A 461,373-nucleotide genomic window follows, 5' to 3' on the forward strand; every position below is an offset into this window, starting at 1 on the left:
GCAGGCGGTCTGCAGCACGTATTGGCCTAAAGGGAGGATGAGGCCGGTCTGTTCGGCCAGGGGGATGAAGTCGCCGGGGCTGATCATGCCGCGCTGGGGGTGGCGCCAGCGCACCAGGGCTTCTGCCCCCATGAGCTGGGACTGGTGGTCCACGACGGGCTGGTAGTGCACGAGCAGTTCACCCCGGGCCAGGCCCTGGCGCAGGTCGGCTTCCAGGTTGGAGCGGGCGTTGACGGCGGCCTGCATGTTGGGGTCGAAGAAGCGCTGGGTGTTGCGGCCTGCGGCTTTGGCCTGGTACATGGCCAGGTCGGCGCGTTTGAGGAGTTCGTCCACCGTCAGGCGTTCGTCGCCAAAGAGGGTGATGCCGATGCTGGGGGTGCTGTAGTGTTGGGCGCCGTCCAGGTCGAAGGGCTGGTTCAGGCTGGCCAGGAGTTTTTCTGCGACGGTTTCTGCCTGGGTGGCGGCGTCTTGCAGGTCGGGGGCCAGGGCTTCAAGCATGACGACGAATTCGTCGCCGCCAAAGCGGGCGACGGTGTCGGCTTCGCGCACGCTGCCCACCAGACGGGTGGCGACCTGGGCCAGGAGCTGGTCGCCCATGTCGTGGCCCAGGGTGTCGTTGAGGTCCTTGAAGTTATCGAGGTCGATGAACAGCAGGGCGCCGAGGTTTCTGGTGCGCTGGCAGGCGGCGATGGAGCGCTGCAGGCGATCGAGCAGCAGGCGGCGGTTGGGCAGGCCCGTCAAGGCGTCAAAGAAGGCCAGGCGTTCGATCTCTTGTTCTGCTCGCTTTCGGTCCGTGATGTCGCGGCACACGCCCAGCACACCTGTCACGCGGCCATGCAGGTCGCGGATGGGGGTCTTGATGGTTTCGAACTGGCCCTGGTAGCCGTCTTCGGCAAAAGTGAGCGCCTCCTCGTATACCAGGGGCTGCCAAGCCTGCATGGCGCGTTGATCGTATTTGCGAAAGCGTTCGGCCTCAGACGGTGCGACCAGATCAAAATCGTTGCAGCCCACAATCTGCCGCTCCGGCCGGCCTGCAAAACGCTCAAACACGGGGTTCACAGACAGGTAGACACCCTCGGCATCCTTGAGGAACACCATGTCGGGCATGGCATTGACCACGCGTGCAAGGTGCGCCTTCTGGTGGGCCAGTTCCTGCTCGATGCGCTTGAGGTCGGTGAGGTCATAGGCGAACAGCACCACCGCAGGCACGCCCTGGTCCGTCACGGATTCGGGTGCAATGGTGGTGTGGCGGTATTGGGCGCCATCGGGTCCATCGATGCGGTTTTCAAACACGGCTTTCTCGCCCGCGAACGCCTTGTCGAAGTGGGGCTGCATCCGCAGCATCACTTCGGGCGCCAGCACCTCCCGAAGCAGCTGCCCCTGCAACTGCGCAGGTTCGCGGTGCAGCCAGCGGGCCTGCTGTTCATTGACATACAGCACCCGCAGATCGCGGTCCAGGCGCGCGACCCCGCCGGGCACCTGCCTCAGCATATTGGCCATCAGGGCTTCGTGGGCGTGGGCCGCTTCTTCGGCCAGGCGGTGGGCGGTGATGTCGGTCTGCACGCCATCCCACAGCACGCGCCCATCTTCCAGCAGGCGGGGCGACGAACTCAGGTGCATCCAGCGCACCTGGCCATCGGTACGGCGCACGCGGAAAACGGCCTCCAGGCTGGTCATGGTCAGATAGGATTGCCGCTCGGCCTCGCGCAGCCGATCGATGTCTTCGGCCAGCACCTGGCGATACAACACCCGGAAGTCGTCCATGACTTCTTGCACCGTCACCCCGTTGAGCCGCTCGATGGCATCACCCATGTGCACGAAATGCGAGCGACCATCCAGCTCCCGCACCACCTGGAACAACACGCTGTAGGGCAGGTTGCGCCCCAGCATCGACAGGCGCCCTTCACTCTCGCGCAAGCGACGTTCGGCCTCCTGCACGCGGGCGAACGGCATGCGGATGCCCGCATTGAACACCGCCTGATACAGCAGCGCATACGCCACCACCCGCAGCGCGTGTGCCAAAGGCCCGCCCACAGGCGAATGCCCACCCAGCAGGCCCACCGTCAACTCGCCCCCCAGGAAGGCCCCCGCCGCCCAGGCAAACAGCCGCTCGCGCCGACCCGGGCTGCGGTAGAGCCAGACAGCGGCGACGCCCAGCGCCACCACCAACACGAAGGCCAGGTACTGCCGCAACGCGCCGCCAGCCGCCGTGGCAAACCAGCCAGGCAAGGGCCCCATGGCCGAGCCCACCAGCAGCAGCGCCAGCGCACCAGACGCCGCCAGCCAAACCTTGGCCGGGCCTGGCATCATCAGCTTCGCGGCCGTGAGCAACAAGGTCACGACTTCGGCCACGCGCGCCCAGCTGCTGAGCCACAGCGAGATGTTGGCCGTGCCCGGGGGCAGGTGCACCGGTGTGGAATGCGCCAGCATGCCGTGCAGGAAATTGAACGCCGCAGCCACACCAAAACCCGCCACCAGCACGTTAGCCCGCGCCTGCTCGGACATTTCGAGCGTGTGCAGGGACACCGACACCACCAGCAACCCCAGCAGCACCGCCACCAGCTCCATGAAGGGCTCCAGTCCGTGCTGGGAACCTGCCCCTTCCCCCAGCATCTGGGCCAGTGGCACGATGACCAGCGCCAACGCAGCCACCACCAGCACCACCGTGACGGCGGGCGCATCCGCCAGCGACGAACGCGCAGGCGGGGAGCGGTGGGGAGAAGGCAGGGGCGGCATGGACTCAAAGAACAATGGACGGCGCAAGCGGGTGGGGACTATTTCTACCGAGTTCTACATAGCGTCACAAGTGTATCGACGAGTAAGGCGCACGTGTATGGCACGCGGACCGGGTCTCGGCCCGCCTTTGCCTGCCCATTGTTTCGGCATGCCAAGCCTTTCTGCCCACTTTTTTACATTCGTGCCCGGCACCTGTGCTGGCAGCCCCATGCAAAACGGGGCCGAAGCCCCGTTGCCGACGATGGCGGTGCCCTGCCTGTGCACCGCGGGCGGGGGCACCCTCAGCCCTGCAACAACTGGCGCAGCACAAACGGCAGGATGCCACCCGCCTGGTAGTAGTCCACCTCAATCGGCGTGTCGATGCGCAGTGTGACGGTGACTTCCTGGCGCGAGCCGTCCGCGCGGCGGATGACGAGTTGCGCATCGCTTTGTGGTGTGAGCGCCGGGTCGGGCACCACATCGATCACCTCGTTGCCCGTGAGGCCCAATGTCTCCCACGATTCGCCCGCCTTGAACTGCAGCGGCAGCACACCCATGCCCACCAGGTTGGAGCGGTGGATGCGCTCAAAGCTGCGCGCCACCACGGCCTTGATGCCCAAGAGCTGCGTGCCCTTGGCGGCCCAGTCGCGGCTGGAGCCGGTGCCGTATTCCTCACCCGCAAAGATCACCGTGGGCGTTTTTTGCGCCATGTACTGCATGGCGGCATCGAAGATGAACATCTTCTCGCCCTGCAGCGCGCCTTCGTTCTGGAACACGGTCACCCCCCCCTCTTCGCGCGAGCCATCGGCCGTGGGCGGGATCATGAGGTTCTTGATGCGAACGTTGGCAAAGGTGCCGCGCACCATCACGTCGTGGTTGCCCCGGCGCGCGCCGTAGCTGTTGAAGTCGGCCTTCATCACGCCATGCTGCCGCAGCCACTGGCCGGCGGGCGAGCTTTCCTTGATGGAGCCTGCGGGCGAGATGTGGTCGGTGGTGATGGAGTCACCAAACAGCGCCATGATGCGCGCGCCGATCACCGATGGGAGTTGGGTACCATTTTGGCCTCCAGCGCTTGATGGGTCTGCGCTAGCAGCTCCTTTTTCAAGAGCAAACTGGGCAAAAAACGGTGGCTCGGCAATGTAGGTGCTGGCGGGCCAGGTGTAGGCGGTGCCGCTCACGCCCAAAATCTTCTCCCACAGCTTGCCGGGGTCGGTGGCAACCTTGGCGTAGTTTTCGCGGAAGGCCTTGCCGTTCATGGCGAACTTGAGCAGGGCGTGGACTTCGTCGCTGGTGGGCCAGATGTCGCCCAGGTAGATGTCCTTGCCGCCCTTGCCCTTGCCGACCGGCTCGGTCATCAGGTCCTTGAGCACCGTGCCCGCGATGGCATAGGCCACCACCAGCGGCGGGCTGGCCAGGAAGTTGGCCTTGAGGTTGGGGTGGATGCGCGCCTCGAAATTGCGGTTGCCCGACAGCACGGCCGCGCAGATCAGGTCGTTGCTGGTGATGGCCTCGTTCAGCTCGGGCGTGAGGTCGCCCGCATTGCCGATGCAGGTGGTGCAGCCGTAGCCCGCCAGTGCAAAGCCCAGCTTTTCCAGGTAGGGCAGCAGGCCCGTCTGCGTGAGGTATTCGGTGACGATGCGCGAGCCGGGCGCGAGCGATGTCTTGATGTGCGGCTGCACCTTGAGCCCGGCCTCCACCGCCTTCTTGGCCAGCAGGCCGGCAGCCAGCAGCACGCTGGGGTTGCTGGTGTTGGTGCAGCTGGTGATGGCGGCAATCAGCACGTCACCGTTGCCCACCGTGGGGTCGGCACCTTTGGTGGGCATGACGGCCGTGGCGTCGGCGTGGGCTGTGGCCAAAGCGGGCTTGTTGCTCTCCATCTCGGCCAGGGAGCGCGGCGCACCGGCAGGAGCGGGCTTGTCCTTGGGCGCTGCGCGCTGCACCACGTCCTGGCCCCGGTGAATATGGTGGCGGGTGTGCAGCAGTTCGGCCGGGCGGTTGAATCCATTTTGTGCATTGGGCTTGCTGAACAGGTCGGCAAACTGGCTGCTGACCTTGCCCAGCTCGATGCGGTCCTGCGGGCGCTTGGGGCCTGCCAGGCTGGGGGAGACGCTGCCGAGGTCGAGTTTGACGACCTGCGAATAGTCCACCTCGCCCGCCAGCGGCACACCGAACAGGCCTTGGGCCTTGAAGTAGGCCTCAAACGCTTCGATCTCGCCCTTGGTGCGGCCCGTGCCCTGGAAGTAGTCGATGGTCTTCTCGTCCACCGGGAAGAATCCCATGGTGGCGCCGTACTCGGGCGCCATGTTGCCAATGGTGGCCCGGTCGGGCAGCGCCAGGGTGCGGGTGCCCTCACCAAAAAACTCGACGAACTTGCCCACCACCTTGTGCTGGCGCAGCAGCTCGGTCACGGTGAGCACCAGGTCGGTGGCCGTCACGCCTTCGCGCAGCTGGCCGGTCATCTCAAAGCCCACCACATCGGGGGTGAGGAAGTACACAGGCTGGCCCAGCATGGCGGCCTCGGCCTCGATGCCGCCCACGCCCCAGCCCACCACGCCGATGCCGTTGATCATGGTGGTGTGGCTGTCGGTGCCCACCAGGGTGTCGGGGTAGTAGACGTTGTCCTTGCGCTTGTGCACCCCACGCGCTAGGTATTCGAGGTTGACCTGGTGCACGATGCCGAAGCCCGGTGGCACCACGCCAAAGGTGTCAAAGGCCTGCATGCCCCACTTCATGAACTCGTAGCGCTCGCGGTTGCGCTGGAATTCAAGCTTCATGTTCAGGTCGAGCGAATTCTTCTTGCCGTAGTGGTCGACCATGATCGAGTGGTCCACCACCAGGTCTACGGGCACCAGCGGCTCGATCTTCTTGGGGTTCTTGCCCAGCTTCACGGCCACGCTGCGCATGGCGGCCAGGTCGGCCAGCAGCGGCACGCCGGTAAAGTCTTGCAGCACCACGCGCGAGACCACGAACGGGATCTCGTCCTTGCGGTCTGCATTGGGCGCCCAATGGGCCAACTCCTTGACATGCTCGGCCGTCACCTTGCGGCCATCGCAATTGCGCAGCACCGATTCGAGCACGATGCGGATCGATACGGGCAAGCGGCGGATCTGGGGGAACTGTTTGGCCAACGCGGGCAGCGAGTAGAACTGGCCTTCTTTGCCAGACGCTGTCTTGAAACTCTTGAGGGTGTTGGCAAACGCGTGGCGGGCGGGCTTGGGCGACAACTTGCGTGATACGGCCATGGCGAACTCCTGTGAAAGGCGACAAGGCCTATTCTGGCAGTCCTGCATGACGGTGCAATCGTGGGGCTATGCGAGCCCTGCCCCCAGGCCCCTGCGGCGTGGTCGGGGTGTCCGATCCACGCCGCTCGTGTCCGATATCTGCATCAAAAATGCCCCTGGCGCTTGATGGACAAGCGTATTAAGCTATATTTTCAGGAGCAAATAATCGATGCCCCTCAAGCCGCAGCCCACGTTGGCAGGCGGCGCACCCCCATCCACTGCAGTTCTGCCAGCATGGCCACCGACACCACATGCACCAACAGATAGGCCTGGCCCAGCAAGGTGGGCGTGAGCGTGGAGCCCAGCAGCAGCGCCAGGCTGGCCAGCGCCCAGGCAAAGTTGCCCACGATCAGCACCCACAGCCAGCCTCGGGGCATGGGCTCGGACCGCGCAATCGCAATGGCCAAGGCGGCGTAGCCCAGCAGCATGGCGCCCGTCACCTGCAGCAGCCCGGGCGGCAGGCCCAGCCACTCGGCCAGGGGCGCTGTCAGCAGCAGGTGCAGGGCGCCGAGCAGAACCCCCGTGGAGGCATCGAACCAGACCACGGCACGCAGGAATCGGGGGGAGGACATCAGCTTGAACATGGAAAGCTCCTTGGTTGAGGAAGAAAGAAGGCTCCATCGTTCCCGCCCTGGCGCACCGCGTCGATGACCTGCCAGGTAATGGCCCGTGCGCAGTTTGCGCCTAGGATGGCAGCCATGACCTCCACCGCCCCTTCATCGCACCGCTCCCCGCGCCATCCCTTGCCGCACCGCGTGGCACCGGCGGGGCCCACCTCGTTTGGCGACCACCTGCGCACCTGGCGCCAGCAGCGGCACCTGAGCCAGCTGGAGCTGGCCGACGAGGCGGACATCTCCACGCGCCATGTGAGCTTCATGGAAACCGGCCGCACCAACCCCAGCCGCGACATGGTGCTGCGCCTGTGCGAACGCCTGGCCATCCCGCTGCGCGAGCGCAACGCCCTGCTGGTGGCCGCCGGCTACGCCCCCATGTACCGCGAACGCGCGCTGGACGACCCTGCGCTGGCCGCGGCGCGCCAGGCGGTGGAACTGGTGCTCAAGGGCCACGAACCCTGCCCCGCCATTGCCCTCGACCGCTGCTGGAACGTGGTGGCCACCAACCGCGCCGCGCTGGCCCTGCTGTCTGCCCACGTCAGTCCAGAACTGCTGGCGCCCCCCGTCAACGTGTTCCGGCTGAGCCTGCACCCCCAGGGGCTGGCGCCACGCATCGCCAATCTGGCGCAGTGGCGGGCGCACCTGTTTGAACGCCTGCGCCAGCAGATACAGGCCACGGCCGACCCCGCACTGATCGCACTGCAGGCGGAACTGCAGCAATACCCCGCCCCGGCTGAATCCGATGCCCTGGTATTGGCGGGTGAAATGCTGGGTGTGGTAATGCCGTTCTGCTTTGAGAGCGTGCACGGAATGCTCTCGCTCATCAGCACCACCACGATATTCGGAACGCCGGTGGATGTGACCCTGCAGGAACTGGCCGTGGAGTCATTCTTTCCGGCCGATGATTTCACGGCGCAGGTATTGCGCAAGATCGCCCACGAAAACACTCAGAGTGCAGAAGGCTGAGCACAATCCCATGCGCCGTCGAAGTGCATTCATTGCCCGCCGCGCAAAACCAAGGGTTGCACATGCCGGACAACGGATTCCTTGAAGCGCCCTGCAGTACCGATAAATCCCGAGACTGCACATGAACCCACCGCGCAGGCCCTCGTCGCCCCCCTGCATGCAACCTGTGCAGCAAATGAGGCCGTTCGGCTTTCTATCTTTTCGTCGCGCCTTGCCCCAATAGCCAGGCAATAAAAAACCCGCAGAAGCGGGTTTTTTGAGGGTACGGGGCGAAAGCGCTTAAATCACAAACTTTTCGCGGTTTTCGTTTTGAATCCACTTCGGCGCCTTGCCACGGCCCGTCCAGGTTTCACCAGTGGCGGGATTGCGGTACTTGGGAGCCACCTTGGTGCCCGCGGTGGAACTGCGCCCCGTCTTGCCAGCCGCCTTACCAGCAGGGAACACGTCCTGGGCGGTCAGACCATATTCGGCCACCAGTGAACGGACCTGCGACACAGCGTCCGACAGTTCCCGGCGCCGGGCTTCGCTGATTTGTTGCTCAAGGGCTTCGCGCTGCTTCAACAGTTCTTTGTAGCTGGTCATGGTGTCTGGATTTTAGATAAGGGTGAAAGACAGGCTAATTATAAGAATAATGTGCCGTTTTTGTGCAAGCGCTTTCAGAATTTCATTCAAAATTCTTTGCATTAACCCCAAGGCACCATATTGATGCAGGGTTTCTGTCTGGCTGGGTACCCGGGTATTGATGCTTGCTTCAGGCAGCAGGGGTTCCGCCTTCTGGCTGGGCCAATACCTTGTCGATGCGCTTGCCGTCCAGTGCCAGCACTTCAAATATCCAATCCGCGCACCCAATGCGCTCGCCCACTTCGGGCAAATGCCCCGTTTCAGCCATCAAAAGGCCCGCCAGCGTGTTATAGCGGCCCCGGTCCTCGCCGGGTAAATCGCGAATATCCAGGCGCGCCTTGAGTTCCGTCACCGGCATCAGGCCGTCCAGCAGCCAACCCCCGTCGTCACGCTGCAAGGCCCAGGCGTCGGCGTCGGCCCCGGGCTGCAATTCACCGGTAATGGCTTCCAGTAAATCGCGCGGGGTCATGATGCCCTGCACCACGCCATATTCATCCACCACAAACACCATGCGCCCGGAGCGCGCCCGAAACTGCTCCAGCAGCTCCATGCCACTGAGGGTCTCAGGCAGGAACGCGGCTGCCTGCGCATGCTGGTCCAGGGTGCCTTCTGCCTCGGCGCCCAGTTCCAGCAAGCGCGCCACGCTGAGGAGGCCCACCACATCATCCAGCGACCCGCGGCACACGGGGTACCAGGAATGCGCCCCGTGCACCCCGCCACTGCCCGCATTGCGCAGCCCCTCGGCCACCGAAAGACTGGCATCCAGCCAGCGAACGTCGGTGCGCGGCACCATGAGCGAGGTCAGGGGCCGGTCATCCAGGCGGAACACGTTTTTCACCATCTGGTGCTCATGGTGTTCTATCACCCCCGCATCGCGCCCTTCTTCCAGGCTGGCCACGATCTCCTCTTCCGTCACCGAACGCCCCGCCTGGTTGTCCACCCGCAGCAGGGTGAGTACGCCCTGGGTCGAGAGCGAGAGCAAGCGCACGAACGGCCTTGCCACCCTGGCCACCCACGTCATGGGGCGCGCCACCAATCGGGCCACGGGCTCGGGATAGAGCTGGCCAATGCGCTTGGGCACCAGTTCGCCAAACACGATGGTGACAAAGGTGATGAGGGTGACCACCAGCGCCGTCGCCGTGATGCTGGCGGCGCGGTCCGGCATGCCCATCAGCTGCAGCCAGAAACCCAGGTCATCGCTGAACGCGGCCTCGCCGATGATGCCGTTGAGCATACCGATGGACGTGATGCCCACCTGCACGGAGGAGAGGAACTGCGTGGGGTTGTCGAGCAGCGCCAGAGAAGCCTGCGCCCCTTTGTCCCCTGTCTCGGCCATGGTGACCAGGCGCGACTTGCGGCTCGACGCCAGGGCAAGCTCGGACATTGCAAACACGCCGTTGAGCAGGGTCAGCAGCGCGATCAGCAGAAAATCCATGCTTCACTCAATAAGATCACCATGGCACTTTACTGTATCGGCGACATCCAGGGCTGCGACGCCGCACTGGGCCGCCTGCTGGACACCATCGGCTTTTCTGCCAGCCGCGACACGGTCTACCTGCTGGGCGACCTCGTGAACCGGGGCCCCGACTCGGCCGCCGTGCTGCGCCGCTGCATGCGCCATGGCGACACCATCCGATGCCTGCTGGGCAACCACGACCTGCACCTGCTGGCCGCCGCACACGGTGCGCGCAAGCCCTCGCGGCGCGACACGCTGGGCACGGTGCTGGATGCCCCTGACCGCGCTGCGCTGCTTGACTGGGTGTGCCAACAGACCCTGGCCCGCGCCCACAAGCATGCCGGGCAGACGCTGCTCATGGTGCATGCGGGAGTGCTACCCGCCTGGTCTGCCGCAGATACCCTCGCGTATGCAGATGAAGTGCACGCGGTATTGCGCGGCCCCGGCCTGCCCGGTTTTCTGCACGCGATGTACGGCAACACTCCCGACCACTGGAGCGACGACCTGACCGGCGCGGATCGCCTGCGGGTGATCGTGAACGCGCTCACCCGGCTGCGCTTTTGTTCGGCCGACGGCGTGATGGATTTTGAAAGCACCGAAAGCGCCAGCGCCGCGCCACCGGGCCTCCTGCCCTGGTTCGACGTGCCGGGGCGGAGCACAGCCGGCACGTTGATGGCCTTCGGTCACTGGTCCACGCTGGGCTGGCTCAACCGCAGCGATCTGCTGGGGCTGGACACGGGCTGCGTGTGGGGCGGCTGCCTGAGCGCCGTGCGCTTTGGCGCGACGCTTGCGGAACGGGAGCTGCTGCAGGTGCACTGCGAGCAGGCCCAGGCCCCGGGCTGAACCGCAGCAGACTCAAGACGGCACAGGCTCCAGCAGGGCCGACATGGCCGCAGACTGCCAGATGCCGCCGTCCTGCCCGGCGATCAGCACGGCCAGCCCCGGCATGCGCTGCGCCATGGCCCTGCCCGCCCGCGGGCCCTGCACCATCAGCGCGGCGCCCAGGCCGTTGACGGCCGCGACATCCCGCGCCACCAGGCTCACGCCATGCACGCCCGATGCCGGGCGCCCGGTGCGCGGATTGAGCACATGGTGCTGGCGCTGACCTTCGTGGAAGAAATAACGCTCATAGTCGCCCGACGAAGCCACCACACCGGTGCCCGCCACGGCCACCACACCCAGCAGACGCTCGGGAGACCGCGGGTCGCGAAGCCCCACACGCCAGGGTCGGCCCTGCCACAGCCCTTGGGTCAGCACATCGCCACCGCCGTTGATCATGGCGTTCTCGACACCCTCGGAGCGCAACATGTTCATGCCGGCTTCCAGGATCGGTAGTTTGGCGATGCCGCCCAGGTCCAGCGCCATACCCTGGCGGGCCAGGAAGGCAGTGCCTGCTGCCACATCCAGCACCAGGCCGCGCGTATCCACCAGCGGCAGTTGCCGCGCGATCTCGCTGGCGCCGGGCACCACCTTTTCGCCAGGGCCAAAGTTCCAGGACTTGAAAGCCCCCACGGTCACATCAAAGGCCCCACGGCTTGTTGCCGACACACGCTGCGCGCTCTGCAGCACCGCCATGACCTCGGCCGGAACCATCACTGGCGTCACGCCCGCAGCCAGGTTGATGCGACTGACCACGCTGCGTGGCTGGTAGCGGCTCATGAGCGCCTCCAGCCTCTGCATCTCTGCATAGGCCCGGTCCATGGCGCGGCGCAGCTGCGGGCCATCAACGCCCTCCACCGCCATATCCACCTGCGTGCCCATCAGGGGACGCGAGCTGCGTTCAGACACCACCCGAGCGCCCGCTGACGCGCCAACACCCCAGACCGCACCACCCAGCAAGGGCAACGCCATCACCATGCGACGGCGCGACAGACCGTGGGGGGGCAGAGAAGCTTGCTGCATGGCGCCTCCGCTCAGAGCGACTTGTCGGCCATGTAATCCACGGCAGCCTTGACCTCGGCGTCGGTCAGGTTGGCAGAGCCCCCCTTGGCGGGCATCATGCCCTTGGCCCCGGTAAAGCCCTCGATCGCGTGCTTGTACATCGTGTCCTTGCCCTGGGCGATGCGTGGGCCCCAATCGGCCTTGTCGCCCGGCTTGGGGGCACCGGCCACGCCAGCGGCATGGCACATGGCGCAGGTCTTGCCAAAGACGCTCTTGCCCAGTTCATTTTCTGCGGCAGCCGGAGCGGCGGGGGCCGTTGCGGGCGCTGGGGCTGTCACCGCAGCGGGTGCAGCAGCCGGCGTGGGCTCCGACTTCTTGTCGCCACAACCGGCCAGCAGTGCGGCCAAGATCGCTACGGCGACCATCACGGTTTTCTTTTGCATCGCATACATCCTGTTCTTGGGGATTAACAAATATCTGAGAGGGCCTGCGACTGCGCGCGAAATACGGAGAAATGCGTCCAGGACCTGGCCTGGAGAAACCCTAGGGGCACTGCACAGGCACTGCTTCAGACCGGTGCATTGACTGTAGGTGCAAGAGGCACTTTTGGGCAGATGCGGGCCCCTCCAAAGCATGATCCAGATCAAATTGATTCATATTACGTGAATCTATTATCCATGCCATGCAAAGCCATCACACCCTGCGAACACTGCGCCTTTGGGTGCTGGCGTGGTTTGTGATGGCGCTGGGTGCAGCGGTGGCTTCGCCGCTGGTAGCGCCACGGGGCATGGAGCTGGTCTGCTCTGGCTCTGGCACCGGTGGTGTCCGGCTGGTGGTGAAGACCGCCGAAGGCCTGGTGGCGGCAGATGCCATCGGCCTCGATTGCCCTTTGTGCCTGGCAGCCGACACGCCACCCCCCCCCCCGCTCGCAGCAACCACCACTGCCGCAGCCCCCACCTTCCAGCCCCGTTTTCACACACCACTTTCCGCACGCACAGAGGTGGCGCTCAGCCCCCCTGCACGCGCACCACCCCTTTTCAACTGAGCGATCCCAAAGAGGAAAACCATGACCGAGAGAAAAGACAGTTCCCTTCCCACTGCTGGCCTGGGCCGACGCAGTTTCATCAACACGGCCGCCCTGGTCGGGCTGACCGCAGGCGTCGCCGCCTGCAACGAAAAGCCCAGCGCCGCCACACCAGCGGCCCCGGCACCGGCAGCCCCTGCGGCCGGCCATTCCGCCACGGGCGCCAACCCGCACCTCAAGCCCGGCGAGCTGGACACCTACTACGGCCTCTGGAGCGGTGGCCACACGGGCGACATGCGCGTGCTGGGCCTGCCGTCGGGCCGCGAGATCACACGCATCCCCTGCTTTGTGCCCGACGCACTGGTGGGCTGGGGCATCACCAACGAATCCAAGGCCATCATGGGCACCAAGCCCGATGGCAGCCTGAAGTACACGGTGGCCGACACCCACCACACCCATGCCTCGTACAAGGACGGCAACTACGACGGCCGCTACGCCTGGATCAACGACAAGATCAACAGCCGCATCGCGCGCATCCGCCTCGACTATTTCATCTGCGACAAGATCACCGAACTGCCCAACGTGCAGGGCTTCCACGGCATCTTCCCGGACAAGGCCGACCCGGTGGACCCCGCCATCAACTACACCACGCGCGTGTTCTGCGGCGGCGAATTCGCCATTCCCCTGCCCAATACAGGCACGGAAGACTCGGGCAAATACCGCTCCATGTTCAGCTGCGTCGATGCAGAAACGATGGAAGTGCGCTGGCAGGTGCTGATCGACGGCAACTGCGACCTGGTCGCCACGTCGTACGACGGCAAGCTGGCCGCCACCAACCAGTACAACGTGGAGATGGGCGCGAAGTACGAGGACATGATGTCCGCCGAACGCGATGCCTGCCTGTTCTTCAACGTGGGCCGCATCGAGGCCGCCGTGAAGGCTGGCAAGTTCAAGACCATCGGCACCAGCAAGGTGCCCGTGGTGGACGGCACGCACGAAGCCAACAAGGACCCCAAGACGGCCCTCACCGCCTATGTGTCGGTGCCCAAGAACCCGCACGGCGTGAACGCCAGCCCCGATGGCAAGTACTTCATCTGCGCCGGCAAGCTGTCGCCCACCGGCACCGTGATCGAGCTGGCCAAGGTGCTGGACTATTTCGAGGGCAAGCTCGAAAAGCTGGACTCCGCCATCGTGGCTGAGGTGGAGCTGGGCCTGGGCCCGCTGCACACCGCGTTTGACGGCCGTGGCAACGCCTACACCACCCTCTTCCTGGACAGCCAGGTCGTGAAGTGGAACGTGGAGGCCGCCATCAAGTTCCACGCGGGCGACAAGACCGCCAAGTACGTGGTGGACCGCCTCGATGTGCAATACCAGCCGGGCCACTTGAACGCCTCGCAGTCCGAGACCAAGGCCGCCGACGGCAAGTTCCTGGCCGTGGGCTGCAAGTTCTCCAAGGACCGTTTCCTGCCCGTGGGCCCGCTGCACCCCGAGAACGAACAGCTCATCGATATCTCTGGCGAAAAGATGGTGCTGATGGCCGATCACCCCGTGCGCGGCGAGCCCCATGACTTCATCATCTTCAAGCGCGACCTGGTGCGCCCCAAGCAGGTCTACACGCTCGACGAGTTCCCGCTGGCGGTCAAGGACCCCAAGGAGTCCGGCGTGTTCCGCAGCGGCAAGAAGGTCACGGTGAAGATGACCTCGCAAGCCCCGGCCTTCAGCCTGCGCGAGTTCAAGCTCAAGAAGGGCGATGAGGTCACGCTGATCCTGACCAACCTGGACAAGATCGAAGACCTGACGCACGGCTTCGCGATCCCGAATTACAACGTGAACTTCATCGTGAACCCGCTGGAGACCAAGTCGGTGAGCTTCGTGGCCGACAAGCCCGGTGTGTTCTGGTGCTACTGCACGCACTTCTGCCATGCGCTGCATTTGGAAATGCGCACTCGGATGATCGTGGAGGGGTGATAGGGCGATCCCCCTGAGGCGCTGCGCGCCTTCCCCCTTCTCTCGGCTTCGCCGGGAAGGGGGACGATGCACTCGCTGCGGGGCGGCCCTTGCTCTGCATCCCTGGCCTGGGGCGCGCCAGTTGCGACGACTGCGCTCCACTTCGCATCATATTGGCCGCTAGCGCTTGATGAATAAGCGCTAGCAGCTATCAAAAAGATAGTCCCATGATTTCCCTCCGTCGGCAGTTCGCCACGCTTCTTCTGGTCTTGTTGGCAGCACTTTGGCTGGCGCCGCGCGCGCATGCTGCGGCAGGCGCCTACGAGGCCGAACTGCCTGCGGAACTCTCTACCGCGCGCGACATGTGCGCGCTGGTGCCGTGCAAGGACGTGTTTCCCGGCGCCAGCCATTTCTCTGAACGCAAGGGCCAGCCGCCCTACGTAGAGGCTTACGACAACGACAGCGCGCAAAAGAAGCTGCTGGGCTACGTGATGCTCTCCACCGACATCACGGACACCCCTGCCTACTCGGGCAAGCCCGTGGTCACGCTGATCGGCATGGACACACAAGGCCGCTTCGTGGGCGTGAAGGTGCTCAAGCATTCCGAGCCCATCCTGCTGCTGGGCATTCCCGAATCCGCGCTGCTGAAATTCAACGCCCAGTACCTGGGCAAGTCGGTGGCCGACAAGATCGAGGTGGGCCAGTCGCGCCCCGATGAGAACGTGCTGGGCCTCGACGCCATCTCGGGCGCCACCGTCACCGTCATCGCGCAGAACCAGGTCATGATGGCCTCGGGCTCGGCCGTGGCGCGGCAGGTGGGCATCCTCGCGCCCACGGTGCGCGAGCCCGCACGCTATGCCGAAACCGGCAAACGCCTGACCTGGGCTGAGCTGGTGCAACAAGGCACCGTACAGCGCCTGCGGGTGCTGCCCGAACAGGTGGGCCTGGACAAAGGCCCCGACCCGTTCATCGAGCTGTGGTTTGGCGACCTGAACCACCCCGACATTGGCAAGAGCCTGCTGGGCGAGAACGGCTGGAACAACCTGCGCCTGCAGCTCAAGGAGGGCGAACACGCCTTCTTCATCGTCCGCACCGGCGGCAAGGAATCGTTCAAGGGCTCGGGCTTCGTGCGCGGCGGCATCTACGACCGCGTGCAGGTGCGCCAAGGCGCGGATTCGTTCACCTTCCGCGACCTGGACGCGCTCAACCTGTACGGCATCGAGGCCGCAGGCGCACCCAGCTACAACGAGTCGGTCATCTTCATCATCCGCTCGAGTGCGTTCTCGGCGGCCTATCCGTGGAAGCTGAGCTTTCTGGGCAACCGCGTGGACCGGGCCACGGGCACGCGCAGCTTCACCAGCTTTGACACGCCCTACTGGCTGCCCGCCGCCATGCTGCAAGGCGGGCGCCCCACCATCAACGAGCCCGACGCCCCCTGGGTGCGCGTGTGGAAGTCGCGCGCGCTGGAGATTGCACTGTTCGCCGTGCTGCTGGTCGCCGTGAGCGTGGTGTACGCCCTGCGCGAGAAGCTCACCCGCCTGTCCACCCACAAGAACAAGTGGCCCGTCAACGCCTTCAAGTACAGCTTCTGGGCCCTCAGCATTGGCTGGATCGGCTTTGGCGCCATGGCGCAGCCCTCCATCACGCAGGTGCTGACCTGGTTCCATTCGCTGCTGTTCCAGTGGACCTGGTCGCTGTTCCTGTCCGACCCGTTCATCTTCCTGTTCTGGATCTTCATCATCGTCACCGTGTTCCTGTTCGGGCGCGGGCTGTTCTGCGGCTGGATGTGCCCGTTCGGCTCGCTGCAGGAGGGCATCTACAAGATCGCACGCGCCCTGGGCCTCAAACGCTTTCAGACCCAGCTGCCGCAAAAGTGGCACGACCGGCTCAAGTGGATCAAGTACGCGGTGTTCTTCGGGTTGCTGGTGGTTTCGATGTTCTCGATGGGACTGGCTGAGAAGCTGGCCGAGGTGGAGCCGTTCAAGACCACCTTTCTCGTCGGTGTGCTGAACCGCGCCTGGCCCTACAGCCTGTTTGTGGCGGCCATCCTGGGCGTTTCGATCTTCATTGAGCGGCCCTATTGCAAATACATCTGCCCACTGGGCGCCTCGCTGGCCATGCCCAGCACGTTCCGCTGGTTTGGCCTCAAGCGCAAGCAGGACTGCAACAGCTGCAAGGCCTGCGCCGTGGGCTGCGGTGCACAGGCAATTGACGCCGATGGCCGCATCGACCACCGCGAATGCCTGCACTGCCTGGACTGCATGATTCTCTACACCGACACCAAGGGCTGCCCGCCCCTGGCCAAGGAACGCAAGCGCCGCGAGAAAGATGGTCTGGAAATCACGCCCATCGGCAAGAACGGCTATTTCATCCCGATCCACCCTGCCACGGTGCAGGACCAGATCTCGGCCAAGGCCGCCAAGGGGCCCGACCCACGCATGCCCACAACGCCTGCACACCCCGCCCACAAGGCTGGAAGCCAAGGCCTGCGCTGGATCTGGCTGGAGCTGGTGGACCACCTGTGGCCCTGGAGCCGCGAAGGCTGGGCGTCGCGGCGCGCGCTGCAGATCGCGGGCTTCTCGCTCGCCGTGGCCGCCAGCGTGGCCTGGGTGATGACAGCCCTGGGCACATTGTCTTCGGGCGCCATCATCGGCTGGTGGTTTGGCTGGAGCGTGTACGAGGTGCTGATCCGCCTGTCGGGCAAGCGCTATGTGAAGGACGGCCCCTGGTGGCGCGACCAGTACCGCCGGGCGGGCATGATGGACATGCTGAGCTACGTGGGCTTCAAGAACCTGCTGATCGGCGCAGCACTCTTCCTGGCCATCAAGGCCGTGGTGGGATTGGCGTGATGAAGCCCCCCCTTGCTGCCACCGCATTCACCGCATTCGTGGCGCTGGCTGCGTGCCTGCTGGCCCTGCCCGCCCACGCTGCCACCGTGCAGGTGCGCCCCGGGCAAGACCTGCAAGCTGCCATCCAGGCCGCCAAACCGGGCGACACGGTGGAGGTGCTGCGTGGCGCCTACCGCGTGAACCTGCGCATCGACAAGGCCCTGACCCTGCGCGGCATCGACCGCCCCACGCTCAGCGGCGGCCAGGCGGGCGACACCATCCGAGTCACCGCGCCCGACGTGGTGATCGAAGGCCTGATCGTGCGCGACTCGGGCACCAGCCTCAAGGACCAGAACGCGGGCATCTACATCTTCCCTGGCGCGCACCGCGCCGTGGTCCGCCACAACGACCTCACCTACAACCTGTTCGGCCTGTGGATCGAGAAGGCCAACGACGTGCAGGTGCTGCACAACACCATCACCGGCCTGCGCGACGTGGGCTCGTCGCAGCGTGGCAACGGGGTGCAGCTGTACAACACCACGGGCGCGCGCATCGAGGGCAATCACATCAGCTTTGTGCGCGACGCGCTGTATGTGGATGTATCGCACCACGCCGTGTTCCGGGGCAACCGACTGCACCACAGCCGCTACGGCACGCACTACATGAACTCCTACTACAACCTGTGGGAAGACAACGACACCTACTACAACCGGGGCGGCCTGGCGCTGATGGAAGTGCGCGACCAGGTGGTGCGCAACAACCGCGCGTGGGGCAACAGCGACCACGGCATCATGCTGCGCACCATGCAGGACTCGGTGATCGAGAACAACGTGGTGGCCGAGAACAACCGGGGCTTCTTCATCTACGACGTGGAGTACGTCACCCTGCGCGGCAACCTCGTCACACGCAACACCGTGGGCGTGCACCTGTCCGCAGGCTCCACCCGCAACAAGGTTGAAGGCAACGACTTCATCGGCAACCGCGAGCAGGTGCGCTATGTGGGCACCCGCGACGAGCGCTGGGGCACCGAAGGCGGCAACCACTGGAGCAACTACCTGGGCTGGGACCGCGACGGCAACGGCGTAGGCGATGTGCCCTACGAAGCCAACGACATGGTGGACCGCCTGACCTGGCGCCACCCCGCCATCAAGCTGCTGCTGGCCAGCCCCGCCGTGCAGGCACTGCGCCTGGTGGGCCAGCAATTTCCGGTGCTGCGCGTGCCCACCGTGGTGGACCCCAAGCCCCGCATGCAACCGAACCAACCCCAACGGAATTTTCAGCGTGACACGCAACCCTCCCCCCATTGACCTGAGCGAGCCCCCCGCCATCGAGGTGCGGGGCGCGCACAAGCACTACGGCGCACTGCACGCCGTGGACGGCATCGACCTGCGCATCGCGCGCGGCGAGATCTTTGGCCTCATCGGCCACAACGGCGCGGGCAAGAGCACGCTGTTCAAGATGATCCTGGGCCTCACGCCCGCCACCTCGGGCGAGATCCGGGTGGGCGGCGCCACGGTGCAGGGCCGCGACTTTCGTGCCGCCCGCCGCCACCTGGGCTACCTGCCCGAGAACGTGGTGCTCTACGACAACCTGAACGGGCTGGAGACACTGCGTTTCTTCGCCCGCCTCAAGGGTGCGCCCCTCACGCAATGCCCCGCGCTGCTGGAACGCGTCGGCCTGGCCCACGCGGGCAACCGCGCCGTGCGCGAATACTCCAAGGGCATGCGCCAGCGCCTGGGGTTTGCACAGGCCCTGCTGGGCGAGCCCCAGGTGCTGCTGCTCGACGAGCCCACCAACGGCCTGGACCCGCAGGCCATCCGCGACTTCTACGCCACGCTGCGCGAGCTGCAAGCGGGTGGCGTGACCATCGTCATCACCTCGCACATCCTGGCCGAACTGCAGGAGCGCGTGGACCGCTTGGCCATCCTGGCCTCCGGCAAGCTGCAGGCCCTGGGCAGCGTGCAGGCACTGCGCGAGCAGGCGCACATGCCGCTGACCATCCACCTCACGCTGGCTGCGGCCGACCGGCCTGCCGCGCTGGGGCTGCTCTCTGCAGTGCCCGGCGTCACCGGGACGGAAACGCCGGAAGGCCTGCATGTGGACTGCCCGCGCGGCAGCAAGATGGCCGTGCTGGGTGCGCTGGCACCGCTGGGCACCGCGCTGCAGGACCTGCAGATCCAGGAACCCTCGCTTGAGGATGTGTACTTCGACCTGCGCAAGGGCTAGCCATGGAATTCCAACAAATCTTCACCATCGCGGGCAAAGAGTTCCGCGACCGCATGCGCAACCGCTGGGTGCTGGCCGTGGCGCTCGTGTTCACCGTGTTCTCGCTGGCCATCGCCTACTTTGGCGGCGCGCAGCAGGGCACGGTGGGTTTTCGCTCCATCGAGTTCACCATCGCCAGCCTGGTCAGCCTGGTGATCTACCTGATCCCGCTGATCGCGCTCCTGCTGGGCTTTGACGCCATCGTGGGCGAGCGCGAGCGCGGCTCGCTCGATCTGCTGCTGTCATTGCCCATCACGCGGCTGGAGCTGCTGCTGGGCAAGTACCTGGGGCTGGCGGCGGCGCTTACGCTCTCGACGCTGGCGGGGTTCGGCCTGGTGGCGGTGTTGCTGGTCCGGCAGTTCAGCGGGGCTGCGCTGTTCCACTACGGCGGCTTCATGATCAGCTCGGTGCTGCTGGGGCTGGCGTTCCTGAGCATGGCGGTGCTGCTCTCGGTGCTCACCCACGAACGCACACGCGCCTCAGGCCTGGCGATTGCCGCCTGGTTCTTTTTTGTGCTGGTGTTTGACCTGCTGCTGCTGGGCGCCCTGGTGGCCACGGGCGGCAGTGTGGGCGGCGAGGCCATGGCCTACCTGCTACTGCTCAACCCGGCCGACGTTTTCCGCATCCTCAACGTGTTCTCGCTCGACGACGTGCGTACCCTGTACGGCCTGACCAGCATCGTGCCCCCTGCCCTGGCCAAGCCATGGCTGATGGGCGCGGTGATGGCGGGCTGGATCGTGGTGCCCCTGGGCCTGGCGAGCTGGAGATTCAAGCCATGACGAAAAAATCCCACAACCAATACCAATGCGCGTGCGCCACACGGCGCCAACTGCTGGGCTGGGCGGCCCTCGCATCGCTGGGCACGCTCACGGGCCTGACCGGCTGCAGCCAGGCGGACAACAGCGCGCAGTCCCTGAAACCCGTGGAGATCGACCGCACCACCAGTTGCGAACTCGACGGCATGCTGCTGGCCGACTACCCCGGCCCCAAGGCGCAGGTGCATTTCGCGGGGCAGGACAAGCCCTCGTTCTTTTGCGACACGGTGGAACTGTTCAGCACCCTGCTGGCCGGCGAACAGGTCCGCGCCGTGCAGGCCATGTACGTGCAGGACATGGGCCAGGCCGACTGGAATGCACCACAGGGCCACTGGATCGACGGCAAGACTGCCCTCTACGTGGTGGGCGGCAAGCGCCACGGCTCCATGGGCCCCACCATCGGCAGCTTTGCGCAAGAGGCCGACGCGAAAAAGTTTGCTGCTGAATATGGCGGCAAGGTGCTGCGCTTTGCCGAGATCACGCCCGCCATGGTGGACCTGAGCGGCGGGGCACTGCACGACACGCGGATGTAAGCCGCCCATGCCTGCGCTGATGCCCCACCCACGCGCCACCACCCGGCGCACCGCGCTCGCAGCCCTGCTGCTGGGCTCGGCAGGCCTGGTGGCATGGCAATGGCCCCAGCACACCCCGCCCCGCCCCTCCGGCAACGCGGCCCTGGAGGGGATTGGCGACGATGTGTGTGTGGTGGCGCCACCCACGCCCTACGACCCTGCGCTGGGCCAGCCCCTGGCCGCTGCGCGCGAGGTGCCCGCCGACGCGCGCTGCCCGGTGTGTGGCATGTACCCGGCACGCGCACGGGCGTGGGCGGCGCAGGTCATTTTTGCGGACGGGGACGCCTACTTTTTCGACTCGCCGCTCAGCCTCATGCTGTACCTGGGCAACGTGGCCCACTACACGCGGGGCCGCACGGCCGAAGCCATCGTGGCCCGGTATGTGACCGATACCGGTACGGGTGGTTGGCTGAACGCGCAGGAGGCGGTGTATGTGACAGGGTCTTCGGCCATGGGGCCGATGCGGGCGGGCAATCTGCCCGCCTTTGCCGATGCGGAGGCTGCGCTGCGGTTTGCGCAGCAGCGTGGGGGGCGGTCCGTGCCCTTCGGCGCCATCGACGCACCCCTGCTGCGCGGGCTGGCCCCGAACCTCCGGGCCGACCACCGTCGGCATTCAGGCTGAGGATGATTCAATTGCTATCAAAAATATAGCAATCAGCGCTTATCCATCAAGCGCTACAGGCCTGAAAAGGCCTGATTTTGACTATTGCACCGAGGTTTCTGGCTGGGCAGCCTTGAACAGTGCGGCCACCTTGCGCTTGGGCTTGATGTTGGCGGAGATGCTGCTGCGTTGTGCAGACTTGGCAGCCTCCCAGGCAGGCGCTGCATCTGCAGCGGCGCTGGCCTCATACGGCTTCTCAAAGAAGGGATCGCGCGAGGCAACGGCCGGGCGGAAGCCACGGTGCTGTTCACGCGGCTCGCGGGATTCGCGGCCACCACGGTGTTCGCGTTCACGTTCGCGGCGCGGGGCCGCCGAGATGGCATCGCGTCCATCGCCCGTCTCGCCGGCTTCGCGCCAGGCGCGGCGGCCGTCGTTGATGCGGCCACGGGGCTGGTCTTCTTCGTATTCGATGGCTTCGAGTTCGATCTTCTTCTTGATCAGCTTCTCAATGTCGGCCACCAGGCGGGCATCGCTGCCCGACACCAGCGTGACCGCCAGGCCCGACGCGCCCGCACGGCCCGTGCGGCCGATGCGGTGCACGTAGTCTTCGGCGTTGAACGGCACGTCGAAGTTGAACACGGCCGGCACGTCCTTGATGTCGAGGCCACGCGCGGCCACATCGGTACACACCAGCAGATCGACCTCGCCGCTCTTGAAGGCTTCGAGCGCCTTCAGGCGCTCGTCCTGGCTCTTGTCGCCATGCAGCGCGGTGGTCTTGAGGCCCTCACGCTCCAGGCTGCGCGCCAGGCGTGCACAACCGAGCTTGCTGTTCACGAAGATGAACGCCTGCTTCAAACCCCGGGTCTTGAGCACCTGGTGGATGGCACGGCGCTTGTCGTCATCGTTGGCGCTGTAGAAGCGCTGCTCCACGGTGGAGGCCGTTTCGTTCGGGCGGGCCACCTCGATGGTGATGGGGTTTTGCAGGTAGCTGCTGGCCAGGCGCTTGATCTCGGGCGAGAACGTGGCACTGAACAAGAGCGTGGTGCGCTGCTTGGGCAGGTAGCTCAGGATGCGCTGCAGGTCGGGCAGAAAACCGATGTCCAGCATGCGGTCCGCCTCGTCGAGCACCACGTACTCGACCTGGTTGAGCACCGCGTTCTTGGCTTCGATGTGGTCCAGCAACCGGCCTGGGGTGGCCACCAGCACTTCGACGCCTTTTTTCAGCTCGATGGTCTGGGGCTTCATGTCCATGCCGCCAAACACCACGGTGCTGCGCAGCTTGGTGTACTTGGCGTACAGCGCGATCTGCTGGGCGACCTGGTCGGCCAGCTCCCGCGTGGGCAACAGCACCAGGGCACGCACGGGGTGGCGGGCCGGGGATGTGGAGCTGCTTTCGTGCTTGAGCAGGCGTTGCAGCAGAGGCAGCGAGAAAGCCGCCGTCTTGCCGGTGCCCGTCTGGGCTGCGCCCATCACGTCTTGCCCTGTGAGCACCACCGGAATGGCCTGCTCCTGGATGGGCGTCATGGACTCGTAGCCCATTTCGGCTACGGCGCGCGCGAGCGGTTCAGCCAGCGATAGATTGGAAAAGGAACTTGTCATTTAGCCCTCTATTGTCGCACCGGTGGCCCAAAAAGCGATTTTTTGCAGTTTGGGCGTGGTACATGGCGCGTCTTTCTGACCAACACACTTCCACCAGGAACTATTATTTTTATAGCTATCAGCGCTTATCCATCAAGCGCCAGGGACAATTTTTATTCAAAACTTACTCCAGCACAGCCCGCAATTGGCGTGTGGTCACGGCCAGGCGCCTCGCCCCGATCTGGGCGAGGTTATTCATCACCGTGAGCGCCGCCTCGGGGTATTGCCGGGCCCAGGCATCAAAGTGCGCCCGCGACAGGCGGACCAGGTGCGCAGACCCCCGTTCAGAACCCGCACAGGCGCTGCGCGCAGCGCCGTTGAGGAACGCCATCTCGCCAAACGCCATACCCGGCCCGACCGTGGCCAGGCGCAGCCCCTTGTCGGGCGGCCACTGGGTCACCAGCGTGACGTGGCCCGACTTCACCACCAGCAGGTCGTGGTCGGTGTCGCCCGCCCGGAACACCACCCCGTGGGGCGGCACGGCCAGGGGTTCCAGCACAGCCATCAGGGCCTCGGCCGCCGCCCGGGGCACGCCCTCGCCAATCTCACCGAGCAGATCCCTTTCTGGCCGGGCGGGGCGTTGCTCAATGGGGCGCTGCGAGAGGATGCCGGCCTCGGCCCACTCCAAGGCACGGTCCAGGTCGGCAAAGGCGCGCACGTGGTCGCCCGCATGCTCGGCGGCCATCGGGTCGAGCGCCGCCACGGCAGCAGCAATGCCCTGCTGGCCCAGGTCGCGCACCAGCGCTCGCAACTGCGCCAATGCCGTGCTGTCCCAGGCGGGCACGCGGCCCGCATCCAGAATCACCCAGCGGTGGCGCGGCTGCAGCAGCAAACGCACCTGCTCGGCCAGATGGGCCGCCACGCCGAACGACATCACGCCCTGCAGCTCAAACACCGCCACCTGGTTCATGCGCGGCACCAGCCAGGTGTCCGACCCCGCCCGGCGCAGCCGGCGTGAGCGCAGTTCGCCATCCAGCCGCACATGGCGCAGCACCTTGGCGGCGGAGTCGTGCAGCAACACAAAGGTGGCCACCACCAGACCCGCCACCAGAGCCCCCACGCCGCCCATCACGGCAAACACCAGCGCCACCAGCCAGCTCTGCGCCCAGGTCACCCGCGAGCGTTGCGCGTAGCGCAGCGACCACATGAGGCCCGGTACCTGCATAAGACCTGCCAGCACCAGCCCACCCGCCAGGCAGGCCATGGGCACCCAGTGCAGCCACCAGGCGCCCGTGACCGCCACGCCGAGCATGATGCCGGCATGCCAGCGCGGTGCATCGCGAGACGGGCCCGCCTGCGCCAGCACGATGCGCGAGCGCGATGCACTGGTCGATGCGGGAATCATCCCCGCCAGCCCGCACAACACGCCCAGCAGGCTCTCGCGGCGCAAGGTCAGGTTGGCGTTGCTGCGCAGGCCATGGTCCAGCTCCAGTTCCTGGTTGAAAACCAGAATCTCAAGGCTGTTGACCAGCGCCATCAACAGCGCCAGCACCACCAGGTCCGACCCGTGCTGCTGCGCCAGTGCCATCCAGGGAACGCCCGTCCAGTCCGGCCACAGCGGGCCGGCAAACTGGCTGGGCTGCACGGCGGCAGCGAACACATCCCCCAGCCCACCACCCCACAGCCCCGCCACCGCCACGGCCAACGCCACCAGGACCACGGCCGACAGCAGCCCCGGCATCCGGGGCCAGCGCCAGCGCAGCCCCCAGGCCAGCCCCACCACGGCCGCCGCCGCCAGCAGGTGCCAGCCGGTGCGGGCGTCCCACAGGGCGTCGGGCCCCGCACCGAAGCCGTTGCGCACCTGCCCCACCACCATCGACAACCCTACCCCGGCCGCAAAGCCATGCGTGACCGAAACGGGCAGGAACCGCGCCACCGAGGCCAGCCGCAGCACACCCAGCAGCCACTGGAAAACAAACGCCAGGGCCACCGTGGCCCCGCTCACGGCCAGCACCTGGCGCGCACTCAGCCCCAGCGCAGGGGCCGCACCATGGGCGGTGGCCAGCACGGCCGCAAACAGCAGCGCCACCACGGTCGTGGGCGCGTAGACAACACCCGCACGCGGCACCACCAGCGTCAGCAACAGGCCCGGCAAGGCCGCCGACCACAACGCCAGCGCGGCAAGGGAATGCTCGCCCGCCAGGGGCGCAAAGGCCAGCAGGCCCAGGCCCACCGCGTGGGGCACCGTGACCGCCGCAGCCGACCACGCGGCCGCCGCGCCCGAGGCACGCTGCGCAGGCAGGCTGGTGACCTCGCTCGACCGGGGTTCAGACACTGGCGCCAGCGGTGCGGGCCGGGATGGATGTGGGGACGACATGGACAAGTCCAGACCAAGAGCACTTTGACGATCTAGGAAACCCCAGGGACGGGCTGTGCCGCAGCCACGCCCCTAGTTATAGCCCTAGAGGCTGCGCGCTGCGAAGGTGTCGCAGGCTTTGACGCTGCCGTTCTGCAGGCCGTTGTTGAACCAGCGCTGCCGCTGTGCGCTGGTGCCGTGGGTAAAACTTTCGGGCACCACTGCCCCGCCGCTGGACCGCTGCAGGGCGTCGTCGCCGATCTTGGCCGCTGCGTTCATGGCCTCTTCCACATCACCCTGCTCCAGGATCTTGCGCGCGTTCTGCGCATGGTGCGCCCACACCCCGGCAAAGCAATCCGCCTGCAGTTCCAGCCGCACCGAGAGCGCGTTGTATTCCGCCTTGCCCACACGGCCGCGCATCTGGTCCACCTTGCCGCTGATGCCCAGCTGGTTTTGCACATGGTGACCCACCTCATGGGCAATCACATAGGCCTGGGCAAAGTCGCCCGGCGCCCCCAGGCGGTTCTTGAGGGTTTCATAAAAGCCCAGGTCGATGTAGACCTTCTGGTCCGCCGGGCAGTAGAACGGGCCCATCGCCGCCTGCCCGGTGCCACAGGCCGTGGGCGTGGCGCCACGAAACAACACCAGGCGCGGCTCCTGGTAGGTGCCACCGCCCTGGCGGAACACGGCCTGCCACACATCTTCGGTATCGGCCAGCACGGTCGAGACAAAGCGGGCCATGGTGTCGTCGGCCGGCGGGCGCTGGGCCGGCCCTTGCGACTGCACCTGTGCGGGCGGCCCTCCACCGCTGAGCAGCCCCAGGATCGTGAGCGGATTGATGCCCAGCACCCATCCACCCACCAGGGCGATGACGATGGTGCCGATGCCAATGTTGCGCCCCCCGAAAACAGGCGAACCGCCGCCACCACTGCGCCGGTCTTCCACGTTGTCCGATTCGCGATTGCCTTCCCATTTCATACTGTGTCTCCAGCGCCCTCGCAGTGTGGAGGGCATGGCCGCCATGTTACGCGGCACGGGAACCTGGTGGGCCGTTTACGATGGCCCGCCTGCCCGTGCCCGCAGGCGGATTTGGATTTGCACAATGGACCCCAACCTCGGCCGCCCCATGCTCCACGACGCCTCCCACTACACCCCCACCGGCGACAAGGTGATCCTGCTCACGGGCTTCGACCCCTTTGGCGGCGACGCCCTGAACCCCAGCTGGCTGGTCGCCGAGGCGCTGGACGGGCAACGCATCGCTGGCCACCGCGTGGTGGCGGCGCAACTGCCGACCGTCTTTGGCGAATCGCTGCATCAACTGCGGGCATTGGCCATTGCCCACCGGCCCGCGCTGACCATCTGCCTGGGCCAGGCTGGTGGGCGCAGTGCGCTGTCGCTGGAGAGGGTGGGCATCAATATCAATGACGCCCGCATTCCCGACAATGTAGGTGCCCAGCCCATCGACGCGCCGGTGGTACCCGGCGGGCCTGCCGCCTACTTTGCGAGCCTGCCCCTCAAAGCCATGCTGCGTGCCGTGCAGCGAGCTGGCGTGCCCTGCGAGGTATCGCAAACAGCGGGCACCTTTGTCTGCAACCATGTGCTGTACGGGCTGATGCAGATGTTGCAGGCGCACGGTGTGGGCCCGGCGGGCGCCCGTGGCGGGTTTGTGCACGTGCCCTGGCTGCCCGGGCAAGGCACGCCCCATCTTGCGCTGCGGGACATGGTGCGCGGCATCCACGCCGCCCTGTGGGCCGCTGTGCTCCACCAGAGCGACATAGCCCTCGGGGCAGGTGCTACGCACTGAATACACCGCCCGGCACCCGGGGCTTGCCCGCTCCCCACGCCCCGCCACCGCTGTGTAAAGTCGGCGAATGCCTATCACCCCTTCTTCACAGGCCCCGGGTGCGCTGAACGCTGCAGCCACTGCGGCGTGTCTGCCGTGGGATGCGCTGGCCGACGAGATCGCAACTTTGCTGCTGGACAACACGGTCTCGGTGCCTGCCCGCACAGTGCTGCCGCTGCCCCAGGGGGGCAACCTGTTTGTCATGCCCGCCAACGACAGCCATGTGGCCATGGCCAAGCTCATCACGCTGACCCCTGCCAACACGGGCACCGGCCGCCCCGCGATCCAGGGCGATGTCGTGGTGTTTGACGTTGCCACGGGCGAACGCCGCCTGGTACTTGACGGCCCCACCATCACCGCACGGCGCACGGCGGCTGTGTCGCTGCTGGCCGCGCGGCATCTTGCGCGGGATCGGCAGGGCCCGCTGCTCATCGTGGGTGCCGGCGTGCAGGGCCTGGCCCACCTGGAGGCCTTTGTTCTGGGCCTTGGGGTGCGCGACGTGTGGGTGGCCTCGCGCAGCGCGGCCGGCGCCGAGGCCCTGGTGCGGCGGGCCCACGCGCTGGGCGTCCAGGCACGCACGGTGGCAGATGCCGACGCCGCCCTGCCGCATTGCCCGCTGATCGCTGTGTGCACCCCGGCGCACAGCGTGGTGCTGAGCGCCCCGCCACGGCCGGACGCCTTTGTGGCAGCGGTGGGGGCCTTCACCCCGGCCATGGCGGAACTGGCGCCCGCCTTCTGCCGCCATGTGGCAGCGCACGGGCATATCGTGGTGGACAGTGAAGATGCGCGCCACGAGGCGGGCGATCTGCTGCAGGCGGGTCTCGACGTGGGCACGCTGCCCACGCTGCGGGATGTTCTGCAGGGCGAGCGTGCCCCGCCCGCTGGGCCGGTGCTGTTCAAAAGCTGCGGCTGGGCAGGCTGGGACCTGGCTGCCGCCCGCCTGGCGATGCGCCTGGGCACGGGCGCGGCGCCGCCCGGGCAACCCGCCCCACCCCCACAGGCCACACCATGAGCCCGCTCCGGTTCTCGGACCACAGCCTGCGCTCGCAGATCGCGCTGGTGTTCGGCACGTTGGTGGTCGGCCTTGCGGTGCTGCTGTCGCTTGCCTTTGGCGAACTGCTCAAGCTGCGCATCGAACGCGATGCCGGGTCCGCCCTGCAGGTGATTGCCGAGAACGCGGGCAAGCTGCTGGCCAACGGCCTGCTGGAGCGCAGCCGCGAGGCCGAGGTTCTGGCCGCCGCCGAGGCCGTCTGGACCAAAGGGCTCGACAGCCCCGAAGCCCACCACATGCTGGCGCGCAGCCAAGCCACCCAGCCCCACAGCGTGTGGATCGGCGTGGCCGATGCCCAGGGCATAGTGCGCACTGCCACGGGCGGCCTGCTGGTGGGCCAGAGCGTTGCAGAGCGCCCTTGGTTCAGGGAAGGCCTGCAAAAACTGCATGTGGGGGATATCCACCCGGCCAAGCTGCTGGAGCAGCTACTGGCCCCGCCACCTTCGGGCGAGCCCTACCGTTTCGTCGACTTTGCAGCGCCCATCCGCCTGGGCCCGACCACCATTGGCGTGGTGGGTATCCATGGCAGCTGGGAATGGACCCGGGAGGTCATGGAGAGCCTGACCCCACCGCGCACCGACGACCAAGCCGTGGAACTGTTCGTCTTTGACCACAAGGATGCGCTGATCTACGCCCCCGATGGCAAGACCCGGGCCCTGCAGGAAGCCGGGCAGCGCCTGCCGGTCGAGCTGGGCAGACCGCCAACTGCCGACCGTACCGCGAGCCCGGCCACCGTGGCGCGGTGGATGGACGGTCGCAGCTACCTCACGGCCACCGTCGCGCTGCAGGCACGCAACAGCGCCAGCGACCTCGGGTGGCGCATTGTTGCCCGCGAGCCCGTGGAACTCGCTTTCGCCGAGGCCCACCGCACCGTGCGCACCGCGCTGGTCATCGGACTGACTGCCGCACTCCTGGCCTCGGTGCTGGCGTGGCTGGCGGCACGCCGCCTGAGCGAAGACCTGTACGCACTGGCAGATGCCGCCAGCGCCGTGGAAGCCGACAAGCCCGGCACCCGCATTCCCCAGGCGCACAGCAGCCGCGAAGTGCGCAAACTGTCCAGGGCACTGGGCCGCATGACACACCGGCTTCTGGCATCCCACGAAGCCATGGAGGAAAAAGTGCGCCTGCGCACGCTGGAACTGGAGGCCGCCAACCGCGCGTTGGACCTGCAGGCCCGCACCGATGCGCTGACCGGCCTGCTCAACCGCCGTGGTTTCGAAACGCAGATGGCGTTTGCCCTGGCGCTGGCACGGCGCAGCAGCAGGCCTTTGAGCCTGATCACGGTCGATGTGGACCACTTCAAGCGCGTGAACGACACCTATGGCCACGAAGCCGGGGACGAGGTGCTGCGCCGGCTGGCCCGCACGCTGGAGATGCGGCTGCGCAACTCGGACGTGATCGCACGGCTGGGGGGAGAAGAATTTGTGGCCCTGTTGCCCGACACCGACCTCGTGGGCGCCCAGGCCATCGCTCAGGCGCTGGTCGAAGCCATGGCCGAACAGCTCGACCCCGTGGTGGGACGCATCACCGTGAGCGCTGGTGTGGCCAGCATGCGCGGCCTGCAAGACAGCAGCATGGACATCCTGCGCCGGGGCGATGCGGCGCTCTACGAGGCCAAGGGCCAGGGCCGCAACAGGGTCTGCGTGGAGGCGTGACCGCAGTCCGTGAACGGCGGTCAGCGCACACCAGGGCCAGCTGCGTGCAGGAGCCGCGCCAAGAACCGGCTCTAAACCTCGCTGATCTCGGCCACCACGGCACAGCCCTGAGGCGCCGCAGCGTCAAAATAGGCCTGCAGTCGCAAAGCCAGCGCATTCAGGCTGTGGTCCTGCACGGCCCGCGCCACGGCCAGCTGTTCGAGCGCGTAGGGCCGGTGTCCCAGCATCATGGCGGTGTTCACGCAGTGGCCCGTGGCGGCCATCTTGAGGATGAAGGCGTTGAGCAGCTCACAGGGCCAATAGTGGGCGTGGAACACGGCGGCGGGGTGCAATGCGCCGTGGGCCGAAGCCAGGTCGCCTGTGGCCTCCCCAGGGGCATGTAGAGGAAGCGCAGCACCCCGGGCCTTGGCGGGTGCAGTCATCGCAGCAAAGGTCAGCATGGTGGACTCCGGGGCCACCGGAACCCCCGGTGGCATGACACCATGCTAAGAACCTTACCTGCGCTTGCATTTCAGCCAACGGGCTGAGGCGCTGTAGGACGCAGCCGGGCCGGTGCTCACGCCTTGGGCAAGGTGACGCCCACCTGGCCCTGGTATTTGCCACCCCGGTCGCGGTAGCTGACCTCGCACACGTCGTCCTTGTCGCTCTCGAAAAACAGCACCTGGGCACAACCCTCGCCCGCGTAGATGCGGGCCGGCAGCGGCGTGGTGTTGGAGAACTCCAGCGTCACATAGCCTTCCCATTCGGGCTCGAACGGGGTGACGTTGACGATGATGCCGCAGCGGGCATAGGTACTCTTGCCCAGGCAGATGGTGAGCACATTGCGCGGAATTCGGAAGTACTCCATCGTGCGGGCCAGCGCAAAGCTGTTGGGCGGGATGATGCAGCTGTCGCCCTCGAAATCCACAAAGCTCTTTTCGTCGAAGTTCTTCGGGTCCACCACCGTGCTGTGGATGTTGGTGAACACCTTGAATTCGGGCGCGCAGCGGATGTCGTAGCCGTAGCTGCTGGTGCCATAGCTGATGATCTTCTTGCCCTCGGCCTCGCGCACCTGGCCGGGCTCGAAGGGCTCGATCATTCCGTGCTCGGCCGCCATGCGGCGGATCCATTTGTCGCTCTTGATGCTCATAGCAGAACTCCCTGCGCTGTGGCCCAGGCGGTTGGCAAACCACCGGGCGCTATTAAATACGTAGCTGGTAGCGCTTGATGATCAAGCGCTGGAGCCGTATTTTGCTTGAGAAATCACGGTTTGCTCCACCACACGGTCATCCCCCAGCACGATCAGCGCAAACAAAAGCTCATCAAGGCTGCGCGCCTGGCCAGTCTTGCGCGCCAGCAGGGGCGTCGCCTGCGGGTTCAGCACCAGAAAATCCGCCTCGCAGCCGGGCTGCAGATTGCCCACCACCCCGGCCAGGCCCAGTGCCTTGGCCGCCCCTGCGGTGTGTTGCCACCACAGCTGCTGGGGCGACAGGCTCAGGCCCTGCTTGCTCTGCCCTTCGCGCCCCACGTAGTACGCCGCCAGCATGATGTGGAACGGGCTAAAGCTGGTGCCGCCGCCCACATCACTCGCCAGCCCGTAGCCAAAGCCCACGCGGTCGGCACCCGCGTAGTCAAAAAAGCCGCTGCCCAGGAACAGGTTGCTGGTGGGGCTGACGGCGGCCACCGCGCCGGTGTCGCGCATCAGGGCGCGGTCGTCATCATCGAAGTGGATGCAATGCGCGTACACCGCCCGGTTGCGCATCAGGCCAAAGTCGTCATACACACCCAGATAGCTGCGTGCGGCGGGAAACAGCTCGCGAGCCCATCGGATCTCGTCGAGGTTCTCTGCCACGTGCGACTGAACCCACACATCGGGGTAGCGCGCCGCCAGCTCGCCCGCTCCGCGCAGCTGCGCAGGCGTGCTGGTGGGCGCAAAACGCGGCGTGATCGCATAGCCCAGGCGGTCCACGCCATGCCAGCGCTGGATCAGCGCTTCGGTATCGATGAGGCTTTGTTCGGTGTCGTCGCGCACACCGTCGGGCGAGTGGCGGTCCTGCAGCACCTTGCCGGTGATCAGGCGCATCTGCTGGCGCTGAGCCTCGCCAAACAGCGCATCCACCGACGTGGGGTGCGAGGTGGCAAACGCCAGCGCCGTCGTCACGCCATTGCGCAGCAGCTCGGCCAGGAAGAACGTGGCCACCTGCTCGCTGTAGCCGGATTCGACAAACCGCGACTCATGGGGAAAGGTGTAGTTCTCCAGCCAGGGCAAGAGGCCGTCGGCGGGCGAACCGATCACATCGGTCTGGGGAAAGTGGATGTGCATGTCCACAAACCCCGGCGCCAGAATGCGGCCGGGAAGCTGCGTGACGGGTTGGCCTGCATACTGCGAGCCCAGTGCCTGCCACGAACCTGCCGCCAGCACCCGCTGGCGGCCCTGGGCATCCGGGCCTGTGGCCAGCAAACCATCTTCGTCATACAGGGCGCGGCCATCGTCGGCAAAGCGCAAAAGGGCGGAACGGTATACAGGCATGGGCGCTAGCTTAGCGGGGGCCACGGGCTACAGGCATACGCCCGGGCAGATAAATACTATGGCAGCGCCACGGCAGTCCAGCACCCGGAGGCAACGCCAAGCCAGCCCTCAACGCGCCAGCTTGCCCACCACCCCCTCCACCAGCCAGTTCATCTGCAGGATCTGCGCATCGGCCAGCGCCTGGCCGGCGGCAATCACCTCGTGCCCTTCGTTGTCCCGCACCGCGGCCTTGCCCGCGCGGAACGGCTGCAGCTTGCCCGCGCCAATGGCCTTCTGCGCCGCCAGCACCTCCCGCTGCACGGCCACGGGCACCTTGCTGCCAAAGTCACCCACGCGCACCATACCCTCCCGCACGCCACCCCAGAGGTTGGCGCTCTTCCAGGTGCCGTTTTGCACCGCGCGCACACGTTCGGTGTAGTAGCCGCCCCACTGGTGCGTCACGGCCACGATCTGGGCATCCGGCCCGGTACGGCGCATGTCCGAGTGGTAGGCCACGGCCATTTTGCCCCGCTCCTGTGCAGCCGCCATCACGGCCGTAGAGCCGGTGTGGAACGCGATCACGTCCACATCCTGGTTGAAAAGCGCCATGGCCGCATCGCGCTCCTTGGGTGGGTCGAACCACACGTTGAGCCACACCACTTTGACGGTGGCCTGCGGGTTGACCGAGCGCATGCCCAGCGTGAACGCGTTGATGCCCTGCAGCACTTCAGGGATGGGAAAGCCCGCCACGAAACCAGCCACGCCGGTCTTGCTCATGCGCCCTGCGGCAATACCGGCCAGATAGCGGCCCTCGTAGTACCGCGCGTTGGCCGTGGCCACGTTGGGCGCGGTCTTGTAGCCCGTGATGGACTCGAATTTCACATTCGGATAGTCCTGCGCCACCTTGAGCGTGGGCTCCATGTAGCCAAAGCTGGGCGTGAAGATGATCTGGTGGCCAGTGGCAGCCAGGTCGCGGATCACGCGCTCGGCATCGGCGCCCTCGGCCACGTTCTCGACAAAGGTGGTTTTGACGTCTTTGCCCAGGGCCGCCTCCACGGCCTTGCGGCCATCGTCGTGCTGCTTCGTCCAGCCCGCCTCGGTGATGGGCGAAACATAGACGAAACCGGCCTTGACGGGCCCGGTGCCGGGCGCTGCGGCCGTTGGCTGGGAGAAAGCGGTGGGGGTGGAAACGGCGCCGAACAGCGCACTCACACAGACCGCACGCAGTGCGGTGGCGAGGTTTTTATACATGGTAGTCCTCTACATGGTCCCGATGGCAGAAAAAGCAAAAGGCTGCCGGGACAGCAGCCTTTGCAAGGGCGGTATTGTACTCAGTGGGTCTGCGCCAGCGCTGGCGCGGTGCTCAGTGCAGTCGCAGCGTGTTCGATGGCGCGCCCAGGCGGAAGGCTCCGACCACGTCGGCCAGGCGCGACGCCTGGTCCTTGAGGCTCTCGGCAGCGGCCGTGGATTCCTCCACCAGCGCGGCGTTCTGCTGCGTCATCTGGTCCAGCTGCGCCACCGCCACGTTCACCTGGCCAATGCCCAGGCTTTGCTCCGAGGCGGCCGCGCTGATTTCGCCAATGATGTCGGTCACGCGGCGCACGGAGCTGACGATCTCACCCATGGTGGTCCCGGCGTTCTGCACCAGCGCAGCGCCCGATTCGACCTTTTCCACCGACACACCGATCAGCGTCTTGATCTCCTTAGCGGCGTTGGCCGATCGTTGGGCCAGCGAGCGCACCTCGTTGGCCACCACGGCAAAACCACGCCCCTGCTCCCCCGCTCGGGCGGCTTCCACCGCAGCATTGAGCGCCAGGATATTGGTCTGGAAGGCGATGCCGTCGATGGTGCCGATGATGTCGGCGATCTTCTTGCTGCTGGAATTGATCTCGTCCATGGTGGTCACCACCTGGGCCACCACCTCGCCACCGCGCTGCGCCACCTGCGCGGCCGACACCGCCAGCTGGTTAGCCTGTACGGCGGAATCCGCGCTCTGGCGCACGGTGCTGGTCAGTTCCTCCATCGAACTGGCGGTCTCCTGCAGGCTGCTGGCCGTCTGCTCGGTGCGCGCGCTCAGGTCCTGGTTGCCCATGGCGATTTGCGTACTGGCCGTGGAAATGCTGTCCACCACACCCCGCACCTGCTGCAGCGAGCGGTGCAGCGCGCTGCGCATGACATCCAGCGCGCGCAACAGGTGACCTGTCTCGTCGTTGGCGTAGCTGGTCTGGGGCGCACCGGTCAGGTCCATGTCGGCAATGGCTTCGGCAATCGCCTCGGCTTGGCGCAGCGGGCGAGTGATGCTGGTGGTCAGCAGCCAGGCCAGCAGGGCGCCCAGCAGCAGCGAGACACCGGTGCAGATCTGCAGCAGCAAGGTGGTCTGGGCACGCAGTTCTTCGCTGCGCTTGCCAGCGGCATCCAGCTCGACACGCTGGCCGTCCACCATTTGCTGCACACCGGCCAGGTAGCTGCGCGAAGTGGGTTCAAACCGCTCGGTAAAGACCTTGTTGGCGCTCTCCGCATCGCCGGCCTGCTTGAGCTTGCTCACCTCTTCCCGGGCAGCGAGATAGTCCTTGCGCAGCTCACCCACCTTGGCGAACAACTGCTTCTTTTCCGCGCTGTCCATCTTGGACTCGATGAACTTCTGAAGTTCGTTGGTGTCGCGGATCGACGCTGCCGTGGCAGGGGCGAAATACGGAATCAGGCTGGCATCACTACTCTTGGCAATGGCGGCTGCGCGCTGCACGCCGGACGTGGTGTGGCGCAGCCAGTCAGAGCCAGCGCGCTCGGTCTTGATGTTGTCGTCGACCATGGCACTGATCTCTTTGCCCAATTGGCCCAACTTGACCACGGCCACCACGCTGCTCGCAAAGAACAGCGCCAGGATCAGGCCAAGCACGAGGGTCAGGCGCTTGCCAATGGAAAATCGACTGAGAAACATGGAACGACTCCGAAAACGGGTGAGGGCAGCCATCGCGCAGGGCGATGGTGCAAAAGACAGGGGGGCTGTGGCGAAGACTTGCCTCAGGGGCAACGGCCCTAGGCTATTCGAATGAATACTTATTATTTTAAGGGTTTACCCGAAACCTCGGACAACCCGGCAGCGACGGCAGCCCCAAGCCATCGCGCTCACCCATGAAGAGCAACACCCTCAACGTAGCCGGGCTAAGGGCTCACCGCGCCCGGCGCCCACCGCCAGCGCCGCAGCGCGGCCCGCTCAATAGTCGTGTTCCACACACCGCTCAAAGGTTTCCTTGAGCTTGTGTTCCCAGATCCGCTTGTCGGCATTGCCCGCAAAACTCGCCTCGAAGCTGTTGAACGCCAGTTGGTAGGCATGCTTCGCAGTGAGGCCCGTGGCGGCGAACACCTGGGTGAAGTTCTCGTTGAGGTAGCCGCCAAAGTAGGCGGGGTCGTCCGAGTTGACCGTGGCTGCCAGCCCTGCATCCAGCAGCTTGCCCAGATTGTGGTCTGCCAGATTGGGAAACACGCACAGCTTCTGGTTGGACAAGGGGCACACGGTGAGTGCGATGCGATCCTGCGCCAGCCGCTGCATCAGGGCGGCGTCATGCACCGCCTGAACCCCGTGGTCGATGCGCTCCACCTTGAGGACATCCAGCGCGCTCCAGATGTAGGCAGGAGGGCCCTCCTCGCCCGCATGCGCCACCAGATGCAGGCCCAGCTCGCGGCAGCGCGCAAACACGCGGGCAAACTTTTCGGGCGGGTGGCCCAACTCACTCGAATCCAGCCCCACGCCAACGATCTTGTCGAGCAGCGGTTGTGCCTGCTCCAGGGTTTCGAAGGCAGACTCCTCACTGAGGTGGCGCAGGAAACACAGGATCAGCGTGGCACTGATGCCCAGTTCCCTGCGTGCATCTTCACAAGCCCGGTACAGGCCGTTGATGACCGTCTCCATGGCAACGCCGCGTGCGGTGTGGGTCTGCGGGTCGAAGAAAATTTCGGCATGCAGCACGTTGTCGCGCGCCGCGCGCCCCAGGTAGGCGCGCGCCATGTCATAAAAGTCCTGCTCGTGCAGCAGCACGCTGGCACCGGCGTAGTAGATGTCCAGAAAACTCTGCAGGTTGGTGAACGCGTAGGCGCTGCGCAAGTCTTCCACGCTGGCATAGGGCAACACCAGCTCGTTGCGCTGTGCCAGGGCAAAGATCAGCTCGGGCTCCAGCGAGCCCTCGATATGGATGTGCAGCTCGGCCTTGGGCATGGCGCGCAGCAGACCGGGCAGGCGCTCGGCAGAAATGGGGGGCACTTTAAACATCAGCAGACTCCAAAGGTGATGCCGCTTTGGCGCAAAAAACGGCGGTAGGCAGATGATGCCTTGTCGGCAGCGGTATGCAACTCCGCCCGCAGGTCAAGCGGCAGGCACTGTGGCATCTGCGACTCCAGCACGGGTTGGTCCTGCGTGAAGATGGTGTGCTGAAAGGCCTGCAGCTTTTCGTCAGGCGAATCGAAATCTGCCACGGCCAGGCGAAACCACACGCGGCTGCGCACCGGCGTCACCGGACAGATGAACAGCGCAATGGACTCGCGCCAGCCATCCACCGCCGTGGTGCCCGCCTCGGGCACCTTGGTCAGCACAGCCGCATAGGGCGCCGTGACTTCGTAGGTGTACTCCACCTGCGCCGGGGCGGTCGAATGCAGATTGGACTGGGGCTGCCAAGCCTTGCAGCCGGTGGCCAACAGGCCCGTGGGCGTTGGCTCCACGCGGTAGTCGTCGATGGCGGTGGCTTCACAGCTGCCCAGCCAGCCTTCGTGCACAAAACCAAAGTGCGACATGTCCAGAAAGTTCTCGATGATGCGCGGCGCACTGGCCGCCACGTCGTAGGGTCCGCAGTTGAGCTTGCGCAGGCGCGCGTCATCTTCGGCCGCAAATACGGGCAACGCCGTCCCCGCCCCATCCATGCACACCCATACCAGGCCATAGGCCTCACGGGCCACAAAAGCCCGAGCGCAATGCGCAGGCGGAGGCACAAACGTGGGCAATGCGGGCACCTGGGTGCATCGCCCCCCCGCCGCAAACTGCCAGCCGTGGTAGGGGCACTCCAACCGGCCGTCCGGCGTCACGCGACCCAGCGACAGCCGGGCACCCCGGTGCGGGCACTGGTCGGCAAATGCCTGCACCACGCCCGCAGCATCGCGCCACACCACCACCGGCTGCTCCAGCAACTGCACGGCGACGGGTGTCTGCGCCACATCGCCCACCAAAGCCACCGGATGCCACAGGCTCGGTTCGAGCATCTTCCGGCTCCTCGAAAAAGAAAGCACACCCATGAAAAAAGGGCCACCCGCAGGCGGCCCTCTCCGTGTCCAACCAGCCCGCAGGCCGGTTGGTTGATTTACTTCTTGTCGCCGCCAGGGATCTTGCCTTCCACGCCCTTGACATAGAAGTTCACGCCCCCCAGGAACTTGTCATCGGCCACTGCGTCCTTTTCCAGCACGGGCTTGCCGTCCTGGCCCACGATGGGGCCCTTCCAGATCTGGAACGAGCCATCGGCCAGGCCCTTCTTGATGGACTCGACCTTGGCCTTGGTGTCGGCAGGCACGTCTTCGGCGATGGAGACGATGTCAATCGCACCTTCCTTCACACCCCACCAGCTTTGGCCCGTGGCCCACTTGCCTTCCAGTGCGTCCTTGGTAGCCTTGACGTAGTAGGGGCCCCAATTGATGATGGCCGATGCCAGGTGGGCCTTGGGGCCGTAGGCGGTCATGTCCGAATCCCAGCCGAAGGCGCGCTTGCCCTTCTCTTGCGCCGTCTTCAGCACGGCGGGGGAGTCGGTGTTCTGGAACAGCACGTCGGCGCCGCCGTTGATCAGCGAGGTGGCCGCTTCGGTTTCCTTCGGTGGGCTGAACCATTCGTTCACCCACACCACCTTGGTCTTGATCTTGGGGTTGACCGACTGCGCACCCAGCGTGAAGCTGTTGATGTTGCGGATCACTTCAGGGATTGGCACCGAGCCGACCACGCCCAGTGTGTTGGACTTGGTCATGGCACCGGCGATCACACCGGCCATGTAGGCGCCTTCGTAGGTGCGGCTGTCATAGGTGCGCATGTTTTCGGCGGTCTTGTAGCCGGTGGCATGCTCGAACTTCACACCCTTGTTGTCTTCCGCGACCTTGAGCATGGACTCCATGTAGCCGAAGGTGGTGCCGAAGATCAGCTTGTTGCCCTGGCCCGCCAGGTCGCGCAGCACGCGCTCGGCGTCGGCCGATTCGGGCACGCTTTCGACGAAGCTCGTGACGACCTTGTCGCCAAACTCCTTCTCGATGGCCTTGCGGCCGTTGTCGTGGGCGAACGACCAGCCACCGTCACCCACGGGGCCGACATAGGCAAAAGCGATCTTCAGTGGCTCGGGCTTGGGCGCCGGGGCTTCCACCACGGGAGCCGGTGCAGGCGCAGGGGCGGGTGCCGGTTCTTCCTTCTTGCCACAGCCCACGAGGGCGGCTGCGGCCACAGCGGACAGCGCTGCCACCTTGAGCATGGAGCGTTTCTGCAGATCAGTCATGTCGGTTTCCTTATTGAAGAGGTAAGACTTGCAAAGGTTGCGGGACGAAAACATTAATTATGGGGCGATCTACCGCTGGGTAACCAGCATTTGTGGCGGCGGCCTTCCATTTCAGCTGCCCGGATAAAACGGCTTGCCCAGCGAGGCAGGCATGTTGATGCGGATCCACGCCGGATTGCGCGAGATCAGCGCCAGCACCACGATGGTGGCCACATACGGCAGCATGCTCAGCAACTGGCTGGCCACCTGCACGCCCGTGGCCTGCAAGTGGAACTGCAGCATGGTCACGCCGCCAAACAGGTAGGCACCAAGCAACACCCGTGCCGGGCGCCAGGTGGCAAAGGTCGTGAGCGCCAGCGCAATCCAGCCGCGCCCGGCCACCATGCCCTCGACCCACAGCGGGGTGTAGACGGTGGAGATGTACGCCCCCGCCAGCCCGCACAAGGCACCGCCCACCACCACGGCCGCCAGCCGGATGCGCCGCACCGGGTAGCCCAGCGCATGGGCCGATTCGGGCGACTCGCCCACCGAGCGCAGCACGAGACCGGCGCGCGAGCGGTACAGGAACCAGATCAGCCCCGCCACCAGCAGCATGGTGACGTACACCAGAGGATGCTGCTGGAACAGCGCGGGGCCAAGCAGCGGCACATCGCCCAGCACGGGAATCGCGTACTTGGGCAGCTCCGGCAGCTTGGCCTGCACATAGCTGATGCCTGCAAACGCCGAGAAGCCCACCCCGAACAGGCTGAGCGCCAGCCCCGTGGCGTACTGGTTGGTGTTGAGCCAGATCACGAGCACGCCAAAGATGGCGGCAAGAATCGCCCCGGCTGCCATGCCCGCCGCAAACCCGAGCCAGGTGTTGCCGGTGTGCACCACGGTGGCGAAACCCGCAATGGCCGCGCAAAGCATCATGCCCTCGGCACCGAGGTTGACGATGCCTGCCTTCTCATTGATCAGGAGGCCCAGGGCCGCAATGGCCAACACGGTGCCTGCGCTGAGCGTGGCGCCGATGAGCAGTGCATAAGACTCCATCAGACACCTCCTTTCTTGCTGCCGACCCAGCGCACGCGGTAGGCAATCAACGTGTCGCACGCCAGCAGCGTGAACAGCAGCAAACCCTGGAACACACCCGTGAGCGACTTGGGCAACCCCATGCGCGACTGCGCCAGCTCGCCGCCGATGTAGAACATGCTCATGAGGATGGCCGAAAGAATCATGCCGACCGGGTGCAACCGCCCCACAAAGGCGACGATGATGGCTGCAAAGCCGTAGCCTGCCGGCACGTAGGGCGTGAGCTGGCCAATCGGCCCTGCCACCTCCAGTGCGCCTGCCAGGCCTGCCGCGCCACCGGATATCAACAGTGCCGTCCACAACGCCTTGCGCGACGAGAAACCGGCATACCGCGCCGCCGCCGGGGCCAGGCCGCCCACCTGTTGGGCAAAGCCCGCACGGGTGCGAAACAGAAACACCCACAGCGCCGCCGCGCCAGCCAGCGCCAGCAAAAGGCCGATGGACACCCGTGAGCCCTGCATCAGGCGCGGGATCTGGGTCACTTTTTCGAAGGTCTTGGTCTGGGGAAAGTTGTAGCCCATGGGGTCTTTCCACGGGCCATAGACCAGGTAGCCCAGCACCAGCGTGGCCACATAGACCAGCATCAGGCTCACCAGGATTTCATTGGCGTTGAACTTGTCGCGCAGCAGCGCCGTGAGCCCCGCCCAGACCATGCCGCCCAGCACGCCGGCAAGCAGGATGGCGGGCACGATCCAGGGGCCGGTGGTCTTGTCGGCCAACAGGGCCATGCCCCCCGCGGTGACCGCGCCGATCACAAACTGGCCCTCGGCGCCGATGTTCCACACATTGGAGCGAAAACAGACCGCCAGCCCCAGTGCAATGAGTAGCAGCGGCGTGGCCTTGACCATGAGTTCACCGATGGCATACGGCGTCCTGACCGGCTCCCAAAAGAACACCTGCAGCCCGCGCACCGGGTCCTTGCCCAGCGCCACGAACAAGGCCACACCAATCAGCACGGTGACCGCCAGCGCCAACAGCGGCGAGCCATAGGTCCACCAGCCAGAAGCCTGGGGACGGGGTTCCAGCTTAAGCATGCTGCGCCTCCCCGGCCTGCGCCTGTTGTTGATGCTGCTGGGCCAGGTGGGCCTGCACATCGGCATGCCACAGGCCGCTCATCCATTCGCCTATGCGTTCCACCGTGGCGTCCGCGCGTGCCACCTGCGGCGACAGGCGCCCCTTGGCCACCACATGCAGCCGGTCGCAGATTTCAAACAATTCGTCCAGCTCCTCACTGACCACCAGCACCGCGCAGCCCGCATCGCGCAATGCCAGGATCGATCCGCGAATCTGCGCGGCAGCGCCCACGTCCACGCCCCAGGTGGGTTGCGAGACGATGAGCAGTTTCGGGTTGGCGTCGATCTCGCGCCCCACGATGAACTTTTGCAGGTTGCCCCCCGACAGCGACTTGGCCGCTGCATGGGGGCCACCGGCCTTGACGTTGAAGCGCTGGATGATGGCCTCGGCATGTTTTTGCAACGCCCCCACCTTGATCCAGCCACTGCCGCTGACCGAATTGGTGCGCGTGAGCAGCAGGTTGTGCGCCAGGCCCATGGTGGGCACGGCACCGCGCCCCAGGCGCTCTTCGGGCACAAAATGCAAGCCCAGCGCCCGGCGCTGGTTGGGTGCCATGCGGCCTGCGTTCTGGCCCGAGACCTGGATGCTGGTCGGCTCAGCGCGCTGGTCTTCGCCCGACAGGGCATAGAGCAACTCTTTCTGGCCATTGCCCGAGACACCGGCAATGCCCACTACTTCGCCCGCCTTCACCTCGAACTGCAGGTCGATCAAGTCCACCCCAAACTGGTCGGCGCGCGGCAGCGACAGGCCCTGCACGCGCAGCACCGTGGCGCCAGTCTGTACGGCACGGTGCTCCAGCGCGGGCGGCTCGGCGCCGATCATCAGGCGCGACAAGGACGCATTCGATTCTTCCGCCGGGTTGCACACACCCGTCACCTTGCCACCACGCAGCACGGTGCAGGCGGTGCACAGCGCACGGATCTCGTGCAGCTTGTGGCTGATGTAGAGGATGCTGCAGCCCTCGCTGGCCAGCTTGCGCAACACCACAAAAAGCTTTTCGACCGCCTGGGGCGTGAGCACCGAGGTGGGCTCGTCCAGGATCAGCACCTTGGGGTTGGTGAGCAGCGCGCGGATGATTTCCACACGCTGCATTTCGCCCACGCTCAGCGTGTGCACGGGGCGCAGGGGGTCGATGTCAAGGCCGTATTCGGCGGCCTTGGCGGTGATGCGGCCGGTCACTTCGGCCAGCGTCAGGCTCTTGTCCAGCCCCAGCCACACGTTCTCGGCCACCGTGAGCGTGTCGAACAAACTGAAGTGCTGGAACACCATGGCAATGCCCAGGGCCCGTGCCTCTTGCGGGTTGCGCACCTGCACGGCCTGGCCGTTGAAGAACACGCTGCCTTCGTCGGGCTTGACCGAGCCGTAGATGATCTTCATCAGCGTGGACTTGCCCGCGCCGTTCTCGCCCAGCACGGCATGGATCTCGCCGGGCAGCACCGTGAGCGATACACCGCTGTTGGCCACCACGGCCGGGTAGCGCTTGGTAATGCCCGTCAGCTGCAACCGGGGCGGCGGCGCCCCCGGAGCGGGAGAAGTAGGAGGTGAACTCATGCGGGGATTGTCTCTCAGTTTTACAACTTGTTATAAGAATGAAAACACCTTCTTGCGCTTGTTCAGCATGCGCCAGCAGCTATTCTTTTCGTAGCGAAGCAGCCACATTCTTCACACAGTCACGCAGCCAGGCGGCCGCCGCCGAGTGGTGCGTGCGCGCATGCCAGAGCTGGTAGTACATGAGCCGGGGAAACGGCACCGGGCACGGCAGGATGGCCAGCGGCAATTGGTCTACATAACGTTCGCAATATTGGCGGCCCGTGGTCAGCACAAGCAAGCTCGATGCCACGATGCTGGGGATGAGGCTGAAATGGGCGCAGCGCGCCGTGATGTGGCGCTGCATGCCCAGGCTGTCCAGGTGGGCGTCGATCACCCCGCGAGCACCGGGGTGGGTGGGGGTGGGGGCAATGTGCTCGGCCGCCAGCCAGCTTTCCACGTCCCAGCCACGCCGCACGGCGGGGTGGTCCTTGCCGACCAGGCACACCACCTCGTCGCCAAACAGGCGGCCCATGTGCAGGTCGTCCGGCGGCTGGGGCCAGTTGCCGATGACCACATCCACCTCGCCCTGCGCCAGGTGCGCGTGGTAGTGCGTGTCGGCCGACAGGGGCAGGATCTCGATGGGGCACAAAGGGGCCTCGACCTTGAGGCGTGCGACCAGCTGGGGCAGGAAGAGCGGGTCCAGATAGTCGCTGGCGGCCACGCGGAAGGTGCGGGTAGAGGTGCGGGGGTCGAACCCGCGCGCATCCGAGAACAGCGCCTCGGCCGATCGCAGGATCGCCCCTGCGGGCTCCACCATGCGCAGCGCGGCATCGGTGGGCATCATGCTGGCGCCCGAGCGCACCAGCAGCGGGTCGCCCGCCAGGTCGCGCAGGCGCTTGAGCGCAGCCGACACCGCCGGCTGGTGCATGCCCAGGCGGACGGCGGCCCTCGATACGCTGCGTTCAGTGAGCACGGTGTGCAAGACCCTTATGAGATGGAGGTCTATCTTGTCGAAAAGGGCGTGGTCTCTCATAGCAGTGCGTGCATTGATGTCATAAGCTTGTACTTATGCTGGCGGCCATTGGGCGCCCTACCCTCTGATGAACACGACTTGCGCAAAACAGGGCTCAGGCAAGCCGCATCGCTCCAAGGCAATGCAGCCGTTGCATCCCGATGTGCGTAAGTCCTCATGAATTGATAGCAATCGAAGAAGCGGCCTCCGTCATGACCACCCAAACCTTGCAATTCCTGCGCCGCGGCCAGCCCGTGGCGCTGGGCAATGTACCACCCGACCGCACGCTGCTGGAGGTGCTGCGCGAAGACCTGGGCCACACCGGCACCAAGGAAGGCTGCGGCGAAGGCGACTGCGGCGCCTGCACCGTGGTGCTGGGCGAGGCGCGGGACGGCAAGGTGCACTACAGCGCGGTGAACAGCTGCATCCGGCTGGCACATTCGGTCCACGGCATGGCGCTGTGGACGGTGGAGGACTTGGCGGAAGACCCGCTGATCCAGCCGGTGGGCGATGCCGCCCTGGCTCCTCGTCCACCCATCACACTGCATCCCGCACAAGAGGCGATGGTTCAGTGCCACGGTTCTCAATGCGGGTTTTGCACCCCCGGTTTTGTGATGAGTCTCTTTGGGATGTACCAGAAACACATCGCCCCCACGCTCCCCACTGCGTGTGGTTCGCTGCCTCCATCTGGGGAAGGGCCCCCGGATTCCCGCGCGCCCGGGGCCCTCGCGCCTAGGGGCGGCCCGTCGACGCTCGACCACGTCCGCCAAGGCCAACCCATCACCCGCGAACTGGCGCAGGAAGAACTCTCCGGCAACCTGTGCCGCTGCACTGGCTACCGCCCCATCCTGGACGCCGCGCAGCACATGGGCGCCCTGCCCGCGATGGCAGTGAATGAACCTCTTTTGCTACAAAAACTGGAGCTGCTTGCGCTTCACCATCCAGCGCCAGAGGCCAATTCTTCTTATATTTCGCCCACCACGCTCACCGATCTACTGGCCGCGCGGGCGGAACACCCTGCGGCGCAGGTGGTGGCAGGCTGCACCGACGTGGGCCTGTGGGTGACCAAGCAGCACAAGCAATACGAAAGCATCCTGGACGTAACCCGCGTGGCCGAGCTGCGGCAGGTTCAGCAGGACAACCACCACATCACCCTCGGCGCCGCCGTCACCCTGACCGACGCCTTCGCGGCGCTGACGGCGCAGTGGCCGCAGCTGCACACCTTTGCCACGCGCTTTGCGGGCCTGCCCGTGCGCAACTCGGGCACGCTGGGCGGCAATGTGGCCAACGGCTCGCCCATTGGCGACTCGATGCCGCTCTTGATCGCCCTGCGCGCCCAGGTGGTGCTGGCCAGCGTGCGCGGCGAACGCGCCATGGCGCTGGAAGACCTGTACACCGGCTACCGGCAAAACGTGATGGCGCCCGACGAGCTGCTGGTGCGCATCGTGGTGCCACGGCCCGGAGTGACCGAGTCCGAGCCGCCGGGCCGCCCCAAGGCGGCGAGCGCCCCACGGCCCGGTGAAGCCGGTGCCCCGTCCCCGGCTGGGGGCAGCGAGCACACGCCAGTGCCGAGCGTGGGGGCCAACATTCTTCGGGCCTACAAGATTTCCAAGCGGTTTGACGATGACATCTCCGCCGTGTGCCTGGTCATCAACCTGGACATCGAAGCCGACGTGGTGCGCCGCGCCAGTATCGGCGCGGGCGGTGTGGCCGCCACCCCGGCCCGCGCGCGCCAGACCGAAGCCGCGCTGACCGGCCAGCCGTGGAACGCCGACACCATTGCCCGCGCCGCGCAAGCGCTGCAGGGCGAGTTCAACCCCATCTCGGACATGCGTGCCAGCGGTGCCTACCGCCGCACGGTGCTGGCCAGCCTGCTGCAGCGCTTCTGGCTGGAGAGCCAGGGCGAAGAGGCGGTGAGCGTAGAGAACTTCCGCCTGGAGGAAGCCGTATGAACCAGCGCGAAACCTTGCCCGGTGGCCTGCCCGTGAGCCGCGATGCCGTGGACAGCGCCGTGGCTGCTGCCGCCGATGCCCACGCTGCTGAACCCCTGGCAGCCCCGCAGCCCAGCGCGCCTGCCAGCACCCGCGCCATGGGCCAGTCGCACGTCCACGAAAGCGCCCGCGCCCAGGTAGCCGGTGCGGCCCACTACATCGACGACCTGCCGGAGGTGAAGGGCACGTTGTACGCCGCGCCCATCCTCTCCACCGTGGCCCACGGCACCTTGAACGGCGTCGACGCCAGTACCGCCCTGGCCATGCCCGGCGTGCGCGGCGTGGTGCTGGCGGCAGACGTGCCCGGCGACAAGCTGCTCGCCGCCTTTGCGCACGACGAGCCCGTGTTTGCGCACGACACCGTGCAGCACATCGGACAGGTCATCGGCCTGGTGGTGGCCGATTCGGTGATGCAGGCGCGCCGCGCCGTGCGCGCCGTGCAGCTCGACATCACCCCACTGCCCGCAGTGCTCTCTGTGCACGACGCGCTGAAGGCCAAGAGCTACGTGCTGCCCCCCGTGTTCGTGCGCCGGGGCGACGCCGCCACGGGCCTTGCCCAATCGGCGCACCGCCTGCAGGGCGCGTTCGAGGTGGGCGGGCAAGAACACTTCTATCTGGAAGGCCAGATCGCCTACGCGCTGCCGCTGGAGCAAAAACAGTGGTGGGTCTACTCCAGCACCCAGCACCCGGGCGAAGTGCAGCACTGGGTGGCGCACGCCTTGGGGCTGGACAACCACGCTGTGCGCGTGGAATGCCGGCGCATGGGCGGCGGCTTTGGCGGCAAGGAGACCCAGGCCGGCCACCTGGCCGTGTGGGCCGCCGTGGCCGCCAACAAGTTCGGCCGCGCCGTCAAGCTGCGGCTGGACCGCGATGAAGACTTCATGGTCACCGGCAAGCGCCACCCCTTCGCGTACGAGTACGACGTGGGCTTTGACGACACCGGCCGCATCACGGGCCTCAAGCTCCAGATGGCGGCCAACTGCGGCTTCAGCGCCGATCTGTCAGGCCCCGTGGCCGACCGCGCCGTGTTCCACAGCGACAACGCCTACTACCTCAGCGATGTGGAAATTGCCTCGTACCGCTGCAAGACCAACACGCAGAGCCACACCGCGTTCCGGGGCTTTGGCGGGCCACAGGGCGTGATCGTGATCGAGGCCATCCTGGGCGACATCGCCCGCGCGCTGGGCCGCGATGCGCAGGACGTGCGTTTGGCCAACCTGTACGGCAAGGATGCATCCGACGGCCGCAATGTGACGCACTACCAGATGACGGTGGAGGACAACATCCTGCATGCGCTGATGCCCCAGCTGGAACGCGACGCCGACTACCGCCAGCGCCAGGCCCGAATCGCCGCGTGGAACGCGCAGCAGCCCGTGCTCAAACGCGGGCTGGCCATCACGCCCGTCAAGTTCGGCATCAGCTTCACCGCCACGCTGTTCAACCAGGCCGGCGCGCTGGTGCATGTGTACACCGACGGCAGCGTGCAGGTGAACCACGGCGGCACCGAAATGGGCCAGGGCCTGCACACCAAGGTGGCGCAGATCGTGGCCGACGAGCTGGGCGTGCCGCTCTCCCGCGTGCTCGTCACCGCCAGCGACACCAGCAAGGTGCCCAACGCCAGCGCCACCGCAGCATCCAGCGGCACCGACCTGAACGGCCGTGCCGCGCAGTTCGCTGCGCGCCATGTGCGCGACAACCTGGCGGCCTATGTCTGCGGGCTCGATGGCTGCGGCGCGGGTGCGATCCAGTTCGCGGGCGGACAGGTGATTTCGCCCAAAAAAGTGCGGCAGTTCGACGATGTGGTGAAAGAGGCCTACGCCAACCGCATCCAGCTGTGGAGCGACGGTTTCTACCGCACGCCCAAGATCCACTACGACAAGGCCACGCTCACGGGCCGGCCGTTTTACTACTTTGCCTATGGTGCGGCGTGTTCCGAGGTGGTCATCGACACGCTCACCGGCGAGAGCCGCGTGACCCGCGTGGACATCCTGCACGACGTGGGCCACAGCATCAACCCGGCCATCGACATCGGTCAGATCGAAGGCGGTTTTATCCAAGGCATGGGCTGGCTGACCACCGAGCAGCTGGTGTGGAACGACAAGGGCACCCTGACAACGCACGCACCGAGCACCTACAAGATCCCGGCGACGGGGGACATCCCCCAACACTTCAAGGTGGAACTGTGGCCCGAGGCCAACCGGGAGGACAACGTGGGCGGCAGCAAGGCGGTGGGCGAACCACCGTTCATATTGGCGATCAGCGTGTATGAGGCCCTGCGCAATGCCGTGGCGGCGGGGCGCTTGGGTGCGGATGCGGCAGCGCCGGTGGTGTTGACGGCGCCGGCGACTGCGGAGAATGTGCTGAAGGCCTTGGGCCGTTTGGAAAATTGAGTCTTTTCAGGCCCTGTCGCTTATTGGGAAAGCGCCATTAGCTATATTTTTTGCAGCGACCAAAGTCTCTGACTGAAGTGACGGAGCCTGGGATTTTCCCCAGCGTCCGCCATCCCGCCAGGCACGCCGTTTACTACAAAAACAATAGCTACCAACGCATATCCAACAAGCTCCAGCGGCAAAAAACTCCTCAAGCAGGCCCCAGCGCCATGCGCCCTGAAGCCGTGGCCTGGCTCGCATGGCGTGTCTCCACCCGGTTGCGCCCCGCGCGCTTGGCGTCGTAGCACGCCATGTCGGCCGCATACAGCACCGAGGGCACGTCCTGCAGACTCGCATCGAGCACCACAAGCCCGATGCTCACCCCCAGCGTGAAGCTGCGCCCCTGGTACGACGGCTCCCAGGCCTGGACCGACGCGCGCAATTGCTCGGCCACGGCCTGGCCGCGTGCCAGCGCGCAGCCGGGCAGCACCACCGCAAACTCATCGCCGCCCAGCCGCGCGGCCCAGCCGATCTGGCGCACCTGGGATTCGAGCAAGCGGGCCACGTGGCGCAGCACATCGTCGCCGGCGTCATGGCCGGCGATGTCATTGACCACGGTGAAATGGTCCAGGTCCAGAAACAGCACCACGCCGTCCCCGGCAATTTCGCTGCTCTGTGCATCCGGCGCACGCGGGCGCGCCGAGCGTTCGGCCAGCAGCAGGCCCAGGCGCTCGTCAAAGGCATTGCGGTTGTAAAGCCGCGTCAGCGCATCGTGCGTGCGCTCCCACGCCTGCTGCATCTGCGCCTCGCGCGCTGCGGTGATGTCCTCCAGGATCCAGACGGTGCCGCCCTCCATCTCGTCGCGCCGGACGCCACGGCCCTGCACACGGGCCCACACGGGCGAGCCGTCCTTGCGCATGAAGCAGACATCGCCATCGAAGACGCCATGTGCGGCAAACTCGGCCTGCACACGCTCGCCGATGCGGTCGTATTCGGCATCGTTGGCATACAGGGCGCGGGCGGGGTGGCCTTGCAACTCGCCCTCGGTGTAGCCCAGCATCAGGCAGGCCTGGCGGCTCACCACCTCCAGGATGCCATGGCGCGAGATGACGATGCCCACGGAGGCGCTGTCCAGCACGGCCTGGAACTGCCCATCCAGCGTGGCCTTGTGCTGTTGCTGCAGGCTGCCCTGCTGCACCATGCCCTGGAACATGCGCACCAGTTCGCCCACCTCGCCGCCCGCACGTGGCCAGGCGATGTGGTCCTGCGGCGGGCCAGGCCGCGTGCCACGCCGCAGCATCTGGCGGGCACTGTGGGTGAGCTGTGCCAACGGCTGCGCCATCCAGGCCATGAGCACGGCCACGAGCAGCATGCACAGCGCCATGCTGGCAGCAGCCAGCCACCAGGCTTCACGTTGCGCTCCCTGCAGCGGCGCCAGCAGCGCCTGCGAGGGGCTGACCCGCGCCACGATCCACTGCGGCAGCGGCATGCCCGCCATGCTGACGATGTGCTGGGCCTCCAGATGGGTCGTCCCCCGCCCCACCACGGGCTGTGCCTGGTCCAGCCAGCGGCTGTAAACGGGCGCAAGCCCTGCCTCATCGCTCACCTTGCCCATGATGCGTGCCGGGTCCGAATGCGACAGGATGGTGCCGTCGCGCGTGAAAACGAGGAGCCGCGAATCATCGCGCGCCGGCAGCGTCATGGACGGCGGCAGCAGCCCCTGCGACTGCAGGCGCAACGCACCGGCCACCACGCCCAGCACGGTGCCATCTTCGCGGTGCAGCGGCATGGTGAACATCACACGTGCATCGCTGGTGCGCCCTGCGATCAGTTCGGACACCAGCGGCTTGCCGTCGATGAGGGTGCGGCGCAACGCATCGCGCTCGGCCGGGTCCAGGTTGGAGGCCTTGTCCAGTCGCCCCCCGCGCAGGTTCAACCGCAGTTCGCCGTTGTCGCGGGCCACCTGCATCGCATCAAAGAATTGCACGGCGGGCAGGCCCTGCTGCAGCAGCCATTCCAGGGTGGAGGGAGATTCGAGCATGCCCGGCGTGATGCCAGCGGCCACGGTGCGCAGCACCTTCTGGCTCTGTTCGATCTTGCTGGCGAGCAGGCGGGCGACCACCTCCACCTCATCCGTCTGCTGGCTGACGACGCGCCGCATGGCCTCCTGCCCCGAAGCGCGCGTGACCAACCACGCCGACACCGCCCCGGACAACCCCACGGCCAGCACCGCCACCAGCACCAGCCGCAGCACCAACGCCCCAGGCATCCACCAGCCCGGTGCGTCCTGTGGCGGCACGGGGTGGGTCGGGGGCGTCATGGACACTCCGCGCGGGGGGCGCCAAGCGGGCGCAATAAGGTGGCGTTGGGCATGGGGACAGGTCAAACCGGACAGGTCCCAACAAATATACGCAGCCCCTGCAGCCCGGGGCTTGGGTGGAACCCTCAGTGAAACCCAAGGACAAACCCTGACAAGGAAGCCCCCCTGAGCCGCTGCGCGGCTTCCCCCGGAGGGGGACGCACCCACTGGCCTGGCAAAGCCAGTTCCATGGGTGCGCTGGCGGGCAGCGCGCCAGTAGCGAGGGCGGTGCGCGCTATTTTTCGCGCGGCGCCGAAACCATCCACGCTGGGTTCAGTTCAGCAACCGGCCATGGACTGCAGCGCCCGGGGCTGGGGCAGGTTCAGGACGTTGCCCGTCCCGTGGATGAGGCCCAGCTCCCGCAAATGGCGCAGCACGCGCGAGAAGGTCTCGGGGGCGATGCCGAGTTGCGCCGCAATCAGGCGCTTGCGCTGGTGCAGCGTGACCTGCATGGTGCCGCTGTGGTCGGGCTCGGCATGTTTGAGAAGCCACTGCGCGCAGCGCGATTCGGCATCTTGCGCAAGGCGGCTCACCGCCAGCTCGGACTGCTGGCGGTAACCCTGCGCCATGTCAAGCAGCAGGCCGCGGGCACCCGCCGGCATTTCTGCGAGGCTGCGGCGAAACTCCTCAATCGGCAGGCGGCGCACCTGCACGCGGGTGTCGGCCACCATGTCCACCGGCAGCGGCATGCCCATCAGGGCCGACGCGGCGTCCAGCCAGAACGGCCCTTCCACGGCCCCCAATTGGTGGCGCAGGTAGCCATCGTCCAGCACGCCGCGCAGCACGCGGCCACTTTCCAGGTGCAGCACGGATGTCAGCACCTCGTTGCGCCTGCGCAGCACTTCACCGGCGGCAAGGACCTCGGTTTCGGCGGGCAGTGAGAAATAGGTAGAGGGCAGCATGGAACGGACTGTGCCGCGCCCCGGCACGCTGGGCATTGAGCAAGATCAAACCGCGCCCTCACGGCAGCGCCGCACCGCCCGGGGATTGCGCCAACGCACAGAAAGCCGCAGGAGCACCCTCTTCACCCCCCAACCCGGCAAAAGGATGGAGCAGCCATTCGAAACAGTGTGTAACCAGGTTGTCACACCCCGCCGGTATGGTGGACACCTTGCCCAGAGACCACCGACCCACCGTGACGCACAACCCCCCTTGGAGCCGACTGGAGGCCATGATGGCCTTGCTGTCCCCGGCTGCGCGCCATGGCACGGGGCCCCTGGCACAACTCATGCGCGCAGGGGGATTGCACTGCGTTTTTCAGCCCCTCGCCGATCTGCGCGAAGGCAGTGTGTACGCCCATGAAGCCCTGATCCGGGGACCGCAGGGCACCCCTTTGCATACCCCCGATGCCTTGCTGGAGCTGGCCCGGAGCGAACACATCCTGCAGGACTTCGAGCTGCTGTGCGTGTTCACCGCCCTGCAGCAGTGGGGCGAGCAGGAGGCCCCAGGCCGCGTGTTCGTGAATATCAGCGCAGACGCGCTGGTGCACGGCGTGGCCCTGGTGGGCGCACCGATGCTGGGGGAGACGGTGCGCAGCTTTGGCGTGAGCGCCCGCATGCTGGTGCTGGAGATCACCGAACACGAACGCGTGACCGACATGCCCCAGCTGCGCCAGGCCATCAAGGCCGTGCACGCCTGCGGCGCGCGCATGGCGCTCGATGACTTTGGCGACGGCCGCTCCAGCCTGCGACTGTGGTCCGAGGTCAAGCCCGACTTCGTGAAGATCGACAAGTATTTCATCCGCGACATCAGCAACCAGCCCGAGAACCTGCAGATGCTGCAGGCGATCAAGGGCATCGCCCATGTGTTTGGCACCAAGCTGATTGCCGAAGGCATCGAGACGCGCGACGACCTGCGCGCACTGCGGGACCTGGACGTTCCTTACGGCCAGGGATGGCTGCTGGGCCGCCCGGCCAGGGCGCCGCGCGAGGCCGTCGATGGCCCCGCGCTGGACGTGATGCAAGACCGCCGCGTGGCCGTGCTGCCCTACCTGGGCCAGACGGCACGCCCCGGCATTCTGCGCAGCCTGCTGGTGGTGCAAGCCCCCACGGCCGCGCCTGCCACCAGCAACGATGCGGTGGCCGCGATCTTCCACCAGCACACCGACCTGCACGCGCTGGCCGTGGTCGATGGCACCCGCCCCGTGGCGCTCATCAACCGCCAGCAGTTCATGAACCACTACGCCACGCTGTACTTCCGCGAAGTGCACGGCCGCAAATCGTGCCTGGCATTCGCCAACCAGGCGCCGCGGGTGGTGGAGCTGGACTGCGATGTGGACCAGCTCGTGGGCATCCTCACCTCGCAGGACCAGCGCTACCTGAGCGACGGCTACATCGTGACCGACAATGGCCGCTACCTGGGCCTGGGCACGGGCGACCAGCTGGTGCGCGCCGTGACCGAGACCCGCATCGAAGCCGCGCGGCACGCCAACCCGCTCACCTTTCTGCCCGGCAACATCCCCATCAGCCTGCACATGCAGCGCCTGCTGGAAAGCGGCACCGAGTTTGTGGCCTGTTATGCAGACCTGAACAACTTCAAGCCCTTTAACGACCACTACGGCTACTGGCGCGGCGACCAGATGATCCGCCTGGTGGCGCGCCTGGCCACGGCCCACTGCGACGCGCGCCGCGACTTCGTGGGCCATGTGGGCGGGGACGATTTCATGCTGATCTTTCAAAGCAGCAACTGGCTGCAGCGCTGCAAGAACATCGTGGACGAGTTCGCACGCGAGGCCGTCACGCTGTTTGACGACGGCGCCCGGCTGGCGGGCGGCATCCACGCAGAAGACCGGCATGGCGTGCGGCGGTTCTTTCCATGCACCACGTTGGCCATTGGTGCCGTGCGCATCACGCCCGGGCGCTTCCGGCACGCCGAAGAAGTGGCCAACCTGGCCGCCGTGGCCAAACACGAGGCCAAACTGGCCGCCACCGGTGTGGTGCTGCACGGCGGCTTCACCGAATCCAGCCTGGGCGCGCTGGCGGCTACGCGGGCGCTGCAGGATGTGTTGGCGGCGTAGTTTCCGTCGGGTGTAGGGACTGGGCGATTCACGCGGCAAGCCAGTTCGCCTCGACCTCTAGCGCGCCTCTGAGCGCCGCCACATCGGTTCATTGGCTCTTTGCGCGGCTCAAGCGGGAGTCTTGGTCACTCTGCCTTTCAATCTCGCAGGCTATAGTTTGCCCGGCTGAGGCGTGCCGCATTTCGCGGAGTTTCTTTATCTGGGTACCTTCCGCAATCCCAGGCTGCAAGCCACTTCCATAAGAAATCCGTGTCCAGAAGACCCCGCACTGCCCAGCTTGTTTCGCTAGGTTTGCAGGATGCATCACGTTAGACCTCCATGCGACCCATCCTGAATTCCGCAAGAGCCATCGCGCTTGCGAGCGTCCTCGCAATACTCGTCGCCTGTACCACTGCCGAGCCAGCAGGTGAGTTCAGCACAGCCCTCGGAAAGCTGGTTCGATCCGAGAAAGTCCACGAGGTAGATCTGGCAAGCGTACTCCCACTGGACTGGAGTGAATTGTTCACCTTTGGCCCGCACTCAACCCGCGAGAGCAACTGCAGGGCGTTGCAACTTGGCTGGCTCAAGTGCCGCATGACACTGCCTGCCGAAGTGACTGAAGGCGAATTCGTCCTGGTATTCCGATCAAACTCCACAGTCGTGCACGTGGAGCATCATCGGAGGTGGAATGGCGACTTCAGCTCACGGACCAGTCCGCGACCCCAACCAATACTGCGTTCAGCTGCAAAGTTCTCTGTCAGTCTGGTGTCCAACCGGGCGCCAGAGGGTGAGCAGTGGTACCAACTTGAGCATCAGGCCCATGACTGAGCACCAGCAATGACGAGGCCTAAGCCTCATGCCAAACGCTAGGCGCCACAAAAGAACTCGCGCCACATCTCCCTCTGCACCACCCATGAACGAAGCCGAAATCGCTGCAGGCCTGCCAAGTACACCGCACTATCAGTACGCGCAGCGCGTTGGAAGCCAGCTTTTCCTTGCGGGCCAGGTGCCGCAAGCCTCCGATGGCTCGATCGTGGCACCCGGAAATCCGTGCGCCCAGGCATCGCAGTGCCTGGCGAACCTGAACAAGGTTCTGGCGGTTCACGGGTTTGCCGCGCCAGACATTCGCCGCCTGGTTGTCTACGTCGTCGGCGAACAGGCCGACCTTTCAGCGGCCTGGGATGCCGTGACCGAGCACTTTGGCGGGCAAGTGCCTCCGGCAACGCTCCTGGGTGTCGCCCGCCTGGGATACCCGGGGCAGGTGGTGGAGATCGACGCCACCGTCGTCAAGGGCTAGGTTTCGCTTGAGCGCAGAGTGACGCTGTACTCCGTAACCCTCAAGGCCCCGTGGGCGCCCCTGCCTCGAACCAGCGCTTGACCAGCGCACGCTCGGCATCCGTCATACCCGTGGCGTTGTTCATGGGCATGAGCTTTTGTACCACCACCTGCTGGTAGACGGCCTGGGCATGCTGCTGGGCCAGCGCGGGCGAATCAAGCCGCAGGTTCTTCATCTGCACCTGCTCGCCATGGCACATGTAGCAGCGCTGCTCCAGCACAGCCTGCACCGATTTGAAGTCAGTTTGGCCGCCTGCCCCCGCTGCGCCTTCACCGGTAGCTCCTAAAACAGGAGCAACACCGGTAGCTAGCGCGGGGGTGGCCACGGCTGCAACAGCGGCGACGGGTGCCGGGCGCATCCAGGCGATGGCGCCCACGATCACCGCCACGCCCACCAGCGCATAGGGCAGCGGGTTGCCATTGCGGCCCAGCTTGTAGCCGTGGCGCATCACGAAGAACTGGCGGATGGCCGCACCCGCGAACATCATCAGGATCAGCACCAGCCAATTCTGCGGATGGCTCCAGGTGAAGCTGTAGTGGTTGCTGAGCATCGCAAACAGCACGGGCAGCGTGAAGTAGGTGTTGTGCACGCTGCGCTGCTTGCCGCGTTTGCCGTGGATGGGGTCCACGGGCTCGCCCGCCTTGATCTGTGCGATCACGGTGCGCTGGCCGGGGATGATCCAGAAGAACACGTTGGCGCTCATGGCGGTGGCGATCATGGCACCCACCAGCAGGAAGGCCGCGCGCCCGGCGAACCAGTGGCAGGCCAACCACGAGGCGATGCACACCAGCACGAAGACGAGCGCGCCCACGATGGCATCGCCGTTCTTGCGTTGGCCGAAGATGCGGCAGATAGCGTCGTACAGCAGCCAGAACACGACGAAGAACGCGAGCGCCACCGCGATGGCTGTGGCGGGCGCCCAGTCCATGCGCGACTTGTCGATGAGGTAGGTGCTGGCGCTGTAGAGGTACGACACGGTGAACAACGCGAAGCCGCTGATCCAGGTGCTGTAGCTCTCCCAGAAGAACCAATGCAGGTGGCCGGGCAGCTTGGGCGGCGAGACGGCGAATTTCACCGGGTGATAGAAGCCGCCGCCGTGCACGGCCCAGAGCTCGCCGCTCACGCCTTGTTTCTTCAAGTCTTCGTCCTCGGGCGGCGTGAGGCTGCTGTCCAGAAAGACGAAGTAGAACGACGAGCCAATCCAGGCGATGGCGGTGATGACGTGGACCCAGCGCAAAAGCAGGTTGGCCCAGTCGAGAAAGTAGCTTTCCATATCTCAACCTTGGCAGCGCGGGTGCGCTGCATTGAACGTGTTTGCGATCTCGCAGGGGATCGCGTTGGAGCGCAATCGGGATGAGTGGACACATCGGATGCGCCGCATGGGCTCATGCCCATGCAAGCAGCCGGGGCGTCCAATCGCCCGATTTCGCTTCAACCCTTCGGGCAGTGGTCTTTGCGGGTGGTCTGCGGCGTTGCAGCGCTTGTGGATAGCCGGGCTATCCACTGCGCACCGCGCCTTGCATTCCATCCCGCACAGACCGCTGCGCGACCCCTGAGGGATCACAAACACGTTCTTACAACCTGCTCACCACTGCGGGCGCTCTGAGCAGAAATTGAGGTCGCGCACCTTGGCCAGAAAGAAAATTTCTGGCCGGGGCACCGCTGCGACCCATGAATCGTTGAAAAGTGTATGCAGGATTTGTTCCAGATTCCAGCCCCGATCTTGGGAAGAAAGGGCCGGAATTACCCTTGGTCTGCCTCCTTCAGTGTCTGGAGCAGCTGCGCCGCCACCGCCACTGCGATCACGTCAGGCTCCTTGCCTTCAATGCCGGGGATGCCGATGGGGCAAGTGACCTGCGCCAGCTCGTCCGGTGCAAAGCCGCGCCCATGCAAGCGGTTGGAAAAAGTCGCCCACTTGGTCTTGCTGCCAATCAACCCAATGAAAGGCAGGTCGGCCTGCTCGCGCTGGCGGCGCAGGCAGGCGGCCACCACGTCCAGGTCTTCCGCGTGGCTGAAACTCATGATCAGCACGCGGCTGCCGGGGGCTAGGCGGGGCACGGCCAACTGCACCGGGTCGGAATGTTCGCAGACCACGCCTTGGGGCGCCGGGCTCGGGAAGATGCCGTCCCGGCTGTCGATCCAGGTCAGCGCAAAGGGCAAGGGCGCCAGCACCCGCGCCAGCGCATGGCCCACATGGCCACCACCAAATAGCGCCACGGGGTGTTGGCGCGGGGTCAGCCGCGCGCGCAAACCAGCGGCGGGGGCCAGGTCGGCCGCCGTGAGGCGCTCAAACCCCAGGTGCACCACACCGCCGCAGCACTGCCCCAGTGCCGGGCCCAGCGCAAAACGCATCGGCGACCGGACCTGCGCCGGACCCGACCCACCACCCAGGCGGCGGCGGGCCTCGGCAATGGCCTGCAGCTCCAGATGGCCACCGCCAATGGTGCCCACAATGCGGTCCGCGAACACCGCCATCCACGCGCCGGGTTCACGCGGGGCCGAGCCTTCGGTAGACTCCACCCTTACCAGACAGGCAGGGGCGGCTGCAAGGCCGTCCAGCAGTAAAAGTACATCAGTCAATCCAGATCCTTCACGCAATCAAGGGTCGTCCGCCCTGCGGGGCCTCGTTCCAGTCCACAGAAGCCACCATGCCGCCCACCCCCACCGAGCGCTCTTCCAGCCACCGCTGCCACTGGCTGCTTGCCGGACTCATGGCCGCCGTTGCAGCGCTGGTGGCGGCCTGCAAGTCGGCCCCCGAGCCCCCGGCCCCTGTGCAGGACAGCACCATGCCCAGCACGGAACCCCCCAGCGTCAAGGGGCCTGTGCCCGCCACCGCAGGCTCGGCCCGCGCGTCTGCAGCCAGCACCGCACGCGCCTACCGGCAGGATGCCGCCACCCACCTGTATGGCCTGAACGCGCAGCGCGTGTTCAAAGGCAAGCTGCCGCCCATGCTGTATGCCATCGGCGTGCTGGAGGTCGATATCGATCGCACCGGCAAGGTCACGCGCCTGCGCTGGATGCGTGCCCCGCGCCATGCGCCCGAGGTGGTGGCCGAAATCGAGCGCACCGTGCGCGCTGCAGCGCCCTTCCCGGCGCCCACGCGCATGGGCAAGGTCACCTACACCGACACTTGGCTGTGGGACAAAAGTGGGCATTTTCAGCTCGACACGCTCACCGAAGGGCAGCTTTAAGTACATCCCCCTGAGACGCTTCGCGCCCTACGAGCCGCGGTAGGTCGAATAGCTCCAAGGGCTTACCAGCAACGGCACGTGGTAGTGCTGGTCGGCATGCGCAATGCCGAAGTCCAGGCTCACCTGGTTCAGAAAATTGGGCTCGGGCAGTTGCACGCCCCGGGCCTTGAAGTAGCCCGCCACATCAAAACGCAGCCGGTAGGTGCCGGTGCGCAGGCTGGCGTTGTCGAACAGCGGCGCATCGGTGCGGCCGTCGTGGTTCAACACCAGGCGCTTGATAAGCGTGGCGCTGTCACCCTCGGTGGAGTACAGCGTCACCTCCATGCCAGCGGCGGGGCAGCCGTTCATGGTGTCGAGAACGTGGGTGCTCAATCCCATAGGGAATCTCCTGAAACGGGTTTACAGCCGATCGGCGAGGATTGCCAGACCACAGCGTGTAGACCAAAAGTGTATACACTTTTCGCCATTCCAACGTATCATGCCACCATGGAATCTTCATCCACCAGTGCAATTGTCGACGCGTTGACGCGTGCCATCGTAGAGCACCGCCTGCAGCCGGGCACCAAGCTGGCCGAGCAGAAGCTCGCCGACCATTTCGGCGTGTCGCGCACGTTGGTGCGCCAGGCGCTGTTCCAGCTCGCGCAGAACCGCCTCGTCACGCTGGAGCCCGCGCGCGGCGCTTTTGTCTCCACGCCTTCCGTCGAAGAAGCCCGCCAGGTGTTTGCCGTGCGCCGCATGCTCGAAACCGAGATGACGCGTGCCTTTGTGCAAACCGTGACCCCCGCCAAGATCAAGGCCCTGCGCGCCCATGTGGCCAGCGAGAAGGCCGCCATGGGCACGGCCGACGCGAGCAGCCGCACAGAGCTGCTGGGCGACTTCCATGTGCGCATGGCCGAACTCATGGGTAACGAGGTGCTGGCGCAGATGCTGGGCGACCTGATCTCGCGCTGCGCGCTCATCACGCTGATGTACCAGTCCGCCAGCGCCGCCGAGCACTCGCATGAAGAGCATGGCGACATCGTGGCCGCGCTGGCCGCGCGCGACGAGGCCCTGGCCGTCTCGCTCATGCAAGCCCACCTGGAACACGTGGAAGCCAGCCTGACGTTTGACCGCAAACGCCCGGCCAGCGACCTGGCCGCCGCACTCATGCCGTGACCCTTTGATGAATCCCTGACGCCCATGATCTACGACTCCACCCGGCCCTACCCCCGCGACCTCATCGGCTACGGCAAGACCCCGCCCCACGCGCAGTGGCCGGGCGGTGCGCGCATTGCCGTGCAGTTCGTGCTCAACTACGAAGAAGGCGGCGAGAACGCCGTGCTGCACGGCGATGCGGGCAGCGAGCAGTTCCTGTCTGAAATGTTCAACCCCGCGAGCTACCCCGAGCGGCACATGAGCATGGAAGGCATCTACGAATACGGCTCGCGCGCTGGCGTGTGGCGCATCCTGCGCGAGTTCGAAAAGCGCAAGCTGCCGCTGACGGTGTTCGGCGTGTCGAGCGCGCTGCAGCGCCACCCCGAGCTCACCCAGGCCTTCGTGCAACTGGGCCACGAGATCGCCTGCCATGGCCTCAAGTGGATCCACTACCAGCACATCCCCGAAGAGGTCGAGCGCGCCCACATGGCCGAGGCCATGGAGATCATCGAGCGCATGACGGGCCACCGCGCGCTGGGCTGGTACACCGGCCGCGACAGCCCCAACACCCGCCGCCTGGTGGCCGACTTTGGCGGCTTCGAATACGACAGCGATTACTACGGCGACGACCTGCCGTTCTGGATGGACGTGAAAAAGAGCAATGGAGCCACCGTGCCCCAGCTCATCGTTCCCTACACGCTGGACTGCAACGACATGCGCTTCGCGCTGCCGCAGGGCTACTCGCACGCCGACCCGTTCTATCAGTACATGAAGGACACCTTCGACGCGCTGTACGCCGAAGGCGACCCGGCGGGCGACAACGCGCCCAAGATGATGAGCATTGGCATGCACTGCCGCCTGCTGGGCCGCCCTGGCCGCATCACAGCGCTGCAGCGTTTCCTGGACCATATCCAGCAGCACAGCGACGTGTGGGTGTGCCGCCGCATCGACATCGCGCGCCACTGGAAACAGGCACACCCCTACCCTTCACAGAAAGCAGGCTGAGCATGGCACTGACCCTGGAACAACTCAACGCCGCCAGCCCTGCCGAGGCCCTGCAGCTGCTGGACGGCCTGTACGAGCACTCGCCCTGGATCGCCGAGCAGGCGCTGGCCCGGCGCCCCTTTCGCTCGCAGGCCCACCTGCAGCATGCGCTGGCCCAGGTGGTGCGCTCGGCGGGCCAGGACGCGCAGCTCGGGCTGATCCGCGCCCACCCCGAACTGGCGGGCAAGGCCATGGTGGCAAAGAATCTCACGGCCGAGTCCACCAATGAGCAGAGCAAGGCGGGCCTCACGCAGTGCACGCCCGAAGAGTTCGACCGCATCCAGGCGCTGAACACCGCGTACAACGAGCGCTTCGGCTTCCCGTTCATCCTGGCGGTGCGTGGGCCGCGCGGCACCGGCCTACCCAAGCGGGAGATCATCGACACCTTTGCACGTCGCCTGGACAACCACCCCGAGTTCGAACTGGCCGAGGCCCTGCGCAACATCCACCGCATCGCCGAGATCCGCCTGAACGACAAGTTCGCCGCCGAGCCCCTGCTGGGCAACGACGTGTGGGACTGGCAGGAAAAGCTGGCCGAACACTCCGACCCCGGCTTCGCCGAAAAGGGCCAGCTCACCGTCACGTATCTGACCGACGCGCACCGCGCCTGCGCCCAGCGCATCAGCCACTGGATGCGCGACTGCGGCTTCGACGAAGTGGAGATTGACGCCGTGGGCAACGTGGTGGGCCGCTACCACGCCGCCACAGAAGGCGCGCGCTACCTCATCACCGGTTCGCACTACGACACGGTGCGCAACGGCGGCAAATATGACGGCCGCCTGGGCATCTTCGTGCCCATGGCCTGCGTGCGCGAGCTGCACCGCGCCGGCCGGCGCCTGCCCTTCGGCATCGAGGTGGTGGGCTTTGCCGAAGAAGAAGGCCAGCGCTACAAGGCCACCTTCCTCGGCTCGGGCGCGCTCATCGGCGACTTCAACCCCGCCTGGCTGGACCAGAAGGACGTGGACGGCGTGACCATGCGCGCGGCCATGCAGCACGCGGGCCTGTGCATCGACGACATCCCGAAGCTCCAGCGCGACCCCGCGCAGTACCTGGGCTTCATTGAAGTGCACATCGAGCAGGGCCCCGTGCTCAACGAGCTGGACCTGCCCCTGGGCGTGGTCACCTCCATCAACGGCAGCGTGCGGTTTCTGTGCGAGATGATCGGCACCGCCAGCCACGCCGGTACCACCCCCATGGACCGCCGCCGCGACGCGGCCGTGGCCGTGGCCGAACTGGCGCTGTACGTGGAGCAGCGCGCCGCGCAAGATGGCGACTCGGTGGGCACCATCGGCCAGCTGCAGGTGCCTGCAGGCTCCATCAACGTGGTGCCCGGCCGCTGCCAATTCAGCCTGGACCTGCGCGCACCCACCGACGCCCAGCGCGACGCGCTGGTGAGCGACGTGAAGGAGCAGCTCGCCAAGATCGCCGCCCGCCGCGGCCTGCGCTACACGCTGGAAGAATCCATGCGCGCCGCCGCCGCGCCCAGCGCGCCCGCCTGGCAGCACCACTGGGAACGCGCCGTGGACACGCTGGGCGTGCCCGTGTTCCGCATGCCCAGCGGGGCAGGACACGATGCGATGAAGCTCCATGAAATCATGCCCCAGGCCATGCTCTTCGTGCGCGGGCTGAACTCCGGCATCAGCCACAACCCGCTCGAATCCACCACCAACAACGACATGCAGCTGGCCGTGGACGCCTTCACCCAGGTCCTGCGCCAACTTGCAGAGGAACAACAACCATGACGACGAACAACAACACCCAGAACTACGCCGCGCTGGACGCCTGGATCGACCAGCACTTCGACGAGGAAGTGCGCTTCCTGCAGGCCCTGGTGCGCGTGCCCACCGACACCCCGCCTGGCAACAACGCCCCCCACGCCGAACGCACGGCCGAGTTGCTGACCGAGTTCGGCTACACCGCCGAAAAGCACGCCGTGCCCGCCGCCGACGTGTTGGCCTACGGCATGGAGTCCATCACCAACCTCATCGTGCGCAGACCGTACGGCAGCGGCGGCAAGACCATCGCCCTGAACGCCCACGGCGACGTGGTGCCCCCCGGCGAAGGCTGGACGCACGACCCCTACGGCGCCGAGATCGTCGATGGCGCCATGTATGGGCGCGCCACCGCCGTGAGCAAGAGCGACTTTGCAAGCTTCACCTTCGCGGTGCGCGCGCTGGAAGCCGTCGCCAAGCCCGCCCGGGGCGCAGTGGAACTGCACTTCACCTACGACGAGGAATTCGGCGGCGAACTCGGCCCCGGCTGGCTGCTGCAAAAGGGCTTGACGAAGCCCGACCTGATGATCGCCGCCGGCTTCAGCTATGAAGTGGTCACCGCCCACAACGGCTGCCTGCAGATGGAAGTGACCGTGCACGGCAAGATGGCCCACGCCGCCGTGCCCCACACCGGCGTGGATGCGCTGCAGGGCGCGGTGCACATCCTGAACGCGCTGTATGCGCAGAACGACGAGTACAAGAAGGTTACGTCCAACGTGGCGGGCATCAAGCACCCGTACCTGAACGTCGGCCGCATCGAAGGCGGCACCAACACCAACGTCGTGCCCGGCAAGGTGATGTTCAAGCTCGACCGCCGCATGATCCCCGAAGAGAACCCGGTGGAGGTGGAAGCCGTCATCCGCCGCATCATCGAGCAGGCGGCGGGCGAGCGCGACGGCATCCGCGTAGAGATCAAGCGCCTGCTGCTGGCCAACGCGATGACGCCGCTGGCCGGCAACCAGCCTCTGGTCGATGCCATCCAGAAGCATGCGCAGGCCGTGGTCGGTGAGCCCGTGCCCGCCGTGGGCACGCCGCTGTACACCGACGTGCGCCTGTATGTGGAGCGCGGCATCCCCGGCGTGATCTACGGCTCCGGCCCGCGCACCGTGCTCGAATCGCACGCCAAGCGCGCCGACGAACGCCTGCAGCTCGAAGACCTGCGCCGCGCCACCAAGGTGATTGCGCGCTCGCTGAGCGACCTGCTCGCCTGATGCGGTCTCGCGCTCAGGCGCTGCGCCGTGCCCGCTGCGCCTGGGCCAGCCGCGAAAGCCGCTGCACCAGGGCCGGGTACTGCGATTCGGACGTATTGCCGTAGCCCAGCACCAGGCCGTTGTCTTCGGGCTGTGCGCGCAGGGCAAAGCGTGACAGCGGCGCGGGGGCCATGTCGTAGGCGCGGGCCGCGTCGGCAATCGCCTGGTCGGGGTATTCGGGCGGCAGGCGCACCGTGAGGTGCATGCCGCTGTCACCCCCCTGCACCCCATGGGGCACAGCCAAGTGCTGTGCCAATGCGTCGCGCAACAGCGCCTGTCGGCTGCGGTACAGGCGCCGCATGCGCCCCAGGTGCCGGCTGAACTGACCGCTCTCGATGAACTCCGCCAGCGCCAGCTGCTCGTGGCGGTGCCCGCCGCGCAGCGTCTCCCTGAGCAGTGGTGCGGCCACGGCCGCCAGGGCCTGTGGCAGCACCACAAACCCGAGCCGCAACGACGGGAACAGCGTCTTGCTGAACGTGCCTACGTACATCACCGGCGCTTCAGGCACCAGGCCCTGCATGGCACCAATCAACTCGCCCGCATGGCGAAATTCACTGTCGTAGTCATCCTCGATGATCCAGGCGCCACAGGCCTGCGCCTGGCGGATCAGCGCCAGCCTGCGGGCCACGGGCAGCACCCCGCCCGTGGGGTACTGGTGCGACGGCGTGGTGTAGATGAGCCGGGGCGGCGCTGCCGTCCAGGCATCGGCAGGCACCACGAGGCCCGCGCCATCCACCCGCAGGGCTTCGACCTTGAGGTCCCCGCACTGGAAGGCGGTCTGCGCCCCCCGGTAGCCCGGGTCCTCCACCCAGGCCGTGTCACCCGGGTTGGCCACCAGCCGCACACACAGGTTCAGCGCCTCCTGCGCACCTTCGGTGATGACCACCTGCCCCGCCTCGCAGCGCACGCCGCGCGCCACCGCCAGGTGCCGCATGATGGCGCCCTGCAAGGCGGCCTCGCCCGCCGGATTGCCATAGCCCAGGGCCGACACGCCAGATGCCTTGAAGGCGCGGTCAAAACAGCTCTTCCAGGCACTCAGGGGGAAACGCGCCAGCGCTGGCACACCGGGCCTGAAGGCCAGTGTCTCGCCCGCATCGGCAAAACGGCTGACCACCTGCGCGCTGCGTTCGGACAGGCGCGGCGGCGCAGCGCGTGCGGGGTCCGCATGGCCTCGGGCACGGCTGCGGTCCAGCGCGGACACCTTGGTGCCCCGGCGGCTCAGCTCGATGTAGCCCTCGGCCCCCAGCTGCTCGTAGACCGCTGTCACGCTGTTGCGCGAAACGCCCAGGTCCGCCGCCAGATCCCGCGACCCCGGCAGGCGGCAGCCCGAGGGGAAGCGCCCATCCAGGATGGCATTGCGGATGCGGGCCAGGAGCTGGCGTTGCAGCGAGTCGCCCTGCCGGTCGCGTACCAGCGGGGCTTCCAGCAGGACATGGCGGACGGGGTCGATGGCAGGGAGGCGTTGGATCATGGTGGCCTGTGAAAAGCCACCAGATAGCAACCCCGGTGGCACCATCAGATTGTGCATGAGTGGATCTTTTTAATGGTCCACAAGAATCCTAAAGTCACACGCTCGACCTCTCTCTCTTTTGCCCCTTCGACCGCGCAATTCCATGTCCACCTTCATGAATGATTTCGCCCAGCCCATCGGCGCCTCCGCGCCCGGCTGGACACCCCGCCCCCAACCCGCCGGCGTCACCCTGGTGGGCCGCCACTGCCGGCTGGAGCCGCTGCAGGTTGACCGCCACGCGGCCGACCTGGACACGGCCTACCGGCTCGCGCCGGACCCGCGCGCCTGGACCTACATGTTCATCGGCCCATTCGACACGCCCGAGGACTACCACCGCTATGCACAGAGCGCTGCACAGAGTACCGACCCTCGCCACTTCGCCGTGGTGGACAAGACCACAGGCAAGGCCGTGGGCACCCTGGCGCTGATGCGCATTGATCCCACCCATGGCGCCATCGAGGTCGGAAACGTGATGTTCTCGCCCCTGCTCCAGCAAACCCCCGCCTCCACCGAGGCGCAGTTCCTGCTCATGGCGTATGTGTTCGACACGCTGGGCTACCGCCGCTACGAGTGGAAGTGCGACAGCCTCAACGCCCCTTCGCGGCGCACGGCCGCGCGCCTGGGTTTCCAGTTCGAGGGCATCTTCCGCCAGGCCGTGGTCTACAAGGGCCGCAACCGCGACACCGCCTGGTTTTCCATCATCGACACCGAATGGCCCGGGTTGCGGCAGGTTTTCGAGGCCTGGCTGTCGGACGACAACCAGGATGCACAGGGGCGTCAGCGGCGCTCGCTGACGCAGGTGCGCGAATCACTGGGCTCAGGGGCTTCACAACCACCGCGCTGAAGGCATCGAGGAGTGCGGCGCCGTGCAGCACCTCCTGCACAAAAAGCAGGAATAACGGGCGTGCACTGGGTGCATACTCAATCGGCATAACCCGCTGCCCGCACGCAGCGCGTGCCCACCCTACACTTGCCGCGGGCGCCCTTCGCAGGGCCCACCCGCCCTCCCCTTCCTACAGAGCAAAAAACCATCTCAGGAGCATCACCCATGAACATACGACACACGCTGCTGGCCTCCAGCCTGGCGCTGGCGCTGGCCAGCCTCACGGCCTGCGGCAGCACACCCACCACGGCAGCAGCGCCCGCGCCCGCCGTACAGCAGACCGCATCGGCCCAGGCCGCCAGCGCCGCCTATGACTTCGACATGGACGTGTTCCACCCCGTGGTGGCGCGCAACGGCATGGTCGCCACCGAGCAGGAGCTGGCCTCGCAGATCGGCCTCGACATCCTGAAGGCCGGCGGCAACGCGGTAGACGCGGCCGTGGGCATCGGCTTTGCGCTGGCCGTGGCACTGCCCAATGCGGGCAACCTGGGCGGCGGCGGTTTCATGATGGTGCACGACGCCAAGACCGGCAAGAGCGTGGCCCTCGATTTCCGCGAAGTGGCGCCCATCAAGGCCACGCGCGACATGTACCTGGACGACAAGGGCAACGTGGTGGATGGCAAGTCGCTGTTCACCCACTACGCCGTGGGCGTGCCCGGCACCGTGGCCGGCATGGAGCATGCGCTCAAGACCTGGGGCACCCTGCCCCTGGCGCGCGTGATCGCCCCGGCCATCGAGCTGGCGGACCGGGGCTTCCCGGTGAGCGAAACCCTGGCGAAGATCCTGCAGCAGGAAAAGAAGAACATGGGCAAGTGGCCCGCCACCCAGGCCATCTTCTGGAAGAACGGCGAGCCCCTGAAGGTAGGTGACCCGCTGGTGCAGAAAGACCTGGCCCAGTCCATGCGCCTGATCGGCCAGCAGGGCGCCAAGGCGTTCTACGAAGGCGAGATCGCCCAGAAGATCGCTGCCGAGATGGCACCGCACGCCGGCGCCATCAGCCTGCAGGACCTGCGCGAGTACAAGGTGGCCGAGCGCGTGCCCACGCGCGGCACCTACCGCGGCTATGAGATCGTGACCATGCCGCCACCCTCCTCCGGCGGCCCGCACCTGGTGCAGATTTTGAACATGCTGGAGCCCCTGCCCCTGGCCCAGTGGGGCCCCAACAGCGCCCAGACCATCCACTACATGGCCGAGAGCATGAAGCTCGCGTACGCCGACCGCGCCGAGTACCTGGGCGACCCGGACTTCGTGAAGATCCCCCTCAAGGGACTGACCTCCAAGCGCTACGCCGAGTCGCTGGCCAAGGGCATCGACGGCAACACCGCGCGCAGCGGCAAGAGCATCAAGCCCGGCCAGCCCCAGCCGTATGAGAGCGACCAGACCACCCACTACTCGGTGGTGGACAAGGCCGGCAACGCCGTGGCCGTGACCTACACGCTGAACACCAACTTCGGCAGCGGCATCGTGGCCAAGGGCACGGGCATCCTGCTCAACAACGAGATGGACGACTTCTCGGCCAAGCCCGGCGTGGCCAATGCCTACGGCCTGGTCGGCGGCGACGCCAACGCGGTCGCGGCCAAGAAGCGCCCCCTGTCGTCCATGACCCCCACCCTGGTGCTCAAGGACGGCAAGCCCACTCTGGTGACCGGCAGCCCCGGCGGTGCACGCATCATCACCACGGTGCTGCAGACAGTGGTCAACACCATCGACTTCGGCATGAACCCCGCCGAAGCCGCTGCCGCACCCCGCGTGCACCACCAGTGGACGCCCGACGAGCTGCGCGTGGAAAAGGGCCTCTCACCCGACACCCTGGCCCTGCTCAAGCAACGCGGCCACAACATCGCAGTCAAGCCGTCGATGGGCCGCACGCAGACCATCCAGATTCGCGGCGGCGCGCTGTACGGCTACTCAGACCCGCGCAACCCGGATGGGAAGACGCTGGGGTATTGATTGCTACTCAATTAATAGCTACTACCGCTTGATGAACGTGCGGTAGCGGCCAATTTGAATCAGAAATCCCGCTCACCGAGAGGTGTGCGGGATTTTTTCTTTTCTTCAGCCCACGGCCACGATGCTGGATATGACCCGGCGCACATCCGCGACAACGCGATCTGGTAGCGTGGCAGCAGATTCAAGAGTGTTTTTTTGCAGCAGCATTTCGCTCGTGGGCACATTGCTTACCGTTGGCGACGGCCGCACTCCATCGAAGTAAAGCTGGTGCAACGACTGCCCGAGAGCCTGCAGAAAAAGTACGCACTCTCGCAACTTCTCGGGATCGATGGAAGTAGATCCATTCGATATCTCGCTTTCCTGGGCAACACCACGATGAGCAAAGATCTCATGCCGGAACGGTTTCACATCCGCGACGTAGAACTTCCGACGCTGCTCCACAGATTTTTTTAGCTGCTGGAAGTCAGCATATGTGGGAACAAATGCCAAATCTATCCGTTGCTGAGCCTGCTCTCTGGATTGCAGGCCATACCGGTCCATCTGGCGCTGTGTAAAAGCTGTGAGCTCGAAAATTTCGATATTGTCTACACAGTGCTTCAGTAGCCGATTCACGGAATAGTTGCGCCCCTCGGGATCGAAAATCCTTCCTAGCGTAACCACTGCGGACGTCAGCAGAGCATCCAAAGCCGTATTCCAGAACGTGGCTGCGCTACCCATTGCAGTCGTAGCGCTCTGGCTACCAAATATTGAAGCGTAGAGCGCATGCATTGAATAGACGTAACGAACAGCATCCCTGCATTCAGACTGGAATACCTCAAGCAGTTTTTCGAACTCATCAGAGGCTTCTGACATAGCCCACCTTTGATTTGGTCTCGGTAAGACCCAGTCTGCCATGACCCCGCCCTGGGAGAACTTCAGGTCGAAGCGACCTCCCCAATCTCAAAATTCGCCATCTTCTCCAGCGCCCGCACCATCGCCGAGTGGTCCCACCCCTGCCCGCCATGAGCCACGCAGGCGTTGAACAGCTCCTGCGCCATCGCCGTGTTGGGCAGCGGCACGCCCAGCTCCCGCGCGCTCGACAGCGCGAGGTTCAGGTCCTTCTGGTGCAGTCCGATACGAAAGCCGGGCTCGAACCTGCGCTGGATCATGCGTTCGGCATGCACCTCCAGGACCTTGGACGAGGCGAAACCGCCCAGCAGCGCCTGGCGCACGCGGGCCGGGTCGGCGCCCGCGCGGGCGGCGAAGAGCAGCGCCTCGGCCACGGCCTCGATGTTCAGGGCGACGATGATCTGGTTGGCCACCTTGGCGGTCTGGCCGTCGCCGTTGCCGCCCACCAGGGTGATGTTCTTGCCCAGGCGTTCGAACAGCGGTTTGATTCGCTCGAACACCGCCTCGGGGCCGCCGACCATGATGGACAGCGTGGCGTTCTTCGCGCCCAGTTCGCCGCCCGAGACGGGGGCGTCCAGGTACTGTGCGCCCAGGGCCTCGATGCGCGCCGCAAAGTCCTTGGTGGCCACGGGCGAAATGGAACTCATGTCCACCACCACCTTGCCCGTGTTGCCTTTGAGGCCCTGGGCCACACCGTCGGCGCCGAACAGCACCTTCTCCACATCGGGCGTGTCGGGCAGCATCAGAAAGACGATGTCGGCCCGCTCGGCCACGCCGCGCGCGGTGGTGCACTGCGTGGCGCTGCTCTCGGCAATCTGTGGTGCCACACGGCCCCGGGTGTGCACATACAGCTGGTGGCCCGCGGCGATGAGGTGGCCGCATAGGGGCGCGCCCATGATGCCCAGGCCGATGAAACCGAGTTTGAGGGGGGTGTCGGTCATGCTCTTGTTCTCCTTGTGTGGTGGTGATTCGTCGATCCGTGGGTTGTGGCTCATGCGGCAAGCGCCGTGCGCCACCCCAGGCCGATTTCCGTGGTGCGTGCAGGCCGGTACTCGCAACCCACCCAGCCGTCGTATCCGATGCGGTCCAGGTGCGCGAACAGGTAGCGGTAGTTGATCTCGCCCGTACCCGGCTCGTTGCGGCCGGGGTTGTCGGCCAGCTGCACGTGGCCGATGCGTTCCAGGTACTTTTGCAGCGTGGCCGCGATTTCGCCTTCGGTGCGCTGCGCGTGGTAGATGTCGTACTGCACAAAGGCGTTGCTGGCATCCACTTCGTCCAGGATGTCCAGCGCCTGGTCCGTGCGGGTCAGGTAGAAGCCCGGGATGTCGAAGGGGTTGATGGGCTCGACCAGCAAGCGCAGCCCGGCCGCCCTCAGCTCCGTGGCCGCGAAGCGCAGGTTCTCGACCAGGGTACGGCGCAGTACTGCAGCATCCACCCCTGCGGGTGTCTTGCCCGCCAGGCAGTTGAGCTGCGGCACGCCCAGCGCCTGTGCATAGGTGATGGCCTGGGCCACGCCGGCCCGAAACTCCACAATGCGTGCCGGATCGCAGGCAATGCCACGCTCGCCAGCAGCCCAGTCACCGGCGGGCAGGTTGTGCAGCACGATCTGCAGCTGGTGTTTGTCGATGCGCGCGCGGATGTCCTCCGCTGCAAACTCGTAGGGAAAGAGGAACTCCACGGCCTCGAAGCCAGTGCGCGCGGCGCGCTCGAAGCGGTCGAGAAAGGGAACCTCGGTGAACAGCATGCTGAGGTTGGCAGCAAAACGGGGCATGAAAAGTCTCCGGTAACACGAGGGAAAAAATGCGGCTCGCCTCAGTCCAGCAGGGCCAGGGCAGTGGGTGCGTCGGTGGGCTGCGTCGCCAGTTCCTCGAACTCGACGATGTTGTCGATCTCGGTGCCCATGGCGATGTTGGTCACACGCTCCAGGATCACCTCGATGACCACGGGGGTGCGGTGCTCGGCCATCCAGGCCTCGGCCTGGGCGAGGGCGGGCGCAAACTCTTCGGGGCGGTGCACGCGGAGGGCCTTGCAGCCCAGGCCCTCGACCACCTTCACGTGGTCCACGCCGTAGCCACGCGCCACCTCGCCCTCGGCCATGTTCACGTTGTCGAACGCGAGCTGCACGCAGTAGTCGATGCTGAACGTGCGCTGCGCCTGGCGGATCAGGCCCAGGTAGCTATTGTTGACCAGCACGTGGATGTAGGGCAGCTTGAACTGCGCGCCCACGGCCAGCTCTTCGATCATGAACTGGAAGTCGTAGTCGCCCGACAGCGCCACGATCTTGCGCGCCGGGTCGGCCACGCGCACGCCCAGGGCGGCGGGCACCGTCCAGCCCAGCGGGCCGGCCTGGCCGCAGTTGATCCAGTGGCGCGGCTGGTACACATGCAGAAACTGCGCGCCCGCGATCTGCGACAGGCCGATGGTGGAGACGTAGCAAACGTCCTTGCCCAGCGCGCGGTTCATGCACTGGTACACGCGCTGTGGCTTCATGGGCACGCTGTCGAAGTGGGTCTTGCGCAGGTAGTCCACGCTGTGCTTGCGGCCCTGGCACTCGGCCGCCCAGGCGCTGCGGTCGCGCAGCTGGCCCACGGCTTTCCATTCACGCGCCACCTCCACAAAGAGCTTGAGCGCAGCGCCCGCGTCGGAGACGATGCCGAAGTCGGGCGCAAACACGCGGCCGATCTGCGTGGGCTCGATGTCCACGTGCACGAACTTCCGGCCCCGGGTGTAGACATCGACCGAGCCCGTGTGCCGGTTGGCCCAGCGGTTGCCGATGCCCAGCACGAAGTCGCTGGCGAGCATGCTGGCATTGCCGTAGCGCTGGCTGGTCTGCAGGCCGCACATGCCGGCCATGAGCGGGTGGTCGTCGGGGATGCTGCCCCAGCCCATGAGCGTGGGGATCACCGGCACGCCCAGCAGCTCGGCCAACTGCACCAGCAGGTCCGATGCATCGGCATTGATGATTCCGCCACCCGCGACGATCAGCGGGCGCTCGGAGGCATTCAACATGCTCAGTGCCTTCTCGATCTGGGCGCGCGTGGCGGCGGGCTTGTAGGGCACCAGGGGTTCGTAGGTGTCGGGGTCGAACTCGATCTCGGCCAGCTGCACGTCGATGGGCAGGTCGACGAGCACCGGCCCGGGCCGGCCCGAGCGCATGAGGTGGAACGCCTGCTGGAACACCTGCGGCACCTGCGCGGGCTCCAGCACGGTGGTGGCCCACTTGGTCACGCTCTTGGCGATGCTGGCAATGTCCACGGCCTGGAAGTCCTCCTTGTGCAGGCGGGCACGCGGTGCCTGGCCCGTGATGCACAGGATGGGGATGGAGTCCGCGCTGGCCGAGTACAGCCCGGTGATCATGTCGGTGCCGGCAGGGCCGCTGGTGCCGATGCACACGCCAATGTTTCCGGCGACGGCGCGGGTGTAGCCCTCCGCCATGTGGCTGGCCCCCTCCACATGGCGCGCCAGGATGTGGCCGATGCCGCCGTGCGCCTTGAGCGCCGCATACAGCGGGTTGATGGCCGCGCCCGGCACGCCGAACGCGACGCTCACACCCTCTTTCTCCATCACCTTCACGGCGGCCTGGATGGCCTTCATTCTTGGCATTGCACATCTCCTTCGGTTGGGGTCGTTGATGTGGCAACTCTAGGCAAGCACCCTTTGCGGCGGAAGGTGGCGGCAGACCATAAAATTTATTCCACACAGGAATAAGCCACGGCGCACGCCCACGCCACCATGCACAACACAGGAGACAACCACGATGGACCGGCTCGATGCCATGGAAATGTTCGTGCGGGTGGTGGAGACCGGCAGCTTCACCAAGGTGGCCCGCGAGTTCGCCACCACGCAGCCCACGGTGACCAAGCAGGTGGCGGCGATGGAAGCACACCTGAAGGTGCGGCTGCTCAACCGCAACACGCGCGGCGTGAGCCTGACCGAGCCCGGCGCGCTGTACTACGAGAAGTGCAAGGCCATCGTGACCGACGTGGCCGAGGCCGAGAGCGTGGTGCGCGTGCGCCAGACGCAGGTGCACGGCCAGCTGCGGGTCGGCAGCTCGGTGGCTTTCGGGCGGCGCGTGGTGGTGCCGCTGGCGCTGGAGTTCATGGCCCAGAACCCGCAGGTGCAACTGGACCTGAGCTTTGAGGACCGCTACACCGACCTGGTGGCCCACGGCATCGATGTGGCGATCCGCCTGGGCAAGCTGGCCGACTCGGCCCTGGGTGCGCGCACGCTGGGCATGAACCCCTGGGTGCTGGTGGCCTCGCCCACCTACCTGCGCCGCCACGGCACGCCGCGCCGGCCGTCGGACCTGAAGGACCATTCGGCGCTGATCTACAGCAGCGTGCAGGGCAACGACCTGTGGCGGTTGCGCAATGCGAGCGGCGAGGCGGTGTCGGTGCCCGTCACCGGGCGGCTGCGGTCCAACAACCTCTCTGCGCTGCTGGCGGCGGCGCGCGCGCACATGGGCATCGCGGCGCTGCCGCACTACGTGGCGGTGGAATCGCTGGCGGCAGGGCGCGTGGTGGAGGTGCTCAAGACCTGCCGCCTGCCCGAGCAGGAGATCCATGCGGTATACCCGTCACCGCGGCTGGTGCCGCAGAAGGTGCAGGCCTTCGTCGCGTTTTTGCAGGGGCGGTTTGGCAAGGACTGGGTTGACGCTTTGCCGCGTGAGGGGGCTGCGAGGAAGTAAAGGATGGCTGGGAGATGACGAGGTTGCGCCCTAATTGGAGGCCCTCTCTCCCCAACCCTCTCCCGCGAGGGGAGAGGGGGTTAAGAAAGGTACGCCGGTGGTGGTTGTACGGTCTTGGCCGAGTCAGCCGCTTTTGCTGCAGCCTTCAAGCATGGCCGCAGGCGCAGCCGTTGCAAACATCCTGGCCGTCGTGACGCCCATCAAGCTCCCTCTCCCCTTGCGGGAGAGGGCTGGGGAGAGGGGTAATGATCAGGCACAGCGCCAGCAAAAACCCTGGACCTTATCGCCCTGCAGCCCAGGCACAGCCACCGCCAACCGCTACAAAATCAGGATCGCCCGGAAGTCATTGACGTTGGTGTGCGTGGGCCCCGTGACAACCAGATCGCCCAGCGCATCGAAATAACCATACGCATCGTTGCGGTCCAGATGGTCCGCGATGGACAGGCCGTGCGAGGTGGCACGCGCCAGGGTGTCGGGCACCACACGCGCGCCGGCGTTGTCTTCCACGCCGTCGATACCGTCGGTGTCCGCAGCCAACGCCCACACACCAGGCTGGCCCTGTAGCGCCTGCGCGAGCCCCATGCAGAACTCGCCCGCCCGGCCGCCCCGGCCCTTGGCAGCGCCGGGTGCGCGCGGGCGGATGGTGACGGTGGTCTCGCCGCCCGAGAGGATCACGCAGGGCCGTGCAAACGGCTGGCCATGCCTTGCCACAGCGCGGGCCAGCGCGGCGTGCACCTTGCCCACCTCGCGCGATTCGCCTTCGATCTCGTCGGAGAGGATGTACGCAGCCACACCGGCCGCACGCGCGGCCTCGGCAGCGGCCTCCAGCGACTGCTGGGGCGTGGCCGTCATGTGCACTACATGGTTCGCAAACACGGCGTCGCCGGGCTTGGGGGTTTCCAGCGCGCCTGCTTCCAGTGCAACGCGCACTGCGGGGGGCACGTCGATGCCATAGCGCGCCAGGATGGCCAGCGCATCGGCGCAGGTGGTGGCGTCGGGCACGGTGGGGCCGCTGGCGATCACCGAAGGGTCGTCGCCGGGCACATCGCTGATGGTGAGCGTGACCACCCGCGCAGGTGCGCAGGCCGCCGCCAGCCGCCCGCCCTTGATGCGCGAGAGGTGCTTGCGCACGCAGTTCATTTCGTCGATGGCTGCGCCGCTCTCCAGCAGGGCCTTGTTGATGCGCTGCTTGTCTTCGAGCGTGAGGCCATCTGCCGGCAGCGTGAGCAGGGCGGAGCCGCCGCCCGAGATCAGGCACAGCACCAGGTCGTTTTCGGTAAGGCCCTGCGTCAGCGCCAGGATGCGCTGCGCGGCGGCCAAGCCGGCCGCATCGGGCACGGGGTGCGCGGCTTCGACCACCTCGATGCGCTGCGGGTAGCCCTCGGGCCGGGGCGGCAGTCCCAGGAACGCCGCCTCACGCGGCGGCGTGTGGTGGTAGCGCGTGACGACCAGGCCCGACAGCGGCGCATCAACCGGCCACAGCGCCTCCACCGCCTGCGCCATGGCGCCACCGGCCTTGCCCGCACCCAGCACCAGGGTGCGGCCTCCGCTCTCACGGCTGGGCGGCGCGGGCAGAAAGGCGGCGGTGTTGTGCAGCGGCAGCGCACGGCGCACGGCCACCCGGTACAGGTATTCGAGGAACTCGGCGGGCTGGAAGACGGGATCGGGCACGTTGTCGTTGTTGGTCATGGTGGTCTCCGCGGGCGATTGTGGAGCAGTAACTCCAAGGTAACCGCGCGTGAAAGTCAAAAGTGCTTCAACCACCACCGCGCCGGCGGGCCCCCAACGGCAGGGCCCAACACGGGATAACCCCATGTTCTGGCTCGCAACACTTGTCTACAGTTCTTGTATGCAAGATTGATCACAGTGCCACCGTCTCCTTTCTTTCGTCAAAGGGTTCCCATGCTCCGCTTCCTCAACTCCTTGTTCGGCCGGGTGATCCTGGCCCTGATTGCCGGCGTGGCCGTCGGGCTGTTCTGGCCCGACACAGCCGTACAGCTCAAGCCTCTGGGCGACGGCTTCATCAAGCTCATCAAGATGCTGATTCCGCTCATCGTCTTTTGCGTGGTGGTGCATGGCATTGCCGGCACGGGTGACTTGAAGCGTGTGGGCCGGGTGGGCATCAAGTCGCTGATCTACTTCGAGGTGGTCACGTCCATCGCGCTGGTGTTGGGTCTGGCGCTTGCGTTCTGGTTCGAGCCGGGCGTGGGCATGAACGTGGACCCGAGTGCGCTGGACCCCAAGGCCATGGGCGCCTACGCGGAAAACGCCAGCAAACTCACGGGTGGCGGCTTCAGCGACTTTTTGCTCAAGCTCATCCCCACCACGGCCGTGAGCGCATTCGCCAATGGCGACGTGCTGCAAGTGCTGCTGTTCTCCATCATCTTTGGCTGCGCGCTGGCGCTGCTGGGCGAGCGCGGTGCGCGGGTCACCAGTCTGATCGAAGACCTGTCGCACGTGCTCTTCAAGACCATGGGCCTGATCATCAAGCTGGCGCCGCTGGGCGTGCTGGGTGCCATCGCGTTCACGGTGGGCAAGTACGGCATCGGCTCGCTCAAGCAACTGGGCATGCTGGTGGTGCTGTTCTATGCGGCGGTGTTCCTGTTCGTGGTGGTGGTGCTGGGCCTCATCATGCGGGTCTCGGGCTTCAGCCTGTTCAAGCTGCTGCGCTACCTGCGCGAGGAGCTGGCCGTGGTGTTCGCCACCACCTCGTCCGACAGCGTGCTGCCCCAGATCATGGCCAAGCTCAAGCACATGGGCATTCGCGATTCAACCGTGGGCCTGGTGATCCCCACCGGCTACTCGTTCAACCTGGACGCGTTCTCGATCTACATCACGCTGGCCGCCGTGTTCATCGCCCAGGCCACCAACACGCCGATCTCCATGGCCGACCTGCTGACCATCCTGGCAATCTCGCTGGTCACCTCCAAGGGCGCGCACGGCGTGCCAGGCTCGGCCATCGTGGTACTGGCGGCCACGCTGCATGCCATTCCGGCCATCCCGGCCATCGGGCTGGTGCTGGTGCTGTCGGTGGACTGGTTCATGGGCATTGCCCGCGCGCTGGGCAACCTGATCGGCAACTGCGTGGCCACCGTGGCCATCGCCGCGTGGGAAGGCGATATCGACCGCGAGCGCGCCCACGCCGTGCTGGACGGCCAGGCCGTGCCGCCGCAGCAGCAGTGACCGCATGCGACAAGCCAAGCCATAACAACCCACAACACCACGGCCCACCCCATGCCCCCTTCTACCGTTCTGACCCGCCGCCGTGCCATCGCAGGCGCTGCGGGCCTGTGCGCCCTTCCCTTCGGCTGGGGCCTCGCCGCCGCCCAGGGCAAAGGCGAACCCGACCAGCTGGACCGCATCCTGCGCAGCCGGGTGCTGCGCGTGGCAGTGCCGCAAGAGTTTCCGCCGTTCGGCTTCACGCGCAACGGCGTGGTCGATGGCTTTGACATTGCGGTGGCGCGCATGCTGGCCAGCGACCTGCGGGTGTCGCTCAAGATCCTACCCGTGGCCAGCGGCGACCGCCTGGCCGCCCTGCTCGAAGACCGGGTGGACCTGATCATCGCCAGCCTGGGCAAGACCGCAGAGCGCGAGCGCGAGATCGATTTCTCCACCGCTTACGCACCGACCTACATGGGCATCTTCAGTGACTCCGGCGCGGGTCCGGCGGACCTCGCCGCGCTCAAGGGCCGCCGTGTGGGCGTGGTGCGCGGCAGCCTGGAAGAGACCGAGTTCAAGGCCCAGGCACCGCACGCCACGGCCGTGGCATTCGACAGCTCGGCCCCCATGCTTGATGCGTACGTGCGCCGCAGCATCGACGCCTTTGCGGCGGGCAATGTGGTGGCTGAATCCATCCCGGATACCGCCCTGCGCGAGCGCATCAAACGGGTGGCCGTGCTGCGGCAAAGCCCCTGCCACATCGGCGTGCGCAAGCACGAGCCTCGCCTGCTGGCGCGGGTCGATGCCTTTCTGGCCCAGGCCCGGTCATCGCAAGCGCTCATGGTCAACGCCATGCACTGGTTCAAACACAGCCTGTCGCCAGAGATGTTCCGCGATGGCAAGGGCTGAGCAGGCGCGCCACACGCCGCGCGGTCCCCGCCCTCCCCCGCCTGCAGGCGCGTTCCCCGCCACCGGCACGAGAACTCTTCCACCATGATGACTTCGCTCCGCACCCGCATCCTGCTCATCACCACGGCGGCGGTCACTGCCGCCCTTGCGCTGACGGGCGCCGCCACCTATGCCATCGTGCGGTCGGCAACCCTGCAGACCATCGAGGACAACCTCACGGCCATCGCCTCGGGCAACGCGCTGGCCATCGAAAAATGGGTGTCGAGCAAATCCCTGGCCGTGCAGGCAGCCGCTGCCGCCGTGGAGCATGGCGACCCGCAGGGCATCGTCCTGCACATGAACAAGGCCAATGGCTTTCCCGTTACCACGGTGGGCTGGCAGGACAAGCGCTGGGTATCGAGCAGCCCCACCACACCACCCACCTATGACCCCACGGCGCGCCCCTGGTACCAAAGCGTGGTGAAGGCCGGCAAGCTGCTGGTCACCAAGCCCTACGGCGACGCGTCCACGGGCGAGCCTTTTGTGTCGTTCGCCGCGCCCATCCTGCGCGACGGAGCGGCACAAGGCGCTGTGAGCGGTGCGGTTCCGCTCAAGGGCGTGCAGGACGTGGTGGCCGCAGTGCACCCCACGCCCAGTAGCCTGGGCTTCGTGGTGGACAAGGACGGGCTGGTGCTGGCGCACCCCGATGCGCAGCGCATGCTCAAGCCCGCCTCAGAACTCTCGCCCGCGCTCACTCCCGCCGTGCTCGCAGCGCTGCCCGTTGCCAACCACGCGCTGGAGGCCACACTGGCAGGCTCTGCCAAGCTGCTGCGCGCACTGCCCGTGGCAGGCACCGACTGGTACCTGGTCGTCGCGCTGGACAAGGCCGAGGCCACCGCCGGCCTGGCGGGCGTGCTGCGCACCTCGGCCATCGCCATCGTGTTGCTGGCGCTGGCCGCTGCGGGTGTCAGCGCACTGCTCACGGCGCAGTCCTTTCGCCGGCTGTCGCAGGTGCGCGATGCGATGGACGAGATCGGCTCGGGTGGCGGCGACCTGACGCACCGGTTGCCCGTCACCGGGCACGACGAGGTGGCGCAGATCGCGTCCTCGTTCAACGCCTTCGTGGACAAGATCAGCACCGTGCTGCAGGACGTGCGCCAGGGCGTGGAATCCATGAAAACGGCCACCGACGAGATCAAGGCTGGCAACCACGACCTGTCCCACCGCACCGAGACATCGGCCAGCAACCTGCAGGAAACCTCTGCCTCGCTGTCGCAGCTCACAGCCACCGTGCAGCAGTCTGCAGATGCCGCAGCGCAGGCCGCACAACTGGCCCGCTCGGCCAGCGCCACCGCCACCCGGGGCGGCGAGGTGGTGGCGGACGCCGCGAGCACCATGGACGAGATTTCCAACGCCTCGGCACGCATCGGGGAGATCATCGGTGTGATCGACTCCATCGCCTTCCAGACCAACATCCTGGCACTGAACGCAGCCGTGGAGGCTGCCCGTGCGGGGGAGAACGGCCGGGGCTTCGCGGTGGTGGCCAGCGAGGTGCGCAGCCTGGCGCACCGCAGCGCCACGGCCGCCCGGGAGGTGCGGGCGCTCATAGACGCCTCGGGCGCCAGCGTGGCCACGGGCACCCAGCGCGTGCGCGCGGTTGGCGAGACCATGAACGAGATCGTGCACGGCATCCAGCGCGTGGCGCAGATCGTGGGGGAAATCAATGGCTCCATGACCGAGCAAAGTTCCGGCATCGGCCAGATCAACCAGGCCGTGGCCGAGATGGACCGCGCCACGCAGCAAAATGCAGCGTTGGTTGAAGAGTCCACCGCCGCATCGGGCGTGCTCAACGACCAGGCCCACCACCTCGCACGCACCGTCGCCGGCTTCCAGTTGGAGGCCTCGCGTGCGCCCATCCACGCGGGCTTGCCGGCCCTGCCCCGCTGACACAATCGACCCCATGAGCCTGAGCCAGACCCAGATCGCCCAACAGGTGGTGGAATCCATCCTTGCGCAGAAGCTCGCCCCCGGCGAACGCCTGGGCGAGCAGGAATTGGCCGACCTCTTCGGCGTAAGCCGCACGCTGGTGCGCGAGGCGCTGATGCAGCTGCAGGCACGCGGCTTTGTCGAAGTGCGCTCACGCCGGGGTTGGTACGTGGTGGAGCCTTCGGTGGAGGATGCGCGCGACGCGTTCTCGGCACGGCGCATCATCGAATCGGGCATCCTGGCCGACGCAGGCAAGCCGCTACAGACAGTGACCCGCCGCCTGCGTGCGCACATTGCCGATGAGCAGCAGGCCATCGAAGGCGCCGACGCGGCCACACGCGCCTTCCTGCTGGCGGATTTCCATGTCTGCCTGGCAGAGGCAATGGGCCACCGCAGCCTCAGTGACATCCTGCGCGACCTCACGGCGCGCACCACGCTGGCGGCCTCGCTGTACCAGTCGCAGCACGCGGCCAGCCAGTCCTGCGCCGAACACGCCGCCATCGTGGAGGCCCTGGAGGCCGGCGACACCGTGCTGGCCCGCGAACGCATGCTGGCCCACATCGGCCACGTGGAAGGCGCACTGAACTCCGGCCAGCCGCTGGTGCGGGACCGGCTGCGTGAATCCCTGGCACCGCTGACCGGCCAACGCGCCAAGGCAGCATCCACGCATCGGGGCTAGGTCCAGCCGCAGGCGCTGCGCGCCCCAGCCCCCAACGCCCCCAGCAGCCCACGTTTCGGGGCAGCGGTTTGCGGCTGCCCGTTCTAAGGGTTTACCGGGATAAGCGCGTCCCGTCATTTTGTATACGATTTTTGTATGGACTGTTGTGCACCATTTCGCACCAGTACCCATTTCGTATTCACACTGATCCACCCTAAGGACACGCCATGAACCTACCCGTACACCCCGTGGACGAACACCTGCCCCTGGGGCGACTTACGGCGCTGGGCCTTCAGCATGTGCTGGTGATGTACGCCGGCGCGGTGGCCGTGCCACTCATCGTGGGGCGGGCGCTCAACCTCACACCCGACCAGGTGGCCAAGCTGATCTCTGCCGACCTGTTCGTCTGTGGGCTGGTCACGCTGATCCAGGCACTGGGGGCGTCGCGCTGGTTCGGCATCCAGCTGCCCGTGATGATGGGCGTGACCTTTGCCTCGGTGGCCCCGATGATCTCGATGGCACAAAGCACGGGAGGCACGGCCGGAGCCGGACTGATCTTTGGATCGGTGATCGGGGCGGGCGTCATCTCCATCCTGATCGCGCCACTGGTGAGCCGCATGCTGCGGTTTTTTCCGCCCGTGGTCACCGGCACCATCATTGCGGTCATCGGCATCAGTCTGATGCGCGTGGGCATCAACTGGATCTTTGGCAACCCAGTGGGCCCCACGGCGCCCAATGTGGTGAACCCCGAGCACATCAAGTGGCTCAGCGAGATGCAGTCCGTCGCCGGGGCACCCGGCTCGTCCCTGCCCCCCGTGCCCAAGGGCTTTGCGGTGGTGCCCACGGTGCCCAACCCCAAATACGCCGACCTGACCGGCGTGGGCATCTCGGGCCTGGTGCTGCTGTCCATCCTGCTGATCGCCAAGTTTGCCAAGGGCTTCATCGCCAACATCTCGGTGCTGCTGGGCATCGTCATTGGTGCGGTGGTGGCCGTGGCGCTGGGCATGATGAACTTCGACAAGGTGGCCAAGGCGCAGTGGTTTGACCTGGTGCTGCCGTTCGAGATCGCCGGCCCCGTGTTCGACCCCATCCTGATCCTGACCATGACGCTGGTGATGATCGTGGTGATGATCGAATCCACCGGCATGTTCCTGGCCCTGGGCGAGATGACCGACCGCAAGGTGGACCAGGCCGCTCTGACGCGCGGCCTGCGCACGGATGGCCTGGGCACGCTGCTGGGCGGAATCTTCAACACCTTTCCGTACACCAGCTTCTCGCAGAACGTGGGGCTGGTGGCCGTCACCGGCGTCAAGAGCCGCTTTGTCTGCGTGGCCGGCGGCGTGATCCTGATCGTGCTGGGCGTGCTGCCCAAGATGGCGGCGCTGGTCGAATCGCTGCCCACCATGGTGCTGGGTGGCGCCGGGCTGGTGATGTTCGGCATGGTGGCGGCCACCGGCATCCGCATCCTGGGCGGGGTGGATTTCAAGCACAACCGCTTCAACGCCATGATCGTGGCCGTGTCGATCGGCGTGGGCATGATCCCGCTCATCGCGCCCAACTTCCGCCAGTGGATGCCGCATGCCATCCACCCCCTGATCGAATCCGGTATCCTGCTGGCCTCGATCGCGGCCGTGGCCCTGAACGTTTTCTTCAATGGCGCCAGCCGCGACACCTCCGCCGCTGTGAACGCCGCACGCCAGGCCGACGCCCACTAGCGTCCCGCCTGCCCGCTGCCCGGAAAATGCTCACCATCCAAGAACTGGCCACAGCCTGCTGGCCCCACCCCCTGACCGCACCGGCTGCCAGGGGGTTTTGGATTCATGCGGCATACGCATAAACCTGCATGCCAGCCAGCCGCACCATCGGGTACCCTTGTTTTGCATTCCGCCGAGGACTTCCAGGATTTCCGTATGACACAGAACATTTCCGCCGCCGAACAGGCCCTGCGCGACGCTGCGCGCGAATACCACCGCAACCCCACCCGGGGCAAGATTTCGGTCACCCCCACCAAGCCCCTGTCCAACCAGCGCGACCTGTCGCTGGCCTACTCGCCGGGCGTGGCCTACCCTTGCCTAGACATCGCGGCCGACCCGTCCAAGGCGTTTGACTACACCTCGCGCGGCAACCTGGTGGCGGTGATCACGAACGGCACGGCCGTGCTGGGCCTGGGCGACATCGGCCCCCTGGCCAGCAAGCCGGTGATGGAGGGCAAAGGCTGCCTGTTCAAGAAGTTTGCAGGCGTGGACGTGTTCGACATCGAACTGGCCGAGCGCGACCCCGACAAGCTCATCGAGATCATTGCGGCGCTCGAGCCCACGCTGGGCGGCATCAACCTCGAAGACATCAAGGCGCCCGAGTGTTTCTACATCGAGCAAGAGCTGAGCAAGCGCATGAACATCCCGGTGTTCCATGACGACCAGCACGGCACGGCCATCATCTCCAGCGCAGCGCTGCTCAACGGCCTGGAGCTGGTTGACAAGGAGATTGGCGCGGTCAAGATCGCGGTCTCGGGCGCTGGCGCTGCTGCCATTGCCTGCGTGAACGTGATGGTGGGCCTGGGCGTGAAGGTAGAGAACATCTTCATGTGCGACTCCAAGGGCGTGATCTACCAAGGCCGCCCCGGTGGCTACGACGAGTCCAAGGCGCGCTATGCCCAGAAGACCGACGCGCGCACGCTGGCCGATGCGGTGGATGGCGCCGATGTGTTCCTGGGCTGCTCGGCCCCGGGCGTGCTCACCGCCGAGATGGTCAAGACCATGGCTCCGAAGCCCATCATCCTGGCGCTGGCCAACCCCGAGCCCGAGATCCGCCCCGAACTCGCCAAGGCCATCCGCCCCGACTGCATCATTGCCACGGGCCGCTCGGACTACCCCAACCAGGTCAACAACGTCCTGTGCTTCCCCTACATCTTCCGGGGTGCACTCGACTGCGGCGCCACCAAGATCACCGAAGCGATGAAGCTGGCCTGCGTGCGCCAGATTGCCGACCTGGCCAAAGCTGACATCAGCGAAGAAGTGGCCAGCGCCTACGCGGGCAAGGAACTCACCTTTGGCCCCGACTACCTCATCCCCACACCGTTCGACTCGCGCCTGATCCTCAAGATCGCGCCCGCCGTGGCCAAGGCGGCGGCGGAGTCCGGCGTGGCCACGCGCCCCATCACCGACATGGAGGCCTACAAGGAAACGCTGTCGCGCTTCGTCTACCAGACTGGCATGCTGATGCGCCCCGTGATCAACGCGGCCAAGGCCCTGCCTGACGCGCAAAAGCGCGTGGCCTACGCCGACGGCGAGGACGAGCGTGCTCTGCGCGCCGCACAGATGGCGATTGACGACAAGATCGCCCAGCCCATCCTCATCGGCCGCCCCGCCGTGATCGCCGCCCGCATTGCCAAGGCCGGCCTGCGCATGCAGCTGGGCAAGGATGTGGAGGTATGCAACCCCGAGGACGACCCCCGTTTCCGCCAGTACTGGGAGCACTACCACCAGCTCATGAAGCGCAACGGTGCCACGCCCGAAGTGGCCAAGGCGGCCGTGCGCCGCTCCAACACCATCATCGCCTCGCTGATGGTCAAGCTGGGCGATGCGGACGCCATGATCTGCGGCCTGGTGGGCACGTACGAGACACACCTGGAGCGCATCCACAGCATCATCGGCCGCCAGGAGGGCGTGAACGACTATGCCGCGCTCAACGCGCTGATGACCAACCGGGGCACGCTCTTCATTGCCGACACCTACGTGAACGAAGACCCCACAGCCCAGCAGCTGGCCGACATCGCCTGGATGTCCGTGCAGGAGGTTCAGCGTTTTGGCCTGCCACCCAAGGTGGCTTTCCTGTCGCATTCGAGCTATGGCTCGTCCAAGCGCGCATCGGCCAAGAAGATGCGGCTGGCCCGCGACCTGTTCGTGGCCGCCCACCCCGACATCGAATGCGATGGCGAGCTGCACGGCGATGCCGCGCTGGAGCCGAACATCCGCAATGCCTACATGGCGGACTCGACCCTGACGGACTCGGCCAACCTGCTGATCTGCCCCAACCTGGATGCCGCCAACATCCTCTACAACGTGCTCAAGACCACCACCAGCGGTGGCGTGACCGTGGGCCCCATCCTGATGGGCGCCGCCGCCACGGCCTACATCCTGACCCCGGCCGCCACCGTGCGCCGGGTGCTCAACATGACGGCGCTGGCCGTGGCCAGCGCGGCCGCTCGCCCCAAATAAGGGCACACCGAAGGGCCTGCGGAGCCCTTCACCCCCAGGGCATATCCCCTGGGCGGTGCAAACCGGCGGGCGCTTGCACCATGTGGGGAAACCCTGCATGCCCGCACGCACCACTTCAGGGAACAATGGCTGCATGCCTGGTTGCGCTACCGCGAAATCAGGCATCGATTTTGCTGAGTCCATGGCTATCCAGCCGTGTTGACGGCACCTTCCCCAGCCCTTCCCCGACAGGAGCCCCCATGAAAAAACGATCGTTCCTGCAATCCGCCGCACTGCTGGCCGCTGCCAGCACGTTTTCGCTGGCGCAAGCGCAAACGCTCACCCCTATCAAGTTCCAGCTCGACTGGCGTTTTGAAGGCCCTGCTGCGCTGTTCCTGCAGCCGGTGGCCAAGGGCTATTTCAAGGCCGCCGGGCTGGATGTGACGGTGGATGCGGGCAACGGCTCGGGCGGCGCGGTGCAGCGCGTGGCCTCAGGCACCTACGACATCGGCTTTGCCGACCTGGCCGCTGTGATGGAGTTCCACGCCAACAACCCTGACGCGCAGAACAAGCCCGTGGCGGTGATGATGGTCTACAACAACACACCCGCCTCGGTCATGGCGCTCAAGAAGAGCGGCATCACCAAACCCGCCGACCTGGCCGGCAAGAAGCTGGGAGCCCCCGTGTTCGACGCCGGCCGCCGCGCGTTCCCTATCTTCCAGAAGGCCAACGGCATCGGCGCTGTGCAGTGGACCGCCATGGACCCACCGCTGCGCGAAACCATGCTGGTGCGCGGCGACGTGGACGCCATCACCGGCTTCACCTTCACCTCGCTGCTGAACCTGGAAGCCCGCGGCGCCAAGGCCGCCGACGTGGTGGTGCTGCCCTATGCCGACTTTGGCGTGAAGCTGTATGGCAACGTGATCATCGCCAGCCCCAAGCTCATCAAGGAGAACCCGGCCGCCGTCAAGGCCTTCCTCTCGGCCTTCACCAAGGGCGCCAAGGACGTCATCGCCAACCCGGCAGCCGCCATCGAACACGTGAAGGCGCGCGACGGCATCGTGAACGTGCCGCTCGAAACCCGCCGCCTGCAACTGGCCATCGACACCGTCATCAACAGCCCCGATGCACGCGCCGAAGGTTTTGGCCAGGCCAAACCCGGCCGCCTGTCGCTGATGGCCTCCCAGGTGTCGGACGCGTTCAACACCAAGACGCGCGTGAACGCCGACGATGTGTGGAACGCCAGCTTTCTGCCCAGCGCGGCCGAGTTGAACATCCTGCCGAAGAAGTAAACAAGCAAGCAAGTTCGTCAAGCACTGCCTGTTTACTATCAATTTAATAGCTTCTTGCGCTTATCTATCAAGCGCCAGCGGCCATTTTCATTAAAAATCTTCTACCCATGCAGGCTGCCGACTCCTATTTTGTGGACTTCCGTGATGTCTGGCTCGCCTACAACGACGAGCTGCGCGCGAAGAACCAGTTTGCGGTGGAGGCCATCGACCTGCAGGTGCGGCAGGGCGAGTTCATCGCCATCGTCGGCCCTTCGGGTTGCGGCAAGTCCACCTTCATGAAACTGGCCACGGGGCTGAAGATGCCGTCGATGGGCAAGATCCTCATCGACGGCCAGCCCGTGACGGGGCCGCTCAAGGTCTCGGGCATGGCGTTTCAGGCGCCCTCGCTGCTGCCCTGGCGCACCACGGTGGACAACGTGCTGCTGCCGCTGGAAATCGTCGAGCCCTACCGCAGCCACTTCAAGCAAAAGCGCAAGGAGTACGAAGAGCGTGCCCGCAAGCTGCTCCAGAAGGTGGGCCTGGGCGGCTACGAAGACAAGTTCCCCTGGCAGCTGTCGGGGGGCATGCAGCAGCGCGCCAGCATCTGCCGCGCGCTGATCCACGAGCCCAAGATGCTGCTGCTCGACGAGCCCTTTGGCGCGCTCGATGCGTTCACGCGCGAGGAGCTGTGGTGCATCCTGCGCGACCTGTGGGCCGAGCAAAAATTCAACGTGATCCTGGTCACCCACGACCTGCGCGAGTCGGTCTTCCTGGCCGACACGGTGTATGTGATGAGCAAGAGCCCGGGCCGTTTTGTGGTGAAGAAGGAGATCGATCTGCCCCGCCCGCGCGACCTGGAAATCACCTACACCAAAGAGTTCACCGACATCGTGCACGAGCTGCGCGGCCACATCGGTGCGCTGCGCCAAAGCGGCGCGCCCATCGCCCAATAGACGCAGACCGCGTTCATCACCACCATGCACAAGAAAACCGTAGAACGCTGGTCGCCCTGGATCCTGCTGGTCGCGATCATCCTGCTGTGGCAGATCATCTGCTCGGCCTTCAATGTCTCTGAATTCATTTTCCCCAGCCCCTGGGCCATCGGCACGCAGCTGGTCGAGTTCGGGGGCGTGATCGCCGCCCACGCCTGGCGCACCTACTGGGTCACCATGGCGGGCTTTGGCATCGCCATCGTGGTGGGCGTGCTGCTGGGTTTTGTGATCGGCAGCTCACGCCTGGCCTATGCCGCCGTGTACCCGCTGATGACGGCCTTCAACGCGCTGCCCAAGGCCGCGTTCGTCCCCATCCTGGTGGTGTGGTTCGGCATTGGCGTGGGGCCGGCCATCCTCACGGCGTTTCTCATCAGCTTCTTCCCCATCATGGTCAACATCGCCACGGGGCTGGCCACCCTGGAGCCCGAGCTGGAAGACGTGTTGCGCGTGCTGGGCGCCAAGCGCTGGGACGTGCTGACCAAGGTCGGCCTGCCGCGCTCCATGCCGTACTTCTACGGCTCGCTCAAGGTGGCGATCACGCTCGCCTTTGTGGGCACGACGGTGTCGGAGATGACCGCCGCGAACGAAGGCATTGGCTACCTGCTCATCAGCGCGGGCTCGTCCATGCAGATGGGCCTGGCATTTGCGGGTCTGATGGTGGTGGGCGCCATGGCCATGGCCATGTACGAACTGTTCAGCGCCATCGAGAAGCGCACCACCGGATGGGCGCACCGGGGGTCGCAAGGGGAGTGAAGCCCTCGGCGGACACCCAGGGCGCGCGGTACCCGCACACCCAGCCGTCGTGACAACACGGCCGTTGACCGGCCTGCGGCCCGCTGCTCAGGGGAAGGACCGCCGCGAAGGGAATTCGCCATCCGACTCCCACAGTCCGGGCCGTGACCGTACACGCACGGTCCAGCCCCGCTTTCCGTGGACATAGCTGCGATAGCTGGTCGTGAACTTCCCGTCCCGGGGCTCGCTGCGGACCGCCAGAAGCTGGTCTACCGCTCCCACCCGCACTTTCTTCCACGCCGCTTTGCCCGTCTGGGCCAGTACGATGGGCTGCAGGTGGCCATCCGCAGCGCGGGCCTGCGCGTAGGTCAGTCGGTTTCCTTCGACCTGGACCAGCTTGGTCTGCGGTCCACTGTAGCTGCCCACAGGTGCCGTCAGATCCACCGTCACCAGAACAGTGGGGCTGCGCACGCCACGCAAAAGAGCGGAGTCCAGCTTGGCCAGAGGCGCCTCCAGCGTCATGCTGTCCAGCAATTCGCCGTTGCAACCTTGCAGCTGCAACACAGCCGGCGCGCCGGTGGCCTGCTCGCCGCTGGCCCAAAAACGGGCCAGTTCACGGGGGGTGACCCGCTTGTCAAGCACCAGCTTGACGCTCTGGCAACCCACAGCGGCCTGATCTCCAGCGGGCACCAGTGTGTGGGCCGCAACGAGCAAAGCCACAAGCCCCAGGCGCTTCATGACCGAGGCACCTCGATACCCGCAATGACGCCCTCGCTGGCCGCCACCCCACAGGCACCAGCACGTCGATCTGCGGGTTGACGTCCTTGTCCCGGCAGACGCCCGCTTTCTCCCACTCCCCGAGATCGTTTGGCGACGTTGTCGATCTTGAGCGGCGAGTCGTGCGCACTGCCCGGATTGCTGGCGCGCCCGGCCAGCGAGCCACCAGCCTCGACCCCGCCGGCATACGCCACGAACCGGCGCCATTGCGCCCACGCCTTGGTGGCCGCCTGGTTGACAGCCAGGATGGTGGCTTGGCTCAGCTGGCCGCCGGCGATGATGGTGCCGTGGATGACAGCGACGACAGGTTTGGCCATGCTGGATGGTGATGGAAGGCAGCCCGAAAAAGGACGTGGCAGTGTAGGTAACGGCGATACCGTGGCTTGTGACAATTTGTTCAAGCATGCCGATAAGCACGGTGTATTTCGTCCGCTTGAGCTTGTAGCGAGGGCTCACCCAGCCATCACGCGGGCGTTCGTTGGTACCCAGCGTGTACGAACTGCACTGATCAGCAGAAGGCCGACGTCTTTGCATGGACTGCTCAGCCTCATCGAAAGGCACGCCACCGGCTGGACGCGCGCGGAATGCCAAGCAAGTCAGCCGGGATACGGCGCGCTGAAACGGAATGGCGCAGGGGTGAATGAAGCACTGGCGCACCGGCTCTACCGTTCTGCGGCCTAAGTACCGCCTACCGCTTGTCTGCAAATGATTTATTGCTCCACTTTCAGGAGCATTTGACACTACCAGTACCCGGGCCTCCCCCCTGCCGCTACACTCGCCGCCTCCGTTGACAACAGGATCCTGCACATGCGGTTGGACATCTTCTTGCGGCCTTGGGCGCTTCTGGGTTGCGCAGGCCTTGCGGCGTGCGGTGGCACACAACCCACCCAGCCCGCAGCGACCGCACCGGCCACCACGACCGCTGTGGCACCCGCAGGCGGCCCCATCAAGGTGGGCATCGCCTTGGGCGGCGGCGCAGCCAAGGGTTTTGCACACATCGGTGTGATCAAGATGCTGGAAGCCAATGGCTTCGCGCCCGCCGTCGTCTCCGGCACCAGCGCAGGCAGCGTGGTGGGCGCGCTGTACGCCAGCGGCATGAACGCGTTCGAGATGCAGGAGAAGGCCGTGGCGCTGGACGAAGCCAAGATCCGCGACCTGCAGCTTTCCTCGGGCGGCCTGGTGCTGGGCCAGAAGCTGGAAGACTATGTGAACGAGCAGGTGCGCCGCAAGCCGCTGGAGCAGATGGCCAAGCCCTTCGTGGTGGTGGCCACACGGCTCGAAGACGGCGAGCGCACCGTGTTCGCACGCGGCAACACGGGGCAGGCGGTGCGTGCATCGAGCAGCGTGCCCGGCGTGTTCCAGCCCGTCTCCATTGGCAAGTACCACTTTGTCGACGGCGGCATCGTGAGCCCCGTACCCGTCGACGCCGCGCGCCAGCTGGGTGCCGACATCGTGATTGCCGTGGACATCTCCAACAAGGCCCGGGGCCAGACGCCGGGCAACATGCTGGGCGCGCTGAACCAGTCGATTGCCATCATGGGCCAGAAGCTGGGCGAGGCCGAACTGGCGCGCGCCGACGTGGTCATCCGCCCCAAAGTGCTGGACATCGGCCCGGCCGATTTCAGCCAGCGCGCCAGCGCCATCGTGGAAGGCGAAAAGGCGGCCCTGGCCGTGATGCCGCAGATCCGCGAACGCATTGCGCAATTGCAGGCCGAGCGCGCCCGCGCCGCGCAACAGACCCAGCAGAAGGTGCTGGAGGCCGAGCACAAGGCGTGTTTGGACAACCGCTCACGCCTGCAGCGGTTGGCGGGCATGGCGGGAATGGGCAAGGGGTGCCCTGCGCCAGCCACCAGGTAGGCCAGGACGGCTTGGCGAAGCGAAGTGACGTGAAGCGCACGGCGCAGCGCCAGGCTTTCGACTTCCACCGCTTGGCGGAAACGGCTGCTGCGACTGCTGCGGGCTCAGCCCTCAAGCCTGCAGTTCAGGCGGCGCCGCATAAAAGCATGCATGCATGTCACACAATGTTCTTGGCATGCCCCATGCATGCGGCTGGGCACAACACCCCACAGCCCGGAGACACTCCATGCCTGCCCTCATGCCCGCAGCGCCCCCTCAGCCCGATGCCCCCTCGGCCATTGCCGCCAACGACGGCGCCTACCTGCGCCAGGCCATCGCGTGGTCGTGCCGGGCCCGCGCGCGCGGCAACCCGCCGTTTGGTGCGGTGGTGATCAGCGCGCGGGGCGAGCTGCTGTCCGAGGCGTATTGCAACACCGTCGAGACGGGGGACTGCACCGGCCACGCCGAGACCAATGCTGTGCGCCAGATCAGCGCGCGTGTGGACCGCGACACGCTGGCCCAGGCCACGCTCTACACGTCGGCCGAGCCCTGTGTGATGTGTGCGGGCGCCATCTTCTGGTCGGGCATCGGCCGTGTGGTGTTTGGTATCGACGCGGCGCGCCTGCGAGCCATGCAGGGCACGCGCGCCCAACGGGACGGTACGGCTGCAGCGGCCCTTTCGGGGCGCGACGTGCTGGCTGCATCGCCCCGCTTCATCGAATGCATCGGCCCCGCCCTGGTGGCCGAAGCCAGCGCGCCGCACGTGGGGTTCTGGTCGTCCTGAGCGGGCAGGCGTTGCCAATTTTCAAGTGTTTTTGGCCTCTACCGCTTATCTGCAGGGCATAATTAGCTACTTATTTAATAGCAAACCACCCAAACCATGCCTTGGCACGCGCGCCTGCAGCTGAACTACTCGGTAGAAAACGCCCGCACCGTCGCGCGCTATGAACACAACGGGCCACTGCGCATTCTGCAAAGCCTGTACCCGGAGGGCGATGCGGTGTGCCACAACGTGCTGGTGCACCCACCCGGTGGCCTGGTGGGTGGCGACACGCTGGACATCACCGCCACCGTGGGCCCGGGCGCCCATGGCCTGGTCACCACCCCCGGCGCCACACGCTTTTACCGATCCACCGGCCCGCTGGCGCTGCAGCGCAGCCACCTCACGCTCGCCGAAGGTGCGCGGCTGGAATGGTTGCCACTGGAGGCGCTTTGCTACAACGCCTGCAATGCCGAGAACCACCTCACGCTGAACCTTGCACCCGGCGCCGAATGCATGGGCTGGGACGTGACGGCCCTGGGCCTGCCCCACGCCGACCAACCCTTTGAAACCGGCCGGTTCGTGCAGCACCTTGAAGTGCCCGGCCTGTGGCTGGAGCGCGGCGCCATCCACGCGGCCGACCACCGGCTGATGCACAGCCCGCTGGGACTGGCCGGGCACCGCTGTGTAGCCAGCCTGTTTTTTGCGGCGGGCGCTCCGCTGGACCGGGCGCGGCGCGACACCTCGCTGGACACCGCCCGCGCCGTGATGGACACCCATGCGCTCAAGGCGACCGCAGGGGCCACCAGCCCCAATGCGCAGATGGTCGTGGTCCGCGTGCTGGCGCCGCAGGTGGAGCCAGCGATGCAGTTGCTCAAGGCCGTGCGAACGGCATGGCGGCAGGCGCTGTGGGAACTGGCTGGCGAGGCGCCGCGGATTTGGGCGATGTAGCGCAAGAGCTCAGGCGCTTTGCAGCCCATCCTTTCGACACGGACCTGCAGGAAGACGGATGTGCCGTCTCCATACCCTTCAGAGGGCCTCCAAGGGCCTCCCAATCCCGGACGCATCGCCAAGCCCCGTCATCAGGCAAACGGGGTACCAGGATACCCCGCAGCCCAGCGCTGCTGCCAACCCGCGACCCACTCCAGAACCTGGTCTGCCGGCATAGGCCGTGCAATGAAGTACCCCTGGGCCAGGTCGCATCCCGTATCTTTCAAGAATTCCCAGTCGGCGGCGTCTTCCACACCTTCCGCCACCACCTCCATGCCCAGTTCCTTGGCAAGGCCCAGGCTGGCATAAAAAATGGCCCGCAAGGTTTCGTTGTGGTGGGCCCCATGGACAAAACTCCGGTCAATCTTGAGTTGGTCAAACGGCACATCGCGCAACTGCACCAGCGACGAATGGCCCGTGCCGAAATCGTCTATCGAAAGCTTGAACCGGCGCAAGCGCAGGCGCGTCAGGATCTCCAGGGGCGCCCGCAGGTCCTTCATCAACTGGCTTTCCGTCACCTCCAGAACGATGGACTGTGGTGCGACCCCTGCAGCGGCGGCTGCAGACGTGATCTGCTCGGGGAATTCCAATGCATTCAGGTTGTCCATGGACACATTGACGGCCACCTTGATCTTCAAACCTTGAAGCGCCCATGAGGCGCTGTCTCGCAACGCCTGCGCCAACACCACCTGGGTGAGCGCGTCGATCAAGCCGTGGGCTTCGGCCATGCCGATGAACTGGTCTGGAAACACCAATCCGTCCTGCGGATGGCGCCACCGCACCAGGGTCTCCACACCCACCACAGCGCCGGTGGAGACCGAGACTTTGGGCTGGTAGTAGTTAAGCAGTTCTCCCGCCTCGATGCCCTGGGCCAGGCGCTCGACGGCATAGCCCTTGCCTTGCAGGTGTTGGGTCACCCCTGCCGGCGGCACCCATCTCTCGACCAGTTGGTGCAACGCCTGCGGCGACACCGGTTTTTGCAGGCTGCCCAGCACTTCAATGTGATGGGCCTGCACCAGCGTACGGGCCGACTGCAGGGTGCGCTCGTCCTCACCGCTGACCAGGATCAGGCTGCCCGCATACCCGTGCTCCACCAACTTGCGCACGAACTCGATGCCATCCATGCCGGGCATATTCAGGTCGCACAGGATGATTTGGGGTGCAAGCGCGGCATCGTCCACCCGCTCCAGGGCGGTCTGACCGTTGTCGCAAGTCGCGACACGGGTGAAACCCAGATTCATCAGCAACCGGGCCAGCAGCTTGAGCATGAAGGGCTCGTCATCGAGCACCAGGATGTGGATGTCCGACTTGGCGCTCATGGTGCACCGTCCTGCCTGTCGTTGGACAAAAGCTCGGCCAGGTGCCGATCAACGGCGCTCATCTCCAGCTTGAAGTGCTCAAACGCCAGCGCCAGCGCGTCGATTTGACCGGCTGCGCCAACCTGCTCCATGTCCGCACAAAGGTCACCCAGCGCCATGGCCCCCACCGAGCGTGCGGCCGACTTGAGCTTGTGCACTGCGGCCACGGTCTTGGCCGCGCTGCCAGCGCAGTAGGCTTGGCTTACCTCCTGCGCAATGCGCGCAGCACTGATGCGAAAGGTCTGCAGGAACTCGCGGATGAGCTGTGGGTCGTCTCCCACCAGGCTGCGCAGGATCTGGATGTCCACAGGCCCTGTGGGCGGGGATTGCATATCGCTGGTCACCCCCTCCGCCACAGGCACAGCGGACGCAGGCTTGGGCAACCAGCGCTCCAGCAAGTCCTGCAGCTCCGACAGCGGAGCGGGCTTGCTCATGTAGTCGTCCATGCCCGCATCCTTGCAACGCTGGGCTTCGGTCTTGAGTGCATTGGCGGTCAGCGCGAGGATGCGCACCGGGGGTTCCACCGCTTTCCCGGCACGTACGAGGGCATTGGCACGCTCTTGCTCCTCGGCGCGGATGACGGAAGCGAGCTGATAGCCATCCATGCCGGGCATGTGCAGATCGGTCACGATCAGGGCATAGTCACCGCTGCGCCAGCGGATCAGCGCCTGCAGCCCATCGCCCGTCAGGTCTGCGGTCAGCCCCAGCAACGACAGCTGTTGCATGATGACCTTCTGGTTGATGTCGTTGTCCTCCACCACCAGGATCAGGCGACGCTGGCGTCGCGCTTCTTCGCGCGACAGCGCTATCGGCACGGCCGCGTAGCGCGCAGGCGCCAGTGCGTTCTGTTCGTCCTGGTGCGGAACACGGCCCGCCGCGACGGCCACCGCACGGAGCAGCGCGCTGCGGGTCAGCACGTTGCCGTCCACGGAGACGCTGTCTGCGTCGAACTGCTGCGGATAGCGGTGAGGCCCGTGGCCTATGACCACAAAATGGGGCGCCAGACCCGGGTTGGCGCGTGCGATGGCGCGCAGGCTGTCCAGCGAGGGGGGCTTGTCGGCTTCGGTATTGACCACCCAGACCCAGGGGCCGGGCGCCAGGGTGGGCGCCAGTTGACCGGCCGCGTCCAGATTCACCACCTGCTGGGTTTGCGCCCCGGCATTGGCCAGATACGTCACCAGGTCGCCGGTGCGCGTCTTGCCGTTGCCAATGATGAGACAGGACAGGCCAGCCACCAACGATGGTGCAGGTTGCGCTTCGCCGCCCGCCGGCGAAACACAGGTAAAAGGCAGGCGCAGGGTGAAGGTGGAGCCGGCGCCCGGCGCACTGACCACGGAAATGCTGCCCCCCATGCGCTGCGCCAGATTGCCGGAAATGACCAGGCCCAGCCCCGTGCCGCCAAAGCGCCGGGTCGTGGATACGTCGGCCTGGGTAAAGGCCGTGAACAGCGTGGCCAGCGTGGCTTCCCCCATGCCAATACCGTTGTCGATGACCTGGAATTCGAGCGTGACGCTCTGGGGTTGTTGCTGCACCAGCACCGCGCGCACCGCCACCCGCCCGGCAGTGCGTCCACCTGCAGAAAACTTGATGGCGTTGTTGACCAGATTGATCAGTATCTGGCGCAGACGCAAGGCATCGCCCAATACGCTGTGGGGAATCTCGGGATCGGTAAACAGTGTCAGTTCCACACCCTGCTTTTCGGCCAGGCGGTTGAGCATGGCGCAGACTTTTTCGACTACCTCCCCCACGGCCATGGGCTCGCTCTCCACATCGAGGTGGCCCGCCTCGATCTTGGAGAAATCAAGAATGTCTTCAATGATGCTCAATAGCGAAAACGCGGACTCCCGGATCAGGTCCACCATGGCAACCTGCGGGCTCTTCAGGCTGGAGCGCGCAAGCACGTCGATCATGCCAATGACGCCGTTCATGGGCGTGCGGATTTCGTGGCTCATGGCCGCCAGAAAGTTGGACTTGGCCTGGGCAGCCGCATTTGCTTCGTTGCGCGCCTGTTCCAGTTCTGCACTGCGCTGGCGTTCACGCACATTGGCGTTGGCCAGATCGCCGTACAGACGGCTGTTTTCCAGCAGCAAGACAACCAGCACAAAAGACGATGCCAGCAGCCCATAGACGCGCCCGCCATAGAAGCCCAGGTCGAAACGCGCGCCGTTCAATACCGACGCGAGGGCAATGTCCAGCAGCCATGCCACCAGCGTCACCATCAGCCACAGGTCCAACACACTGCGGGCCTTGCGCCACAGGTACAGCAGCGCCGCCAGCGACAAGGTCCACGTGCAGAAAGCCACCAGAAGCTTGCCGGAATCGTCCTGGTTACCGCGCATCAGCAGCGGCAGGGCATCGTGGCCGACCGTGGTCAGCAGCACCAGCGCCATCGCCAGCGCCATGGCGCCCACAATGGCCAAAGCAATGGCCCGGTGCGCCGACCCTGCTGCCCGCACCTGACGGGTCGCATCGTGGGCCGCAGGCTCCTTCAACCAGACATAGGCGACGACAAACAGTGGAAAGCCGCCATGCCATAGAAAGTACAACCAGGCCGTGGTTTGCGGCCCCGCGCCCAATACGCCAGTGGGGGCAAAAAGCCCGGGAAAGCTCAGTGCATGTGCCACCGCCATGCATGCACAGAAGAGGTAGCCAGTCCCCAGCACCAGCAGTGCACGGGATCGCAGGAAGCTGTATTGCCCGAGCAGCAAAACGGCAGTGATCAGGTCATTGGTAACCAGCGCAGTCTGGTAAATCGGAATGAATGCGCTGACTTGCGGCAAGGCCACGCGCGCGAAAGGCGCCGCCGCCACAAAGATCAGGAAGGACGCACACAGCGCTATGCATGCCATGCGCCGGTGGCGTGTGTCAGCCGCCAGCGTGGACAGGAATTCCGAGCGGTTGTTGCCGGAAGAATTACCCAAAGAATGCGTGGTGTCCAACGCAGCCCCCTCCCTCTGCCATCGTTTCCGACGCCGCAGGTGCCTCTGAGTGGGCATTGGCAGGCGCCGTGTGGGTTCATCCCATCGTACGAAATCAGCTTAGTGCAACTACCGGATGGGGGCAAGGGAAATCGATGCAGCGCCAATGGTCATGCGTTACCCCGTCAATGAAGCCGAAAGCACCTGCAGACTCAGAAATCACGCACGGTCGGCGCAGCACCCGTGGCAGCAGCCATTGCCCTGAAACCTTCTAGGGTCCTTCCGTCCGAGACGGACTCGCTAGCGCTTTTGGCACAGCGCCTCGCCGCTGCTGACTACGCCCCGGCCGCTGAGCCAGGCCGCCGCATCCTTGGCCCCCGCACAATTCGCCCAGGCCAGCAGGGAGATGTTTTTCTTGTCCAGCCGGTGGACGTCGAGTGGGGTCTTGGCGTTCATCACCTCCAGCTTCTCGACGCTGTTCTCTATGACGGCCCGGATGAACGGCGGCCTGCCATCGGAATTCGGATCGTTAGGGTCCGCCCCAAAATCGAGAAGCGCTTTCACCGTGGCGACATCGCCGAAGAAGATTGCCATCTCCAGGGGGTTCAGGGGGTTGCAGCCCGGACAGGTCGGGCGCACGTTGGCGTTGTTGTGCCGGCTGAGCATCTCCACCACCATCTGCGCCTGCGGCGGATGGTCCTCCATCCCCACGGTCAGGTACATCAGCAATGGCGTGTCCTGCCGTTGCCCTGCGTACTTGGGGTAGGGGTAGTTGACGTTCAGGGGCAAACCCCGCTGGAGCAAGCCCTTGAACCCTTCCGGGCACCTTCGTGCAAAAACACCGACGTTGGTTTCGGAAAACTCCTGGTTGTCAAATACCCCCTGCACCCTGGCGCCTTGCGCCACCAGAGAATCAATCTCTTTCCAGCGGGTGGACACGCTGGAGCACTGGGCCAGGAGCTTGCCGAGCACCAGCGTCGTTTGGTCAGCAAGAAGACGGGCCTGGGCCGGGTTTTCCTTTGCAGCGGACACAGCGGCATCCAGAAGCAAGGGGTAGATGCCAGATGCGGCGGCGGGGTTCATCCGGGCCCTGGCCAACCAGCCACGTTGGGCTGGGCTGGCTCCGGCATGGAGCATTCGCCGCACGCCTTCGATGCCATTGGTGTCAATCAAGGTCGTCATCACGCCATCGTCGTTGGCGGCACTGGGCCCAGCCTCTGCCAGCAGGTAATCGAAGGTTTCCGCGGGAATGCGCGGGGTACTGAACTGCAAGAGCTGAAGTGCGACGCTTTGCGACGAACGGGGCGGTGAGCGGCGCAGAAGGCCTCTCCGGTTCAATGTCCTCAACGCCGCAACCCCCAGGTCCGGTGGCATCAGAATCACTTCCTTCAAGAGGTAGATCCGCTGGTGGAGGTCATGTTCGCCGCCTTCCCCATCATCGAGCCGAGGCAGGATGTCTTTGGCAAACAGCGCGTTGAACTCGTCCTGGAAAGGAATCTTTTCGCCCCGCGTGCCCTGGTTGCTGGCCAGCAAGCTTTGCGACGCCGAGCTCCAGGAGGCCTTTCCGTCGGCATTGCGGGGGACTTGCCCAGCGCGCAGCAAGGCGGAGATCTTCGTGAGGGTGTCGCCTCTCGGTGCATCCAGTGCAGCGCTCAGGTGCGTGCTCAGGCTCATCAGATCGTTCAGGTATTGCCCGCAGACAAATCTCGTTTGGGCTTTGGTGTCCAGCCGGTGAAACCAGTTCTTCTGCCCGGATGACAGGGCGTCGAAAGCCGCCTGGTCCATGTCGGGCGCAATTTGCCCCGGGCAAGTGGCCGAAACCGGAACCTCACGGCCGCTGACCGCTGCTGCGAGCGCAGGGGGCACAGGGGGCGACACACCCACGCGGGCCACCGGGAACAAGTCGGTGGCCCCCATGGCAAACCCGCTGGCCTCGTAGTACAGATAGCCGCTCAGGACCTTTCTAGGGACAGTGGATTTCTCGGTGGCGCTGCTGACGGCGTATTCATGGCCGACCGGAAGCTGGAGCAACACACCACCGTCCATCCCCAGACCGCACAGCGGCGCCGAACGGTCCGCAGGGTCCACGTCCATGACCCTGCGCACTTGATCCGGCGGCAATACCGGGCCTTCAAAAAACCTCGTGCTCCATTGGCCGTTGTCGTCCTTGTGCCGTGTGTGGATACGGCCGTTGGATCTCTCCACACGCAGCACGGCGGTGCCGTTTTCTTCGAGGGCATAGTCACCCAGCAAAGTCTCGGCGCAGTCAAGGGCTGCTGCCGCTTGGGAAAACACAGAGAACCAACAAAAAAACAGGATCTGGAGAATAGTGGACTGTTGCATTCGATAACGTGGCGGCGGAAAGGCCGCCGCTCTGAGGTCACAGGGTGATGCGGGAGAAAAACGTGGTGAATGGCAAGACCCGGGCGGGCGTTCTGCATGCAGCCACTGCGTTGCTGGAGAGTCCCTGTCGAGGCAAAGGCAGTGGGAGCAGCCACACCAAAGCCGATGCGTACGATACGCCACCGGTGTCACTCTCCAGGGGAACTGACGTCGTGGGCTCCTTGCCTGCGTTTACGCGGGGGTTGCGGCAAATAGGGCTTTGCCCGCTTGCCAGTGATTCCCCCGTACTGCGAGCATAGAAGACCCATCAGAAGTCCACGGACACGGACAAAAGGAAAGTGCGCGGTGCCGCGTAGGTGACCACTTGGAAGGCAGGGACAGAATCCCAGTAGCGCAGGTTCGCCACGTTTTCAACGCTGCCGCGCAAGACCACCTGGCGCTCTCCGATCTTTGTCGCATAACGCGCTCCAAGGTCAAAGCGCGTCCAGCCGGGCAATCGGATGGTGTTGTTTACCGTCAGCGGCTGAGACGAAGAATGGATGACGCGGCCGGTTGCCGTAAGGCCCGGGACACCTGGAATGTCCCATTCGCTGCCAAGTTTGACCACCCATTCCGGCGCTCCTGCGGCCTGCTTGCCATCGTTGGCACCGCCCTGAGTCTTGTTGAGCCTGGCCTGGGTCCAGGTCACGCCGCCGAGCAACCGCAGGTGGGGCAGCACTTTGCCGAAGGTCTGCACCTCGAAGCCCCGGTTGCGCTGCTCGCCATCGATGGCATAGCGGTTGTGGGCATCAAGAAGGCCGCTGGGCCGGCGGATCTGGAAGGCGCTCAAAGTCGTCGCGACCTTTCCTCCATCCACCTTCACCCCCACTTCCCCTTGCTTGGAGACAAACGGGGGAAAGACCTCGTTGGCGTTGACCGCATTGATCGGCGCCGTCCCCCCCTGGGAGAGCGCCTCGACGTAGTTGGCATAAAACGCGAGCTGGTCGGTCTGCTTGAACACCACGGCAGCGGCGGGCGTGGTCTTGCTGCGTTCATAGCGCGACTCGAAAACGCCTGTCGCGTAGCGGAAGGCTTCCGCACGGATTTTTTGTCGGCGCAGCCCCAGGGTGAACCGCAAACGGTCATTCAGCAGGGACAGCGTGTCGGTCAGCGCCAGGCTGTCCATCAGCATTTCTGAAGCCTGCACACGGGGCTGATTGAGCAGGCCCGACCCTGGTGAGGGCGCTGCAACGGGGTTGTACAAATTCGAGTCGAAGCTCTGATCGATCGTCGGCTGGCTTTCCTTGATGTCGGAATTGACGTGTGTTCCCGCCACCACAAGCTGGTGCTTTACTGGCCCTGTGGCGAAACGCCAGCGCAGGCTGGCGTCCGCACTTTTGCGTTGGGTCTGTGAATCCAAACCATAGGTGGAGGCATTGAGGCTTCCTTTTGCATCGGTCAGGATGGAATAGGCCTCAATCACTTTCCGCTGCGAGGTGGAACGGCCATAGGCCACACTGGCAGTGACGTTGTCAGACACATCGAACTCGCCACGCAGCACGCCAAAATGGTGTTTCTTATCCTGGTAGGTCCAGGCAGGCCAGACATTGGTGCTGCCCGAGGGGGCTGCGGGCAAAACCGGCGAGGTCACGAAGAAGTTGCTCCTGGCTCCATCGACACGTTGTGCACTGTTGCCAAAGTCGGCGCTCAAGCGCATGCGCTCCCCACGAAAATCAAGTCCCACCACCAGATTGCGCACGCGCTCCGACTCATGGTCGGCGGCGGTATCGCCATCCCGGTAGGCTGCATTGACCCGGAAGCCGACCTCATTGTCTGGGCCGAAGCGCCGTCCAAGATCCAGGTGGCTGCCCAGGTTGCCATCGCCAACATAGCTTGCCGTAACGCGCGTCAACGGCGTGTCGCTCGCACGCTTGGGCACCAGGTTGATCGCGCCGCCGGGCGTTCCTCGGGGCGCGCTGCCATTCAGAAGTGTGCTGGGGCCCTTGAGTACTTCCACGCGCTCGATACCTTCGAGCAAATTGCCTTCGGCGCTTGAAATTCCATACAGCCCGTCAAAACCGATCTCCTCGCGGTGGATGGAAAAGCCGCGAATGTAGAAGTTGTCGAAAGTGCGCGGCGCGGCTGCCTGGGCCGACGGATCGTTGGCCAGAACATCCACGATGCTGCGGGCCTGCTGATTCTCCACCAGCTCGGAGGTGTAAGCGGTCATGCTGAAGGGCGCGTCCATGAAGTCCGTGTTCCCGAGCAGGCCGAGGCGCCCCCCACGCGCGACCTGTTGGCCTGCATACAGCTTTGGAAGATCGCCTGGCGCATCCGCACTGGCAGTGACCGTAACGGACGGCAGCGTCGAGCCGCGCATTTCTCCAGGCACCGGTTTGACGACGACTGCGCTACCGTCGATCTCAGCGGTCAACCCGCTACCTGCCAGCATCCGGTCCAGTGCTTGCCGCGCGGTGAGCTTACCGGAGAGCGCTGGCGCTGACTTCCCTGCCACCAGATCGGGACGCACCATCAGCTGCAGCTTGGCCTGGCGTGCCAGTTCATTGAGTGCGGTGCCGAGGGGCTGTGCCGCCAACTCGATATTGAACGCCGTATCCATGGGCGATGCCGCCGCCGATTGAGCATGGCCGACAGAAGTCCCCAAAGAGACGATCACCAAGGCAACAGCCAAGGCCAAGGGCGCGGGGTGAAAGCGCGGGTGCAGCATGAAATAGATCTCCAAAACAGTAGCTGAAAACAAGAATCACTACCAATGAAGACGCGCCACATTCAAAACGCTTGAGGTCCATGTGCAAGGTTTTTGAATATTTTTCGGCCCCTTTCGGCCTCGTTGAGAACGGGGTTCTCCCGTCCTGCGCGTAGACGGCGCTACCGACGAAGTTTTGAGTCTTCAGTGGGCTGCAAGCACTTCGGTCACGCCGTCATGGATTTCCAGGCGCACCGGCAACACCTGGGGCAGCGCCTTGGTGAAGGCCCCCAACTGGCGCAAATCAAAACTGCCGTGAACCTGCATCGCGCCCACAGCCGGATCGTTTACCACCAGCCGCGTGGACCCGTAGCGCTCGAACTCGGCCAGGGCCTGGATCAATGGCGTGCGCTCGAAGTTCACCCGGCCCTCGCGCCACAACATTGCGCCAGCCGCTGCCTGCTGCGTGATTTGCCCAATGCGACCCGCTGCATCGGCGTGGATGGCTTGCCCCGCAGCCAATTCCACGGCGCCGGTGGGGCCGACCGATTTCCCACTGTGCGGATGTGCCCCAGCTTGCGCGGCCTCCACCCGCACCCGCCCCTCTTCCACCGCCACGCTGGCACCGCCGAGACTCAGCCCCGTCTTCGTATTGCGCACCACGAAGCGTGTGCCGACCACACTGACGCGCAGCGGCCCGGCCAGCACATCGAATGGACGGCGGGCATCTGCTTGGACATTGAACAGGGCCTGTCCCTCAGGCAGGCGCACTTCGCGCCGCCCTCGATACAGCGTGACTTCTGCACGGGTCGCGGTGTCGAGGCTGAGCCTGCTGCCGTCGGGCAGTTGCACATCGAGCTGCTGACCACGGGCGGTCACGTAGGTTTTGGTAAATACCGGCTGTTGCTGCCAATGGTCCCAACCGAGCCAGCCGCCGCCCATCACGGCAAAGGCGACACCACCTGCAGCAATCTGGGGCACCCAACGCCCGATGCCGAAAAGCCAGGCACTTCGACCAGGGGCCATGGGGCGGGCGACGGGACGAGAGGGCTGGGTGGCTTGGGGGCGCGTGTGCGGAGTGCTCGGACCGTCAGCGAAGTTGCCTTCCTCTGCCGTCAGGCCAGCCTTCAGCCGGACGATACCTTCGGAGGGAAGTCTATCCAGCCGGTCCCACACCCCGTCAAGCCTGTCAAAGCTGTCCTGATGCAAAGGATCTCGGGCCAGCCACTGCTGAAACTCTGCTTCTTCGTCAACCGTCAGTCCGTCCTGCCGGCGCACTTGCCAGCTCGCAGCTTCAACGTCCAGCAGATTCTGACCGGACAAAAAGTCCGCGAACTCTCGCACATCCACATCGGCACCAACGGGTGCCGGAGAAGGGGATGAGCTGAGATGCGCTGGGCTGGGCGTGTTCATGTCGTGAGAGCACTTAGGGGTGTAGACGCACGAAAGTTGAAAGACTGGAGGTCACAGCGTGTAAAGCCATTCCTATTTTTTCCTCTCAACAGACGGGGATTGCGGAGGTACACCGTTCAAACGGTCTTCACAGGCCTTGCACGCCAGTACGCCGCGAACGATGTGCTGCGCCACCATGTTTTTGGAGATACCCATGTGGTCGGCCACCTCCTGGTGGGACAGGCCCTCGAAACGGTTGAGGACAAAGGCTTCGCGGCAACGTGGCGGCAGCGACTCTATGGCTGCGACGATGGCAAGTGCATGCTGCTCCTGCGCGTAGATCGCATCAGGCTCAAGGTGGCGCGGCGCGGTCGGCTGCTCCCATTCCGCCAGGTCGTCGATGTCCTCGTGCTGGCGAACCAAAAAGCGCCGATGCTGGTCGATCATCAAGCGCCGCGCTGTCTGATGCAGCAGGGCACGCGGCTCATGAATCGTTTGCCCCGACTGCTGCACGGCCAGCACACGCGCGTAACTCTCTTGCACGACATCGGCCGCCGTATCCCGGTCCCTGGCAGTGCGGGAACAGAAGTTCAGCAGTTCCCGGTAGTAACGCTCAAGCACAGATCAACCCAAGCCACGGAAGGCGATTCCTCTGGGCTGGATGTGGTCGCAACTTGGTGGGAGTTAACTTACGGATGCACTGCATATAAGAATCATTCTCATTATTACAGATTTCTCGGCTTCTATCCGTACGACCCGAGTCCTACGCTGACGGGGATGTTGAACCTCTCAAAGCATGCGTTCGAGGAACCAACGCTGCAGGTTGAGAGAGCAGCAGCGGGCAGCGATCAACCCTGCTTGCGCAGCGGCAGCCACAGCGTGAACGCCGAGCCTTGTGCCCCAGCCTCGTCATCACGGCTCCAGGAGCAATGTGCGCCCAGTGCCAGCGCGCGGCTGTGCACGTTGGCCAGGCCCCGGCGGGCGGGCGCCAGTGCTTGCGGCGCGGGCGGTGTGAACGGGCGGCCGTTGTCTCGCACGCGCACCTGCACGCCGGGCGTGTCGTCGTTGCGGGTGCCGGCGCCATCCGGCGAAGGCCGGGGTGCTTCGGCGGTGCTCAGCGTGATCTCCGTTGCGCCGCTGTGCTTGAGGATGTTGGTGAGTACCTCCTGCAGGATGCGCAGCACATGCAGGGCGCTTTGCGCGTCCAGCCAAGGCAGCGGCGGCAGGTCGTCCACCTGCCAGTGCATGACCAGACCCGCCCCCTCCAGCCGCAATCCCAGCCGGTAGCGCAGGCCTGCGAGCAACACCAGCAGGTCCGCGTCCACGGGCTCCAGCGAGTCGATGGAGATCTTCAGGTCGTCGATGCATTCCCGCAGCACCTGCGCCACGTCCACAGGTGTCGCAGGCTCGGTCTCCACCAGCCGCAGTGCGCTCATCAGCGACGATCCCACGCCATCGTGCATCTCCCTCATCAGGCGCTGGCGCTCGTGCAGCAGCGTTTGTTCGCGCTCGGCAACCCGCAGCAGCTCGTGCGTTTCTCGCAACTGCTGCTCCTGTGCGGCCAGGCGCTCGGCCTGCACCGCATTGGCCCGCTCGGCGCCGCCCAGGGCGCGCTGGTAGCGTGTGAACGCAACCCACATGAACATCGTGAAAACCCCCATGTAGGCATAGGGCGTGAGGTAAACGTGTTCGATGCTGATGAGGTAGCGCTGCATCGCCAGGTCATGAAAAGCCAGCGGAAACGACAGCGCCACTGCACTCCCCAGCAGCACACCGGGCCACGATCGATCAGACCACGCGCCCCACAGTGCCACACACAGCACCACCATCCCTGGCGGAAACAGCGCCAGGCGCAGCAGCGGCAGCATTGCCTCGTGTCGCACGTTCCACAGGGGGAGTGCCGCCAGCGCCACCACACCACAATAGGTCAGCAGCACCCGCGCCAGCCGGGGGTAGCGCAGGCCCTGCATCAACCGCAGCAGCAAGAAGGAGCACACCGACGATCCGAGTGAGCCCGCCAGCGTGAGCCACGAGAACCAGGCATCGGGCACATCAAAGCCCTCCGTATCCACCAAATAGAACAGCGTGGCCAGCAGGTGCCCCACCGACAGGAGGAAGAACAGCAGATAGCCCCTTTCACCCCGGCCGCGCAGCCCCAGCCACACCGCCAGCGCCAGCACACCCAGCACCAGGTAGGCCCCGCGCAGGTACGCCACCAGCTCGGTCTGCAGCAGCCTGCGCAGCCGCCACCCTGGCCAGAGCGCCTCGGCCGGCCCCGCCCAGACCGTGGACAGGGCCCCACCCACGCCCGGCAGGTTGGCCATGCGCACGTGCACCTCCAGCGCAGCGCCGGGCGCGGCATGGCCCGCCAAGTCCACCCAAACCGGGCGGTTGAAGCTGTTCCATACGCGGCTGCCGTGCGTCTGCCAGACCAGACGCCCATTGGCATAAACCGCCACCGTGCCCACTGTCTGCCAGCGTGGGATATACAGGCGCGAGCCCTGCGGCGTGGCCACCAGCGCCTCGGCCGGCACCCGCAGGCGATACCACCACACCTCGGGGGGCGCATCGGCCTGCGCGGCTGTCGAAACCGTGCTGCGCGCGCGGGCATGTGGCAGATCCACCGTGCTCCACGGCGTGGCGCTCGAAAGCACTGCATCGGGTGATTCGTGCAGCGAGGGTGGCGGCGCCCAGCCCCCGCTGGTGGAACCCCAAGCCTCTGCCTGCATCAGGTGTGCGGGGGACGGTACGTCTGCCAGCGCCACGCCCCAGGCGGCGGCCCCGGCCAGCAACAGCCGCAGCGCCAGGCGCGCGAGCTCAAGCCACATCGATCCACCCTTTGCGCGCCGCAGCGCTCACCGCCTCGGCCTGGGTCGTCACCTGCAGCTTGGCGTACACGCGCCGCACAAAAGTACGCACCGTGTGGCGCGATACCCCCATCGCCCGCGCCACCTCGTCCAGCGTGTAGCCGCGTGCCACCATCCGCAGCAGCTCGGCCTCGCGCGCCGACGGCCCCACCTCCGTGATCTCTGCCGCCTCGGCCAAACCCGGCTCCGGACCCACTGGCGATTTGGCGGCCACGGATGACTGCGCTCGGCGCAGCAGCAGCTTGCGCGCCACCATCGGATTGATGGGGCTGCCCCCCGCATGCAGGCTGCGCACTTCGTCCACCACCGCGCTGGGTGGCAGATCCTTGAGCAGGTAGCCCATCGCCCCGGCTTCGATGGCACCCAGAACGTGCACCTCATCGCCAAAGATCGTGCTCACCATCGCTGCGGCGCGGGGCCAGCGCACGCGCAGCACAGCCAACACGTCAAGCCCGCTACCGTCGGGCAGCCCCAGGTCCAACAACAGCACGTCCAGCGGCGCATCGTCCGCCTGCAACGCCGCCAGTGCCTCGGCGCGGCTGGCTGCCACCCACTGCAGATGCATGTCGGGGGCGCCTTGCAAGGCATGCGCCATCGCGTTGCGGCAGACGAAGTCGTCCTCCACCACCGCCACGCGGACGGCCGGGGGCGCAGGGGCCGCATCGGGCGCCAAAGGGAATGTGCGGGACGGTGAAACCATGGTTGATGCTGCCACAGGCCTTGATCAAAAGCGCGGAGGCCGACGAGGCTCCAGCGCCCAGCAGGTCGGCAACACCCACAGGCACGGCAGAAAGAGGCGGGTCATGGAAGGTTCTTCGGTGGAGCAGGGGTGATCAGTTTTTGAATCGAAACAGCCGCCAGCGCTTATTTAAAAAGCGCAGATAGCTATTATTTTTGCAGCATTCATGCGAAGCATACCCATGCTGCCACCACGCGAGCCCGTTGTCATGTCGCCCAAAAGGGGGACATACAAAACGATGCCCATCCGGTAACTTTCAGTCCGGCAAAGGCAAGGACCTCTGCACCACGAAGCTGCAAAAACACAGTTGCCAGCACCTGCCTACCTAGAAAAAGCCAGTGCGGCTTCTTCTCGAACGCACATCGGAGCGAGGGATACATGATTCAAACGAAGAAGGCCGCGACGCGGTCCGGCACGATGCTGCGCCAATGTGCCCGGCAAGGGAGCAACGCGGCCGGGCGTGCGTCTCGGGCGATTCGGTGGGTTGCGTTCGCCGGGGTAGCGTTCTTGCTGCAGGCTTGCGGGCAAACCACCCAATCATCGTGGATCGAGGCACCACTCGTCGCCGACGCCTACAGCAACGATGCCGACTACTTCCCTTACGAGCCCAAGCTCCTCGTGAACAGTGACGCGAATGCGCAATTGAAGTTTTCCTATGCCACCCTGCCCAATGGCGTATTGAGCAAGCTTCTCGTCGATGAGGCCAACACAAGGGTCACCGTTGATGAGGAAAGCTACACGCTGGATGCCGGCAAGGTCGCGAGCGCCCGCCTCGTGTTGTACGTGGACAAGGTGATAACACCCGGCTACCTCAGGATAGTCAGCGCTCACCAGACGGGCACCGATTGCTTCGGGCGCGAAGACTTGGCGCCCGCCTGTGGCCATCTCGTTGACAGCACCAATGGAGGGGCCGCCACCAACGCGGACAACCCTGCACAGCCCCTGCGCATCACCGATCCGGGCTTCTACAGCTTCGACGTCACCAAGCTGGTGAAACACAGGCTGGCCAACGGTGTCGAATCGATGGTGGTTGTGGCCCCCTTCCTTGACCCTGGCACTGCAACAGGCAGTTTCGAGTTTGCGAGCAAGGAACAGCAAACAGGGCAGGCCCACGTACTGCACCAGCCGCAGTTGCTGATCACGCTCAGCGACGTGGCCGGCGTTAACACCAACGCCCCCGCCGCGACCAGCGTGCGCCAGTCGTCGACCGATCCAGCGGTCGCCACACAGAATTTTTCGCGGGACGAGAATCTGTGGATGAACGGCGCCTCAGGCAACCGCGCCTATGCATTGATAGGACTTCCGCCGCCGCCCACGGGTCCGTTCTCACTGCGTTTTGCGCTGAATCAGATGGGCTCGGTGGCGGGCAAGCAGACGATGGTGGTGTTCGTGAATGAGCGGGTGGCAGACCAGGCCACCGCGCAACCGGAGGCGCAGTTCTATAGAAGGCGCAAGTTCAACGTGGTCGGCCAGGTGGTGAACTCTTGGAATGATGGTTGGGCCGAACCGCCGGGCTCCGCCTTGATCGCCAATGTGCCACTGGACCGTGGCGCACAGAACCAGACCTTGTTCATCGACATGGGGTCGCACTATGTCACCACACTGGCAGATGCCTACACGGCCAACCGCACGCAAGATCTCGCGGTGGCCGCATCGACGAATCTGCAGATGCCGGTGACGCTGGACAGCGATGACAACACAAAGACCGGGCGCGTTCCGAGATTCGTCACCGTGTTCAAACCGGATGCGGGAGATTTGTGGGAGAGCCCCTTCAACTTCGACCGTGGGGACAGCGTGCACACCCACAACTACTGCCTTTACCGAGTAGACGATTCGTGCAACGCATCGTTGTCGATGCGCGCACGCCTGGGGCAGGCTTTCGCGCGCTCCGGCAACCCGATCATCATTGATCCGCGCGCCACAATTCCTGGGGGCGGCTACTTGCCGTATGTGACGCCCATCAATATCGCAGTGCCCACCACGGGCGCCAGCGTGGTCATGGTGACCGACCCCAATCCGGAAAACCAGGGTTTCGGAGGGGGCTTCGGCGGTACCGGCTACTTCATCCACGACGCCAAGGCCAACCGCATCGCGGGCCAGTACCAGGGCATCATCAGCATGCCGGGGCATAACCTGCGCGCCGTCATCCAGTTCGAAAACCTGCCGCTGCCTACGCCTTCGCTGAACGGACCGACGGCCATCAGCATGGCGCCCGGTGCCACATCCGTGGTGGTGTCGGCCGACGCGCCAACGCCGTTCCGGCTGAGCGTGGAAGACCCGGTCAATGCCAACATTGACGACACGACGCGGTGGATCATCACGAGCAGCAACCCGAACGACACGATGCCGGGGGAGATCCAGCAAAGCGATGGCAGCGCAGCTTTCGCAGTGACGTTTTTCGGGCCTGGCTCGCGCACGGTCACGGCAACCAGCAAGGGTGACAACACGATCACGGCGACGATGGGCGTTGTCGTCCAGCAGACAGCCTTGACCAGCCAGGTGATCACCTTCACTTCCACGCCCCCGGTGCTCCCCGCCGTGGGGGGCGCGTACACGGTGACCGCCGCCGGTGGCGACTCGGGCAATCCGGTCGTGTTCACTATCGATGCAGCCTCGACGGCTGGTGCCTGCACGGTCACAGGCAGCGTGGTGACGTTTGCCGGCGCTGGCACCTGCACCATCAACGCCAACCAGGCGGGCAATGCGACCTACGCCGCTGCAGCCCAGGCGCAGCAGACATTCGTCATCCCCGTCACCTACACCGGCACCACCGTCCCCACGGGGGGTGCAGGCGGCGCGGCCAGCGCGAGCTTCACAGGCGGGGGCGCAACTTGCCGGTTTGACCATTCCGCCACCGGCTTCATGGCCGCCAGCGCCTTACCACCGGGCCGGGTGGCGCCGCAGGGCGCTTTCCGCTTCAAGCTGGTGGACTGCACCCCCGGTGCCACGGTCCGTATCACCACCACCTGGCCACAACCGGTTGCCGGTTTCACCAAGTACGGCAAGGCCAGCAGCGGCGCCTCCAGCGCCAGCTTCTTCGCCCCCAAAAACCTCGCCATCAACGGCCACACCGTGAGTTTTGACTTGACCGACGGCCAGCTGGGTGACGACGATTGGGCGCCCAACGGCGTGATGGTGGACCCCGTGATCCCACTGGCTGCCGCCGCTTTGGCCACAGCCATTCCCACGCTGAACGAATGGGTCCTGTTGCTGGCGACCGCTGCCCTGGCCGCCATGGCCCTGCCAGGCTTGCGCCGCCGCCAGGGCTGAAAAGAGCCGGACGAAACGTTCAACGGACAGACGCCAGAGCAGAAAGGAGACAAAGATGCGCCTCGTTGACGGCGATCACGATGCACATCGCGTCTGCCCCCTTTTTTGCCCATTGGCGAAAAGCGCTGGTCGGCAACTTGGAGGGGCCACGCCCAGCGGGCGTTGAACACCAGGTTCACTCCAACATCGCGTCCGACTGCGGAGCAACGCGTCATGGCTTGGGAAGATCTTGCCGCGCGGCGCGGTCTTCGAGGCGTTGTTGTTCCCGCATCAAGACCTTGCTCACTTTGCGCAGGTTCGCAATTTGCGCCTCGACCGCCGTGCGTTTCTCCGCCATCAAGCGGGCACCTTGCGCGCAATCGATGCTGCTGGCGCGCATCGCGTCCAGCACTTCACGGATCTCCAGCAGCGAAAACCCGAGCGACTGCAGCTGCTGAAGCAGGATTGCGTCCTTGACGGCGGACTCCGGATAGTCCCGGTAGTTGTTGGAGCCTCGGCATACGCCAACCAGAAGCCCCTCGCGTTCATAAAAGCGCAGCGCGTGGCGCCCCAGCCCGGTGCGGCTTTCCAGTTCGGCAATTCGCATGAAAATCCTCTTGACTGTAGACCCAACTCTACAGATTAGCATGGCCTTTTTGAAGAAAGCACACCATGCACTTGCTTGCTGAAAAAACGGTCTATCTCCACCGGCCTGCGCGGGAGGTTTTTGCGTACGTGTCGAACATGGAGAAATTTGGAGAGTGGTTCCCCGGCGTTATCTCCATCGAATCACTCAACACACTCCCCCACGGGCAGCTGGGGAAGGAGTACCTTGAAACCGTGTTCGTACCACTGCGGGGACGCCAGAAAATCACCCTGCAGGTGCGGGAAGTCAGGGGCCACCAGTTTTTTGCGACAGAGGGCCGGTTTCCACCCCTCCTGCCGCGCATGGAGATCACGCTGAATGAAACCGCGGCGAATGCGTGCGAACTCACCTGGCGGATCTTCAGCAGAAACAGCAACCCCGTCGTCAGATACCTTTTGCTTCCGCTGGCCAGGCGGGTGATGGACAAGCGGGCGACCTTGGGCGTCGCTGCATTGAAGGGGTGGATGGAGGGGGCTGGTACGGCGCGTCGCTAGGGAGCGGGTACGCCACGGGGATCGGACAACCCAGGTACGCACACCCATAGCGTGGGACGTGTGGGGTGGACGGCGGATTCAACCGGTCGATACCACCCTACCCGACGCCATTGCCGACGGCCCTCAGACCCCGACAGCCATTGGCACCTTCAACAGCCCATCGGCCTTGAACATCGCACGGATACCGCGCACAGCCTGGCGGATGCGGGCCTCGTTCTCGATGAGGGCGAAGCGCACGTATTCGTCGCCCTGGTCGCCGAAGCCGATGCCGGGCGATACACACACCTTGGCCTTGTCGAGCAGCTGGCGCGCGAACTCGAGCGAGCCCAGGGCGCGGTAGGGCTCGGGAATGCGGGCCCAGATGTACATGCTGGCCTTGGGGCAGTCCACGGCCCAGCCGGCTTCGGTGAGGCCTTTGTACAGCACGTCGCGGCGGCGCTGGTACTGGGCTGCGATGTCCTTCACACACTGCTGGTCGCCCTCGAGCGCGGCAATGGCTGCGACCTGCAGGGGGGTGAAGGTGCCGTAGTCGTGGTAGCTCTTGATGCGCGCGAGCGCGGCCACGAGGTCGGGGTTGCCCACCATGAAGCCCACGCGCCAGCCGGCCATGTTGTAGCTTTTGGAGAGGGTGAAGAACTCCACCGCCACGTCCTTGGCGCCGGGCACTTCCATGATGCTGGGGGCGCGGTAGCCGTCGTACACGATGTCGGCGTACGCCAGGTCGTGCACCACCAGGATGTCGTGCTTCTTGGCCAGGGCGATGACGCGTTCGAAGAAAGACAGCTCCACGCACTGCGCGGTCGGGTTGCTCGGAAAGCCGAAGATCATCATCTTGGGCTTGGGGTAGCTGCCGCGGATGGCTTTTTCCAGCTCGGCAAAAAAGTCCACGTCGGGTGCCACGGGCACACTGCGGATGTCGGCCCCGGCAATCACCGCGCCGTAGATATGGATGGGGTAGCTCGGGTCGGGCACGAGCACGGTGTCGCCCCGGTCCAGCGTGGCCAGCATCAGGTGGGCCAGCCCTTCCTTGGAGCCGATGGTGACGATGGCTTCGGTATCGGGGTCGATGTCCACCGCGTACCGATCCTTGTACCAGTGGCTGATGGCGCGGCGCAGGCGCGGGATGCCCTTGCTGGCGGAGTAGCCGTGGGTGTCGGGCCGTTGGGCCACTTCGGTGAGCTTGGCGACGATGTGCGGTGGTGTGGCCCCATCGGGGTTGCCCATGCTCATGTCGATGATGTCTTCACCCCGACGGCGGGCGGCGAGCTTCAGCTCGGCCGTGATGTTGAAGACGTAGGGAGGGAGGCGATCGATGCGCGCAAAGCGGCGCTTGCCCTGAGAAGCAGACATGCTGGTGAACTTTCACGTAAGCGCCCGGAACCGTCCGAGCGACGTGGCCAACAATGGGGTTGGCCCGCATCCACTGTACTGCAGAACACTGCGTTCGCTGCGCCCGAAGCGGCGGTGTCGCACCGCCGCTACGCTCAGGCGCTGAGGCCTGCCGTGGCGCGCTGCGTTTTCCGTTCGGACGACAGCGCCCACGCAAAGATGCCCACGCCGCACAGGCCCAGCACCACGCCCACCCAGCCTGTGGACGTCCAGCCCAGCCCAGCCGCGATGGACACACCGCCCAGCCACGCGCCCAGCGCATTGGCGGCGTTGAAGGCCGAGTGGTTGAGCGCCGCCGCCAGGGTTTGCGCGTCGCCGGCCACATCCATGAGGCGGATCTGCAAGGCCGGGCCGATGGCGACCACCGTGCCGAGCAGAAAGGTCGCCAGCGCCGCGCTGACGGGGTGGTGCGCAGCGGGAACGAACAGCGCCATCACCGCGATGGACCACAGCAGCACCTTGCCGATGGCGGGCATGAGCGCCTTGTCGGCCATGCGCGAGCCGACGATGTTGCCTGCCACCATGCCCAGGCCAAACAGCGACAGTACAAAGGGCATGAGTGCGGGTGGCATGCCTGCCACCTCCAGCAAGGTGGGCTTGATGTAGCTGAACACCGCAAACATGCCGCCAAAGCCGATGGCGCCAATGCCCAACGTGAACCACACCTGCTTGCGCGCCAGCGCGCCCAACTCGCGCAGCGGGCTGGCGCCGTGCGATGCAGGCATGACTGGCACCCACAGGCGCACCATGACCACGGCGGCCACGGCAATGAGCCCCACAAACACAAAGGCCGCGCGCCAGCCAAACGCCTCGCCCAGCGCGGCGGCTATGGGCACGCCCACCAGCGTGGCGGTGGTCAGCCCCAGCATGACCCAGCCCACGGCGCGTGCGCGGCGGCCGGGCGGCGCCAGAGCAGCAGCCACCAGCGCGGCCACGCCAAAGTAGGTGCCATGGGGAAGGCCGGTAAACAGCCGCATGGCAGTGAGCGAACCATAGCCCGGCGCCAGGGCCGATGCGAAATTGCCCAGCGCATACACCACCATCAGCGCCATCAGCAACGCACGCCGCCCCCAATTGGCTGCCAGCACGGCCAGCACGGGCGCGCCCACCACCACGCCCAGTGCATAGGCGCTGATGACGTGGCCCGCCTGAGGAATGCTCACGCCGATGTCGCGCGCCACCTCGGGCAGCAGGCCCATGATGACGAACTCGCCCGTGCCGATGGAGAAGCCGCCCACCCCCAGGGCCAGCACGGCGCGCACCAGGGTGCGGTCGTCGGTGGGGGTGTGGGCGATGGACGTGGGGGACAGGGACGCGGTCATGGCAACAACAAAGGGGCGCTGCACCGGCAGGCAACAGTACGGCGCAGGAGGTCGACGGGGATAAAGAAGAAACGCAGTTACAGGGGTAAACCCTATTTTTGTAACCATAACATGCCCTGAGCGGCCCTGCTGGCGCGGGGGCATGGGTCACCTTCGTGAACAAACCGGACACGCAAGGCGGCTACGCTGGCACCCTATCCCCCTCCCCCTCAAGGACCGCAATGACAACGACCCTGAGCACTGCAGAGACCATTGCCAGCACCGTCCAGGTGCTGGCGTTCGACATCTTTGGCACCGTGGTGGACTGGCACGGCAGCATCGTGCGCGAGATGCAGGCCCTGTACCCGGCCGTGGATGGCGACGCGTTTGCGCTGGCGTGGCGCAGCGGCTACCAGCCCGCCATGGCCCGTGTGATGCGGGGTGAGCGGCCATGGACCTTGGTGGACGACCTGCACCGCAGCATCCTTGACGAGATCCTGCCGCGCTTTGGCCTGGCGCACCTGCCCGAGGCCGAGCGCCGCCACCTCAACCGCGTGTGGCACCGGCTGGACGCCTGGCCCGACAGCGTGGAGGGCCTCACGCGGCTCAAGACGCGCTTCACCATCACCACACTGTCCAACGGCAACATCGGCCTGTTGACCCAGATGGCCAAACGCGCCGGCCTGCCCTGGGACTGTGTGCTGAGCGCCGAGGTGTTCCGCGCCTACAAGCCGGACCCTGACACGTACCTGGGCGTGGCCCGTGTGTTTGATGCGTCACCGTCCCAGGTGGCACTGGTGGCCACCCACCACGACGACCTGGCCGCCGCGCGCGACTGCGGCCTGCGCACGGCCTACATCGAGCGCCCCCACGAGCTGGGCGCGGCCCGCCCCAAGGACGGAACGCCGCAGCCCGGCAACGACCTGCACGCCACCGACCTCATCGATCTGGCGCGGATGCTGGGCTGTTGAAGCAGGCCCGTCAAGCCGCTGAGCATCCTCGCGACGGGCGAGGTTCAGTGCACCACCAGCAACTGCACGAACATCTGCACCTTGGCGTGGCATTCGGCGCTGATGGAGGTGAACTCCAACCCCGCCACCCACTCGTCGCCTTCCTGCTTGAGCGTGATGACCCGCGCATACACATCGGCCACGCGGTAGTCCACCAAAGGCAGCTCAAACTCCAGCTTGATCTCGCTGTGGGGCTCCAGCGGCTCGATCAGCTCCACCAGCAGGCCGTGGTAGCCGATGTCGCGGATGGCGCCGTGCACGATGTGGGGCACCACGATCTTGTCCTGCATGCGCTGGCACAGGCAGGGCAGGCGCGCATCCACACGGTGGCTGCGGCGAAACTCCTGGCGCGGCACCTTGAGTTTTTGCGAAGGAATGGCGATCAGCTCGCGCAGGCTCACCGGCTGCGTGCGGCCTTTGACATAGACCTGCATCGGTGCGGACGCCGACACCAGGCCCCAGCACCGCTGGTAGGTCGCATCACTGATGAGCACCTGGCCACGCAGGCTCAGCGCCTCGATGCGCGAGGCCAGGTTGACCGCTTCGCCGATCACGGTGTATTCGGAATACACGTCGGAGCCAAAGCGCCCGGCCATCACCGTGCCTGTGTTCACGCCGATGCCCAGAAAGACCTCCGGCAGCCGCTCGCGCAGGTGCGCGAGGTTGAGCTCACGCATGGCGATCTGCATCTCCACGGCGCAGAGCAGCGCCCGGTCCACATCGTCGTCGCGGGCCACGGGCGCGCCAAACAGCACCATGATCGAATCGCCCATGAACTTGTCGATGCTGCCCTGGTACTTGAACACCACCTCGGAGAGCCGCGACAGGCAGCGGTTGAGCGCCGCAATCACCACCGCCGCGGGCTGCGACCCCGACAGCGCGGTGAACCCCCGCAGGTCGGCCAGCAGGATGGTGACCTCGCGCGGCGCCACGGCCAGGCCGTCGGTGGCCGCGCCATCCGGGCTTTCCATGCCATGCAGGATGGCCGCCATCTCGGCCTGCGCCGCTTCGGAAAGGGGCGTACCGGTCTCGCGCTCGATCAGCGCCTGCAGGCGGCGCACGGCATCGTGGTGGAATTCTTTGTGCATGGATGCAAGGGAGGTGGGGCGGCGGATTGTTCTGTGCAGGAGGGCATCGCCTGCCCTCCGCCACCCAGAATAGGCGGCGTCCCCCAGCCGGTCAACCGGTGAAAACACTCCGAGCCCCTGCCCCAACGCCGAAGGACCTGGGTGGTGCAGAAAATCCGATGTTTTTGGCACCCAGCGCTTAACTAGAAAGCGCCAACAGCTATTAAAATAGGAGCATCAGCAACCACCTAACCCCCGGTGCCAACCGCTCAGGCCAACGCCACGGTCTGGTCGATCACGCCAAACGGCCCGGGATGGCCCTGGTCGTCCAGCGCCACCATGCGCACCCGCTCGCCAAAGCGCAGGAAGGGCGTGTGCGGCGCGCCTTCGGCCAGGGCCTCGACCATGCGGCGCTCGGCCACGCAGGACGACCCCACATCCACCTCCGCGTTCGACACGGTGCCCGAGCCAATGAGGGTTCCGGCCGACAGCTTGCGCGTGCGGGCCGCATGCGCGATGAGCTGACCAAAGTGAAAGTGCATGGCGCAGCCGTGCGGGTGGCCAAACCACTCGCCGTTGCGCTGCGTCTGGAGCCGCAGGTGCACCCGGCCACCGCGCCAGGCCGGGCCCAGCTCGTCGGGGGTGACGGCCACGGGCGCAAAGGCGGTGGAGGGCTTGGCCTGCAGAAAACCAAATCCGCTTTTGGCCTCGCGCGGGCCAAAGGAGCGCAGGCTCCAGTCGTTGATGAGCACGATGAGGCGCACATGCTGCAGCGCATCTTCTGCGGTGACGCCCATGGGGGTTTCGTCCAGCACCACGCCAAACTCGCCCTCAAAGTCGATCTGGTCGGCCTCGGACGGCAGGGGCACATCGTCGTGCGGACCCAGAAAGTCGTCGGCTGCACCCTGGTACATGAGTGGAATGGTCTCGAAGTCGGCCACGGGCGGCACCTTGAAAGCGCGCTCCATGAGGTGGCCGTGGTTCAGAAAGGCAGAGCCATCCAGCCACTGCCAGGTGCGTGGCAGCGGGGCTGAGCATTCACGGGCGTCGAAGGGCATGGAACCCAGGGCGGCGGGCGCATTGACCGTGCGGGAGAGCGCCCGCAGCCCTGGCTCCACCGTGCCCCAGCGCTCCAAGGCGTCGAGCAGCGTAGGCGCCACGGTGCACGCATCGATGCAGCGGCGGGCATCGGCCGACACCACCACCAGGCGGCCGTCACGCTGGCCATTGCGCAGGGTGGCGAGTTTCATGACAGCGCCCCTTGCGCCTGCTGCAGCGGCAGCACCGGGTCGAAGATCGCCACGGCCCGCGTCCAGCCCGCCGAGGCGCCGCGCACCTTGACCGGAAAGCACGAGATATAGAAGCCGCTGGCAGGCAGGGCTTCCAGGTTGTGCAGCTTTTCGAGGTGGCAGTAGCCGATGTCGCGCCCGGCCTTGTGGCCTTCCCAGATCAACGAGGCGTCACCACTCTCCGCATAGCGCTGCGCGGTGTAGGCGAACGGGGCGTCCCAGCTCCAGGCGTCGGTGCCCGTGAGGCGCACGCCGCGCTCCAGCAGGTACATCGTGGCCTCGTATCCCATGCCACAGCCTGCACGCGTGTAGCCCGCCGTGCCGTAGGCGCTGCCGGCGCGGGTGTTGACGACCACGATCTCCAGTGGCTGCAGCGTGTGGCCGATGCGGGCCAGCTCGGCCTGCACGTCGGCAGCCTGCACCACGTAGCCGTCGGGCAGGTGCCGAAAATCGAGCTTCACGCCGGGCTGAAAGCACCAGTTGAGGTCCACCTCGTCGATGGACAGCGCGCGCTGGCCGCCGTCCATGGTGGAGGCAAAGTGGTAGGGCGCGTCCAGGTGGGTGCCGTTGTGGGTGTTGAGCTGCACGTCCTCCACCGCCCAGGATTCGCCGTCGGGCAGGTCTTCCTTGTTGAGGCCTGGAAAGAACTGCGCCAGGTCGTCAAAACTCATCTGGTGGTCGATGTAGCGAATGCGCGGGCCCAGTCCCGGCGGGTCGGAAACGACATCGTTCTCCAGGTGCATGGAGATATCGACGATGCGGCGGGGGGAGGAAGAAGTCATGGAGTGCAACCGTGCAAGGGAGAAATGGGTCTACGCATCACGACTCGGCCGTGAAACCCGTTTGCTTGATCAGGCCGCGCCACTGGTTGGCATCGGCCTTGAGCATGCTGGCCAACTCGGCGGCGGTGGACGACTTGACCTCCAGCCCGTATTGCTTGCCATGCTCGATCACCTCGGGATGTGCCAGCGCCACCCTGAGCGCATCGGACGCACGCAGCACGGTCTCGGGCGTCGCCTTGCCAGGCAGGAAGAATCCATACCACTCGCTGACCTTGAGGGGGTAACCCAGCTCCTGCAGCGTGGGCACCTGGGGCAGGAAGGGCGACCGCTTGGCCCCGGCGATGGCCAGCACACGCAGCTTGCCGCCCTTGGCGTGCTGCAGGTAGTCGCCAATCGGCCCCCAGAACGCGGGGATCTGCCCGCCCAGCAGATCCTGCATGCCGGGCACGGTGCCCCGGTAAGCGATGTGCAGCATGTCTTGCTTGGCGAACTGGCTCAGCAGCACACCCACCATGTGGGGCATGGACCCCGCGCCGGGGCTGCCGTAGCTGGCGCTGTTCGGGTTGGCCTTGATCCACGCCAGGTAGTCCGCCAGCGTGCGCACGCTCTCGGGGGTGCCTGGGCCCACCGCCAGGCCGTGGTCCATCATCGCGCCCAGCGACACGGGCGCCACGTCCTCCATCGTGTAGCGCAGCTTGGGGTAGGTATACGGGTAGATGGACAACATGGACGACGGCGTGACGAGCAGGCTGGAGCCATCGGCCGGGCTGTCGCGCAGCGTGAGGATTCCAATCTGGCCACCCGCGCCGGGTTTGTTGTCCACCAGCACCGCTGCGGCGTATTTGTCGCGCATGCGGTCGGCCACGCGGCGGGCCAAGGCATCCAGGGTGCCACCGGCCGGAAAACCGGTGATGATTTTTGCCACATCGGGCAGCGCGGCCTTGGGCGCTTGCGCCCAGGTGTTGCCGGCCCAGGCGGCGGACAACAGGGTGGCAGAAAACTGGGTGAACTGGCGGCGGGTGATCATGGTGTTGTCTCCTGATTGGCAAGATGGGCAAACTGCCCGGTGTCCGCGCCGGCCTTGTGCAGCAAGGCTTTCAACGCGTCCATGCAAAAAATTATACGAACGTACAAATCGCCATCAACTGGGGTTTGTACGAGTGTACAATAAATTTATACAAACGTATAAACCAGCCTATGCCACGACCAAAATCTGCCCCAAAAACCTCCGTCACGCCGTCCCCCGCCGACGCAGCCCCAGCCCGCAAGCGGGCCGCCAGCCGCAGCGCCGCCAGTGACGAGACGCTGGCGCCCAATCGCCAGGCCAACATCCTGCAGGCCGCCGAGCGGCTGTTTGCCACGCGCGGCTTCCACGGGGTGTCCATCCGCGACATTGCCGACGAAGCCGGTGTGCCGCTGGCCCTGGTGGGCTACTACTACGGGCCCAAGCTCTCGCTGTACCACGCCATCTTCCGCGCCCACGCCGGCTACATCGACGTGCGGCTGCAGTCACTGGCCCAAGCCCAGCAGGCGGCCCCACCCGGTCAGCTGCTGGAGGAAATCGTCAAGGCCTTCGTGCTGCCCGTGCTGGAGGTGGCCCGCCAGCCTGCGGGCCACCACTTTCTGCGCCTGCTGTCGCGTGGCATGAACGACCACCTGGAAGAAGACGAGCCCATCATCCGCGAGCTGTTCGACCCGCTGGCCCACGCCTTCATCGACGCCATTGCCGCCGCCCTGCCCCAGGCCACCCGCAGCCAGGCCGCCTGGTGCTACCAGTTCGCACTGGGGGCCTTGCTGCACCACGTGAACGACCAACGCATCGAACGCCTGTCCTACGGCCAGAACCAGCCCGGCGACGAGGCCGCAGCCGGCCCGCTGCTGGTGCGCTTTGTGGCGCAGGGCATGCGTGGTGCCTGTGGCGGTGCGGTGCACTGACTCGGCTCCACGGCCGCCCGCCCCTCCCGCATTCGCCCCATGCGCCAGCCCCGCATGACCCACATCGCCCGTATCCACGCCCCAGCCACCCGCCCCCGGGTGCGCAAAGGCCAGCGCACCACCGCCACCCCAGCGGAATCGGCACGCCAGACCGGCGCACCCTAGCCGCCCCCTTGCAGCGTTCACAAGACGCTGAATAGCCCCGCCCTGCCGAACCCGCCCGTTTCGGAACAGCCGCCTGCGGCTGCGCCGTGGGCCCGTTCGCGCCGGCTTTCCCGACCTACGAACCGAAAGACACCATGACACCCCGCCATTTCTCCCTTCTTTCCCGACCTGTGGCCTGCCACCGCCTGTGGGCGCGCACCCTGGGCACTGCCACACTTTCCACCGCAGCCCTGGCCGCACACGCCCAGCCCGCCCCGCCCGCCCAGGGGCCCGGCCTGCAGCTCTATGGCCTGGTGGACGCTGCGGTGGGCCGCTTCGCCAGCCCCGCAGGCGGCGTGAATGCACAGGACCGCGCCGTGACCAAGCTGGACGGCGGCGGCATGTCCACCAGCCACTGGGGCGTGCGTGGCAATGAAGACCTGGGGGACGGACTGTCGGCCCAGTTCGAACTCTCCTCCTTTGTGCGCAATGACTCTGGAGCCACCGGGCGCAGTGATGCCCTGCCAGCGCCCGTGAGCGTGGCCGCAGACCCGGTGTTCTCCCGCGCCGCCTGGGTGGGTCTGGCCCACCCCCGCTGGGGACGCGTGCGCGCAGGCAACGTCACGTCGCTGCTGTTCCTCAACGCCATCACGTCCAACGCGTTTGGCGACTCCACCGTGTTCGGGCCGCTCAACCTCACCACGTTCATCGGTGGCCCTTTGACCGGTGGCACCGCCTGGGCCAACTCCGTGGTGTACGACAGCCCCCACTTCGCGGGCTTCAACGGGTCGGTGGCGCATTCCATCTCGGAAGGCCAGGGCGGCGGCAACAGCGCTGCGCGTCTGGCCTACGCCCAAGGGCCCATGGCAGCGTCACTGGCATGGCAGAGCGTTCAGAAAAATCCCACCACTTTTGCGGACGGCACCTCGGCCAACAACACGCGCGCGTGGCAACTGGCGGCGTCGTACGACTTCGAGGTGGTCAAGCTGTTCGCCCACGTGGGCCGCATCGAGAACCGGGGCACGGCCACCACGCCGCTCAACGTGTCGTACCGCGTGTGGGACGTCAGCGCCTCTATGCCCGTGGGCGCTGGCCGCGTGCTGGCGGGCTACGCCGCCCGCCGCACGGGAGACACCGTGGGCCCCGTACCCGCCACGCTGGCAGGTGGCAATGTGGAGCGCAGGGTATTCACCGTGGGGTACGACTATTTCCTGTCCAAACGCACCGACCTGTATGCCATGGTGATGCGCGACAGCACCCAAACCCGCACGCTGCCCGCGCCGCCCTCGGTGGTGAGCGCGCAAGGCACCAGCTTTGCCGTGGGGGTGCGCCACCGCTTCTGAGCTGTTTTTCGGAAATATCTGCTGAGAGTCCCAAGGTTGGGGCGCCTTCGGGCGCCCCTTTTTTTGAGTGGCAGTGCCCGGCACCAGCTACTCACAGCGCCCCCACCGCCTGCCGCAACACACACACAAACTCTCCCGCCGCTTGGTCGTAGTCCCAGCGCGCGGCATAGCGGGCCCAGCCTCCCACCGCAGTGCCCGATGCCTCCACGGTCAACACCACCAGGCTGTTGGGGCTGCCGTGGCGCAGTCGGTGCGATACCGCCGTGCCGGCGCGGCAGGCCCACAGGCCCGGCAACGGCTGCAGCACGCCCGGCTCATGCACGTGGCCCGACAGCAGCATCTGGGCGCCCGCCGTGCGCCAGCGCTGCACCGCTTCATCCGCCCGGTGGGGCCGGTGTGCGCGGTCGGTGGGGTCACGGGACACCAGGGGGATGGTGGCTGGCCACAATGCGCCAGGCGTCCGGCGGCGCACGCGCCAGCAGCATGGCCACATGATCGATCTGTGCCGACGAAAGGCTACCCCGCTCGTGCCGCCAGGCGCGGGTGGTGTTGACGCCCACCACGTAAAAGGCGCCCATTTGCCGCACGGGCTCCTGGTCGATGCCGAACTGCTGCGCATACCGCTCATAGGCCCTGCCCCAGCGCATCCACCAGGCAAACAAAGGCAGGTCGTGATTGCCCGCCAGCACCAGATTGGAGCGGGCATGCAGGCCCTGCACAAACCGCGCGGCCTGCTCAAATTGCAGGGCCGTGGCGCGCTGGGTAAGGTCCCCCGACACCACCACCATCGCCACCCCCAGCCGCTGCGCAAGCCGCTGTGCGGCCGCACACACCGCTGGATCGTGTGCACCGAAGTGCAGATCCGACAGGTGCATCAAAACGGTCATCGGTGCTTTCTGCGAGGGTTGACAATGCTGCGTCAAGCGGGCAGCAGGCCTTCTGCCGGAGCGGGCACAAACGCATGGGCTCGTGCCTCATCGGACTGCGCCTGGGGCGCATCATCACGCATCAACAACGTGGGTGCCACCAGCCACAGCGGCCGCTCGCTCAGGCGGAAATGCAGGGGTGGGGCCATCCATTCACGCTCCCCGTCAAACGCCAGCTTGACCTGGGGTGGGCGCCAGCTGGCTGGGGTCACGGTCAGCTCGGTACAGGCCATGCTGACCACGGCATTGTCTTTGTGCAGCTGCCCCGTGGCCGCATTCCACACCGTGCGCGCAATGGCCCATCGGCCTTGCGGCTTGAGCATCACCACAGCGAGCTTTCCACCGTCGGCCACCATTTGTGCCTGTGGCAAACCCATGCGGTCGAGCTGCAACGGGTTGTTGCCCACAAACAGTGTCGTGACAAGATGCTCTTCCTGCTGGGCCTGGGCACCACGGTGTGTCTTCATCACCACCCGCCAGCGGCGGCCTGCCGAGGGGCGGAACATGCTCCACACCGCGGCCGCCACGGCCACCCAGCGCGAACGGCCAAAACGGCGCGACGCCATTTCGCGGTCGGCCAGCAGCTTGGGGTACAGGCCCACACTGGCATTGACGACAAACATGCGCCGGTTGACAAAGCCTACCTGCACCGGGCGCAGGTCTCCATCGCGCAGCGCCTGCAGCATGTCTTGCACAGCGGTTTCAGGGTCCAGGGCCAGGCCATGTTCACGGCTGAAGTAGTTGAACGTGCCCATCGGCACCACGCCCAGCGGCACGCCCGCCCACAGCGCCGCCGAGGCCACCGCATTGATCGTTCCGTCGCCCCCGGCCGCCACCACCAGGCCACCATCGGCCAGGGCCGCCTGCGCAGCGTCGCGCGCCAGCTGCACGATGTCGCCCCGCTGGTCGGGTACATGCCAGACCACGTTGTGCTCTTGCAGGGCGGGCACACCCTCCAATTTCGCGCGCAGCAGATCCAGATCCGCACCCGGGCGTTTGGGCACCACCAGATGGATGGGACCGTGGGGACGGACGGGATGGGGATGCTCGGAAGGGGTCATGGTTCGGTAGCGGTGTCAGGAAGCGGCGGGAAATTGCCGGGAACGGGTTGCACCCGGCAGACCCTCTCGCCGTCCTGATTTTTGTAATGCAATGGACTGAATGGTCGCCCAACTGACCTCGTACCGCAGCCAGCAGCTGCGCCCTTGCCCTGTCAGAGGTTGCCGACAGACGTCCCCATGGCGCCCCGTCGCACAGGGGCGCGATACACCTGTGCTTTGGCAGGATGTAGGGAACTCCGGTACAACGCCCGATTCCCTTAAGGGTCGAGACAATCTGGACGATGAAAGCCGCTGACAACCGATGCCAATGACAACAATGGAACTTCCCGAGCTGGGAGCGCTGCTGGCGAGCCACCCCCTGGAATGGTGGCTGGCAGGCGTGGTGGCTGCGGCCCTGTGGGGTGCGCTGGCACTGAGCGGCTTGCGCACGGTGCGGCGCCACAGCCCGCCGCTGCGCCGTTTTTTGCCAGCGCGGGCGCACGGGGTGGTGGTGGCCGCCGTGGGCGCCAGCGCTGGCGCGCTGGTACTGGCGGGCGCCACGATGGCCGAGCTGGCCGAAAGCGGGCGCACAGGGGGCCACTGGGGTGCGCTGGACGATGCCATTGCCGCTGGCCTGCGCGCCCAGGCGGACACGGCCATGCTGAATTGGTTTGCAGCCCTGACCCACATGGGTGACTCATGGGTGCTCACAGGGGCCGCGGTGGTGGTGGCGGTGGCACTATGGGTGCGCCAGCACCGGCTGCTGGCCACCGGCTGGCTGGTGGCCCTGGCAGGGAACGGTGCACTGACCAAGATCCTCAAAGCGCTTTTTGAACGCGTGCGACCCGAACATGTTCACGGCATCGCGCAGGAGGATGGATTCAGTTTTCCCAGCGGGCACAGCAGCGCGTCCATGACGGCCTACACCATGCTGGCCTATCTGGCCACGCGGCTGCTGCCGCGCGCCTGGCACCTGCCCGCCGCGATGGCCGCTGGCGCCCTGATCTTCACCACGGGATGGAGCCGCGTGGTGCTGCAGGTGCACTACGCCAGCGATGTGCTGGCAGGCTGGTTGCTCGCCGGTACATGGGTGCTGTGCACGGTGCTGATCATGGAGAGTGTGTCGCGCTGGCGTGGTGCGGCCCCCTCGCCTGCCAGCAGGTGAACAGCCCGGCCCACGCACGACTCCGCAGGGCGTGTTGCGGGATCACTGAGCTACCTGCGCTGCCTGCGGGCTCGCCCGTGGGCGGCCAAAGCAAGCAATGCTCCGCTCAGGCCATCCCTGCCCCAAGACCCTCGTTACCAGGCTGGACACTCGGGCACCACCAACACCGGCAACATCACGCGGGACGGACACCCTGGCCCCATGTGAACACTGTTGCGCGCAAGCTTTCGAGGCCCGGCACTGCCCTCGGGAGCCCCGGTATTGGGGTTGACATCAAACCGAGGAAAGTTGCTGCTGGAGACGTCAAGCCGGATACGGTGGCCTTTGCGAAACAGGTTGGAGGTGGGCATGGGCTCGATCGTGATTTCCACCACCGTCCCTGGCTCCATCATCCCGGGCTGCTCCCAAGAATGCCGGTAGCGGCAGCGCAGGATTCCGTCGGTCAGGTTCATCGCGTACCCCAGCGGGTAGTCGTGGCTGGGCGGGTACTGGTCGATCAGCTTGGCTGTGAAATCGGTGTCTGGCGCAGTGGACGACACCCACAGTTCGATCGTGATGGGGCCTGTCACCTCCACATCCTGATCGAGTGGCGGCGTTTGAAACACCAGCACGTCGTCCCGGTCCGCCAGCGGCCCAAAGGGTTCCTGCGTGCCAAAAATGCCCTCGCCGGTGCGCTGGTCGTACGCGCCAGCCACCATCAAGGGTTCTCCCGACGTGATGGAACCGCCGATGGTGGGCACCGGGCGCTCCGGGTCGAACTCGAAGGTGGCCTTGCTTTCCTGCTCGGGCACCACCTCGGACAACACTCCCTGCGGGCACAGGTACCAGGGGGTGAAGCTGGTACCTGGCACCGGCCAACCGGTGGCACTGCGCCAGGCTCCACCATGGTCCAACCGGCCCTCGGGCGTGCGCAGCCCAGAGCTCCCGCCCATGCGAAAGTAACGCACGGCATCTTCCTGCCCCTTGGGCAACGGCTGTCCCCGGAGCCAATGGTTGAACCACGCCAGCCGCATTCCCACGTAGTCATCGGCCAGCGTGCCATCGAGCACCGCTGCGTTCCCAAAATCCACGTCGCCGGCGTAAGGGACGCTGCGCTCGCCATGCGTCCAGGGGCCCAGCACCATGCGCGCCTTGCAATCCGGGCGCTGTGAAAGGCCCAGATAGTTGTCGGTCGTGGTCTGCGCATAGGGGTCCCACCAGCCACACATCAGCATGACGGCCAGGCCGTCAAACGCTTCGTAGCGACCGGCCGCATACAGCTCGGGCTGGCGCCAGTAGTCGCTGAAGGTGCCACGCTCCCATTGCCCGAAGAGATAGTCCTCGTACTCGGGTGCCCATTGCAGCGGCGAATCTCCCCGGGACCAGGGCAGCCGCTGAAACCAGGCTCCAATGTCAGCCTCATCCAGCGCCCTTCGAGCGGACTCGCTGATGTGGTTGCTACCACTGCGCGCATTGCGCAGCGCCCAAACCGCCTGCTTGAGCTCGAAAGCCCCGCCATGGCGGATGCCCCCTCGGTAGGCATTGGCAAAGCCGCCGCATTCAAGAAACATGGCTTTCAACCCAGCGGGCCGCTGGCTGGCCAGTGCGGTCTGTGTATGGGCGGCATACGAAAGGCCATAGGTGCCAACCTGGCCGTTGCACCAGGGCTGCGCCATGATCCATTCCATCGTATCGGCACCGTCGTGGGCCTCGCCCAGGTACTTGGTGAACTGGCCCTCCGAGTCAAAGCGCCCACGGCAGTCCTGCACCACCACGGCGTAGCCTTCCTGGGCAAAACGGGCGGCCACTTCGCCGCGCCGCATGGGAGCAGGGTTGGCCGCCGTGCGCTCGCGCCGGGTCTCGGCATCCTTGCCATAGGGCGTTCGTTCCAGCAGCACGGGCAGTGTGTGTGCAGTGGCCGTGGGCAGGTACACGTCGGTGGCAAGGCGAACCCTGTCGCGCATGGCCACCCAATGGGTGTGCCGGGTCACGCCGCTCTGTGTAGCCATTGACTGGGCAGCCATTGAGATCGTCATTGTGTTCATGGACTGGCCCACTCAATCGAGCTTGAGGTTGCGTTCCTTGACCAGCTTGGCCCAGCGCGCAGTGTCGTCCTGCATGAAGCGTGCAAGCTCCTGCGGTGTGGTGGGCGCAGGCTCAGCTCCTTGGGCCACGAGCAGGCTGGCCACCTCGGCATCGACCAACGCGCTTTTGAGCACCTTGCTGATCTTGTGGACCAGATCCGAGGGAGTGCCCGTGGGGGCGAACAGGGCGTACCAGATGTCGTACTCGAAATCCTTCAGGCCCGCCTCGGCCATCGTTGGCACCTGGGGGAATGCCCGCGAGCGCTTGGCGCTTGCCACCGCCAGGGGCACGAGCTTGGCAGACCGGATGTGCGCCGCCACACTGGGCACGGCGTTGATGCCCAGCTGCACGTGGCCCCCCGCCAGTTCGTTCACGGCGGGGCCGCCTCCCTTGTAGGGAATCTGCACCATGCGCGTGCCCGTGGCGGCCTGGAACATCTCCATCGACAGGTGCCCGGGGCTGCCATTGCCGCTGGTGCTGTAGTTCAACGTGCCCGGGCTCTTGCGGGCCAGGTCAATGAGTTCCTGGACCGTGCGGACCTGCAGACTCGGGTGTGTGGTCAGGATGGGCACGTTGATCACCACCCGTCCCACGGGCACAAAATCACGCGACGGGTTGTACGAGAGCTTGCTGGACAGCAGCGGCGCCGTCACCATGCCCGAACCAGCCCCCATCAGCAGCGTGTACCCGTCTGCGGGCGCCGAAGTGACCGCCTGAAAGCCGTGCGCACCGGGCCGGTTGTCAATGACGACAGGTTGCCGCCACAGGTCCGACATCTTGCGTGCCACCACACGCATGGCCGTGTCCGCAGCTGCCCCTGCCGGAAACGGAATCACGATGCGCACGGGCTTCTCGGGGAACTCGGCGGCATGGGCGGCTTGCGGCGCCGCCAGCATCAGTGCCAACCACGCCAGGCCGGCCACCAGCCGGTGGTGCGTGCACAGCACGAAGCGGCGGCGCGGGGCTGCAGGGTTGGTGGTCGTTCTAGAAATCATGGCGAACTCCTGCGCCGATGGCGCGCACGGACACATTGCTGCGGCTCGAATCGATGCCGTCGCGGTCGATGAAGGCCTGCAGCTCGGTGCGTTTGGACAGGGCATACGTATAGGCTACCTGCTGGCGCTTGCGCAGGCCGCGCAGCGACGCCTGCACATCGCGCTGCATCACGTTGACCACGATGGCGTGCTGGTCGGCCGAAAAGCGCGTGCCCACCAGCCAGTAGTCCACATCGGCGCGCGTGGTCGCCGACGCCCTGGCGTACGTATCGCGGCCCAGCAGCACATAGGGCTCGATCGCGCCGAAGTCGTAGCGCATGCCGGCCTGCCATTTGCTGGAGAACTCGTTGGCCAGCAGTCCGCCCGGGCGCGTGTCCTTGCCGTAGCCGATGCCTGCCGACCAGGGCCCGTCGGCATAGTTGAGGCCCAGGTCCAGCGACTTGGCGCCGTTTTCCTGCTCGGGCGTCTTGGCGTCGCCGCGCAGGTAGTAGCGCGCCCGCAGGTTGACGCCGCCCCAGGTGGGGCTTTGGTAGCCGATGGCGTTGGACGTGCGGTTGCGCGCGTTCAGGATGGAGGTGCCGATGGCCGTGGCCCCGGCGTCGTTGGCGGCGAACGAGGTGATGCGCGTGACTTGCGAGTACAGCGGCGATCCGGTCGGGTTGGCCGAGTCGAGCCGCCCGAGCGCCACCGTGCCCAGGCCACCGCGCAGGGCGGCGTAGCTGTTGCGAAACGCTGGCGTGGTGGCGGCGCCGGAGTCGGCTTCGAGCCCCATCTCCAGGCCGAACAGTGCGGCCAGGCCATCGCCCAGGTCTTCCTTGCCCCGAAAGCCCAGGCGGGATGCGTTGTCGCGCTCTTCCGTGACGGAGCCGGCGTTGCCGGTCTTCACGTTGTTGACGGTGAGCCGCACCTGGCCATAGACCTGCAGGTCCTGTGCGGCAGCGGGTACCGCCGCCGAAACGGAAAGGCCGCAGGCGGCCAGCGCGAAGGGAAATGAGCGCCTCATGAAATCTTGCTCCTTGAAGGGGTGGTGCCAGGTTGGCTGATGACGCCGCCGATTCTGTGGAGCGAGGTGCTCGGCCACAACGCTATGACGAACGCTGATGACCCTATGCAATAGACCGCAGGTTTGCGCTGGCGTGGCAGCAGTGCAAAGATGCAGGCCGGCTGCCTGCATACCCGAACGTCTGCCCCTTTTCCACCCCATGAACTTCAAGCAACTCGAGGCCTTCCAGGCCATCATGCTCAGCGGCTCCACCACCGGCGCGGCCGAGCGCATGGGGCTGTCGCAGCCCGCCATCAGCCGCTTGCTGGCGCAGCTGGAGGAGGACCTGGCCCTGCGTTTGTTCGTGCGCGAAAAGGGCCGCCTGAGCCCCACGGCCGAAGCCCATGCGCTGCTGCACGACGCCCAGGTGTTGATGGATTCGGCGCAGTGCTTTCGCCGCCATGCCGAGCAGTTGCGCCTGGGCGGCTTCAAGCGGCGCCTGCTGAAGGTGGCGGTGCCCAGCACGCTGGCCACCACGCTCATGCCGGTGCTGGCCAAGCGCTTCATGCAGGCCCATCCGGACGTGGTGCTGGAGGTGCTGTCAGGCTCGTACAACGACACCGAGCGCGCACTGCTGAGCCGCGATGCGGACATCGGCCTCGTGCGCCTGCCCATGGAGATGCAGGGACTGAGCACCCGCGCCAGCCTGGACTCCGAAGCCGTGTGCATCATGCCCCGGGGCCATGCACTCGAAGGCCTGGCAGAGGTCAGCCCCACCGACCTGATCGACGTCAGCCTGATCCTGCTGGGGCGCCAGCGGCAGATCCGCCACGACATCGACATGGCCTTTCGCCAACGGCGCGTGCAGCCGCGCGTGGCGCTGGAGGTGCACTCCATCAGCGAGGCCTGCGCCCACGTGGCCCAAGGGCTCGGGGTCTCGATCGTGAACGCCTTGCTGGCGCAGCACTGCCCGTACGAGGCGATCACGTCGCGCCCGTTCAGGCCCCGCATCGCCTACCAGCTGGGCATCGCAACGGTGACCAGCGCGACGACCTCGCCGCTGCAGGACACCTTCACCCGGCTGCTGGTGGAGGCGATGGAAGCACCTTCCCCCGCCGTCGCATTGCCTTCAGCTCTCTGAAACTGGCACGCCCCTCGCCAGGGCACCCGTGGAACTGGCTGTGCCAGGCCATGGGGTGCGTGCTCCTCCTGCGCAGCGAGAGCGGGGGGAAGGCGCCGCAGGCGACTCAGGGGGTACGGCTTCAGATCGCGACGAGGTTGCGAATGCCCTTGGCCTCCATCTCGCTGCCAGGGCCGCTCGCGATGACCTCGCCACGCTCCATCACCAGGTACTCGTCGGCCAGCTCCTGCGCAAAGTCGTAGTACTGCTCGCACAGCAGGATGGCCATCTCCCCCTTGTCGGCCAGCATGCGGATCACGCGGCCGATGTCCTTGATGATGCTCGGCTGGATGCCTTCGGTGGGCTCGTCCAGGATCAGCAGGCGCGGCCCTGGCGCCAGCGCCCGGGCAATCGCCAGCTGCTGCTGCTGCCCACCGGAAAGATCGCCGCCACGGCGTTTGAGCATCTGCTTGAGCACAGGGAACAGCTCGTAGAGGTGCGGCGGCACGGGGGTGGAACCGCTTTTGTAGGCCAGGCCCATGCGCAGGTTTTCTTCCACCGTGAGGCGGCCAAAAATCTCGCGGCCCTGGGGGACAAAGCCGATGCCTGCGCGGGCACGGTCGTACGGCGTGGTCTTGTCGATGGGCTTGCCGTCGAACGTGATGCCCCCGCTCTTGATAGGAACCAGGCCCATGAGGCTTTTGAGCAGCGTGGTCTTGCCGACGCCGTTGCGCCCGAGCAGGACGGTGACCTTGCCGGCCTGCGCGGAGAGGCTCACATCACGCAGGATGTGGGAGCCGCCGTAATACTGGTTGATGTTTTGGACGGTGAGCATGGTATTTGGAGCTTTTTTGGCCTCTGGCGCTTATCCATCAAGCGCTAGCAGCTATTAATTTAGAAGCATTTGGTGCGCCTGTACTGAGTTCGGATTCCGAGAGTCGTCCCGCCCCCGCCCTTCGCAACAGCGCACCGCCCGCCAAGAAAAGAGAGCAGGCAGCATCCATCACCGCCCCAGATACACCTCAATCACCCGCTCATCCGCCTGCACCTGGTCCAGCGTGCCCTGCGCCAGCACGGCCCCATCGCACAACACCGTCACGATCTCCGAAATGGTGCGGATGAACGACATGTCGTGCTCCACCACCATCAGCGAGTGCTTGCCCTTGAGCGTCAGAAACAGCTCTGCCGTGCGCGCCGTTTCCTCATCCGTCATCCCCGCCACGGGCTCGTCCAGCAAGAGCAACTTGGGGTCCTGCATCAACAGCATCCCAATCTCGAGCCACTGCTTTTGCCCATGGCTCAGGTTACCTGCCATGCGCGCCACGCTGTCGGCCAGGTGAATGGTGTGCAGGATCTCCGCCAGCCGGTCCGACTGCGCGGAATCCAGCCGGAAGAACATGCTCGACTTCACGCCCTTGTGCGTCTTCAAGGCCAACTCCAGATTCTCGAACACGCTGAGCTGCTCGAACACCGTGGGCTTCTGGAATTTGCGGCCTATGCCCAAGCTCGCGATCTCCGGCTCGTTGTGGCGCAACAGGTCGATGGTCGAGCCGAAGTACACCGTGCCGCTGTCCGGCCGCGTCTTGCCAGTGATGATGTCCATCATCGTCGTCTTGCCCGCGCCGTTGGGGCCGATGATGCAGCGCAGCTCGCCGGGTGCGATGTCCAGGCTTAGGTTGTTGATGGCCTTGAAGCCGTCAAAGCTCACGTTCACATCTTCCAGGTACAGGATGCGACCGTGGGTGATGTCCACCTCACCGGGCGTGGCGATGCGCGAGAAACCTGCGGCACGGCCACCGGATTCGGTCTGGCCCAGCGCAGCGGGTGCCAGCTTGGCCTGAATGCGCCTTGCGCCTTCGTCCATCAGATCGGGCGTCATGGCGCGGCTCCTTCAGTCTTCTTGTTTTTCTTCAGCTTCTTCACCAGGCCCACCACGCCATCGGGCAGGAACAGCGTCACGGCGATGAACAGCGCGCCCAGAAAATACAGCCAGAACTCCGGCGCAGTCACGGTGAGCCAGCTCTTGGCACCGTTGACGATGAAGGCGCCGACGATGGGGCCGATCAGCGTGGCGCGGCCGCCCACTGCGGCCCAGACCGCGATCTCGATGGAGTTGGCGGCGCTCATCTCGCCGGGGTTGATGATGCCGACCTGGGGCACGTACAGCGCGCCCGCCACGCCGCACATCATGGCGCTGATGGTCCAGATGGTGAGCTTGTAAGGCAGCGGCGAGTAGCCCGAGAACATGACCCGCGTTTCGGCATCACGCACCGCCTGCAGCACGCGGCCGAACTTGCTGCGCACCAGCCAGCGCGCCAGCAGGAAGAACACCAGCAGCGTGACGCCCGTCATCACGAACAGCAGCATGCGCATGTTCTGCGTGGCAATCGGCTGGCCCAGGATGCGCTTGAAATCGGTAAACCCGTTGTTGCCGCCAAAGCCCGTCTCGTTGCGGAAGAACAGCAGCATGGCCGCGTAGGTCATGGCCTGCGTGATGATGGAAAAGTACACACCCTTGATGCGCGAGCGGAACGCGAAGTAGCCGAACACAAACGCGATCACGCCCGGTACCGCCACAATGAGAAACAACGTGGCGACGAAGCTGTCGGACAGCATCCAGTGCCAGGGCAGCTCCTTCCAGTCGAGGAACACCATGAAGTCGGGCAGGTCGCTTTTGTAATTGCCGTCGCGGCCGATCTGGCGCATGAGGTACATGCCCATCACGTAGCCGCCCAATGCGAAGAACAGGCCGTGGCCCAGGCTCAGGATGCCGGTGTAGCCCCAGATCAGGTCCATGGCGAGCGCGCAGATGGCGTAGCACATGATCTTGCCGAGCAGCGCCACGGCGTAGTCGGACAGGTGCAGCGGGCTGCCGGCCGGCACCCAGAGGTTGAGCACGGGGGCCACGGCGCACACCACGATGAGCGCCACGATGAAGGCCGACCAGCCGCTGCGGGTGAGCAGCGGAGCGGGTGCGGGGAGTTGGATAGCAGGGGTAGTCATAACGGTCTCAATCCGCCGTACGGCCCTTCACCGCGAAGATGCCCTGCGGCCGCTTCTGGATGAAGATGATGATGAACACCAGCACGGCGATCTTGGCCAGCACGGCGCCCGTCCAGCCTTCCAGGAACTTGTTGAGTACGCCCAGGCCCAGCGCGGCATACACGGTGCCGGCCAGCTGGCCCACGCCGCCGAGCACCACCACCATGAACGAGTCGACGATGTAGCCCTGGCCCAGGTCCGGCCCCACGTTGCCCACCTGGCTGAGCGCGCAGCCCGCCAGGCCCGCGATGCCGGAGCCCAGCGCGAAGGCGTAGGTATCGACACGCGCCGTGTTCACGCCCATGCACGAGGCGATGGGCCGGTTTTGCGTGACGCCGCGCACGAACAGGCCCAGGCGCGTCTTGCTGATCAGAAAGGCCACGCCGCCCAGCACCGCCAGTGCAAAGGCCACGATGATCACGCGGTTCCAGGGCAGCTGCAGGTTCTCCATGAGCTGCACGCCGCCGCTCATCCACGAGGGGTTTTCCACGCCCACGTTCTGCGCGCCGAACACGGTGCGCACCAGCTGCTGCAGCATCAGGCTGATGCCCCAGGTGGCCAGCAAGGTCTCCAGCGGCCGGCCGTACAGAAAGCGGATCACGCTGCGCTCCAGCACCGCGCCCATCAGCGCTGACGCCATGAAGGCAGCGGGCACGGCGGCGACCAGGTACCAGTCGAAGGCACCAGGGAAATACTTCTGGAAGATGCCCTGCATCACATACGTGGCGTAGGCGCCGATCATCATCAGCTCGCCATGGGCCATGTTGATCACGCCCATCAGGCCGTAGGTGATGGCCAGGCCCAGCGCCACCAGCAGCAGGATGGAGCCCAGGCTGATGCCCGTGAACATCGCCGCCAGTCGCTCGCCCCATTGCAGGCTGTCTTCCACCGTCTTGAGTGCCGCCTGCAGGGCGGCCTTGACCTTGGGGTCTTCTTCGCTGCGCAGCTGCTCCAGCAGCACGGAGCGCGTGGCGGGGTTCCCGCTGGTCGCGAGGTGCTGTGCAGCTTCCAGGCGCTTGGCGGCATCGCTGCTGCTCAGGAGGATGCGCGCGCGGATGCTGGTGAGGCGTCCCTTCAGGGCCACATCCTGCTCGGCGGCAAGCGCCTTTTCGACGAGCGGCAGGCGGGCCTCGTCCGTCTCTTCGCGCAGCGCTTCGATGGCGCTGCGGCGCTGTGCAATGTCGGTGGACATCAGCTGGAGCGAAGCCAATGCGGTGTCGAACTCGCCGCGCATGCGGTTGTTGTTGACGATGTCTTCGGCGTCGTCGGGCACCGGCACTTCGGCGCCGGTCACGGGGTCCAGCCCCTTGTCGCCCTTGATCACGATGGCCTTGTCGCCTGCGATCTTCACGGCGTCGTCACCCATCGCGCGGATAAACGCCAACGTGGCCTCGTCGGGCGTGGCAATGGCTTTCTGCAGCGCGGCGATCCGGTCATCGGTATCACCCGCCGCCATGGCCCGCGCAGCCTCAGCCGTGAGCGCGTGCGCCTGCACCGCTGTGCACAACAGCAGGCAGGCGATCAAGCGAGAAAAGATGGAAGCAAGCATGACGAGAGCTGTGTGAAAAGCAGTGGGCCGCAAAGCACGCGCGATCTAGAAGCGAGGGCCGCCGCGCAAGGGCCGCCCCGCCGCGCTGGCGGCGTCCCCCCTCCCACGCGCAAGCGTGAGAGAGGGGGTGAAGGCGCGCAAGCGCCTCAGGGGGGTGTACCGAATCACAGCCTCGTCTTGCCGTCCGGCTCATCCTTCTTCTTGTCGTTGCCTTCGATGTAAGGAGACCATGGCTTGGCCTTGACCGGGCCGGGCGTCTTCCACACCACGTTGAACTGGCCATCGGCCTTGATCTCGCCGATGAACACGCTCTTGTGCAGGTGGTGGTTCTTCTCGTCCATCTTGCTGACGATGCCCGACGGTGCCTTGAAGGTCTGGCCGGCCATGGCGGCGATCACCTTGTCCACATCGGTGCTCTTGGCCTTCTCGACCGCCTGCTTCCACATGTTGATGCCGATGTAGGTGGCTTCCATCGGGTCGTTGGTCAGTGGCTTGTCCTTGTGGCCGGCGATGTTCTTGGCCTTGGCGTAGTCCGCCCACTTCTTCATGAAGGCCGTGTTTTCGGGGCTCTTGATGGACTGGAAGTAGTTCCAGGCGGCCAGGTGGCCCACCAGTGGCTTGGTGTCCACGCCACGCAGTTCTTCCTCGCCCACGGAGAAGGCGACGACCGGCACGTCCTTGGCCTTCAGGCCCGCGTTGCCCAGTTCCTTGTAGAAGGGCACGTTGGAGTCGCCATTGATGGTGGAGACCACGGCTGTCTTGCCGCCCTGGCTGAACTTCTTGATGTCGGCAACGATGGTCTGGTAGTCAGAGTGGCCGAACGGCGTGTACTTCTCGTCGATGTCGGAATCCTTCACGCCCTTGGACTTGAGGTAGGCGCGCAGGATCTTGTTGGTGGTGCGGGGGTACACGTAGTCGGTGCCCAGCAGCACCCAGCGCTTGGCGCTGCCGCCGTCCTTGCTCATCAGGTAGTCCACCGCAGGGATGGCCTGCTGGTTGGGCGCGGCGCCGGTGTAGAACACGTTCTTGGAGAGTTCCTCACCCTCGTACTGCACGGGGTAGAACAGGAGGCCGTTCATTTCTTCCACGACGGGCAGCACCGACTTGCGCGACACCGAGGTCCAGCAGCCGAAGATCACCGAGACCTTGTCCTGGCCGAGCAGCTGCTTGGTCTTTTCGGCGAACAGGGGCCAGTTGGAGGCCGGGTCCACCACCACGGGTTCGAGCTTCTTGCCCAGCACGCCGCCCTTGGCGTTGATCTCGTCGATGGCCATGAGCACGGTGTCTTTCAACACGGTTTCGGAGATGGCCATGGTGCCCGAGAGGCTGTGCAGGATGCCGACCTTGATCGTGTCCTGGGCATGGGCTGGCAGCGCAGACAGGCCAGCGAGCGTAGCGACGGCCGCGAGGGCCTTGAGGGAATAACGACGTTGCATGTGTGCTTCTCCGGTGGTGGTTTCAATCAGTGAATCAATCAAACCGCTTCGCCCGGCGGGCTCCGTGGTGGAGCCGTGGCGGATCGGGCGATGGAATGGATTCTGGAGAGCGGGGCCGGCTTGGGAAATACGCCGGGTGGCGTACACCGCGGCCCGGCTGCAGACAGCCGGGGTCTGCACACCGAAGCTGTGTCGGGTAGGCGAAACGCTATGCATTTAATAGCTTTTAGCGCTCTATGGATAAGCGCTGGCGCCCAAAAATACCCAAAATATCAAGTCCCTGGAGTGCCGGTGGAATCCCGGTCGTGGGTTTACGATGTTTGAACCATCGCCCTCTGCACCGGGCCCGCATGCCCTCCAACCAGCCAACCTACGCCACGAAGGAATGACCCCATGGTGAAACGACGCACAGTGCTCCTTGGTGGCGCCGCAGCAGCGGGCGCGCTGGTCATTGGCTGGGGCGTGATGCCGCCGCGCCAGCGCCTGCACCCGGCCGCCCCCGTGCCCAGCGCCAGCGGGCAGGCAGCGCTGAACGGCTGGCTCAAGGTGGGCGCCGACAACACAGTGATGGTAATGATGGCCAAGTCCGAAATGGGCCAGGGCGCACACACGGGTCTGGCCGCCATCCTGGCGGAAGAGCTGGATGCCGACTGGGCGCAGGTGCGGCTGGAGATGGCGCCCATCGACGACATCTACAACAACCTGGCCACCGTGGTGGACGGCCTGCCGTTCCACCCCGACAACGACGGATCGATCAAAGCCGTGGCGGGCTGGCTGACAGCCAAGACCATGCGCGAGGTGGGCGTGATGATGACAGGCGGATCGAGCAGCATCAAAGACCTGTGGCTGCCCATGCGTGAGGCCGGGGCCCACGCGCGCGCCCTGCTGATCCGCGCCGCCGCCACGCAGTGGAACGTGCAGGCGGCAGAGTGCACGGCCAACGCGGGCGTGGTGGAACATGTGGCCGGCCAGCGCGCCACGTTTGGCGAACTGGCCGCCCTGGCCGCGCAGCAGCCCATGCCGGGCAAGGTCACGCTGAAAGAACCCGCGCAGTTCAAGCTGATTGGCAAGCCGCTGACGCGCATCGAGGCGCCGTCCAAACTGGATGGCACGGCCGTGTTCGGCATCGACGCCCACCCGCCCGGCCTGCTGCACGCCAGCGTGGTGATGTGCCCCACCCGTGGCGGCAAGGTGGCCCGCTTTGATGCAGCCGCCGCCCAGAAGCTGCCGGGCGTGAAACACGTGCTGGCCGTGGCGCCTTACCACGGGGGCACCGGTGGCGCGGCGGTCATTGCCGACACACCCTGGCATGCCAAAAAGGCCGCCGCCGCTGTCACCGTGGAATGGGACCACGGCCCCGCCGCCACGCTGTCGAGCGAGACCGTGGTGGCGCGCCTGGCCCAGGCGCTGGACGAAGCCAAGGGCTTTGGCTACCACAGCGCGGGCGATGTGGACGTGGCCATGCAGGGCGCGGCCACCACCCTCACCGCCGACTATCGCGCGCCCTACCTGGCCCACGCTGCGCTGGAACCCATCAACTGCACGGTGCAATTCAAGGACGGGGCCGCCACCGTGTGGACATCTACCCAGGTGCCGGGCCTGGCCCGCATGGCAGCCGCCAAGGCATTGGGCATCGACGAAGAGAAAGTGACCGTGCACCAGCTGCTGCTGGGAGGCGGCTTTGGGCGGCGGCTGGAGGTGGACTACGTGGGCCAGGCCGCCGCCATTGCCAAGGTAGCCGGTGGTGCGCCCGTGCAGACCCTGTGGACCCGCGAGCAGGACACGCAGCACGACTTTTACCGCCCGGCCTGCATGGCCCGCTTCAAGGCCGGGTTTGATGCACAGGGACAACTGGTGGCGTGGCATAACATCTCCGTGGGCCAGGCCATCGTGCCGCAGGTGCTGGTGCGCACCTTTGGCCTGGCGGGCGCTGGCCCCGACAAGACCACGTCCGAAGGTGCCTTCGACCAGCCCTACGAATGGCCCCATGCGCGCATTGCGCACGAGATCATCGATTTACCGCTGCCCGTGGGCTTCTGGCGCTCGGTAGGGCATTCGCACCAGGCGTTTTTCAAGGAAGGTTTTGTGGATGAGGCCGCCCACGCGGCCAAACAAGACCCCGTGGCCTTCCGCGCAGCGCTGCTGCAAAAACACCCACGCCACCTGACAGTGCTGAAAAAGGCGGCCGAACTGGCGGGCTGGGGCAAACCACTGGCACCGGGCGAGGCAGGCGAGAAGCGTGCGCGCGGTGTGGCGCTGCACCAGTCGTTCGGCTCCATCGTGGCGCAGGTGGCCGAGGTGTCGGTGGGTGCCGACAAGGCCATCCGCGTGCACCGCGTGGTGTGCGTGATCGACTGCGGCGCCGCCATCAACCCCAACCTGATCACGCAGCAGATGGAAAGCGCCGTGGTGTTTGGCCTGACGGCGGCGCTGTATGGCGAGATCACCCTGAAGGATGGACAGGTGCAGCAAAGCAATTTTCACGACCTGCCGCTGCTGCGCATGGCTGACTGCCCGCGTGTGGAGACCCACATCATCGACAGCGCCGAGCCGCCCGAGGGCGTGGGCGAGCCCGGCGTGCCGCCGATTGCGCCTGCGGTGGCGAATGCGCTGTTTGCCCTGACCGGGCAGCGCCTGCGCGCCCTGCCCCTGAAACTGGCCTAAGGAACCCCATGCCCACCACCCTGCGCATCAACGGCAAAGCCATCTCCATCAACGCCGAACCCGACACCCCGCTGCTGTGGGTGCTGCGCGGCGAGTTGCATCTGAACGGCACCAAGTTTGGCTGCGGCATGGCCCTGTGCGGCGCCTGCACCGTGCACCTGAACGGCGAGCCCGTGCGAGCCTGCATCACGCCCCTGTCGGCCGTGGGCGATGCCGACATCACCACCATCGAGGGCCTGCAAGGCCCTGAAGCCACGGCCCTGCGCACCGCGTGGACGGTGCTGGATGTGGCGCAGTGTGGCTACTGCCAGAGCGGGCAACTCATGTCGGCCTGCGCGCTGCTGAAGAAAACACCCAAGCCCAGCGATGCCGACATCGATGCCGCGATGGGCGGCAACGCGTGCCGGTGTGGCACCTACCCGCGAATCCGGGCGGCGATCCATCAGGCGGCGGGGACGGGCACGGGAAAAAGCCCAGCGAGCTGATCCCCGTATGCTCTGTTTTTTATAGCAATCAGCACATATAAATAAAGCGCTTCAACCCGTTTTCACCTGAATTTCAGGGCGCTTGACAGCCGCAGGGCGGCCTCTGCCCCGGCCTGCAGCCCGGCCTACACCCAGCCCTCCATGCAGGCCCGTTAGAGTAGCGGCCTTGCCCGCCGGCCCCTCATTTCCCCATACACCCATGTCCAACCTCGTCGTCCACGGCGGCACCCCGCTTCGGGGCCGCATCACCCCTTCTGCCAACAAGAACGCGGTGCTGCCCGTGCTGTGCGCCACGCTGCTCACCAACGAACCGCTCAGACTGCTCGGCGTGCCCGACATCACCGATGTGCGCAAGATCCTCGACATCTTCCGCACCCTGGGCAGCGAGGTGCTGATGGACCACGCCACCGGCACACTCGACCTGCACCACCACGCCACCACCTTCGACGCAGCCCATCACCGACTGCCCGAAGAGATGCGCTCGTCCATCATGCTGGTGCCGCCGCTGCTGGCGCGCTTTGGCGTGGCGCGGTTGGAGGACAACGTGAAGGGCTGCACGCTGGGCGTGCGGGAGATTGATCCGCATGTGGAGGTGTTCCGCCGCTTTGGCGGCACGGTGGAACGGGCCGAGGGCTCGCTGCTGATCCGCAGCGCGGGCCGGCTGCAGGCGAACCACCATTGGCTGGACTATGCATCGGTAACCACCACCGAAAACTTCGTACTATGCGCGGCCACGGCCGAGGGTACATCGGTGCTGACAAACGCGGCGTCGGAGCCCCATGTGCAGGAGTTCTGCCGCTTCATGGCCATGATCGGCGTGCACATCGAGGGCATGGGCACCTCGCGCATCACAGTGCATGGCGGCACGGCCCTGCGTGGCGGGGAGTTCCGTTTCGACGAAGACTTCCACGAGATCACGACCTTCCTCGCCTTGGGCGCGATCACGGGCGGCGATGTGGTGGTGAAGAACAGCGCGCCCGAGAACTTTCCGCTCATCGACCGCACGTTTGCCAAGTTCGGCGTCACGATCACCCACAAGGACGGATGGTCGCGCGCGCATTGCGACGGCCCGCTCAAGGTACAAACGCCATTCACCAGCAATGTGCTGACCAAAGTAGAGGCTGCGCCCTGGCCGTACTTTCCGGTGGACCTGCTGCCCATCTTCATCGCCCTGGGCGTGCGCGCCGAGGGCAACGCGCTGTTCTGGAACAAGGTGTACGACGGGGCGCTGGGCTGGGCGGGCGAGCTGTCGAAGTTCGGGGCACACGTGTTCCAGTCCGACCCGCACCGCCTGGTCACCTTTGGCGGCAACCCCCTGAGCCCGGCCGTGGTCGAGAGCCCCTACATCATCCGCGTCGCGATTGCGCTCTTCATGGTGGCGGCGAGCACGCCTGGGCGCTCTGAGATCCGCAACGCCACGCCGATCCGCCGTGCCCACCCGCACTTCGTGGAAAACCTGCGCAGCCTGGGCGTGCAGGTGGAGTGGACCAGCGAGGAGTGAACGGCGGAGTCCGCTGCCTCAGGGCGGCGAGGTGCTGCCGCGCCAAGGGCACGCTCCAGAAAGAGCGGGATACGCCGAACGCCGGGTTGAAAACGCCTGACGCGCGGGGCCGCAGCTTGTCAGCGGCGATCCTGCCGGCTCGGTCCTGTCACTGCTTCAGCGCCGAATCCCAGTGCTCCACGATCTTGCCGTTTTCGATGCGGAACATGTCGAACCAGGTGGTGGTGTATTTGAGCGAGGCGTCCTTCGGGTCGGTGTATTCGCGCACAAAGCTCAACATCACCAGATCACGCTCTGCCGTGATGGAGACCAAGGGTGCCTTGACGCGGTCCTGCGCAGGCAGTGGGGCAGGAATCCTGCGGGAGACAAACCCCACCAGGGCACCCCGGCCATTGGGCACATTGGGGTTGTGCTGGATATACGACTCGGCCACATACCTTTCTGCCAAGGCCACATTGCCGGACTCAAACACCTCGCGCCAGAAGTCATACACCAGGCGCTTGTTGGCGGCCAACTGCGGGTCACTGCTGGCCAGCATGGGCGCGTGGTCCGGGTTGGCGCTGACGGGTGTCTGCGCGAATGCGGGCATGAAGCAGCTGAGGGCCAGTGCGGCACCGGCCAATACGCTGGAGGTGGACATCGGTAGAGCCTTTAAAAAGATGGGATTCAAAAAAGTGGCGGCATGAAAGTCGGGGGCGGGTTATTCACCATCCGGCCCGACCGGTCTCTCCAACCACGCGCCGGGTCCATGTCGGAGATCGGGTCTCGGGCCGAAGTTCCACCCCAGGTTAGTCGGCCTTCAGCGCCTCATGCACCATCGCACTGTCCACATACTGCTCCATGCTGAAGATCTTCCGTGCTGCCGCTGGTACAGGAGCCCTCCGCAACACCCATATGACACGCTGCAGCCGCCCAGGGTCGCGCAGCCACTGATGCGCTAGAGGAGCTTTTTCGCGACGCTGGACGAATGGACGAATCGCGAGGGAAGCGGAATCACGTCACCAGCACGCCGCCAGCGGTTTCATCAGGGTCGATCAGCACATGCACGGCCGCAGCGCCACCCTGCTGCACATCGGCGCAGTACACGGCATTGCGCCCTGTGTCCTTGGCGCGGTAAAGCGCCTTGTCAGCCCGGTTCACCAGCTCGTCAAAGCCGAGCCCCGAGCCCTTGTGCAGCGTGGCCACGCCGATGCTCACCGTGACAGAAACGTTCGCCCCCTCGTCATTGACGGGCACGCTCAACGCGGCCACTTCGCGGCGCAGTGATTCGGCCACGCGCAACGCGCTGACGCCATCGGTTTCGGGCAGGACGATGACAAATTCCTCACCCCCAAAGCGCGCCACGATGTCCACGCCGCTGCGCTTGCGCGCGGCGCATGCCTCGGCCACGGCGCAGATCACACGGTCGCCCGCAAGGTGCCCCCAGGCGTCGTTGACCGCCTTGAACAGGTCAATGTCCACCACCATCAGCGACAGCGGGTGGTCAAAGCGCTCGGTGCGTTTGCATTCGTTGGCGCCCAGCTCCATGAGCGTGCGCCGGTTGGCCAGGCCGGTCAGGGAGTCATTGGCGGCCAGCAGCTCCAGGGCGGTATTCAGTTCTTGCAGCAGCTTGTTCTGCTCCAGCAACTGCTGGTTGATCTGGGCGATCTCGTCTTCTTTTTGCTTGCGGTCATGGATGTTGAAGGTGACGCCAATCAGCCGCTTGCCAGGGGTAGCGCTGTTGCGATCCATGATGCGGCCGTAGTTGGCAAACCAGATCCATTCGCCCGCCTTGGAGCGCAACCGGAACTCGGCGCGGTACTGCGGCGTGATACCTGCCACATGGTCGGCCACCGCCTGCTTGACCCTGTCGAAATCACCGGGATGAAACAGGCCAAAGATGTCCTGCACGCCCGACACAATTTCATCCTGGGTGAAGCCCAGCTCCAGGAACGTCTTTGTGGCCTTGTGGGTGACCTGGCCGCTCACGAGGTCGTTCTCCCACAGGTCCAGACCGGCGGCTTCCAGCACCAGCTCCAGCCGCTCCTTGTTCAGGTCTGCTTCATCACCCATGGCGGCGAAACCCTTGATTCTTCAGGCCGACGGCATGGCCCCGGCATAGCCCATATTGCGCAGCAACGCGGCAAACGACGCCACGACACCCGGGGTGTTGTAAAGCTGGAGCGCCGTTTGCACGGCGATCACGCTCACCATCTGGCCCGTGCTTTTGCCGGTGGCGGCATCAAAGTACAGGGCCAGGTCGTCGCTGGCGTTGGAGAAGCCGCGCCCCGTGCTTTCCGAGTAGTAGCAGATGGAGTCGGGGGCAATGATGTCGGGGGTCATGCTCGCAGACGAGTACATGATGAGATTTTCGTTCAGGTTGTACAGATAGTGGGTCTCTGTGCTCAGGCTCGGGTCCTGCGCGTTGTCCAGGCGAATGATGCCCGAGTCGAGCGACGCGCTGGACGTGGACTGCGTGACCGAGGTGATGAAAAAATTGGTCACCACCGCGCGGGCAGTGCGGCCGGTGATGAGGGCAATGGCATCTGCAACGGCCGCAGTGGCGGGCGGCGTGGCGGCCTGCAGCAGAAACTGCCCCAGCCCCCGCGCCTGCTCCAGCGTGCCCGGAATGTAGCTGCCCGACAACGCAAAACCGTTGCCCGCGTTGGAGGGCCACATGGCAATGCCCGAATACCCGCCAAACCCGGCCACCACCCCACCCGCCAGGGTTTCCACGCGCGCTGCGGTGGAGGCGCCCAGCACGGCGGATTCCAGATCCACCAGGGTGGAGGCATCACTGGCCAGTGCGGCGGGGCACGGCGCCAGTTGTGCACCGCCGGTGTAGGTGGTCTGGGGCAGTTCGGGCACGGCACGGCCAGCGCCATCGCCGTTCACCACCCAGACCGCGCCCTGCGACATGGCCGCGCCAATGAGCGGCACCAGGGAGTTGATGGGCCCGATCTCCACGGGGATCAAGGCGCCCAGCAGGGCCCCCGTGCTGGCCTCCATCACGGCCACGGTGTTGCTGACCGAGTTTTGCACCGCCGACAGCGTGAGGCTGTCGGCCGCATCGGGCGAGCCCATGATGGCCAGCACACAGGCATTGGTGGCGCCGTCATAGTCCTGCACCGTGACGGTGCCGCTCCAGCCCTGGCCGGCAAGCTCCTGAAGAATCGAACAGGCGTCGCGGTAGCTACCGCCCCCTCCGCTGGCCAGCACGGCAGCACCCGCCGCAATCGATTGGAAATCGGCCAGCCCATAGTTATAGACAACACCCATCTGACGCCCCTCTCTTTTGGTATGGAAGGCACGATACGCCTGCCCGGTGGGTTGTCAATCCGCTGCATCCCATGCGGTGCCAAGGCGCAAACGTGGTACGCACTTGGACAATCGGCTCGCAAGTTCTGCGCCCACAAACCACCCTTCCAACACCCGTTGCTGGGGTGCCCCAGGGCGGAAAGCACTCTGGCCTCGCGGTGCGCCATCGCCTATGCTCTGCCTACGTTGCAGTTTTGTTGTTGTTTTTCCTGGCAGATGCCTACACACACCATGAGCCTCCCCGATAAATCCACCGTCTACGGCACCGAAGACCTGCTGATCAGCCTGTGCAACTCCGTTACCCGGGTGCTGAACGTGGCCACCCACAGCCAGATCCATTACTCCGGCATGGTGCAGCGCATCAGCAAGACCTGCCTGAAGCCCGACATCGGCTGTTTTGTGCTGTTCGATGGCGGCTTCTCGGGCTTGGTCATCATCAACTTCTCGGCCCAGGCCGCGATGGAGCTGTATGCCAACTACCTGCTGAACATGGGCATGTCCAAGGACGACCTGGTCAGCTCCTACACATCGGACGAAGTGAGCAACGTGATGGGCGAGCTCATGAACCAGGTGGTGGGCGACTTCACCGGCAAGGTGCGCCGCGAGCTGCAGACCCACATCACGCAGAACCAGCCCAAGATGCTGGTGCTGAACAAGCAGGTGATGCTGAGCGTGGACGCCAACCTGGACAAGCCCGAAGCCCGGCGCGTGACCTTCTACACCAGCAACAACAACATCTTCTACCTGGAACTGGCGATCGACCGCACCGAGTTCATCAAGCTCTACGACTTCGAGGCACAGGAAGTGCCGGACGCCGACGCGCTGATGGCCCAGTCGCAAGAAGCGCCCCCCGTGCCCGCGCCGCCACCTGCGGGGCAGGATGACACGGATGCGCTGCTGAAGTCGCTGGGGATGTGAGCGGCAGGGGCAGCTGCGCGATTTGTCAAAAAAGATAGCTGTCTGCGCTTGACTATCAAGCGCCAAAGCTGTTTTTGAGTAAAAGTCTTTAGCCCCCTGGGCATAAACTCAACGCGCTGCACCAGCACCAGCACCAGCACCAGCACCAGCACCAGCGCCATCGCCATCGCCATAGCCATAGCCCTCGACGCCTCATGCCCTTCACCCCGTTTCACATGGGCGCAGGCCTGGCAGCCAAGGCACTGGCCGGGCGCCATTTCAGCGTGCTGACTTTCGGCATCGCCCAGTTGGCCATGGACATCGAACCCCTGGTTGGCATGCTGCGCGACGCCCCCGTGCTGCATGGCCCCACCCACACCTACCTCGGCGCCGTGCCAATAGCGTGCGTGACCGCAGCGCTGGTGCCCTGGCTGTGCCGCCCGCTGCTGCGGCGCTGGAACCAGGAAGTGCTGCACTATCGGATGCCCTGGCTGCAGGAGAGCGAACGCTGGAGCCCGCAGGTTGTCCTCGCCAGCGCGCTGGCCGGAACCTTCTCGCACGTGTTGCTTGACAGCGTGATGCACCTCGACATCCGGCCTTGGGCGCCGTGGTCGGACACCAACGGCCTGTACGCGGTCATCTCGCTGTCTGCACTGCACCTGCTGTGTATGGCAGGCATGGCGGGCGGCGCCCTGGGCTGGGTGGCATTGCAGTGGCTCCGTAGCCGCCGCGCTGCGCACCGGCAACGCCACAACACCTGATACGGCAGGCACCGCGCCGTTGTTCCCCTGCCTGGCGTCCTACAGCCGCGCACCGATGCTGCCTACGCACAGGGAGCGCGCACTGGGTAGATTGGCTACCAGCGCCCTGTGCAGGCGCTCCCACCCTCCTCTCCAGCCCCCACCAAGGAGCCCGCCATGCCCCAAGCCCTATGGAGCGCCAAACGCGAACGCCAGTACCAACACATCAAGGACAGCCTGCTCGAACGCGGCAAAGACGAAGGCACGGCCGAGGAAATCGCGGCCCGCACGGTCAACAAGGAACGGGCACAGCACGGCGAAAGTAAAACCGTCAACCCCCAGACCTTGCGCGCCACGCCCGCGCCCGTTCGCGGGGGAAGGAACTCGCACCGGGGCCCGCAGGGCCGCACCCGGGATCAGCTCTACGAGGACGCAAAGCGCCAGGGGATCAAGGGGCGGTCCCGCATGAACAAGCAGCAGTTGGAGGAAGCCGTCGGGCGCTGAAGGCGTGCATGGATGCCAATAGCTGCGTGACGGGGGGCGCAGAAGGCGGCGAAAAGAACCTGCTGCAGAGCATTCCTAAATTGATAGCTTTCAGCGCTTTATCCTCCAGCGCTAGCGGCCAAAAACACTTGGATATTTACCCCTCAAACTGCGGATGCAATTGCCGGATGCGGTTCATCGCCATGCCGGCCGCTGCGGTGCGCGTCTCCACGCCGAGTTTGGCGAACACGCGCTCCAGGTGTTTCTTGACCGTGGCGGGGCTGGCGCCCAGGATGTCGCCGATGTCGCGGTTGATCTTGCCCTTGACCACCCAGTACAGCACCTCGGCCTCGCGCGCAGTGAGCTTGAACGACAGGCTCATGGATTCGATGATCTTCGCATCCGACACCTCGCGCATCACGATGAGCCAGTCGCCGCCGCCCGCGCTGTCGCCGGCCTGCTGGTGCAGGCGGAAGGTGAGCCTGCGGGCGCCCTGCTCCACGGCCAGGCGCGGGGGCTCGGCCAGCGATGCGGCCAGCAGTTCTGCGGCGTTGTCGGCCAGCACGTGGCGGCGCAGCCAGGCCTGCACCGGCTCGGGCGCCCATTGACCGAAGGCGGTGGGCGTGCCGTCCGGGCCCACCTCGCCGAAGTAGCTTTGCAGCAGCTCGCGCGCCAGCGGGGTCTGCCACACGATGCGGCCGTCCACCGCGCGCACGGTGATGCTGGCGTAGCCGAAGGCATCCAGCGCGTTGCGCGCCTCGCGGGCCTGGCGCGCGTCCTGCCGGGCCTTGCGCGCCGCGCCCAGGTGCACGCCCATGCGGGCCATCACCTCGCGCGGCTTAATGGGCTTGGTGACGTAGTCCACGCCACCCGCCTCCAGCGCGGCCACGAGGTGCTCGGTCTCGGTCAGGCCGGTCATGAAGATGATGGGAATGTGTGCCGTGGCGGGCGATGCCTTCAAGCGCCGGGCCACTTCAAAGCCGTCCATGCCGGGCATCATCGCGTCCAGCAGCACGATGTCGGGCAGGGCCTGGGCGGCGCGCTGTAGCGCGGCCTCGCCATGCGTGGCCACCAGCACGGTGTAGCCCGACTCGTCGAGCGCGTCGTGCAGCACGGCCAGGTTGTCGGGCACGTCGTCCACGATCAGCACCACATCGCTGTCGGCGCGGTCCAGCGCTGCAGAGGACGGGGAAGGGGATAGGTTTGCGGTGGTCATCACGAGGGCGCCTGCTCCAGGATCTGGCCCATGGCATCGAACTGGAACTGCCTGGCCAGTTGCCGCATGGTGCCGATAAAAGCGCTGTGGGCGGGCTGGCTGCGTTCAATGTCGTCCAGGGTGTTGAGAATGCCCCGGTAGTAGCCCAAAGCCACCACTTGCGCCAAGGCCGACAGCGCGATGGCATCAGGGTAGGTGAGGGGCGCAGGCGCGGTGGACGAAGCCGTTGGTTCAGTTCCGGCGGGTGCCTCTTTGGCCTCGTCGTGTTGCCACTGAAGGCCCAGGCGGCGCTCCAGCCAGTCCAGCAGTTCGCTGTGGCGCACGGGCTTGACGATGAAGTCCTCGGGGTGGATGTCCACGTCGTTGTCCAGCGCCTTGTCGAACGCGTTGGCGGAGACGATCGCGCACCGCACCCCCACCAAGTGCATCTGGCGTACTCGCCGCAACGTCTCCCAGCCGTCAATCCCGGGCATGGCCAGGTCCATGAAGATGGCATGGGGCCTGTAGCCGGTGGCCAGCAGGTCCAGCGCATCGTGGCCGCTGGCGGCCTGGCGCAGCTCGAAGCCCAGGGGTTCGAGCAGTTGCACCAGCAACTCGCGGTCGGGCTCTTCGTTGTCCACGACCAGGATGCGGCGGCGCTCACCCGCATACCCTCTGCGGGCGCGCTGGGCTTGCACAGCCACGGGCACCACGGTCTTGCCCAGCGCATCCCCATGCACCTCGGGCAGGAACAGCTTGACATGGAACACCGAGCCCACGCCCGGCGTGCTGCTCACCGTCAGCTCGCCGCCCATGAGCGCGGTAAGCATCTTGGCAATGGTCAGGCCCAGGCCCGCACCCGGTGCGGCAGCGGTGCTGCCACCGCCCGAGCCGCCGCGCGCAAAGGGCTCGAAGATGCGCTCGATTTCCTCGGCCGTGAGGCCCGGCCCCGTGTCCTGCACCTCGATGCGTGCCATCTCGCGCGCATGGCGCACGCGCAGCGTGACGGTGCCGTGCGCCGTGAACTTGACGGCGTTGCCCAGCAGGTTGATGAGGATCTGGCGCAGCCGCTTGTCGTCGGCGCGCACCACTTCCGGAATCACGCCTTGCACATCGAAAGTGAACGCCAGGCCCTTGGCGGCAGCTTGCAGTTCGAACAGGCTGGCCATCTCGTGCAGCCCGTCGGCAAACCGCATGGGCGCCACGTCAAGCGTGAGCTTGCCCGACTCGATGCGCGCGATGTCGAGCGTGCCTTCGATGAGCGACAACAAATGCTCTCCGCCACGGCGGATCACATGCACCGCCTGCTTGCGGTGCGGCGGCACGCCCGCGTCTTCGCCCATGAGCTGCGCGTAGCCCAGGATGGAGTTGAGCGGCGTGCGGATCTCGTGGCTAATGGCGCTGATGTAGCGGCTCTTGGCCTGGTTGGCCTGGTCGGCCGCGCGCTGGGCCGCCTCGGCCACCTGGCGCGCCTGCTCGGCCACGCTGCGCGCGGTCTGCAGGGCCTCGTCGGTCTGGCGGTGCAGCTCGATCTCGCGCACCAGCAGGCCGGTCTGGCGGTTGGATTCCTCCTGCGCCACCTGGCGGCTCTTGTGCGCCAGCACCAGCCACCAGGCCACGATGCCCGAGATCACCAGCAGCGCCAAATACGCCTTGAGCAGCCCCGAGCGCAGCGCCACTTCGGGTGCCGCCATCACCTCGGTGTCCGTGGCAGCCTGCGCAATGGTGTTGAGTTCCTGGTGGTACAGCAGCCCCATCACCGAGGCCAGCAGCGGCGCAATCACCAGCATCAGCAGCAAAAAGTGCCCCAGGCCCGTGTCCAGGTAGCGCCACATGGCGCGCGGCAGCACCCAGCGCAGGGCGGCAGACCACTGCACCGCCATGCTCGCGTGGGGCTTGCACAGGTCGCCGCAGCGCGCATCCAGCGTGCAGCACAGCGAGCAGATGGCACCCCGGTACGCGGGGCACTGCGCCATGTCGGGCGCTTCGTACTCGCGCTCGCAGATCACGCAGCGCTGCACGGTGGTGCGCCGGTAGCTGCCCACCTCTGTGCCCAGCCCCCCTTCGGCATTGCGGCGCAGCGGGCCATGCAGGGGCACCGCCACCACGTCGGCCAGCGCAGCGGGCTCGGACTGGCGCGCGATGTAGTAGCGCCCCCCGGTGGCCCAGGCAATGAGCGGTGCGGTGACAAAGGCCACGGCCATCGCAATGACGGCCGAAAACGCCTGCGGCAGCGGGCCGAACAGCCCCAGGTGCGCGCTGATGGACAGGACGGACGCCAGCGCCATCGAACCCACGCCCACCGGGTTGATGTCGTACAGATGAGCGCGCTTGAACTCAATGCCCTTGGGCGACAGGCCCAGCGGCTTGTTGATGACGAGGTCGGCCACCACCGACATGATCCAGGCGATGGCGATGTTGGAATACAGCCCCAGCACCTCGCCCATGGCGCGGAACACGTTCATCTCCATCAGCATGAAGGCGATCAGCGTGTTGAACACCACCCACACCACTCGCCCCGGGTGGCTGTGCGTGAGGCGCGAGAAGAAGTTGGACCAGGCCAGCGAGCCCGCATAGGCATTCGTCACGTTGATCTTGAGCTGCGAGATCACCACAAACAGCGCCGTGGCCGCCACCGCCCAGCCATAGTTGGGGAACACATATTCATACGCGGCCAGGTACATCTGGTTCGGGTCCACCGCGCGCTCGGCCGGCACCATGTGGGTGAGCGCCAGATAGGCGAGCAGCGCGCCGCCCAGCATCTTGAGCACCCCCAGCACCACCCAGCCCGGCCCGCCCACCAGCACCCCCAGCCACCAGCGTCCGCGTGTGGCAGGCGTGCTGGCGGGCATGAAGCGCAGGTAGTCGGCCTGCTCCCCCATCTGGGTGATGAGTGCAATGCCCACCGTGAGTGCTGCACCAAACAAGGGCAATTGGAACGTGGCGCCGCGCATCAATTCACCACCGTAGTGCACAACGCCAGAAAACGCACCAGGATCGCGCACCAACACATAGGCAAACGGCACCACCAGCATCACCAGCCACAGCGGCTGCGTCCACACCTGCAGGCGGCTGATGGCCGACACGCCATGCGTGACCAGCGGAATCACCACAATGGCGCAGATCAGGTAGCCCCAGGTGGGCGGGATGTCGAGCGCCAGCTCCAGCGCATAGGCCATGACGGCAGCCTCGAGCGCGAAGAAGATGAAGGTGAAGCTCGCGTAGATCAGCGAGGTGAGTGTGGAGCCGATGTAGCCAAAACCCGCGCCGCGCGTGAGCAGGTCCATATCCACCCCATAGCGGGCGGCGTACACGCTGATGGGCAGCCCCGCCAGAAAGATGATGAGCCCCGTGGCCACGATGGCCCAGAACGCGTTGATGAAGCCGTACTGCACCAGCAGCGTGGCGCCCACGGCCTCTAGGATCAGGAACGACGCCGCCCCAAACGCCGTGTTGGCCACCCGCCATTCAGACCATTTGCGAAACCTCTGCGGGGTGTAGCGCAGCGCGTAGTCCTCCATGGTCTCGGTGGCCACCCAGCTGTTGTAGTCGCGCCGGACCTTGACGACCTGTTGCGGGGCCTGCTGGGGTTCATGTGCAGCCATGCCTGGCTCTGTCGGCTGCAGCGGGGCAGCGTCAGCAGGGGCGATGGAGGCGGTGTGGGAAGGCATGGGCAATGGCGGCGGTCACCCCGTCAGGTGCAGTTTCCATGCCATTGCACCTGGGGACCTTCGCCAGATGACGTATGGCGGGCACGAGGCTTGCTGCCTATGATGGATTCGCTTCCACCAGATCACCGGTACACCATGGAACTCACCCCTCGCGAAAAAGACAAGCTGCTGATCTTCACCGCCGCCCTGCTGGCCGAGCGCCGCAAGGTCCGGGGCCTGAAGCTCAACTACCCCGAGGCCGTGGCCCTGATCAGCGCCGCCGTGATGGAAGGCGCGCGCGATGGCAAGACCGTGGCGCAGCTGATGAGCGAGGGCCGCAGCGTGCTGACCCGCGCAGACGTGATGGATGGCATCGCCGAGATGATCCCGGACATCCAGGTGGAAGCCACCTTTCCCGATGGCACCAAGCTCGTCACCGTGCACCAACCCATCGTCTGACCCTCCTTCCCCCACTTTCTCTCCGTGGAGCCCCCATGCGCATTGCACTCTCACACCGCCACACAGCCGCTCTGATTTTTATAGCTATCAGCGCAATCAGTACAAGCGCCAGCGCCCATACAGGTGCTGAATCACACATCCACAACAGCTTTCTGAGCGGCTTTGCCCACCCCTTTTTCGGCCTGGACCACTTGGCCGCCATGGTGGCCGTGGGCCTGTGGAGCGCCCTGGCGGCACGCACCGCCGGACGCGAACTGCTGTGGGGCCCCGTTGCCTTTGCGGCCATGCTGCTGGTGGGCGCTGTGCTGGGCCTGCAGGGCGTGGCACTGCCTGCAGTGGAGCCGATGATTGCCGCGTCGCTGCTGGTCACGGGCCTGCTCGTGGTGTCGCGCCTGCGCGTGCCCGGCGTGGTGGCGGCACTCGTGGTCGGCGTGTTTGCGGTGTTCCACGGCGTGGCCCACGGCTACGAGCTGGCAGGTGACGACAGCGCCTGGCAAACCCTGGCAGGCATGCTGGCTGCCACCGTGCTGCTGCACGGCGCAGGTCTGGCGGCTGGCTGGGCACTGCGCAACCGGCAGGTGTGGCTGGCACGCGCGGCCGGTGCAGGTGTCGCCGCCTTTGGCGGTGCGCTGCTCGTGCAGATGGTCTGAACGCGTCAGCAACACAGGAGCACGCAATGATCCCAGGCGAACTCTTTACCGATGCGGGTGAACACCCGCTCAACACCGGCCGCCGTACGCTGACCGTGGTGGTGCGCAACACCGGCGACCGCCCCATCCAGGTGGGCTCGCACTACCATTTTGCCGAGACCAACAACGCCCTGGGTTTTGACCGCGCAGCCGCACGCGGCATGCGGCTGAACATTGCATCCGGCACGGCCGTGCGCTTTGAGCCCGGCCAGGAGCGCACAGTGGAGCTGGTGGACTACGCGGGCGATCGCCGCGTGTACGGCTTTCAGGGCCTGACGCAGGGCGCGCTGTAAAAAATTCAAGTCAAAACGGCCTCTAGCGCTTATTGGATAAGCGCTATCAGCTATCAAAACATAGTTACCAGTTCTCGCGGAGCACACCCATGGCAACCATTGGACGACGCGCCTACGCCGAAATGTTCGGCCCCACCGTGGGCGACCGCGTGCGCCTGGCTGACACCGACCTCATCCTCGAAGTCGAAGCCGACTACACCCTGCGCGCAGGCAGCTATGGCGAAGAGGTGAAGTTTGGCGGCGGCAAAACCATCCGCGACGGCATGGCGCAGTCACAACGCAGCCGTGACGGCGCGACAGGCACGGGCCCCGCAGCAGGCGGCGCGGTCGACACCGTGCTGACCAACGCGCTCATCATTGACCACACCGGCATCATCAAGGCCGACATCGGCCTCAAGAACGGTCGCATCGTGGCCATTGGAAAAGCAGGCAATCCAGACACCCAGCCGGGCGTAGACATTGTCATCGGCCCCGGCACCGAAATCATCAGTTGCGAGGGCAACATCGTCACTGCAGGCGGCATCGACAGCCACATCCATTTCATCTGCCCGCAGCAGATCGAAGAGGCGCTGGCCAGCGGCGTGACCACCATGCTGGGCGGCGGCACCGGCCCCGCCACCGGCACGCTGGCCACCACCAGCACCCCCGGCTCATGGAACATGGAGCGCATGCTGCAGGCGGCAGACGCCTTCCCGATGAACCTGGGTTTCCTCGGCAAAGGCAACGCCAGCCTGCCCGATGCGCTGCACGAGCAGATCAACGCAGGCGCCATTGGCCTCAAGCTGCATGAAGACTGGGGCACCACGCCGTCGGCCATCAGCAACTGCCTGGACGTGGCCGAAGCCACCGACACGCAGGTGGCCATCCACAGCGACACACTCAATGAATCGGGCTTTGTGGAGGACACCATCGCCGCCGTGGGAGGGCGCGGCCTCTGCGCCTTCCACACCGAAGGCGCGGGCGGCGGCCATGCGCCCGACATCCTGCGCGTGGTGGGCGAGGACAACTTCTTGCCATCGTCCACCAACCCCACCATGCCCTACACCCAGAACACGCTGGACGAGCATGTGGACATGCTCATGGTGTGCCACCACCTCGATGCCAGCATTGCCGAAGACCTGGCCTTTGCCGAAAGCCGCATCCGCAAGGAAACCATCGCGGCCGAAGACATCCTGCACGACCTGGGCGCCATCAGCATGATGTCCAGCGACAGCCAGGCCATGGGCCGCGTGGGCGAAGTCATCCTGCGCACCTGGCAGACCGCGCACAAGATGAAGGTGCAGCGCGGCAGCCTGGCCGGCGACACGGCCCGGAGCGACAACACGCGCATCAAGCGCTACGTGGCCAAGTACACCATCAACCCCGCCATTGCCCACGGCATCAGCCACGAGGTGGGCTCGCTCGAAGTGGGCAAATGGGCCGACATCGTGATCTGGAAGCCCGCCTTCTTCGGCGTGAAGCCCGCGCTCATCCTCAAGGGCGGCATGATCGCCATGGCTGCGATGGGCGACCCGAACGCGTCCATCCCCACGCCGCAGCCCGTGCACTACCGGCCGATGTTCGGCGCGTTCGGCGGGGCCATTGCCAAGACGTCGCTCACCTTCGTATCGCAGGCAGGCTTGCATGCCGGCATCGGCGAGCGCTTCGGCCTGCGCAAGACGCTGTCCGCCGTGCACAACATCCGCGGCATCCGCAAGCGCGACATGGTGCACAACAGCTACACCCCGAAGATGGAAGTGGACGCCCAGACCTACACCGTGCGCGCCGACGGCCAACTGCTCACCTGCGAGCCCGCCACCGTGCTGCCCATGGCACAGCGCTACTTCCTGTTCTGAGCAACGTATGGCCGCCATTCCGACCACGCTGCAGATCCGCCTGGACGACCTGAGCGACCCGCGCATCGAAGCCTTCATGCAGGAGCACCTGCAGGATATGTATGCGGTGTCGCCTCCCGAAAGCGTGCACGCGCTGGACATGGACCAGCTGCGCCAGCCCGATATCGCCTTCTGGTCGGCCTGGCTGCCGGGGGCGGATGGCGACATGCTGGTTGGCACAGGCGCGCTCAAGCGGCTGGATGCAGGCCATGCCGAACTCAAGTCCATGCGCACCAGCGCCCGCCACCGGGGGCAAGGCATCGCACGCCAGGTGCTGGACCACCTGCTGCAGGAAGCCCGCGCACGCGGCTTCACCCGCGTGAGCCTGGAGACGGGGCCCCAACCTTTCTTTGAACCCGCGCGCCAGCTGTACTTTCAGCATGACTTTGTCGAATGCGGGCCCTTTGCCGACTACGGCCCGGACCCTTACAGCTTCTTCATGACCCGCCCGATGTGAGCAGCCTTCCCGCGCGCCGCCCCACCAGGGCCACAATGCGCGTTTTGCCGACCTAGAAGACCTCCATGCTCCAAGCCTCCAAACTCCTCCCCCAGGGCCAAGGCCTGGCCCCCGTGCTGCTCAAACGCGCCACCACCGTCGAACTGGACTGGGACGTGCGCCAGAAAAGCCGCTTTGCCGCCACCGACTCCGCCGGGCGCGAACTCGGCATCTTCCTGCCGCGCGGCACGCTGGTGCGCGGCGGCGATGTGCTGGTGGCCGAAGACGGCTCGATGGTCCGCGTCATCGCCGCGCCGCAGCCCGTGCTGGTCATCACGCACTGCACGCAGCACGGCACCCCCTTCGACCTGACCCGCGCCGCCTACCACCTGGGCAACCGGCACGTGCCCATCGAGCTGCAACCTGACCACCTCAAGATCGAACCCGACCACGTGCTGGCCGACATGCTGCGTGCCATGCACCTCATCGTGAAGGCGCAGGACCTGCCCTTCGAGCCCGAGGGCGGCGCCTACGCTGCGGGCCACAGCGGCGGACACCATCACGATGGCGAGCATGGACATGAAGGCCATGGTCACGATCACGACCATGCACATGGGCACGACCACGACCACGGACACAGCCACGCACAGGCAGCGTCGCCATCCCCGGCACACGATCACGGCCACAGTCATGACCACAACCATCAGGCCGATCCATCGCAGCCCGCAGCACCCGCCCGCGGCCGCACCGTGGCCATCCCGGTGGTGGCCCAGGCCCAGGGCCATGTGCGCGGCCCGCACTGTAACCACGGCCACGACCACTGACCATGGCCACCGTTTGCATCTGCACCTGCACCTTCCCCACCGTTCGGGCTGAGCCCGCCGAAGCCAGGGCACCGCACGCCGCGCGCCCTGCGCCCACACCTGCCCGAACGGACTTCTGAGCCCCCTGCCCGTGCGCCCCGACCGCCCCGCCCCCCTGCCCGCCGCCAGCCTGCTGCAGCTCATCTGGCTTGCCTCGCCCGCCCTTCCGGTGGGCGGCTTCTCGTATTCCGAGGGCCTGGAAAGCGCCATTGAAAACGCCGGTATCGACAGCGAAGCCGCCGTCGGCGAATGGCTGCTGGACCAGCTGCACATCACCCAGGCCCGCGGTGACATGGCCCTGATCGCCAAGGCGGTGGGCGCCTGGCGGCGTGGCGACGGCGGCGACCTGGCCCATGTGCGCGAGCTCAACGACTGGGTGCTGCACACCCGCGAGACGAGCGAGCTGCGCCTGCAGACCGAGCAGATGGGCCGCTCCATGGCCGACTGGCTGCGTAACCAGCACCAGGGCGATGACCACGTCATGCCCGCCGTGCAGTATCTGGCGGCTCTGCCCCCCACCTACCCCGTGGCCTTTGCACTGGCTGCATCGTTCACCCAAGCGCCCGTGCGCAACGTGCTGCTGGCCTATGCCTTCGGCTGGGCCGAGAACATGGTGCAGGCCGCGCTCAAATCCATGCAGCTGGGCCAAAGCGCCGGCCAGCGCATCCTGGCCCGCCTGGCCGACGCCATCCCTGCCGCCGCAGACCACGCCATCGGCCTGATGGACAGCGAACGCCAGGCTTTTTCACCCATGCTCGCCATCCTGAGCGCCCAGCACGAAGTGCAATATTCAAGACTTTTCCGCTCCTAGCGCCTTCTCCACCTGCGCTAGCAGCTATTGATTTGATAGTGAACAACGCCATGACCAACACACTGCACCACATCGCCAATCGCACTAAAAACCTGCCCCCCTTGCGCGTCGGCATCGGCGGCCCCGTGGGCTCCGGCAAGACCACCCTGCTGGAGATGCTCTGCAAGGCCATGCGCGACGACTACGACCTGATCGCCATCACCAACGACATCTACACCAAGGAAGACCAGCGCCTGCTCACAGTGAGCGGCGCCCTGCCCGCCGAGCGCATCCTGGGTGTGGAGACCGGCGGCTGCCCCCACACCGCCATCCGTGAAGACTGCTCCATCAACCTCGAAGCCATCGACCGCATGCTGGGCGAATTCCCCAACGCCGACATCGTGTTCGTCGAAAGCGGCGGCGACAACCTGGCCGCCACCTTCAGTCCCGAACTCAGCGACCTGACCATCTACGTCATCGACGTCGCCGCCGGCGAGAAAATCCCCCGCAAGGGCGGCCCCGGCATCACCAAAAGCGACCTGTTCATCATCAACAAGACCGACCTGGCCCCCCACGTGGGCGCCAACCTGGATGTGATGCACGCCGACACCACCCGCATGCGCACCAACGCCCAGGGCCTCAAGCCGTTCGTCATGACCAACCTCAAGACCCTGGCAGGCGTGGCCGACGTGGTCAAGTTCATCGAGACGCGGGGCATGCTGCAAAAATCAGCACCCGCCGTGGGCTAGAATCCGCAGCTTCCGTGCCCGGAGACGTGGGTGAGCGGTTTAAACCAGCAGTCTTGAAAACTGCCGACGGGCAACCGTCCGTGAGTTCGAATCTCACCGTCTCCGCCAAAACGGCACCCCAATACAGGGTGTGCTTTTTTACCCGCCATAGGGTCTGCGCACCGGGAAAATTTCGCTCCGTAAAGGACCGCTGGGAGCACATCCTGGCAATCCTCTTGCACAACCCAAGCGACTGCGGAGAACGGCCGGCGAGCGCCCTTCTCGTACTACCTGAATTTCTACGACACGCTGCATGAATGCGCGATATGGCTCGCTGCCCGCGCACGCGAGCAACTACACAGTGTTCACAAACTTCACGCTGTGTGGCACACCACCGTGCCAAAGGGCGCAGCAGATTCATGCTTTTTTCAGGCTCTGACACCAACAACTCCTCAGCCAACCCGATCTCGTTGCTTTGGTCTTCTGCGTTGGCAGCCTCATCCGTTCCAACACTTTCCGAATGGGCGTTGATGGCCATAGCGGCCTTGCTGCGATGTGGGCGGCAGGGCAACTGCGCCGACGGGTGTGACAAGGAGCAATTGCGCTGCCCCTGCCCAGACCCCACGCAGCGTGCAAGTTCCGCGTTGCGTGGCACAGGCGTCTCCTCGGCGGCCAAGGGCTTGACCGCGCACCTCGCTGGACCAAGCCACACACAAAACCACAGTCTTTAAGCTGCGGCTTTCTGGTGGAGGTCTTTAGAAGCCCTGACGGCGAAGCGCCGTGAAACTCGCCAGGACCAGCAAGCCCGCCATGAGGATCAGGCCCCACTCTGACAAGGTCGGAATGGATGCGGGGCTTGGTGCAGGGGCTGCAGCCCACGCCACAGCAGCCAACCCAGCCCCTGATGCGGACGTGTCTGGAAAACTGGCGGTACAGGCATCGGGCACGCCACTGGGCGCCACTGCCACCGCTCCGCAGCGAATATTGTGCAGGGCCGAACCGATCCCCCCTGCAATCTGTATCCGGGATACGCGGTCATTGACCACATGCGGGGAAGTCCCGGTCAGCCAGCGCGCAATGAAGATATTGGTGTTCACGACAGCGCCACTCGGATCTGTGGTGACCAGCACCTGCACTACACGGACTGCAGGGTCGGCGCTGGAATAGGTGTTGATACCGTCGCTGAGGCTGAAGGCGGTGATCAACGGAAAAATGTTTGCGCTGATCAATCCCCCAGGCAACGGGCTGGATGTGGTGAATGACCCTGACGGTCCCATCGTCAATGTGAAGTTTTGGCAGGGGCCCGCGCCGCACAGCGAGAAATCCGATTTGGATGTGTAGGGGCTCGTCGATGTCGCGGAATAGATGGTGGCCTGAGCGTGGGCCCATCCTGCGGCGAGCAGCAGCGCCAAGGCAGCCATCCAGTGTCTGAAGTGGATTGTCATAGAGCAATAAGTGGTTGGTTGTCTTAGACCCGTCGGCGACGGATAACGGTCAAGCCCATACATCCAGCGAGGACGATGAGGCTCCACTCCGACAAGGTCGGGATGGAAGTTGGGCCTGGCGCAGCGGCTGCAAACCATGCTGCGGCGGGGCCGTTGGCTTCCGACCGGGATGCATCGGAGGGAGTCGCAAGGCACGTATCGGCCATACCCACCAGGGAAATACCGACACTCGAACAGCCTGTGTTGTGGGCAGCAAAGGTTGCGCCGCCTCCAAACTGCAGAACGGAAAGCCGGTCACCCGCGGTATGCGGCGACGTCCCGGTCTGCCAACGCTCCACCGCGATCAGCACCGAGGTGATGGCCCCCCCCGCGTCGGTTGACACGTTGAACCTGACCACGCGCACGGCGGCATCTGCGCTGGAGTAGGTATTGAGACCGTCACTGAAACTGAAGGCCGTGACCAAAGGGAAAATATTCGCGGCGACCAGGCCGCCCGCCAGCGGGCTGGACGTCGTGAAAGAACCCGATGCCGCCATTGCCAGGGTGAAGTTCTGACAGGTGCCCGCACTACACGGTGCGGTGAAGTTATTCACGCCTGCGTAGGCACTCGGTGGGGTGACCGTATAGACGGTGGCCTGCGCATGGGCCCAGCTTGCGGTGAACAAAACCGCGATAGCTGCAAGCCAATTTCTCACATTCGACGGCATCAATCCCCCCTCTTTTGTAACGCCGAATAATAAAGGGACACCGGCACAACACAATGCCTCTGTCTGCGACGCGTGCATGGGATGGGTCGAATCGATACCATCTCGCGCACCTTATTCACCTGGGCTGCGGCGGTTTCCGGTGGGTAGCCGCGGGTACGACAAGGCCAGTTTCTGCGGCCGACACACCTCGCCACTGTGGGCCAATGTGCATTCCACATGTTTTTGCCAACAGGGTAGGCATCGCCCAAAAAAAAGCCCGCAGAGTGCGGGCTGAACACTTGCTTGTGCAAGCGGGAGGGATGTCGAAGGGGTATCGACAGCCAGATATTAGGTCGCTCTTTTGCCCCGGTGTGTAGGACATCGCCGATTTTCTGCGGGACACCCTCAAGGCCGGGATATTCGCCAGAAGGCACGCTCACACGCTGCGCGTGCCCGATGGGGAGAATGGCCACAGCGGAAGTGCATGGGATCGTCACGTGCCGTAAATTCGCACACAGCCCCGCCCGGAGGCTTTTGCAAGGTACATCGCGGAGTCGGCCTTGCGCAGAAGCTCTTCGGCGTCCAGCGCGTCTGGGGACGACATCACGACGCCCACCGAGGCCCCGATCTGGATGAAATGCGATTCAATCTCCGTCGGCTGGCCGATGGCCTGCACCAGGCGTTCGCCCAGGCGGTACGCGCTGTCGCGGTCAGAGACGCCGCGCTGCAGCAAGGCAAACTCATCGCCACCCAGCCGCGCCACCACATCGTCTTCGCGCGCAGCCTGCGCAAGCTGGCTGGCAACCCAGGCCAGCAATTGGTCGCCCACAGCATGCCCGAAGCGGTCATTGATGGGTTTGAAACCGTCGAGGTCCACATACAACACAGCAAAACCGCGGCCCTGGCGCCGCACGTCGGCCACGGCTGCCTGGAGTGCTTGCAGGAACGCAGAGCGATTCAACAGCGCGGTGAGCCCGTCATGTTCAGCGACATGCCGGATTCTTTGCTCGGCCTCCTTGCGTTGTGTCACGTCGGTGAAAGTGCGCAGTGCGCCCCCACCTTTGATGGGCACGGTCTGGACTTCCACAATGCGACCGTCGGGCCGGGGTCGGTCATACACATTCAGTTGATCGAGCCCGCCGTTGTGGAGCAGCATCGATTGAACCTCCTGCGAAGCGAGGTCAAACTCGCCGCGTGCACGCAGAAATGCCAGCACATGCACCAGGGAGGGTTTGGAGGCCATCAACTCCTCGGGCAGCTCCAGCAGTTCCAGCGCCCGGCGATTGCACAGCTCCACAATGCCCGTGGCGCTGATTCTGGCAACGCCCTGGTCCATGCTCTCCAGCGTGGCCTCCAGCAGGATGGACTTCTCTCGCAATTGCGCCTCGTTGTCGCGGGCGCTGCGTTCGGCCTGCGCAAGCCGGTGTTGCTGGCGCTTGAACTCGGTGATGTCCACGTGCGCATAAAACACGGTACCGTCCGAGCCCTGCTTGGCAATCACCCGGCTCCAGCGGTTGTGGGGCAAGGGCACCTCAAACGGCGCTCCGGCAAACCGCATGTGTTCCTGCAGGATGGATAGCCCCCCGTAGAAAGGCGCCATATCGCCCGGCCCATCGGCAGCCCAGGCTCCACGGTAGATGTCATCAAAGCTGAGCCCGGTCGCAGCAGCGCGGTCGGTGAGGCGATACATCTGCATGAATGGCTCGTTGACCCACTGAATGCGGTGGTCCTCGCCACAAATCATCAAACCGTCGGGGATACGGTCAAAAAGCTCGGTACTTTCGATAAAGGGGCTGCGCAGATAGCCAGGTTCATGGATGTTGGCGTCGCCGGGCTCTTCCGGCTGTGGCAACGCCTCTGCGCGCCAGACTCGCACCCGCCCCACCCCCGCGATGGGCAAAGACGATACGTGGACCCGCAAGCCCCGGTGTTCAAAGTTGTAGGGGCGCGTCTGCGCGCGGTGCCGCTCCACGCCAGCCGCAATGTAGCGGTCGATATTGGGCAACTCTTGCACGTCCAGCCGTTCGGTGTAGAACCGCCGCAGATTGGCATGGTAGGGCTCGCCTGCGTAAACATGCCCCTCGTGCTCCGGGAAGAATTTGAAGAATGTACGGTTCCAGGCGAGGGCGTGGTCGCCTTCGTCAAACGCACACAGGGCCACGTCCAGCCCATCCAGGGTGTCACCGAGAGAGCGGATGAGGCTGAGAATAGGATCGTCGGACATGGCGTATCGGGGCTGCACAAAACGGTTGCCAAAAAGCCCGTGTGCCACACCGGCCTCCTGTGTTCTGGCCGCTCCCGTGCGGGCAGACCATCGCTGCCCCATTGTGCAGAGCAGGCCTTACGGCAAACCATCGCCATGCGTCTGCCACGCAAGGCGTGTGGCTAGCTGTTGCGGACGGCCAACATTGCCTTGACCGCAATCAAGCCAGGGACAGCCAAAGGAAGGGCCCCCAACCACCAACCACCAACCACCAACCACCAACCACGTTACGGGTGGACACCCGTGCTCTCGGGCCTTCCGGTATGGTGAGGGTCTCGTTTTCAGGAGCCTTGACCATGACGAATATCCCTTTTGCCGCCGCTGGCGGCCTGGTGGTTGCGGCGTTGCTGACTGGTTGCGCAAACCAGGGGCAGCCCCCTGCACCCTCTGGTGGCCCGGCGGCTGCGCCCTCCGCGCCTGGTGGGCTGTGTAACGCCCAGCCGGCCCAGTCTGCGGTGGGGCAAAACAGCACGGCGTCGGTGGTGGAATCCGCCCGTGTGCGATCGGGCGCGCAGATGGCCCGCATCCTGCGCCCCGGCCAGATCATCACCAAGGAGTTCGACGCGCAGCGGCTCAACCTGGAAGTGGATGGCAACGGCCGAATCCTGGCAGTGCGCTGCGGCTGATCCTTCCAGGCGCTGTGCGGTGTGCGCGGTGCCAGTGGGAGCGGCTAGGGCGCTGCCAGCTCCTGCGCCGCCACACTCAATCCGCCAGGAACAGCTCCTGCAGGTCATTCAGAAAGTCAAAACCCCGCTCCGTGGGTCGCACGCGCGCCATGTCGCGCTCGATCAGGCCCTTGCGTTCGGCGGCCTCCAGGCCCTTGGCGATAGCGGTGAGGGGCAGGCCCGTGCGGGCCATGAAGTCCTGCAGCGCAAAGCCGTCACGCAGGCGCAGGGCATTGAGCATGAACTCAAACGGCAGGTCGGCCCGGCGCACGTCGTCGTCCTGCGCCACGGCGCGGCCGGCCAGGGCGTTGTCCATGTAGCGGCCAGGGTCGCGAAAGCGCACTTGGCGCACCACCCGGTGCGCAAAACTCAGCTTGCTGTGCGCACCCGCGCCAATGCCCAGGTAGTCGCCAAATTGCCAATAGTTGGTGTTGTGAAAACACTGGTGGCCCGGCTGCGCATAGGCCGAGATCTCGTAGCGCGCCATTCCGGCCTGCCCCGTCAGGGCAGTGATGCGGTCGAGCATGGCATAGGCCTGGTCGTCCTCGGGGATGGCGGGGGGAAACTTGGCGAAGTAGGTGTTGGGCTCGATGGTGAGGTGGTAGATGGAGATGTGTGGTGGTTTGAAGGCCAATGCCGTCACCATGTCCTGCTCCAACTGCTGAGGCGTCTGGCCCGGCAGGGCGTACATGATGTCGAGGTTATACGTGTCAAACGACGCGGCGGCCTCCTCCACGGCCGCCAAAGCCTGGCTGCGGTCATGCACGCGGCCCAGGGCCTTGAGGTGCTGGTCGTTGAAGCTTTGCACCCCCACCGACAGGCGCGTAACGCCCGCAGAGCGGAAGGCGCGAAAGCGATCTTTTTCGAACGTGCCGGGGTTGGCCTCCAAGGTGATCTCGCAATCAGGCTCCAGACGCAGGCGGGCGCGGATGTCGCCAAGCAGCCGGTCAATCGCCGCCGGTGAGAACAGGCTGGGGGTGCCCCCACCGATAAAGATGCTGTGCACTGTGCGGCCCCAAATGAGCGGCAGCGCGGCCTCCAGGTCGGCCATCAGTGCATCGATGTAGCGCTGTTCGGGAACGCCGTTGCCGCCTGCATCGCCAACGCCCTGGCGGTACTCATGCGAGTTGAAGTCGCAGTACGGGCATTTTTTGAGGCACCAGGGCAGGTGCACATACAGCGACAGCGGCGGCAGGCTGGGCAGCTGCAGCAGGCCGGGGCGCATGTAGTGCTGGATGTCGCGTGCTGGCGCGGGCTCGATGTCGCTCTGCGGCGTGATCGGAATGTGGGCCACCTTCTGTGTCCCTTTACAGCCAGCGCTCGCGCATCAGCGCCAGCATCTGTGCGGCAGAGCGCCCCCGATGGCTGTGGGCGTTCTTCACTTCCACAGGCAGCTCGGCAAAGGTCTTGCCAAATTCCGGGATGAACATCACGGGGTCAAAGCCAAAGCCGTTGCTACCCCGGGGCGCCGTGGTGATCTCGCCCACCACGCGGCCCACGGCAATCAGCGGCTCGGGGTCTTGCGGGCTGCGCACCGCGACCAGGGTGCTGACCATGGCGGCGCGGCGGTTGGCCACGCCCTGCAATTGCTCCAGCAGGGCACGCACGTTGTTGTCGTCGCTTTTCTCGTAGCCGAACTGGGTGCAGTAGTAGGCGGTATCGACACCGGGCAGTCCACCAAAGGCGTCCACACACATTCCGGCGTCGTCGGCCAGTGCGGGAAGCCCGGTGTGTGCCGAGGCGAACCGGGCCTTGGCGAGGGCGTTCTCCACAAAGGTGCGAAAAGGCTCTTCGGCCTCGCCTACGCCAAGGTCCGCCTGGCGCACCAGTTCGACGCCCAACGGCGCGAACATGGCCTGTAGCTCGGCCAGCTTGCCACGGTTGTTGGATGCAAGAACAATTTTCATGGGTCTAAATGGCATCTAGCGCTTATCCATCAAGCGCAAATAGCTATCAATTTATGAGCATTCTCACATTTATTCAGTATCAAGAAGGGCCCGCTGCTGCAACTGCACCAACTCTGCGATGCCTTTTTCAGCCAGCGCCAGCAATTGGTCCATCTCTGCCCGGGTAAACGCCACGCCTTCGGCCGTGCCCTGCACTTCCACAAAATGGCCCGCTCCGGTCATCACGACGTTCATGTCGGTATCGCAACCCACGTCTTCCACGTATTCCAGGTCCAGCAGCGGCGTACCCTGAACCATGCCCACGGAAATGGCAGCCACTGGCTGCACCAACGGCGACTGCGTGATCTTGCCGCTGGCCAGCAACTGGTTGACCGCATCCTGCGCAGCCACCCAGGCGCCGGTGATGGCAGCGGTGCGGGTGCCACCATCGGCCTGGATCACGTCGCAGTCGAGCTGGATGGTGCGTTCGCCCAGGAGTTTGAGGTCAAACACGGCACGCAGCGATCGGCCAATGAGGCGCTGAATCTCTTGCGTGCGGCCGGTTTGTTTGCCACGCGCGGCCTCGCGGTCGCTGCGGCTGTGGGTGGCGCGCGGCAACATGCCGTATTCGGCCGTGACCCAGCCTTCGCCACTGCCGCGCTTGTGGGGTGGCACACGTTCTTCCACCGATGCCGTGCAAAGCACCTTGGTGTTGCCGAACTCGATCAGCACCGAACCCTCGGCGTGCATGGTGTAGTGGCGGGTGATGCGCACGGGACGCAGCTGGTGGGCGGCACGAGCGCCGGTACGGGTAAAAGTGGTCATGTGGTTTCCGGTGTCAAAAATACGCGGGCCTCCCGCACGGCCCAGGGCGCATGCCAACAAGCCAGTCCGTCAGTTCGATACATCTGCAATGGGTCGCGGCACTGGCGGCCCATCTCGCAGGCTCTCTGCCCGAGGCCCGTACAACATGCGTTGCCCAAACCAGGACCGCCACCCAAGGACCGCCCATATCAGCCGTACGAGCGCTGGCTGTGTCTCTATCCCGAATTGCACCGCAATTCGGGCGAAGGCGGAAGGCGCGAAGCAACTCAGGGGGTTGTCATGCCTTTCGGGCCGCTGAGCGTCGAATCGCTTCGTTGATCTCGGCGATGGACCGCTCGATGGCGGCGTCGTCCAGGTCGTCCACGAGGCCATCGAGTGGCCCGGCCTGGATGGTGGACGCAAACACGTCGTCGCTGATGCTGTCGGTCGAGACGCCTTGCGTGGACTCGAACGCATCGGGCGTCTCCCACTCCATGGCAATCACCGTGACGTTGTCGCTGCTGTCACCCGCCTTGCGCAGGGCATCTTCCACCAGTTCAGGCACCGCGTGCGACACCGTGTTGCGGGCCAGTTGCTTGGCGATGTCTTCGTCGCTGAGTGTGCCCCACAGGCCATCCGAACACAGCAGGATGCGGTCACCCTGCTCCAGGTACACGGGGCCGGTGATGTCGTAAATGGGTTTGGTGGGCGAGCCCAGGCAGGTGAACAGCACATTGCGGTTGATGCGCTCCAGGCCCGGCGGCGGGGAGTTGCGCAGCTCCATATAGGAGTGGTCGCGTGTGCGGGTCAGCAAATCACCATCGCGCACCATGTACAGGCGCGAATCGCCGCAATGAATCCAGGTGGCGGTGCCAGCCTGCAGCACCGCTGCCACCAGCGTGGTACGGGGGGTGTCGAGCATGCCCTTGTCAGTGGCATAGCGCAGGATCTGGTGGTGCGCCGCCAGCAGCGCGCCCGACAGAAATTCCTGCACATCCTTGAGCTGGGGCTTGGCCTGGCGCTGGAACAGCGCCGAGATGGTCTGCAGCGCAATCTGCGCAGCCACCTCGCCTTCGGGGTGCCCCCCCATGCCGTCGGCCAGCACAAACAGGCACGATTCGCGCGTGTAGCAATAGCCCATGCGGTCTTCGTTCTTCTCGCGGCCACCGCGGCGGCTGATCTGGAATACCGAGAACTTCATAGGGACCCACGCAGGCAAGGATGCACCAAGGCATCGTCAATGAACATGTGCCTTGCCCGAACCCGCTTTGCGTGAGCCGTGTTCATTTGGGCTTGGCCCCGATACCGGTGGCTTCACCCACCTTTTGCACATTTTTCTTGGTGTCGGACACCAAGGTGTCAAGCTGCAGGCGCATCTTCTCGGCCACCGTGAGCTTGGTGTAGCGGCGCTCGCCCTCGCGGCTCAGCTCCTTTTGCAGCGCGAACACCGATTGGGGGCGCGACAGCGGGTCGAGCGCCATGCACCACTCCACCACCTCGATGAGGTTGTCGGAGTACACGCCGCGCAGCTTGGTCAGCGCCAGCGACAAGCGGTCTTTCTCAATGCGCTGGGGCGCCTCGTTGGGCGGAAAGCCCTGCATGCAGGCATAGATGCAGGCACCAATGGCGTAGATGTCGGTCCAAGGGCCCATGGACGAATCGCGGCGGTACATCTCGGGCGCAGCAAAGCCTGGCGTGTACATGGGGCGAATGAAGTTGCCTTCCTTGGAAAGAACCTCGCGCGCCGCGCCGAAGTCGATCATCACCGCCTTGTTGTCGTCGGTGATGAAGATGTTGGCCGGCTTGATGTCGAGGTGCAGCATCTTGTGCTGGTGCACGATGCGCAGGCCGCGCAGCACTTCGTCAAAAAGCGAGCGAATGGTGGATTCGCGGAACACCTTCTGCGTCTTGAGATCGCGTGCGGTGATGATGAAGTCCTGCAGGGTGGCGCCCTCCAGATAGTTCATCACCATGTAGACGGTTTCGTTCTCACGGAAGAAGTTGAGCACGCTCACCACGGAGGCGTGCGAAATCTGCGCCAGCGCGCGACCTTCTTCAAAGAAGCTCTTGAGGCCCAGCCGATAAAGCGACAGCTTTTCAGACTGCACCTTGGGCAACAACTCGCCGGGCGCACGCGTGGCCAGCGAAGAGGGAAGGTATTCCTTGATGGCGACCTGCTGCCCCTCGGTATCGAGGGCCAGATAGACCACACCAAAGCCGCCAGAAGACAACCGGCGCACCACGCGGTAGCCGCCTATTGCGGTATCGGGCGGCAGAGGAGCCGGCTTGATTTTTGACATATTTTGCGAAGATGACTCGGGGGTGGAGCGGAACCCGGATAATCGCCGGATCGCAAGCAACCATCAAAAAGTCCAATGCCAGTTTACAGCATGACCGGATACGCCAGCGCACAGCATGGCGCATCTGCCACTGGCGCTGAAACCGACGCCCGCGCGCCCCAGTCGCGCCGGCTGGGGCTGGAAATCCGCTCGGTCAACAGCCGCTTCCTGGACCTTTCGTTCCGCCTCCCCGATGAACTGCGTGCCATGGAGCCCGCACTGCGCAGCCTGCTGACGGCCCGCCTCAAGCGCGGCAAAGTCGAAGTCCGCGCTGCCCTGGAGAACGAGGACAGCAACACCTTGCAAGACCCGCCAGCGCGGCTGCTGCAGCGGCTCAACTCGTTGCAGGATTCCGTCAAGGCCTGGCTGCCGACAGCGGCGCCCCTCACTGTGGCCGACGCCCTGCGCCTTTGCGCCAATGCGCCATCGGGCTCTGAAGACTGGAGCGAAGCCGTGCCTGCTTTGGCGGAAGAAGCCCTGACAGCCCTGATGGCCTCCCGTGAAAGAGAGGGGAAGCGCCTGGCTACCATGCTGCTGGACAGGGTCAAGCAATTGCGCGCCCTGGCAGAGCAGGCTGTCCCCATGGTTCCCTTGCTGGTCGAGCAGCAGCGGCTGCGCTTCATGGAGCGCTGGAAGGAAGCCATGGCCCTGACCGACGGCGCGACCCTGCCCGAAGCAGCGCGCGACCGTGCCCTGACAGAAGCCACGGCCTTTGCCATCCGCATCGACGTGGCCGAGGAGATCACCCGGCTGGACTCCCACCTGGATGAGATAGAACGCCTGCTCAAGAAAGGCGGCGAAGTGGGCAAGCGCCTGGATTTCCTGATTCAGGAACTGCACCGCGAAGCCAATACGCTGGGCTCCAAATCTGCCGCACTCGACCTGACCCGCATCAGCGTGGACATGAAAGTGCTGATCGAACAGATGCGCGAGCAAGTGCAAAATATCGAGTAATACTCATTTTTTGATAGCGCCTAGCGCACATCAACTATGGACTATCCCGGAAATCTCATCGTAGTTGCGGCCCCCAGTGGTGCCGGCAAATCCAGCTTGGTCAAAGCCTTGCTGGAGTTGGACTCCCATGTCCACCTGTCGATCTCCCACACCACCCGCGCGCCACGTGGTCAGGAAAAGCATGGCCGCGACTACTACTTTGCATCGCAGTCCGAATTTGACGCCATGGTGGAGGGCAATGCCTTCGTGGAGTGGGCACACGTCCACGGGAACCGCTACGGAACCTCCAAAAAAGCCATTGAGGAGCGCATCGCCCAGGGCTCGGATGTGATCCTGGAAATCGATTTCCAGGGCGCACTGCAGATCAAGGAGGCCTTTGCGAATGCCCTTCTGGTCTTCATCCTCCCGCCGAGTTGGGAAGAGCTACGCTCGCGCCTGGAACGCCGGGGCGAAGACTCCCCGGAAGTGATCGAAGTCCGCCTCAAGAACGCGGCTACAGAGATGGCGCAGGTGAGCAAATTCGACTTCGTTATAATCAATGAGTTGTTTGAGCGCGCGCTTTTCGACCTGAAAGCCGTAGTTCACGCCCAGCGACTCAAGTACGCCGCCCAGCGCCGCGCCCGTGCTGACACCTTCCAGTCGCTCAATATCACCTGAATCCCGGAGTAAAACGATGGCACGCATCACTGTAGAAGACTGTCTGGAAAAGATCCCCAACCGCTTCCAGCTCGTGTTGGCCGCCACGTACCGTGCCCGCATGCTGAGCCAGGGCCATGCCCCCCGCATCGAAAGCCGCAACAAGCCTGCCGTGACCGCCCTGCGCGAGATCGCCGAAGGCAAGGTCGGCCTGGAAATGCTCAAGAAGGTTCCTGGTTGAATTTTTTCCTGGGCGCAGCCCGCAAAGAGCACCGCGACAGCGGTGCTTTTTTTTGCCCCGAAGTCGTCTGATGCGCTCCCGCGCTACATTTAAGGCATGAACGCGGTGCTCAATTCACCTTCTGCAACGCAAGCCCGACCCGGTGAAGTGCCAACGGCGGGGACCTTGTCAGCAGCCGCAGCGGCCGCCAATGCGGCGGCGGCCAGCTTTGCTGCGCTGACAGATAGTCTCGACTACCTGGACGCGATCAGCATAGAACAGGTGCGTCAAGCCTACCGTTTCGCTGATGAGGCCCATCTGGGCCAGTTGCGCAACAGCGGCGAGCCCTACATCACGCACCCCATTGCCGTAGCAGCGCAATGCGCCACCTGGAAGCTCGACGCCCAGGCGCTCATGGCAGCACTGCTGCACGATGCCATGGAAGACTGTGGCGTCACCAAGGCCGACTTGATCGACCGCTTTGGTGCCCCCGTGGCCGAACTGGTGGACGGGCTGACCAAGCTGGACAAGCTGCAGTTCAACACCCGCGAAGAGAACCAGGCCGAGTCTTTCCGCAAGATGCTGCTGGCCATGGCACGCGATGTGCGCGTGATTCTCATCAAGCTGGCGGACCGCACGCACAACATGCGCACGCTGTCGGACATGCCACGTAGCAAGTGGGGCCGCATCTCCTCGGAGACGCTGGAAATCTACGCGCCCATCGCCCACCGCCTGGGCCTCAACCAGACTTACCGGGAATTGCAGGACCTGGCCTTCCGTCACCTGCACCCCTGGCGCTATGCCACCCTCTCCAAGGCTGTCAACAAGTCTCGCAACCGCAGGCGCGACCTGGTGCAGAAGGTGCAAACCGAAGTGGATGCCGCCTTCTCAAAGATTGGCATGAAGGTGCGCCTCGCAGGCCGCGAAAAGACTTTGTACGCCATCTACCAAAAGATGGATCTCAAGCACCTGAGTTTTGCCCAGGTCACGGACATCTACGGTTTTAGGGTGATCGTGCCCACTGTGACGGACTGCTACACCGCGATGGGCGTGCTCCACCAGATGTACAAACCGGTTCCTGGCAAGTTCAAGGACCATATCGCCATCGCCAAGCTCAATGGCTACCAATCCTTGCACACCACCTTGGTGGGACCCTCCGGTGTGAACATTGAATTCCAGATGCGCACGGACGAGATGCACGTCATTGCCGAGGCCGGCGTGGCAGCACACTGGTTGTACAAAGCACAGGACGGCGATGGCACTTCGGCCGAACGGCTGGGGACCAAGTGGCTGCAGTCCCTGCTCGACATCCAGAACGAGACCCGCGATGCCGCAGAGTTTTGGGACCATGTGAAGGTGGACCTTTTCCCGGATGCGGTCTATGTCTTCACCCCCAAGAGCCAGATCATGGCGCTCCCTCGCGGAGCTACGGTAGTGGACTTTGCTTACGCCATCCACAGCAACGTCGGCGACCGCACCACGGCGGCCAAGATCAACAACGAGCAGGTGCCCCTGCGCACTGAACTCAAGAATGGCGATGTCGTGGAAATCATCACGGCGCCCGTGTCCACCCCCAACCCGGCCTGGCTGGGTTTTGTGCGCACAGGCCGCGCGCGCTCCAAGATCCGGCACTACCTGAAGACCTTGGCGCAGACTGAATCTGAAGGACTGGGCGAAAAACTGCTGACCCAAGCCATCCGAGCGGAAGGCCTGGAGCAGTTGCCCCCCCTGGATGCAGAGACCCAACCCATGTGGGACAAGCTGCTGCGTTTTACAGGGAACCGCACCCGCAGCGAGCTGATGACGGACCTGGGCCTGGGCAAGCGGATCGCCAGCATCGTGGCCAAGCGGCTCATGGTGCTGATGTCCGAACATGGCCATCGCCCTGATGCACTGCTCATGACGCGGGAGCGCTATACGTCCCATGAAACGCTGTCCCAAGGAGCAGTCACCCTGGACGGCAGCGAGAACGCATCGGTACAGTACGCATCATGCTGCCGCCCGGTGCCCGGCGACAGTATTGTGGGCTACCTCGGACGGGGAGAGGGGCTGGTGGTGCACAACGTGCACTGCACAGTGGCAAAGCGCCTCCAGCACAAGGACAGCGAGCGTTTCATCGCCGTGGACTGGTCTGACGAGCCCACGCGCATGTTCGAGACCGGTGTTGTTGTCACCGTGACCAATGGCAAGGGGGTGTTGGCCCGAGTGGCTGCGGAGCTGGCCAATTCAGAGGCTGACATCACCCACGTTGACATGGATGACGAAGCCGCACTGGACACCACCGATCTGCGCTTTATCGTGGCCGTGCGTGATCAGGCCCACCTTGAACTGGCACTAAAAAATCTGCGCCGCACTCAGGCAGTCATCCGCGTCGCCAGAATCACGCCGCAGGCCTAACAGGCGCTTACCGCAAGGAAAGCAGCGCCTGTTTCATAGCGCATCGCCCCCACCCGAGGGTGGCTGCTACGCTGTGCGCGGCTGCGGGTACCGCACTTCCATCACTTCCAGATTGCGAGCGCCGCCCGGGGTTGGCAGTTGCACCTCATCACCCACACGAGCTTTCAACAGTGCGCGGGCGACCGGTGAAATCCAACTCACCTGCGATTCTCGGCTGTCTGCCTCATCAATTCCCATGATGGTGATCGTGCGCTCCACATCCTCATCATCCCGATAAGTCACGGTAGCCCCAAAAAACACCTGATCACTTCCCGCATGCAGACTGGGGTCTACGACTTCGGCAATCTCCAGCCGTTTGGTCAAGAACCGTATGCGGCGGTCGATCTCGCGCAGGCGCTTCTTGCCATACAGGTAATCGCCATTTTCAGACCGATCACCGTTGCTGGCAGCCCAATGCACAACATCCACCATCTTGGGCCGCTCGTTGTCAATCAAATCAAACAGCTCATCCCGCAGGCGCGCATAGCCCGCAGGGGTGATGTAGTTTTTGCCGCCCGCAGGCAATGGGGGTAGTGCCAACTCGTCGTCGTCACCGCCATCTGTCTCTTTGGTAAAAGCCTTGCTCATCGCCAGATCTCCCCGACAAGCGCAAAGCGCTTGGACAAATGAAAAAGCCTGCAATCTTGCGATTGCAGGCTTTAAACATTGGTGCGGCTGGCAGGAATCGAACCCACGACCCCTTGGTTCGTAGCCAAGTACTCTATCCAGCTGAGCTACAGCCGCTAAGCTTTGAATTATAGCATGATTTCTTGGCGACCCTTGAAATCAACTTTTTTACCAGCTCCATGCCGCATGGGCCTGTTCAGTAAAAGCTCAACTCAATGCAAGCCGAGATTGTAATGCAGTCCAGAGGCTCCAAAAGAGGAATGGCGCACATTGCGACAAGAAAACTGGCTGTGACCGTGATGATCGCCCACTCGAATGATGGGTGGTAGGGCGTGTTGGACTTGAACCAACGACCAAAGGATTATGAGTCCTCTGCTCTAACCAACTGAGCTAACGCCCCAAGCCATGCTCCAGCGCTATACAACGGGGCAAGCGCCGTATTGTAGGGGGCTTTACTTGCGATAGCTGAGTGCGTTGGACACCAGTTTTGATGTGATGTCCACGATCTGAATCATCCGGTCATAAGGCATGCGCGTAGGACCGATCACACCCAAAGTACCGACTACCTTGCCATCGACCTCATACGGCGCACTCACGATAGAAAGCTCCTCAAACGGCACCACGTGGCTTTCCCCGCCAATGTAGATGCGCACTCCCTCTGCCTGGCTAGAGATATCGAGCAGCCGCAGAATCTGCGTTTTCTGCTCGAACAGATCGAAGGCGCGCCGAAGGTTTCCCATGTCACTGGAAAAATCGCTCACAGCCAGAAGGTTGCGTTCACCAGAAATCACTACCTCGTCCTGCGCTTGTGACAGAGCCTCAGAACCGACGTTCACCGCAGCCTGCATGAGCGAAGCGATCTCGCCCCGCAGCACATCCACCTCCGATTTCAGGCGCTCACGCACCTGCTCCATCTCGAGCCCTGCATAGTGCGCGTTCAGAAAGTTGGAAGCTTCAATGAGTTGTGACTGGGTGTAGTCCACATCCGTGAAGATCACCCTGTTTTGAACGTCGCCCTCCGGCGAGACGATGATCACCAGAAATCGTCGCTCGGACAATCTCAGGAACTCGATGTGGCGAAACACAGAGGTCCTCCTGGGCGCCATGACAACACCAACGAACTGCGATAGATTGGACAACAACTGTGCTGCGTTCGCGATCACCTTCTGCGGCTGTTCGGGCGCAAGCTGCGGAGGGGTCAATGGGTCCCGCTGCACTGTCAGCATGGTGTCTACAAATAGCCTATAGCCCCGAGCAGTAGGGATGCGCCCTGCAGAAGTATGGGGACTCGCGATCAGCCCCAACTCCTCCAGATCTGCCATGACGTTGCGAATGGTGGCGGGAGATAGATCCAGCCCCGACGCGCGCGACAGAGTCCGCGACCCAATGGGCTGTCCATCGGCGATGTAGCGCTCGACCAGCGCTTTAAGCAACAACTTGGCACGGTCATCGAGCATGGAATGATTTTAATGATGTAATTTCGCGATGACGTCCAATTTCCGCCGTGTCGCACTCATAGGCAAATACCAAGCTTCGTCGGCAGGCGCCCTCAGTGACAGTTCCCGCCACGCCCTGGAAGACATCGCCCATTTTCTTGAACGCGAAGGTTGCGAAGTGATGCTGGAAGCGGAAACCGCAAGCAACACCGGAATCACACAATACCCAGTCCTGAATGTAGACGAGATAGGCCGCCGGTGCGACCTGGGCCTTGTGGTAGGTGGTGACGGCACCATGCTGGGCATAGGCCGACGGCTGGCGCGGTTTGGCACGCCCCTGATTGGGATCAATCAGGGGCGTTTAGGCTTCATCACCGACATTCCTTTTGACACGTACCAAGCCACACTGCCTCCCATGCTTCAAGGCGAATACGAAGAAGACCTGAGGCCGCTCATGCACGCGACAGTTGTGCGCGACGAGCGCATCGTCTTTGAAGCCCTTGCGATGAACGACGTTGTTGTGAACCGTGGCGCGACTTCGGGCATGGTGGAATTGCGAGTCGAGGTTGATGGACGCTTTGTGGCCAACCAGCGTGCAGACGGGCTCATCATTGCATCACCAACGGGGTCAACGGCGTACTCCTTGTCTGCAGGGGGGCCTATGCTTCACCCCTCCATTCCTGGATGGGTGCTGGTGCCCATCGCCCCCCACACGCTCTCCAACCGCCCCATTGTGCTATCGGATGCCGCCGAAGTGGCTGTCGAGGTTGTGAGCGGTCGGGATGTCAGTGCTAATTTTGATATGCAGTCGCTGGCCTCTCTGCTGCATGGCGACCGCATTCTGGTCAAAAGGTCGGAGCACTGCGTGCGGTTTCTTCACCCGCAAGGGTGGAACTACTTTGCCACTCTGCGCAAAAAATTGCGCTGGAATGAAGGAGGCTCCTGACCATGGCGCTCAGGCGGATTACCCTGCGTGATTTTGTGATTGTTCAGGCACTGGAGCTTGAACTAACTTCTGGTTTCACCGTGCTGACCGGAGAAACTGGCGCTGGAAAATCCATCCTGATTGATGCACTTCAGCTTGTGCTGGGGGCACGCTCGGATGCGGGCGTTGTTCGCGAGGGTGCTGATAAAGCAGACCTTTGTGCAGAATTCGACTGCCCTGCCCATCTGCACCCATGGCTTGACGAGGCGGGTTTCGACATTGACGAGCTGTTGCTTCTACGCCGTACGGTGGACTCCCAGGGCAAAAGCCGGGCGTGGATCAACGGCACGCCAGCCACTGCAACTCAGCTTCGAACCGTCGGGGACAGCCTGCTGGACATCCATGGCCAACATGCATGGCAAAGCCTCACAAAACCAGAATCGGTGCGAGGTCTGCTGGACGCATTTGCAGGTGTGCGCACCGCAGAAACTGCAGTGCGCTGGACCCAATGGCGCTCGGACCAAAAGGCGTTAGAGCAAGCGCGCCTGGCTCAAGCTACTTTGCAACAGGAGCGTGAGCGCCTGCAGTGGCAAATCAATGAGGTGGGCAAGCTGGCGCCTGCGGAGGGCGAATGGGAAGACCTCGATGCACAGCACAGACGCCTCTCGCATGCGCAAGCGCTGCTGGATGGAGCCGAGGGGGCCATCCAAGCCCTTCAAGATGAAGAGACAGGGTCACTTACAGGGCTCACACGCGCACACGATCTCCTGCAAAGCCATGAGCACATTGAGCCTGAGTTCGCCAATCTCGCAGACATCCTTGCCTCTAGCCTCGCACAAGCCGGCGATGTCCTCCACTCGCTGCAGCTGTACCTGAGGCATGCCGAAATCGATCCACAACGCCTGGCTGAACTCGACACCCGCATCTCGCTCTGGATGACGCTGGCGCGCAGGTACAAACGCACGCCCGCAGAGCTGCCCGCACTGCACCAGAATTGGAAAGAAGAGATGCGTCGGCTGGACGCTGCTACAGACCTGGAACAACTGGAGGCTGCGGAGGCCTCCAGTGCCACGGCTTACCACGTATCGGCACGGGCACTCTCCCTGAGACGTGCAAAAGCAGCGCCGAAACTGTCCAATGCCATTACGCAAGCCATGCAGGGCATGGGCATGGAAGGTGGCAAGTTCGAGGTATCTATTGCGAAGACACAGGAGCCTTCGTCCCATGGTATCGATGACGTGGTATTTCTCGTGGCAAGTCACCCTGGCATGACGCCCAAACCCATTGGCAAAGTCGCCTCGGGCGGTGAGTTATCTCGCATTTCGCTGGCCATCTCGGTGACAACCAGTGAATTGGGCATGGCCCCCACCCTCATATTTGACGAAGTGGACTCTGGCGTAGGGGGCGCGGTGGCAGAAACGGTGGGGCGCCTGATGCAGCAACTCGGCAGAGATCGCCAAGTGCTCGCGGTGACCCACCTGCCACAAGTGGCAGCCTGCGCACACCACCATCTGAAGGTCTCCAAACACAAGAGCCCTAAAGGTACCACCAGCACGGTATCGATGGTGCAAGGCGAGCACCGCGTCACAGAAATTGCGCGCATGCTAGGCGGTGAGCGCTCCACCGGCACTACGCTTGCGCACGCACGGGAGATGCTGGATCTCGCCGTCGCGGCACCGGAAGGACGTAGCTGATGGCGCTTGAAATTGTCCTGATCACGGGTATGTCAGGCTCAGGGAAGTCCGTTGCGCTGCACGCCCTGGAAGATGCCGGGTACTACTGCGTGGACAACCTCCCCCCGGAACTGCTGCCAGCTTTTGTGGCGCTGGAGCACCGCCACCATGCGAACCGCGTGGCCATCGCGATGGACGTTCGCAGCGCTACCTCGCTGCATCAGGTTCCGCAGGAATTGAGCCGACTAAGAAACCAAGGGGTGTCGGTGCAATCGGTTTTCCTGGATGCAACCATTGATACGCTGGTTCGACGCTTTTCAGAAACGCGCAGACGCCACCCCCTGTCGCACGATGACCTTCAGCAGGGGCGTAGGGCGCTAGTCCAGATTATTGAGCTGGAGCGGGAACTCTTGGCCGAACTGCGTGAGCAGTCGCATGTCATCGACACAAGCACAATACGGGCGTCGCAACTCCAAAGCTATGTGAAGAGTTTGCTTGTCACCACGCGGGGACAGATGACCTTGGTATTCCAGTCTTTTGCATTCAAGCGTGGCATACCGATGGATGCGGACTACGTCTTTGACGTACGGATGCTACCCAATCCACACTATGAGCCTGCGCTGCGCGATTTGACCGGGCTGGACGAACCTGTTGCGCACTTCCTCAGCCAGCAACCGGACGTATCACTTATGCAAGCGCACATTGAGCAATTCCTGGCGCACTGGCTGGAAATGCTTGATCGGAACCACCGCAGCTACGTGACGGTAGCCGTTGGTTGCACCGGCGGCCAGCATCGCTCCGTCTATTTGGTAGAGCAACTCGCCGAGGTTTTGAGCAATCGCTGGACCACTCTAAAAAGGCACCGCGAGTTGGATGGGCGTTAGTGCACACGACCCCAGCTCCGTTCACCACAACTGCGCCTGCATCGAATCAAGCAGCTTGCGGATGGGCGCAGGCAGGCCAATAGACGCCCATTCGTCAACACCAAACCACGCACCCTCTTCCGTGGGTTGGTTTGGAATGCTGCCAGTTACCACGACGGGGTGAAGATGTAAGTCTCTGTGCGTCAGCACGTGGAGGAAAGGCTGAAGTTCGTTGCAGGAAATGCGGGATGCATCTCCCAAAGATGCAACATATCCGCGCAATGAGGTGCTATCGGCAAAGACCGGGACGCAGTGCATGCCAGCCCATATGCCCACCGAAGGGCGACGCTGCAACCACACCCGCCCTCCGGAACTCCGGAGAACGAGGAGTTGCCAAGATTCTGATCGGCGTGCCAACCGGCGGGTCTTGACGGGGTAGCGCTCGGGGTCTCCGCCTTTGGCTGCCACGCAACGGTTTGTCAACGGACACTGTCCGCAACGTGGCGCTCGTGGCGTGCAAATCGACGCGCCAAGATCCATGAGCCCCTGGGTGTACCGGGGCATGGCCGTGAGCAAATTTCTCTGCGGGAGCAGGGACTCCGCTTCGTTCCAGAGCAAACGTTCATTTCCCGACGATGCAAGGTCTTTCTCAAAACCGAGAAAGCGCGTCAACACCCTGCGCACGTTGGCATCCAGAATAGGAACACGCTCAGAAAAACAGAAAGCGGCAATCGCCCCAGCTGTAGAACGGCCAATGCCCGGCAACGTAGCCAGCATCTCGGCAGTACGGGGAAAAGAGCCTCCGTGTTCCACAACGACCTGCTGGGCGCAGCGGTGCAGATTGCGGGCTCGGGTGTAGTAGCCCAGCCCGCTCCAGAGGCCCATCACCTCGTCCTGGTCCGCTCGTGCCAAGGCAGCCACGTCAGGAAAGCGAACAAGAAAACGCGCGTAGTAGTCGAGCACCGTGGTCACCTGCGTTTGCTGCAGCATGATCTCGGACAGCCAAACCCTGTATGGATCACGCGTCTGCTGCCAGGGCAGATGGTTGCGACCGTGTGACCCCTGCCAGGCAACTACAAGCTCAGCTACGCCGTCCCGATCCAGGGCACTCATGCAGATACCAGATGGCTATCCGGGTTCATGGCGTCAAGGCCGGGCAAAGCGACGAGTTGGGATGTCAGTTCCTGCAACCTGTGCTCCAGTTGCACCAACTCATCCTCACTCGCTTCAATTTCCGCAATACGCTCCACCAAGCCACTGGCAGCCTGCTGAATGCGATCTACGGCTTCGATGCGACGTGCGAAGCTGCGGCGACGCTCCCTCAGCTGCGCATCCAGTTGGGCCGTAGCAGATTTGCTCCACAGTTCCAGATCGTTTGCAGCCGACTCATACACTGTCCGCAAGCGCATGGCCAAAGCCCGGACCAGACGCTCCGCAAACTCGGGCTGAGCGAGCTTTAATGCGTTCCCCATGCCAAGGTACTGGAGATGGCTTTGTTCGATCTGATTCAGATCGTGCGTGAAGTGTTCCAGTTGCGGCGGCGACGGCACTTGCAAAGAAAATCCAAACTCGGCATTGAGTTGCCTGAATGTCCCGCCCAGCATGGCCTGGATCTCGGTTCCCGACGCTTGTGCCTTGTCCAGCGTGCCGCGCAGTTTGTCGAAAGTCTGGAGATAGATTTTCTTCACCCCCAGCTTGAGTCCCTTTTGTTGCAGCGTCTGGGCCAACTCTGCAAGCTCGGCCTTGAGCGCCTTGGCACCCAACTGCTGAAACACATCTCGAAGAAGTTTCAGATGAACCGCGCGCACTGCCTGGATTTTGGAAGTGCTCAGATCGAACTCCCGCTGCTCCTGTTCGATGCGGTGGCGCATAGATTCGATCACCGACGCGTTCTTGCCCCGCAAGCTTCGCAACTCGGCCATCTGGTCATCGAGATCCCTGCGCCGGATATTGATGACCCGTGATGTCTCGGTGCGCAAACTGGCGACTCCATTGGCCACGGCTGCCCGCAAAATAGACTGCCGCCGGCCCATGATGCCTTTGGCCAATGCCTCTTCCAGAACAGGGAGTCCGCTGGTCTCCAGCAAAAGGTCATCGGCCGTGATCTTGGCGACCAAGCCTTTCTGCGCAGACACGGGCACAACCCTGTCCAACGGAACCCCGAGCATCTCTGCAGACGTACGGCATTGGCGCTCCATCTGCGCCTGCACCTGTTCAGCGGAGTTAAGCGTGTCCCACAGCGTGTCGATCTTGTTGAGCACCACCAATCGGGCATCCATGCTGTCCGCGGAAATGGCCAAGTGCTCTCGCCAGATGGACAGATCGGAACGGGTAACCCCGGTGTCGGCACTCAGAATGAAAACAACCGCATGCGCTTGCGGAATGAGATTGACCGTGAGCTCCGGTTCCGCCCCAACCGCATTCAACCCTGGCGTATCCAGAATCACCAGCCCCTGTTTGAGCAACGGATGGGGAATATTGATAAGGGCGTGGCGCCACATGGGCACCTCCACCAGGCCCTGAGCATCAGGCACGGGGTTTTCATCTGTCAGGTCATCGTGCCAGAAGCCCAACGCGCGCGCGTTTTCCAGGCTGACCTTTCGCACTTCGGCCACCTTTTCGAGCGCCTTGGCAATCTGGTCCGCGTTTCCAACATCCAGGGGAATCTCCTGCCATCGTTCGGTTTTGACCCGCCACTCGGCCAAGCTCTGCATCTGCAGTCGGGTTTCAATTGGCAGCAATCGAAGGCTGGGGGCCAAACTCGCGTCGTAACCAAGTTCGGTAGGGCACATGGTGGTGCGCCCTGCACTCGCAGGCATGATGCGGCGACCATAGTCCGCAAAAAAGATTGCGTTGATCAGCTCGGACTTACCGCGCGAGAATTCGGCAACAAAAGCCACCATGACCTTGTCACTGCGAACCTGTTCCTCCAGACGGTGCAACCGCTCATGGACAGCAGCGTCCATGAGCTCGTGCGAGGACATCCACTCGGCCAGCCGCTTGAGTTGCTGGGCGAACTCACGCCGCCACGCACCATGCTGGTCGAACTGTTCGTTGAATGAAGGTCCCACTTTGCTCCCAGAGATCTAAGAATGGCCTACAAGGCAGGCATACACAAAATATAGCATCGACCGCCCGCGGGCCGTAATAGAACCAGGAATTTGCGGTCAGTCTGGTTCAGGGTCGCTGGCACACAGGGCAAAAATAGGTACTCCGCTGCCCCTGGCGAAGCACCCGTATCGGAGTGCCACAGACATGGCATGGTGCTCTATCGCGCCCGTAAACATTGGTTTGGGTCTGGAAGTGGCCGGCCATTCCGTCTGCATTCGAAAAATCGCGCAACGTGCTGCCCCCCATCTCCACGGCCCGTGTCAGCACAGTGCGAATGGCGGCATGCAGCTTGTGCACCCGCTCCACCCCGATGCGTGCAGCACGGGTCGTCGGGCGGATTCCAGCCAGAAAAAGCACTTCCGATGCATAGATATTGCCGACCCCCACCACCAGCCGGCCAGCCAGAAGCAATTGTTTGATGGGCATCTGGCTCTTTTTCAGTCCGATCTGAAAAGCTGCGAGTGAAAACGCATCTGACAGTGGCTCCATTCCCAACCCACCCAGCAGCTTGACCGCAACAGGGTCGTGTTCTCCTTGAACGTAAACCACAGCACCAAACCGACGCGGATCATGCAGTCTCAGGGTCCCCTCGCTGGTCAGCATGTCAAAGTGGTCGTGAACTCCCGCCGCAGGCAAACCCTGGCTGAAGCGCAGGCTTCCAGACATTCCCAGGTGCAAAAGCAGGACCCCGTTGCTGATGTCAGCCAGCAGGTATTTACCGCGCCGACGCAAACCAACCACGTGCTGCCCCACCAAAGCCTGCGGAACACAACCCAAAGGCCAGCGCAAAGGTTTTCCGAGGTTGACCGCCTCAATGCGCGCGCCCGTGATGGCCGAGACCAAACTGCGGCGTGTCACTTCCACTTCGGGCAACTCAGGCATACAAAGACCCCGGCAATGGGTTAACAGGCATGGATTATTATGACCCGATGGTGCTATTTCACAGCTTTCGGATTGCCGCATTGACTACCGTTTTTGCAGTATCCGCCCACTCAGCATGGGCACAACCAACGGGCGGTGACAGCCCGCCCGCCACAAACGACTCTGCAGTGACATCCAATCCGGCGCTGGATGCGGAATTGTTCTATGAGATTTTTCTGGGCGAAATCAGCGCCCGGACAGGTGACCCGGGGGCTGGCTATGCCTTCATGCTGGAGGCGGCACGCCGCAGCGTTGACGGTCAGCTCTACCAAAGGGCCGCTGATATCGCTTTGCAGTCGCGGTCGGGCGAATATGCATTGGCAGCAGCCAAGGCATGGAAGGAAGCGCTACCCCAATCGCGCGAAGCAAACCGCTATGTGCTGCAAATTCTAGTTGCGCTGAACAGGATCGGTGAAACGCCCGATCTATTGCGCCAGGAACTCGCCCAATCCCCTCCGCGTGCGAAGGCCTCGACACTTTCCGCACTCCCTCAAATGTACGGACGTGCGAGCGACAAGGCCCTGGCGGCCAAAGTGGTGGAGGCAGCCCTAGTGGACGAGCTCGCACACCCCGCAACAGGACCTGTGGCCTGGGTCTCCCTGGGGCGCCTTCGTCTGGCGGCAGGTGATAAATCGGGCGCATTGAATGCAGCGCAGCGAGCACAGGTACTGGACAGCGCCAATGAAGACGCAGCCAGGCTGGCGCTTGAACTGATGGAGGAGAACACGCCTGAGGCTGAAACCCTGGTGGCGCAAGCACTGGCCAAACAGCCGGTGCCGGAATTGCGCATGGCCTATGCGCGGGTTCTTCTGGGCTTGCAGCGCTATCCAGACGCCAGCCGCCAATTGGAATATGTCACCAAGGAGAAACCGGAACTGGTGGAGGCCTGGCTGGTGCTGGCCACTCTGCAATTGCAGGACAACCAGCTGCCAGCTGCGGAAAACGCGTTGCGGCGCTTCATGGAACTAGTTTCCGCCTCTACCGATGCAGAAGTGCGCCAAAAAGGTCTGACGCAGGCCTATTTACTGTACGCACAGATCGCGGAGAAAAAGCAGGATTTTGCAGCCGCAGAGGCCTGGCTCGGTCGCATCGACAACGTGGACGAAGTATTCGGCGCGCAAAGCCGCCGCGCATCCCTGTTGGCACGGCAGGGCAAAGTCGCCCAGGCAAGGGCGCTCTTGCGCAATCTGCCGGGGACTTCGCCCGACGAAATCCGCATGAAGCTGCTGGCCGAAGTGCAGCTGCTGCGCGACCTGCGGCTCTACCAGGATGCCTACAAAGTCCAGAGCGAACTTGTTGCGTTCGCGCCGGATGACGCGGAATTGGTCTACGACCAAGCCATGCTGGCCGAAAAGGCCGGCCAGCCCGAAAAAATGGAGCAACTTCTGAGGCAGGTGATTGCCCAGAAGCCCCAGTACCACCATGCCTACAACGCCCTCGGCTATTCGCTGGCAGACCGAGGCGTGCGGTTGGAAGAAGCCAAGCAGCTGATTCTCAAAGCGCTGGAATTCGTACCCGCAGATCCGTTCATTACGGACAGCCTGGGCTGGGTGGAATTTCGCATGGGCAACAAGGCAGAAGCTCGGCGACACCTTGAAACCGCCTATAAAGCCCGCCCGGACGTAGAAATCGCAGCACATCTCGGCGAGGTACTCTGGAGCCTCGGGGACAAGGACGCTGCGGTCAAAGTCTGGAAAGAAGGTCGGCGCGCGAGTCCTGACAACGAAACCCTGAAAGAAACGCTGACGCGCCTCGGGGTGAACTTTTGATGGAGGGCGGGCAAAGAATGCCCTTCCACCGGCTGGCCCGCCAGTTGCTCGCTCAACGCCTCATGGGGCTGTTTTTGTGGGCCGTATGCGCGCTGTGGCTGGCTGGATGCGCGCAGCCGCCACCGAGTCCGGCAGGCGAAGAAGACGCATGGAGCGGACGAATCGCCCTGCAAGTGGAAGGACAGGCATCCCAGTCGTTCTCGGCGATGTTTGAACTCCGAGGCAATGCCCAGAGAGGCGGACTCGCACTGATCAGCCCGCTGGGCAACCGTCTTGCGCAGCTGGAATGGAAAGATGGCCACGCACAACTGATCAGTGCTCAAGAGACGCGCTCTTCTGATTCACTCGATGCACTGCTGCAAGAAGTGACCGGTACGAGCATCCCCGTCGCCGCGTTGTTCGACTGGCTCAAGGGCCTACAAACTACCGCGCCAGGCTGGAGGGCCGACCTTTCAGCCCTCGAACAGGGACGGCTGGTGGCGCATCGCGACGACCCCGCGCCACAGGCCACGTTGCGCCTCGCCCTGACCCGCTGACCTTCCTGACACCTTCATCGCGCACTGTTCGTTGCCATGCAATCCCTGTATGACGTGCCGGCTCCGGCAAAGCTCAATCTTTTCCTGCACATCACGGGGCAACGTGCCGACGGGTACCACCTGCTTCAGTCGGTGTTTATGCTGGTCGACTGGTGCGACACCCTCCATTTCGAGCGCCGCGCAGGAAGCGGGATCACCCGCGAAGACCTGGGCACTTCGCTGCCGGAGGTAGACCTCTCCATCAAAGCGGCGCTTGCATTGCAGCAAGCCACCGGTTGCGCGCTTGGCGCGCACATTGGCGTCCTGAAAAGCATCCCCTCGCAAGCCGGCATGGGAGGCGGCTCCTCAGATGCGGCCACGACCTTGCTCGCCCTCAACCGGCTGTGGGGCCTGAACCTGCCGCGATCAGCACTGGAAACCATTGGGCTGAAGCTCGGAGCCGACATTCCATTTTTTTTACGTGGCCACAACGCCTGGGTCGAAGGAATTGGTGAGACAATCACGCCGCTTGAGAAAGCCCAGCAACTACCGCAAGCGCGCTTCGCCATCGTGAAGCCCGCAGCAGGTTTGGAGACAAAAGCAATTTTTTCGTCGCCAAGTTTGAAACGTGATTCAGATAGTGCTACAATCTTAGGCTTTGCTGCAACACACTTTGACTTCGGTCGAAATGACCTGCAGCCAGTTGCCCAGGCACTTTGCCCCGAGGTCACCGAAGCCATTGATTGGCTCAGGGTCCGAGGATTGCAAGGCCGGATGACAGGCTCAGGCAGTGCAGTGTTTGCGCAGATGTCACATGCGGTTGATTTGAGTGGAGCCCCACAGGGCTGGCAAGTCAAGGAATGTGAAAATCTGATGGTTCATCCTCTGGCAGGCTGGGCATCAGACAAGAATTAAGGTTAGCTGCCCTCGGCAGTTGACCTGTGTAGGGGAGTCGCCAAGCTGGTTAAGGCACCGGATTTTGATTCCGGCATGCGAAGGTTCGAATCCTTCTTCCCCTGCCAAATTTCTTCTCGCTCACGCGCAGTACGGGCTTTTTTTTCAGACCGCTGGGACGCTCATGCAAGGCAATCAACCCGACTTCATGGTTTTCACCGGCAATGCCAATCCTGGCATGGCAGCTGAAATTGCCCAACACCTCGGAACCACCCTCGGAGCTGCCGATGTCGGTCGCTTCTCGGACGGCGAGGTCACCGTCGAGATCAAGCAAAACGTTCGTGCGCGGGATGTGTTCGTGGTGCAATCCACCTGCGCTCCGACGAACGAAAACCTCATGGAACTGCTGATCATGGTCGATGCGCTCAAGCGTGCGTCGGCAGAGCGCATCAGCGCCGTGATCCCCTACTTCGGCTATGCCCGCCAGGACCGTCGTCCCCGCTCCTCGCGCGTGCCCATCACCGCCAAGGTAGTGGCCAACATGCTGCAGGCCGTGGGCGTGGCCCGCGTGCTGACCATGGACCTGCATGCCGACCAGATCCAGGGTTTCTTCGACATTCCGGTGGATAACATCTACGCATCGCCCGTGTTGCTCGGTGACCTGCGCCAGAAGAATTACGAAGACCTGATCGTGGTCTCTCCTGACGTGGGCGGCGTGGTGCGCGCCCGCGCTTTGGCCAAGCAGCTCAATTGTGATCTGGCCATCATCGACAAGCGCCGCCCCAAGGCCAATGTGTCGGAAGTGATGCATGTGATCGGCGAGATCGAAGGTCGCAACTGCGTGATCATGGACGACATGATCGACACTGCCGGCACGCTGGTGAAGGCGGCAGAAGTGCTCAAGGAGCGCGGCGCCAAAAAGGTGTACGCCTATTGCACGCATCCCATTTTTTCGGGTCCTGCCATCGAACGCATCGCCCAGGGCTCGGCCCTCGACGAAGTGGTGGTGACCAATACCATCCCATTGAGCGACAACGCCCGGGGATGTACCAAGATTCGCCAACTCTCCGTGGCCCCGCTGATCGCAGAGACGATCCAGCGCATTGCCAAGGGTGAGTCGGTGATGAGTCTGTTCTCGGACCAAGACAACCTGTTCTGACGCGCTTCCCTTCGGGAGCGTTGCAGACTGGATTGCACGCAGGCCTCCTTCGGGAGGCTTGTCTGTTCGAGGACATTGCGTGGGCCTGCTGCCAAACAATGGCACAACAGGCCTTTTTACAACAGGGCAAGACTGGTCGCGGTCTGTCCTTTCAGGAGCTAACTATGAACTTCGTCGCTTTTGAGCGCGCCAAGCAAGGTACGGGTGCGAGCCGCCGTCTGCGCAATTCGGGCAAGACGCCTGGCATCGTCTACGGTGGCACCACCGAACCCCAACTCATCGAGGTGGACCACAACGCACTGTGGCACGCCCTCAAGAAGGAAGCGTTCCACTCCAGCGTGCTGGACATGGAAGTTGCCGGCACGACCGCCAAGGTTCTGCTGCGCGACGTGCAATACCACCCTTACAAGCAACTCGTGCTGCACATCGACTTCCAGCGCGTGGACGAAAAGACCAAGCTGCACATGAAGGTGCCACTGCACTTCTCCGGCGCTGAAGAATCGCCTGCCGTCAAGGTCGACAAGTGCATGGTCAACCCGATCGTGAACGAACTCGATGTGACCTGCATGCCTTCGGACCTGCCAGAGTTCATCGCTGTGGACCTGTCCACCCTCGAAAAGGGCTCGTCGCTGCACCTCAAGAGCATCAAGCTGCCAAAGGGCGTGACCGCCAAGATCCGTGGTGGCCAGAACAACAACCCCGTGCTGGTGTCTGTGGTTCCTCCTGTGGTCGTGGTCGAAACCCCCGTCGAAGCCGCTCCTGCCGCCGATGCCAAGAAGGGCAAGGGCAAGAAGTAATCTTCAAGCCGCAGGTTTTTTCCTGCGTGCCGGTCAGCCCGCCTTGGCGATGCTGGCCAATGAAAACGGCCCACCTGTGTGGGCCGTTTTCATTGGCAACGGCGCCCGGCATGGACAGGCCCCACGTCCATCCACAACCCCCACGGATAATCGCGCAGATGATCAAGCTGTTTGTAGGCCTTGGAAACCCGGGGCCAGACTACGAGTCCACCCGCCACAACGCTGGTTTCTGGTGGATTGATGCGCTGGCGCGTGAACTCAAGGCCACATTGGTGCCCGAGCGCAGCTACCACGGGCTGGTCGCGCGCACCACGGTGCATGGACAGAGCGTGTGGCTGCTGGAGCCCCAGACCTTCATGAACCTCTCGGGCAAGTCCGTCGCTTCGCTGGCGCGCTTCTTCAAGATCCAGCCCGAAGAAATCCTGGTGGTGCATGACGAACTGGACATTCCACCGGGCCAGGTCAAGCTCAAGCGCGGTGGCAGCCACGCAGGCCACAACGGCTTGCGAGACATCCACGGCCAGCTGGGCTCACCCGACTATTGGCGCCTGCGCGTAGGCATCGGCCACCCAGGCGTGAAAAGCGAAGTCGCCAACTGGGTGCTCAAGAAGCCCTCCCCTGACCAGCGCACACTGATCGAAGACAGCATCGTCCATTCGCTGAAAGCCTACCCGGCCATGCTGGCGGGCGAGATGGACAAGGCCACCTTGCTCATCCACACCACCAAACCGCCCCGCCCCAAGCCACCCCGCCCGGTGGAAGATTGAGCGTGGTAAAACTACTATTTTGATAGCAGCTAGCGCTTTATGGATAAGCGCCAGGGCCCGAAAACCCCTAAAAATCAGCTGGCCGTAGGCACCTGCAGCCGCTGGAACTTCTGCCACAGCGTCTCCCGGCTTTCCACATGCTGCGGGTTCACGGGAATGCAGGCGACGGGGCAGACCTGCACGCACTGGGGTTCGTCAAAATGCCCCACACATTCCGTGCACTTGCTGGGGTCGATCTCGTAGATCTCCTGCCCCAGGTAGATCGCCTGGTTGGGGCACTCGGGCTCGCACACATCGCAGTTGATGCATTCGTCGGTGATCATCAGCGCCATACGGCCTCCTTGGGCACGGGGCCAAAAACAATGGCAAGGGGGTACGCAGCGCAGTTCATGCTCCGTATTATCCCGCGCTGGTGGCATGTGCCTTGCATGCCACACTGCAACCCACCACCGCTGACGGGGATGTTTTTACCGTTATGCTGTGTATACACATTAATTTTGACGCCCGCGCGCCCTACCCCTCTCCTCACCCACCTCACCCACCTCACCCATGGGCCTGTTTTTTCTCAAGCGGTTTATCACCCTCCTGGCCACGCTGATTGGCGCGTCCATCGTCGTGTTCCTGGTGCTCGAGATCCTGCCGGGCAATGCCGCCCAGATCCTGATGGGCCCCGATGCCTCGCCAGAGGCCGTTGCCGCATTGGCCAGCAAACTGGGGCTGGACCAACCGGCGGGCCTGCGCTACTGGCAATGGGTCAGTGGGCTGGTGGTGGGCAACATGGGCGACAGCTATGCCTACAGCTCACCCGTGCTCGACCTGGTGCTGGAGCGCCTGGCCCTCACGGTGCCACTGGCCCTCATGGCCATGGTCATCACCACCGTGCTGGCGCTGGCGGCAGGCGTGTATGCGGCATCCCGCCACAACAAGCTGGGTGATGTCGGTGTGATGGGGTTGGCACAGATCGGTATTGCCATTCCCAATTTCTGGTTCGCGATCCTGCTGATCCTGCTGTTTTCGGTGAAGCTGCAGTGGTTCTCGGCCGGTGGTTTTCCGGGCTGGACGGAAGACGCCGGTGGCAGCCCGTTCGAAGCCCTCAAGGCCCTGCTCCTGCCTGCCATCGCACTGGCCGTGGTGCAAGCCGCCATCCTGGCGCGCATCACGCGCTCGGCCGTGCTCGAAGTGCTGCGCGAGGACTTTGTGCGCACCGCACGCGCCAAGGGGCTGACGCAACGCGCCGCGCTCTGGGGCCACGTGCTGCGCAACGCCATGATCCCGGTGATCACCGTGATGGGGCTGCAGTTCGCCAACCTGCTGGCAGGCACCATCGTGGTGGAAAACGTGTTTTACCTGCCGGGCCTCGGCCGCCTGATCTTCCAGTCGATTTCCAATCGCGATCTGATCGTGGTGCGCAACTGTGTGATGCTGCTCGCCGCCATGGTGGTCATCGTCAACTTCGTCGTGGACATCCTCTACGCCGTGATCGACCCGCGCGTGAAGGCCTCCGATATCTGACCCGACCATGAGCGCCGCCATCACCCCTTCCTCTCCTGCCACCTCGGCACCCGGCTGGCTGCACCGCGCGCTGCGCCACCGCAGCTTTGTCATCGGCGCTGTGCTGTCGCTGCTGCTCATCTTGGCCGCAGCCTTGTCGCTGGCCTGGACGCCCTGGTCCCCCTACGAGATGGACCTGGCTGCGAAACTGCAGCCACCCAGCGGCAAGCACTGGCTGGGCACCGACGCCTTCGGCCGCGATGTGGCCTCGCTGCTGCTGGTGGGCGCGCGCAACTCCATCCTGGTGGGCGTGATCGCGGTCGGTATCGGCCTGTCCATTGGCACGGCGCTGGGCCTGCTGGCCGCGGCCAAGCGCGGCTGGGTGGAGGAGCTCATCATGCGGCTGGCGGACTTCACCTTCGCCTTCCCCGCCATCCTCTCGGCGATCATGATGACGGCGGTGTTCGGCGCAGGCATCGTCAACTCCATCATCGCCATCGGCATTTTCAACATCCCGACCTTTGCCCGCGTCACCCGAGCCTCGGCCAATGCGGTGTGGTCGCGCGAATACATCCTTGCCTCGCGTGCCTGCGGCAAGGGCAGCTGGCGCATCACCCTCGAGCATGTGCTGCCCAACATCCTGTCGGTGCTCATCGTGCAGGCCACCATCCAGTTCGCCATCGCAATCCTGGCCGAGGCTGCCCTGTCGTACCTGGGCCTGGGCACCCAGCCGCCCCAGCCCTCCTGGGGCCGCATGCTCAGCGAGGCCCAGACGCTGATGTTCCAGGCCCCGCTGCTGGCCGTGTGGCCCGGTGTGGCGATTGCACTGGCTGTGCTGGGCCTGAACCTGCTGGGCGACGGACTGCGTGATTTGCTCGACCCCCGGCTCTCGCGCAAGCGTTGATCCCGCCAAGAAGACCACCAGAACCCCACGATGTCTCTGTTAGAAGTCTCCAACCTCCGCATCCGCCTGCAGACCCACCGGGGCCCGGCCGACGCCGTGCGCGGCGTGAGCTTTTCGCTGGCACGGGGCGAAACCCTGGGCCTGATCGGTGAATCAGGCTGCGGAAAATCCATCACCGCCATGTCGCTCATGGGCCTGCTGCCCGACAGTGCACAGGTCACCGGCAGTATTCGCTTCGACGGCGAAGAGCTCGTGGGCCGCACCGACGCGCAGATGTGCAAGATGCGCGGCAACCGCATCGGCATGGTGTTCCAGGAGCCGATGACGGCCCTGAACCCCGTGCACACCATCGGCCGCCAAGTGGCCGAGCCGCTGCGCCTGCACCGTGGCATGAATGCCTCCGCCGCACGCACGCACGCCCTGGCGCTGCTGGACCGCGTGGGCATCCCCAACGCCGCGCAGCGCTTTGATGCCTATCCCCACCAGTTCTCGGGCGGGCAGCGCCAGCGCATCACCATTGCGATGGCCTTGGCCTGCGGCCCCGATTTGCTGATTGCCGATGAGCCCACCACCGCCCTTGATGTGACCATCCAGCAGCAGATCCTGGACCTCATCAGCGACCTGGTGGCCGAACGCAACATGGCGCTGATCCTGATCTCGCACGACCTCGGGGTGATCTCGCAGAACGTGGACCGCATGATGGTGATGTACGGCGGCAGCGTGGTCGAGAGCGGCTCCACGGCCTCCGTCTTCTCGGCCATGGCACACCCCTACACGCGCGGGCTGTTCGCCGCACGCCCCCATCTGGGCGCGGTGCACACACCAGGCCAGCGCCCACGCCTGTCCACCATCCCCGGCACGGTGCCAGAGCTGGTGGACCTGCCCGCAGGTTGCCCGTTTGCGGGCCGTTGCAGCTACACCGTGGAGGCCTGCCACCACGACCAGCCCGAAGCCACGCTGGTGGCCACGGATGCCGACGGCGACCACCATGTGCGCTGCCTGCGCCGCGAGGCCATTGCCGAAGCCCAGAGCGCCCAGGTGGTGAACATCGTCGAGGTGGCCGCATGACCCAGGCACCCCACTTTGCCCTTCAGGCTGGCACCCCACTGCTGCAGGTCAAGGACCTGGTGCGCGAATACACACTGCCGCGCGAACACCTGTTTCAGCCACCTGGCAAGGTGCATGCACTCAACGGCGTGGGCTTTTCCATCGCCTCGGGCCGCAGCCTGGGCATCGTCGGCGAATCAGGGTCGGGCAAATCCACGCTGGCGCGGCTCGTCATGGCCCTGGACACACCCACCTCCGGCACCGTGCACCTTCTGGGGCGCAACCTGCACCAGCTGCCCCCCACGGAACTGCGGCACGCGCGCCGCGATTTCCAGATGGTGTTCCAGGACCCCTACGGCTCACTCGATCCCCGCCAGACGGTGGAGCGCATCGTCACCGAACCGCTGCAGGCCCAGGGCGAAACCAGCCGCGCCGCCCAGCGCGAGCAGGCTGGCCAGGTGCTGTCGCAGGTGGGCCTGCGCACCAACGACCTGTCCAAGTACCCGCACGAGTTTTCGGGCGGCCAGCGCCAGCGCATCGCCATTGCCCGCGCCCTCATCACCCGCCCCCGCCTCATCGTGGCCGACGAGCCCGTGAGCGCGCTGGATGTGTCCGTGCAGGCCCAGGTGCTCAACCTGATGCAGGACCTGCAGCAGGAGTTCGGCATCACCTACATGCTGATCAGCCACGACCTGGCCGTGGTGAACCACCTGTGCGACGAAGTGGTGGTGCTGTACCAGGGCCGCATCGTGGAGCGTGGCTCGCCCGCCGAGCTGTTTCGCAACGCACAGCACCCCTACACCCAGTCGCTGGTGGGTGCCGTGCCGCAGGTGCTGCCAGGCCGCGCACGGGCGCGCCGTGCAGCAGCCGCCGCTGCAGCAGCGGCAAAAATCGCATAACCAAATGCACACGTGATGGTGTACAAAGCTTTCGTGCGCCCTCGGTAACAAATTGCACCGGGGCCTTCCTCTGGTTTTTGTCTGGTTTTTTGTCTGGAGAGTCCGAACATGCTGAACCGCCGTACCGTCCTTGCCACAGGCGCCATTGCCGCCGTGCCCCTGTCCACCCCGCTTGGCGCCCTGGCGCAAGGCCGCAAAGATGCGGTGACGCTGGCGATGACGCTGGAGCCACCAGGCCTGGACCCCACGGCCGGTGCTGCATCGGCCATTGCCGAGATCGTGCAGTACAACATCTTCGAGACGCTCACCAAGATCAACGCCGACGGCAGTGTGTCGCCCCTGTTGGCCGAGAGCTGGGAGGTCTCGCCCGACCTCAAGACCTACACCTTCAAGCTGCGCCGGGGCGTGAAGTTCCAGAACGGCGAGCCCTTCAATGCCGCCGCCGTGAAGTTCTCCTACGACCGCGCTGGCGGCGAAAAGAGCACCAACAAAGACAAGCGCACCTTTGCGGGCCTGACCACCCAGGTGGTGGACGACTACACCGTCGTGCTGCTCAACAAGGACATCGACCCCGACCTGCTGTTCATCCTGGGCCAGGCCACGTCGATCATTGTCGAGCCCAAGAGCGCCGACACCAACGCCAACAAGCCCGTGGGCACCGGCCCCTACCAACTCCAGGCCTGGAACAAGGGCTCCTCGGTGGTGCTGACGGCGTGGGACGGTTTCCGCGATGCCAAGGCGCTCAAGATCAAGCGCGCCACGTTCCGCTTCATCTCCGACCCCGCCGCCCAGGTGGCCGCCCTGCTGGCTGGCGACGTGGATGCGTTCCCCCGCGTCACGCCCCGCAGCGTGCCGCAGTTCAAGGGCAACCCCAAGTTCCAGGTGGTGGTCAGCGGCTCGCGCGCCAAGACCATCCTGGCGATCAACAACGGCAAGAAGCCGCTGGACGACGTGCGCGTGCGCCGCGCCATCGCCGCCGCCGTGGACCGCAAGGCCGTGATCGAAGGCGCGGGCGATGGCTACGGCGCGCCCATCGGCAGCCACTACGTGCCCGGCGCATTCGGCTATGTGGACACCACGGGCGTGAACCCCTACGACCCCGAGAAAGCCAAGAAGCTGCTGGCCGAGGCTGGTGTCAAGACACCGCTGGAACTGACCCTGACGTTGCCGCCCACTCCCTACGCCCGCCAGGGTGGCGAGGTGGTCGCAGCGCAACTGGCCAAGGTCGGCATCATCGCCAAGATCCAGAACGTGGAATGGGCGCAGTGGCTCAGCGGCACCTATGGCAGCAAGAACTACGACCTGACCATCATCAGCCACGTGGAGCCGTTCGATCTGGGCAACTTCGCAAAGCCCGACTACTACTGGGCCTACAACTCGCCCAAGTTCAACGAGCTGTTCAACCAGATCAAGAACGCTGCCCGCCCCGCCGACCGTGCCCGCCTGCTGGGTGACGCACAACGCCTGCTGGCCAACGATGCAGTGCACGCGTTCCTGTACTCCAACCAGTGGATCACGGTGGCCAACAAAAACCTCAAGGGCCTGTGGAAAGACATGCCCGTGTTCGTGAACGACATCTCATCGCTGTCCTGGTCCTGAGATGGGACACCCCCCTGAGGCCCTGCGGGCCTTCCCCCCGCTCTCACATCGCTGCGCGATGTGGGCAGGGGGACGCAGCCCTCGCTGCGGGGCGGCCCTTGCTAGGCTGCCCGCGCTTGGGCCGCGCCAGTTTCAGGGGCTGCGGGTAGCGCGCGGCGCCATGGATCACTAAAACCTGCGGGAGCAGATTGCTCCTAAAACAATAGCTGTTAGCGCTTTACCAATAGGCGGTAGCAGCCTTTTTTACTTGTAAAACTCCCGACATGACTGCCTTGCACGACCTGCCCGCCCACGACCTGATTGCCGCCTACCGCCAGCGCACGCTGTCACCCGTCGAGGTCACGCAGGCCGTGCTGGCCCACATCGAGCGCTGGGAACCACACATCCGCGCCACCTACCTGCTGCGTCCCGAAGCAGCCCTGGCGCAAGCCCGCGCGTCCGAAGCGCGCTGGCTGCGGGGCGAGCCCATGGGCGCGCTGGACGGCGTGCCCAGCACCATCAAGGAAAACATCGCCACGCAAGGCGACCCGACACCTCTGGGCACTGCAGCCGTGGAGCTGGTGCCTGCCGCTGCCGATGCGCCGCCCGCCGCCCGCATGCGCGAGGCCGGTGCCGTCATCGTGGCCAAGACCACCATGCCCGACTACGGCATGTTGTCCTCAGGCCTGTCCACCTTCCACCCGCTCTCGCGCAACCCGTGGGACACCCGCAAAGGGCCCGGCGGCTCCAGCGCCGGCGGTGGTGCGGCAGCAGCCGCAGGCTACGGCCCGCTGCACATCGGCACGGACATCGGCGGCTCGCTGCGCCTGCCCGCCAGCTGGTGCGGCATCTTCAGCCTGAAACCCAGCCTGGGGCGCATCCCCATCGACCCGCCCTACACCGGCCGTGCCGCAGGCCCCATGACGCGCACCGTGGCAGACGCCGCGCTGATGATGCAGGTGCTGAGTCAGCCCGACGCGCGCGACAGCATGAGCCTGCCCGCGCAGGACATCGCCTGGAGCCAGTTCAACAAGGGTGCCGAGCGCCTGCGCGGCCTGCGCATCGGCTTGCTGCTGGACGCCGGCTGTGGACTGCCGGTGGAGCCCGAGGTGAAGGCCGCCGTGGAACGTGCAGCCAAACTCATGGAGGCAGCGGGCGCCACCATCGTGCCCATGGTGCCCTTCATGACCCAGGCCATGCTCGACGGCATGGACCATTTCTGGCGCATGCGTTCGCACACCGACCTGAAGGCCCTTCCAGCGCAGCAGCGCGACAAGGTGCTGCCCTACATCCGCACCTGGGCCGACAGCGCCGCAGGCATGAGCGGCACCGAAGTCTTCAACGCCAGCCACCAGTTCCACCTGACCCGGGTGAACACCGTCAAAGCCTGCAGCGCCTTTGACTACGTGATCTCGCCCGTGGCACCCATGCCCGCCTTCCAGGCCGAGCTGCCCTCGCCCACCAACGACCCGCTGCGCCCGCTGGAGCACATCGGGTTTACCGTGCCCTTCAACATGTCTGAGCAGCCTGCGGCTTCGGTCAACTGCGGCTACACCCGCAGTGGTCTGCCCATCGGCCTGCAGATTGCAGGCGCCCGTTTTGACGACCTTGGGGTGCTGCAGGTGGCGCACGCATTTGAGCTGATCCGCGAGCCACAGCGGGCCTGGCCCCAGCCGCCTGCGGCTTAACCCTTGGCAAGCCGATGCGCTGTTGTTGGTAACCTTGAGGACATGCTCTGGGTGTGCTGCCCCGCCATTCGATAGCGGGCAAATGCCCTGGACCCCACCCCTACAACACCTTACGCAACCACCGCATGGACATCCTTATCCTGGCGATTCTCATCGCCACCGGTACCTACATGCTCAACGCCAAGGAGCAGCGCAAGCGCATCGCGCTCCTGGGCAGCCACCTGGCCAACTACCAGATCGAGAAGCTCATGGAGGCACTCACCGACGGCTACCTGCGTGCCCTGGGCGAGAGCACGGACGAGCGCCGCAACCAGATCTGGAGCCTGCTGAGCACCACCGAATCACAGCTGACCGAGCAGTTCAACCGCTTTGCCGCCGACTTCGCCAAGGTGAACGAGGCGGACGCGCGGGTCAGCCGCCTTTCCATGGCCATCCCGTTTGCTGAAAAGCTGCTGCCCGCCATGACCTTCGACATGCGCAAGGCGTTGGCGATCCACGCGCGGGGCATTGCCCATGTGGTGCAAAACACCAGCCACCTCTCACCCAAGGACCGGGCCTTCATGATGACTGCCGAACTGTTCCTCATGCAGCACACCTGCCATTGGTTCTGCAAGTCCAAGACCATTGCCACGGCCCGCATGCTGGCGCGCCACCAGACGCCGCACGAACAGCTCGTGGCTTCGGTGTCCGCCGAGACTCGCAACGCGTATCTGACCCTTATCAAAGGCGGTTGACCCACCGCCTCCAACAATGCCCCATGCCATCCTCCACGCACACCCGCATGACCGATAGCCTGGGTAACTCCGTCACGTTGCACGACCCGGCCAGCGCGGCTGCCCTGAACGACTTTGTGGAAGGCTTCATTGCGTGCGAAGCCCGCGCGGTGAATGTGCTGAACGCGGGAGCAGACACCAGCCCCATCGTGCAAGCCAGCTGCGCGGCGCTGCACATGTTTGCCGAATCGGCCGACGCCCCCCGCAACGCCCGCCCCTTCATCGACCAGGCGCTGGCCCACGCCCACCAGGCCAGCGAGCGCGAACAGCGTTTTGTGGCCGCCGTGGCCGCCTGGGTGGATGGCGACCTGCCCGGCGCCATCGCCCTGCACGAAGAACAGGCCCGCCTGCACCCCCGCGACCTGGCATCACTCAAGCTCGGCCAGTACCACCTGTTCAACCGGGGTGACTCACCCGGCATGCTGCGGCTGGCCCTGCAGGCCGTGCCCGCCGCTGCTGACGTGCCCTACCTGCACGGCATGCTCGCCTTTGGCTGGGAACAATGCCACCTGCTGGACCACGCCGAGGCGTCCGCCCGGCACGCCATCGCGCTGTGCCACAAGGAACCCTGGGCCCACCACGCGCTCGCGCATGTGATGCTGACCCAGGGCCGCATCCGCGAAGGCACAGACTTCATGGCCAGCGTGAGCGACACCTGGACGGGGCTCAACTCCTTCATGGTCACGCACAACTGGTGGCACCAGGCGCTCTTCCTGCTGGAGCAAGACCGGCACGCCGAGGTACTGGCGCTCTACGACGCGCAGGTGTGGGGCGTGGTCAAGGAGTACACGCAGGACCAGATCAACGCCGTGTCGCTGCTGGCGCGGCTGGAACTGGCAGGCGTCGGTGTCGGCCCCCGCTGGAGCGACGTGGCCGACCACCTCGCCCTGCGCCTGTCCGACCACGTGCTGCCCTTCCTCGACCTGCAATACCTCTACGGCCTGGCCCGCGCAGGCCGCACGGAGGCCGCGCGGACCCTGCTGCACAACATCGAAGCCCACGCCGCCACCCGCACCGAAGCGCACGAGCGCGCCGTGTGGCAGCAGGTGTGCGTGCCGGCCGCGCATGGCCTGCTCGCGCACGCGCAGGGCGACTGGGCCACGGCAGTACAGCAGTTGGGCATTGCATTGCCAAGGCTCATCGAGATCGGCGGCAGCCATGCGCAGCGCGACCTGTTCCACCAGATCTGGATGGATGCTCTGCAGCGCAACGGGCAGTGGGTGGCGGTGCAGAATGTGCTGCAGCCGATGGCGAATGCGCAGCTGGAGTCGATGCGGTTGGCGAGGCAGGTGGGAGTGGTTAATGGGGTGTTGGGGTTGCCGGTGGAACAGCGCAGCCCACTTTAAAACGATGACAACCATTGCTGAACTGCGCTCTCAATTGATCGCCGCCCAAAAGCTCACCGGGCAGTCTTCGTATGAGCGAAGGGCCCCGTCGCCCAAGGCTATTCCCGCGCTTTTGAAGGCGAAAACTGACATCCAGGCATTTATCCTGCTCCATGAAAGCGAGGCGCAAGCCCACCGGCTCCTGAGTACGGTGCAAGAGTGCCTGTTGAACTATCCGGGAGCACGAGCAAGTCTCGAACTAGCGATCCGGCTTTCTTCCCAACGAGAGGCCAAGGATCTGAAACGCTTGGCATTGCTGAGGGAGTATGAGAAAAAATGGACCGAGCTTCTCATCAGCCCAGTAGAGCTTGCAGGCCTTGGAAGCTTTCTTGAGCACGCGCTTTCCAAACAGTTGTGCAACCACTCTCTCGAACAGACCCGTTGTTGGTTGGCTACGCATTCGCCCACCAAGATCGATTCAAAGCTAAAAGCACTTCGCCACTGGGGCGGATACTGCGATTGCGAGGTCCTGCACAACGTAATATGAATAGCCACCATTTGCATTGATGTCCATTCCGGGAGCTTTCCTTGGTCTTCTTCGCTCTGAATCGCTGCGGATACGAAAGTTTTTCCAAACTCAACATCTGGGACTTTCCGCTTTGGGTCGTTGATGGTGTTTTGTCGGCAGAAGAGCTCACAGCTCTCCGCATGCAAGGTATGGACGTTTCCGGGTTCAACTATGCTTTAGAGCTTGATGACATAGCTGGCATTCAAGACGCATTGGAAACCATCCGCGAGCACCATCCTGCACAAACCGTCTGGGTTAGCAACTAAAGCGTCGCCAGCCCGCATACGGGGCATTTCAGGGGCGCGGCCCTGACCGCAAAAGCAGCTTCATCTGCACACACACCGGCTGCGCCGGCAAATCCGCCAGGTGCCGCACACCCCCCAGTCCAGCACCTCTACCGCATCGCCCACCACCCGCACACGGTGGCGCCCCGCGTCAACGGCCAGCGTCCTCCGCACGCTCCTCATCCTTCGGCACAAACACCTTCTGCGTATTCGGATTGCAATCCATCAGCCCTGCATAGCGCCCCCAGGCGATCATGGTCTGGAAGGTTTTTTCCGGGTTGTCGTAGGGCAGCGCGCTGCCGATGTCCTTGATCACCCGGGAGGCATCCACTTCTTCATACTCCTTGAGCAGGGCAATGATGATGTGGAAGATGCGCAGCTTGAACACCTGCTCGGCGAAGATGGCGCGCCGTCCCTGGCGGTCGGCGGCCACAAATCGTCGGCCCAGCTCGGTGAAGCGGACCTCGTCCTTGGGCGTGTCGATCAGCTCCAGAATTTCTGCGGCCTTGACCAGGGCGATGGTCTCGCCGAACTCCTTGCCAATTTCGTCCGAGATGTCGTAGATGTTCGACAGCTCCGGCGCGTCGTGAAGAATGCTGAGCAGGCCCAGGATCTGCGCCACCGGCACCAGCGGGATGGACTCCATGCGGCCGCGTGCCCGCGAGATGGGGTGGCCCGCCACGGGGGTTTCGGCTGGAAGGTCGGGCAGCGTCATGGTGGTGATGGTTTCGTGGATGACCTTCACCAGCCGCTGGAACTCCGGGTCCCGGCTGTCGCGCGGGTAAGGCAGCGGGTTCTCCAGCACCAGGCCCAGCCTGCCAGGGTGTGGGAACAGCACCACGATGCGCGTGGCCATCTCCACCGCTTCCTCGATGTTGTGGGTGACCATGAAGACCGAACTCGGGCCCGTTCCCCGGCCCCGCCACAGTGTTATCAGCTCCTGGCGCAGGTTCTCTGCGGTGAGCACGTCCAGGGCGCTGAACGCCTCGTCCAGGCACAGCAGCCGGGGCTGAGACACCAGCGCACGGGCAATGCCCACACGCTGGCGCATGCCGCCCGAAAGTTCACGCGGATAGGCCGCGTGGTGGTTGCCCAGGCCAATCAACTCGATGGCCCGCCCCACCGCCGCATCGCGCTCGGCCCGGCTTGTGCGGTGCGCCATCAGGCCCACCGCCACGTTCTGCGCCACCGTGAGCCAGGGGTAGAGCGCAAAGGTCTGGAACACCACCGAGGCATCGGAGTTGACGCCGTGCAGGGGCCGGCCATCGGCCAGCACACGGCCGGAGCTGGGCTCGATCAGGCCTGTGAGGCAGCGCAGGATGGTCGATTTACCCGAACCCGACTGCCCCAGCAGGGCCAGCATTTCGCCCTCGCGGATGTCCAGGTCGATGTTGTCGAGCACCTTGAGCTCGTGCTCCCCCGCGATGGTGAAGGACTTGTTGACCGCACACAGCTGGGCGATGGGTGCTGCGGCGTTGTGGGTGGGCACGGAGTTCGTCATCATCATGTTCAGTCCAGGCGAAAGCGGCGTTCTGCAAACGCATACAGGCGCCGCCAGATCAGTTTGTTCATCAGCAAAACGAAGACCGACATCACCGCGATGCTGGCGATGATGAGCGGCGTGTTGCCCGACTTCGTGGCCTGCGCAATGAAGGCACCCAGGCCATCGGCCTGCAAGGTCGTATCGCCCCAGGTGGCGAGTTCGGCGACGATGCTGGCGTTCCACGCACCGCCTGCGGCCGTGCACGCCCCGGTGACCCAGAAAGGAAAGATCGCGGGCAGGATCAGGGTGCGCCACAACGCCCAGTTGTGCAGGCCATACACGCGCGCGGCCTCCTTCAGGTCGTTGGGGATGGCCATGGCGCCCGCGATCACGTTGAACAGGATGTACCACTGCGTGCCCATGGCAATCAGCAGGATGCTGCCCCAGTTCATCGGGGTCTGCGTGGCGACAAAGAAGCCCACCACGATGGGAAACGTCATGTTCACGGGGAACGACGCGCCAATCTGCGCGAGGGGCTGCGCCCACTTCGCCACCCGTGGGTGGAACCCGATCCACACACCCACCGGGGTCCAGACCAGCGTGGCGAGCACGGTCATGGCCAGCACGCGCAGCAGGGTCAGAAAGCCCAGCCCCACGATGTGGGCGACCATGCCCAGCGTGACCGCACCGTGCAGCGCAGAGATGGCAGCGATCAGGCCCCGCAATACCTCGAAGCCCAGCCACGCTGCGGCAGCCAGGCCCAGGGCGCGCAGGGGCCATGGGTTGCCTTTTCGGAAAGAGCTGCCCCTGCCAGGCCGCTGGCGCAGGAACAGGCCCTGCAACACGTCTGTGAGTGGCCGCCACACCGCCCGGCCGAGCCAGCTGAACACATAGGCCCGGCGCAGCAGGCCGTACACCCACGAGGTGGCTGGCGCAGCAGATTCCGTCAACTCCACTTTGAACTTGTCGGCCCAGGCCAGCAGGGGGCGCCACACCAGCTGGTCGCTGACCAGGATCAACAACAGCATGGCCAGCACCGCCCAGAGCGCGGCCTGGCGGTCGCCCAGCTCGATGGCCTGCGCCATGTACGAGCCCAGGCCTGGCAGCTGGATGTCCTTGTTCATCACGCTGATGGCTTCGCTCTGCGCCACAAAGAACCACCCGCCACCGAAGGACATCATCGAGTTCCAGATCAGGCTGTGCGTGGAGGCTGGCAGTTCCAGGGTGCGAAATCGCTGCCAGCGGCTCAGGCCGTAGTTCGACGCGGCCTCCTGCATGTCGCCGGGGATCGTGACCATCGAGTGGTAGAAACCAAAGGCCATGTTCCACACCTGCCCCGTGAAGATCGCGAAGATGGCAGCACATTCCACCCCCAGCAGGCTGCCGGGAAACAGCGCCATGAATCCCGCCACGGTGGCCGACAGAAAGCCCAGCACGGGCACCGACTGCAGCACGTCCAGCACCGGCAGGATGACGGCGCGGGCCGCGCGGCTCTTGGCCGCGAGGTAGCCCACCGCAATCGCAAAGAACAGCGAAAAGCCGAAGGCGATCCACATGCGCAGCAGCGTGCGCCCGGCGTAGTAGGGGATCTGGCTGGGCGACATGTCGAGCGGGGGCATGCTCGCCGCATCGAAGTGCACCAGCATGCCCTTGCCAAAGTGCAAGGCGCTCCACAGCAGGCCCATCAAGGCCAGCAGAACCAGGCCGTCCACCCAGCCAAAACCTCGCGGGCTTTCGTTGACGGCGAGTTGGGGCGCGGTGTTTTTCAGGTTGCGGTGCATGGCCAACATCACCGCTGGAAGGCCCAGTTGAGCCCCACGGTCCACCAGGCGGGCGCACCGCCTGCAACACCCCGCGCCTGGCTCAGGTCCACGCTGAGCGCGTCGGTCACTGCATAGCGCGCGCCCAGGCGCCAGAAGCCGGCGTCGCTCTCACGAAAGCGTTCTGCCACCAGCGACCAATGCGGCGTGGCGGCCCACTCCAGGGCTGCGCCGCCGCGCGGGAGATCGGGCCCTTGGCGGCGGAAATCACGGCCCAGGTTCATATGGACGGCCAGGCCCTCGGCCGGTTGCCAGGTCACGGGGAACACAATCGCGCTGCCAGCAAACCGTGGCCGGGCGTCCTGCCAGGCGGCCGAGACCACGACACCCACACTGAGCGATTCGGTCAGCGGCGCGGCCCATTTGACCTGCGGGCCTCCACTCACTGCTGCATCACTGCCAGACCAGCGCGTGCGGTCCAGATTCAGGCCAACCTCCAGCGGGCCGATCCGGCAGGCCGAGCCCAGGTGCACCAGCGTGCGGCCGCCCCCGCGCTCCCGGTCTGCCCAGGTTTCAACCTGGCACTGGCCGGGCTCCAGGATGGCGGCGTCGTCCACCGCGTGGTGGCCGCCCGCTGCATGGGCTTCCTGCAGGGCAAAACCCAGCACGGCAGCTGCAGCGCCCAAGTGCCGACGCGTTGGCAGGCCGGGGCGCACGGATCGCACTGCGCGCATTGTGGGGAGGAACGGGCCGCGCGTGCAGCCTGCTGCGGGCACACGGCGTGTGGGTTCTTTTCGGCTCATGGGACTCTTTCTGGCTTCCTTGGCCTTGTGGCTTTCGGGGGGCTTTGAAAACAGCCGGGCGTGGCGCAGCAACGCGCCGCTGTTGCGGCCCGCAAGCTTCTGCATTGGAAAGATGGGGTGTGACGAGCACGCGGCAATGCGGCCCGGTTTGTGGTGAAACGTTAAGAAATGGCTTGCCACAAAGGGGCAAACACATCGCTGCGGCCGTGCGGCACACAGCGCGGACGCAGGGCGCTACGCAGCCGAATGTGCCGCACCTGCAAGGGCGCTCTTCACACCTGATCTACAACTGGCACTGTCCACGCGCGCGGCTCCGAAGTGACGACGGGGCGAATATTGCACCGCACAAAACCGAGCGTCAAGCCAGCCTCTGCAATCTTTACGAAATCTATATACGGAGCGAGGCGGTTCCCATTTTTTTGATGCGCGGGGCACGGCAGCGACGGAACCTGCCAAGCAAAAGCGCCGTCAAGCCACGCTGCCCCGGTTTCACCGCACCAGCAGCTTCGTCTGGTCGTACACCGGCTGCGCCGGCAGATCGGCCAGGTGCCGCACATCGGCCCAGTCCAGCACCTCCACGGCATCGCCATCCACCCGCACGCGGTTCAGGCCAGCGTTGGGGATGTCGCTCTGGCGGGGGCCATCCAGGCCCGTGCCACGGGCTGTGCGCCAGATCATGTCGAGCACGCCGCCGTGGGTCACGACCATGACCTTCTGGCCCTGGTACTGCTGCGCGATGCGGCGCACGGCGTCCATCACGCGGGTGTGGAACTGGCGGGTGGTTTCGCCCCCGGGCATGCCGTAGTCGGCTTCAAAGCGCAGCCATCGCTCCCACGCATCGGCGTGGTCCGCCTTGACGTCGTCCACCCGCTTGCCGTCCACGATGCCGAAGTTTTGCTCGCGCAGGCTGCTGTCGGTGAGGGTGTCGATGTGCAGTTGCGGAAACAGCACCTGCAGGCTGGGGCTGGCGGTCTGCTGCGTGCGGATGAGGTCGCTGCAGACCAGGTGGTCTACCACCAGCTGGTCGGCTGCCAGGCGTTCGGCCAGGCGGCGGGCCTGTTCGTGGCCTGTGGCGTTGAGGGGCACGTCCACATGGCCTTGAAAGCGCAGTTCGCGGTTCCAGTCGGTCTCTCCGTGGCGGATCAGGATCAGTTCGGTCATGCGCTCCATTATCGAATGTATACACACTATTGCAAGACTTTTTGCTTGCTAGCGCTTATGTACAAAGCGCTTATAGCTATGATTTTTATAACAACCGAACGCAGGCAGACAGGCACGTGGTGCCGGGCGCTCTCTGCTACCGCATGGGCACGATGAGCACTTTGCGGCGCGGCCGGCAGCCGGGACCGTCGTAGGCGGCGCTGTCGCGCTGCCAGCCCTGGCCGGGGGAGGTTTGTGCACAGACCCGCGCACCGTCCACCGTGCTGCGCCAGTAGTACCAGGGCGCGGGGGCGGCCTGCACCAGCGGCGTCAGCGGGGTCAGCAGGGCCAGGGCGAACAGGAAACGGGAAACAACGGGCATGGCGGTGGGGGAAACATCCAGCGTGTCCCGGCCATGCTACGCACCGTGTGCCGGGCCGATGCCTTGAAAAGCGGGGGCATTGGCCGTCACGATCCAGCCCTCCAGCGGGTCCAGCCCCGGTGGCAGGCCATACAGCGCGTCGCCGCCCTCGGCATGGCGCCGCTCGGCCCAGGCAGCTTGCACCAGGCACAACACGGCATCCAGGCTGTCGCCGCTGGCGTCGTCCACGAGGGCATCGCGCTGGGCGTGGCTGAGCGCCAGGCGCAGGCCCAAGCGCGTCTGGCCGATCTCCAGCGCGTTCACCAGGTCCTTGCGGGCGATAAGTCGCTCGGGGGTCTGCTTGGCACGGTCATCGCTCTTGTAGCTGCGCCGCTGCAGCACCTCACGCGCCAACAGACCGGGGTAGGCCTCCAGCCCCACGCGGCGGGGGTCGCCATCGTGCAGGCCCGGCACATGCACACCGGCGTCCAGCAGCAATGGCACACCCGCGTGCAGCATGTACGCCACGGGCGGGTTCACCCATTTCATCGAGGGGCTGGAGCCTGCGGGGCCGTCGGTGCCGCGGTGGGAAAATTTGCCACCCACCGGGCGGGCATCGCAGAACGCTGCGAACTGGTCGCGGATCTGCGCGCGGCTGAGGCTGCGGTAGTGTTGCATGCACGCCAGCCAGTCGGTGGGCCAACCCAACGCCTGCACCAGCTCGCGCGGCAGGCCAAAAGGCAGGTCAAAGCCGCCCACCCAGTCGCCGGGCTGAGACAGCCATCGGCCGAACGCGGCCAGGGTATCGAACCGCTCCAGCGCAGCGAGCTGTACGCGTGCGCCCCGGCGTTGGCCCAGAGCCAGCACGATGGGTTTGCGCCGCGTGGGGCTGCTGGAGAAGTCGCAGCCCAGCAGCAGGGTTTGTGGTGCGGCGGCCGTCATCCCAAGGCCAACGCCGTGACGCCTGCCGCAATGCACAGCGCGCCAAAAATGCGCGCCATGCGGTCACCCTCGCCCAGCAGGTGCCCGCCGATGAGGGCGGCAAACAGCATGGACACCTCGCGCGCCGGGGCCACGTGCGACAAGGGTGCCTGCTGCATGGCATACAGCACCAGCACATAGGCCACGGGGCTGACCACCGCCACGGCCAGCGCAAAACGCCACTGCGCCAGCCACAGCGTGCGGGCCGTGGGCAGGTCGCGCAGCACCACCGGCGCCAGCAGGCCCACACGCACAAAGTTGCCCATGTAGTCCACCAGAATGGGCGACATCAGCAGAAACTTGACCGCATAGCCGTCGACCACCGTGTAGCTGGCAATGAAGGCCCCCGTGAGCAGGCCGTACAACATGCCTTTGTGCACCCGCGCCCGTGCGGCAGGGTCGTGCGCGGCGCGCAGCAGGCCCGGGCCGCCCGCAATCAGGAACACGCCCCCCACCACGCCCACGATGCCCAAGGCACCCAGCGCCGAGATCTGCTCACCCAGCAGCGTGATGGCCACCAGCGACGACAACAGCGGCCCCGAGCCGCGCGCCAGCGGGTAGACCACGGTGAGGTCCGCCACACGGTAGCCGCGCAGCAGGATGACGAAGTACGCCACATGCAGCAGCCCGCTGGCGGCGACAAAACCCCACTCCACCGCGCCCCACTGCGGCACGGCGTCGCGCCCCAGGTACCAGCCCAGCGGCGCCCAGACGACCATCATGATCACCGAGGTGAAGAACGCAAACCGCGAGTCCCCCCCGGCCTTCTTGGCCACGATGTTCCAGCACGCGTGGATGAGGCCGGCGAGGATGATGAGGGCGAAGGCGGCGAAGGTCACGGGTCAGAAAGAGAGAGGGCTTGAATGCAAAAAGCCGCAGCGCCATGGCGACTGCGGCTTGATGTGGCCTAGAGAGTTTATCGATTCAAGGGCTGCGCACCGCCCACAACGCCCTCAACTGGCGCGGCCCAGACAAGCGGCCACCGTGCAAGGGCCGCCCCGCCGCACCGGTGGCGTCCCCCTGCCCGCACCGCGCAGCGGTGCGAGAGCGGGGGGAAGGCGCGCAGCGCCTCAGGGGGGTGATCTCTAAGCTCTTCCGATGATGGAGGCGGTTGCCATCAACTCTTCCAGCAACGCAAACGACACCTTGCCCGAGACCGCATACGGGTCCAGCTCGGGCTTTTCGGAATACTTGAGCAGGATCGAATGGTTGATCTTGGACAGGTTGACCTGCCCCATCGTCCAGCCGCCAAAGCGGCGCTCGGCGATTTCCTCGTAGTGCAGCAGTTCCACGTTCTTGTGGCGCGGATCCTTCTGGATGTGGCCATACAGGTCGCTCACGGCGGAGCGGCCACCCTCGATGGCTTGCAGGAAGACCCCGCCGCCGTAACAAAGCACGCCCGTGATGCCGCAGCCCGGATTGTGCTGGCGCGACTGGGTCAGGATGGCCTCAATGGCGGCGGGCGAGGTATCGACAGCGCGGCTGGCGTAAAGCAGGCGTACCAACATGGGTTAGTTCCTTCCCGGGATGAGTGACAAAAATTCGCGACGCAGGGCGCTGTCCTTGAGGAACACGCCGCGCATCACCGAGTTGATCATCTTGCTGTCCATTTCACGCACACCGCGCCAGGACATGCAGAAGTGGCTCGCCTCCATCACGATGGCCAGGCCGTCGGGCTGGGTCTTTTCCATGATCAGGTCCGCCAGCTGCACCACGGCTTCTTCCTGGATCTGGGGCCGGCCCATGACCCAGTCGACCAGGCGCGCGTACTTGGACAGTCCAATCACGTTGGTGTGCTCGTTGGGCATCACGCCGATCCAGATCTTGCCGATGACCGGGCAGAAATGGTGGCTGCAGGCACTGCGCACGGTGATGGGGCCGACGATCATGAGCTCATTCAAGTGCTCGGCGTTGGGGAATTCGGTAATCGGCGGCTGCGCCACGTAGCGGCCCTTGAACACCTCGTTGAGGTACATCTTGGCCACGCGGCGCGCGGTGTTGTTGGTGTTGTGGTCGCCCTCGGTGTTGATCACCATGCTGTCGAGCACACCCTGCATCTTGACCTCGACCTCATCGAGCAGCTTCTCCAGCTCACCGGGCTCGATGAACTCTGCAATGTTGTCGTTGGCATGAAAGCGCTTGCGGGCAGCGGCAAGGCGCTCGCGAATCTTCACGGAGACGGGCGTGCCTTCATCATCCGGCGGGGTGGGCGTCATATCGGCGGCGGGTTGGCTGGACATGGCCAGAATCGTAACAGCGAATGCCAGGGCATGGATTCCAAGGGTTTTAGGCCCCTAGCGCTTGTTGGACAAGCGCAAATAGCTACCAAAATAATAGCAAACAATCCTGCAGGATTCCGTCATCCCTGGCACGAATCCGTCCCCCCGACGCAGGCAACCGGCGCCCCACTCAGCCAGTGCCGCCGTGGAACCGGCTTCGCCCGGTGGCGTCCCCTGGTGGTTGCGGGCTGCGGGTCAGAGGGGTCTTCAATACCGGTTTCCAGTGACCCACAGCGCCAGCCGCATGAGGCCGAAGGCGATGCGATCCAGGACGCGCTGGCGCAGGGGGCGGTTCGCGTAACGCGCCGGGTCCATGCGCCGGCCAGCATGCTGCATGGCGTGCACCAGGCGCTGGCGCAGGTCGGTGGCAAAGGCGGCGTCTTCCACCACCACGTTGGCCTCGCGCGCCAGCAGCAGGCTCAGGGGATCCAGGTTGGACGAGCCCACGGTGGCCCAGGGGTTTTCGCCCAACGCGTCGATGACCGCCACCTTGGCGTGCAGGAAGCTGGGCGCGTATTCGTGGATCTCCACTCCGGCCTCCAGCAGCGCGCCATACACCGGCCGCGCCGCGTGGTACTGCATGAAGTACTCGTAGCGCCCCTGCAGCAGCAAGCGCACGCGCACGCCCCGGCGCGCGGCCATCACCAACGCGCGGCGCAGCTTGCCGCCGGGCATGAAGTAGGCGTTGGCGATGATGACTTCGTGCCGTGCCGCGCCGATGGCCCGGCGGTAGGCTTTCTCGATCCGGCTGCGGTTGCGCACGTTGTCGCGCAGCACCAGCGCGGCCCGCATGGGCGGGCCTGCCTCCGCAGTCCGCACGGCATGCCGGGCCGCGCTGGCGGCGCGCAGGGCCTGCAGGGCTTCGGGCAGGCGGCGCTGGCGCGCGTCGCGCACTGCCTGCATGCGCCACCACAGCTGGTCCATGGTTTCGCTGGCCGGCGCGACCAGGCTGCCGGTGGCCTGCACGGCAAAGTCAAAGCGCGGCGCATCCAGCGTGCCGTAGTTGGGGTCGTGAAAGTCGTCCAGCACATTGATGCCGCCGCAGAACAGCATGCATCCATCCACCACGCACAGCTTGCGGTGCAGCCGGCGCCACCGGTGGGGCAACAGCAGGCCCAACGGCCCCAAGGGGGAATACACGCGGTACTGCACGCCCGAGGCCTGCAAGCGTTCTGCCCAGCTGTGCGGCAAGGTGCCAGTGCCCACCCCATCCACCACCAACTGGGTGCGCACGCCGCGCTCGGCGGCCCGCATCAGCGCCTCGGCCACCGCCGCGCCGGCACCGGTGAAATCAAAAATGTAGGTTTCAAACTGGATGTCCGACAGCGCCGCATCCATGGCCTCGATCAGGGCGGGAAACAGCTCCTCGGCCCCTTGCAGCAGTCGCACCCGGTGGTCGTCCGAAAACTCAGCCCTGTGAGCCCGGAACAGCGACTTCTTGCTCATCGCGCCCATCCACCGTGCAGCGCACCGCCAGCGAATGTGGAAACGGGCGCGCACAAGGCCAGTGCCACCGTGGAACTGGCCTTGCCAGGCCACGGGTGGCGTCCCCCCGCGGGGGAAGGCGCGAAGCGACTCAGGGGGGCGTTCAAAGCCTGAACTCCGCAATCAGCGGCAAATGGTCCGACATGCGCCACCAAATGCGGCCGCGCGGCACGTGCAGCGACAAGGGCGTGAGGCCACGCACATACACATGGTCCAACTGGGCCAGCGGCAGCCGCGCGGGATACGTGAAGGCACGGGGCGCATCAAACTCATGCAACGCAAAACCGGCCAGCATGCGCTTGATCTGCAAGCCCCAGTCGTTGAAATCGCCGGCCACCACCAGGGGCGCACCGGGCGGCACCTCGCGTTCGATGAAGCGCTGCAGGCGCTCGATCTGGCGGATGCGGCTGCCCGGGATCAGCCCCAGGTGCACCACGATCACATGGATGCGGCGGCCATGGGCGTCCACCTCCACATGCAGCAGCCCGCGCTGCTCGAAGCGGTGGTCCGAGATGTCCTCGTGCTGGTGGCCGATCACGGGCCAGCGTGACAGCAGGGCGTTGCCGTGCTCGCCATGTTTGGTGATGGCGTTGGTGCGGTACACGGCCTCATAGCCCTCGGGGGCCAGGAACTCGGCCTGGGGCAGCTCGGGCCAGCGCTGAAAATACGCCTGTTCCCGCCGGTGGAGCTTGCGCACTTCCTGCAGGCAGACGATGTCGGCGTCGAGTTGCTCTACCGCCAGCCCCAGGTTGTGGATCTCCAGCCTGCGCGCCGGGCCGATGCCTTGTACGCCTTTGTGGATGTTGTAGGTGGCCACCCGCAGAATGTCGTCGTGTTGCATGGTCTGATTGTGTCGCAAGCCGCACTGGCTGCGGGTTTGTACGACGCTGCCAGGGGCACCAGCGCCTTACACTGGGTTACATCCACTCCCCCGCTCCAGCGGGACCGGTACACACCCTGAATGGCTACCGAGACCGTTCCATCTGCCGCCCCTGCGGTGCTGGCGCTCATTGTCGACAGCAACGCCACCTCACGCAGCATCCTCGTGGGCCAGCTGCGCGAGTACGGCGTGACCCGCATCGTGCAATGCAGCCGTGTGCAGGACGCACGCAACCGGCTGGAGCACACCGTGTTCGACTATGTGTTGTGCGAACAATACTTTGGCGAAGGCGGCTACTCAGGCCAGACCTTGCTGGACGACCTGCGGCGCGCACAGCTCCTGCCGTTTTCCACCGTGTTTTTCATGGTCACGTCCGAGGCTTCGTATGCCGCCGTGGCCGAAGCCGCCGAATCTGCACTCGATGGCTACCTGCTCAAGCCGTTCACGCCCAGCGCGCTGTTCGAGCGCCTGAGCCTGGCACGCCTGCGCAAGATCCATCTGCGCCCAATTTTTGACGCCATCGAGGCCGAAGATTTCGAGCGGGCCGCCCGCCTGTGCGTGGCCCGCTTCGAGTCGCGCCAACCCTATTGGCTGTACGCCGCGCGCATTGGCTCCGAGTTGCTGCTGCGCCTGGGCCGCCACGACGAGGCCCGCACGCTGTTCGAGGCCGTGATCGCCGCCCGCGCCCTGCCCTGGGCCAAACTGGGCGTGGCGCGCGCGCAGATCGAATCGGGCCAGGCGGCACGCGCTGTGACCACCTTGCAGGAGCTGATTGGCGAAGATGCCTCGTTTGCCGATGCCTACGACGTGCTGGGCCGGGCGCAGGTGGAGCTGGGCAATTTCTCGCAGGCCATCGAAACCTACCGGACGGCCAGCGGCCTGACGCCGGATTCGGTGGTGCGCCTGCAGAAGCTGGGAATGATGTCGTACTACATGGGCGACCGCGAAACCGCCACCAAGGTGCTGGCACGGGCCGCCATCCTGGGCATCGACTCCAAGCTGTTTGACTTCCAGTCGCTGGTGCTGCTCACGTTCTCGTACTTTGCCGAGAGCGATCGCAAGGGCATCGAGCGCTGCATGGCCGACTTTGGCCGCATTCTGGAGCGGCACCAGGGTAGCGCCCGCGTGCAGCGCTTTGCCGAGGTGGCGCGCACGCTGCAGCTCATCCAGCAGCGGCAGTTCTCGCAGGCGGTGGAGTCGGTGCGCAGCATGGCACGCGAGATCACGTCCAGCAGCTTTGATTTCGAGGCCGCGTGCAACCTGGGCAGTCTGCTGGCGGTGCTGGCCGTCACGTCGATCGATCTGTCGGACAGCGAGGGTTGGGTGCGTGCGCTCGGCATGCGCTATGCCAACACGCGCGGCCTGACCGAACTGCTGGCCAATGCCTGCAACCTGCACACGCCCTACGGCGACCTGGTGCGCGAGTGCCTGCTCCACATCAACAAAACCGCCGAGGCCGCGATGGCCCAAAGCCTGCACGGAGACCCGACAGGCGCAGTCCATCATCTGCTGGCCCAGGCCGAGAAAACACTCAATTCCAAATTGGTGGACATGTCCCAGCAGGTACTGCTGCGCCACCGGGCACGCATGGCGTCGCCGGAACCGCTGCAGGAAGCCATCGACGCCTTGCGCGCCCGTGTGGGCAGCACCCCGGTGCGCGCCATCCTGGGGCAAGACAGCGAACGGAGGCCCGGCGGCGTGGTCATCCGTTCACGCAACGCGGCCGAGACGGGCCCCGCCACCAGGGCGTTGAGCGATGACGACCCCAGTGAGACTGACAGCTCGGAGCCTGACGATCCGCTGGACAGGCTCAGGCTGCGGCCATTGGGATAGGCACTCCGCCTTCATCGCCTGCCCACTGCCGCTTTCAGTACACGGCTGGCGGCGATGGCGCGGCAACGGACGGACCCAGGCACACCGGCCTGCCATAGCGCGCCGCCAGGTCGCGCGTGGCGGCCACCAGCACGCTCGTGTCCACCCCTACGGCCACGAAGACGGCGCCCAGCTCCAGGTAACGACGTGCGAGCTTTTCATCGGCCATCAGGATGCCGGGCGCCTTGCCTTCGGCCAGCACGCGGCGTATCCCGCTCTCAATGGCCGCCTGCACCTCCGGGTGCCCGGGGTTGCCCACATGGCCCATGCTGGCCGAGAGGTCGGCCGGGCCGAAGAACACACCATCCACGCCCGGCGTGTGTGCAATGGCATCCAGGTTCTCGATCGCCAGGGTGCTCTCGGCCTGCACCAGCAGGCACACCTGGGCATTGGCCTCCTTCAGGTAGCCGGGGTAGCGCATCCACTGCGAGGCGCGCGCCAGGCCCGCGCCCATGCCGCGGATGCCGCCCTGCCCGTCATCCTGCGGATAGCGCATGGCGCGCGCCAGCTGAGCCGCCTGTTCGGGAGTGTCCACCATGGGCACCAGCAGGGTCTGCGCGCCGATGTCCAGGTACTGCTTGATCAGCGCCGTGTCGCCCACCGGCACCCGAGCCACTGGGTGCGGGCCGGAGCCCAGCATGGCGCGGGCGCTGGCGATGCCCTGCAGCTGCTCCAGCATGCGCGGGACGTCGTTGGGCGCATGCTCCCCGTCCAGCAGCAGCCAGTCGAAGCCCGCGCCCGCCACCAGCTCGGCCGCATAGCCGCTGGCCAAGCCGAACCACAGGCCGATCTGCGGCGTGCGCGCGGCCAGGGCCTGCTTGAAGGTGTTCACGGGTGTATGCAAGGCAGTCCTCTCAAACGAAGCGGAAGGCGATATTGCCCAGCGGCCCATAGTCCGCATGGAAGGTGTCGCCCGCAGCCGCCGCCACGGGCCGCGTGAACGAGCCGCCCAGCACCACCTCGCCGGCTGCCAGCCCCTCGCCATAGGGCGCAAGCTTGTTGGCCAGCCAGGCCACACCCGTGGCCGGGTGGTTGAGCACGGCGGCCGCCAAGCCCGACTCCTCGATCACCCCGTTCTTGTAGAGCAGCGCACCGCACCAGCGCAGGTCCACCGCATCGGGCCGCACGGGGCGCCCGCCGGTGACGATGCCGGCGTTGGCCGCGTTGTCCGAGATGGTGTCGAACACCTTGCGCATCACGCCCGTGTGGCGGTCGTGCTGCTCGATGCGCGCGTCGATGATCTCGATGGCGGGCACCACGTACTCGGTGGCGGCCAGCACGTCGAAGATGTTCACCGGGGGGCGCCCCGGCTCGCCGCGCAACGGCTTGTTGAGCACGAAGGCCAGCTCCACTTCCACGCGCGGCAAAATGAAGCGCTGCATGGGGATGTCGCCGCCCTCGGCAAAGAACATGTCGTCCAGCAGGGTGCCGAAGTCCGGCTCGGTGATCTGGCTGGCGACCTGCATGGCGCGCGAGGTCAGGCCGATCTTGTGGCCGCGCACCGTGCGCCCCTCGGCGATCTTCATCGCCACCCAGGCGCGCGAGATGGCATAGCCGTCCTGCACCGTCATGCCGGGGTGGCGCTTGGAGAAATGCTCCACCTGCACGCGGGTCTTCTCGGCCTGGTGCAACTCCCGGGCCAACTGCTGGATCAGTGCGTCGTCAAGCATCTGTGCGTCCTCAGGATTCCGCCGTGAAACCGATGGCCTTCACGATGGGCCCCCATTTGTCGCCATCGGCCTTGAGCAGCGCCGCCAGCTCGGCCGGCGTGGACGAGCGCGCCTCCAGCCCCATCGCGGCCAGCCCGGCGATCACGTCCTTGTCCGCCAGCGCGGTGCGGATGGCGGCATTGGCCTTTTGCACCACATCGGCCGATGCCTTGCCCGGCAGGAAAAAGCCGAACCATTCGTTGTAGGCCATGTCCTTGTAGCCCTGCTCGATCAGCGTGCTGACACCCGGCATGAACTTGTTGCGCGTGGCGCCCGAGGTGGCCAGCACGCGGATCTTGCCGCCCTGAAGGTGCGGCAAAAATTCACCTACCGGCGCCGAGACGGCCGCGATCTGCCCGCCCAGCAGGTCCAGGATGGCCGGCTGCGAGCCGCGAAAGCCCACGTGGCGCATGTCCACCTTGCCCGCGCGGCTGATGAGTTCGCCCACGAAGTGCGGCACCGAGCCCGGTGCGGGCGAGCCGAAGTTGGCGCCCGTGGGGTTGGCCTTGCACCACTCCAGGAACTCGGGCACGGTCTTCACCGAGGCCGGCACCTGCGGGCCCACGGCAAAGCCCATGTCGAACACCACGCCCAGCGAGACGGGGGTCACGTCGGCCACCGGGTCGTAGGGCAGCTTCTTGTAGGTGTGGGGGTAGATGCCCAGCATGGACATGGGCGTGGCCAGCAGCGTGGCGCCGTCGGCCGGGGCGGCCTTGAGCGTGGTGATGGCGATCTGCCCGCCCGCACCGGTCTTGTTCTCCACCACGGCCGATTTGGCGTAGCCGCCCGTGATCTGGGTGGCCACGCGGCGCGCCAGGGTGTCCACGGTGCCACCGGCGGCAAAGCCGGCCAGGATCTTCACGGTGTCGATGGCCTGGGCCTGGGCCTGGGCCTGGGCCATGAAGGGCAGCGTGCCTGCGGCGCCGGCCAGGGCCAGCTGCAGGATGTCGCGGCGGGAAGGGGTGGGCGAGGATTTCGTCATGCGTTGTCTCCGGGTCTCGTTGTGGGTTATTTCTTGGCCGCCTGCCGGTAGTTGGCCTTGAGGTGCTCGGGCACGCGCTCGTCGAAGCCGCAGGCCACGCGCCGCACCTCGGGGCTGTCGGTGGGCTGGTGGCCTACGCCCAGCGCCGAGGCACGCGGTGCGGCTATGGCGACCACCGTGCCCGCCAGGCGGCCCAGGCCGGTGATCTCGCACTCCACCAGGTCACCCGGGTCCACCGAGCGCGAGTGGCAGGGCGTGCCCATCAGGATCACGTCGCCCGGCACCAGGGTGATGTGGCGCGCAATGTCGGCCACCACGTAGTGCGGGCCCCAGATGGTCTCGTCGCCAATGTGCGCCTCCTGCACCACCAGGCCGTTGCGGTAGGTGCGCAGCGTCTGTTCGAACAGGTTCACGCCGCGCACGATGCCCGGGCCGATGGGCAGCAGCGTGTCCGCGCCCTTCACGCGCAGCATGCTGCCCTGGTCGGTGTCGCGGTAGTTCTGCAGACCCATGTCGAGTGCGGGGCAAAAGCCCTCGATGTAGTCCCAGGCTTCATCGGGCAGCACGTTGCGGCAAGTCTTGCCGATGACCACGGCGTACTCGCCCTCGTAGTTGAGGTACTGGCTGTCGGCGGGCTTGTGGATCTCGCAGCCATGGCCGTTGACCGAGGTCGGTGGCTTGGTGAAATAGGTGGGCGTCTCGGTCGGCTTGGGCTGGTTGCGCGTCTCGAAACTGCGCGAGCTGTACGAGATGTGCACCGCGATGACCTTGCTGGGTGAGACGGGCGGCAGGTGCTGCACGCTGGTGGGGTCGAGCACGCGGCCATCGTCCAGGCGCAGCTGCCCCTGTTGTGCGCCCTCTTCCACGATGGTGCCCCAGCAGGCGCTGCCGCCCACCAGCACGCGGCGGCGCTCCACGCGCGGGCCGCGCATCACGGCAGGCAACTCGGTGATCGGGAATTCGAAGTTCATGCCGCCACCTCCGCCTTGTGGGCCACTTCTTCGCCATCGAACCACATGTGCACGTTGCCCGTGCCGCGGGCGTTCTCGTAGGCCGACAGGGCCACGCCGCGCGCACGACAGTCCGCCCCGCCCATGGCGCCCAGCATCTGCAGGTAGTGGGCGCCGAAGGCCTCCCAGGGCATCTTGCGGTACTCGTCCTGCCAGCGGCCGAGCACCGTGTCGTGCCGGCCCTGCTCCATCAGCGCGATGGCGTCCTTGTCGCTCACGATGTTCTCGGGCCGCGAGACATTGCTCTCGTGGAAGATGCGTGGGTGGTTGGGCTTCCAGTCGATGGGGTTGAACTTGTGGCTCAGTGCACCCGATGCCAGCAGCAGCACGCGCAGGTCGCTACGGCGCACGGCTTCGGCAATCGCTTCGCCCGACTTCAGGAAGTGGCGCCAGTCGCAGTTCTGGCACGAACTCACGGTGACCACCGGCGTGTCGCTGCGCTCCAGGCGCAGCTGCTTGACCAGGTTGATGGTGGCGTACTGCTTGCCCAGGTCGGGGTGGTTGATGACGCGGTTGTAGCCGCCCTGCTCGCGGGACGCAGCCTCGATGGCCAGTGCCAGATCGGGGTGGCCCCGGTAGTCGTAGGGCACGCCATGCAGGTACCAGGGCATCTCGTCCGAGATGTAGGTGCCCTGGTAGCGCGCGGCGCCGTCCACCAGGTGGTAGCCGGTGGTGAACCAGTGCGAGTCGAAGATGATGGCCACATCGGGCCGGGCTTTCTCGATGCGCTCGCGCAGGCGCGCGTAGCCGGGGATCAGGTCCGAGTCGGCCCCCGCCCCCTGCAGCACGCGAAACTCTTCGCACTGCATCAGGCCGGGGTGGTGCGAGACGATGGCGGCGCCAACGATGCTTCCCATGGTGTGTGTCTCCTGTGAACTTGTTAGCGGTGGCTGAAGCTCGCGCGGAACGGCTTTTTGGGGACGACAACATCCTTGACGTCGCAGAAGAACTCGAAACTCCAGTCCCCGCCCTCGCGGCCCACGCCGCTGCGTTTGATGCCGCCGAAGGGCGCGGCCAGGTCACGGATGCCGAAGCTGTTGACCCAGATGAAGCCGGTGCGCACCTGCTGCGCCACGGCGCTGGCGTGTTCCGCTTGGCCGTAGCAGACGCCACCCAGGCCATAGTCGGTGCCGTTGGCCAGGGCAATGGCCTCCTCGTCGCTGTCGAAGGTTTGCAGCGTGAGCACCGGGCCGAAGACCTCGTTCTGCACGATCTCGCTGTCCTGGCGCACATCGGTGAGCAGCGTGGGCTGGTAATACTGCGCGCCGAAGGGGTGGTGCGCCCCGCCCCAGAGCAGCGTGGCGCCATCGGCCACGGCGCGCTGCACAAAACCGTGCACGCGCTCGACCTGGCGCGGGTGGATGATGGGCCCTACCTCGGTGGCCGCCTCGCGCGGGTCGCCCACGGTGAGCTTTTCGACATAGCCGCGCAGGGCGGCCACGAAGGCATCGTGCACCTTGCGGTGCACCAGAAAACGCGTGCCCGCCAGGCACACCTGGCCGGCGTTGCGGTACATCAGCGCGCCGGTGGCGGCGGCGTTGTCGATGTCGGCGTCTTCCAGCACGATGAAGGCCGACTTGCCGCCCAGCTCCAGGCTGCAAGGCACGAGGTTGGCGCCGGCGGACTGCGCGATCCACTTGGCCGTGGGCACCGAGCCGGTGAACGAGATGCGGGCCAGGCGCGGGTCGCTGACCAGGCGCGCACCGGTGCTAGCGCCCGCGCCCTGCACGATGTTGAACACCCCGGGCGGCAGGCCGGCGGCGTGCGCGCAGTCGGCCAGCAGGCTGCTGGTCAGCGGCGCCCATTCAGGCGGCTTGACGATGACGCAGTTGCCCGCGGCCAGCGCCGGGCCGAGCTTCCAGGTGGCCAGCATCAGCGGCGCGTTCCAGGGCGTGATGATGGCCACCACGCCGGCCGGGTCGTGGCGCACGAGGTGGGTGGCCTGCTCGGTCTCGATGGGCCGGTCCTGCAGGGTCAGCGCATGCTCGGCGAACCAGGTGATGTTGAGCATCGCGCGCGGCACCACGCCGTGCTTCATGCGCGAGAGCAGCACGCCCGCATCGTTGGATTCGAGCGTGCAGAAGGCCTCGGCGCGCTTGCCGATCTCGGCCGCGAAGCGGTCGAGGTAGGGCTTGCGCTCGGCAGCCGTGAGCGCACTCCACGCCGGGAAGGCGCGCGCTGCGGCAGTAACAGCGGCATCCACATGCGCGGGAGAGCCCTCGCTGATGCGGCCCAGCAGCGCCTGGTCGACGGGCGAGTGCAGGTCGAAGCGCAGGTCCGAGGCCACGCGTTGGCCATCGATGTAGTGATGGGGCGATACGGCGATGCCGGCGACATTCAGGGTGTCGGTGCTCAAGGGGATTCTCCAATCAGACAACAGGGCGAGGCTGCCTCGCCCGTTCCGTCGCGAAGTATCTGCAGCGCTTTCCTTGACCACAATCAATGCTTTCTTCCGGATTGTGAAGATGGTCTAATGAATGGAACCACCCCAGCGACCCCACCGCGCCAGCCATGTCTCTGCCCCACTTCACGCCACGCCAACTCGAAGCCTTTGTCACCGTGGCCGAACTGCGCAGCTTCGCGGCCACCGCAGACCGTGTGGCACTCACCCCCTCGGCGGTAAGCCAGCTCGTGAGTGAGCTGGAAGACGCGCTCGGCTTCAAGCTGTTCGAGCGCAGCACACGCCGGGTTGACATCACCAGCGCCGGACGGGAGTTTCTCGCTTCGGCTGAGTCCGTGCTCAAGCACCTGCGCATGGCGCAGATGGCCGCCAGCGATGTGCGCAACCGCGCAGCAGGCATCGTGCGGATTGCCGCACCGCTGGTCGTGGCCAGCGTGATCCTGCCCAAGGCCATCAAGGCCTATGTGCAAAAACGACCCAAGGTGCGCATCCATATCCGCGACGTACCCGTGGAAAAACTCGTCGATGCGGTCGCCAGCGGCGACGCCGATTTGGCCCTGGGCCCGGATCGCGCTTGTGGTGACGATGTCACGCGCATCCAGCTGTTCGAGAGCCCCTGGGTGCTGTGGTGCGCACCCACCCATCCCCTGGCCCACAAGCGCAGCGTGACCTGGGACCAGCTGCACGCCTACCCGCTGGTGGCCGCGGGCCGGGACCACGAACGCAGCGTGGCGCAGATGCACACCGGCCTGCCCAGCGGGCAGCGGGTGACGCCGGTGGAGATCGTGGACAACATCTCCACCGCCATGGGCCTGGCTGCCGCCGATGTGGCCGCTACGCTGGCGCCCGACTATGTGGGCGCACTGGCCAAGCCACTGGGACTGGTGCGCCGCCGCATCTTGTCACCGGAGGTGATGCGCTACGTGTGCCTCTACAGCCCCGCGCGGCGCGCCACCTCGCCCGCGGCGGAAGGTTTTTCAGACCACCTGGTCAAAACCCTCACCAAGAACCCGTGAGCAACGGGTCCGGGTTGCGCGAAGTTGGGTAAAAACACGAAAGTCGCCCTACACAAAGCGGGGAAGCAGTAAGCAGGCCTCGGCATTGGAGGCCGAGAAACAGCGCTCGGCCGCACGCTGCCAAGGCAGCCATTCGAAATCATCGTGTTCGCGCGGACTCAGCACCACGGGCGTGCCTGCAGGCACACACAAGCCAAACACCCGCTCGCGGTTGCGCACAACCCCCGGTGCATAACGGTGCAGCCATTGCGGCCAGATGTCGTAGACATTCTCCAGCGCCCAGTCGGTCAGCACGCAGCCGGTAGCCTGCGCGTCAATGCCGGTTTCCTCAGCCACTTCGCGGCGCGCGGTTTCCTCAAAAGCTTCATCCAGTCGATCCTTGCTGCCGGTGACGGACTGCCAATGCCCGTCCCCGCCTGTGCGGCGGATCAGCAGCACCTCCAGGGCCGGAGTGTGGATGACCACCAGCACCGACTCCGGAAGCTTGTAGGGCCGCTGCTGGGCTGCCGTCATGGCGCCGCTACCCGCCCTTGGAACGCGGGGCAGCCGTGGTGGTGGCAGGAACCGGCGGCGGCAACTCCTTGGCCTGCAGTGCCCTGACCTGCGCCACCAGCTGGTTGTGCGCATCCAGGAATGCTGCGGCGATGACCTTGCCTTCGTTGGTATTGCTCCACCCGGCCCCCGCGGCGCCCCCCAGCTTGCCGAACACAAGCCCACCCACGCCCAGGTCGGTGGTGCGCGCCGCCCCAGTGGCTGCCGCAACCTGCTCAGTCGTTTCGTTGTCGGACAGCAGCAAGGCCGTCTGCGCTTCCTTGAACTTGACCTGCTCCACCAGCCCCGCCAGACCGGCAACGTCTCGCAGTACCGGGATCATGGCGATCACCCCGGCCAGGCCGCGCCCGGCATCTTGCTCACTGAAAGTGAGGCTGGGTGTCAGCGTGTACTGCGCCTCATAGCCCTTGCCCTTGGACACTGTGGAGTTCTTGCGCAGCACGCCAGATTCCTTCAGGTCTTGTTCCTGAATGGTTCCGCGCAGCCCGGCCGAACGGTCCACCACCCGAAAACACCCACTTTGCTGGGCCAGCAGCTTGACCAGGGGCACCGGCGACGCCGGCAACTGGTAGCCCGAGCCCATGGTGTAGCCATTGGGATTCTCGGCCAGCGCCAGCGTGGCCACCGGGGCCTCGCAGCGCAGCAGTTCGCGCGCAGCGTTGTGTGCGCCTGCCGGTCCCGCCGAGCCCGTCACCACGGAGCCGCCCTGGCCCAGTTCGGTTTTTTTCTCGCCGCAACCCGCGAGGGCCAGCAGCACCACACCCATCAGCAAGACAGGGGTTTTCATTGAAAGCATGGAGAGTTTCCTTTCAGCGCTTGCACCCTGGAGTCCAGAGCTCGCCAAGAAAAAAGCGGCGCGGGCCGCCAGGCCCTTGCCGCTTTGTAGTGCGATGCCGCAGGAGTGCATCTGCTGGGTTCGGGGAAAGCCCCGGATCAAGCTGCCTTGACAGCGTCGATGTTGCGCAGGCGGATGTGCAGTTCGCGCAGCTGCTTTTCGTCCACGGGCGAAGGCGCCTGCGTGAGCAGATCCTGGGCGCGCTGGGTCTTGGGGAACGCGATCACGTCACGGATCGACTCTGCGCCGGTCATCAGCGTGATCAGGCGGTCCAGGCCGAAGGCCAGGCCACCGTGTGGAGGCGCACCGTACTGCAGGGCATCGAGCAGGTAGCCGAACTTGGCCTGTGCGTCTTCGGGCGTGATCTTGAGTGCATCGAACACCTTCTTTTGCACATCGGCGCGGTGAATACGCACCGAACCGCCACCCAGCTCCCAGCCGTTGAGCACCATGTCGTAGGCCTTGGCGATGCACTTGCCAGGGTCTGTGTCCATCAGGTCCTCGTGGCCATCCTTCGGCGACGTGAACGGGTGGTGCACGGCGGCCCAGCGGTCGTTCTCTTCGTCATGCTCGAACATCGGGAAGTCCACCACCCACAGCGGCGCCCAGCGGCTTTCGAACAGGCCGTTTTTCTTGCCGAATTCGCTGTGGCCGACCTTCAGGCGCAGCGCGCCGATGGAATCGTTGACGACCTTTTCCTTGTCGGCACCGAAGAACAGCAAGTCACCGTCTTGCGCACCGGTGCGCTTCAGGATCTCGGCGATGGCCGCGTCGTGCAGATTCTTCACGATGGGCGACTGCAGGCCCTCGCGGCCATTGGCCACTTCGTTGACCTTGATCCAGGCCAGACCCTTGGCGCCGTAGATCTTCACGAACTCGGTGTACGCATCGATCTCGCCGCGCGAGATCTGCGAGCCACCGGGCACGCGCAGGGCCACCACACGGCCACCCTTGGTGGTGGCGGGGGCGGAGAAGACCTTGAAGTCCACGTCCTTCATCACTTCGGTCAGCTCGGTGAATTCGAGCTTCACGCGCAGGTCAGGCTTGTCGGAGCCGAAGCGGAAAGCCGCTTCCTGGTACGTCATGATGGGGAATTCGCCCAGGTCGACACCCAACTGCTGCTGGAACACCTCAGCGATCATGCGCTGGAAGATCGCGCGGATTTCTTCCTCACCCAGGAACGAGGTCTCGCAGTCGATCTGCGTGAACTCGGGCTGGCGGTCGGCGCGCAGGTCTTCGTCGCGGAAGCACTTGGTGATCTGGTAGTAGCGGTCGTAGCCAGCCACCATCAGCATCTGCTTGTACAGCTGGGGCGACTGGGGCAGCGCGAAGAACTGGCCGTCGTGCACGCGGCTGGGCACCAGGTAGTCGCGCGCGCCTTCGGGCGTGCTCTTGCCCAGCATGGGCGTCTCGATGTCGATGAAGCCTTCCTTGTCCAGGAAGTTGCGCACCTGGATGGAGGTCTTGTAGCGCAGCATCATGTTGCGCTGCATGTGCGGGCGGCGCAGGTCCATCACGCGGTGCGTGAGGCGCGTGGTTTCCGACAGGTTTTCGTCGTCCATCTGGAACGGAGGCGTGACCGAGGGGTTGAGCACGTTCAGCTCGTGGCACAGCACTTCGATCTGGCCGCTCTTGAGCTTGTCGTTGGTGGTGCCGTCGGGACGGGGGCGCACCAGGCCCACCACCTGCACGCAGAACTCGTTGCGCACGTCTTCGGCGGTCTTGAACATCTCGGCACGGTCCGGGTCGCACACCACCTGCACATAGCCTTCGCGGTCGCGCAGGTCGATGAAGATCACGCCGCCATGGTCGCGGCGGCGGTTCACCCAGCCCGACAGGGTGACGGTTTGGCCCATCAGGGCTTCGGTCACAAGACCGCAATAGTGGGAACGCATGGCCATGGCAGAAACTTCCGGCGCCCGGGGGGCGCATTAAAAGGGATTCACTTACCCGGAGAAATGAGCGTGGGGTCCGCCGGAGCGACCACGCCCATCGAAACGATGTATTTGAGGGCTGAGTCCACGCTCATGTCGAGCTCGACGCAGTCGCTCTTGCGCAGCATCACGAAATAGCCGCCTGTGGGGTTGGGCGTGGTGGGCACATACACACTCACGAACTCGTCACGCAGATAGGCCGCCACCTCGCCGTTGGGCGCCCCGGTGACGAAGGCCACGGTCCAGACACCCTCGCGCGGCCACTGCACCAGCACCGCTTTGCGAAAGGCGTTGCCGCTTTCGGAGAACAGCGTATCGGAGACCTGCTTGACGCTGGAATAGATAGAGCGCACCACGGGGATGCGGTGCACCACCGCATCGCCCCACTGCACCAGCTTGCGGCCGGCGAAGTTGCTGGCGATGGCGCCCACCACCAGCAGGATCAGCAGAGTGAGCACCACACCAAAGCCGGGCACGTGGACGCCCAGCAGCTTGTCGGGATGCCATGCGCCCGGCAGGATTTGCAGGGTCTGGTCCAGGGTGCTCACAATCCAGTTGAGCACCCACGCCGTGATGACTCCCGGCACGATCACCAGAAGACCTGTCAACAGCCATTTGCGCAGGGCAGCCATGAGGGTGACTCAGCTCGCGGAGGGGGTTGAAGAGGCAGAACTGCCGCCAGCGCTTGATGCACCGGCGCTAGGCGCTTCTTTTTTAGGAGCATCACCAGAACTGGCAGGTGCCGCAGCGTCGGCTTTCGGCTCTGCCTTGCTGTCGGTCGCGGGGGCAGAATTGCCGCTGCTGCCACCGCGAAAATCGGTCACGTACCAGCCCGAGCCCTTGAGCTGGAAGCCCGCCGCAGTGACTTGCTTGGAAAATGCCTCCGCACCGCAGGCGGGGCACACCGTCAGGGGCGCGTCGGAGATTTTTTGCAGCACATCCTTGGCATGGCCGCAGGAGCCGCATTTGTAGGCGTAGATAGGCATGTCAGAGTGTTGAGGGAAAGTGCAAAACCCTCAATTATAGGCGGCACGCCCATCTCCACAGCGTTACTCCGTCCCGACCAGCTTGTGATGGGATGCGTGGCTGTTGCGGATGGCCTGCGGGCCCAACGAGCCGATCAGCATGCCCGCCAGCGCCGCGAGCAGGCCTGCCAGCTGCGCGGGGAAGACAACACCGGCAGGCGTTGCCAGGAACAGCAACCAGGTCACCAGCCCCAGCACGATGGCAAATATGGCCCCTTGGGTGGTGGCACGTTTCCAGTAGAGACCAAAAACCAGGGGCACAAAGGCACCCACCAGCGGCACCTGGTAGGCGCCCGACACCAGTTCGTAAATCGACGTGCCCTGCATGTAGATGGCATACGCCAACACGCAGGCGCTGAACACCAGGGTGGTGATGCGCATGGTCCGCAGATGCTGCTTGTCAGAGCTGTGCGGACGGAACTGCCGCCAGATGTTCTCCGTGAAGGTCACGCTGGGCGCCAGCAGCGTGGCCGAGGCCGTGGACTTGAGCGCCGACAGCAGTGCACCAAAAAACAGCACCTGCATCACAAACGGCATCTTCTCCAGCACCAACGTGGGCAGCACCTTTTGCGGATCGTCCTTGAGCAGCGCGGCTGTCTCGGTGGGCATGATGATGAGCGCACTGGCCACCAGGAACATGGGCACGAAGGCGAACAGGATGTAGCAGATGCCGCCAATCACCGGGCCGCGCGTGGCCGCCTGGATGTTGTTGGCCGACATGACACGCTGGAACACGTCCTGCTGCGGGATGGAGCCAAACATCATGGTCACGCCCGCTGCAATGAAGAAAACCACGTCATGGAACTTGGGCTCGGGCAGGAAGCGGAACAACTCGCGGCTGGATGCGAATTCGATGACCTTGCCAGCGCCGCCGGCCATGTTGCCCGCGAACACGGCAATCACAGCCAGCCCCACCACCAGAATGATCATCTGGATGAAGTCCGTCACCGCCACCGACCACATGCCGCCAAACAACGTGTACGCCAGGATGGACACCACACCGATGGTCATGCCCATGGGAATACTGATAGAGCCGCCCGAAAGCAGGTTGAACACCAGGCCCAGCGCAGTGACCTGGGCCGAGACCCAGCCCAGATAGCTGAGCATGATGATGAGCGAGCAGACGACCTCCACCGTGCGGCCGTAGCGCTCCCGGTAGTAATCGCTGATGGTCAGCAGCGTCATGCGGTAAAGCTTGCCCGCAAAGAACAGGCCCACCAGGATCAGGCAGAAGCCGGCGCCGAATGGATCTTCCACGACATTGCCAAGGCCGCCCTCGATGAACTTGGCCGGAATGCCCAGCACCGTTTCCGAACCGAACCACGTGGCAAACGTGGTGGTGATGATCATGTACAGCGGCAGATGCCGCCCGGCGATGGCGAAGTCCGCCGCGTTCTTCACGCGCCGGGCTGCCAGCAGACCGATACCAATCGTGATCAGGAGGTAAACGATAACCAGGGTCAACAGCACGGCGCGCTCCTCTCTCTTTGTCTCAATTTATCTGGTGTGAAGAAATGAAATCTGTCAGTTTGGCGTTCCTGCTCAAGAACGCAGGGTCGGCAGACTTCTAAAACAGCCGGATTCTGACCAGCAGTTGCATGACCAGCAATCCCAGCACAAACCCGACCCCAGCAAAAATGATGCCTTGCAACAGGCGATTGGTGCGTTTTTGCGCATCCAGCAGTTCGCGCAGAGCGTGCTGGTGGTCGGCCGGGCGCTGCCGCAGCGCGTCATACAGCAGGCGTGGCAGCTCGGGGATCAGCTTGGCATAGTGGGGAGCCTCCGCCCGCAGCTCACGCCACAGGCGCTGCGGCCCCATCTGCTCCAGCATCCACTTCTCCAGGAACGGCTTGGCCGTGCTCCACAGGTCGAGCTCCGGATCCAGCTCGCGGCCCAGGCCTTCGATGTTGAGCAGTGTCTTTTGCAGCAGTACCAGCTGCGGCTGGATCTCCACATGAAAGCGCCGTGAGGTCTGGAACAGGCGCATCAGCACCATGCCGAGCGAGATTTCCTTCAACGGCCGGTCGAAGTACGGTTCGCACACGGCGCGGATGGCCGATTCGAGGTCGTTCACCCGCGTTTCGGGCGGCACCCAGCCGCTTTCGATGTGCAGCTCGGCCACGCGCTTGTAGTCGCGCCGGAAGAACGCCACGAAGTTCTGTGCCAGATACTCTTTGTCAGACTCGGTGAGCGTGCCCACGATGCCGAAGTCCAGCGAGATATAGCGCCCGAAGGTGGCGGGGTCCAGGCTCACCTGGATGTTGCCGGGGTGCATGTCGGCATGAAAGAAGCCGTCGCGGAACACCTGGGTGAAGAAGATGGTGACACCGTCGCGCGCCAGCTTGGGGATGTCCACGCCCGCGTCGCGCAAGCGGTCCATCTGGCTGATGGGCACACCGTTCATGCGCTGCATCACCATGACCTCCGGGTGGCAGAAGTCCCACAGGATCTCCGGGATCAGCACCAGGTCCAGCCCCTGCATGTTGCGGCGCAGTTGGGCGGCGTTGGCAGCCTCGCGTACCAGGTCCAGCTCGTCGTGCAGGTAGTTGTCAAACTCGGCGACCACTTCGCGGGGCTTGAGGCGCTTGCCATCGGCTGACAGGTTCTCCACCCACCCGGCCATCATGCGCATGAGGCCCAGGTCTTTCTCGATCACGGGCAGCATGCCCGGGCGCAGCACCTTGACCGCCACCTCGCGCTCGATGCCGTTGCGGTCGCGCAGCGTGGCGAAATGCACCTGTGCAATCGACGCGCTGGCCACCGGCACGCGTTCAAAGGAAGTGAAGACTTCATCCACCGGGCGGCGGAATGCCCGCTCGATGGTGGCCATCGCAATTTCCGGATCGAACGGGGGCACGCGGTCCTGCAGCCGGGCCAGCTCGTCGGCCACATCTGGTGGAAGGAGGTCGCGGCGCGTCGAAAGCACCTGGCCGAACTTGACGAAGATGGGCCCCAGGCGCTCCAGCGCCAGGCGCAGCCGCTGGCCGCGTGGTGCATCCAGGTTGCGCCCGAACGACAGGACCCGTGATGCCGAGCGCAGCCAGGGTTTCTGGAAGCTGTCCAGCACCATGGCATCCAGGCCGTACCGGAACACCACCCAAAGGATGGCGCCCCCCCGGAGGAACTGCTTCATGCCCCCGCCCGCTCGGATCCGCCGTTCGGCGCAGCTGGCGTGGCAGGCTCGGGGGGCACGGGCACCAAGGCCGACGACGAGGGTGCCACGCGTGCGCCCACGAACTGGCGCAGCGCCTGCGCGGCGCGGCGCGCAACCTGCGCCACGGTATGGGCAGGGGCGTCGCCCATCACGCGTGCGAGGTCTTCCTCGACATCCCAACGCACATGGTCGACCAGCCAGTTGATCTCGGCGGCCAACTGCACATCGCCTTCGATGCGGATGGAGGGCTTGTCACCCCGCAGCGCGGTCTGGGCCAGCGCGATGGGAGAGGTCTCGGTCACTTCCAGCCGCAGATCGGCCACGGCGGCCTCCGGCGCGAGATTGAACAGCCCGGCCGGTGTGATGGCCAGAGCCATCGAATAGGCGCGCCACTGTACGCGGGCGATGCGGCCCTTCTGGCGCACCAGGCGGTCCATCGCTTCTTTTTCCTGCATCAGCACGTGGTTGAGGAACAGCACGATCCGCTGCTGCATCTCGTGCACGAGCCATTGGGGGGGCTGGGGGCCGGCGGCCACGCGCTCAAAGAGGCCGTCCAGAAACGAAAAAGGGGACTGTGGTGTTGCCATAGTCCCCGATTATTCCCTGAACTGGGATAGCCCCACTGCGGGGCATTTCCTTTATTACTGCAGGGCCTGCACACCCGCCACCAGCCAGCCGCTGCTGCCGGCCTTGGGTTTGGTCATGTTCCAGACCTCACGGAAGGGGCTCGGGCCGGCCGAAGGCTCTTCGCGGATCATGCCGGAGAACTCGACGCTGGCCATGTAGCCATCACCCAGGTCTTCAATGCCCAGCAACTGGGCTTCGATCATGACCACATCGGTGTGGTTGGGCTGCACGCCACGGTGGTCTTCGCGCTCTGTCAGCTGGGTGCGGATCTCGCCCAACATGCTGTCGGTCATCATGGACCGCAGCGTGTTGATGTCCGAACGGTCCCAGGCGGCTTGCAGAGTGACGAAATTGCGCTTGGCAGCAGACAGGAAGCCCTCGGTATCAAAGCCTTCCGGAATGCCCCAGTTCTGGGAACCCGACAGGCCCGAGCCAATGACCACACCCGTGCCCACCCCGCCCTGCGCAGCTCGCGAGGCGTCGAACGCCATGCTGCTGCGCTCCCAGGGGCGCGCCGAGGCGTCGTTGCCCACGTTGTTCGGGCTGTACTGTGGAGGCACCTGCGCGGCGGCAGGCGTTGCAGCACCCGCCCCCTGGAAAGCGAACGGAGCACCGCCGGCAGCAGCACCGCCATTGCCGCCACCACCACTGCGTGCACGCATCACCATCTTGAAGATGGCAAACGCGGCCAGCGCCAGCAGCGCGATCATCAGAATATTGCCGAACCCTGCGCCCAGCCCCAGGGAGTGGGCCAGCCACGCCAGGCCCAGACCGGCGGCCAGGCCACCCAGCATCGCACCCCAAGGCTTCTTGGCCGCTGCGGCCGCAGGAGCTGCCGCACCCGCAGCGGCGGGCTTGGCAGCCGCATTGGTAGCGCTCTGGGCCGGAGCACCTGGCGTCGCGGGCGGCGTTGCCGACTCGCGTTGCGTTACGTTGTTCGACTGCTGACCCGTCGATTTTCCACCACCCAGTCGCCGGGCGTCGGCATCGGCGTGCGCAAACGCCAGCATCGCGACCAACACCACAGACCACAGTTTCATCATGACTTCTCCGTCTCCGTTAATGACCAAGCGAAACGCTCAGCACTTGATTCCAACATGCAAGGCCACAATGCCCCCTGTCATGTTGTGATAGTCCACATGCCCAAAGCCATTTTTTTGCATGAGGCTTTTGAGTTCTTCCTGGCCCGGATGCATGCGGATCGATTCAGCCAGATACCGGTAACTCGCGTCGTCACCGGCCACCAGCTTGCCCAGTTGGGGCAGCACCTTGAACGAATACCAGTCGTACGCTTTCTCCAGCGGCTTGGCCACCTTGGAAAACTCGAGCACCAGCAGCTTGCCACCGGGCTTGAGCACGCGGCACATCTCGGCAATCGCCTGGTCCTTGTGCGTCATGTTGCGCAGGCCGAAGGCCACGCTCACCACATCGAAATGCCCGTCCGGGAACGGCAGCTTCTCAGCATCGCACACCGTCGTCGGCAACACCACACCCGCATCGATCAGGCGGTCACGCCCCACGCGCAGCATGGCTTCGTTGATGTCGGTATGCACCACGCGGCCGGTGGCACCCACCTTCTTGGAGAACGCCAGCGCCAGGTCGCCCGTGCCGCCTGCAATGTCCAGCACCTGGCTGCCTTCGCGCAGGTTGGCCACCATCACGGTGTAGGCCTTCCAGGCGCGGTGCAGGCCCGCCGACATGAGGTCGTTCATCACGTCGTACTTGGAGGCCACGGAGTCGAACACACCCCGCACGCGGCGTGCCTTTTCCTGCTCGTCCACCGACTGAAAACCAAAATGCGTGGTACTCATAAGAATTATGCTAGGCGCGTGAACGCCAGAGGTACAGCGACAACCCCGCACTGAAATGGGGCATCTGTCGCAATTTGGACAACACCATTGAAGAAAAATCAGCCGCCAGCGCTTATCTATATTGCGCCAAAAGCTATTACTTCAATAGCACCTTGACGGACAAGGGCTTCCGCCGCGTTCTGTGCTCCGCCAGAAAACCACCCGGCTTTGCGCCTCAATGGCTGCCACAGGCATGCCCCCCGGCACCACCTTTGGGCGCCATGGGCGCATCGCGGTCGGCCCCTGCGGCGGCCAGCCGCTCGGTGTACTGGGTCCACAGCGCGTCTTGCTGCTGGCCCAATTCGTAGAGGTAATCCCAGCTAAAGATGCCACTCTCGTGCCCGTCGGAAAACGTGGGCTTGACCGCGTAGTTGCCCACGGGCTCAAGGTGGACCAGCGTGACCTCCCGCTTGCCCGTCTGCAGCACTTCCTGGCCCGGGCCATGGCCCTGCACTTCGGCCGACGGTGAATACACGCGCATCAGCTCAAACGGAATGCGGAACGTGGTGCCATCGGAGAACCCCACTTCGAGCACCCGCGATGCCTCGTGCACCGTGATTGCCTGCGGCGTGGGCGCGCCCGCTTTCAAACCTGCCATGGATTCACCTGTGAGAAAACTGTTGTCAGAAACGACGGCGGTGATTGTCCCACCCGCCGCAGACCCCACCACCCAGAGGGCCGGGAGACGCTCCATCACCTGGCAGAGCGCCAGTCACGCAGCAACCAGGGGCGCCAGCTGTAGACGCAAGGCGCTTTCCAGCGCTGGCAGCAGCGCCTGCACTGCAGCCTCTTGCGCCGCAGGGCTGGGCCGCTGCGCAGCCGCCCACACAGGCGAGGGGAAGTGCGTATCCCAGTCAAACCGCGCAATCACATGCCAGTGCAGGTGCGGCACCATGTTGCCCAGTGCCGCAATGTTGACCTTGGTGGGCGACAGGTGCTGGCGCAGGGCCTGCTCCACCACCGTCACAGCCTCCATGCAGTGGGCGCGTTCGGTAGCAGCCAGGTCCGAGAACTCGGCCACATGCGCATTCCAGACCACGCGGTAGAAGGCAGGAAACCCCGCCTCCTGCGCACGGATGACACGCAGGCGCTCACCGCGCCAGACCAATGCGCCACCGTCTTCGGCGCACAAAGGGCAGACCATCAGACCAGCACCCGCTCAATGCCGCCCTGGTTGGCGCGCTGCACATAGTCGGGCATCCAGTTCTCGCCCAGGATTTCGCGCGCCATCTCGACCACGATGTAGTCGGCTTCGAGCAGACCGTTGTTCAGGTCGCCTTCGTAGCGGTTCAGGCCCTGCAGGCAGCTCGGGCAGCTGGTGAGGATCTTCACGTTGTCCTGCGCGCCCACTGCGCCGCTGGCACGCAGCTGGGCCTCGCCCTTCTTGATTTCTTCTTCCTTGCGAAAGCGCACTTGCGTGGACACATCCGGGCGCGTCACGCCCAGCGTGCCGGACTCTCCGCAGCAGCGTTCGCTCTTCAAAACCTGCTCGCCCACCAGCGCCTTCACGGTCTTCATCGAGTCCTGAAGCTTCATCGGGTTGTGGCAAGGCTCGTGGTACAGGTACGCCCCCTTGCCCTGCAGGCTGACACCCTTCTCCAGCAGGTACTCGTGGATGTCGATGATCCGGCTGCCCGGGAAGATCTTGTCGAATTCGTAGCCCTGCAGCTGGTCGTAGCAGGTGCCACAGCTCACCACCACGGTCTTGATGTCGAGGTAGTTGAGCGTGTTGGCCACGCGGTGGAAGAGCACCCGGTTGTCGGTGATCATCTTCTCGGCCTTGTCGAACTGGCCCGAGCCGCGCTGGGGGTAGCCGCAGCACAGGTAGCCCGGGGGCAGCACGGTTTGCACCCCGGTGTGCCACAGCATGGCCTGCGTGGCCAGGCCGACCTGGCTGAACAGGCGCTCCGAGCCACACCCCGGGAAATAGAACACCGCTTCCGTCTCGGCCGTGGTGGTGGCCGGGTTGCGGATGATGGGCACGTAGTCCTTGTCCTCGATATCGAGCAGCGCGCGCGCCGTCTTCTTGGGCAATCCCCCCGGCAGCTTCTTGTTGATGAAGTGGATCACCTGCTCCTTGATCGGAGCCGTGCCCACCGTCGCCGGCGGCTTGGCCGTCTGCTTGCGGCCCACCTTGCGCAGCAGGTCCACGGCGAGGCGCTGGGCCTTGAAGCCCACGTCCACCATGGCCGAACGCATGAACTTGATGGTGTCCGGGTTGGTGGCGTTGAGCATGGTCATTGCCAGCGCGTTGCCCGGCCGGAACGTCTTCTTGCCCATCTTGCGCAGCAGGTTGCGCATGTTCATGGTGACATCGCCAAAGTCGATCTTCACCGGACACGGGCTCTCGCACTTGTGGCACACCGTGCAGTGGTCCGCCACGTCCTCGAACTCTTGCCAGTGCTTGATGCTCACGCCCCGGCGGGTCTGTTCTTCGTACAAGAACGCTTCGACCAGCAGCGAGGTCGCCAGGATCTTGTTGCGCGGGCTGTAGAGCAAATTGGCGCGCGGCACGTGCGTGGAGCACACGGGCTTGCACTTGCCGCAGCGCAGGCAGTCCTTGACCGAATCGGCAATCGCGCCGATGTCGCTTTGCTGCATGATCAGCGACTCGTGCCCCATCAGGCCGAAACTGGGGGTGTAGGCATTCGTCAGGTCGGCCTGCAAGGCGGGTTTCGACGCCGAATTTGAAGCCAAATTGGCCTCTAGCGCTTGTCCATCAAGCGCTGGTAGCTCCTGATTTCGGAGCAACTTACCCTTGTTGAAGCGGCCCTCGGGGTCCACCCGCTGCTTGTACTGCGCAAACGGCAGCAGCTCTTCGTCGGTCAAGAACTCCAGCTTGGTGATGCCAATGCCGTGTTCGCCCGAAATCACGCCGTCCAGGCTGCGCGCCAGCACCATGATGCGTGCCACCGCCTCGTGCGCCGTCTGCAACATTTCATAGTCGTCGCTGTTGACGGGCAGATTGGTGTGCACATTGCCGTCGCCGGCGTGCATGTGCAGCGCAACCCACACACGGCCCTTGAGCACGCGCTTGTGGATGGCCACCGCCTCGTCCAGGATGGGCTTGAACGCGGCGCCGGTGAAGATGCCTTGCAGCGGCCCACGCAGCTGGGTCTTCCAGCTCGCGCGCAGCGTGTGGTCCTGCAGTTGGGGAAACAGGGTTTCCACACCGTGCAGCCAGCCTTGCCACAGCGCGCGGACCTCCTCCACCAGGCCGATGGCCTGGGCCACGCGCTCCTGCAGCAGCTCCGGCGAGGGCACCTCGTCATCGGCGTCGTGTTTGCCCAAGGGCAGGTTGCCCCGCTCGAAGAACTCGGTCAGCGCGTCGCACAGCTTGATCTTGTTGCGCAGGGAGAGCTCGATGTTGATGCGCTCGATGCCGTCGGTGTACTCGGCCATGCGCGGCAGCGGGATCACCACGTCTTCGTTGATCTTGAAGGCGTTGGTGTGGCGGCTGATGGCGGCCGTCTTCTTGCGGTCGGCCCAGAACTTCTTGCGCGCTTCGGCCGTGATGGCCACAAAACCTTCGCCACTGCGGGTGTTGGCCAGGCGCACGACCTCGCTGGTCACGCGGGCCACGTCGTCGGCGTTGTCGCCCGCGATGTCGCCGATCAGCACCATCTTGGGCAAGCCACCGTTGCCCTTCTTGCTCTTGGTGGCGTAGCCCACGGCCTTCAGGTAGCGGTCGTCCAGATGCTCCAGCCCCGCCAGCAGCACGCCACTGCGCTTTTGCTCGGCGAACATGAAGTCCTTGATCTCGACGATGGAAGGCACGGCGTCCTTGGCGTTGCCGAAGAACTCCATGCACACGGTGCGCGTGTGCTCGGGCATGCGGTGCACCACCCAGCGCGCGCTGGTGATGAGGCCATCGCAACCTTCTTTCTGGATACCGGGCAGGCCCGACAGAAACTTGTCCGTCACGTCCTTGCCCAGGCCTTCCTTGCGGAAGGTGCGACCGGGGATGGCCAGGCGCTCGGTGCGCACGGGCGTCTTGCCGTCGGCCTCGAAATACTGCAGATCGAAGGTGGCCGTCTCCGCGTCATGGATCTTGCCCATGTTGTGGTCCAGCCGCGTCACTTCGAGCCACTGGGCGTCGGGCGTCACCATGCGCCAGCTGGCCAGGTTGTCCAGCGCCGTGCCCCAGAGCACGGCCTTCTTGCCGCCCGCGTTCATGGCGATGTTGCCGCCGATGCAGCTGGCCTCGGCGCTGGTCGGGTCCACGGCGAACACAAAACCCGCACGCTCGGCCGCATCGGCCACGCGCTGGGTGACCACGCCAGCCTCGGTCCACACCGTGCCCACTTCGCGGTCCATGCCCGGCAGGCGGCGCATCTCCACCTCGGTCATGGCTTCGAGCTTTTCGGTGTTGATGACCACGCTCTTCCACGTCAGCGGAATCGCGCCGCCGGTGTAGCCGGTGCCGCCTCCGCGTGGAATGATGGTCAGGCCCAGCTCGATGCAGCCCTTGACCAGGCCTGCCATCTCGGTTTCCGTATCCGGCGTGAGCACCACAAACGGGTATTCAACGCGCCAGTCGGTCGCGTCGGTCACATGGCTCACGCGCGAGAGGCCGTCAAACTTGATGTTGTCCTTGGCCGTCAGGCGGCCCAGGGTCTTCTGGATCTGGCGGCGCAGCTGCGCGGCCTGCTCGAAGGTGGCGTTGAACTCGGCCACGGCGCGGCGCGCAGCCACCACCAGTTCACCCACCAGACGGTCGCGCCCGGCGTCGTCGTCGGGTGTGCGGCGTTTTTCGATCTCGCCCAGCCGGTGCTGCAGGGCATCGACCAGGAGCTTGCGGCGGTTGGGGTTGTCCAGCAGGTCGTCCTGCAGGTAGGGGTTGCGCTGCACCACCCAGATATCGCCCAGCACTTCATACAACATGCGGGCAGATCGCCCGGTGCGGCGCTCTTTGCGCAGCTGGTCCAGCACATCCCAGGCCGGAGACCCCAGCAGGCGGATCACGATCTCCCGGTCGGAGAACGAGGTGTAGTTGTAAGGAATTTCGCGCAGACGCACAGGCTCGGCGGCCTGCGTCTGCAAGGCAGCCAACGCAATCGGAACATTCATGGGGTCAACCTGGGGCGGGCGCTGCGCGCCCATGAGCCTTGGGGGCGCGATTTTAAGCCACCGGCCCTCCTCTCGCCGGGCCGGGGCTACGCGGATCGGCGCCAGGGACCGATGGACAGCGTCAGAAAAGCACGCGGCTGCGCAGTGTGCCGCCGACCTTGGCCAGCTTGTCCAGCGCCAGGTCGGACGAAGCCGCGTCGATGTCGATCACCACATAGCCGATCTTCTCGTTGGTCTGCAGGTACTGGGCCGAGATGTTGATCTGGTTGTCCGAGAAGATGCGGTTGATCTCCGACAGCACGCCCGGCACGTTGCGGTGGATGTGCAGCAGGCGGTGCTTGCCAGGGTGTGCAGGCAGCGCCACCTCGGGGAAGTTGACCGACGAGGTGCTGGTGCCGTTGTCGCTGTATTTCACAAGCTTTTCCGCCACTTCGAGGCCAATGTTGGCTTGCGCTTCCATGGTGGAGCCACCGATGTGGGGGGTCAGAATCACGTTGTCCAGGCCGCGCAGGGGCGACTGGAACTCGTCCTTGTTGGTGCGCGGCTCCACCGGGAACACGTCGATGGCGGCGCCCAGCAGCTGCTTGGCTTTGAGCGCTTCTGCCAGCGCCTCAATATCCACCACCGTGCCACGCGCGGCGTTGACGAGGATGCCGCCGGGCTTCATGGCGGCGATCTCGGCGGCGCCGATCATGCCTTCGGTGGACGGCAGTTCGGGCACGTGCAGGCTCACGATGTCGCACTGCCCCAGCAGGTCGTGCAGATGCTGCACCTGGCGTGCATTGCCCAACGGCAGCTTGTTGACCACGTCGAAGAAGGCCACCTGCATGCCCAGGGCCTCGGCCAGCACCGACAGCTGTGTGCCGATGGAGCCGTAGCCCACGATGCCCAGGGTCTTGCCCCGGATTTCATAGGCGTTGTCGGCCGACTTGAGCCAGCCCCCCCGGTGCGCCACCGCGTTCTTCTCGGGGATGCCGCGCAGCAGCAGGATGGCCTCGGCCAGCACCAGCTCGGCCACAGAGCGGGTGTTGGAATACGGCGCGTTGAAAACGGCAATGCCGCGTTCGCGCGCGGCGTTCAGGTCCACCTGGTTGGTGCCAATACAAAAGCAGCCCACGGCCACCAGCTTGTGCGCCTGGGCAAACACCTCTTCGGTGAGCTGGGTGCGCGAGCGGATGCCCACGAAGTGCACATCCGCAATCTTGCGCTTGAGTTCCTCGTCCGGCAGCGCACCGGACACCGTCTCGATCTGGGTGTAGCCAGCAGCACGGATCACATCCACGGCGGAAGCGTGGATGCCCTCGAGCAGCAGGAATTTGATCTTGTTCTTGTCCAGCGAATTGGTAGCCATGGCGATAAGAAGAAAGGGTGTGGAGAAAAGAGACTCGGCGCGTTTGCAGCGCGAACGAACCGACGCGGAGGCGACTGGCACGCGACCCGCAGCATGGTGCATTGCACAAAACCTTGCAAGCCTCGGCAAATGCGCCACACCTTGTCACAAAAGAGTCACAATCGCTTCCCTCATGGGGACCCCAAGGGGTTTCCCCGGTTGTTGCAAGCGCAAGGCTCATGCGACAACGACATATCAATGTCACATCGGCTGCATAGCATCCAGCCCTTGTGCTTTTCGTCATCCTCGGAGGAAATATTCATGCAAACGAAGCATCTGGCGGTCTGCGCTGCCATTGCCTTGTCGGTCTGCGCACCAGCGCAGGCACAACAGGTGGAGATTCAGTGGTGGCATTCGATGAGCGCAGCGCTCGGCGACTGGGTCAACGATCTGGCCAAACAATACAACGCCAGCCAGACCAAATACAAGGTCGTGCCCACCTACAAGGGCACGTATGACGAATCGATGACGGGCGCCATCGCCGCCTTCCGTGCTGGTAACGCACCCCACATCCTGCAGGTGTTTGAAGTGGGCACCGCCACCATGATGTCCAGCAAGGGCGCCATCGTCCCCGCGGCCAAGGTGCTCAACGATGCCGGCTTCAAGTTCGACCCCACCCAATACGTGTCCGCTGTCGCCGGCTACTACACCGCGCCCAATGGCCAGATGCTGAGCTACCCGCTCAACAGCTCCACCACCATCTTCTATTACAACAAGGACGCCTTCAAGAAGGCCGGCCTGGACGCCGACAAGCCGCCAAAGACCTGGCCCGAAGTGTTCGCAGCCGCCTCCAAGCTCAAGGCCAGCGGCCACAGCTGCCCGTTCACCACCAGCTGGATCAGCTGGACGCAGCTGGAGAGCTTCTCGCTGTGGCACAACACCCTGTTCGCCTCCAAGAACAACGGCTTTGACGGCAACGACGCCCAGCTGCAGGTCAACACCCCCCTGCACGTGCGCCACTTCGAGAACCTGGCCAAGGCCTCCAAGGACGGTAGCTTCGTCTACAAGGGCCGCGGCAATCTGCCGGACGCATCCTTCCCTTCGGGCGAATGCGCCATGATCACCGGCTCTTCCGGTCTGTACGCCCGCGTGGCCAAGGAAGCCAAGTTTGCCTACGGCATCTCCGCCCTGCCCTACTACGATGATGTGAAGGGCGCGCCCCAGAACACCGCGATCGGCGGCGCCAGCCTGTGGGTGATGGCCGGCAAGAAGGCTGAGGAATACAAGGGCGTGGCCGACTTCCTGAACTTCCTGAATGACACCAAGGTGCAGGCCGCCAGCCACCAGCGCACGGGCTACCTGCCCGTGACCATGGGCGCCTACCAGCTGACCGAGGCTTCGGGCTTCTACACCAAGAACCCCGGCACCGACGTGGCCGTGACGCAGATGATCAAGAAGGCCACTGAAAAGTCGCGGGGCATCCGCCTGGGCAACTTCGTGCAGATCCGCTCCATCATCGACGAGGAAACCGAACAGATCTGGTCGGGCAAGAAGTCGCCCAAGGAAGCCCTGGACACGGCCGTGACCCGTGGCAACGAGCAACTGGCCCGTTTCGCGCGCGCCAACAAGTAAGTTCTGACGAGCGTCTATTGATGCCACAGGGCCATTGAGGCCCGGTGGCATCGAAAGCCCGCCGCCCCCGTGAACCCTGCGGTTTACTGGGCGGCGGGTTGTCTTTTTTTGCCGCCGGGCTGTCCCACGGCAAAAGCGGCCCGATGGCGGGCCCGCGCTCCCGCGCAGCAGCCAGCGCGGGGACATTTTTTGAGAGTCTGGACATGGAAAAACGCGTTCTCTTTCGCTCTGCATGGCTGCCGTGGGTGCTTCTGGCACCCCAGCTGGCCATCATCAGCGTCTTCTTCTTCTGGCCTGCCGGTCAGGCCCTGGTGCAATCGTTCCAGATGCAGGATTCCTTCGGCTTCTCGAAGGAATGGGTGGGTTTTGACAACTTCCGGGACCTGTTCCAGGACCCGGGCTACCTGGCGTCGTTCAAGACCACGGCCTTCTTCTCGATCCTGGTGGCAGTCAGCGGCATCACGCTGTCGCTGATCCTCGCGATCTTTGCCGACCGCATCATCAAGGGCGCGATGGTCTACAAGACCGCGCTGCTGCTGCCCTACGCCGTGGCCCCCGCCGTGGCGGGCGTGCTGTGGATGTTCATGTTTTCGCCCTCGCTGGGGGTGGTGGCCTACATGCTGCGCCAGTCCGGTTTCGACTGGAACCACATGCTCAACGCCGACCACGCCATGGCGCTGATCGTGATCGCGGCGGTGTGGAAGCAGATCTCCTACAACTTCCTGTTCTTCCTGGCAGGCCTGCAGTCCATACCGAAGTCGCTCATCGAGGCCGCCGCCATAGACGGTGCAGGCCCCTGGCGCCGGTTCTGGAGCATCCAGTTCCCGCTGCTGTCGCCCACCACGTTCTTCCTGCTGGTGATCAACGTGGTGTACGCGTTTTTCGACACCTTCGCCATCGTCGATGCCACCACACAAGGCGGCCCGGGCCGAGACACCGCCATCCTGGTCTACAAGGTCTACCACGATGGGTTCAAGGCCATGGACATGGGCGGATCGGCCGCGCAGTCGGTGGTGCTGATGGTGATCGTGGTGGTGCTCACCGTGATCCAGTTCCGCTACGTTGAAAAGAAAGTGCAGTACTAGATGACTCCCCCCCGAAGCGCCTTTGGCGCCTCCCCCTCGAGGGGGCGCCTCCAGCGGCCCGGCAAAGCCGGTTCCGCGGTGGCACGCGCAATGGCGCCCTTTGATTCACGCATGTCTTCTTCATCGCCCCTCTCTCCTGGAGCCCTCGCATGGTAGAGCGCAGTCCTTATTTCACCGCGTTCTCGCACCTCGTCATGGTGCTGGGCGTGGTCATCGTCGGTTTTCCGCTGTACCTGGCCTTTGTGGCCTCCACCCACACGGCGCAGGACATTGTCCAGGTGCCCATGCCCATGGTGCCCGGCGGCAACTTCTGGCAAACCTACCACGACGCCCTGTTCGGCGGCGGCTCCGGCGCGGGCTCCACCGCACCCGTGGCGCGCATGATGTGGGTGAGTTTTGTCACCGCCATCGTCATCACGCTGGGCAAGATCGCGATCTCGCTGCTGTCGGCATTCGCCATCGTGTACTTCCGCTTCCCGTTCAAGGGCATCTGCTTCTGGCTGATCTTCATCACGCTGATGCTGCCGGTGGAAGTGCGCATCGGCCCCACCTACCAGGTGGTGTCGGACCTCGGCATGCTCAACAGCTACGCGGGCCTCACGGTGCCGCTGATTGCCTCGGCCACGGCCACGTTTTTGTTCCGGCAGTTCTTCCTCACGGTGCCGGATGAACTGGTGGAAGCCGCCCGCGTGGACGGCGCCGGCCCGATGCGCTTCTTCAAGGACATCCTGGTGCCGCTGTCGCGCACGTCGATTGCCGCGCTGTTCGTGATCCAGTTCATCTATGGCTGGAACCAGTACCTGTGGCCGCTGCTGGTGACCACGTCCGAAGACATGTACCCCGTGGTGATCGGCATCAAGCGCATGCTGGCCGGCGGCGATGCGGGCAACGAGTGGAACATCGTGATGGCCACGGCCCTGCTGGCCATGCTGCCACCCGCCTTTGTGGTGGTGGTCATGCAGCGCTGGTTCGTCAAGGGCCTGGTGGACACCGAAAAATAAGACAAAACCCCTGCTAGCGCTTATCTATCAAGCACTTGTAGCTATCAAATTTATTGCATCATGGCATCCATATCTCTTCGCAACATCATCAAGCGCTACGGCCACGGCCCCAAGGCCAACCAGGTGATCCACGGCGTCAACGCCGAGGTCAAGGACGGCGAGTTCATCGTCATCGTGGGCCCCTCGGGCTGTGGCAAATCCACCCTGCTGCGCATGGTGGCGGGCCTGGAGGAAATCTCTGGCGGCGAGCTTCGCATCGGCGACCGTGTGGTCAATGACCTGGAACCCGCCCAGCGCGACATCGCGATGGTGTTCCAGAACTACGCGCTGTATCCGCACATGACGAACTTCGACAACATGGCCTATGGCCTGAAGATCGCCAAGGTGCCCAAGGAAGAAATCAAGGCGCGCGTCGACAAGGCCGCCAAGATCCTTGAATTGGGGCACCTGCTTGAGCGCAAGCCGCGCGAGCTGTCCGGCGGCCAGCGCCAGCGCGTGGCCATGGGCCGCGCCATCGTGCGCCAGCCCCAGGTGTTTTTGTTTGACGAGCCGCTGTCCAACCTGGACGCCAAGCTGCGCGCCCAGACCCGCCTCGAAATCCAGAAGCTGCACCGCGAACTCGGTATCACCAGCCTGTTCGTGACCCACGATCAGGTGGAAGCCATGACGCTGGCGCAGCGCATGATCGTGATGAACGCGGGCAACATGGAGCAGTTCGGCACGCCCGAAGAGGTCTACCACACGCCCGCCACCACCTTCGTGGCCAGTTTCATCGGATCGCCGCCCATGAACCTGCTCAAGAACGCCCCCAGCGCCGCGCCCGGCACCATCCTGGGCATCCGCCCCGAGCACCTGGACGTGCGCAGCGAAGGCTGGGAAATCAAGGTGGAAACGGTCGAACTGCTGGGCGCCGAACGCCTGATCTACGGCCGCATCAATGGCGAGCAGATCATTGTGCGCGTGGAAGAAGGCACCCATGCACCAGCGCCTGACTCGGTGATCCACGTGGTGCCGCGCCCAGACCGCCTGCACGCATTCGACGCCACCACCGGCAAACGCATCGCTGCCTAAGCCGATGTTGCCCAAGCCGGCCGCCAGCAACGGGAACGGGGTTCAGGCCACCGTTCCTGTGCTGGCGTCTCTGAACCTCGCAGAAACCCTGCGGTTCTACACCGAGCACCTGGGCTTTGCTCCGCTGCTGGAGATGGACAACTACCTGATCCTGCAGCGTGATGGTTGTGAACTGCATTTCTGGCCCTGCAACGAACCCCACATTGCAGAGAACACCTCGTGCTATGTGCGTGCAGACACAGAGTCTCTGCACACGGATTTCACGGCACGGGGTTTGCCAGTGGCACCCCCCATCGTCCAGCCCTGGGGCATGAAGGAGATGTACGTCATCGACCCCCACGGCAACCTGCTGAAGTTTGGTGAACCCGCATGAGCGCTCCCTCGCCCGCCCCTGTATCCACCTTGGCCCCCTGGCCCTACCCCCGCTGGATCGCGCACCGCGGCGCCGGCAAGCTGGCCCCTGAAAACACCCTGGCCGCCTTCCGGCTGGGCGCCCAGCATGGGTACCGCATGTTCGAGTGCGACGCCAAGCTGAGTGCCGACGGCGTGCCGTTTCTGATGCACGACGCCACGCTGGACCGCACCACCAACGCGGCGCAGGTGCTGAGCACCACCGCCAGCAACACCGGGGGCGACCACCCCTGGAGCGCGCTGGCCCAGCTGGACGCCGGCAGCTGGCATTCGCGCACCCATGCGGGCGAGCCGTTGCCCACCCTGGAGAACATGGCACGCTACTGCATCGCCAACGGATTCTTCCTGAACATCGAAATCAAACCGACACCCGGGGCCGAGGAAAAAACGGGCCAGGTGGTGGGGGAACATGCGGCGCGGCTGTGGCAAGGCCAGGCCGTGCTGCCCCTGTTCTCGTCCTTCCAGCCCGAAGCGCTGGCAGGCGCCCGGGCCACGGCCCCCCACATTCCACGCGCCCTGCTGCTGGACACGTTGCGCAACGGCTGGCTGGACCTGGCACGCCAGCTGGGCTGTGTGGCCATCGTGTGCAACCACGCACTGTGGGATGCGGCACTGGTCGCACAGGTCCACGGCGCGGGCCTGCGTGCGCTGAGCTACACGGTGAACGACGACTGGGCCGCGCAGCGGCTCATTCACCTGGAAACCGACGGCATCATCACCGACCGCGTGGACTTTTTTTCGCCCGCCACGCCCTAGGGCGTGCCGCCCTTCAACGCCCCGCCCCAGGCCAGCGCCACCGTGGAACCGGCTTTGCCGGGCCACCGGTGGCGTCCCCCTTCCAGGGGGAAGGCGCGCAGCGCCTCAGGGGGTCAGTCCAATTTAGCGCCCGACTTCTTCACCGCGTCGGCCCAGCGCGGTAGCTCGGCCGCAAGGAATTTCGCGAAATCGTCAGATCCCAGAAACGCCGGGTCGGCCCCCTGGCTCACCATGCGATTGCGCACATCGGGCGTCTGCAGCACCTGTCCAAAGGCGTCACTGAGCTTGTTGACCACGTCCTTGGGCGTGCCTGCAGGGGCCAGAAAGCCATAGAAGCCCACCACCTCGAAGCCCTTGATGCCGCTCTCGATCACCGTGGGCACATCGGGCAGCGCGGGGTTGCGCTCCTTGCTGGTCACGGCCAGGGCGCGCACCTTGCCCTGCTTGTGGTAACTGGCCGCCTGCGGGATGCTCTCGGCCATGAATTGCACCTGCCCACCCATGAGGTCGGTGAATGCCGGGGCGCTGCCCCGGTAGGGAATGTGCACCATGAACAGGCCCGTGGCGGTCTTGAACATCTCGGGCACCAGGTGGCTGATGCCGCCGTTGCCCGCCGAGCCAAAGTTGACCTGGCCCGGCCGCGACTTGGCATAGGCCATGAACTCCTGCAGGTTCTTGGCGGGCACGCCGGGGTTCACCAAAAGGGCCAGTGGCTGCATGGCGGTGCGCGCAATCGGCACAAAATCCTTGAGGGTCGAATACGGCAACCGGCTGTAGAGCCCCGGGTTGATGACCATCACGCCGGTGTTGGCCAGCATGAGGGTGTGGCCGTCGGGCGGCGCCTTCATCACGTCCTGCGCGCCCACGGTGCCACCCGCGCCAGCCTTGTAATCCACCACCACGGGCTGGCCCAGCACGGCCTGCAGCTTGTCGGTAAGCAAACGGGCATGCTGGTCCAGCGGACCGCCCGCCGGAAACCCCACCACGATGCGAATGGGTTTGGAAGGGAAGGCCTGGGCCTGCGCGGCGGCAGACAGGGCAAGACCTGCGGCAAGGGCGATCCAGGTACGCATCAGCTTCATGGGGGGTGTCTCCAGCAGTCAGTGTTATGGGTGTGCGTCCTTCAGCGGCGGACCATGGGGCGACGCCGCCGAAGAGGCACCAAGGCTAGCAGACACCAGGGCGCCAGAGCCCCTTCCACCGGCCCTCGCAAACCCTCAGGAGGGCAGGCGCTCAGGCCTTCCAGCCCCGCACCAGAACCCACTGGCAGGTTGCACAGACCACGACCAGGGCAGCGTAGGTCAGCATCTTGCCGTCACGCCCCCACACCACAAGCCCTGCCAGCAGCGTGGCCAGCCCGAACCCAAAAACAACAGCGGCATGCAGCCACCCCGAGAGCGTTGCGGGCGCCTTGGAGTGGATGAAACGCCTTGAAAGCACCAGCAGCAGCGCCATGGCGGCGGCAGGTGCCGCAAAATTGAGCAGGTGGTTGAAAACGTCCAGAGGACCCATGGAATTGACCCAAATCAAGGCTTGAACAAGCAAGGCCGCCTGTTCGGGCCAACAATTTTATAATCGGTGACTATGGCAGTCTGGGCCCTCGGCATCAACCACACCACCGCGCCGCTCGATCTGCGTGGCCGGTTCGCGTTCGCGCTCGACCAGATCGCCCCCACATTGCACGGTTTGCGCCAGTCGCTGGGCACCACCAGCCGCCACCCCGGGGTGGAAACCGCCATCATCTCTACCTGCAACCGCACCGAAATCTACTGCGCGGGCGAGCAGGCCGCCATGGACCATACGCTGGGCTGGCTGGCCCAGAGCGGCGGTGTGAGCCCCGCGCTCCTGCGCTCGCACTCCTACACGCTCGAAGACAGCCTGGTCGCGCGCCACGCCTTCCGCGTGGCCAGCGGGCTCGACTCGATGGTGCTGGGCGAAGCCCAGATCCTGGGCCAGATGAAGGATGCCGTGCGCGCCGCCGAGACGGCCGGAGCCCTGGGCACCACGCTCAACCAGTTGTTCCAGCGCAGTTTTGCCGTGGCCAAGGAGGTGCGCACCAGCACCGAGATCGGCGCCCACAGCATCAGCATGGCCGCCGCCGCCGTGCGCCTGGCCAGCCAGCTGTTTGAAGACCTCGGCAAGATCCGCGTGCTGTTTGTGGGCGCGGGCGAAATGATCGAGCTGTGCGCCACGCACTTCGCTGCCAAGAACCCCAAGCAGATCGCCATTGCCAACCGCACACTGGAGCGCGGCGAGAAGCTGGCCACCCGTTTTGGCGGCGAGGTGATGCGCCTGGCCGACCTGCCCGAGCGCCTGCACGAGTTCGACGCCGTGATCAGCTGCACCGCCAGCAGCCTGCCCATCATCGGCCTGGGCGCTGTAGAGCGCGCCCTCAAGAAGCGCCGCCACCGTCCCATGTTCATGGTCGATCTGGCCGTGCCGCGCGACATCGAGCCCGAGGTCAAGGCCCTGGGCGACGTCTACCTGTACACCGTGGACGACCTGGCCAGCGTGGTGCAGACCGCCCAGGCCAACCGCCAGGCCGCCGTGGCCCAGGCCGAGGCCATCATCGACGCCGGCGTGCAGAGCTTCATGCACTGGATGGAGCTGCGCAGCCCCGTGGGCGAGACCGGTGGTGTGGTGCCGCTGATCCAGCAGCTCAACGCGCAGACCGACGAGTGGCGCGCGCTGGAGATCGCACGCGCCAAGAAGCTGCTGGCCAAGGGCGAGGATGTGGACGCCGTGCTGGAGGCGCTGTCGCGCGGCCTCACGCAAAAGATGCTGCACGGCACCCTGGCCGAGCTGCGCGCGGGCGATGCCGAAGTGCGCGCCCAGACGGCCCAGACCGTCTCGCGCCTGTTCCTGCGCTCGCAAAGCAAGACCCCCCACAACGGCCTGTAGCGGCGCTCGCCCGCTCCACAGCCCGCCCCGATTTCAATCAAAATCGGCCCCTAGCGCTTTATCCACAAGCGCCACCAGCTACAAAATCAGTAGCAACCCCCTTTTCCAGAATTCCATGAAACCCTTTCTCCGAAGCCAGCTGGAGCGCTATGCGCAGCGCCTGGGCGAACTCGACTTTCTGCTCTCGCGCGAAGACATCATGAGCGACATGGCGCAGTACCGGCGCATCTCCGTCGAACATGCCGAGGTCACACAGGTGGCGGGGCGCTACGCCCGCTACCAGCAGCGCGAAGCCGACCTGGCCGGCGCCCGCGAAATGCTGGCCGATCCCGACATGGCCGAGATGGCGCAGGAAGAAATCACCAGTGCCGAAGCCGAACTGCTGCAGCTCGCAGACGAACTGCAGCGCCTGCTGTTGCCCAAGGACCCCGACGATGCGCGCAACGCGTTCGTCGAAATCCGCGCCGGCACGGGCGGCGACGAATCGGCCCTGTTCGCGGGCGACCTCACGCGCATGTACACCCGCTACGCCGACCGCGTGGGCTGGAAAGTGGAGATCGTGAGCGAGAACGCGGCCGAACTGGGCGGCTACAAGGAAATCGTGCTGCGCATCGAAGGCCAGCCCGGAACGGGCCCCTCCGGTAGCGGTGTCTACGGCACCCTCAAGTTCGAATCCGGCGGCCACCGCGTGCAGCGCGTGCCTGCCACCGAAACACAAGGCCGCATCCACACCAGCGCCTGCACCGTGGCCGTGATGCCCGAGCCCGACGAGCACGAGGCCATCAAGCTCAACCCGGCGGACCTGCGCATCGACACCTTCCGCGCATCCGGCGCGGGCGGCCAGCACATCAACAAGACGGATTCGGCCGTGCGCGTGGTGCACTTGCCCACCGGCATCGTGGCCGAATGCCAGGATGGCCGCAGCCAGCACGCCAACAAGGCCAAGGCGCTGCAGGTGCTGCAGGCGCGCATCCAGGAAAAGGACCGCAGCGAGCGCGCCGCCAAGGAGGCCGCGCTGCGCAAGGGCCTGATCGGCAGCGGCGACCGCAGCGACCGCATCCGCACGTACAACTTCCCGCAGGGCCGCCTGACGGACCACCGCATCAACCTCACCTTGTACAAGCTGCTGTACGTGATGGAAGGCGACTTGGCCGACGTGCTGCAGGCCCTGGCCCACGCGCGCGAAGCCGAGCAGCTGGAAGAGCTGGAGATGGGCACCACGGGCTGATTTCTACCCAAAATTTGAACAAAATTGGCCTCTGGCGCTTGATGAGAAAGCGCCAGAAGCTATCAAAATAGTAGTGAACAACACCTCCCCCACCCTGGCCCAGGCACTGAACCAGGCCCGCACCCTGGGCCTGGACCGCATCGATGCGCAACTGCTGCTGCTGCACGCCCTGGCCCGCCCGGATGCAGGCCGCGCCTGGCTGCTGGCGCACGACACCGACACGATGGATGCGGTCGTGCACGGCCAGTTCATTGCGTTGTGCCAGCGCCGCGTGGCGGGCGAACCCGTGGCCTACCTCACCGGGCGCAAGGAGTTCTATGGCCTGCCGTTGCAGGTGGATGCACGCGTGCTGGACCCGCGCCCGGACACCGAGACGCTGGTGGACTGGGCGCTGGAGGTGATCGCCCCTCTGCCCGCACCGCAGGTGGTGGACCTGGGCACCGGCAGCGGCGCGATTGCACTGGCCCTGCAGAGCCAGCGCCCCACCGCGCAGGTGATGGCCGTGGACGCCAGCACCGATGCCCTGGCCGTGGCCCGGGCCAATGCCGACCGGCTGGGCCTGCACGTTCGGTTTGCACAGGGCAACTGGCTCACCGAGGTGCATGGGCGCTTCGACGCCATCGTCTCCAATCCGCCCTACATCGCCAGTGCCGACCCGCACCTGGCCGCTCTCACGCACGAACCGTTGCAGGCCCTTGCCAGTGGCGCCGATGGGCTCGACGACATCCGCACCATCGTCGCTCAGGCGCCCGGCTGCCTTGCGCCGGGCGGCTGGTTGCTGCTGGAACACGGCCACGACCAGGCACAGGCGGTGCGCGATCTGCTGCAGCGTGCAGGCTTCAGCACGGTGGCCAGCAGGCGCGATCTGGCAGGCATCGAGCGCTGCACAGGTGGTTGCTGGGCCTAGCAGGCTGCCGGACTTGGGAGTCGTCGGCTGCAAATCGGCCGCAGCGGAATGGCTCTCTTCCCACCAACTGTTACAAACAAAGCCCGACGCCGCGGTGTGGGCAATTCAATAATCACCGGCACCCGCTGCGGGGCAACACCTTGCCGCCACCGCTTCGGACGGCGCCCGTGTGATCGATCGGTGCCGTGCCATCCGCGCCAGGCACCCTCGGACGCTCCAGCCGCCCGCACATTTCTTCCCCGTGGCCTGCGGCTTTGGACTGCCGCCATTTTTTTGCGAGACACCATGCTTCACATTGCTTCGCGCCGCACGGCGTTGACCCGCCTGAGCGCGCTTTCTCTGGGCGCCGCCCTGACCCTGAGTGGCTGCGGCTCGGAGCCCGGCGAGCGCAAGGCGTTCATCGAGTTCCTGCAGACCCGTGTGCTCAACACCCCGCGTGCCGCCGTGCCCAAGCTGAACGAGCAGCAGCGCAAGGCGTTCGGCGCGTATGCAGCGCACTACGACATCATTACGGGCTTCAACCAGGAAATGACCGATGCGCCCCTGACCCGCATGATGGCCGCCATGCAGAACATGCGCTCGCTGCCTCAGCTGCTGGCCAAGCGCACCGAGGTGGGCGAACTCCTGGCCCACGTGCCCCAGGCCCAGCAGGACGTGAAAGCGCGCATCGACCGTGCCACGGCCGCCAAGAACGCTTTGAGCCAACCCGATGACCTGAAGGCGGTCTACGACGCCGCCTTCGACAAACTGGTGACCCAGCTCGGCGGGATGATGCTGCAGTTGCTACCGCCCATGCAAGGCATGCTCGCAGCCGCCATGGACCTCGCGACCTACGTGGAGCAAAACCCCAAGGAGGTGCAGATCGTGGGTTCCAGCGTCCAGGCGACCACCCAGGCCAGCCTGGACAAGGTCAGTGTCCTGCTCAAGAAGCTGGAGAGCGAAGCGGCTTCGGTGGCCAAGATGGAAACCGCACTGCGAAAGTTGACAGGCTGATATGCACACGCCAGCCCACTTGAAACAGGGATAATGCAGCCCCATCTGCGCACAAAACCCCTACGGAAGTCCCCATGAGCGATACCCAACAACGCATCGACGCCCTCGTGAAATCCAGCGAGATCCTGCTGTTCATGAAGGGCAACGCCAGTTTCCCCATGTGCGGCTTTTCGGGCCGCGCCATCCAGATCCTGAAGGCCTGCGGCGTGGACCCCAAGAGCGTGGTCACCGTGAACGTGCTGGAAGACGAAGAAATCCGCCAGGGCATCAAGGAATACAGCAACTGGCCCACGATTCCCCAGCTCTACGTGAAGGGCGAGTTCATTGGCGGCTCGGACATCATGATGGAGATGTACGAGTCGGGCGAACTCAAACAGGTGCTGGGCACCGAGGCCTGATCTCTCCCGGAGACATCCCCTCAAAAAAAGGCCGCCATCGGGCGGCCTTTTTGCTTTTGGGCATTTGATTTTTGGGTGTTCCTGCAACAGGGGCACCAATCGGGGGCTTATCCGATATTGCCGCAGGCATGTTGTGTGCTTGAATGATTGCGTGACCTCACATCACAAAGGAGCATGCAATGACCAGCCATAGCCTTGTTCCCCAACCCCCGGCCCTGCGCCTACCGGTGGCCCAGATGCGCAATGTGTTCCACCCCGGCGATGTCGAGCGCAAGCTCGCACGGCTGCAGGAGTCCGGCAACCAGCGCGAATACGAAACCCTGCGCACCGTCTACGAGCGCATGCTGGAGCGTGGCCCGGAGCGCTTTCAGGTCAAGCCCTCGGGCATCCCCGACATGGCCAGCCTGTACGAGCAGTTGCCCAACTTCACCGAGGTGCTGGACGACGTGAAGCGCCATGTGGCACTGGCACAAGACAGCAGCGATGGCCTAGAGGTCACGCCCATGCTGCTGCTGGGCCCGCCCGGCATCGGCAAGACCCACTTTGCGCGCCACCTGGCCGAGCTGTTGGGCACGGGCATGAACCTCTTGCCCATGAGCTCCATGACCGCAGGCTGGCTGCTGTCGGGCTCGTCCGCGCAGTGGAAGGGCGCCCGCCCCGGCAAGGTGTTCGAAGCGCTGGTGGAGGGCGAATACGCCAATCCTGTCATCGTGGTGGACGAAATTGACAAGGCCAGCACCGACGCCCAGTACGACCCGCTGGGCGCGCTGTACAGCCTGCTCGAACACGACACGGCGCAAAGCTTCACCGACGAATTTGCCGAGGTAGCCATCGATGCCAGCCAGGTGATCTGGATCACCACGGCCAATGACACACGCGGCATTCCCGACCCCATCCTGAACCGCATGAACGTCTTCGAGGTAGAGGCCCCCACGCTGGAGCAGGCGCGCACCATCGCCCGTATCTTGTACCAGGGCATCCGCGCGGGGCACGACTGGGGCCGCCTGCTGGACCCCGAGCCGCTCGATGATGTGCTGGACCACCTCGCACAGATGCCCCCCCGCGAAATGCGGCGTGCACTGATGACGGGCTTTGGCAATGCGCGGCTGGACCGCCGGTCCACCGTGGAGATCACCGACCTGCCCAAGGCGACGTCAGGGCGCGGCCGCATCGGCTTCGTGCAGTAGCCGCCACAAGGTGCGTGGGGGCCCGCTGCGCATGCGCGGCCCCGGTATCCGGGCGCGGGGCGCCCAGATACACTCAAGAGGCCGGTGAGCCACGGCCTGTGCTCTGTCGTCACCCTCCCATGACCCTGTCCCAAAGCCTTTTCGTCATCGGGCTGCTGATTGCAGCCAGCGCCTTCTTTTCCATGGCCGAGATATCGCTCGCCGCAGCGCGCCGCCTGCGCCTGCGGCAGATGGCCGACGAAGGGGATGCCCGGGCGGACCAGGTGCTGCGCATGCAGGAGCAGCCAGGCGACTACTTCACGGTGGTGCAGGTGGGGCAGAATGCCGTCGCCATCCTGGGCGGTATCGTGGGCGAAGGTGCCCTGAGCCCGCACTTCAGCGCACTGTTCGGCCTGTGGCTGTCCGAGTCGAGTGCACAGAAGGTGGGCTTTCTCGCCTCGTTCCTGGTCATCACCTCCCTGTTCATCCTGTTTGCGGACCTGTTCCCCAAGCGCCTGGGCATGGCCGAGCCCGAGCGGCTGGTGGTGCGGCTGGCACAGCCCATGGCCTGGTGCATGGCCCTGCTGCGCCCCGTGGTGTGGTTCTACAGCCGGGGGGCGGATGCGCTGTTCCGGGTGTTGGGCATGTCGTCGCTGCGAGACGACCGCATCACCTCGGACGACATCCTGGCGATGATGGAAGCAGGTGCGCGTGCCGGAGTGCTGGCCGCCCGCGAGCAGCAGGTCATCACCAACGTGTTTGAGCTAGACACGCGCATGGTGTCCAGCGCCATGTCGCCACGCGACCGCATTGCCTTCTTTCTGCGCGACGAGCCGGACTCCGTCATCCGCCTGCGCATCGCCGCCGAGCCGTTTTCAACCTACCCCGTGTGCGAGCGCGACATCGACCACGTGGTGGGCTACGTGGACGCAAAAGACCTGTTCCAGCGAGTGCTGAACAACCAGCCGATCTCGCTGGCCGACGACAGCCTGGTGCGCAAGGTGCTCATCGTGCCGGACCGGCTGACCCTCTCAGAGGTGCTGGAGCAGTTCCGCCAGGTGCACGAAGACTTTGCCGTGATCGTGAACGAGTACAGCCTGGTGGTGGGAGTGGTGACGCTGAACGACGTGATGAGCACCGTGATGGGCGACCTGGTGGGCCCGGCAGACGAAGAGCAAATCGTGCGGCGCGATGAAAACTCGTGGCTCATTGACGGCGTGACGCCGGTGGAGGACGTGCTGCACGCACTGTCGCTGGACGAACTGCCCCACGCCGAGGAATACGAAACCCTCGCGGGCTTCCTGATGGTGATGCTGCGCCGCGTGCCACGGCGCACCGACAGCGTGAGCTGGGGCGGCTACAAGTTCGAGGTGCTGGACGTGGACAGCTACCGCATCGACCAGGTGATGGTGTCCCGCCTGGGAGCCCCCCAGTCAGAAGGCTCTACCCCGGTCATCCAGGTAGACAGCACCACGCCGGCTTCGAAATAGGCCTGCCTGCGAATTGGCCCCGCAGGCCCGCGGAAGCTGATTGCCTCTGTTACCCGCTGAATACAAGCCAAATTGGCCCCTAGCGCTTGATAGATAAGCGCTAACAGCTATACAAATAGTAGCAATTCAAGCGGCAGGCAGTTGTGGTTTTTCGCCAAACAGCCAGTTGCGCTGTGCGCCAAACACGGCGTCCGGATAGGGCGAACGGCCTCGGCTGCCGTTGTAGCGACCCAGCGCCATGAACAGGTCGCCCCGCTCCCGGTCGATGTAGTGCCGCAGGATCACGCAGCCAAAGCGCAGATTGGTCTGCATCTGGAACAGCTTGCCGGCATCCCCGTCTCCAATCACCCGTGTCCAGAACGGCATGACCTGCATATAGCCGCGCGCACCCACGCTGGAGACCGCGTATTTTCGGAATGCGCTCTCCACCTGGATCAGGCCCAGCACCAGGGACACATCGAGCCCGGCGCGCTTGGACTCGTACCACGCGGTTTGCAGGAAATCGCGGCGGACCTCCCACTCGGGCTTGCGACGGCGCAGGCGGTCGCTCATCGCGGCCAGCCAGCGCACGTAGTGAATGCGGGCCTCGGTGGTAAAAAAATGCGGCTCTGGCGGAGCCTGGTTGGCAATGGCCGAACTCAGTGCGGTGCGCACGGAATCCATCAAGGGTTCCTCCAGTTGCCCACCCGCATGCGCCAGCGAAGGCGTCGCCAGCCACACCGCTGGCGCCGACAGGGCAGCCAGGCATGCGCGCCGGGACACGCCGCCCCCGTCCTCGAGGGGCGTACTTGCCGCAGAAACCAGCCGCGCCCCGTTCATACCGCCATGCGGCCCTTCACGTGGGCCAGGATGTCTGCCGTGGCCACCTTGGTGGCCGCTGAGTCGCGGCGGTGCTGGTACTCGACCACACCCTCCTTGAGACTCTTGTCGCCAATGGTCACGCGGTGTGGCACACCGATCAGCTCCCAGTCGGCAAACATGGCACCGGGGCGCTCGCCCCGGTCGTCCAGGATCACGTCGACGCCCGCAGCCAGCAGGTCGGCGTAGAGCTGCTCGGCCGTGGCCTTGACGGCCTCGCTGCGGTCCATGCCCACGGGGCAGACCACCACGGTGAATGGGGCAATGGCGTCGGGCCAGATGATGCCGCGCTCGTCGTGGTTTTGCTCGATGGCCGCAGCGGGCAGGCGCGTGACGCCAATGCCGTAGCAGCCCATTTCGAAAAATGCGGGCCGGCCATCGTCGCCGAGGAAAGTCGCGTTCATGTCCTTGCTGTACTTGGTGCCCAGGTAGAACACGTGGCCCACTTCGATGCCACGCTCGATCGCCAGTTTGCCCTTGCCGTCGGGCGAGCGGTCGCCCGCCACCACGTTGCGCAGGTCTGCCACCGCATCGGGCTCGGGCAGGTCGCGACCCCAGTTGACGCCCGTGATGTGGAAATCGACCTCATTGGCCCCGCAGATCCAGTCGGCCATCAAGGCCACCTCGCGGTCCACCACGATCTTCAAAGGCTTCTTCAAACCGATCGGCCCCAGATAACCCGGCTTGCAGCCAAAGTGCTCCTCGATTTCGCCCAGCGTGGCAAAACGGAAACCCGCCAGGCCCGGCACCTTGGCCACCTTGATCTCGTTCATATCGTGGTCGCCACGCAGCAGCAGCAGCCACACCTGGGTCTTGACGATCTCGCCCGCCTCGTTGGTTTCGTCCGTGGCGAGCACCAGCGACTTCACGGTGGTCGCGAGCGGCACGCTGAGCAGCTCTGCGACGTCGGCACAGGTGCTCTTGCCCGGCGTGGCTGTCTTGGTCAGCGCCTGCGTGGCAGCGCCGCGTGGACCGGCGGGGGCCAGGGCTTCGGCCTTTTCCATGTTGGCGGCGTAATCGCTCTCTGGGCAATAGACGATGGCGTCCTCGCCCGTGGCGGCGATCACCTGGAACTCTTCGGAAAGGTCACCACCGATGGCACCGCTGTCGGCCGCCACGGCGCGGTAGGTCAGGCCAAAGCGGTCAAAAATGCGGCGATAGGCTTGCGCCATGACCTGGTAGCTGGCCTTGGCCGCCGCCTGGTCGCGGTCAAAGCTGTAGGCGTCCTTCATGATGAACTCGCGGCCACGCATCAGGCCAAAACGTGGGCGGCGCTCGTCGCGGAACTTGGTCTGGATCTGGTAGAAATTCTTGGGCAGCTGCTTGTAGCTCTTGAGCTCCTGGCGTGCGATGTCAGTGATCACTTCTTCGCTGGTGGGCTGCACCACGAAGTCGCGTCCGTGGCGGTCCTGGATGCGCAGCAACTCGGGGCCCATCTTGTCGAAACGGCCCGTTTCCTGCCACAGCTCAGCGGGTTGCACCACGGGCATGGTCAGCTCCACGGCACCTGCACGGTTCATTTCCTCGCGCACGATGGCTTCCACCTTGCGGATCACCCGCAACCCCATGGGCATGTAGTTATAGATGCCAGCGCCCAGCTTCTTGATCAGCCCCGCCCGCGTCATGAGTTTGTGACTGACCACTTCGGCATCCGCCGGAGCTTCCTTGAGGGTGGAAATAAAGAATTGGGAGGCTTTCATCGGAATCGATTGCAGGCAGAACGGGGCCGTCCACTTGCTGCGCGCTAGGCGCCGTGCATAATGGACACAGTTTAAAAATTTGGGGTTTGATTATGCTTGACCGGGACGGCTTTCGGCCGAACGTCGGCATCATCCTGCTCAACCAGAAAAACCAGGTGTTCTGGGGCAAACGCATACGCACCCACAGCTGGCAGTTTCCGCAGGGTGGCATTGACCGGGGCGAGACCCCCGAGCAGGCCATGTTCCGGGAATTGCATGAGGAAGTGGGCTTATTGCCCAACCACGTACGCGTGGTGGCCCGCACCCGGGACTGGTTGCGCTATGAGGTGCCTGACCGGTACATCCGCCGCGATGCACGCGGACACTACAAGGGCCAGAAACAAATCTGGTACCTGCTTCAACTGGTGGGCCACGACTGGGACCTGAACCTTCGTGCCACCAACCATCCAGAATTTGACGCGTGGCGCTGGAACGACTACTGGGTTCCGCTGGACGTGGTGGTCGAGTTCAAACGTGGCGTATATGAAATGGCGCTGACGGAACTAGCCCGCTTCCTGCCTCGGCACGAACAGCGCAACCGCTATCTGCGCAGCGGCATGCGCACGCGCGAGGGCGAACACGCGGGCACCATGTTCCGGACGGGGTCCATGCTGATCAATCCGGGCATGGAGCTTCCCCCAGGGGCCAGTTTCGATCCCGACCCGCAGAACAGTGTGCCTGGGGAGCTGGATGGCCTGCCCACGGTCACTATGCCGCGTTAAGCCAGTAAGGTTCTTCCGTTAACGTCGAAGCTCCATGAAAAACGCCTGCAAATAGCAGGCGTTTTGCTGTGCAGAGGCTGTTCGTGCTTCGCGCTCAGCTTGTGGTCAGCACCATGTTGTCGCGATGCACCATCTCGGGCTCTGCCACGTAGCCGAGCAGCTTCTCAAATTCGGTCGAAGGCTTGCGGCACAACATCCGGGCCTCGGCTGCTGCATAGTTGGCCAGGCCACGGGCAATTTCGGTACCGGATGCATCTCGCACTGCAATCACGTCCCCGCGGGAAAAGTCGCCCTCGACCGCTGTCATTCCGATGGGGAGCAGGCTCTTGCCTTCATCACGCACCTTGGCGGCAGCCCCGGCGTCCACCACCACCGAACCCCGCAGCTGTAGGTGGTCGGCCATCCACTGCTTGCGGGCCTGCTTCTTCTGCGTCTGGGCCACGAGCAAAGTGCCCAACGCCTCGCCACGCACGAGGCGGACGAGCACATCGGACTCGCGCCCCCAGGCAATTACCGTCGATGCGCCCGAGCCAGCAGCCCGCTTGGCTGCCAGGATCTTGGTGATCATGCCGCCCTTGCCGATGCTGGAACCCGCGCCGCCGGCCATGGCCTCCAGTGCCGGGTCGCCCGCCTTGGCTTCGTGGACAAACTGCGCCGATGCATCACGGCGCGGATCGGCCGTGTACAGCCCCTTCTGGTCGGTCAGGATGATCAGCGCATCGGCCTCCACCAGATTGGCCACCAGGGCACCCAGCGTATCGTTGTCGCCGAACTTGATTTCGTCGTTGACGACGGTGTCGTTCTCATTGATCACCGGCACCACGCCCAGGCGCAGCAGCGTGAGCAGTGTCGAACGGGCGTTCAGGTAGCGCTCGCGGTCAGCCAGGTCCGCATGGGTGAGCAACACCTGCGCGCTGCCCATGCCCTGCTCGCGCAGCTTGGTTTCGTACATCTGCGCCAGCCCCATCTGCCCGACGGCCGCGGCGGCCTGCAGCTCGTGGACTTCGTGCGGCCGCGTGGTCCAGCCCAGGCGCTTCATGCCTTCGGCAATGGCACCGCTGGACACCATCACAACCTCGCGCGGCGCGCCGCCGTCGCCACGCACCAGAGCCGCCAGCTGGCGGCTCCATTCACCAATGGCGGTTTCGTCCAGGCCACGCCCCTCATTGGTCACAAGACTGGAACCCACCTTGACCACGATGCGGCGGGCATCTCGCAATACGCTGGAAACCATTTTTTTAGTGCTTTTGGCCACTAGCGCTTGTTTATCAAGCGTCAATAGCTATTAAAAATATAGCAATCAAATCCGATTAGCCCTGTGACGAATCAGGCAGGAGCATCTCCGGCAAAACGAGGATCAATTTCCACCGGCTCGTTCTCCACCCGCTGCTCAGACTGCACGTGGCGGAAGATGGCATGGATCAGCGGCTCGCAGCCTTCGCGCGTGAGGGCAGAAATCTCGAAGACGGGCCCTTTCCACTTGAAGCGCTTGACGAAGTCCTTCACCCGCGCTTCCCGCTCATCGGTGGGCACCATGTCCAACTTGTTCAGGACCAGCCAGCGCGGCTTGTTGTACAGCTGCTGGTCATATTTCTTGAGCTCGTTCACGATGGCCTTGGCCTGGGCCACGGGGTCCACCGCGTCATCGAAGGGCGCCAGATCGATAATGTGCAGCAGCAGGCGGGTGCGCTGCAGGTGGCGCAAGAACTGGTGTCCGAGACCCGCGCCCTCCGAAGCACCTTCGATCAGCCCCGGAATATCAGCCACCACAAAACTCTGCTCGGGACCCACGCGCACGACACCCAGGTTGGGATGCAACGTGGTGAACGGGTAGTCCGCAATCTTGGGGCGGGCGTTGGACACCGCCGTGATGAAGGTCGATTTTCCTGCATTGGGCATACCCAGCAGGCCCACGTCGGCCAGCACCTTCAACTCCAGCTTCAGGTTCTTCTTCTCGCCAGGCCAGCCCGGCGTCTTCTGGCGCGGGGCACGGTTGATGGCGCTCTTGAAGCGCATGTTGCCAAAACCGCCATCCCCACCCTTGGCGATGGTGATGACTTCGCCCGGGTTGAGCAATTCGTACAGCACTTCGCCTGTTTCAGCGTCGGTGATGATGGTGCCCACGGGCATCTTGAGGGTGATGTCGGTGCCGGCAGCACCGAACATGTCCGATCCCATGCCATGCTCGCCACGCTTGGCTTCATGCCGTCGCGAATAGCGAAAATCCACCAGGGTGTTCAGATTAGGATCAGCCACCGCAAACACATGCCCGCCGCGCCCACCGTCTCCCCCGTTGGGACCGCCGAACTCCTTGTACTTTTCATGCCGGAAAGACACGCAGCCATTGCCACCATCGCCTGCGGCAATGTCAATAAAGGCTTCATCGACGAACTTCATGGAATATCCAGTTTACAAAAGGGCGCAGCACCCACGTCAGACTGCCAAATTCAGTTGGGACTGCGGAACGCCTTGAAGGCGCTGTCTGCACGCACGTGGCCGCGCCACATCGTACAGACCAAACAACAAAGCCCCGGCAAAGCGGGGCTTCGATGGCTACCAGAGGGGTGAACCTCAGGCAGGAGTCACATTGACCGTGGACTTGGACAACGCACCCTTGGTACCGAACGACACATGACCGTCCACCAGAGCGAACAAGGTGTGATCCTTGCCCACACCGACATTGTTGCCGGGGTGGAAACGCGTGCCACGTTGACGCACGATGATCGAGCCAGCGCTGATCAGTTCACCACCGAACGCCTTGACACCAAGCATCTTTGGCTTGGAATCGCGCCCGTTTCGCGTAGAGCCGCCGCCTTTTTTCTGTGCCATGACTCAGCTCCTTCGATTAAGCAGCAATCGCACCGATTTGCAGCTCAGTGAACTGCTGGCGATGGCCTTGGCGTTTTTGATAGTGCTTGCGACGGCGCATCTTGAAGATGTGCACTTTGTCGTGCTTGCCGTGGGCCACGACAGTGGCTTTCACGGTTGCGCCGGACACCAGGGGCGTACCGATCTTGAGTTCAGCGCCGTTGCCGACTGCCAAAACCTGATCGATCACAATTTCCTGGCCTACGTCCGCAGCAATCTGTTCTACTTTAATTTTTTCGCCGGAAGCAACGCGATACTGCTTGCCGCCGGTTTTTATGACCGCGTACATGTTGACCTCTTGATATGAGTTCTGCAGACGAATTTCCGCAGAGCCCAAGAGTATAACGCATAGCTCGCCAAAGCGCCAATCCCTTCGCGCCCGCAGCGCGACACCCTTGCACGTCGTCGCAGAGCACCTTCGGGGGTTCCTATAATCCGGGCTCTTTCTGTGACCACCATCTTGACTGACCACACCGCCCCCGCAGCATCCCCCATCCTGCTCGTTGCACAAGACATGCACGAGGTCGACAAGGTCATTGGTCAGCGCCTGACATCCAGCGTTCCCCTGGTGGCCCAGATATCGCAGTACATCATTGCTGCGGGCGGGAAACGCCTGCGACCCGCCCTGCTGCTGATGGTGTGTGGCGCCTTGGGCTATCGGGGGGCACATCGGCACAGCCTTGCGGCCGTCGTGGAACTGATCCACACCGCCACGCTGCTGCACGACGATGTCGTTGACGCATCCACCCTGCGCCGGGGCCGCCCTACCGCCAACGAAACTTTTGGCAACCCTGCCAGCGTGCTTGTTGGTGATTTTTTGCACACCCGCTCCTTCCAGATGATGGTCGAGGCAGGCAGCATGCGGATCATGGAAATACTTTCGGAGGCCACCAACGTGATCGCCGAGGGGGAGGTTCTACAGCTGATGAACATGCACGACGCCTCGCTCGACGAAGCGGGCTACCTGCGCGTCATTCGCTCCAAGACTGCCAAACTTTTTGAAGCGAGTGCGCGCCTTGGTGCGGTACTCGCCGAAAGCCCCCCCGAGGTTGAAGAAGCATGTGCAATCTACGGGCAAGCACTAGGCACAGCTTTCCAGATCATTGACGACGTCCTTGACTACGACGGAGACGCGACAGAGATGGGGAAAAACCTGGGCGACGATCTGCGCGAAGGCAAGTCCACCCTCCCCCTGATTGCGGCCATGGAACGCGGCACGGCGAGCCAGGCGCGCGTGGTGCGCGAAGCCATTGAACAAGGCTCCACCGATCAATTAGCGGACATAGTCCAGATCGTTCGCGAGACCGGCGCCCTGGAAGTCACCCGGGCAGCCGCGTCCGCGGAAGCCCGCCGGGCCATGGCTGCTGCAGAGCAATTACCGGCGAATGAATATTCAGCAGGTTTGCTAGAATTGGCAGCACAGTTGCTCATACGACGCAACTGAAACACTCATTACATCGACTCTTGGGTGCAATCTAGTGGGCACGCGGGGTGTAGCTTAGCCTGGTAGAGCGCTACGTTCGGGACGTAGAGGCCGGAGGTTCGAATCCTCTCACCCCGACCATAAATACAAGCGCATTTCTAACAATAGCACTGCTTCTGTGGTGCTGTTGCCAATATCGGTCACTGTACAGCCTGCAGATGATCGGTGATGATAGGATGGTTTCTTTTCCACACCTAACACATTACCGGTTACATGGCCGCTGTCGATACTGTCCCCAAAGAAGCCTCCGCAGTGGCCCTTCCCGGATTGGGCAGGGCCCTGATGTCTGCTGGCAAGCTGACCCAAAAGGCAGCAGAGGACATTTACAAAAAATCACAACTTAGCCGAACCAGCTTTATTGCCGAGTTGACTGGCTCCGGCGCGGTGTCTGCCGCCGACTTGGCCCACACCGTATCGGCCGTTTTTGGCGCACCCCTGCTGGATTTGGAAGCGATTGATCCGCTGCGACTCCCCAAAGAACTCCTGGACAGCAAGATATGCCAAGCATATCGGGTTGTTGTTCTGAGCAAGCGCAATAATCGCCTGATTGTCGCTACAGCAGATCCGACCGATCAGGAAGCAGCAGAGAAAATAAAATTCACCACCCAAATGGGGGTGGATTGGATTATTGCCGAGTACGACAAGCTCAGCCGATTGGTAGAGGCAACGACCAAATCGGCCAGCGAGTCCTTGGAAACACTGACGAGTGGCGGTGGTGATTTTGAATTTGACGATGCTCCCATCGAGGAGGCGCCAGACAATAACGACACCGGTGCCGGTGACGTAGAAGATGCTCCCATCGTCAAGTTCTTGCACAAGATGCTGCTGGACGCATTCAACATGCGTGCCTCGGATCTGCACTTTGAACCTTACGAGCACCAATATCGCGTGAGATTCCGGATTGATGGGGAACTCCGCGAAATCGCATCCCCTCCAATAGCCATTAAGGACAAGCTCGCCTCTCGTATCAAGGTGATTTCTCGGCTAGATATTTCTGAAAAACGGGTTCCGCAAGACGGGCGCATGAAATTGAAGGTAGGCCCGGACAGAGTGATTGATTTTCGGGTCAGCACCCTCCCCACACTGTTTGGCGAAAAAATTGTTATCCGTATTCTGGACCCCAGCAGTGCGAAGCTGGGGATCGACGCATTAGGCTATGAACCTCAGGAAAAGGAACGGTTGCTCGAAGCCATTGGGCGCCCCTATGGAATGATCTTGGTCACCGGGCCAACCGGCTCTGGCAAAACCGTGTCCTTGTATACCTGCTTGAATCTTCTGAATAAGCCAGGAGTCAACATCGCCACGGCTGAGGACCCCTCAGAAATTAACCTCCCGGGAGTCAACCAGGTCAATGTCAACGAGAAGGCTGGCATGACCTTTGCGGTAGCTCTCAAATCCTTCCTGCGGCAAGATCCCGATATCATCATGGTCGGCGAAATTCGCGACCTGGAAACTGCTGATATTTCCATCAAAGCTGCACAGACGGGCCATTTGGTACTGTCGACACTTCACACCAATGATGCCCCCACCACCCTGACACGTATGCGCAATATGGGAATTGCACCTTTTAATATTGCCTCCAGCGTCATTCTCATTACGGCGCAGCGCTTGGCACGACGGCTGTGCCCGGTCTGCAAAGCACCAGCCGACATACCGCACGAATCGCTACTAGAGGCGGGGTACAAGGAAGAGGAAATTGACGGAAGTTGGGTAACTTACCGCCCGGTAGGCTGTTCCGCATGCAATAACGGGTACAAGGGGCGGGTCGGCATTTACCAGGTCATGCCAATCTCCGAGGACATTCAACGGATCATTTTGCGCGACGGCAGTGCACTGGAAATCGCCGAGCAAGCCAGGGCAGAAGGCGTTCGCTCGCTCCGCGAATCGGGCCTGCACAAGGCAAGGCTGGGCTTCACTTCGCTGGAAGAAGTGCTTGCCGTCACCAACGAATAACAAGCTAGAGGGACCAGCATGGCAACCGCTGCATCAAGGGATATCAAGGAATTTGTTTTTGAATGGGAAGGCAAGGATCGCCATGGCAAGGTGGTGCGCGGAGAAGTGCGTGCATCCGGCGAAAACCAAGTGCAAGCCACCCTGCGCCGCCAGGGCGTTTTCCCCACAAAGATCAAGAAGCGCCGGATGCGTTCTGGCAAGAAGATAAAACCCAAAGACATTGCGTTGTTTACCCGACAACTCGCCACAATGATGAAAGCGGGGGTTCCTCTCTTGCAGTCGTTTGATATTGTGGGACGCGGTAACACCAACGCCAGCGTTACCAAACTTCTGAATGACATCCGCTCCGACGTTGAAACAGGTACTTCGCTGAATGCTGCATTCCGCAAGCATCCCATGTATTTTGACAGCCTCTACTGCAACCTTGTAGAAGCCGGCGAGGCGGCCGGTATTTTGGAAGCTCTGCTCGACCGGTTGGCCACCTACATGGAAAAAACGGAGGCCATCAAGTCGAAAATCAAATCAGCTTTGATGTACCCTATATCTGTGGTGATTGTGGCTTTTGTGGTCGTTACAGTGATCATGATTTTTGTAATCCCAGCATTCAAGGAGGTTTTCAGCTCGTTCGGCGCGGACTTGCCCGCACCCACCTTATTTGTAATGGGGATCAGTGAAATTTTCGTGAAATGGTGGTGGTTGATATTTGGTGTGATTGGTGGTGGATTTTTCTTTTTCATGCAAGCCTGGAAAAGAAATGAAAAAATGCAGATGTTTATGGATCGGATTTTATTAAAATTGCCGATTTTTGGTGCCCTGATTGAAAAATCATGTGTTGCACGTTGGACTCGCACTTTGTCCACCATGTTCGCTGCCGGGGTACCCCTCGTAGAGGCGCTCGACTCTGTGGGCGGGGCCTCTGGAAATTCCTTGTACTCCATGGCAACTGAAAAAATCCAACAGGAAGTTTCCACAGGCACCAGTCTCACCGCAGCCATGGGCAATGCAAATATTTTCCCATCCATGGTCCTTCAGATGTGCGCCATTGGGGAAGAATCCGGCTCCATTGACCACATGCTGGGCAAGGCCGCCGATTTTTATGAGGCAGAAGTGGATGAAATGGTGGCGGGCTTATCGAGCCTGATGGAGCCCATCATCATTGTGTTCCTGGGTACGCTGATCGGCGGCATCGTCGTCTCCATGTACCTTCCTATCTTCAAACTTGGTCAAGTTGTGTAATGGAGATGGCGGCTTGGTGGGACGCAAGTCTGGGTGGGGTATTGGGACTTCTGATCGGTAGTTTTCTCAATGTGGTTATTTACCGGCTTCCCAAAATAATGGAACGCCAGTGGGCTGAGGAAGTGCGGGCAGCGCAGGTGCTGGGCGGGCAAGAAGATGTGCATCCATCTGCCCCCTCTGACCATGAGCGGTTCAACCTCATGGTTCCCCGCTCCCGCTGCCCGTCGTGCGGGCACATAGTGCAGTGGTACGAGAACATCCCCGTCCTGAGCTACCTTTTTCTGCGCGGCCGCTGTTCGGCGTGCAAGACACGGATATCGGTACGCTACCCGTTGGTCGAGATGGCGACCGGGGCCCTGTTCTTCCTTTGTATTCAGCGTTGGGGCATGACGCCTACGGGCTTTGTCTGGTGCGGCTTCTCGGCAGCGCTGATTGCCTTGGCGTTCATTGACTGGGATACCACCCTGCTCCCTGACGACATCACCCTTCCCCTGCTTTGGGCCGGACTGCTCGCTTCTGCCCTGCAATGGATTGAGGTGCCCTTGTACGCCTCGGTGCTCGGAGCAGCCGCGGGGTACCTTTCACTCTGGCTGGTTTACTGGGGATTCAAGCTGGCCACGGGGAAGGAAGGCATGGGTTATGGGGACTTCAAGCTGTTTGCGGCGTTGGGGGCCTGGTTTGGCTGGCAAGCACTGGTGCCTATCATCCTGATGTCTTCGGTCATCGGTGCAATCATCGGCATTGCGATGAAAGTCTTCAGCAGCCTGCGTGAAGGCGGCTACATTCCTTTTGGCCCCTTCCTCGTCGGCGCGGGATTTACGGCCATGGTGTTTGGGCCCAATGCCATCCTTGACGCCGTGCTGAATCTTTTGGGACTGTGAACGATGAACCCGCGCAAGCGCCCCTTGCGCCTTGGCTTGACCGGAGGCATCGGCAGCGGCAAGAGCACCGTGGGCAGCATGCTGATCTCACTGGGTGCCAGCCTGATTGATGCAGACCAGCTGGCCCGGGACGTCACCGGTCCACACGGCGCGGCCATGGATGCAATCCGGGAGACTTTCGGGGCTGACTTCGTGGATGCCACCGGGGCACTGGACCGCGCACGCATGCGCGTTCTGGCCTTCAGCCACCCCGAGGCCCGGGCCCAGCTCGAAGGGATCGTGCACCCCCTGGTCACCCTCCACAGCAATACCCTGGCCCAGCAGGCCATGGACCACGGCCATGCCTTGATCGTGTTTGACATCCCGCTGCTGGCGGAATCCAGCCGATGGGCCCGCAGGCTGGATGCGGTCGTGGTGGTGGATTGTTCTGCGGAAACCCAGATTGAGCGTGTCATGCAGCGCAACGGCCTCACGCGGGAGGTGGTGCAGGGCATCATCGCCTCACAGGCCAGCCGCGCGGCACGGCGGGCGGTGGCGGACGCCGTGATTGCCAATGACAAGGATTGCTCGATGGAGGACCTGCACGCGCAGACGCGGCAGGTGGCGGCGCTGTTCGGGCTATGATGCGAGCGAAACCGTTTGTGCTTTCACTCCATGCCGTGCGCCACCGGCGTCAGAATACTCCCTGAGCCCCCAGGAACCCGCCAGCGTGATCCTTTACGAATATCCCTTTAACGAGCGTCTCAGAACCTATCTGCGGCTTGAGCAGTTGTTTCGCCGGTTGGGAGAATTGATCCCCCGCTCCCACGCGCTCGACCACCACTTTGCGCTGGTCACGATCTTCGAGATCATGGATGTGGCCGCACGGGCCGACCTCAAGTCAGACGTGCTCAAGGACATCGAGAAACACAAGCATCAACTCGACAGCTATCGCGGCAATCCCTCGATTTCTGAGGCGGCACTGGACGCCGTCATCGCCCAGCTGGACCGCTGCTTCACGGCGCTCAACACCCAGTCGGGCAAGTCGGGCCACTCGCTCACGGAAAACGACTGGCTGATGAGCATTCGCAGCCGGGTGGGCATTCCAGGCGGCACCTGCGGGTTTGATCTACCGGCTTACTATGCGTGGCAACACCACGCACCGGATGTCCGCCAGCAGGCCCTCGAAGAGTGGGCATCGACTCTCGCACCGATGGCTGAATCCATCTATGTGCTGCTCAAGCTGCTGCGCGACTCGGGTGTGCCGCAAAAGGTGGCCGCCGAGCGCGGCCAGTTCCAGCAGAACCTGCCGCAGGGCCGCACGTTTCAGTTGCTGCGCCTGCGCATTGACCCGGCCCTCAACCTGATTCCCGAGATCAGCGGCAACCGCCTGATTGTCTCGGTGCGGCTCATGCGGCTGGAGGGTGACGGCCGACTGCATGCCTGCAATGAAGACGCGGCCTTCGAGCTGACCCTGTGCGCATAAGCTGCGGCGGGTAGGTAGACGGCAGGCAAAAACATTGAGAATGACGACGAGCATGGCCCACTCCACGCACACCAAACCACCCGCACGCACCGTCACCTGCCCCAGTTGTGGCGGTGACAGCGTCTACAGCCCCACCAACGTGTACCGCCCGTTCTGCAGCGAGCGTTGCAAGCAGATTGACCTCGGCGCCTGGGCCAGCGAGGATTTCCGCATGCCTGCCGAGGCCCCGCCCGCCGACGAACCGTATGGCGATCCTCGCCTGCAGCACTGATCCTGGCGGACGGCGCTACGGGATTTCAAGAAAAATTGCACCCTAGCGCTTACTAATCAAGCGCGAATAGCTATTAATTTAATAGCAAACTACATTCACTCTGGCGAATACTCCAGGCCACGCTCCTCAGCGAGCCACTGCAGCACCGGGTAGGCACCAGGCAGCACTGGCGACACTGTCAGCGGCATCTGCTGCCACTCCATGGCCTGCCCTTCGCGCATTTCAAACTCACCCGACCACTCCCAGACCTTGCACCAGTGCAGGCGCACCAGGGCATGCGGGTAGTCGTGCTCCGTGATTTTCCAGACGCTCGCAGCGCCGATGGTCACCCCCAGCTCTTCAACCAGCTCGCGGCGCAGCGCCTGCTCCACGGTCTCGCCCGCTTCGAGCTTGCCGCCCGGAAACTCCCAGTACCCGGCATAGGGTTTGCCGGGTGGGCGTGTGGAAAGCAGCATGGCGCCATCGGCCCGCAGCAGGATACCCACAGCCACTTCGGTGTGCTTGCGCTCCGCGGCTGCAGCGGTTGAAGCTGGCGTCGCGGAGATGGTCGCGGAATCAACCATCGTGGCGCCCCGCATAGTCACGTGCAAACTGGTAGGCCACACGGCCACTGCGCGAGCCACGCTCCAGTGCCCAGACCAGCGCCTCGGCCCGGGCCGCTGCAATCGCAGCTTGAGACACCCCAAAGGAGGCCAGCCACTGGGCGACGATGGTCAGGTACTCCTCCTGGCTGAAGGGGTAGAAGCTCACCCACAGGCCAAACCGCTCCGACAGTGAAATTTTTTCTTCCACCACTTCGCCGGGGTGCACTTCGCCATCTTCGGTATGGGTGTAGGTGAGGTTTTCGGCCATGTATTCCGGCAACAGGTGGCGCCGGTTGCTGGTGGCGTAGATCAGCACATTCGGCGTGGCGGCGGCCACCGACCCATCCAGGATCGACTTGAGCGCCTTGTAGCCGGGCTCGCCATCTTCAAAGCTCAAGTCATCGCAGAAGACGATGAATTTCTCAGGCCGGTCGGCCACCACATCCACGATGTCGGGCAGATCCACAAGGTCCGCCTTGTCCACTTCGATCAGGCGCAGGCCCTGCCCCGCGTACGCATTGAGGCAGGCTTTGATGAGCGACGACTTGCCGGTGCCGCGCGCCCCCGTCAGCAGCACGTTGTTCGCGGGCTTGCCCTGCACAAACTGCTCGGTGTTGCGCTGGATCTTTTCCTTTTGCCCGCCGATCTCCTTGAGATCGGCCAGTTGCATCGCAGCCACATGGCGCACGGGCTCCAGGGAGCCATGGCCGCTGCTGCGCTTGCGGTAGCGCCAGGCAATGGACGAGGACCAGTCCGGCGCTCCGAGGGGTTGGGGCAGCACAGACTCGATGCGGGCGATCAATTGCTCGGCCCGCTCGATCAGATGTTCGAATTTTTGATTCATTTTGGGGCCTGGCGCTTATTCATCATGCGCCAATAGCTATCAAAATAAGAGCGTCGTTCACGAACGGTAGTCCGCGTTGATGGTGACGTATTCGTGGCTGAAATCGCAGGTCCACACCGTGTCGGACGCATCGCCCCGGCCCAGCAGCACGCGCACCGTGATCTCGCTTTGCTTCATCACGCGCTGACCGTCCTCCTCGCGGTAGGCAGGGTTGCGGCCGCCCTGGATGGCCACATGCACGTCGTCCAGGTACAGGTCGATGCCCGTCTGGTCGAGGTCGTCGATGCCTGCGTAACCCACCGCCGCCAGGATACGGCCCAGGTTCGGGTCGCTGGCATAGAACGCGGTCTTGACCAGCGGCGAGTGGGCAATGGCGTAGGCCACCTTGCGGCACTCTTCACCGGTCTTGCCACCTTCTACCTGAACGGTGATGAACTTGGTCGCGCCCTCACCGTCGCGCACGATGGCCTGGGCGAGCTTTTGCGATACCGCCAGCATGGCGGCCTTGAGGGCCTGGCCCTCGGCACTGTTCAGCGAGGTGATGGGGGCATGCGCGGCCTTGTTGGTGGCCACCACCACAAACGAGTCGTTGGTGGAGGTGTCGCCATCGATGGTGACACGGTTGAACGAACCATCGGCCAGCTCGCGGGCCAGCTGCTGCATCACTCCAGGGGCCACGCAGGCATCCGTCGCCATAAAGCCCAGCATGGTGGCCATGTTGGGCCGGATCATGCCCGCGCCTTTGCTGATGCCGGTGATGGACACGGTGGCACCACCAATCTGCGCCTGTGCCGAGAAAGCCTTGGGCAGGGTGTCGGTGGTCATGATGCCCTCGGCGGCGCGTGCCCAATGGCCCGTCTGCGCGTCGGCAATGGCAGCGGGCAGGCCCGCCTCGATGCGGTCGTTGGGCAACGGCTCCATGATCACGCCGGTGGAAAAAGGCAGGATCTGCTCGGGTGCCACGCTGAGCTGGCGCGCGAGGGCAACGCAGGTGGCGCGCGCACGCACCAGGCCATCCGCACCCGTGCCCGCGTTCGCGTTGCCAGTGTTGATCAGCATGGCGCGAATGGGCTGCCCACTGGCAAGGTGGTCGCGGCTGATCTGCACCGGCGCCGCGCAAAAGCGGTTCTGCGTGAACACACCCGCCACGCTGGCGCCCTCGTCCAGCAGGAACACGGTAAGGTCCTTGCGGTTGGCTTTGCGGACACCGGCTTCGGCAACACCGATGCGGACGCCAGCTATCGGGTGCAGATCGGCGGCAACGGGGGCGACTAGATTGACGGGCATGGAGGTCCTTCTCAAAAAACTGCGGCCGATTATCCGGAAAACCGTGGCACGCCAATGAAAACACGGGCCGAAGCCCGTGTTGTGTGGATCAGGAAATCAGGCGAGTTTGCCGTGGCACTGCTTGTACTTCATGCCGCTGCCACAAGGGCAGGGATCGTTGCGGCCCACGCGCACGCCCTCTGGCAGCGCCAGACTCTGTGTCTGAGCGTCCACCGTGGTTTCGACCTCCCCGGTTTCCGTGGGCGCTGTGTAGGTCACGTTGGCAATGCTTTCGCCGCGGTTTTCCATCTCTTGCGCTGCCTGGTCCAGCTGCTCCTGCGACTGCACCTGCACGGTCATGAGGATCTTGGTCACTTCGTTCTTGACCTGGTCGATCAACTGGCGGAACAGCTCGAAGGCCTCGCGCTTGTATTCCTGCTTGGGCTGCTTTTGCGCATAGCCGCGCAGGTGGATTCCCTGGCGCAGGTAATCCAGCGCAGAGAGGTGGTCACGCCAGTTGGAGTCGAAGCTCTGCAACAGCACCATGCGTTCAAACTGCGTGAAATTCTCCCGCCCGACCTGCTCCACTTTGGAGTCAAAGGAGGCATGGGCCGCGGCCAGCACCTTCTCCAGGATCTCGTCGTCGGTGATGGCACTGGCGCCCTGCACCACCTGCTGCAAAGCAATCGATACCTGCCACTCCTCGGCCAGCACCTTCTCCAGAGCGGGAAGATCCCACTGTTCTTCCACCGACTCGGCGGGCACATACTGGCGCACCAGATCGGTCATGCAATCTTCGCGCATGGCGGCGATCACGTCCGACAGGTCGGCTGCATCCAGAATGTCGTTGCGCTGCTGGTAGATCACCTTGCGCTGGTCGTTGGACACATCGTCGTACTCCAGCAACTGCTTGCGGATGTCGAAGTTGCGGGCCTCCACCTTGCGCTGCGCCGACTCGATGCTGCGCGTCACAATGCCGGCTTCGATGGCCTCGCCATCGGGCATCTTCAGGCGGTCCATGATCGCCTTGACGCGGTCGCCCGCGAAGATGCGCATCAGCGAATCGTCCAGGCTCAGGTAAAAACGTGAGGAACCGGGGTCGCCCTGGCGGCCCGAGCGGCCGCGCAGCTGATTGTCGATGCGGCGCGACTCATGGCGTTCGGTCGCAATGATGCGCAGGCCACCGAGCTCCTTGACCTTCTCGTGGTCGATCTTCCACTGCTCGCGCAACGCAGCCACCTTGTCGGCGCGTTCGGCTTCTGACAGGGCTTCATCGGCTTCGATGGCCGCCACATCTTTTTCAATGTTGCCGCCCAACACAATGTCGGTCCCACGACCGGCCATGTTGGTGGCAATGGTGATCATGCCGGCACGACCGGCCTGGGCCACGATGTCCGCCTCGCGGGCATGCTGCTTGGCGTTGAGCACCTGGTGCGGCAGGCCTTCCTTGTTCAGGAGCTGGTCGATGATTTCAGAATTCTCGATCGACGTCGTGCCCACCAGCACGGGCTGGCCGCGCTCATGGCATTCACGGATGTCCTTGATGGCCGCTTCGTACTTCTCGCGCGTGGTCTTGTAGACGCGGTCAAGCTGGTCGTCCCGGCGGCTGGGGCGATTGGGCGGTATCACCGTGGTTTCCAGGCCGTAGATTTCCTGGAACTCGTAGGCTTCCGTATCGGCCGTACCGGTCATGCCGGCGAGTTTGTTGTACAGGCGGAAGTAGTTCTGGAACGTGATCGATGCCAGCGTCTGGTTCTCGGCCTGAATGTTCACGCCTTCCTTGGCTTCCACGGCCTGGTGCAGGCCTTCGCTCCAGCGGCGGCCCGACATCAGGCGGCCGGTGAACTCGTCCACGATCACGATTTCGCCGTTTTGCACCACGTAGTGCTGGTCGCGGTGGTAGAGGTGGTTGGCACGCAGCGCGGCATACAGGTGGTGCATCAGCGTGATGTTGGCCGGGTCGTACACCGAGGCGCCCTCGGCGATCAGTCCCTGGCTTGCCAGGATGCGCTCGGCACTCTCATGGCCCTGTTCGGTCAGGAACACCTGGTGCGTCTTCTCATCCAGCGTGAAGTCACCCGGCTTGGTCACACCCTCACCCGTGCGGGGGTCGGCTTCGCCTTCCTGGCGCACCAGCAGCGGCACCACCTTGTTCATGGCGATATACATCGCCGTGTGGTCTTCGGCCTGACCACTGATGATCAACGGCGTGCGGGCCTCGTCGATCAGGATCGAGTCCACCTCATCGACGATGGCGAAGTTCAGGCCCTGCTGCACGCGGTCCCGCGCTTCGTAGACCATGTTGTCGCGCAGGTAGTCGAAGCCGTATTCGTTGTTGGTGCCGTAAGTGATGTCGGCACGGTAGGCTTCCTGCTTTTGCTCGCGCGGCATGTTGGGCAGGTTGATACCCACCGTGAGGCCCAGGAAGTTGTACAGGCGCCCCATCCACTGCGCATCGCGGTTGGCGAGGTAGTCGTTGACGGTCACCACATGCACACCCTTGCCCGACAGGGCATTGAGGTACACGGGCAAGGTGGCGGTGAGGGTCTTGCCCTCGCCCGTCCGCATTTCGGAGATCTTGCCAAAGTGCAACGCCATGCCCCCCAGCAGCTGCACATCAAAGTGCCGCATCTTCATGATGCGCTTGGAGCCCTCTCGCACCACGGCAAAGGCTTCGGGCAGGATGTCATCCAGCGATTCGCCCTTGGCCACACGCTCCTTGAACTCCTGCGTTTTGGCCTTGAGCTGCTCGTCCGACAGCTTCTCGTAGTCGGGCTCCATCGCATTGATGCGGGTCACCGTCTTGCGGTACTGCTTGAGGAGCCGGTCATTGCGGCTGCCGAATAGTTTGGTGAGGAAGTTGGTGGCCATGCGAACAGGACCGCCGGGCCGCTGCAAATCAGCGCGCCAAGCGACCGAAATCCCTAAGATGAATTGAGTTCAGGTGGGTGCATCGCCAAGGATTGCAAGCACTGCAATCCCGGGCTGTGAACACCGGACCCGCGATTTTACCTGCCCGCTGCGGGCGTGGACGACTGGCTGGGCGATGCGCGCGGCTGGACCGAGGCGACCTGTGCCCCCGCAGCCGTGCCACCAGCACTCAGAAACTTCTGCGGGTCTTGGAAAACACCTTGTACCAGCACCTCAAAATGAAGGTGGGCCCCGGTGGAGCGCCCCGTGGTGCCCACCTCGGCAATCTTCTGTCCTCGCCGCACGATATCGCCCTGCTTGACCAGCGTCCGGGACGCGTGGGCATAGCGTGTGACCAATTGATTGCCATGGTCCACCTCGATCATGTTTCCATAGGCGGGGTGATACTCCTGCGTCATCACCACCCCACCGGCAGCAGCCAGGATGGGTGTGCCCGTATCTGCCTGAAAGTCCAGGCCTGTGTGCAAGGCCGATTGGCCGGTGATAGGGTCTACACGCCAGCCAAAGGCTGAACCAGGCGCCCGCCCCGTGACAGGTGCGTGGGTGGGGATCATTTTTTTGCGGATATGCTGATCGAAGAGGCGCGATTCGAGCACGGTCATCAGGTCTACGCGCTGGTTGGTCAGGCGCTCCAGCTCATCGAGCGTGGACTGCAACTCCTCCATGGACAGGTTCCGGGCGCTAACCAGCACACCTCCCCGGGCATCGGACTTCTGGATATCGGCGGGGGCCATGCCTGCAAGGCCCAGCACGCGATCACCGAGCGACTCCAGCTGCACCATGCGCGCCTGCATTTCACCCACGCGGCGGGCCATCGCATCCAGGTTGGCCCGCATGAAGCGGTCCCGCTCGGCAAACTCGTCCTTGACGACCAGCCGCACCAGCGAGCCGACAATGGGCCAGCCCTCGCGCGCGCCTTTGAGAAAGACCCAGTGGTAAAGCGTCGCAGCGACCAGCATGAGGCACAGCGACAGTCCCAGCCCCGCCAGAACCAGGCGCGTACCCGACAAGTGAATGGCCCGGCTGCGAGCCAGACGGGCGTCCGTGATAATCAGATGCACTACGAATTCTCCACGCCCGAAGACGCACACCATGAACCGCCGCCACTACGCCGTCAGCCTGCAGCAGGCCAGCGAGGACTCTCCTACGCTGGCGAAGCTCACAGCGCTGACACGCGACTCCAGTGATCGGCTCAAGGCCATTGAAATGCTGATTCCCGTGGCGCTGCGACCAGCGATCCAGGCAGGTCCCATCGATGGGGACTCCTGGTGCCTGCTGGTCAAAAGCAATGCCGCAGCAGCAAAAATACGCCAGTTGCTGCCTGCTTTGCAGGCGCATTTGCGCAGCCGGGGGTGGGAGGTTAACGCGATTCGCCTGAAAGTTCAAACCTGACGGCCTACGCCAGGGGCAGGGAATGCGAGAGAGACCAGGAAAACTGGTGCCGGTTGTCGGAATCGAACTGACGACCTACCGCTTACAAGGCGGGTGCTCTACCAACTGAGCTAAACCGGCGAAGGCTGCATTTTATCGCGGAAAAAGCAGCCTCAAAAAATACCAGAGCCGTTATTTGACCCGCTTGAGGGACGGCCGCGCTCCGCCTGCAGCAGGGGGCGGCCGAGGCGCATCGCCGCCCTCCTCGCCATCCTTCTTGCCATCGTCGGTGGATACCAACTGAACCACGCGGTCCTCTGGGACCGACGGCGCCATACTCGCCGCCACGGATTCGGAAGAAGCCAAGGTATCGGCCAGCACAGGCGCCATGCCCCCAGCCCCCCCACTACCCGCCAACACATCCACCGGAGGCGGGAACGCCATGCCCTGGCCGTTCTCACGGGCATAGATAGCAATCACACGCCCCACCGGCACGAGAATCTCTCGCGGCTTGCCACCAAACCGCGCCTTGAATTCGATGAAATCGTTGCCCAACTGCAAGGCGCTCGTCGCATCAAAACTGATGTTCAGGACAATCTCACCATCCTTCACATACTCACGCGGCACCTGAACGGAATCATCGACACGCACCGCCACATAGGGCGTGAGCCCATTGTCGGTGCACCATTCGTACAAGGCACGAATGAGGTACGGGCGCGTGGACGTTGATTCCTGTGCGGTCATGGAGGTGAAAGGCAACGGCTGTGAATAGGGGAATGGGGCAGGCCGCAAGTTACTTGCGCATGACCTTCTCGGACGGGGTCAACGCCTCAATGTAGGCAGGGCGCGAGAAGATGCGCTCGGCGTACTTGAGCAGCGGGGCAGCGTTCTTCGACAGATCGATGCCGTAGTAGTCCAGGCGCCACAGCAACGGGGCAATCGCCACGTCGAGCATGGAGAAGTTGTCGCCCAGCATGTACTTGTTCTTGAGGAACACGGGAGCCAGTTGCGTCAGGCGGTCACGGATGTGCGCTCGTGCCTTCTCCAACGCCTTTTCGTTGCCCTTGGTGGCCCGCGATTCGAGGATATTCACATGCACGAACAGTTCCTTCTCGAAGTTGAGCAGGAACAGACGCACGCGCGCGCGGTCCACCGGGTCGCCAGGCATGAGTTGCGGGTGAGGGAAGCGCTCGTCGATGTACTCGTTGATGATGTTCGACTCGTACAGGATCAGGTCGCGCTCGACCAGGATAGGCACCTGACCGTACGGGTTCATCACACTGATGTCTTCGGGCTTGTTGTACAGGTCCACATCGCGGATTTCAAAGTCCATGCCCTTTTCGAACAGGACAAAACGGCAGCGGTGGGAGAAGGGACAGGTCGTACCCGAGTAAAGCACCATCATGGTGGGAGGCTCCTAAAAATCAAAAGAGTGGGAGCCCAAAGCGCCCACTCTACAAACAATCCGGCGGCACCCCGAAGGGCGCCTTCTCATGGATCGACGGCTTGTGCTGCTTACTTCACATCCTTCCAGAAGGCCGCGTTCAGCCTCCAGGCGATGACGGTGAAAACACCGAGGAAGATCAGCACCCACACGCCAACTCGGACGCGGGTGTTCTGGGCAGGTTCACCCATCCATTGCAGGTAGTTCACAAGATCGCCCACGGTCTGGTCAAACTGCAGCGGGGTCATCGAGCCTGGCTTGACCTGCTCCCAGCCCTTGAAGACCTGGGTCTTGTGGCCATGGCTTTCGTGCTCTTCGAACACAGGGCGGCGGTCGCCCTGCATTTCCCACAGCACATGGGGCATGCCCACGCTTGGGAAGGCAAGGTTGTTCCAGCCCGTGGCCTTGGTCTCGTCACGGTAGAACGTGCGCAGGAAGGTGTAGAGGTAGTCGGCACCCGTGCCACCGTGGCCCGCGCGCGAGCGTGCGATCACGGTCAGGTCGGGCGGGTTGGCACCGAACCATTCTTTGGCCTGCTTGGGATCGATGGAGGCCTTCATGGTCTCGCCGACCTTGTCGGTCGTGAACAGCAGGTTGTCCTTGATCTGCTGCTCGGTCAGACCGATGTCGCGCAGGCGGTTGAAGCGCATGAACGCAGCCGAATGGCAACTCAGGCAATAGTTGACGAACACCTTGGCACCGTTTTGCAGGGAAGCCAGGTCGTTGGTCTTGTTGGGAGCCTTGTCCCAGGCGATGGTGTCACCACCCGAGGCGTGTGCAGCACCTGCCACGAGACCCACTGCGGCGATCAGCGTGAGGATGAGTTTCTTCATTGTTGTTGTCTCCAGGCTCAGTGCGCCACAAAGGTCACGCGGTCGGGCACGGGCTTGGTCTTGCCGATACGGCTCCACCAAGGCATCAGCAGGAAGAAGCCGAAGTAGAACAGCGTACCCACCTGCGATACACGCTCGCCGATAGCTGACGGAGGCTGCACGCCCAGGTAGCCCAGGATGAGGAAGATGATCACGAAGATGCCGTACAAGTACTTGTGCCAGTCAGGGCGATAGCGGATCGACTTGACGGGGCTGTAGTCCAGCCAGGGCAGGAAGAACAGAATAATCACGGCACCACCCATCACCACCACGCCCCAGAATTTGGCGTCGATGGACAGCATCATCGCGATCACCGCGATGGCCGCAACGGCAATGCCCGCCTTGACGAAGCTGGGCAACTTGGCCTTGAGGATGCCAAAGCCTGCGCCGGCCACCACGCACAGCACCAGCACGTACATCATCTCGGTGGTGATGGCACGCAGCATCGAATAGAACGGCGTGAAGTACCAGACCGGTGCGATATGCGCAGGCGTCTTGAGCGGATCGGCAGGGATGAAGTTGTTGTATTCGAGGAAGTAGCCACCGAACTCAGGGGCGAAGAACACCACCGCCGTGAACGCCATCAGGAACATGCTCAACGCAAAGATGTCATGCACCGTGTAGTAGGGGTGGAACGGCACGCCATCCAGGGGCTTGCCATTGGCATCCTTGGGGGCTTGCGGGCCCTTGATTTCCACGCCGTCGGGGTTGTTGGAACCGACATCGTGCAGCGCCAGCAAGTGGGCCACCACCAGGCCCAGCAGCACCAGCGGCACGGCGATCACGTGGAAGCTGAAGAAGCGGTTCAGCGTGGCGTCGCCCACCACGTAGTCGCCACGGATCAGCAGCGCCAGGTCAGGGCCGATGAACGGGATGGCGGCGAACAGGTTCACGATCACCTGGGCGCCCCAGTAGGACATCTGGCCCCAGGGCAGCAGGTAGCCCATGAAGGCCTCGGCCATCAGGCACAGGAAGATCGCGCAGCCGAAGATCCAGACCAGCTCGCGCGGCTTGCGGTAGCTGCCGTAGATGAGGCCCCGGAACATGTGCAGGTACACCACCACGAAGAACGCGGAAGCGCCCGTGGAGTGCATGTAGCGGATCAGCCAACCCCAGGGCACATCGCGCATGATGTACTCGACCGAAGCGAACGCCAGACTGGCGTCGGGCTTGTAGTGCATGACCAGGAAGATGCCGGTCACGATCTGGATCACCAGCACCACAAGGGCCAGCGAGCCGAAGATGTACCAGAAGTTGAAATTCTTCGGAGCGTAATACTCCGACATGTGCACCTTGTAGGCGTCAAAGGCCGTGGGGAACCGGTTTTCGAACCAGTTCGTGACCTGGGCGCTGATCGGGGCGTTGGGAGAGATTTCTTTGAATTCGTGGGCCATGTCGTTCTCCGTCAAGCCTTCTTGTCTTCACCGATCACGAGGCGCGTGTCGGACAGGTACATGTGCGGAGGGACTTCAAGGTTGTCAGGCGCGGGCTTGTTCTTGAACACGCGGCCAGCCATGTCGAACGTGGAGCCGTGGCAAGGGCACAGGAAACCGCCCTTCCAGTCGTCGGGCAGCGAAGGCTGGGCACCGGTCTGGAACTTGTCGGAGGGCGAGCAACCCAAGTGCGAGCAGATGCCCACACCCACAAAAAATCTCTGGCTTGATCGAACGCGCTTCGTTGCGCGCGTACTCGGGGGTCAACTCGGATGGCTTGCGCTCCGACTTGGGGTCCGCCAACTGGCCGTCGAGCTTGGGCAGTTCGGCAAGCTGCTCGGGGGTGCGCTTGATGATCCAGACGGGCTTGCCGCGCCACTCCACGGTGAGCTTCTCGCCTGGCTTGAGGGCGGAAATATCGACCTCGACGGCAGCCCCGGCGGCTTTGGCGCGCTCGGAGGGCTGAAAAGTACTCACGAAAGGTACGGCGGTTGCCACGCCGCCCACCGCACCAGCACAGCCGGACGCGATCAGCCACGTCCGTTTGCTGGAGTCGATTGGAGTGTCACTCATGGGGATCCTCGATGAACATCGCTAGATTGGGGTCAACCGCGAATTGTAGCGGAGTGAAAATGGTTATTTCAAAGTGAGGGACTGTCTTGACAGGGCACCGCGCCGGGCAATACTCCGGCATCACCATTCAAACAAGGAGCACGCCATGGGGATGATGCAAGAGTTCAGGGAATTCGCGGTCAAGGGCAATGTGATTGATCTCGCCGTGGGCGTGATCATTGGGGGGGCATTTGGCAAGATCGTGGATTCGGTGGTGTCCGACCTGATCATGCCGGTGGTGGGGCTGGTGTTCGGCAAGCTCGACTTTTCCAACCTTTTTGTGGTGCTGGGCACGGCGCCGCCAGGCACGGCCATGACACTGGATGCGCTCAAAAAAGCAGGCGTGCCGGTGTTTGCCTACGGCAACTTCCTGACCGTAGCCGTCAACTTCATCATTCTGGCGTTCATCATCTTCATGATGATCAAGCAGATCAACCGCCTCAAGCGCGAAGCCCCCGCGCCCGCCCCCGAAGCCCCGGCCGCACCCGCCGAGGACATCGTGCTGTTGCGCGAGATCAGGGACAGCCTGAAAAAGTAAGCCCCCCCCGAGGCGGCTGCGCGCCTTCCCCCGCCACCGGTGGCCCGGCAGAGCCGGTTCCACAGTGGCGCTGGCGCAGAGCGTGCGGGCTTCCTAGGTCGCGCGTCCAGCGTGGGTCATGGCCTACCCTATTGCTACATTATCGATAGCTGCTAGCGCTTTGTATTCAAGCGCTATCGCCCACTACCCACACAGCGCCCGCGCCATGCGCACCGCCTCGATGAGGCTCGTAGCATCGGCCACGCCCTGCCCTGCGATGTCGAACGCGGTGCCGTGGTCGGGGCTGGTACGCACCAGGGGCAAGCCCAGGGTCACATTCACCCCCTTGTCCACCCCCAGGTACTTCACGGGGATGAGCCCCTGGTCGTGGTACATGGCAATGACCACGTCAAACTCTCCCGCACGATGGGGCGTGCTGCGCGAGCGCATGAACACCGTGTCGGGCGCAAAAGGGCCGTGCACATCCAGCCCCTGCGCGCGCGCGGCGACCATCGCCGGCGCAATCACCTCGGCCTCCTCGCCGCCAAACAGCCCGCCCTCGCCCGCGTGGGGATTGAGCCCCGCCACCGCGATGCGCGGCACCCGGCCCAGGCTGCGCAACAGGGCAGCGTGCGTGATCAGCAGCGTCTGCAGGACGTTGTCCGTGGTGACCGCGGCAATGGCCTCACGCAGCGACATGTGGATACTGACCAACACGGTGCGCAGCTCGTCGCTGGCGAGCATCATGCGCACAGGCATTTGCGCCAACGCGACCCCCTGGTGTGTGGCGGCCTCAGCCTGCAGCAGCTCGGTGTGGCCCGGAAACGCCACGCCCGCGGCCGACAAGGCCTCCTTGTGCAACGGCGCTGTGACCAGCCCCGCCACCTCGCCCCGCAGCGCTGCCCGCGCGGCCCAGACCACACTGTCAGCGGCGGCGCGGCCCGCAGCGGCACTGACCAGACCCCAGGGTTGCGGGCCAGGAATGCCCGGCAGCTGCAGCACCGGAACACAGCGGGGCGGCACCTCCAGCACATCGGTGGGCGCGGTGATCTGCGCCACGGGCACCATCGGCACCCCGGGGCGCACGATGGCCTGCGCCGCGCGCCGCAGAGTGGCGACATCGCCGACCACGAAGCAGCCCGCCAAATCGGCCGGTGCATCGCGAAATGCCTTGGCCACAATTTCGGGGCCGATGCCTGCAGGGTCACCCTGGGTGATGGCGAGGGACTTCATGGCAGTTTTATTTCTGAGAATGAGGCTTCAGCGCTTTACCAACATGCGTTGCAAGCTATTGTTTTAATAGCAAATGAGATCACACCACCCGCCATCAGGCAGGATTGTCGATCTCGATGAACTGGTGGCTCAGCCCGAACTGCCCTGCAACCTGCGCCGCCACCGCAGGCGCGCCATAACGCTCGGTCGCGTGGTGCCCCGCGGCAATGAAGCCCACCCCCATCTCCCGGGCCAGATGCGCCTGGGGCTCTGAAATCTCGCCCGTGATGAACACGTCCGCCCCGGCCGCAATCGCCGCCTCGAAGTAGCCCTGCGCACCACCCGTGCACCAGGCCACGCGGCGGACAGCCCGCTGTGCGGCGGCGCCTTCTGGCGGCACCCAGGTGACGGCACGGCCCAGGACCTGCGAGGCATGGTCTGCCAGTGCCTGCCCATGGGCAAACGCGGCAGGCCCGGCAAAGCCCAGATCGTTCTCGCCAAACCGCGTGTCGGCCACCAGGCCCAGCACACGGCCCAGCTGGGCGTTGTTGCCCAGTTCAGGGTGCGCGTCCAGGGGCAGGTGGTAGGCAAACAGGTTGATGTCATGCGCCAGCAGCAGTTGCAGCCGCTGCTTCATCCAGCCCGTCACGCGGCCGTCCTGCCCGCGCCAGAACAGGCCGTGGTGCACGAAGATCGCGTCGGCGCGGGCAGCGATGGCCGCCTCGATCAGGGCGCGGCTGGCCGTCACGCCACTGACGATGCGCGTGATCTCGGCCTTGCCCTCCACTTGCAGGCCATTGGGGCCATAGTCCTTGAAGCGCTCAGGTTGCAGCAGGCTGTCAAACGCCTGCAGAAGTTCGGGGCGGGAAATGCTCATGCAGCTATTGTCGCGCGTGGCCCGCACCCACACATTGGGAGACAATGCTTTTGTCCGGAAGGCAACCATTGCGCGTCGCACCGACGCGCCCCCTTCTCCAGCCCACCACCTGTACAGAATTTCATGAAACGCATCTGGCTGTTGTTCTCCCAGGCCGTGACGGTGTTCGTTGCGGCCTACTTCGTTGTCGCCACCCTTCAGCCCAGCTGGCTGGGCCGGGGTGCCACCACACGTTCCGGCGCAGGCATTGCGCTGCGGGAAGCCCCGGCCACCACCGCCAGCCCGCAACCGGCGGCGGGCAGCTTCAGCGGTGCGGCGCGCCAGGCGGCGCCTGCGGTGGTGAGCATCAATACCAGCAAGGCCGTGCGCCATCCGCGCAGCAACGACCCCTGGTTCCAGTTCTTCTTTGGCGACCAGGGTGCCCAGGCACAGGCCGGGCTGGGCAGCGGGGTGATCGTGAGCCCCGATGGCTACATCCTGACCAATAACCATGTGGTGGAAGGCGCCGACGAGATCGAAGTGACGCTGACCGACAGCCGCCGCGCCCGCGCCCGCGTGATCGGCACCGACCCCGACACCGATCTGGCCATCCTCAAGATCGAACTCGACAAGCTGCCCGTCATCGTGCTGGGCAACTCGGATGTGCTCGCCGTGGGCGACCAGGTGCTGGCCATCGGCAACCCGTTCGGTGTAGGCCAGACGGTGACCAGCGGCATCGTGAGCGCACTGGGCCGCACGCAGCTGGGCATCAACACCTTCGAGAACTTTATCCAGACCGATGCGGCCATCAACCCTGGCAACTCGGGCGGCGCGCTGGTGGATGTGAACGGCAACCTCATGGGCATCAACACCGCCATCTACTCGCGCTCGGGCGGCAGCATGGGCATCGGCTTTGCAATCCCCGTGTCCACGGCCCGCATGGTGCTGGACGGCATCGTGAAGGATGGACAGGTCACGCGCGGCTGGATCGGTGTGGAGCCCAACGAACTCTCGCCCGAACTGGCCGAGACCTTTGGTGTGAAAGCCACAGAGGGCGTGATCATCACCGGCGTGCTGCAGGACGGCCCCGCAGCCCAGGCCGGCATGCGGCCCGGCGATGTGATCGTGCGCGTGGAAGGCAGGAACGTGGGCAATGTGTCCGAGCTGCTGACCGCCGTGGCCGCGCTGAAACCTGGCACTGCGGCGCCGTTCAACGTGCAGCGTGGCGAAAAGATCGTGGAGCTGAGCATCAACCCCGGGGTGCGCCCCCGGCCCCAGCGCAATGTGAAACGGTAAGCCCCCCTGAGCCGCTGCGTGTCTTCCCCCAAAGGGGGACGCCTCCAGCGGCCCGGCGAAGCCGGTTCCGCGGTGGCACTGGTATTGGGCACGCGCCAGTTTCTAGGGGCTGCGCGCAGAACAGGGCGACACGGTCGCTGATGCAAACCGTCAGCTATTAAAAATATAGCTGTTAGCGCTTATCCAGCAAGCGCCAGAGTCCATTAAGACCCAAAATTTCCACATTCAGGGGTTGGAAGCCACTTCATCGGCATCTTCCGGCGCCTTGGTGTGCTTGATGAAGATCTGCGCTGCCCAGATGCCCACCTCGTACAGCAGGCACATGGGCACGGCCAGCGACAGCTGCGAGACCACATCGGGCGGCGTGACGACGGCGGCGATCACAAACGCGATCACGATGAAATAGCCACGGAATTCACGCAGCTTCTGCACGCTCACGATGCCCATGCGCGCCAGCACCACCACGGCAATCGGCACCTCAAAAGACAGGCCAAACGCAAGGAACATCGACAGCACGAAACTCAGGTAAGCCTCGATGTCTGGCGCGGCCGTGATGCTCTTGGGGGCAAAGCTCTGGATAAAGGCAAACACCTGGCCGAACACCAGGTAGTAGCAAAACGCCACCCCGATGAAGAACAGCAGCGTGCTGGAGACCACCAGCGGCAGCACCAGCTTCTTCTCGTGCGAATACAGGCCTGGTGCCACGAAGGCCCACACCTGCCACAGCACAAACGGCAGCGCCAGCAAAAAGGCCGACATCAGCAAAATCTTGAGCGGCACCATGAACGGCGAGATCACCGATGTGGCGATCAGCGTGGCGCCCTTGGGCAGGTGCGCCACCAGCGGCGCCGCCAAAAAGTCATACAGCGCGCCTGGGCCGGGGAAGAAGAACAGGATCGCCGCCGCGATGGCGATGGCAATGATGGCCTTGACCAGCCGGTCGCGCAGCTCCATCAGGTGCTGCACAAACGGCTGCTCGGTACCGGCCAGCTCGTCTTCTTGGGAAGGGGTTTCGGACATGTTGGGTTTTCGTGGGCGTCAGGGCCGCCCATGCAGCGCGCGGGGCGCTGGTGGCTGCTGCATCAGTGGAATTTACGGGGACGGAAACGTGCCACACGGGCCGCACCGGACTGGGCCTTGGTGCGCACACCGCTTCGGGCCTTGTACCACTGGGGCACCGCGCCCCGCTTGAGGCGCCAGTTCTTGCCGGGGTGCTTGTAGGCGGGCACCACGGCAGCCTGCGACCCATGCAGGTCGCTGTTGCTGGTGTCCGTGGCAGCAGCCCAATCTTTCTCGAACTCGCTGGCGCTGGTCTGGATGGAGTTCTGCACATCGCGTGCGGCGCTCTCCACCGTGTCCTTCATCTTCTTGAGCTCATCGAGCTCCATGGACCGGTTGACCTCGGCTTTCACGTCGGACACGTAACGCTGGGCCTTGCCCAGCAGCGTGCCCACCGTGCGGGCCACGCGGGGGAGCTTCTCGGGCCCGATGACAATGAGTGCCACCGCGCCGATCAGCGCCATCTTGGACAGGCCAATATCAATCATGGGTCAAGCGCAAAGCGTGCGGGTGCCAGTGGAAACGGCCCGCTCAGCTCTTTTGCTTGGCTTCGACATCGATGGTGGTCTTGTCAGCCGCCGGGTTGTTGGCAACCTGGCCTGCGGGTGGTGTGGTGGTGGCTGCCGCATCGGCCGAACCGTCCTTCATGCCGTCCTTGAAGCCCTTGACGGCGCCTCCGAGATCAGAACCCATGTTCTTGAGCTTCTTGGTGCCGAACACCATGACGACGATCAGCAGCACGATCAGCCAGTGCCAGATGGAAAAAGAGCCCATGAAATATCTCCTAACGAATTGCAATCATTTTAGACGGGGGGCAAGGCAGGAGTTCACGGCGGCGGCATGCCTTCGTACAACTATCTGCGGCGCCTGTCAGCCTGGTTCAGCCTTTGAGCCACGGGCGGGGGCCACCCATCACGTGGACATGCAGGTGGTGGATTTCCTGCCCACCTTCAAGCCCCGTGTTTACCACGACGCGAAAGCCACCTTCCGGGTACGGGTTGCAGCCTTGCTCCAAAGCCAGCTGGGGCGCCAGCGCCATCATGCGCCCGAGAACCCCCGCATGCTCTGCGGTGACCTGCGCCATCGAAGGGATATGCAGCTTGGGAACCATCAGAAAGTGCACCGGTGCCCAGGGGTGGATGTCGTGGAAGGCGAACATTTCTTCGTCTTCATAAACCTTCTTCGAAGGAATCTGGCCCGCGATGATTTTGCAGAAAAGGCAGTTCGGATCGTGCATGGAAAAAATGTCGGTTCGAAGTTAACAGTTCAGCGGTCGCTGCTCACCACCCCAAGCCGTCGAAACCGGCGAGCCTCAGGGCCAGCGCCACCGTGGAACTGGCTCCGCCAGGCCACGGGTGGCGTCCCCCTTGGGGGGAAGGCGCCGCAGGCGACACAGGGGGCTCACGCATTGTCAGCGATCTTGATGGTGGGCCGCACGCCCACATCCTTGCGGTGCGCGTGCAGCCACTCCTGCCCGGCCGTGCGGCCCAGGGCGAACAGTTTGCGCACAAAGGCCAGGTCCGCGCGGGACTTGCTGTCGGCGCCAAAGGGCGCCAGCACGGCGCCACCGTCAATGCGGTGCATGCGCACGTTTTTGTAGCGGCGCGCATCCAGCTTGCCCTCGGCCAGCAGGCGGCGCACGAACTCGATGGCGCGCATCTCGGCCAGCAGGCTGGCGTTGAAGGTGACTTCGTTCATGCGTTCCATGATTTCCTGGCCTGAATCGGGCAGTTCCAGGTGTTCGATGGGGTTGATCTGCACGAGCAGGATGTCAGAGGTTTCGGTCTGATAAATGAGCGGGTGCAGCGCCGGGTTGCCCGAGTAGCCACCGTCCCAGTAATGCTCGCCATCGATCTCCACCGCCTTGAACAGCAACGGCAGGCAGGCCGATGCCATGACGGCATCCGCGCTCAGCCGGGAGCCCGAGAAAATTTCACCGCGCCCGGTGCGCACGTTGGTGGCGCACACAAACACATTGGGCCCGCCCGCCGCAGCGCTGGCGCGGCGTACGGTGCACAGCAGGTCAAAGTCCACCTCACGCTCCAGAAGGCGGCGCAGCGGGTTGATGTCGAGCGGATTGGTCTGGTAGGGCGACAGCCACTGGCGCATCAGGCCCATCATCGGGTTGGCGGCCGACAGGGGGGAGCCCCACATGAGGCTGCCCAGCGTGCCCACTCCCTCCCACAGTCGGGTGAGCGTTTCACGCGCCTGGGCACAACCGGCCAGGTGCGCTTCGTGCGGATCCTTGTGCTCCTGTGCGGCTTTGGCAAAGCCATGCGCCATGGCCACGGCATTCATCGCGCCAGCGCTGGTGCCGCTCACGCCATCAAACTGCCACTGGCCATCCTCCAGCAGCGCATCCAGCACACCCCAGGTGAGCGCACCGTGGGAGCCTCCGCCCTGCAGGGCCAGGTTCAGCCGTGGCAAGGAGGGCAAGTGCGGCCGGGGCGCTGTGGGTTCAGGCATCCACCGCCTGGTTCTTGCTCATGGCCAGCATGCCGCGCACGATGCGGTACAGGAACCACAAGGAAATGATGCCCCAGGCGATCCAGCCCGGCGCAATCAACAACAGCCACAGGGGCGAGGTCACCACATACAGCACGCCGGCCCAGATCGTCGAGCGGATGCGCCACGAAAAATGATTGGCCTGCCAGGTGCCCTCGGCATCGCTGCGTTTGACCAGATCGATCACCAGCGCAATGACCAGCAGCAGGGCGCTGGCTTGCGCACCCGGCAGCACAGCCCCCACGGCCACGATGAGGTGCAGCACATAGCTGACCCAGCCGACGTTCTTGAGGCCCTGGGCCTTCTGCTCATTGCTTTGCACGTCGATGATGTCGTTCATGGAGCCCCTTCTTCGGCAGTGCGCGCAACGGCCTTGCGCAAGGCTTTTTCCTCGATGCCGCTGGTGCCTTCGCGGCGCTCCAGCTCGGTCAGCACGTCGGCCGGCGTGAGGCCGTAGTGGGCCAACGCCACCATGGAGTGGAACCACAGGTCGGCCACTTCGTAGACCAGCTTGGACTTGTCGGCGCCGTGGTCCACGTCCTTGGCCGCCATGACGACTTCGGTGGCTTCCTCGCCGATCTTCTTCAAAAATGCATCGGGGCCCTTGTGCAGCAGGCGCGAGACGTAGCTCTTGTCCGGGTCACCGCCGTTGGCAGGCTTGCGGCTTTCAATGATGGCCGCCAGGCGCGCCAGAGAATCGTTGGAACTCATGGCTCTTACTTGTAGATGGATTCAGGGTCTTTCAAGACCGGGTCGATGGCACTCCAGGCACCATCCTTGAGCACACTGAAGAAGCAGCTGTGGCGGCCCGTGTGGCAGGCGATGCCGGGCTCGTGGCCAAGCTGGGTGACCTTGAGCAGCACCACGTCGTTGTCGCAGTCCAGGCGGATCTCGTGCACGGTCTGCACGTGGCCGGATTCTTCGCCCTTGAACCACAGCTTCTTGCGCGAGCGGCTGAAGTACACGGCGCGGCCGAGTTCCGCCGTCTTGGCAAGGGCCTCACGGTTCATCCAGGCAAACATCAGCACGTCGCCCGTACCCTGCTCCTGCGCAATCACGGGCACCAGGCCCTGCGCGTCCCATTTCACTTCGTTGAGCCAGTTCATGGGCGGGATTGTCGGTGATTTGAAGGACCGGCCCGCCTGCCGGGCGAGCGGATTGAAGGTCATTTTTGCCTCTAGCGCTTATCCATCAAGCGCTAGCAGCTATCAAAATGAGAGTTCTATGAAAAACCAGACGCTCCATCGGGCAGCTTGCGTCCAGGTGAGGCACTGCGCAGTTTGCAATTTTCGCTACAAAAATAATAGCTATTGACGCTTTGCCATCAAGCGCCAGAACCAATTTTTATCAAAGATTTACTTCGCCACGGTCAAAAACACCCACTTGCGATCCCAGTTCTTGCGGCCCAGGTACTTGATGGCAAAGGCATAACGCCCCGGGGGCAGAAAATCCTGCGTGAGGGTTTCCTGCTGCGTCACCACGGGCTGGCCATTCACGCGCACGCTTTGCTGCGCCACCAGCTCCGACTCGCTCTCCAGGTCCTGGCCGTCGAGGGCATAGACGGTGACATCGGGCTCTTCCTTCTCATCGCCCACCAGCGGCAGACCCAGCGCGTTGGCGCGGGTTTCCACGTCCAGCGCCAGCGTGCCCAACACGGGTTCGCGCACGATCCAGTGCACGTCGCGCACATTGCTGTTCAGCGCCTGCAGCAGGGCCTTGAGCTTTTCGAATTCGGCCTTGTCGGCAATCACCTCCACCGGCTTGCCGCCGATGGTCGCGTCAAAGCAGCGGCCAATGCGGTGCACACAGGGCAGGCGCTCAGAAAAACTCGCATACGACGGGGGCGGCACCTGCTGCGCAGCAGCGGGCAGCGCCGTGGCCGCCAGGGCCACCACCAGCGCCCAACGCGCGCCCGCGAATGGCGTCGTCACAGACGCACCGGAATGCCACGCTCGGCCATGCGGGCCTTGGCCTGGCCCACGGTGTATTCACCGTAGTGGAAGATGCTTGCGGCCAGCACGGCGTCGGCACCACCGGTCTGGATGCCGTCGGCCAAGTGGTCCAGGTTACCCACCCCGCCCGAGGCGATCACGGGCACGCTCACGGCGTCGCTCACCGCGCGGGTCAGTTCCAGGTCAAAGCCTGCCTTGGTGCCATCGCGGTCCATGCTGGTCAGCAGGATTTCGCCCGCGCCGCGCTGCGCCATCTCGGTGGCCCAGGCAATGGCGTCCAGGCCCGTGTTTTTGCGCCCGCCGTGGCTGTAGACATCCCAGCCCGCGCCCACGGGCTGGCCGTGGGCGCCGATGCGCTGGGCATCCTCGGCCGAGCGGCGTTTGGCGTCGATGGCCACCACGATGCACTGCGCGCCGTACTTGGCCGACACGGCGTTGATCACCCCGGGGTTGGCGATGGCGGCCGAGTTGAAGCTGGTCTTGTCCGCACCCGCATTGAGCAGCCTGCGCACGTCTTCCACGGTGCGCACGCCGCCGCCCACGGTGAGGGGAATGAACACCTGGCTGGCCACGGCCTCGATGATGTGCAGGATCAGGTCGCGGCCATCGCTGGTGGCGGTGATGTCCAGAAACGTGAGTTCGTCGGCCCCCTGGGCGTTGTAGCGCGCAGCGATCTCGACCGGGTCGCCCGCGTCGCGCAGTTCGACAAAATTGACGCCCTTGACCACGCGGCCTCCGGTGACGTCGAGGCAGGGAATGATGCGTTTGGCGAGCATGTCGGTCAGTCAGTCAGCGATTCGTTGATGGGGCGCTGCCGAGGCCAGCAGACGCCGTGGAACTGGCTCCGCCAGGCCACTGGCGTCGGTCCCCCTGGGAGGAAGCGGCGCAGCCGCTCAGGGGGTCACCCGTTCAGTTCGTCAGCCCGCGCTTGCGCAGCTGCAAAGTCCAGGTCGCCACTGTAGATGGCGCGGCCGCAGATCACGCCTTCAACGCCCTCGCCTTCCACCGCGCACAGCTGCTCGATGTCGGCCATGTTGGACAGGCCGCCCGAGGCGATCACGGGGATGCTCAGCGCCTGCGCCAGCTTCACCGTGGCATCGATGTTGATGCCCGAAAGCATGCCGTCGCGGCCGATGTCGGTGTAGATGATGGATTCGACGCCCCAGTCCTCGAACTTCTTGGCGAGGTCCACCACTTCGTGGCCGGTGAGCTTGCTCCAGCCGTCGGTGGCGACCTTGCCGTCCTTGGCATCCAGGCCCACGATGATGTGGCCGCCAAAGGCACTGCACGCGTCCTTCAGGAACCCGGGGTTCTTGACCGCGGCCGTGCCGATGATCACGTAGCGCAGGCCGCCGTCGATGTACTTCTCGATGGTGTCCAGGTCGCGGATGCCGCCGCCGAGCTGCACGGGGATATCGTCGCCCACCTCTTGGAGGATGGACTTGATGGCGCTGTAGTTCTTGGGCACGCCCGCGAACGCGCCGTTCAGGTCCACCAGGTGCAGGCGGCGCGCGCCGGCATCCACCCACTTGCGCGCCATGGCGGCCGGGTCTTCGCCAAAGGTGGTGGATTGGTCCATATCGCCTTGTTTGAGGCGAACGCAGTGGCCGTCCTTGAGGTCGATGGCGGGGATGAGCAGCATGGTGGTGAAGTTCGGGAGGAAAAGGGCGAGGCAGGGCTCGGCCCGAACGGGTGGATGTTAAGAGATCAGGGGTTCCAGTGCAGAAAGTTGCGGTACAGGGCCAGGCCGTGCTCCGCACTTTTCTCCGGGTGAAACTGGGTGGCAAAAATATTATCGCGTGCAATGGCGGCTGCGAACAAACCGCCGTAGTCCGTTTGACCCGCGCAATGGACGGAATTCTGCGGCACAGCATAGAAACTGTGCACAAAGTAGAAGTAACTGTTGTCGGGCACCCCGGCCCACACCGGGTGCACGGCACCTGCATGGGGCATCTGCCGCACCTGGTTCCAGCCCATCTGGGGCACCTTGAAGCGGCTGCCGTCGGGCTGGGTGCGGCCTGCCAGGTCGAACTTGCGCACATCGCCGGGGATCAGGCCCAGGCCCGGGGTGTCCCCCTCGGCGCTGTGGTCCAGCAGCATCTGCATGCCCACACACACGCCGAACATCGGCTTGCTGGCAGCGGCTTCCAGCACCGATTCCTGCAGGCCCGATTCGCGCAGCTCGCGCATGCAGTCGGGCATGGCGCCCTGCCCTGGCAACACGATGCGCTGTGCGGCGCGCACGTCTTCGGGGCGCCGGGTGACGACCACGGTCCAGCCGGTGCCCTCGGCGGCGGCCTGCACGGCCTGCGACACCGAGCGCAGGTTGCCCATGCCGTAATCCACGACCGCCACGGTTTTTGCTTCCATATTCATAGCTGCTAGCGCTTATCCATCAAGCGCTAGCGCTTGATTTGATTCAAAAAACTCACAAGGAACCCTTGGTGGACGGGATGACGCCCGCAGAGCGCGGGTCGCGCTCCAGCGCCGCGCGCAGCGTGCGCCCAAACGCCTTGAAGATGGTTTCGCACTGGTGGTGGGCGTTGAAGCCCTTGAGGTTGTCGATGTGCAGCGTGACGCCCGCGTGGTTCACGAAGCCCTGGAAGAACTCGTACACCAGCTGCGTGTCGAGCTGGCCGATGCTGCCGGCCGTGAATTTCACGTCGATGTGCAGCCCCGGGCGGCCCGAAAAATCGACCACCACGCGCGACAGCGCTTCGTCGAGCGGCACATAGGCGTGGCCATAGCGGCGGATGCCCTTCTTGTCGCCCACGGCACGCGCAAAGGCCTGGCCCAGCGTGATGCCCACGTCTTCGACCGTGTGGTGGCCGTCGATGTGCAGGTCGCCTTCGCAGTCGATGTCGAGGTCGATGAGCCCGTGGCGGGCGATCTGGTCGAGCATGTGGTCGAAGAAGCCGATGCCGGTGTGCAGTTTGGCCTGCCCCGTGCCGTCGAGGTTGATGCGCACGCGGATGCGCGTCTCGGCGGTGTTGCGGCTGACTTCGGCGATGCGGTCGGCCATCGGATCGGGCGTGGCGCCGGACGGATTGGAGGTTACGAGTGCGGAGGAAGTCATAGGGAGGCTTGCAGGGCGGCCAGCATCTGCGCATTGTCATCGGCGTTGCCCACCGTGAGACGCAGGCAGTTGGCCAGCATGGGGTGCATTGTAGAAACGTTCTTGACCAGGACCTTGCGGTTTTTCATCCCGTCATAGGCCTTGGCGGAATCCGCCACACGGATGAGGATCATGTTGGCCTCGCTGTCCCAGCATTTTTCGACACCGGGCATCTGGCGCAGGGCCTCCAGCACCTTCGTGCGCTCAGCGCGGATCTCGGCAGCTTGCGCGGCAAACACCTCGGCGTGTTCCAGGGCGAACAACGCGGCCTCGCAGTTGAGCACGCTCACGTTGTAGGGCGGGCGCACCTTGTCGATCTCGCTCACGAACGCCGACGGCCCGATGAGGTAGCCCAGGCGCACACCCGCCAGGCCAAACTTGCTGAGCGTGCGCATGAGCAGCACGTGGGCATTGCGCGCAGGCTCGGCCCGCATCCGGTCGATGAAGGTACGGCTGGCAAACGGCTGGTAGGCCTCGTCCATGACCACGATGCCGCCCTGCGCGCCTGCGGCGTCGATGATGCGCTGCACCGCGCCCTCGTCCCACAGCGTGGCCGTGGGGTTGTTGGGGTAGGCGATGTAGGTGATGGCGGGGTTGTGCTGCGCGATGGCCGCCAGCATGGCGGGTTCGTCCAGCTCGAAGTCGGGCGTGAGCGGCACGCCGACAAAATCCAGGCCCTGCAGTTGGGCCGACAGCGGATACATCACAAAACCCGGCATGGGCGCGAGCATGGTGGCGCGCTGGCCCGTGCCAGGCTGCGCGCAGGCCAGGGCCAGCAAGGTGATGAGTTCGTCCGAGCCGTTGCCCAGCACGATGCCGTAGCCCTCGGGCAGGCCGGCGTATTGGGCCAGCGCCGCCTTCAGGTCCAGCAGGCGGTCGCCGGGGTAGCGGTTGAGCGCCAGCGCGCCCAGGCGCTGGCCCAGCGCGGCCTGCAGATGCGCGGGCAGGCGGAACGGGTTCTCCATGGCGTCCATCTTGAGCATGCCGGTGGAGGGCTGCACGCCGTACGCGTGCATGGCGCGCACGTCGGGGCGGATACGGGCCAGGGCTTGGAGAGGAGACGACGCAGGAGTAGTCATTCGGTAGTGTCCAGTTCGTTGGGGGTGACAAGAAAAGGGTTGATGGGCCGCACCGCGTCCATCGGCTCACCATGCGGCAGCGCCTCGGTCAGCAGGTAGCGGCAGCCTTGCTGGTGGGCGGACGAGAGGATGAGCGCATCCCAGTAGCCCAGGCGGTAGCGGTCCTGCAGGTCCCAGGCACCGTCCACGGTGTAGGAATCGAGGTGCGGCGGCAGCCACACGCGCAGGCGGCGCACCTGGGCACGCACCTGCTGCAGCACCTGCGGGCCGTCAAAGCGCTGGATCGCCTGGTTGTACAGCTCGTTGAGCACCTGCGAGCTGATGCGGCCGCTGCGCGTCTGCCAGCAAAAGCTCATCCACTCGCGGGCGCGCGCCTGGCGCTCGGCATCGCGGTCGTCCACGCTGGCCAGCAGGATCTCGGTATCGACAAAAATGGGGACGGTGCTCATGTGTGTTGCACCGTTCAGCGCAGAAACAAGGTTTCGCGGGGCACGTACGGCCCGGTGGACGCGCCCCAGGATTCAAAACCCAGCGCCTCGCGCATCGCCTGGGCGTAAGCGTCTTCCTGCCGCATCTTTTCGGCCAGCCATTCACCGAGCAAGCGGGACACGCTGCTGCCGCGCTTGGCGGCCTCCACGCGCACCCATTCGGCTACGGTGTCGTCCATGGTCACGGTGACATTTTTCATGGGATTGAGTTTACACGAACTTCGTGTATCACGAAGTTCGTGTAGTTTGTTTTGTTAGTTATTCTGGCGGCGATTTCAGGCGGCCTGCCGCTGGCTTTGCAGCATCTGCGTGGCCATGTCGCCCACCGTGCGCAGCGCCTCCAGATGTGCGGGCGACCAGTCGCCCCCCACCCCGATGCGCAGGCAGTTGCGAAAGCGCCCGCTGGTGCTGAACACCGTGCCCGGCGCGATCAGGATCTGCCGGGCCAGGCAGGCCTCGTGCAGTTGCACCGAATCGAGCCCGCGCGGCAGCTCCAGCCACATCAGCAGTCCGCCGGGCGGGTCGCTCACCCGGGTGCCCTGCGGAAAGTGCGATGCGATCACCCGCCGCGCCTCGTCCATGCGCGCCGCCACGCCCGCGCGCAGCTGGCGCATCGCAGCGGCGTGGCCGGCCTGGGTGATGAGGTCGGCCAGCGCCAGCTCCAGCACGGCCGACTGCCCGCCCGCCTGCAGGTCCTTGATGCCGCGCACCTTCTCACTCCAGCGCCCGGCCTCCAGCCACCCCAGGCGCAGGCCCGGCGCCAGCGTCTTCGAAAACGAATCGCACAGCATCACGTGGCCCGTGGTGTCGTACGACTTGACGGTGCGGCGCATCTCGTCGACCTCGACCAGGTCGTTGTAGATCGCGTCCTCGATCACCGCCATGCCGTGCCGGGCCGCCATCTGCGCCAGGCGCTTGCGCTCGGCCTGCGGCATGCAGCTGCCCAGCGGGTTGCTGAGGGTGGGGACGATCATCACGGCCTTGACCGGCTGGGTGTCCAGCGCCAGCTGCAGCGCGTCCAGCGACAAACCGTGGCGCGGGTGCGTGGGGATCTCCAGCGCGCGCAGGTGCAGGCCCTGGAGCACCTCCAGAAACGAGAAATGCGTGGGCGACTCCAGCGCCACCACGTCGCCCGGCTGGGTCACGGCCCGCAGGCACAGCGCGATGGAGTCCATGCAGCCGCCGGTGATCACGATGTTCTCGGGGTCCAGGCTGCAGCCCATGCCGACGGCGTAGCGGGCCAGGGCGCGGCGCGCATCTTCGTGCCCGGCCGACGTGGGGTAGGTGCACAGCAGGTTGCGGTGGCGCTGCGCGGCGCGCACCACGGCGCGGCGCACGCGGTCGGGGTTGAACAGCTCGAAGCCCGGCGTGCCGCTGCTGAAGGAGATCATGTCCTCGGGCTGGTTGCGCCCCAGGATGCGCTGGCCCAGCCAGTCCACAGACACCTCGCGCGGGCGGCGCATGGGGCGCGGCGTGCTGGGCTCGGGCAGGCTCACCGGCCGTGCCGCCACGAAGAAGCCCGAGCGCGGGCGCGCAGTGACAAGCCGCGCATCTTCGAGCCAGTGGTAGGCCTGTACCACCGTGGTCTGCGCCACGCCGTGCTGGCGGGCCAGCTCGCGCACCGACGGCAGCTTTTCGCCGCGCGCCAGCGTGCCATTGCGGATCAGCTGCGCGAGCTGCTCGGCGATCTGGAGGTAGAGCGGTGGTGCGTCGTCGGTGGAGGCCATGGCTGCATTCTGTACTGGCAGCCGCAAAAATAGCCAGTACAGAGCAAGTGCACCCCGTACAGTACAGATGACCAGTACAGCCCATCTGTACTGGCTCAGGTCGTGCGAGCCTGTCCGTGGCGCCGCGCGCCGCCTGGCTGCACAGTGAAGGCATGAACACGCTGCACACCCCCACCCCGCCGTCGCCCACGCTGCCCACCCAGCTTGCGGTGCCCCTCACCCTGCAATGGAAGCGCCAGCCGCTGCCGCCACTGCAGGCCGTCCAGGTGCTGGACTTCCGTGCGGGCGAGATCGCCCTGCTCGAAGTCGAACAAGGCCGCGTCTGGGTGACCTGCGACGGTCTGCTGGAAGACTATTTTCTGGAGGCCGGCCAGCGCCTGTCGTTCGCTGGGCCCGTGCGGCTGCGGGTGAGCGCCGAGGGGCACCGCCCTGCGCGGCTGAACTGGGCGCAGCACCGGGCGCCCGAAGGCGCCGCGCACCCACCCGCACCCGTGGCGGCACCACAGCCGATGGCGGTGGTGCCGCGCACCGCCCCATCGGGCGCCGCGCTGCCCCTGAACGCCGTCAGCGCGGCTTGAGCGGGGTCTTCAGGCGCATCTCAGCCGCCTGCGCGTGGGCCTGCAGGCCCTCGCCGTAGGCCAGTTCGGCGGCGATGGTGCCCAGCACCTGGGCACCGGCCTCGCTCACCTCGATGAGGCTGCTACGCTTTTGGAAGTCGTACACGCCCAGGGGCGACGAAAAGCGTGCGGTGCCGCTGGTGGGCAGCACGTGGTTGGGTCCCGCGCAGTAGTCGCCCAGGCTTTCGGAGGTGTAGGCCCCCAGAAAGATCGCGCCGGCGTGGCGCAGCAGCGGCTCCCAGCGGTGTGGGTCGGTCGAGCTCACTTCCAGATGCTCGGGTGCGATGCGGTTGCTGATCGCGCAGGCTTCTTCCATATCCTTGGTGAGGATCAGCGCGCCCCGGCCGTTGAGGCTCTTGGCGATGATCTCGGCGCGCGGCATGGTGGGCAGCAGGCGGTCGATCTCGCGCTGCACGGCATCGAGGTAGGCGGCGTCGGGGCACAGCAGGATGCTCTGGGCCAGCTCGTCATGTTCGGCCTGGCTGAAGAGGTCCATCGCCACCCAGTCGGGCGGCGTGCTGCCGTCGGCCAGCACCAGGATCTCGCTCGGGCCCGCGATCATGTCGATGCCCACCGTGCCGAACACGCGCTTCTTGGCGCTGGCCACATAGGCGTTGCCGGGCCCGGTGATCTTGTCGACCTTCGGAATCGTGGCCGTGCCGTAGGCCAGCGCGGCCACGGCCTGCGCACCACCGATGGTGAAGGCGCGCGTGACGCCCGCCACGTAGGCGGCCGCCAGCACCAGATCATTGCGCTCGCCCTTGTCGGATGCAAGCTGCGCGCCCGATCCACCCGTGGCCACGCTGCCCCGCACGGGCGTGGGCACGACCATGATGATTTCCTGCACGCCCGCCACATGGGCCGGGATGGCGTTCATCAGCAGGCTGGACGGGTACGCCGCCTTGCCCCCGGGCACGTAGATGCCCACGCGGTCCAGCGGCGTGACCTTCTGGCCCAGCAAGGTGCCGTCTTCGTCGCGGTAGCTCCAGCTCTCACCGGAGGCTTTTTTCTGCGCCTCGTGGTAGCTGCGCACGCGCTTGGCAGCGGCCTGCAGCGCGTCGCGCTGGGCCTGCGGAATGGCGTCGAACGCGGCCTTGAAGTCGGCCTGGGTCAGCTCCAGCGCCGCCATGTCGGGGGCAGAGAGGCCGTCGAACCGGGCGGTGTACTCCAGCACGGCGGCATCGCCACGCTTTTGCACATCGGCCAAGATGTCGGCCACGCGCTGCTCGATGGCGGCGTCGGTGTCGGCAGACCAGTGCAGGCGGGCTGCGAAATCAGCCTCAAAAGTGGCTGCAGCGGTGGACAGACGGGCGGGAGCAGCTACCAAAGTCATAGTGTCAGTCGGTCGATGGATCGGGTAAAGGTCAGTTCTTTTCCGCAGGAATCGCCGAGGCAAACGCATCGATGATGCGCCGCAGCGGCGCCTGCTTGAGCTTGAGCGCGGCCTGGTTGACCACGAGATACGAGCTGATGTCCATGATGCGCTCGACCTCTACCAGGTGGTTGGCCTTGAGCGTGTTGCCGGTGGACACCAGGTCGACGATGGCGTCGGACAGGCCGATGAGCGGCGCCAGCTCCATGCTGCCGTAGAGCTTGACCATGTCCACGTGCACGCCCTTGGTGGCAAAGAAGTCGCGCGCGATCGAGGTGTACTTGGTGGCCACCTTCAGGCGCGAGCCCTGCTTGACGGCCCGTTCGTAGTCGAAGTCGTTGCGCACCGCAACGCTCACGCGGCACTTGGCGATGCGCAGGTCCAGCGGCTGGTACAGGCCCTGGCCGCCGTGTTCGATGAGGGTGTCCTTGCCGGTCACGCCGATGTCGGCGCCACCGTACTCCACGTAGGTCGGCACGTCAGTGGCGCGCACCAGCACCACGCGCACGTTGGGCTGGTTGGTGGGCAGGATGAGCTTGCGCGACTTTTCGGGGTCTTCCAGCACCTCGATGCCGGCGGCGGCCAGCAGGGGCAGGGTTTCGTCGAAGATGCGGCCCTTGGAAAGCGCCAAGGTGATCATGTTGCTGCTCATGCTTTTACTCGTTCAATGTCGGCGCCGATGCCGCGCAGTTTGGCTTCCATGCAGTCGTAGCCACGGTCCAGGTGGTAGATGCGGTCCACCACGGTTTCGCCGTCGGCCACCAGGCCGGCAATGACCAGGCTGGCCGAGGCGCGCAGGTCGGTGGCCATCACGGTGGCGCCCGACAGGCGTGGCACACCCTCGATCACGGCCACCTTGCCATCGGTCTGGATCTTGGCACCCAGGCGCACCAGCTCGTTGACGTGCATGAAGCGGTTTTCAAAAATCGTCTCGGTCACCGTGGCCGTGCCCTGCGCGATGCAGTTGAGTGCCATGAACTGCGCCTGCATGTCGGTGGGGAAACCGGGGTACTCGGTGGTGCGAAAGCCCTGCGCCTTGAGCGTGGCGCCACCGGCGCTTTGTACACGGATGCCGCCCTCGACCGCTTGCACATGGGCACCGGCCTCGCGCAGCTTTTCAATGACAGCGTCGAGGTGGTCGGCGCGGCCATGGCGCAACACCACATCGCCGCCCGTGGCCGCCACGGCGCACAAAAAGGTACCCGCCTCGATGCGATCGGCCACTACGCGGTGGGTGCAGCCATGCAGCTTTTCGACGCCCTGGATGCGGATGCGGCTGGTGCCATGGCCTTCGATCTTCGCGCCCATGGCGATCAGCATCTCGGCCAGGTCCGAAATCTCGGGCTCTTGCGCGGCGTTTTCGAGCACCGTCTCGCCCTCGGCCAGTGCGGCGGCCATGAGGAAGTTCTCGGTGCCCGTCACCGTGACCATGTCGGTGGTGATGCGGGTGCCTTTCAGGCGCGTCCACCCTGCGGGCAGCTTGGCGATCATGTAGCCGTGTTCGACCACGATCTCGGCGCCCATGGCCGTCAGGCCCTTGATGTGCTGGTCCACCGGCCGCGAGCCGATGGCGCAACCGCCGGGCAGCGACACCGTGGCCTCGCCAAAGCGCGCCAGCAGCGGGCCCAGCGCCAGCACCGAGGCGCGCATGGTCTTGACCAGCTCGTACGGCGCCTCGGGCGTGTTCAAGCCGCTGGCGTCAATGCACACCGTACCGTCATCGGCGCGCTCGGCCGCCACGCCCATGTTGCGGATGAGCTTGAGCATGGTGCTCACATCCTGCAACTGGGGCACGTTGAGCAGGGTCACGGGTTCGGCCGTGAGCAGCGCGGCACACAACTCCGGCAAGGCGGCGTTCTTGGCGCCAGACACCAGCACCTCGCCTTGCAAGGTGCGTCCGCCGCGAATGAGGAGTTTGTCCATCTCTAACCACCAGAAATATGAATGAAAATGGCCTCTAGCGCTTATCCATTAAGCGCCAGTAGCTATCAATAAATGAGTAATCAGGCAATCTGCATCACTGCGCCTGCGCCGCCCATTCGGCGGGGGTGAAGGTCTTCATCGACAGCGCGTGAACCTCATCCGTGTGCATTTTCGCGCCCAGCGTGGCGTACACGCGCTGGTGGCGCTGGATGGCGCGCTTGCCTTCGAACTCGGCCGAGACGATGGTGGCGTACCAATGGCGCCCATCGCCCTCCAGCGTGATGTGTTCGCAGGCCAGGCCGGCGGCGATGATGTCTTTGAGTTGGTCAGCAGTCATGTCAATTCCGAATTTTGTAGCCGGTGCGCAGCAGGTGCACGGCGAGAAAGCTCACGGCCAACCAGGCGATGCCCACGATACCGAGGCTGAGCCAGGGCGAGGTATCGCTCTGGCCAAAGAAGCCATAGCGGAACCCGTCAATCATGTAGAAAAACGGGTTGAGGTGGCTCACGGTCTGCCAGAACGGTGGCAGCGACTGGATGGAATAGAACACGCCCGAGAGGAACGTCATGGGCACCACCACGAAGTTCTGGAACGCGGCGAGCTGGTCAAACTTGTCGGCCCACAGCCCCGCAATCAGCCCTAGCGTGGCCAGCAGGCCCGCCCCCAGCACCGCAAACGCCAGGATCCACGGCGGCGCCGCAAACTCTGGCCGCGCAAAGGCCAGCGTGACCACAAACACACCCAGACCCACCACCAGCCCGCGCACCATGGACGAGCCCACATAGGCCACAAACCACGCCCAGTGCGACAGCGGCGTGAGCAGCACGAACACGAGGCTGCCCATGATCTTGCTCTGGATCAGGCTCGACGAGCTGTTGGCAAACGCGTTCTGCAGCACGCTCATCATCACGAGGCCTGGCACCAGGAAGGCGGTGTAGCTGATGCGGTCGTACACCTTCACATGGTCTTCGAGCACATGGCCGAAGATCAGCAGATACAGCACGGCGGTGAGCACGGGCGCGGCCACGGTCTGGAAACTGACCTTCCAGAAACGGAGCACTTCCTTGTAAAAAAGAGTCTGCCAGCCGGTCATCGTTGTGCCCCCCCGCTCGACACTGCCGTGTCCTCGCTGCCCCCCAAGGGGGCCGCGCCATGCTTGGGGCGGCCCGGCGCGGCGGCGGACGTCACCTCCGACATGGGAATGTTGGACACCGAGGTGCCAGACATCACCTGCAGGAACACGTCCTCCAGGTCAGGCCGGCGAATCTCCATGTCATGCACGTCCACGCCCGCTACACGCAGCGCGGCCAGGTGGCTTTCGATCTCGGCGGCGTCGTGCGCGGGCAGCTGCACGATGCGGCCCGTGACCCGCGCCACGCCGGCCAGCGCGGGCGGCAAGGCAGCATCCGTCTTGAACTGCAGGATGCTGCCTGAGGCCGCCTGCAGCAGCTCGCTCGTGCGGTTGAGTGCCACGATGCGGCCCGACTTGAGCATGGCGATGCGGCCACACAAGGCCTCGGCTTCTTCCAGGTAGTGCGTGGTCAGCAGCACGGTGTGGCCTTCCTTGTTCAGGCGCGCCACAAAGTGCCAGAGCGTCTGGCGCAGCTCCACGTCCACACCGGCCGTGGGTTCGTCGAGCACGATGATGGGTGGCTTGTGCACCAGCGCCTGCGCCACCAGCACGCGGCGCTTCATGCCGCCCGAGAGCTGGCGCATGTTGGCGTTGGCCTTGTCGGTGAGACCCAGGTTCTCCAGCAGCTCGTCGATCCAGGCGTCGTTGTTTTTGACGCCGAAGTAGCCCGACTGGATGCGCAGCGATTCGCGCACGTTGAAGAAGGGGTCGAACACCAGCTCCTGGGGCACCACACCAAGCTTGCGGCGCGCCTCGGCAAAATCGGCCTGCACGTCACTGCCCTGCACCAGCACACGGCCGCTGCTGGCGCGCGCCAGGCCTGCAAGGATGCTGATGAGGGTGGTTTTGCCGGCACCGTTGGGGCCGAGGAGCCCGAAGAACTCCCCCTCCTCAATGTCCAGGTTGACCTGGTTCAGTGCCTGAAAAGGGCCTTTGGGCGTGGCAAAGGTCTTGGAGATGGCTTGGAAGGAGACTGCGGGCATGAAGCCCCTGATTTTACGGCCTTGCCCCGAACTGCGTTGCGGCAGGGGAGTCGCCCAGGGCGTGTCGCCAATGCGGAGGCCGAGGGGCCGACCCGCCAGGGCACAAAAAAATGCCAACAGCGTCAGGAAACGGGCGTGAGCAAGGTGCCCACGCCATACAAACCCGCCATGCCACGCAGCGCCGTGGGCAGGCCCTGTACGGCAAAGGTCTTGCCCACTGACAACGCCTCGCGCCGGCATTCCAGCAGCACTGCCAGCGCCGAACTGTCAAACACCGCCATCGCGCTCGCATCCACCACCACACCACTTTCGCGGTGCACCCGCAGCCCCTGCAAAAGCATCTGCAGGCAGGCCGTGGCTTGGCGGTGGGTCAGTTCAGAGGGAAGTACCAGCATGGACAAGGCTCAGCCCTTGGCGGTATTGGCCTTGTTGCGTGCAGCCAGGGTCTCGATCAGCCCATCGATGCCCTTGGCATTGATCTCCTGGGCAAACTGGCCCCGGTAGGTCTCCACCAGCCAGACGCCCAGCACGTTCAGGTTGTAGATCTTCCAGCCCGCGCCATCGCTAGGCGTCTTTTCGAGGCGGTAGTCCAGCTGGATGGGGTCGCCGCGGCCCACGATCTCGGTGCGCACGAGCACGTCCTTGTCTTCCGGCGCAGCGCGCAGGGGCTTGACCTGGATGCTTTGATCGTTGACCTGTGCGAGTGCACCCGCATAGGTGCGCACCAGCAGGATCTTGAACTCGTCCTGGAGGCGCTTTTGCTGCTCGGGCGTGGCCTGGCGCCAGCCCGGCCCCACGGCAGCGGCGGTCATGCGGCGGAAGTTGACGTTGGGCATCACGGTCTTGTCCACCAGCGCGATCACCTTGGTCAGATCGCCGCCCTGAATGGCCTTGTCGGACTTCACAGTGTTGAGCACGTCGGTGGACAGGCGCTTGATCATCGCGTCCGGCGCCTCGTCCGCCGCCAGCGCGGACAGCGGCATGCCCAGAGACACCACAGCGGCAGTGCACAGAGCCAGGTGGCCCAGGGAACGTCGGTTCATCATGTCCTCTATCCTCTACTTTCTCGTTCAGTCATGGGGCCGCCATCCGGCATGCCCGTGTTTCATTGTGGCGGTCGCGGCAGCGGTGTATGCGTCGCTGGGATTGCGGATTGCAAGCAAGTGCAACATGAGCGCACGCGCCCTGCCCGTCATCGGCGGGCAGATGCCACCCGCAAACCGCTCAACGGGGAGGCTCTTGCGGCAACACGCCATCGTTGGCGTTCTTGTCGTCCGCGCCATTGCCGTTCTGCGGCTCACCCGCCTGGCTGCGCACCTGCAGGAAAACGTCCCGCGTGAAGCTGTACTTGTCCAGCGCGGCGCTGTCCAGCACGGAACCTGCCCGCAGGAGGTTGGCGCGCGTGTCCACCACACGCAGTGCGTACAGCGTGTTGCGGGCCGAGACCGGGTCCACATAGCTCACCACATTGCCCTTCATATCGACAGGCAGTGCAAAGGTGTCGCGCACCGTGGACGGCCCGAGGACCGGCAGCACCAGATAGGGCCCTGTGCCCACGCCCCATCGGCCCAGCGTGAGGCCGAAGTCCTGCTTGTAGCGGTCTATGCCCAGCTCGCTGGCGATGTCCAGCACCCCTCCGATGCCCATGAAGGTGTTGACATTGACGCGCATGAACGTAGAGGCAGCCGCTTCCGCGCGCAGCTGAAGCACGTTGTTCACAAACGACCAGACATCGCCGATGTTGGCAAAAAAGTTGCTCACACCCGTGCGCACGGGTGCGGGCGCGATGTCCTGGTAGGCAATCGCCACGGGCTTGAGCACCATGGCATCGACCTGCTCGTTGAAGTTGGTCATGCCACGGTTGTAGGACTCCAGCGGATCACGCGGATCGGGGTTGGCCACGGTGGCGCAGCCCGAAAGCAGCGCCCCAGCCAGCAGCAGCGCGAGGCCACCCAGCGCACGTGGCAAAACCTGCTGCGGCCCGGAGCCCTCCCCGGCCAAGGTTGTTTTTTTAAAGTTCTTCATTTCTTGTCACCTGCCCCTGCGGGCTTACCGCCGTCTTCGGCTTTGCTGTAGAGAAACTGTCCAATGAGGTTTTCAAGCACCACAGCCGACTGGGTCGAGGTGACCATGTCGCCCGCAGCAAGGTTCTTCTCGTCTGCCCCGGCCTCGATACCGATGTACTGCTCACCCAGCAGGCCGCTCGTGAGGATCTTGAGGGAACTGTCCTTGGGGAAAGCGTAGCGGTTTTCCATCGCCAGCGTCACCCGTGCCTGGTAGGTCTTGTCGTCGAACGTGATGGACTCCACGCGCCCCACCACCACGCCGGCACCGCGCACCGCAGCCTGGGGCTTGAGCCCACCGATGTTGTCAAAGCGCGCCGTGATGCGATAGCCGGACTGGAAATTCAGGCTCAGCAGGTTGGCCGATTGGAGTGCCAGAAATACCAGCGCCACAGCCCCCAGCATGACGAACAGCCCTACCCAGAAATCGTTTTTGGAGCGTTGCATTGTTTGATTCCTCTTCACTGCCAGCATCGCCAGCCTCAGATACTGAACATCAGGGCCGTCAGGACGAAGTCCAGCCCCAGCACCGCCAGGCAGGCCATCACCACGGTGCGGGTGGTTGCGCGCGACACCCCCTCGGGGGTGGGCTTGGCGGTGTAGCCCTGCAGCAGCGCCACGAACGTGACCGCAACACCGAACACCACGCTCTTGAGCACACCATTGCCCACGTCTTTCCACACATCAACGCCACCCTGCGTCTGGCTCCAGAAAGCGCCGGGGTCGATGCCGATCATGAGCACGCCCACGCTCCAGCCCCCAATCACCCCCACCGCGCTGAAGACCGCAGCCAGCAGGGGCATGGCGATCACCCCGGCCCAGAAGCGGGGCGCCAAAATGCGCTGGACCGGGTCCACCGCCATCATTTCCATCGCGCTGAGCTGCTCGCCAGCGCGCATCAAACCAATTTCTGCCGTCAGCGACGTGCCCGCCCGCCCCGCAAACAGCAGGGCCGTGACCACGGGGCCGAGCTCTCGCACCAGCGACAACGTGACCAGCAACCCCAGGGCTTCCGAGGAGCCATAGCGCTGCAGGGTGTAGTACCCCTGCAGACCCAGCACCAGCCCTACAAACAGACCGGACACCGCAATGATGGCCAGCGAGTAGTTGCCCAGAAAATGCACCTGGTCACTCACCAGCGAAGGCCGCCGGAAGGTAGCCCCCACCAACCGCACCAGTCGCACAAAAAGCCGCGCACCCATGCCGATGTCGGCCAACTTTTGGCGCACCGCAAAACCGACATCGGAGGGGTTGTACCAGCTCACCGTGCACGCCCTCCCGCAGGCCCGAAGTCCTGCGCCTCGTCCGGGCCGGGATAGTGGAAGGGCACCGGCCCCGTAGGCAAGGCATTCACAAACTGGTGCACCAGAGGGTCGGTGCTGGCACGCACCTCATCCGGCGTGCCCTGAGCGGCCACAACACCCGCCCCCAGAATGATCACGTGGTCCGCCAGTCGGAAGGTTTCTTCCAGGTCGTGCGACACCACGATGCTCGTGAGGCCCATGGCGTCATTGAGCTGGCGGATCAATTGCGCAGCCGTTCCCAGGGAGATGGGGTCCAGCCCTGCAAAAGGCTCGTCATACATGACCAGCTCCGGGTCGAGCGCAATGGCCCGGGCCAGGGCCACGCGCCGCGCCATTCCTCCCGAAATCTCGCTGGGCATGAGATCACGCGCACCCCGCAGGCCCACGGCATGCAGCTTCATGAGGACCACGTCGCGGACCAGCGCTTCGGACAAGTCTGTGTGCTCCCTCAGCGGGAAAGCCACGTTTTCAAAAACGCTCAGGTCGGTGAACAGCGCGCCAAACTGGAACAGCATTCCCATGCGGCGGCGAACGGCGTACAAGCCAGCGGCATCCAGACGCCCCACATCCTGCCCATCAAACAGGACTTCACCGCCCTGGGCCCGTTGCTGGCCGCCAATCAGGCGCAGCACCGTGGTCTTGCCGCCGCCCGAAGCGCCCATCAGCGCCGTGACCTTGCCACGGGGCACGGTCAGCGAGACATCGCGCAGGATGTCGCGGTCTCCATAGGAGAACGTGGCATTGCGCAGCTCGGCAAGGATGGAGGTTTCAGGCATGCGGGAAAGGTTCAGGGCTTCGGGTCCGGCAGTCGCCGTGCAGTGGTTCGTCCGGCCAAAAGAAGCCGCGATGGTAGCTGAAGAAGCAAACATACATACATGTATGTTTGCATTTTGAAGCATCTGTATCGCAGGCTGAATGGCCTTTAAGGCGCCAGGCAACCCCGGATTGACAGAACCCTCGATTGTGCCAATAAAGACATGCGGGCGTGAAAGCGAGGCCATCGGCCTGGACTGGCGGGCCTGCCACATCACCAGCCGGCAATACCGTTCGGCGCCCTCTTTGGCCCCCCTGCCACGGGGGGCCGACCCTGCGACTGCGCGCGTCTTGATCACAACCTCATGAAAAAACGGCGCCGCAGCGCCGTTTTGCCCAAAAGATCAGACCCCGCGATCAGCGCGGCAAGTCCGAATAGCCCATGAGGAACTCATCGACCGAACGTGCAGCCTGGCGACCCTCGCGGATCGCCCAGACGACCAGCGACTGACCCCGCCGGATGTCACCTGCAGCGAACACCTTGGGCACATTGGTGGCATAGCCACCATCAAAATCCGTGGTGGCGCGCGCATTGCCACGGGCGTCCTTGTCCACGCCAAAAGCTTCCAGCACGGCAGCCACCGGGCTCACGAAGCCCATGGCCAACAATACGAGGTCCGCCTTCAGGATCTTCTCGGACCCGGCCACCTCGACCATCTTGCCGTCCTTGAACTCCACGCGCACAGTCTTGAGGCCGGTGACCTTGCCTTTTTCACCGATGAATTCCTTGGTGGAGATGGCGAATTCGCGTTCACAACCCTCTTCATGGCTGGAGCTGGTGCGCAGCTTGATGGGCCAGTAGGGCCAGGTCAACGGGCGGTTTTCCTCTTCGGGCGGCTGAGGCATCAGTTCGAACTGTGTAACGCTCGCAGCGCCGTGGCGATTGCTGGTGCCCACGCAGTCGCTGCCGGTGTCGCCCCCGCCGATCACGATGACGTGCTTGCCCTCAGCGCGCAACTGGCCCTTGAGCTTGTCGCCGGCATTGACCTTATTCTGCTGGGGCAGGAACTCCATGGCAAAGTGAATGCCATCCAGGTCGCGGCCGGGCACCGGCAAATCGCGCGACTGCTCGGCACCGCCGGTCAGCAGCACGGCATCGAATTCCTTATGCAGTTGCTCGGGCGTGACGGTTTCCTTGGCCCAGTTGGTGACCTTGGAATCCTTGCCCAGACCGTCTTTGGCGGCGCCCACAAACACACCCGTACGGAAGACCACGCCTTCGGCCTCCATCTGCTTGACGCGGCGGTCGATGTGCGACTTTTCCATCTTGAAGTCAGGAATGCCGTAGCGCAGCAGCCCACCCACGCGGTCGTTCTTCTCAAACAGCGTGACGCTGTGACCCGCCCGTGCCAGTTGCTGGGCCGCCGCCATGCCTGCAGGGCCAGAGCCCACCACAGCGACCTTCTTGCCGGTTTTGTGCTTGGCCACGCGGGGTTGCACCCACCCCTCGTCCCAGGCGCGGTCGATGATCGCGTGCTCGATCGACTTGATGCCCACGGCGTCGTCGTTCACGTTGAGCACACAGGCTGCCTCGCAGGGGGCGGGGCAGATGCGGCCCGTGAACTCCGGGAAGTTGTTGGTGCTGTGCAGCACCTCGATCGCGCTTTTCCAGTCGGCGTGGTACACCAGATCATTGAAATCTGGAATGACGTTGTTCACCGGGCAGCCGTTGTTGCAGAACGGCGTGCCGCAGTCCATGCAGCGCGCGCCTTGCACCTTGGCCTGGGTCTCATCGAGGCCGATGACGAATTCCTTGTAGTGTTTGAGGCGCTCGGGCACGGGCTTGTAGCCCTCTTCGATGCGCTCGTATTCCATGAAGCCGGTAGTTTTTCCCATGACGATGTCCTTGTCTATGAATGCTGTGCGGAGGTCTGCGGCGCGGCCTTATTTGGCAGGCACCGCTTCTTTTTTGGTAGCAGCTACCGCTGGCGTAGCGGACTCTTCCAGCACTTTTCGTTCATAAATTTCAGACAACGCACGCTTGTACTCTGTCGGGAAGACCTTGACGAACTTGCTGCGTGATGCCGCCCAGTTGTCCAGCAGTTCGCGTGCACGCTTGCTGCCCGTCCAGCGGTTGTGATCTTCCAGCAGCTTCCTGAGCTGGGCTTCGTCGGTCTGGCCGCTGTGCCAGATCGAGCGTGGCACCGTGGCCTCTTGCTCCGTGGCGGGCAGGATGCGCTCCAGCGTCACCATGGACATGTTGCAGCGGGTGTCGAACTGGCCATCTTCGTCATACACGTAAGCCACGCCACCACTCATGCCTGCAGCAAAGTTGCGGCCCGTCTTGCCCAGCACCACCACGGTACCTCCCGTCATGTACTCGCAACCATGGTCGCCCGTGCCTTCCACCACCGCCGTAGCACCCGACAGGCGCACCGCAAAGCGCTCACCGGCCACGCCGCTGAAGAAGGCCTCACCCGTGGTGGCACCGTACATCACGGTATTGCCCACGATGGTGTTGCGCACCGCATCGCCCCTGAAGTCGATGCTGGGGCGCACGACCACGCGGCCACCCGACAGGCCCTTGCCCGTGTAGTCGTTGGCATCGCCAATCAGGTACAGCGTGATGCCACGCGTGAGGAACGCACCGAACGACTGTCCGCCCGTCCCTTCCAGCTGGATGCGGATGGTGTCATCCGGCAGGCCTTCAGGATGCACGCGGGTCACCGCGCCGGAGAGCATCGCGCCCACAGAACGGTTCACGTTGCGGGCCACCTCGATGAACTGCACGCGCTCGCCCTTTTCGATGGCAGGCTTGCTGCGCTCGATGAGCTTGCGGTCCAGCGTGTGCTCGATGTTGTGGTCCTGCACATCCACATGGAAACGGGGCACATCGGCAGGCACATTGGGCTGCGCGAACAGGCGGCCAAAATCCAGGCCACGTGCCTTCCAGTGCTCCAGGCCCTGGCGGGTGTCGAGCAGGTCGGTGCGGCCGATGAGGTCGTCGAACTTCTTGATACCCAACTGGGCCATGATCTGGCGCACTTCTTCGGCAATGAAGAAGAAGTAGTTCACCACGTGCTCGGGCTTGCCGGAGAACTTCTTGCGCAGCTCAGGGTCTTGTGTGGCCACGCCCACGGGGCAGGTGTTGAGGTGGCACTTGCGCATCATGATGCAGCCCTCGACCACCAGCGGGGCCGTGGCAAAGCCGAATTCGTCAGCACCCAGCAGCGCGCCGATGGCGACGTCGCGGCCCGTCTTCATCTGGCCGTCGGCCTGCACGCGGATGCGGCCGCGCAGGCGGTTGAGCACCAGGGTCTGCTGGGTTTCGGCCAGGCCAATTTCCCAGGGGCCGCCTGCGTGCTTGATGGACGACCAGGGCGATGCGCCCGTGCCGCCGTCGTGCCCGGCGATCACCACGTGGTCGCTCTTGCACTTGGCCACGCCTGCCGCGATGGTGCCCACGCCCACTTCAGACACCAGCTTGACACTGATGCCAGCATGCGGCGCAACGTTCTTCAGATCGTGGATCAGCTGGGCCAGATCTTCGATCGAATAGATGTCATGGTGCGGTGGTGGCGAAATCAGGCCCACACCCGGCACGCTGTGGCGCAGCTTGCCGATGTAGTTGGACACCTTGCCACCGGGCAATTGGCCGCCTTCGCCGGGCTTGGCGCCCTGGGCCATCTTGATCTGGATCTGGTCGGCCGACGACAGGTATTCGGCCGTGACGCCGAAGCGGCCCGAGGCCACCTGCTTGATGCGGCTGCGCAGCGAATCTCCGTCCTGCAGGGGCAGGTCCACCTCGACGTTCTCGACTCCGATCACGCTCTTCAAGGTGTCGCCCTTCTTGATCGGGATGCCTTTGAGTTCGTTGCGATAACGCGCTGCGTCCTCGCCGCCTTCGCCGGTGTTGCTCTTGCCGCCAATACGGTTCATGGCCACAGCCAGTGTGGCATGTGCTTCGGTGGAGATAGAGCCGAGCGACATGGCGCCGGTGGCAAAACGCTTGACGATTTCCTTGGCGGGCTCCACCTCGTCCACCGGGATCGCCTTGGCAGGGTCTATCTTGAACTCGAACAGGCCGCGCAGCGTCATGTGGCGCTTGCTCTGGTCGTTGATGATCTGGGCGTATTCCTTGTACGTGTTCCAGTTGTTGGCGCGCGTGCTGTGCTGCAACTTGGCAATCGCATCGGGCGTCCACATGTGGTCTTCCCCCCGGGCGCGCCAGGCGTATTCGCCACCAGCGTCCAGCATGGTCTCGAGCACGGGGTCATCACCAAAGGCGGCCTTGTGCATGCGGATGGCTTCTTCGGCGATTTCGAACACGCCGATGCCTTCCACGCGGCTGGCGGTGCCGGTGAAGTACTTGCCCACAGTTTCCGTGTTCAGGCCGATGGCCTCGAACAGCTGGGCGCCGCAGTAGCTCATGTAGGTGCTCACGCCCATCTTGGACATGATCTTCGACAGGCCCTTGCCAATGGCCTTGACGTAGTTGTAGATCGCCTTGTCGGCCGAAAGGTCGCCGCCCAGGTCCTTGTGCATCTCGGCCAGGGTTTCCATGGCGAGGTAGGGATGCACGGCCTCGGCGCCGTAACCCGCCAGCACAGCAAAGTGGTGCACTTCACGGGCGGTACCGGTTTCGACCACCAGGCCGGCCGTGGTGCGCAGGCCTGCACCCACCAGATGCTGGTGGATGGCAGACAGCGCCAGCAGTGCGGGGATCGCCACTTGCGTGGCGCTTACGGCGCGGTCGCTGACGATCAGGATGTTGGCACCACCCTTGATGGCGTCCACGGCCTGTGCGCACAGCGAGGCGAGCTTGGCTTCCACGCCTTCACGGCCCCAGTCCAGGGGGTAGGTGATGTCGATGGTCGCGCTCTTGAACTTGCCTTGCGTGTATTTTTCGATGTCGCGCAGCTTGGCCATGTCGGCAAAGTCGAGCACGGGCTGGCTCACCTCGAGCCGCATCGGTGGGTTGACCTGGTTGATGTCCAGCAGGTTGGGCTTCGGGCCGATGAAGCTGTTGAGCGACATCACGATGGCCTCGCGGATCGGGTCGATCGGCGGGTTCGTCACCTGAGCAAACAGCTGCTTGAAGTAGTTGTACAGCGGCTTGTTCTTGCCCGAGAGCACGGCCAGCGGGCTGTCGTTGCCCATGGAGCCGATGCCTTCTTCGCCGTTCTTGGCCATGGGCGCCATCAGGAACTTGATGTCTTCCTGGGTGTAGCCGAAGGCCTGCTGGCGGTCGAGCAGCGGCAGATCGGCAGGCTGGGTCACAGCCACTTGCGCGCCAGCATCAATGCTGTCGAGCTTGATGCGCAGGTTCTCGATCCACTGCTTGTAGGGCTTGGTGTTGACGACGTTGGCTTTCAGCTCATCGTCGTCGATCATGCGGCCTTGCTCCAGATCGATCAGGAACATCTTGCCGGGCTGCAGGCGCCACTTGCGCACGATCTTGTTTTCAGGAATGGGCAGCACGCCCGACTCCGAGCCCATGATGACCAGATCGTCATCGGTGATGCAGTAGCGCGAGGGGCGCAGGCCGTTGCGGTCGAGCGTGGCGCCGATCTGGCGACCATCGGTGAACACGATGGAGGCCGGGCCGTCCCACGGCTCCAGCATGGCGGCGTGGTATTCATAGAAGGCGCGGCGGCGCTCGTCCATGGTCGTGTGCTGCTCCCAGGGCTCGGGGATCATCATCATCACGGCCTGGCTGATGGGGTAGCCGGCCATGGTCAGCAGTTCGAGGCAGTTGTCGAACGTGGCGGTGTCCGACTGGTCGGCAAAGCTGATGGGGTAGAGCTTTTGCAGGTCAGCCGCCAGCACGGGCGAGGCCATCACGCCTTCGCGGGCCTTCATCCAGTTGTAGTTGCCCTTGACGGTGTTGATTTCACCGTTGTGCGCCACGTAGCGGTACGGGTGGGCCAACGGCCACTCAGGGAAGGTGTTGGTGGAGAAACGTTGGTGCACCAAGCCGATGGCCGAGACGCAACGTTCGTCGGACAGGTCCTTGTAGTACACACCCACCTGGTCGGCCAGCAGCAGGCCCTTGTAGACCACGGTGCGGCTGGACATGGACGGAACGTAGTATTCCTTGCTGTGCTTGAGCTTGAGCGCCTGGATGTTGGCGCTGGCCGTCTTGCGGATCACGTACAGCTTGCGCTCCAGCGCGTCCTGCACGATCACGTCGTTGCCACGGCCGATGAACACCTGGCGCAGGATGGGCTCCTTCTTGCGCACGGTCGGGGACATGGGCATGTCGACATTGACCGGCACATCGCGCCAGCCCAGCAGCACCTGGCCTTCGGCCTTGATGGCGCGCTCCATCTCCTGCTCGCAGGCCAGACGCGAGGCATGCTCCTTGGGCAGGAAGATCATGCCCACGCCGTATTCGCCGGCCGCAGGCAAGGTCACGCCTTGCTTGGCCATTTCTTCACGGTACAGCGCGTCAGGGATCTGGATCAGGATGCCGGCGCCGTCACCCATCAGCGGATCAGCACCCACCGCACCACGGTGGTCGATGTTTTCCAGGATCTTCAAGGCCTGCGTCACGATGTCGTGGCGCTTGATGCCCTTGATGTGGGCCACAAACCCGAGGCCGCAGGCGTCGTGTTCGTTACCCGATGAATACAAACCGTGTTGTTGCAGATGCTGGATCTCGGCAGCCGTGGTCATGGCGCACTCCTCATATTTTTCGCAGGGAGTGGAAGATTAGTGCATTGCAACATCTTTTGGCAAGCAGATTAATTAGGGTCAGATTCTTAATTAATCACAACAGGGTTTTTTCTGGAATTTATAAGGGACACATCAAATTTGATAGCAAAATATTCGATCAATACAAGCGATAGAGCTTTTTTTATAAAGATTTTCTGTGGATAGCAGGGCGACCGGCCTGCCCCCTGGTCACACGGCGTGGCGTGTGCTTTTGCAACTCTTGCAAAAATACAGGATCGCCCAACGCCCAGCCGCTCAGGGCGGACGAGGTCAACGCAGCTTGTTCTTGCGATCCGATGCCCGCCTGCACCAAAGCGGCGTACGCCGCCTCGCGCGCGAACGGCGTATTGCCGAGCGCCCAGTACAGGGAATGGGGCGTGAGTAAGCGGTCATGGCGCAGGCCCAGCCAATGGGCGTGGCTCGACCACGCATAGTCGGAAGCCTGCACCACCTGCCCCGCGCGCACCGGGTTCAAATCAAGGTAGACCATGCAGGGCAGCAGATACCGTTCTGGCTGCAGCACCGTGGAGCGATAGCGCCCCTCCCACAAGGTGCCCGTGCGCGCATGGCGCCGGTTGAAATACTGCACATAGAGCCGCCCCACCGCCTGCATCATCTGCGGGAGGCTATCGGCAGTAATGGGTGTGGCCAGCAGATGAAAGTGGTTGTCCATCAGCACATAGGCATGGACAGCCACCCCGTATTTCTGCGCGTTGTCCGCCAGCAGCGAGAGCATGGTCTCGAAGTCTTGGCGATCTACGAAGATACTTTGGCGGTTGTTTCCGCGCTGGATAACGTGGTGCAGATGACCCGGCAGGGTCAGGCGCGGCAGGCGGGCCATGGGCATCGATAGAAGCAAGGGGTGAACGCGATCATAAATCCGTCCCCGATTTGTCCCTGCCCAGGCAGCCGCCTGTGGTGGGCGGTCAGTGCGGCAATGCGTCCACTGCAACCTGCGTATCACTAGCCTCCGAGCCCAGCCCAAAGCGCGCCCCCAGCACCTTGTCGAGGCCGAACTCTTCCAGAATGGCGCGCAGCCGCTCCGAGGCGCTGCGCTTTTTCTGCCCCGTGTAGCGGGCGATGATCAGCTCGTTCTTCATGCTGTGCTCCCACCCCACCAGCTCCGTCACCGTGACCTGGTAGCCATTCGCCTCCAGGTACAGGCAGCGCAGCACATTGGTGACCTGGCTGCCCAGTTCGCGCGTGTGCAGCGGATGGCGCCACAGCTCGGCCAGGGGCGTGCGCGCCAGCTGCAGGGCTTTGCCCTGGCGCAAGCAGGCGGCCATCTCGGCCTGACAGCATGGCACCAATACCATGGCCCGGGCATTCTTCTGCAGACCAAAGGCGATGGCATCGTCCGTCGCCGTATCACAGGCATGCAGGGCAGTGACGATATCGATCCGGGCCGGCAATTCATCCGCACCGGTGGATTCCGCCACCGACACATTCAGGAACGACATGCGCCCAAAGTCCAGCTTCTGTGCCAGCACCCGGGATTTCTCCACCAGCTCGGCGCGCGTTTCCACCCCGTAAATGTGGCCACGCCCCAGGGCCTTGAAATACAAGTCATACAGGATGAACCCCAGATACGACTTGCCCGCCCCATGGTCTGCGAGCGTTGGCCCCTTCTCTGTGGTGGACAACTCGGTGAGCAGTGGTTCGATGAAATTGAACAGGTGGTACACCTGCTTGAGCTTGCGCCGCGAATCCTGATTGAGACGCCCATCGCGCGTGAGGATGTGCAACTCTTTGAGCAGCTCTATAGACTGACCCGGCCGCAACTCGGACAGCTCCGCAGGCTCGGCTTTGGAGGCAGCAGCTGCCTTGGGGCGCGATGCATGGGGCTGCTGCGTGCGGGCTACGGGGGTGTCTTTGGCATTTTTCATCATCGCACTTCCTTGTTCGCAGCCAGTGACATTGGCTCGCCCGAATGAGGACCGACATCGAGTGCGGCCCACCCCTGCATGCCGAGCGCCTGCAGCACCTCGATGTTCCGCTCGAAGATCGTTTCCGCCTCTGGGAACACCTCCACGGCCCGGTCAATGCTCTCCTCCCGCAGCAGGTGCAACGTGGGGTAAGGCGAGCGATTGGTGCAGTTGGTCACATCATCCGCGTCGGTGCCCGCAAACTGAAACTGGGGGTGAAAACTCGCGATCTGCAGCGTCCCATCGAGGTCCATTGCCTCCAGCAATGCCTCCGCCTCTCCCAGAAAATCGTTGAAATCAAGAAAATCCTGGAGGCAGTGAGGGAGTATCAACAAGGTGGTATCCCGCGTTTCGGCAGAGGCCGCCACCAGGGCTGACAGCTCACAGCGCAGGAGATCCAGCACCTCCGTCAAGTCTTCGGTCGGCGCGACCACATAGTGGATCTGCCCCTTGACATGAACGCCCTTGGCAAAAGGGCACAGGTTGAGCCCGATCACGGCTCGCTCCAGCCAATGGACGATGTTGCGAACGAACAAATCGGCAGGCTCCGAAGAGGCCGCCGAGACAGCAAAGGGGGGGGTGGAAGTCATGAAACAGGCGCACGGGGCGCGAAGAAGTGCGGGTGAATTTTACCGGGCGCCCTGCCCGCCCCATTGCAGCTCAGTCGAAAAGCCGCCGCCCCGTCAGGCGCTCATGCTCCCGCGCAGCAAACCGGTCTGTCATGCCTGCGATGAAATCCGCCACTGCCCTTGCCCGCAGCGGGCCGCAGTCCACAGAGGCCTGCTCGGCAAACGCCGCCTTCATCTCACGTGGCGAAGTCGTGTACGCCGCAAATAGGTCACGCACGACCTCCTGCGCACGGCCCGTGGTCTCCATCACCTGGGGGTGACGGTACAGATTCTTGAAGAGGAACTGCTTGAGTTCCAGAGAGCGCGCACGCATGGCATCGCCAAACATCACGAGCGCTGGTGACTGCCGCACGGCCTGCACATCAGGCGGCGCGTGCCTGGCCAGCGCCGCCTGCGTGGTATCAATCACGTCATAGACCTGCGCGCTGAGCATGCGCCGTATGGCTTCGAACAGCAGCCGCCGCTGCCGCAGCGGCTGTGCAAGATCCGGATACTCGGCCTGGGCCGCAGCGCGGTACTGGTCGAACAAGGGCACGTCCTGCAACTGGGCCAGCGTGATCAGGCCAGAGCGCACGCCATCGTCGATGTCGTGCGCGTTGTAAGCGATTTCATCGGCCAGGTTGCACAGCTGCGCCTCCAGGCTGGGTTGCTCGCGGCGCAAGAACCTCGCACCGACGCCACCGGGTTCTTCGTTCTCCAACTGTTGTGCGTGCAACCTGGAGCAGTGCTTGAGCACGCCTTCGCGCGTCTCAAAGGTCAAGTTCAGTCCGTCGTACTGCGGATACCGCTCCTCCAGCTTGTCCACTACACGCAAGCTCTGCAGGTTGTGCTCAAAACCTCCGTGCTCCGCCATGCAACCGTGCAAGGCATCCTGGCCAGCATGCCCAAAAGGCGTATGCCCCAGGTCGTGGGCCAACGATATGGCCTCTACCAAGTCCTCGTTGATGCGCAGCGAGCGCGCAATGGATCGCCCCAACTGGGCGACCTCCAACGAGTGGGTCAGTCGCGTACGGAACAGGTCGCCCTCGTGGTTGAGAAAAACTTGCGTCTTGTAGACCAGCCGCCGAAACGCCGTGGAGTGCACGATCCGGTCCCGATCACGCTGGTATTCGGTTCGCGTTGGTGCAGGTGTTTCTGGGTAGCGCCGCCCCTTGGTCGCTGCAGGGTGGCAGGCGTACGCCGCCAGATCAGAGATCGGATTCAAATTTGCCGCCAGCGCTTATATATAAAGCGCAAATAGCTATACTATTTATAGCAAGCGATGGTGAAGCCCTAGGCACAACAGGCATCGATCACTTCGCGCACCAAGTCGTCCGGTGCTGAGCGCACCATCGCCTTGCCCGGGCCATCGATCAGCACAAACCGAATCTCACCGGCTTCGGACTTTTTGTCGACACGCATCAGCTCCAAGTAACGGCCCGCGTTGTCTGCAGCGTCCAAAACCGCCCCCTTCGTGGGCAGCCCCGCGCGCTGAATCAGCAGATTCAGACGCGCTACAAACCCGTTGTCCACCAATCCGAGCCGGCGAGACAGCTCGGCCGCCATCACCATGCCGGCACCTACACCTTCACCATGCAGCCATACACCATAGCCCATGCCAGCCTCGATAGCGTGCCCGAAGGTATGGCCAAAATTGAGGATGGCACGCAGGCCTGTTTCCTTTTCATCCTGGCCAACAACCCAAGCCTTGATCTCGCAACTGCGCCGCACGGCGTGCGCCAAGGCATCGCGGTCGTGCGCGATCAGGGCGTCCATATTGCGCTCCAGCCAATCAAAGAAGGCCATGTCCGAAATGGGTCCGTACTTGATGACCTCGGCAAGACCAGCACTGAACTCACGCTTGGGCAACGTATCGAGCACCGCAAGATCGCACACCACCAACTGCGGCTGATAGAACGCACCGATCATGTTCTTGCCCAACGGGTGGTTAATGGCCGTCTTGCCGCCCACCGAAGAATCCACTTGTGCAAGCAGCGTAGTGGGCACCTGCACAAAGGGCACACCGCGCATGTAGCTGGCTGCGGCAAAACCTGTCATGTCGCCAACGACGCCACCGCCGAGCGCAAAGATGACCGTCTTTCGATCGCAGCCATTGCTTAGCAGTGCATCAAAAATGAGCTGTAGGGTCTCCCAGTTCTTGAACTCCTCGCCATCTGGTAGCTGCAGCTCATGAATCTGCGCATACCGGCCCGCCAGCGCTGCTCGTAAAGCGGATGCATACAGGGGAGCAACCGTGGAGTTACTCACAATGAGCGCTGTGCGGGCGCGGGGCAAGCACTCGTATGAGGCAGTGTTACCCATCAGGTCACTGCCAATGGCAATGCTATAGCTACGCTCGCCTAGATCAATAGAGACTTCTTGAGCAATCTGGGACATAAATTTTTTACACGTTAAGCAAAACGCAGCGGTACATCGCCACGTTTAACCAATCTTTCCGGCTTCATCTACGTTCAAGTCAGCTGACAACGGAAACCGCCACGCCACAGCCCTCGTAGTCACTGCAAGGTATTGGGTACCAGCCAAATAATGCAGAGGAGAGCCACACACTCCATACGCAGAACCTCTTCAGAAGTGTCTAGTGCAGACATGTTACCCAACAGCATAGCGCAAGGCACCTCAGTTAACAGCGGACATACTCTCAGTCCCCCGCAGCACAACACTACCAGCCTCCTTCCGGAGTGACCCAGCAAGTACCATTTGCACTAGTGTGACAACAAAAAACCCCCGGCAAGCCGGGGGTTGGTTAAGAGTCATAGATGTCAGGCTGGAAAGCGCTGTCAGATACGCTTCCCATGCATAACACGACACTATTCCACTAGGGGCATGTGAAGTCGATAGGATCTCCGCCTGGAGGTACGGAGCTAGCGCTCACGACCGTAATGCTAAACGTCCTAGTTACCTTCGAAGCGCCTTTTGTGGCCGTCACCAGAAATCTTTGTTGGCCGCAGTTAACCACCTTAGGCGTCCCGTTCAGAACCCCCGCAGCACCGTTTGTACCACTGGTCAGCCACGCAGGCAGGCTGGTAAAGGTCCAAGTTACATCACTTACTGAGGCAACGAAAGAGTAAGTAAAGCTGGTACCAACAGGAGTGGAACCCAGCGAACAAACTGTGTTTGAGTTGCAATCGCCAATAGCAAAGTCTTCTGGCAACCCGGCTACCAATTTGAGCTTGACTGTAGCAGTGGCTGATCGCTTGTTCTTGTCCACCACCGTTACAGTCGCTCTGTAATCACGCTCTTCCGCACTAGTGCTAGCTGTGCCACTGAGCATGCCCGTGCTTGCATCTACCGCCAAACCCGCAGGCAGTCCTGTAGCCGACCAGACGTAGGGTGGCAACCCGCCACTGACCGTCAACAAAGCGGTAAACGGAATTCCTTTGGTTACGGTGCCCAAGTCGACATCAGCAAGCGTAGGTGCAATTGTCAGAGCCTCCAATACTGAAATAGGTTGAATAGTTGTGATTGGATCGATGATACCGTTACTCACATTATTATCGAACCGATCGGACGTCAGCTCCAAGAAAATTGGCCCAGTCTGTGTACCGCTGAGCAGTGAAAAGGTTGCTACACCGCCAACTGAAGGTAATTGCAACACGCTACCACTTTGGGCACCAGCTACCAACCGCGCGCCCTGAGCTGCATCAGTGCCCGAAAGAATTCGGACCTGCATATTCGCACCTGAACCACTGGCAGTAGGTTGATTTGTGTCATCCATTACAAATGCTTGAATCCCCATCTGATTAAGAAGGCCATTAGCATTGTTCTTGGTACCCAAGTAACCTGGTATTTGAGCCTCCATACGGACACTAGCAGGCTTACCAGTCGTGCCGCCGACCGAAATCACCACACTGGCAGATTTTTGCTGATTGTCGCGCGGGTCAGTGACAGAGCATGTAATACGCGCAGTTCCTGCCTGATCTCCAGCATGGAAATGAAAAGAGTTTCCACCGGCATTGGCACCTAGCGTGATATTTCGATAAGCATTGGGAATCTTTATCTTGCCACCATTTCCATCATCAACTTCCGTTTCATGCGCTTCATCCCCATCCAAATAATATAGCGACCCCGAATCAAGGCCCCCAGCAATATTACAACCGAATATATCATTTCCACCCGATATCGGCGAATTTCCTTTGCGAGCCTCCACATACAGAGAAGTTGTGTATGGTCGATATGCTCCAATGCCCGGCTGAGCGCCAGCAATATTCAACGGCAACTGACTCTTTTCAGCCCGAAGCGTGATACTGTAATTTTCCTGCGTCTCGCCCGAGCTACCACCACCGCCGCCGCATGCAGTCAAAGTAGCTGCAAACACAAGAGTTAAAAATTTGATCTTTTTCAACATCGCGCATCCATTCAATATATAAAATTAGCGAACTGTCGCACGTTCAGTGAGAACCTTGGGAGTAATAAAAATCAGCATTTCCTGCTTATTGGCTTGCTTGGTCTTTGTTTTGAACAAATTACCAACTCCAGGAATATCACCCAAAAATGGTACTTTTGCCTCCGCATCATCCTCAAACAATTCAAAAATCCCACCGATCACAACCGTGCCGCCATTTTCAACCAACACCTGAGTTTTGATGTGCTTTGTATTAATAGCCCGAACATTTTGAAGAATTTCGCCTGGGCTATCTTTATTCACATCAAGATCCAAAATTATATTGCCTTCTGGTGTTATCTGAGGCAAAACCTCCAGCTTCAGAACTGCCTTTTTAAAGGCAATAACCGTCCCGCCATTCGGTGCCGTCACGGGATAAGGGAATTCAGTCCCTTGCTCTATAGATGCCTTAGTCTGATCAGCAGTCACAACTCTGGGACTAGACACAATTTTCCCTTTACCGTCTGCCTCCATGGCAGATATTTCGAGGTTCAAAAATCTGTTGGCCGCCGAGTTAAAAATCGAAATTGCAAAACTCGCAGGATCAAATCCACCTTGTGCCTGTGCAGGAAGGTTAACAAAATTCCCCAAGGTATTAGCAGCTCCTCCGGCACCAGATGAAGCTACGGCATTGCTATAGCTGGTACCAAATGCCACACTATTACCACCACCAATATTGTATCCACCAACACCCCCACGGTTGGCGCGCAAGTCCGTTCCACCGAGTCGAACGCCTAACGATCGCCCAAACGTATCAGAGGCTTCAACAATTCTTGCCTCAATCATCACTTGCCGAACTGCTACATCCAACGTAGAAAGCAACTGGCGGACCTCTTCTAATTTACTTGGAGTGTCTGTCACAAAAAGCTGATTGGTTCTAGGCTCCGCAATCGCACTTCCTCTCTCGGATAGAAATCTATTTGTTGTTCCCCCTACCGATCCGCCGCTTGAAGCCGTCAATTGTGCAACCATGTCCACCGCTTTTGCATAGTTCATCTGAAATGCTTGCGTTCGCAATGGTTCCAATTTCTGAATCGCCAGGGCGGCTTCATAGTCTTTCTTGGTACGGTCATCAATCTCATCCTTTGGAGCGATCCACAAGACCGTTCCCGATTTCCTCATACCCAAGCCCTTAGCCTCCATTATTATTTGCAACGCTTGATCCCAGGGTACATCCTTCAGACGCAAAGTCAGTGAGCCCGTTACCGTGTCAGAAGTCACAATATTAAAATTTGTAAAATCAGCAATGACCTGCAAAAGTGAGCGAACTTCAATATTTTGGAAATTAAGGGACAATTTCTCACCGCTGTATCCAGGACCTTGCGTGAGTTTGTTAAGATCGATCTTCTTTTGACGAATTTCAATCACGAATTGGCTATCACTTTGATAAGCACTATGCTCCCACTCGCCAATAGGATCGATGGTCATCCGCACTCGCTCACCCTGCTGCACAGTTGTAATAGCTTGTACGGGAGTACCAAAATCCCCCACATCTAAACGACGGCGCAATCCTTCTGGCAGTGCAGATTTTAGAAAATCCACCACCAAGCCTTTACCCTGTTGGCGAATATCAACCCCGATTTGGCTCGAGGGAAGTATCACAACCACCCGACCAGAGCCGTCAGCACCCCGCCTGAAGTCCACATCTCTCAAGGTCTGCACATCAGAATTTGTAGGATCAGCAAACACTGGTGCCGACGCAGGCTGCACCACAGAAGTTGAGGATGCCGCGCCCAACGAAATCAACAATGATCTCCCCTGAATGTCAGCTTGGTAGGAAGTCGACTGCTTAAGATTAAGCACGACGCGGGAGCGATCACCCGCTTGAACTACATTCACTGATTTAACATTACCTTGATTCACATCAAAAGCAGTTTTCCCAGATGCATTAGATGCGCCAGGGAAGTCCAAAGCGATGCGAGGCGGGGATTGGATAGAGAAGCCCGTAGGAACCGCCTGAAGAGGCTCAGAAAAATCAATGCGGACAACATCTACGCCATTTTGCACGCTCCCCATTACTGATTGAATCACAGCTTGAGCAAATGCATCAAGGGGAACTAAGATCGCAAATGAAATCCCCGCTGCAATTCTGCAAATCTTGGTTGTATAAACTTTCGAGTATTTCATTTTTTGCCCTCTTGCAGATCCAGCGAAGCCGTACGCTCAATCCAATCACCGGTAGCATCTTGCACAATTTCACGCAATTGAATTGAATTTTCGGTAATTTTGGTTATTTTTCCGTAATTCTGTCCGACATAATTACCAACTCGCACTTGATAAAGTAATTTATCTACCTTCAACAAAGCCGTCGGCATTCCTCTTTTATCCAAACTGCCCACCATCGCCATTAAATCTAGCGGATAGGCCTCCAGAGGCTCTTTTCTCCTGGCCATTTCCGGTGCAATTAACGCAGCATTCGAAGCCGATTGAGTAGATTCTTTTCTCAAAGCCTGAGTTAGCTTGATCGGATTAAAAGGCTCAACACCCGAATCCATCGCGTACATCCGCGGCAAAAACTGCTTTGGCTCAGTCAGCGGCGTCACATGAGGTTTTGTAGTTGCGCGCAAATCTGTCATCCATTGCCTCAACTCATCATCGCCGGATGAACCACAGCCGAGCAATGCAGTAGTTAAGAGAATTAATGAAATCAGTCTATTTGATATCATTTTTTCACAACTCCTGCAGCCTGTTTCTGAGCTTGGATCTCCTCAGGATCGAGATATCTAAATGTCCGAGCCGTTGCATCCATCGTTAACGTTCCACCATCTTTATCTTTACCAATTGGTGCTATAGATATATTATTAAGAGTAACAATTCTCGAGAGATGTGCGATATCCGAAGCAAACGAGCCCATATCGTGGTACTTACCAGTCACACGAACCTCAATAGGTAATTCGGCATAGTACTCTTTAACCACCACTTGCCCAGGTCGGAATAGATCGAACTGCAAACTACGCCCGAGACCTGCCTGATTTATATCCGATAGAAGGGCCGCCATCTCAGCCTTACTAGGCAGCTGCTTTTCGAGTTGAATGACGTATTGCTGAACCTGTTCTCTCTGGCGTTTTAAGGCTTCCAAGCTCACTGCCTTGGTCAATTTAGCCTGATAGTCTTGGCGAAGAGTCTGTTCTTTTGCAACTTCTGTGGCAAGTTCAACTTCATATTCACTGATCTTGGCAAACCAAAGAGCTGCCGCCACAATAACGGCAATAAAAATGCATAGTAAAATCTTCGGAGCTATAGGCCACAAAGAAGGATCTTTAGGATCTAAATTTCGAAATTGCCTGGAGATATTTTCCTGCAAGGCAACGAAATCAATATCTTTCTTTGATTTTTTTGCCATGTTATTTTCCAATCGCCGCACTGGCGGAATCTTTGATCTTTTGCGCTTCACCAGTTCGCATCAGGCGAAACCGCAAATTGAACGTAGACACTCGACGCTGATCCCTAGACGTCAGTGCAATATTACTCGCCACAATTTCCACCAATTCCGGCTTAGACAACCAAGGAGTGTTATCAGTCAAATTCCGGAGCATTTCTGAAACACGCTCGTTAGACTGAGCAACACCTTGCATGGCGATAACCTGCTCAGTTTGCTTAATACTCGTCACGTACGCTCCCTCCGGTATCTGGCGTACAAGCTCATTGAGCAAGTGAACAGGGAGGTTGCGATCAGACTGAAGATCTTCTACAGCTTTCTGCCTAGCCCGCAAAGCAGCAATCTCGTCTTCAATGGTTGCAATTTCCTTGATTTGTTCTTCAAGGACTTTAATTTCGCTTTGAAGGAATGTATTGCGCTCTTGCTGAGCGGTGATCATCATCTGGAACCACCAATAGACCGCGCCAGCGATGGCGAGGCCAATCAGAAAGGAAGCGAACATCGTCGCCTGAAAGGCTTCCTTTCGACGCTTGCGCGCAGCTTCCCGGTGAGGAAGTAAATTGATCAAAATCACTGCAGGAACCTCCGCATGGCCAGACCGCACGAGGTCAAATAGGATGGCGCTTCACGCACCATTTTTTTCAAACGAACGGAACTTCCAATTTCCATCCCATCAAACGGATTGACTGCACTGCAAGCAAAGCCCGTTTGCTGGGTAACAGCTTCCGTCAAACCAGGCAGTGGCGCCGAACCGCCAGCGAGCATGATGTGATCCACACGGTTATGGGGCGTACTAGTGAAGAAGAACTGCAGAGCACGACCAATCTCCTGGGCCATGCTGTCGACAAACGGCCGAAGCACGGCAGATTGATAGTCTTCTGGAAGATCGCCATTTCGCTTTTTACTTTCAGCTTCTTCCACCGAGAAACCGTATTGACGGACGATCAACTGGGTCAGCTGGGCTCCACCAAAGGCTTGGTCACGGTCGTACATCACTTCTTCGTTGCGAATGACCTGCATGCTGGTAGTGAGTGCTCCCACCTCAAAAAGCGCGACCATTGCGTCTACGCCTTTCTTGGGCAACGCCTCTATCAAGCGCCCTGCGGCCAATCGAGAAGCGTGGGATTCAATGTCAACCACCACAGGCTTAAGGCCAGCTGCTTCCGCCAACCCTTGGCGGTCCTGGACTTTTTCACGCCGTGACGCGGCAATGAGAACGTCTACATCGCCTGGCGCATTTTTGCTGGGCCCGATCACGCAGAAATCCAGACTCACTTCGTCAAGCGAAAAAGGAATGTACTGATTGGCCTCCGATTCGACCTGAACTTCGAGTTCTTGCTCGGTCATGCCGCCTGGCAACGTGATCTTCTTGGTGATGACCGCCGAGGGTGGCAACGCCAAGGCAACGTTCTTGGTCCGCGTGCCACTTTTCTTGACCAGGCGACGCAATGCATCCGCCACTTCGTCGAATTTTTCGATGTTGCCATCTGTAATCCAGCCACGCTCCAGCGGTTCGATCGCGCAGCGCTCGAGAACCAAGCCGCCCGCTTTATCGCGCCCGAGTTCCACCAGTTTGACACTGGAGGAGCTGATGTCGATTCCCAGCAGTGGCGGAGACTGGCGACTGAACAAAGACCCCATTGAGCTCAAGATTGGTCCCCTGTAACTTGCCAAAATGAGGCAACAAAACTTAACACTTCACATGAATGCTATCAGTAAGATAGTTCTCCAGCAAAGATTTTTCCCCGCGTAACACTTGCGGAGCGTTGCCAAAAGCAGACGATTTTTGGATGGCTTGCAACACCGTTCGGCGACGGTGGGGCGCCTTTTGGCGCCCAGGCACGGACGGCGCATTGCGATTTTTAGAGCCGGGGAGCGGACATTTTTATAATGGGCGCTCTTACCCCTTCGGAGCGATATGCCGCCCTCTTCATCAAAGTCCTCTGACAAGCCGGACTCCTCCTCCGCTCCTGCGCGCGCCACGTGGCTCCGCTGGCTTGTACGCGCCGCCCTCTGGATGGCAGGACTTGCAACCGCAGCCGCGTTAGGGGTCGCATTGACCATCGCTGTGGCATTGGCCGTGGCTTATCCGAACCTGCCAGATGTCTCTGATCTCGCGGACTACCGGCCCAAGCTGCCGTTGCGCGTCTACTCTGCCGAAGGCGCTCTGCTGGGCGAATTCGGCGAGGAGCGTCGCAATCTCACCCCCATCGGAGAAATTCCCCAAGTCATGAAAGACGCGGTATTGGCCATTGAGGATGCCCGCTTCTTTCAGCACGGTGGAGTTGACTACAAAGGGGTTATTCGCGCGGGTTTGGCCAACCTCGGCCGTGTGAAGAGCCAGGGCGCCTCCACTATCACAATGCAGGTGGCGCGCAATGTTTACCTCTCCTCAGAGAAAACATTTACACGCAAAATTTACGAAATCTTACTGACATTCAAGCTGGAGCATTTACTGACCAAAGATCAGATTCTTGAGATTTACATGAATCAGATTTACTTGGGCAACCGTGCATATGGCTTTGCGGCTGCGTCAGAAGCGTATTTTGGCAAACCCCTGAAATCTGTGTCGGTGGCTGAAGCGGCCATGCTGGCGGGCCTTCCCAAAGCACCCTCCGCATACAACCCTATCAGCAACCCGAAACGGGCGCGGTCCCGGCAGCTCTACATCATTGAGCGCATGGAAGAAAACGGTTTCATCACCGTCGAGCAGGCCACAGGCGCCAAGAAGGAAGAACTCAAAATCCGCTCCGGCCCGGACAACACCCGAATTCACGCAGAGTATGTCGCCGAGATGGCGCGCCAGTTGATCTTCACGCAGTATGGCAACGAAGCCTACACACGCGGACTCAACGTCTACACGACCCTCAATGCGGCAGAGCAAGAGGCTGCGTACGGGGCGCTGCGCCGGGGCATCATGGACTACGAGCGCCGCCAGCAATACCGCGGCCCAGAGAAGTTTGTGGTTTTGCCGACTGCCGCCCAGGAAGTCGAAGACGCCATTGATGACGCGCTGGCCAATCACCCGGACAACGGCGATGTCCTCTCCGCCGTCGTCCTGGAGGCCTCGCCCCGCAAGATCGTGGCAGCCCGCGCCAGCGGCGATACGCTCGAAATCACCGGCGACGGCCTGAAACCCGCGCAATCTGGCCTGAGTGACAAGGCGCCACCCAATATCAAGATCCGCCGCGGCGCCGTGATCCGGGTGGTGAAGACACCCAAGAACGCCTGGGAAATTACGCAGCTCCCCGAAGTGGAAGGCGCCCTGGTGGCATTGGACCCGCGCAGCGGAGCCATCCGGGCCCTGGTGGGCGGCTTTGACTTCGACAAGAACAAGTTCAACCACGCCGCCCAGGCATGGCGCCAGCCCGGGTCGAGCTTCAAGCCTTTCATCTACTCCGCAGCACTGGAGAAGGGGTTCACGCCCGCCACGGTCATCAACGATGCCCCTCTGTTCTTTGATGCAGGTGTGACGGGTGGCCAGCCATGGGAACCCAAGAACTACGATGGAAAGTATGACGGCCCGATGAGCATGCGCACAGGTCTCGCCAAGTCCAAGAACATGATCTCGATTCGCATCTTGCAGGCCGTGGGGCCCAAGACCGCACAGGAGTGGGTATCCCGCTTTGGCTTCGATGCGGAGAAGCACCCTGCCTACCTCACGATGGCCCTGGGTGCTGGCTCCGTTACCCCCCTCCAGATGGCCACGGCGTACTCCGTGTTTGCCAACGGCGGGTATCGCGTGAACCCCTGGTTGATCGCCAAGGTCACCGACCACAAGGGCCGCGTCATCTCCGAGACCACTCCGCCAGTCACCTCCGAGCAACCGCGTGCAATTGATGCCCGCAATGCCTTCGTCATGAACAGCCTTTTGCAGGAGGTGACCCGGTCGGGCACCGCCGCGCGGGCTCAAGCCACGCTGAAACGGCCAGATCTCTACGGAAAGACGGGGACCACCAACGACTCTGTGGACGCATGGTTTGCTGGCTATCAGCCCACGATCGCTGCGGTGACCTGGATTGGCTATGACACCCCACGCAATCTGGGAAGCCGCGAAACAGGTGGCGGTCTCAGTCTGCCGGTGTGGATCAGCTTCATGGAGCGCGCGCTCAAGGGCGTACCCGTCATGGAGCCCACGGTGCCTGCTGGCGTGGTGAATGTGGGCGGGGAATGGTTTTACGAGGAATATGCACGCAACAGCGGTATTCCAAGTGTGGGCCTGGATGACCGCTCGGCATCACCTGCAGTTGCGCCGCACGCACCACCCCCGACGGAAGAGCGAAACCGTATCCTGGATCTCTTCCGCAACTGACGGGACCGCGAGTTCTGCAAACGGCCCAAGAGCCTATCTACGATCTCGCGGGGGTCGCGCAGCGGTCCTGGCGGGATGGGATGCTAGGCGCGGGTGCACAGTGGATACCGCAACGCCGCAGACCGCCCACCAAGACCTCTGCCCGAAGGGTTGGAGCGAAATCGGGCGAGATCGTAAACAGGCTCTAAGCTACTTGTGCCACCCGGGCAGAGGTTCAGGCCGAAAACTCCAGCGGCAATCCCGCTTGCCGGGCTGCGTCGCGGCTCAGGCAGTCAAAGAACTCGCCGGCACCTTTGGTGTCCTGCCAGGCCTGGCCGTCAAAACGGTAGTGGTATCCACCGGACCGGGCTGCCATCCAGACCTCGTGCAGCGGCTTTTGCAGATTGATAACGATCTGGGAACGGTTGGGAAAGGTCAGTGTCACCATGCCCCCGGAACGCTGGGCGTCCACATCGGCATCCGTCGCATCGTTGATGCGATCACAGCTGCGCTCGACGGCGAGGAGCAGTTTTTCAGCGTGGTCCATGAATTCGAGGTCGGTCATTACAATTTGCGCATGTTGAAAGCTTCCCAAATTCTAGTCAGGACGCTTGTCCTTGCTGCCAGTGCGGCAGCCCTTGCAGGTTGCGGTCAACGGGGCCCTCTGCATTTGCCCAGTGGCCCGGCGGCCGCGCAGCGTGCCACGCTGCCCCAGACGCTGACCCCCAACGTCGGAACCTCCGCCCCCGCCGAGGCCCCCGCAAACGCAGCCTCTGCGCCGCGCTAAAACGCGGCAGACGGACCGGGGCGCCCGCTCCGGCGGCCAATACCCAAGGCACTTGATTTCTATCAAGGAGGCCTCGCAGGGTCAATCGTACAGTTCGTGCTTTATTGCACCGCAGGATGGCCATGGCCCTCGAACTCTACCGCGACAAGAACCACGCTTGCCTGATGTTCACCGACCTCATCGAGGAAGACGGCCAGGCCGTTCAGGCCAATCAGTTCTTGATCGTGGACGACGATACCGGCGCCATCATCGACCCCGGTGGCAACCTGGCTTTCAACGAGCTGTTCATGGGAATGACCAAACATTTCCCACCACACAAGCTTTCGTACCTCATCGCCTCACACGCCGATCCAGACATCATTGCCTCGCTGGACCGCTGGATGACGAGCACCAAGGCCGACCTGGTGATCTCGCGCGTCTGGGAACGTTTTGCCCCCCATTTCACGAAGGTGGGCAAGACGGAGAACCGCGTCATCGGCGTGCCCGACAGTGGCGGTCACCTGCCTCTGGGCCGCCATGAACTGGTGCTGCTGCCCGCGCATTTCATGCATTCCGAGGGCAACTTCCACTTCTATGACCCGGTGAGCCGCATCCTCTTCACCGGCGACCTGGGCGTGTCCATGATGTCGGGCGCCGAGGCGCGCGTGCCGGTGACCGAGCTCAAGGCCCACATCCCGCGCATGGAGGGGTTTCACCGCCGCTATATGGTCTCCAACAAGATCTTGCGGCTGTGGGTCCGCATGGTGCGGCAACTGGATATTTCCATGCTGGTGCCGCAGCATGGCGCACCCATCATGGGCAAGCAGGCGATCAGTGATTTCTTCACCTGGATCGAGAACCTCATGTGTGGCATCGACCTGTTCGACGATCGGTCCTACCAGATTCCCACCGGTTACATCGACCCCGTGACCCGGCAGACGCGCCCGGGACCTGAGCGATAACTGCAGGCACCATAAATTCGAGTAAAACTCACCTCTAGCGCTTGTCCATCAAGCGCTATTAGCTATTATTTTTGAAGCAAATCCCACACAGAGACTACCGTGCGCGCGCGCCCGACACCTTTGCACCCGCTGCGCCCGGCACCGCCTGCCGCTTGCGCATGCGGTGCCATAACCGCCAGCCCAGCAGGGCTGCAAGAACCAGCGCATACACCGCCACCTCGCCAAAGTCATTCTTGCCAGCACGCATCCAAAAGAAGTGCAGGATGGCCAGCCCCGCCACTGCGTACACGCTGCGATGCAATGCCTGCCAGCGCTTCCCGCCCAGTGCTTTGATGGCGCGGTTGAACGATGTAGCGGCAAGCAGCGTGAGCAGCAGCAGCGCCAAAGACCCCACCAGGATGAACGGCCGCTTGACGATGTCGCGCACGATGTCCGGCACGTCAAAGCCCATGTCGAACCATGCGTAGCTCAGCAGGTGCAGCAGGCCGTAGAAGAACACGAACAAACCCAGCATGCGCCGAAAGCGCGCCAGCTGGGGTGTGGAGGTGATCACGCGCAGTGGCGTGATGGCCAGTACCAGGCACAGGGCACGCAGTGTCCAATCGCCGGTGGCGCGGATCAGCGCTTCGGCCGGGTTGGCGCCCAGTTCGTTGGCCGCCGTGGCGTAGACCAGCCACACCAGCGGGAACAGGCACAGCACAAAGACCACAGGCTTGGCGGCGGGATGGAGCAAAAGTTTGCGCATGGCGATCCGTGCCCGCTTCTGCCACCAGAACAAAGCCCGAGCGGAAGAAAAAAGAGCAAAAAGGGCGTACGGCGATCAGTAGAACTTCTTGAGGTCCATGCCCGCGTAGAGCTGGCCCACCTGGGCTTCGTAGCCGTTGAACATCAGCGTCTTGCGCTTTTTCGCGAACAGGCCGTCTTCGCCGATGCGCCGCTCGGTGGACTGGCTCCAGCGGGGGTGGTCCACCTCGGGGTTCACGTTCGAGTAGAAACCGTATTCCTGCTTGGCCGCCTTGTTCCAGGCCGTGCCAGGCTCCTTCTCGACAAAGCGGATCTTGACAATGCTCTTGGCGCTCTTGAAACCGTACTTCCACGGCACCACCAGGCGCACGGGCGCGCCGTTCTGGTTGGGCAGCACCTCGCCATACATGCCAAAGGCCAGAAGCGTCAGAGGATTCATCGCCTCGTCCATGCGCAGACCCTCCACATAGGGCCAGTCCAGCACACGAGAGCCCACAAAAGGCATCGTCGCCTTGTCCGCCAGCGTCACGAATTCCACATACTTGGCGCTGCCTTGTGGCTCCACACGTTTGATGAGTTCTGCCAGCGAGTAGCCCACCCAGGGGATGACCATGGACCAGCCCTCCACGCAGCGCAGGCGGTAGATGCGCTCTTCCTGTGCGCTGAGCTTGATCAGGTCTTCGATGCCGTACTTGCCCGGTTTCTTGACAAGGCCCTCAACCTCCACCGTCCAGGGGGTGGTCTTGAGGGTATGGGCGTTGCGTGCAGGGTCGGCCTTGTCGGTGCCGAACTCATAGAAGTTGTTGTAGGTGCTCGCGTCCTTGTAGTCGGTGAGCTTCTCCATCGAGACCGCCCCGGCCACGGTGGACTTGGCGCCCGCCAGCGCGGCGAGCTTGTTGGGCCGCACCACCTGCGCCTGCTGGGCCAGCGCCTCGCGGCCCGCCCACGCGGCGAGCGCGGCACCCGCCGCACCGCCCGCCATCAGCCGGAGCATCTGGCGCCGGTCTTCGTAGACCGTGCGGGGCGTGATTTCGGAGGAGTGGGGGTGGTTAAAACCCGAATCGCGCGATGGAATCAGCATGGGAGGCTCCGGTCATGGTCTGGTTGAAACAGCTGCGGCGGTAGAGCAGGACAACTGTTAGTTCGTTCCCTGGACCGCTCAGGTTACACCGAAGACGCAATAGTTGTTGCCCTGCCCCCTATGCCCGGCATCCCCGTCACTGCATCACAACGTGCCGTAGCTGTGCAAGCCGCTCAGGAACATGTTCACACCCAGAAACGCGAACGTGGTCACCGCCAGGCCCACCAGCGCCCACCAGGCGGACACGGTGCCACGCAGGCCCTTCATGAGGCGCATGTGCAGCCAGGCGGCATAGTTCAGCCAGACAATCAGCGCCCAAGTCTCCTTCGGGTCCCAGCTCCAGTAGCCGCCCCACGCCTCGGCCGCCCACAGGGCGCCCAGCACGGTGGCGATGGTGAAGAACGCAAAGCCCACGGCGATGGACTTGTACATCACGTCGTCGAGGATCTCGAACGACGGCAGGCGCGCCGCGATGCGCTTGCGGCCCAGCAAGATGCCCGCGACGATGAGTGCGGAGATGCCGAAGTACACCATCCAATAGCTGCCGCCGTTCTCGGTGGCACCCTGGCGGAAGACGATGGGCTCGAAGCACAGCACCACGCCCAGCAGCCACAGCGGGGCCAGCTTGTACCAGCGGGTTTCAGTGGCCTGCTGCTTGATCAGGTAGGCAAAGGCCACCATGGCGGCCAGTGCAAAGGTGCCGTAGCCGATGAAGTTGGCGGGCACGTGCAGCTTCATCCACCAGCTCTTCAAGGCCGGCACCAGGGGCTGGATCTCGTGCGCTTCGCGCACCACGGTGTACCAGAGCAGAAAGCCCACGGCCGCACTGACCACCAGCATCACAAAGCCGCCCAGTGCCCGCGTGTCGTACTGCTGTTCGTAGTACAGGTAGAACGCCGCCGTCATCCAGCAGAACAGCACGAACACTTCATACAGGTTGCTCACCGGGATGTGGCCGATGTCCGGGCCGATGAGATAACTCTCGTACCAGCGCACCAGCGTGCCGATGAGCGCCATGGCCACAGCCACCCACGCAATGCGGGAGCCCAGCATGCTCATGGTCTTGCCCTCTCCGCGCGAGAACATGCCGACCCAGTAGAAGATGGTGCTCATGAAGAACAGCATGCTCATCCACAGGATGGCGGACTGGCTGGACAGGAAGTACTTGAGGCCGAACACCGTGTCGGCCCGCGCCAGGCTGCCCGCACCATCTTGCTGGTAGAGGCCGATGGCCAACAGGGCCACGGCCGCCACGACCAGCATCAACGCGCGCAGCGGGCGCCAGAACCAGCCCAGCCAGATGGTGCACGGAATGGCCCCCAGCAGGATGCCTTTTTCGTACCCATCCATGTAGCTGCCGTAGCGCTGCAGGGCATACAAGCCCCCCACTGCCACGATGGCGGCAAACAGCCAGTCGAACCAGTTGCGGCGGGCGAAGAACCCCTCGTTCAGGGTGATCGTGGTGGCCGTGGAGGAAGAAGTCGCGGTATTCATGCGGTGCCTTCGCGGGGCGATGCCCCGATCAGTTTCTGTGCAAGCTGGACAAACTCCTGGTCGCCGTCCATGGTCTTGCGATTGGTGGACAAGGCCATGGTGGCGTGGGTGCGACCACCCTGTGGCGCCACCCAGACCCAGACCCGCCGTTCGCGCACGTAGAGCATGGCAAAAACGCCCAGGATCAGCAAGGCACAACCCAGATAGACAACATTCTTGCCAGGGGCTCGGGCCACCTGGAAGACGCTGGCCTGCACCTGGGTGAAGTCCTTGAGTTCAAACGCCAGCGGCGCGGGGTAGATCTGCGCGTCGGACAGAGAAAGGACCGCCTGGGTCATGAAACCCTGGGTCTGGTCGTCTTGTGGCAGCGGCGGCAGGCCGGCACGCTGGCGCGAAAGCTGTGCCACCTCGAACAGCGTGCCGTTCAGAATGCGCACCAGCACCTCGCCCGCCCGTGCGCGCTCGGCTTCGGGCACATTGGCTTCCATAAAGTCCGACACCGCCTGCAAGCCCCCGGTGGGTTTGCCATCCACCATGCCCCGGCCCGCGAACAGCGCCAAGGCCCGCGACGCCGATTGCTGCAGCTGCTCGGCCAGGTCGGTACGCGAGGCATCGATGGCCTGTGCCACATAGCGGCGCACCGCCTGTTCGCGCGCTTCGGGATCGGCCAACACCGCTTTCATGCGCATGAAACCGTCCATGCTCCCCTTGTCATCGGCCGGCACCCGCAGGTACCGGAACGGCTCCGCAGGGGTTTCGCGCACACCCAGCAGAAACACCGGCACGCCGTCGCCCGTGTCCACGGGCAGCATGTAGTTGTGAAACTCGCGCGCCTGGCCCGCAGCGTCCCGCAGCTTGTAGCTCACGCTGGGGCCCACGTTGCGCAGCTCTTTTTTGGTGACGGTCTTGTTGGCAGCGCCCAGGCGGGACTCCACCGACTCGCGCAGGTCCACCTTGCGCACATCCACACCGCTGCCTCCGGGGCCTGCGCCCCCGAAGTTCTCGACATTGATGGTGCGCAACGCCGTGAATTCCAGCGTCAGCGTGCCGCTGCCCGGAGCGCCCCCGTTGTTGGTCAGCTGGGTGGAGTTGCCCACCACTCCTTCCACCTCAATAGGCTTGGCTCCGGCCACCATGGGCACGCCACGCAGCTTGAGGTGCGAGCCACCGTCGTCAAAGCTCGACTGGTAGATCTCGATGCCTTTGTAGCTGGCCGGGTGGTTCACCTCCACACGCGCCGGAATCTTCTCGCCCGTGGCCTTGTCATGGATGACGATCTCGCTGGCGAACAGCTTGGGCATGCCGGTGGAGTAATGCTCCACGATGAACTTCTTGAGTTCGATGGCAAACGGCAGGTCCTGCAGCAGGACGCCATCGGACTGGTTCAGGATGGCTGTGCTCGACTGCGTGCCTTCAGCCACCAGCAGGTTGCCCCGGAAGGTAGGGTTGCGTTCGGACAGCCGGTGCTCGGGCTTCACGTCGGCAATCAGCCCACCGCCTTGGTAAGGGGTTTTGCCACCCAGCAGCATCTGTGCGCGCACGATGAGGTCGCCGTCCAGCAGACCGCCCACACACACCAGCACGATGGCGCTGTGCGCGGCGATGTAGCCAAGCTTGTTGGCAGCACCCGCCTTGGCCGCCACCATCCAGCCCGTGCCGGGGCCTGCGGCCGTATCGCGCTGCTGCAGGCGCACCTTCCAGCCACCGCCGGCCATCAGCGTACCGATGCGGCGCGCCTCGGCCTCTGCGGAACCGCTGAGTTCAGCCTCTGCCTTGTGGTGAAACGCCTTGAGGCTTTGTTCGCGGATGTTCTCCTTGTAGACCTTGAGGTCGATGAGGATCTTGGGCGTGTTGCGGGCGATGCACAGCGAAGTGCTGATCACCAGAAACGCCAGGATGAGCAGGAACCACCAGGCGCTGTACACCGCATTGAGCTGGATGGCGCCAAACAGCTCGGCCCAGAAGGGGCCGAACTGGTTGACGTAGTTGACCGCGGGCTCGTGCTGCTTGAGCACCGTGCCGATCACCGAGGCAATGCAGATCACCGTCAGCAGCGAGATAGCGAACCGCATGGAGGACAGCAGCTCGATCCCGGCGCGCCAGGCCCGGGAGCCAGACTGGATGCGAAGGCCTTGGGTGAGGTCGGACATGGATGGAAGAAGGAGAGGCGAAAACGCGCGAAAGAGGGAAAGGAAAAGGGCGGGACCATCTGTGCGATGGGCCCGCCCTTTTTGGGATTGTTATTGGCGGTAGGTTCCGTGCAGCCCGACCAGAGGGACCACAAGATTGACGAAAATCAAATCAATCAGCGCAGACCGGCAATGTAGTCCGCCACGGCCTTGATTTCCTTGTCGTTCAGCTTGGCGGCCACTTGCGTCATCTGGATGCTGTTGGCACGCGAGCCATCGCGGAAGGTGTTGAGCTGGGCCACCGTGTAGTCGGCGTGCTGGCCCGACAGGCGGGGGTACTGGGCGGGAATGCCCGCACCGTTGGGACTGTGGCAACCAGCGCAGGCAGCGATCTGGCGGTCGGCAATGCCGCCGCGGTAAATGCGCTCGCCCAGGGAGACAAGGTCCTTGTCCTTGGCGAAACCGGGTTTGGCAGACTTGGAAGCCACCCAGTACGCAATGTTCTTCATGTCGTCATCCGACAGCGCGGTGGCAAAACCCTTCATGACGGCGTTGTTGCGCTTGCCGGACTTGAATTCCTGCAGCTGCTTGACCAGGTATTCGGGGTGTTGCTGCGACAGCTTGGGGTTGGCCGCAATGGCCGAGTTGCCATCGGCGCCGTGGCAGGCGGCACACACTGCGGTGTAGCTGGCCTCGCCCTTGACGAGATCCGGCTTGGCCGCTTTGGGGGCATCGCCCGCCGCATAGGCCGAAAAAACAGGTGCTGCCAGTGCGGCAGCCGTCAGCAAAGAGGCGAGCAACTTCATATCGAGGGTCTGTGTTTATGTGCGCAAAACCTCGCGATTCTACAATGAGGCTTCCTCGTAGCCCAATTCCCCATGACGACCACCTCTACCGCGCCAGTTGCTGGCTCCCTTCCGCCCGCTCCCGACGCCAAGATCGCCATGGGCTGGATGCACACAGCCAGGTTCCTGACCACGGCCGCGCAGCTGCACCACCTGCCGCCCATCCACGTGCCCGAGATCGCTTTTGTGGGCCGTTCCAACGCGGGAAAATCCACCTGCATCAACACGCTCACGCAGCAAAAGCAGCTCGCCTTTGCCTCCAAAAGGCCTGGGCGCACGCAGCACATCAACCTTTTCTCTCTGGGCAAGCACGGCGTGACCGATGCGGTCCTGGCTGATCTGCCGGGCTACGGCTACGCGAAGGTGTCGCGCTCCGACAAGGTGCGCTGGCAGCAGGTGATGGTCAATTATCTGGTCAGCCGCCCCGGGCTCACCGGCATCGTCTTGCTGTGCGACCCCCGGCTGGGGTTGACCGAGCTGGACGAGGCCCTGCTTGAAGTGCTGCGCCCACGGGTCGAGGAAGGCCTGAAATTCCTCATCGTGCTGACCAAGGCGGACAAGCTCACACGCTCGGAGCAAGCCAAGATCCTGTCGATTACGCGACTGAACGCGGCCGGCGGAGAGGTGATGATGTTCTCGGCCCTCAAGAAACAAGGCGTGGACGAGGTGGCACAGCTGCTGTGGCAGTGGGCGCACCCGGCGCAAGGGCCGATGGATGCAGACCCGGCCCCCACGGATGAGCCCCCACCGCTCGATGATTCTGAGGATATTCAGTCAAATTAGGCCCTAGCGCTTACCCATCAAGCGCTATTAGCTATTAAATGCATAGCGCCATGATCCAAAACCTGTCGACCCCCCTGCCCCACGGAACTACCCTCCACTGCCGCGTGAGCGGCGTGGCAGGCCGCCCGGTGCTGCTTTTTTTGCACGGTTTCCCCGAGGGTGCCTTCATCTGGGACGAGCTGCTGCTGCATTTTTCCCGGCCGGAAAACGGCGGCTACCGTTGCGTGGCACCCTATCTGCGCGGTTTTGGCCCCTCCAGCAGCCCGGCCGAGGTGGACGCCTACCGCGCCAAACACCTGGTGCAGGACCTGGTGGCGCTGATTGCCCACGAATGCCCTGGCGGCGCACTGGAATGCCTGGTGGCGCACGACTGGGGCGGCGCCGTGGCCTGGAACCTGGCCAACCAGCAGCCGCAATTGATGAAACGGCTGGCCATCATCAACTCCCCGCATCCCGGCGCCTTCTTGCGCGAACTGCAGCACAACCCCGCCCAGCAGGCGGGCAGCCAGTACATGCATTTTTTGTGCAGGCCGGATGCCGAGGCACTGCTGGCCGAAGACGACTTCCGCCGCCTGTTTGCTTTTTTCAACGCCCCGGACGGCAGCGCCCCCGCGTGGCTGACCGACAGCGTGCGCGCCCAGTACCGCGCCGTCTGGCAGCAGGGCCTGACCGGCGCCTGCAATTACTACCGCGCCAGCCCCCTGCGCCCGCCGCGACAGACAGAAGATGGGAATGACCCGGGCGCCCAGGCCATCACCCTGCCCGAATCGATGCTGACGGTGACACTGCCCACGCTGGTGCTGTGGGGCATGGACGACCCGGCGCTGCTGCCCGGCCTGCTCGACGGCCTGCCGGGCTGGGTGCCGCAGCTGCAATTGCGCCAGGTGGAGAAGGCGTCGCACTGGATCGTGCACGAGCACCCCGAGCGCGTGGCCATGGAGCTACAGCGCTTTTTGCAATCAAAACAATAGCTACCAGCGCTTGATGGGCAAGCGCCAGTAGCCCATTTGATTCAAATTTTTAGGCGTAAAAAGACGGCTCGCCCTCGGGCCGTGTCTTGAAGCGCTTGTGCACCCAGTAGTACTGGCCGGGCGACACGTCGATGTAGCTTTGCAGCCGCGTGTTCATCAAGGCGGTATCGGCCTCGGCGTCGTCCGTGGGGTAACCGGCCCAGACGGGCGAGATCTCGGCGCAGTACCCCGTGGGCGTGAGGCGCGTGACCATGGCGATCACCTTGGCCCGCCCCAGGCGTGCAAACCGCGAGAGCGACGGCACAGTGGCGGCCTGCACGCCGTAGAACGGCACGAAAAGCGAGTCGTTGCGGCCAAAGTCCATGTCCGGCAACAGGTACAGCAGGCCTCCCTTGCGCAGGTTGGCAATGATGGGTTTGACCCCGTCGTTGCGGTTGAGCATGCGCACATCGCCAAAGCGCTGGCGCCCCTCGCGGAACCACGCGTCCACGGCCGGGTCGGGGTGGGTGGAGAAGATCGAGGTGAACGCGCGCGGCGTGTGCAGCGTGAGCGCCGAGCCCCCTGCATCCATGCCGTAGAAGTGGGGCGCGAAGATGATGGTGGGGGTGTCGCCCTCCAGCTCCTGCAATGCGCCAGTGAGCTTGACCCGGTCCAGCACCACATCCCGTGGCGCAAACCACAGCCAGCTGCGGTCCAGCCAGGATTGGCAGAACACGACAAAAGTCTCTTGCGCCCAGGCGCGGCGCTGGGGCTCGGTGGCTTCGGGGTAACACAAGGCCAGATTGCGCAGCGCCACGCGGCGGCGCGGCCCGGCCAGCACGAACAGGACGCGCCCGATCAGCCAGCCCATGCCGCGCAGCACCGGCAGCGGCAGGCGCGCCAGCACCCGCATGAACCACACCCCCAGCCGCCCCATCATGCGGCCACCCCTGCAGGGTTCGCGGCCTCGGCACGGGGCTGCTTGTAGCGGGCGTAGCCCCAAAGGTATTGCGCGGGGCATTGGCGAATGAGGTGTTCCATGGCCTGGTTGATCTGCACAACGGCAACGTCCAACTGGTCCGACAGCGGTTGCGCCAGCGGCTCGAAATGGGTGACAAAACCCCGTCCCCAGGGCAGGCGCTCGCAGCGCACCAGCACCACGGCGGCACCCGTCTGCTGCGCCAGCCGCACGGCCAGGGTCATGGTGTAGGCATCGCGGCCAAAAAACGGCGCCCATTGGCCCTGCCCATCCGGCGGGACCTGGTCCGGCAGCAGGCCGACGGCCTCGCCTCGGCGCAGGGCCTTGATCATCTGCCGCACACCCGCCAGCGTGGTGGGCACGGCCAGCATGCCGGGGCGGTTGCGCGCGGTCTCCATCACCTTGGCCAGCCAGGCCTGGCGGGCGGGGCGGTACAGCACGGTGATGGGGCCGCGCTCGGCGCTCCAGCGCCGGGCGGCGGCCTGTGCCGACAACTCGAAACAACCCTGGTGCGGCGTGAGGTACAGAATGCCGCGCCCGGCTGCGTAGGCCTGCTCCACACAGGCCTCGCCTTCGATGCGACAGGGCATCGGTGCACCCAGCCACAGGCGCGGCAGCTCGGCCACCATGCGGCCGGCATGGGCCACGGCTGCACGGACGGCGCTGAACGAATAACCGGCCAACGTCGAGTTGGCCAGGAACCGGCGCCGGTACGTGGGCGACGCACAAAAAGCCACCCAGCCCATCGCCGCACCCATGATGTGCAGCAACCACAGCGGAAATACGGAAAAGAATCGAAAGACGACTGGCATTAAAATGGCGGGGTCGCTGAGTTAAATGAGCAACTTGCAGGGCGACGTTAAAAAAATCTGCTAAAGCGTTCGCCAAAGCTCCTTCGGGGTGAGGGCAACGCCCCAAATGCCGGAACACAGGAGTTTATTCAAATGGCGAACGACTTTCTCTTTACCTCGGAATCCGTCTCCGAAGGCCACCCCGACAAGGTGGCCGACCAGATCTCGGATGCGATTCTCGATGCGATCTTTAAACAAGACCCCCGCAGCCGCGTCGCCGCCGAAACGCTGACCAACACCGGCCTCGTGGTGCTGGCGGGCGAGATCACCACCAACGCGCATGTGGACTACATCCAGGTGGCGCGCGACACCATCAAGCGCATCGGCTACGACAACACCGACTACGGCATCGACTACAAGGGCTGTGCCGTGCTCGTGGCGTACGACAAGCAGTCCAACGACATCGCTCAGGGCGTGGACCACGCGTCCGACGACCACCTGAACACCGGCGCCGGCGACCAGGGCCTGATGTTCGGCTATGCCTGCGACGAGACGCCCGAGCTAATGCCCGCGCCCATCTACTACGCGCACCGCCTGGTCGAGCGCCAGGCCCAGCTGCGCAAGGACGGCCGCCTGCCGTTCCTGCGCCCCGACGCCAAGTCGCAAGTCACGATGCGCTACGTGGACGGTAAGCCCCACAGCATCGACACCGTGGTGCTGTCCACCCAGCACCACCCCGACCAGAGCGAAACCCAGACCAAGATGAAGGCCTCGTTCACCGAAGCCATCATTGAAGAGATCATCAAGCCCGTGCTGCCCAAGGAATGGCTGCAGAACACGCGCTACCTGATCAACCCCACCGGCCGTTTTGTCATCGGCGGCCCCCAGGGCGACTGTGGCCTCACCGGCCGCAAGATCATCGTGGACACCTACGGCGGCGCCTGCCCCCACGGCGGCGGTGCGTTCAGCGGCAAAGACCCAACGAAGGTGGACCGCTCGGCCGCCTACGCCGCCCGCTACGTGGCCAAGAACATCGTCGCTGCCGGCCTGGCGCGCCAGTGCCAGATCCAGGTGGCCTACGCCATCGGCGTGGCTGAGCCGATGAACATCACGGTGTACACCGAAGGCACGGGGGTGATCTCCGACGAGCGTATTGCCGCGCTGGTGAAGGAGCAGTTCGACCTGCGCCCCAAGGGCATCATCCAGATGCTGGACCTGCTGCGCCCGATCTACGAAAAGACGGCGGCCTACGGCCACTTCGGCCGCGAAGAGCCCGAGTTCAGCTGGGAGAAGACCGATAAAGCGGCGGCACTGCGTGCTGCCGCCGGGCTGTAAAGCCCGCCGCGCGATAGCGCGGTTTTCGGTCTTCGGGCGCAGTTCATATCGCGGAAGCGATGTGAACGGAGACCAAGGTACGGACAAGGCTGGTGCACTGCGTGCAGCAGCGGGGCTGTAAAGCCCCCCCGCGCGACACGCGCGGCTTGCCGTACGTGGGCGAAGCTCATATTGCGCAGCAATGTGAGCGGAGACCAAAAGATTAGCTGTGCAGTCACAAGGCCCAAGCCGCAACGCTCCGCGTTGCGGCTTTTCTTTTTGGCGCGCCACGCCGGCCCCTGCGGGCGGCCCCCTCCTACACCCGCAGCCCGCCCACACTGACGGCGGCGGCGACGTCCCGTCGGTATCGTTCCTGCACACCCTTTCGCAGCCCCGCGCTGCCTGAACATCCACCGCAAGGAGCGACCGCCATGTTGAAGTACGCCATCATTTTTGCCCTGATCTCCCTCGTGGCCGGAGCCCTGGGTTTCAGTGGTGTCGCCGCCGGCGCGGCGGGCATCGCCAAGGTGCTTTTTGTGCTGTTCCTGGTGATTGCCGTGGTGTTTGTCGTGCTGGCCGCCATTGGCGTGGGTGCCGCGCGCAAGGTGCTCAAGTAGTCCACCGCACCTTTGCAACCGCCTAAAAATTCGCCACACACCCCACCATGACCGACACCACCAACATCTTTGAAGCCTTGCGTGAAAGCCACGAGCGCCAGCGCGCGCTGTACACCGCGCTCACCGAAACCAGCGGAGACACCCCCGAGCGGCGCGAGCTGTTTGACGAGCTCAAGACCGAGCTGGCGGCCCATGCCATGGCCGAGGACCGCCATTTTTATGTGCCGCTGATGGCACACGACGCGGGCATTGACCTGTCGCGCCACGCCATTTCAGAGCACCACCAGATCGACGAACTGGTGGAATCACTCGAAGAGACCGAACCATCGAGCCCCGCCTGGTTGCCACTGGCCAAGAAGCTGGCCGAAAAGGTGGAGCACCACCTGAAGGAAGAGGAACACCGCTTCTTCCAGATGGCTGGAAAGCTGCTGACGGAGAAGCAGAAAACCACGCTGGCGGCGAGCTACCGGGCAGATTACGAGGACGCCAAGGCGACTCCGGCCTGATCCTCACCCCCCGCGCGCAGCGCCGCAGGGGATTGCGTCCCTCACACCGCTTCCTTGGCCTGCACCACGCAATTGCGGCCGCTGGACTTGGCCACGTACAAGGCCGTGTCCGCGCGCTTGATCAGGGCGTGGCTGTCTTCCTTGTGGTCCCAGGTGGCCACGCCAAAACTGGCGCTGACATGGCCCACCGCGTCGAAAGGAACGCCTGCAATGCGTGCGCGCACCGCCTCGGCCATCGCCATGGCGGCGTCCACCGGGGTTTCCTTGAGCAAGATGATGAACTCCTCGCCCCCGAAACGCGCTGCGCAGTCGGACGACCGCAGCAGTTCGCGCACGCGCAGCGCCGTGCTCTTGAGCACCACATCCCCCGAGTCATGCCCAAAGGTATCGTTGATGCGTTTGAAAAAGTCGATGTCAAACATCACCACCGACAGACTGCCCTTCTTGATGCGGGTGTCGGCCATCTCGGTCTCCAGCCTCTCAAAGAAGCGGCGGCGGTTGACCAGGTCCGTCAGGAAGTCCTTGGTGGCCAGGTCTTCCAGCTTGCGGTTGAGCCGCGCCATGGGCTCGATCACCAGCGACGACAGCGACAGGTTGAGCCCGACGAACAGCAGCACAAAGCTGCCCACCAGCGCCGCCATCACCGTGTTGAAGGTCTGACGCGCCTTCTCCAGCGGGAAGTACATCGGCACCTTCACCACCTGGATGCCCACCGTCTCGTTCATGCCCCAGCCAAAGCCGTTCTTGTCGCCATAGACCTTGAGCATGGTGGGCGGCGCCACGGCCGGCGTGCTGTGGCAGGCCATGCACTGGGCCTGCTTGATGGTGATGGGGCGGGCCACATACATGGCGCGGTGCATGCCCTCGCCCACTTCGCCGGTGGCCTCCTTCTTGAGATCGGCCCGGCCTTCGCGGAAGTCGCTGATGATGCGCTCCTCCCACTCGCTGGCGCGGTCGCGCAGGTTGGTGGGGTTGAGCACCGCTTCCTTGTACTCGTAGCCCGGAAACCGGCTCTGCAGGCGGCGCAGCGTCTCGGTCGCGGCGTAGGCGGGCACGGTCTGCGGCAGGAATTTTTCGGCCAGCGTCACGTCCAGGTGCGGCTTGACGAGCTCGGTGGTGTAGTCCCGGATCGCCATGGCCGCGTGCATCATGATCTGCGAGTTGTGCTGCACCTCCTCGATGGCGGACTGCTGCAAAAAGCGGTGCACGTAGATCCCCGCACCCGCCGCTGCCACCAGCAGCACCGCCGCCAGCACCAGGTTGAATTTGAGCCGCAAAGACATGGACTTCCCTCAGGCGCCAGCGTCGGGCTGGCTTGTTGTTGGCGGTGCAGCTGCGGCCACCCCGGCCCGCCTGGCGCGCACCCATCATTCGTGGGACACAAAGTTTGCGTTTGTGCCAGATTTCCAGGCAGCGGTCCAATAGTTTGTGTGCTGTGCCAACAGCTACAGGCCCCGCGCGCTCAGCGAAAGGTTGCGCCGGTAGGCTGGGCGCACCCGGTACAGCTGCGCGGGCCGGTGGGCGCCGCCGGTCTGCAGCGCTCCGGGCACTGCCTCCAGCATGGCCAGTTCGTCCACCTTGCGGCGAAAGCTCACCTTGTTGATGGGCTCGCCCAGCACGGCTTCATACACGGACTGCAGCTGTGGCAGGGTGAACGGCTCGGCACACAGGTGCACGGGCATGGACGAATACTGGCTTTTGCTGCGCACGCGAGCCACGGCGGCGTCGACCATGGCGCGGTGGTCGAACGGCAGCGCGGGCAGCTCGGCCACCGGCACCAGCGTGAGGGGCGCCGATGCCAGTAACTCGGGCGATACAAGGGCGCAGTAGGCCACGGCCATCGACCACCCACGCGGGTCGCGCACCGGGCCGGAAAACGTGGCCAATTGCTCCAGATAGGGGCTTTGCAAACCGGCTTTCTCGCGCAGCACACGGGAGGCGCTGGCATGGGCATCTGCATCCTCCTGGGCGTGGATATAGCCCCCCGGCAACGCCAGCGCCCCCGCAAACGGAGGCCGCTCGCGCCGCTGCAGCGCGACCTGCAGCACGTTCTGCTGCAGGGTGAGCAAGACCACGTCCACGGTACAGATCACGGCGGGGGCGGCAGTTTCGGTCATGGGGCTGAGTTTGTCACAAGGATGACCGAACAGGATATCAACCAACAATCTCTTCCAAAGCAGAAACATGCTTTTGCAACTTAGTTAGTTTATTTTTTTTACTAACAAGATTACACTGGCGTCACCAACAAAGGAGAAGACCATGGCCCGCAACGTCCAGCTTCTGGTGATCGACCCCCAAAACGATTTCTGCGACCTACCTGTAGCCTGGCAACCCACCGATGTGCTGACCGGCCAGCGCACCACGCCCGCCCTGCCCGTGGCCGGTGCCCATGCCGATATGCTGCGCTTGGCGCAGTTCATCGGCAGCCAGGGCGACCCGCTGGACACCATCACCGTCACGCTCGATTCGCACCAGCGTTTTGACATTGCCCACCCCGGCTTCTGGCAAACCGGCACGGGCGCCGAAGTCGCACCCTTCACCCCCATCACCGCTGTCCAGGTGCGCGCAGGCGACTTCACGCCGCGCAGCCCCGCTGCCCTGCCCCGCACACTGCAGTACCTGGACGCACTCGAAGCCCAGGGCCGCTACACGCTGATGGTGTGGCCCGTGCACTGCGAGGTGGGCAGCTGGGGTCATGGCATACACGCCGATGTGCTGGCCGCCTTTGGGGTCTGGCAGCTCCGGCGCCAGCGCGCGGTGCGCAATGTGTTCAAGGGCACCAACCCCTGGACGGAACACTACAGCGCCATCGAGGCCGAGGTGCCCGACGCGGACGACGAAAGCACCGCGCTGAACACCGCCCTGCTGCAGTCGCTGGGCCAGGCCGATGTGCTGCTGATTGCGGGCGAGGCCAGCAGCCACTGCGTGCGCTCGACCACCGAACACATCGTGCAGCACCTGCCCCGCCTGTTGCCCGGCTGGCAAGCCAGCCGCATCGTGCTGCTGACCGATGGCATGAGCCCCGTGGGCGGCTTCGAGGCGCAACACCGGGCGTTTCTGGACGCCATGCGCGCAGCCGGTGCACAGCTCGCCAATATGAATGAAATCAGGCTCTAGCGCTTATCCATAAAGCGCTATTAGCTACAAATTTTGGAGCGACATCATGAACCCCGTCATCACCAGTCTGCTCGACACCGACCTCTACAAGTTCACGATGTGGCAGGCGCTGCTGCACCGCCACCCGCAAACCCAAAGCGAATATCGCTTTGTATGCCGCAACACCCCGGCCTACCCGCTGGCCGAGCTGCTGCCCGAGGTGAACGCCGCGCTGGACCACCTGTGCACCCTGCGCTTCACGCAGGGCGAGCTGGCCTACGTGGGCGGACTGCGCTACATCAAGAGCGACTTCGTGGACTTTCTGCGCATCTTCCAGTTCCAGCGCAGCTTCATCAGCGCCTGGGCCGACGGCGAGCAACTGCACATCGTGGCGCGTGGCCCGCAGGTGCATGTGATGGGCTTCGAGATCTTTGTGCTGGCCATCGTCAACGAGCTGTACTTCCGCCGTTTTGACGCGGCCCAGGCCCTCGCCAGCGGCCGCGCACGGCTGGCCGCCAAGGTGTTGCAGCTGCAGGCACTGGCGCAACAGGCCACGCTGCGCCACCCGTTCGAGCTGTTCGACTTTGGCCTGCGCCGCCGCTACAGCGGAGCTTGGCAGCGCGAGGTGGTGCAGACCTTTGCCACACAAACACCGCAGTGGTTCAAGGGTACCAGCAACGTGCTGCTGGCGCGCGACCTGGGCCTGGTGCCCATCGGCACCATGGCGCACGAATACCTGCAGACCTACCAGGCGCTGGGCGTGCGGCTGCGCGACTTCCAAAAGGCCGCACTCGAAGACTGGGTGCAGGAATACCGGGGCGACCTGGGCATTGCGCTGACCGACACCGTGGGCATGGACGCCTTTCTGGCCGACTTCGACCTGTACTTCGCCAAGCTGTTCGACGGCCTGCGGCACGACTCAGGCGACCCGGTGGCCTGGGGCGAAAAGGCCCTCGCGCACTACACCCGCCTGCGCATCGACGCGCACACCAAGCGGCTGGTGTTCTCCGATGGCCTCGACCTGGAGCGCGCCCTGATGCTGTACCGCCACTTTGGCGACCGCACGCAGCTCGGGTTTGGCATAGGCACGAACCTCACCAACGACATGGGCGCGGACCACAAGCCGCTGAACATCGTGATGAAACTGGTGCGCGCCAACGGGCAGCCCGTGGCCAAGCTGTCGGACACGCCCGGCAAGACGCTGTGCGACGATGAAACCTACCTGGCCTATCTGCGTCAGGTTTTCAACGTGAAGGACTGACACCATGCTCCGCATCACCCTTGCCCAACTCAACTTCACCGTCGGTGACATCGAAGGCAACGTGGCCCGCATGGTGGCCGCCGGGCAGCAGGCGGCGCGCGAGCAGGCCGACCTCATCGTGTTCAGCGAGCTGTCGCTGTGCGGCTACTACCCCGGCGACATGCTGGAGGAAACCGGCTTTCAGCAACGCATCGAGGCTGGCCTGGCCATGCTGCAGCAAGCCTCCGCCGAGCTTCCGCAACTGCACTGGGTGGTGGGCGCGCCCACACCCGCGCGCGGCCCCGGCAAGCGCTTGCACAACAGCCTGCTGGTGCTGCAAGGCGGGGCTGTGCGCCTGCAGTACGCCAAGCAGCTGCTGCCCACGTACAACATCTTTGACGAGCGCCGCCACTTCGAGCCCGGCCCGGACGTGGCCAAGGTGCTGCGTGTGGGCAACGCGCAGGTGGGCCTGCTGATCTGCGAAGACGGCTGGAACGACCACGGCGCCGACTACGCCACCAACCCTTTCGAGCGCATGCGCGACGCCGCGCCCGACCTGGTGGTGAGCATCAACGCCAGCCCCAGCCACACGGGCAAACGCGAGCAGCGTCACCAGATTTTTGGCGACGCCGCACGCCGCCACGGCCTGCCCATCCTGTATGTGAACCAGATTGGCGGGCACGACCAGGTGGTGTACGACGGGGCATCGTTTGCCGCCGAGCCCGAGGCGGGTGTCGTCTTTGAAGCGCAGCGGTTTGTGGAAGACGTGCGCACCCTCCAGTTCGACAACGGGCATTTTCTGAGCGCGGAAGGCGCACGCCCCGCCCCCGTGCCCGCACAGGGCCTGCCCACCATGGACTTCTACCGCCAACAGATCGTGCTGGGCCTGCGCGACTACGCGCGGCGCTGCGGCTTTACGCAAGTGGTGGTGGGCAGCTCGGGCGGCATCGACAGCGCGCTCACGCTGGCGCTTGCTGTAGAGGCGCTGGGTGCGGACAACGTGGTGGGCATCACCATGCCCTCGCGCTACTCCAGCAGCGGCTCGGTCGATGACTCGGTGGCGCTGTGCCGCAACCTGGGGGTGCAGCTGTTCACGCACCCGATTGCCGAATTGGTAACGGGCTACGCGCAGCAGTTTGAAACCAGCTTGGGCAAACCGCTGCAAGGCCTTCCGCTCGAAAATCTTCAGGCGCGCATTCGCGGCACGGTGCTGATGGAATATTCCAACGCCTTCGGCCACCTGCTGCTCACCACCGGCAACAAGTCGGAAATCTCGGTGGGCTACTGCACGCTGTATGGCGACACCAACGGCGGGCTGGGCTTGATTGGCGACCTCTACAAGACGGAGGTGTTTGCCCTGTCGCGCCACGTCAACGAATACGCCGGGCGCGTGCTGATTCCACAGGCCATCATCGACAAGGAACCCTCTGCCGAACTGGCCCCCGGCCAGCGCGATGTGGACAGCCTGCCGCCCTACCCCGTGCTCGACGAAGTGCTCAAGCTGCTCATCGAAGGCGACCGCCTTTCTGCTGCGGAGCACGCGGCGGCCCAGAATTTTGTGGCCCAGCTGCAAACCGACGACGCGGGCCGCGCCCTGGTGCAGCGCGTGCGCATGATGGTGGCGCGCAACGAATACAAACGCCGCCAGGCCCCGCCCATCGTGCGCGTGCGGGCCCGGGCCTTTGGCAGCGGGCGGCAGATGCCGATTGCAGCGCGGTATGTGTGAAACGGCTCCACGGTAAAATTACTACTAAAAAGATAGCTACTAGCGCTTTATAGATAGGCGCCAGAGGCCAAAAACACTGAAAAACGCGAACCCAGTAACGGAGACACATGGTCGATACCGCTATCTACATCGGGCGTTTTGAACCCGTGCACAACGGCCACATTGCGCTGCTGCGGCGCGCGCTCGACAGCGCGCAGCAGGTCATTGTGGTGGTGGGCTCGGCCTGGCAGGCGCGCTCGCCCAAGAACCCCTTCACCTGGCAAGAGCGCGAAGCCATGCTGCTGGGGGCGCTGCCCGAGGCCGACCGCGGCCGCGTGGTCGTGCTGCCCATGCGCGACTACTACAACGAGGCCGTGTGGGTGCAGGCTGTGCGCGCAGGCGTGGCGCGTTTGACCACACCGGGTGCGCGCATCGGGCTGGTGGGCCACTTCAAGGACGCCACCAGCGGCTACCTGAGCGCCTTCCCCGGCTGGGAACTGATCCATGTGGAGCGCCAGGGGCCGATTGACGCCACGGCCATCCGCGACGCGTGGTTTGGCGCCAACCCCGACTCCGTGCCATCCGCCCTCGCCCCCCTGGCCGACCAGATGCCCGCCAGCACCCTCGCCACGCTGATTCAGTTTGCGCAGACCCCGCACTACCCGGCGCTGCAGCAGGAGTGGCAGATGCTGCGCGGCTACCGCCAGGCCTGGGCCGCCGCGCCCTATCCACCGGTATTCGTGACGGTGGACGCCGTGCTGCGCTGCCGCGACCACGTGCTGCTGATCCGCCGCGCCCACGCCCCCGGCAAAGGCCAGCTGGCCGTGCCCGGCGGCTTCATCGAACAGCGCGAGACCGTGTGGCAGTCGTGCCTGCGCGAGCTGGTGGAAGAAACCCATTGCCACCTGCCCGAAGCCACCATGCGCGCCGCGCTGCAGTGCGTGGCCGTGTTCGACCACCCCGACCGCAGCCAGCGTGGACGCACGCTGACCCACGCGCATTACTTTGATCTGGGCGACGCGCCATTCCCCACCGTGCAGGCCGACGACGACGCGCTGCAGGTGCAGTGGACCCCCATCGACCAGCTGGCGGCGATGGAAGAGGAATTCTTTGAAGACCACTTCCACATGCTGGACCACTTCCTGGGGCTGACAGGCGCATTGAAGCCCAGCGAACAGCGCAGCAAGGTGAAGGTCGGCAACGGGCTTAGCGGCTAAAACTGGCGCTGCCCAGACCAGTGCCCCCGTGCAAGGGCCGCCCCGCCGCACCGGGGGCGTCCCCCTCCGCATTGCGCAGCAATGCCAGAGAGGGGGAAGGCGCGAAGCGACTCAGGGGGTGCCTAATTACTCACGCAACCCGGAACTGCCCCACCGTCTGCGACAGCGTCACCGCCTGCTGGCTGAGCGACTGCGCGGCGGCCAGGGCTTCTTCGACCAGCGCCGCGTTCTGTTGCGTGCTCTGGTCCATCTGCGAGATGGCCTGGTTCACCTGGGCAATGCCCGCGCTTTGCTCGCCGCTGGCAGCGCTGATCTCGGCCACCATGGTGGTCACGCTTTTCACCCCCGCCACCACCTCGCTCATGGTGGCGCCGGCCTGCTCCACGAGTTGTGTGCCCACACCCACCTTGGCCACGGAGTCGTCGATCAGGCCCTTGATCTCCTTGGCAGCGGCTGCGCTGCGCTGCGCCAGGCTGCGCACTTCGCTGGCCACCACGGCAAAACCCCGGCCCTGTTCGCCCGCGCGGGCAGCTTCCACCGCAGCATTGAGCGCCAGGATGTTGGTCTGAAACGCGATGCCGTCGATGACGCTGATGATGTCCACGATCTTGCGCGATGACTGGTCGATGGAGCCCATGGTGCCCACCACCTGCTGCACCACATCGCCCCCGCGCACGGCCATGTCCGACGCCGCACGCGCCAGCTCGTCGGCACGCTTGGCGTTGGCTGCGTTCTGCTGCACGGTGGAGGTGAGCTGCTCCATCGAGGCCGCCGTCTCCTGCAGTGCGCTGGCCTGCGATTCGGTGCGGGCCGACAGGTCGCCGTTGCCCGCTGCAATTTCGGACGAGGCCGTGGTGATGGAGTCGGTGCTGTCGCGCACCTGGGTCACGAGGTGCGAAAGGTTGTCACGCATGGCGCGGATAGCGTGCAGGATGCTGGTGGTGTCGCCGGGCAATGTCTGCACATCCACGGCCAGGTTGCCTTCAGCGATCTGCGTCACCACATCGGCCGCGTATTGGGGCTCGCCGCCGAGCTGGTGCACCAGCGTGCGCAGCATCTGCCAGGCCATCAACGCGATCACCAGCATCAACGCAGCGCCGATGGACAGCAGGATCGCCGTGTTGCGCCAGAAGGCGTTTTCGATGTCGTCCACATAGTCGCCAAAACCGATGATCCAGTCCCAGGGCTCGAACTTGATGATGGCGTAGAGCTTGTCCACCGGCTCCTTGGCACCCGGGCGCGTGCCTGGCGCAGTCACGGTGCCCACCGTCACACCTTGCAGCGCTGCGCGGTAACGCACGCCCGCTTCCTTGCCGCCCTTTTCATCGACGATGCCGATGCGTTTGGGGTTGGGGTGCACGTAGTTCACGTCGTTGGTGAAACCACGGACAAAGAAATATTTGTCCTTGTCCACAAAACTGCCAATGGTGCGGGTCGCTTCCTTGATGGCATCTTCGCGCGACAGGGCGCCGCTCTTTTCCTGCTCGTGCGCTTTTTGCGCGGCAGCATGGGCCAGCACCACCAGGTTGGAGAGCTGCGCCGTGCGCTCTTTCATCATCGATTGATAGAGCGTAGTCAGCGCCACGGCCGACAGCACCACCAGGCCCAGGAGGGTGGCGGCACACAGCCACAGGATGCGGGTTTTGAGTTTCATGGCCTGTCCTCTTCTCGGAATACGGAATTAAAAGTAACCAGAAGATACAACGAGGACCATGTCCTGTGGGCGTGATGGTCTAAATCGAAGGGCGCGCAGCCCCGTGCGGCCGCGCTCGATCAGGTGCCTGCACGCTCCAGCATCGCGTGCAGCAGCACGTTGCAGCCCGCCGTGATGTGTTCGGGCTTGGCGTCTTCGATCTCGTTGTGGCTGATGCCGTCCTTGCAGGGGATGAAGATCATGCCGCTGGGCGCGAGCTTGGCCATGTAGACGGCGTCGTGCCCCGCGCCCGAGACGGCGGGCATGTGGCTGTAGCCCAGCTTGGCCGTGGCGCGGGCCACGGCCTCCACGCATTCGCTGTGGAACACCTGCGCCGGGTAGCTGGACACCATCTCGATATGCACCTGCACGCCGTGCTCCTGCGCCACCTGGTGGGCCCGCGCCTTCACTTCTGCGGCCATCTGGTCCACGAGTTCGTCCGTGCTGTTGCGCAGGTCGATGCTGAACTTGACCCGACCGGGGATGACGTTGCGGCTGTTGGGGAAGACCTGCACCATGCCCACGGTGCCGCGCCCATGCGGCGGATGGCGGTGGGCGGCAGCCACCACGTCCTGCATGATGTGGGTGGCGGCCAGCAGGGCGTCCTTGCGCAGGGCCATGGGCGTGGGGCCTGCGTGGGCTTCCATGCCGGTGACAGTGCAGTCGAACCAGCGGATGCCCAGCACGCCGCTGACCACGCCGATGGTCTTGTCGTTGTCTTCCAGCACGGGGCCTTGTTCGATGTGGGTTTCGAAGTAGGCGCCGATGGGGTGGTCACCCGGCTCCTGCTCGCCGATGTAGCCGATGCGCTCCAGTTCGCCCTTGACCGTCTTTCCCTCGGTGTCGGTGGCGGCGTAGGCATGCTCCAGCGTGAAGGCCTTGGCGAACACGCCCGAGCCCATCATCACCGGCACGAAGCGCGAGCCCTCTTCATTGGTCCAGAACGCCACTTCGATCGGCGCCTCGGTTTCGATGCCGTGGTCATTGAGCGTGCGCACCACCTCGATGCCCGCCAGCACACCGTAGTTGCCGTCGAACTTGCCGCCGGTGGGCTGGGTGTCGATGTGGCTGCCGGTCATGATGGGTGGCAGGCTGTTGTTGCGCCCGGGGCGGCGCATGAAGCCATTGCCGATCTTGTCGATGGTGACGGTCATGCCCGCCTCGCGCGCCCAGCGGGTGACGAGGTCGCGGCCCTGCTTGTCCAGGTCAGTGAGTGTGAGGCGGCACACGCCGCCCTTGGGCGTGGCGCCGATCTGCGCCAACTCCATCAGCGATGCCCACAGGCGGTCGCCGTTGATGCGCAGGTTTTCGATGTCGGTTTTCACTTTGGTGTCCATGGTGTTCTCCGTGATGGCGTTCGTTCTTCAGCGAGCGACCGCAGTGGGGGCCAGATCGTGGGCGCGCTTTTGCACGGCCTGGAAGTTGCTGCCAAACGCGGGGCGCTTGATGTACCGGCCCTTGCCCTGCTCTGCGCGCAGGTCGCCATTGGCAAACACCACGCGGCCCTGGCTCACGGTGTGGCTGGGAATGCCGCGCACAGTGCGGCCTTCAAAAATGTTGAAGTCGCCCTTGCTGAACTGCGTTTTGGCCGAGAAGGTCTTGGTGCCTTCAGGGTCCCACAGCACCAGGTCGGCGTCGGCACCCTCACCGATGAAGCCCTTGCGCGGGTAGATGTTGAACAGCTTGGCGCAGTTGGCCGAGGTGATGGCCACGAACTCGCTGGGCGTGAGGCGGCCGGTGTTCACGCCGGCATCCCAGATGGCGGCCATGCGCTCTTCCACGCCGCCCGTGCCATTGGGAATCTTGGCGAAGTTGTCCTTGCCTGCCGCCTTCTGCGCGGCGCAGAAGGTGCAGTGGTCGGTGGCGGTGGTGTGCAGCTGGCCTGATTGCAGGCCGCGCCACAGCGCCTCCTGGTGAACCTTGGGGCGGAAGGGCGGGCTCATCACGTGGGCGGCAGCGGCAGCGAAGTCCGGGTCGCGGTACACGCTGTCGTCAATCAACAAGTGCCCAGCCAGCACCTCGCCATACACCCGCTGGCCACGCGCACGGGCGCGGGCGATGGCGTCGGCGGACTCCATGCAGCTCACATGCACCACGTAGATGGGCACGCCCAGCACGTCGGCAATCGCGATGGCGCGGTTGGCAGCCTCGGCCTCGACCATGGGCGGGCGCGACAGCGGGTGCCCTTCGGGGCCGGTGATGCCCATCTTGGCGACCTCTTGCTGCAGCAGGTACACCAGCTCGCCGTTTTCGGCATGCACCGTGGGCATGGCGCCCAGCTCCAGCGCGCGCTTGAAGCTGTTCACCAGGGTTTCGTCGTCGCACATGATGGCGTTCTTGTAGGCCATGAAGTGCTTGAAGCTGTTCACGCCCTCCTGTTGCACCAGCGTGCCCATGTCGGCGCGAACCTGCTCGCTCCACCATGTGATGGCGACATGGAAGCTGTAGTCGGCCGCCGACTTCTCGGCCCAGCCGCGCCACTTGCGGTAGGCGTCCAGGATGGGCTCCTGCGGGTCGGGGATCACAAAGTCGATGATGCTGGTGGTACCACCGGCCAAGCCTGCGGCCGTGCCCGTGAAGAAGTCGTCCATGGTGACCGTGCCCATGAACGGCAGCTGCATGTGCGTGTGCGGGTCGATGCCGCCGGGCAGCACATATTGCCCGCTCGCGTCGAGCACCTGCGCCCCCGCAGGCGCCTGGGCCGCAGCCCCCTCCCCCACGGCCACGATGCGGCCATCGACACACAGCACATCGGCACGCTGCTCACGGTCGGCGTTGACCACGGTTCCACCGCGGATCACAAGGGCTTGGGTCATGGGGGTCTCCTTCAGGGATACAGATCAAAAAAAGGGCCCTGCACTGGCACCAGGCCCAGGCAGGGCCAGAGGTCATTTTTTCTTGGCGGTCAGGTAGTAATAGGTACCGGCCACGGCCAGGCTGAAGAACCAGCCCGAATCGAACAGCGTGAGCCAGATGGCGGGCATGCCCGCCTTGTCCACCACGCCCGACACCGCCAGATAGCCTGGCAAGCAAGGCAGCACGCCCAGTGCAAAGGCGATGAGCGCGTGCAGGTTCCAGCCATTGCTGTACTCGTACTCGCCACCCCGGCGGTACAGGTCTTCCACCTTCAACTCGCTCTTGCGCACCAGGTAATAGTCCACCAGCAAAATGCCCGCGATGGCGCCCAGCAGCGTGCCGTAGCCGCCCAGCCAGGTGAAGAGGTAGCCGCCCGATGTGGCCAGGATCTTCCAGGGCATGAACACGAGCCCGATCAGCGCAGCAATGACGCCGCCCATGCGGAAGCTGATCTTGGAGGGCGCGATCTGGCTGAAATCGTACGAAGGCGACACCAGGTTGGCGGCCACGTTGGTCGTCAGGTTGGCCAGAAGGATCACCAGCAGGCCCAGGCCCGCGGCCACGCTGCCCATCTGGGTCAGCAGGCCATCAGGGAACAACTGCGCCTTGCCATACAGGATGGCCGACGCCGAGAAACCGATGACGCCCACCATGGAGAACAGCGCCATGGGCAGCGGCAGGCCGATGGCCTGGCCCATGACCTGGTCCTTTTGCGACTTGGCGAAGCGCGTGAAGTCCGGGATGTTGAGCGCCAGCGTGGCCCAGAAGCCCACCAGCCCCGTGAGTGCCGCCCAGGTCTTGGGCCCGCCTTCCACCACCTTGGCGGGCAGGTTGAAGAGCTGGCCCGATGGCACCTTCATCATCAGCACCACCACGAACAGAATGGAAGCTCCGATCATCAGCGGCGCGGCAATCACTTCCAGCAGGCGGATGGACTCCGGCCCCTTCCAGATGAAGTAGATGTGCACGGCCCAGAACGCCAGAAAACACATGAACTGCGAGGTGCTGATGGTCTCCCCAGCAGCTGGCCCTGCGAGGTTCATGCCCACGATGTTCAAGAAGCCATGCAGCGCGAGTGCGCCGAAGTAGCAGTTGATGGAGAACCAGCCACACGCTACCAGGCCGCGCAGCACGGCCGGCAGGTTGGCGCCCTTCACACCAAACGAAGCACGCGCCAGCACCGGAAACGGCACGCCATATTTGGGCCCCACGCGGCCGATGAGCACCATCGGAACCAGCACGATGCAATTGGCCAGGAACACGAGCCACACCGCCATCTGCCAGGTGAAGCCCTGGTCCAGCATGGAACTGGCCATGGTGTAGGTGGGCACACACACCACCATGCCCACCCAGAGTGCGGCGAAGTCTTTCCAGGTCCAGTGCCGCTGCGCGGCGGTGGTGGGGAGCAAATCTTCATTGGCGAGCGTGTTGGAGGCTCCGCCGGGCATTAGCCCCGCCACGTGGGCAGCGCTGCCGGTACTGTTGGTCATGCCTGTACTCCTGTCAAAGACTTCGTTGGGGTTGCACACAACCCGCTGTCTGGTCCGGCGCCCTCACGCTGGCAGATGGCGGGCAAAGGGAAGCGAGCGATGCTAGAGAGGACGCAAGAACTGCACCAGATGCAGTGCAGCATGCGTTGCAAATCAGCACCACGACGGGGGCATCCGGAACGTCTTGCATGGCCTGCAATGGAAGCACGCATCGGGTGCAGGATCAGGCCGTTGCAGACACGCGCTGCGGGTTGTTGGGGTGCGTGGTCCAGTTGGCGTATTCACCGGTGACCTGCTTGCCCGTGCGCACATCGACTTCGCCCGGCTCCAGGGCGCGCATGGTGATGCACTCGGGCACAGGGCAGATCGACACGCAGAGGTTGCAGCCCACGCACTCGGCCTCGTTGATCTCGAACTTGCGCACTCCGCCGTCCTTGGTGAAAGTGATGGCCTGGTGCGAGGTGTCTTCGCACACCACATGGCAGCGGCCACACTGGATGCAGGCATCTTGGTTGATGACGGCTTTCTCGATGTGGTTGAGGTTGAGGTTCTTCCAGTCCTTCACCGTGGGCACGGCCTGGCCCTTGAAGTCGTCGATCGTGGCGTAGCCATGCTCGTCCATGAAGTTCGACAGCCCATCGCACATGTCCTGCACGATCTTGAAGCCGTACACCATGGCGGCCGTGCACACCTGCACGGTGCCACAGCCGAGCGCAATGTATTCGGCCGCATCGCGCCAGGTGGTGATGCCTCCAATGCCGCTGATGGGCAGGCCCGCGGTCTGCGCGTCGCGTGCGATCTCGGCCACCATGTTGAGCGCAATGGGCTTGACTGCCGGTCCGCAGTAGCCGCCGTGCGAGCCCCAGCCGTCGGTACTCGGACTCATCACCATGCGGTCCAGGTCCACACCCATGATGGAGTTGATGGTGTTGATGAGCGACACCGCGTCGGCCCCGCCCGCCTTGGCGGCGCGTGCGGGCTGGCGAACGTCAGTGATGTTGGGCGTGAGCTTCACGATCACGGGCAGCTTGCTGTAATGCTTGCACCAGGCCGTGACCATCTGGATGTATTCAGGCACCTGGCCGACGGCCGCGCCCATGCCGCGCTCGCTCATGCCATGCGGGCAACCGAAGTTGAGTTCGATGCCGTCAGCGCCGGTGTCTTCCACCAGCGGCAGGATGGCCTTCCAGCTCTGCTCCTCGCAAGGCACCATGAGCGAAACGATCATGGCGCGGTCGGGCCAGTTGCGTTTGACGCGCTTGATCTCCTCGAGGTTGGTGTGCAGCGGCCGGTCAGTGATCAGCTCGATGTTGTTCAGGCCAATCACGCGGCGGTCTTGCGACATCAGCGTGGAGTAGCGCGGGCCGTTGACGTTGACCACCGCCGGGTCTTCGCCCAGCGTCTTCCACACCACGCCACCCCAGCCGGCTTCGAAGGCGCGGGTGACGTTGATCTCTTTGTCGGTGGGCGGTGCGGAGGCCAGCCAGAAGGGGTTGGGGCTTTGAATGCCCAGAAAATTGCTGCGAATGTCTGCCATGGGGTGCTCCCGTGAGTTGCAGTTGACGACGTCAGGCCACGAGTGCCACGGGCACGCTCAGCGCTTGATGAATGGAGACAGCGGCGACCTTGCCGTGCTCCACCGCCTCCACCGTGAGGTCGCGGCCACCCACGCGGCAGTCGCCTCCGGCCCAGACGCGCGCCAGGCTGGTGCGGCCCTCCAGGTCCGTCACAATGCGCCCGGCTTCCAGCGCGATGGAGGCACCCACCGGCTCGGCCACAAAGGTCTGGCCGATGGCCTTGAGCACCATGTCGGCCTCCAGCGAGAAGGTCTCGCCGGTTTCCACCAGCTTGCCGCCACTCAGCGCCGTGGTGGCAAAACGCACGCCCTTGACAACACCGCCTTCGCTCAGCACCTCTTTCGGTGCAGCCCAGTGGCGGATGGTCACACCATTCGTCTGCGCCCACTGCTGCTCCACAGCGGACGCCGACATGGCCTCTGCGCCGCGGCGGTAGACGATGGTCACCTCTTCGGCGCCCAGCTTGCGCGACTGCACGGCGGCATCCACCGCCGTCATGCCGCCACCAATCACCACCACGCGGCGGCCCACGGGCAGGGTCGAGAGATCGGTGCTCTGGCGCAGCTCGGCGATGAAGTCCACCGCATTGCGCAGGCCGGTGACCGTGGGCTCGGCCACGCCCAGCGCGTTCACACCCTGCAGGCCCAGGCCCAGAAACACAGTGTCGTACGCGCCCAGCAGGCTGTCGAGCGTGATGTCACGGCCCAACTGCTGGCCGGTGCGCACCTCGATGCCACCGATGGACAACAGCCACTCCACTTCCTTCTGCGCGAAGTTGTTGGTGGTCTTGTAGCTGGCCAGGCCGTATTCATTCAGGCCGCCCAGCTTGGGGCGCGCCTCGAACAGCACCACGTCATGGCCGCGCACGGCCAGGCCATGCGCGCAGGCCAGGCCTGCAGGCCCGGCGCCCACCACGGCCACACGCTTTCCGGTAGCGGCCGCGCGCTGGAACAGGGGCGCGCTAGGCTGGGCAAAGAAGGCATCGGTGGCGTAGCGCTGCAGCGAGCCGATCTCCACCGGCTTGTCCTCGTTGGTGTTGCGCACGCAGGCCTGCTCGCAGAGCACCTCGGTGGGGCACACCCGCGCGCACATGCCGCCCAGCGGGTTCGCCTCCAGGATGGCACGCGCAGCACCCCGGTTGTTCTCCTGTGCGATGCGGTGGATGAACGAAGGGATGTCGATGCCCGTGGGGCAGGCGGTGGCGCAGGGCGCATCGTGGCAGTAGTAGCAGCGCTCGGCCTCGATCAAGGCCTGGGGTTTGGTGAGCGGCGGGTGCGCATCACTGAAGTTGGCAGCGTAGTCGGCCAGGTTCAGGCGTGCAGCATGAATGCCGCAGGCACGGCTTGCGGGTGTGTCCATCAGTTTTCCTCCGGAAGGGTCGGGGTGGGGGTCTGGGCGTGCGCCGGCGCCTTGCAGCGCCTGCAGCGCCCGCAGCTCATGGGGCCGGGGCCAGCCAATGCGGCGCCAGCGTAGGTGCTGGCGCCCGCAAACTTCGGAGGTTTCATCGTGGGCCTCGCTGTAGGATTCAGGTGCCCACTGCTTTGGTGCAGCGGTGCCCTGTGTGGTGGGTCAATTTACCAACCCGTAAAAATTTACCAATTGGTAAAATCCCTAGAGCAAACCCCGTGCCAGTCAAATCGCCACAAATCCCCGCCCCACGCCAGCGAATTGCCAGTTTTTGGCCCCTGGCTTGTTCCACAATGGTGCGATGACCGACGCCCGCCCGTCCCCCGCAGACACCGTCCCCCGCGCGCCCACCGCCTCGCGCCTGCTCAAGGAACAGAGCATCCTCACCGAAGCTGAGAACCACTTTGCACAATTCGGCTTCGAGGGTGCTTCGCTGGAGAACATTGCCGCAGCCATTGGCATCAGCCGCCACAACCTGTTGTATTACTTCACCAGCAAAGAGGCGCTGTACCAGCGTGTGCTCGACGATGTGCTGACCCAGTGGCTGGCGGGCATGGAAGACCTCTCGCACAGCGACGACCCCCAGCAGGCGCTGCGGCGCTATATCCGCGCCAAGCTGCAGTATTCGCGCACGCGCCCCCAGGGCGCCAAGGTATTCACCAAAGAGGTGATTGCCGGTGCACCACGCTATGGCAAAGCCATCATCGAGCGCGTGGGCCCGCTGCTCAAGACCGAGGTGCGCACCTTCGAGCGCTGGGCGCGCGAAGGCCGCATCGCCAAGGTGAATTTCACGCACCTGATGTTCATCATCTGGTCGGTCACGCAGGCCTACGCCGAGCAGGAAGCCCAGTTCGCCCTGCTGCTGGGCAAACCGGCGCTGACCGAACGCGACTATGACAAGGCCGAGGAGTTGATCGTACGCATGGTGCTGAGCGCGCTGGCGCCGGACAACCCCATCTGAATCGCGGGAGCGCTGCGATGCAGAGCAGCCATTGGCGGCTTGGACCGCTGAACGGCTCGCACCGCCCTGATTTACTACTATATTGATAGCTATCAGCGCTTTACGGGCAAGCGCCAAAGTACATTTTTATTGTTATTTTTGCTGATCTCCTGTCTTGTGCAGCGTTGCGTGCAAGACAGCGGACACAGGCTGCAGCCCCGCCCTACCCCTGCTTTTGCTGCCACAGCACATCCAGCACATGCTGGGTGGCCCGCTCCACAGGGCCTGCGCGGTGCGCGATACCCAGAGGCCGCCACAGCCGGGGATGCAGCGGCAGCATGCGGATGCGCGGGTCCAGTGGCGCGGCGGTGGAAGCCTCGTGGGGCAGCAGCGTTGCACCATAGCCTGCCGCCACCAGGCTCTTGATCGCGTCGTTGTAGTTCAGCTGGATGCGCGCCTTGGGGTGCTCGCCGGCCAGCGCAAACCACTCGCTTGTCAGCCTTGACAGGCTGGTGCCGTCGTCGTTGAGGATCAGCGGCTGGCCCGCCAGCCAGCGGGGCGTGGCCCTTGCGGGCAAAGGCCATGAGGACGGCACAAACGCCATGACCGGGTCGCGCCGCCACGGCAGAACCGCAACGCCAGACATTGCCGCTTGCGGCAGGGCCACCAGGCCCACATCCAGTGCCCCATTGGCCAGGCGCGACATGGTTTCCTGCGAGGTGAGCACCGCCACCTGCACGTCAATGCCGGGGTGGTGCTGGCCCAATGCCTCCAGGGCCAGGGGCAACAGATGGGCAATGGCGCCCGTGGAGGCGCCCAGACGCACACGCCCCGCCAACCCCTGCACCTGGCGCTGCACCAGGTCCATCGCTTCGTCGGCATCTGCCAGCAGGCGCCGGGCGCGTTCAACCAGCAACTCGCCCACGCCGGATGGCCGCACCTCGCCCCGCTTACGCACCAGCAATGGCGCACCGATGTGGGCCTCCAGGTCCGCAATGTGCAGGCTCACCGTGGGCGGCGCCAGGTGCAGCGTTCGGGCGGCTTCGGCGAAGGAGCCCAGGTCGGTGATGGTGACGAGGGTGCGCAGCCGGTCGAGATTGAGTTCGCGCATGACGTTCAGTAAACCTGATGCTGATGTTTGTGAAATTCAACTTTTCAAAGTTTAGACCGGGACCGAAGATTCCACATCCCCTCCATTTCAGGAACCTGCCCCCATGACCACCCAACCCCTTGTCTTCATCGATGGCGACCAAGGCACCACCGGCCTGCAGATCCACGAGCGCCTGCGCGGCCGCACGGATCTGCAACTGCTGACCCTGCCCGACCACGAACGCAAGAACACCGCCCGCCGCACCGAGGCCATCAACAGCTGCGATATCGCCATCCTGTGCCTGCCCGATGCCCCAGCCCGCGAGGCCGCGGCCGCCATCGTCAACCCCGCCGTGCGCGTGATCGACGCCAGCTCGGCGCACCGCACGGACCCGCAGTGGGTGTATGGCTTTCCGGAGATGGGCGCAGAACAGGCCGCACGCATTGCGGGCGCCAGGCGGGTCAGCAACCCAGGCTGCTACCCCACGGGCGCCATCGCCCTGCTGCGGCCCCTGGTGCAGGCGGGCCTGGTGCCCGCCGACCATCCCATCACCATCCATGCGGTGTCGGGATATTCGGGCGGCGGACGGGCCCGCGTGGACGAACATGAAGGCCCGAACGCGGCCAACGCCCCAGCCTTCCAGCTCTACGGCCTGGGACTGGAACACAAACACACCCCGGAAATCGCCTTGCATGCCGGGCTGTCGCAGCGCCCGTTCTTTCTTCCAGCCTATGGTTCGTTCCGCCAGGGGATTGCGCTCACCATTCCGCTCTTGCTGCGCCAGCTACCCGCAGGCACCACCGGAGAGCATTTGCACGCTTGCCTGGTCCAGCACTTTCTCGGTGCAGCCCATGTCGAGGTCCTGGGCCTCGCGCAAGCACAAGACACCCAGCATCTGGACCCGCAGGCCCTCAACGGCACCAACCAGATGCAGCTGGGCGTTTTCAGCAACGCCCGCCATGGCCAGGTGCTGCTGACTGCCGTGTTCGACAACCTGGGCAAGGGGGCCTCGGGGGCGGCTGTTCAGAACCTGGATCTGATGATCGGCCGCGGTCATCAAACCGCCCGGTTGTAGCCTCCTGCCACACAGGGGGGGCACAGCAAGACGCGTACACCCAAAGCGGCCCGCGCAGGAGTTTCCCGCAGCGCGGGCACCCCCATCAAGTCATTGTTTTTGCGGACTTTTTCACAGTCTGTGACGTTTTTTGGTCTGCTACACTGCCTTCGCGCTAGAGCCTCCCCAACCGGGGACGGCTCTCCCCCACATTCCCCCCCGACGCCCTTCCATGGCTCAATCCGGCAAAGCACCCTACTTTTTCGCCCTGATTTTGTTGTTGGCCGTGTTGGGCGTGTATGTGCCTGGATTGAACAATGAGCTGCTGTTTGACGACATACGGCTCACGGAAGGCACGATCTTTGGCAACTACGGCAGCCTGCTGGAGTTCAAGCAGCGCATGGTCTCCTATGGCAGCTTCGTCTGGGTAGAGCAGATCGCAGGCGCTGGCTGGTGGAAGCAGCGCATCGTCAATATCGCCTTGCACCTGGGCGTGGTGGCTGCGATGTATGCGTTCTTCAAAGCGCTGATGGCCAGCACGCGTTTCCCACAGGACATCGAGGAACAGGCGCACTTCGCGTCGTCGCAAAGGGCGGCCTTGCAGGTTGGGGTGGCGCTGTTTGCGCTCCACCCCATGGCGGTGTACGCCGTCGGCTATCTGGTGCAACGGTCCATCCTCATGGCGACCCTGTTCGCCGTGCTGGCATGCTGGGCCTTTGTGCGTGGGCTGCAAACCAAGCGAGTGGCCTGGTACGCAGGCGCGCTGCTGAGCTACCTGCTGGCCGTGCTGTCCAAGGAGCATGCGGTGATGACCGCCGCAGCAGCAGTTCCCCTGTATGTCTACGTGTGCCGTCCGGGCGGCAAGCGCACCGCCACCGTGGTAATTGGTGCCTTGCTGCTGCTTGCGCTGGCGGTGGGATCCCTGCTTCACCTCCGTGGCGATCTGGTGGGGCGGCTTTTTGACGCCCAATCCATCGCGTTCGCAGAGCAACTTGAAGCCATGCGTCCCGGCACCACCGGTCAGATCTATCCGCTGAGCATTCTGAACCAGGCTGCGCTCTTCTTTGCCTACGGATTGCTGTGGGTGCTGCCTTATGTCGGGTGGATGTCGCTCGACCTGCGCCCGGCATTTCCCTTGGGGTTTGCATCCCCCTGGCAACTTGTAGGCGCCTTGGGATACGTCGCACTGTTGTCAGGTTGTATTTGGTTGGTTTTGCGACGCACCGGCGCGCTGGGCCTGGCAGCGCTGTGCCTGCTGCTTCCGATGCTTTGGTTTGCCACGGAGTTCGCCACCGTCTGGATCCAAGACCCCTTTGTTCTGTACCGCAGCTACCTCTGGGCCGTCGCTCTGCCAGGCCTGCTGGCAATTGCACTCACGGGCTTCAAGCCCCGCACGATCTACGTGGCTGGCGTGATCCTGGGCCTGGTGTTCGGTGCGCTGGCCCTGGAGCGCAACCTGTCGCTGCGGGACGAAAGCACGGCCTGGACCGACGCGGCCGAGAAAATCGATCTCAAGGCCCCTGCCAACGCCGTGGGCCGCAGCCGACCCTTCATGAACCTGGGCGCCTACCACTTGCGCAGGGGGTTCCCCGACCAGGCTGAACGCGCGTTTGCAACCGCTGCCGCTTTCGGCGACCGGGGCGAACTGGGCCGCAGCACACGCCTCAATGTCGGAGTCGTCCTGCAGCAGCAAAAAAAGCACGCCGAAGCCTTGAAGGCCTTTGCCGCCGCCGAGGCCCTGGGTTACTCAGACTTGCCCTTGTACTACCACCGCGGCGAGTCCCAGTTTGCGCTCAACCAGTTCGCGCCCGCCTTTGAGAGCTTCACGATCGCGCTGCAAAAAGTCGCCAAAGACAAGAACAACCAGAGCACCGAACCCACCATTCGCCTGCGGCGGGCCGAAGCGGCCCTTGCGGTTCAGCAGTTTGACGAAGCCGCCACCGAATTCCGAACGCTGCTCAAGACCGATGCCCACAACCCGCGTTTCGTCCAAGGCCTGGCCATGGCCTTGCTGGGCAAAGGCGATGGCAAGCAGGCCACCGCGCTGCTGGAGGCGCTGGTAGCGCAAAAACCGAGCGCTGCGGCGTACTACGCCCGCGCGATGGTCTACCACAGCACGGGGCGCATTCCAGAGGCACAAAAGGATTTGGACCAAGCCATCCAGCTGGACCCACGCAATCCCCAATACCGGCAAGTGCGCGAAAAAATCGCGGGCATGCCTGCAGCTAAACGCTAGCACTTCGCAGGCACATGGCGCTCAGGGTCTTGCACGTCGGCAAATTCTTTCCTCCGTACCACGGAGGCATGGAAGTTTTTCTGACCGATCTGATTCATGAACAGCGGCGCCAGGGCCTGGATGCCCATGCGTTGGTGCACGGCGATCCCCTGCCTGATGACCCCCTATGGTTGCAGCGGGTGCCAGTGCAGTTCAGCGTGGTCTACGCGCCCATCGCACTCGGATTTCGGAAAGCACTGGGTCGGGCCATTCAGCGCATCCAGCCTGATGTGCTGCACCTGCACATGCCCAACAACTCCGTTTTCTGGGCGCTCACCCTGCCGCAGGCGCGCGACATTCCGTGGGTGGTGCACTGGCATTCCGACGTGGTGGTGTCACGCATCCGCACGGCAGTTGCCATCGCCTACCGCCTTTACAGGCCCTTCGAACAAGCGGTACTCAGCCAGGCGGCGCGGGTCATTGCCACATCTGCGTCATACCTGGAAGCCAGCGAGCCACTTCGAAAATGGCGGGACAAATGCGATGTAGTTCCCCTGGGCCTGGACTGCACCACCCCTGCACCCTCCGGCGAGATAAAACCGTTAAATGCCTGGGCAGCCGAAGGTGGCGGCGCGCTGCGCCTGTTGTCGATCGGGCGCCTCACCTACTACAAAGGTTTTGAAACCCTGGTCCGCGCTGTGGCGGGCCAACCGGGGCTGGAGTTGTTGATCGTGGGAGAAGGCGACTCCCGCCAGGAACTGGAGGCCCTCATTGCCACCCACACCCGATCCGGCGAACAGCCCAATGTGCGCCTTCTGGGGAACGTGGGTGACGACGAGAAACATGCGCTGCTCAGAAGTTGCGACGTCTTCTGCCTGGCTTCGCGCGAGCGGACCGAGGCCTTCGGCATGGTGTTGCTGGAAGCCATGCACCACGCCCGGCCTTGCATCGTGAGCGACTTGCCCGGATCGGGCATGCCCTGGGTCGTTTCGCAGGCAGGTGCTGGCTTGCGTGTTTCCCTGGAGAGCGATATCTCGGGCTGGCGGGCGGCCTTCAAGCACATGCAAGACCAGCCCGGACAACGTGCCGAATTTGGTGCCGCTGGACAGCGCTCCCTGCACAGGCACTTCTCCATCGCGGCCAGCGCCCAAGCGCTTGCGACCCGGTACACACTGGTGGCCCCAGAGGCGGCAAGGCCGGCTCGGGGCAAAGACCTTCTGGTGGTGATCCCCGCACGCAACGAAGCCAGCACCATTGGCAGCGTGCTGCAGCATTTGCATGCCGCAGGCTGGCACGATGTACTGGTCATCAATGACCAGAGCACGGACGATACGTCCGCCATTGCCAGCGCGGCGGGTGCCTGCGTGTTGAATCCTGTGCTCCCCATGGGTGCATGGGGGGGCATGCAGGCGGGCATTCGCTATGCGCTGCTGCACGGCTACCAAGCCGTCATCACCATGGACGCCGATGGGCAGCATGAGGTCAACGAGATTCCTGTTTTGCTGCGGGCGCGGGATCGGGCCGATCTGGTCATAGGAGCGTACCCAGAGCGCGCCAGCCGTACACGGCAACTGGCCTGGAACTGGTTTCGCCACCTGGCCGGTTTTGACTTGCGCGACCTTACCTCGGGATTCAGGCTCTACAACGCCGATGCCATGCAAGTTCTGGCATCGCGTGAAGCCACCTTGCTGGACTACCAGGACCTGGGTGCGCTGCTGATGGTGCGCCGCGCCGGGCTACGTATTGCCGAGGTGCCCGTTTCCATGAATCTGCGCGCAGTCGGCAAGTCGCGGATTTTCAACTCATGGTTCAGTGTGGCCAAGTACATGGCAGCCACCACGCTGCTGTGCCTGGCACAGTGGCAAGTGCGTCGGGCACGCCGCGCTAGTCCCTGAGTCTCAGAAGTAATCCCCAAGCCACGCACCGACAAATGCGCGTGAAAGCTAGCCGAGACGATTTTCTCGCAAAGCAGTGTTATCGGCCTCCAAAATGGCTAGCCGCTGGTTGAGGCGCCGCACATCCCTTTCCACTCGGGTATTGACAATGTCTGTGTGCAGCGTTTTCACGAGAACGATCACCACCGCCACCAGCAAAAGCAGAGCTGGCGGATAACTGATACCTACAACCACAGCGAGACGGTCAATCAACCCTGGCCAAACTCCCAGAACTGCTGCAGCCCCCGCCACAAGAATCCAGAATAGACCGTGCAAAAGATAAAGGTGATCGCGCCGCACTAGCAGCAAAATGACGGCGGCAAGGCCGATGCCCAGCAAGGTGGTCGTGATTTGAAGTGGCGCCATGTTGGGGTATTTACAGAAAACCAATTACACACAGGCGCCCTCGCGCCAATCCCCTCGCCTCGCGCCATGGAACTGGAGCACTGACGGGCCTGAGATGAGGATGATTCTAACGTTGCACATGCGCAGGCTCGGACCGCGTCCGTGCTACAGCGAATACATAGCAGACAAGCTTCTATTTGAATAAATCGGTCGTGTAGCACCACTCATCCCGAGTGTTTGTGTGCGTTGCCCGACTTTAGGTGTTTGAATTCCACGCGGCTGTCTTGCACCGATTGGGAATGATGCCCAGGTATAGTTCCATGCGACGGTCTGCTGTTGATCCAGCATGCGGGCTAGGATCAATGACAACGTAGTGCAAAACTATATGAAGGTCTGTGAATGTCAGAAGTGAGATCTGGTCTGCGACATCTGCTGGCTACGCCCGTGCTCTATAACATTTTTCAGAATATTGTCGGCGCGAACGCCTGGCGACGGGAGGCGGTGGGCCGTGCGTTGGCGACTGTCACAAAAGATGCCAAGCACCGTGTGCGCGTGCTCGACATTGGATGCGGCACCGGGGATGTTCTGTCCTACCTTCCGGCGAATGTCGACTACGTGGGCTTTGACCGGAACGCTGCCTATATTGCCAGCGCGCAGGAGCGATTTCGGGAGCGCAGCGCACGATTTGTGTGCGACGAGCTGACGGTTGACTATGACTCACAGGAATCGGAATTCGAAATCATCCTTGCACTCGGTCTGCTCCATCATCTGGATGACTCAACGGCCGAGAGTCTTTTTCGCACGGCCAAGCAACGATTGAGGCCCAGCGGTTTTCTGCTGACGCTGGATCCCCTATACGCACTTGGGCAATCGAAAATCGCGCGCTACATCATCTCGAAGGATCGTGGCACCCACACTCGAACCGAAATGGAATACTGCGAATTGGCGCGGCGTGTCTTCAATCATGTGACGTGCGACGTAGACCAAGACCCTCTGCGCATTCCATATACCGGGGTCGTGATGAGATGCGCCATATAAGGCGATGGTTGACGCTGCTCACAAACCGGGCTTCGCGAGGGTAACTATCGAGGTTTCAGCGCAATAGGATGACGACATCAGCACGCGACGCACGATGTGCACCAGGCTCACCTGTGGAGCGAGCTTGAGTACCTTGACCACTCAATGCGCAGCACAACTTGCGCATCGTCCGGTATTTTGCAATTGACCGTGCCCGACGTGGGTAGGCTGACGCACCATCCACCATCGTTATAGAACTCCGCATCCGCCCGCGCCCACAGAGGTCTCTGTCGCGAGGGGCGCCACCACCACACGGTCCAACTTAATTGACACGCCGTAGTAATCTGTTGCTACGTCGGACTCAAAAACCATCACGTTCGAACCCTGCTTGAGCACACCTGCGGGAACTATGGCTCTACCTTCTAAACCCTGCTGGGTCATTGGCAACTGGACACCGTTGACCGACAGAACGAGGCTCTTCAGTACCGACTCTCTAGCTATCGCAGCCAGTCGAAAACGAAGCAGATAACTATCATCCTTGGGCAACAGTTCGAAGTACAAGCTACCCCGCTCATCGGTCTTCCAGGCGGCCGACGTCTTGCGCAACCCGGACACTTCCCACTCCGCTTCACGCCACCCACTCCCACGTATCGGAAGATCTAGGCTCCATACATCCCCAAAGTCCCAGCGATAGCAGTCACGCACACGGTGAGCCGACTGCCATAACAGCCCTGTGAGCGGCCACCGTACCTCGTACAGGCCGGTGGGATTCGCAGGATCCTGCCTGCTGCCAGACGCATACGGTAGGTTTGAAATTCCGCTGGAATCCAGAACCATTTCCTGGCCTACATCTAGGGTTACGGTGGTAGACACTGGCCACCGGACCACCCTGCGCGGCTCGCTGGATACGGGAAGACCAGGACCACTGGCCAGGGGCGCAGCCTCGAAAACCCATTGTCCATCGGCAACATAACAGTGCCCAGTGCGACCTAGTCCATCTCGCCGCACCCATTCGCCAGCGGGCTGACGACAGATCTCCAGAGGTCCCGTCGGATGTCCAATGACGTACGACAAGGCAGAGCCCAAATTCTCGGGAAGGAACATCCATGTGTGACCCAGACTGTTGCTATGGTCTCGGACTACGACGGGGGGAGCGCCTTCGCGCCGGCCATATTGGCTGGCGACCTCTCCCAGCAGCCTGCGTTGGATATCTGATAGGTCCTGGTAATGACTGAACTGATGCAACTGGAAGGTCAGTCCAAGAAAGACTGCTGGAAACGACATCAACAACATCACCTTCCGACTGTGGGCGACCACGAAGGCCAGCACGCCCACCCAGAGGAGTGCCGCACCGGGGCTGGCAGCCAAAAAAGTGCGCTGGTTGATCGACAGGTGAGGCAATGAAAGCAAATAGGGAAAATAGCCTGCCAGTGCCATGGCACCACCCATCAGCATCAGTCTGAAGGCTTGCACAGATCGAAGCCCTCCAACGGGGTGGCTGGCCGGCAGGCACATGCCCACTGCCGCAGCCAGGAGCAACAGCGTACATACAGCCAGATAGATCTGATTGGACATTGGCTGGTCCATCGCCAGCCGGAATGCCTCGACCCAGCCCCCCCAAACCGCATGCAGCGCGCCAACAGTGAAGAGCTTCGGCCAAGTCACGGCAAGCAGTCCTAGAACACTGCCGCCTCCCACCAAGTTGCCCTGATAGCTGCTGCCGCTACTGACGCTAACGAGATACACGCCATATAGACCGAGACCGACGCTAAAGAGGAGCCATACCCAGGATTTGCGCCGGGCGATGGTCAAAACGCCAACAGCGCCCCGCTGAACGAAGAAGTAGCCGGGTACCAAGAGAAGCAGAGCCAAGGCTGCTTCGTACATTGCAATGCCGCCAACAGTCAATATGGCGGCGACCACAGCCAGCGCACCTTGGACGAACCTACCTACCTCTCGTTCCAGGGCCTCAATAAGCGCACACGCTCCCAACATTGCCAAAGTGATGGCCCAGACAATGTGCAGGCTCCTCAACGACACATGCATCGTGTCCGCCGGGTAAAGGATGCACAACAGTACCGCCGCCGCCCCCAGCGTCCTAGATTGCGACAGGCGCCATGCCAGCCAGCCCCCCATCGCCCCCTTGAGCAAAAGAGCGAGTATCAACAACATGTGCCATGGAACGAAAGAATGCGAGCTCAGTTGATTCGCCAAACCGGGAATCAGAAAGGTAAGGGGTCGCATCGCCAGGCTGGGCAGAAGGCCCTCCCTGCCAGATAGGTAGAAGTGGCCATGCTTGGCGTAGAGGCCCAACAATCCCCACTCTTCGATCAAGCCTCCCATTTCGAAACCGAAGGGTAGCCAAATAGCCGTGACAACCAGCCCCGCCAACAGGAAACAAGCGGCAACATAGGAAAACCTGGACATCTAGCAACCTTCTGTCAGCAAACAACTAAAGCCATATTCACAGGCTCCGCAGAATGAGTGTTGTGCAGGCGTTCCAGCACTCGCTCACGACTTGGTGAATACCCACCTGTCCATCACCACGTAAGTCGCAACCGGAACCATGAGAATGGTTATCCCGATTCCAACCCATAGGGGCCAACCCAATAGGTCGCACACCAGCCAGGGGATGGCCGCAGCCAGCACGAACCCCAGAAAATGCGTCGCAACAAAGCGGACGAACTGCGGCCACAACGCACCCTGAGCTTGAAATGTCAGGCCTCGATGCCCCAAAAAGGCGATGGGCACCGCAGTGGCATAGCCCAAGCCACCAGCGACAGCGGCATTCACTCCCCACACATCCACATACAGCCGCGTCGCTGCAGCGTAGACCAGGGCATTTGCAATCCCGACCAAGGTGAAGCGCGAAAACCTGTGCAGCAATGCCGGACTCACGGCCACCCTCCCAATCGCAGCCCATCCGCATGACTGGTCCAACGGTTTGCGCTTGAACACATGGTCAACTTCCTGGCCACTCAGCAAATAGCGCGTATTGCGCGCCCAATGGCAGCCACCGCATCTGAGGCTCTACGGCGTTTAACTTCTTCAACGCAGCGGGGAAAAAGATGATGTTCCAGAGGCTAGCGATCTGATAGCCCTGCTCCCTCAAGATCGACTTTATTTCTCGAGGCCTAACCAGCGTCACACCGGCATCGAACGGGCAATCCCGCACCACTCTACGCGTCACCGGATTGAAAGGATTGTGCTCGAATACTGCCAAAAGGCCGCCGGGCTTCAAGCAGCGAGCGATTTCCTTGAGGGTCGATGCGCGGTGAGACGGTTCGATATGGTGAAGGACGTTGGACACCACCACCATATCGAAAATCGCGTCTTCGAAAGGCAAAGTCACACCATCGTATATGGCCAAACGACACCCAAGGACTTGACGCTCACTAGCCACCTCCAGACTACGAGGCGAAACATCCACACCTTGTAAAGCTGCGTCGGAGAAAAGATCACGCAGGAACGGCAGATTGGTACCGGTGCCGCAACCGAAGTCCAGAACAGCAGTAGGTGCGGCGCGCTCGCGTTCCTTCTGGTAAGCCCTCAAGGAAGCAAACTTTCGCTCAGCGTAGTAGAGACTATCCCCCCCCCCGATCGCGAGTGCCCGATCAAGCGTCTGCCGATAACTGTCAGCGTGCGCGTCAAACTCGGGTGCTGACATGCTGAACCATTTCAGAAAAATGTTGAAAGAATTGCTTTCGCATGATGCGCGTCACCAAACCTGTGTCCATACCATGGGCCTTGCAGTACCTACAACAAGGAAATTCCCCTCAGCACCTCCGTCGGCTTCGATCTTCCGGGACCTGTGCGAGGTTCGGCGCTTCCAACTCCGAGTCGGAGTGCCAGCGCTTCGGCAAAAATGTCGCCTCACCTGCCGCAGCGTGTCGGTGGTGACGAGGCCACGAGCCTTCCGGATGCCGCCAACCTGCGTGACCTCAAAGAGGACTAGCAATTGGGCGCTCGGCCCGATATAGAGGCGCCTGAAAGTTTGCCTCAGGAGGCTCAAGCGGCAAGCTCTCTGAGATAAGACGCGATTACCACATCATCGCTTCTGTCGATGACGAAAAAAGTGGGCTTTCCTTGAGCCCGAAGTACCAGAATAGAAAGGTACTCCAGAGCAGCGCTGATCAGAAAAAGGATCATCCCACTGAACACCATATTGGAGATGATCAAAGAGCTCCACCCACGCGCCATGAAAGCGCCAGGATGGAAAAACTCCCTGACTGCCACATACGCGGCAAACGTAAACCCAAAAAACACAGCTGCCAATCCCAGGTAACCTCCGATACGAAGGGCCTTGACGCGACTGGACATAATAAGTCGCCGGGCGTGAGACATCAGCTTTCTCAGCGAGTAGCCACTTTTTTTGCCTTCGATAAAGCGCCGGTCTTTGATGGGAAGAAGCGAGGTTCCCACACGGCGGGAGTACCAAGAAAGCGCAATGTCAAAGTAGGTTTCATGGCCACACACTCGACTGGCGGAGCGGGCGATCGAACCGCGCATTACGCGAAAACTGCTGAAAGTTGAGACACTCATGTCGCCTGCTAAAACACCTGTGACCCGCTTCATGAAACGCGAGCCGAGATCACGGATGGCACTTTCATGCACCCCTTCCAGGGCATGGGCATAGACAATATCGAGCTGATCAGCGACAGCAACCTTCAGCATCGCAGGAATGTACTCAGGTGGATGCTGCAGGTCCTCATCCAGAGTAACCACCCAATCACCGCAAGTATGCAAAATCCCCGCGATGGTGGCTGGATGTTGGCCAAAATTCCGCGAGAGATGAAGCACCCGCATCCATGCACGGCCCTCAGACAGGGTGCTCAGCACAACAGCGGATTCATCAACGGAGTCGTCGTTAACGAAGATCACCTCTTCCAAGTGTAATGGTGCTCGGTCCGATATCCAGGCTTCACGGAGCTGTGCAATCGATGCAACCAGTTCCGCCAGATAGTCAGCACCCGAATAGACGGGCACCACCAGCGACACCAGTACTTTGTTGTTAGGATTCGCGCTTACGCTCACTCCGCTCCCCCTTGGTATGCAGACTAGGCATCGACAGGCACTAGCCGTATTTATAGTGTGATCTATCAGATCGTCCGCAACACAGACACTTGACGCACGGGCACGCCGACATACACACCAGTCTGGTCAATGGAGCGATGCACGACCCCGCCACCTCCAATCGTGACATCGTCCACTATAGTCAGTCCATCTAGAACAGTGGCTCCAGCCCCCACCATGACCAAGCGGCCAATCCGACTGCGCCCAGCAATCACGGCCTTCACCGATACATGAGAGAAGTCGCCAACGACCGCTTCATGTTCAACCACCGCCCCTGTATTGACAATGCACCCTGCTCCGACGCGCGCCATGGGGCCTATATGAGCGTGATGGCCGACAAAACACCCCGGCTCCAACGAAGAGCCGACACCTATCGACGCTGATGGGGAAACAAGGGTCGCCAGGGGCCACCCGGCCCGAAGCGTCCATTCGACCTGTTCACGCCGACGTGCGTTAGAACCTGCGGCAGGGAACACGGTCCATCCGGATGGCAAGGTTTCGGGAAAAATGGTTTGCGTGGGAAAACCCAATAAAGTCTCGCCCGGCGCTGCATTCGCGTCCACAAAAAGAAAGTCCTGGATCCCAACGGCAACTGCTACGTCCATCACCGAGCGAGCATGCCCTCCAAAACCTAGCACGCACAGCCCAGTCGGTACCACCGGCGAATGACTCACGATATACCCTCGGCTGCGCCACGCTGCGACACCATGCGGTCCAGGATATCAAGGTGCTCATTCACCACGTCTTGCCAAGTGCGTTGCACCAACTGTTCATAGGTCGGCAATTGCACCGCTAACAACTTCTCTCGATTCGCGACACCCCATTGAATTCGCTCTGCCATGTCTTTCCAGTCGTAGGGATCAAAGAACGTAAGTTCTTGCAAGACTGGATCAGTCAACACCTCTTGGCTTACAGGAATTTTCGCCATAACTACCGGTGTGCCAACCGACAAGGCCTCGGTGAAGGTGAAAGGACACCCTCCCTCGCTCAAACTGGGATTCACCGCCAATGTTGCAAGCTTGTAGCATGCAGCAAGCTCATCAACGCTTAGCTTGGGCAAACAAAGAACTTCCTCCTCCAATCGATGCTGGACAATAAAATCCTGTATCTCCGGCATGTGGCGTGGGTTACCCGTCAATATCAACTTGAGTGACACGTGGCGGCTTCGCAATAGATATTCATATGCCCTTAAGAGGCTTAAGATATTTTTATTGGGCCTAAACTGACTTGCATAGAACAAAAACTGAACATCTCCATTTTTTATACCTGCAAGGTAGTCAATGTTCTCACCCTTCAAAAAAGCCTGGGATAAAATACTGCGGCAATAATTTTTTGACGCCTTCTCTGGATCAGGAAAACCAGTAACAGTTACCGATCGGTCCAATTTATTCGGTGCGTGGTATATTACAGATACCTTATCTTCATCAACCCCATACCTATCAACCAATGTTCCCCATTTTATGGCACCACTATAGGCCACTAGATTATCAGAATCAGCAATCGCTTTTTCGACATTTTCAAAAACCTGTAAAGTGTAATCACCGTTCACAGATGAAAATCCTACCGGAAAGTCCGTCAGAACCACGTCTGGAACACACATAAGGCGAGGTGCCTTGATCTGATTAAAGGCGGGCCAGAATGCAGCCGGGCAGTACCAAGCGCTCACTCCACGCAGGCGCTCAATCACTCTTTGCATGCGCTGGGTTTCGGTTTGCTCCATATCGGCAAACAGGCGCTGCACAAATCCTATACCCTGAGGCTGATCAAGCAGTGCTTTCAAACGGTTCTTTTTCGCGGCGACCTTGGGAGTCACTCGCCGAACGCTGCCTCGAAATATCGCGGTCCATCGATTGACAAGGACTATCGGCACCCAAATTGGCGCAAGCAGCAAGAACAACCCTGCCATGGGCAACGCCTCAATGCAAAACAGAAGCAGCGTGGACACACTGTTCACCTGCACCGCTCGACGCCCTAGGCGGGTCTGCGCCTGCGTCACCCCGGCTGCTATTGCACGGCCTATATGCTTGAGCCTGCCGGAGCTGCGGTCCCGCTGTTGATATGCCTTCCATGCTTCGTAGGCGTACAACACGTAAGGCTTGCCTCTAGGCCCCACCACACGGAACCGATCTTTGGGAACGCCTTCGCTGTCAAACAACTCCTCCAGCGAATCATGCGACCAACTCGGACACACAATGGTAAAGCGTACATCACTTCGGCCTTCCGAGCCCTTCAAGAACGCTGCCAGATAGCGGCCCAACCCCTCCGCACGCAAGTCTACGGTTGGCGGATACGCCACATAGATCCCGTATTCCTTTATCACAGGCACGCACGCACCTCTTTCCAATAAAAGGGGGCCAGGGCTTCCACGCTTTGCACCGACAGCTGTTGGATTGTAGGCAAACGGGCTCGCCGGGCCATCGCCTCATGCTCCATCTGTTTGAGTTGCATGGCCATATCTCTTGGCGACGCAGGATCCATCCAAGACAAACCAAGCGAAAACTGGGCATCCATTTCACGCATCGCCGGGTAGTCACTGGAAAGCGATGGAACTCCAAGGCAAGCTGCTTCCACTACGCTGAAAGTTCCATTATCTATACGGCCTGCGTGCCACAGAAACAATGCACCCCGCAAAAGTTCTCGATATGCCAAGTCAGGCAATTCCCCACACCACCGAACGCGTTTATCCAGGATCTCGGAACGATCAAATACTTCAGCCATCGCTTGAATATGGGAGCCCTCTCCAGATCGCAGACCTTGCGTATTGGCTCCCGTTACGCGGCAATTCAAGTGACCACCCAATTCCCCATAATAAATTTCCAATGCACGCGCTGCATTGACGTGATTCTTATGGGCCGCAGCATTGGTGGTCCACAAAAAATAATCTTCACTAGGCCGTGGGCTTGCCACCTGCTCGACTTTCATCACCGGAAACTCTGGAGCCAGCATCGGGACCTTGCGTACCTTTCCAGGCTCAAGACCGGCGTATTGAATCGCATCGCGCCAAGTGAAATCTGTGGTGACCAGCACGCGGTCTGCGGCCCGGGCGGCCATCAGAAACGCGTGGTCTGTCCCCTTGGAAATCACCGGCTCATACCTTTGAAGATAATCAAACACCATAAGCACACTGCTTTTCAGCGGCAGCAATGGACACGAAAGACGGTCACTTACCACAAGCCATAAATCACAATCTTGCAATTGTTGAATACCATCGTTCGGCACGATGTATTGGTTGGCGGTGGGTTCCCACTTTGAAAAACCAGCATACCGCATAGCGCGGAGAGCCTGGCTGGCTGTCAAGGTCTTCCACGAATATGGTCTACGTAACACGCCCTCTGGCAACTCGTCAAAATCAGCATCTGAATAAGTTGCAGATTCATCCAAATGCAAAAAAACCACATCAACAGGTTCTCCGGCCTGCCGACTGCCAAGATATAGAGCTTTCGCCAAAAGCAACGCGCCACGCAAGCTTCCACCACGGTATCCCACCGGCAGTATCACCGCCACACGTTTTCGCGAGATTGCTATTGGTCGCGACTGCATTTTTTCGCGCGATGCCTCGAGATCGGCAGCAATGCGCTGAAAGCCTTCACGCCATAACTGCACCATATTCTGTGGATCCATGGCACTCAGCAGCACCCTCTGAGTAGAACAAATTTCTTCAATGAACTTCCAATCATCGCCCAAAATTCGCTCAATTTTCGCACGAGCCTCACGTATCGTAGAGCAACGTCCGGGCAATTTATCCCCACCGAGCCGATCCAACATGCCACCAGACATAAACACAAGCGGCATTCCGATGCGTACAGCCTCGAAAGGATGATAATGAATATGATGTGATTCACGACTTTGATAAAACATCACCCGCGCTTGCACCATATTTCGATGATGCTCCGACCCACTCACAAAGCCCAGGACATGGGGATCAGCAATCGCGACGGGCTGAGCTCCCGAGACCATGTACGGGAAATCCCCAAAATCTTTGCAAAAAGATTCATATGTTTTTTTGTAATAATCATTGAATGCAATATCAGGGCAAACAAATAGTATTTTCTTACACTCGCCTTTCCACGCATTCTCAAAGCCGATATCCAACATACCCAAGGGCAAGTAGCAGCGCCGATCACGAAGATGACTCGGTTCCTGATCGGCAAGGTGTGAATAAGCTTCACCAAAATAGAACCGCTTTCCCAAGCGCTTTAGCACACGCTCTCCCCCATAGTAAGCAATTATCTTACCGTAGGTCATAGGTTGCTGAGTTCCAAAAACCCTCCAAACAACAGCACCGTAAAAATGCTTAGATACAGATTGAAAAATATCCAGCGAATAGAATATTATAAAAACAACATCGAAGTACTTGTTCGCCAAACGCCAAGAATTTTCGTCTCCGCCTGCGTACCAATCCGTTTTATTTAGAATTTCCAAATCATCTTTTGGTATTTCCAAAAGATCATCTTCAGAATAATCAACGCTTGCGCTTCTAAATCTTGGATCATCTGGGTAAGACTTAGGCAAGAATATCTGCTCCACACCAATGCGCTTGAGCATCGATATCTCAAATTTTCGTGCCGACGTATGGTTCAACAACCACATCACACGCAAAGGGGATCGCGAACTCATAGTATTTTATTTATCTTCTTGTATTCACTAATGGCATCATCCACTGCGCCATCAAACACCACTTCTCCACGATGAAAAACAACCCCCCGCTGGCATAGACTCTTCAAAGCAGAAAAGTCATGAGAAGCCAAAACAAGAATCTCCGCCCGCTCAATCAATTGGGCTATACGCAGCCGGGCCTTAACCATAAAATTGGCATCCCCCGCCCCAATCACTTCATCAAGCAGTAGAATATCCCCCCCCACCGCTGTTGATATGGCAAATGCTAGCCTAACCTGCATTCCCGCAGAATAGGTTTTAATAGGATAATCAATAAATTCACGCAAATCGGCAAATTCGACAATCTCCACCTGCTTTTCACGCATGAATTTTGGCGTCAACCCCAAAAGAAGGCCGCGATAGAGAATATTTTCTCGGCCAGTTGCATCCGGTTCAAACCCTAAACTCAAGTCGAATAGCGAACGGACTTGGCCACGTACTTCAACCTTGCCACTGGATACAGGATACAAGCCTGCCACAGTTTTGAGAAAAGTACTCTTCCCAGCACCATTATGTCCGAGGAGGCCCACCCGCTCCCCTCCCGTGATTTCAAGGTTAATATTCTTAAGTGCATGAACATCTTTGACTTCATCTGCATTGCGCTTGCCAAAGGGCCTTGCAACAAGAGACTTCAAGGAACGCTCTTTGAATGCAACCGATGCATAGTGAAGATTTACTGTCTGGAGGCTAATGTGGGGTTGGCTCATAGATAGAAGATCACCTTACTCTCAGCCTTACGGCCTACCAACCACGCGAAAAATGCAAAAATCAGCGCTAGGGCTAGAGAATAAGCATAATTTTCGACTGTGGGCCACGCCCCATTCAAGAGCGGTGCCCTGACCAGTTGAAGAACATGGTAAATGGGATTGAAATCAACCAAGAAGTCCATACCTCCTTGCTTGAACATTTTTGCCTCAAAGTAAACCGGTGACACAAACCACAAAGCCTGCATCAGCAGCCCCATGGCATGTGGCACGTCACGGAAACGCACTCCTACATACGCCAAGGTTGTTGCCAATGGCCAAGCGATTATTCCGAGAATCGGGAAAATGGTGAATACTGCCAGCCAGCTCCAGCCAAAGTTCTGTGGGAGCACCACAAGAGACCATCCAAACAATGCAAGGCTCGCCAGCATCAACACGGCCAGACTTCCCAAGACGGTTCGGAGGGTATAGATGGCCAGTGGGTGTTTGCACTGTTTGATATACGCATCTGCTTGGACGAAAGACAGGGCACCGCCAGTAACGTTGGCAACCACAAACTCCCACACAATCAAGCCAGAGAGAATATAAGGGGCGTAGGTTGTGATGTCCGATTTAAACATCTGACTAAACACCACCGCCAACAATGCGGTCATACCCAGTGGTTGAATAATAGACCACAAGGCTCCAAAAAAGGAACGCCGCCAACGCGAACGCAGGTCAGCAAGGGCGAGGTGGATCCAAAAATAGCGGGATTGCCATATCCCCTTCCAATATCGATTCATCAAGCTAGTCCAGTGGTTTGACCGTTGCACCTATCCATCGGATACCGAGCCCCTTATTGCAGCAGTCCAGCCCTAGTACTGACGCATCCAGGTGCACTACCTCCACACCTCCTATCAACAAAATAGCCGTTGAAGAGGTAACGGACAGCTGGCAATCTCCTTTTATTGGAAGCCCGAACACAGCGGCAACTTCTGACAACTGTTTCCACGTTTCTCCATGATGGCGCCATACAGACAATACCCCCTCCTTACCCGAGCTCTGAACGAGTAATGCAGCCATATGGGTATCCCCCCCTTTACCCGTATACCCAAGCACAGCAGAGACATGCGACTCCTGTCCTGCTTCCAGCGCATAGGTAAAGCGCTCCATCGATTGATTGCCTGTAGCATGCTTCAGAGCCAAACACAGGCCGGCAGATGCTCGCTTGCTACCATCATTTAACGTTTCTGGCGAACCAAGGACCAACTGGTACGAGGACCATGCAATCCTCCCTTCCACTGCAGCGCGTGCAGCCTGGAGCCTGTTCTGGGTTATATCCCCCTGCATGTGGATAGGTTGCCATCTTTTTTCTACAGGCTTCGGGAGCCGCTCTTGAACTCCGTCTCCAGCCATGCTTTTCTCCAGAAATTTCTGAAGATTATTCAGCGGCACCCCATGATGTGCTTCGTCAGGGACATCCAACAATCTCACTTCATTCACAGCCCCAAAAGACCCTAGGCAAAAATAATCAATTGCCTGCCACTTTTTTCTATCCAATATCCACAATGCACTCAAAGAATCGCGGCGTAAGTCTCGCCCCACTTTCTGACTCTCGCCTACAACAACGTAATCTCTAGTCGCAGCCAGTCCGCGTGTATACACCGGCGAGCCAGACTCCCACAGAGGTTCTTTTGAATCAATATCTATCAAGCCACCTATTTCTGAGTGGCAACTTAATCGTTGGCCTTCAGAAGTAATCCAAATATTGTGAAGCCCCGTTCTTTCACCCAAAGGAGTTATGGACAACACTTCCAGATCAGGATACGAAAAAACGGCGAGCTTCGAACCTTTACTGTGGCCATGGGCCACAACAAACAATTTTCCAGAATGAAGAAAAACGGAATTCAGATGATCTCCAGTAATCCTATCCAGTGCCAATCGATCCCATCTGGCGCTGCTGACTCCCGCCTCCTGAAAAACCTTGGGTCGATTCAAATCGATTATTGAAATGACATTTCTACCTGTGTTCGTACATATGACACGCCCATCGGGTGCGCAAAATATCTGGTGAGGCTGAGATAAAAATTTCCCACTATTTTTAGCGCCTTTTGACAGCCAACCTTGCTCAGATTGAGCATAAGATGAAATGTCGACAAGCTCAGAATTATTCACCCCGGAGTGGGAGAGAACCAATTCATCCTCTCCCGCAAACCAGGATATTCCATAATATTCGGTACGATGACTCTCGAGAGGCAGCACCTTTCTAGACTGGAGATCCACAAGCAATAAATAGCCTGTAGTTGCGACCAAGGCGTACTTCATTGCACAACAGCCCCAAAAAAGGACTGAATGTACTGAGCAATCCGCTGGATTTCACCTTGCGTCAGTGCGGGATAACTTGGCAAATTGACCCCACGTGCGCCTAAATATTCAGCGACAGGAAACACCCCCTTTGTCAGACAATGGGGCATGGTGTGCGCAGGATAGAACACGGGCCGGGTCTCAACGCCGTGCTCCCGCAGGTGCTGGCGCAGCCCATCTCGATGGCTGGCATTGTTCACAAGAATGGAGCACATCCAGAAAGAGTGTGTAGTGCCGGGCTCTTCTCGATGCACGTCCAGCGGTAGTCCTTGCAGCGCTTCTGCGTACCAAAGTGCGATTTGGCGCTTTTTTTCAAGAATGACGTCTGCTTGCTCCAGTTGCGCCAAGCCAATGGCGGCACAGATGTTGGTCATTCGGTAGTTATAGGCAACGATGTCGTGCCAGTACTCCCGGCTTGACGATACACCTTGATTCTTCAAGTGAAATGCCTTCGCCAATACAGCAGCATCCTTGGTAACTACCATTCCTCCTTCGCCAGTAGTAATGGTTTTATTGCCAAAGAAGCTGAAAGTGGCGACGTCACCAAAGGAACCCACATGACGTCCCTTGTAATAGCTTCCGAAGGCTTCGGCACAGTCTTCGACTAGGAATAGATTGTTTTCTTCGCAAATTTGAAGAATGGGATCCATATCACAGGATTGCCCATACAAGTGAACCGCCATCACCGCTTTAGTGTGCGGTGTAATTTTTCGCCGAATATCTTCGGGGTCAACCTGCCAGGTGGCTTGTAGTGAATCCACAAACACGGGTGTCGCGCCCGTCTGGATGATGGTGTTGACCGAAGCAATGTAGGTGAAGGTTGGCACAATCACTTCGTCACCTGGACCAATTCCCAACGCGGCCAAGGCCAGATGAATGGCCACAGTGCCATTGCAAACACTGGTTGCCCCCCCTGGCGCGCCCACATATTTTGCAAAGGCCGACTCAAATCTGCCGATGAACTCTCCTTTGGACGAAATCCAAGTGGAATCCAGGCATTGATTGACGTATTCTTTTTCGCGACCGTTGAAGTAGGGTTGATATACAGGAATCATGCCTGGCCGATCATTCGTGATGGTTGAAGTATTTGAAACCATTCTGTTTGACCAACTCGTCGCGTTGCGCCTCCTTGAGGTCTTCCCGCATCATTTCAGACACCAGCTCTGAAAAAGTGGTGATTGGCACCCACCCAAGCTTTTGCTTTGCCTTGCTAGGATCCCCAAGCAGGGTTTCGACCTCTGAGGGGCGGAAATACCTGGGATCAACCGCCACAATACACTTACCGGTTGCCGAGTCGTAGCCTTTTTCCTCGACACCCTTGCCCTGCCATTGGATATGAATGTCGATTTCTTTCGCTGCGAGATCCACAAATTCACGCACTGAGTGCTGTTCTCCGGTTGCGATCACGAAATCTTCTGCTGTTTCCTGCTGCAGCATAAGCCATTGCATTTCGACATAGTCACGTGCATGGCCCCAATCGCGCAGGGCATTCATGTTTCCAAGGTACAGGCACTCCTGCAATCCCAGCTTGATTCTCGCAAGTGCGCGGGTGATCTTGCGGGTCACGAAAGTCTCGCCTCGCAATGGAGATTCGTGGTTGAACAAAATACCATTGCACGCATACATGCCATACGCTTCGCGGTAGTTCACTGTGATCCAGTAGGCGTACATCTTTGCCACTGCATACGGAGACCGTGGGTAAAACGGGGTGGTTTCCTTTTGAGGCACTTCCTGCACTAGGCCATAGAGCTCAGAGGTAGATGCTTGGTAAAAACGGGACTTTTTCTCCAAGCCTGCAATACGTACGGCTTCCAACAGGCGCAACGTTCCCAATGCATCAGAATTGGCGGTGTACTCAGGCTCTTCGAACGAAACTGCCACATGGCTTTGGGCTGCAAGGTTGTAGATTTCGTCCGGCTGAACCTGCTGAACAATGCGAATAAGACTGGACGAATCTGTCAAATCCCCATAATGGAGTGTCAAATCCAGCCCTTCGCTATGTGGGTCGTGATACAAATGGTCAATGCGATCTGTATTAAATAGCGAAGCCCGCCGACGAATGCCGTGAACTGAATACCCCTTACTAAGCAGCAATTCGGCCAAATATGCTCCATCCTGCCCGGTAATGCCTGTTATAAGCGCTATCTTTTTCTTCAATTCACTCTCCTGGATACTGATTTATTAAGTTAAGAGGACATTCGCCCATAGCTATCGTCATATCTCACGATATCGTCCTCCCCCAGATAACTTCCCGACTGGACCTCAATGATCTCCAACGGTACCTTCCCGGGGTTGGAAAGTCGGTGAATGTGGCCCACGGGGATATAAGTCGATTCGTTCTCACCCAACAGGAAAACCTTCTCGCCGTTGGTGACTTGGGCCGTTCCTTTGACAACCACCCAGTGTTCGGCACGGTGGTGATGCATTTGCAAGCTAAGACTCGCGCCGGGGTTCACCACGATGCGCTTGACCTGGAAGCGCTCCCCGCTGTCAATGCTGTCGTACCAGCCCCATGGCCGGTGCACCTTCCGGTGTGTATCCGCCAAGGCGCGCTTTTGCGCCTTGAGATGCGCCACGATGTGCTTGACGCTCTGAGTTTGCGATTTGTCGGCAACAAGAACCGCATCGGGTGTCTCAATCACCACGATATTCCTCAGGCCGACACCTGCAACCAGTCGACTGCGCGCCATCACTAGCGAGCCCGTCGAATCGGTTAACACAGCATCCCCCACAATGGCGTTGTCATTGGCATCGTGCCCAAGGACTTGCCACAACGCATCCCAGGCCCCCAGATCAGACCATCCAGCCTGCAACGGCACGACACATGCAGGGATTCCTAGATCAGGACGCTTAGGCAGGTGCTCCATCACCGCATAGTCAATGGAGTCTGACGGACAGGCTGAGAACGCCGCCACATCAGGCCGTACAAAATCCAGATCGCACTGGGCGTCGGCCATCGCACGGGTGCAGGCCTGCAGGATTTCAGGTTTGCATGCGTCCAACGCTTTTAGCCAAACACTCGCGCGCACCATGAACAGCCCACTGTTCCACAAGTATTCCCCAGAGTCGACGTACCGCTGAGCGGTATCCCCGTCAGGCTTTTCTGCAAAGTTGGCGACCCGATAGGAACCCTGCTGATATTCGGCGCCGCGCTGAATGTACCCATACCCTGTTTCAGGCCGGTCCGCCACAATGCCAAAAGTGACCATGGCACCTTGTACAGCCACCTCCATGGCTTGCAGGATTGCCACATGCAAGGCGGCCCGATCAGTGAACACGTGGTCCGCCGGCATGGCCAAAAGTATGGGGTCAGCCCCGTCGGAGCCCGCCTGTAACGCAGCAAGAGTGAGCGCTGGTGCTGTATTTCGGCCAAATGGTTCCAGCACGATGCGTGCGTCATCCACTTGCGCAGCCACCAGTTGGCTGGCTGCAAGAAAACGATGCTCGACATTACAGACGAGCACAGGCGGCGCCAACGACACGCATTCCGCCAAGCCATGCAAGCGCAGAACGGTGTCTTGAAGCATTGTGAATTCACCGTCAAACGCAAGAAACTGCTTTGGGTAGGCTTCACGCGACAAAGGCCACAGCCGGGTGCCAGAACCTCCACACAAGACGACAGGAACCAGTGTGTGCTTCATGAAAAGGGGATAAGAAGGAAAGCGTCAGTGTTCGCCGCGGCCCAGCCCGCTTGGAAACTGAACAAGTCAAAAAAGGGGTGCGTCGTGAAGGCGGACCTTGCGAAAGGCGCGTATAAGAGACCAAGGCGCCGGTGTAGCTCTCCGGCACTTCTTTAACGCATTGTATCTTTGCTCATATACGCGCCAGCCAGGGTTACATCGGGTTTCCTTCTCCGGTGCTGAACAGGGTGGGGCACATAATGATTTAACGGAAATTGTCCGCTAGGCCCCACTGGCGAAGAAGTTGGCTGAAACCCCCATGGTCTGTAACTGCTCAGCCATGCGTTCATGGGTGTTGCCATAGATCGAGTCAGTGCACAGCCCACTGTTGCAGCGCTGTGGCTCCCTCGGAACCCGCAGCATGCATCAATGTATGAGCCTGCCCGTCCGCCCAAGCTGGGCTCACGACGCTGGCCCATGCACCCCCCTAAAACCCCGCAGTGCCAAGGAATCCCCGCAGCTCCAAGGTCTCTCTGCCCACCAAGAAGTCAGGCCAGGGCATGCCCGCTCAACCATCGAAAAACAAGTCGCTGTCAAAGACAGGTTCCAGGATCTACGCGCCAGTTGGGTAAGACGGAGCTAGCACACTTCAGGCCGATGTTGATCGGCCTACTGAAAACTCAGGTTTTTCCTTTTTTAACCGAACAGGCACTCAATCAGAAGTGGCATACAGAACATCTTCACGATCACCCCAGTTGTTACAGGCATTGTTGCCAAAAACGGATACCGTCCTGTCTTGCGCCTGGGCAGACAACAACAAGGCATAGATAGTTTTCCCTTGGGCTGTGGCGAGATTGATAGCCCATTGGTTATTGTTACCACATGATGGTGAGCCAGTTTTAACGCCTGCCGTGAAAAACAGGAAATTGCTGGAATTTATAATCAGCGTGGTTACCTTACCAGACGAAGATCCTGCCTGCGCACTGCATGCAATCATTGCCACGCCGGTGGCAATAGCGATTTTCTTGAAAATTTTCATATAAACCCCTCAGTCTAAAAGAAGTTGCAGTATCGGCGCCATATTTATCAGTCTCTTATGGTAGGTCGCGGCCAAGGTAACCCCACTGTATTGACTATCACCACGCAGCATGACATGGTAGGTTCCTGCGGTCGGGGTGGGGAAGGTGCAGGTCTCCTCGTTTCCCACCGCAAAAGGCCTGCAGTCATATGAAGCGGTAGTTGGCACTTGGCCAAATTTGACATAGAGGTCCACATCTCCAATACCCCCGCTGATCTGGATGACAAGATTTTTTGCGCCGGAAGGAACCACAACACTGCGGTACTGAACCGAGCCCGCAGTGCCCGTCAGATTCGTCTCCAACAATGGGGTTGTTGCACGCCCGCCTCCGCTGCTGGAATTGAAGTTTGCAGTCACAGTGGTGTTTGCATTTACGGTGAATGAGCAAGCACCTGTTCCACTGCAGCTCCCACCACTCCAGCCGACAAATGAGCTTCCTGCAGCGGGGCTCGCCGTCAGCGTCGCAATGGTGCCAGGAGCAAGTGACTCTGTACAAGTACTACCGCAGTTGAGCAATCCTCCTGCACGACTTACGGTGCCAGTCCCAGTCCCGATTTTCGCGACAGACAGTACGCCTTGGGGAGTTGGAATGAATGTGGCCGTCACATTCCGCGCCACACTCATCGTGACAGTACACACACCGGTACCCGAGCAAGCACCTCCCCATCCGGAAAATGTGTACCCCGTTCCAACGGATGCAGATAACGTGACAATAGTGCCCGCAGCGTAACTTTCGTTGCAGTCCACACCACAATTAATACCTGCCGGAGAGCTGGTTACCGTGCCTGTTCCCGTTTTGCTAACGCTCAGATCGAAGGTACCTGAAGCATCCAGCGGCAGCTTTGATTGCGCTTGATCCGACATCACAGTTGGAACACGGCCAGCATTTACCCCATAGACGTGATTGGTTCCAAAAGTCCATGTGATGTTGCTCATCCCCCCATTGAGCAGATGGCAGTAACTCATGATGGTCCCGTTTCCCTGACCTGCGCCCCCTCCAGTGGTTGAGGATGCGCCAGGCAAAAAGCCCAACCGTCCGGCGCCCCCAAGGGCAATTCCGCACTGCCCAGTAGCATTTCCCGAATAGCAGCAATCGATTGCACCACCGGTATTAGGTGACGGAGCAATATAGGGATTGTCGTAGTCATGCGTATGTGAACTACCAAATGCATGTCCAATCTCGTGGGCAACTACGACCGAATCCCAGATGACCTGCGGGTTCGACGGATTGAAATCTCCCTCGATATTTGCACTAACGCCATAAGCCGTACTTTGGTTGGAGAGGCTACCCACATAAGCTATCCCACCCCCAGAATTTTTCCCGCTAAGTAAATGAACATGGTGCCGCGAAACAGAGGCATTTGCCCCGGCATTCCAGAAGGCTTGCAACTCGTTGAGCATCGCGCCAGTGGCTGTCTGGGTCCAAGGATCGGCAGATGTTGTGCGAATTACTATTTGCTTGAGATTGAAACGGGTGGATATTTCTGCTTGGTACCGACTACCCACATAGGTAAGCAGATTGGTCACATATGTGAATGCAGCAGATTCAGAGCCAAAATTTTGATAAAACTCGTAGTCGCTATCAATGATGATATCCGCACGCCGAGGGCTGCCTGCTTTCTCTTCACCCAAAATTTTTTGAGAATTTTCCCTGCCAGTTTTGAGCAAATTTTCAATCCCGAGCTTCTTCTGGCTCGGGTCGGATTGAAGAAAATCTGGACTTACACCGCAAGAAAACTCTCGATTGACAAAATCCTTCTGATGATTCACCAAGCGTGAAACAGCAGCACCCGCACCGTTGCCGCGAACAGGAAGCAGTTCATTGACAACCGTTTCCTTCCCGCGGTGAATGATGGTGCGAATTTCTCCCTTGGGGGATACCGTTACAAAAGCATAACTATCGGGATTGCCTTCGAGCGTGCCCACAAAATGTGCGCTGGTAGCCAATGGAAAGGCACGAGATCCCTTTTCATCGACAACAATAAATTGTGTTTCACCGCTGATGACTTCTGAACGCCGAAGCCTGAGATTCACTACCGAAGGAACTTCATCGTTAATTTTTAGATTTTCAATGAGCAACGCTTCGCCAGGCTTGGTATCCATTGCGGTGAGCGCAAGCTTCTCCGTCGGCGGCTCTCCCGGTGTGAGTTGCAGAATCTGCTGGGCTTGAGCTGCCGCCAGAAAGAGCGTCAACACTGCAAGGGTTACCGATCTTGTGGACTGCCATCTCATTTTATTGAACATCTTTTTAGTTCTCATAGTGATTGAGGATCACTAAATCAATTAGCGGCCCCTCGAGACACCCTCTCCAGCACGCGGGATTTCCAGTCCATAGGCTTCAATTAAAAAATTTAACGCAAATTCACGAATGCAGCAAGAGCATCGTCACTAGCTAAGCTCTACTGAGCAGGCTTGAGCCAGACGGGCCACAAATCCTGTCGCGTTGTACAGCGCCACTGATGTGGCTCACAAGAGTCTCCTCTGCTCTGCCATCCGCCCCCCCGCCAAACCACGCCGTTTGGCCGGTAGTGTGTGGTTGCAACCCATCATTCAGTTCTCTTCCATAAACTGCCAAGCCCCGCCAAAACCGAGACCGCAGAGTGGTACCTGCACCAGCCCCCTTAGCGCGAAAAAACACAACGACATAGGCGCACATCAATGCTTGCCATGCGTATCAAAACACTTATTCAAACCAAGCCAAGGCAGGAATTACTTGATATGAAATCTCGCTAAGACAGACTGCAGCGCTTGCATCAAACGCCACGATCGTGATTCGACGATATGCGAGTAAACCTGGCGAAGCTGGATATGACTTGCTTCCAGATGTGCAAGTTGCGCTCGAACCATGCCATTGACAGCCTCGGCCTCCATGGAGCGTGCCTGCTGCACCTCCAAAGCTTTTTGATTCGCCTCGGACGCCTGCAAATGCATGATTTCGATTTGCTGTAGCTGCTCGCGCAATTGCTCGCTTTCGCTCTGTATTCTCTTGTTTTCGATTTCCAGTCTTGAGAGGCTCAACCGCAAGGCCTGATATTCCTCCTGGGAGGGCTGCTGCTTCGAAGACCTGCTTCCCTGAGGACGATCACCAGTATTTTCCCCAGCGAACCACTTGTACGCATAGACGGGCATGGAGCCAGAACGCCACTCTTGGAGACGCTCCTTGAAGAGTTGGCAAGCATATTCATAAAGCTGCTGATCGTATTTGACCTGCTCCGCAATTATACCTCTCACGTGTTGAGTCACCTCATCAACAACAATGCGAGATCTGTTTTCCTTTTCTCTGGCAATTCCATAATCCAAAAAATCCGGAACCATCAATCGCAAGAGCTCCAATGATTCCATAAAATTCTCAGTAATCCCAAAAAAATCAAATGTATTTAGATTTTCCTTTGCACTTTTCAGGTGCTCCTCCATATCCCCTCCCAAGTACGTGGAGAGACAAATTGTTTGTTGATTGCCCAACGCCCCATCAAAGATTATTGGATTACCAGAACACACAAATTCTTCCAAAGATGCCTGCTGCGCAAAAATCAGTGCGTCGCGCTCTGAGGATGTCGCCACTTTATAATGTGGATCGTCAGGATGAAAGTTGTTCTCGTCGTGCCATGATTTGTACTGCGAAATTGTCCGGTTCACCGGATCACGGACAAAGGTAGCCGTAAACGCATTGGGGCAAAAGCGTAGTAAATTTTGATAATGAAAATGCCCGAAGACAAATGACGATAATGCTTCTTTCTTGAAATACGCCTCAAGCGATTCTGACTCACCATCCACACCAACACCAGTAAATGCCCTAGAAGATGCAAAGCCTCCTCCCTGGGAAATCATGTAATTTTCAAATGCCGTTCCCGAGCATTTCGGTATATGCACAAATGCAAAGGGAGCCTTGGCACTGGATGGCGGGTCTATTTGGTCACTGCAGGTTGTGCGTCTACATTCTTCATTCTGCATAGTGAATAATAATTGAATCTCTTCAAGGAGATGATTAAAAGCAAGATGCCAGTAGAGCCATGGTCGATTTCGTAAAAAATCCAAACGATATCTGGTTAACGACCGTGCCCGGCCACCTCATGGAAGCCAAGTCTAATCATTGGGACGTTGGCACTCCACGTCAAAAACCTTGTGGACAACCCCGCATCGCCCGACGACCCACGGCAGATAGCGGCAGTGGAGGATGCAAGAGTTCACGATGTCCGCGTAAAACGCACGGTCTGGACTACGTCAGCGGGCTCGATCACATGCCATCGCACCCGCCTTCTAGGGCGTCACAGATAGACGCCAACTGGGGGACCCGGTGGTAGACCCTTCTGCAGCGAGGATCCACAGTGCTTCCCGGCCTACACATCTGCACTAGATACGAAACGGCCGGGCAACCAGAGCCATGCGGCTGCAAAGAGGCGGAGTTCCCGACTCCGATAGATCGATGACAACCCCCACCCCTCTGACTGCGCCCGCAACGCATCCGAAGAAATCGGGAAATGCCTTGGACGTCTTGAAACCGCCACAAATGCCCGTATCATTAGCACTCACCACAGACGAGTGCTAACACCACCTTGCCTGTCGGAAGTTTGGTAGCGCCTGGGTCTCCAGACGCTGAGTAAGTCAGCTTTTTTACTGAAAACAGGAGCATTGCAATGAACCTTCGCCCTCTGCACGATCGCGTGATCGTCAAGCGTATCGAAAGCGAAACCACGACCGCCTCCGGCATCGTGATCCCTGACAACGCCGCTGAAAAGCCCGATCAAGGTGAAGTGCTGGCCGTCGGCCCCGGCAAGAAGAATGACAAGGGCGACCTGATCGCCCTGAACGTGAAGGTCGGTGACCGCGTTCTGTTCGGCAAGTACTCGGGCCAGACCGTTAAGGTCAACGGCGATGAGCTGCTGGTCATGAAGGAAGACGATTTGTTTGCAGTGGTTGAGAAGTAATTTCCACCCCTGATTCACTCACTTTTTCATAGCTTCTAACGCTTACTGGATAAGCGCTAGCAGCCAATTTGAACCAATTTAGGAGCTCCAAATGGCAGCAAAAGACGTAGTTTTCGGCGGCGAAGCCCGCGCACGCATGGTTGAAGGCGTGAACATCCTGGCCAACGCGGTCAAGGTGACCCTGGGCCCCAAGGGTCGCAATGTGGTGCTGGAGCGCTCGTTCGGCGCCCCTACCGTGACCAAGGACGGTGTGTCCGTGGCCAAGGAAATCGAACTCAAGGACAAGCTGCAGAACATGGGCGCCCAGCTCGTGAAGGAAGTGGCCTCCAAGACCAGCGACAACGCTGGTGACGGCACCACCACCGCCACCGTGCTGGCCCAGGCCATCGTGCGCGAAGGCTTCAAGTACGTGGCCGCCGGCATCAACCCGATGGACCTGAAGCGCGGTATCGACAAGGCCGTGACGGCCCTGGTTGCCGAGCTGAAGAAGGCTTCCAAGCCCACCACCACCTCCAAGGAAATCGCCCAAGTGGGTTCGATCTCCGCCAACTCCGACGAAACCATCGGCAAGCTGATCGCTGACGCCATGGACAAGGTTGGCAAGGAAGGCGTGATCACCGTGGAAGACGGCAAGTCCCTCGACTCCGAACTGGACGTCGTGGAAGGCATGCAGTTCGACCGCGGCTACCTGTCGCCCTACTTCATCAACAACCCAGAAAAGCAATCCGCCATTCTGGACAACCCCTTCGTGCTGCTGTTCGACAAGAAGATCAGCAACATCCGCGACCTGCTGCCCACGCTGGAACAAGTCGCCAAGGCTGGCCGTCCACTGCTGATCATTGCCGAAGAAGTCGAAGGCGAAGCCCTGGCTACCTTGGTGGTCAACACGATCCGCGGCATCCTGAAGGTTGTGGCTGTGAAGGCACCTGGCTTCGGCGACCGCCGCAAGGCCATGCTGGAAGACATCGCCATCCTGACGGGCGGCAAGGTCATCGCTGAAGAAGTGGGCCTGACGCTCGAGAAGGTGACCCTGGCCGACCTGGGCCAGGCCAAGCGCATCGAAGTGGGCAAGGAAAACACCATCATCATCGACGGCGCTGGCGCTGCGGGTGACATCGAAGCCCGCGTCAAGCAAGTGCGCGTGCAGATCGAAGAAGCCACGTCCGACTACGACCGCGAAAAGCTGCAAGAGCGCGTGGCCAAGCTGGCTGGCGGTGTGGCCGTGATCAAGGTCGGCGCTGCCACCGAAGTCGAAATGAAGGAAAAGAAGGCCCGCGTGGAAGACGCACTGCACGCAACGCGCGCAGCTGTGGAAGAAGGCGTTGTGGCCGGTGGTGGCGTGGCCCTGCTGCGTGCCAAGCAAGCTGTCGGTGACTCGATCAAGGGTGACAACGCTGACCAGGAAGCCGGTATCAAGCTGGTGCTCAAGGCCATCGAAGCGCCCCTGCGCGAAATCGTGAACAACGCTGGCGGCGAAGCCTCGGTGGTGGTGAATGCTGTGTTGGCCGGCAAGGGCAACTACGGCTTCAACGCATCGAACGACACGTACGGCGACATGCTCGAGCTGGGCATTCTGGACCCCACGAAGGTCACCCGCACGGCCCTGCAGAACGCTGCCTCCGTGGCATCGCTGCTGCTGACGACCGAAGCCATGGTTGCAGAAGCACCCAAGGACGAGGCCGGTGCTGGCGGCGGCATGCCCGACATGGGCGGCATGGGTGGCATGGGCGGCATGGGCATGTAATGGCCAGCCGCTCCGTGTGGAACCCAGGTTCTGCCCGGTAGTGCACAAAAAAACCCGCAGGTTGCAAAACCTGCGGGGTTTTTTACTTGGAACACGTGAAGCACGTCGTGGCACGGGCTGCGCTTTCGACATTTGTACCGCGGTTCACTGCACCGCGCCAACCCAGAGCAAAGGGCCCGGCCTTCGCATTGGCACTGTGCCGTGCCAGTGCCGCCGTGCAAGGGCCGCCCCGCCGCATGGGCGGCGTCCCCTCGGGGGAGGACGCGAAGCGGCTCGGGGGGTTAAAACCTATACGTCGCGCTCAGCACCACATTGCGGCGCGCGGCCCACCAGCAGTCGCCACGCGCCAGGCAGGTGCTCATGTACTTCTTGTCGGCCAGGTTGCTGATGTTCAGGGCGTAGCGCCAGTCCTGGCTGTCGTAGGCCAGCAGCGCATCCACGACACCCGCCGCCGGCACCTTCGGCCCCGTGCCATCACGGAACGACGACAGCCAGCGATAACCCGCACCCGCCGAGAAGCCGCGCACGCCGCCAATGGAGAACCGGTACACGCCCCACACGGCAGCCTGATGGCGCGGCAGGTTTTCCAGCAGCGGATCGACATCGGTGTAGTTGTAGTGGGCGGTCAGGTCGAACGCTGTGGCCACACGGGCCTTGTACTCCAGCTCCAGTCCCTTGTTGCGGGTCTGGCCCACCTGCAGCGAGTTGTTCGGGTTGACCGGATCAACCACCTTCTGGTTCTTTTCCTTGAGGTCGTACACCGCCGCCGTGAACTGGGTGGCGCTGCCTGCGGGGGCGTACTTCACGCCCACTTCGATCTGCTCGCCTTCCAGCGGCTTGAAACGCTGGCCGTAGGTATTGGTGCCGCTCACCGGGCTAAAGGATTCTGCGTAGCTGACGTAGGGTGTCCAGCCTCCGGCCAGCTGGTACATCACGCCCAGGCGCTTCGTGGTGTCGCTCGTGCGGTCATCTGACTGGCCCGCCAGGCTGTTCACGGCGCGGTCGTGGCGCAGGCCGGCGATGAAGATCCAGCGGCCCCATTTCATCTGGTCCTGCACATACAGGCCGTTCTGGCGCTGCACGTTCTCGGGTTTCGCGACAAGCGTCGGATTCAGGACGTTGCCGTACACCGGGGCGTAGGCATCGATGGGCGCGTTGTATGCGTCGTCGGCCTCGTTTTTGTTTTCGGTCTGCCGGTTCCAGTCCACGCCCAGCAGCAGCTGGTGGCTCAGGGCCCCGGTGGTGAGGTTGCCCTGCAGATGGGTGTCCACCGCGGCCATGCGCGTGCGCGTGATGTTCTTGCCGTACAGGCGGCCGATCAGCCGCTGGTTGACGGGGTCTGCACCCCAGCCGCCGGGGATGGTGAAGAAGTCGGCGTAGTGGTAGCCGCCGCGATTTTCGTTGCGGGCCAGGCGCAGGTTCTGGCGCACGGCCCACGCGTCGTTGAAACGGTGCTCGAACAGGTAGCCGATGGATTCCCGGTCACTGTCGTAATAGTCGCCGGGCTCTCCGATGAAGCGGCTGATGGGCAACATGCCGTTGGGATTGGGCAGCAGCGTGCCTGACCAGGGCAGGAACTGCGAGGTGGTGCCACTGCGGTCCTGCTGCCAATGGGCCTGCAGGACCAGCGATGTGGCCGCACTGGGCCGCCAGGCCAGGGACGGAGCGATCAGGCGGCGGTCGTCCGGCACGTGGTCCACCTGGGTATTGGCATCGCGCGCCACCGCCACCAGACGGTACGACCATTCACCATCCGCGGTGAGGGGGCCGGTCAGGTCGGCCTGCAGCTGCTTGCGGCCCCAACTGCCAAGCTGCACGCCCACTTCGCGCTGCGCTTCTTGCTGTGGGCGCTTGCTCACCATGTTGACCACGCCTGCCACCGTACCTGCGCCGAACAACATGCCCGAAGGGCCGCGAAGCACTTCGATGCGCTCCAGCGCATAGGGCTCTGCAGGGGTGGTGCTGGTGTAGTAGTTGTAGTTCTGGCGCAGCCCGTCGAGATAGGTGTCCGGGGTGCTGCCGCGCACCCGGACGCTGTCGGCCCGGCTGTCCAGGCCGTACGCATCGCTGCGCACCCCTGCCGCGTACAGCAGCGCCCCCTGGAACGTGGTGGCGCCCTGGTCCACCAGCTGATCGCGCGTGACCACCGTCACGGACTGGGGGGTTTCGGCCAGCGGTGTGTCGGTCTTGGTGGCGGTGGCAGCATTGCGGGCACTGTAGCCGACCACCGGTGCGGTGGCGGACTCCTTCTCGGCGCTGGCGTCCACTCGCACCTCCGACAGGGTGGCACTCACACCTTGCGCCGAAGCCCTTGCGGGAAGAAGACCGAATGCCAACGCGATGCCCAGGCATACCGCTGTCTTTTGATGAAGGATGGCCATGGTTTTTAATAATGAGAGTAAGAATGATTCCCATTTTAAAAACCAATCATTGCCTGCCGGGCGCGTTGTCGTACGACGACAACATCTCCATTCAAAACAGTTCAATCCATTTGCTTCTGTTTTGATAGCAATTAACGCTTTACCATCAAGCGCTGGAGCCATTTTTTACCAAGAATCGACCCGCAACACCGGCACCCCATCACCGCCCCATCAAAAAAGCCCGCTGGCCGTGGGGCCAGCGGGCTTGGTGCGGGCGGACCCAGGAGGTCCGCTGCGCCGTAAGGATCAGCCCTCGCTGGGCTGCACCCACCAGTAGATCAGTACCAACACACCGATGCCGGTCAGCGTCAGCAGTTGCCACCAGCCCGAGCGGCCAATGTCGTGCAGCCGGCGTGCGCCCACGGCAAATGCGGGCAGCACCAGTGCGATGGAAACGATGCCGGAGATGACGTCTCCGAGGAAACTGGCCGCCACCATCACCACCACCTGGAACAGAAAGAACCACCAGAATTCGGAGCGCACAGCGCGGCCCGAGAAACCAGCGTACTGCGTCAGACAGCTTTTGATAGCCGAAACAAAATCCATACAGAACTCCCTCTCTTTGAAACGTGAAGCCGTTGTGGCAGGGACAAGCCCCGCGCCATGATAGAGGTGCGCAGGGCAGCAAGTCCACAAGCCAGTGATCCCAGCGCCTGCGGCCACCCTCCGCCGCCGTACCTTGCAGCCGAACCACCACGCAGCGCTTGCTTCTTTTTTTATAGCTATCAACGCATACTGAACAAGCGCCAGCTTCCTATTTCATCCCAAATCCTGGCAAACTCACGCGGCCTTGCGCAACGCATGCGTCTCGCGCGCCAGCTGGGTGATGCGCGCCCAGTCGCCCGCACGCACGGCGTCGGCGGGCGTCAGCCACGAACCGCCCACGCAGCGCACATTGGGCAGCGCCAGGTAGTTGGGCGCAGTGGCCAGGCTGATGCCACCCGTGGGGCAAAAGCTGACCTGGCCAAACGGACTGGCCCAGGCCTTGAGCAAAGGGATGCCGCCCGCGGCCTCGGCCGGGAAGAGCTTCAGGAACGAGAACCCATCGGCCAGCGCGGCCATGATTTCGCTGGACGTGGCCACCCCGGGAAGAAGCGGCAAATTCAGGCCCTTGCAGGCGCCACCCACTTCGGAGGTGTAACCCGGGCTCACCGCAAAACGCGCACCGGCCTCGCTCGCGCGGCGCGCATCGTCGGCGTTGAGCACCGTGCCCACGCCCACCACGGCCTCGGGCAAATTGCGCGCAATGGCTTCGATGGCGGGCAGGCCAGCAGCGGTGCGCAGTGTGACTTCCAGCACCTTCACGCCACCGGCCAGCAGCGCCTCGGCCAGGGGCAGCGCGTCTTCCACGCGGTCGATCACGATGACGGGGATGACGGGGCCATGGCTGGCGATGTCAATGGGATTCATGGGAATACTCCTTGATGTTGGATGCCGCACGCGGCGTTTGACAGGGGCGCGGCCCATACCAGTGCACCCGTGGAACTGGCTTCGCCAGGCCAGCGGGTGCGTCCCCCTCCCGCGCAGCGAGAGAGGGGGAAGGCGCGCAGCGACTCAGGGGGTGCATCCTGCTACAACCATGTGCAGGCTCCTTGTTCGGCACCGCCTGCGTGGCGGCGAAAGTTGGTAAACAGTTCCCGGCCAAAGCCGGTGGCGGGAGGCACGGTGTACGGCGCCACGGGGCGGGCGGCCCAGGTGGCTTCGTCGACCAGCACATCGAGCGTGCCCGCCACAGCGTCCACCCGCACAATGTCGCCGTCCAGCACCTTGGCCAGCGGGCCACCGGCCAGTGCCTCGGGCGTGACGTGGATGGCGGCGGGCACCTTGCCCGATGCGCCGCTCATGCGGCCGTCGGTGACCAGCGCCACTTTGAAGCCCTGGTTCTGCAGCACGGCCAGCGGAGGGGTGAGCTTGTGCAGCTCGGGCATGCCGTTGGCCTGCGGGCCCTGAAAGCGCACCACGGCCACCATGTCCTGCTGCACCTCGCCCGCAGCAAAGGCGGCGAGCAAAGCCTCTTGCGAATCGAACACGCGCGCAGGCGCTTCGATGATGTGGCGGTCTTCGGGCACGGCCGACACCTTGATCACCGCGCGACCCAGGCGCCCTTGCAGCAGGCGCAACCCGCCGGTGGGCGAGAACGGCCGGGTCACGGGGCGCAACACGGTTTCATCGCCCGACACCGCCGGAGCGCCCTGCCCGCCTGCGGCAATGCCGCCGGTGTTCACGCTCATCACATCGGGGTGCATGAAGCCGCCGGCCAGCAGCTCGCGCAGGATCCACGCGGGGCCACCTGCGGCCTGGAACTGGTTCACGTCGGCATCGCCATTGGGGTACACGCGGGCCAGTAGCGGCACGGCGGAAGACAGCTCGTCAAAGTCCGACCAGTCGATCAGGATGCCCGCGCTGCGCGCAATGGCCACCCAGTGGATCAAATGGTTGGTGGAACCGCCCGTGGCCAGCAAGGCCACCATGGCGTTGACGATGCAGCGCTCGTCCACCACGCGCCCGATGGGCGTGAAGCGCGATCCGCGCTTGCCAATGTCGAGCACCGTGCGGACGGCCTGGCGCGTGAAGGATTCGCGCTCTTCGGTGCCGGGTGGCGCAAAGGCCGCACCAGGCACGTGCAAGCCCATGGCTTCCAGCAGCATCTGGTTGCTGTTGGCCGTGCCGTAGAAGGTGCAGGTGCCGGGGCTGTGGTACGCGGCGGATTCGGCCTTGAGCAATTCATCACGCCCCACCAGGCCCTGCGCGTACTGCTCGCGCACCTTGGATTTGTCCTTGTTCGACAGGCCCGTGCCCATGGGACCAGCGGGCACGAACACGCAGGGCAGATGCCCGTAGTGCAAGGCACCGATCAGCAGGCCGGGCACGATCTTGTCGCACACACCCAGCAGCAGCGCACCATCGAACACATCATGGGACAGCGCTACCGCAGTGGCCATGGCAATGGCATCGCGGGAGAACAGCGACAGCTCCATTCCGGGTGTGCCTTGCGTGACGCCATCGCACATGGCTGGCACACCGCCTGCCACCTGCACCGTGGCCTGGTGCAGGGCAGCTTCGTCGCGCAGGATGGCGGGGTAACTCTGGTACGGCTGGTGGGCCGACAGCATGTCGTTGTAGGCCGTGACCACGCCAATGTTCGGCGCCTTTTCGACCGTGATCTTGAACTTGTCGGCGCCAGGCAGCGCCGCATAGGCATGGGCCAGATTGGCGCAGCCCATGCGCTCCTGGGTGGGTTTGCGGGCCAGCATGTCGTCGATGCCGGCGAGGTAGGCAGAGCGGGTGTCCGTGCTGCGCTGGATGATGCGGGCCGTCACGCGCGCTACGACTGAATGCATGGGATGCTCCATCGGTGGGTAAGCCCTCGGATTGGATACGGGGCTACTGTTTGAGTGCCCTAGAATGTAACTCGATAACCACCTCACTTCAACCCATGACCCTGCAGCGCCTGCCCCTTCCGCCCTCCGAGCTGGGCGAATCGCCGTTCTGGCACCCTGAGGAAAACTGCCTCTACTGGTGTGATATCCAAGGATTCACGGTGAACGCCTGGCGCCCGGCGGACGGCCAGCACCGGCAATGGAAGACCCCCAGCGAACCCGGCTGCTGCGCACCCGCCGCGGACAAAAAGATAGTAATCGGGTTACGGGACGGCTTTTACCTGCTGGACACCGTCAGCAGCGCACTTACCCTGCTGGCGCCGCTGCCCCCGGCGCAGCACGACACCCGCGTGCTGCGCCTGAACGATGGCCGCTGCGACACGGCGGGCCGGTTCTGGGCGGGCTCGGTCATCACCCCCCGCACGGCCCCCGATGCCGCGCTGTGGCGGCTGTCGGCATCGGGCGGCGGCTACGCCGTGCAGCACATGGCGGGCGACAACTTCACCGCCAACGGCCTCGCATTCAGCCCCGACAACCGGTTCATGTACTGGTCCAACACGCCGGAGCACCGCATTGACCGGTTTGACTTCGACGTGGCCACCGGCACCATCGCCAACCGCCAGCCCTGGGCGCGGTTTGATCGCAAGGTGGACGGCCAGCCGTACGGCGGCAGACCCGATGGTGCGGCAGTGGATGTGGAGGGGAACTACTGGGTGGCGATGTACGAGGGGGCGTGTGTGCTGCAGCTGTCACCAGCAGGCAAGGTGCTGCAGCGCATTGAAGTCCCAGTGCAGTGCCCGACCATGGTGTGTTTTGGGGGGGAGGATTTGCGGACGTTGTTCATCACGTCGGCGCGGGCGGGGAGGCCGGCGGAGGAGCAGCAGGCGGCGGTTCCAGCGGGGTCGCTGTTTAGCGTGCAGACGGAAGTGGCAGGGCTATCGGTAAACTTCTTCAAGGGCTAGAAGGCTGCACAGAGGAGCCGCAACTCTCAGCCCGGCTTTGGATCATCTTCATCAACAGAATACCGCTCAAATGGCCTTACATCCTGCAGCCGCACGCCTTGAATCCGTGACCCAGCAGCGCCTGAATGATGAAATATATTTTTGCCGCCTGGGAATCCCCTACGAGCCTGAGTCACTACTCAAGGTGCTTCGTGAACGCAAGCCAAAAACAGCGGTTCCTGCGGCTTGCCATGGCTTGGCGAATTTGGGCGCCAAAGAAGCAATTCCCGAGCTAAGAGCCCTGGCCGATTTCTCACACGCAGACACCAAGGCTACGTCTGTGCTGGCTGTTGCCCGGCTGGGAGGAAGTCAGGCGACACCCTGGCTTATGGAGTGCTTATCGCAAAAGGGCACGGACAAGGGATATGTACTCTGGGCATTGGCCGCTGTAGGAGACCCTTCAGCCTATGAAGCAGTCCGCCAGTGGTTTACGCCCATTCTGAAGAAGCTGGAAAAAGACCCAGGCTCGGATAAAAGAGGCAAATCTATCTTCGCCATCGCGTACTTGGAGCAGGTCACCGATGCACATCCGGACGCATCAACCCTGCTGGAGCGATTCCACGCGGTGGTGCCTTCTCTGGGTCCATCAATCCGTACCCAGTTGGCTCAGTTCACGCGCTCGTACGCCCGCTCGACAACGAACCAGACGTAGCGCACTGATCGACACAATCTCTCCGGGGCTTTTTTCAAACGGGGGCGTCACCCCGAGTCACGCAACGTCAGTCGGCCTCAGGCTACCCACGCAAAGCCAGCCATACGTCATAACACGCCCCCATGTTGTGATAATCAACCTTCCCCGCGTTGCTTTTCTCGCGCGTGTGGTTGCGGTTGGCACCGTCCAGGATGCGAAACCAGGCGCCGTGTTGGTGGTCCACAAAGTGAGCCCAGCAGTAGGCCCAGATGCGGTCGTACCACTGCCAATACCGATCGTCACCCGTGCGCACAGCCAGCACGGCGGCAGCGGCCATGCTCTCGGCCTGCACCCAGTGGTATTTGCCGTCGTCGCAGATGCTGCCGTCCGGTGCCATGCCGTAGACGATGCCGCCGTGCACGGCATCCCAACCCTTCTCCATCGCTGCGTCGAACAGAAACCGCGCGCAAGGCAGATGCCAATCTGCTGGCGCCAGGGCGTCCAGTTGCAGCAGCAGCTTGGCCCACTCGGTCTGGTGGCCGACCTGGTAGCCCCAGGGGCGGAAGATGTTGGTGCGGTCGTGGCGGTTGTACACCCAGTCCACGGACCAGTCGGCCTGGTAGTGCTCCCACACCCAGCCTTCGGCAGCGGGGGCCGATGCGCGGTCCGACAACGACGCCTGCCGCTGGCAGATGCCCTGCGCGAGCTGCTCGGCGCGCTCGATGTAGCGCGCCTCGCCCGTGGCGCGAAAGGCCGAGATCATGGCCTCGCAGGCGTGCATGTTGGCGTTCTGGCCCCGGTAGTCGGTCAGCACCCAGTCGGGCGATGCCTCGTCGGCGTACAAGCCCTGCGCGGGCTGCCAGAAGTGCTGCTCGGCGGTGTCGAAAGCCTCGGCCAGCCAGCCGCGCGCCTCGGGCACACCGGCTTCAAAAGCCCGCGCATAGGCCAGCATCACAAACGCCATGCCGTAGCAGTGCCGCGTGCCGTCCAGCACAGTGGCGCGGCCGCCCTGCCAGTCGATGAGCCAGGCGTAGCCGCCGGTGGCAGGGTCGAGGAACGCGGTGCGCAGAAACTGCAGTGCGTGCAACATGCCGGCCTGGTAGCGCGCCTCGCCCGTGGTGCGGTAGAGCATGGCGTGCGTGACCACAAAACGTGTGGCGCTGACCAGGTGGCGGGTGCGCGTGTCGTACACCGTGCCGTCGTCCAGGAAGAAGTGGTACATGCCGCCGCTCGCGTCGGTGGCCACGGGCTCGTAGAACGCCATGGTCTGGCGGATGTGCGCGCGCAGGAAGTCGGGCGAGCGGAAATCGGGCTGGGATGCGGTCATGCAAGGGTCCTCGGCTGCCGCCATCACCACCTAGCACGCTGAGCTTGTCGAAGCGCTGCGCCCAGGCTTCGACAAGCTCAGCCCGAACGGTAGGGGATGGGGCGAACGTGTTGGTTTTTTTGGGGGTTCAGTCGTGGGCGCGAAGACGCTCCAGCAACCCTGCCGTGGAGCCATCCAGCCCCGCAGCGTCGCCACTGGCCAGACGCGCCTCGATGTCCTTGGCCAGCACCTTGCCCAGCTCCACGCCCCACTGGTCAAAGCTGTTGATGCCCCACAGGCTGCCGCTCACGAAGACGCGGTGCTCCTGCAGCGCGATCAGCGCGCCCAGCGATGCGGGGGTGAGCGCATCCAGCAACAAGAAGGTGCTGGGCCGGTTGCCCGGGAAGTGGCGGTGGCCGTCTTCGCCTTCTTTGCCCACCATCAGCGCCTGGGCCTGCGCCAGGGCGTTGGCCAGCAGCTTGTTGTGGTGGCCCTCCAGGGGGTGGGTGGGCTGGCGCACGGCGATGAGTTCCAGCGGCAGCACGTCGGTGCCCTGGTGCAGCATCTGGAAGAACGCGTGCTGGCCGTTGGTGCCCGGCTCACCCCACAGCACGGGCGACGTGGCGTAGGGCAGCGGCTGGCCATCCAACCCCACGCGCTTGCCATTGCTTTCCATCTCGAGCTGCTGCAGATAGGCCGGCAGGCGGCGCAGCGCTGCGTGGTAGGGCGCGATGCAGCGGCTGGTGAAGCCATGAAAGTTGCGGTACCAGATGTCCAGCAGGCCCAACCGCACGGGCAGGTTCTGCGCCAGGGGTGCGGTGCGGAAGTGCTCGTCCATGGCATGGGCGCCGGCGAGCAGATTGCGGAAGCCCTCAGAGCCAATCGCGATCGCGATGGGCAGGCCAATGGCCGACCACAGCGAGTAGCGCCCGCCCACCCAGTCCCAGAAGCCGAACGTGGTGGTGATGCCCAGCGCCTGGGCGGCGTCGACATTGGTGGTCAGCGCTGCAAAGTGGCGCCCCACATCCTGCCCGCCTTGCGCGGCAAACCAGGCCAGCGCCGAGCGCGCGTTGGTCATGGTTTCTGCGGTGGTGAAGGTTTTGGAGGCGACGAGGAACAGCGTGCTCTCGGGCTGGAGCGCCTGCAGCACGCTGTGCAGCTCATGCCCATCCACGTTGGAGACAAAGTGCAGCCGCTTGCCCCTTGCGCGGAACTGCTCCAGCGCCAGCACGGCCATGTGCGGGCCCAGGTCCGAGCCGCCGATACCGATGTTCACCACATCGGTGATGGCGCCATCCGCACGCACCGCGTCGGCATAGGCCAGCATGGCATCCAGCGTGGTGTGCACCTGGTCCAGCTTCTGCGCAATGTCCGGCCCGTCGCCGGGCAACGCCAGGTCCCGGGGCCGGCGCAGCAGCGTGTGCAGCACGGCGCGGCCTTCGGTGCTGTTGATGGGCTGGCCGCCGAACATGGCGTCGCGGTGCTGCGTGAGGCCACAGGCACGGGCCATGTCCAGCAGCAGTGTTTCAGTGGCAGCGTCCCACAGGTTCTTGGACAGATCCGCAAACACCTCGGGCGCATGCTGGCTGAAGTGCCCGAAGCGCTGCGCATCTCTGGCAAAGGCCTCCCGCAGATCCAGGCGGCTGCCATCTGCGGAGAACGCGGCCTGCAACTGAGGCCACTGCGGAGTTTGGTCGCAACGGAGGGACATGGTGGATTCAGGATGTGGGGAGGTGAAAACCGGCGAGATAGTAACTTGATTACACAATTTATCCGATACTTTTCTGCACACGAACTGTCAAAAAACGTTTTACAGCCTCTACAGCTACACAATTCAATGTAACGAGATTACAATTTCCAGCCTCAGACGCACAACAACACCCTGATACGGAGACCCCATGAGTTTTGACCTTGTCCTGTTTGGTGGAACAGGTGATCTGGCCTGGCGCAAGCTCATGCCCGCATTGTTTCAGGCGTTCCGGCATGGAACCCTGCCAGAGGGGGGCCGCATCATTGCGGTGGCACGCGACGAGCTGAGCCATGAACAATACCGCAGCCTGATCCAGTCGCGTTTTGACAGCGTGGAACTGGCCAAGCGCCCCACCCCGGACGAGTTCGAACGCTTTGGCGCGCTGCTGCACTACCTGCGCATGGACCTGTCCAAAACCGACGACTATGCGCGCCTGGCCGCCATGTTGCACGAGCGCAATGCCGACTCGGTGGTGATGTATGTGGCCACCGCGCCCAGCCTGTTCACCAACGTGTGCGAGCAGATCGCCGCCGTCGGCCTGAACGGCCCCACCACCCGCGTGGTGCTGGAAAAGCCGCTGGGCCACGACCTCAAATCCAACCAGGCCATCAACGACACCCTGCGCCGCGTACTGAAGGAAGAACAGGTCTTTCGCATCGACCACTACCTGGGCAAGCCCTCGGTGCAGAACCTGTTTGCCATGCGGTTTGGCAATGCGCTGTTCGAGCCCCTGTGGCGGCGCGAAACCATTGCCAACATCCAGATCACCATTGCCGAAGAACTGGGCGTGGAAACGCGTGGCGCGTTCTACGACCAGACAGGCGCCCTGCGCGACATGGTGCAGAACCACGCGCTGCAGCTCTTGTGCGCGATTGGCATGGAGCCACCCATCAACTCCAGCGCCAACGCCATCCGCGACGAAAAGCTCAAAGTGCTGCAGTCGCTCAAGCCCTGGAGCATGGAGACCATCGGCCAGCATGTGATTCGCGGGCAATACAGCGCAGGCAACGCGCAGGGCCACGCCGTGCCCGGCTATCTGCAGGAAAAAGGCGTGGCCCCCGGCAGCACCACCGAAACCTTTGTGGCGCTGCGCACCGAGATCAGCAACTGGCGCTGGGCCGGCGTGCCGTTCTACATCCGCACCGGCAAACGCCTCGCGGGGCGCGACGCGCACATCGTGGTCAACTTCCGCCCCGTGCCGCACCCCATCTTCAAGACCCCTGCCGGCGCGGCCAACCGCCTGGTGATCAACCTGCAACCCAAGGACGGGCTGGAGCTGCACCTGCTGGCCCAGGGCGCCGCCCAGCACCAGACGGAGCCCGCCCTGTCGCAGGTGCAGCTGAACCTGGACTTCGACCAACGCTTTGGCACCGAGCGCGTGGGTGCCTACGAACGCCTGCTGCTCGACGTGATTGCAGGCCGTCTGAATCTGTTCGTGCGCAGCGACGAACAGGAGGAAGCCTGGCGCTGGGTAGAGCCCATCCTGCAGCACTGGAAGAACGACCCGGTGGGGCCGCGCCCGTACATGGCGGGCAGTTGGGGGCCGAGCTCGGCCAGCGCAATGATTGCGCGCGATGGGTATTGCTGGAGTGAGGAGATGTGAGCGGCAGGTGGTAGCCTCGAACGCTCCACCGGTTCCCGAATAACCCAGACTCACAGCCATGCTCACGAAGCGAACGCTACTATCCGTCCTCCTGAGCATTCCGTTGATCGGAGCACTAGCTTTCTTTGCGCCGTCAGGTCCTGACGGTTGGAAATCTGCCTGCGGATGCATCCCTACGGACTGGGGTTTTGTGGGTTTCCTGTCGCTGGAAACGGAAGGGTCACCTCTCTCAGCTTCTGTGGATCTCGACAAGCTGGACAATGCAATGGTTGTCTCTGGCTTCCTACGCAAAATTCCTATTGGCTCCAGCCTGGAAGAAGTCAAAGAAACCAGCAGATTCATGGAATCCACCTGTGAAGAGGTCAATGCCCGCCTCTATCGGTGCGACTACTGGCTTCAGTTCAAACGCACCTCAGCACGAGGTTACTCCGTGTGGTTTCACCTTTCTGAGACCCAGCAGTTGGGATCGCTCGAAGCCAAGGCAGTGACAAAGCAAACAAAAAAGGCGTTGTGATTCGCGTAGGAAGCTCAGTCAGCCCTAGCGTTCTGTCTATCGCGCTCCCCCCACCAACTCAATCGGCAACCCATCAGGGTCGGCAAAAAAGGTGAACAACGCACCGGTAAACGGATCGACCCGCACCGGCTCCGCCGCCACACCGTGCGCGGCCAGGGCCAGAAGGCTGGCCTCCATGTCGGCCACGCGCAGAGCCAGATGGCGCAGGCCACAGGCCTCGGGGTACGACGGGCGCGCCGGGGAGTTGGGGAAGGAAAAAAGCTCCACCTGCGTGCCATCGGGCAGCTGCAGATCCAGCTTGTACGACTGCCGCTCGGCCCGAAAGACTTCGTTCACCACCCGCAGACCCAGCACCTCGGTGTAGAAGCGGCGCGAGCGGGCATAGTCGCTGGCGATGATGGCCACATGGTGCACACCGCTGACCTGCAGCGCGGGCAGTGGCACGGGCAGCGCGGCGGGGCCGTCGCTCATCCCTCAGAGCCGGCGATGTCAAGCGCGCGCGACGCGCCATACAGCGCTGGCGTGGCGCTGGGGTCGATGATCCAGCACGGGATGGACGCGAGGTAGGGCTGAAAGCGGCCCTTGGACTCGAACCGCGCGCGGAACGAGGATTTGTCAAACCACGTGCCCAGGCGCGGCACCATGCCACCACCAATGAAAACGCCTCCGCGCGCCCCCAGGGTGAGGGCCAGGTTGCCCGCCACGCTGCCCAGAAAGCCGCAGAAAAGATCCAGCGCCTCCAGCGCCAGGACGTCGTTGGACTGCAGGGCCAGCTCAGTCACCTGGGAGGCCGAGCTGACCTCCTTGCCACCCCGCTGCGCGAGGCGGCGCAGCGCGTGGTACAGGTCCACCAGCCCCGCACCACACACAGCGCGCTCGGCCGACACATGGCCGTAGCGCTCCTGCAGGATGGCCAGCACATCGAATTCGCGCTGCGTCTGCGCCGCCAGCGACACATGCCCGCCCTCCCCCGACAAGGGCACGCCGTTGCTGGAGCCGGGCGGGAACACCAGCCCCGACACACCCAGGCCCGTGCCTGGGCCCAGCAGCGCAATCGCAGCACCCGGCACGGCCTCGCCGCCGCCCACGGGGCGCAGCAGGTCGGGCGTCAGCAGGGGCAGCGCCAGTGCCAATGCGGTGAAGTCGTTGATGACCACGAGCCGCTCGAAACCAAACGCCTCGCGCACCGCGCGCTGCGAAAAGCTCCAGCTGTGGTTGGTCATGCGGATCGCGTCGCCCGTGACGGGGTTGGCAATGCCGAAAGCCGCCTCGCGCGGGGTGGGCACACCCACTTCTTTCAGATAGGTCGCCAGCGCAGCGTCCACGGTGGGGAACTGCGCGCAGGGCAGCACCCGCGTGTCGTTCAAGGGGCCGCCCGGCTCGTTCTGCCAGGCCAGTCGGATGTTGGTGCCGCCGATGTCGGCGAGGAGGCGCTGAGGTTGCATAGGAAAAAGATGGAGGCCAAAGGTCACACGCCCCCGCTGCCCTCCGGCAGACGGCGGCCCGTGGATCGCGAATGCTATTATTTATATAGCTACTCGCGCTTTATGGATAAGCGCTGGAGCCTCTTTTTACCTGAATTGCCCCTTCAGGCAAAGACCAAAGTCCCTTCTTGCGGCGACCCAGCGGACGGGGCTCGCCCCTCTCAGCCCGTCAGCCGCTCTTCGGACTTCGCGTCGAACCAGTGGGCGTTGGCAGGTGCTACCGTCAGGCCCACGTGGTCGCCCGGCTGCACGCGGGTTTGTGCATCGGTGCGCAGCGTGACGCTGCCTGCGGCGGTGTCCACCATCACATAGGTGTCGGGGCCCGTGGGCTCCACCACGCTCACCTGCCCGCGCCAGGGCGCGTCGTCCTGCAGTTGCAGATGCTCGGGGCGCACGCCCAGCAGCATCTCTGCGGCACCCGTGGGCGGTGCCAGGCTCAGCGATGCGCCTTCGATGCCAAAGTGCCCGGCGGGCTGCGCACCTCCGCGCAGCAGGTTCATGGTGGGTGAGCCGATGAACGTGGCCACATAGGTGTTGGCCGGGCGGTTGTAGATCTCGTCGGGCGTGCCCAGCTGCTGGACCACGCCGCCCTTCATCACCGCGATGCGCGATCCCAGGGTCATGGCCTCGACCTGGTCGTGCGTTACGTACACGCTGGTGATGCCGCTGGCCTGGTGCAGGCGCTTGATCTCGGCGCGCATCTCCACGCGCAGCTTGGCGTCGAGGTTGGACAAAGGCTCGTCGAACAAAAACAGCTGCGGCTGGCGCGCCAGGGCCCGGCCCATGGCCACGCGCTGGCGCTGGCCGCCCGAGAGCTGGCTGGGCCGGCGGTCCAGCAGGTGGCTGATCTGCAGCATGGCCGCCACTTCGTCGATGCGCTTTTGCCGCTCGGGCTTGGGCATCTTTCGCATCTCCAGCGCAAAGCCGATGTTGTCGGCCACGGACAGTGTGGGGTAGAGCGCGTAGCTCTGGAACACCATGGCGATGTCGCGGTCGCGCGGAGGCATGCCCACCACGTTCTTGCCGGCGATGCGGATCTCGCCTTCGGTGGGCTCGTCCAGGCCCGCAATGATGTTGAGCAGCGTGGACTTGCCGCAGCCCGAGGGGCCGACCAGGATCAGGAATTCGCCCGGTGCCACGTGGATGTCGATCTTGCGCAGCACTTCCACGCTCTTGTCGCCCTTGCCAAAGCGCTTGTTGATGCCCGCGATGTCCAATGAAGACGCCATGATTTTCCTTAACCTTTCACCGCGCCAGCCGTCAGGCCGCGCACAAAAAACTTGCCTGCGAGAACGTAGATCACCATGGTGGGCAAGCCTGCGATGATCGCGGCCGCCATGTCCACGTTGTAGGCCTTCACACTGCTGCTGGTGTTGGCCAGGTTGTTCAGGCCCACGGTCACGGGCTTGGAGTCGGTGCCCGAGAACACCACGCCAAACAGGAAGTCGTTCCAGATGTTGGTGAACTGCCAGATCAGCGTGACCATGATGATGGGCGTGGACAGCGGCAGCACGATGCGCCAGAAGATCTGGAAGAAGCTCGCGCCGTCCATGCGTGCGGCATTCACCAGCTCTTTCGGGATGGCCGCGTAGTAGTTGCGGAAGAACAGCGTGGTGCCCGCCAGCCCCGCCAGGCAGTGCACCAGCACCAGCCCGGTGATGGAGCTCGACAGCCCCAGCCAGCCGAGCACCTGGCTCATCGGCAGCAGCACCACCTGGAAGGGCATGAACACGCCGAACAGCAGCATGCCAAACAGCGCATCGCTGCCCCGGAACTTCCACAGGCTGAGTACATAGCCATTGAGCGCGCCCCACACGGTGGAGATCATCACGGCCGGCACGGCCATGGCCACCGAGTTCAGGAAAAACGGACGCAGTCCGTTGCAGTCGACCCCCGTACAGGCGCTGGACCACGCGGTACCCCAGGCCGACCAGTTCAGCGCTGCGGGCAAGGCCAGCAGCGACGTGCTGCGGATTTCCTCGGCGTCCTTGAACGACGTGACCAGCATCGCATACAGCGGCAGCAAAAAGAAGGCGGTGGCCAGGGCCAGCACCGCATAGACCAGCAGGCGGCCCACGGAAGGAAATACAGAAGGCTTAGCGGTCATGGGGTTTGCTGCGCAGTTCGCTGTACAGGTAGGGGATGACCAGGGCCGCCACGGTGGCCAGCATCATGGTGGCGCTGGCGGCGCCCAGGCCGATCTGGCCGCGCGAGAACGACATGGTGTACATGAACGTTGCAGGCACGTCGGTGGCAAAGCCGGGGCCACCGGCCGTGAGTGCCATCACCAGGTCAAAGCTCTTGATCGCCAGGTGCGACAGCACCATGACGGTGGAGAAGAACACGGGCCGCAGCGCCGGCAGCACGATGCGCCAGTAGATGCGGGGCAGCGAGGCGCCATCGACCTGGGCGGCCTTGATGATGCTGTCGTCGATGCCGCGCAGGCCCGCGAGGAACAGCGCCATCGCAAAGCCCGCGCTTTGCCAGATGCCCGCGATCACCACGCAATAGATGGCCATCTCGGTGTCCACCAGCCAGCCAAATTCAAAATTGGGAAAGCCCCAGTCGCGCACCATTTTTTCGATGCCCAGGCCCGGGTTCAGCAGCCACTTCCAGGCCGTGCCCGTGACCACGAACGACAGCGCCATGGGGTACAGGTAGATGGTGCGCAGCGCGCCCTCGGCGCGAATCTTCTGGTCCAGCAGCACCGCCAGCACCACACCGATGGCCAGGGACCCGCCCACGTAGCCCACCCCGAAGATACCGAGGTTCTTGAGGGCCACCCACCAGCGGTCCATCTCCCAGAGTTTTTCGTACTGTGCGAGGCCCACCCACTCGTAGTTGGGGAGCATGCGCGATGCGGAGAGGCTCAACACTCCATTCCAGACCATCAGGCCATAGATGAAGGCAAAGCCCAGAACAAAAGCCGGTGTCACGACCAGCTTGGGCAGCCATGTTTCAAACGTGTTCTTGCTCATGGCCACGGTATGTGTTTGTCATCGTCCTGCACTAGAAAAAGCGGGGGGCACGCAGGAGTGCCCCCCAAATGAACAAAGTAACCTCTGACTAACTCGCTAACTCACTCAACCATTCCATGTCCGGGCCACAAGGCTTTGCGGGACGAGCGCCCCGCGCTCCCTGCGGCCCGAAGTGGAATCACTTACCACCAGACCTCATATTGCACGCCCACCAGCGTGCGCGAGGTCTTGCCGTTGGCGCCGAACGTGGCCGCATTGGCCACCGCAGCCGCCTGGTTCCAGTTGGCCTTCGTCACATACAGACGCAACTCGGGACGTGACCAGAAGTCTTCCGACAGGGCCAGGGCGCCCGCCAGCGTTGCCTTGGACAGGCGCTGGTCAGGGCCGGTGCCCTTGCGGGTGGTGGTGGACAGTTCCACCAGGCCCTTGAAGTTCTTGGTGAACGCGTACGAACCGCGGCCGCCCAGCGAGAAGTCCTTGGTCTCCACGCCCGTCAGGTCGGCCTTGTTGGTCTGGTAGCCAATGAGGGCCTGGCCACCAAACGGACCGCTTTGCCAATTGATGGAGTCGGCGATGCGGGTGGCGCGCTTGCCCGCGCTCGTGCCCTCGATGGCCTCGAACTCTCCGTCGATGCGTGCATGGCCCCGCGACGTTTGCAGGTACAGGGTATTGCTGATGCTGGGCAGCAGGAATTCCTTCTGGTTGTGCATGAAGGAGATGCCCGAACCCGAACCACCGTTGACCTGGCCCTTGCCACCCACTGCCGTCAGCAGCACCCGCAGCTTGCCGCCAGGGTTGGTGTTGATCTCCGACAGGTCGGCGTTGATGCGGTGCGCCTTCACGTTGTTGGGCAAGCCACCGTCGAACTTGTCGCCGGTGAACACGCCCACACCCAGCTTCATGCCACCGATCGGCACATCGGTCACACCCGCACCGATGTTGTCACCGTAGTTGAGCAGGAAGTAGTCGACGATGTGCACGTCCTGAATCCGCAGGCGGCGCTGGCCGACCCAGAACTTGGCTTCGGGGGAGAACGAGAAGCCGCTCATTTCCACAAAGGCCTGCTCGGTGCTGATGTCGCCACTGCCCCACTTGGCGGGCATGTAGTTCACCTTCCACTTGACACCGCCGGCTTCAAACCCGCGTGCGAAGTTGACTTCGATGCCGTTGTCGCCCTCATTGCCCAGGCGGTATTTCTGCAGCTCGCCGCCGAGCGAAAGGTTGCCCTTGACGCCGTCGGAGTGGTTGAACACCGGGCCGCCCCGTGAGTAACCGTTGAACTCAAAGCCGGCAACATCCATTGCCATGGCACTACTCATCGCGCATGCGGCGGCTAAAGCCACCGCCGTGAGGCGGTTTCTTTTCATCATGATGGGATCCCTCTAGTGGTGGTTTACTTGGCTTACTTGGTCTTGGCGGCGGTCGCGATCTTCTTCATCGCGTCGGCAACGCTCACCTTGTCGTCATTCCAGAACTGGCTGACAACGTCCTTGATGGCACCTTCGGTGGCGGGCGCAATCGCCATGCCGTGGGCCACGCTGGGCAGCAGGCTGCCGCTCTTGGCGGTGTCGACGAAGTCCTTGGCCGAGGCCTTGGCGCAGTCGTCGAACTTGTCCATCTTCTGGCCGGCGCGCACCGGGATCGAGCCCTTGTTCAGGTTGAACACTTCCTGGAACTCGGTGCTCATGATGGAGCTGGCCAGGTCGCTCTGCGCCTTTTGGGCGGCGGCATCCTTGAGCTTGAAGAGGATGAACGAATCCACGTTGAAGGTGTACGACGTGGTCGTGCCCGGTGCTGCGGCGCACAGGAAGTCCTTGCCGGGCGCCTTGTTGGCCGCCAGGAACTCGCCCTTGGCCCAGTCGCCCATCAGCTGAAAGCCTGCCTTGCCCTGGATCAGCATGGCCGTGGCCAGGTTCCAGTCGCGGCCGGGGGCGCCAGGGTCGGTGTACGACTTGATGCGGCGGAAGGTCTCGAGCGACTTCTTCATCGTGTCGCTGTTGATGGCCTTGTCGTCAAGCTTGACCAGTGCGTCCTGGTAGAACTTGGGACCACCGACACCGAGCACCACGGATTCGAAGGTGGTGAAGTCCTGCCAGTTCTGGCCACCGTGGGCCACGGGCACCAGGCCGGCGGCCTTGAGCTTGTCGGCCGCGGCAAAGAACTCGTCCCAGGTCTTGGGCATGGCGGCCACGCCGGCCTTCTTCAGGGCCTCGGAGCTGCCCCACATCCAGTTGACGCGGTGCACGTTGACGGGGGCGGCCACATAGGCGCCCTTGTATTTCATGACATCGGCAACGACCTTGGGCAGCAGCTCATCCCACTTCTCGGCCTTGGCCAGGGTGTCCATGTTGGCCAGCACGCCTTCGGACGCCCACTCCTGGATGGCGGGGCCCTTGGTCTGTGCAGCCGAAGGGGGGTTGCCCGAGATCACGCGGCTCTTGAGCACGGTCATGGCGCTGTCGCCACCGCCACCTGCCACGGCGAAATCGCGCCAGGTGTGGCCCTTGGCCTGCATGATCTTCTTGAGCTCGGCCACCGACTTGGCCTCGCCGCCCGAAGTCCAGTAATGCAAAACCTCGACCTCCCCCGCGCTGGCCGACATCGCTGCCGCCAGGCCCACCGCCACTGCGGCGATTTTTGTCAACTTCCACATACCCTTGTCTCCTCGATGTTTGAATCCGTTGGGTGCGCCGGAATCCGGTGCTGTTCAGCGCAGTCGGTACTTTAATTACAATAATTAATGAACATATCAGGGCTTTCCCGGGTGTGGGTTACATACCAACGCCATTGGCCCGTTATTGAATTACCAACCGCTGCGCGTGCAGGCATTGCCACCCCTCAGGGGCCTTTGGCAGGGTGCTTTGTTATGCTCAATCCCATGGCCACGATACTGATTGTTGAAGATGATGCCCTGCTGCTGGACGCGCTGACTGGCCAGCTCCAGCAGCTGGAATTCGGCGTGCACACGGCCTCCAGTGTGGCCCAGGCCACCACGCTGCTGCAGTCGCAGGCAGTGGACGGCATCATCCTGGACCTGGGCCTGCCCGGCGCCGACGGCATGGAGCTGCTGACCTGGGCACGCACCCACATTGCCGGCCTGCCCGTGCTGATCCTGACTGCGCGCGATGGCGTGGAGGACCGCGTGCTGGGCCTCAATGCCGGGGCCGACGACTACATCACCAAGCCCTTCAACATGCAGGAGCTGCAAGCCCGCCTGCAGGCCATGCTGCGCCGTGCGCGCCAGCCCGCCTTTACCCAGGCCAGCAGCGTGGCAGGCGGCGCCAGCACCACCATCGGCCCCCTGGTGCTGGACCACGCCAGCCATTCAGCGGCGCTCAATGGCGACCTGCTCGACCTCACGCAGCGCGAGTGGGAACTGCTGGAGCTGCTGGTGCACCGCTGCGGCGAGGTCGTCACGCGCGACGATGTGCTGGCCGCCTGGCGCGCCAGCCCCCCGGAACCCGGACAAACCGCCGCGCCCCTGAACTCCAATGCGCTGGAGGTGTATGTGCACCGTCTGCGCAAGAAGCTCGACACCTCGCCGCTGGCCATCCGCAACATCCGCGGGCTGGGGTACATGCTGAACAGGCCGTGATGAAGCCCCCCCTGAGATGCTGCGCATCTTCCCCCCGTGGGGGGGACGCCGCCAGCGCACACAAGCGCAGCGCCGTATCTGCGGCTTGGCGGCCCTTGCGCGGCGGCACTGGCCTCGGTCGCGCCAGTTGCAAGCCGCGTGCCGCTTAATTTTTACGGTCATTCATGCGCCACGTTCCGGGTGTTTCTCTCCAACGCAAGCTGCTGCTGTGGTTGCTGCTGCCGCAGCTGGTGCTGTGGCTGTCGGGCGGGTTTCTGGCTTGGCGCATTGCGCTGCAGAACGGCGAGAAGGGCATCGACCAGACGTTGACCCAGTCCGTGCGTGCGCTGGCGCGGCAGATCAAGCCCATTGGCGACGGGCTGCTGGTGGACTTCCCCAAGGCTGCGCAAGACATCCTGGAGCAGGACCCGGCCGACCGCATCACCTACATGGTGTCGTCCCCGCCCGGCCGCTTTTTGCTGGGCAACGCACAGCTGCCCGCGCCCCCACTGGTGGAGGTGGCTGTGGGCGAGGCATTTTTGTACCAGGCACGGGTGGACGACAAACCCGTGCGCGTAGCCTTGCTGGACGTGGACTACGGTACCGCCTCCACCCGGCAGCGCCTGCGCGTGCAGGTGGCCCAAAGCCTGACGGTGCGCGAACGCATTGCGCGCGAGTTGCTGGAACAAATGGTGTTCCCCATGGGGCTGATGGGGCTGGCCCTGAGCGCTGTGGTCTACGCGGGTGTGCTGCGCGGCCTGCAGCCCCTCAAACGCCTGGAGGCCCAGATCGAACGGGCCGGCGCCCTGCCGCAGGCCGGCACCACGCCGCTGCCCCCCATCGAGCTGACCTCGGCCCCGCAGGAGGTGCATTCGCTGGCCAGCACCATCAACCGGCTGCTGGAGACCGTGGCACGCGGCCAGCAGAAGGAAAAACGCTTCCTGAACGACGCGGCGCACCAGCTGCGCACACCGCTGGCCGGGCTCATTGGCCAGACCGAGCTGGCCCTGCACGAAAGCCACGAGCCCGCTGTGCAGGAGCGGCTGCACAAGGTGCTGTCGGCCGCACAGCGCAGCGCCCACCTGGTGCACCAGCTGCTGCAGCTGGCGCGCTCGGAATCGAACGTGGAAATGCAGACCATCGACCTCGGCAGCCTGGCCCGCGAAGTGGCCCGTGAATGGGCGGCCCGCGCGCTGGCGCAGGGCATGGACCTGGGCTATGAGGGCGACGAGCGGCTGGCGGTACAAGGCCATCCGCTGCTGCTGCGCGAGGCGCTCAACAACCTCATCGACAACGCACTGCACTATGCGGGCGAAGGTGCCACCGTCACGGTGCGCGTGGGCCACGAGGAGCCCGGGCGCTGGGCCCTGCTGGTGGTGGAGGACGATGGGCCGGGCGTGCCGGCCGAGCACCTGGGCGATCTGTTTGCACGCTTCTGGCGCGGATCGGACAAGGCGGGCGGGTGTGGGCTGGGCTTGTCGATCGTGGAGGAGATTGCGCTGCGGCACGGCGGCCGGACGGTGGCCGAGGGGATCGTGCCGAGGGGCTTGCGGGTGGGGATGCGGCTGCCCGCGGGGTGAGGTTTTTGGTATTTTTGGGGCCAGGCGCTTGCTGAACAAGCGCCAACAGCTATTGTTTTAATAGCGGTTGGTTCTCGCGCTTGCCATTCGGGGGGTGGAAACCACAAAGCTATAAAAACAATAGCGGCTGGCGCTTTCTACACAAGCGCCAGCCGCCTAAAGCACTAAAAATTCCGACCTCAAGCCGCCAGGATCAGCTTCTCCAGCTTCACGGCATCCACCGCAAACGCCCGAATGCCTTCGGCCAATTTCTCCGTCGCCATGGCATCTTCATTCAGCGCAAACCGGAATCCTGCCTCGTCATAGTTCACCGCAGGCAAGTCCATCCCCTTCGCCGCATCGGCATTGAGCGCCCGCTGCAACGGCGCGTCGCTCGCGGCCAGCTGGGCCAACAGATCGGGTGCGATGGTCAGCAAGTCGCAACCCGCCAGCGCCGTGATCTGCCCCACGTTGCGAAAGCTCGCGCCCATCACCTCGGTCGCAATGCCAAAGTGCTTGTAGTGGTTGTAGATCTGCGTGACCGATTGCACGCCCGGGTCATTGGCCCCGGCGCGCGCGGCCTCATCCCAGCTGGCGCCGGCCTGCTTCTTGTACCAGTCGTAGATACGGCCGACAAAGGGCGAGATCAGCTGCACCTTGGCCTGGCCGCAGGCCACGGCCTGGGCGAACGAGAACAGCAGCGTGAGGTTGGTGTGAATGCCCTTGCGCTCCAATTGCTCGGCAGCCTGGATGCCTTCCCAGGTGGCGGCAACCTTGATCAACACGCGGTCGATGTGGATGCCTTCGGCCTGGTACAGCTCGATGATGCGTTCGGCACGGGTCACGGTGGCGCTGGTGTCAAAGCTCAGGCGGGCATCGACCTCGGTGGAGACCCGGCCCGGGATGATGGCCAGGATTTCGCGGCCGAAGCGGACCAGCAGGCGGTCGATGATCTCGTCCATTGGCCGGCCCCGGAACTGCGCCACGGTGTCTTGCAGCAGCGGCGCGTACTCGGGCTTTTGGACAGCCTTGAGGATCAGCGAGGGGTTGGTGGTGGCATCCTGGGGCTGGAACTGCGCCAGTTGCTTGAAGTCGCCGGTGTCGGCAACCACGGTGGTGAACTGTTTGAGGGCGTCGAGTTGGTTCGTCATGGCGCCATTATTCCGCATCGCGCTGAGCGCCTTCGGTACTACCAACCACCGATACGCCGTGCGCACCCAGGCTCAGCTGCACGTCGTCACCCACAGACAGCACATCGTCCAGGTCGGACGACACCACAAAGATGCTGCCCAGCGCCGTCTCGAAGGTGTATTCATGCACCGCGCCCAGATAGGCCAATTTGTCCAGCCGGGCCGGCAGCAGGCCTGCGCCTTGACGGTGAATGCGCCAGGCCTCCGGGCGCACCGCCACCTTCACGGCCCCGCTGCGCACCGCCATGCGGGGGCGCAGCACCAGCGGCCCGAGCGAGACCGAACCATCGGCCTGTGCGGTCGCCGGGAACAACATCGCCTCGCCCATGAAGCCCGCCACAAATTCGCTGTGGGGTGTCTCATACAGTGCGCGGGGCGTGCCCTTTTGCGCAATCAGCCCCTGGTTCATCACGATGATCTGGTCGCTCACGGCCATGGCCTCGGCCTGGTCGTGCGTGACGTAGGCCACCGTCAGCGACAGGCGCTGCTGCAGCGCGCGGATTTCCTCGCGCATCTCGCGGCGCAGGCGGGCGTCCAGGTTGGACAAGGGCTCGTCAAACAGCAGCACTTCGGGCTCCAGCACCAGCGCCCGCGCCAGCGCCACCCGCTGCTGCTGGCCGCCCGAGAGTTCGCTGGGCAGGCGGTCGTCGTACCCCACCAGGCCCACGCCGCGCAGGGCCTCCACGGCCTTGGTGCGGGCCACGTCCTTGGGCTGGCCCGACATGCGCAGGCCGTACATCACGTTCTCGACCACGTTCATGTGTGGAAACAGCGCGTAGCTCTGGAACATCATGCTCACATTGCGCTGCGCGGGGCCCAGCGTGGTCACATCCTTGCCGCCAATCAGGATCGTGCCGGAGGTGGGCGACTCCAGCCCCGCGATCATGCGCAAGGTGGTGGTCTTGCCACACCCCGAGGGCCCCAGGATGGTGGCCAGCGTGCCACGCGGCACTTCGAAGTTGATGCCTTTGACGGCCAGACCCGCCGAGGGGTCGCTGCCATAGCGCTTGGTAATGTCGCGAAAAACGATGCCTGCCGCGTTGTCGTTCATATCGAACTCGATTCCTGTGTGCAAGAGAAAGATCAAAAAATCAGTGCGCCACGCGCGCGGCAGCGCCACGCCGGCCCAGCTTGCGTTCCCCCACCACCAGCTGGATCAGCCCGATGGAGGCGGACATCAACACGATGAGCACCGTGCAGTACGCCAGCGCCACGCCATAGTCGCCATTGCCCACGCGACCGATGATGTAGGTCGTTGCGAGTTCGTTCTCGGCCGTGACCAGGAAGATCACCGCGCTCACGGTGGTGATGGCACGCACAAAGCTGTAGACCAGCGCCGCCACCAGGGCGGGCTTGAGCAGCGGCAGCACCACATGGCGCAGCGTCTGCACGCTGCCCGCACGCAGCATGACGGACGCCTCATCGAGCGAGCGGTCCAGCTGCTTGAAGGCCGCCGTGCCCGCACGCACGCCCACCGGCAGGTTGCGGAACATGAAGCACAGCACGATGATGAGCGCGGTGCCCGTCAGCTCGAACGGTGGCACGTTGAAGGCCAGGATGTAGCTCACGCCCAGCACCGTGCCCGGGATGGCAAACGCGAGCAGCGCCGCAAATTCAAACGCGCCCTGCCCCCGGAACTCGGTGCGCGCCAGCAGCCACGCAATGCCGATGCCCAGCGTGGCCGTGAGCGGCGCCGAGATGGCCGCCAGCTTGACCGTGGTGAAGAACGAGTTCCACGCCGTGCCTGCCCACACCACGCCGAACTGGCCCCATTCCACGTTGAACGCGGTGCGAAAGTGCGCCAGCGTGATGGTGTAGTCGCGCCCCCAGGTCTGCACAAAACCACCGGCCAGCGCAAACAGGTAAACGATGAGCGTGAACGCCATCCAGGGCAGCGCAATGGAATGCACCACACGCCGCACGCCCGCAGGCAGCGGCATGGCAATGCCCGCGTCGCCCTTGCCCGACACGGTGGTGAAGTTCTGCTTGCCCAGCAGGCCACGCTGGATCGCAAACACCGTGAGCGCAAAGAACGTGAGGATCCAGGCCAGCGAGGCCGCACGCCCCTGGTCGTACTGCGCGCCCACGATGGCAAAGAAGATTTCGGTGGACAGCACCGAGAACTGCCCCCCCACGACGATGGGGTTGCCGAAGTCGGCCATGCTTTCGATGAAGCCCACCAGGAACGCGTTGGCCAGGCCGGGCTTGAGCAGCGGCAAGGTCACGGTCATGAAGGTGCGGTGCGGGCTGGCGCGCAGGGTTTGCGCGGCCTCTTCCAGGCTGGGCGCCACGCCCTGCACCACACCGCGCATGATCATGAAGGCGATGGGGGTGAACGCAAAGGTCTGTGCCACCCAGACGCCAAACCAGCCATAGAACCAGCGCGTGGGCGTGATGCCAAAGGCGACTTCCAGAAACTGGTTGAACACCCCGGCGCGGCCAAACAGCAGGATGAGCCCCAGGCCCACCACAAACGGCGGCGTGATGATGGGCAGCAGCGCCACGATATTGAGCGGGCGTGCATAGCGGCGCGAGGCGCGCTCGGCCATCAGCGCCATGAAGCTGCCCAGCAGCGTGGTGCTGGTGGCGGTCATCAGCCCCAGGAACAGCGTGTTCCAGGCTACGCCGCAACGCTGCCCCCCGGCCAGGCACGACAGGCCGAAGTTGCGCTCGTGCGCAATGCGCTCCCACACCACGGCCAGCGAGAACGGGCCGTCTTCGAGGAAAAACGCGGCCGACAGCGCCTTGAGCACCGGGAACACGATGAACAGCGCCAGCAGGCTGCCACAACCCAGCACGGCCGCCGCCACGAAGAGGTCGCCCTTGAAGAAGCCGCGCCGCGCGACGCCAAACGCCAGCAGCACCAGCAGCGCAGAGAGCACCACAAACCCGCCCCAACCCATGCCGGGCTGGCGCGCACCCAGTTCACCCAGACTGGTGTTCATCCATTCAAAGGCCCAGCCGCGTGCGCCAATCGCAAAACCGCTGAGCAACAGCGCCAGCAACCCCAGCGCGCCACCGGCAGCCAGCACTGCCCCCTGCTTGCGGCCCGCCGGCAGGCAGGCGCCCAGCCCGGCCACCGCCAGTCCGACCAGGCCCAGCCACAGCCAGGACCGGCCAAACAGTGCCGCCTGCATCAACCCATTGCCCGCCTGTTCGCTGCTGAAAACCTGGCCCACCGCAAGGAGGCCATTGGCGTCCTGCTGCGCATACCAGGGGAACACGAGATACCCCAGCACGCCCACGACCAGCCAGACCCACAGGGGCCGGTTGACCGCAACGCCCGTCGCGTTGGTTCGTGGGGTTGCGTACGCCGCCGTTGCTACCGACATGATGGTGGGTTCCTCAGCGCGCTGCGTTCTGGACTTCTTTTTCCCAGCGCGCAATCAGGCGCCGGCGCTCGGCACTCGCGCCGTATTTGGCGTAGTCGTAGTTGATGAGCTTCATCTTGGCCGGATCGGTCATGCGCGGGTCCTTGGGCACCAGCGTGTTGCTGGGCAGCTGGAACTGCTTGGCTGCCAGGCCAAACTGCTGGCCACCGGGGGTCAGCGCCCATTCGTAGAACTTCTTGGCGGCCTCGGTGTTGGGGCTGTTCTTGACGATGCTCATCGAACCCACCTCGGCGCCCGTGCCTTCCGATGGCGTGATCGAGCCCACCGGAAAGCCGTTGACCGCCTCGGTGGTCACGTCGTGCACGAAACTCACCGACACCGTGGTCTCGCCCCGGGCTGCGGCCTTGACAGGCGCCGTGCCCGAACGCGTGTAGGTGCTCACGTTGGGGTGCAGGGCCTTGAGGTATTCAAACGCCTTCTCCTCGCCCATGATCTGCACCAGCGTGGCGATCATGGTGTAGGCCGTGCCGCTGGATGCGGGGTTGGCCATCTGCACCTCGCCCTTGAACTCGGGCTTGAGCAGGTCGGCCCACGACTGCGGCGGGTTGAGCTTGCGCTTGGCCAGCAGCTCCTTGTTGTAGCCAAAACCAAGCGGGCCCAGGTACACCCCAACGGTGCGGTACTTGGAGTCGACCGCCTGCTTCTGCGCCCAGGGGTGCAACTGCGCAAGCTGGGGCGACTTGTATTCGAGCGTCAGGCCTTGCTCGGCGGCCTGCAGGTGCGGGTCGCCCGTGCCGCCAAACCAGATGTCGGTCTTGGGGTTGGCGCGCTCCGCGTTGAGCTGCGCCAGCGCCTCGCCCGAGCCCTTGGCCGCCATGTTCACCTTGGTGCCCGTGGTCTTGGCATACACGGTGGACATCAGGTTGCACCATTCGGCCTGCACCGAACAGATGATGTTGACCTGGCCCTGGGCCCAGCTGCCGGAGGTGGCAGCCAGCAGGGCCGCACCGGCCAGTAGATTCGTCAGCAAAGGTTTGCGCATGGAAGGCTCCTCAGTATCTGGATAACGTGATGCAAGGATGCTAGCCCGCAGGCCTGCCAAGGGTCAGGGGGGAAACTCCCAGGCCCGGTGCAAGCGGGATGAAAGGCAGGGATAGCGCCCTCCCCGCCACGTTGGGAACCAAGTTACATTAAGAATGGCTGACCCAACCTGTTCGAAGGCCTCACCTGAGCAGCACGCGCTGCACACCCTGACTGAGACATGCTCGACCGCATCACTGCCTCCCTGCCTTCACTGGCCCCCGCCGAACAGCGCGTCGCCCGGCTGGTGCTGACCGACCCGCGCACCTTTGCACGCCTGCCCGTGCGCGAACTGGCCGAGCGCGCGCACGTGAGCAAGCCCACGGTGGTGCGCTTTTGCCGCAGCATGGGGTATGACGGGCTCGCAGATTTCAAGCTCAAGCTCGCGGGCAGCGTGAGCGAGGGAGTGCCCTTCATCCACCGCAGCGTCGATGCCGACGACAAGACGGGCGACGTGCTCGTGAAGGTGGTGGACAACGCCGTGGCCGCGTTCCTGCAATACCGCAACGCCGCCAGCACCGTGGCGCTGGAGCGCGCAGCCGAATGCATTGCCGCCACCTGGAAGACCGGCAAGCGCATCGAGTTCTATGGCGTGGGCAATTCAGGCATCGTGGCCCAGGACGCACAGCACAAGTTCTTTCGCCTGGGCGTCACGTCGATTGCCACCAGCGATGGCCACATGCAGGTGATGAGCGCCACGCTGCTCGGCCCGGGCGACTGCGCCGTGATCATCTCCAACTCCGGCCGCACCCGCGACCTGATGGACGCCGCCGACATCGCGCGCAAGAACGGCGCTACCACCATTGCCATCACCGCCAGCGGTTCACCCCTGGCCAGCACCTGCCAGATCCACCTGGCCGCGGACCACCCCGAGGGCTACGACCGCTACAGCCCCATGGTGTCGCGGCTGATGCACCTGATGATCATTGACGTGCTGGCGACCTGTGTGGCGTTGCGCATCGGCAGCTCGCTGCAGCCGATCCTGCAGCAGATGAAAGAGAACCTGCGGGCGAAGCGGTACGCGTGAACTTGGGATTTTTTGGGCTCTAGCGCTTGTGTGAAAAGCGTTGATAGCTACCAAAACAATAGCAAATCTCACACCCCGTATCACTGCATCTTTCAGGTTGTTCCATCGAAGGACCGCGCGGCACCCGGCACGTGTCACCGCTGCCGAAAGTGCGGCAACCCTTCGCAGCACGCACCCAGGAAGTGAAGCAGTCGGCCCAGAAGCGCGCCACCTGCCAGGACCAACGGCAGCGCTGCCAGGGCGAGCAGATAGATGAACCCACCCGCCCCCTGCGACCTGGGCGGCGTGCAAGGCTCCGTCGCCAAGGCATAGTGCATCGGCGCCCACAGGAGACACACCAGGACTGACATCAACGGAAACCTGGACTTCGCCGCGAAGACGGCAAAGACGAGCACGGTCCAGGACGGCAACATCCAGAGGCTGAAAAAACCCTCCACACAACGCCCGTAGACCACGGGCAGGCCCAGGACCAGCCCGGCGAACAGGGCGGAGACCGTCAGGGCCAGTGTTTTTCCGCGGTTTGGGTTCATGGCGTTGGGACTTGAATGCGGGACATTGTTCACGCCAAGGAGCGTACAGCACGTGGCACCTTGCATGTGCCACAACGTTCGTTGCGATCGCAGGATGTCTGGCGGGGCACTGGGCGCGGGCAGCGCAAGCCAATGGGCGGACGGCTGCGTCCGCGTTCACGTCGGCCGTCAGCTTCTCCCGCCGGCCATCAAAACACCACAGGCTCCCGAAGGAGCCCGTGGTGTTGCGGACAAATGGGGCCATCACGCCTGCCCGTGGCATCGAGCCGACCGGTTTATGAACCCAATTGGCCCCTGGCGCTTATCCATCAAGCGCAAGCAGCTATATTTTCAGGAGCATTCGCTCAAATCCGTCCTTCTTCCACCGCATGGCACGCAATGCGGATGCCACCGATGCTGAGCAGCTGCGGCCGCTCGGCACGGCAGCGCTCGTTCACATGGGGGCAGCGCGGGTTGAAGGCGCAGCCGGGAGGCGGGTTCAAAGGGTTGGGCACCTCGCCCTGCACGGGGGTGCGCGCCTTGCCGGTGTCGTGCATCTTGGGGATGGCATCGAGCAGCATGCGCGTGTAGGGGTGGCGCGGGGTGTCGAACAGCGTGTGCTTGTCGGCCAGTTCCACCAGGCGGCCCAGGTACATCACGCCGACCTGGTCGCTCACGTGGCGCACCACTGCCAGGTTGTGGCTGATGAACAGGTAGGTGAGCTGCCGCTCGCGCTGCAGGTCCTTCATGATGTTGAGCACCTGCGCCTGCACCGACACGTCGAGCGCGCTCGTCGGTTCGTCGCACACCAGGAACTCGGGCTCGGTGGCCAGGGCACGCGCAATGGAGATGCGCTGGCGCTGGCCGCCGGAGAACTGGTGCGGGTACTTGACCATGTCCAGCGGCGACAGGCCCACAGACTTGAGCAGCTCACCCACACGCTGTTTCAGCTCGGCCTTGTCGGTGATGAGGCCGTGCTCCTTCAGCGGCTCGCCAATGATGTCTTCGACCAGCCAGCGGGGGTTCAGGCTGGCATACGGGTCCTGGAAGATCATCTGGATGCGGCGGCGCATCGCCTTGGCATCGTTGCCCTTGAAGGCAGCGTGTGCATCCTGGCTGTCAAACGTGAGGCCGCCGCGCGTGGGTTCGTACAAACCCACGAGCAGGCGTGCCACGGTGCTCTTGCCACAGCCAGACTCGCCCACCAGGGCCAGCGTCTTGCCTTTTTCGATCTCGAAGCTCACGCCGTCCACGGCATGCAGCAGCGTGCGCGGCTTGCGTTCGATCACGCGGTTGAGCCACGGTGCGGAGACGTCAAAGGTCTTGGCCAGATCGTGCGCCTGCACCAGGGCCTTGCTTTTCACGACACCGGTCTGGGTGGTGGTGGTAGCGGCGGCGCTCATGCGGCCACCTCGGCTTTGGTGGTCGTGGCGCCAGCGTGCAGCCAGCAGGCGGCGCGGGTGGGGCCTGCGTCCATCAGGTTGGGGCGGTCGGTCATGCAGCGATCAAAGACTTTGGGGCAGCGCGGGTTGTAAGCGCAGCCCTGGGGAATGGCGTTCAGGCGGGGCATGGCTCCGTCGATTTGGTTCAGGCGTTCACGGTCCACCGCCATGTCGGGGATGGAAGCCATCAAGCCGCTGGTGTAGGGGTGCGAGGGCTTGTTGATCACGTTGTGCACCGGGCCGATCTCGGCCACGCGCCCGGCATACAGCACGGCCACGCGGTCGCAGGTTTCGGCGATCACACCCATGTCGTGGGTGATCAGCATCACGGCGGCGCCGCGCGATTTGCAGATGTTTTTCAGCAGCGTGATGATCTGCGCCTGGATGGACACGTCGAGCGCCGTGGTGGGCTCGTCGGCGACGATGAGCTTGGGCTCGGCCGCCAGGGCCAGGGCAATCACCACGCGCTGGCGCATGCCGCCGGAGAACTGGTGCGGGTAGTGGTCGATGCGCTCTGCCGCAGCCGGAATGCCGGTGTCCTGCAGCAGCGCAATGGCGCGCTGGCGGGCCTCGGCGGGCGTCACGGGCAGGTGGGCCAGGATGGTTTCGGTCAACTGGCGGCCCACGGTGTACAGCGGGTTCAGCGAAGTCAGCGGGTCTTGAAAGATCGCGCCGATGCGGCGGCCACGGATGTGCCGCATTTGCTCATTGCTGAGGTTGTCGATGCGCTGGCCCTCCAGCAGGATCTGGCCGGACGCCACGCGGCCCGGTGGCTCCAGCAGGCCGATGATGGCGGCGCCGGTGAGCGACTTGCCCGCGCCAGACTCACCCACCACACCCAGGATCTCGCCGGGTGCAATGGAGAAGGAAATGTCGTCCAGGGCGCGCAGGGTACCGCGGCGGCCCGGAAATTCAACAACGAGGTTTTTGACTTCTAGAAGGCTCATGGGGATATCGCTTTTCTTGTTCTTGTTCAGCGCAGGCGCGGATTGAGGGCATCACGCAACCAGTCGCCCAATAGATTCACGGAAAGAGCAATCAGCACCAGCATGGCACCGGGGAACACGGTGATCCACCATTCGCCCGAGAACAGGTAGTCGTTGCCGATGCGGATCAGCGTGCCCAGCGAAGGCGATGTGGGGGGTGCGCCCACGCCCAGGAAGGACAGCGTGGCCTCGGTGATGATTGCCGTGGCCACCTGGATGGTGGCGAGCACCATCACGGGGCCCATGACGTTGGGCAGCACGTGCTTGCGCATGATGCGCAGCGGCGAAACGCCCGTCACGCGGGCAGCCTGCACGTATTCCTTGTTGCGCTCGACCAGGGTGGAGCCGCGCACCGTGCGCGCGTACTGCACCCAGCCCGTGAGCGAGATGGAGATGATCAGCACACCAAATGCCAGCGACTCGTGCGCGTTGGGGAACAGCGCACGGCCCACACCCGCAATCAGCAGCGCCACCAGGATGGCGGGGAACGACAGCATCACGTCGCACAGGCGCATGAGCACGGCATCGATCCAGCCGCCGCGAAAGCCGGCCAGCAGTCCAAACGCCACGCCCACCACCACGGAGAGCACCACCGAGGCGAGGCCCACCACAAGGGAAATGCGCGCTCCATAGATGAGGGCGGAAAGGATGTCCCGGCCCTGGTCGTCGGTGCCCAGCGGGTACTTCAGGGAGCCCTCGGCGCTCCAGGCCGGCGGCAGCCGCGCGTCGCTGAGTTCGAGCGTGGCCAGGTCAAAGGGGTTATGGGGCGCGACCCATCCGGCAAATACCGAACAGAACACACAGATCAGCGCGATGGCAGCGGCCACCATCGCCATGGGCGATGTGCGGAAGCTGTAGCCAACATCGCTGTCAAACCAGCGGGCAAGGGTTGTTTTCATTGTGGGAAACCAGTAAACAAGCACCAACGCAGAGCCCGGGTAGCGGCCATGCGTTGGTGTGGACTTTCAAAGAACCGGTCGTTCTCTCTTTTCTCTGCGATCGACTAACGTAGGGACTTCTGCGCCCCTTCTTACTTGGTGATGCTCATCCACTTGAAGTGCATGAAGTTGTCGGCCAGCTGCACGAGCTTGACGTTCTTGCCCACGCCCCAAGCCAGCGCTTGCTGGTGCAGGGGAATGTGGCCCACATCGGCCGCGTGCAGATCGAAGACTTCCTTGATCATCGCGTTGCGCTTGACCTTGTCGGTCTCGGCCTGGATCTTGAGCGTCAGCTCATCCACCTTGGGGTTGCAGTAGGCGCCCAGGTTGAACTGGCCCGATCCCTTGTCATCCACGCAGCGCATGAGGGCGTTGAGCGCGTTGTGCGAGTCGTAGGTAGCGGGTGTCCAGCCCAGCATGTAGAAGCTGGTGTCGCGGCGCAGCACCTTGGGGAAGTAGGTGCCCTTGGTTTCGGCCTGGAGGTTGATCTTGACGTTGATGCGCGAGAGGTTGGCGGCCACCGTCTGGCAGATGCGGCCATCATTCACGTAGCGGTCGTTCGGGCAGTTCATGGCCACTTCGAAGCCGTTGGGATAGCCGGCTTCGGCCATCAGTTTCTTGGCAGCTTCGACGTCGTAGGGAAGGCGCTTCGCGTCAGGCTGGAAGCCATTGATGCCGGGACCCACGAGCAGGGCCGAGGGGTTGGATGCACCACGCATCACGGTCTTCTTGATCCCTTCGATGTCGATGGCCTGGTAGAAGGCCTGGCGCACACGCTTGTCCTTGAAGGGGTTCTTGCCCTTGACGTTGGAGTACAGCAGCTCGTCACGCTTTTGGTCCATGCCCAGGAAGATGGTGCGCAGTTCGGGGCCCGTGATGGCACGGGTGTTGGCGCTGCCGTTCACGCGTTCGATGTCCTGCACGGGTACGGGTTCCATCACGTCCACCTCGCCCGAAAGCAGGGCGGCCACACGGGTCGCATCGTTGCCGATGGGGGTGAACACCACTTCGCTGACGTTGCCTTCGATCTTGCCCCAGTAGCTGCCGTTGCGTGTAAACACCGAGCGCACGTTGGGCTGGCGCTCACGCAGGCGGAAGGGGCCCGTGCCGTTGGCACGGAACGAGGCGGCGTTCTCGATGCCCTTGCGGCGGTCCACCGGGCCCAGGGCCTGGTTGGTCTCGCACCACTTCTTGCTCATCATGTACACGAGCGAGATCACGTCCGGCAGGATCGGGAAGGGGGTCTTGGTTTCGATTTCGACCGTGTGGTCGTCGATCTTGCGCACTTCCTTGAAGTCGTTGGTGTAGCTCTTCATGTCCGAGCCTTCCACCTGGGTGCGCCCGAAGCTGAACACCACGTCATCGGCCGTGAAAGGAGTGCCATCGTGGAATTGCACGCCCTTGCGCAGCTCGAAGCGCCACACGGTGGGGGATGTCTGCTTCCAGCTGGTCGCCAGCGCGGGGGCCAGGCTCAGGTCCTTGTTGCGGCCCACCAGTGGCTCATAGACGTTGCCGGTGACGCTCAGCTGCAGCGACTCGTTGAGCGAGTGGGGGTCCATCGACAGGGAATCGCCCTGGTTGGCGATGCGGATGGTCTGAGCTTGGGCCACCAGGCTCGCCGCCGCCAACGCGGTAAAGAGAGCGGTCAGAGCGATTTTTTTATGGAATTTCATGGAAACCTCCAGGTTGGGGAAAGCGGGGTGAAAGGGGTGGGCCGTGGCGCGGTAGTGCAAATGAGCAGGCAGGCTGGGCGGTGCTTCAAGCTGCCGCCAAAGGCATGGCCTGCTCGATAAGGCTTGCGTGCAGCGCCGAGCCCAGGGGCAGGATGTCGTCGTTGAAGTCGTAGCGGCTGTTGTGCAAGGCGCTGCCGCTGGCCCCCGTGCCCTGGCCGATGCGCAGGTAGGCACCTGGGCGGGTCTGGAGCATGAAGGCAAAGTCCTCGGCGCCCATGCTGGGTTCCAGGTCTCGCACCACATGGTCAGCACCCAGCAGGGACTCGGCCACATCGCCGGCAAAAATGGCTTCGCTTTCGCTGTTGATCGTGGCCGGGTAGATGCGCTCGTAGTGCACGGTGGCCGTAGCCCCGAACCCCAGGGCAATGGCGTTGCACAGCTCCTTGAGGCGCTTCTCCACCATCTCCTGCACCACAGGGTCGAACGTACGCACGGTACCCACCAGGGTGGCGGAGCCGGGCAACACGCTGAAGGCGCCCAGATCACCCGCTTGCACAGCACATAGGCTGACCACGGCGCTTTCAATGGGTCGCACATTGCGCGAGACGATGCTTTGCGCGGCCGTGATGATGTGTGCGGCCACCACCACCACGTCCACCGTCTGGTAGGCATGGGCGCCATGGCCGCCCCGGCCAGTGATCTCGATGGTAAAGCGATCGGCCGCAGCCATCATGGGGCCCGAGTTGATGCCCACCGTGCCGGGTTTCATCGCCGGCCAGTTGTGCATGGCGTAGATGGACTGCACCGGGAAGCGGTCAAACAGACCGTCTTCCATCATCACGCGGGCTCCGGCAAAGCCTTCTTCGCCAGGCTGGAACACCAGCACGGCCGTGCCGTCGAAATTGCGGGTCTCAGCCAGGTAGCGCGCAGCCCCGACCAGCATGGCTGTGTGGCCGTCATGGCCGCAGCCGTGCATCAGGCCGGGCTTGCACGACTTCCACGAAAAATCGTTGTGTTCGGACAGGGGCAGTGCATCCATGTCGGCGCGCAGGCCCACCATGCTGCCACTGGAGGTGCTGCGGCCCCGGATCACGCCCACGACCCCTGTGCGGCCGATGCCGTCATGGATCTCGTCCACCCCGCAGAGCTTCAAGGCCTCTTTGACGCGCGTGCTGGTGTAGATTTCTTCGAAACCCAGTTCAGGGTGGGCATGCAGATCCCGGCGCAGCGCGGTCAACTCGGGGTGGTATTGCGCAATGTGCGCAAACGCCCGGCCACCGGCTTTGTATCGAAGCGACTGCATTTCAATTGGCCACGGAGCTGCACAGGCCCCACGACGCTTGAAACCGGCACGGCCCAGGCCAGTGCCCCCGCGCAAGGGCCGCCCCGCCGCGCTGGGGGCGTCCCCCTCCCGCTTCGCGAAGCGAAACGAGAGAGGGGGAAGGCACGAAGCGACTCAGGGGGTGCATCATCTCTAGTGCCCTCCTGCCTTGCCCACGCGCAGGCGCGGGTCCACAGCAAAGTACAGCAGATCCACCACCAGGTTGATCACCACAAAGATCAAGGCAATCAGGCACAGGTAGGCGGCCATCACCGGGATGTCGGCAAAGGTGACGGCCTGAATGAAGAGCAAGCCCATGCCCGGCCACTGGAACACGGTCTCGGTGATGATGGCGAACGCAATCAAGCCACCCAGCTGCAGGCCGGTGATGGTCATCACGGGCACCAGCGTGTTCTTGAGCGCGTGGCCGAAGTGGATGGCCCGGTTGGAGAGGCCCCGGGCGCGTGCGAACTTGATGTAGTCGGTGCGCAGCACTTCCAGCATTTCGGCGCGCACCAGCCGCATGATCAGCGTGAGCTGAAAGATCGCCAGCGTGATGGCAGGCAGCGTGATGTGGTGCCAGCCCTTGGCCTTGAGCAGGCCGGTGCTCCACCACCCCATCTGCACCACCTCGCCCCGTCCAAAGCTCGGGAACCAGCCCAGCGTGACCGCGAACACCAGGATCAGCAGGATGCCGATGAGGAAGGTCGGCAGCGACACGCCCAGCAGGGACAGCGTCATGAACAACTGGCTGGTGAAGGTGCCACGCTTGAGGGCCGCATACACGCCCATGGGAACACCAATGGCCAGGGCCAGTACGGCCGCCACCAGCGCCAGCTCCAGCGTGGCAGGGAAGCGCTCCGCGATGAGGCGCGAGACTTTGGCCCCCTGGCGCAGGCTCAGGCCAAATTCGCCTTGGGCTGCGTTGACCAGAAAGTGCCAGAACTGTATGAAAAAGGGCTTGTCCAGGCCCAGCGAGGCGCGCAGTTCGCGGATCTGCTCCGGGGTGGCGTCCTGGCCCAGCAGGAACACCACAGGGTCTCCCACGTACTGGAACAGCATGAAGGAGATGAAGGCCACCGTGACCATGACAATCACAGCCTGTATCAGGCGGCGCAATATAAAGGCGAGCATCGGAGAGTCGATTGAGTGTTCGATGGGAACGCCGCAGCCACTTTTGATGGCAGGGCGCTGGCAGGCAATAGGCGGTCGTCAAACCAGACCAAAAACCGAACCAAAGAAAGCAAGGGCCTCAGGGCCCTTGCTCTCAGTGTGTCAGGAACCGGTCAATTCACCTTGACGGTGCGCATGTCCACACGGTTGTCTGCGCGGTGGACCAGTTCAATGTTCTTCTTCACGGCCCATGGGATCACCTGGTCATGCAGAGGAATGTGGGACACGGTGTCGTTGGACAGTTGCAGCGCCTCTGTCAGCATGCGGGCGCGCACGGGTGCATCGGTTTCGGCCTTGATGCGGTCCACCAGGTAATCCATGCGCTGGTTGCTGTAGCGGCCGACGTTGTAGTTGCCGTCACCACCCTGGCCGACGCTGCGGACCAGCGATTGCAGGCTGTACAGCGCATCGAAGGTGGGCACGCCCCAGCCGAGCATGTAGATGCTGGCTTCGTAGCGCTGGATCATGGGGAAGTAGTTGACCAGCGGCAACGTGCGCAGCTTGGCCTTCACGCCCACGCGCGACCACATGGCGGTCACGGCCTGACAGATGGCTTCGTCGTTGATGTAGCGGTTGTTGGGGCAGGCAAAGTCCACTTCAAAGCCGTCGGGGTAGCCAGCCTCGGCCAGGAGCTTCTTGGAGGCCTCTACGCTATAGGGGAACCGCTTGCCCACCGCCTCGGTATAACCCGCCACTTGTGGGGCAACGATGGTGCCCGTGGGCTTGCCCAGGCCGCGCATGATGTTGCGGGAGATAGTGTCCGCATCGATGGCCTGATACAGAGCCTTGCGCACGCGCACGTCCTTGAGCGGGTTCTTGCCCTTGATATTGGAGCCCGGCAGTTCTTCACGGAACTGGTCCATGCCCAGGAAGATGGTGCGGTTCTCAATGCCGTCGATCACCTTGAGATCGGGACTGGCGCGCAGGCGGCCCAGATCCTGGGGAGTGGGGTCCAGCACCATGTCCACTTCGCCCGACAACAGGGCTGCAATGCGCGTGGCAGCAGACTTGATCGGGGTGTAGACGATTTCGGTCACATTGCCGTCCATCTTGCCCCACCAGTTGGGGTTGCGCTTGAACACCATCTTCACGTCCGGCTGCCACGAGTCCAGCGTGTAGGGGCCGGTGCCCATGGCATTGCGGTGGGCAAAGTTTTCATCCGTGCCCTTGATGTCCTTGGGCTCCACGGACTTGTTTTTTTCCGCCCAGGCCTTGCTCATCATGCGCAGTTCGGTCATCTGGCGCAGCAGCACTGGGTTCGGCGCGGTCAGGATGACGTCAATGGTCTGCGCGTCCACCTTGTTGATTTTGCTGATGCCCTGGATGTAAGGGGTGAAATTCGATGTCTTGGCCATCGCGCGCTGCAGCGAATACACCGCATCGTCGGCCGTAAAGGCCGAACCATCATGGAACTTCACACCCTGGCGCAGCGTAAAACGCACCTGCGTAGGGCTGACCTCTTTCCAGGCAGTTGCAAGCACGGGTTCCACATCAAAGGTCTTGCTGTTGTAGTAGACCAGGCTTTCGTACACGTTCGCATGGATGCCGTTCTGGAGCGCATTGTTCTGCGAATGAATGTCCCAGGTTGCGATCTCCCCCTGACTCGCCCATTTGAAAGGCTTGGCGTGCAGCGCTGGCGCTGCCAGCAGTGCAGCCGCCGCAGCCACGGACAAAAGACTGTATTTGAGTTTCATGGAACCCTCTTGAATAAAAGTTTTACTATGCAGTAAAGGTTGCTCTATAGCCAACGGGAAATCCCTGAATCCCCGGCACCACGAAGGGCCTTGAAGGCCGATTTTGTAGAGGTGAAGTACGCAAGGATGGTGCCAATAATCTGCACCAATGCAAAGAAGGGGAAGAAACCTCGGAGACAGTCCAAAAATGCCATCACGTGGCATCGCTTGGCACAGAGGTGGTCGGCATGTTCCCGGAGTTACATGCTGGAACGGATGAAAACGGGTAGCTTGGGAGATCAACATTCCGAGTTCTCCCCCAAGAAACACTGCGATGGCGATTACCCCATGCTCCCAAGACAAACGACGGGTGAATGAGGAAGGGCGCTTGGTACGCCCGGAATCTAGCGGCCCTCGGCAGCCTCATCAAAAACCAAAATGAGAACGAAAAAAAGCCGCCCGAAGGCGGCTTTTTAGCTTGGATATCGTCAACTGGCCAAAAGCCAGTTTCGATATTAGAAGCTGTGACGGATACCGAAGTCGTAGCCGTTGGAGTTGTCGCCAGCAGCAGTCACGGAACCGTTCAGGGACTGAGCGGAGCCGTTCTTGTTGCTCACGTGAGCGTACGTAGCGTACAGAGCCGTGCGCTTGGACAGGTTGTGCACATAGCCCAGAGCCAGCTTGTTGGCACGTGGATCGGCACCGGGGGTTTCGATCTTGTAGGTGGAGTAAGCCAGACGGATTTCGCCAGCGCCCACGGGCACCAGACCACCGATCAGGAAGCCCTTGCCTTCGTTGCCGTTCTTGATGTCGTCGCTGTTGTAGTGAGCCATGATCTTGGCCACGCCCAGGTCGTACTGACCACCCAGGTTGAATGCCTTGATGTTGGCGTTCAGGAACTTGGTGTCAGAGAAAGCCAGAGCCACGTTGATGGGGCCATTGGCGTAACCAGCGCGCAGGGCCAGGCCGTTGCCGTCCTTCTTGTTGGCCGTGTTGCTCAGGTTTTCACCCATGTAGTACTGCGCTTGGCCGTAGAAGCCGCCCAGGTTGCCAGGCAGGAAGTAGCCGATGGCGTTCGAAGCGCGCACGGTGGTTGGGCCACCCAGGCTGGAGTTCAGGGTTTGGCTGGTGCCAACGCCGTTCGTGCCGAACGGATCGAACACGGTCAGGTTCCAGAATTGTGGGGTGTAGTCACGGCCCAGACGCACTTCACCGAAGCCGCCGTTCAGGCTGACCGTCGAACGACGGTTGAACACCAGACCGCCGCCGGAGCTGACAGCTGCTTGGTTGTTGGTGTTGGTAACGCCGCCGGTACCGTTGTCGTTGTTCAGACCAGCTTCGAGCCAGAACGAAGCGGACATGCCGCCACCCAGATCTTCAACGCCGCGGAAGCCCAGACGGCTGCTGTTGTAGCCGGAGTTCGTCAGTTGGGACTTGTTAGCGACGCTACCGGAACCGTAAGCGTAGGTTGCATCAACCACGCCGAACAGGGTCACGGACGATTGAGCCATTGCAGCGCCGGAAGCAGCCAGCACAGCCAGGGCAATCAGGGATTTTTTCATTGCGAGTTACTCCAAGGTTAAACATAGGGCGCCGGTACGGGGGGTCTATGGTGAAAGCACCTGCACAGTCCCGCCGGTTCCCCGGGCCAACCTCCTGGTGGGGAAGTTGCTCTTATTGCACCAGACCCGGCCAGGTTTCGCAAAGGAATTCACCCACAATCGCCCCGAAAGGGAAAAATCGTTGCAGTGTTGCAACATTTCAATGAACAGCGGCAAAATCGATCTGCTCGCCTTGGGACGGCTTCCCGGCAGCCTCCGATATTTGTATCCAAGTGAAATTTGTGTTTCCGAGCCCTTGCCAATCTGAAAGCCTCCATGGACTCTTTGCTCACTGCCGCCGACACTGCCCTGCGCACCCTTTTTGCAACCCCCCGTGCCTCCGAACCCACGCCAGCGCGCGGCATGGAGGAAGGCACGCTCGACCCTGCACAAAAGAAGCTGGCTGGGGCACTGATGCGCGTCAATCACGTGGGTGAAGTCTGTGCGCAAGCCCTTTACACGGCCCAGGCAGCCGTCACGCGCGACCCCGCACTCCGGGTTCACCTGCTGGAGGCCGCCCGCGAAGAAACAGACCACCTGGCATGGACCCAGCAGCGCCTGGACGCCCTGGGCGCGCGCCCCAGCCTGCTCAACCCCCTGTGGTTTGCGGGCGCCTTCGCGCTGGGGTTGGTCGCGGCCAAGGTCAGCGACCGGGCGAGCCTGGGTTTTGTGGCAGAAACTGAAAACCAGGTGGCGGCGCACCTGCAGAGCCATCTTGCACGGCTGCCCGCGCAGGATCTGGCCTCGCGGGCCGTGGTGGCCCGCATGAAGGACGACGAGGAACGCCACGCGGCCCAGGCCCGGGCCTCCGGCGCACTGGAGCTGCCGCCCCCCGCCCGGGCGGCGATGAAGGCAGCGGCCAAGGTGATGACCACCACCGCACACTACCTCTGACCGCTACCGCCCAGCGAACGCACAGACAGGGACCGCAAAAGGTGCCGCGCGCCCACAGCCTCTGAAACTGGCGCAGCCCAGGCTAGGCCAGCAGACGCCATGGAACTGGCTTCGCCAGGCCACTGGCGTCGTCCCCCTGGGGGGAAGGCGCCGAAGGCGACTCAGGGGGGTTATTTCAAGCTTCGACCACCTCAAACCCGGTGGTGATCTCCGCCGTCTTGCCCAGCATGATGCTGGCCGAGCAATATTTGTCATGGCTCATGGCAATCGCGCGCTCCACCGCAGCGGGCGGGATGCCCTTGCCCGTCACGGTGAAGTGCATGTGGATCTTGGTGAACACCTTGGGGTCCGTCTGTGCACGTTCGGTGGTCAATTTGACGCTGCAGCCTCGCACATCGTGGCGGCCCCGCTTGAGGATCAGCACCACGTCGTAGGCCGTGCAGCCGCCCGTGCCGGCCAGCACGGTCTCCATGGGCCGGGGCGCCAGGTTCTGGCCGCCGTTGGCCGGATTGGCGGCGTCGGGCGCTCCGTCCATGGTCAAGACGTGGCCGCTGCCGGTCTCGGCCACAAAACCCATGCCGGAACGGGTTCCCGACCCGCCGGTCCAGCTGACTGTGCATTCCATTGTGTTTCTCCTGTGTGATACGTGGTTTTTTCGCACGGAATGGCCCGGCGAAACAAAAATTTGGTGTTGATTTTGCTGCAATGCAACAAGACTCGCGCTAAACTTCCCCCAAGCGCTGCTTTTTCTGAATGGAAAAGGCAGATGGCAAGAAGCCCGGCATCCGGATCTTGCCCCGCACCGATTGTCTCCTCCATCTCCTCAAAGGATGGATTAGCCCCAGGCCTCACGGCCCGGGGCTTTTTTTTGGCTGGACCGGCCGCGCAGCGGCCCCCACCGGCGAATCGGCCTGCAAAAACCGACCCCCTATGATGTGGACCCCCGCCGCTGCCCCGTGGCGGCCCCACCTGCCCTGCCATGACCCAGCACCTGACCCCCGCCGACTACCTGAAGAAAATCCTGACCGCCCGCGTGTACGACGTGGCGGTGGAGTCGGCCCTGGAGCCCGCCAAGAACCTCAGCCGCCGCCTGAACAACAAGGTGCTCTTGAAGCGCGAGGACCAGCAGGCGGTGTTCAGCTTCAAGCTGCGCGGCGCCTACAACAAGATGGCGCACCTCACGCCCGAGCAGCTCCAGCGCGGGGTGATCTGTGCCTCGGCCGGCAACCACGCCCAGGGCGTGGCCATGAGCGCCCACAAGCTCGGCACGCGCGCCGTGATCGTCATGCCGACCACCACGCCGCAGCTCAAGATCGACGCGGTGAAAACGTTGGGCGGCGAGGTCGTGCTGTTTGGCGAGAGCTATTCCGACGCCTACGGCCACTCGGTGAAGCTCGAAAAGGAACAGGGCCTGACCTTTGTGCACCCCTTTGATGACCCGGACGTGATTGCGGGCCAGGGCACCATCGCCATGGAGATCCTGCGCCAGCTGCAAAGCCTGGGCAGCAACCAGCTGGACGCCGTGTTCGTGGCCATCGGCGGTGGCGGACTCATCTCGGGCGTGGCCAACTACATCAAGGCCGTGCGGCCCGAGATCAAGGTGATCGGCGTGCAGATGAACGACTCGGACGCCATGATCCAGTCCGTCAAGGCGCACGAGCGCGTGACGCTGGCAGACGTGGGCCTGTTCTCCGACGGCACCGCCGTGAAGCTGGTGGGCGAGGAAACCTTCCGCATCACCCACAGCGGCCTGGTGGACGAGTTCATCACGGTGGACACCGATGCTGTCTGCGCCGCCATCAAGGACATCTTCGTGGACACGCGCAGCATCGTCGAGCCCGCAGGGGCGCTGGCCGTAGCCGCCATCAAGCAGTATGTGGACACCCACAAGACCCAGGGCGAGACCTACGCCGCCATCCTGTGCGGCGCCAACATGAACTTCGACCGCTTGCGCTTCGTGGCCGAGCGCGCCGAGGTGGGCGAGGAGCGCGAGGCGCTGTTTGCGGTGACGATTCCCGAGGAGCGCGGCAGCTTCAAGCGCTTTTGTGAACTGGTGGGCGAGCTGCCAGGTGGCACGCGCAACGTGACCGAGTTCAACTACCGCATCAGCGACGCCGCCCAGGCCCATGTGTTTGTGGGCCTGACCACGCAGGGCAAGGGCGAATCCGAAACCATCGCCCAGAACTTCAGCCTCCACGGCTTCGAAGCGCTGGACCTGACCCACGACGAGCTGGCCAAGGAACACCTGCGCCACCTGGTGGGCGGGCACTCGGCCCTGGCACAGGATGAGCGGCTGATGCGCTTTACCTTCCCCGAGCGGCCGGGCGCGCTGCTCAAGTTCTTGAGCCTGATGCAGCCGACCTGGAACATCAGCCTGTTCCACTACCGCAACCAGGGCGCCGACTATGGCCGCATCCTCGTGGGCATCCAGGTGCCGCCCGAGGACGCCGCCACGTTCGACGCCTTCCTGGCCACGCTGGGCTATCCGTATGTGGAAGAGACGCTGAACCCGGCCTACCGGTTGTTTCTGCGCTCCAAATAACCAGAATATGGGTCAAATTGGCATCCAGCGCTTATCCAATAAGCGCTGGCAGCTATCAAATCTGACATAACCACCGCCAGCCCATGCAAGCCCTGCGCCACTACCTGCTGGCCGTGCAGTTCTTCACCCGCATTCCGGTCACCGGTCGGCTGGCGCAGTGGGTGGGTTACAGCCCCGCCATGCTGCGGGCCAGCGCGGCGCATTTTCCGGGCATTGGCTGGCTGGCGGCACTGCTGTCCACCGCCGTGTATGCCGCGCTGCACTGGGCCCTGGCGCCCAATCCGCTCGCCCCGGCCGTGGCTGCCGTGTTCTGCACCATCGCCACGGTGCTGATGACCGGGGGTTTTCACGAAGACGGCCTGGCCGATGTGGCCGACGGCCTGGGCGGCAGTGCCGACCGCGAGCGGGCGCTCGACATCATGAAAGACTCTCGCATCGGCGCCTTCGGGGCCATGGCGCTGGTGCTGGCGCTGCTCGCCAAGCTCAGCCTGCTGGCACTGCTGGGTGCCCACAGCCTGCTGGCTGCGGTGGCCGGGCTGGTGGGGGCACATGTGGTGTCGCGCTTTTGGCCGCTGCTTATCGTGCGCAAACTGCCGCATGTGGGCGACACGGCCCGGTCCAAAAGCAAGCCGCTGGCGGACCAGATCTCGGGCGCGGCACTGGCGACGGCATTTTCATGGTGTTTTGTGCCGCTGGCGCTTGTCTGGAAAGCGCAAACAGCTATATTTTTGATAGCATCCATTCTGCTGAGTGCCCTCGCCGCCGCCTGGATGGCGCGCTGGTTTGCGCGCCGGCTGCAGGGCTTCACGGGGGATTGCCTGGGCGCCACGCAGCAGGTCAGCGAAATCGGCTTTTACCTGGGCGCGGCGCTGGCCTTGCGCTGGATGTGAAGCCCCTGGCCCAACCGCAGCGCGGTGCCCGCCTCTGGCTGGTGCGCCACGCCCAACCTCTGGTGGCACCCGGTACCTGCTATGGCGCGCTGGACATCCCCGCCGACCCCACCGCCACCCGCGCTGCCGCAGAACGCCTGGCCACCGCGTTGCCGACCCAGACGCGGGTGGTTCACTCTACGCTACAAAGATGTGAGCTGCTTGCGCAATATCTACAAGCGATGCGGCCTGATTTGACCCCACAACCCGACGCCCGCCTGCGCGAAATGGACTTTGGCAGCTGGGAGGGGCAGGCCTGGGATTCCATTGCCCGCAGCGACATCGACGCCTGGACAGCCGCATTTGCCCACTACCGCCCAGGCAAGGGGGAAAACCTGGCGGCGGTGCTGGCCCGCGTGGCCGCTGCGCTGCAGGACCACGGCCCCGGCGGCCATGCCCCCCGTGGGGCCACGCAGGATGTGGTGTGGATCACCCACGCCGGGGTCATCCGCAGTGTGGCGTGGCTGAAGGCGCACGGCAGCGGCGTGCTGCCGCGCCCGGAAGAATGGCCCGTCGCCGCGCCGGGCTGGGGCCAGTGGGAAAGGATCGACCTGGGCTAGCGCAAATGCCAGAGACCTGCTGCCCTCGAATCAACGCTTGAGCGGCATGTCCAGCGTGAGCGTGGCCGGGCCACCGGCTTCGCGCCCCAGCTGTGCCTGGCGTGGGCCCACCGCCTGCAGCAGCAGCCCCTCATCCACCGCCGTGCCCACCCGGAACGGCTTGGCGGGCTTGCCATCCACCGCGATCAGCGCGGCACCGCCCCCGCTGTTGCGGCCCGAGAGCACCCCGATCAGCGCGAACCGGCTGGCCAGCGTCGCCACCGGGGCGGCAGCCACCACACCCGGGGCTGCGGGCACAGCCCCCAGCAGCCGGGCCAAGGCCTGCGCATCGGGCGCCACGGGCGCGGGCAGCACCACGGGCGCTGCGGTTCCGGCCGCAGGGGCCGACAGGCGCAGCCCCCAAAAGACCACGCTGGCGCCTGCGGCGGCCCATAGCGCCAGAGTCCCCAGGCGGACGCCCCATTTGCTGTACGTATTGGTCACCATGCGGGGATTATGATTCACGCGATTCGACCATCCGAGAGACCGCCAGCAGTGAACACTTCTTTTCCCCGCCTCTTGCGCTCCGCACACCACCGCCTGGCCAGGAATGTGGCCCGTGGCTTCACCCTCATTGAGCTCATGGTGGTGCTCGTCATCATCGGCGTGCTGGCCGCCCTCATCGTGCCCAATGTGCTGGAACGTGCCGACGATGCCCGCGTGACCGCCGCCCGCACCGACATCACCAACATCATGCAGGCGCTCAAGCTGTACCGCCTGGACAACCAGCGCTACCCCACGGCCGAACAGGGCCTGCAGTCCCTCATCATCAAACCCACCTCGGGGCCAGTGCCCAACAACTGGAAGCTGTACCTCGAAAAACTGCCCAACGACCCCTGGGGCCGTCCGTACCAGTACCTGAACCCCGGCATCAAGGGCGAGATCGACGTGATGTCGTTCGGCGCCGATGGGCAGTCGGGCGGCGAAGGCAAGGACGCGGATGTTGGCAGCTGGCAGTAGTGCGGCCCCCACGGTCGCGCACTGCGTGTCGCGCCCTGCACCCCGAGGGGGCCGGGCCTTGCTTGGGGCTGCCCGGCGCTGCGGCCGCTCGCCTTCTGGAAACGCCGCGACCGTTGCAACCTCACGTTGCATAGGCCCATGAACCGCTCACGCGGCTTCACCCTCCTTGAATTGCTGGTGGTCATCAGCATCATCGCCCTGGCCACGGCCGGGGTAGGGCTGGCGATGCGCGACAGCGGGCAGACGCTGGTCGAGCGCGAGGCGGCCCGGCTGGCGGCGCTGCTGGAATCCGCGCGGGCGCAGTCGCGCGCCGGGGGCATGCCTGTGCGCTGGCGTGCCGACGCGCGTGGTTTCCGGTTCGAGGGCCTGCCGCCCAGCGCACTGGCGGCAATGCCCGGCCAGTGGCTGGATGCAGGCACCACGGTGCGCGCGCCCACGCTGCTGGTGCTGGGGCCGGAGCCCCTCATTGGGCCCCAGCAGGTGCTGATCACCCACCACGCCTATCCCGAGCGCACGCTGCGCGTCGCTACCGACGGGGTGCGTCCCTTCACCGTCGAGACCGTCCAATGAACACCCCCCTGCCCCCCTGCCGCCGCAAGCGACTGCGCGGCTTCACGCTGGTGGAGGTGCTGGTGGCGCTCAGCATCGTGGCCATCGCACTCATGGCGGGGCTGCAGGCCACCACGGCGCTCACGCGCAATGCGCTGCGCCAGTCAGACATCGTGCTGGCCCAGCTGTGCGCCGAGAACGAACTGGTCTATGCGCGCCTTTCACGCCAGATGCCCAGCGTGGGCGACAGCCAGCTCACCTGCGAACAGGCCGGGCGCCAGCTCACCGTGGCCCTGATCGTGCGGCCCACGCCCAACCCGAGCTTCCGCCGCATGGACGCGCAGGTGCTGGATGGCGACAACTCCATCCTGCGCATCTCCACCATCATCGGAAGGTATTGATGTCCGTCGATACCTCCCTCCTGAGCCGCTTCGAGCCTTCCCCCCGTGGGGACGACAGCCTTTGCTGCGGGGCGGCCCTTGCTGGCCGTCCTCGCGATGGCGCGGCGCCAGTTTCACACGCCTGGGACTCGCGCGGATTCACGCTGGTCGAGCTGCTGCTGGCCATTGCGGTGATGAGCCTGCTGGCCATCCTGAGCTGGCGGGGGCTTGATGGCATGGTGCGGGCGCAAGAGATCACGCGCCAGCGGGCCGACGAAATGCTGGTGCTGCAGTCGGCCCTGGGCCAGTGGGGCACGGACCTGGATGCACTGATGCCCATTGCCAACACCACGCCGCTCGACTGGGATGGCCAGGTGCTGCGTTTGACGCGGCGCATCAGCGCGGTGCCCGACGAGGGCGCCCTGGTGGTGGCGTGGACGCGCCGGGGTGCCCAGGGTGTCGGCCAGTGGATGCGCTGGCAGTCGCCACCGGTGCGCACGCGCGCCGAATGGCAGGAAGCGTGGCAGCTGGCCGGGCAATGGGCGCGCAGCCCGGGCGAGGCCGAGCGGCGCCGTGAGATGACGCTGCTGCCACTGGAGGACTGGCAGATCTTTTATTACCGGGGCGGTGCGTGGTCCAACCCGCTGTCCAGCAGCGGCGCCACGCCGGCGGGCACCTCTGCCATCCCCGATGGCGTGCGCCTGCAGATCACCCTGCCGCCCGGCCAGGCGCTGGTGGGCCGGCTCACGCGCGACTGGGTGAACCCCGTGCTGGGTGGGGGGCGGACATGACAATGACAAGCCCCCCCCTGAGCAGCTGCGCCGCTTCCCCCCAGGGGGACGCCACCCGTGGCCTGGCAAAGCCAGTTCCACGGTGGCACTGGTCTGGGTCGCGCCAGTTTCACAGCGCCTCAGGGGGATTCCACACGTGGCCGCGCCCGGTTCGCAGGGAGCGCGGTGCTGCGCTGCTGCTGGCCATGCTCACCGTCACCCTCGTGGCCACTTTTGCGGCGGCGTCCATGTGGCAGCAGTGGCGCGCGGTGGAGGTCGAGACGGCCGAGCGCGGCCGCGTGCAGTCCACCTGGATTCTGGTCGGCGCGCTCGACTGGTCGCGCCTGATCCTGCGTGAAGACGGTCGCTCGGGCGGCGCCGACCACCTGGCCGAGCCCTGGGCCGTGCCACTGCAGGAGGCGCGGCTGTCCACCTTTCTCGCGGCCGACAAGAACGTGAGCCAGGTGGACGACGCCACCACCGACACCACCGAGGCCTTTCTGTCGGGGCAGATTTCGGACATGCAGGGCCGGCTGAACCTGACCAACCTGGTCGATGGCGGCAATGTGCAAACCCTGACGCTGCGGCAGTTCACGCGGTTGTTCGAGCGCCTGGCACTTCCGCAGCAGGAACTGAGCCTGCTCACCGACGCTCTGCGGCGCGCGCAGGCCACCACCGGCGCCGACGTCAACACCGCCCCTCTTTTGCCCCCCACCATGTCCCAATTGGGCTGGCTGGGCCTGGCGCCCACCACCGTGGCCCGCCTGGCGCCCCACGTGACGCTGCTGCCCGTGCGCGCGCCGGTCAACCTCAACACCGCCGACATCGATGTGCTGCTGGCCGCCATCGACGGCCTGGACATGGCCAGTGCCCAAAAGATGCTGCAAGCCCGCGAAGCCCGGCATTTCCGCACGCTCAGCGAGGTGCGCGACCTGCTGGGCGCCAGCATCGACATCAATGAAGGCGCACATGCCGTGGCCTCCTCGTACTTCGAGGTGCGCGGCCGCCTGCGCCTGGGCGATGCCATGGTGGACGAGCGATCGCTGGTCCGCAAACAGGGCATCGAGGTCACCACGCTATGGCGCGAACGGGGTGCTTTTGACCGCGAAACTGCCCCCGGCACGCCGGAGGCACCGCGCTGAAATCTGACACATCTGCAACACATCCGCAGGTTCGGCCCGCACCGTCAAGCCCGCCCCCTAAAATGGCCCGCAAAACCTGTCCATGAGCACCCTCATTCTTTTCCTGCCGCCCGCCCGACCGGGGCCGGCCACCGAGTACAGCTACACGCTGACGGCGGACGGCCACACCGCCCTTCGCCACGCCACCGCCCCGGCCGCGCTGCTGCCCGAACCCACACGCCCTGGCGGCGAAGTGGTGGCCGTGGTGCCGGCGCGGGCACTGTCCTGGCAACGGGTGCAACTGCCGCCTGGCTTGGCATTGGGCGCGGGCCAGCAGACACCGCGCCTGAGGTCGGCCTTGGAGGGGCTGCTCGAAGACCGCGTGCTCGACGACGCAGCACAACTGCATTTCGCCATCCAGCCCGATGCCAATGCGGGCGAACCCGTGTGGGTGGCGGTGTGCGACCGCAACTGGCTGCGCGAAAACCTGCAGGCCCTGGAAGCCGCTGGCCGCCGCGTGTCGCGTGTCGTGCCTGAATTCGCCCCCGGCCCCACCCCCAGTGGCCGTCCCGAGCTGTGTGCCCTAGGCACCCCCGAAGACGCCTGCGTGGTGCTGACTGGGCAGGGTGCCGACCACGGCGTGGCCGTGTTGCCCCTGTCCATTGCCTCCGTGATGCTGGCCCGTGCCGGGCTGCCCCAGGATGCAGCCACGGACGAAGACAATGCACCGGTGGTGCGCGCCGAGCCTGCGGTCGCCGCCCTGGCAGAGCGCACCCTGGGCCAGCGCGTGGCACTGCACACCGCCAGCCAGCGGGCGCTGGACGCCGCACGCGGCGACTGGGATCTGGCCCAGTTCGATCTGGCCAGCACAGGCCGCACCCGTGCACTGCGCAAGGCAGGCAGCCTGGCCAGCGCACTGCTGAATGCCCCACAGTGGCGCGCGGCGCGCTGGGGTGCGGGACTGCTGGTGGTGGCCCATCTGATCGGGCTCAATGCCTGGGCCTGGCAGGAGCGCCAGGCGCTGGCCGCCAAACAGGCAGCCGTGCGGTCCACGCTGACCCAGACTTTCCCCAAGGTGCAGGTCGTGGTGGACGCCCCGGTGCAGATGGAACGCGAACTGGCCCAGCTGCGGCAGGCGGCCGGTGCCGTATCGGCCCGTGACCTGGAGCCCTTGCTCGCTGCCGCAGGAGCAACCTTGCCCAGCGGCCGCCAGCCCACGGGCATCGAATACGCCCCCGGCGAGCTGCGCCTGCGCGGTGTCACGCTGGCCCCCGATGAAGAATCCGTGCTCTCGGCCCGCCTGCAGGCGGCGGGCTACCGGGCCCGGCTGGACGATGGCAGCCTGCTGCTGCGCGCGGAAGGCACACCATGACCACCATTACCTCCCCCGCCCTGCGCGCCCGCTGGCAGGCCCTGGCCCCGCGTGAGCAAAACATGGTCCTTGCCGCGGGGGGCCTCGTCGCCTTCGCCCTGCTGTGGTGGCTGGCCGTGGCACCGGCCCTGTCCACGCTGCGCGCCGCGCCAGCGCGCCACGCCGAGCTGGACACACAGTTGCAGCGCATGCAAGGCCTGCGCTCCGAGGCGCAGCAGCTGCAGTCGGCCCCGCGCAATACGCGCGGCGATTCCGTCGGTGCGCTGCGCACCGCGCTCGCACAACGCCTGGGCAATGCGGCCCAGCTCAACGTGGTGGGCGACCGCGCCACCGTCACGCTCAAGGGCGCCCCCGCCGACGCGCTGGCCCAGTGGCTGGCCCAGGCGCGCAGCAACGCCCGCGCCGCCCCGGTGGAAGCGCGCCTGACCCGCAGCACCGCCGGGGCCAGCCCCGCGCCCAACGCCCCGGTCCCCCTGGGCGGCGCGGCCGCTGCGATGCCACGCTGGGACGGCACCCTGGTGCTGGCCCTGCCGCCCGCCCAGCCCTGAATCTGCCCACCGGCACCCGACACCCTCTCCCCGTGGCCACATCCTCACGACATCGGAAACCCGTCACCCGCGCGCCCCGCAGCGCATGGGCCTGGGCGCTGACCGGCGCCGTGGCGGGCGTATTGCCCGCCGTGGTGGCGTTTGCGCCAGCGCACTGGCTGGCGCAAAGCGTGGCCAGCGCCACGGGCGGGCAGGTGCAGCTGCTGCAAGCGCGGGGTACGGTCTGGACGGGCTCTGCGCAGCTGGTGCTGACGGGGGGCGCTGCCAGCCAGGACAGCGCCGCCCTGCCCGGCCGCCTGGACTGGCGAATTCGCCCCAGCTGGAGTGGCCTGCACGCGCAGCTGCATGCCAGTTGCTGCACCCCCACACCACTGCAGCTGCAAGCGAGTGCAGGCTGGTCTGGCACGCGCCTGACCGTGATTGACGGCGAGAGCCTGTGGCCAGCCTCCGTGCTGACCGGGCTGGGCACGCCCTGGAACACCCTGCAGCCCCAGGGCCAGCTGGCGCTGCAGACCCGCGGCTTCACCCTTCGGTGGAGTGCCGGGCGCATGTCCCTGGCGGGCCAGGTGCAGCTGGATGCCCGGGCCATGTCATCCCGCCTGTCCACCCTGCGCCCCATGGGCAGCTACCGGCTCGCGGTGCAGGGCGGCGAGGTGCCCACGCTCACCCTGAGCACGCTGGACGGGCACCTGCAGTTGAATGGTTCCGGCCAGTGGGTGGGCAATCGCCTGCGTTTTGCGGGGGAGGCCAGTGCCGCCCCCGAGCGCGAAGCAGCCCTGTCGAATCTTCTGAACATCATTGGACGGCGCAGCGGCGCGCGCTCCATCATCACCGTGGGTTGAACCTATGAACTCCTTGTTGTCACCACGTCTGGGTTTTGCTCTTAAAGCAATAGCAGCTAGCGCATTACTGGCATGCGCCAGTGGCCAAATTGTTGCCCAAACCGCCATCGATACCGGCACGGGCAGCGTGCGCGCCGGCGAGCCCGTCACCCTGAATTTCGCCAACGCCGAGATCGAAGCCGTGGCGCGCACCATGGCCACCATCACGGGCCGCAATGTGGTGGTGGACCCGCGCGTGAAGGGCCAGCTCAACCTGGTCACCGAACGCGCCGTGACACCCGCCGCCGCCTTCCAGCAGTTCCTGGCAGCGCTGCGGCTGCAGGGCTTCACGGTGGTGGAGGCTGCAGGCCTGTACAAGGTGGTGCCCGAAGCCGACGCCAAGCTGCAGGGCGGCAGCGTGAGCGTGGTGCAGGGCAGCTCTGGCAGCGCCCCCGGTGGCGGGCAGATCGTCACGCAGATCTTCAAGCTCAACTTCGAGAACGCCGCCAACCTCGTGCCGGTGCTGCGCCCGCTGATCAGCCCCAACAACACCATCAACGTGAACCCCGGCAACAACTCGCTGGTGATCACCGACTACGCCGACAACCTGCAGCGTCTGGCGCGCATCGTGGCGGCCATGGATGTCTCCAACGCCAGCGACGTGGAGGTGATTCCGCTGCGCAACGCCATCGCCACCGACCTCGCGCCGTTGGTGGCGCGCCTGATCGATGGCGGCAGCGGCGCCGCACCGGTCGCCGCACAGGGGCAGGCCGACACCTCGTTCAAGACCACGCTGATTGCCGAGCCGCGCAGCAACTCGCTGATCCTGCGGGCCGCCAACCCGGCCCGCGTGGCCCAGGTGCGCGCGCTGGTAGCCCAGCTCGACCAGGCCCCCGCACCCGGCAGCAGCGCATCCACCGGCAACATCCATGTGGTGTACCTGAAGAACGCCGACGCCACCAAGCTGGCCACCACGCTGCGCGCGGCCATGGCGGCCATGGGCGGCAGCGGCAACACGGGTGGTGGCAGTGCGGGCGCGAGCGCCGCGCCGGCGGCGCCCAGCGGCGGCCTGGGCGGCGGCAGCAACAGCGGCAGCATCCTGAACACGGGCAGCGGGCTGTCGGGCAGCAATACAGGGGGCCTGGGCACTGGCGGCAACACGATGGGCACCAGCAGCACCAACAACAACCAGCCCTCCACGGGCGGCCAGATCCAGGCCGACCCCACCACCAATTCGCTCATCATCACGGCACCCGAGCCGCTGTACCGCCAGCTGCGCGCGGTCATCGACAAACTGGACGGGCGGCGTGCGCAGGTGCTGGTCGAAAGCCTGATCGTGGAAGTGTCGGCCAACAAGGTGGCCCAGTTCGGCATCCAGTGGCAGGGCATCCTGGGCAAGCAGGGCGATGGCACCGTGGGCGTGATCGGCACCAACTCCGGTGCGGCCGGCGCCAACATCCTGGGGTTGACGGCCGCGCTCGCGTCAGGCAGCGCCACCAGTATCGCCACAGCAGCCACCGGGCTGGGCGGCGGCATGAATCTGGCGCTAGCGCCGCGCGTCAACGGCCAGTACTACCTGGGCGCGCTGGCCAACTTCCTGCAGAACAGCGGCGACGCCAATGTGCTCTCCACCCCCAACCTGATGACGCTGGACAACGAGGAGGCGCGCATCCTCATCGGCGACAACGTGCCCTTCGTCACGGGCTCGTATGCGAACACCGGCAACAGTGGCACCGTGAACCCGTTCAACACCGTGGAGCGCAAGGACGTGGGCCTGATGCTCAAGGTGCGCCCGCAAATTGGCGAGAACGGCACCGTGAAGATGGCGATCTACCAGGAGATCTCCAAGATCGACCGATCCACCCTGTCCAACGCCACCGGCCCCACCACTAGCAAACGTGCGGTCGAATCGAACGTGGTGGTGGACGACGGCAGCATCATCGTCATCGGCGGCCTGCTGGAGGACACCTACTCGCAGGGCGAGGACAAGGTGCCCCTGATGGGCGACCTGCCCGTGGTGGGCAGCCTGTTCAAGAGCGAGAACCGCTCGCGCCGCAAAACCAATCTGATGATCTTCCTGCGCCCCATCGTAGTGCGTGACAACGCCACCAGCGACGCATTGGTCGTGGACCGTTATGAGGCCATCCGTGCCTTGCAGCACACTACACAGCCTGGCCCCAGCCTGATGATGGGCACGGTCTCTGGCGCCCCCATCCTGCCCGCGCTGCCCGAGCGGGCGCCTTCGGCCCCCAGTCCTGCGTCCGTGCAGCCCGCCGTGCCGGTGCCCCTGCAGCCGCTCGCCCCCGTGGCACCACCGACCCCACCTGCACCGCAAAGCAGCGCACCCGCCGCCCCGGCGGTCCAGGCACAGGCCCCGGCACCGCAGTACTACGTGAATGTGGGCGTGTTCGGCAAGGACGCGGAGTCGCGCACCGCCATGACCAAGCTGCGCAGCTCCGCCCTGCCCCTGTCCATTCAATCGGTAGACACCAACCGTGGCACGCTCACCCGCGTGCGGGTCGGCCCCTACAACTCCGAAGACGCTGCCAATGCGGCAGCCGCCACCGTGCGCAGTCTGGCACTCAACGCCACGGTCTCGCCCCAGGCGCTCTGAGGGACCCACACCCATGCGCCATCCCCTGCCCTACGCCTTTGCCCGTACCGCCCAGCTGCTGCTGGAGGACGACGGCCACCACCTGGTGCTGTGGCATGGCCCCCACCCTGACGCGGGGGCGCTGTCGGAGGTGTTGCGCAAGCACGCCGTGCAGCAGCTGCTGCCGCTCGACGCCCCGGCACTGGCCCAGCGCATCAGTGCCGTGTATTCGCACAGCGAATCGAGTGCGGCCACGGTTGTGAGCGAGGTCGAGAGCGATGCCGATCTCTCGCGCATGATGCAGGAACTGCCCGCCGTGGAGGACTTGCTGGAGTCCGCTGGCGACGCGCCCATCATCCGCATGCTCAATGCCCTGCTCACGCAGGCCGCGCGCGACGGAGCAAGCGACATCCACATCGAACCGTACGAGCGCCATTCCAGCGTGCGCTTTCGGGTGGACGGCACGCTGCGCGAGGTGGTGCAGCCCAACCGCGCCCTGCACGCCGCCCTGATCTCGCGCCTGAAGATCATGGCCGACCTCGACATCAGTGAAAAACGGCTGCCGCAGGACGGCCGCATCAGCCTGCGCCTGGGCACCCGCGCCATCGACGTGCGCGTGTCCACGCTGCCCAGCGCCCACGGCGAACGTGCGGTGCTGCGGCTTTTGGACAAGAGCGAAAGCAAGCTCAGCCTGGAAGCCGTGGGCATGCAGGGCGACACCTTGCGCCGCTTCGAAGGCCTCATCTCGCAGCCGCACGGCATCATCCTGGTGACCGGGCCCACGGGCTCGGGCAAGACGACCACGCTGTACGCGGGCCTGGGGCGCCTGGACGCCACGCGCAACAACATCATGACGGTGGAAGACCCGATCGAGTACGAGCTGCCGGGCGTGGGGCAGACGCAGGTCAACAGCAAGATCGAGCTGACCTTTGCGAAGGCCCTGCGCGCCATCCTGCGGCAGGACCCGGACATCATCATGATCGGTGAAATCCGCGACTTCGAGACCGCGCAGATCGCCATCCAGGCCTCACTGACGGGCCATTTGGTGCTGGCCACGCTGCACACCAACGACGCGGCCAGCGCCGTGACGCGCCTGACCGACATGGGGGTGGAGCCCTTCCTGCTGTCGTCCTCGCTGCTGGGGGTGCTAGCGCAGCGCCTGGTGCGCAAGTACTGCAGCCATTGCCAGGGCAGCGGGTGCGATCACTGCGGCCAGACGGGCTACACGGGCCGCACCGGCGTGTTCGAGCTGCTGGTGACCACGGACGCGATCCGCGCGCAGATCCACAACCAGGCGTCCGAAGCCGACATTCGCACTGCGGCGCTGGCGGGTGGCATGGCCCTGATGCGCGACGATGGCGAGCGGCTGATTGCCGCGGGCATTACCAGCCGTGAAGAAGTGCTGCGGGTAACCAGGGACTGAGATACCCCCTGAGCCGCGGCGCGACCTCCCCCGAAGGGCGACGTAGCCGGTGGCCTGGCAAAACCAGCTCCACGGGTGCACTGGCCTGGGGCGCGCCAGTTGCAAGCGCTGTGGGGTTGCGCAAAACCATGGCAAGCCACCATTTACTATTATTTTGATAGCTACCAGCGCTTGATGGACAAGCGCCAGCTGCCAAAAATACCTAAAACTACCGTATCCGCAGCGCGGGCCGGCGCGGCGCCTGGGCCACGGCTGGTGCAGAGGGCGCTGCTGCTGCCGCGCTGAAGGCCGATGGTGTGGAAACACCGCCGTCCTGCAGCTTGAACTGACTGACCGCGCTGCTCAGGTGCAGGGCCTGTTCGCGCAGCGACTCGGAAGCAGCGGTGGACTCTTCCACCAGCGCGGCGTTCTGCTGCGTCATCTGGTCGAGCTGGCCCACGGCCTGGCTGATCTGGCCGATGTTGTCGCTTTGCTCGGCCGACGAGGCGGTGATCTCCGCAATGATGTCGGACACCCGGCGCACGCTGCTGACGATCTCGGTCATGGTCTGCCCGGCCTGGCTGACCAGGCGCGAGCCGTCTTCGACGCGTTCCACCGACGAACCGATCAGGCCCTTGATCTCCTTGGCCGCCTCGGCACTGCGCTGCGCGAGGTTGCGCACCTCGCTCGCCACCACGGCAAAACCCCGGCCCTGTTCACCGGCGCGCGCGGCCTCGACGGCGGCGTTGAGCGCGAGGATGTTGGTCTGGAATGCAATGGAGTCGATCACGCCCGTGATGTCGGCGATCTTGCGCGAGCTGGTGGTGATCTGGTCCATGGTGGTGACCACCTGCGACACCACGGCACCGCCACGCGCGGCCACTTCGGCGGCCGACGAGGCGAAGTCGCTGGCCTGGCGGGAGGACTGCGCGCTTTGCTGCACGGTGCTGGTCAACAGCTCCATGGACGAGGCGGTTTCCTCCAGGTTGGCCGCTGTCTGCTCGGTGCGGTGGCTCAGGTCGTGGTTGCCGCTGGCGATCTCGGAGCTGGCGGTGGTGATGTTGCCTGCCGAGTCCTGCACCTGGCGCACCAGGCCACGCAGGGCCTCCTGCATGCGGCCCATGGCCGAAACCAGCTGGCCGACCTCATCCTGGTTCATGGCAGCCACGTCCCGCGATAAATCGCCACTGGCAATGCGGTCGGCAAGCTCCTGCGCCTGGCCCAGGGACCGGGTGATGGAGCGCACGCTGAAGAACGTGAGCGGAATCAGTACCGCCAGCCCAAGCAGCAACCCGATGCCAATGAGGGCAGACATCGTGGAGGTGCGCGACTCCACACCTTCGCGGGCTTCATCCATCCGCGCACGGGCCGTGGCGGACAGGCTGGAGAACAGCTTGTCGGTGGCCTCCATGTGCACTTTCAGGCGGTCTGCGTAGGCACCACCGCCTGCACCATCGAGCTGGGCACGCTCGATCTGCTCGAAGATCGGCGAGATGCCAGTTTCGTACTGCTTGATCTCGTCCAGGGATTTATCGATGGACGCGACGAACTCCGTGTCGCCCGACTGGACCTGGCGCACATCGGCAAGGCTCTTGCGCAGGGCGGCCAGGGTCTTGGCCCAGGACTCGCGCAAGGCCGAGACCTCCACCGAGTTGTTGAAATTGATGATGATGTCTTTTTCGGTCCGGCGCAGGTCCCCCAGCGTGGTGCGCAGATCCGACATGTCCGTGAGGGTCTGCACTCGCTGCGAGAACAGCACCTGCAGCGTGCCGCGCGTGCGGTCCAGCGCCACATAACCCATGGCGCCAATGACAACAAGAAGAATCAGGGAAAAAACGGTCCCGAAGTAAAGGCGCGTGCGGATGGAGAAGCGGCCGAGAGCATTCATGGCTCTTCCTTACATTTTTTAACAGACAACTCAGCATAGCAAATTTAGTGCCACACACCATCCTCCCGATCTTCTGAACCGGGGGGTGGGCGGGACTATAGAGCGAGCGCTGTCGTCTGCCGCACAGGGTAAGCACGGCCCCGGGCCCTGGTGCAGGGAATCCCCGGGGGTAGTAGGCGGGCTTATGCAGCCGGTGTTACAGGAATGTAGAGCTGCCCGCCCAGGCGCTGGAATTCCACCGCCTTGGTCTCCATGCCCTGGGCCAGGGCATCCGCCTCCGCCATGCCTTTTTGCGCAGCAAAGTCGCGCACTTCCTGCGTGATCTTCATCGAGCAGAACTTCGGTCCACACATCGAGCAGAAATGCGCCACCTTGGCCGAGTCCTTGGGCAGGGTTTCGTCGTGGTATTCCTTGGCGGTCTCCGGGTCCAGGCCCAGGTTGAACTGGTCTTGCCAGCGGAAGTCGAAACGCGCTTGGCTCAGCGCGTCGTCGCGCGAGCGGGCGCCCGGGTGTCCCTTGGCCACATCGGCAGCGTGGGCGGCGATCTTGTAGGCAATGATCCCTTGCTTCACGTCGTCGCGGTCAGGCAGGCCCAAGTGTTCCTTGGGCGTCACGTAGCACAGCATGGCCGTGCCCATCCAGCCGATCATGGCCGCGCCGATGGCCGAGGCAATGTGGTCGTAGCCGGGTGCGATGTCGATCGTCAGCGGGCCCAGGGTGTAGAAAGGCGCCTCGTGGCAGGTCTTGAGCTGCTCGGTCATGTTGGCCTGGATCATGTGCATGGGCACATGGCCGGGGCCTTCGATCATGGTCTGCACGTCGTGTTTCCAGGCGACCTGCGTGAGCTCGCCCAGCGTGTGCAGCTCGGCAAACTGGGCTTCGTCGTTGGCGTCTGAAGCGCAGCCGGGGCGCAGGCCATCACCCAGGCTGAACGACACGTCGTATGCCTTCATGATGTCGCAGATGTCCTCGAAGTGCTCGTACAGGAAGCTCTCTCGGTGGTGCGTCATGCACCACTTGGCCATGATGGAGCCCCCGCGCGAGACGATGCCCGTTCGGCGGTTGGCCGTGAGGTGGATGTAGGCCAGGCGCACACCCGCGTGGATGGTGAAGTAGTCCACACCCTGCTCGGCCTGCTCGATGAGCGTGTCGCGGAAGATTTCCCAGGTCAGGTCTTCGGCCACGCCACCCACCTTCTCCAGCGCCTGGTAGATCGGCACGGTGCCAATGGGCACCGGGCTGTTGCGCACGATCCAGTCGCGCGTGGTGTGGATGTTCTTGCCGGTCGACAGGTCCATCACGTTGTCAGCGCCCCAGCGGATCGCCCACACGAGCTTTTCCACTTCTTCCTCAATGCTCGACGTGACGGCCGAGTTGCCGATGTTGGCGTTGATCTTGACCAGAAAGTTGCGGCCAATCGCCATCGGCTCCACCTCGGGGTGGTTGATGTTGGCGGGGATGATGGCGCGGCCCCGGGCCACTTCGTCGCGCACGAACTCGGGGGTGATGATGCGCGGGATGCTGGCCCCCAGGGGGTTGCCCATCAGGCGCTGCTCACGGCCAGCGTCGGCCATGTACTGCTCCATCCACTCGCGCTTGCCGTTTTCGCGAATGGCCACGTATTCCATCTCGGGGGTGATGATGCCTTTGCGGGCGTAGTGCATCTGCGTCACATTGGCACCACTTTTGGCCCGCAGAGGCTTGCGCTGCAGCGCGGCGGCCTCGGCGCGCAGCTGGGCCAGGCGGGTGGCGTCTTCGCTCTTTTGGCCGTCGTCCAGCGCCACAGGCGCGCGGCCTTCGTAGTGCTCCACATCACCACGGCCGGTGATCCAGCCACCTCGCACGCTGGACAGGCCCTTGCGCACATCGATCGCAGCCTCGGGGTCGGTATACGGGCCGGAGGTGTCGTACACGCTGACCAGTTCGCCATTGGTCAGCGCAATGTCGCGCACGGGCACGCGCAGACTGGTGTGCAGGTGGCCGGGCAGGTAGGCCTTGCGCGATGCAGGAAAGGGTTCGCGCGTGCGTGCGAGCAACTCGGCGAACTTCTCGGGGGTGGCCAGCTTGGCGTGGGGGTCGGGGGCGTTCATGGGCAGGTCTCCTGGTTCCGGTGGCGGTAGGTGCTGCTCCGGAATGGACCTGTGCGCCCCTCGGGTGCGGCGGCACCTGAGGCATGGCGTGCCAGCAGGGACTGCGGGCACGGAGACAAGGAGGTCGGCTCTTCTTCCGCCGGTATGAACCGGATCAAGTTCGTCGGGTTCGCGAGGCCTGCCGAATTTCTTCAGCCGCCTCGCATCTCAGCGCTTACGCACACCCCGGAGCAGGCGCGAGTATAGGCCAGAAGAAAAAGAGGCCCCAGCCGCACTTCGGCCGTACGGTCAGGCCAAACGGCCGATGAGGATCACCGCAAAGAAGAAGACGGCTGCGATCACCGTCCATTTGAGGATGACGAGCCCCAGGCGCTTGTAGCGCGCCTGGCCGGTGCCCGCATAAAACGCAAACGACACGGCAGCCGCCAGAAGCAGCAGCATGGCCAGCCAGCGGAAGATCAGCATTTCACGAATCCCCCGCGCCTTGAAAACTGACGCGGCATGGGCCAGGGATGCCCAGCAAGAGGCGCCTCGCAGCGACGGCGTTGTTCCCCTCCCGCAACGAGAGAGGAGGAAGGCGCGAAGCGACTCAGGGAGTGCTTCATCGCTACCAGGCGCGCGCGGGCTGCACAAAGCCGCTTGGAGCCTGGCGCTCGTCCTCGAAGGTGACCACTTCCCAGGCATCGCGCTGGGCCAGCAGCTCGCGCAGCAGCAGGTTGTTCATGGCATGGCCCGAACGGAACGCGCTGTACGCAGCCAGCAGCGGTTTCCCAATCAGGTACAAATCGCCCATGGCGTCCAGGATCTTGTGCTTCACGAACTCGTCGTCGTAGCGCAGGCCGTCGCTGTTGAGCACCTTGTAGTCGTCCATCACGATGGCGTTGTCCAAGCCCCCGCCCAGCGCCAGGCCGTTGGAGCGCATCATTTCGACGTCGCGGGTGAAGCCAAAGGTGCGTGCGCGGGCAATGTCACGGCTGTAGTTGCCCGCCCCCAGGTCAAACTCCACACGCTGGCCGGTGGAATCCACCGCAGGGTGGTCAAAGTCGATCTCGAAGCTGAGCTTGTAGCCGTGGTAGGGGGTGAGGCGCGCCCACTTGGCGTTGGCGCCCTCGCCCTCGCGCACTTCCACAGGCCGGGTGACGCGGATGAAACGCTTGGGCGCGTTCTGCAATTCGACCCCCGCACTCTGCAGCAAGAAAACGAAGGAAGCCGAAGACCCGTCAAGGATGGGCACCTCTTCCGCAGTGATGTCCACATAGAGATTGTCGATGCCCAGGCCCGCACAGGCCGACATCAGGTGCTCCACCGTGTGTACCTTGGCATTGCCCACCGCGATGGTGGACGCCAGCCGCGTGTCCGTCACCGCTTCAGCCCGGATCGGGATGTCCACGGGCTGGGGCAGGTCAACCCGCCGGAACACGATACCCGTGTCCGGCTGCGCGGGCCGCAGGGTCAACTCGACCCGCTGGCCGCTGTGCAGCCCGACGCCTACGGCCCGGGTCAGTGTCTTGAGGGTGCGTTGCTGGAGCATCTCGGCATTTTAGTTTCTGGCGCCCCGCCCCGCACACGCTGAGGTCTTGCCAGCCTCACCAACACAGCCCCGGAGCCACCGCCGCCCTTAGAGCCTGTTCAAAGTCTCTTTGGAGATCGCATTGGAGTGCAATCGGGATGAGTGGATGCTTCGGATGCGCCGCATGGGCTCATGCCCATGCAAGCAGCTGGGGCGTCCAATCGCCCGATTTCACTCCAACCCCTTCGGGCAAGTGCCTTGCCGGGCGGTCTGCGGCGTTGCGAAGCTTGCCAATAGCACGCGCTATTGGCTGCACCCCCGCGCCTTGCATCCCATCCCGGCAAGGTACTTGTGCGACTCCAAAAAGACTTTGAACAGGCTCTTGGTACGTAGAGCTACCGCCGCGTTTTCACCTACAGCACATGCCCCAGGGTTCGCCGCACAATTTGGGGTCGGCGGGCCTTAAAAGACACAACATGAACACACCGCAAACGCCCCACAGGAGACTCCCATGAGCAAGCTCAGCTTCAAAATGAAAATCATGCTCATGATCGGCACCGCACTGGCTGCGCTGCTGATCATGGCCATCATGTCCTTGCTGCAGGAACGACGGCTGATCAGCGAGTCGCGCAAGGAGTTGCTGACCACGGCCGTCCAGTCCGCCCACAGCATCGTCGCCGCCTACCAGGCCAAGGCCGCCAGCGGCGCCATGCCCCAGGAAGAAGCACAGAAGGCCGCCAAGGACGCCCTGCGCATTGCCCGCTATGGCGGTGCCGACGGAAAAACCGAGTACTTCTACATCTGGACCACCGAGGGCGTCGGGGTGATGCACCCCTTCAAGACCGAGTGGGACGGGCAGGACATGCTGGGCAAGGTCAAGGATGGCTCGGGGGTGGACATCATTGGCCTGCTCGTGAACGGCATCCGCAACAGCAAGGACGGCAAGGCCTTTGTCCCCACAATGTTTGCCCGCCCGGGTCAAACGACACCCCAGCCCAAGCTGCAGTACATCGTCCGGGTGGACGGCTGGAACTGGATGGTTGGCTCAGGCCTTTACACCGACGACGTGGATGTGCTGCTGCGCCAGGCCCTGCTGTCGAGCCTGGCCATGGTGGTGGTGGTGTTTCTGGTCGTCGGCGCCATTGGCATGATGGTGTCGCGGTCGGTATTGCGCCAGATCGGGGGAGAGCCCACCGACGCCATCGCCATCATGTCGGAAGTGGCCCAGGGCAACCTCGATACCCCGATCCCCACGGCCCACCCGGGCTCGATGCTCGACGGCCTGGCCCACATGGTCACCTCGCTGCGCAAGCTGGTCACCGACGTACGCTCCGCCACCGACAGCATCGCCACCGCGTCCAGCGAGATTGCCCAGGGCAACAATGACCTCGCCCACCGCACCGAAGACACGGCCAGCAACCTGCAAAGCACGGCGAGCAGCATGGAAGAGCTGACCAGCACCGTCAAGCAGACCTCGGAATCCGCACAGACCGCCAACCAGATGGCAACGTCGGCCGCTGCCGTCGCGGCACGCGGGGGCGAGGTGGTGTCGCGGGTGGTGGCCACCATGCAGGACATCAACGCCAGCAGCAACAAGATCAGCGACATCATCGGTGTCATCGATGGCATTGCCTTTCAGACCAACATCCTGGCCTTGAATGCCGCAGTGGAAGCCGCCCGTGCGGGCGAGCAGGGCCGGGGCTTTGCCGTGGTGGCCAGCGAGGTGCGCAGCCTGGCCCAACGCAGTGCAGAAGCCGCCAAGGAGATCAAGACCCTGATTGGCGCATCGGTCGAAAAAGTGGCATCGGGCACGCAACTGGTGGGCAATGCGGGCGCCACCATGACCGAGATCGTGGACAGCGTTCAGCGCGTGACCGACATCATTGGAGAGATCCGCTCCGCCACCTCTGAGCAAAGCCAGGGGATTGCGCAGGTCAACACCACCATGAACCAGCTCGACCAGATGACGCAGCAGAACTCGGCCCTGGTGGAACAATCCACCGCCGCCGCAGACAGCCTGCGCGAGCAGGCCATGAAACTCACCCAGGTGGTCGCGTTGTTCCGGGTGAATGGCAGCAATGCCTCGGCACCTGCCCCCATGCCGGCAAGCCGGCCCGTGCCTTCGGCGACACCCCGTCCGGCACCGGCCCCCGTACGCGCCGCGGCACCACGCCCCGCACTGGCCAAGGCTGCGCCCCCCCCCGCCCACCCGCTCCACCCGCCAAGGCACCGGCAGCAGCGCTGCCCCCCAAGGCCAGCAGCCCCAAGCCCGCCGCAGACAACAACGACGATTGGGAGTCCTTCTAAACCAGGGGTGCTGAGGGCCTCAAGGGCCTGAGCCAGCACAAGAGCCCACACTGCCCACAAAAAAGAGGCCCTGCCAGCTCACGCTGGCAGGGCCTCTTTCATTCTTGGGGTCCCACAGTCACCCTGTGGGCCACCGGAGACCTCCGATCAGTCGGCTTGCTTGCGCAGGAAGGCCGGGATCTCCAGGTCATCCATACCACCCGACGACAGTGCGTCCACACGGGCTGCCGCCTGTGTGCGGTTGGTGCGCCAAACGCTGGGCACCGACATGCTGCCGTAGTCGGCCTGTGCGCTGCCGGCGTGGCCGCCTTGCACACCCACCGCACCCCCCAGGGTGCCGACACCAGCCACGGGCATTTGATAGGCCATGTTGTCCGTGCCCGTGCGCAAGCCACCCTGCACCACCGAGATAGGCTGGCGGCGTGCGTTGACACGCGACAACCCCGTGGCCACCACGGTCACGCGGATCTCGTCGCCCAGGGTTTCGTCGTAGGCCGCGCCGAAGATGACGTGTGCATCGGTCGAGGCATAGGCGTTGATGGTGTTCATGGCCTGGCGCGACTCGGACAGCTTGAGGCTGCCCTTGCTGGCCGTGACCAGCACCAGCACACCCTTGGCGCCCGACAGGTCGATGCCTTCCAGCAGTGGACAGGCAATGGCCTGCTCCGCAGCGATGCGCGCGCGGTCGGGGCCGCTGGCGGTGGCCGTACCCATCATGGCCTTGCCAGGCTCGCCCATCACGGTGCGCACGTCTTCGAAGTCGACGTTCACCTGACCGTACTCGTTGATGATTTCAGCAATGCCACCCACGGCGTTCTTGAGCACGTCGTTGGCATGCGCAAAGGCTTCGTCCTGGGTGATGTCGTCGCCCAGCACGTCGAGCAGCTTCTCGTTGAGCACCACGATCAGCGAGTCCACGTTGGCTTCCAGCTCGGCCAGGCCATCGTCGGCGTTCTTCATGCGGCGGCCACCTTCCCAATCGAAAGGCTTGGTGACCACACCCACCGTCAGGATTCCCATTTCCTTGGCCACGCGTGCGATCACCGGAGCAGCCCCGGTCCCGGTGCCGCCGCCCATGCCGGCCGTGATGAACAGCATGTGCGCGCCCTGGATGGCGTCACGGATGTCGTCCACCGCAGCTTCGGCCGCATCGCGCGCCTTTTCTGGCTTGCCGCCCGCACCCAGGCCGCTGCCCCCCAGCTGGATGACGCGGTGGGCTGAGCTGCGCGTCAGTGCCTGCGCGTCGGTGTTGGCGCTGACAAACTCCACGCCCTGCACGCTGCGGGCGATCATGTGCTCGACGGCGTTGCTGCCACCGCCGCCCACGCCGATCACCTTGATCTGGGTGCCCTGGTTAAATTCTTCGGCTTCGATCATTTCGATGGTCATGTTGGAGCTCCTGTTTCTAGATTCGTATGCAATTGCCAAATGGGGATTGGGGTACCTGGTAGGGAAGAGCGCGGCGGTCCTGTACATCGCCATCGCTCGCGCGGCGTTTGGTGGGGACTCCCTCGCGCCAGCCACAAGGCCCCCACGCTTGCCACTGCGTGTGCTGCGCTGCCCCCCATGGGGGCTTGCGCGCCTTGGGGCGGCCCGGCGGCGCTCATTCCTAGGTATTTCATGGTCAGAAATTCCCCACGATGAAATCTTTGAAACGCCCGAACGCGGTCTTCATGGAGCCGCTCTTTTGCGCCACCTTGAAGCCGCGCAGCCGTGCCAGGCGAGCTTCTTCGAGCAGGCCCATGACGGTGGCTGCTCGGGGCTGGGCCACCATGTCGGACAGGGCACTGGAATACTTGGGAATGCCGCGCCGCACGGGTTTGAGGAAGATGTCCTCACCCAGTTCGATCATTCCCGGCATCACCGAACTGCCGCCCGTAAGCACGATGCCCGAGGACAGCACTTCTTCGTAGCCCGACTCGCGAATGACCTGCTGCACGAGCGAGAAGATCTCCTCCACGCGCGGCTCGATCACGCCCGCCAGCGCCTGCTTGCTCAGCATGCGCGGGCTGCGGTCGCCCAGGCCGGGCACTTCGACCTGGCTCTCGGGGTCGGCCAGCAGTTGCTTGGCGTAGCCACTCTCGACCTTGATGTCTTCTGCGTCCTTCGTGGGAGTGCGCAATGCCATGGCGATGTCGCTGGTGATGAGGTCGCCCGCAATCGGAATCACCGCTGTATGGCGGATCGCACCGCCCGTGAAGATCGCCACGTCCGTGGTGCCCGCACCGATGTCCACCACCACCACGCCCAGCTCGCGCTCGTCATCCGTCAGCACCGCCTGGCTGCTGGCCAGGGGGTTGAGCATGAGCTGCTCGACCTCCAGGCCACAGCGGCGCACACACTTGATGATGTTCTCGGCCGCACTCTGCGCGCCGGTCACGATGTGGATCTTGGCCTCCAGGCGGATGCCGCTCATGCCGATGGGCTCCTTCACATCCTGCCCGTCGATCACGAATTCCTGCGGCTCCACCAGCAGCAGGCGCTGGTCGCTGGAGATGTTGATGGCCTTGGCCGTCTCCACCACACGCGCCACGTCGGCCGAGGTGACTTCCTTGTCCTTCACGGCCACCATGCCGCTGGAGTTGAGGCCGCGAATGTGGCTGCCAGTGATACCGGTGTACACGCGCTGGATCTTGCAGTCGGCCATCAGCTCGGCCTCCTTGAGGGCCTGCTGGATGCTCTGCACGGTGGCGTCGATGTTGACCACCACACCGCGCTTCAAGCCGTTGCTCGGGGCCACGCCCAGACCTGCGAGCTTGAGCTCGCCATTGGGCAGAACCTCAGCCACCACGGCCATGACCTTGGCGGTGCCGATGTCCAGCCCCACCACAACGTCTTTGTATTCTCTTGCCATATCAGTCTCTGCCCTTCTCTGTTCTGTCCCGCCGCCCCACGGCCTCATTCACGAACCGACCTGCTTGTTGCGCCATGCACCGCTGATCCATGCCATTACCTCCTGCGCACGGCGCCAGCGGCCGCTGTGGCATCAGGAACCACGGTGCTCACACCGCGCATGCGCAACGCATAGCCCCCTGCATGCCGCAGATCGGCGGACTCGAGGGCATCCACGCGGCGCCCGTACTGCGCCGCCACCTGCGTCAGGGTGCGCGTGAAGCGTTGCGTGCGCTGCACCACCTCTTGCGGCGTACCGCCCCCCAGCTCCACCACCGCGTCGCTGTCGAGCGTGGCCCTCCAACCGCCCCGCCCGGTCAGCTCCAGCGTCTCCACTTCCAGGCCCAGCGGCTTGAAGACAGGCTGCAGCAGCCCATGCATCAGCAACACCTCGGGCGAACTGCCCACAGGGCCCAGCAGGCGCGGCAAGCCGTCCTGCTCCACGTCGCCCACGTTGGCCTCAAACACCTCGCCCTGGCGATTGACCAGGGCCGAGCCGCTCTCGGGCCCCCAGTACGCCACGGCGTCATGCTCCTGCAGCTCCACGCGCAGGCTGCCGGGGTACTCCCGCCGCACGTCGGCGCGGCGCACCCAAGGCACCTGCTCGAAGGCATTGCGGGCCGCCCGCAGGTCCACCGTAAAAAAGTTTCCTGCAAGGTGCGGCGCCACATTGGCCCGCAAGGTCACCGCGTTGTTGTGCACCAGCTCGCCCTGCACCACGATGCGTGCGATGGCAAAGCCGGGGTAGCGCAACACCCACCACGCACCCGCCGCCAGCACAGCCATGGCGCAGCCCACGAACAAGACCGATGCGGTCAGGTTCATGAGCTTGACGTCCAGGGGTGCTGGCAGGCTGTTGGTCATCAGGCGTCCTTCGGCCTTGGGGCAGTGTCCAACGCTGCATCCGCCAGGATGCGCAGGCACAGTTCCTCATAGCTGATGCCCGAGGCCCGTGCCGACATGGGTACCAGCGAATGACCGGTCATGCCAGGGGACGTGTTCATCTCCAGCAGGAAGGGTTTGCGGTCGCTGGCGCGGATCATCAGATCTGCACGGCCCCAACCCCGGCAACCCAGCGTGCGATAGGCCTCCAGCACGATGCGCTGGATCTCGCGTTCCTCGGCCTCGGGCAGGCCGCTCGGGCACTGGTACTTCACGTCGTCGGTGAAGTACTTGTTCTGGTAGTCGTAGGCGCCATCGGGCGCCACGATGCGGATCACCGGCAGCGCGCGGGCGTCTGCCCCCTGGCCCAGCACCGGGCAGGTCACTTCCTCGCCGTCGATGAACTCTTCGCAGAGCACGTCGGGGTCGTACTTCGCCGAGAGCGCCACGGCCTCCTGCATGTCCGAATAGCCACGCACCTTGGTCACGCCAATGGACGAGCCCTCGCGGGGCGGCTTCACGATCAGTGGCAAACCCAGCTCATCGGGCACGGTGCGCACCACCTCGCGCTGCTGGCGGTCGGGCGCCAGCCACACATAGCGTGGCGTGGGCAAGCCCTCGGCCAGCCACACCCGCTTGGTCATGACCTTGTCCATGGCGATGGCCGAGGCCATGACGCCCGGGCCGGTGTAGGGAATGCCCAGCAGCTCCAGCGCGCCTTGCACTGTGCCGTCTTCACCATGGCGGCCATGCAGTGCAATGAAGCAGCGCGCATAGCCATCGCGCTTGAGATCGCCCAGCGCGTTCTGCGCAGGGTCGAACGCATGCGCGTCCACACCCCGCGAACGCAGGGCCTGCAGCACGCCACTGCCGGACATGAGGGAGACCTCACGCTCGGCCGAGTCGCCACCCATCAACACGGCGACTTTGCCAAGCGATTTCACATCCATATTTGAATCAAAAGGGGTCATAGCGCGCTCCCTTCAAGCGCTTTTAGCTCATTATTTTGTAGCATTTCCACCACCTTGCCGGGTACTGCACCAATGGAGCCTGCGCCCATGCACATCACCACATCGCCGTTGCGCGCGTTGTCGGCAATGGCTTGCGGCAAATCGGCCACGTTGTCGACGAACACCGGCTCCACACGGCCCGCCACGCGCAGCGCGCGGGCCAGCGAGCGGCCATCGGCGGCGACCACGGGTGCTTCGCCAGCGGCATACACCTCGGTCAGCAGCACGGCGTCGGCGTTGCCAATGACCTTCACGAAATCCTCGAAGCAATCGCGCGTGCGGCTGTAGCGGTGCGGCTGAAAGGCCAGCACCAGTCGGCGGCCCGGGAAGGCGCCGCGCGCAGCCGCCAGCGTGGCGGCCATCTCCACCGGGTGGTGGCCGTAGTCATCAATGACAGTGAACGTGCCGCCGTCCTTCGCGGGCAGATCACCGTAGTGCTGGAAGCGCCGGCCCACGCCCTTGAAGCCGGCCAGCGCACGCTGCACGGCCTCGTCGGGGATGTTGAGCTCCACCGCCACGGCAATGGCCGACAGCGCGTTGAGCACGTTGTGCTCGCCCGCGAGGTTGAGCACGATTTCCATGTCGGGCAGCGTGACGCCGTTGCGCCGCTGCACGGTGAATCGCATCTGACCGGCTTCGGCACGCACATCGATGGCGCGCACCTGGGCGTCTTCCGAAAATCCGTAGCTTGTGATCGGACAGGTCACGCTTTGCAGGATGTCGCGCACGGCCGGGCTGTCCACGCACAACACCGCCGTGCCGTAGAACGGCATGCGGTGCAGGAAATCGACGAATGCGCCCTTGAGCCGGCTGAAGTCGTGCCCATACGTCTCCATGTGGTCGGCATCGATGTTGGTCACCACCGCCATCACGGGCAGCAGGTTCAGGAACGACGCGTCGGACTCGTCGGCCTCGACCACGATGTAGTCGCCGCTGCCCAGCTTGGCATTGGCGCCCGCGCTGTTGAGCTTGCCCCCGATCACAAACGTCGGGTCCAGCCCCGCCTCGGCCAGCACGCTGGTCACGAGGCTGGTGGTGGTGGTCTTGCCATGCGTGCCGGCAATGGCGATGCCTTGCTTCAAGCGCATCAGCTCGGCCAGCATGAGCGCGCGAGGCACCACGGGGATCTTCTTCTCGCGCGCAGCCAGCACCTCGGGGTTGTCGGGCGTCACGGCGGTGGAGGTGACCACCGCATCGGCCCCGTCGATGTGCGCCGCCGCGTGGCCCAGGCAGGTCTTGATGCCCAGGCCCTGCAGGCGGCGCAGCGTGGCGCTGTCGGCCAGGTCGGAACCGGAGATGCGGTAGCCCAGGTTGAACAGCACCTCGGCGATGCCGCTCATGCCGGCGCCGCCCAGGCCGACGAAATGGATGTGGCGGATGGCGTGTTTCATGCCAACTCCTCGCAGGCAGTCACCACTTCGCGGGTGGCGTTGATTTTTTGCATGTTTTTGGCCTTCAGCGCTTTATCCATCAAGGTAGAGCGCTCTGTATTCAATAGCATCTGAGCCAAACCCTCGGGCGTGAGGTCGCGCTGCTGCACCAGCCAGCCGCCGCCCGCGTTCACAAGAAACTGCGCATTGGTGGTCTGGTGGTCGTCCACCGCCGAAGGGAACGGCACGAAAACCGCCGCCGCGCCCACGGCAGCGATCTCGGTCACGGTGCTTGCGCCCGCGCGGCAAACAACGATGTCGGCATCGGCAAAGGCACTCGCGGTGTCGTCGATGAAGGGCGTGCATTCCGCCTCGACGCCGGCCGCGGCGTAGTTGGAGCGCAGTGCATCGATCTGCGTCGCACCGCTTTGGTGGATGACCACAGGGCGTTGGTCGGCAGGCATCAGCGCGACGGCTTGCGGCACGATCTCGTTCAATGCCCGCGCCCCCAGGCTGCCGCCCACCACCAACAGGCGCAGTGGGCCGGTGCGTTGTGCAAAGCGTTCGGCCGGTGCGGGCTTGCTGGTGAAGGCGGTGCGCAGCGGGTTGCCCACCCACTGCCCCTTTTTGAACACGTTGGGAAAAGCGGTGAAAACCCGGTCTGCCACACCTGCCAGCACCTTGTTGGCCATGCCGGCCACCGAGTTCTGCTCGTGCAGCACGAGCGGTTTGCCCGCCAGCACAGCCATCATCCCGCCCGGGAAGGTGATGTAGCCGCCCAGGCCCACCACCACGTCGGGTTTCACACGCCGCACCACGGCCAGCGCCTGCCAGAAGGCACGCAACAGGCGCAGCGGCAGCAGGGCCAGCGTGACGAGGCCCTTGCCGCGCACGCCCGAAAAATCGATCAACTCCAGCGCAAAGCCGTGTGTGGGCACGATGCGCGACTCCATGCTGCCCGGCGTGCCCAGCCAGTGCACGCGCCAGCCGCGTGCGCGCAGTTCCTCCGCCACGGCCAGGCCCGGGAAGATATGGCCGCCCGTACCACCCGCCATGATGAGGGCCGTCTTCTGCGTCATACGCGGCCTCCTCTCATCGAATGCTCCGCATTCGGCAGCGTTGCACGCTGCTGCAGCTTGTTTTGGTGAAACAAACTCCTCATACGCGGCCTCCGCGCATCGGTTGCTGCGCACCCGCCAACGCTGACGCGTTGCAGCAGCTTGTTTTGGTGAAACAAACTCCTCATACGCGGCCTCCGCGCATCGGTTGCTGCGCACCCGCCAACGCTGACGCGTTGCAGCAGCTTGTTTTGGTGAAACAAACTCCTCATACGCGGCCTCCGCGCATGAGGAGTTTGTTTTCATAGTCCACCCGCAGCACCACCGCGAGCGCCACCAGATTCATCAGGATCGCGGATCCCCCAAAACTCATCAGCGGGAGCGTGAGCCCCTTGGTCGGCAACGCGCCCAGGTTCACGCCCATGTTGATGAAGGCCTGAAAGCCGATCCAGATCGCCACGCCCTGCGCCACCAGCCCCGCGAACACGCGGTCCAGCGCGATGGCCTGGCGGCCAATGTGCATGATGCGGCGCGTCATCCACAGGAAGAGCACGATGAGGATGACCACGCCGACCAGGCCGAACTCCTCGCCAATCACCGCCAGCAGGAAGTCGGTGTGGGCCTCGGGCAGCCAGTGCAGCTTTTCCACGCTGCCGCCCAGGCCCACGCCAAAGATCTCGCCACGCCCGATGGCGATCAGCGAGTGGGAAAGCTGGTAGCCCTTGCCCAGGGCGTGCTCCTCGCTGAAGGGGTCGAGGTAGGCAAACACCCGTTCACGGCGCCAGGGCGAGCTGGCGATCATGACGCCGAAAGCGGCCACCAGAACCCCTGCGATCAGGAAGAACATCCGGGCGTTGACACCCCCCAGAAAAAGGATGCCCATGGCGATCACTGCCACCACCATGAAGGCACCCATGTCGGGTTCGGCCAGCAGCAGCACGCCCACGATGGCCACGGCGGCGCCCATGGGCAGCACGGCGCGGAAAAAGCGCTCCTTCACCTCCATCTTGCGCACCATGTAGTCGGCCGCATAGATGAGCACCGCGAACTTGGCCACCTCGGACGGCTGGAAACCGATGGGCCCGATCGACAGCCAGCGCCGCGCGCCATTGACGACCTTGCCCACACCGGGGATCAGCACCGCAATCAACAGCAGCAGCGCCACCACGAAAAGCCAGGGCGCCATGCGCTCCCACAGCGCCATGGGCACCTGGAAGGCCAGCAGCGCCACGACAAAACCCACCACGAGGTACATCATGTGGCGGGTCAGGAAATGGGTCGACGCGTAATTGGCAAAACGCGGGTTGTCCGGCATGGCGATGGAGGCCGAATACACCATCACCAGACCCCAGGCCAGCAGCGCGACCACCACCCACAGCAAGGCCTGGTCGAAGCCCAGCACACTGGCCGGCGTGCTGGACGACTGGCGGTACTCCGTGCCGCCAACGCGCACGGGCAATACGTCCGCAGCCTTGCCAGGCAGGCCTCCAAACCAGCCGGTCACCCGCTGCAGCAACGTGGAATTGCGCACGTCGGCCGTCATGCCATACCTTCCACGGACTGCCCGGCGTCGTCGGCCAAGGCGCGCACGGTGTCGCAGAACACCTGGGCGCGGTGCTCATAGCCCGTGAACATGTCAAAGCTGGCGCAGGCGGGCGACATCAGCACCGCATCGCCCGCATGGGCACGCTGCGAGGCCAGCGCCACCGCCTGGGGCAGTGTCTCGGCATCCAGCAGTGCCACGCCGCAGTCCTGGAGCGCGGCGCGGATCTGCGGCGCATCGCGCCCGATGAGCACCACGGCACGTGCATAGCGCGACACCGGCGCTGCGAGCGGCGAAAAGTCCTGCCCCTTGCCATCGCCGCCCAGGATGACCACGATGCGGCGCTCTGCGCCCAGGCCGATGAGGGCCGCCACCGTGGCGCCCACGTTCGTGCCCTTGCTGTCGTCAAAGTATTCCACCCCGTGGATGACGGCCACGGGCTCCACCCGGTGTGGCTCGCCCCGGTACTCGCGCAGGCCGTACAGCAGCGGGGCCAAGGTGCAGCCTGCAGCCGAGGCCAGGGCCAGTGCAGCCAGCGCGTTCACCGCGTTGTGGCGGCCCCGGATGCGCAGCGCATCGGCCGGCATCAGGCGCTGGATGTGCAGGTCCTCGGCCACTTCATTGCGGCCGCGCTTGCGGGTTTCATCCGCATCCATGGCACGCACCAGCCAGGGCATGCCACTGACGACCTCGATACCGAAGTCGCCGGGGCGCTGGGGCATGTCGGCACCAAACGTCAGGTGCTCGCGCACCTGGGGCTTTTGCAGCTTGACCTTCACTGGAGGTGGAAGCATGCGCATGACCTCGGCATCTTCGCGGTTCAGGACCATGAGCCCTGTCTGGCCAAAGATGCGTGCCTTGGCCGCCGCGTAGGCGGCCATGTCGCCATGCCAGTCCAGGTGGTCCTGCGTGATGTTGAGCACGGTGGCCGCCGTGGGTTCAAAGCCCGTGACGCCATCGAGCTGGAAGCTCGACAGCTCCAGCACCCATACATCGGGCAGCGTGCCAGCGTCGATGTGGCCCGCCAGGGTATCAAGCAGCGTGGGGCCGATGTTGCCGGCCACGGCCACGCGTTGGCCCGAACGCTCCACCAGCTGGCCGGTGAGCGATGTGACCGTGGTCTTGCCATTGGTGCCCGTGATGGCCAGCACGGCCGGTGCGTAGCCGTGCGAAGCGTGCAGCGCGGCCAACGCCATGGAATACAAGCTCAACTCACCTCCAGCGCTTATCCCACATGCGCTAGCAGCTACCAAAACAGGAGCAATTGTCTGGGGACTCAAACCCGGCGAGCGGTAGACCGCATGCAGGTCTTTGCCTTCGACCAGACTGGCATCAAAGGCACCCGCGACAAAACGCGCCTGGGGCAGCTCTTGCTGCAGCGTGGGCAACTGTGGCGGCGCGGCGCGGGTGTCGGCCACGGTGACATCGGCACCGCAACGCACACACCAGCGGGCCATGGCCAGGCCCGAGGCGCCCAGGCCCAGGATAAGGATGTTCTGGCCCTGCATCGGACGCATGCCTTCACCGGGCCGGCCCAGGGGCTGGACAGCTTCATCGGTCGCAACTGCCTCGGCGGTTTCTTCTTCGGCCTCATGCAGCGGGGCCGACGCAGCTTCAGGCGCGGCCACCTCGGCAAAAATCTGCGCCACAAAGTCAGCGGCGGCCTTTGCGGCAGACACGGCCGGGGGCTTTTCTGGGTCCCAGGCATTCGCCGCCGCGTTGCCTGCGCGTGCGCCTGTGGCGGGCCCGGGTGCCACCGCCGTGCCCTCGCTTGTGGCCGCAGGCTCCGTCATGTCGGTCGTGGCGTCCTGGGGCTCGAAGAAGGACTGTGCATCGGGAAGGGCAACGCCGGTCTCGTCAGGCACCACGTCCTCCATCGATCGCGCTGGTGGCATGTCCACATCCGGCCGCCCGGCAGGCGGCTCCCCACCCGCCGCCGCAACGGCAGGCTCTGCCACCGGGGGAGCGGGTGGCGCAGCGGGGATGAGGGGATCGTCCGGGTTCATCGCAGTTTCAGCGTGGACAGGCCGACAAGGCACAGCAGCATGGTGATGATCCAGAAGCGCACGACCACCTGCGTTTCCTTCCAGCCGCTCTTTTCAAAGTGGTGGTGCAGCGGCGCCATCTTGAGCAGACGGCGGCCTTCGCCGTAGCGTTTCTTGGTGAACTTGAACCAGGTCACCTGCAGCATCACCGACAGCGCCTCGACCACGAAGATGCCGCCCATGATGGCCAGCACGATTTCCTGGCGCACGATGATGGCGATGGTGCCCAGGGCCGCGCCCAGCGCCAGCGCCCCCACGTCGCCCATGAAGACCTGGGCGGGGTGCGCGTTGAACCACAGGAAGGCCAAGCCCGCGCCCGCCATGGCCGCGCAGAAGATCAGCAGCTCGCCCGAGCCGGGGATGTGCGGGAAGAACAGGTACTTGGAATACACCGAGCTGCCTGTGACATAGGCAAACACGCCCAGGGCCGAGCCCACCATCACCACCGGCATGATGGCCAGGCCATCGAGCCCGTCGGTCAGGTTCACGGCGTTGCTGGAGCCCACGATGACGAGGTAGGTGAGGATCACGAAGCCCAGCACGCCCAATGGGTAGCTCACTTCCTTGAAGAACGGCAATTGCAGGCCGGCCTTGGGCGGCAGGTCGAGCGAGAAACCCGACTGCACCCAGCCCACGAACAGCTCCCACACCTTGGCGTTGGAGCTCTCAGAGATGCTGAACACCAGGTACAGCGCGGCAATCAGGCCGATGACCGATTGCCAGAAATACTTCTCGCGCGAACGCATGCCCTCGGGGTCCTTGTTGACCACCTTGCGCCAGTCGTCCACCCAGCCGATGGCACCAAAGCCCAGCGTGACGATGAGCACGATCCACACGAATCGGTTGGACAGGTCAAACCACAGCAGCGTCGAAATCGCAATCGACAGCAGGATCAGCACGCCGCCCATGGTGGGCGTGCCGCTCTTGGACAGGTGCGATTGCATGGCGTAGCCACGGATCGGCTGTCCGATCTTGAGCGAGGTGAGCACACGGATCACCTTGGGGCCTGCGATCAGGCCAATGAGCAACGCCGTCATCGCCGCCATCACCGCACGGAAGGTGAGGTACTGGAACACGCGGAAGAAGCCGAACTCGGGCGACAGGCCCTGCAGCCATTGCGACAGCATCAGCAGCATGAGGCCTCCCCGGCTTGCCCAACCTGCGATGTCGCCGCGCGAGCGATCTCAATGTGTTGCGCCATGGTGTCCCTCCAGTGCCCGGTTCTGCTTTTGTTGTTGTTCTTGCGGCTGCGCTGCGGCGGTCGCTGTGGCGGAAATGGCCTCCACCACCTGTTCCATCTTCATGAATCGAGACCCTTTGACCAGCACACTGCCCACGGTGGACAGGGCATCGCGCACGGCCGTCAGCAGCGCGCTCATATCGTTGAAATGCCGGGCACCGCCGTAGGCCGTGGCGGCATGCACCGACTGCGTGCCGAGCGCGAACAGCAGGGGGATGCCCGCAGCACGGGCATGGGCACCCGCCTCGGCGTGAAACTGCGGGCCCTGATCGCCCACCTCGCCCATGTCGCCCAGCACCAGCAGTTGCGGGCCGGGCAGCTCGGCCAGCACGTCGATGGCGGCACGCATGGAGTCGGGGTTGGCGTTGTAGGTGTCGTCCACCACGGTGATCTCCCGGCCAGCGCTGTGCACGCTGAAAGCACGCGAGCGGCCCTTGACCGGCACAAAATCGTTCAGCCCTTGCGCAATGGCGGCCAGGGGCGCGCCCGCTGCCAGCGTACAGGCCGCAGCCGCCAGTGCGTTGGTCACGTTGTGGCGCCCTGCAATATGCAGGTGGGTGGCCACTTCGCCTTGTGGCGTGGCCAGCGTCACCGCCCAGGCGCCCTGGCCCCACGCAGCCTGTGCGCAGGCCACATCGCCGCCATCGCCAAAGGTGACGGTGCGGCGCCCCGCTCCCAGCGAGCGCCAGAGGCCCGTGTAGGCATCGCCCACTGGGAACACGGCCACGCCGTCGGCGGGAAGGCTGGCAAACACCGAGCCGTTCTCGCGGGCCACAGCTTCCACCGTGTGCATGAACTCCAGGTGCTCGCGCTGTGCGTTGTTGACCAGCGCCACCGTGGGCTGCGCCATGGCAGCCAGCAGGGCGATCTCGCCTGGGTGGTTCATACCCATTTCGATCACGGCGGCGGCATGGCTGGCGCGCAGGCGCAGCAGCATCAGCGGCACACCGATGTCGTTGTTGAAATTGCCCTGCGTGGCAAAGGCAGCTTCGCCCTTCCAGGCGCGCAGGATGGACGCGATCATCTGCGTCACCGTGGTCTTGCCATTGCTGCCGGTCACGCCGATCAACGGAAGACCCAACTGCGCACGCCACCCCGCAGCCAGCGCGCCCAACGCTGCGAGGCTGTCTGGCACCTCAATGCCCGGCAGGCCTGCGGCTTCAAGGCCACCGTGGGCGATGGCAGCGGCTGCGCCACCGGAGCGGGCGTCGGACAGGAAAGCGTTGGCGTCAAAACGCTCGCCCTTGAGCGCCACAAAAAGATCCCCCGCCTGCAGCGTCCGCGTGTCGGTATGCACACGCACCAGCGGCGTGGCGCCATCCCCCACCAAGCGTGCCGAAGGAATGCGCGAGGCAAGCAGCGCAAACGCTTGCTGCAAGGTCATCATCACACCTGGGGTGGCGGTCATGTGCGGGCTCCTCGGGCCTGCAACGCGCCCTGCGCGTGGGCCATGTCGGAGAACGGCAGGCGCACACCAGCCGTCTCCTGGGTGTCTTCGTGGCCCTTGCCGGCGATCAGCACCACATCGGCGGGCGCAGCCTCGGCCACGACCAAGGCAATGGCGGCGGCACGGTCGGGTTCGGCGCGCACCACGCTGCTGGCGATGGTGCCTTGCAAAATCTGGTGCAGGATGGCCGCGGGGTCTTCGCTGCGCGGGTTGTCGCTGGTCACCACCACACGGTCGGCCTGGTGCTGCGCCACAGCGCCCATCAGCGGGCGCTTGCCTGCATCGCGGTCACCACCGCAGCCGAACACACACCACAGCTCGCCGCCACGTTCCTGCGCGATCGGGCGCAGGGCCTGCAACGCCTTCTCCAGTGCGTCGGGCGTGTGCGCGTAGTCCACCGCCACCAGGGGTTGGCCAGGGCTGTGGATCTGCTCCATACGGCCCGGCACGGGTGTGAGCTGGGCGCAGGCATACAGCGCGTGCTGGAGCGGCACGCCCAGCGCACGCAACCCGGCCAGCACACCCAGCAGGTTGGAGACGTTGTACTGCCCGATCACGCGCGTCTGCAGCACATGCGTGTGCACGCCTTCGGCCACCGTGAAGCGCAGCCCACCGTCCCCCATGCAGATGTCGCGCGCCGCCAGGCGGGCCGGGCCGGTGATGGAAACACTCCACAGGTCCAGCGGACGGTCCGCCAGCGTGGCATGCAACTCCGCGCCGCGCGCATCGTCGATGTTGACCACGGCAGCCTGCAGGCCAGGCCAGTCGAAGAGCATGCTCTTGGCCTGCCAGTAGGCCGCCATGCCGGAGTGGTAGTCCAGATGGTCCTGCGTGAAGTTGGTGAACAACGCGACACGGATGCGCGTGCCCGCCATGCGGTGCTCGGCCAAGCCAATGGACGAGGCCTCAATGGCGCAGGCCGTGCGGCCGGCATCGGTGAACTGCTGGAACGCACGCTGCAGCCGCACCGGGTCGGGCGTGGTCATGCCCGTGCTGGTGAGTGCGGGCGGTGTCCCCATCCCCAAAGTGCCTACCAGCGCACATCCACCTTGCGGAATAAGCTCATTTTCTGATAGCACATTAAGTGCCTCGGCCAGCCACCAGCTCGTGCTGGTCTTGCCATTGGTACCCGTCACGGCCAACACATCCAGATGCTGCGTGGGTTGCTCGAACCAGTCGGCCGCAATGGGGCCGGTGGCGGCTTTCAGGCCATGGAGCGCCGCCACAGGCAAGCCTTCAAGCACAAACGCGTCGGCGCCCTCGTGCTCCACCAGGCAAGCCACAGCCCCCCGCGCAAACGCATCGCCGACGTGCGCGCGGCCGTCGGTGGCAGCACCCGGCCAGGCGATGAAACCATCGCCGGGGCGAATCTGGCGGCTGTCGGTCTGCAGCGTGCCGGTCACCCGTTCGCGCAGCCAGGTCACGGCGTCGCGCACCGAGGCGAGCAAAGGCAATGCCGTTGTCATAGCGATTCCTCCACCTCTTTGGCCACAATTTGCGGCTTGACCGCCATGTCCGGCTGCACGCCCATCATTCGCAAGGTCTGTTGCACGACTTCGCTGAACACCGGAGCAGCCACCGCGCCACCGTAATACACCCCGTTGTTGGGCTCGTCGATCATCACGGCCACGATGATGCGCGGCTTGTCGATGGGTGCCATGCCCGTGAACCATGCGCGGTATTTACCCGAGGCGTAGCTCTTGCCCACCTGCTTGCGCGCGGTGCCGGACTTGCCGCCCACCGAGTAGCCCAGCGTCTGCGCCTTCTGGCCCGTAC

Annotated in this window: 401 protein-coding genes, 6 tRNA genes, 2 pseudogenes and 1 riboswitch (1 of these 410 only partly in view); of the genes and pseudogenes, 155 read left to right on the forward strand and 254 right to left on the reverse strand. The window is 63.8% G+C overall.

The genetic code is table 11. The features are described 5' to 3' along the window. From ARADN35_RS26160 to ARADN35_RS0109860, 3 genes are all read right to left on the reverse strand, one after another. On the reverse strand, positions 1–2,736 hold a 2,736-nt coding region (locus ARADN35_RS26160), incomplete at its 3' end, for a diguanylate cyclase domain-containing protein (RefSeq protein WP_050812491.1). Positions 2,737–3,017: 281 nt separating this feature from the next. After that, positions 3,018–5,957 (reverse strand): aconitate hydratase, encoded by a 2,940-nt coding sequence (locus tag ARADN35_RS0109855; protein ID WP_010461583.1) that lies wholly within the window; start codon positions 5,955–5,957, stop codon positions 3,018–3,020. A 215-nt stretch (positions 5,958–6,172) separates the two neighbouring features. Next, the gene (locus ARADN35_RS0109860; RefSeq protein WP_010461585.1) at positions 6,173–6,580 is read right to left on the reverse strand and encodes a hypothetical protein; all 408 of its coding nucleotides are present in this window, start codon (positions 6,578–6,580) and stop codon (positions 6,173–6,175) included. Between the two features lie 114 nt (positions 6,581–6,694). Here ARADN35_RS0109860 and ARADN35_RS0109865 point away from each other — a divergent pair, with 114 nt between their 5' ends. Beyond that, positions 6,695–7,576: a helix-turn-helix domain-containing protein gene (locus ARADN35_RS0109865; RefSeq protein WP_010461587.1), complete on the forward strand. Its 882-nt coding sequence runs from the start codon at positions 6,695–6,697 to the stop codon at positions 7,574–7,576. Between the two features lie 279 nt (positions 7,577–7,855). On the opposite strand, the gene ARADN35_RS0109870 is transcribed toward ARADN35_RS0109865, so the two are convergent. Both ARADN35_RS0109870 and ARADN35_RS0109875 read right to left on the reverse strand, forming a co-directional pair. Continuing rightward, on the reverse strand, positions 7,856–8,158 hold the full coding sequence (locus tag ARADN35_RS0109870; protein WP_010461589.1) for an H-NS histone family protein: 303 nt from the start codon (positions 8,156–8,158) through the stop codon (positions 7,856–7,858). A gap of 169 nt (positions 8,159–8,327) precedes the next feature. Continuing rightward, positions 8,328–9,632, reverse strand: a complete 1,305-nt coding sequence (locus ARADN35_RS0109875; protein WP_010461596.1) for a hemolysin family protein — start codon at positions 9,630–9,632, stop codon at positions 8,328–8,330. Positions 9,633–9,653: 21 nt separating this feature from the next. Here ARADN35_RS0109875 and ARADN35_RS0109880 point away from each other — a divergent pair, with 21 nt between their 5' ends. Then, positions 9,654–10,496, forward strand: coding sequence for a symmetrical bis(5'-nucleosyl)-tetraphosphatase (locus ARADN35_RS0109880; RefSeq protein ID WP_010461598.1), 843 nt, complete (start codon positions 9,654–9,656; stop codon positions 10,494–10,496). Positions 10,497–10,508: 12 nt separating this feature from the next. Here the strand turns inward: ARADN35_RS0109880 and ARADN35_RS0109885 are convergent, their stop codons facing one another. Continuing rightward, positions 10,509–11,555 (reverse strand): FAD:protein FMN transferase, encoded by a 1,047-nt coding sequence (locus tag ARADN35_RS0109885; RefSeq protein WP_035197094.1) that lies wholly within the window; start codon positions 11,553–11,555, stop codon positions 10,509–10,511. An 11-nt stretch (positions 11,556–11,566) separates the two neighbouring features. After that, positions 11,567–11,977: a c-type cytochrome gene (locus tag ARADN35_RS0109890; RefSeq protein WP_029413842.1), complete on the reverse strand. Its 411-nt coding sequence runs from the start codon at positions 11,975–11,977 to the stop codon at positions 11,567–11,569. Between the two features lie 239 nt (positions 11,978–12,216). Here ARADN35_RS0109890 and ARADN35_RS0109895 point away from each other — a divergent pair, with 239 nt between their 5' ends. The 8 genes from ARADN35_RS0109895 to ARADN35_RS0109930 all read left to right on the forward strand — a co-directional run bounded on the left by ARADN35_RS0109895 (position 12,217) and on the right by ARADN35_RS0109930 (position 21,607). Then, positions 12,217–12,579 (forward strand): DUF2946 family protein, encoded by a 363-nt coding sequence (locus ARADN35_RS0109895; protein WP_010461604.1) that lies wholly within the window; start codon positions 12,217–12,219, stop codon positions 12,577–12,579. A gap of 21 nt (positions 12,580–12,600) precedes the next feature. After that, on the forward strand, positions 12,601–14,526 hold the full coding sequence (gene nosZ / locus ARADN35_RS0109900) for a TAT-dependent nitrous-oxide reductase (RefSeq protein ID WP_010461606.1): 1,926 nt from the start codon (positions 12,601–12,603) through the stop codon (positions 14,524–14,526). Positions 14,527–14,732: 206 nt separating this feature from the next. After that, positions 14,733–17,354 (forward strand): NosR/NirI family protein, encoded by a 2,622-nt coding sequence (locus ARADN35_RS0109905; RefSeq protein WP_010461608.1) that lies wholly within the window; start codon positions 14,733–14,735, stop codon positions 17,352–17,354. Continuing rightward, positions 17,354–18,640 (forward strand): nitrous oxide reductase family maturation protein NosD, encoded by a 1,287-nt coding sequence (locus tag ARADN35_RS0109910; RefSeq protein WP_010461610.1) that lies wholly within the window; start codon positions 17,354–17,356, stop codon positions 18,638–18,640. The genes ARADN35_RS0109905 and ARADN35_RS0109910 overlap by 1 nt, the downstream gene beginning before the upstream one ends. Then, positions 18,615–19,559: an ABC transporter ATP-binding protein gene (locus ARADN35_RS0109915; RefSeq protein WP_010461612.1), complete on the forward strand. Its 945-nt coding sequence runs from the start codon at positions 18,615–18,617 to the stop codon at positions 19,557–19,559. Before ARADN35_RS0109910 ends, ARADN35_RS0109915 begins: the two co-directional genes overlap by 26 nt. 2 nt (positions 19,560–19,561) lie before the next feature. Further along, on the forward strand, positions 19,562–20,377 hold the full coding sequence (locus ARADN35_RS0109920) for an ABC transporter permease (protein WP_010461614.1): 816 nt from the start codon (positions 19,562–19,564) through the stop codon (positions 20,375–20,377). After that, positions 20,374–20,946, forward strand: coding sequence for a nitrous oxide reductase accessory protein NosL (locus ARADN35_RS0109925; protein ID WP_010461620.1), 573 nt, complete (start codon positions 20,374–20,376; stop codon positions 20,944–20,946). The genes ARADN35_RS0109920 and ARADN35_RS0109925 overlap by 4 nt, the downstream gene beginning before the upstream one ends. Before the next feature lie 7 nt (positions 20,947–20,953). Further along, positions 20,954–21,607 (forward strand): nitrous oxide reductase accessory protein NosL, encoded by a 654-nt coding sequence (locus ARADN35_RS0109930; protein ID WP_010461625.1) that lies wholly within the window; start codon positions 20,954–20,956, stop codon positions 21,605–21,607. Between the two features lie 81 nt (positions 21,608–21,688). On the opposite strand, the gene ARADN35_RS0109935 is transcribed toward ARADN35_RS0109930, so the two are convergent. The 3 genes from ARADN35_RS0109935 to ypfJ form a co-directional block, all read right to left on the reverse strand. Further along, complete coding sequence (locus ARADN35_RS0109935) at positions 21,689–23,185, reverse strand: DEAD/DEAH box helicase (RefSeq protein ID WP_010461626.1); 1,497 nt, start codon at positions 23,183–23,185, stop codon at positions 21,689–21,691. Between the two features lie 163 nt (positions 23,186–23,348). Continuing rightward, positions 23,349–25,541, reverse strand: coding sequence for a SulP family inorganic anion transporter (locus ARADN35_RS0109940; RefSeq protein ID WP_244265886.1), 2,193 nt, complete (start codon positions 25,539–25,541; stop codon positions 23,349–23,351). A gap of 84 nt (positions 25,542–25,625) precedes the next feature. After that, the gene (ypfJ, locus tag ARADN35_RS0109945) at positions 25,626–26,498 is read right to left on the reverse strand and encodes a KPN_02809 family neutral zinc metallopeptidase (protein WP_010461628.1); all 873 of its coding nucleotides are present in this window, start codon (positions 26,496–26,498) and stop codon (positions 25,626–25,628) included. Between the two features lie 148 nt (positions 26,499–26,646). On the opposite strand from ypfJ, the gene pcp reads away from it, so the two are divergent. The 3 genes from pcp to ARADN35_RS0109960 all read left to right on the forward strand — a co-directional run bounded on the left by pcp (position 26,647) and on the right by ARADN35_RS0109960 (position 30,069). Beyond that, on the forward strand, positions 26,647–27,324 hold the full coding sequence (pcp, locus tag ARADN35_RS0109950) for a pyroglutamyl-peptidase I (protein ID WP_050812513.1): 678 nt from the start codon (positions 26,647–26,649) through the stop codon (positions 27,322–27,324). 67 nt (positions 27,325–27,391) lie between these two features. Continuing rightward, on the forward strand, positions 27,392–28,375 hold the full coding sequence (locus tag ARADN35_RS0109955; protein WP_010461631.1) for a delta(1)-pyrroline-2-carboxylate reductase family protein: 984 nt from the start codon (positions 27,392–27,394) through the stop codon (positions 28,373–28,375). Further along, positions 28,372–30,069, forward strand: coding sequence for a diguanylate cyclase (locus ARADN35_RS0109960; RefSeq protein ID WP_010461633.1), 1,698 nt, complete (start codon positions 28,372–28,374; stop codon positions 30,067–30,069). Before ARADN35_RS0109955 ends, ARADN35_RS0109960 begins: the two co-directional genes overlap by 4 nt. A 71-nt stretch (positions 30,070–30,140) precedes the next feature. On the opposite strand, the gene ARADN35_RS28275 is transcribed toward ARADN35_RS0109960, so the two are convergent. The 12 genes from ARADN35_RS28275 to ARADN35_RS0110020 form a co-directional block, all read right to left on the reverse strand. Continuing rightward, positions 30,141–30,509 (reverse strand): hypothetical protein, encoded by a 369-nt coding sequence (locus ARADN35_RS28275; RefSeq protein ID WP_010461635.1) that lies wholly within the window; start codon positions 30,507–30,509, stop codon positions 30,141–30,143. Positions 30,510–30,625: 116 nt separating this feature from the next. Beyond that, positions 30,626–31,198 carry a dCTP deaminase gene (gene dcd, locus ARADN35_RS0109970; RefSeq protein WP_010461637.1) on the reverse strand — a complete coding sequence of 191 codons (573 nt, stop codon included), beginning with the start codon at positions 31,196–31,198 and terminating at the stop codon, positions 30,626–30,628. A gap of 81 nt (positions 31,199–31,279) precedes the next feature. After that, positions 31,280–32,578: a guanine deaminase gene (guaD, locus tag ARADN35_RS0109975; protein WP_010461638.1), complete on the reverse strand. Its 1,299-nt coding sequence runs from the start codon at positions 32,576–32,578 to the stop codon at positions 31,280–31,282. Between the two features lie 108 nt (positions 32,579–32,686). Beyond that, positions 32,687–33,808, reverse strand: a complete 1,122-nt coding sequence (locus ARADN35_RS0109980) for a BMP family ABC transporter substrate-binding protein (protein ID WP_010461639.1) — start codon at positions 33,806–33,808, stop codon at positions 32,687–32,689. A gap of 112 nt (positions 33,809–33,920) precedes the next feature. Then, positions 33,921–35,495, reverse strand: a complete 1,575-nt coding sequence (locus ARADN35_RS0109985; protein WP_010461645.1) for a methyl-accepting chemotaxis protein — start codon at positions 35,493–35,495, stop codon at positions 33,921–33,923. 276 nt (positions 35,496–35,771) lie between these two features. Next, the gene (locus ARADN35_RS0109990) at positions 35,772–36,824 is read right to left on the reverse strand and encodes an adenosine deaminase (RefSeq protein WP_010461646.1); all 1,053 of its coding nucleotides are present in this window, start codon (positions 36,822–36,824) and stop codon (positions 35,772–35,774) included. Then, positions 36,824–37,804, reverse strand: coding sequence for an aromatic ring-hydroxylating oxygenase subunit alpha (locus tag ARADN35_RS0109995; protein ID WP_010461647.1), 981 nt, complete (start codon positions 37,802–37,804; stop codon positions 36,824–36,826). Before ARADN35_RS0109995 ends, ARADN35_RS0109990 begins: the two co-directional genes overlap by 1 nt. A gap of 98 nt (positions 37,805–37,902) precedes the next feature. Continuing rightward, positions 37,903–39,069 carry a BMP family ABC transporter substrate-binding protein gene (locus ARADN35_RS0110000; RefSeq protein ID WP_010461648.1) on the reverse strand — a complete coding sequence of 389 codons (1,167 nt, stop codon included), beginning with the start codon at positions 39,067–39,069 and terminating at the stop codon, positions 37,903–37,905. A 111-nt stretch (positions 39,070–39,180) separates the two neighbouring features. Continuing rightward, positions 39,181–40,101 (reverse strand): ABC transporter permease, encoded by a 921-nt coding sequence (locus ARADN35_RS0110005; RefSeq protein WP_010461649.1) that lies wholly within the window; start codon positions 40,099–40,101, stop codon positions 39,181–39,183. Further along, complete coding sequence (locus ARADN35_RS0110010; protein WP_010461650.1) at positions 40,101–41,174, reverse strand: ABC transporter permease; 1,074 nt, start codon at positions 41,172–41,174, stop codon at positions 40,101–40,103. Before ARADN35_RS0110010 ends, ARADN35_RS0110005 begins: the two co-directional genes overlap by 1 nt. Then, entirely contained in the window at positions 41,167–42,765 is a 1,599-nt protein-coding gene (locus tag ARADN35_RS0110015) for an ABC transporter ATP-binding protein (RefSeq protein WP_029413847.1), read from the reverse strand. Before ARADN35_RS0110015 ends, ARADN35_RS0110010 begins: the two co-directional genes overlap by 8 nt. Positions 42,766–42,844: 79 nt before the next feature. Beyond that, positions 42,845–43,777: a LysR family transcriptional regulator gene (locus ARADN35_RS0110020; protein ID WP_029413848.1), complete on the reverse strand. Its 933-nt coding sequence runs from the start codon at positions 43,775–43,777 to the stop codon at positions 42,845–42,847. A 191-nt stretch (positions 43,778–43,968) separates the two neighbouring features. Between ARADN35_RS0110020 and ARADN35_RS0110025 the strand changes: the two genes are divergently transcribed. Continuing rightward, positions 43,969–45,708: a xanthine dehydrogenase small subunit gene (locus ARADN35_RS0110025; RefSeq protein ID WP_010461664.1), complete on the forward strand. Its 1,740-nt coding sequence runs from the start codon at positions 43,969–43,971 to the stop codon at positions 45,706–45,708. Next, on the forward strand, positions 45,705–48,137 hold the full coding sequence (gene xdhB, locus ARADN35_RS0110030) for a xanthine dehydrogenase molybdopterin binding subunit (RefSeq protein ID WP_010461666.1): 2,433 nt from the start codon (positions 45,705–45,707) through the stop codon (positions 48,135–48,137). The genes ARADN35_RS0110025 and xdhB overlap by 4 nt, the downstream gene beginning before the upstream one ends. 190 nt (positions 48,138–48,327) lie before the next feature. On the opposite strand, the gene ARADN35_RS0110035 is transcribed toward xdhB, so the two are convergent. Both ARADN35_RS0110035 and ARADN35_RS0110040 read right to left on the reverse strand, forming a co-directional pair. Next, complete coding sequence (locus ARADN35_RS0110035; protein ID WP_035197091.1) at positions 48,328–50,436, reverse strand: sensor domain-containing diguanylate cyclase; 2,109 nt, start codon at positions 50,434–50,436, stop codon at positions 48,328–48,330. A 317-nt stretch (positions 50,437–50,753) separates the two neighbouring features. After that, positions 50,754–51,377, reverse strand: a complete 624-nt coding sequence (locus ARADN35_RS0110040) for a Crp/Fnr family transcriptional regulator (protein WP_010461669.1) — start codon at positions 51,375–51,377, stop codon at positions 50,754–50,756. Positions 51,378–51,646: 269 nt separating this feature from the next. Between ARADN35_RS0110040 and ARADN35_RS26165 the strand changes: the two genes are divergently transcribed. After that, the gene (locus tag ARADN35_RS26165) at positions 51,647–53,491 is read left to right on the forward strand and encodes an EAL domain-containing protein (RefSeq protein ID WP_010461680.1); all 1,845 of its coding nucleotides are present in this window, start codon (positions 51,647–51,649) and stop codon (positions 53,489–53,491) included. A gap of 892 nt (positions 53,492–54,383) precedes the next feature. Next, on the forward strand, positions 54,384–54,767 hold the full coding sequence (locus tag ARADN35_RS0110050) for a RidA family protein (RefSeq protein WP_010461682.1): 384 nt from the start codon (positions 54,384–54,386) through the stop codon (positions 54,765–54,767). Between the two features lie 40 nt (positions 54,768–54,807). Here the strand turns inward: ARADN35_RS0110050 and ARADN35_RS0110055 are convergent, their stop codons facing one another. Further along, positions 54,808–56,079: a urate hydroxylase PuuD gene (locus ARADN35_RS0110055; protein WP_010461685.1), complete on the reverse strand. Its 1,272-nt coding sequence runs from the start codon at positions 56,077–56,079 to the stop codon at positions 54,808–54,810. Positions 56,080–56,549: 470 nt separating this feature from the next. Beyond that, the gene (gene xdhC, locus ARADN35_RS0110060; protein WP_029413854.1) at positions 56,550–57,386 is read right to left on the reverse strand and encodes a xanthine dehydrogenase accessory protein XdhC; all 837 of its coding nucleotides are present in this window, start codon (positions 57,384–57,386) and stop codon (positions 56,550–56,552) included. A gap of 68 nt (positions 57,387–57,454) precedes the next feature. Here xdhC and ARADN35_RS0110065 point away from each other — a divergent pair, with 68 nt between their 5' ends. Beyond that, entirely contained in the window at positions 57,455–57,997 is a 543-nt protein-coding gene (locus ARADN35_RS0110065; RefSeq protein WP_010461688.1) for an energy transducer TonB, read from the forward strand. A 27-nt stretch (positions 57,998–58,024) separates the two neighbouring features. On the opposite strand, the gene uraH is transcribed toward ARADN35_RS0110065, so the two are convergent. Continuing rightward, the gene (uraH, locus tag ARADN35_RS0110070) at positions 58,025–58,375 is read right to left on the reverse strand and encodes a hydroxyisourate hydrolase (RefSeq protein ID WP_010461689.1); all 351 of its coding nucleotides are present in this window, start codon (positions 58,373–58,375) and stop codon (positions 58,025–58,027) included. A 108-nt stretch (positions 58,376–58,483) separates the two neighbouring features. On the opposite strand from uraH, the gene ARADN35_RS0110075 reads away from it, so the two are divergent. From ARADN35_RS0110075 to ARADN35_RS0110090, 4 genes are read left to right on the forward strand one after another with little or no spacing between them, the layout of a single operon-like run. Next, positions 58,484–59,152: a GntR family transcriptional regulator gene (locus ARADN35_RS0110075; protein ID WP_010461690.1), complete on the forward strand. Its 669-nt coding sequence runs from the start codon at positions 58,484–58,486 to the stop codon at positions 59,150–59,152. Positions 59,153–59,176: 24 nt separating this feature from the next. Continuing rightward, on the forward strand, positions 59,177–60,136 hold the full coding sequence (gene puuE / locus ARADN35_RS0110080; protein WP_010461696.1) for an allantoinase PuuE: 960 nt from the start codon (positions 59,177–59,179) through the stop codon (positions 60,134–60,136). A 2-nt stretch (positions 60,137–60,138) separates the two neighbouring features. Beyond that, positions 60,139–61,917 carry a 2-oxo-4-hydroxy-4-carboxy-5-ureidoimidazoline decarboxylase gene (gene uraD, locus ARADN35_RS0110085; RefSeq protein ID WP_010461697.1) on the forward strand — a complete coding sequence of 593 codons (1,779 nt, stop codon included), beginning with the start codon at positions 60,139–60,141 and terminating at the stop codon, positions 61,915–61,917. After that, complete coding sequence (locus ARADN35_RS0110090) at positions 61,914–63,158, forward strand: M20 family metallopeptidase (RefSeq protein WP_010461698.1); 1,245 nt, start codon at positions 61,914–61,916, stop codon at positions 63,156–63,158. The genes uraD and ARADN35_RS0110090 overlap by 4 nt, the downstream gene beginning before the upstream one ends. Positions 63,159–63,171: 13 nt before the next feature. On the opposite strand, the gene pdxR is transcribed toward ARADN35_RS0110090, so the two are convergent. Continuing rightward, entirely contained in the window at positions 63,172–64,668 is a 1,497-nt protein-coding gene (gene pdxR, locus ARADN35_RS0110095; protein ID WP_029413856.1) for a MocR-like pyridoxine biosynthesis transcription factor PdxR, read from the reverse strand. Positions 64,669–64,810: 142 nt separating this feature from the next. Here pdxR and ARADN35_RS26170 point away from each other — a divergent pair, with 142 nt between their 5' ends. Beyond that, positions 64,811–65,551 (forward strand): GNAT family N-acetyltransferase, encoded by a 741-nt coding sequence (locus tag ARADN35_RS26170; protein ID WP_010461700.1) that lies wholly within the window; start codon positions 64,811–64,813, stop codon positions 65,549–65,551. 204 nt (positions 65,552–65,755) lie between these two features. Beyond that, on the forward strand, positions 65,756–67,540 hold the full coding sequence (gene ggt / locus ARADN35_RS0110105) for a gamma-glutamyltransferase (RefSeq protein WP_010461701.1): 1,785 nt from the start codon (positions 65,756–65,758) through the stop codon (positions 67,538–67,540). Positions 67,541–67,645: 105 nt separating this feature from the next. Here the strand turns inward: ggt and ARADN35_RS0110110 are convergent, their stop codons facing one another. The 4 genes from ARADN35_RS0110110 to gcl all read right to left on the reverse strand — a co-directional run bounded on the left by ARADN35_RS0110110 (position 67,646) and on the right by gcl (position 72,031). Further along, the gene (locus ARADN35_RS0110110) at positions 67,646–68,392 is read right to left on the reverse strand and encodes an AbiU2 domain-containing protein (protein ID WP_010461713.1); all 747 of its coding nucleotides are present in this window, start codon (positions 68,390–68,392) and stop codon (positions 67,646–67,648) included. A 62-nt stretch (positions 68,393–68,454) separates the two neighbouring features. After that, positions 68,455–69,369: a 2-hydroxy-3-oxopropionate reductase gene (gene glxR, locus ARADN35_RS0110115; RefSeq protein WP_010461714.1), complete on the reverse strand. Its 915-nt coding sequence runs from the start codon at positions 69,367–69,369 to the stop codon at positions 68,455–68,457. A 50-nt stretch (positions 69,370–69,419) separates the two neighbouring features. After that, positions 69,420–70,199, reverse strand: coding sequence for a hydroxypyruvate isomerase (gene hyi, locus ARADN35_RS0110120; protein ID WP_010461715.1), 780 nt, complete (start codon positions 70,197–70,199; stop codon positions 69,420–69,422). 41 nt (positions 70,200–70,240) lie between these two features. Next, complete coding sequence (gcl, locus tag ARADN35_RS0110125; protein ID WP_010461716.1) at positions 70,241–72,031, reverse strand: glyoxylate carboligase; 1,791 nt, start codon at positions 72,029–72,031, stop codon at positions 70,241–70,243. A gap of 154 nt (positions 72,032–72,185) precedes the next feature. Here gcl and ARADN35_RS0110130 point away from each other — a divergent pair, with 154 nt between their 5' ends. Beyond that, positions 72,186–73,115 (forward strand): LysR family transcriptional regulator, encoded by a 930-nt coding sequence (locus ARADN35_RS0110130; protein ID WP_010461717.1) that lies wholly within the window; start codon positions 72,186–72,188, stop codon positions 73,113–73,115. Between the two features lie 318 nt (positions 73,116–73,433). On the opposite strand, the gene ARADN35_RS0110135 is transcribed toward ARADN35_RS0110130, so the two are convergent. Further along, positions 73,434–74,804 carry a glycerate kinase type-2 family protein gene (locus ARADN35_RS0110135; protein ID WP_010461718.1) on the reverse strand — a complete coding sequence of 457 codons (1,371 nt, stop codon included), beginning with the start codon at positions 74,802–74,804 and terminating at the stop codon, positions 73,434–73,436. Between the two features lie 213 nt (positions 74,805–75,017). Between ARADN35_RS0110135 and ARADN35_RS0110140 the strand changes: the two genes are divergently transcribed. From ARADN35_RS0110140 to ARADN35_RS0110180, 9 genes are all read left to right on the forward strand, one after another. After that, entirely contained in the window at positions 75,018–76,298 is a 1,281-nt protein-coding gene (locus ARADN35_RS0110140; RefSeq protein ID WP_010461719.1) for a C4-dicarboxylate transporter DctA, read from the forward strand. Between the two features lie 51 nt (positions 76,299–76,349). Continuing rightward, positions 76,350–77,183 carry a transporter substrate-binding domain-containing protein gene (locus tag ARADN35_RS26175; RefSeq protein ID WP_010461720.1) on the forward strand — a complete coding sequence of 278 codons (834 nt, stop codon included), beginning with the start codon at positions 76,350–76,352 and terminating at the stop codon, positions 77,181–77,183. An 84-nt stretch (positions 77,184–77,267) separates the two neighbouring features. Beyond that, positions 77,268–79,109 (forward strand): methyl-accepting chemotaxis protein, encoded by a 1,842-nt coding sequence (locus tag ARADN35_RS0110150; RefSeq protein WP_010461721.1) that lies wholly within the window; start codon positions 77,268–77,270, stop codon positions 79,107–79,109. A gap of 13 nt (positions 79,110–79,122) precedes the next feature. Next, positions 79,123–79,827: a GntR family transcriptional regulator gene (locus ARADN35_RS0110155; protein WP_010461722.1), complete on the forward strand. Its 705-nt coding sequence runs from the start codon at positions 79,123–79,125 to the stop codon at positions 79,825–79,827. Positions 79,828–80,033: 206 nt separating this feature from the next. Then, entirely contained in the window at positions 80,034–81,521 is a 1,488-nt protein-coding gene (locus tag ARADN35_RS0110160) for a nucleobase:cation symporter-2 family protein (RefSeq protein ID WP_010461723.1), read from the forward strand. 195 nt (positions 81,522–81,716) lie between these two features. Further along, positions 81,717–84,023: an NADP-dependent malic enzyme gene (locus ARADN35_RS0110165; protein ID WP_010461724.1), complete on the forward strand. Its 2,307-nt coding sequence runs from the start codon at positions 81,717–81,719 to the stop codon at positions 84,021–84,023. A gap of 239 nt (positions 84,024–84,262) precedes the next feature. After that, complete coding sequence (locus ARADN35_RS0110170) at positions 84,263–85,294, forward strand: ABC transporter substrate-binding protein (RefSeq protein ID WP_010461725.1); 1,032 nt, start codon at positions 84,263–84,265, stop codon at positions 85,292–85,294. A gap of 107 nt (positions 85,295–85,401) precedes the next feature. Further along, a complete protein-coding gene (locus ARADN35_RS0110175) occupies positions 85,402–86,226 on the forward strand; it encodes an ABC transporter ATP-binding protein (protein WP_010461726.1) in 825 nt (274 codons plus the stop codon). A gap of 24 nt (positions 86,227–86,250) precedes the next feature. Beyond that, entirely contained in the window at positions 86,251–87,018 is a 768-nt protein-coding gene (locus ARADN35_RS0110180; RefSeq protein ID WP_010461728.1) for an ABC transporter permease, read from the forward strand. Between the two features lie 87 nt (positions 87,019–87,105). On the opposite strand, the gene ARADN35_RS26180 is transcribed toward ARADN35_RS0110180, so the two are convergent. Both ARADN35_RS26180 and ARADN35_RS0110190 read right to left on the reverse strand, forming a co-directional pair. Continuing rightward, positions 87,106–87,735, reverse strand: a complete 630-nt coding sequence (locus ARADN35_RS26180; protein WP_010461730.1) for a hypothetical protein — start codon at positions 87,733–87,735, stop codon at positions 87,106–87,108. Next, a complete protein-coding gene (locus ARADN35_RS0110190; protein WP_010461732.1) occupies positions 87,732–88,091 on the reverse strand; it encodes a hypothetical protein in 360 nt (119 codons plus the stop codon). The genes ARADN35_RS26180 and ARADN35_RS0110190 overlap by 4 nt, the downstream gene beginning before the upstream one ends. A gap of 490 nt (positions 88,092–88,581) precedes the next feature. Between ARADN35_RS0110190 and ARADN35_RS0110195 the strand changes: the two genes are divergently transcribed. From ARADN35_RS0110195 to ARADN35_RS0110205, 3 genes are all read left to right on the forward strand, one after another. Then, entirely contained in the window at positions 88,582–89,631 is a 1,050-nt protein-coding gene (locus ARADN35_RS0110195; protein ID WP_010461734.1) for a patatin-like phospholipase family protein, read from the forward strand. Between the two features lie 226 nt (positions 89,632–89,857). Further along, positions 89,858–90,394, forward strand: coding sequence for a nucleoside deaminase (locus tag ARADN35_RS0110200; RefSeq protein WP_010461735.1), 537 nt, complete (start codon positions 89,858–89,860; stop codon positions 90,392–90,394). Between the two features lie 96 nt (positions 90,395–90,490). After that, positions 90,491–91,321: an urease accessory protein UreD gene (locus ARADN35_RS0110205; RefSeq protein WP_010461736.1), complete on the forward strand. Its 831-nt coding sequence runs from the start codon at positions 90,491–90,493 to the stop codon at positions 91,319–91,321. Between the two features lie 131 nt (positions 91,322–91,452). Here the strand turns inward: ARADN35_RS0110205 and ARADN35_RS0110210 are convergent, their stop codons facing one another. The 8 genes from ARADN35_RS0110210 to ARADN35_RS0110250 form a co-directional block, all read right to left on the reverse strand. Beyond that, on the reverse strand, positions 91,453–92,679 hold the full coding sequence (locus ARADN35_RS0110210; protein WP_010461737.1) for an EAL domain-containing response regulator: 1,227 nt from the start codon (positions 92,677–92,679) through the stop codon (positions 91,453–91,455). Then, positions 92,676–95,639 (reverse strand): hybrid sensor histidine kinase/response regulator, encoded by a 2,964-nt coding sequence (locus ARADN35_RS0110215; RefSeq protein WP_159103187.1) that lies wholly within the window; start codon positions 95,637–95,639, stop codon positions 92,676–92,678. The genes ARADN35_RS0110210 and ARADN35_RS0110215 overlap by 4 nt, the downstream gene beginning before the upstream one ends. A gap of 297 nt (positions 95,640–95,936) precedes the next feature. Continuing rightward, positions 95,937–98,171, reverse strand: a complete 2,235-nt coding sequence (locus tag ARADN35_RS0110220; RefSeq protein WP_139019185.1) for an ankyrin repeat domain-containing protein — start codon at positions 98,169–98,171, stop codon at positions 95,937–95,939. A gap of 115 nt (positions 98,172–98,286) precedes the next feature. Continuing rightward, a complete protein-coding gene (locus ARADN35_RS0110225; RefSeq protein ID WP_029413860.1) occupies positions 98,287–100,686 on the reverse strand; it encodes a TonB-dependent receptor in 2,400 nt (799 codons plus the stop codon). Positions 100,687–100,869: 183 nt separating this feature from the next. Further along, entirely contained in the window at positions 100,870–102,078 is a 1,209-nt protein-coding gene (locus ARADN35_RS26185) for a FecR family protein (protein ID WP_035197087.1), read from the reverse strand. Between the two features lie 72 nt (positions 102,079–102,150). Further along, a complete protein-coding gene (locus tag ARADN35_RS0110240) occupies positions 102,151–102,678 on the reverse strand; it encodes a sigma-70 family RNA polymerase sigma factor (RefSeq protein ID WP_010461743.1) in 528 nt (175 codons plus the stop codon). Between the two features lie 227 nt (positions 102,679–102,905). Then, complete coding sequence (locus tag ARADN35_RS0110245) at positions 102,906–104,885, reverse strand: sensor histidine kinase (RefSeq protein ID WP_010461744.1); 1,980 nt, start codon at positions 104,883–104,885, stop codon at positions 102,906–102,908. Continuing rightward, positions 104,875–105,624 carry a helix-turn-helix transcriptional regulator gene (locus ARADN35_RS0110250; protein WP_050812494.1) on the reverse strand — a complete coding sequence of 250 codons (750 nt, stop codon included), beginning with the start codon at positions 105,622–105,624 and terminating at the stop codon, positions 104,875–104,877. The genes ARADN35_RS0110245 and ARADN35_RS0110250 overlap by 11 nt, the downstream gene beginning before the upstream one ends. Positions 105,625–106,041: 417 nt before the next feature. Here ARADN35_RS0110250 and ARADN35_RS0110255 point away from each other — a divergent pair, with 417 nt between their 5' ends. Beyond that, positions 106,042–108,933, forward strand: a complete 2,892-nt coding sequence (locus tag ARADN35_RS0110255; RefSeq protein WP_139019186.1) for an IPTL-CTERM sorting domain-containing protein — start codon at positions 106,042–106,044, stop codon at positions 108,931–108,933. 211 nt (positions 108,934–109,144) lie between these two features. Here ARADN35_RS0110255 and ARADN35_RS0110260 read toward each other — a convergent pair whose 3' ends face one another. Continuing rightward, positions 109,145–109,519: a MerR family transcriptional regulator gene (locus ARADN35_RS0110260; RefSeq protein ID WP_010461748.1), complete on the reverse strand. Its 375-nt coding sequence runs from the start codon at positions 109,517–109,519 to the stop codon at positions 109,145–109,147. 65 nt (positions 109,520–109,584) lie between these two features. Here ARADN35_RS0110260 and ARADN35_RS0110265 point away from each other — a divergent pair, with 65 nt between their 5' ends. Beyond that, on the forward strand, positions 109,585–110,052 hold the full coding sequence (locus ARADN35_RS0110265; protein WP_010461750.1) for an SRPBCC family protein: 468 nt from the start codon (positions 109,585–109,587) through the stop codon (positions 110,050–110,052). Between the two features lie 123 nt (positions 110,053–110,175). On the opposite strand, the gene alaC is transcribed toward ARADN35_RS0110265, so the two are convergent. Together alaC and ARADN35_RS0110275 are read right to left on the reverse strand one after the other, a co-directional pair. Beyond that, the gene (gene alaC / locus ARADN35_RS0110270) at positions 110,176–111,402 is read right to left on the reverse strand and encodes an alanine transaminase (RefSeq protein ID WP_010461753.1); all 1,227 of its coding nucleotides are present in this window, start codon (positions 111,400–111,402) and stop codon (positions 110,176–110,178) included. Positions 111,403–111,536: 134 nt separating this feature from the next. Continuing rightward, positions 111,537–112,763, reverse strand: a complete 1,227-nt coding sequence (locus ARADN35_RS0110275) for an MFS transporter (protein ID WP_010461755.1) — start codon at positions 112,761–112,763, stop codon at positions 111,537–111,539. A 221-nt stretch (positions 112,764–112,984) separates the two neighbouring features. Here ARADN35_RS0110275 and ARADN35_RS0110280 point away from each other — a divergent pair, with 221 nt between their 5' ends. Further along, complete coding sequence (locus ARADN35_RS0110280) at positions 112,985–113,713, forward strand: haloacid dehalogenase type II (RefSeq protein ID WP_010461757.1); 729 nt, start codon at positions 112,985–112,987, stop codon at positions 113,711–113,713. A 44-nt stretch (positions 113,714–113,757) separates the two neighbouring features. On the opposite strand, the gene ARADN35_RS0110285 is transcribed toward ARADN35_RS0110280, so the two are convergent. The 4 genes from ARADN35_RS0110285 to ARADN35_RS0110300 form a co-directional block, all read right to left on the reverse strand. Continuing rightward, positions 113,758–114,840, reverse strand: coding sequence for an adenylate/guanylate cyclase domain-containing protein (locus ARADN35_RS0110285; protein WP_010461758.1), 1,083 nt, complete (start codon positions 114,838–114,840; stop codon positions 113,758–113,760). Positions 114,841–115,088: 248 nt separating this feature from the next. Then, complete coding sequence (locus tag ARADN35_RS0110290) at positions 115,089–116,069, reverse strand: fumarylacetoacetate hydrolase family protein (protein ID WP_010461759.1); 981 nt, start codon at positions 116,067–116,069, stop codon at positions 115,089–115,091. Continuing rightward, the gene (locus tag ARADN35_RS0110295; protein ID WP_035197084.1) at positions 116,066–116,890 is read right to left on the reverse strand and encodes a cyclase family protein; all 825 of its coding nucleotides are present in this window, start codon (positions 116,888–116,890) and stop codon (positions 116,066–116,068) included. The genes ARADN35_RS0110290 and ARADN35_RS0110295 overlap by 4 nt, the downstream gene beginning before the upstream one ends. 37 nt (positions 116,891–116,927) lie before the next feature. After that, positions 116,928–117,917 carry a tripartite tricarboxylate transporter substrate-binding protein gene (locus tag ARADN35_RS0110300; RefSeq protein ID WP_010461768.1) on the reverse strand — a complete coding sequence of 330 codons (990 nt, stop codon included), beginning with the start codon at positions 117,915–117,917 and terminating at the stop codon, positions 116,928–116,930. A 170-nt stretch (positions 117,918–118,087) separates the two neighbouring features. Here ARADN35_RS0110300 and ARADN35_RS0110310 point away from each other — a divergent pair, with 170 nt between their 5' ends. From ARADN35_RS0110310 to ARADN35_RS0110320, 3 genes are all read left to right on the forward strand, one after another. Next, positions 118,088–118,825, forward strand: a complete 738-nt coding sequence (locus ARADN35_RS0110310; protein WP_010461769.1) for a TetR/AcrR family transcriptional regulator — start codon at positions 118,088–118,090, stop codon at positions 118,823–118,825. Positions 118,826–118,864: 39 nt separating this feature from the next. Continuing rightward, positions 118,865–118,990, forward strand: coding sequence for a hypothetical protein (locus ARADN35_RS28690; protein ID WP_010461771.1), 126 nt, complete (start codon positions 118,865–118,867; stop codon positions 118,988–118,990). 134 nt (positions 118,991–119,124) lie between these two features. Further along, the gene (locus ARADN35_RS0110320) at positions 119,125–120,312 is read left to right on the forward strand and encodes a porin (protein WP_081474602.1); all 1,188 of its coding nucleotides are present in this window, start codon (positions 119,125–119,127) and stop codon (positions 120,310–120,312) included. A 91-nt stretch (positions 120,313–120,403) separates the two neighbouring features. On the opposite strand, the gene ARADN35_RS28750 is transcribed toward ARADN35_RS0110320, so the two are convergent. The 3 genes from ARADN35_RS28750 to ARADN35_RS0110330 are packed head-to-tail and all read right to left on the reverse strand — an operon-like array spanning position 120,404 to position 122,299. Further along, complete coding sequence (locus tag ARADN35_RS28750) at positions 120,404–120,736, reverse strand: hypothetical protein (protein WP_341864656.1); 333 nt, start codon at positions 120,734–120,736, stop codon at positions 120,404–120,406. After that, complete coding sequence (locus tag ARADN35_RS28755) at positions 120,726–121,199, reverse strand: metallophosphoesterase family protein (protein ID WP_341864657.1); 474 nt, start codon at positions 121,197–121,199, stop codon at positions 120,726–120,728. The genes ARADN35_RS28750 and ARADN35_RS28755 overlap by 11 nt, the downstream gene beginning before the upstream one ends. 32 nt (positions 121,200–121,231) lie before the next feature. Beyond that, on the reverse strand, positions 121,232–122,299 hold the full coding sequence (locus tag ARADN35_RS0110330) for a diacylglycerol/lipid kinase family protein (RefSeq protein WP_010461776.1): 1,068 nt from the start codon (positions 122,297–122,299) through the stop codon (positions 121,232–121,234). 316 nt (positions 122,300–122,615) lie between these two features. Here ARADN35_RS0110330 and ARADN35_RS0110335 point away from each other — a divergent pair, with 316 nt between their 5' ends. Then, positions 122,616–123,443: a phosphatase PAP2 family protein gene (locus tag ARADN35_RS0110335; RefSeq protein WP_010461778.1), complete on the forward strand. Its 828-nt coding sequence runs from the start codon at positions 122,616–122,618 to the stop codon at positions 123,441–123,443. 134 nt (positions 123,444–123,577) lie between these two features. Here the strand turns inward: ARADN35_RS0110335 and ARADN35_RS0110340 are convergent, their stop codons facing one another. From ARADN35_RS0110340 to ARADN35_RS0110350, 3 genes are read right to left on the reverse strand one after another with little or no spacing between them, the layout of a single operon-like run. Then, on the reverse strand, positions 123,578–125,446 hold the full coding sequence (locus ARADN35_RS0110340; protein ID WP_010461780.1) for a CocE/NonD family hydrolase: 1,869 nt from the start codon (positions 125,444–125,446) through the stop codon (positions 123,578–123,580). A gap of 33 nt (positions 125,447–125,479) precedes the next feature. Beyond that, positions 125,480–126,502 carry a Bug family tripartite tricarboxylate transporter substrate binding protein gene (locus tag ARADN35_RS0110345; protein ID WP_010461782.1) on the reverse strand — a complete coding sequence of 341 codons (1,023 nt, stop codon included), beginning with the start codon at positions 126,500–126,502 and terminating at the stop codon, positions 125,480–125,482. Continuing rightward, positions 126,492–127,505: a porin gene (locus ARADN35_RS0110350; RefSeq protein ID WP_010461784.1), complete on the reverse strand. Its 1,014-nt coding sequence runs from the start codon at positions 127,503–127,505 to the stop codon at positions 126,492–126,494. The genes ARADN35_RS0110345 and ARADN35_RS0110350 overlap by 11 nt, the downstream gene beginning before the upstream one ends. A 199-nt stretch (positions 127,506–127,704) precedes the next feature. On the opposite strand from ARADN35_RS0110350, the gene ARADN35_RS26195 reads away from it, so the two are divergent. Then, positions 127,705–128,625, forward strand: a complete 921-nt coding sequence (locus ARADN35_RS26195) for a LysR family transcriptional regulator (protein WP_010461786.1) — start codon at positions 127,705–127,707, stop codon at positions 128,623–128,625. Positions 128,626–128,746: 121 nt separating this feature from the next. Here ARADN35_RS26195 and urtE read toward each other — a convergent pair whose 3' ends face one another. From urtE to urtA, 5 genes are all read right to left on the reverse strand, one after another. Next, positions 128,747–129,439, reverse strand: coding sequence for an urea ABC transporter ATP-binding subunit UrtE (gene urtE, locus ARADN35_RS0110360; RefSeq protein WP_010461787.1), 693 nt, complete (start codon positions 129,437–129,439; stop codon positions 128,747–128,749). A gap of 168 nt (positions 129,440–129,607) precedes the next feature. Further along, positions 129,608–130,483 carry an urea ABC transporter ATP-binding protein UrtD gene (gene urtD, locus ARADN35_RS0110365; protein ID WP_010461788.1) on the reverse strand — a complete coding sequence of 292 codons (876 nt, stop codon included), beginning with the start codon at positions 130,481–130,483 and terminating at the stop codon, positions 129,608–129,610. Further along, positions 130,480–131,607, reverse strand: a complete 1,128-nt coding sequence (gene urtC / locus ARADN35_RS0110370; protein WP_010461789.1) for an urea ABC transporter permease subunit UrtC — start codon at positions 131,605–131,607, stop codon at positions 130,480–130,482. Before urtC ends, urtD begins: the two co-directional genes overlap by 4 nt. Before the next feature lie 7 nt (positions 131,608–131,614). Then, positions 131,615–133,195 (reverse strand): urea ABC transporter permease subunit UrtB, encoded by a 1,581-nt coding sequence (urtB, locus tag ARADN35_RS0110375; protein WP_010461791.1) that lies wholly within the window; start codon positions 133,193–133,195, stop codon positions 131,615–131,617. 164 nt (positions 133,196–133,359) lie between these two features. Further along, positions 133,360–134,631, reverse strand: coding sequence for an urea ABC transporter substrate-binding protein (gene urtA / locus ARADN35_RS0110380; RefSeq protein WP_010461793.1), 1,272 nt, complete (start codon positions 134,629–134,631; stop codon positions 133,360–133,362). A 393-nt stretch (positions 134,632–135,024) separates the two neighbouring features. Here urtA and ARADN35_RS0110385 point away from each other — a divergent pair, with 393 nt between their 5' ends. The 3 genes from ARADN35_RS0110385 (at position 135,025) to ARADN35_RS0110395 (ending at position 139,281) form a co-directional block, all read left to right on the forward strand. Next, a complete protein-coding gene (locus ARADN35_RS0110385) occupies positions 135,025–137,295 on the forward strand; it encodes a xanthine dehydrogenase family protein molybdopterin-binding subunit (protein WP_010461795.1) in 2,271 nt (756 codons plus the stop codon). An 8-nt stretch (positions 137,296–137,303) separates the two neighbouring features. Continuing rightward, a complete protein-coding gene (locus ARADN35_RS0110390; RefSeq protein WP_010461796.1) occupies positions 137,304–137,780 on the forward strand; it encodes a (2Fe-2S)-binding protein in 477 nt (158 codons plus the stop codon). Positions 137,781–137,979: 199 nt separating this feature from the next. After that, entirely contained in the window at positions 137,980–139,281 is a 1,302-nt protein-coding gene (locus ARADN35_RS0110395; protein WP_010461798.1) for a UDP-N-acetylglucosamine 1-carboxyvinyltransferase, read from the forward strand. Positions 139,282–139,429: 148 nt separating this feature from the next. Here the strand turns inward: ARADN35_RS0110395 and ARADN35_RS0110400 are convergent, their stop codons facing one another. From ARADN35_RS0110400 to ARADN35_RS0110410, 3 genes are all read right to left on the reverse strand, one after another. Beyond that, the gene (locus tag ARADN35_RS0110400) at positions 139,430–139,921 is read right to left on the reverse strand and encodes a nuclear transport factor 2 family protein (RefSeq protein WP_010461799.1); all 492 of its coding nucleotides are present in this window, start codon (positions 139,919–139,921) and stop codon (positions 139,430–139,432) included. A 353-nt stretch (positions 139,922–140,274) separates the two neighbouring features. Continuing rightward, entirely contained in the window at positions 140,275–141,333 is a 1,059-nt protein-coding gene (locus tag ARADN35_RS0110405) for a sensor domain-containing diguanylate cyclase (RefSeq protein WP_010461801.1), read from the reverse strand. 21 nt (positions 141,334–141,354) lie between these two features. Further along, on the reverse strand, positions 141,355–142,539 hold the full coding sequence (locus ARADN35_RS0110410; RefSeq protein WP_010461804.1) for an S-methyl thiohydantoin desulfurase domain-containing protein: 1,185 nt from the start codon (positions 142,537–142,539) through the stop codon (positions 141,355–141,357). Positions 142,540–142,809: 270 nt separating this feature from the next. Between ARADN35_RS0110410 and ARADN35_RS0110415 the strand changes: the two genes are divergently transcribed. From ARADN35_RS0110415 to ARADN35_RS0110425, 3 genes and pseudogenes are all read left to right on the forward strand, one after another. Further along, entirely contained in the window at positions 142,810–143,496 is a 687-nt protein-coding gene (locus ARADN35_RS0110415) for a DUF3334 family protein (RefSeq protein ID WP_010461806.1), read from the forward strand. A 194-nt stretch (positions 143,497–143,690) separates the two neighbouring features. Then, positions 143,691–144,074, forward strand: a pseudogene (locus tag ARADN35_RS0110420) (DUF4184 family protein); the annotation flags it as partial. 318 nt (positions 144,075–144,392) lie between these two features. After that, a complete protein-coding gene (locus ARADN35_RS0110425; RefSeq protein WP_010461810.1) occupies positions 144,393–144,719 on the forward strand; it encodes a plasmid stabilization protein in 327 nt (108 codons plus the stop codon). Positions 144,720–144,855: 136 nt separating this feature from the next. Here the strand turns inward: ARADN35_RS0110425 and ARADN35_RS0110430 are convergent, their stop codons facing one another. Beyond that, positions 144,856–145,914 (reverse strand): response regulator, encoded by a 1,059-nt coding sequence (locus ARADN35_RS0110430; protein WP_010461812.1) that lies wholly within the window; start codon positions 145,912–145,914, stop codon positions 144,856–144,858. Next, positions 145,914–149,564 carry a hybrid sensor histidine kinase/response regulator gene (locus tag ARADN35_RS0110435; RefSeq protein WP_029413869.1) on the reverse strand — a complete coding sequence of 1,217 codons (3,651 nt, stop codon included), beginning with the start codon at positions 149,562–149,564 and terminating at the stop codon, positions 145,914–145,916. The genes ARADN35_RS0110430 and ARADN35_RS0110435 overlap by 1 nt, the downstream gene beginning before the upstream one ends. A gap of 135 nt (positions 149,565–149,699) precedes the next feature. Between ARADN35_RS0110435 and ARADN35_RS0110440 the strand changes: the two genes are divergently transcribed. The 10 genes from ARADN35_RS0110440 (at position 149,700) to ARADN35_RS28795 (ending at position 156,406) form a co-directional block, all read left to right on the forward strand. Next, positions 149,700–150,002 carry an urease subunit gamma gene (locus ARADN35_RS0110440; protein WP_010461816.1) on the forward strand — a complete coding sequence of 101 codons (303 nt, stop codon included), beginning with the start codon at positions 149,700–149,702 and terminating at the stop codon, positions 150,000–150,002. A 35-nt stretch (positions 150,003–150,037) separates the two neighbouring features. Continuing rightward, complete coding sequence (locus ARADN35_RS0110445) at positions 150,038–150,652, forward strand: HupE/UreJ family protein (protein ID WP_010461818.1); 615 nt, start codon at positions 150,038–150,040, stop codon at positions 150,650–150,652. Between the two features lie 26 nt (positions 150,653–150,678). Continuing rightward, on the forward strand, positions 150,679–150,984 hold the full coding sequence (locus ARADN35_RS0110450) for an urease subunit beta (protein ID WP_010461819.1): 306 nt from the start codon (positions 150,679–150,681) through the stop codon (positions 150,982–150,984). A gap of 89 nt (positions 150,985–151,073) precedes the next feature. Then, a complete protein-coding gene (gene ureC, locus ARADN35_RS0110455) occupies positions 151,074–152,819 on the forward strand; it encodes an urease subunit alpha (protein ID WP_010461821.1) in 1,746 nt (581 codons plus the stop codon). A 7-nt stretch (positions 152,820–152,826) separates the two neighbouring features. After that, complete coding sequence (locus ARADN35_RS0110460; protein WP_010461823.1) at positions 152,827–153,315, forward strand: GNAT family N-acetyltransferase; 489 nt, start codon at positions 152,827–152,829, stop codon at positions 153,313–153,315. Positions 153,316–153,380: 65 nt separating this feature from the next. Beyond that, on the forward strand, positions 153,381–154,118 hold the full coding sequence (gene ureE, locus ARADN35_RS0110465) for an urease accessory protein UreE (RefSeq protein ID WP_010461825.1): 738 nt from the start codon (positions 153,381–153,383) through the stop codon (positions 154,116–154,118). A gap of 130 nt (positions 154,119–154,248) precedes the next feature. Continuing rightward, positions 154,249–154,968: an urease accessory protein UreF gene (locus ARADN35_RS0110470; protein ID WP_010461827.1), complete on the forward strand. Its 720-nt coding sequence runs from the start codon at positions 154,249–154,251 to the stop codon at positions 154,966–154,968. A 50-nt stretch (positions 154,969–155,018) separates the two neighbouring features. Then, a complete protein-coding gene (gene ureG, locus ARADN35_RS0110475; RefSeq protein ID WP_035197170.1) occupies positions 155,019–155,696 on the forward strand; it encodes an urease accessory protein UreG in 678 nt (225 codons plus the stop codon). Positions 155,697–155,716: 20 nt separating this feature from the next. Next, positions 155,717–155,804 (forward strand) — tRNA-Ser (locus ARADN35_RS0110480). A 290-nt stretch (positions 155,805–156,094) separates the two neighbouring features. Further along, positions 156,095–156,406 (forward strand): hypothetical protein, encoded by a 312-nt coding sequence (locus ARADN35_RS28795; protein WP_159103188.1) that lies wholly within the window; start codon positions 156,095–156,097, stop codon positions 156,404–156,406. A gap of 24 nt (positions 156,407–156,430) precedes the next feature. Here ARADN35_RS28795 and ARADN35_RS27305 read toward each other — a convergent pair whose 3' ends face one another. The 3 genes from ARADN35_RS27305 to ARADN35_RS0110500 form a co-directional block, all read right to left on the reverse strand. Continuing rightward, positions 156,431–157,120 carry an IPTL-CTERM sorting domain-containing protein gene (locus ARADN35_RS27305; RefSeq protein WP_159103189.1) on the reverse strand — a complete coding sequence of 230 codons (690 nt, stop codon included), beginning with the start codon at positions 157,118–157,120 and terminating at the stop codon, positions 156,431–156,433. 23 nt (positions 157,121–157,143) lie between these two features. Further along, entirely contained in the window at positions 157,144–157,827 is a 684-nt protein-coding gene (locus tag ARADN35_RS0110495) for an IPTL-CTERM sorting domain-containing protein (protein ID WP_010461834.1), read from the reverse strand. 472 nt (positions 157,828–158,299) lie between these two features. Beyond that, positions 158,300–160,030, reverse strand: a complete 1,731-nt coding sequence (locus ARADN35_RS0110500) for a sensor domain-containing diguanylate cyclase (RefSeq protein WP_035197078.1) — start codon at positions 160,028–160,030, stop codon at positions 158,300–158,302. Positions 160,031–160,365: 335 nt separating this feature from the next. On the opposite strand from ARADN35_RS0110500, the gene ARADN35_RS0110505 reads away from it, so the two are divergent. Then, positions 160,366–160,695 (forward strand): I78 family peptidase inhibitor, encoded by a 330-nt coding sequence (locus ARADN35_RS0110505; protein ID WP_010461837.1) that lies wholly within the window; start codon positions 160,366–160,368, stop codon positions 160,693–160,695. A 76-nt stretch (positions 160,696–160,771) separates the two neighbouring features. Here the strand turns inward: ARADN35_RS0110505 and hemW are convergent, their stop codons facing one another. The 5 genes from hemW to ARADN35_RS0110530 all read right to left on the reverse strand — a co-directional run bounded on the left by hemW (position 160,772) and on the right by ARADN35_RS0110530 (position 165,724). Beyond that, positions 160,772–162,028, reverse strand: coding sequence for a radical SAM family heme chaperone HemW (hemW, locus tag ARADN35_RS0110510; RefSeq protein WP_010461839.1), 1,257 nt, complete (start codon positions 162,026–162,028; stop codon positions 160,772–160,774). A gap of 13 nt (positions 162,029–162,041) precedes the next feature. Then, positions 162,042–162,641: an RdgB/HAM1 family non-canonical purine NTP pyrophosphatase gene (gene rdgB / locus ARADN35_RS0110515; protein ID WP_010461841.1), complete on the reverse strand. Its 600-nt coding sequence runs from the start codon at positions 162,639–162,641 to the stop codon at positions 162,042–162,044. Positions 162,642–162,710: 69 nt separating this feature from the next. Further along, positions 162,711–163,445, reverse strand: a complete 735-nt coding sequence (gene rph / locus ARADN35_RS0110520) for a ribonuclease PH (protein ID WP_010461843.1) — start codon at positions 163,443–163,445, stop codon at positions 162,711–162,713. Between the two features lie 277 nt (positions 163,446–163,722). After that, entirely contained in the window at positions 163,723–164,625 is a 903-nt protein-coding gene (locus tag ARADN35_RS0110525; protein ID WP_010461845.1) for a PP2C family protein-serine/threonine phosphatase, read from the reverse strand. Between the two features lie 82 nt (positions 164,626–164,707). After that, positions 164,708–165,724 (reverse strand): serine/threonine protein kinase, encoded by a 1,017-nt coding sequence (locus tag ARADN35_RS0110530; protein ID WP_007855567.1) that lies wholly within the window; start codon positions 165,722–165,724, stop codon positions 164,708–164,710. A gap of 75 nt (positions 165,725–165,799) precedes the next feature. Here ARADN35_RS0110530 and ARADN35_RS0110535 point away from each other — a divergent pair, with 75 nt between their 5' ends. The 4 genes from ARADN35_RS0110535 to ARADN35_RS0110550 all read left to right on the forward strand — a co-directional run bounded on the left by ARADN35_RS0110535 (position 165,800) and on the right by ARADN35_RS0110550 (position 169,970). After that, positions 165,800–166,717, forward strand: a complete 918-nt coding sequence (locus tag ARADN35_RS0110535) for a YicC/YloC family endoribonuclease (RefSeq protein WP_010461849.1) — start codon at positions 165,800–165,802, stop codon at positions 166,715–166,717. Between the two features lie 36 nt (positions 166,718–166,753). Beyond that, positions 166,754–167,374 carry a guanylate kinase gene (gene gmk, locus ARADN35_RS0110540; protein WP_010461851.1) on the forward strand — a complete coding sequence of 207 codons (621 nt, stop codon included), beginning with the start codon at positions 166,754–166,756 and terminating at the stop codon, positions 167,372–167,374. 16 nt (positions 167,375–167,390) lie between these two features. Continuing rightward, the gene (gene rpoZ / locus ARADN35_RS0110545; protein ID WP_005794722.1) at positions 167,391–167,594 is read left to right on the forward strand and encodes a DNA-directed RNA polymerase subunit omega; all 204 of its coding nucleotides are present in this window, start codon (positions 167,391–167,393) and stop codon (positions 167,592–167,594) included. Between the two features lie 96 nt (positions 167,595–167,690). Further along, positions 167,691–169,970: a RelA/SpoT family protein gene (locus tag ARADN35_RS0110550; RefSeq protein ID WP_029413878.1), complete on the forward strand. Its 2,280-nt coding sequence runs from the start codon at positions 167,691–167,693 to the stop codon at positions 169,968–169,970. Positions 169,971–170,036: 66 nt separating this feature from the next. On the opposite strand, the gene greB is transcribed toward ARADN35_RS0110550, so the two are convergent. From greB to hrcA, 4 genes are all read right to left on the reverse strand, one after another. Continuing rightward, complete coding sequence (greB, locus tag ARADN35_RS0110555) at positions 170,037–170,597, reverse strand: transcription elongation factor GreB (protein WP_010461858.1); 561 nt, start codon at positions 170,595–170,597, stop codon at positions 170,037–170,039. Positions 170,598–170,676: 79 nt separating this feature from the next. Continuing rightward, positions 170,677–170,753 (reverse strand) — tRNA-Arg (locus ARADN35_RS0110560). Positions 170,754–170,959: 206 nt separating this feature from the next. Further along, positions 170,960–171,036: transfer RNA gene (locus ARADN35_RS0110565), tRNA-Ile, on the reverse strand. 52 nt (positions 171,037–171,088) lie between these two features. Next, positions 171,089–172,093, reverse strand: coding sequence for a heat-inducible transcriptional repressor HrcA (gene hrcA, locus ARADN35_RS0110570; protein WP_010461859.1), 1,005 nt, complete (start codon positions 172,091–172,093; stop codon positions 171,089–171,091). 28 nt (positions 172,094–172,121) lie between these two features. On the opposite strand from hrcA, the gene ARADN35_RS0110575 reads away from it, so the two are divergent. From ARADN35_RS0110575 to rapZ, 3 genes are read left to right on the forward strand one after another with little or no spacing between them, the layout of a single operon-like run. After that, complete coding sequence (locus ARADN35_RS0110575; RefSeq protein WP_010461860.1) at positions 172,122–173,018, forward strand: NAD kinase; 897 nt, start codon at positions 172,122–172,124, stop codon at positions 173,016–173,018. Between the two features lie 2 nt (positions 173,019–173,020). Then, a complete protein-coding gene (gene recN, locus ARADN35_RS0110580) occupies positions 173,021–174,691 on the forward strand; it encodes a DNA repair protein RecN (RefSeq protein WP_010461861.1) in 1,671 nt (556 codons plus the stop codon). Continuing rightward, positions 174,691–175,554 (forward strand): RNase adapter RapZ, encoded by an 864-nt coding sequence (gene rapZ, locus ARADN35_RS0110585; RefSeq protein WP_010461862.1) that lies wholly within the window; start codon positions 174,691–174,693, stop codon positions 175,552–175,554. The genes recN and rapZ overlap by 1 nt, the downstream gene beginning before the upstream one ends. 21 nt (positions 175,555–175,575) lie before the next feature. Here rapZ and mutY read toward each other — a convergent pair whose 3' ends face one another. From mutY to mutM, 3 genes are all read right to left on the reverse strand, one after another. After that, positions 175,576–176,646: an A/G-specific adenine glycosylase gene (gene mutY, locus ARADN35_RS0110590; RefSeq protein WP_010461863.1), complete on the reverse strand. Its 1,071-nt coding sequence runs from the start codon at positions 176,644–176,646 to the stop codon at positions 175,576–175,578. Next, on the reverse strand, positions 176,643–178,604 hold the full coding sequence (locus tag ARADN35_RS0110595; RefSeq protein ID WP_010461864.1) for a dynamin family protein: 1,962 nt from the start codon (positions 178,602–178,604) through the stop codon (positions 176,643–176,645). The genes mutY and ARADN35_RS0110595 overlap by 4 nt, the downstream gene beginning before the upstream one ends. A 106-nt stretch (positions 178,605–178,710) precedes the next feature. After that, positions 178,711–179,526, reverse strand: a complete 816-nt coding sequence (gene mutM, locus ARADN35_RS0110600) for a bifunctional DNA-formamidopyrimidine glycosylase/DNA-(apurinic or apyrimidinic site) lyase (protein ID WP_010461866.1) — start codon at positions 179,524–179,526, stop codon at positions 178,711–178,713. Positions 179,527–179,555: 29 nt separating this feature from the next. On the opposite strand from mutM, the gene ARADN35_RS0110605 reads away from it, so the two are divergent. The 7 genes from ARADN35_RS0110605 (at position 179,556) to pth (ending at position 185,466) form a co-directional block, all read left to right on the forward strand. Then, the gene (locus ARADN35_RS0110605) at positions 179,556–181,334 is read left to right on the forward strand and encodes a tetratricopeptide repeat protein (protein ID WP_029413880.1); all 1,779 of its coding nucleotides are present in this window, start codon (positions 179,556–179,558) and stop codon (positions 181,332–181,334) included. 17 nt (positions 181,335–181,351) lie between these two features. Continuing rightward, entirely contained in the window at positions 181,352–181,870 is a 519-nt protein-coding gene (locus tag ARADN35_RS0110610) for a lipoprotein insertase outer membrane protein LolB (RefSeq protein ID WP_010461870.1), read from the forward strand. Between the two features lie 36 nt (positions 181,871–181,906). Beyond that, positions 181,907–182,764 carry a 4-(cytidine 5'-diphospho)-2-C-methyl-D-erythritol kinase gene (gene ispE / locus ARADN35_RS0110615; protein WP_010461873.1) on the forward strand — a complete coding sequence of 286 codons (858 nt, stop codon included), beginning with the start codon at positions 181,907–181,909 and terminating at the stop codon, positions 182,762–182,764. Positions 182,765–182,794: 30 nt separating this feature from the next. Further along, positions 182,795–182,871: transfer RNA gene (locus tag ARADN35_RS0110620), tRNA-Gln, on the forward strand. A 56-nt stretch (positions 182,872–182,927) separates the two neighbouring features. Then, complete coding sequence (locus ARADN35_RS0110625) at positions 182,928–183,902, forward strand: ribose-phosphate pyrophosphokinase (protein WP_010461875.1); 975 nt, start codon at positions 182,928–182,930, stop codon at positions 183,900–183,902. Between the two features lie 164 nt (positions 183,903–184,066). Then, positions 184,067–184,699, forward strand: coding sequence for a 50S ribosomal protein L25/general stress protein Ctc (locus tag ARADN35_RS0110630; protein ID WP_010461878.1), 633 nt, complete (start codon positions 184,067–184,069; stop codon positions 184,697–184,699). Between the two features lie 158 nt (positions 184,700–184,857). After that, a complete protein-coding gene (gene pth, locus ARADN35_RS0110635) occupies positions 184,858–185,466 on the forward strand; it encodes an aminoacyl-tRNA hydrolase (RefSeq protein ID WP_010461880.1) in 609 nt (202 codons plus the stop codon). Between the two features lie 74 nt (positions 185,467–185,540). Here pth and ARADN35_RS0110640 read toward each other — a convergent pair whose 3' ends face one another. After that, positions 185,541–185,798 (reverse strand): YfhL family 4Fe-4S dicluster ferredoxin, encoded by a 258-nt coding sequence (locus tag ARADN35_RS0110640; RefSeq protein ID WP_010461882.1) that lies wholly within the window; start codon positions 185,796–185,798, stop codon positions 185,541–185,543. Between the two features lie 217 nt (positions 185,799–186,015). Between ARADN35_RS0110640 and ARADN35_RS0110645 the strand changes: the two genes are divergently transcribed. The 10 genes from ARADN35_RS0110645 (at position 186,016) to ARADN35_RS26200 (ending at position 196,005) form a co-directional block, all read left to right on the forward strand. Next, on the forward strand, positions 186,016–186,978 hold the full coding sequence (locus tag ARADN35_RS0110645; RefSeq protein WP_010461883.1) for an ABC transporter permease: 963 nt from the start codon (positions 186,016–186,018) through the stop codon (positions 186,976–186,978). Between the two features lie 7 nt (positions 186,979–186,985). Continuing rightward, a complete protein-coding gene (locus ARADN35_RS0110650; RefSeq protein ID WP_010461885.1) occupies positions 186,986–187,861 on the forward strand; it encodes an ABC transporter permease in 876 nt (291 codons plus the stop codon). A gap of 30 nt (positions 187,862–187,891) precedes the next feature. Beyond that, complete coding sequence (locus ARADN35_RS0110655; RefSeq protein WP_010461888.1) at positions 187,892–188,929, forward strand: ABC transporter ATP-binding protein; 1,038 nt, start codon at positions 187,892–187,894, stop codon at positions 188,927–188,929. Continuing rightward, positions 188,926–189,807, forward strand: a complete 882-nt coding sequence (locus ARADN35_RS0110660; RefSeq protein WP_010461889.1) for an ATP-binding cassette domain-containing protein — start codon at positions 188,926–188,928, stop codon at positions 189,805–189,807. Before ARADN35_RS0110655 ends, ARADN35_RS0110660 begins: the two co-directional genes overlap by 4 nt. A gap of 108 nt (positions 189,808–189,915) precedes the next feature. Next, a complete protein-coding gene (locus ARADN35_RS0110665; RefSeq protein WP_010461892.1) occupies positions 189,916–191,406 on the forward strand; it encodes an ABC transporter substrate-binding protein in 1,491 nt (496 codons plus the stop codon). 263 nt (positions 191,407–191,669) lie between these two features. Further along, on the forward strand, positions 191,670–193,073 hold the full coding sequence (locus ARADN35_RS0110670; RefSeq protein ID WP_010461894.1) for an amidase: 1,404 nt from the start codon (positions 191,670–191,672) through the stop codon (positions 193,071–193,073). Between the two features lie 125 nt (positions 193,074–193,198). Further along, on the forward strand, positions 193,199–193,807 hold the full coding sequence (locus tag ARADN35_RS0110675; protein ID WP_010461896.1) for a hypothetical protein: 609 nt from the start codon (positions 193,199–193,201) through the stop codon (positions 193,805–193,807). A 23-nt stretch (positions 193,808–193,830) separates the two neighbouring features. Then, entirely contained in the window at positions 193,831–195,192 is a 1,362-nt protein-coding gene (locus tag ARADN35_RS0110680; RefSeq protein ID WP_010461898.1) for a tetratricopeptide repeat protein, read from the forward strand. Between the two features lie 4 nt (positions 195,193–195,196). Then, positions 195,197–195,718, forward strand: a complete 522-nt coding sequence (locus ARADN35_RS0110685) for a DUF2695 domain-containing protein (RefSeq protein WP_010461899.1) — start codon at positions 195,197–195,199, stop codon at positions 195,716–195,718. A 41-nt stretch (positions 195,719–195,759) separates the two neighbouring features. Then, on the forward strand, positions 195,760–196,005 hold the full coding sequence (locus ARADN35_RS26200) for a hypothetical protein (RefSeq protein WP_010461901.1): 246 nt from the start codon (positions 195,760–195,762) through the stop codon (positions 196,003–196,005). Positions 196,006–196,174: 169 nt separating this feature from the next. On the opposite strand, the gene ARADN35_RS0110695 is transcribed toward ARADN35_RS26200, so the two are convergent. From ARADN35_RS0110695 to ARADN35_RS0110745, 11 genes are all read right to left on the reverse strand, one after another. Then, complete coding sequence (locus ARADN35_RS0110695) at positions 196,175–197,527, reverse strand: ABC transporter ATP-binding protein (RefSeq protein ID WP_010461903.1); 1,353 nt, start codon at positions 197,525–197,527, stop codon at positions 196,175–196,177. Between the two features lie 5 nt (positions 197,528–197,532). Next, entirely contained in the window at positions 197,533–199,275 is a 1,743-nt protein-coding gene (locus ARADN35_RS0110700) for an ABC transporter permease (RefSeq protein WP_029413882.1), read from the reverse strand. Between the two features lie 20 nt (positions 199,276–199,295). Beyond that, complete coding sequence (locus ARADN35_RS0110705) at positions 199,296–200,069, reverse strand: hypothetical protein (RefSeq protein ID WP_139019188.1); 774 nt, start codon at positions 200,067–200,069, stop codon at positions 199,296–199,298. Positions 200,070–200,558: 489 nt separating this feature from the next. Further along, entirely contained in the window at positions 200,559–201,230 is a 672-nt protein-coding gene (locus ARADN35_RS0110710; protein WP_010461910.1) for a histidine phosphatase family protein, read from the reverse strand. A gap of 136 nt (positions 201,231–201,366) precedes the next feature. Further along, positions 201,367–201,591 carry a hypothetical protein gene (locus ARADN35_RS0110715; protein ID WP_010461911.1) on the reverse strand — a complete coding sequence of 75 codons (225 nt, stop codon included), beginning with the start codon at positions 201,589–201,591 and terminating at the stop codon, positions 201,367–201,369. 36 nt (positions 201,592–201,627) lie between these two features. Further along, on the reverse strand, positions 201,628–202,512 hold the full coding sequence (locus ARADN35_RS0110720; RefSeq protein WP_010461913.1) for a DUF429 domain-containing protein: 885 nt from the start codon (positions 202,510–202,512) through the stop codon (positions 201,628–201,630). Beyond that, positions 202,509–203,390: a DMT family transporter gene (locus ARADN35_RS0110725; RefSeq protein ID WP_010461915.1), complete on the reverse strand. Its 882-nt coding sequence runs from the start codon at positions 203,388–203,390 to the stop codon at positions 202,509–202,511. The genes ARADN35_RS0110720 and ARADN35_RS0110725 overlap by 4 nt, the downstream gene beginning before the upstream one ends. A gap of 246 nt (positions 203,391–203,636) precedes the next feature. Continuing rightward, entirely contained in the window at positions 203,637–204,059 is a 423-nt protein-coding gene (locus ARADN35_RS0110730; protein WP_010461918.1) for a BLUF domain-containing protein, read from the reverse strand. A gap of 3 nt (positions 204,060–204,062) precedes the next feature. Continuing rightward, entirely contained in the window at positions 204,063–204,791 is a 729-nt protein-coding gene (folE, locus tag ARADN35_RS0110735; RefSeq protein ID WP_010461920.1) for a GTP cyclohydrolase I, read from the reverse strand. Between the two features lie 246 nt (positions 204,792–205,037). Further along, a complete protein-coding gene (gene clsB / locus ARADN35_RS0110740; RefSeq protein WP_010461922.1) occupies positions 205,038–206,276 on the reverse strand; it encodes a cardiolipin synthase ClsB in 1,239 nt (412 codons plus the stop codon). Positions 206,277–206,418: 142 nt separating this feature from the next. Then, complete coding sequence (locus ARADN35_RS0110745; protein WP_010461924.1) at positions 206,419–207,156, reverse strand: endonuclease/exonuclease/phosphatase family protein; 738 nt, start codon at positions 207,154–207,156, stop codon at positions 206,419–206,421. A 120-nt stretch (positions 207,157–207,276) separates the two neighbouring features. On the opposite strand from ARADN35_RS0110745, the gene ARADN35_RS0110750 reads away from it, so the two are divergent. After that, on the forward strand, positions 207,277–209,028 hold the full coding sequence (locus tag ARADN35_RS0110750) for a tetratricopeptide repeat-containing response regulator (RefSeq protein ID WP_010461926.1): 1,752 nt from the start codon (positions 207,277–207,279) through the stop codon (positions 209,026–209,028). A gap of 34 nt (positions 209,029–209,062) precedes the next feature. Here ARADN35_RS0110750 and ARADN35_RS0110755 read toward each other — a convergent pair whose 3' ends face one another. From ARADN35_RS0110755 to ARADN35_RS0110780, 6 genes are read right to left on the reverse strand one after another with little or no spacing between them, the layout of a single operon-like run. Then, complete coding sequence (locus tag ARADN35_RS0110755; protein WP_029413886.1) at positions 209,063–209,911, reverse strand: aldolase/citrate lyase family protein; 849 nt, start codon at positions 209,909–209,911, stop codon at positions 209,063–209,065. Between the two features lie 10 nt (positions 209,912–209,921). After that, complete coding sequence (gene hpaH / locus ARADN35_RS0110760; RefSeq protein ID WP_010461930.1) at positions 209,922–210,737, reverse strand: 2-oxo-hept-4-ene-1,7-dioate hydratase; 816 nt, start codon at positions 210,735–210,737, stop codon at positions 209,922–209,924. Positions 210,738–210,747: 10 nt separating this feature from the next. Beyond that, positions 210,748–211,758, reverse strand: coding sequence for a Bug family tripartite tricarboxylate transporter substrate binding protein (locus ARADN35_RS0110765; protein WP_010461932.1), 1,011 nt, complete (start codon positions 211,756–211,758; stop codon positions 210,748–210,750). Between the two features lie 26 nt (positions 211,759–211,784). Next, positions 211,785–212,729: a fumarylacetoacetate hydrolase family protein gene (locus ARADN35_RS0110770; RefSeq protein WP_010461934.1), complete on the reverse strand. Its 945-nt coding sequence runs from the start codon at positions 212,727–212,729 to the stop codon at positions 211,785–211,787. Next, complete coding sequence (locus tag ARADN35_RS0110775) at positions 212,726–213,625, reverse strand: DODA-type extradiol aromatic ring-opening family dioxygenase (RefSeq protein WP_010461936.1); 900 nt, start codon at positions 213,623–213,625, stop codon at positions 212,726–212,728. The genes ARADN35_RS0110770 and ARADN35_RS0110775 overlap by 4 nt, the downstream gene beginning before the upstream one ends. 23 nt (positions 213,626–213,648) lie before the next feature. Next, a complete protein-coding gene (locus ARADN35_RS0110780; protein ID WP_010461938.1) occupies positions 213,649–215,124 on the reverse strand; it encodes an aldehyde dehydrogenase family protein in 1,476 nt (491 codons plus the stop codon). A 155-nt stretch (positions 215,125–215,279) separates the two neighbouring features. Between ARADN35_RS0110780 and ARADN35_RS0110785 the strand changes: the two genes are divergently transcribed. After that, on the forward strand, positions 215,280–216,185 hold the full coding sequence (locus tag ARADN35_RS0110785) for a LysR family transcriptional regulator (RefSeq protein WP_010461939.1): 906 nt from the start codon (positions 215,280–215,282) through the stop codon (positions 216,183–216,185). 48 nt (positions 216,186–216,233) lie between these two features. Here ARADN35_RS0110785 and nudB read toward each other — a convergent pair whose 3' ends face one another. The 14 genes from nudB to serA all read right to left on the reverse strand — a co-directional run bounded on the left by nudB (position 216,234) and on the right by serA (position 232,583). Continuing rightward, positions 216,234–216,698: a dihydroneopterin triphosphate diphosphatase gene (nudB, locus tag ARADN35_RS0110790; RefSeq protein WP_010461940.1), complete on the reverse strand. Its 465-nt coding sequence runs from the start codon at positions 216,696–216,698 to the stop codon at positions 216,234–216,236. A 7-nt stretch (positions 216,699–216,705) separates the two neighbouring features. Next, a complete protein-coding gene (locus ARADN35_RS0110795) occupies positions 216,706–217,524 on the reverse strand; it encodes a CsgG/HfaB family protein (protein ID WP_010461941.1) in 819 nt (272 codons plus the stop codon). 146 nt (positions 217,525–217,670) lie between these two features. Then, positions 217,671–219,473 (reverse strand): aspartate--tRNA ligase, encoded by a 1,803-nt coding sequence (gene aspS, locus ARADN35_RS0110800; RefSeq protein WP_010461942.1) that lies wholly within the window; start codon positions 219,471–219,473, stop codon positions 217,671–217,673. Between the two features lie 41 nt (positions 219,474–219,514). Further along, entirely contained in the window at positions 219,515–220,138 is a 624-nt protein-coding gene (locus ARADN35_RS0110805) for a DUF502 domain-containing protein (protein ID WP_010461944.1), read from the reverse strand. Positions 220,139–220,147: 9 nt separating this feature from the next. Beyond that, the gene (locus tag ARADN35_RS0110810) at positions 220,148–220,492 is read right to left on the reverse strand and encodes an FmdB family zinc ribbon protein (RefSeq protein ID WP_010461946.1); all 345 of its coding nucleotides are present in this window, start codon (positions 220,490–220,492) and stop codon (positions 220,148–220,150) included. Between the two features lie 63 nt (positions 220,493–220,555). After that, the gene (locus ARADN35_RS0110815; protein WP_010461947.1) at positions 220,556–222,001 is read right to left on the reverse strand and encodes a high affinity choline transporter 1; all 1,446 of its coding nucleotides are present in this window, start codon (positions 221,999–222,001) and stop codon (positions 220,556–220,558) included. Positions 222,002–222,098: 97 nt separating this feature from the next. Next, positions 222,099–223,664 (reverse strand): ubiquinone biosynthesis regulatory protein kinase UbiB, encoded by a 1,566-nt coding sequence (gene ubiB / locus ARADN35_RS0110820; protein WP_010461949.1) that lies wholly within the window; start codon positions 223,662–223,664, stop codon positions 222,099–222,101. Beyond that, positions 223,661–224,272: a hypothetical protein gene (locus ARADN35_RS0110825; RefSeq protein WP_010461951.1), complete on the reverse strand. Its 612-nt coding sequence runs from the start codon at positions 224,270–224,272 to the stop codon at positions 223,661–223,663. Before ARADN35_RS0110825 ends, ubiB begins: the two co-directional genes overlap by 4 nt. A 54-nt stretch (positions 224,273–224,326) precedes the next feature. Beyond that, on the reverse strand, positions 224,327–225,355 hold the full coding sequence (locus tag ARADN35_RS0110830) for a Tim44 domain-containing protein (protein ID WP_029413889.1): 1,029 nt from the start codon (positions 225,353–225,355) through the stop codon (positions 224,327–224,329). Positions 225,356–225,391: 36 nt separating this feature from the next. Then, positions 225,392–226,123 carry a bifunctional demethylmenaquinone methyltransferase/2-methoxy-6-polyprenyl-1,4-benzoquinol methylase UbiE gene (gene ubiE, locus ARADN35_RS0110835; protein ID WP_010461955.1) on the reverse strand — a complete coding sequence of 244 codons (732 nt, stop codon included), beginning with the start codon at positions 226,121–226,123 and terminating at the stop codon, positions 225,392–225,394. Between the two features lie 214 nt (positions 226,124–226,337). After that, positions 226,338–226,760, reverse strand: a complete 423-nt coding sequence (locus ARADN35_RS0110840) for a gamma-butyrobetaine hydroxylase family protein (protein WP_010461957.1) — start codon at positions 226,758–226,760, stop codon at positions 226,338–226,340. A gap of 114 nt (positions 226,761–226,874) precedes the next feature. Beyond that, positions 226,875–227,306, reverse strand: a complete 432-nt coding sequence (locus ARADN35_RS0110845; protein WP_010461959.1) for an HIT family protein — start codon at positions 227,304–227,306, stop codon at positions 226,875–226,877. Next, on the reverse strand, positions 227,306–231,232 hold the full coding sequence (locus ARADN35_RS0110850) for a DUF3683 domain-containing protein (protein ID WP_010461961.1): 3,927 nt from the start codon (positions 231,230–231,232) through the stop codon (positions 227,306–227,308). The genes ARADN35_RS0110845 and ARADN35_RS0110850 overlap by 1 nt, the downstream gene beginning before the upstream one ends. A gap of 121 nt (positions 231,233–231,353) precedes the next feature. Next, positions 231,354–232,583 (reverse strand): phosphoglycerate dehydrogenase, encoded by a 1,230-nt coding sequence (gene serA / locus ARADN35_RS0110855; protein ID WP_010461963.1) that lies wholly within the window; start codon positions 232,581–232,583, stop codon positions 231,354–231,356. A gap of 300 nt (positions 232,584–232,883) precedes the next feature. Here serA and ugpB point away from each other — a divergent pair, with 300 nt between their 5' ends. From ugpB to ugpQ, 6 genes are all read left to right on the forward strand, one after another. After that, complete coding sequence (gene ugpB / locus ARADN35_RS0110860) at positions 232,884–234,194, forward strand: sn-glycerol-3-phosphate ABC transporter substrate-binding protein UgpB (RefSeq protein WP_010461964.1); 1,311 nt, start codon at positions 232,884–232,886, stop codon at positions 234,192–234,194. Positions 234,195–234,397: 203 nt separating this feature from the next. Next, positions 234,398–235,279, forward strand: a complete 882-nt coding sequence (ugpA, locus tag ARADN35_RS0110865) for a sn-glycerol-3-phosphate ABC transporter permease UgpA (RefSeq protein ID WP_010461967.1) — start codon at positions 234,398–234,400, stop codon at positions 235,277–235,279. Positions 235,280–235,428: 149 nt separating this feature from the next. Then, positions 235,429–236,280 carry a sn-glycerol-3-phosphate ABC transporter permease UgpE gene (ugpE, locus tag ARADN35_RS0110870; RefSeq protein WP_010461970.1) on the forward strand — a complete coding sequence of 284 codons (852 nt, stop codon included), beginning with the start codon at positions 235,429–235,431 and terminating at the stop codon, positions 236,278–236,280. Between the two features lie 60 nt (positions 236,281–236,340). Continuing rightward, positions 236,341–237,351: a sn-glycerol-3-phosphate import ATP-binding protein UgpC gene (locus tag ARADN35_RS0110875; protein ID WP_010461971.1), complete on the forward strand. Its 1,011-nt coding sequence runs from the start codon at positions 236,341–236,343 to the stop codon at positions 237,349–237,351. 4 nt (positions 237,352–237,355) lie between these two features. Then, complete coding sequence (locus ARADN35_RS0110880) at positions 237,356–237,724, forward strand: bleomycin resistance protein (protein ID WP_010461975.1); 369 nt, start codon at positions 237,356–237,358, stop codon at positions 237,722–237,724. Continuing rightward, positions 237,721–238,518 (forward strand): glycerophosphodiester phosphodiesterase, encoded by a 798-nt coding sequence (gene ugpQ, locus ARADN35_RS0110885; protein WP_010461978.1) that lies wholly within the window; start codon positions 237,721–237,723, stop codon positions 238,516–238,518. The genes ARADN35_RS0110880 and ugpQ overlap by 4 nt, the downstream gene beginning before the upstream one ends. A gap of 113 nt (positions 238,519–238,631) precedes the next feature. On the opposite strand, the gene ARADN35_RS0110890 is transcribed toward ugpQ, so the two are convergent. Together ARADN35_RS0110890 and ARADN35_RS0110895 are read right to left on the reverse strand one after the other, a co-directional pair. Beyond that, positions 238,632–239,600 carry a Bug family tripartite tricarboxylate transporter substrate binding protein gene (locus ARADN35_RS0110890; protein WP_010461979.1) on the reverse strand — a complete coding sequence of 323 codons (969 nt, stop codon included), beginning with the start codon at positions 239,598–239,600 and terminating at the stop codon, positions 238,632–238,634. Positions 239,601–239,751: 151 nt separating this feature from the next. Continuing rightward, entirely contained in the window at positions 239,752–240,030 is a 279-nt protein-coding gene (locus tag ARADN35_RS0110895; protein WP_010461981.1) for a hypothetical protein, read from the reverse strand. Between the two features lie 72 nt (positions 240,031–240,102). On the opposite strand from ARADN35_RS0110895, the gene hemA reads away from it, so the two are divergent. The 7 genes from hemA (at position 240,103) to paeA (ending at position 247,601) form a co-directional block, all read left to right on the forward strand. Next, positions 240,103–241,419: a glutamyl-tRNA reductase gene (gene hemA / locus ARADN35_RS0110900; RefSeq protein WP_010461984.1), complete on the forward strand. Its 1,317-nt coding sequence runs from the start codon at positions 240,103–240,105 to the stop codon at positions 241,417–241,419. Between the two features lie 115 nt (positions 241,420–241,534). Then, positions 241,535–242,647: a peptide chain release factor 1 gene (gene prfA / locus ARADN35_RS0110905; RefSeq protein ID WP_010461986.1), complete on the forward strand. Its 1,113-nt coding sequence runs from the start codon at positions 241,535–241,537 to the stop codon at positions 242,645–242,647. 73 nt (positions 242,648–242,720) lie between these two features. Then, positions 242,721–243,554 (forward strand): peptide chain release factor N(5)-glutamine methyltransferase, encoded by an 834-nt coding sequence (gene prmC, locus ARADN35_RS0110910; RefSeq protein ID WP_010461987.1) that lies wholly within the window; start codon positions 242,721–242,723, stop codon positions 243,552–243,554. A gap of 285 nt (positions 243,555–243,839) precedes the next feature. Continuing rightward, complete coding sequence (locus ARADN35_RS0110915; RefSeq protein ID WP_010461989.1) at positions 243,840–244,547, forward strand: DUF3053 family protein; 708 nt, start codon at positions 243,840–243,842, stop codon at positions 244,545–244,547. A gap of 74 nt (positions 244,548–244,621) precedes the next feature. Continuing rightward, the gene (gene grxD, locus ARADN35_RS0110920; RefSeq protein ID WP_010461991.1) at positions 244,622–244,945 is read left to right on the forward strand and encodes a Grx4 family monothiol glutaredoxin; all 324 of its coding nucleotides are present in this window, start codon (positions 244,622–244,624) and stop codon (positions 244,943–244,945) included. 179 nt (positions 244,946–245,124) lie between these two features. Further along, complete coding sequence (locus ARADN35_RS0110925; protein ID WP_010461994.1) at positions 245,125–246,132, forward strand: AAA family ATPase; 1,008 nt, start codon at positions 245,125–245,127, stop codon at positions 246,130–246,132. A gap of 119 nt (positions 246,133–246,251) precedes the next feature. Then, positions 246,252–247,601 carry a polyamine export protein PaeA gene (paeA, locus tag ARADN35_RS26205; protein ID WP_010461995.1) on the forward strand — a complete coding sequence of 450 codons (1,350 nt, stop codon included), beginning with the start codon at positions 246,252–246,254 and terminating at the stop codon, positions 247,599–247,601. Positions 247,602–247,727: 126 nt separating this feature from the next. On the opposite strand, the gene ARADN35_RS0110935 is transcribed toward paeA, so the two are convergent. After that, the gene (locus ARADN35_RS0110935) at positions 247,728–248,420 is read right to left on the reverse strand and encodes a lytic transglycosylase domain-containing protein (protein ID WP_010461998.1); all 693 of its coding nucleotides are present in this window, start codon (positions 248,418–248,420) and stop codon (positions 247,728–247,730) included. Beyond that, a complete protein-coding gene (locus ARADN35_RS0110940) occupies positions 248,417–250,159 on the reverse strand; it encodes a proline--tRNA ligase (RefSeq protein ID WP_010462000.1) in 1,743 nt (580 codons plus the stop codon). The genes ARADN35_RS0110935 and ARADN35_RS0110940 overlap by 4 nt, the downstream gene beginning before the upstream one ends. Positions 250,160–250,251: 92 nt before the next feature. Here ARADN35_RS0110940 and ARADN35_RS0110945 point away from each other — a divergent pair, with 92 nt between their 5' ends. Continuing rightward, entirely contained in the window at positions 250,252–250,920 is a 669-nt protein-coding gene (locus tag ARADN35_RS0110945; RefSeq protein WP_010462003.1) for an RNA pyrophosphohydrolase, read from the forward strand. Between the two features lie 94 nt (positions 250,921–251,014). On the opposite strand, the gene proB is transcribed toward ARADN35_RS0110945, so the two are convergent. From proB to rplU, 4 genes are all read right to left on the reverse strand, one after another. Then, positions 251,015–252,154, reverse strand: a complete 1,140-nt coding sequence (proB, locus tag ARADN35_RS0110950; protein ID WP_010462005.1) for a glutamate 5-kinase — start codon at positions 252,152–252,154, stop codon at positions 251,015–251,017. Positions 252,155–252,246: 92 nt separating this feature from the next. Then, positions 252,247–253,317 (reverse strand): Obg family GTPase CgtA, encoded by a 1,071-nt coding sequence (gene cgtA / locus ARADN35_RS0110955; protein WP_010462007.1) that lies wholly within the window; start codon positions 253,315–253,317, stop codon positions 252,247–252,249. A gap of 174 nt (positions 253,318–253,491) precedes the next feature. Next, entirely contained in the window at positions 253,492–253,749 is a 258-nt protein-coding gene (gene rpmA, locus ARADN35_RS0110960; RefSeq protein WP_008905145.1) for a 50S ribosomal protein L27, read from the reverse strand. Positions 253,750–253,765: 16 nt separating this feature from the next. Next, positions 253,766–254,077: a 50S ribosomal protein L21 gene (gene rplU, locus ARADN35_RS0110965; RefSeq protein WP_010462012.1), complete on the reverse strand. Its 312-nt coding sequence runs from the start codon at positions 254,075–254,077 to the stop codon at positions 253,766–253,768. Between the two features lie 225 nt (positions 254,078–254,302). On the opposite strand from rplU, the gene ARADN35_RS0110970 reads away from it, so the two are divergent. From ARADN35_RS0110970 to ARADN35_RS0111005, 8 genes are all read left to right on the forward strand, one after another. Continuing rightward, positions 254,303–255,232, forward strand: coding sequence for a polyprenyl synthetase family protein (locus ARADN35_RS0110970; RefSeq protein WP_050812516.1), 930 nt, complete (start codon positions 254,303–254,305; stop codon positions 255,230–255,232). 43 nt (positions 255,233–255,275) lie between these two features. Next, a tRNA-Pro gene (locus tag ARADN35_RS0110975) sits at positions 255,276–255,352 on the forward strand. 132 nt (positions 255,353–255,484) lie between these two features. Further along, the gene (gene pilB / locus ARADN35_RS0110980) at positions 255,485–257,224 is read left to right on the forward strand and encodes a type IV-A pilus assembly ATPase PilB (RefSeq protein ID WP_010462014.1); all 1,740 of its coding nucleotides are present in this window, start codon (positions 255,485–255,487) and stop codon (positions 257,222–257,224) included. Positions 257,225–257,242: 18 nt separating this feature from the next. After that, the gene (locus ARADN35_RS0110985) at positions 257,243–258,460 is read left to right on the forward strand and encodes a type II secretion system F family protein (protein ID WP_010462015.1); all 1,218 of its coding nucleotides are present in this window, start codon (positions 257,243–257,245) and stop codon (positions 258,458–258,460) included. Beyond that, on the forward strand, positions 258,460–259,341 hold the full coding sequence (locus tag ARADN35_RS0110990; protein ID WP_010462016.1) for a prepilin peptidase: 882 nt from the start codon (positions 258,460–258,462) through the stop codon (positions 259,339–259,341). The genes ARADN35_RS0110985 and ARADN35_RS0110990 overlap by 1 nt, the downstream gene beginning before the upstream one ends. Positions 259,342–259,344: 3 nt before the next feature. After that, positions 259,345–259,965, forward strand: a complete 621-nt coding sequence (gene coaE / locus ARADN35_RS0110995; protein WP_010462017.1) for a dephospho-CoA kinase — start codon at positions 259,345–259,347, stop codon at positions 259,963–259,965. Positions 259,966–260,050: 85 nt separating this feature from the next. After that, complete coding sequence (gene zapD / locus ARADN35_RS0111000) at positions 260,051–260,806, forward strand: cell division protein ZapD (protein ID WP_010462020.1); 756 nt, start codon at positions 260,051–260,053, stop codon at positions 260,804–260,806. 52 nt (positions 260,807–260,858) lie between these two features. Then, positions 260,859–261,077: a DNA gyrase inhibitor YacG gene (locus tag ARADN35_RS0111005; RefSeq protein ID WP_010462022.1), complete on the forward strand. Its 219-nt coding sequence runs from the start codon at positions 260,859–260,861 to the stop codon at positions 261,075–261,077. Between the two features lie 95 nt (positions 261,078–261,172). On the opposite strand, the gene ARADN35_RS0111010 is transcribed toward ARADN35_RS0111005, so the two are convergent. The 5 genes from ARADN35_RS0111010 to ARADN35_RS0111030 all read right to left on the reverse strand — a co-directional run bounded on the left by ARADN35_RS0111010 (position 261,173) and on the right by ARADN35_RS0111030 (position 267,763). Continuing rightward, positions 261,173–261,640 (reverse strand): NUDIX domain-containing protein, encoded by a 468-nt coding sequence (locus ARADN35_RS0111010; RefSeq protein WP_050812517.1) that lies wholly within the window; start codon positions 261,638–261,640, stop codon positions 261,173–261,175. Then, positions 261,633–262,505: an ATP-binding protein gene (locus ARADN35_RS0111015; protein ID WP_010462026.1), complete on the reverse strand. Its 873-nt coding sequence runs from the start codon at positions 262,503–262,505 to the stop codon at positions 261,633–261,635. The genes ARADN35_RS0111010 and ARADN35_RS0111015 overlap by 8 nt, the downstream gene beginning before the upstream one ends. A 57-nt stretch (positions 262,506–262,562) precedes the next feature. Continuing rightward, positions 262,563–263,792 carry a bifunctional glutamate N-acetyltransferase/amino-acid acetyltransferase ArgJ gene (gene argJ, locus ARADN35_RS0111020; protein WP_010462027.1) on the reverse strand — a complete coding sequence of 410 codons (1,230 nt, stop codon included), beginning with the start codon at positions 263,790–263,792 and terminating at the stop codon, positions 262,563–262,565. 96 nt (positions 263,793–263,888) lie between these two features. Beyond that, positions 263,889–266,642, reverse strand: coding sequence for a preprotein translocase subunit SecA (secA, locus tag ARADN35_RS0111025; protein WP_010462028.1), 2,754 nt, complete (start codon positions 266,640–266,642; stop codon positions 263,889–263,891). Positions 266,643–266,779: 137 nt separating this feature from the next. Further along, a complete protein-coding gene (locus ARADN35_RS0111030) occupies positions 266,780–267,763 on the reverse strand; it encodes a M23 family metallopeptidase (RefSeq protein ID WP_010462031.1) in 984 nt (327 codons plus the stop codon). Between the two features lie 31 nt (positions 267,764–267,794). Between ARADN35_RS0111030 and ARADN35_RS0111035 the strand changes: the two genes are divergently transcribed. Beyond that, on the forward strand, positions 267,795–268,094 hold the full coding sequence (locus ARADN35_RS0111035) for a hypothetical protein (RefSeq protein WP_010462034.1): 300 nt from the start codon (positions 267,795–267,797) through the stop codon (positions 268,092–268,094). A 44-nt stretch (positions 268,095–268,138) separates the two neighbouring features. Here ARADN35_RS0111035 and ARADN35_RS0111040 read toward each other — a convergent pair. The 6 genes and pseudogenes from ARADN35_RS0111040 to petA all read right to left on the reverse strand — a co-directional run bounded on the left by ARADN35_RS0111040 (position 268,139) and on the right by petA (position 272,395). Then, a tRNA-Thr gene (locus ARADN35_RS0111040) sits at positions 268,139–268,214 on the reverse strand. A 51-nt stretch (positions 268,215–268,265) separates the two neighbouring features. After that, on the reverse strand, positions 268,266–268,817 hold the full coding sequence (locus ARADN35_RS0111045) for a ClpXP protease specificity-enhancing factor (protein WP_010462037.1): 552 nt from the start codon (positions 268,815–268,817) through the stop codon (positions 268,266–268,268). A gap of 49 nt (positions 268,818–268,866) precedes the next feature. Beyond that, on the reverse strand, positions 268,867–269,478 hold the full coding sequence (locus ARADN35_RS0111050) for a glutathione S-transferase N-terminal domain-containing protein (protein ID WP_007854512.1): 612 nt from the start codon (positions 269,476–269,478) through the stop codon (positions 268,867–268,869). 110 nt (positions 269,479–269,588) lie between these two features. Then, positions 269,589–270,350 (reverse strand): cytochrome c1, encoded by a 762-nt coding sequence (locus ARADN35_RS0111055; RefSeq protein ID WP_010462043.1) that lies wholly within the window; start codon positions 270,348–270,350, stop codon positions 269,589–269,591. Positions 270,351–270,367: 17 nt separating this feature from the next. Next, positions 270,368–271,783 carry a cytochrome b gene (locus ARADN35_RS0111060; protein WP_010462045.1) on the reverse strand — a complete coding sequence of 472 codons (1,416 nt, stop codon included), beginning with the start codon at positions 271,781–271,783 and terminating at the stop codon, positions 270,368–270,370. A gap of 11 nt (positions 271,784–271,794) precedes the next feature. Continuing rightward, a pseudogene (gene petA / locus ARADN35_RS26210) lies at positions 271,795–272,395 on the reverse strand (ubiquinol-cytochrome c reductase iron-sulfur subunit). A 145-nt stretch (positions 272,396–272,540) separates the two neighbouring features. On the opposite strand from petA, the gene mscL reads away from it, so the two are divergent. Further along, entirely contained in the window at positions 272,541–272,972 is a 432-nt protein-coding gene (gene mscL / locus ARADN35_RS0111070; protein WP_010462047.1) for a large conductance mechanosensitive channel protein MscL, read from the forward strand. 183 nt (positions 272,973–273,155) lie between these two features. On the opposite strand, the gene pdxA is transcribed toward mscL, so the two are convergent. Together pdxA and ARADN35_RS0111080 are read right to left on the reverse strand one after the other, a co-directional pair. Continuing rightward, the gene (gene pdxA / locus ARADN35_RS0111075) at positions 273,156–274,184 is read right to left on the reverse strand and encodes a 4-hydroxythreonine-4-phosphate dehydrogenase PdxA (RefSeq protein WP_010462049.1); all 1,029 of its coding nucleotides are present in this window, start codon (positions 274,182–274,184) and stop codon (positions 273,156–273,158) included. A 94-nt stretch (positions 274,185–274,278) separates the two neighbouring features. Then, entirely contained in the window at positions 274,279–275,040 is a 762-nt protein-coding gene (locus tag ARADN35_RS0111080) for a Nif3-like dinuclear metal center hexameric protein (protein ID WP_035197158.1), read from the reverse strand. 123 nt (positions 275,041–275,163) lie between these two features. On the opposite strand from ARADN35_RS0111080, the gene ARADN35_RS0111085 reads away from it, so the two are divergent. Beyond that, the gene (locus ARADN35_RS0111085; protein ID WP_010462053.1) at positions 275,164–276,315 is read left to right on the forward strand and encodes a trypsin-like peptidase domain-containing protein; all 1,152 of its coding nucleotides are present in this window, start codon (positions 275,164–275,166) and stop codon (positions 276,313–276,315) included. A 225-nt stretch (positions 276,316–276,540) separates the two neighbouring features. Here ARADN35_RS0111085 and tatC read toward each other — a convergent pair whose 3' ends face one another. From tatC to ARADN35_RS0111170, 17 genes are all read right to left on the reverse strand, one after another. Beyond that, positions 276,541–277,335 carry a twin-arginine translocase subunit TatC gene (gene tatC, locus ARADN35_RS0111090; protein WP_010462055.1) on the reverse strand — a complete coding sequence of 265 codons (795 nt, stop codon included), beginning with the start codon at positions 277,333–277,335 and terminating at the stop codon, positions 276,541–276,543. 62 nt (positions 277,336–277,397) lie between these two features. Beyond that, complete coding sequence (gene tatB / locus ARADN35_RS0111095; protein WP_010462057.1) at positions 277,398–277,862, reverse strand: Sec-independent protein translocase protein TatB; 465 nt, start codon at positions 277,860–277,862, stop codon at positions 277,398–277,400. Between the two features lie 43 nt (positions 277,863–277,905). Then, the gene (tatA, locus tag ARADN35_RS0111100; RefSeq protein ID WP_010462059.1) at positions 277,906–278,148 is read right to left on the reverse strand and encodes a Sec-independent protein translocase subunit TatA; all 243 of its coding nucleotides are present in this window, start codon (positions 278,146–278,148) and stop codon (positions 277,906–277,908) included. 106 nt (positions 278,149–278,254) lie between these two features. Next, positions 278,255–278,611: a histidine triad nucleotide-binding protein gene (locus ARADN35_RS0111105; protein ID WP_010462061.1), complete on the reverse strand. Its 357-nt coding sequence runs from the start codon at positions 278,609–278,611 to the stop codon at positions 278,255–278,257. A gap of 164 nt (positions 278,612–278,775) precedes the next feature. Continuing rightward, positions 278,776–279,840, reverse strand: coding sequence for a patatin-like phospholipase family protein (locus ARADN35_RS0111110; protein ID WP_010462063.1), 1,065 nt, complete (start codon positions 279,838–279,840; stop codon positions 278,776–278,778). Continuing rightward, on the reverse strand, positions 279,833–280,219 hold the full coding sequence (locus ARADN35_RS0111115) for a DUF4870 family protein (RefSeq protein WP_010462065.1): 387 nt from the start codon (positions 280,217–280,219) through the stop codon (positions 279,833–279,835). Before ARADN35_RS0111115 ends, ARADN35_RS0111110 begins: the two co-directional genes overlap by 8 nt. Continuing rightward, positions 280,216–280,590 (reverse strand): phosphoribosyl-ATP diphosphatase, encoded by a 375-nt coding sequence (locus tag ARADN35_RS0111120; protein WP_010462066.1) that lies wholly within the window; start codon positions 280,588–280,590, stop codon positions 280,216–280,218. Before ARADN35_RS0111120 ends, ARADN35_RS0111115 begins: the two co-directional genes overlap by 4 nt. A 5-nt stretch (positions 280,591–280,595) precedes the next feature. Next, positions 280,596–280,994, reverse strand: coding sequence for a phosphoribosyl-AMP cyclohydrolase (gene hisI, locus ARADN35_RS0111125; protein ID WP_181147543.1), 399 nt, complete (start codon positions 280,992–280,994; stop codon positions 280,596–280,598). 240 nt (positions 280,995–281,234) lie between these two features. Beyond that, positions 281,235–281,810, reverse strand: a complete 576-nt coding sequence (locus ARADN35_RS0111130) for a hypothetical protein (RefSeq protein ID WP_010462071.1) — start codon at positions 281,808–281,810, stop codon at positions 281,235–281,237. Continuing rightward, positions 281,807–282,607, reverse strand: a complete 801-nt coding sequence (hisF, locus tag ARADN35_RS0111135; protein WP_010462073.1) for an imidazole glycerol phosphate synthase subunit HisF — start codon at positions 282,605–282,607, stop codon at positions 281,807–281,809. The genes ARADN35_RS0111130 and hisF overlap by 4 nt, the downstream gene beginning before the upstream one ends. Positions 282,608–282,732: 125 nt before the next feature. Beyond that, entirely contained in the window at positions 282,733–283,473 is a 741-nt protein-coding gene (gene hisA, locus ARADN35_RS0111140) for a 1-(5-phosphoribosyl)-5-[(5-phosphoribosylamino)methylideneamino]imidazole-4-carboxamide isomerase (protein ID WP_010462075.1), read from the reverse strand. A 65-nt stretch (positions 283,474–283,538) separates the two neighbouring features. Beyond that, positions 283,539–284,207: an imidazole glycerol phosphate synthase subunit HisH gene (gene hisH / locus ARADN35_RS0111145; RefSeq protein WP_029413898.1), complete on the reverse strand. Its 669-nt coding sequence runs from the start codon at positions 284,205–284,207 to the stop codon at positions 283,539–283,541. Positions 284,208–284,259: 52 nt separating this feature from the next. After that, positions 284,260–284,907: an imidazoleglycerol-phosphate dehydratase HisB gene (gene hisB, locus ARADN35_RS0111150; protein WP_029413899.1), complete on the reverse strand. Its 648-nt coding sequence runs from the start codon at positions 284,905–284,907 to the stop codon at positions 284,260–284,262. Continuing rightward, positions 284,904–286,025: a histidinol-phosphate transaminase gene (gene hisC / locus ARADN35_RS0111155; protein WP_029413900.1), complete on the reverse strand. Its 1,122-nt coding sequence runs from the start codon at positions 286,023–286,025 to the stop codon at positions 284,904–284,906. Before hisC ends, hisB begins: the two co-directional genes overlap by 4 nt. Then, a complete protein-coding gene (locus tag ARADN35_RS0111160; RefSeq protein ID WP_010462083.1) occupies positions 286,022–286,474 on the reverse strand; it encodes a PIN domain-containing protein in 453 nt (150 codons plus the stop codon). The genes hisC and ARADN35_RS0111160 overlap by 4 nt, the downstream gene beginning before the upstream one ends. A 14-nt stretch (positions 286,475–286,488) precedes the next feature. Continuing rightward, a complete protein-coding gene (locus ARADN35_RS0111165) occupies positions 286,489–286,713 on the reverse strand; it encodes a hypothetical protein (protein ID WP_010462084.1) in 225 nt (74 codons plus the stop codon). A gap of 75 nt (positions 286,714–286,788) precedes the next feature. Further along, the gene (locus tag ARADN35_RS0111170) at positions 286,789–288,240 is read right to left on the reverse strand and encodes an aminotransferase-like domain-containing protein (RefSeq protein WP_010462086.1); all 1,452 of its coding nucleotides are present in this window, start codon (positions 288,238–288,240) and stop codon (positions 286,789–286,791) included. Between the two features lie 152 nt (positions 288,241–288,392). Between ARADN35_RS0111170 and ARADN35_RS0111175 the strand changes: the two genes are divergently transcribed. Next, positions 288,393–288,818: a DUF2917 domain-containing protein gene (locus ARADN35_RS0111175; protein ID WP_050812518.1), complete on the forward strand. Its 426-nt coding sequence runs from the start codon at positions 288,393–288,395 to the stop codon at positions 288,816–288,818. On the opposite strand, the gene hisD is transcribed toward ARADN35_RS0111175, so the two are convergent. The 25 genes from hisD to ARADN35_RS0111285 form a co-directional block, all read right to left on the reverse strand. Next, on the reverse strand, positions 288,805–290,190 hold the full coding sequence (hisD, locus tag ARADN35_RS0111180) for a histidinol dehydrogenase (RefSeq protein ID WP_010462090.1): 1,386 nt from the start codon (positions 290,188–290,190) through the stop codon (positions 288,805–288,807). The two genes, ARADN35_RS0111175 and hisD, sit on opposite strands and share 14 nt — an antisense overlap. 31 nt (positions 290,191–290,221) lie before the next feature. Then, positions 290,222–290,881, reverse strand: a complete 660-nt coding sequence (gene hisG / locus ARADN35_RS0111185) for an ATP phosphoribosyltransferase (RefSeq protein WP_241777070.1) — start codon at positions 290,879–290,881, stop codon at positions 290,222–290,224. Continuing rightward, positions 290,878–292,152 (reverse strand): UDP-N-acetylglucosamine 1-carboxyvinyltransferase, encoded by a 1,275-nt coding sequence (gene murA / locus ARADN35_RS0111190; RefSeq protein ID WP_010462094.1) that lies wholly within the window; start codon positions 292,150–292,152, stop codon positions 290,878–290,880. The genes hisG and murA overlap by 4 nt, the downstream gene beginning before the upstream one ends. Before the next feature lie 94 nt (positions 292,153–292,246). Further along, positions 292,247–292,489 carry a BolA family protein gene (locus ARADN35_RS0111195; RefSeq protein WP_010462096.1) on the reverse strand — a complete coding sequence of 81 codons (243 nt, stop codon included), beginning with the start codon at positions 292,487–292,489 and terminating at the stop codon, positions 292,247–292,249. 1 nt (position 292,490) lies between these two features. Next, positions 292,491–293,246 carry an ABC transporter permease gene (locus ARADN35_RS0111200; protein ID WP_010462098.1) on the reverse strand — a complete coding sequence of 252 codons (756 nt, stop codon included), beginning with the start codon at positions 293,244–293,246 and terminating at the stop codon, positions 292,491–292,493. Beyond that, the gene (locus ARADN35_RS0111205; protein WP_010462100.1) at positions 293,243–294,268 is read right to left on the reverse strand and encodes an ABC transporter ATP-binding protein; all 1,026 of its coding nucleotides are present in this window, start codon (positions 294,266–294,268) and stop codon (positions 293,243–293,245) included. Before ARADN35_RS0111205 ends, ARADN35_RS0111200 begins: the two co-directional genes overlap by 4 nt. Positions 294,269–294,390: 122 nt before the next feature. Then, complete coding sequence (locus tag ARADN35_RS0111210; protein WP_010462102.1) at positions 294,391–294,663, reverse strand: STAS domain-containing protein; 273 nt, start codon at positions 294,661–294,663, stop codon at positions 294,391–294,393. Positions 294,664–294,672: 9 nt separating this feature from the next. Further along, positions 294,673–295,314 carry an MlaC/ttg2D family ABC transporter substrate-binding protein gene (locus ARADN35_RS0111215; RefSeq protein ID WP_029413901.1) on the reverse strand — a complete coding sequence of 214 codons (642 nt, stop codon included), beginning with the start codon at positions 295,312–295,314 and terminating at the stop codon, positions 294,673–294,675. 178 nt (positions 295,315–295,492) lie between these two features. Further along, on the reverse strand, positions 295,493–296,293 hold the full coding sequence (locus tag ARADN35_RS0111220) for an MlaA family lipoprotein (RefSeq protein ID WP_010462107.1): 801 nt from the start codon (positions 296,291–296,293) through the stop codon (positions 295,493–295,495). Continuing rightward, a complete protein-coding gene (gene mlaD, locus ARADN35_RS0111225) occupies positions 296,290–296,778 on the reverse strand; it encodes an outer membrane lipid asymmetry maintenance protein MlaD (protein WP_010462109.1) in 489 nt (162 codons plus the stop codon). The genes ARADN35_RS0111220 and mlaD overlap by 4 nt, the downstream gene beginning before the upstream one ends. Positions 296,779–296,813: 35 nt before the next feature. Further along, entirely contained in the window at positions 296,814–297,596 is a 783-nt protein-coding gene (gene mlaE / locus ARADN35_RS0111230) for a lipid asymmetry maintenance ABC transporter permease subunit MlaE (RefSeq protein ID WP_010462111.1), read from the reverse strand. Next, positions 297,593–298,411 (reverse strand): ABC transporter ATP-binding protein, encoded by an 819-nt coding sequence (locus ARADN35_RS0111235; protein ID WP_010462113.1) that lies wholly within the window; start codon positions 298,409–298,411, stop codon positions 297,593–297,595. Before ARADN35_RS0111235 ends, mlaE begins: the two co-directional genes overlap by 4 nt. Positions 298,412–298,805: 394 nt before the next feature. Beyond that, on the reverse strand, positions 298,806–300,284 hold the full coding sequence (locus ARADN35_RS0111240) for a glutamate synthase subunit beta (RefSeq protein ID WP_010462115.1): 1,479 nt from the start codon (positions 300,282–300,284) through the stop codon (positions 298,806–298,808). Positions 300,285–300,332: 48 nt separating this feature from the next. Next, complete coding sequence (locus ARADN35_RS0111245) at positions 300,333–305,066, reverse strand: glutamate synthase-related protein (RefSeq protein ID WP_010462117.1); 4,734 nt, start codon at positions 305,064–305,066, stop codon at positions 300,333–300,335. A gap of 181 nt (positions 305,067–305,247) precedes the next feature. Continuing rightward, positions 305,248–305,946 carry a transposase gene (locus ARADN35_RS0111250; protein ID WP_029413902.1) on the reverse strand — a complete coding sequence of 233 codons (699 nt, stop codon included), beginning with the start codon at positions 305,944–305,946 and terminating at the stop codon, positions 305,248–305,250. Between the two features lie 85 nt (positions 305,947–306,031). Beyond that, a complete protein-coding gene (locus ARADN35_RS0111255; RefSeq protein WP_010462121.1) occupies positions 306,032–306,991 on the reverse strand; it encodes a class I SAM-dependent methyltransferase in 960 nt (319 codons plus the stop codon). Then, positions 306,991–307,620: a DUF1415 domain-containing protein gene (locus tag ARADN35_RS26215; protein ID WP_035197053.1), complete on the reverse strand. Its 630-nt coding sequence runs from the start codon at positions 307,618–307,620 to the stop codon at positions 306,991–306,993. Before ARADN35_RS26215 ends, ARADN35_RS0111255 begins: the two co-directional genes overlap by 1 nt. A gap of 70 nt (positions 307,621–307,690) precedes the next feature. Next, positions 307,691–308,863, reverse strand: a complete 1,173-nt coding sequence (locus ARADN35_RS0111265; RefSeq protein WP_029413905.1) for a deoxyguanosinetriphosphate triphosphohydrolase — start codon at positions 308,861–308,863, stop codon at positions 307,691–307,693. Between the two features lie 68 nt (positions 308,864–308,931). Beyond that, positions 308,932–310,035, reverse strand: coding sequence for a 3-dehydroquinate synthase (gene aroB, locus ARADN35_RS0111270; RefSeq protein WP_029413906.1), 1,104 nt, complete (start codon positions 310,033–310,035; stop codon positions 308,932–308,934). Positions 310,036–310,474: 439 nt separating this feature from the next. Beyond that, positions 310,475–312,004 (reverse strand): Ig domain-containing protein, encoded by a 1,530-nt coding sequence (locus tag ARADN35_RS26220; protein WP_050812498.1) that lies wholly within the window; start codon positions 312,002–312,004, stop codon positions 310,475–310,477. 24 nt (positions 312,005–312,028) lie between these two features. Next, complete coding sequence (locus ARADN35_RS26225; protein WP_010462131.1) at positions 312,029–314,167, reverse strand: type IV pilus secretin PilQ; 2,139 nt, start codon at positions 314,165–314,167, stop codon at positions 312,029–312,031. Next, positions 314,164–314,706: a pilus assembly protein PilP gene (locus ARADN35_RS26955; protein ID WP_050812499.1), complete on the reverse strand. Its 543-nt coding sequence runs from the start codon at positions 314,704–314,706 to the stop codon at positions 314,164–314,166. Before ARADN35_RS26955 ends, ARADN35_RS26225 begins: the two co-directional genes overlap by 4 nt. Next, positions 314,703–315,383 carry a type IV pilus inner membrane component PilO gene (locus ARADN35_RS26960; protein WP_010462135.1) on the reverse strand — a complete coding sequence of 227 codons (681 nt, stop codon included), beginning with the start codon at positions 315,381–315,383 and terminating at the stop codon, positions 314,703–314,705. The genes ARADN35_RS26955 and ARADN35_RS26960 overlap by 4 nt, the downstream gene beginning before the upstream one ends. A gap of 1 nt (position 315,384) precedes the next feature. Beyond that, positions 315,385–315,993, reverse strand: a complete 609-nt coding sequence (locus ARADN35_RS0111280; RefSeq protein ID WP_029413907.1) for a PilN domain-containing protein — start codon at positions 315,991–315,993, stop codon at positions 315,385–315,387. Then, positions 315,990–317,069: a pilus assembly protein PilM gene (locus ARADN35_RS0111285; RefSeq protein WP_010462139.1), complete on the reverse strand. Its 1,080-nt coding sequence runs from the start codon at positions 317,067–317,069 to the stop codon at positions 315,990–315,992. The genes ARADN35_RS0111280 and ARADN35_RS0111285 overlap by 4 nt, the downstream gene beginning before the upstream one ends. Before the next feature lie 268 nt (positions 317,070–317,337). Between ARADN35_RS0111285 and ARADN35_RS0111290 the strand changes: the two genes are divergently transcribed. Continuing rightward, entirely contained in the window at positions 317,338–319,731 is a 2,394-nt protein-coding gene (locus ARADN35_RS0111290) for a penicillin-binding protein 1A (RefSeq protein ID WP_029413908.1), read from the forward strand. A gap of 214 nt (positions 319,732–319,945) precedes the next feature. On the opposite strand, the gene cyaY is transcribed toward ARADN35_RS0111290, so the two are convergent. Continuing rightward, complete coding sequence (cyaY, locus tag ARADN35_RS0111295) at positions 319,946–320,275, reverse strand: iron donor protein CyaY (RefSeq protein ID WP_010462142.1); 330 nt, start codon at positions 320,273–320,275, stop codon at positions 319,946–319,948. A 12-nt stretch (positions 320,276–320,287) separates the two neighbouring features. Between cyaY and lptM the strand changes: the two genes are divergently transcribed. Together lptM and ARADN35_RS0111300 are read left to right on the forward strand one after the other, a co-directional pair. After that, positions 320,288–320,497 (forward strand): LPS translocon maturation chaperone LptM, encoded by a 210-nt coding sequence (lptM, locus tag ARADN35_RS27310; protein ID WP_081474608.1) that lies wholly within the window; start codon positions 320,288–320,290, stop codon positions 320,495–320,497. A 122-nt stretch (positions 320,498–320,619) separates the two neighbouring features. After that, positions 320,620–321,438 (forward strand): oxygen-binding di-iron domain-containing protein, encoded by an 819-nt coding sequence (locus tag ARADN35_RS0111300; protein WP_029413909.1) that lies wholly within the window; start codon positions 320,620–320,622, stop codon positions 321,436–321,438. Between the two features lie 94 nt (positions 321,439–321,532). Here the strand turns inward: ARADN35_RS0111300 and ARADN35_RS0111305 are convergent, their stop codons facing one another. The 5 genes from ARADN35_RS0111305 to ARADN35_RS0111325 all read right to left on the reverse strand — a co-directional run bounded on the left by ARADN35_RS0111305 (position 321,533) and on the right by ARADN35_RS0111325 (position 327,692). Further along, entirely contained in the window at positions 321,533–322,183 is a 651-nt protein-coding gene (locus ARADN35_RS0111305; RefSeq protein WP_010462146.1) for a protein-methionine-sulfoxide reductase heme-binding subunit MsrQ, read from the reverse strand. Between the two features lie 75 nt (positions 322,184–322,258). After that, the gene (msrP, locus tag ARADN35_RS0111310; RefSeq protein ID WP_010462147.1) at positions 322,259–323,263 is read right to left on the reverse strand and encodes a protein-methionine-sulfoxide reductase catalytic subunit MsrP; all 1,005 of its coding nucleotides are present in this window, start codon (positions 323,261–323,263) and stop codon (positions 322,259–322,261) included. A 144-nt stretch (positions 323,264–323,407) separates the two neighbouring features. After that, the gene (ccsB, locus tag ARADN35_RS0111315) at positions 323,408–324,757 is read right to left on the reverse strand and encodes a c-type cytochrome biogenesis protein CcsB (RefSeq protein WP_010462148.1); all 1,350 of its coding nucleotides are present in this window, start codon (positions 324,755–324,757) and stop codon (positions 323,408–323,410) included. Beyond that, positions 324,754–326,907: a cytochrome c biogenesis protein ResB gene (locus tag ARADN35_RS0111320; protein ID WP_010462149.1), complete on the reverse strand. Its 2,154-nt coding sequence runs from the start codon at positions 326,905–326,907 to the stop codon at positions 324,754–324,756. Before ARADN35_RS0111320 ends, ccsB begins: the two co-directional genes overlap by 4 nt. Positions 326,908–327,062: 155 nt before the next feature. Next, entirely contained in the window at positions 327,063–327,692 is a 630-nt protein-coding gene (locus ARADN35_RS0111325) for a c-type cytochrome (protein ID WP_010462150.1), read from the reverse strand. 72 nt (positions 327,693–327,764) lie between these two features. On the opposite strand from ARADN35_RS0111325, the gene yihA reads away from it, so the two are divergent. Both yihA and ARADN35_RS0111335 read left to right on the forward strand, forming a co-directional pair. After that, entirely contained in the window at positions 327,765–328,514 is a 750-nt protein-coding gene (gene yihA / locus ARADN35_RS26230) for a ribosome biogenesis GTP-binding protein YihA/YsxC (RefSeq protein ID WP_081474609.1), read from the forward strand. A gap of 50 nt (positions 328,515–328,564) precedes the next feature. Continuing rightward, positions 328,565–329,485 (forward strand): alpha/beta fold hydrolase, encoded by a 921-nt coding sequence (locus ARADN35_RS0111335; protein ID WP_010462154.1) that lies wholly within the window; start codon positions 328,565–328,567, stop codon positions 329,483–329,485. Positions 329,486–329,534: 49 nt separating this feature from the next. On the opposite strand, the gene ARADN35_RS0111340 is transcribed toward ARADN35_RS0111335, so the two are convergent. Both ARADN35_RS0111340 and ARADN35_RS0111345 read right to left on the reverse strand, forming a co-directional pair. Continuing rightward, positions 329,535–330,404 (reverse strand): lysophospholipid acyltransferase family protein, encoded by an 870-nt coding sequence (locus ARADN35_RS0111340; protein WP_010462157.1) that lies wholly within the window; start codon positions 330,402–330,404, stop codon positions 329,535–329,537. Then, positions 330,401–331,255, reverse strand: coding sequence for a lysophospholipid acyltransferase family protein (locus tag ARADN35_RS0111345; protein ID WP_010462158.1), 855 nt, complete (start codon positions 331,253–331,255; stop codon positions 330,401–330,403). Before ARADN35_RS0111345 ends, ARADN35_RS0111340 begins: the two co-directional genes overlap by 4 nt. A gap of 132 nt (positions 331,256–331,387) precedes the next feature. Between ARADN35_RS0111345 and metK the strand changes: the two genes are divergently transcribed. The 3 genes from metK (at position 331,388) to ARADN35_RS0111360 (ending at position 333,671) form a co-directional block, all read left to right on the forward strand. Further along, positions 331,388–332,569 (forward strand): methionine adenosyltransferase, encoded by a 1,182-nt coding sequence (gene metK / locus ARADN35_RS0111350; RefSeq protein WP_010462160.1) that lies wholly within the window; start codon positions 331,388–331,390, stop codon positions 332,567–332,569. A gap of 410 nt (positions 332,570–332,979) precedes the next feature. Next, positions 332,980–333,165: a DUF1328 domain-containing protein gene (locus ARADN35_RS0111355; protein WP_010462162.1), complete on the forward strand. Its 186-nt coding sequence runs from the start codon at positions 332,980–332,982 to the stop codon at positions 333,163–333,165. Positions 333,166–333,212: 47 nt separating this feature from the next. Next, a complete protein-coding gene (locus tag ARADN35_RS0111360; RefSeq protein ID WP_010462164.1) occupies positions 333,213–333,671 on the forward strand; it encodes a hemerythrin domain-containing protein in 459 nt (152 codons plus the stop codon). A 41-nt stretch (positions 333,672–333,712) separates the two neighbouring features. On the opposite strand, the gene ARADN35_RS0111365 is transcribed toward ARADN35_RS0111360, so the two are convergent. After that, positions 333,713–334,954, reverse strand: a complete 1,242-nt coding sequence (locus tag ARADN35_RS0111365) for a diguanylate cyclase (RefSeq protein ID WP_010462166.1) — start codon at positions 334,952–334,954, stop codon at positions 333,713–333,715. Positions 334,955–335,116: 162 nt separating this feature from the next. After that, entirely contained in the window at positions 335,117–335,788 is a 672-nt protein-coding gene (locus ARADN35_RS0111370; protein ID WP_010462167.1) for an NUDIX hydrolase, read from the reverse strand. Between the two features lie 142 nt (positions 335,789–335,930). Between ARADN35_RS0111370 and ARADN35_RS0111375 the strand changes: the two genes are divergently transcribed. From ARADN35_RS0111375 to ARADN35_RS0111390, 4 genes are all read left to right on the forward strand, one after another. Then, positions 335,931–336,788, forward strand: a complete 858-nt coding sequence (locus ARADN35_RS0111375; RefSeq protein ID WP_010462170.1) for a cysteine hydrolase family protein — start codon at positions 335,931–335,933, stop codon at positions 336,786–336,788. 46 nt (positions 336,789–336,834) lie between these two features. Then, the gene (pncB, locus tag ARADN35_RS0111380; protein ID WP_010462171.1) at positions 336,835–338,028 is read left to right on the forward strand and encodes a nicotinate phosphoribosyltransferase; all 1,194 of its coding nucleotides are present in this window, start codon (positions 336,835–336,837) and stop codon (positions 338,026–338,028) included. A 4-nt stretch (positions 338,029–338,032) separates the two neighbouring features. Then, positions 338,033–339,733: an NAD+ synthase gene (locus ARADN35_RS0111385; RefSeq protein WP_010462175.1), complete on the forward strand. Its 1,701-nt coding sequence runs from the start codon at positions 338,033–338,035 to the stop codon at positions 339,731–339,733. 107 nt (positions 339,734–339,840) lie between these two features. Continuing rightward, positions 339,841–340,929 carry a bifunctional nicotinamide-nucleotide adenylyltransferase/Nudix hydroxylase gene (locus ARADN35_RS0111390; RefSeq protein WP_010462177.1) on the forward strand — a complete coding sequence of 363 codons (1,089 nt, stop codon included), beginning with the start codon at positions 339,841–339,843 and terminating at the stop codon, positions 340,927–340,929. Positions 340,930–341,059: 130 nt separating this feature from the next. Here the strand turns inward: ARADN35_RS0111390 and ARADN35_RS0111395 are convergent, their stop codons facing one another. The 6 genes from ARADN35_RS0111395 to ARADN35_RS0111420 all read right to left on the reverse strand — a co-directional run bounded on the left by ARADN35_RS0111395 (position 341,060) and on the right by ARADN35_RS0111420 (position 349,904). Continuing rightward, positions 341,060–342,583, reverse strand: coding sequence for a methyl-accepting chemotaxis protein (locus ARADN35_RS0111395; protein WP_010462178.1), 1,524 nt, complete (start codon positions 342,581–342,583; stop codon positions 341,060–341,062). Positions 342,584–342,702: 119 nt separating this feature from the next. Further along, positions 342,703–343,959 (reverse strand): Zn-dependent hydrolase, encoded by a 1,257-nt coding sequence (locus tag ARADN35_RS0111400; protein WP_010462181.1) that lies wholly within the window; start codon positions 343,957–343,959, stop codon positions 342,703–342,705. Between the two features lie 27 nt (positions 343,960–343,986). Beyond that, positions 343,987–345,438 (reverse strand): dihydropyrimidinase, encoded by a 1,452-nt coding sequence (gene hydA, locus ARADN35_RS0111405; protein WP_010462182.1) that lies wholly within the window; start codon positions 345,436–345,438, stop codon positions 343,987–343,989. Between the two features lie 72 nt (positions 345,439–345,510). Then, positions 345,511–346,968 carry an NCS1 family nucleobase:cation symporter-1 gene (locus ARADN35_RS0111410; protein ID WP_010462184.1) on the reverse strand — a complete coding sequence of 486 codons (1,458 nt, stop codon included), beginning with the start codon at positions 346,966–346,968 and terminating at the stop codon, positions 345,511–345,513. 223 nt (positions 346,969–347,191) lie between these two features. Then, positions 347,192–348,505 carry an NAD-dependent dihydropyrimidine dehydrogenase subunit PreA gene (preA, locus tag ARADN35_RS0111415; RefSeq protein WP_010462186.1) on the reverse strand — a complete coding sequence of 438 codons (1,314 nt, stop codon included), beginning with the start codon at positions 348,503–348,505 and terminating at the stop codon, positions 347,192–347,194. Positions 348,506–348,536: 31 nt separating this feature from the next. Beyond that, positions 348,537–349,904: an NAD(P)-dependent oxidoreductase gene (locus ARADN35_RS0111420; RefSeq protein WP_010462187.1), complete on the reverse strand. Its 1,368-nt coding sequence runs from the start codon at positions 349,902–349,904 to the stop codon at positions 348,537–348,539. Between the two features lie 349 nt (positions 349,905–350,253). Here ARADN35_RS0111420 and ARADN35_RS0111425 point away from each other — a divergent pair, with 349 nt between their 5' ends. After that, positions 350,254–350,913 carry a TetR/AcrR family transcriptional regulator gene (locus tag ARADN35_RS0111425; RefSeq protein WP_010462190.1) on the forward strand — a complete coding sequence of 220 codons (660 nt, stop codon included), beginning with the start codon at positions 350,254–350,256 and terminating at the stop codon, positions 350,911–350,913. Between the two features lie 202 nt (positions 350,914–351,115). Here the strand turns inward: ARADN35_RS0111425 and ARADN35_RS0111430 are convergent, their stop codons facing one another. Beyond that, complete coding sequence (locus ARADN35_RS0111430; RefSeq protein ID WP_010462191.1) at positions 351,116–352,003, reverse strand: LysR family transcriptional regulator; 888 nt, start codon at positions 352,001–352,003, stop codon at positions 351,116–351,118. Positions 352,004–352,106: 103 nt separating this feature from the next. Here ARADN35_RS0111430 and argC point away from each other — a divergent pair, with 103 nt between their 5' ends. The 3 genes from argC to ARADN35_RS0111445 all read left to right on the forward strand — a co-directional run bounded on the left by argC (position 352,107) and on the right by ARADN35_RS0111445 (position 357,146). Continuing rightward, positions 352,107–353,057 carry an N-acetyl-gamma-glutamyl-phosphate reductase gene (argC, locus tag ARADN35_RS0111435; RefSeq protein ID WP_010462193.1) on the forward strand — a complete coding sequence of 317 codons (951 nt, stop codon included), beginning with the start codon at positions 352,107–352,109 and terminating at the stop codon, positions 353,055–353,057. Between the two features lie 211 nt (positions 353,058–353,268). Next, on the forward strand, positions 353,269–355,272 hold the full coding sequence (locus ARADN35_RS0111440) for a tetratricopeptide repeat protein (protein ID WP_010462195.1): 2,004 nt from the start codon (positions 353,269–353,271) through the stop codon (positions 355,270–355,272). Positions 355,273–355,340: 68 nt separating this feature from the next. Beyond that, on the forward strand, positions 355,341–357,146 hold the full coding sequence (locus ARADN35_RS0111445) for a glycosyltransferase (RefSeq protein ID WP_010462197.1): 1,806 nt from the start codon (positions 355,341–355,343) through the stop codon (positions 357,144–357,146). 48 nt (positions 357,147–357,194) lie between these two features. On the opposite strand, the gene ARADN35_RS0111450 is transcribed toward ARADN35_RS0111445, so the two are convergent. After that, positions 357,195–357,551 (reverse strand): DUF2304 domain-containing protein, encoded by a 357-nt coding sequence (locus ARADN35_RS0111450; protein WP_010462199.1) that lies wholly within the window; start codon positions 357,549–357,551, stop codon positions 357,195–357,197. A gap of 423 nt (positions 357,552–357,974) precedes the next feature. Here ARADN35_RS0111450 and ARADN35_RS0111455 point away from each other — a divergent pair, with 423 nt between their 5' ends. Beyond that, complete coding sequence (locus ARADN35_RS0111455; protein WP_050812500.1) at positions 357,975–358,568, forward strand: class I SAM-dependent methyltransferase; 594 nt, start codon at positions 357,975–357,977, stop codon at positions 358,566–358,568. Positions 358,569–358,796: 228 nt separating this feature from the next. Here the strand turns inward: ARADN35_RS0111455 and ARADN35_RS0111460 are convergent, their stop codons facing one another. From ARADN35_RS0111460 to ARADN35_RS27325, 16 genes are all read right to left on the reverse strand, one after another. After that, the gene (locus tag ARADN35_RS0111460) at positions 358,797–360,974 is read right to left on the reverse strand and encodes a hypothetical protein (RefSeq protein WP_010462203.1); all 2,178 of its coding nucleotides are present in this window, start codon (positions 360,972–360,974) and stop codon (positions 358,797–358,799) included. Between the two features lie 84 nt (positions 360,975–361,058). After that, positions 361,059–361,445, reverse strand: coding sequence for a GtrA family protein (locus tag ARADN35_RS0111465; RefSeq protein WP_159103190.1), 387 nt, complete (start codon positions 361,443–361,445; stop codon positions 361,059–361,061). 64 nt (positions 361,446–361,509) lie between these two features. Further along, positions 361,510–362,214, reverse strand: coding sequence for a class I SAM-dependent methyltransferase (locus ARADN35_RS26235; RefSeq protein WP_010462207.1), 705 nt, complete (start codon positions 362,212–362,214; stop codon positions 361,510–361,512). Between the two features lie 341 nt (positions 362,215–362,555). Further along, on the reverse strand, positions 362,556–363,581 hold the full coding sequence (locus tag ARADN35_RS27315) for a glycosyltransferase (protein ID WP_159103191.1): 1,026 nt from the start codon (positions 363,579–363,581) through the stop codon (positions 362,556–362,558). Positions 363,582–363,646: 65 nt separating this feature from the next. After that, positions 363,647–364,294, reverse strand: coding sequence for a NeuD/PglB/VioB family sugar acetyltransferase (locus ARADN35_RS0111485; RefSeq protein ID WP_341864658.1), 648 nt, complete (start codon positions 364,292–364,294; stop codon positions 363,647–363,649). Next, positions 364,291–365,946, reverse strand: a complete 1,656-nt coding sequence (locus ARADN35_RS26240) for a glycosyltransferase (RefSeq protein WP_208856820.1) — start codon at positions 365,944–365,946, stop codon at positions 364,291–364,293. The genes ARADN35_RS0111485 and ARADN35_RS26240 overlap by 4 nt, the downstream gene beginning before the upstream one ends. Next, complete coding sequence (locus tag ARADN35_RS26245; RefSeq protein WP_208856821.1) at positions 365,937–368,165, reverse strand: glycosyltransferase family protein; 2,229 nt, start codon at positions 368,163–368,165, stop codon at positions 365,937–365,939. The genes ARADN35_RS26240 and ARADN35_RS26245 overlap by 10 nt, the downstream gene beginning before the upstream one ends. A 68-nt stretch (positions 368,166–368,233) precedes the next feature. After that, on the reverse strand, positions 368,234–368,911 hold the full coding sequence (locus ARADN35_RS0111505) for an ABC transporter ATP-binding protein (RefSeq protein ID WP_244265890.1): 678 nt from the start codon (positions 368,909–368,911) through the stop codon (positions 368,234–368,236). Between the two features lie 68 nt (positions 368,912–368,979). Next, positions 368,980–369,762 carry an ABC transporter permease gene (locus tag ARADN35_RS0111510; protein WP_029413917.1) on the reverse strand — a complete coding sequence of 261 codons (783 nt, stop codon included), beginning with the start codon at positions 369,760–369,762 and terminating at the stop codon, positions 368,980–368,982. Between the two features lie 4 nt (positions 369,763–369,766). Beyond that, positions 369,767–371,284: a vWA domain-containing protein gene (locus tag ARADN35_RS27915; RefSeq protein ID WP_139019189.1), complete on the reverse strand. Its 1,518-nt coding sequence runs from the start codon at positions 371,282–371,284 to the stop codon at positions 369,767–369,769. Then, complete coding sequence (locus ARADN35_RS0111515; protein WP_010462221.1) at positions 371,281–372,378, reverse strand: DegT/DnrJ/EryC1/StrS family aminotransferase; 1,098 nt, start codon at positions 372,376–372,378, stop codon at positions 371,281–371,283. Before ARADN35_RS0111515 ends, ARADN35_RS27915 begins: the two co-directional genes overlap by 4 nt. A 10-nt stretch (positions 372,379–372,388) precedes the next feature. Further along, complete coding sequence (gmd, locus tag ARADN35_RS0111520; RefSeq protein WP_010462223.1) at positions 372,389–373,480, reverse strand: GDP-mannose 4,6-dehydratase; 1,092 nt, start codon at positions 373,478–373,480, stop codon at positions 372,389–372,391. Positions 373,481–373,509: 29 nt separating this feature from the next. Further along, entirely contained in the window at positions 373,510–374,964 is a 1,455-nt protein-coding gene (locus ARADN35_RS0111525; protein ID WP_081474612.1) for a mannose-1-phosphate guanylyltransferase/mannose-6-phosphate isomerase, read from the reverse strand. 691 nt (positions 374,965–375,655) lie between these two features. Beyond that, positions 375,656–375,982 (reverse strand): hypothetical protein, encoded by a 327-nt coding sequence (locus ARADN35_RS27920; RefSeq protein ID WP_139019190.1) that lies wholly within the window; start codon positions 375,980–375,982, stop codon positions 375,656–375,658. 9 nt (positions 375,983–375,991) lie between these two features. Next, entirely contained in the window at positions 375,992–378,217 is a 2,226-nt protein-coding gene (locus ARADN35_RS27320) for a M12 family metallo-peptidase (protein WP_159103192.1), read from the reverse strand. 513 nt (positions 378,218–378,730) lie between these two features. After that, positions 378,731–379,972 carry a sulfotransferase family 2 domain-containing protein gene (locus ARADN35_RS27325; RefSeq protein ID WP_081474614.1) on the reverse strand — a complete coding sequence of 414 codons (1,242 nt, stop codon included), beginning with the start codon at positions 379,970–379,972 and terminating at the stop codon, positions 378,731–378,733. Positions 379,973–380,655: 683 nt separating this feature from the next. On the opposite strand from ARADN35_RS27325, the gene ARADN35_RS0111545 reads away from it, so the two are divergent. Together ARADN35_RS0111545 and groL are read left to right on the forward strand one after the other, a co-directional pair. Beyond that, on the forward strand, positions 380,656–380,946 hold the full coding sequence (locus ARADN35_RS0111545) for a co-chaperone GroES (RefSeq protein WP_010462231.1): 291 nt from the start codon (positions 380,656–380,658) through the stop codon (positions 380,944–380,946). 91 nt (positions 380,947–381,037) lie between these two features. Then, a complete protein-coding gene (groL, locus tag ARADN35_RS0111550) occupies positions 381,038–382,690 on the forward strand; it encodes a chaperonin GroEL (RefSeq protein ID WP_010462232.1) in 1,653 nt (550 codons plus the stop codon). A gap of 281 nt (positions 382,691–382,971) precedes the next feature. Here groL and ARADN35_RS0111555 read toward each other — a convergent pair whose 3' ends face one another. The 4 genes from ARADN35_RS0111555 to edd form a co-directional block, all read right to left on the reverse strand. Then, positions 382,972–385,071 (reverse strand): TonB-dependent siderophore receptor, encoded by a 2,100-nt coding sequence (locus tag ARADN35_RS0111555; protein ID WP_029413922.1) that lies wholly within the window; start codon positions 385,069–385,071, stop codon positions 382,972–382,974. A 285-nt stretch (positions 385,072–385,356) separates the two neighbouring features. Next, positions 385,357–385,656 carry a DUF805 domain-containing protein gene (locus ARADN35_RS0111560; protein ID WP_010462236.1) on the reverse strand — a complete coding sequence of 100 codons (300 nt, stop codon included), beginning with the start codon at positions 385,654–385,656 and terminating at the stop codon, positions 385,357–385,359. Positions 385,657–385,890: 234 nt separating this feature from the next. Next, positions 385,891–386,520, reverse strand: a complete 630-nt coding sequence (gene eda / locus ARADN35_RS0111565; RefSeq protein WP_010462237.1) for a bifunctional 4-hydroxy-2-oxoglutarate aldolase/2-dehydro-3-deoxy-phosphogluconate aldolase — start codon at positions 386,518–386,520, stop codon at positions 385,891–385,893. 161 nt (positions 386,521–386,681) lie between these two features. Then, a complete protein-coding gene (edd, locus tag ARADN35_RS0111570; protein ID WP_010462240.1) occupies positions 386,682–388,451 on the reverse strand; it encodes a phosphogluconate dehydratase in 1,770 nt (589 codons plus the stop codon). A gap of 95 nt (positions 388,452–388,546) precedes the next feature. Here edd and ARADN35_RS0111575 point away from each other — a divergent pair, with 95 nt between their 5' ends. After that, positions 388,547–389,452, forward strand: coding sequence for an SMP-30/gluconolactonase/LRE family protein (locus ARADN35_RS0111575; protein ID WP_010462242.1), 906 nt, complete (start codon positions 388,547–388,549; stop codon positions 389,450–389,452). Positions 389,453–389,522: 70 nt separating this feature from the next. Then, entirely contained in the window at positions 389,523–390,143 is a 621-nt protein-coding gene (locus ARADN35_RS27330; RefSeq protein WP_081474615.1) for a HEAT repeat domain-containing protein, read from the forward strand. 82 nt (positions 390,144–390,225) lie between these two features. Here the strand turns inward: ARADN35_RS27330 and ARADN35_RS0111585 are convergent, their stop codons facing one another. Both ARADN35_RS0111585 and pgi read right to left on the reverse strand, forming a co-directional pair. Further along, positions 390,226–391,449 carry an AGE family epimerase/isomerase gene (locus ARADN35_RS0111585; RefSeq protein WP_010462244.1) on the reverse strand — a complete coding sequence of 408 codons (1,224 nt, stop codon included), beginning with the start codon at positions 391,447–391,449 and terminating at the stop codon, positions 390,226–390,228. A 127-nt stretch (positions 391,450–391,576) separates the two neighbouring features. Next, a complete protein-coding gene (pgi, locus tag ARADN35_RS0111590; protein WP_029413924.1) occupies positions 391,577–393,139 on the reverse strand; it encodes a glucose-6-phosphate isomerase in 1,563 nt (520 codons plus the stop codon). A 187-nt stretch (positions 393,140–393,326) separates the two neighbouring features. On the opposite strand from pgi, the gene zwf reads away from it, so the two are divergent. Beyond that, positions 393,327–394,781, forward strand: a complete 1,455-nt coding sequence (zwf, locus tag ARADN35_RS0111595; protein ID WP_010462246.1) for a glucose-6-phosphate dehydrogenase — start codon at positions 393,327–393,329, stop codon at positions 394,779–394,781. Between the two features lie 58 nt (positions 394,782–394,839). Beyond that, positions 394,840–395,295 carry a hypothetical protein gene (locus ARADN35_RS27925; RefSeq protein WP_139019191.1) on the forward strand — a complete coding sequence of 152 codons (456 nt, stop codon included), beginning with the start codon at positions 394,840–394,842 and terminating at the stop codon, positions 395,293–395,295. Positions 395,296–395,331: 36 nt separating this feature from the next. Here ARADN35_RS27925 and gloA2 read toward each other — a convergent pair whose 3' ends face one another. From gloA2 to ARADN35_RS0111635, 7 genes are all read right to left on the reverse strand, one after another. Further along, positions 395,332–395,766: an SMU1112c/YaeR family gloxylase I-like metalloprotein gene (gene gloA2 / locus ARADN35_RS0111605; RefSeq protein ID WP_010462248.1), complete on the reverse strand. Its 435-nt coding sequence runs from the start codon at positions 395,764–395,766 to the stop codon at positions 395,332–395,334. Beyond that, positions 395,763–396,740 (reverse strand): glucokinase, encoded by a 978-nt coding sequence (gene glk / locus ARADN35_RS0111610; protein WP_010462249.1) that lies wholly within the window; start codon positions 396,738–396,740, stop codon positions 395,763–395,765. Before glk ends, gloA2 begins: the two co-directional genes overlap by 4 nt. A gap of 200 nt (positions 396,741–396,940) precedes the next feature. Continuing rightward, complete coding sequence (locus ARADN35_RS0111615; RefSeq protein WP_035197041.1) at positions 396,941–398,008, reverse strand: ABC transporter ATP-binding protein; 1,068 nt, start codon at positions 398,006–398,008, stop codon at positions 396,941–396,943. An 8-nt stretch (positions 398,009–398,016) separates the two neighbouring features. Continuing rightward, positions 398,017–398,886, reverse strand: a complete 870-nt coding sequence (locus ARADN35_RS0111620; RefSeq protein WP_010462252.1) for a carbohydrate ABC transporter permease — start codon at positions 398,884–398,886, stop codon at positions 398,017–398,019. Continuing rightward, positions 398,876–399,757 (reverse strand): carbohydrate ABC transporter permease, encoded by an 882-nt coding sequence (locus ARADN35_RS0111625; protein WP_035197039.1) that lies wholly within the window; start codon positions 399,755–399,757, stop codon positions 398,876–398,878. Before ARADN35_RS0111625 ends, ARADN35_RS0111620 begins: the two co-directional genes overlap by 11 nt. Positions 399,758–399,939: 182 nt before the next feature. Further along, positions 399,940–401,064 (reverse strand): carbohydrate porin, encoded by a 1,125-nt coding sequence (locus ARADN35_RS0111630; protein ID WP_482746708.1) that lies wholly within the window; start codon positions 401,062–401,064, stop codon positions 399,940–399,942. Between the two features lie 95 nt (positions 401,065–401,159). Beyond that, positions 401,160–402,410 (reverse strand): ABC transporter substrate-binding protein, encoded by a 1,251-nt coding sequence (locus tag ARADN35_RS0111635; RefSeq protein ID WP_010462258.1) that lies wholly within the window; start codon positions 402,408–402,410, stop codon positions 401,160–401,162. A gap of 225 nt (positions 402,411–402,635) precedes the next feature. Here ARADN35_RS0111635 and ARADN35_RS0111640 point away from each other — a divergent pair, with 225 nt between their 5' ends. Both ARADN35_RS0111640 and ARADN35_RS0111645 read left to right on the forward strand, forming a co-directional pair. After that, positions 402,636–403,352, forward strand: coding sequence for a response regulator transcription factor (locus ARADN35_RS0111640; protein WP_029413930.1), 717 nt, complete (start codon positions 402,636–402,638; stop codon positions 403,350–403,352). Between the two features lie 164 nt (positions 403,353–403,516). Next, positions 403,517–404,911: a sensor histidine kinase gene (locus ARADN35_RS0111645; RefSeq protein WP_010462261.1), complete on the forward strand. Its 1,395-nt coding sequence runs from the start codon at positions 403,517–403,519 to the stop codon at positions 404,909–404,911. A 179-nt stretch (positions 404,912–405,090) separates the two neighbouring features. On the opposite strand, the gene tal is transcribed toward ARADN35_RS0111645, so the two are convergent. The 4 genes from tal to ARADN35_RS0111665 are packed head-to-tail and all read right to left on the reverse strand — an operon-like array spanning position 405,091 to position 410,454. Continuing rightward, positions 405,091–406,041, reverse strand: coding sequence for a transaldolase (tal, locus tag ARADN35_RS0111650; protein WP_010462263.1), 951 nt, complete (start codon positions 406,039–406,041; stop codon positions 405,091–405,093). Positions 406,042–406,048: 7 nt separating this feature from the next. Next, complete coding sequence (locus ARADN35_RS0111655) at positions 406,049–407,131, reverse strand: ABC transporter ATP-binding protein (RefSeq protein ID WP_035197148.1); 1,083 nt, start codon at positions 407,129–407,131, stop codon at positions 406,049–406,051. 40 nt (positions 407,132–407,171) lie between these two features. After that, positions 407,172–409,412 (reverse strand): ABC transporter permease, encoded by a 2,241-nt coding sequence (locus ARADN35_RS26250; protein ID WP_010462267.1) that lies wholly within the window; start codon positions 409,410–409,412, stop codon positions 407,172–407,174. A 13-nt stretch (positions 409,413–409,425) separates the two neighbouring features. After that, complete coding sequence (locus ARADN35_RS0111665) at positions 409,426–410,454, reverse strand: ABC transporter substrate-binding protein (RefSeq protein ID WP_010462269.1); 1,029 nt, start codon at positions 410,452–410,454, stop codon at positions 409,426–409,428. A gap of 219 nt (positions 410,455–410,673) precedes the next feature. On the opposite strand from ARADN35_RS0111665, the gene ARADN35_RS0111670 reads away from it, so the two are divergent. Next, complete coding sequence (locus ARADN35_RS0111670; RefSeq protein WP_010462270.1) at positions 410,674–411,519, forward strand: MurR/RpiR family transcriptional regulator; 846 nt, start codon at positions 410,674–410,676, stop codon at positions 411,517–411,519. 134 nt (positions 411,520–411,653) lie between these two features. On the opposite strand, the gene ARADN35_RS0111675 is transcribed toward ARADN35_RS0111670, so the two are convergent. The 9 genes from ARADN35_RS0111675 to ARADN35_RS0111715 all read right to left on the reverse strand — a co-directional run bounded on the left by ARADN35_RS0111675 (position 411,654) and on the right by ARADN35_RS0111715 (position 422,796). Continuing rightward, positions 411,654–412,049, reverse strand: coding sequence for a hypothetical protein (locus ARADN35_RS0111675; RefSeq protein ID WP_010462272.1), 396 nt, complete (start codon positions 412,047–412,049; stop codon positions 411,654–411,656). A gap of 344 nt (positions 412,050–412,393) precedes the next feature. Next, on the reverse strand, positions 412,394–413,431 hold the full coding sequence (locus tag ARADN35_RS0111680) for an ABC transporter ATP-binding protein (protein ID WP_010462273.1): 1,038 nt from the start codon (positions 413,429–413,431) through the stop codon (positions 412,394–412,396). Further along, positions 413,428–414,417 carry an ABC transporter ATP-binding protein gene (locus tag ARADN35_RS0111685; RefSeq protein WP_010462276.1) on the reverse strand — a complete coding sequence of 330 codons (990 nt, stop codon included), beginning with the start codon at positions 414,415–414,417 and terminating at the stop codon, positions 413,428–413,430. Before ARADN35_RS0111685 ends, ARADN35_RS0111680 begins: the two co-directional genes overlap by 4 nt. A 26-nt stretch (positions 414,418–414,443) precedes the next feature. After that, positions 414,444–415,355: an ABC transporter permease gene (locus ARADN35_RS0111690; protein WP_010462278.1), complete on the reverse strand. Its 912-nt coding sequence runs from the start codon at positions 415,353–415,355 to the stop codon at positions 414,444–414,446. Between the two features lie 131 nt (positions 415,356–415,486). Next, complete coding sequence (locus ARADN35_RS0111695; protein WP_029413932.1) at positions 415,487–417,067, reverse strand: ABC transporter substrate-binding protein; 1,581 nt, start codon at positions 417,065–417,067, stop codon at positions 415,487–415,489. A gap of 85 nt (positions 417,068–417,152) precedes the next feature. After that, the gene (locus ARADN35_RS0111700) at positions 417,153–418,370 is read right to left on the reverse strand and encodes a M20 aminoacylase family protein (RefSeq protein WP_010462281.1); all 1,218 of its coding nucleotides are present in this window, start codon (positions 418,368–418,370) and stop codon (positions 417,153–417,155) included. A gap of 171 nt (positions 418,371–418,541) precedes the next feature. Next, complete coding sequence (locus tag ARADN35_RS0111705; RefSeq protein ID WP_010462283.1) at positions 418,542–419,522, reverse strand: ABC transporter permease; 981 nt, start codon at positions 419,520–419,522, stop codon at positions 418,542–418,544. Positions 419,523–419,674: 152 nt separating this feature from the next. Continuing rightward, positions 419,675–421,255 carry an ABC transporter substrate-binding protein gene (locus tag ARADN35_RS0111710; RefSeq protein ID WP_010462284.1) on the reverse strand — a complete coding sequence of 527 codons (1,581 nt, stop codon included), beginning with the start codon at positions 421,253–421,255 and terminating at the stop codon, positions 419,675–419,677. A gap of 494 nt (positions 421,256–421,749) precedes the next feature. Continuing rightward, positions 421,750–422,796: a porin gene (locus ARADN35_RS0111715; RefSeq protein WP_010462286.1), complete on the reverse strand. Its 1,047-nt coding sequence runs from the start codon at positions 422,794–422,796 to the stop codon at positions 421,750–421,752. A gap of 315 nt (positions 422,797–423,111) precedes the next feature. Between ARADN35_RS0111715 and coq7 the strand changes: the two genes are divergently transcribed. Then, positions 423,112–423,729, forward strand: coding sequence for a 2-polyprenyl-3-methyl-6-methoxy-1,4-benzoquinone monooxygenase (coq7, locus tag ARADN35_RS0111720; RefSeq protein WP_010462288.1), 618 nt, complete (start codon positions 423,112–423,114; stop codon positions 423,727–423,729). A 175-nt stretch (positions 423,730–423,904) separates the two neighbouring features. Here the strand turns inward: coq7 and ARADN35_RS0111725 are convergent, their stop codons facing one another. After that, on the reverse strand, positions 423,905–424,354 hold the full coding sequence (locus ARADN35_RS0111725; protein ID WP_010462291.1) for an OsmC family protein: 450 nt from the start codon (positions 424,352–424,354) through the stop codon (positions 423,905–423,907). A 354-nt stretch (positions 424,355–424,708) separates the two neighbouring features. Here ARADN35_RS0111725 and ilvA point away from each other — a divergent pair, with 354 nt between their 5' ends. From ilvA to ARADN35_RS0111740, 3 genes are all read left to right on the forward strand, one after another. After that, on the forward strand, positions 424,709–426,271 hold the full coding sequence (gene ilvA / locus ARADN35_RS0111730; protein WP_010462293.1) for a threonine ammonia-lyase, biosynthetic: 1,563 nt from the start codon (positions 424,709–424,711) through the stop codon (positions 426,269–426,271). Positions 426,272–426,354: 83 nt separating this feature from the next. Next, a complete protein-coding gene (locus tag ARADN35_RS0111735) occupies positions 426,355–427,161 on the forward strand; it encodes an adenosylcobinamide-GDP ribazoletransferase (protein WP_010462295.1) in 807 nt (268 codons plus the stop codon). Continuing rightward, positions 427,158–427,760, forward strand: coding sequence for a histidine phosphatase family protein (locus tag ARADN35_RS0111740; protein WP_010462297.1), 603 nt, complete (start codon positions 427,158–427,160; stop codon positions 427,758–427,760). The genes ARADN35_RS0111735 and ARADN35_RS0111740 overlap by 4 nt, the downstream gene beginning before the upstream one ends. 30 nt (positions 427,761–427,790) lie before the next feature. On the opposite strand, the gene ARADN35_RS0111745 is transcribed toward ARADN35_RS0111740, so the two are convergent. Continuing rightward, entirely contained in the window at positions 427,791–428,246 is a 456-nt protein-coding gene (locus ARADN35_RS0111745) for a type II secretion system protein N (RefSeq protein ID WP_010462298.1), read from the reverse strand. Between the two features lie 72 nt (positions 428,247–428,318). Here ARADN35_RS0111745 and gspG point away from each other — a divergent pair, with 72 nt between their 5' ends. The 10 genes from gspG (at position 428,319) to ARADN35_RS0111795 (ending at position 438,336) form a co-directional block, all read left to right on the forward strand. Next, complete coding sequence (gspG, locus tag ARADN35_RS0111750; RefSeq protein WP_029413934.1) at positions 428,319–428,759, forward strand: type II secretion system major pseudopilin GspG; 441 nt, start codon at positions 428,319–428,321, stop codon at positions 428,757–428,759. 138 nt (positions 428,760–428,897) lie between these two features. Then, a complete protein-coding gene (locus ARADN35_RS0111755) occupies positions 428,898–429,329 on the forward strand; it encodes a prepilin-type N-terminal cleavage/methylation domain-containing protein (RefSeq protein WP_010462302.1) in 432 nt (143 codons plus the stop codon). Continuing rightward, positions 429,326–429,709: a type II secretion system minor pseudopilin GspI gene (gene gspI / locus ARADN35_RS0111760; RefSeq protein WP_010462304.1), complete on the forward strand. Its 384-nt coding sequence runs from the start codon at positions 429,326–429,328 to the stop codon at positions 429,707–429,709. The genes ARADN35_RS0111755 and gspI overlap by 4 nt, the downstream gene beginning before the upstream one ends. Further along, a complete protein-coding gene (locus ARADN35_RS0111765; RefSeq protein ID WP_010462306.1) occupies positions 429,709–430,479 on the forward strand; it encodes a PulJ/GspJ family protein in 771 nt (256 codons plus the stop codon). Before gspI ends, ARADN35_RS0111765 begins: the two co-directional genes overlap by 1 nt. Before the next feature lie 2 nt (positions 430,480–430,481). Further along, a complete protein-coding gene (gspK, locus tag ARADN35_RS0111770; protein WP_100199420.1) occupies positions 430,482–431,600 on the forward strand; it encodes a type II secretion system minor pseudopilin GspK in 1,119 nt (372 codons plus the stop codon). A gap of 82 nt (positions 431,601–431,682) precedes the next feature. Further along, positions 431,683–432,951: a type II secretion system protein GspL gene (gene gspL, locus ARADN35_RS0111775; RefSeq protein WP_010462309.1), complete on the forward strand. Its 1,269-nt coding sequence runs from the start codon at positions 431,683–431,685 to the stop codon at positions 432,949–432,951. Next, the gene (gene gspM, locus ARADN35_RS0111780; RefSeq protein ID WP_010462311.1) at positions 432,948–433,499 is read left to right on the forward strand and encodes a type II secretion system protein GspM; all 552 of its coding nucleotides are present in this window, start codon (positions 432,948–432,950) and stop codon (positions 433,497–433,499) included. Before gspL ends, gspM begins: the two co-directional genes overlap by 4 nt. A gap of 32 nt (positions 433,500–433,531) precedes the next feature. Then, positions 433,532–434,341, forward strand: coding sequence for a type II secretion system protein N (gene gspN, locus ARADN35_RS0111785; protein ID WP_029413937.1), 810 nt, complete (start codon positions 433,532–433,534; stop codon positions 434,339–434,341). 4 nt (positions 434,342–434,345) lie between these two features. Further along, complete coding sequence (gene gspD, locus ARADN35_RS26255) at positions 434,346–436,934, forward strand: type II secretion system secretin GspD (protein WP_081474617.1); 2,589 nt, start codon at positions 434,346–434,348, stop codon at positions 436,932–436,934. Positions 436,935–436,947: 13 nt separating this feature from the next. Then, complete coding sequence (locus tag ARADN35_RS0111795) at positions 436,948–438,336, forward strand: GspE/PulE family protein (protein ID WP_010462317.1); 1,389 nt, start codon at positions 436,948–436,950, stop codon at positions 438,334–438,336. A 208-nt stretch (positions 438,337–438,544) separates the two neighbouring features. Here ARADN35_RS0111795 and ARADN35_RS0111800 read toward each other — a convergent pair whose 3' ends face one another. The 4 genes from ARADN35_RS0111800 to lpxC form a co-directional block, all read right to left on the reverse strand. Further along, complete coding sequence (locus tag ARADN35_RS0111800) at positions 438,545–440,203, reverse strand: methyl-accepting chemotaxis protein (RefSeq protein ID WP_010462318.1); 1,659 nt, start codon at positions 440,201–440,203, stop codon at positions 438,545–438,547. A gap of 182 nt (positions 440,204–440,385) precedes the next feature. Next, complete coding sequence (gene thiC / locus ARADN35_RS0111805; protein WP_029413938.1) at positions 440,386–442,266, reverse strand: phosphomethylpyrimidine synthase ThiC; 1,881 nt, start codon at positions 442,264–442,266, stop codon at positions 440,386–440,388. A 141-nt stretch (positions 442,267–442,407) separates the two neighbouring features. Next, a riboswitch (TPP riboswitch) is annotated at positions 442,408–442,531 on the reverse strand. Positions 442,532–442,581: 50 nt separating this feature from the next. Continuing rightward, on the reverse strand, positions 442,582–442,758 hold the full coding sequence (locus ARADN35_RS28280) for a hypothetical protein (protein ID WP_010462321.1): 177 nt from the start codon (positions 442,756–442,758) through the stop codon (positions 442,582–442,584). Between the two features lie 142 nt (positions 442,759–442,900). Beyond that, positions 442,901–443,824, reverse strand: a complete 924-nt coding sequence (lpxC, locus tag ARADN35_RS0111815; RefSeq protein ID WP_010462323.1) for a UDP-3-O-acyl-N-acetylglucosamine deacetylase — start codon at positions 443,822–443,824, stop codon at positions 442,901–442,903. Positions 443,825–444,314: 490 nt separating this feature from the next. Between lpxC and ARADN35_RS26260 the strand changes: the two genes are divergently transcribed. Beyond that, positions 444,315–446,141: a methyl-accepting chemotaxis protein gene (locus tag ARADN35_RS26260; protein ID WP_010462325.1), complete on the forward strand. Its 1,827-nt coding sequence runs from the start codon at positions 444,315–444,317 to the stop codon at positions 446,139–446,141. Positions 446,142–446,257: 116 nt separating this feature from the next. Here ARADN35_RS26260 and ftsZ read toward each other — a convergent pair whose 3' ends face one another. From ftsZ to ARADN35_RS0111880, 12 genes are all read right to left on the reverse strand, one after another. Beyond that, complete coding sequence (ftsZ, locus tag ARADN35_RS0111825; protein WP_010462327.1) at positions 446,258–447,499, reverse strand: cell division protein FtsZ; 1,242 nt, start codon at positions 447,497–447,499, stop codon at positions 446,258–446,260. 235 nt (positions 447,500–447,734) lie between these two features. Beyond that, positions 447,735–448,964 (reverse strand): cell division protein FtsA, encoded by a 1,230-nt coding sequence (gene ftsA / locus ARADN35_RS0111830; protein ID WP_010462329.1) that lies wholly within the window; start codon positions 448,962–448,964, stop codon positions 447,735–447,737. Positions 448,965–449,059: 95 nt separating this feature from the next. Next, entirely contained in the window at positions 449,060–449,866 is an 807-nt protein-coding gene (locus ARADN35_RS0111835; RefSeq protein ID WP_010462331.1) for a cell division protein FtsQ/DivIB, read from the reverse strand. Then, complete coding sequence (locus ARADN35_RS0111840) at positions 449,866–450,855, reverse strand: D-alanine--D-alanine ligase (protein ID WP_181147538.1); 990 nt, start codon at positions 450,853–450,855, stop codon at positions 449,866–449,868. Before ARADN35_RS0111840 ends, ARADN35_RS0111835 begins: the two co-directional genes overlap by 1 nt. Next, positions 450,852–452,285: a UDP-N-acetylmuramate--L-alanine ligase gene (gene murC, locus ARADN35_RS0111845; RefSeq protein WP_010462335.1), complete on the reverse strand. Its 1,434-nt coding sequence runs from the start codon at positions 452,283–452,285 to the stop codon at positions 450,852–450,854. Before murC ends, ARADN35_RS0111840 begins: the two co-directional genes overlap by 4 nt. Further along, entirely contained in the window at positions 452,282–453,343 is a 1,062-nt protein-coding gene (gene murG, locus ARADN35_RS0111850; protein WP_010462338.1) for an undecaprenyldiphospho-muramoylpentapeptide beta-N-acetylglucosaminyltransferase, read from the reverse strand. Before murG ends, murC begins: the two co-directional genes overlap by 4 nt. Positions 453,344–453,590: 247 nt before the next feature. Then, a complete protein-coding gene (gene ftsW / locus ARADN35_RS0111855) occupies positions 453,591–454,865 on the reverse strand; it encodes a putative lipid II flippase FtsW (RefSeq protein ID WP_010462341.1) in 1,275 nt (424 codons plus the stop codon). Then, positions 454,862–456,871: a UDP-N-acetylmuramoyl-L-alanine--D-glutamate ligase gene (gene murD / locus ARADN35_RS0111860; RefSeq protein ID WP_029413939.1), complete on the reverse strand. Its 2,010-nt coding sequence runs from the start codon at positions 456,869–456,871 to the stop codon at positions 454,862–454,864. The genes ftsW and murD overlap by 4 nt, the downstream gene beginning before the upstream one ends. Continuing rightward, on the reverse strand, positions 456,868–458,046 hold the full coding sequence (gene mraY, locus ARADN35_RS0111865) for a phospho-N-acetylmuramoyl-pentapeptide-transferase (protein WP_010462345.1): 1,179 nt from the start codon (positions 458,044–458,046) through the stop codon (positions 456,868–456,870). Before mraY ends, murD begins: the two co-directional genes overlap by 4 nt. 48 nt (positions 458,047–458,094) lie before the next feature. Next, on the reverse strand, positions 458,095–459,558 hold the full coding sequence (locus ARADN35_RS0111870; RefSeq protein ID WP_010462347.1) for a UDP-N-acetylmuramoyl-tripeptide--D-alanyl-D-alanine ligase: 1,464 nt from the start codon (positions 459,556–459,558) through the stop codon (positions 458,095–458,097). Then, entirely contained in the window at positions 459,555–461,063 is a 1,509-nt protein-coding gene (locus ARADN35_RS0111875; protein ID WP_010462350.1) for a UDP-N-acetylmuramoyl-L-alanyl-D-glutamate--2,6-diaminopimelate ligase, read from the reverse strand. Before ARADN35_RS0111875 ends, ARADN35_RS0111870 begins: the two co-directional genes overlap by 4 nt. Further along, on the reverse strand, positions 461,060–461,373 hold the final stretch of the coding sequence (locus ARADN35_RS0111880) for a peptidoglycan D,D-transpeptidase FtsI family protein (protein WP_010462353.1). The gene runs 1,432 nt beyond the window's last position; only the last 314 of its 1,746 coding nucleotides appear in the window; its start codon lies off the right edge, out of view — the gene reads right to left on this strand; the stop codon is at positions 461,060–461,062. Before ARADN35_RS0111880 ends, ARADN35_RS0111875 begins: the two co-directional genes overlap by 4 nt.

Source organism: Acidovorax radicis N35, assembly GCF_000204195.1.
Taxonomy (GTDB): Bacteria; Pseudomonadota; Gammaproteobacteria; order Burkholderiales; family Burkholderiaceae_C; genus Acidovorax; species Acidovorax radicis.

Bases quoted from the DNA above. Each gene is read 5' to 3' on its own strand.
- ARADN35_RS0109855 (WP_010461583.1), bottom strand. From the start codon at position 5,957: ATGGCCGTATCACGCAAGTTGTCGCCCAAGCCCGCCCGCCACGCGTTT.
- ARADN35_RS0109860 (WP_010461585.1), bottom strand. From the start codon at position 6,580: ATGTTCAAGCTGATGTCCTCCCCCCGATTCCTGCGTGCCGTGGTCTGG.
- ARADN35_RS0109865 (WP_010461587.1), top strand. From the start codon at position 6,695: ATGACCTCCACCGCCCCTTCATCGCACCGCTCCCCGCGCCATCCCTTG.
- ARADN35_RS0109870 (WP_010461589.1), bottom strand. From the start codon at position 8,158: ATGACCAGCTACAAAGAACTGTTGAAGCAGCGCGAAGCCCTTGAGCAA.
- ARADN35_RS0109875 (WP_010461596.1), bottom strand. From the start codon at position 9,632: ATGGATTTTCTGCTGATCGCGCTGCTGACCCTGCTCAACGGCGTGTTT.
- ARADN35_RS0109880 (WP_010461598.1), top strand. From the start codon at position 9,654: ATGGCACTTTACTGTATCGGCGACATCCAGGGCTGCGACGCCGCACTG.
- ARADN35_RS0109885 (WP_035197094.1), bottom strand. From the start codon at position 11,555: ATGCAGCAAGCTTCTCTGCCCCCCCACGGTCTGTCGCGCCGTCGCATG.
- ARADN35_RS0109890 (WP_029413842.1), bottom strand. From the start codon at position 11,977: ATGCAAAAGAAAACCGTGATGGTCGCCGTAGCGATCTTGGCCGCACTG.
- ARADN35_RS0109895 (WP_010461604.1), top strand. From the start codon at position 12,217: ATGCAAAGCCATCACACCCTGCGAACACTGCGCCTTTGGGTGCTGGCG.
- nosZ (WP_010461606.1), top strand. From the start codon at position 12,601: ATGACCGAGAGAAAAGACAGTTCCCTTCCCACTGCTGGCCTGGGCCGA.
- ARADN35_RS0109905 (WP_010461608.1), top strand. From the start codon at position 14,733: ATGATTTCCCTCCGTCGGCAGTTCGCCACGCTTCTTCTGGTCTTGTTG.
- ARADN35_RS0109910 (WP_010461610.1), top strand. From the start codon at position 17,354: ATGAAGCCCCCCCTTGCTGCCACCGCATTCACCGCATTCGTGGCGCTG.
- ARADN35_RS0109920 (WP_010461614.1), top strand. From the start codon at position 19,562: ATGGAATTCCAACAAATCTTCACCATCGCGGGCAAAGAGTTCCGCGAC.
- ARADN35_RS0109925 (WP_010461620.1), top strand. From the start codon at position 20,374: ATGACGAAAAAATCCCACAACCAATACCAATGCGCGTGCGCCACACGG.
- ARADN35_RS0109930 (WP_010461625.1), top strand. From the start codon at position 20,954: ATGCCTGCGCTGATGCCCCACCCACGCGCCACCACCCGGCGCACCGCG.
- ARADN35_RS0109935 (WP_010461626.1), bottom strand. From the start codon at position 23,185: ATGACAAGTTCCTTTTCCAATCTATCGCTGGCTGAACCGCTCGCGCGC.
- ARADN35_RS0109940 (WP_244265886.1), bottom strand. From the start codon at position 25,541: ATGTCGTCCCCACATCCATCCCGGCCCGCACCGCTGGCGCCAGTGTCT.
- ypfJ (WP_010461628.1), bottom strand. From the start codon at position 26,498: ATGAAATGGGAAGGCAATCGCGAATCGGACAACGTGGAAGACCGGCGC.
- pcp (WP_050812513.1), top strand. From the start codon at position 26,647: ATGCTCCACGACGCCTCCCACTACACCCCCACCGGCGACAAGGTGATC.
- ARADN35_RS0109955 (WP_010461631.1), top strand. From the start codon at position 27,392: ATGCCTATCACCCCTTCTTCACAGGCCCCGGGTGCGCTGAACGCTGCA.
- ARADN35_RS0109960 (WP_010461633.1), top strand. From the start codon at position 28,372: ATGAGCCCGCTCCGGTTCTCGGACCACAGCCTGCGCTCGCAGATCGCG.
- ARADN35_RS28275 (WP_010461635.1), bottom strand. From the start codon at position 30,509: ATGCTGACCTTTGCTGCGATGACTGCACCCGCCAAGGCCCGGGGTGCT.
- dcd (WP_010461637.1), bottom strand. From the start codon at position 31,198: ATGAGCATCAAGAGCGACAAATGGATCCGCCGCATGGCGGCCGAGCAC.
- guaD (WP_010461638.1), bottom strand. From the start codon at position 32,578: ATGCCTGTATACCGTTCCGCCCTTTTGCGCTTTGCCGACGATGGCCGC.
- ARADN35_RS0109980 (WP_010461639.1), bottom strand. From the start codon at position 33,808: ATGTATAAAAACCTCGCCACCGCACTGCGTGCGGTCTGTGTGAGTGCG.
- ARADN35_RS0109985 (WP_010461645.1), bottom strand. From the start codon at position 35,495: ATGTTTCTCAGTCGATTTTCCATTGGCAAGCGCCTGACCCTCGTGCTT.
- ARADN35_RS0109990 (WP_010461646.1), bottom strand. From the start codon at position 36,824: ATGTTTAAAGTGCCCCCCATTTCTGCCGAGCGCCTGCCCGGTCTGCTG.
- ARADN35_RS0109995 (WP_010461647.1), bottom strand. From the start codon at position 37,804: ATGCTCGAACCGAGCCTGTGGCATCCGGTGGCTTTGGTGGGCGATGTG.
- ARADN35_RS0110000 (WP_010461648.1), bottom strand. From the start codon at position 39,069: ATGACTGATCTGCAGAAACGCTCCATGCTCAAGGTGGCAGCGCTGTCC.
- ARADN35_RS0110005 (WP_010461649.1), bottom strand. From the start codon at position 40,101: ATGGAGTCTTATGCACTGCTCATCGGCGCCACGCTCAGCGCAGGCACC.
- ARADN35_RS0110010 (WP_010461650.1), bottom strand. From the start codon at position 41,174: ATGCTTAAGCTGGAACCCCGTCCCCAGGCTTCTGGCTGGTGGACCTAT.
- ARADN35_RS0110015 (WP_029413847.1), bottom strand. From the start codon at position 42,765: ATGAGTTCACCTCCTACTTCTCCCGCTCCGGGGGCGCCGCCGCCCCGG.
- ARADN35_RS0110020 (WP_029413848.1), bottom strand. From the start codon at position 43,777: ATGAGAGACCACGCCCTTTTCGACAAGATAGACCTCCATCTCATAAGG.
- ARADN35_RS0110025 (WP_010461664.1), top strand. From the start codon at position 43,969: ATGACCACCCAAACCTTGCAATTCCTGCGCCGCGGCCAGCCCGTGGCG.
- xdhB (WP_010461666.1), top strand. From the start codon at position 45,705: ATGAACCAGCGCGAAACCTTGCCCGGTGGCCTGCCCGTGAGCCGCGAT.
- ARADN35_RS0110035 (WP_035197091.1), bottom strand. From the start codon at position 50,436: ATGACGCCCCCGACCCACCCCGTGCCGCCACAGGACGCACCGGGCTGG.
- ARADN35_RS0110040 (WP_010461669.1), bottom strand. From the start codon at position 51,377: ATGCTGCCCTCTACCTATTTCTCACTGCCCGCCGAAACCGAGGTCCTT.
- ARADN35_RS26165 (WP_010461680.1), top strand. From the start codon at position 51,647: ATGATGGCCTTGCTGTCCCCGGCTGCGCGCCATGGCACGGGGCCCCTG.
- ARADN35_RS0110050 (WP_010461682.1), top strand. From the start codon at position 54,384: ATGAACGAAGCCGAAATCGCTGCAGGCCTGCCAAGTACACCGCACTAT.
- ARADN35_RS0110055 (WP_010461685.1), bottom strand. From the start codon at position 56,079: ATGGAAAGCTACTTTCTCGACTGGGCCAACCTGCTTTTGCGCTGGGTC.
- ARADN35_RS0110065 (WP_010461688.1), top strand. From the start codon at position 57,455: ATGCCGCCCACCCCCACCGAGCGCTCTTCCAGCCACCGCTGCCACTGG.
- uraH (WP_010461689.1), bottom strand. From the start codon at position 58,375: ATGGGATTGAGCACCCACGTTCTCGACACCATGAACGGCTGCCCCGCC.
- ARADN35_RS0110075 (WP_010461690.1), top strand. From the start codon at position 58,484: ATGGAATCTTCATCCACCAGTGCAATTGTCGACGCGTTGACGCGTGCC.
- puuE (WP_010461696.1), top strand. From the start codon at position 59,177: ATGATCTACGACTCCACCCGGCCCTACCCCCGCGACCTCATCGGCTAC.
- uraD (WP_010461697.1), top strand. From the start codon at position 60,139: ATGGCACTGACCCTGGAACAACTCAACGCCGCCAGCCCTGCCGAGGCC.
- ARADN35_RS0110090 (WP_010461698.1), top strand. From the start codon at position 61,914: ATGACGACGAACAACAACACCCAGAACTACGCCGCGCTGGACGCCTGG.
- pdxR (WP_029413856.1), bottom strand. From the start codon at position 64,668: ATGATCCAACGCCTCCCTGCCATCGACCCCGTCCGCCATGTCCTGCTG.
- ARADN35_RS26170 (WP_010461700.1), top strand. From the start codon at position 64,811: ATGTCCACCTTCATGAATGATTTCGCCCAGCCCATCGGCGCCTCCGCG.
- ggt (WP_010461701.1), top strand. From the start codon at position 65,756: ATGAACATACGACACACGCTGCTGGCCTCCAGCCTGGCGCTGGCGCTG.
- ARADN35_RS0110110 (WP_010461713.1), bottom strand. From the start codon at position 68,392: ATGTCAGAAGCCTCTGATGAGTTCGAAAAACTGCTTGAGGTATTCCAG.
- glxR (WP_010461714.1), bottom strand. From the start codon at position 69,369: ATGACCGACACCCCCCTCAAACTCGGTTTCATCGGCCTGGGCATCATG.
- hyi (WP_010461715.1), bottom strand. From the start codon at position 70,199: ATGCCCCGTTTTGCTGCCAACCTCAGCATGCTGTTCACCGAGGTTCCC.
- gcl (WP_010461716.1), bottom strand. From the start codon at position 72,031: ATGCCAAGAATGAAGGCCATCCAGGCCGCCGTGAAGGTGATGGAGAAA.
- ARADN35_RS0110130 (WP_010461717.1), top strand. From the start codon at position 72,186: ATGGACCGGCTCGATGCCATGGAAATGTTCGTGCGGGTGGTGGAGACC.
- ARADN35_RS0110135 (WP_010461718.1), bottom strand. From the start codon at position 74,804: ATGACCAACAACGACAACGTGCCCGATCCCGTCTTCCAGCCCGCCGAG.
- ARADN35_RS0110140 (WP_010461719.1), top strand. From the start codon at position 75,018: ATGCTCCGCTTCCTCAACTCCTTGTTCGGCCGGGTGATCCTGGCCCTG.
- ARADN35_RS26175 (WP_010461720.1), top strand. From the start codon at position 76,350: ATGCCCCCTTCTACCGTTCTGACCCGCCGCCGTGCCATCGCAGGCGCT.
- ARADN35_RS0110150 (WP_010461721.1), top strand. From the start codon at position 77,268: ATGATGACTTCGCTCCGCACCCGCATCCTGCTCATCACCACGGCGGCG.
- ARADN35_RS0110155 (WP_010461722.1), top strand. From the start codon at position 79,123: ATGAGCCTGAGCCAGACCCAGATCGCCCAACAGGTGGTGGAATCCATC.
- ARADN35_RS0110160 (WP_010461723.1), top strand. From the start codon at position 80,034: ATGAACCTACCCGTACACCCCGTGGACGAACACCTGCCCCTGGGGCGA.
- ARADN35_RS0110165 (WP_010461724.1), top strand. From the start codon at position 81,717: ATGACACAGAACATTTCCGCCGCCGAACAGGCCCTGCGCGACGCTGCG.
- ARADN35_RS0110170 (WP_010461725.1), top strand. From the start codon at position 84,263: ATGAAAAAACGATCGTTCCTGCAATCCGCCGCACTGCTGGCCGCTGCC.
- ARADN35_RS0110175 (WP_010461726.1), top strand. From the start codon at position 85,402: ATGCAGGCTGCCGACTCCTATTTTGTGGACTTCCGTGATGTCTGGCTC.
- ARADN35_RS0110180 (WP_010461728.1), top strand. From the start codon at position 86,251: ATGCACAAGAAAACCGTAGAACGCTGGTCGCCCTGGATCCTGCTGGTC.
- ARADN35_RS26180 (WP_010461730.1), bottom strand. From the start codon at position 87,735: ATGAAGCGCCTGGGGCTTGTGGCTTTGCTCGTTGCGGCCCACACACTG.
- ARADN35_RS0110190 (WP_010461732.1), bottom strand. From the start codon at position 88,091: ATGGCCAAACCTGTCGTCGCTGTCATCCACGGCACCATCATCGCCGGC.
- ARADN35_RS0110195 (WP_010461734.1), top strand. From the start codon at position 88,582: ATGCGGTTGGACATCTTCTTGCGGCCTTGGGCGCTTCTGGGTTGCGCA.
- ARADN35_RS0110200 (WP_010461735.1), top strand. From the start codon at position 89,858: ATGCCTGCCCTCATGCCCGCAGCGCCCCCTCAGCCCGATGCCCCCTCG.
- ARADN35_RS0110205 (WP_010461736.1), top strand. From the start codon at position 90,491: ATGCCTTGGCACGCGCGCCTGCAGCTGAACTACTCGGTAGAAAACGCC.
- ARADN35_RS0110210 (WP_010461737.1), bottom strand. From the start codon at position 92,679: ATGAGCGCCAAGTCGGACATCCACATCCTGGTGCTCGATGACGAGCCC.
- ARADN35_RS0110225 (WP_029413860.1), bottom strand. From the start codon at position 100,686: ATGCTGCACCCGCGCTTTCACCCCGCGCCCTTGGCCTTGGCTGTTGCC.
- ARADN35_RS26185 (WP_035197087.1), bottom strand. From the start codon at position 102,078: ATGAACACGCCCAGCCCAGCGCATCTCAGCTCATCCCCTTCTCCGGCA.
- ARADN35_RS0110245 (WP_010461744.1), bottom strand. From the start codon at position 104,885: ATGTGGCTTGAGCTCGCGCGCCTGGCGCTGCGGCTGTTGCTGGCCGGG.
- ARADN35_RS0110250 (WP_050812494.1), bottom strand. From the start codon at position 105,624: ATGGTTTCACCGTCCCGCACATTCCCTTTGGCGCCCGATGCGGCCCCT.
- ARADN35_RS0110255 (WP_139019186.1), top strand. From the start codon at position 106,042: ATGATTCAAACGAAGAAGGCCGCGACGCGGTCCGGCACGATGCTGCGC.
- ARADN35_RS0110260 (WP_010461748.1), bottom strand. From the start codon at position 109,519: ATGCGAATTGCCGAACTGGAAAGCCGCACCGGGCTGGGGCGCCACGCG.
- ARADN35_RS0110265 (WP_010461750.1), top strand. From the start codon at position 109,585: ATGCACTTGCTTGCTGAAAAAACGGTCTATCTCCACCGGCCTGCGCGG.
- alaC (WP_010461753.1), bottom strand. From the start codon at position 111,402: ATGTCTGCTTCTCAGGGCAAGCGCCGCTTTGCGCGCATCGATCGCCTC.
- ARADN35_RS0110275 (WP_010461755.1), bottom strand. From the start codon at position 112,763: ATGACCGCGTCCCTGTCCCCCACGTCCATCGCCCACACCCCCACCGAC.
- ARADN35_RS0110280 (WP_010461757.1), top strand. From the start codon at position 112,985: ATGACAACGACCCTGAGCACTGCAGAGACCATTGCCAGCACCGTCCAG.
- ARADN35_RS0110285 (WP_010461758.1), bottom strand. From the start codon at position 114,840: ATGCACAAAGAATTCCACCACGATGCCGTGCGCCGCCTGCAGGCGCTG.
- ARADN35_RS0110290 (WP_010461759.1), bottom strand. From the start codon at position 116,069: ATGAAACTCGCCACCCTGCGCAATGGCCAGCGTGACGGCCGCCTGGTG.
- ARADN35_RS0110295 (WP_035197084.1), bottom strand. From the start codon at position 116,890: ATGACTTCTTCCTCCCCCCGCCGCATCGTCGATATCTCCATGCACCTG.
- ARADN35_RS0110300 (WP_010461768.1), bottom strand. From the start codon at position 117,917: ATGATCACCCGCCGCCAGTTCACCCAGTTTTCTGCCACCCTGTTGTCC.
- ARADN35_RS0110310 (WP_010461769.1), top strand. From the start codon at position 118,088: ATGCCACGACCAAAATCTGCCCCAAAAACCTCCGTCACGCCGTCCCCC.
- ARADN35_RS28690 (WP_010461771.1), top strand. From the start codon at position 118,865: ATGCGCCAGCCCCGCATGACCCACATCGCCCGTATCCACGCCCCAGCC.
- ARADN35_RS0110320 (WP_081474602.1), top strand. From the start codon at position 119,125: ATGACACCCCGCCATTTCTCCCTTCTTTCCCGACCTGTGGCCTGCCAC.
- ARADN35_RS28755 (WP_341864657.1), bottom strand. From the start codon at position 121,199: ATGACCGTTTTGATGCACCTGTCGGATCTGCACTTCGGTGCACACGAT.
- ARADN35_RS0110330 (WP_010461776.1), bottom strand. From the start codon at position 122,299: ATGACCCCTTCCGAGCATCCCCATCCCGTCCGTCCCCACGGTCCCATC.
- ARADN35_RS0110335 (WP_010461778.1), top strand. From the start codon at position 122,616: ATGGAACTTCCCGAGCTGGGAGCGCTGCTGGCGAGCCACCCCCTGGAA.
- ARADN35_RS0110340 (WP_010461780.1), bottom strand. From the start codon at position 125,446: ATGGCTGCCCAGTCAATGGCTACACAGAGCGGCGTGACCCGGCACACC.
- ARADN35_RS0110345 (WP_010461782.1), bottom strand. From the start codon at position 126,502: ATGATTTCTAGAACGACCACCAACCCTGCAGCCCCGCGCCGCCGCTTC.
- ARADN35_RS0110350 (WP_010461784.1), bottom strand. From the start codon at position 127,505: ATGAGGCGCTCATTTCCCTTCGCGCTGGCCGCCTGCGGCCTTTCCGTT.
- ARADN35_RS26195 (WP_010461786.1), top strand. From the start codon at position 127,705: ATGAACTTCAAGCAACTCGAGGCCTTCCAGGCCATCATGCTCAGCGGC.
- urtE (WP_010461787.1), bottom strand. From the start codon at position 129,439: ATGCTCACCGTCCAAAACATCAACCAGTATTACGGCGGCTCCCACATC.
- urtD (WP_010461788.1), bottom strand. From the start codon at position 130,483: ATGACGCCCGATCTGATGGACGAAGGCGCAAGGCGCATTCAGGCCAAG.
- urtC (WP_010461789.1), bottom strand. From the start codon at position 131,607: ATGACTACCCCTGCTATCCAACTCCCCGCACCCGCTCCGCTGCTCACC.
- urtB (WP_010461791.1), bottom strand. From the start codon at position 133,195: ATGCTTGCTTCCATCTTTTCTCGCTTGATCGCCTGCCTGCTGTTGTGC.
- urtA (WP_010461793.1), bottom strand. From the start codon at position 134,631: ATGCAACGTCGTTATTCCCTCAAGGCCCTCGCGGCCGTCGCTACGCTC.
- ARADN35_RS0110385 (WP_010461795.1), top strand. From the start codon at position 135,025: ATGGTGAAACGACGCACAGTGCTCCTTGGTGGCGCCGCAGCAGCGGGC.
- ARADN35_RS0110390 (WP_010461796.1), top strand. From the start codon at position 137,304: ATGCCCACCACCCTGCGCATCAACGGCAAAGCCATCTCCATCAACGCC.
- ARADN35_RS0110395 (WP_010461798.1), top strand. From the start codon at position 137,980: ATGTCCAACCTCGTCGTCCACGGCGGCACCCCGCTTCGGGGCCGCATC.
- ARADN35_RS0110400 (WP_010461799.1), bottom strand. From the start codon at position 139,921: ATGTCCACCTCCAGCGTATTGGCCGGTGCCGCACTGGCCCTCAGCTGC.
- ARADN35_RS0110405 (WP_010461801.1), bottom strand. From the start codon at position 141,333: ATGGGTGATGAAGCAGACCTGAACAAGGAGCGGCTGGAGCTGGTGCTG.
- ARADN35_RS0110410 (WP_010461804.1), bottom strand. From the start codon at position 142,539: ATGGGTGTTGTCTATAACTATGGGCTGGCCGATTTCCAATCGATTGCG.
- ARADN35_RS0110415 (WP_010461806.1), top strand. From the start codon at position 142,810: ATGAGCCTCCCCGATAAATCCACCGTCTACGGCACCGAAGACCTGCTG.
- ARADN35_RS0110425 (WP_010461810.1), top strand. From the start codon at position 144,393: ATGCCCCAAGCCCTATGGAGCGCCAAACGCGAACGCCAGTACCAACAC.
- ARADN35_RS0110430 (WP_010461812.1), bottom strand. From the start codon at position 145,914: ATGACCACCGCAAACCTATCCCCTTCCCCGTCCTCTGCAGCGCTGGAC.
- ARADN35_RS0110435 (WP_029413869.1), bottom strand. From the start codon at position 149,564: ATGCCTTCCCACACCGCCTCCATCGCCCCTGCTGACGCTGCCCCGCTG.
- ARADN35_RS0110440 (WP_010461816.1), top strand. From the start codon at position 149,700: ATGGAACTCACCCCTCGCGAAAAAGACAAGCTGCTGATCTTCACCGCC.
- ARADN35_RS0110445 (WP_010461818.1), top strand. From the start codon at position 150,038: ATGCGCATTGCACTCTCACACCGCCACACAGCCGCTCTGATTTTTATA.
- ARADN35_RS0110450 (WP_010461819.1), top strand. From the start codon at position 150,679: ATGATCCCAGGCGAACTCTTTACCGATGCGGGTGAACACCCGCTCAAC.
- ureC (WP_010461821.1), top strand. From the start codon at position 151,074: ATGGCAACCATTGGACGACGCGCCTACGCCGAAATGTTCGGCCCCACC.
- ARADN35_RS0110460 (WP_010461823.1), top strand. From the start codon at position 152,827: ATGGCCGCCATTCCGACCACGCTGCAGATCCGCCTGGACGACCTGAGC.
- ureE (WP_010461825.1), top strand. From the start codon at position 153,381: ATGCTCCAAGCCTCCAAACTCCTCCCCCAGGGCCAAGGCCTGGCCCCC.
- ureG (WP_035197170.1), top strand. From the start codon at position 155,019: ATGACCAACACACTGCACCACATCGCCAATCGCACTAAAAACCTGCCC.
- ARADN35_RS28795 (WP_159103188.1), top strand. From the start codon at position 156,095: ATGCTTTTTTCAGGCTCTGACACCAACAACTCCTCAGCCAACCCGATC.
- ARADN35_RS27305 (WP_159103189.1), bottom strand. From the start codon at position 157,120: ATGACAATCCACTTCAGACACTGGATGGCTGCCTTGGCGCTGCTGCTC.
- ARADN35_RS0110495 (WP_010461834.1), bottom strand. From the start codon at position 157,827: ATGCCGTCGAATGTGAGAAATTGGCTTGCAGCTATCGCGGTTTTGTTC.
- ARADN35_RS0110500 (WP_035197078.1), bottom strand. From the start codon at position 160,030: ATGTCCGACGATCCTATTCTCAGCCTCATCCGCTCTCTCGGTGACACC.
- ARADN35_RS0110505 (WP_010461837.1), top strand. From the start codon at position 160,366: ATGACGAATATCCCTTTTGCCGCCGCTGGCGGCCTGGTGGTTGCGGCG.
- rdgB (WP_010461841.1), bottom strand. From the start codon at position 162,641: ATGAAAATTGTTCTTGCATCCAACAACCGTGGCAAGCTGGCCGAGCTA.
- rph (WP_010461843.1), bottom strand. From the start codon at position 163,445: ATGACCACTTTTACCCGTACCGGCGCTCGTGCCGCCCACCAGCTGCGT.
- ARADN35_RS0110525 (WP_010461845.1), bottom strand. From the start codon at position 164,625: ATGAAGTTCTCGGTATTCCAGATCAGCCGCCGCGGTGGCCGCGAGAAG.
- ARADN35_RS0110530 (WP_007855567.1), bottom strand. From the start codon at position 165,724: ATGTCAAAAATCAAGCCGGCTCCTCTGCCGCCCGATACCGCAATAGGC.
- ARADN35_RS0110535 (WP_010461849.1), top strand. From the start codon at position 165,800: ATGCCAGTTTACAGCATGACCGGATACGCCAGCGCACAGCATGGCGCA.
- gmk (WP_010461851.1), top strand. From the start codon at position 166,754: ATGGACTATCCCGGAAATCTCATCGTAGTTGCGGCCCCCAGTGGTGCC.
- rpoZ (WP_005794722.1), top strand. From the start codon at position 167,391: ATGGCACGCATCACTGTAGAAGACTGTCTGGAAAAGATCCCCAACCGC.
- ARADN35_RS0110550 (WP_029413878.1), top strand. From the start codon at position 167,691: ATGAACGCGGTGCTCAATTCACCTTCTGCAACGCAAGCCCGACCCGGT.
- greB (WP_010461858.1), bottom strand. From the start codon at position 170,597: ATGAGCAAGGCTTTTACCAAAGAGACAGATGGCGGTGACGACGACGAG.
- hrcA (WP_010461859.1), bottom strand. From the start codon at position 172,093: ATGCTCGATGACCGTGCCAAGTTGTTGCTTAAAGCGCTGGTCGAGCGC.
- ARADN35_RS0110575 (WP_010461860.1), top strand. From the start codon at position 172,122: ATGACGTCCAATTTCCGCCGTGTCGCACTCATAGGCAAATACCAAGCT.
- recN (WP_010461861.1), top strand. From the start codon at position 173,021: ATGGCGCTCAGGCGGATTACCCTGCGTGATTTTGTGATTGTTCAGGCA.
- rapZ (WP_010461862.1), top strand. From the start codon at position 174,691: ATGGCGCTTGAAATTGTCCTGATCACGGGTATGTCAGGCTCAGGGAAG.
- mutY (WP_010461863.1), bottom strand. From the start codon at position 176,646: ATGAGTGCCCTGGATCGGGACGGCGTAGCTGAGCTTGTAGTTGCCTGG.
- mutM (WP_010461866.1), bottom strand. From the start codon at position 179,526: ATGCCTGAGTTGCCCGAAGTGGAAGTGACACGCCGCAGTTTGGTCTCG.
- ARADN35_RS0110605 (WP_029413880.1), top strand. From the start codon at position 179,556: ATGGATTATTATGACCCGATGGTGCTATTTCACAGCTTTCGGATTGCC.
- ARADN35_RS0110610 (WP_010461870.1), top strand. From the start codon at position 181,352: ATGCCCTTCCACCGGCTGGCCCGCCAGTTGCTCGCTCAACGCCTCATG.
- ispE (WP_010461873.1), top strand. From the start codon at position 181,907: ATGCAATCCCTGTATGACGTGCCGGCTCCGGCAAAGCTCAATCTTTTC.
- ARADN35_RS0110625 (WP_010461875.1), top strand. From the start codon at position 182,928: ATGCAAGGCAATCAACCCGACTTCATGGTTTTCACCGGCAATGCCAAT.
- ARADN35_RS0110630 (WP_010461878.1), top strand. From the start codon at position 184,067: ATGAACTTCGTCGCTTTTGAGCGCGCCAAGCAAGGTACGGGTGCGAGC.
- pth (WP_010461880.1), top strand. From the start codon at position 184,858: ATGATCAAGCTGTTTGTAGGCCTTGGAAACCCGGGGCCAGACTACGAG.
- ARADN35_RS0110640 (WP_010461882.1), bottom strand. From the start codon at position 185,798: ATGGCGCTGATGATCACCGACGAATGCATCAACTGCGATGTGTGCGAG.
- ARADN35_RS0110645 (WP_010461883.1), top strand. From the start codon at position 186,016: ATGGGCCTGTTTTTTCTCAAGCGGTTTATCACCCTCCTGGCCACGCTG.
- ARADN35_RS0110650 (WP_010461885.1), top strand. From the start codon at position 186,986: ATGAGCGCCGCCATCACCCCTTCCTCTCCTGCCACCTCGGCACCCGGC.
- ARADN35_RS0110655 (WP_010461888.1), top strand. From the start codon at position 187,892: ATGTCTCTGTTAGAAGTCTCCAACCTCCGCATCCGCCTGCAGACCCAC.
- ARADN35_RS0110660 (WP_010461889.1), top strand. From the start codon at position 188,926: ATGACCCAGGCACCCCACTTTGCCCTTCAGGCTGGCACCCCACTGCTG.
- ARADN35_RS0110665 (WP_010461892.1), top strand. From the start codon at position 189,916: ATGCTGAACCGCCGTACCGTCCTTGCCACAGGCGCCATTGCCGCCGTG.
- ARADN35_RS0110670 (WP_010461894.1), top strand. From the start codon at position 191,670: ATGACTGCCTTGCACGACCTGCCCGCCCACGACCTGATTGCCGCCTAC.
- ARADN35_RS0110675 (WP_010461896.1), top strand. From the start codon at position 193,199: ATGGACATCCTTATCCTGGCGATTCTCATCGCCACCGGTACCTACATG.
- ARADN35_RS0110680 (WP_010461898.1), top strand. From the start codon at position 193,831: ATGCCATCCTCCACGCACACCCGCATGACCGATAGCCTGGGTAACTCC.
- ARADN35_RS0110685 (WP_010461899.1), top strand. From the start codon at position 195,197: ATGACAACCATTGCTGAACTGCGCTCTCAATTGATCGCCGCCCAAAAG.
- ARADN35_RS0110695 (WP_010461903.1), bottom strand. From the start codon at position 197,527: ATGATGACGAACTCCGTGCCCACCCACAACGCCGCAGCACCCATCGCC.
- ARADN35_RS0110705 (WP_139019188.1), bottom strand. From the start codon at position 200,069: ATGAGCCGAAAAGAACCCACACGCCGTGTGCCCGCAGCAGGCTGCACG.
- ARADN35_RS0110710 (WP_010461910.1), bottom strand. From the start codon at position 201,230: ATGACCGAACTGATCCTGATCCGCCACGGAGAGACCGACTGGAACCGC.
- ARADN35_RS0110715 (WP_010461911.1), bottom strand. From the start codon at position 201,591: ATGCCCGTTGTTTCCCGTTTCCTGTTCGCCCTGGCCCTGCTGACCCCG.
- ARADN35_RS0110720 (WP_010461913.1), bottom strand. From the start codon at position 202,512: ATGACGGCCGCCGCACCACAAACCCTGCTGCTGGGCTGCGACTTCTCC.
- ARADN35_RS0110730 (WP_010461918.1), bottom strand. From the start codon at position 204,059: ATGTTGGTACGCCTGCTTTACGCCAGCCGCGCTGTCGATACCTCGCCC.
- folE (WP_010461920.1), bottom strand. From the start codon at position 204,791: ATGTCCAGCCAACCCGCCGCCGATATGACGCCCACCCCGCCGGATGAT.
- clsB (WP_010461922.1), bottom strand. From the start codon at position 206,276: ATGAGCAAGAAGTCGCTGTTCCGGGCTCACAGGGCTGAGTTTTCGGAC.
- ARADN35_RS0110745 (WP_010461924.1), bottom strand. From the start codon at position 207,156: ATGCAACACGACGACATTCTGCGGGTGGCCACCTACAACATCCACAAA.
- ARADN35_RS0110750 (WP_010461926.1), top strand. From the start codon at position 207,277: ATGGCTACCGAGACCGTTCCATCTGCCGCCCCTGCGGTGCTGGCGCTC.
- hpaH (WP_010461930.1), bottom strand. From the start codon at position 210,737: ATGCTTGACGACGCACTGATCCAGCAGTTGGCCCGGGAGTTGCACCAG.
- ARADN35_RS0110765 (WP_010461932.1), bottom strand. From the start codon at position 211,758: ATGACGAAATCCTCGCCCACCCCTTCCCGCCGCGACATCCTGCAGCTG.
- ARADN35_RS0110770 (WP_010461934.1), bottom strand. From the start codon at position 212,729: ATGAACTTCGAATTCCCGATCACCGAGTTGCCTGCCGTGATGCGCGGC.
- ARADN35_RS0110775 (WP_010461936.1), bottom strand. From the start codon at position 213,625: ATGGGAAGCATCGTTGGCGCCGCCATCGTCTCGCACCACCCCGGCCTG.
- ARADN35_RS0110785 (WP_010461939.1), top strand. From the start codon at position 215,280: ATGTCTCTGCCCCACTTCACGCCACGCCAACTCGAAGCCTTTGTCACC.
- nudB (WP_010461940.1), bottom strand. From the start codon at position 216,698: ATGACGGCAGCCCAGCAGCGGCCCTACAAGCTTCCGGAGTCGGTGCTG.
- ARADN35_RS0110795 (WP_010461941.1), bottom strand. From the start codon at position 217,524: ATGAAAACCCCTGTCTTGCTGATGGGTGTGGTGCTGCTGGCCCTCGCG.
- aspS (WP_010461942.1), bottom strand. From the start codon at position 219,473: ATGGCCATGCGTTCCCACTATTGCGGTCTTGTGACCGAAGCCCTGATG.
- ARADN35_RS0110805 (WP_010461944.1), bottom strand. From the start codon at position 220,138: ATGGCTGCCCTGCGCAAATGGCTGTTGACAGGTCTTCTGGTGATCGTG.
- ARADN35_RS0110810 (WP_010461946.1), bottom strand. From the start codon at position 220,492: ATGCCTATCTACGCCTACAAATGCGGCTCCTGCGGCCATGCCAAGGAT.
- ubiB (WP_010461949.1), bottom strand. From the start codon at position 223,664: ATGAAGCAGTTCCTCCGGGGGGGCGCCATCCTTTGGGTGGTGTTCCGG.
- ARADN35_RS0110825 (WP_010461951.1), bottom strand. From the start codon at position 224,272: ATGGCAACACCACAGTCCCCTTTTTCGTTTCTGGACGGCCTCTTTGAG.
- ARADN35_RS0110830 (WP_029413889.1), bottom strand. From the start codon at position 225,355: ATGATGAAACTGTGGTCTGTGGTGTTGGTCGCGATGCTGGCGTTTGCG.
- ubiE (WP_010461955.1), bottom strand. From the start codon at position 226,123: ATGAGTACCACGCATTTTGGTTTTCAGTCGGTGGACGAGCAGGAAAAG.
- ARADN35_RS0110840 (WP_010461957.1), bottom strand. From the start codon at position 226,760: ATGGCAGGTTTGAAAGCGGGCGCGCCCACGCCGCAGGCAATCACGGTG.
- ARADN35_RS0110845 (WP_010461959.1), bottom strand. From the start codon at position 227,306: ATGGTCTGCCCTTTGTGCGCCGAAGACGGTGGCGCATTGGTCTGGCGC.
- ARADN35_RS0110850 (WP_010461961.1), bottom strand. From the start codon at position 231,232: ATGAATGTTCCGATTGCGTTGGCTGCCTTGCAGACGCAGGCCGCCGAG.
- serA (WP_010461963.1), bottom strand. From the start codon at position 232,583: ATGGCTACCAATTCGCTGGACAAGAACAAGATCAAATTCCTGCTGCTC.
- ugpB (WP_010461964.1), top strand. From the start codon at position 232,884: ATGCAAACGAAGCATCTGGCGGTCTGCGCTGCCATTGCCTTGTCGGTC.
- ugpA (WP_010461967.1), top strand. From the start codon at position 234,398: ATGGAAAAACGCGTTCTCTTTCGCTCTGCATGGCTGCCGTGGGTGCTT.
- ugpE (WP_010461970.1), top strand. From the start codon at position 235,429: ATGGTAGAGCGCAGTCCTTATTTCACCGCGTTCTCGCACCTCGTCATG.
- ARADN35_RS0110875 (WP_010461971.1), top strand. From the start codon at position 236,341: ATGGCATCCATATCTCTTCGCAACATCATCAAGCGCTACGGCCACGGC.
- ARADN35_RS0110880 (WP_010461975.1), top strand. From the start codon at position 237,356: ATGTTGCCCAAGCCGGCCGCCAGCAACGGGAACGGGGTTCAGGCCACC.
- ugpQ (WP_010461978.1), top strand. From the start codon at position 237,721: ATGAGCGCTCCCTCGCCCGCCCCTGTATCCACCTTGGCCCCCTGGCCC.
- ARADN35_RS0110890 (WP_010461979.1), bottom strand. From the start codon at position 239,600: ATGAAGCTGATGCGTACCTGGATCGCCCTTGCCGCAGGTCTTGCCCTG.
- ARADN35_RS0110895 (WP_010461981.1), bottom strand. From the start codon at position 240,030: ATGGGTCCTCTGGACGTTTTCAACCACCTGCTCAATTTTGCGGCACCT.
- hemA (WP_010461984.1), top strand. From the start codon at position 240,103: ATGGCAGTCTGGGCCCTCGGCATCAACCACACCACCGCGCCGCTCGAT.
- prfA (WP_010461986.1), top strand. From the start codon at position 241,535: ATGAAACCCTTTCTCCGAAGCCAGCTGGAGCGCTATGCGCAGCGCCTG.
- ARADN35_RS0110915 (WP_010461989.1), top strand. From the start codon at position 243,840: ATGCTTCACATTGCTTCGCGCCGCACGGCGTTGACCCGCCTGAGCGCG.
- grxD (WP_010461991.1), top strand. From the start codon at position 244,622: ATGAGCGATACCCAACAACGCATCGACGCCCTCGTGAAATCCAGCGAG.
- ARADN35_RS0110925 (WP_010461994.1), top strand. From the start codon at position 245,125: ATGACCAGCCATAGCCTTGTTCCCCAACCCCCGGCCCTGCGCCTACCG.
- paeA (WP_010461995.1), top strand. From the start codon at position 246,252: ATGACCCTGTCCCAAAGCCTTTTCGTCATCGGGCTGCTGATTGCAGCC.
- ARADN35_RS0110935 (WP_010461998.1), bottom strand. From the start codon at position 248,420: ATGAACGGGGCGCGGCTGGTTTCTGCGGCAAGTACGCCCCTCGAGGAC.
- ARADN35_RS0110940 (WP_010462000.1), bottom strand. From the start codon at position 250,159: ATGAAAGCCTCCCAATTCTTTATTTCCACCCTCAAGGAAGCTCCGGCG.
- ARADN35_RS0110945 (WP_010462003.1), top strand. From the start codon at position 250,252: ATGCTTGACCGGGACGGCTTTCGGCCGAACGTCGGCATCATCCTGCTC.
- proB (WP_010462005.1), bottom strand. From the start codon at position 252,154: ATGGTTTCCAGCGTATTGCGAGATGCCCGCCGCATCGTGGTCAAGGTG.
- cgtA (WP_010462007.1), bottom strand. From the start codon at position 253,317: ATGAAGTTCGTCGATGAAGCCTTTATTGACATTGCCGCAGGCGATGGT.
- rpmA (WP_008905145.1), bottom strand. From the start codon at position 253,749: ATGGCACAGAAAAAAGGCGGCGGCTCTACGCGAAACGGGCGCGATTCC.
- rplU (WP_010462012.1), bottom strand. From the start codon at position 254,077: ATGTACGCGGTCATAAAAACCGGCGGCAAGCAGTATCGCGTTGCTTCC.
- ARADN35_RS0110970 (WP_050812516.1), top strand. From the start codon at position 254,303: ATGCACGAGGTCGACAAGGTCATTGGTCAGCGCCTGACATCCAGCGTT.
- pilB (WP_010462014.1), top strand. From the start codon at position 255,485: ATGGCCGCTGTCGATACTGTCCCCAAAGAAGCCTCCGCAGTGGCCCTT.
- ARADN35_RS0110985 (WP_010462015.1), top strand. From the start codon at position 257,243: ATGGCAACCGCTGCATCAAGGGATATCAAGGAATTTGTTTTTGAATGG.
- ARADN35_RS0110990 (WP_010462016.1), top strand. From the start codon at position 258,460: ATGGAGATGGCGGCTTGGTGGGACGCAAGTCTGGGTGGGGTATTGGGA.
- coaE (WP_010462017.1), top strand. From the start codon at position 259,345: ATGAACCCGCGCAAGCGCCCCTTGCGCCTTGGCTTGACCGGAGGCATC.
- ARADN35_RS0111005 (WP_010462022.1), top strand. From the start codon at position 260,859: ATGGCCCACTCCACGCACACCAAACCACCCGCACGCACCGTCACCTGC.
- ARADN35_RS0111010 (WP_050812517.1), bottom strand. From the start codon at position 261,640: ATGGTTGATTCCGCGACCATCTCCGCGACGCCAGCTTCAACCGCTGCA.
- ARADN35_RS0111015 (WP_010462026.1), bottom strand. From the start codon at position 262,505: ATGAATCAAAAATTCGAACATCTGATCGAGCGGGCCGAGCAATTGATC.
- argJ (WP_010462027.1), bottom strand. From the start codon at position 263,792: ATGCCCGTCAATCTAGTCGCCCCCGTTGCCGCCGATCTGCACCCGATA.
- secA (WP_010462028.1), bottom strand. From the start codon at position 266,642: ATGGCCACCAACTTCCTCACCAAACTATTCGGCAGCCGCAATGACCGG.
- ARADN35_RS0111035 (WP_010462034.1), top strand. From the start codon at position 267,795: ATGAACCGCCGCCACTACGCCGTCAGCCTGCAGCAGGCCAGCGAGGAC.
- ARADN35_RS0111045 (WP_010462037.1), bottom strand. From the start codon at position 268,817: ATGACCGCACAGGAATCAACGTCCACGCGCCCGTACCTCATTCGTGCC.
- ARADN35_RS0111050 (WP_007854512.1), bottom strand. From the start codon at position 269,478: ATGATGGTGCTTTACTCGGGTACGACCTGTCCCTTCTCCCACCGCTGC.
- ARADN35_RS0111055 (WP_010462043.1), bottom strand. From the start codon at position 270,350: ATGAAGAAACTCATCCTCACGCTGATCGCCGCAGTGGGTCTCGTGGCA.
- ARADN35_RS0111060 (WP_010462045.1), bottom strand. From the start codon at position 271,783: ATGGCCCACGAATTCAAAGAAATCTCTCCCAACGCCCCGATCAGCGCC.
- mscL (WP_010462047.1), top strand. From the start codon at position 272,541: ATGGGGATGATGCAAGAGTTCAGGGAATTCGCGGTCAAGGGCAATGTG.
- pdxA (WP_010462049.1), bottom strand. From the start codon at position 274,184: ATGAAGTCCCTCGCCATCACCCAGGGTGACCCTGCAGGCATCGGCCCC.
- ARADN35_RS0111080 (WP_035197158.1), bottom strand. From the start codon at position 275,040: ATGAGCATTTCCCGCCCCGAACTTCTGCAGGCGTTTGACAGCCTGCTG.
- ARADN35_RS0111085 (WP_010462053.1), top strand. From the start codon at position 275,164: ATGAAACGCATCTGGCTGTTGTTCTCCCAGGCCGTGACGGTGTTCGTT.
- tatC (WP_010462055.1), bottom strand. From the start codon at position 277,335: ATGTCCGAAACCCCTTCCCAAGAAGACGAGCTGGCCGGTACCGAGCAG.
- tatB (WP_010462057.1), bottom strand. From the start codon at position 277,862: ATGATTGATATTGGCCTGTCCAAGATGGCGCTGATCGGCGCGGTGGCA.
- tatA (WP_010462059.1), bottom strand. From the start codon at position 278,148: ATGGGCTCTTTTTCCATCTGGCACTGGCTGATCGTGCTGCTGATCGTC.
- ARADN35_RS0111105 (WP_010462061.1), bottom strand. From the start codon at position 278,611: ATGCACGATCCGAACTGCCTTTTCTGCAAAATCATCGCGGGCCAGATT.
- ARADN35_RS0111110 (WP_010462063.1), bottom strand. From the start codon at position 279,840: ATGCCTGAACCCACAGCGCCCCGGCCGCACTTGCCCTCCTTGCCACGG.
- ARADN35_RS0111115 (WP_010462065.1), bottom strand. From the start codon at position 280,219: ATGAACGACATCATCGACGTGCAAAGCAATGAGCAGAAGGCCCAGGGC.
- ARADN35_RS0111120 (WP_010462066.1), bottom strand. From the start codon at position 280,590: ATGAGTTCCAACGATTCTCTGGCGCGCCTGGCGGCCATCATTGAAAGC.
- hisF (WP_010462073.1), bottom strand. From the start codon at position 282,607: ATGCTCGCCAAACGCATCATTCCCTGCCTCGACGTCACCGGAGGCCGC.
- hisA (WP_010462075.1), bottom strand. From the start codon at position 283,473: ATGCTGCTCATCCCCGCCATCGACCTCAAGGACGGCCACTGCGTTCGC.
- hisH (WP_029413898.1), bottom strand. From the start codon at position 284,207: ATGAATATGGAAGCAAAAACCGTGGCGGTCGTGGATTACGGCATGGGC.
- hisB (WP_029413899.1), bottom strand. From the start codon at position 284,907: ATGACTTCCTCCGCACTCGTAACCTCCAATCCGTCCGGCGCCACGCCC.
- hisC (WP_029413900.1), bottom strand. From the start codon at position 286,025: ATGACTACTCCTGCGTCGTCTCCTCTCCAAGCCCTGGCCCGTATCCGC.
- ARADN35_RS0111160 (WP_010462083.1), bottom strand. From the start codon at position 286,474: ATGAGCACCGTCCCCATTTTTGTCGATACCGAGATCCTGCTGGCCAGC.
- ARADN35_RS0111165 (WP_010462084.1), bottom strand. From the start codon at position 286,713: ATGAAAAATGTCACCGTGACCATGGACGACACCGTAGCCGAATGGGTG.
- ARADN35_RS0111170 (WP_010462086.1), bottom strand. From the start codon at position 288,240: ATGGCCTCCACCGACGACGCACCACCGCTCTACCTCCAGATCGCCGAG.
- ARADN35_RS0111175 (WP_050812518.1), top strand. From the start codon at position 288,393: ATGAACACGCTGCACACCCCCACCCCGCCGTCGCCCACGCTGCCCACC.
- hisD (WP_010462090.1), bottom strand. From the start codon at position 290,190: ATGACTTTGGTAGCTGCTCCCGCCCGTCTGTCCACCGCTGCAGCCACT.
- hisG (WP_241777070.1), bottom strand. From the start codon at position 290,881: ATGAGCAGCAACATGATCACCTTGGCGCTTTCCAAGGGCCGCATCTTC.
- murA (WP_010462094.1), bottom strand. From the start codon at position 292,152: ATGGACAAACTCCTCATTCGCGGCGGACGCACCTTGCAAGGCGAGGTG.
- ARADN35_RS0111195 (WP_010462096.1), bottom strand. From the start codon at position 292,489: ATGACTGCTGACCAACTCAAAGACATCATCGCCGCCGGCCTGGCCTGC.
- ARADN35_RS0111200 (WP_010462098.1), bottom strand. From the start codon at position 293,246: ATGACCGGCTGGCAGACTCTTTTTTACAAGGAAGTGCTCCGTTTCTGG.
- ARADN35_RS0111205 (WP_010462100.1), bottom strand. From the start codon at position 294,268: ATGCCCGCAGTCTCCTTCCAAGCCATCTCCAAGACCTTTGCCACGCCC.
- ARADN35_RS0111210 (WP_010462102.1), bottom strand. From the start codon at position 294,663: ATGCTGGTACTTCCCTCTGAACTGACCCACCGCCAAGCCACGGCCTGC.
- ARADN35_RS0111215 (WP_029413901.1), bottom strand. From the start codon at position 295,314: ATGATGAACCGACGTTCCCTGGGCCACCTGGCTCTGTGCACTGCCGCT.
- ARADN35_RS0111220 (WP_010462107.1), bottom strand. From the start codon at position 296,293: ATGAAGAACTTTAAAAAAACAACCTTGGCCGGGGAGGGCTCCGGGCCG.
- mlaD (WP_010462109.1), bottom strand. From the start codon at position 296,778: ATGCAACGCTCCAAAAACGATTTCTGGGTAGGGCTGTTCGTCATGCTG.
- ARADN35_RS0111235 (WP_010462113.1), bottom strand. From the start codon at position 298,411: ATGCCTGAAACCTCCATCCTTGCCGAGCTGCGCAATGCCACGTTCTCC.
- ARADN35_RS0111240 (WP_010462115.1), bottom strand. From the start codon at position 300,284: ATGGGAAAAACTACCGGCTTCATGGAATACGAGCGCATCGAAGAGGGC.
- ARADN35_RS0111245 (WP_010462117.1), bottom strand. From the start codon at position 305,066: ATGACCACGGCTGCCGAGATCCAGCATCTGCAACAACACGGTTTGTAT.
- ARADN35_RS0111250 (WP_029413902.1), bottom strand. From the start codon at position 305,946: ATGGCCCGCCTGCCGCGCCTGACCCTGCCGGGTCATCTGCACCACGTT.
- ARADN35_RS0111255 (WP_010462121.1), bottom strand. From the start codon at position 306,991: ATGAAAAATGCCAAAGACACCCCCGTAGCCCGCACGCAGCAGCCCCAT.
- ARADN35_RS26215 (WP_035197053.1), bottom strand. From the start codon at position 307,620: ATGACTTCCACCCCCCCCTTTGCTGTCTCGGCGGCCTCTTCGGAGCCT.
- aroB (WP_029413906.1), bottom strand. From the start codon at position 310,035: ATGTCCCAGATTGCTCAAGAAGTCTCTATTGATCTAGGCGAGCGTAGC.
- ARADN35_RS26220 (WP_050812498.1), bottom strand. From the start codon at position 312,004: ATGTTGAAAAAGATCAAATTTTTAACTCTTGTGTTTGCAGCTACTTTG.
- ARADN35_RS26225 (WP_010462131.1), bottom strand. From the start codon at position 314,167: ATGAAATACTCGAAAGTTTATACAACCAAGATTTGCAGAATTGCAGCG.
- ARADN35_RS26955 (WP_050812499.1), bottom strand. From the start codon at position 314,706: ATGATATCAAATAGACTGATTTCATTAATTCTCTTAACTACTGCATTG.
- ARADN35_RS26960 (WP_010462135.1), bottom strand. From the start codon at position 315,383: ATGGCAAAAAAATCAAAGAAAGATATTGATTTCGTTGCCTTGCAGGAA.
- ARADN35_RS0111290 (WP_029413908.1), top strand. From the start codon at position 317,338: ATGCCGCCCTCTTCATCAAAGTCCTCTGACAAGCCGGACTCCTCCTCC.
- cyaY (WP_010462142.1), bottom strand. From the start codon at position 320,275: ATGACCGACCTCGAATTCATGGACCACGCTGAAAAACTGCTCCTCGCC.
- lptM (WP_081474608.1), top strand. From the start codon at position 320,288: ATGTTGAAAGCTTCCCAAATTCTAGTCAGGACGCTTGTCCTTGCTGCC.
- ARADN35_RS0111300 (WP_029413909.1), top strand. From the start codon at position 320,620: ATGGCCCTCGAACTCTACCGCGACAAGAACCACGCTTGCCTGATGTTC.
- ARADN35_RS0111305 (WP_010462146.1), bottom strand. From the start codon at position 322,183: ATGCGCAAACTTTTGCTCCATCCCGCCGCCAAGCCTGTGGTCTTTGTG.
- msrP (WP_010462147.1), bottom strand. From the start codon at position 323,263: ATGCTGATTCCATCGCGCGATTCGGGTTTTAACCACCCCCACTCCTCC.
- ccsB (WP_010462148.1), bottom strand. From the start codon at position 324,757: ATGAATACCGCGACTTCTTCCTCCACGGCCACCACGATCACCCTGAAC.
- ARADN35_RS0111320 (WP_010462149.1), bottom strand. From the start codon at position 326,907: ATGTCCGACCTCACCCAAGGCCTTCGCATCCAGTCTGGCTCCCGGGCC.
- ARADN35_RS0111325 (WP_010462150.1), bottom strand. From the start codon at position 327,692: ATGAAGTTGCTCGCCTCTTTGCTGACGGCTGCCGCACTGGCAGCACCT.
- yihA (WP_081474609.1), top strand. From the start codon at position 327,765: ATGACGACCACCTCTACCGCGCCAGTTGCTGGCTCCCTTCCGCCCGCT.
- ARADN35_RS0111335 (WP_010462154.1), top strand. From the start codon at position 328,565: ATGATCCAAAACCTGTCGACCCCCCTGCCCCACGGAACTACCCTCCAC.
- ARADN35_RS0111340 (WP_010462157.1), bottom strand. From the start codon at position 330,404: ATGATGGGGCGGCTGGGGGTGTGGTTCATGCGGGTGCTGGCGCGCCTG.
- ARADN35_RS0111345 (WP_010462158.1), bottom strand. From the start codon at position 331,255: ATGCCAGTCGTCTTTCGATTCTTTTCCGTATTTCCGCTGTGGTTGCTG.
- metK (WP_010462160.1), top strand. From the start codon at position 331,388: ATGGCGAACGACTTTCTCTTTACCTCGGAATCCGTCTCCGAAGGCCAC.
- ARADN35_RS0111355 (WP_010462162.1), top strand. From the start codon at position 332,980: ATGTTGAAGTACGCCATCATTTTTGCCCTGATCTCCCTCGTGGCCGGA.
- ARADN35_RS0111360 (WP_010462164.1), top strand. From the start codon at position 333,213: ATGACCGACACCACCAACATCTTTGAAGCCTTGCGTGAAAGCCACGAG.
- ARADN35_RS0111365 (WP_010462166.1), bottom strand. From the start codon at position 334,954: ATGTCTTTGCGGCTCAAATTCAACCTGGTGCTGGCGGCGGTGCTGCTG.
- ARADN35_RS0111370 (WP_010462167.1), bottom strand. From the start codon at position 335,788: ATGACCGAAACTGCCGCCCCCGCCGTGATCTGTACCGTGGACGTGGTC.
- ARADN35_RS0111375 (WP_010462170.1), top strand. From the start codon at position 335,931: ATGGCCCGCAACGTCCAGCTTCTGGTGATCGACCCCCAAAACGATTTC.
- pncB (WP_010462171.1), top strand. From the start codon at position 336,835: ATGAACCCCGTCATCACCAGTCTGCTCGACACCGACCTCTACAAGTTC.
- ARADN35_RS0111385 (WP_010462175.1), top strand. From the start codon at position 338,033: ATGCTCCGCATCACCCTTGCCCAACTCAACTTCACCGTCGGTGACATC.
- ARADN35_RS0111390 (WP_010462177.1), top strand. From the start codon at position 339,841: ATGGTCGATACCGCTATCTACATCGGGCGTTTTGAACCCGTGCACAAC.
- ARADN35_RS0111395 (WP_010462178.1), bottom strand. From the start codon at position 342,583: ATGAAACTCAAAACCCGCATCCTGTGGCTGTGTGCCGCCACCCTCCTG.
- ARADN35_RS0111400 (WP_010462181.1), bottom strand. From the start codon at position 343,959: ATGGACACCAAAGTGAAAACCGACATCGAAAACCTGCGCATCAACGGC.
- hydA (WP_010462182.1), bottom strand. From the start codon at position 345,438: ATGACCCAAGCCCTTGTGATCCGCGGTGGAACCGTGGTCAACGCCGAC.
- ARADN35_RS0111410 (WP_010462184.1), bottom strand. From the start codon at position 346,968: ATGACCAACAGTACCGGCAGCGCTGCCCACGTGGCGGGGCTAATGCCC.
- preA (WP_010462186.1), bottom strand. From the start codon at position 348,505: ATGGCAGACATTCGCAGCAATTTTCTGGGCATTCAAAGCCCCAACCCC.
- ARADN35_RS0111420 (WP_010462187.1), bottom strand. From the start codon at position 349,904: ATGGACACACCCGCAAGCCGTGCCTGCGGCATTCATGCTGCACGCCTG.
- ARADN35_RS0111425 (WP_010462190.1), top strand. From the start codon at position 350,254: ATGACCGACGCCCGCCCGTCCCCCGCAGACACCGTCCCCCGCGCGCCC.
- ARADN35_RS0111430 (WP_010462191.1), bottom strand. From the start codon at position 352,003: ATGCGCGAACTCAATCTCGACCGGCTGCGCACCCTCGTCACCATCACC.
- argC (WP_010462193.1), top strand. From the start codon at position 352,107: ATGACCACCCAACCCCTTGTCTTCATCGATGGCGACCAAGGCACCACC.
- ARADN35_RS0111440 (WP_010462195.1), top strand. From the start codon at position 353,269: ATGGCTCAATCCGGCAAAGCACCCTACTTTTTCGCCCTGATTTTGTTG.
- ARADN35_RS0111445 (WP_010462197.1), top strand. From the start codon at position 355,341: ATGGAAGTTTTTCTGACCGATCTGATTCATGAACAGCGGCGCCAGGGC.
- ARADN35_RS0111450 (WP_010462199.1), bottom strand. From the start codon at position 357,551: ATGGCGCCACTTCAAATCACGACCACCTTGCTGGGCATCGGCCTTGCC.
- ARADN35_RS0111460 (WP_010462203.1), bottom strand. From the start codon at position 360,974: ATGTCCAGGTTTTCCTATGTTGCCGCTTGTTTCCTGTTGGCGGGGCTG.
- ARADN35_RS26235 (WP_010462207.1), bottom strand. From the start codon at position 362,214: ATGTCAGCACCCGAGTTTGACGCGCACGCTGACAGTTATCGGCAGACG.
- ARADN35_RS26245 (WP_208856821.1), bottom strand. From the start codon at position 368,165: ATGCTCAAGCGCATTGGTGTGGAGCAGATATTCTTGCCTAAGTCTTAC.
- ARADN35_RS0111510 (WP_029413917.1), bottom strand. From the start codon at position 369,762: ATGAATCGATATTGGAAGGGGATATGGCAATCCCGCTATTTTTGGATC.
- ARADN35_RS27915 (WP_139019189.1), bottom strand. From the start codon at position 371,284: ATGAAGTACGCCTTGGTCGCAACTACAGGCTATTTATTGCTTGTGGAT.
- ARADN35_RS0111515 (WP_010462221.1), bottom strand. From the start codon at position 372,378: ATGATTCCTGTATATCAACCCTACTTCAACGGTCGCGAAAAAGAATAC.
- ARADN35_RS0111525 (WP_081474612.1), bottom strand. From the start codon at position 374,964: ATGAAGCACACACTGGTTCCTGTCGTCTTGTGTGGAGGTTCTGGCACC.
- ARADN35_RS27920 (WP_139019190.1), bottom strand. From the start codon at position 375,982: ATGAAAATTTTCAAGAAAATCGCTATTGCCACCGGCGTGGCAATGATT.
- ARADN35_RS27325 (WP_081474614.1), bottom strand. From the start codon at position 379,972: ATGCAGAATGAAGAATGTAGACGCACAACCTGCAGTGACCAAATAGAC.
- ARADN35_RS0111545 (WP_010462231.1), top strand. From the start codon at position 380,656: ATGAACCTTCGCCCTCTGCACGATCGCGTGATCGTCAAGCGTATCGAA.
- groL (WP_010462232.1), top strand. From the start codon at position 381,038: ATGGCAGCAAAAGACGTAGTTTTCGGCGGCGAAGCCCGCGCACGCATG.
- ARADN35_RS0111555 (WP_029413922.1), bottom strand. From the start codon at position 385,071: ATGGCCATCCTTCATCAAAAGACAGCGGTATGCCTGGGCATCGCGTTG.
- ARADN35_RS0111560 (WP_010462236.1), bottom strand. From the start codon at position 385,656: ATGGATTTTGTTTCGGCTATCAAAAGCTGTCTGACGCAGTACGCTGGT.
- eda (WP_010462237.1), bottom strand. From the start codon at position 386,520: ATGAATCCCATTGACATCGCCAGCCATGGCCCCGTCATCCCCGTCATC.
- edd (WP_010462240.1), bottom strand. From the start codon at position 388,451: ATGCATTCAGTCGTAGCGCGCGTGACGGCCCGCATCATCCAGCGCAGC.
- ARADN35_RS0111575 (WP_010462242.1), top strand. From the start codon at position 388,547: ATGACCCTGCAGCGCCTGCCCCTTCCGCCCTCCGAGCTGGGCGAATCG.
- ARADN35_RS27330 (WP_081474615.1), top strand. From the start codon at position 389,523: ATGGCCTTACATCCTGCAGCCGCACGCCTTGAATCCGTGACCCAGCAG.
- ARADN35_RS0111585 (WP_010462244.1), bottom strand. From the start codon at position 391,449: ATGACCGCATCCCAGCCCGATTTCCGCTCGCCCGACTTCCTGCGCGCG.
- pgi (WP_029413924.1), bottom strand. From the start codon at position 393,139: ATGTCCCTCCGTTGCGACCAAACTCCGCAGTGGCCTCAGTTGCAGGCC.
- zwf (WP_010462246.1), top strand. From the start codon at position 393,327: ATGAGTTTTGACCTTGTCCTGTTTGGTGGAACAGGTGATCTGGCCTGG.
- ARADN35_RS27925 (WP_139019191.1), top strand. From the start codon at position 394,840: ATGCTCACGAAGCGAACGCTACTATCCGTCCTCCTGAGCATTCCGTTG.
- gloA2 (WP_010462248.1), bottom strand. From the start codon at position 395,766: ATGAGCGACGGCCCCGCCGCGCTGCCCGTGCCACTGCCCGCGCTGCAG.
- glk (WP_010462249.1), bottom strand. From the start codon at position 396,740: ATGCAACCTCAGCGCCTCCTCGCCGACATCGGCGGCACCAACATCCGA.
- ARADN35_RS0111615 (WP_035197041.1), bottom strand. From the start codon at position 398,008: ATGGCGTCTTCATTGGACATCGCGGGCATCAACAAGCGCTTTGGCAAG.
- ARADN35_RS0111620 (WP_010462252.1), bottom strand. From the start codon at position 398,886: ATGACCGCTAAGCCTTCTGTATTTCCTTCCGTGGGCCGCCTGCTGGTC.
- ARADN35_RS0111625 (WP_035197039.1), bottom strand. From the start codon at position 399,757: ATGAGCAAGAACACGTTTGAAACATGGCTGCCCAAGCTGGTCGTGACA.
- ARADN35_RS0111630 (WP_482746708.1), bottom strand. From the start codon at position 401,064: ATGGCAATGGATGTTGCCGGCTTTGAGTTCAACGGTTACTCACGGGGC.
- ARADN35_RS0111635 (WP_010462258.1), bottom strand. From the start codon at position 402,410: ATGTGGAAGTTGACAAAAATCGCCGCAGTGGCGGTGGGCCTGGCGGCA.
- ARADN35_RS0111640 (WP_029413930.1), top strand. From the start codon at position 402,636: ATGGCCACGATACTGATTGTTGAAGATGATGCCCTGCTGCTGGACGCG.
- ARADN35_RS0111645 (WP_010462261.1), top strand. From the start codon at position 403,517: ATGCGCCACGTTCCGGGTGTTTCTCTCCAACGCAAGCTGCTGCTGTGG.
- tal (WP_010462263.1), bottom strand. From the start codon at position 406,041: ATGACGAACCAACTCGACGCCCTCAAACAGTTCACCACCGTGGTTGCC.
- ARADN35_RS0111655 (WP_035197148.1), bottom strand. From the start codon at position 407,131: ATGAACGACAACGCGGCAGGCATCGTTTTTCGCGACATTACCAAGCGC.
- ARADN35_RS26250 (WP_010462267.1), bottom strand. From the start codon at position 409,412: ATGTCGGTAGCAACGGCGGCGTACGCAACCCCACGAACCAACGCGACG.
- ARADN35_RS0111665 (WP_010462269.1), bottom strand. From the start codon at position 410,454: ATGCGCAAACCTTTGCTGACGAATCTACTGGCCGGTGCGGCCCTGCTG.
- ARADN35_RS0111670 (WP_010462270.1), top strand. From the start codon at position 410,674: ATGCTCGACCGCATCACTGCCTCCCTGCCTTCACTGGCCCCCGCCGAA.
- ARADN35_RS0111675 (WP_010462272.1), bottom strand. From the start codon at position 412,049: ATGAACCCAAACCGCGGAAAAACACTGGCCCTGACGGTCTCCGCCCTG.
- ARADN35_RS0111680 (WP_010462273.1), bottom strand. From the start codon at position 413,431: ATGAGCGCCGCCGCTACCACCACCACCCAGACCGGTGTCGTGAAAAGC.
- ARADN35_RS0111685 (WP_010462276.1), bottom strand. From the start codon at position 414,417: ATGAGCCTTCTAGAAGTCAAAAACCTCGTTGTTGAATTTCCGGGCCGC.
- ARADN35_RS0111690 (WP_010462278.1), bottom strand. From the start codon at position 415,355: ATGAAAACAACCCTTGCCCGCTGGTTTGACAGCGATGTTGGCTACAGC.
- ARADN35_RS0111695 (WP_029413932.1), bottom strand. From the start codon at position 417,067: ATGAAATTCCATAAAAAAATCGCTCTGACCGCTCTCTTTACCGCGTTG.
- ARADN35_RS0111700 (WP_010462281.1), bottom strand. From the start codon at position 418,370: ATGCAGTCGCTTCGATACAAAGCCGGTGGCCGGGCGTTTGCGCACATT.
- ARADN35_RS0111705 (WP_010462283.1), bottom strand. From the start codon at position 419,522: ATGCTCGCCTTTATATTGCGCCGCCTGATACAGGCTGTGATTGTCATG.
- ARADN35_RS0111710 (WP_010462284.1), bottom strand. From the start codon at position 421,255: ATGAAACTCAAATACAGTCTTTTGTCCGTGGCTGCGGCGGCTGCACTG.
- ARADN35_RS0111715 (WP_010462286.1), bottom strand. From the start codon at position 422,796: ATGAAAAAATCCCTGATTGCCCTGGCTGTGCTGGCTGCTTCCGGCGCT.
- coq7 (WP_010462288.1), top strand. From the start codon at position 423,112: ATGGACTCTTTGCTCACTGCCGCCGACACTGCCCTGCGCACCCTTTTT.
- ARADN35_RS0111725 (WP_010462291.1), bottom strand. From the start codon at position 424,354: ATGGAATGCACAGTCAGCTGGACCGGCGGGTCGGGAACCCGTTCCGGC.
- ilvA (WP_010462293.1), top strand. From the start codon at position 424,709: ATGACCCAGCACCTGACCCCCGCCGACTACCTGAAGAAAATCCTGACC.
- ARADN35_RS0111735 (WP_010462295.1), top strand. From the start codon at position 426,355: ATGCAAGCCCTGCGCCACTACCTGCTGGCCGTGCAGTTCTTCACCCGC.
- ARADN35_RS0111745 (WP_010462298.1), bottom strand. From the start codon at position 428,246: ATGGTGACCAATACGTACAGCAAATGGGGCGTCCGCCTGGGGACTCTG.
- ARADN35_RS0111755 (WP_010462302.1), top strand. From the start codon at position 428,898: ATGAACCGCTCACGCGGCTTCACCCTCCTTGAATTGCTGGTGGTCATC.
- gspI (WP_010462304.1), top strand. From the start codon at position 429,326: ATGAACACCCCCCTGCCCCCCTGCCGCCGCAAGCGACTGCGCGGCTTC.
- ARADN35_RS0111765 (WP_010462306.1), top strand. From the start codon at position 429,709: ATGTCCGTCGATACCTCCCTCCTGAGCCGCTTCGAGCCTTCCCCCCGT.
- gspK (WP_100199420.1), top strand. From the start codon at position 430,482: ATGACAAGCCCCCCCCTGAGCAGCTGCGCCGCTTCCCCCCAGGGGGAC.
- gspL (WP_010462309.1), top strand. From the start codon at position 431,683: ATGAGCACCCTCATTCTTTTCCTGCCGCCCGCCCGACCGGGGCCGGCC.
- gspM (WP_010462311.1), top strand. From the start codon at position 432,948: ATGACCACCATTACCTCCCCCGCCCTGCGCGCCCGCTGGCAGGCCCTG.
- gspD (WP_081474617.1), top strand. From the start codon at position 434,346: ATGAACTCCTTGTTGTCACCACGTCTGGGTTTTGCTCTTAAAGCAATA.
- ARADN35_RS0111795 (WP_010462317.1), top strand. From the start codon at position 436,948: ATGCGCCATCCCCTGCCCTACGCCTTTGCCCGTACCGCCCAGCTGCTG.
- ARADN35_RS0111800 (WP_010462318.1), bottom strand. From the start codon at position 440,203: ATGAATGCTCTCGGCCGCTTCTCCATCCGCACGCGCCTTTACTTCGGG.
- ARADN35_RS28280 (WP_010462321.1), bottom strand. From the start codon at position 442,758: ATGCTGATCTTCCGCTGGCTGGCCATGCTGCTGCTTCTGGCGGCTGCC.
- lpxC (WP_010462323.1), bottom strand. From the start codon at position 443,824: ATGCTCCAGCAACGCACCCTCAAGACACTGACCCGGGCCGTAGGCGTC.
- ARADN35_RS26260 (WP_010462325.1), top strand. From the start codon at position 444,315: ATGAGCAAGCTCAGCTTCAAAATGAAAATCATGCTCATGATCGGCACC.
- ftsZ (WP_010462327.1), bottom strand. From the start codon at position 447,499: ATGACCATCGAAATGATCGAAGCCGAAGAATTTAACCAGGGCACCCAG.
- ftsA (WP_010462329.1), bottom strand. From the start codon at position 448,964: ATGGCAAGAGAATACAAAGACGTTGTGGTGGGGCTGGACATCGGCACC.
- ARADN35_RS0111835 (WP_010462331.1), bottom strand. From the start codon at position 449,866: ATGACCAACAGCCTGCCAGCACCCCTGGACGTCAAGCTCATGAACCTG.
- ARADN35_RS0111840 (WP_181147538.1), bottom strand. From the start codon at position 450,855: ATGACCCCTTTTGATTCAAATATGGATGTGAAATCGCTTGGCAAAGTC.
- murC (WP_010462335.1), bottom strand. From the start codon at position 452,285: ATGAAACACGCCATCCGCCACATCCATTTCGTCGGCCTGGGCGGCGCC.
- murG (WP_010462338.1), bottom strand. From the start codon at position 453,343: ATGACGCAGAAGACGGCCCTCATCATGGCGGGTGGTACGGGCGGCCAT.
- ftsW (WP_010462341.1), bottom strand. From the start codon at position 454,865: ATGACGGCCGACGTGCGCAATTCCACGTTGCTGCAGCGGGTGACCGGC.
- murD (WP_029413939.1), bottom strand. From the start codon at position 456,871: ATGAACCCGGACGATCCCCTCATCCCCGCTGCGCCACCCGCTCCCCCG.
- mraY (WP_010462345.1), bottom strand. From the start codon at position 458,046: ATGCTGCTGATGCTGTCGCAATGGCTGCAGGGCCTGTCGCCCGAGTTC.
- ARADN35_RS0111870 (WP_010462347.1), bottom strand. From the start codon at position 459,558: ATGACCGCCACCCCAGGTGTGATGATGACCTTGCAGCAAGCGTTTGCG.
- ARADN35_RS0111875 (WP_010462350.1), bottom strand. From the start codon at position 461,063: ATGACAACGGCATTGCCTTTGCTCGCCTCGGTGCGCGACGCCGTGACC.